The following is a 461373-nucleotide window of genomic DNA, read 5'->3' as shown; positions in this document are numbered from 1 at the left end:
GGGCTGGACCGACGAACGGCTCGCGCAGCTGACCACCTGGCTGGACGACTCCCCGGGGACGGGCGTCCTGATCGCCCCGAACTTCTCCATCGGCGCCGTCCTGACCATGAAGTTCGCGGAGCAGGCCGCCCGCTACTTCGAGTCCGTCGAGGTCGTCGAACTGCACCACCCCAACAAGGTCGACGCCCCCTCCGGCACTGCCACCCGCACCGCCCAGCTCATCGCCGCGGCCCGCGCCAAGGCGGGCAGCGCACCCCAGCCGGACGCCACCGCCACCGCCCTGGACGGCGCGCGCGGCGCGGACGTCAACGGCGTCCCGGTCCACGCGATCCGGCTCCGCGGCCTGCTGGCCCACCAGGAAGTGCTCCTCGGCGGCGAGGGCGAGACCCTCACCATCCGCCACGACTCCCTCCACCACAGCAGCTTCATGCCGGGCATCCTGCTCGGTGTCCGCCGCGTGGTGACCACTCCCGGCCTCACGTTCGGCCTGGAACACTTCCTCGACCTGAACTGACTGAGCCCCTCATGCGCGCAAAGATCACCTATATCGTCACGGCCGCCGTCCTGGTCTTCTACTTCGTCCTGGTCGGCAGCCGCGGCCTGATGCTCATCCGGCACGGCACGCTGGTCACGGTCACGTTCGGCGTCGCCGTGCTGATCCTCCCGGTGATCGGCGTCTGGTTCCTCTGGAAGAACACTCAGTTCGTCCGCCGCGCCAACGCCCTGGCAGCCGAGCTGGACGCGGAAGGTGGCCTGCCGGTCGACGACCTGGCCCGCACGCCGTCCGGCCGCATCGACCGGGACGCCGCCGACGCGGTCTTCACCCAGCGCCGCGAGGAGACGGAGGACGCCCCGGACGACTGGCGCACCTGGTTCAGGCTTGCGGTCGCCTACCAGGACGCGAGGGACACGCCGAGAGCCCGCAAGGCGATGCAGAGGGCGATCGCCCTGCACCGATCCAGTCCGGCGACCGCTTCGGCCCCGCCCGACGAGCCCGCACCCTCCGGCACGTCCGACGCCCCCGTCCCACCAAGCCCGTCCGCACCATCGAGCCCGTCCGGCGCTTGAGGACACCAACCAAGCCCTTCCGGCGCTTGAGGACATCTTTCCCCGCGTACGCAGATGAGCCCGGGACCCTACAAGGGGCCCCGGGCTCATCCACGTACAAGCGACGGCTCACACCTGGCGGTACTCGTCCGCCCAGGCCTCCACCGCATCCGTGGCCCGCTCGAACGCCTCCTCACGCCCGAGGAAGTCCGCGTTGTGGTCGGTGGTCAGCGGCGGCAGAGCATCACCGCTCTGCCGGACCACGACGAGCGCCTGGCCCTGGACCGTACGGGGCAGGCCCATCCACTTCACGGGCTGCTGGACCGTACGAACCGCGGACGTGCCGCTCCAGGCCACCGTGGTGGTCCGGAAGAACGCGACGCGCCGCACTCCGTGGCGGCTGACCCACGCGCCGACCCGCAGCAGTCGCAGGGCGGCGGCGATCAGCGCACCGGCCAGGGCCAGGCACAAGGTGGCGCCCGAAGGCGCTCCGGTCACACCGATGATCATGGCCGCGAGCAGAACGAACGAGGCCAGCAACAACAGGGTGGCCGCCGCCGCGACCCGCCACGGGCCGGGGCGGTAGGGCCGCCGCCAGCTGTCGTGGTCGTCGAACGGCAGCGCGACGTCCTCCGCGCTCGCGTCGAATGCGCGGTCGGCCGTCAGAAAGGGCAGGGGCACGACTCATCCTCACTCACAAGCACGCTCGATTGCTGTGCCCGGTGAGGCTACCGAGAGTGCCACCGGCTCGACCACCCCAGGGGGTCCGTACGAGTCAGCGGCCCTGAGACGCCTCGGACTGCTTGCCGTGCGCGGGGGACTGTTCGGAGTCGAGAGCGGGGAGCCCCAGCAGCAGCGAGCCCACGAGACCGGCGACGACGGTGAGTCCGACGAGGGACCGCCCCAGAAGTTCGGGAACGGTGGCGCGGGTCGAGGGAGGGGGAGTGACATTACTGCGGAATCGGTCGGACTCGGCGACGAACGAGAACGGGACGGCTTCACGCCGGCGGAACATGAGGAAACTCTCCTTGATCTCAGTGACGGGTGCTGCTAATGAGTCAGACGTACGAGAGACCGGATCGGTGCCCGAATCGCCGTACTTGTTGAGCGAACTCCCCGAACGGCTGCCCGGAGGTCGGCGCGTGCACGCGTGCCAGTGGCCCGTAAAGTGGTCGCCGCCAGAGCGACGCCATTGGAAGGACCCCTGTCGGTGACCGACACTCCCGAACCCGCAAAGCCCCACTTCCGCAGCGACGTCACCGTCGAGCTGGTGAAGAGCGACGCGCGCGACGCGGACGTGCTGTTCGCCGCCCGGGTCTCCACCGCCGGCGAGCAGTCGCTCGAAGAGGTCACCAAGGACCCCGAGCGCTCCAAGGGGCTCATCAACTACCTCATGCGGGACCGGCACGGCAGCCCATTCGAGCACAACTCGATGACGTTCTTCATCAGCGCCCCGATCTTCGTCTTCCGTGAGTTCATGCGGCACCGCGTCGGCTGGTCGTACAACGAGGAATCGGGCCGCTACAGGGAGCTGGACCCGGTCTTCTACGTCCCCGGAACCTCCCGCAAGCTCGTCCAGCAGGGCCGCCCCGGCAAGTACGAGTTCGTCGAGGGCAGCGAGGAGCAGTACGACCTGACGACCCGCGCCATGGAGGACTCCTACCGGGCCTCCTACGCGGCGTACCAGGAGATGCTGGCCGCGGGCGTGGCCCGCGAGGTCGCCCGCGCGGTCCTGCCGGTCGGCCTCTTCTCCACGATGTACGCCACCTGCAACGCGCGCTCCTTGATGCACTTCCTCGGCCTGCGCACCCAGCACGAGCTGGCGAAGGTTCCGTCCTTCCCGCAGCGCGAGATCGAGATGGTCGGCGAGCAGATGGAAGCCCACTGGGAGCAGCTCATGCCGCTCACTCATGCGGCCTTCAACAAAAATGGACGGGTAGCCCCATAGGCGGTGTCCGTATTGCGGCGTTTCGAGAAGTTCATCTAGGCTGAACAAACGGACCCGGCACTGCTTGAACCCCCGAGCAGGCAGTGCCGGGCTCCTCTTCCCCGTCCCCCCGAGGGGACCCCGCGCGCTGAGCAGCGAGTAGCGTGGTACCCATGGCTCCGATCTCCACTCCGCAGACCCCCTTCGGGCGGGTCCTCACCGCTATGGTCACGCCCCTCACGGCGGACGGCGCTCTCGACCTCGACGGCGCCCAGCGGCTCGCCGCCCACCTGGTGGACGCAGGCAATGACGGCCTGATCATCAACGGCACCACCGGTGAGTCCCCGACCACCAGTGACACGGAGAAGGACCAGCTCGTACGAGCGGTGCTCGAAGCGGTCGGCGACCGAGCGCATGTCATCGCCGGCATCGGCACCAACGACACCCGGCACAGCGTCGAGCTCGCCCGGACGGCCGAGCGCACCGGCGCCCACGGGCTGCTCGCCGTGACGCCGTACTACAACAAGCCGCCGCAGGAGGGCCTGCTCCGGCACTTCACGGCCATCGCCGACTCCACCGGCCTCCCCGTGATGCTGTACGACATCCCCGGCCGCAGCGGGGTGCCGATCGACACGGAGACCCTCGTCCGGCTGGCCGAGCACCCGCGGATCGTCGCGAACAAGGACGCCAAGGGCGACCTGGGCCGTGCCAGCTGGGCCATCGCCGAATCGGGACTCGCCTGGTACTCCGGCGACGACATGCTCAACCTGCCGCTCCTCTCGGTCGGCGCGGTCGGCTTCGTCTCCGTGGTCGGCCACATGGTCACCCCCGAGCTGCGGGCCCTGATCGACGCGTACGTGAGCGGCGACGTCCAGAAGGCCACCGAGATCCACCAGAAGCTGCTCCCGGTCTTCACCGGGATGTTCCGCACCCAGGGCGTCATCACCACGAAGGCCGCCCTGACCCTCCAGGGGCTCCCGGCCGGACCACTGCGCCTCCCGCTGGTGGAGCTCAGCGCCCAGGAGACGGCCCAGCTCAAGATCGATCTCGCCGCCGGCGGGGTACAGCTCTAAGCACCGACTTCTTTGAACACGGACTTCACAACTGAACACGCGAGGCGACTCGCATCGAGCACCACCCCAAGACAACAGCAAGTGCACGAATGACATGCGCGCCACGTGCCTCAGCGGTACGTGGCGTGCGTGGTAAGGAGAGTCTTTTGAGTCATCCGCATCCTGAACTCGGTACCCCGCCGAAGCTCCCGAAGGGCGCCCTGCGGGTCACCCCGCTCGGCGGCCTGGGCGAGATCGGCCGCAACATGACGGTCTTCGAGTACGGCGGCCGCCTGCTCATCGTCGACTGCGGCGTCCTCTTCCCCGAGGAGGAGCAGCCGGGCATCGACCTGATCCTTCCGGACTTCACCACGATCCGGGACCGCCTGGACGACATCGAGGGCATCGTCCTCACGCACGGCCACGAGGACCACATCGGTGGTGTCCCGTACCTGCTGCGCCTGAAGCCGGACATCCCCCTCATCGGCTCGAAGCTGACCCTCGCACTCATCGAGGCGAAGCTCCAGGAGCACCGGATCCGCCCGTACACCCTTGAGGTCACCGAGGGCCAGCGCGAGCGCATCGGCGTCTTCGACTGCGAGTTCATCGCGGTCAACCACTCCATCCCGGACGCTCTCGCCGTCGCCATCCGCACCCCCGCGGGCCTGGCCGTGGCCACCGGTGACTTCAAGATGGACCAGCTTCCGCTGGACGGCCGTCTCACCGACCTGCACGCGTTCGCGCGCCTCAGCGAGGAGGGCATCGACCTTCTCCTCTCCGACTCCACGAACGCCGAGGTTCCCGGCTTCGTGCCGCCGGAGCGGGACATCTCCAACGTCCTGCGCACGGTGTTCGCGAACGCCCAGAAGCGCATCATCGTGGCGAGCTTCGCCAGCCATGTGCACCGCATCCAGCAGATCCTGGACGCCGCACACGAATACGGTCGCAGGGTCGCCTTCGTCGGCCGCTCGATGGTCCGCAACATGGGCATCGCCCGCGACCTGGGCTACCTGAAGGTTCCCGCCGGGCTGGTCGTCGACGTCAAGACCCTCGACGACCTCCCGGACGACGAGGTCGTGCTCGTCTGCACGGGTTCGCAGGGCGAGCCGATGGCCGCTCTCTCCCGGATGGCCAACCGCGACCACCAGATCCGGATCGTCCCGGGCGACACGGTGATCCTCGCGTCGTCCCTGATCCCGGGCAACGAGAACGCGGTCTACCGCGTGATCAACGGCCTGACCCGCTGGGGCGCCAACGTCGTCCACAAGGGCAACGCCAAGGTCCACGTCTCGGGCCACGCCTCGGCCGGCGAGCTGCTGTACTTCTACAACATCTGCAAGCCGAAGAACCTGATGCCGGTCCACGGCGAATGGCGCCACCTGCGCGCCAACGCCGAACTGGGCGCCCTCACCGGCGTGCCGAAGGACCACATCGTCATCGCCGAGGACGGCGTGGTCGTCGACCTCATCGACGGCAAGGCGAAGATCGTCGGCAAGGTCCAGGCCGGCTACGTCTACGTCGACGGCCTCTCCGTCGGAGACGTCACCGAGACCTCCCTCAAGGACCGCCGCATCCTCGGCGACGAGGGCATCATCTCGGTGTTCATCGTGGTCGACAGCTCCTCCGGCAAGATCGTGGGCGGCCCCCACATCCAGGCCCGTGGTTCCGGCATCGACGACGGCGCCTTCGTGGCCGTCACGCCGAAGATCCAGGAAGCCCTGGACAAGTCGGCGCAGGACGGCGTGATGGAGCCCCACCAGCTCCAGCAGATGGTCCGCCGGGTCGTCGGCAAGTGGGTGTCCGACACCTACCGCCGGCGCCCGATGATCCTCCCGGTCGTCGTCGAGGTCTGACCCCTCACGACCGCCTGACCTGGAGCGGGGCCCTCGATTTGCATCGGGGAGCCCCGCTCCAGTACGTTTACGTCTCCGCCTGAACGGGAAGCACCGCGCGCACTCGTGCGCCTGGGGAACCCCGGATGGGGCGGGAATTCCGACTCAGAATCTCTGATAAAGTTGGTTCCGCCGAAAGGTAAGGCCACTCCGCAGGCCATCAGAAATCGAATTCGGACCGGAAACGGAACGAAAAAGAGTCTGGTAAAGTCGGACTCGCCGGAAAGGGAAAGCGCGAGAGCGAAGGACCTGGAAAGCGAGATGCGAGACCCGCTTCGACCGGGAATTCGGACACGAAAGAGTCTGATAGAGTCGGAAACGCAAGACAGCAAGACAAAGAAGTAAACGAAGGGAAGCGCCCGGAGGGCCCCGGTGAAACGGGACCGAAGGAAGCGTCCGTTCCTTGAGAACTCAACAGCGTGCCAAAAGTCAACGCCAGATATGTTGATACCCCGGCCTGCTTCGGCAGGTTGGTGGTTCCTTTGAAAGTCCTGTCGTTCCGCTCCTTGTGGGTGGCGGCAGGCAATTACACAGCGAGGACGCTGTGAACAACGGGTCTTATTCCGACCGGTTGTTCCGCTCTCGTGATGTGTGCACCCGATTACGGGTAAACATTCACGGAGAGTTTGATCCTGGCTCAGGACGAACGCTGGCGGCGTGCTTAACACATGCAAGTCGAACGATGAAGCCTTTCGGGGTGGATTAGTGGCGAACGGGTGAGTAACACGTGGGCAATCTGCCCTTCACTCTGGGACAAGCCCTGGAAACGGGGTCTAATACCGGATAACACTCTGTCCTGCATGGGACGGGGTTAAAAGCTCCGGCGGTGAAGGATGAGCCCGCGGCCTATCAGCTTGTTGGTGGGGTAATGGCCTACCAAGGCGACGACGGGTAGCCGGCCTGAGAGGGCGACCGGCCACACTGGGACTGAGACACGGCCCAGACTCCTACGGGAGGCAGCAGTGGGGAATATTGCACAATGGGCGAAAGCCTGATGCAGCGACGCCGCGTGAGGGATGACGGCCTTCGGGTTGTAAACCTCTTTCAGCAGGGAAGAAGCGAAAGTGACGGTACCTGCAGAAGAAGCGCCGGCTAACTACGTGCCAGCAGCCGCGGTAATACGTAGGGCGCAAGCGTTGTCCGGAATTATTGGGCGTAAAGAGCTCGTAGGCGGCTTGTCACGTCGGATGTGAAAGCCCGGGGCTTAACCCCGGGTCTGCATTCGATACGGGCTAGCTAGAGTGTGGTAGGGGAGATCGGAATTCCTGGTGTAGCGGTGAAATGCGCAGATATCAGGAGGAACACCGGTGGCGAAGGCGGATCTCTGGGCCATTACTGACGCTGAGGAGCGAAAGCGTGGGGAGCGAACAGGATTAGATACCCTGGTAGTCCACGCCGTAAACGTTGGGAACTAGGTGTTGGCGACATTCCACGTCGTCGGTGCCGCAGCTAACGCATTAAGTTCCCCGCCTGGGGAGTACGGCCGCAAGGCTAAAACTCAAAGGAATTGACGGGGGCCCGCACAAGCAGCGGAGCATGTGGCTTAATTCGACGCAACGCGAAGAACCTTACCAAGGCTTGACATATACCGGAAAGCATCAGAGATGGTGCCCCCCTTGTGGTCGGTATACAGGTGGTGCATGGCTGTCGTCAGCTCGTGTCGTGAGATGTTGGGTTAAGTCCCGCAACGAGCGCAACCCTTGTTCTGTGTTGCCAGCATGCCCTTCGGGGTGATGGGGACTCACAGGAGACTGCCGGGGTCAACTCGGAGGAAGGTGGGGACGACGTCAAGTCATCATGCCCCTTATGTCTTGGGCTGCACACGTGCTACAATGGCCGGTACAATGAGCTGCGATGCCGCGAGGCGGAGCGAATCTCAAAAAGCCGGTCTCAGTTCGGATTGGGGTCTGCAACTCGACCCCATGAAGTCGGAGTTGCTAGTAATCGCAGATCAGCATTGCTGCGGTGAATACGTTCCCGGGCCTTGTACACACCGCCCGTCACGTCACGAAAGTCGGTAACACCCGAAGCCGGTGGCCCAACCCCTTGTGGGAGGGAGCTGTCGAAGGTGGGACTGGCGATTGGGACGAAGTCGTAACAAGGTAGCCGTACCGGAAGGTGCGGCTGGATCACCTCCTTTCTAAGGAGCACTTCTTACCAGGCTTCGGTCTGGTCAGAGGCCAGTACACCGGCGAATGTTCGGTGCTGGTTGCTCATGGGTGGAACGTTGACTATTCGGCACGATGAGCACGGTTTCGTGAGTACTGCTTCGGCGTGGAAAACGGGAACGGGTTGATTGTGTCGGGCACGTTGTTGGGTATCTGAGGGTACGGGCTCGTTTGAGTCTGTCCTTCGGTTGCCGGCCCCAGTGAACTCGCCTGTATGGGTGGGGTGATGGGTGGCTGGTCGTTGTTTGAGAACTGCACAGTGGACGCGAGCATCTGTGGCCAAGTTTTTAAGGGCGCACGGTGGATGCCTTGGCACCAGGAACCGATGAAGGACGTGGGAGGCCACGATAGTCCCCGGGGAGCTGTCAACCAAGCTTTGATCCGGGGGTTTCCGAATGGGGAAACCCGGCAGTCGTCATGGGCTGTCACCCGCTGCTGAACACATAGGCAGTGTGGAGGGAACGAGGGGAAGTGAAACATCTCAGTACCCTCAGGAAGAGAAAACAACCGTGATTCCGGGAGTAGTGGCGAGCGAAACTGGATGAGGCCAAACCGTATGCGTGTGATACCCGGCAGGGGTTGCGCATGCGGGGTTGTGGGATCTCTTTTTCACGGTCTGCCGGCTGTGAGACGAGTCAGAAACCGTTGATGTAGGCGAAGGACATGCGAAAGGTCCGGCGTAGAGGGTAAGACCCCCGTAGCTGAAACATCAACGGCTCGTTTAAGAGACACCCAAGTAGCACGGGGCCCGAGAAATCCCGTGTGAATCTGGCGGGACCACCCGCTAAGCCTAAATATTCCCTGGTGACCGATAGCGGATAGTACCGTGAGGGAATGGTGAAAAGTACCGCGGGAGCGGAGTGAAATAGTACCTGAAACCGTGTGCCTACAAGCCGTGGGAGCGTCGCTGTATGTGCTTGCACATGCAGTCGTGACTGCGTGCCTTTTGAAGAATGAGCCTGCGAGTTAGCGGTGTGTAGCGAGGTTAACCCGTGTGGGGAAGCCGTAGCGAAAGCGAGTCCGAATAGGGCGATTGAGTTGCACGCTCTAGACCCGAAGCGGAGTGATCTAGCCATGGGCAGGTTGAAGCGGAGGTAAGACTTCGTGGAGGACCGAACCCACCAGGGTTGAAAACCTGGGGGATGACCTGTGGTTAGGGGTGAAAGGCCAATCAAACTCCGTGATAGCTGGTTCTCCCCGAAATGCATTTAGGTGCAGCGTCGTGTGTTTCTTGCCGGAGGTAGAGCACTGGATAGGCGATGGGCCCTACCGGGTTACTGACCTTAGCCAAACTCCGAATGCCGGTAAGTGAGAGCACGGCAGTGAGACTGTGGGGGATAAGCTCCATGGTCGAGAGGGAAACAGCCCAGAGCATCGACTAAGGCCCCTAAGCGTACGCTAAGTGGGAAAGGATGTGGAGTCGCAGAGACAACCAGGAGGTTGGCTTAGAAGCAGCCACCCTTGAAAGAGTGCGTAATAGCTCACTGGTCAAGTGATTCCGCGCCGACAATGTAGCGGGGCTCAAGCGTACCGCCGAAGTCGTGTCATTCATACACATAGGGCCAACGCCCGTATGGATGGGTAGGGGAGCGTCGTGTGCCGGGTGAAGCAGCCGCGGAAGCGAGTTGTGGACGGTTCACGAGTGAGAATGCAGGCATGAGTAGCGATACACACGTGAGAAACGTGTGCGCCGATTGACTAAGGGTTCCTGGGTCAAGCTGATCTGCCCAGGGTAAGTCGGGACCTAAGGCGAGGCCGACAGGCGTAGTCGATGGACAACCGGTTGATATTCCGGTACCCGCTTTGAAACGCCCAGTACTGAATCAGGCGATGCTAAGTCCGTGAAGCCGGCCCGATCTCTTCGGAGTTGAGGGTAGTGGTGGAGCCGATGAACCAGACTTGTAGTAGGTAAGCGATGGGGTGACGCAGGAAGGTAGTCCAGCCCGGGCGGTGGTTGTCCCGGGGTAAGGGTGTAGCCCGTGTGGTAGGTAAATCCGTCACACATCAAGGGTGAGACCTGATGCCGAGCCGATTGTGGTGAAGTGGATGATCCTATGCTGTCGAGAAAAGCCTCTAGCGAGTTTCATGGCGGCCCGTACCCTAAACCGACTCAGGTGGTCAGGTAGAGAATACCGAGGCGTTCGGGTGAACTATGGTTAAGGAACTCGGCAAAATGCCCCCGTAACTTCGGGAGAAGGGGGGCCATCACTGGTGATAGCACTTGCTGCTTGAGCTGGGGGTGGCCGCAGAGACCAGCGAGAAGCGACTGTTTACTAAAAACACAGGTCCGTGCGAAGCCGTAAGGCGATGTATACGGACTGACGCCTGCCCGGTGCTGGAACGTTAAGGGGACCGGTTAGCTGCCTTTCGGGGTGGCGAAGCTGAGAACTTAAGCGCCAGTAAACGGCGGTGGTAACTATAACCATCCTAAGGTAGCGAAATTCCTTGTCGGGTAAGTTCCGACCTGCACGAATGGCGTAACGACTTCTCGACTGTCTCAACCATAGGCCCGGTGAAATTGCACTACGAGTAAAGATGCTCGTTTCGCGCAGCAGGACGGAAAGACCCCGGGACCTTTACTATAGTTTGATATTGGTGTTCGGTTCGGCTTGTGTAGGATAGGTGGGAGACTTTGAAGCGGCCACGCCAGTGGTTGTGGAGTCGTCGTTGAAATACCACTCTGGTCGTGCTGGATGTCTAACCTGGGTCCGTGATCCGGATCAGGGACAGTGTCTGATGGGTAGTTTAACTGGGGCGGTTGCCTCCTAAAGAGTAACGGAGGCGCCCAAAGGTTCCCTCAGCCTGGTTGGCAATCAGGTGTTGAGTGTAAGTGCACAAGGGAGCTTGACTGTGAGACCGACGGGTCGAGCAGGGACGAAAGTCGGGACTAGTGATCCGGCAGTGGCTTGTGGAAGCGCTGTCGCTCAACGGATAAAAGGTACCCCGGGGATAACAGGCTGATCTTCCCCAAGAGTCCATATCGACGGGATGGTTTGGCACCTCGATGTCGGCTCGTCGCATCCTGGGGCTGGAGTCGGTCCCAAGGGTTGGGCTGTTCGCCCATTAAAGCGGTACGCGAGCTGGGTTTAGAACGTCGTGAGACAGTTCGGTCCCTATCCGCTGCGCGCGCAGGAATATTGAGAAGGGCTGTCCCTAGTACGAGAGGACCGGGACGGACGAACCTCTGGTGTGCCAGTTGTCCTGCCAAGGGCATGGCTGGTTGGCTACGTTCGGAAAGGATAACCGCTGAAAGCATCTAAGCGGGAAGCCTGCTTCGAGATGAGTATTCCCACCCTCTTGAAGGGTTAAGGCTCCCAGTAGACGACTGGGTTGATAGGCCAGATGTGGAAGCCCGGCAACGGGTGGAGCTGACTGGTACTAATAGGCCGAGGGCTTGTCCTCAGTTGCTCGCGTCCACTGTGTTAGTTCTGAAATAACGAACGGCCGTGTTTTCATCCGGTGTTGGTTAATTTCATAGTGTTTCGGTGGTCATTGCGTTAGGGAAACGCCCGGTTACATTCCGAACCCGGAAGCTAAGCCTTTCAGCGCCGATGGTACTGCAGGGGGGACCCTGTGGGAGAGTAGGACGCCGCCGAACAATTTTTCCGGGAAAGCCCCGCACCTTCTGGTGCGGGGCTTTTCTGCGTTCCAGGACCGACCAGCGACCCATGCACCGGCGCCATCCGCGCCGCCCGCGCCACCTGCGTGACCCGTGCGAACGAGAGGCGCCCGAGAACCGCGACTCCGGCCGGCCGGGATTGTGAGCATCCCCGGATCCCGTGTATGGTTTACCTCGTTGCCACAGCGCAACGAGGCCCCAATAGCTCAGTCGGTAGAGCGTCTCCATGGTAAGGAGAAGGTCTGCGGTTCGATTCCGCATTGGGGCTCAGAGAAAAGCGAAAGGCCCCCGCCACTGGCGGGGGCCTTTCGCGTTGAGGGGGTCAGACGCGAGGCGGTTCCGGGACGCGCATGGCCAGGATCGCCATGTCGTCGGAGGCCGGCTCCGCGGCGAAGCGTTCCACGGCCCGCAGAATGCGTGAGGCGACCGCTCCGGCCGTCAGGCCCGTACAGGTCGACAGGACGTCCGCGAGGCCGTCGTCGCCCAGCATGCGGCTTCCCTCACGGCGTTCGGTGACGCCGTCCGTGACGCACAGCAGGACGTCGCCCGGGTTGAGGACGACCTCCTGCTCGTACAGGTCGAGGTCCTCGATGACGCCGAGCAGGGGCTGCGGTTCCGCGGCGGACTCGACGGAGCCGTCCTGGCGCAGGCGCAGCGGCAGCGGGTGGCCGGCGCAGACGACCTTCAGGAGGGCGCTGCCGTCCTCCTGGGGCCACAACTCGCCGTACAGGAGGGTCAGAAAGCGGCTGCGGGCGCCCTCGTCGAGGATCGCGGCGTTGAGACGCTCCAGGACCGCCGGACCGCCGAAGCCCTCGCGCGCCAGCAGGCGCAGTGCGTGGCGGGCGAGGCCTGTGACGGCGGCGGCCTCGGGCCCCGTACCGCAGACGTCGCCGATGGCGAAGCCGTACGCCCCGTCGCTGATCGGGAAGACGTCGTAGAAGTCGCCGCCGACCTCGTTGCCCTCGCCCGCAGCGCGGTAGATGACCTCGATCTCGACGTTCGGCACGTCGGGGAGGCCCGGGGGTAGCAGGCTGCGCTGGAGGGACTGGCTGATCGCCATGCGCTCCGAGTACAGGCGGGCGTTGTCCAGGGCCAGGGCGGCCCTGCGGGAGAGGTCCTCGGCCAGTTCCAGGATCTCCTGGCGGAAGTGGTCGTCCGAGGGCTTCCCGAGCGTCAGCATGCCGATGACGCGGTTGCGGGCGACCAGGGGGAGGACCACCGTCTCGCCGCCGACGGCCTGGGCCGTGGCGAGGATGGTGCGGGTGGCCGTGCTCATGCTCAGCGGCGCGTCGTGCCGCAGGCTGCGGGTGGAGGTGCTCAGCGCGGCGCGGTGACCGGCCTCCGAGGGGGCGGCCCAGACGCGGGCGCCCGGGGTCGGTACCGGATCCGGCGGGGCGATCCTGGAGAGCAGGGCCTTGAGCCCGTCGATGAGGTCCTCGTCCTCGTGGAGCACGTAGGAGAGGTACGGCTCGGAGGACTGGTCCGCGATCGTGTAGACGGCACACCAGGTGGCCAGGGTCGGGACCGTCATCTGAGCCATGAGCGCCAGGGTCTGGTCCCGGTCGAGCGTGCCGGCCAGCAGGTCGGAGGCCTCGACGAGGAAGGACAGGGAGCCGCGGCGCAGCCGTTCCAGCTCGCCCAGCCGGGCGGACTCCACGGCCAGTGCGATGCGGTCCGCCGCGAACTGGAGGCGCAGGGCCTCCTCGTTGGTGTAGCGGCCCGCCGCTTCCGCCGCGACGCCGAGGGAGCCGGTGAGGCGGCCCTCGACCTTCAGCGGGACCGTGACGACCGAGCGCATCCCGGTGTCGGTGAGCAGGGGCACGGCGCCGGGGACGGCCGTGAGGTCCTCGTGGACGGCCGGCATCCGGGCGGAGCCGTAACGTCCCGTCCCGGCTTCCACGGGGACCCGGGCGAAGCGCTGACGGGCCGAGGGGAGGCCCGTCGTGGCGCGGACCTCCAGCTCCGTCTCGTCGTCCGTGGCGAGCAGGAGGAACGCCGCGTCGGCGTCGAGCATGTCGCGTGCCCGCTCGACCGTCCGCTGGAGGAGGCCGTCGAGGTCGTCGGGGGCCGGGGAGCCGATGAACACCTCGAACGGGTCCGCGGTGCGGTGGTCGGAGGAGGCGTCGGAGACCGGGGCGCGGACGGGGGACTGGAGCACGGCACGCTCGTCGTCGCGGACGAGGAGGCAGACCGTGGAGGGGTCGCCGTCGGTGTCGCGGACCCGCAGGTGCGAGGAGTAGACGGCGATGGTCCGGCCGTCGGCGCCGCGGATTCCGTAGCTGCCCTCCCAGCGGGAGAGCTGGAGGGCGTCGGCGATGCCGGTGTTGGTCCCGGGGGTGTGCGGCCAGGCGACGAAGTCGGTGAACTGCTTGCCGGTGACCTGTTCCGCGGTGTGCCCGAAGACGTACGCGGCGTCGTCGTTCCACGCGCTGATCGCGCCGACACTGTCGATCTGGACGACGGCGACCCGCACGCGCTGGTCGGTGACGGGGAGCAGCGAGGTGGGCAGGACCGGGCCGGCGGAGCGGATGCCCACGGGCCGGTCGGGCAGGTGCAGCTGGAACCAGACGTGCTTACGGGTGGGGGAGTACTCGACGCCCCAGCGGGAAGCCAGGGCGGCGCAGAGCAGGAGACCGCGGCCGTTCTCGCGGTCGGGGCTGACGAAGTCCAGGCCGCTGCTCTGGAGCGGGACTTCGCGTTCCGGATAGTGGTCGGCGACCTCGACGCGGACGCCGTCCGCGCTGCGCAGGCACAGCACGTCGGCCGCCGTCCCCGCGTGTACGACTGCGTTGGTCACGAGTTCACTGGTGAGGACGACGGCGTCGTCGACGACATCGTTGTAGCCCCACCCCTGGAGCGTGTCCCGGACGAAGGCGCGGGCGGTCGCGACAGAGCGCCCGACCGGTTCGAAGGTGGCGGCCGCGCGCGCGGTGATCACAGCACTCCCCATATGGTGTCTCGTCGCTTCCCCGAGTCCTGTGCCCGTTTATCGCCGCTTCGATTCGCTTGCCAGGCTAGACGTTCGTCAAGGGTGCCGGTTACACGAGGGCCGAGTTCGGGACAGGACGGTCTTGTGGTGGTGCACGGGCGCACAAGTCGCGGGCGCACAAGTATGGACCCCGGGTGCAAGGGATGGGGGGCAACCGGGACAGGTTGCCCGCCGACCGGTCCCGGCCTGGTACGTTGCAACGATTTGACGTCCGCCCGGCTGCCCGTTGACGGTGTGCTGTGGCGGTGAGCCAAAGTGGAACTGGGCAAGCTTCCTTATAGGCCCGAGTGAAACGGTCAACCCCTGCGGGAGGGACACGGTGGAGTCTGGCGTGGCGGCGCAGGGTTCGAAGGCGCGTACAAAAGGCGGACAGTCCGTGAAAAAACAGCGCAATGGCACCGTCGAGGTCGACGCGGCAGCTCTGAACAGACTGCTTGCGGGGCTCGTGGCGATGCGCGACGGCAACTTCCGCCGGCGGCTCACCGTCTCCGGCGACGGTGTGATGACGGAGATCTCCGCGGTCTTCAACGAGGTCGCCGACCGGAACCTTCATCTCACCGGTGAGCTGGCCCGCGTACGGCGCGTGGTCGGCCGGGAGGGGAAGCTCACGGAGCGGCTGGAGACGGGCGCCTGCGAGGGTTCCTGGGCCGCCGCGATCGACGCCTCCAACGAGCTCGTCGACGATCTCGCGCGACCGGTCTCCGAAGTGGGCCGGGTGCTGTCGGCGGTCGCCGACGGTGATCTGGAGCAGCGGATGGAGCTGCGGTCGCACACGACGGACGATACGGTCCGGCCGCTGCGCGGCGAGTTCCTGAAGGTCGCCCGTACGGTCAACAACCTGGTCGACCAGCTGTCGGTCTTCACCGAGCAGGTGACCCGGGTCGCCGTCGAGGTGGGCACCGAGGGCAAGCTCGGGGGCCAGGCGCAGGTGCGCGGGATGTCCGGGTCCTGGAAGGACCTCACGGACTCCGTGAACACCATGGCGTACCGGCTGACGGCCCAGGTGCGGGACATCGCGCTGGTGACGACGGCGGTCGCCAAGGGTGATCTGTCGCGGAAGGTCACCGTCCATGTGGCCGGTGAGATGCTCCAGCTGAAGAACACCGTCAACACGATGGTCGATCAGCTGTCCTCGTTCTCCTCCGAGGTGACACGCGTCGCCCGTGAGGTGGGTACGGAGGGCGAGCTGGGCGGTCAGGCGACCGTGCCGGGTGTGGCAGGCGTCTGGAAGGACCTCACCGACTCCGTCAACACGATGGCGGGCAACCTCACCTCCCAGGTGCGCGGGATCGCGGAGGTGACGACGGCGGTCGCCAGCGGTGACCTGACGCAGAAGGTCACGGTGAGCGCACGCGGCGAGGTCGCGCAGCTGGCCGAGACGATCAACCAGATGACCGAGACGCTGCGCACCTTCGCGGACGAAGTGACGCGGGTGGCGAGCGAGGTCGGTGGCGAGGGGCTGCTCGGCGGTCAGGCGCAGGTGCCGGGCGCGGCCGGGACCTGGAAGGACCTCACCGACTCGGTGAACACGGTCTTCCGGAACCTGACGACCCAGGTGCGCGACATCGCGCAGGTCACCACGGCGGTGGCCAGCGGCGACATGTCGCAGAAGGTCACGGTCGACGTGGCCGGGGAGATGCTGGAGCTGAAGAACACCGTCAACACGATGGTGGACCAGCTCCAGTCGTTCGGTTCCGAGGTGACCCGGGTGGCCCGGGAGGTCGGCGTCGAGGGGCGGCTCGGGGGCCAGGCCGAGGTGCCGGGGGCCGCGGGGACGTGGAAGGACCTCACCGACTCGGTGAACACCGCGTTCCGCAACCTGACCGGTCAGGTCCGGGACATCGCGCAGGTCACCACAGCGGTCGCGAACGGTGATCTGTCGCAGAAGGTCACCGTGGACGTGGCCGGGGAGATGCTGGAGCTGAAGAACACCGTCAACACGATGGTGGCGCAGCTGTCCAGCTTCGCCGACCAGGTGACGCGGATGGCCCGGGACGTGGGCACCGAGGGCCGCCTCGGCGGTCAGGCGCGCGTGGACGGTGTGTCGGGTACGTGGAAGGAACTCACGGACTCCGTCAACTTCATGGCCGGCAACCTCACCTCCCAGGTGAGGCAGATCGCGCAGGTGACGACGGCGGTGGCGCGGGGCGACCTGTCGCAGAAGATCGACGTGGACGCCCGGGGCGAGATCCTGGAGCTGAAGAACACCATCAACACGATGGTCGACCAGCTCTCCGCCTTCGCCGACCAGGTCACCAGGGTGGCCCGTGAGGTGGGTACGGACGGGCGTCTGGGCGGTCAGGCGCAGGTGCCCGGCGTGGCCGGAGTGTGGCGCGATCTCACCGATTCGGTGAACGGTATGGCCGGAAACCTCACCGCTCAGGTCCGTAACATCGCGCAGGTCGCCACGGCGGTGGCGCGCGGTGACCTGTCGCAGAAGATCGACGTGGACGCCCGGGGCGAGATCCTGGAGCTGAAGAACACCCTCAACACGATGGTGGACCAGCTGTCCAACTTCGCGGAGCAGGTGACGCGGGTCGCCCGTGAGGTGGGTACGGAAGGCATCCTCGGCGGTCAGGCCGAGGTGCAGGGCGTGTCCGGTACGTGGAAGGACCTCACCCAGTCCGTCAACGGCATGGCGAACAACCTGACCCTCCAGGTCCGCAACATCGCCGAGGTCACCACCGCGGTCGCCAAGGGCGATCTCTCCAAGAAGATCACCGTCGACGCCAAGGGCGAGATCCTCGAACTGGTCACGACCGTCAACACGATGGTCGACCAGCTGCTGAACTTCGCGGACGAGGTCACGCGCGTGGCCCGCGAGGTGGGTACCGAGGGCATCCTCGGCGGGCAGGCGCGGGTGCGCGGGGCGACCGGCATCTGGAAGGACCTCAGCGAGAACGTCAACCTGATGGCCAACAACCTGACCAGCCAGGTGCGCAACATCTCCAGGGTCTCCTCGGCTGTCGCCAACGGCGATCTGACGAAGAAGGTCACCGTGGAGGCGCGCGGCGAGGTCGCGGAGCTGGCCGACACCGTCAACACGATGGTGACGACGCTGTCCTCGTTCGCCGACGAGGTCACGCGCGTGGCCCGCGAGGTGGGTACGGAAGGTGAGCTGGGCGGTCAGGCGCGGGTGCCGGGAGTCGCCGGTACGTGGAAGGACCTCACCGAGTCCGTGAACTCGATGGCCTCCAATCTGACCGGCCAGGTGCGGCAGATCGCCACGGTCACCACCGCCATCGCCAAGGGCGACCTGACCAAGAAGATCGACATCGACGCGCGCGGTGAGATCCAAGAGCTGAAGAACACCATCAACACGATGGTCGACCAGCTGTCCTCGTTCGCGGAGCAGGTGACCCGGGTCGCCCGCGAGGTGGGCACCGAGGGGCAGCTGGGCGGTCAGGCACGGGTGCGGGACGTCGACGGCACCTGGCGCGACCTCACCGAGTCGGTGAACGAGATGGCCGGGAACCTGACCCGTCAGGTCCGCGCCATCGCGGCCGTCGCCACCGCGGTGACCCGCGGCGATCTGAACCTGAAGATCGACGTGGACGCGGCCGGCGAGATCCAGGTCCTCCAGGACAACATCAACACGATGATCGCGAATCTGCGCGACACCACCCTCGCCAACAAGGAACAGGACTGGCTGAAGGGCAACCTGGCGCGGATCTCCGGCCTGATGCAGGGCCGCCGCGATCTGGACGACGTGGCCTCGCTGATCATGAGCGAGCTGACACCGGTGGTCTCGGCGCAGCACGGCGCGTTCTTCCTGGCCATGACCGCGGGCGACTCGGACGAGGTGGGTCCGGACGATGGTGCGGCCAGCGCGTACGAGCTGCGGATGCGGGGGAGTTACGGCTACTCCGCGGGTTCGATGCCGACCTCCTTCCGGCCCGGGGAGACGCTCATCGGGACGGCGGCCGAGGAGAAGCGGACGATCCAGGTGGACAACGTGCCGCCGGGCTATCTGAAGATCTCCTCGGGACTGGGAGAGGCTCCTCCGGCGCATGTGATCGTGTTGCCGGTGCTCTTCGAGGGCAAGGTCCTCGGCGTGATCGAACTGGCCTCCTTCCAGCCGTTCACGCATATCCAGCGGGACTTCCTCAACCAGCTCGCCGAGATGATCGCGACGAGCGTCAACACGATCAGCGTCAACACCAAGACCGAGAAGCTCCTGGAGCAGTCGCAGGAGCTGACCGAGCAACTGCGGGACCGCTCGCAGGAGTTGGAGAACCGGCAGAAGGCCCTTCAGGCGTCCAACGCCGAACTGGAGGAGAAGGCCGAGCTGCTGGCCCAGCAGAACCGCGACATCGAGGTGAAGAACACCGAGATCGAGGAGGCGCGGCAGGTGCTGGAGGAGCGGGCCGAGCAGCTCGCGGTCTCGATGCGCTACAAGTCCGAGTTCCTGGCGAACATGTCGCACGAGCTGCGTACGCCGCTGAACTCGCTGCTGATCCTCGCCAAGCTGCTGGCGGACAACGCCGAGGGCAACCTCTCGCCGAAGCAGGTGGAGTTCGCCGAGACGATTCACGGGGCCGGTTCCGACCTGCTCCAGCTGATCAACGACATCCTCGACCTGTCGAAGGTCGAGGCGGGCAAGATGGACGTCAGCCCGACCAGGATCGCGCTGGTCCAGCTGGTCGACTACGTGGAGGCGACCTTCCGCCCGCTCACCGCGGAGAAGGGGCTCGACTTCTCCGTACGGGTGTCGCCGGAGCTTCCCGCGACGCTGCACACCGACGAGCAGCGCCTGCTGCAGGTGCTGCGCAACCTGCTCTCCAACGCGGTGAAGTTCACCGACGGCGGTGCGGTGGAGCTGGTGATCCGGCCGGCCGGCGCCGATGTGCCCAACGCGATCCGGGAGCACCTGCTGGAGGCCGGTTCGCTGCGGGACGCCGACGCCGATCTGATCGCCTTCTCGGTCACCGACACCGGCATCGGGATCGCGTCCAGCAAGATGCTGGTGATCTTCGAGGCGTTCAAGCAGGCGGACGGCACGACGAGCCGGAAGTACGGCGGCACCGGCCTCGGTCTCTCGATCAGCCGGGAGATCGCACGGCTGCTCGGCGGCGAGATCCACGCGGCGAGCGAGCCGGGACGCGGTTCCACCTTCACCCTGTACCTGCCGCTGCACCGGGCCGAACTGCCGCCCCAGGGCTACCCCGCGGTGGGTTCCGGTTCCGCCGAGGTGTTGGGCGGCGCGGGCGAGATGGGGCACGTCCAGGCCCCGCAGGGCCAGCCGGCTCCGTTCGGCGACCCGGCCAACTCCGCCGGGATGTTCCGGCGGCGGCGCAAGGCCCTGGGAGACGCGGCCGGCAGGCCCGCGCTGCCCACCGGCCGGACCACTCCCGAGAGCCCTCCGCAGCAGGAGGAGTGGGTGCAGACGCAGGGGAGCCACGGCGAGAGCCAGGCGCAGAGCCAGCCGGCGGCGGAGGGGGAGAGGGAGCCCCGGCGGACGTTCCGCTTCCGCGGTGAGAAGGTCCTCATCGTCGACGACGACATCCGCAACGTCTTCGCCCTCACCAGCGTGCTGGAGCAGCACGGACTGGCGGTGCTGTACGCGGAGAACGGCCGTGAGGGCATCGAAGTCCTGGAGCAGCACGACGATGTGACGGTCGTGCTGATGGACATCATGATGCCCGAGATGGACGGTTACGCGACGACGACCGCAATCCGTCGGATGCCGCAGTTCGCCGGGTTGCCGATCGTCGCGCTCACCGCGAAGGCCATGAAGGGCGACCGGGAGAAGGCCATCGATTGCGGGGCTTCCGACTATGTGACGAAGCCGGTCGATCCTGATCACTTGCTTGCGGTGATGGAGCAGTGGATGCACGGAGAGTGATGGGGATGGGAACAAATGAGCGTCAGTTGTTGACCGACTGTGCTCGAGCGGGTGTGAACCCGCCGTACTCGGGGAACCTTCTGTTCTCAAACCGCGTTTGCGGTATGTGCACAGTGACATCGCGGTGACAGGGTGTGGTGACGGGCGGGGTGCGGCTACCATGACCGGCACAAGGACGGACGGCGTAAGGGAGTCGTCCCCTGGGGCGGCACCCGGTGCATTTCCGGGGCGAGGAGGACGGGCCATGGTGCAGAAGGCCAAGATCCTCCTGGTCGATGACCGGCCGGAGAATCTGCTGGCGCTGGAGGCCATCCTCTCTGCGCTCGATCAGACACTGGTCCGGGCATCGTCAGGGGAGGAGGCGCTCAAAGCGCTGCTCACGGACGACTTCGCGGTCATTCTGCTGGACGTCCAGATGCCGGGCATGGACGGTTTCGAGACAGCCGCGCACATCAAGCGGCGGGAGCGGACCCGGGACATCCCGATCATCTTCCTCACCGCGATCAACCACGGCCCGCATCACACCTTCCGCGGCTACGCGGCCGGTGCGGTGGACTACATCTCGAAGCCGTTCGACCCATGGGTCCTGCGGGCCAAGGTCTCGGTCTTCGTCGAGCTGTACATGAAGAACTGCAAGCTCCGCGAACAGGCCGCACTGCTGCGGCTCCAGTTGGAGGGCGACGGCCACGCGGGCGGCGAGCGCGAGAGGGAGCCTGCCGGTCTGCTGGCCGAACTCTCCGCGCGGCTCGCGGCGGTCGAGGAGCAGGCCGAAGCGCTCTCCAAGCAGCTCGACGACGAATCCGCGGACGCCGCGGCGGTAGCCACCGCCGCCCACCTCGAACGCAAGCTGACCGGCCTGCGCCGCGCGCTCGACGCGCTGGAGCCGGGCACCGGCGGGGGTACGGGCGTCATGCCCGCACAGAGCTGACGATTTCCGGCCCCTCCGGCTCGGCGCGCGTCGGCCGCTGCCGTGAGGCGGCGTCAGTTCCCGGCCCTCCGAGGGCGACACGGTCGGGTGAACCAGTAGGCGAACGTATTCACGGGCGACGACAGCGGTAACCTCGGCACCATGGCCTCACGTACGTCCGGCAAGGGTTCCCAGGGCGCGGCGGGCACCGCGAAGCGCGTCGGCCGTACCTCGGGCCCGGCGAAGAAAGCCGCGCCCGCCAAGAAGACCGCGCCCAAGAAGTCGGCTGCTCCCGCGAAGAAGGCCCCCGCGAAGAAGGCGGTGGCCAGGAAGCCCGCGCCCAAACCCGCGCCGTCACCCACCGGAGGCGTCTACCGGCTGGTGCGGGCGGTCTGGCTCGGCGCGGCGCACGGCGTCGGCGCGCTGTTCCGGTCGATAGGGCGCGGAGCCAAGGGACTTGACCCCGCCCACCGCAAGGACGGGCTCGCCCTGCTGCTGCTCGGCCTGGCGCTGATCGTCGCCGCGGGCACCTGGTCCAACCTCCAGGGGCCGGTCGGCGACCTGGTCGAGATGCTGGTGACCGGGGCCTTCGGCCGGCTCGATCTGCTCGCGCCGATACTGCTGGGCGCGATGGCGGTGCGGCTGATCCTGTACCCGGAGCGGCCCGACGCCAACGGCCGTATCGTCATCGGACTCTCCGCCCTGGTCATCGGAGTCCTCGGTCAGGTCCATATCGCCTGCGGTTCGCCGGGCCGGGACGCGGGCACCGAGGCGATGCAGGACGCGGGCGGGCTGATCGGCTGGGCCACCTCCAAGCCGCTGATCTTCATGATGGGCGAGGTGCTCGCCGTACCGCTGCTGGTGCTGCTCACCGTGTTCGGCCTCCTCGTCGTCACCGCCACCCCGGTCAACGCCATCCCGCAGCGGCTGCGTCAGCTCGGTGTCCGCCTCGGCATCGTGGAACCGGCGCCCGAGGCCGGCGACGGGTACGAGGACGACGACGAGCGCTACGACGAACAGTGGCGCGAAGCGCTGCCCGAGCGGACCCGCCGACGCGGTGCGCGGCGCACCGACGCGGACCCCGTCCACGACCACGACGAGGCGGAGGCGGAAGCGCTCACCAAGCGCAGGAGGCCCCGCAGGCCCTCCGCGCAGCCCGCGATGAACCGGCCGCTGGACGCGGTTGACGTCGCCGCGGCCGCTGCCGCCGCGCTCGACGGGGCCGTACTCAACGGCATGCCGCCCTCGCCGGTCGTCGCCGACCTGACCCAGGGCGTCTCCGTGGACCGGGAGCGCACCGGGACGCCCGTCCCCGGGGCCCGGGAGGCCGAGCGGGACGGCGCGGGGAAGGCCGGGGCGCGGCGCAGGCAGGACCGGTCCGGTGACGCGGACGACGCGACCGGCGGTGACACCTCCGGCCGGTCCGGCGCCGTTCCCGACCTGACGAAACCCGCACCCGAGCGTTCCGAGGGCCTGCCCGCCCGCGCCGAGCAGCTCCAGCTGTCCGGCGACATCACGTACTCGCTGCCCTCGCTCGACCTGCTGGAGCGCGGCGGACCGGGCAAGACCCGCAGCGCCGCCAACGACGTCGTCGTCGCCTCGCTGACCACCGTCTTCACCGAGTTCAAGGTCGACGCCGCGGTCACCGGGTTCACCCGGGGCCCGACCGTCACCCGCTACGAGATCGAGCTCGGCCCCGCCGTGAAGGTCGAGAAGATCACGGCACTGGCCAAGAACATCGCGTACGCCGTGGCGAGCCCGGACGTGCGGATCATCTCGCCGATCCCCGGCAAGTCCGCCGTCGGCATCGAGATCCCCAACTCCGACCGCGAGATGGTCAACCTCGGCGACGTGCTGCGCCTGGCGGACGCGGCCGAGGACGACCACCCGATGCTCGTGGCGCTCGGCAAGAACGTCGAGGGCGGCTACGAGATGGCCAATCTCGCCAAGATGCCGCACGTCCTGGTCGCCGGCGCCACCGGCTCCGGCAAGTCCTCCTGCATCAACTGCCTGATCACCTCGGTCATGGTGCGGGCCACCCCGGACGACGTGCGGATGGTCCTCGTCGATCCCAAGCGCGTCGAGCTCACCGCGTACGAGGGCATCCCCCACCTCATCACCCCGATCATCACCAACCCCAAGAAGGCCGCCGAGGCGCTCCAGTGGGTCGTTCGGGAGATGGACCTGCGCTACGACGACCTCGCCAACTTCGGCTACCGGCACATCGACGACTTCAACCACGCGGTGCGCAACGGCAAGTGCAAGGCGCCCGAGGGCAGTGAGCGGGAGCTGTCCCCGTACCCGTACCTGCTGGTGATCGTCGACGAGCTGGCCGACCTGATGATGGTGGCCCCGCGCGACGTCGAGGACTCGATCGTCCGCATCACCCAGCTGGCCCGCGCGGCCGGCATCCACCTGGTGCTCGCCACCCAGCGGCCCTCGGTCGACGTGGTGACCGGTCTGATCAAGGCCAACGTGCCCTCCCGGCTCGCCTTCGCCACCTCCTCCCTCGCCGACAGCCGCGTCATCCTCGACCAGCCCGGCGCCGAGAAGCTCATCGGCAAGGGCGACGGGCTCTTCCTCCCGATGGGCGCCAACAAACCCACCCGCATGCAGGGAGCGTTCGTCACCGAGGACGAGGTCGCCGCCGTCGTCCAGCACTGCAAGGACCAGATGGCCCCGGTCTTCCGGGACGACGTCGTGGTGGGAACGAAACAGAAGAAGGAGATCGACGAGGACATCGGCGACGACCTGGACCTGCTCTGCCAGGCCGCCGAACTGGTCGTCTCCACCCAGTTCGGATCGACCTCGATGCTCCAGCGCAAGCTCCGGGTCGGATTCGCGAAGGCGGGCCGGCTGATGGACCTGATGGAGTCCCGCAACATCGTCGGACCCAGCGAGGGTTCCAAGGCGCGCGACGTCATGGTGAAGCCCGACGAACTCGACGGGGTGTTGGCCGTCATCCGCGGGGAATCCGCTCCGTAAAGGTTCTGTGGGCAACCGTTTCCTACGGTCGAACGTCCAGTTGGAGGGAGGGACGGAACCGTGCTCCTCCCCGCAGCTCGCTCCGTCTCCACCTCACCCGTACTCCCACCCCGTTCGGCCCACTACAGGTTGACCAGTCCTCGATCGGGGCTGTGCTCCGTCCCTGCTCCGCCCCCGGAGCCGGCGGCGGGGCCGTCCGGCGAACCCGATGGCGTACAAAGTCGTCCCTCCCGGTTGCCCCTCCCTTTCGTACCCCCCCTAGACTGAACATCCAGCAGGTGGCTCACGCTCGAAAGGCGCCCCCGTGTCCATCGGCAACTCCCCCGAAGACGACCGGCCTTCGATCGGTCGTGCCCTTCAGCAGGCTCGTATCGCCGCGGCTCTGACGGTCGAGGAAGTCAGCAGCTCCACCCGGGTGCGCATCCCCATCGTGCACGCGATCGAGCAGGACGACTTCTCACGCTGCGGCGGCGACGTCTACGCCCGCGGCCACATCCGCACGCTCGCCCGTGCCGTCGGCCTCGATCCGGAACCGCTGGTCGAGGAGTACGACGCCGATCACGGCGGCCGTCCCGCACCGACCCCCGCGGCTCCGCTGTTCGAAGCGGAACGCATCCGCTCCGAACCCCGGCGGCCCAACTGGACCGCGGCCATGGTCGCGGCCATCGTCGCCGTCATCGGGTTCGTCGGCTTCACGTTCTTCAGCGGCGAGGACGAACCCTCGAACACCGCGCAGATCGCGGAGGGCTCCAAGCCCGACAAGACCGCGGCCAAGCCCACCGCCACGAAGCCCTCCGACCCCAAGCCCGTGCCCTCCGAGAGCGCCATCGCCGCCGCCCCCCGGGACAAGGTGACGGTCAAGCTCAGCGCGGACCGGGGCAAGAGCTGGATCTCGGCCAAGGATCACAACGGACGGCAGCTCTTCGACGGGCTGCTGCTCCAGGGCGAGTCCAAGACCTTCCAGGACAAGGAGCGCATCGACCTCGTCCTCGGCGACGCCGGGGCGATCGAGCTCTTCGTCAACGGCAAGCAGGTCGAGGACCGCTTCGGCCCGGGCCAGGTCGAACGGCTTTCCTACACCAAGGGCGACCCCGAGGCCGGCTGATCCGCCGCCCTCCGCTTCCGCACACGTCCCGACGGGCGTCCGGCATCGCGCCGGGCGCCCGTCGGCGTTCCCCGGCCCGGGCCCTGTTACTCCCCGTAGCGGGAAGGGGTGCCGGTAGGGGCAGGCAACCCTGCACGGCAGGGGGGCCGCCGGGACAAAGTAGTCTTGAGTCCATGCCCGAACGCCGTACCGTCGCCCTTGTCACTCTTGGCTGCGCCCGTAACGAGGTGGACTCGGAGGAGCTTGCAGGCCGCTTGGCAGCGGACGGCTGGGACCTCGTCGAGGATGCCTCCGACGCGGATGTCGCAGTCGTCAACACCTGTGGGTTCGTCGAAGCCGCCAAGAAGGACTCCGTCGACGCCCTGCTCGAAGCCAACGATCTTAAGGATCAAGGCCGCACCCAGGCCGTCGTCGCCGTCGGCTGCATGGCCGAGCGCTACGGCAAGGACCTCGCCGAGGCCCTGCCGGAGGCGGACGGTGTCCTCGGATTCGACGACTACGCCGACATCTCCGACCGGCTCCAGACCATCCTCAACGGCGGCATCCACGCCTCGCACACCCCGCGCGACCGCCGCAAGCTCCTGCCGATCAGCCCCGCCGAGCGGCAGGACGCCGCCGTGGCGCTGCCCGGCCACGCCCAGGAGACGCCCGCCCCCGCGCCCGAGGACCTCCCCGAAGGAGTCGCACCGGTCTCCGGGCCGCGGGCGCCGTTGCGCCGCAGGCTCGGCACCAGCCCCGTAGCCTCGGTGAAGCTCGCCTCCGGCTGCGACCGCCGCTGCTCCTTCTGCGCCATCCCCTCCTTCCGCGGCTCGTTCATCTCGCGGCGTCCCTCGGACGTGCTCCAGGAAACCCGCTGGCTGGCCGAACAGGGCGTCAAGGAGGTCATGCTCGTCTCCGAGAACAACACCTCCTACGGCAAGGACCTCGGCGACATCCGCCTCCTGGAGACCCTGCTGCCCGAGCTGGCCGACGTGGACGGCATCGAGCGGATCCGGGTCAGCTATCTCCAGCCCGCCGAGATGCGCCCGGGCCTCATCGACGTCCTCACCTCGACGCCGAAGGTCGCCCCGTACTTCGACCTCTCCTTCCAGCACTCCGCCCCCGGCGTGCTGCGCGCGATGCGCCGCTTCGGCGACACCGACCGCTTCCTGGAGCTCCTGGACACCATCCGGAGCAAGGCCCCCCAGGCCGGCGCCCGCTCCAACTTCATCGTCGGTTTCCCCGGCGAGAGCGAGGCGGACCTCGCCGAGCTGGAACGCTTCCTCACCGGTGCCCGCCTCGACGCGATCGGCGTCTTCGGGTACTCGGACGAGGAGGGCACCGAGGCGGTCGGCTATGAGAACAAGCTCGACGCCGACACCATCGCGGAGCGCCTCGCCCACATCTCCCAGCTGGCCGAGGAGCTGACCTCGCAGCGGGCCGAGGAGCGCGTCGGCGAGACCCTCCAGGTGCTGGTGGAGTCCGTGGAGTCGGAGGAGGACGGCGAGGTCGCGATCGGGCGCGCGGCGCACCAGGCCCCCGAAACCGATGGCCACGTGGTCTTCACCACACGCGAGGGACTCGTGCCGGGCCGTATGGTCGAGGCAAAGGCAGTGGGCACCGAGGGCGTCGACCTGGTGGCGGAACACCATGAGCTTGCGGAGGTAGCCAGATGACCGGAGTCCCGGCATCCGCGACAGGCGGCACCGGCGCGAAGCCGGTCCGCGGCGGCAAGCTGGGCACTGCGGCCGTCAACCAGGCCAGCCTGTGGAACATCGCCAACATCCTGACCATGGTGCGGCTGCTGCTCGTGCCCGGGTTCGTCCTGCTGCTGTTCCACGACGGCGGATACGACCCGGTCTGGCGCGCCTTCGCCTGGGCGGCCTTCGCCGTCGCGATGATCACCGACCTGTTCGACGGTCATCTGGCGCGGGCGTACAACCTGGTCACGGACTTCGGGAAGATCGCCGACCCGATCGCCGACAAAGCGATCATGGGCGCGGCGCTGGTCTCGCTGTCCGTCCTGGGTGATCTGCCGTGGTGGATCACCGGGGTGATCCTCGCCCGTGAGCTGGGCATCACGCTGATGCGGTTCTGGGTCATCCGGCACGCGGTGATCCCGGCCAGCCGAGGCGGCAAGCTGAAGACGCTCGCGCAGGGGACGGCGGCCGGGATGTACGTCCTGGTGCTCACCGGGCCCCTGGCCACCTTGCGCTTCTGGGTGATGATGGTCGCCGTCGTGCTGACGGTCGTCACCGGACTCGATTACGCACGTCAGGCCGTTGTCCTGCGTCGCCAGGGCCTGGCCGCCGAGCGCGCCGCCGCGGTCGCGCGGGCCGCGGAGGCCCTTCAGGCCACCGTCGGCACCGCTGCCGACGCCGGCCCGGCCGCCGGGGCCGTGGCCGGCGCGAAGGACGTCCGCGGTACTGCCGAGGCGCGCGACGCCGCGGAGGCCGAGCGGTGACAGCCGCTGCCCGGGTGCTCCGGCTCCTCGGAGCGCGGGGCGAGACGCTCGCCGTCGCCGAATCGCTGACGGGCGGCCTGGTCGCCGCCGAGCTGACCTCCGTACCCGGCGCCTCCCGGTCCTTCCGCGGATCGGTGACGGCTTACGCCACCCCCCTGAAGCGGGACGTCCTGGGCGTCGACGGGGGTCTGCTGGCGGAACGCGGAGCCGTGGACCCCGCGGTCGCGCTGCAGATGGCGGCCGGTGTGCGCCGGGTCCTCGACGCGGACTGGGGCGTCTCCACCACGGGAGTCGCGGGACCGGAACCACAGGACGGGCAGCCGGTCGGCACGGTCTACGTCGCCGTGGCCGGACCCTCCGGCATCGAGAAAGTGAGGGCTCTGCGGTTGAATGGTGAGAGGGCGGATATCCGTAGTGAGAGTGTGCGGGGCGCCCTCGAACTGCTCGCAGGCGAACTCGGTGAGAATGCGCGGGCACAGGATACGGAACAGAACGGGGGGAATTGATGTTTGCAGCCCTGAGTGAACACGACATCGCTCCCCGCACAGCCGCAGCACAAGGCGGTACGGTAGGGCGTGAAGGATGCGGCTACGCGGTCCGAGGAGGGAGCCACCGATGATTCTGCTCCGTCGCCTACTGGGTGACGTGCTGCGTCGGCAGCGCCAGCGCCAAGGCCGTACTCTGCGCGAAGTCTCCTCGTCCGCCCGGGTCTCGCTCGGTTATCTCTCCGAGGTGGAGCGGGGGCAGAAGGAGGCGTCCTCCGAGCTGCTCTCCGCGATTTGCGACGCGCTTGACGTACGGATGTCCGAGCTCATGCGTGAAGTGAGCGACGAGCTCTCGCTCGCAGAGCTGGCCGAGTCGGCAGCTGCCAGTGATCCGGTCCCAGCACCGGTTCGTCCCATGCTCAACTCCGTCTCCGTCTCGTCGGTCGCAGGTGTGCCGTCGGGCCGGGTGACCATCAAGGCGCCCGCGGAAGCGGTGGACGTCGTCGCCGCCTGATCCACGCGGCACAGTTGCTCGACCGGAGTCCCGGTCGGCCCTTAACGGGGTCGGCCGGGACTTTCGCGTTCGACGTCCACCTGGCCGCCGGGCCCTGCGTGTGGTCTGTGAGTCGCGCGCCTCACAGGTGTGAGCCCTCGGCGGGTGGGCAGACGGAGGACAAGGCTCGCGTGACCGTTTTGCTTCATATGTGCCATCGTGGGTGATGCACCGAGACGGTCAGCGAAAGCGGCTGACGGATGGGAGTAGCGCACATGTCTGTGGTCAAGAGCACGTTGTCCGAGAGCGACCTCAAGGTCGTGGGAACGGCGCTGCAGGGCGCTCTGGTCGACCTCGTCGACCTCTCCCTGGTGGCCAAGCAGGTCCATTGGAACGTAGTCGGTCCACGCTTCCGCTCCGTGCACCTCCAGCTCGACGACGTCGTCGTCACGGCCCGGCAGCACTCCGACACTGTCGCCGAGCGCGCCTCGGCGGTCGGGGTCAACCCGGACGGGCGCTCCGGCACGGTGTCCAAGGAGACCGCCATCGCATCCGTGCCCGAGGGCTGGATCAAGGACGCCGATGCCGTGCGGATCCTGGTGGACGCGCTGGGCGTGGTCATCGGCCGGATGCGGGAGCGCATCGAGGCGACCGACGCACCGGATCCGATCACCCAGGACCTGCTGATCGGGCTGACGGCGGAGCTCGAGAAGCACGCCTGGATGTTCCAGGCGGAGAGCGCCTGAACCGGCGCCCGACCGACGACCGAGATACGTCCCGAGCAGAAGGAGCGACATCATGAGTGACGGAGCCATGGACAAGATGAAGGGCAAGGGCAAGGAGGCTGTCGGCAAGCTGACCGGCGACCGCCGCAAGGAGGCCGAGGGCAAGGCCGATCAGACCAAGGGCGGGGCCAAGGAGGCGGCGGACGGAATCGGCGACCGCGCCAAGGGCGTGAAGGACTCCCTCCGCCGGGACGACGACAAGTAGTCCTGACCCTTCGGAGCCACTGCCCGGACACTGCCCCCGGGTTCGAGTGCCCCCGCCGTTTCGGCGGGGGCACCCCTGCGTGGGTGACCCCTCGGCCGGGCGTTCTGGATGCACCACGGCCGCTGCCAGGGGAAACTGCCGGAAAGGACGTCGGCCGCGGGAGGCAGCGATGATACGGCGATGGGTGCCGGCGCTGGTTCTCGGCGGACTGTGGTGGTGGGCGGTACTCCGGCTGGTGCTGCGTCCGGAACAGGCGGGGCTGGTGGAGGGGGCAGTGGCGGCGGGGGGCTGGGGGCTGAGTCTGTTACCGGTCCATGTCGCGTCGGCCGGGGCGGTGAGCCCGTCGGGGCGGTCAGGGTGGTCGGGTCTGCTCCGGCCGTCGGGCTCGTTGGGTTCGTTGGCGCGGCGGTGGTCTACCAAGGCATGGCGACGCCGCCGTTCGGCCGGAGAATCTGACCGGTCATGAAGGCCGAGGCGTCCGAGGCCAGGTGCAGCACGGTATGGGCGACGTCCTCCGGTTCGCCGACCCGGCCCAGCGGGGAGATCCGGGCCATCGTCGCCTCCGCCCGCTGCTGACCCGAGGCATCGTGCCGGTCGGTCATGGGCGTACGGATCCAGCCGGGTGCCACGGCGTTCACCCGTATGGCGTGAGGCCCCAGCTCCGTGGCGAGCGTCTTGGTGAGCTGCACCACGGCGGCCTTCGCGACGCTGTAGCAGAGCAGGCCCGCGCTCGCGGAGTCCACCGCGCCGGACGCCATCGTGATCAGCGAGCCGGGGGCGGAGCGGGCCGTCATGGAGCGGGCCACCTCCTGGCAGGCGTACAGCACCCCTCGGAAATTGACGGCCAGCACGCGGTCCAGGTCCTCGTCCGCCGTCTCCAGCACGCTGCTGGTGTGCATGATCCCGGCCGAGGCGACCAGGACGTCGAGACGCCCGGCCGCGCCGACGGCCGCACGGACCTGGTCGCGGTCGGTGACGTCGAGAGGGTGGGTCCGGGCGCTGCCACCCGCTTCGGCGATCAGCTCGTACGTCCGGCGCAGCCCCGCCCCGTCACGGTCCGCACAGTGCACCGTCGCCCCGGCTTCCGCGAGCAGCAGGGCGCTCGCCCGCCCGATCCCGCTCGCCGCGCCGGTGATGAACGCGGCGCGGCCCGTGAGGTCGTACGCGGAGAGAAGCATGACGGGACCGTACGACCGCATCTGACGGATCGTCAACTACGGGGTCGGTCCTGATTGGCAACTGGGACACCAGTAGGTGGGGCGGTCGTCCTGGTCGGTGAGACGGATCGGAGTTCCGCAGCGCAGACAGGGGCGACGGGCCCGCCCGTAGACGTACAGCCGCTCCTGTACGCGGACGGGTGGCCGGGCGCGTGGGCGGGCGGGGGCCGGGGTCGGTGCGGTGGGCGGGGCGTTCGGTGGGGGTGCTGTGGTGGGCAGGCTCGGCGGGCCCGGTGGCGTGCGGAGTTCGGAGGTGATCGTCGTGGTGCGGGTGGGGCGCTCGCGGTTGGCGTGCAGCAGTCGCTCGGCGAGCGTGACGAGCCGGAGGAGCGCGCCGTCGGGGAGGGCGCCCACGGGGAGCCAAGGCGTGACGCGGGCCAGGAAGCACAGCTCGCACTTGTAGACGTTGCCGATGCCGGCCAGATTGCGCTGGTCCAGGAGTGCCTCGCCCAGGGGGCGCTCCGGCGCGGCGAGCAGCCGGTCCAGGGCCAGGCCGGGATCCCAGTCGGGGCCCAGCAGATCAGGGCCCAGATGGCCCACGGCCCGGTCCTCCTCGCTGGTGCGCAGCAGCTCCAGCACCGGTAGCCGGTAGCCGACCGCGGTGTGCTCCGCGTTGGCGAGGATCGCGCGGATCTGGTGCCCCGGGCCGCCGCGCCAGCGTTCGTCCGGGGCGTACACCCGCCAGGCGCCGTCCATCCGGAGGTGGCTGTGCAGGGTCAGGCCGCCCTCGACGCGGGTCAGCAGGTGCTTGCCGCGGGCGGTGACGTCCAGGACCGTCCGGCCGGAGAGGTCGGCGGTGGCGAAACGGGGGACGCGCAGGTCGGACCGGGTCAGCACCTGCCCGGCCAGCGCTTCGTGGAGCCGGGTGGCGGTCTGGAGGACGGTGTCTCCTTCGGGCATGCCTCCATGATGGGCCGCGCCCTGGCGTTCGTGCCATGGTCCGGCCCGCAGTCGGGTCGGGTGGCGTCCGGCCGGGGGTCGGTGGCGTCGGCCGACGGGGCAGGTGCCGTCCGCCGAGGTGGCCTCCGCCGAGGTGCTGTCCGTCGGGATGCCGGGCCCGGGATGATCGGGGGACGGCACCTCGGTCATCGGTGGCTCGGATCAGGCGCGCAGGCGCAGGCCTCTCGGAGTGGCGAGGAACCCTGCGGTCTCCAGCGTCCGGCCCAGCGGCGAGGTGAGGGAGGAGACGCCGTTCGTCCGCTCCACCGTCACCGTGCCCAGGGCGCCGGCGCGGGCCGAGGCGGCCAGGGCCTCGGCCGCCGCCCGCAGGGCCGGGGCCTCGGGGTCGGACGGCCAGGCCAGGAGGGTCTTCCCGCCCCGCTCCATGTAGAGCGTCAGCTCGCCGTCGACGAGGACGACCAGTGCACCCGCCTTGCGGCCCGGCTTGTGTCCGGCGCCGTCAGGGGACTCGGGCCACGGCAGGGCGGCGCCGTACGCGTTGGCCGGGTCGGCCGCGGCCAGCACCAGAGCCTGGGGTGCGGAGTCCGGATCGCGACGGTCGCGGGCCGTGGAGGCCGCACGCAGGCGGTCCACCGCGCCGTCCATCGCGAACTGGGCGGCCCCGAGCCCCTCGACCACATAGCCGCGCCGCGCCTGCCCGTTGTCCTCGAAGGCGGCCAGGATGCGGTACGTCGCGGAGAAGCCGCCCTCCACCCCTTCGGCCTGCACCGCGCCGCGGGTCACCACGCCGTGCCGGTCGAGGAGGGTACGGGCCAGGGCGTGGGCGCGGTGGGTCGGTTCCGGTTCGACCGGGGGCAGCAGGGACCAGCGGCCCGAGACGGTCGGCGGGCCGGTGCGCGACGCGGGACGGGCGGCGGCGGTGAGCGAGCCGTAACGCCCGCGCGGGACGCTGCGCCGGGAGCGGTGGGCGGTGGAGCCCGCCGTCCGCCCCGAGCCCAGGAGCGAGCGCAGCGGGGCCAGGGTGTCGTTGGTGAGCCGCCCGGACCAGGCCAGGTCCCACAGGGCGTCGGCCAGCTGCTGGTCCGTGCAGTCCGGGTGGGTCGTGGCCCGGACCTGGTCGGCGATCTGCCGGAAGAAGAGGCCGTAGCCGCCGGAGAGCGTGGTGAGCGCGGACTCGTGGAGCGCCGACAGCTCCAGTGGGTGCGGCGGAGGCAGGAGCAGGGGCGCACTGTCGGCGAGGTAGAGGGAGACCCAGCCGTCCTTGCCGGGCAGCGCGCCCGCACCGGCCCAGACGGCCTCGCCCGTGGTCGTCAGCTCGTCGAGCATCGCAGGGGAATAGCCCATGACCCGGCTCGGCAGGATCAGCTTCTCCAGCGCCGACGCGGGAACGGGCACGCCCTGAAGCTGCTCGACGGCGCGGGCCAGCCCGTCGATGCCCCGCAGACCGTTGGAGCCGAAATGCTGCCACTGGGGGAGGAAGGAGGCGAGGGCCGCGGGCGGCACCGGCTCCAGCTCCTGGCGGAGCGCCGCCAGCGAACGGCGGCGGAGCCTGCGCAGCACGGTGGCGTCGCACCATTCCTGGCCGATGCCCGCCGGATGGAACTCGCCCTGGACGGTCCTGCCGGAGGCAGACAGCCGTTGCAGCGCCCCGTCGGTTACGGCGGTGCCCAGCCCGAAGCGCTCGGCGGCCCTGGCGGCGGTGAACGGGCCGTGCGTCCGCGCGAAGCGGGCGAGGAGGTCGCCGAGCGGGTCCTTCACCGGCTCGGTGAACGCCTCGGGAACGCCGACCGGGAGCGCGGTGCCCAGGGCGTCGCGCAGCCGGCCGGCGTCCTCGATCGCCGCCCAGTGATCGGCCCCGGCGATCCGGACCTGGATCGCCCGGCGGGCCGACGCCAGCTCCGGTGCCCAGGACGGCTCGGCGCCCCGCTCGGCGAGCTCGGCGTCGGTGAGGGGGCCCAGGACCCGCAGGAGGTCGGCGACCCCCTCGACGTCCTTGATCCGCCGGTCCTCGGTGAGCCACTGCAGCTCCCGCTCCAGCTCGGTGAGGACCTCGGGGTCGAGCAGCTCGCGCAGCTCCGCCTGGCCCAGCAGTTCGGCGAGGAGATGGGAGTCCAGGGAGAGGGCGGCGGCGCGCCGTTCGGCGAGGGGCGAGTCGCCCTCGTACAGGAACTGCGCCACGTAACCGAAGAGGAGCGAGCGGGCGAACGGCGAGGGCTCCTGGGTGGTCACCTCGACCAGTCGGACCCGGCGTGCCTCCAGGTCGCCCATCAGTTCCGTGAGCCCGGGGACGTCGAACACGTCCTGGAGGCATTCGCGGACGGCCTCCAGAACGATCGGGAACGAGCCGAACTCGGAGGCGACCTGGAGCAGCTGGGAGGCCCGCTGGCGCTGCTGCCAGAGCGGGGTGCGCTTACCGGGGGATCGCCGCGGCAGCAGCAGGGCGCGCGCGGCGCACTCCCGGAACCGGGCGGCGAACAGGGCCGATCCGCCCACCTGGTCGGTGACGATCTGCTGGACCTCGCCCGGGTCGAAGACGACGTCGGCGGCCGCCACCGGGGGCTGGTCGCTGTCGTAGGCCACGGCTCCCGGCGCGGATCCGCCGTGCTCGCTGTCCGGGGGCCCCGGGGCGTCGAAATCGAGCAGGTCGAGGCCCATCATGTCCGCGTCGGGCAGCCGCAGCACGATCCCGTCGTCGGCGTGCATCACCTGGGCGTCCATCCCGTAGCGCTCACCGAGGCGGGCGGAGAGAGCGAGCGCCCAGGGGGCGTGCACCTGGGCGCCGAAGGGGGAGTGCACGACGACCCGCCAGTCGCCCAGCTCGTCCCGGAACCGCTCGACCAGGATCGTCCGGTCGTCCGGGACGTGGCCGCAGGCTCGGCGCTGCTCGTCCAGATAGGCCAGGATGTTGTCCGCCGCCCAGGCGTCGAGCCCGGCGGCCAGCAGACGCAGCCGGGCGTCCTCGTCGGAGAGCCCGCCGATCTCCCGGAGGAACGCCCCCAGGGCACGCCCGAGCTCCAGGGGGCGGCCCAGCTGGTCGCCCTTCCAGAACGGCAGCCGGCCCGGAACGCCCGGGGCGGGCGAGACGAGAACCCGGTCCCGGGTGATGTCCTCGATCCGCCAGGACGTGGTGCCCAGGGTGAAGACGTCGCCCACACGGGACTCGTAGACCATCTCCTCGTCCAGCTCGCCGACCCGGCCGCCGCCCTTCTTCGGGTCGGCCCCGGCGAGGAAGACGCCGAAGAGCCCTCGGTCGGGAATGGTGCCCCCCGAGGTGACGGCGAGCCTCTGCGCCCCGGGGCGGCCCGTGACCGTGCCCCCGACGCGGTCCCACACGACCCGGGGGCGCAGCTCCGCGAAGGCGTCGGAGGGATAGCGCCCGGCGAGCATGTCGAGCACGGCGGTGAACGCCGACTCGGGGAGCGAGGCGAACGGGGCCGCCCGGCGGACCAGGGCCAGCAGGTCGTCCGCCTGCCAGCTGTCCAGCGCCACCATGGCGACCAGCTGCTGGGCGAGGACGTCCAGCGGGTTGGACGGGATGCGCAGCGCCTCGATGGCCCCTACGCGCATCCGCTCGGTGACGACGGCGGCCTGCACCAGATCGCCGCGGTACTTCGGGAAGACCACCCCGGTGGAGACCGCTCCCACCTGGTGTCCGGCCCGGCCCACCCGCTGGAGGCCGGAGGCGACGGAGGGCGGGGACTCCACCTGGATCACCAGGTCGACCGCGCCCATGTCGATGCCCAGCTCCAGGCTGGAGGTGGCCACCACGGCGGGCAGCCGGCCCGCCTTGAGGTCCTCCTCGACCTGGGCCCGCTGCTCCTTGGAGACCGAGCCGTGGTGGGCGCGGGCCAGCAGGGCGGGAGCGCCCCTGCCCGTACCGGACTGGGCCATGATCTCGGCGGGGGCGTGCGCCTCCGGGAGGACGGGGGCCGGGTCGTCGGGGTCGAACGCGGTGCCGGTGGCCCGCTCGTACGCGATCTCGTTCAGTCGGTTGCACAGCCGCTCCGCCAGCCGCCGGGAGTTGGCGAAGACGATGGTGGAGCGGTGCGACTGCACGAGATCGGCGATGCGCTCCTCGACATGCGGCCAGATCGAGGGCTTGTCCGCCTGGCCGGAGTCACCGTCCGTGGCGGGGGAGCCGCCCAGCTCGCCCAGATTCTCGACCGGGACCACGACCGAGAGGTCGAATTCCTTGGTCGACCGGGGCTGGACGATCTCCACCTTGCGCTGCGGTGACAGGAAGCGGGCCACCTCGTCGACCGGCCGGACCGTCGCGGACAGGCCGATGCGTCGTGCAGGACGCGCCAGCAGCTCGTCGAGACGCTCCAGGGACAGGGCGAGATGGGCGCCGCGCTTCGTGCCGGCGACCGCGTGCACCTCGTCGAGGATCACCGTCTCGACGCCGGCCAGTGCGTCCCGGGCGGAGGACGTCAGCATCAGGAACAGCGACTCGGGCGTGGTGATCAGGATGTCCGGCGGCCTGGTCACCATGGAGCGCCGCTCGGCGGGCGGGGTGTCTCCGGACCGGATGCCGACCCGCACCTCCGGCTCCGGCAGGCCCAGGCGCACCGACTCCTGGCGGATGCCGGTCAGCGGCGAGCGGAGATTGCGCTCGACGTCGACCGCGAGGGCCTTGAGCGGGGACACGTACAGCACTCGGCAGCGCTTCTTCGCGTCGGCGGGCGGCGGCTCGGCCGCCAGCCGGTCCAGCGAGGCGAGGAACGCGGCCAGTGTCTTACCGGAACCGGTCGGTGCGACGACCAGGACATCGCTGCCCTCGCCGATGGCCCGCCAGGCGCCCTCCTGCGCAGCGGTGGGCGCGCTGAAAGCCCCGGCGAACCAACTGCGGGTCGCGGGCGAGAACGCGTCGAGCGCGGATCCGGTCATGCTCCCCATCGTGCACCCCGGCACTGACAACGGGCCGGTGACACCGCGCGCGGTGGCCCGCTCAGCCGGTGGCTTACGACCGGGAGCTGCGAGAATGGCGCCATGACGGGAGCGGACGGCACGGAGGAATGGGCACGGCACTGGCAGTACGCCGCGCTGCCCGACCTCGATCTGCTGCGCGCCCGGTACGTCCGGCACACCTTCCCCCGGCACAGCCATGAGGGCTATGTCTTCGGCGCCGTCACCGGCGGGGTGGAGGACGTGGGGCTGCCGGGCGGCACGGTCCACGCGGTCCCCGGAACCGTCGTCATGATCAACCCCGAGGTCCCGCACACCGCCCGCTCCGGGGCGCCGGAGGGATGGGCGTACGCCACGCTCTACCCGTCGGCCCGGGTCGTCAACGACATCGCGGCCGAGGTGACGTCCCTGCGCGGCACGGTCGGCTTCGCCGAGACCCGGGTGACCGACCCCCATGCCTCCCGCCTGATCACCGAGGTGCACCGGGCGGCGGAGGAGGGCAACGCGCTGGCGGCCGACAGCCTGCTGCGGGTCCTGGTCACGCGGCTCCTCAGCCGGCACGGCAGTCCGTTGCCCGGACTGGCCGCACACACCGGGGGTGCGCGGAACGCCGTACGTGCCCGCGCCGCGCTGGAGGAGCACATGGCCGCCCCGCCCACGCTGGAGACGCTCGCCGCCGAGCTGGGCACCGGCCCGTTCGCGCTGCTGAGAGCGTTCAAGAAGGAGTACGGGATGCCGCCCCACACGTGGCTCACCGACGCCCGGGTGCGCAGGGCCCGTCGCCTGCTCGACGCCGGTGTCGCTCCCGCCGAGGCCGCGACCGCCGTCGGCTTCACGGATCAGCCGCACCTCAACCGCCACTTCACCCGGATCGTGGGTGTGCCGCCCGGCGCCTACCAGCGCGAGCGCGGGGCGCTGCGGCCCGGCCGATGAGGGCGCAAGAACGTACCGGTGATGACGCAGACCACCTCAGCGCGTGTGCAGATGCAGAGTGCGACTGTGCGTGCGCAGAAGGTGTCGACCGGTGTGCAAGAACGTACAAGACCCGACCCTGGTGATCCCCGTAGCGTTCCGGGCGTGGCAGAACAGACAGCATTCCCAGGGAGCACCGGCGCGCCCGGTGCCGTATCGCCGGGTCCGCCCGGCCGGCCGGCCGAGGCCCTTCCGGACAAGCCGGACGCGGCCGTCGTCCGCGACGCGCTCGGTGTCGGCATCGCCGTCGGGCTCTCCGGCTTCGCCTTCGGCGTCACCTCCGCCGGCTCCGGCCTCAGCCTGCTCCAGACCTGCGTCCTGAGTCTTCTCGTCTTCACCGGCGCCTCGCAGTTCGCCCTGGTCGGCGCGCTGGCCGCGGGCGGCAATCCCTACACTGCGGCGGCCGGGGCCTTTTTCCTGGGCGTCCGGAACGCGTTCTACGGTCTGCGGCTCTCCCAACTGCTCGCGCTCCCCCGCGCGGTACGGCCCTTCGCCGCCCACTGGGTCATCGACGAGACGACCGCGGTCACCCTGCCCCAGCCCACCCGGCGGGCCGCGCGCATCGGCTTCACGGTCACCGGACTCACCCTGTACGTGCTGTGGAACCTCACCACCCTCGTGGGAGCCCTGGGCGCCGAGGCGCTGGGCGACACCGACGCGTGGGGCCTGGACGCGGCGAGTCCCGCGGTGTTCCTCGCGCTGCTCGCGCCGATGCTCAGAAGCACCATGGAACGCGTCACGGCGGGGCTGGCCGTCCTGCTGGCGCTGACGCTGCTGCCCGTTCTGCCGGCGGGCGTGCCCGTTCTGCTGTCGGCGCTCGCGGCACCCGTCGTCCTCTTCCTCATGGGACGGACGAAACGGGGACCGGACCCCGAGGGCCCCGAGGATCGCGCGGCGCCCCGGCAGAAGAAGACGGCACAGCGGGAGAAGGAGGAGCGGCACCCATGAACGTCTGGATCGCCATCGGACTGACCGTGGCGGGCTGCTACCTCGCCAAGCTCCTGGGCCTGCTGGTGCCCGCGGGCGTGCTGGAGCGACCGCTGGTCCAGCGGATGGCAGCCCTGCTGCCCGTGGCGTTGCTGGCGGCTCTCACCGCACAGCAGACCTTCGGCGACGGTCAGCAACTCGTCCTCGACGCCCGTGCCGCCGGTCTCGGGGCAGCGGCACTCGCGCTGGTCCTCCGCGCTCCCTTCCTGGTCGTCGTCGGTGCGGGAGTCCTGGTCACGGCCGGCGTCCGGGCACTGGCCTGAGCGAGCCGAATGCCCGAAAGCCGAACGCGGGGAGGGAGCCGCCCGCCACACCGGACACGCGGTCAGCCGAGCGGACGGCCGTACGAGCGGAGCGTGCCCAAGGCCCTGAGGGTCACCAGGGGGCGTCCTTCCAGTGCGGTTCCCGGTGCCCACTGACGCCAGGTCACCGGCCATCCGCCGTCGTCCTGCTGCTCGGCGGCCAGGTGGTCGAGCGAGCGCTCCAGCTCCTCGTCCGTGAACCAGCGGCGGGCCAGGGACCCGGGCGTACGGGCGTAGTCGTGCGGGAAGTGGTGCTCGCCCGGCGCGTAGCCCGTCGCCACCGGACACTCCGCCCGCCGGGAGGGATCGAGCACCGCGAGCCGTTGTTCGCGCACCAGGCGGCCGAGCCGGTCGGCCGCCACCTCGGCGCGTGCCCGGTCCGGGGCGCAGTCCAGAAAGGCGACCGCGGCCTCGATCTCGTAAGGATGGGACTGCTCCAGAGCCTCGACGGCACTCCAGCAGAAGTCTGTCGCCCGGAACAGCCAGGCGTGCCACACCTGATTGCCGTGGAGCAGCCCGACGACCGGGCCGGTCGCGAGCAGCTCCGCCGGAGGGTCGTCCACGATGGGGATGAACGGGGCCGCCGGATACCCGCGCTGGGTAGGAAGCAGGGCGGGAAGTGCGCCTTCTCTGGTTGACACATCGGTCAGAAAGCGACAGATCCGTTCCACGCGCTGTCCGGCGCAGCGATCGATCGAATCAAGAACGCTCAGCGCATGGGCGGTATGGAGCGGTTGGCTGACCGGACCCCGGAGATCGGGTTCCAGCGCGTGACCGTAGCCGCCGTCCTCGTTCTGATAGGCGGAGAGGGCCGATTCGACGGCGTCGGGATCGCCGTCCAGGAAGTCATGGGCGAACCTCCGCTGTTCGAGGACACGGGCCGTGAGCCAGATGAACTGCTCGGCTCGCGCGAGGGTGCTTGCTCCGGTTCCAGCCATGGACCGACCGTAGAGGGGAAAGGCGTCCGGCACATGCCCGGCGGACCGGCTGCACTCTCAGGAGCGGGATACTGGTGGCATGCGGTTGACGATTTTCTGGGAGCGGATGGCCGACCACTTCGGTGCGGCGTACGCGGACTTCTTCGCCCGTGACCACGTGATGGCCGAACTCGGCGGCCGCACGGTGCACCAGGCCCTGGACGCGGGCTGGGACGCCAAGGACGTCTGGCGCGGGGTCTGTACGGCCATGGACGTTCCGGCCGACAGGCGCTGAAGCCCGGGTGCGTTCCGGCGGGCGAGCGCTGAGCCTCCCGTTCCGGGCGGGGAAGGATCCGGGACGCAACCGGAACCGTCGGCTCGGGGCGGGGGACCGGCGGTCGGCGGCATAGGCCAGACTTGCCCCGTGTCATCGACAGACGAGACCGCCCCGGCCCAGCCGTCCGCATCCCCGCCCGCCCCGCCGGCCGCACCACCTGAGCCGCCCTCCGGCGCAGGAGGTGTCCGCATGCCCGGCTGGCTGCCGCGTGCGATGGTGCTGGCCCTGGCGCTCTACGCCTGCTTCCAGCTCGGCAGTTGGGCGTTCTACCAGCTCATCGGGTTGCTGACGAACGTGCTGATCGCGTTCTTCCTCGCGCTCGCCATCGAGCCCGCGGTCGGCCGGATGGCGGGTCGCGGCATGCGCCGCGGGCTGGCCACGTTCCTCGTCTTCCTCGCAGTGACGATCTTCGGCGTCGGATTCGTGGTGCTGTTGGGGTCGATGCTCGCGGGCCAGATCGTCGACATGGTCGACGAGTTCCCCAAGTACATCGACTCGGTGATCAACTGGGTCAACCAAACCTTCCGTACCGAACTCTCCCGGGTCGAGGTCCAGGACAGCCTGCTGCACTCCGACTGGCTGCAGAAGTACGTCCAGAACAGCGCCACCGGAGTGCTCGATGTCTCCACCACGGTCCTCGGCGGGCTGTTCCGGCTGTTGACGATCTTCCTGTTCTCCTTCTACTTCGCGGCCGACGGCCCCCGGCTCCGCCGCGCCCTGTGCTCCGTCCTGCCCCCGGCCCGGCAGACCGAGGTGCTGCGCGCCTGGGAGATCGCGGTCGACAAGACCGGCGGATACATCTACTCGCGCGGTCTGATGGCGTTGATCTCCGGCGTGGCGCACTACGTCCTGCTGGTGATCCTCGGGGTGCCCTACGCCCCGGCACTCGCCGTCTGGGTCGGACTCGTCTCGCAGTTCATCCCCACCATCGGCACGTATCTCGCAGGCGCCCTGCCCATGCTGATCGCCTTCACGATCGACCCCTGGTACGCGCTGTACGTGCTCGGGTTCGTCGTGATCTACCAGCAGTTCGAGAACTACGTGCTCCAGCCCAAGCTGACCGCGAAGACCGTCGACATCCACCCCGCGGTCGCCTTCGGATCGGTCATCGCCGGCACGGCCCTGCTCGGCGCGGTCGGAGCGCTGGTCGCCATTCCCGCCATCGCCACCCTCCAGGCGTTCCTCGGCGCCTATGTGAAGCGGTACGACGTCACCGACGACCCACGCGTGCACGGGGGCAGCAGCCGCGCGCCCGGGAGGCCGTTGCCGTCCCGGATACGCCGTCTGGTGTGGCCTCGGCGGTAGCAGCCGGTCGTGGGGGGCCGCCTCAGCGGTAGCCCGTCACATCGGCCGGCAGGCCGGGGTCCTGGACCTCGGTCGGATACCGCCAGGCGTCGGGCCGGCTCCCGTCCACATCGTGAAGCCGTACACCTGGGCGAGCTGTCCGCTGGAGAGCGACCTGCCGTTCCAGCGGGCCACCTCGGAGCCTGCCCGGCTGACTGGTTGCTGGCCTGGGTGTCGACGGCCAGCCGCAGAGTGTGCAGCCCGGTGTCGAGCGCCGACTTCCACACCGGCCTGTCCCACTCGACCTCGGCGCCCCAGATGTCGTTCACCGGGATGTGCAGGGCGCCCTGTTCGTTCGGGATCCGGGCCACCAGCGCCCCGACCTGGTCGGGAACCAGGTGATCGACCTGGACGGCGATGCCTCTACCGGCCCCGTGGGCGCCTCCGGCGGCGAGTGCCACGCGGACGGCCAGATCGGATCCGGGGGCCTGTCCTCCGGTGGGCGCTCCGGGCTCCACCATCGCTCCCATATCGATCGTAAATAGGGCGATACGCTCAGGTGTGCAGGTTCGGCTGCGTTCGGTCAAGGACTTCGGTCAAGGGCTTCGGTCAAGGGGCGACCGCAGGGCCGCGTGGTGCGCTTGACATGAAAATCGAACATCCATTCTGATGGAATTCCGGCCGGGTTTTCCCGGGCCCGGCCCGGAGTTGTCCACAGGCCGGGAGGACGTCGAGGCCCGTTGTCAGTGGCAGGGGTTAGCGTCTGAGACGTGAAGCGATCGACTCAAGCAAATCGGGTGGAACCCATGGCAGCAGGTAACGACCGCGAGAAGGCGCTGGACGCCGCACTCGCACAGATTGAACGGCAATTCGGCAAGGGGGCGGTGATGCGCCTGGGTGAGCGGCCGAACGAGCCCATCGAGGTCATCCCCACGGGATCGACCGCTCTCGACGTCGCTCTCGGTGTCGGCGGTCTGCCGCGTGGCCGTGTGGTGGAGGTGTACGGGCCGGAGTCCTCCGGCAAGACGACGCTGACGCTGCACGCGGTGGCGAACGCGCAGAAGCTCGGCGGCTCGGTGGCGTTCATCGACGCCGAGCACGCGCTGGACCCGGAGTACGCGAAGAAGCTCGGCGTCGACATCGACAACCTCATCCTGTCCCAGCCGGACAACGGTGAGCAGGCGCTGGAGATCGTCGACATGCTGGTGCGATCCGGCGCCCTGGACCTGATCGTCATCGACTCCGTGGCGGCCCTGGTGCCCCGTGCGGAGATCGAGGGCGAGATGGGCGACTCGCACGTGGGTCTCCAGGCGCGTCTGATGAGCCAGGCCCTCCGCAAGATCACCAGTGCGCTCAACCAGTCCAAGACCACCGCGATCTTCATCAACCAGCTCCGCGAGAAGATCGGCGTGATGTTCGGCTCCCCGGAGACCACCACCGGTGGCCGGGCGCTGAAGTTCTACGCCTCGGTGCGCCTGGACATCCGCCGGATCGAGACGCTCAAGGACGGCACCGACGCCGTCGGCAACCGCACCCGCGTCAAGGTCGTCAAGAACAAGGTCGCTCCGCCGTTCAAGCAGGCGGAGTTCGACATCCTCTACGGCCAGGGGATCAGCCGCGAGGGCGGTCTGATCGACATGGGCGTGGACCACGGCTTCGTCCGCAAGGCCGGCGCCTGGTACACGTACGAGGGCGATCAGCTCGGCCAGGGCAAGGAGAACGCCCGCAACTTCCTCAAGGACAACCCCGACCTCGCCAACGAGATCGAGAAGAAGATCCTGGAGAAGCTGGGTATCGGTGTCCGTCCGGACGCCGCTGCGGGCGAGCCTGCCGCGGACGCCCCTGCGGCAGCAGCCGCAGCGCCGGCGGCCGACGGGGCGGCGAAGCCGGCGACCACCGCGGCCGCCAAGGCCAAGCCGGCCAAGACCGCGGCGGCCAAGAGCTAGGCCGTGACACGTCGTACGGAGTGGCTGGGCGGCCCTGCCGAGCCCGGCGGCGACCCCGAATCCGACTACGGGCCCGCCGAGCCGGAGGCGGGCTCCGGGCCGCGGCCCGGGCGCCGCTCACGCGGGGGAGCGAGTGCCGGGAGCGGATTCGGCGAGGGGGCGGGTCGCCGTGCCCGCTCCGGCACCAGGAGCAGCGGCTCCCCTCCCTCGTCGAGGGCCGAGAAGGGGGAGCCGCGTGACCCGGTCGAGCAGGCGCGCAACATCTGCCTGCGGCTGCTCACCGGGACGCCGCGAACGCGCAAACAGCTCGCGGACGCCCTGCGCAAGCGGGAGATCCCGGATGAGGCGGCCGAGGAAGTGCTCGCCCGCTTCGAAGACGTCGGGCTGATCGACGATGCGGCGTTCGCCGGGGCATGGGTGGAGTCCCGGCACCACGGCCGGGGGCTCGCGCGCCGTGCCCTCGTCCGTGAGCTGCGGACGAAGGGCGTGGACTCCACCGTGATCGACGAGGCGGTCGGCCGGCTCGACCCGGATCAGGAGGAGGAGACGGCGCGGGAGCTCGTGGCCCGCAAACTCCGCTCCACGCGGGGTCTGGACCGGGACAAGCGGCTGCGTCGTCTGGCGGGGATGCTCGCACGCAAGGGATACGGGGAAGGCATGGCCCTGCGGGTGGTGCGCCAGGCGCTGGAGGAGGAGGGCGAGGACACGGAAGGCCTGGACGAGCCTTTCTGAATGCGGGGTCCGGAGACCTTTGTGGCCAGGGGGGGGCGGGGGCCTGCCAGGGGGTAGCGGCGGCCAAAACCCAACACGCTGCGGCCACCGGCCACCGGCCACCGGCCACCGGCCACCGGCCACCGGCCACCGGCCACCGGCCAGCTTGCAGCGGCCGGCTTGCAGCGGTCGGCGGACGCGTCCGACAGCCAGCGGTTACCTCCCGACGGCACGCGTCCGACGGTACGCGTTCCGACTGCCGTGACGTCGAGATCGGCCCTCCCCCCGGCATCGGCTTCCGACGGTCAGGGGCCCATGGTCACTGTCCCGCCAGGGACGCGCGGCGGATGGTGGCGTCGACGAGGGCCAGGGCGTCCGCCGCGGTGCGGCCGGGATGGCGGTTCCAGGGGCCGATCAGTCCGGGCCACCCCTGCGCGCGCAGCTCCGCGATCAGCCAGGCACCCGCCCGGTCCACGGTTTCGAGGGAGCCGTAGCCGAGGCGGTGCGCGGAGATGAGGGCCCCGCAGACGCAGCGTGCGCCGCGGGTGTTCCGCAGCCGGTACGGGGTGTTCTGCCAGCCCCACTCGGCCAGGATCTGCCGTGCGTAGCCGAGATGGGTCGACGGGCGGAGGTCGCTCTGCCCGACCCGCCGCCAGAGGTGGACGCGGTCGGGCAGCATCGCGCCCATCCTCCCGGGCAGCGGGCGCTCGTCCGGGGGCGCGGCGGGCAGTGCCCGCAGGGTGTCGTCGACCAGCCGGTCCACGGGTACGGACAGCAGGTTCCGCCAGTCGAAGGGCTCTGCGGGCCCGGGTTCCGCAGGTTTCGTGGGCTCCACGAGCCGTGCGGACGTCGCCTCCGCCGGAGTGAGCACGGGCTCCGAGGGTTCGGGAATCGTGCGCTCCCAGCCCGTGACGATCTGCTGCCACGCCTGAGTGTCGTGCAGCCGGGAAGCCTGGCCGTCGAGCTGGTCGGGGGTGAGGAGAGCGGTCGCCATGAATGCGTCATCTCCGTACATTTCGGTCCTCTGTGTGAGGCGAATGTCGGTCACGCACGGCGATTGCTCTAGTGGAACGTGGCGTTCGGGTGTGTGACGTCCGAACGGAGCTGATGCCTGATGCCTGATGCCTGTCACCTGATGCCTGACGCCCGGGTGCCTGACGCCCGGGTGCCTGACGCCCGGGTGCCAGGCACCCGGGCGTCAGCTCCCGGGTGTCAGGTGGAGGTGGCGGCGGAGATGACCGGAAGGCCCGCGCCGCGCCACGCCTGGAAGCCGCCGATCAGGTCGGTGGCCCGGTGCAGGCCCAGCTGCCGCAGCGAGGCGACCGCGAGGCTGGAGGCGTAGCCCTCGTTGCAGATGACGACGATCCGCAGGTCGTGGCCGACCGCTTCGGCGGCGCGGTGGCTGCCCCGGGGGTCGAGCCGCCACTCCAGTTCGTTGCGTTCGACGACCAGCGCGCCCGGGATCAGCCCGTCCCGGTCGCGGAGCGCCCCGTACCGGATGTCCACCAGGAGCGCCCCGGCCTCCGCCGCCGCGGCAGCCTCGGGCGGGCCGATCCGGTCGTAGCCGGCCCTGACCCGCTCCAGCAGTTCGTCGATGCCCATGGGCGTCGGGGCGTCCGGTACGGCCTCGCCCCGGTCCGTGTTCCGGTCCTCGCTCACTGCCACTCCTCCGGGCTCTCGGTCTGCTCCAGGCGGAGCACCGCGCCGGTGCGGCTGAACCGGCGGATCCGCGGCAGGGGCGGGTAGTAGGCGTGGACGGAGACCGCGTGGGCGACCTCGGACTCGTTGAGGACCTCATGGACGTGGTTCTGCCCGAAGGCCCTGCCCTGACCGGTCGCCAGGTTCCTCGCCCGGTCCACCCCGTCCGTCAGCTCCAGCGTCTTCCAGCCATCGGTGGGCAGCCGCACGGCCAGCGAGTGCTCCTTGAGGACGCCGGCCACGGTGGTGAACGCGCCGAACGAGTCGGCGTGATCGTGCCAGCCCGTGCCGGTGCCCGGCGGCCAGCCGATCAGCCACGCTTCGCTGCCTCCCGGTCCGTCGAGCCGGATCCAGGTGCGGCCCGCCGGATCGAGGGGCAACGAGGCGATGAGCGCCTCGTCCCGAGCGGCGCCGCGGACGAAGTCCATCAGCTCCGCGACCGTCGGTGCGGCGGCGGACGAGGTTGCGGAGCCGCCGGTCACGGGGGCGGAAGGGGAAGGAACAGCGGCTGCCGTGGGCACGGCGGAGCGAGGGGAAGACACGAGGACCGTCCTAGGAGTTCGCGCGGTTTTCCGGCCGTGCGGAAAACGGCACGCGCCGGCAGAGGGAGGCGAGTCAGCAGGACGGGCGACACACGCAGCCCGCGTAACGGACGAGGTCCATATGGACCCTCCGCCACAGGCGCACATCGGTGTCGGTCATGATCTGGAGTACACCACGCGCGCCCGTGACGGTCAATCGATCACGTGACGGACAATCGATCAGTGGAGACCGGCGGTCCCGTCGGCGTGGACCCGGGCCCGGGACCCCTGCGCGCGCCCCCCGTCCTGTCCGTCCCCGCCGTCGCCCGGTTCCACGGCCTCCCGCGCTTCGCGGGGAGCACCGCCCAGAGCGGCCCGTGCCGCGGTGAGCAGCTCCGCGGGCCGTACGCCGCCGAAGGCGGCCACCAGGTGCCCGTCCGGCCTCACCAGCAGGACCGTGTGGGCCGACGCCCCCGGATAGCTCTCGGTGACCAGTAGCTCCGTCGACCCGGGGAGTGCCGCCACGGCGTCCGTGAGGCGGGGCATGACGCCCGCGGTCTGCCAGTGCCGCCGGTCCCAGACTCCGGTCCCCGGCGCGACCAGGACCACCAGCGGATGGCCCCGCCCGAGCCGCTCCCGCAGACGCGCCGTCGTCCCGTCCGGGGCGGTCACCGTCACATCGGCGACCGGCGCACCGGGGGGCGTACCGACGACGGCGTGCGCCTCCGTGTGCGGTGGTGCAAGAGGGGAGTGCGAGTACGACGGGGGCGCACCCAGGGCTCCGCAGCCCAGATGGCCGTCGGAGAGCAGGGTGTCGTGACCACGTGCGGCACCCGGGACCAGGGTCCGCAGGCCGCCTCCGCCGCGCAGTATCGGCAGCGACTGGTCGGCGGCGCGCAGCCGTGCGGCCACCGCCGCCCGGCGCTCCGTCTGATAGCTGTCGAGGAGGTGCTCGGCCGGGCCGTGGTGCCAGGCGTGGGCCAGCTTCCAGGCCAGGTTCTCGGCGTCGCGGATCCCCTCGTCCAGTCCCTGCGTGCCCACGGCGCCCAGCAGGTGCGCCGCGTCCCCCGCCAGGAAGGCACGCTGCTTGCGCCAGCGCCGGGCGAGCCGGTGGTGGAGCGTGTGGACGCCGGTGTCCAGCAGCTCGTACGCCGGGGTCTCGCCGCACCAGCCGGCCAGGGTGTCCCGGATACGGGTGATCAGAGCTTCGGGAGTGACCAGTTCGCCACGCGGCGGCAGCAGCCAGTCCAGCCGCCATACGCCGTCCGGCAGCGGCCGGGCGGAGACCTCGGCGCCCCCGGTCCGCCAGGGGGGCTGCCGGTGCAGGACGGCCTGGTCGGGCCAGGGCAGCTCGGCCCGGAGCGCGGCGACGGCATGCCGCTCCACCGCCGTACGGCCGGGAAACCGGATGTCCAGCAGCTTGCGCACGGTCGACCTGGCGCCGTCGCAGCCGACCAGATAACTCCCGCGCCACCAGGTCGGGCCCGGCTCCCTCGTGTGCACCGTGATGCCGTCGGGGTCCTGCTCCAGTGTGTCGATCCGGCTCAGCGGCACCCGCCGGACCAGCGGTTCCTTGTCCGCCGCCGCACGCAGCGCGGCGCTCAGCGCATGTTGCGGAACATGGAGCGGCGCGGGAAGGAGCCCGGAGAGCGGGGCCTCGGCCTCGTCGCAGCCCCCGCTCAGCGGCACGTTGCGGACCAGCTGCTTCCGGCGCATCGAACGCCACCCGGACCAGCGCAGCCCGACCCGGTCCAGCTCCCGGCAGCCGAGGCGGCCCATCAGATCGGCGGTGTCGTCGCGCAGCACGACCGTGCGGGCGGGGCGGGGCTCCTCCGTGCCGGGGCCCTCGTCGAGAACGACCGAGGGGACGCCCTGGGCGGCGAGGGCCAGCGACAGCGTCAGCCCGACCGGCCCGGCGCCGACGACGATCACCGGGTCCACGGCTCGTACCCTCCGGCCCGTACGGTCATGCGGAACGTGGCATAGGAAGCCGGGTGCGTGATCACAGAACGTATGCAACCCACTGGTGGTGCTTGCGTCAAGTGACCGAGGCAGCGACGCGTGCGCCGCTGCCTCGAATGCTTCCGCTCGTCAGGGCCGGGAAGGGCCCGGGACGGTCAGTCCTTCGTCACACCGGTCGCACCGGCACCGTCGGCCGTCGGGCCTGCGCCCCCTGCGCCCCCCGCGTCCGGGCCGGGAACGGCCTCCATCGCCGGGATGCCGGCGGCCGGGGCGCCGGGCGCCACCTTGATGCCGGTCTTGGCGCGGCGGCCGCGCTTCTCGATCCACGTCGCCAGCGCCGAGAGCAGCAGGCACATCGCGATGTAGAGCGTGCCGATGACGACGATCGTCGAGACGTACGGGTACTGGCCGTTCACCTGCGTGTTGGAGGCGATCAGCCGCGCGGTCTGGAGCAGCTCCGGATACAGGATGATGAAGCCGAGCGAGGTGTCCTTGAGGGTCACCACGAGCTGACCGATGATCGTCGGCAGCATCGACCGGATGGCCTGCGGCATCAGGACGCTGACCATGACCTGCGTCTTGCTCATGCCGAGTGCGTACGCGGCCTCGCTCTGGCCCTTGGGCACCGAGTTGATGCCGGCCCGCAGCACCTCGGCCTGGACGCAGCCGTTGTAGACGGACAGACCCGCGGCCAGCGCCCACATCGAGTAGTCGGTGAGGAAGCCGACCCAGATGGCGTAGATGGTGATCAGCAGCGGGAGCGAGCGGAACAGCTCGATGAAGGTGGTCGCCGCCCAGCGGACCGGCTTGTGGTCGGAGAGCCGGCCCACCACCAGGACCACGCCGAGGACCAGTGAGCCGATCGCGGCGAGACCGAACGCCTTGAGGGTGGCGAGCAGGGCGTCGGCGATGTTCTGCCGGATGCCCGTGTAGTTGAAGATGTCCCACATCGCGGGGGCGAGGTGCCCCTTGTCGGCGAGCCGCACGATGCTGATCGCGATCAGGGCCGCGATGGCGAGGCTGCCGACGACCGCGTAGATCCGGTTGCGGACGACGGCCTTGGGACCCGGGGCGTCGTAGAGAACGCTGGCGCTCATCGGGCGACCTCCATGCGACGCTCCAGCAGCCGGAAGAGGCCGCTGATGGTAAACGTGACGATCAGGTAGCCGATGGCCACCCAGATGAAGACGGGGACGATGTCGTAGCCCCGGTCGCTCATCAGCTTCTGCCAGCCGAACAGCTCGGCGACGCTGAAGGCGCCGGCGATCGCGGAGTTCTTCGTCAGGGCGATGAAGATGCTGCTCAGCGGCGGGATCACGCTCCGTGTCGCCTGCGGGAGCACCACGATCTGCAGCGTCTGGGCGAACGTCATCCCGATGGAACGCGCGGCCTCGGCCTGTCCCAGCGGCACGGTGTTGATGCCGGAGCGGACCGCCTCGCACACGAACGAGGAGGTGTAGAAGCCGAGCGCCAGCGAGCCGAGCACGAACGGGCTCATCCCCGGGAAGAGGATCTCGGGCACGACGAAGAAGAAGATCAGGAAGAGCAGCGTCAGCGGGGTGTTGCGCATCAGCGTCACCCAGGCGGTGCCGAAGTACCGCAGCGGCGGCACCGGCGAGACCCGGAATCCGGCGATGAGCACACCGAGGACCAGGGCGATAACCGAGCTGACGGCGGTGATCGACACGGTTCCTATGAAGCCGTCGCGGAACTCTGGGAAATTGTCGAGCAGTACGTTCATGAGGTCTCCGCGTCGGCGGTCAGCGGCATCAGGGCAGGGGAAGGGGCGCCCCGTACGCCCGCGGTCCCCGGGAAAACCGGAACCGCGGTGGCGTACGGGACGCCTGGGTCACTCGCGGGGCGTCGTGACGGATGACGGGGTGCCGGCCTCTCGACGGCGGGCCGGAGCCCGCGGGACGAAGGCCGACGGCGTCAGTAGCGCTCGATGGCCGGCGGCTCGACGTAGTCCGCACCGGACAGACCCAGCGTGGCCTCGTAGATCTTCTTGTACGTGCCGTCCTTGACGCGCTCCTCCAGCGACTTGCTGATGGCCTCGCGGAGCACCTTGTCGTCCTTGTCCAGGCCGATGCCGTAAGGCTCGTCGGTGAACGGCTTGCCGACGACGTGGAGCTTGCCGGAGTTGGCGGCGGCGTAACCCTTGAGGATCGAGTCGTCCGTGGTGACGGCGTCGACCTGCTTGGTCAGCAGCTGCTGCACGCAGTCGGAGTACTTGGCCAGCTCGACGACGCTCGCGCCGTACTCCGGCTTCTTGATCTCCTGGAGCGGCGTGGAGCCGACGATCGAGCAGACCTTCTTGCCCTTCACCGCGTCCTTGCCGGTGATCGACTTGTCGTCCTTGCGCACCAGGAGGTCGGCGCCGGCCTTGTAGTACGGCCCGGCGAAGCCGACCTGCTTCTTGCGCTCGTCGTTGATCGTGTACGTGCCGACGTAGTAGTCGACCTGGCCCTTGGAGATGGCCGTCTCACGGACGCCGGAGTCGACGGTCTTCCACTCGATCTGCTTGTCGGAGAAGCCGAGGTCGGCCGCGACCATCTTGGCGATCTCGATGTCGAAGCCCGAGCGCTCCTTCGTCGACTGGTCCTCGAAGCCGAGGTACGGCTGGTCGGCCTTGGCGCCGATGATCAGCTTGCCGCGCTCCTTGGCCTTCTTGAAGACCGGGGAGTCCAGGGCGACGTCCTTGGCCGCGGTGTACGTGGGCAGTGCGGGGGCCTCGGAGGAACCGGGCTTCGTGCCGCCCGGCTTGTCACCGGCGGAGCCCTCCTTGCCGCCGCAGGCGGTCGCGGTCAGGGCGAGGACGGCGATGGCCGCGACGGCGGCGGACTGACGGAGCTTCATGTGAACAATCCTTAGGTCGTGGGTCGTTGTCGTCAGTGGTGAAGGATCTTCGACAGGAAGTCCTTGGCCCGGTCGCTGCGCGGGTTGCTGAAGAACTGGTCGGGGGTCGCCTCTTCGACGATCTTCCCGTCGGCCATGAACACGACGCGGTTGGCGGCGGAACGGGCGAAGCCCATCTCATGGGTGACGACGATCATCGTCATCCCGTCCCGGGCCAGCTGCTGCATGACCTCCAGGACCTCGTTGATCATCTCCGGGTCGAGCGCCGACGTGGGCTCGTCGAAGAGCATGACCTTCGGGTCCATCGCCAACGCCCGTGCGATCGCGACGCGTTGCTGCTGACCACCGGAGAGCTGTGCCGGGTACTTGTCGGCCTGTACGCCGACGCCCACCCGGTCGAGCAGGGTCCGGGCCTTCTCCTCCGCCGCCTTCTTGTCGGCCTTGCGGACCTTGACCTGGCCCAGCATGACGTTCTCCAGCACCGTCTTGTGTGCGAAGAGATTGAACGACTGGAAGACCATGCCCACGTCGGCACGCAGCCTGGCCAGCTCCTTGCCCTCCTGGGGCAGGGGCTTGCCGTCGATCGAGATCGCTCCCGAATCGACCGTCTCCAAGCGGTTGATCGTGCGGCACAGCGTGGACTTGCCGGACCCGGAAGGCCCGATGACGACCACGACCTCGCCACGGGCGATGGTCAGGTCGATGTCCTGGAGCACATGCAGCGCGCCGAAGTGCTTGTTGACGTTGCTCAGTACGACCAGGTCGTTCGCCGCGGGCGCGGCATCCTCGGCGTCCTTGGTCACTGAAACTCCGCTCATCGGCTTCTTGCTCCGTCCTCCTCGGTTGAACAAGGAGACTAATGACGCAGTGCTACCAACGTCATTACATCTGAGCGGAAATTGAGCATAACGATCCGGCGGCAACCGGACACTCCGTGTGAACAGGACGCCCCGGCCACCCCGGAGGCGTACCGGGTGCATAACGGAAACCCTGCTGTAACCGGCAGGCTCTTGACTGGTGTGCCGTTCATCGGCGTGGATGCCTGAACGAGGAAGACGTGAAACACCGCAGAACGGGAAGTCTCATCGGGGCTCTCGGGGGACCTCGCGGATGAAGCGCGGGTTAATGTCGGGCCCTACGCGGTGACGCCGTGCGACGGTGATGCCGGCGGAACGACGAAGCGAACGAGCCCCGGGAGCCGCACGGCCCCGGGGAAGCACGGAGACCCGAGGAGCCGTACGGCCCCGGGAAACACGGAGAGGAGGGCCATGAGACTGCTGCTCGTCGAGGACGACGACCATGTCGCGGCGGCCCTGTCCGCCGTGCTCGCCCGGCACGGATTCCAGGTCGTGCACGCCCGTAACGGCGAGGAGGCCCTGCGCGCCCTGCTGCCCGCCGAGAAGGAGCCCTTCGGGGTGATCCTCCTCGACCTCGGCCTGCCCGACCAGGACGGCTACGAGGTGTGCGGGAAGATCCGCAAACGCACCGCGACCCCCGTGATCATGGTCACCGCCCGTGCCGATGTGCGCTCACGCATCCACGGGCTCAACCTCGGCGCCGACGACTACGTCACCAAGCCGTACGACACGGGCGAGCTGCTCGCCCGTATCCACGCGGTCGCCCGGCGCACCACCAGCGGCGAGGACACCGCGCAGACCCCCGTCGCCGCCCTGCGCCTCGGTCCGGTCACCATCGAGCTGCCGACCCGCCGGGTCAGCGTCGGCGGCACGGAAGTCCAGCTCACGCGCAAGGAGTTCGACCTGCTGGCCCTTCTCGCCCAGCGCCCCGGCGTCGTCTTCCGCCGCGAGCAGATCATCAGCGAGGTCTGGCGCACCAGCTGGGAGGGGACCGGACGCACCCTGGAGGTCCACGTCGCCTCCCTGCGCTCCAAGCTGCGGCTGCCCGCCCTGATCGAGACCGTGCGGGGCGTCGGCTACCGGCTCGTCGCGCCGTCCGCGTAACCGGCGGGTACGTCTCCCGGTGCGCTCCCGCCTGCTCCCGCTGCTCATCGTCCTGATGGCCGCCGTCCTGCTCACCCTCGGCTTCCCGCTAGCGATCAGCGTGGCCGCCGCCGAGCAGCAGCGGCTGGTGATCGACCGGATCGACGACACCGCACGGTTCGCCGCCCTGGCGCAGTCCATCACCGACACCTCACCGGACAGCGAGGAGCGGCGCCGCACCCTCCAGACCGACCTGGAGCTCTACGCCTCCGTGTACGACATCCGCGCCGGCGTCTTCTTCCGGGACTACCGGGCCCTGGCCAAGGCCCCCGGCTACTGGACCCTGCCCGCCAAGGGGGAGGGGCGCACGGCCTTCAACGAGGCGCTGCTGGGCCGCCGCTCGCACGACCCCCCGCAGATCTGGCCCTGGCGCGACGGCCGCGTCGTCGTCGCCTCGCCCGTCGTGCGCGACGGCGATGTGGTCGCCGTGGTCGTCCTCGACTCGTCCACCGGCGAGATGCGGTCCCGGACCCTGCGGACCTGGCTGTTCATCGGCCTCGGCGAGGCGCTGGCGTTGCTGGTGGCGGTCGGCGCGGCGGTACGGCTCACCGGCTGGGTCCTGCTGCCCGTACGGACCCTGGACGCGGCCACCCACGACATCGCCGGCGGCCGTATGCGCTCCCGGGTCGCCGCCTCCGCCGGGCCGCCGGAGCTCAGACGCCTGGCTCGTTCCTTCAACGAGATGGCGGACAACGTCGAGGACGTGCTGGAGCAGCAGCGCGCCTTCGTCGCCGACGCGTCGCACCAACTGCGCAACCCGCTCGCCGCCCTGCTCCTGCGCATCGAGCTGCTCGCCCTGGAGCTGCCCGAGGACAGCGAGGAGATCGCAGCTGTGCGCACCGAGGGGAAGCGGCTGGCCCGGGTGCTCGACGACCTCCTGGACCTCGCGCTGGCCGAGCACGCCGAGGCGGACCTCCAGCTGATCGACATCGTCCCGCTCGCCGCCGAGCGGGTCGCCTCCTGGCGCCCGATGGCGGAGCGGGAGGGCGTGAACCTCGCCCTGGACGGGGCCCCGGCGGCCACCGCCTTCGCCGACCCCGTGGCGCTCTCCAGCGCCCTGGACGCGGTGGTCGACAACGCCCTGAAGTTCACCCCCGCCGGAGAGGACGTCACCGTCACCGTCGCCGCCGGAGCCCGCGCGGTGACCGTCGTGGTCGCGGACCGGGGCCCCGGCCTCACCGAAGCGGAGCTGGAGCGCGTCGGGGACCGCTTCTGGCGCAGCCCCCGCCACCAGAACATCAGCGGATCGGGCCTGGGGCTCTCCATCTCCCGGGTGCTGCTCGCGGCGGGCGGCGGCTCGATCGCGTACGAGCACCACGAACCGCACGGCCTGCGGGTGACCGTCTCGGTCCCCCGCGACCTGCCGGGGAGCTGAGGAGGAGCCGGGCGGGAGGCGCCGTGGGTCCTCCAGGAGCGACGGGGCCTCAGGAGCGACGGGGCCTCAGGAGCGACGGGGCCTCAGGAGCGACGGGGCTTCAGGAGCGACGGGGCTTCAGGAGCGACGGGGCTTCACGGCTTCACCGAGCGGTAGTAGGCCTTGGCCCCGTCGTGCACGTCCAGCGGATCCGTGTAGATCGCCGTCCGCAGATCCACCAACTGCGCCGCGTGGACCTCGCGGCCGATCCGGTCCCGGCTGTTGATCACCGCCCGGGTGAAGGCCTCGGTCATGGCCGCGTCCGTACGGTCGGTCGTGACGAGCAGATTGGCGACGGCGACCGTGGGCACCGCCTGACCCTGCTGGGCCTGCGGATACACGTCGGCGGGCATCATGGCGGACCGGTAGAAGCGGGTGGGGCCGGTCGCCGCCTGGAGCTTAGCGACCAGCTCGGCCTCCAGCGGCACCAGCCGGATGTCGAAGCGCCGCGACAGCTCCTGCACGGCCGCGGTCGGCAGCCCGCCCGACCAGAAGAACGCGTCGAGCCGGCCCTGGGTCAGCCGTACGGGCATGGTGTCGATGCCCACCGGCACCGGTGTGACGTCGGCGGCCGGATCGAGCCCCGCCGCCGCCAGCAGCCGGTCCGCGACCAGCCGCACCCCGGAACCCTCCTGGCCGACGCCCACCCGCTTGCCCCGCAGGTCGGCGACCGTCCGCACGTCGGAGTCGCGGGGCACGACCAGCTGGACGTAGTCGTCGTACAGCCGGACACAGCCGCGCAGTCGCTGGGCCCCCGGCCTGCCGTCGCGCAGATAGGTGGCCACCGCGTCGGCGGTGGCGATGGTGAAGTCCGCCTCGCCCGTCGCCACCCGGGCGAGGTTCTGCTGCGACCCCTCGCTGGTCCGCAGCCGGATGGACACCTCGGGCATGTCCTTGGCGAGCACGCCCTCCAGCCGTTCCCCGTACCGCTGGTAGACACCGCTGGGCACTCCGGTGGAGAAGGTGAGCGACCCGCTCGGCTCCCCCTCGTCCCCCCCGGGCTGCAACCACCACGCGAGCAGCCCGAGCACGACCGCGAGGACGGCGCCCGTCTGCAGGGTGCGCCGACGGCCGAATCGGGACAGAGCGTGGAACATGCGCGCGATCCTGCCAGCTCACCTGCCTCCCTGACCAGGCTTCTCCGTGAGGCCCGGCCCACAGCGGGCCGAGCCGGGCCGGGCGGCGGACGGGCGGGGCCCGGGGAAGGGAAGGGGACGGGAGGGGGCCGCCCGGCAACCGCCTACCCTTGTCCCATGAGCAGCGGCAACCGGAGCGAAGCAGTGGACGTCCAGAAGAGCTACGAGGTGCGCACCTACGGGTGCCAGATGAACGTCCACGACTCCGAACGGCTGTCGGGTCTCCTGGAGGGCGCCGGTTACGTCCGGGCCCCCGAAGGCTCCGACGGTGACGCCGACGTCGTCGTCTTCAACACCTGCGCGGTGCGGGAGAACGCCGACAACAAGCTGTACGGAAACCTCGGCCGCCTCGCGCCCATGAAGACCAAGCGCCCCGGGATGCAGATCGCCGTCGGCGGCTGTCTCGCGCAGAAGGACCGCGACACCATCGTCAAGCGGGCCCCCTGGGTCGACGTCGTCTTCGGCACCCACAACATCGGCAAGCTGCCGGTCCTCCTGGAGCGCGCCCGCATCCAGGAGGAGGCGCAGATCGAGATCGCCGAATCCCTGGAGGCCTTCCCCTCCACGCTCCCCACCCGCCGCGAGTCCGCCTACGCCGCGTGGGTCTCCATCTCGGTCGGCTGCAACAACACCTGCACCTTCTGCATCGTCCCGGCGCTGCGCGGCAAGGAGAAGGACCGCCGCACCGGCGACATCCTGGCCGAGATCGAGGCCCTGGTCGCCGAGGGCGTCTCCGAGATCACCCTGCTCGGCCAGAACGTGAACGCGTACGGCTCCGACATCGGCGACCGCGAGGCCTTCTCCAAGCTGCTGCGCGCCTGTGGTGCCATCGAGGGCCTGGAGCGCGTCCGCTTCACCTCGCCGCACCCCCGCGACTTCACCGACGACGTCATCGCCGCCATGGCCGAGACGCCCAACGTGATGCCGCAGCTGCACATGCCGATGCAGTCCGGATCGGACAGCATCCTGAAGGCGATGCGCCGCTCCTACCGCCAGGATCGCTTCCTGGGAATCATCGAGAAGGTGCGCGCCGCGATGCCGGACGCCGCCATCTCCACCGACATCATCGTGGGCTTCCCCGGCGAGACGGAGGAGGACTTCGAGCAGACGATGCACGCCGTCCGCGAGGCCCGTTTCGCCAACGCGTTCACCTTCCAGTACTCCAAGCGCCCCGGGACCCCCGCCGCCGACATGGACGGCCAGATCCCCAAGGAGGTCGTCCAGGAGCGGTACATGCGCCTGTCCGCCCTCCAGGAGCAGATCTCCTGGGACGAGAACAAGAAGCAGGTCGGCCGCACCCTGGACGTCATGGTCGCGGAGGGCGAGGGCCGCAAGGACGGCGCCACCCGGCGCCTCTCCGGCCGCGCCCCCGACAACCGGCTGGTCCACTTCACACCGCCCGAGAAGGCCGTGCGCCCCGGCGACGTCGTGACCGTCGAGATCACCTACGCCGCTCCGCACCACCTGCTCGCCGAGGGCACACCGCTCGCCGTACGGTCCACCCGCGCGGGCGACGCCTGGGAGAAGCGCACCACCGAGGCGGCCGCCAAGCCCGCCGGAGTGATGCTCGGCCTCCCCGGCATCGGCGCCCCGGACCCGCTCCCGGCCACCGCGGCCCCGGCCTGCGGCATCGGCTGACGGATCGGGGCCGCTCAGCGGTCCCGGCCGCCGGTCCCGGCCAGGACCGGCGGTAGCAGCAGCCGGCCGCAGGCTCGGAGGTAGTGGCAGCGGCTGTCGGCCCCTTCCCCCCGGACCCGTGGGCAGTAGCCGTCGACTCCGGCGCACAGATCCCGCGCGGCCGACCGGCCCCGGCCTCCGGCTTACGACAAGTACGCTGACCGGCATGCTTGTCGCCGCCGCCGTGTGCCCCTGTCCGCCGCTCCTGGTGCCCGAGGTCGCCGCCGGGGCCGCCCCCGAGCTCGAGGCCGCGCGTGACGCGTGCCTCGACGCCGTGGGTGTGCTCGCCGCCTCGCGCCCGGACCTGCTCGTCGTCGTGGGACCGGCTGACGACCGGTCCGCCGGGCCCCACCCGGCAGGCGCGCGCGGGTCCTTCCGGGGCATCGGCGTGAACCTCGACGTGACACTCGGTGACGCCCCGCCGGATGCCGCCGCCCCGGACCGGCCGCTGCCGGGGTCCCTCACCGTGGGCGCCTGGCTGCTGGGCCGGGCCCGATGGACGGGCGCTCCCGTCGACGGGTTCGCCGTGGCGGAGAGCGAGGCCGCCCCGGAGTGCGCGGCGGCCGGACACTCCCTCGCCCGGCGTGCCGAGCGGGTCGCGCTCCTCGTGATGGGCGACGGCAGCGCCTGCCGCACGCTCAAGGCCCCCGGCTACCTCGACGAGCGGGCAGCCGCCTTCGACGCCCGCGCCACCGAAGCGCTCGGCTCCGCGGACCTCGACGCCCTCGCCGCGCTCGACGCGACGCTCGCCCGTGAACTCAAGGCGGCCGGACGTGCCCCCTGGCAACTGCTCGGCGGCGCCGCGCGGGGCGCCGGGCTCGCCGGTCGACTGCTGTACGAGGACGCCCCGTACGGCGTGGGCTACACCGTCGCCGCCTGGTCCTGAACGGACCGGCGGCGGGTACGGAGCCCTCGGCCCCGTACCCGCCGCCGGTCCGCGGTCACCGTGTCAGGAAGCGGGCGGCGGCGGAGGAGGAGTGCTGCCGGGAGTACCGGGCGTACCCGGAGTTCCTGGGGTGCCAGGCGTACCGGGGGTGCCCCCGTCCTTGTTGCCCAGCTTGTCCACGGCCTCCTTGGCCTTGCGCGTCCCCGAATCGATCTTGTCGCTGTATTTGCCCTTGGTCTTCTGGTCGACCGTGCGCGCGGCCTTGTCGAGGCCCTGCTCGATCTTGCCCCCGTGCTGCTGCGCGAGGTCGCCGACCTTGTCCTTGGCCGGCCCCAGCTTGGCCTTCAGGTTGTCCAGGAACCCCATTGGGTCACCTTCCGTGCAGTGAGGACTCTCGAGAACTGTTCGCGGGAGCGTGCTCCCGCCCCCATTGTCCGTCACTTGTCCGTTCTTGCCGTTTTTACACGCCTCATTGCGCTTCCCCGGCGCTTCCTTGACGTCGCTCTGCGTGCACGGCCGCGCCCCTCCGGAGACCCGGTGTGGTCCGGAGGGCCCGGATATTTGGGAGACTGTCCGGGTGACCCCTCCCGCTTCCGCTCCCCGCGTCATCACCGTCGTAGGCCCCACCGCAGCCGGAAAGTCGGATCTGGGAGTCTTTCTCGCCCAGCGGCTCGGCGGCGAGGTGATCAACGCCGATTCCATGCAGCTCTACCGGGGCATGGACATCGGCACCGCGAAGCTGACGCTCCCCGAGCGCGACGGCGTGCCGCACCGACTGCTGGACATCTGGGACGTCACCGAGACCGCCAGCGTCGCCGAGTACCAGCGACTGGCCCGCCTGGAGATCGACCGGCTGCTCGCCGAGGGGCGCACGCCGATCCTCGTCGGCGGCTCCGGGCTGTACGTGAAGGGCGCCATCGACGCCCTGGAGTTCCCCGGTACGGACCCCGAGGTGCGCGCTCGCCTCGAAGCGGAGCTGACCGAGCGCGGCTCGGGCGTCCTCCACGAGCGCCTCGCCGCCGCCGACCCGGAGGCCGCCCGGTCCATCCTGGCGAGCAACGGCCGACGCATCGTCCGCGCCCTCGAAGTCATCGAGATCACCGGCAAGCCGTTCACCGCCAACCTCCCCGGCGAGGAGCCGGTCTACGACGCCGTGCAGATCGGCGTCGACGTGGACCGCCCCGAACTGGACGAGCGGATCGCCCTGCGTGTCGACCGGATGTGGGAGGCGGGGCTCGTGGACGAGGTGCGCGCCCTGGAGGCGTCCGGGCTGCGCGAGGGCCTCACGGCCTCGCGGGCCCTCGGCTACCAGCAGATCCTCGCGGTGCTCGCGGGGGAGTGCACCGAGGACGACGCGCGGGCCGAGACCGTACGCGCCACCAAGCGCTTCGCCCGCCGTCAGGACTCCTGGTTCCGCCGTGACGCGCGTGTCGTGTGGCTCGGAGGCGGACACCGTGACCGGGGGGAACTCCCGCACCGGGCGCTGACGTTGGTCGAACGAGCGGTCACGGCCTGATCGCTCGTCAGGAGAACGACCTGCAACAGAAACCTTCAGTGCTGCATCGACGCAGGGCAGAGAGAATTCTGGGTTGCGGGGCTTCATCAGAGCCTACGCGAGTCCCCCGAGACGGAGGGCGGTCTCGATCTCGCTGAGTTTCGCGGAGGACAGAACGCCCGCTCGCTCGATCAGGTCGTCCCAGGACACAGTGGTCACCCACGTGCAAGGGGTAAAGCCCGGACGTGGCAACGCGAACCGCAACACGCCTTCAAAGGGCAGTGCTTCCCCAGCGCCTACGGCCACTTCGACGCCCAGACCGGTGATGTCGACACCCGCCCGAGCGACGACCTGCATCACCCGGAACCCGGACGCGTCGTCTCCCGACAGCAGCACGACCGGCCGCCGCTCGTCGAACTCCACCCACCACACTTCGCCACGTTGCACATGTCCTCCGGACGCAGGAGCGGCGGGCGGGCGCTGCGCGCCCCCGACGCGCTGTGGAGACGGGTGCGGCCTCCCGTTGATCATCCATGTGTGGAGGCAAACGATCACGTTGTGGCCGCGGGTCACAGCGTAGACCCTGCTCGCCAGCGCGGTTCCTCGCGCCGAAGGGCGACCGCCGTCGGAGGGTTGCGCGGTCCACTCGATGCTGTTTCGCTCTGACCATGTCGAACAAAACCGCTGGTCCGTCCTCGTCGGTCAGCCGGGCGCCCTGCGCGCGGTCGAACACGGCGGGCCAGCCGCGGCAGTAGCTCCGTACCTCGGACTCCAGAGTCTCGAAGATGCTCATGAGCGCCCCTGCCACCTTTCGTCAACCACGGCAGGGCAACCGGTCAGAGAGCTGCCATGTCCAGCTGAGAGGCTGTGCTGCTGTGCGGACACGGTCAACGATCACCGCGCGCACCCCCACAGCGTGGCACTGCCTCGTCGATCGCGCCCGCCGTGCTACGTCAGTCGCGTGGTGTCGCCCTCCCGCAGAGAGCCCTCCTGTAGAGAAGGGGAGAACCCGGCGCCATGCGTCGTCATCTGCTGATGGGGTGGTGGCCGCGCCGGTTGCGGAGTGGCGGGAGGATGACCGGGGGTCTGTTTGGTTGATCATGACCGCATGACTGTGGGCATGACTGACCGCGCGGCGGGAGCGGAGCAGGCGATGGCCGGCATGGCCGAGGCAGGGGTGCGCGTTGTCGCGCTGAGCTGGGTCGACAACGCCGGCGTCAGCCGGATGAAGGCCGTGCCGCTGGGACGTCTGCCCCAGCTCGCGGACCATGGCGTGGGGATGTCCCCGGTGTTCGATACGTTCCTGGTGGACGATTCGGTGGCCCGTGCGGACGGCCACGGCGGACCGGTCGGCGACCTGCTGCTGCTTCCGGAGATGAACCGGCTCACCCCGTTGGCGGCACAGCCGGGCTGGGCCTGGGCGCCGGCGGACCGCTTCAGCCAGGACGGGGCACCGTACCCGGGGTGCCATCGGTCCTTCGTGAACCGCATGGTGCAGGGGGCGGCGGATCTGGGGCTGCGCTTGCTCATGGGGTTCGAGACGGAGTGGAGCGTCGGTCCGGGGCGTATCGGCGACGGTCCGGCCTACGGGCTGTCCCGGCTGGCGGATTCCGGTGCGTATCTCCTTGACGTTGTCGATGCGCTCACCGCGCAGGGTGTGGAGGTCCTCCAGGTTCACCCGGAGTACGAACCGGGGCAGTTCGAGGTGTCCACCGCCGCCGACGGTCCGCTGTGCGCCGCCGACACCGCCGTCCTGGTGCGGCACACGGTGCGCACCGTGTCCCACGCTCATGGGTTGCAGGCGTCTTTCGCCCCTCTGACGACAGCATCCGGCATCGGCAACGGCGGGCATCTGCACCTGAGCCTGTGGCGCGGCGAGGAGAACCTCCTGCATGGCGGCAGCGGGGCTCGTGGCATGACGGCGGAGGGTGAGGCGTTCCTCGCCGGCGTTCTGCGGTCCCTGCCCGCTCTGACGGCGATCGGCTGCCCCGCCCCGGCCAGTTACCTGCGGCTGGCACCGTCCGCCTGGGCCGGTGTCTACCGCTGTTGGGGCTGGGAGAACCGGGAGGCTGCGCTGCGGTTCGTCACCGGTCCGGCGGACCGGGCATCACGGTGCACGAACGCCGAACTCAAGTGCTTCGACCAGGCGGCCAACCCCTACCTTGTGGTGGGTTCGGTCATCGCGGCCGGTCTGGCGGGGTGCGAGGAGGCGTTGCGCCTGCCCGAGGAGTACGGCGATGACCCGGCGCACGCCGACACCGATGATCTCGAGCGGCTCGGTATCGAGCGGCTCCCGACCAGCCTGGATGAGGCAGTCGGTCACCTCAAGGGCTCGGCGGTGCTCCGTAAAGCGATGGGGGACCACCTTTTCGGCTCGGTACTCGCGGTACGCGGCGCGGAGGACAGCCTCTTCGCCGGCCGCACCCGGGCGGAGACCGTCGAAGCCACCCGCTGGCGCTACTGACCCCGACGTGTCGCAGTCGCACCGTCCGGTCCGGCCCCGAGGCGAATCAGTAGAACCAGCAATGCAGCGAGTCCAGGTCGCGTTGGTCCATGCCCGTGTTCCGGACGAACCCGATGACGACCTGGCTCCTTTGACCGCGGCTCTGGCGCGGGTCGGCATCGAAGCGGTGGCCTTGCCGTGGGACGAGCCCGTGGACTGGAGCCGGTTCGCCGCCGTCGTGCTCGAAGCCCCATGGGACTACCCCAAGCGCAGCGACGAGTTCCTCACCTGGGCTCGCCGGGCGGCCACGGAGTCGGTGCTGTTCAACCACTTCCCCATGGTCGAGTGGAACAGCGACAAGCGGTACCTGTCCGACCTCGCCGCCGACGGCGTGCCGGTCGTGCCCAGCACATGGACCAGCCCGGGCAAGGAGTGGGAGGCCCCCGCGGAAGGTGAGTACGTCGTCAAACCGTCCGTCTCGTGCTCCGCCAAGGACACCGCGCGCTACGGTCCCGGAACGGCGGAGCGGACTCGGGCACACCGCCATGCCGAGGAGCTGCTGGCGCGGGGCAGGACCGTACTGACCCAGCCCTACCAGCACGCCGTCGACGCACACGGAGAACTGTCGCTGATCTACCTGGACGGGGCCTACAGTCACGCCGTGCGGCGCAGTGCTCTGCTCAAGCCCGGCGCCGAGGCCCAGGGCGGGCTGTTCACCACCGCGACCGTGACTCCCCGCCCCGCGACCGGGCCGGAACTCGACTGCGGTGACGCCGTGGTCAAGGCCGTGGCCGCCCGCTTCGGCTGTCCGCTGTACGCACGGATCGACCTGGTACCCGGGCCACAGGGCGCCCCGCTGCTACTGGAATGCGAAGTCATCGAACCCTCGCTGTTCCTCACCCACAGTTCTACTGCCGCCGATGATCTGGCTGCCGCCCTGGTGCGGCGTCTGTCCGGGACACGTCTGCGGAGCACCGGGGGCGGCCAGGACACTTCCAGCACGTACAGCTGACACAACCCGGCTCCCGCACGCGGCGTCGCGGGTCCCGGGTGAGGTTCTTCTCCAGGGCGTAGCTGCCCATACCCCGCGCAAGCTTGTTCGACATGATCGAGAGGGTTCCTTCTTCAGACGGGCCGCGACCGCTCAATCCGGCGCTGACCTGGGGCTATTGTTGACCTCTTGCTGACTCGCTGATTAGCAGCAGGTGCCTGACCTGCATAAACCCCAAAGCCCGGCTATAACAGCCTGATCACGTGATGGCATCGGGAAGCCCCGCCCGTCAATTCGGCACCCGTGATCGTGCCATCATCGAGCATCGATCCACCAGTGGAGTCCGAGTTGGGAGGGCGCGTGGCGATGGAGGCCGGCCCTCGCGACACGGAGCAGCGCGGCACAGAGCATGACGTGCCGTCACCGCGGGACACCGCGGGACGGCTGAGTCCTGACGGGCCCGACGAACAGGACGTGACCCCCGAGGTCGAGGTCGAGCTGCGGCCCACCCGCAAGCTGCGGATCTGGCAGCTCGCCCCCATCGTCGTACTGGCCGCGGTCGGCTCGCTGATGTTCGCCTTTCCCCTCGCCTTCGAGTTCGGCGACGGTGGCGCCATCGTCGCCATGCTGGGTCTCCTGATCAGCTGCTGCGCGGCCGGCTGGGGCATGATGGCCGCCCGCCGCGTCGGGCACACCTGGCCGGGCCTGCCCTCCCGCGGCTCCGGCGCCCGTCCCGACTGGCGGGTGATCGCGCTGTACGTGGCGACCGGCGCCGCCCTGGTCGCCCTCGCCGTCTGGCGCGTGGACCGACTGCGCTGACCCGGGGGTGCACGCCCCGCGCCGGGACGGCGCGCGGTTGCACGAGGCCGGGCGGCGCCGGGGCCGGGGCCGGTCGCGGACCCGGCCACAGGGTCCGCTCGTGCGGGTTGTCGGCGCCGCCTCGTACAGTTGGCCTGTGAGCACCTCGCAGATCGCCTTCCTCAAGGGTCACGGCACCGAGAACGACTTCGTGATCGTCCCGGACCCGGACAACGCCCTCTCGCTGCCCGCCGCCGTCGTCGCCCGGCTCTGCGACCGCCGGGCCGGCATCGGCGGGGACGGCCTGCTGCACGTCGTGCGGTCGGCCGCACACCCCGAGGCGCACTCCATGGCGGACGCGGCCGAGTGGTTCATGGACTACCGCAACGCGGACGGCTCGATCGCCGAGATGTGCGGTAATGGCGTACGGGTCTTCGCCCACTACCTCCAGCGCGCCGGCCTCGTCGAGGAGGGCGACCTCACCGTCGCCACCCGGGGCGGCCCCAAGCGCGTGCACCTCGCGAAGAACGGCGACATCACGGTCTCCATGGGACGCGCCCTGCTGCCCGAGGAGAGCGTCACGGTCAGCGTCGGCGACCGCAGCTGGCCCGCCCGCAACGTCAACATGGGCAACCCGCACGCGGTCGCCTTCGTCGACGACCTCGATCACGCCGGCGACCTGTTCACCGCCCCGCCCGTCAGCCCCGGCGCCGTCTACCCCGACGGCGTCAACGTCGAGTTCGTCGTCGACCGGGGACCGGGCCACGTCGGCATGCGCGTCCACGAGCGCGGCTCCGGCGAGACCCGCTCCTGCGGCACCGGCGCCTGCGCGGTCGCCGTCGCCACCGCCCGCCGGGACGGCGCCGACCCCGCGACGACCGGCCTCCCCGCCACCTACCGGGTGGACCTCCCCGGCGGCACCCTCGCCATCACCGAGCACCCCGACGGCGCGATCGACATGACCGGGACCGCGGTGATCGTCGCCGAGGGCGTCATCGACCCGGCCTGGCTCGAAACCTCCTGAGGAATGGCTCACGCGAAACCATGACCGACCCGAGCTTCGCTCGAATGGGTGATCCGTTTCACGCTGGGCGAGAGCGGGTCTGCGCCACGTGGTGGGGTCGATAGCATCAAGCACCGGTCCCGAGGGGCATCCGCTCCTCGCCAGCGCCGGTCGACGTCGCCGGAGGTGCCCATGAGTGCAGAGGCCGCCGATCCGGGCGCTCCCCTACGCAGGCGGAGCCGCCCCCGGATCGATCTGCGCAGACTGGGCCGGGTGGCACTGCTTGGCCCGGTCTCCCGCGACCGGCTGCCCGACGCCATCGGACATGTCGCCGAGGCGCACCGCGCCCACCACCCCGACGCCGACCTGACCATCCTGCGCCGGGCCTACGTCCTCGCGGAATCCTCGCACCGCGGCCAGATGCGCAAGAGCGGCGAGCCGTACATCACGCATCCGCTGGCCGTCACCCTGATCCTCGCCGAGCTCGGCGCCGAGACCACCACCCTCACCGCCTCCCTGCTCCACGACACCGTCGAGGACACGGAAGTGACGCTCGACCAGGTACGCGAGCAGTTCGGCGACGAGGTCTGCTATCTCGTCGACGGCGTGACGAAGCTGGAGAAGGTCGACTACGGCGCCGCCGCCGAACCGGAGACCTTCCGCAAGATGCTCGTCGCCACCGGCAACGACGTCCGGGTCATGTCGATCAAGCTCGCGGACCGGCTGCACAACATGCGCACCCTCGGCGTGATGCGCCCCGAGAAACAGGCCAGGATCGCCAAGGTCACCCGGGACGTCCTCATCCCGCTCGCTGAACGGCTCGGCGTGCAGGCGCTCAAGACCGAGCTGGAGGACCTTGTCTTCGCGATCCTGCACCCCGAGGAGTACAAGCACACCCGCGCCCTGATCGCCGCCGCGGCCGGCCCGGACGCCCCCCTCGACACCATCGCCGACAACGTGCGGGGCACCCTGCGCGACGCGGGCATCAGCGCCGAAGTCCTCATCAGGCCACGCCACTTCGTCTCCGTGCACCGGGTCCGCAGGAAACGCGGCGAACTGCGCGGCACCGACTTCGGCCGACTGCTCGTCCTCGTCACCGAGGACGCCGACTGCTACGCCGTCCTCGGTGAACTGCACACCTGCTTCACCCCGGTGATCTCCGAGTTCAAGGACTTCATCGCCGCCCCCAAGTTCAACCTGTACCAGTCGCTGCACACCGCGGTCGTCGGCCCCGGAGGCGCCGTCGCCGAAGTCCTCATCCGCACGCACCGGATGCACAAGGTCGCCGAGGCGGGCGTCGTCGCACTGGGCAACCCGTACGCCCAGGACGCCGCCACCCCGCCGAGCGAGCCGTCCGACGAGCGCGCCGACCCGACCCGGCCCGGCTGGCTCTCCCGGCTGCTGGACTGGCAGGAGTCCGCCACCGACCCCGACACGTTCTGGACCACCCTGCGCGACGACCTCGCCCAGGACCGCGAGATCACCGTGTTCCGCACCGACGGAGGCACCCTCGGGCTGCCCGCCGGGGCCAGCTGCGTCGACGCCGCCTACGCGCAGTACGGCGACCGGGCGCACACCTCCATCGGGGCCCGGGTCAACGGCCGCCTCGCCACCCTGAGCACCGTCCTCAGCGACGGCGACACCGTGCAGCTGCTGCTCGCCCAGGACACCGCCTCCGGTCCCTCGCCCGACTGGCTCGACCACGCGCGCACCCCCACCGCCCGGATCGCGATCACCGGCTGGCTCACCGACCACCCCGAAGAGGCGAAGCCCACTCCCTCGACGATGACGTCCCTGTACGACGGCGGACCCGGCCCGGCCGAGCCCGCCTCCCCGGAGCGCGACGCCCAGGCCACCGCGCCGGCGCGCACCCGGTCCGGCCCCCGCGCCACCGGCGTCGTCGTCGACGGGCCGGACGCGCCGGTGCGCCTCGCCGGCTGCTGTACGCCGGTGCCCCCCGACGAGCTGACCGGCTTCGTCGTTCGCGGTGGCACCGTCACCGTGCACCGCCGCGAGTGCCCCGCCGTGGCCGCCATGCAGGAGATCGGCCGCGCCCCGGTCGGGGCACGCTGGGCCGACGCCGAGGGCCGGGAATCCGACGCGGGCTGCCGGGTCACGCTGGTCGCCGAGTCCTTCGGCCGCCCCCGGCTCCTCGCCGACCTCACCGAGGCCATCGCCACCGCCGAGGCGGCGATCGTCTCCGCCACCGTGGAACCGCCCAGCGAGCAGCGCGTCCGCCACACCTACACCCTCCAGCTCCCCGACGCGGCGGGCCTTCCCGCCCTGATGCGCGCCATGCGCGAGGTCGCCGGGGTCTATGACGTCAGCCGCGCCCAGCACCCGGCCCCCGCCGGCTGAGACGCCCGGACCCTCACCAGCGGCCCCGGCCGACCGAGCCGCCCCCACGGGAGCGGCGCGCACCGGAAGCGGCCCGGCCCGAAGCGGCGTGTACCGGCCGGCCGAACCGCTCCTCCCACACGTGGGCGTTCGCCCTCTGCACCACTCGCCGCGCCGCGATATGCAACCGCTTTTCCCACGCGTGGGCCGTTCTCGTTCGAGTGGTGCGGCGCGCGGCTCCCCGGCCGGGCGACGACGCGCTGATAGCCGTAGTCCATGCCGCTCCTCACTCGCAGCCTGCGCGCCGCCCTGCTGACGACCGCCTCGGCCACCCTCGTCGCCGCCACCCTGCCCGCCCCCGAACCCCTGGGGATCGGCGACCGGCTCTTCCCCGAGCTGGGCAACCCCGGATATGACGTCCTCGCGTACGACATCGCCTTCACGTACCACGGCCGCAACACCGAGCCCCTGGACGCGGTCACGAAGATCAGGGCCCGCACCACCGCCCCGCTGGACCGGATCAACCTCGACTTCGCCCGGGGCACCGTCCAGGGGGTCGAGGTCAACGGACTGGCGGCCGACTTCGGCAGCAAGCACGAGGACCTGGTCGTCCAGGCCCCCCGCCGCCTCCCCGCGGGCGTACCGCTGAGCATCACCGTCCGGCACACCAGCGACCCGAGCGGGTCCGGGGACGACGGCGGCTGGGTCCGCACCGCCGACGGTCTCGCCATGGCCAACCAGGCCGACGCCGCCCACCGCGTCTTCCCCGGCAACGACCACCCCTCCGACAAGGCGTACTTCACCTTCCGGATCACCGCCCCCGAGAAGCTGACGGCGGTCGCGGCCGGCCTGCCCGCGGGAAAGACCCGGCGCGGGGCCACGACCACCTGGACCTACCGCACCGAGCACCCCATGGCCACCGAGCTGGCCCAGGTCTCCATCGGCAGCTCCGCCGTGTTGCACCGCACCGGCCCGCACGGACTGCCGGTGCGCGACGTCGTCCCGGCCGCCGACCGGAAGAAGCTGGAGCCCTGGCTGAAGAAGACCCCGGCCCAGCTGGAGTGGATGGAGAAGCAGGTCGGCCGCTATCCCTTCGAGACGTACGGGGTGCTCGTCGCCGACAGCCCCATCGGCTTCGCCCTGGAGACCCAGACGCTGTCCCTGTTCGGGAAGTCCTTCTTCACCGAGCCCGGCTACCCGGAGTGGTACGTCGACTCGGTGATGATCCACGAGCTGGCCCACCAGTGGTTCGGCGACAGCGTCTCGCCCGCGAGCTGGTCCGACCTGTGGCTCAACGAAGGACACGCCAGCTGGTACGAGGCCCGGTACGCCGAGGAGAACGGCGGCGGGACCCTGGAGCGGCGGATGCGTGAGGCGTACAAGCTGTCCGACGGCTGGCGCGCGGACGGCGGCCCGCCGGCGCATCCGGACGGCCCGGCCCCGGGGCAGAAGCTCAGCCTGTTCCGGCCGGTCATGTACGACGGCAGCGCGCTGGTGCTCTACGCCCTGCGCCAGGAGATCGGCGAGGCCGCCTTCGACCGGCTGGAGCGCACCTGGGTCCGGGTGCACCGGGACTCCACGGCGACCACCGCGGACTTCACCCGGCTGGCGTCCGGCATCGCGGGACGGGACCTGTCCGCCTTCTTCGACGGCTGGCTGTACGGCGAGAAGACCCCGCCGATGCCCGGCCACCCCGACTGGAGCAGCGCGAAACCCGCGTGACGGGCCCGGTGGGGCCGTGCCACTATCGACGCGTCGGCGCGGCGGACCGCACCGGAGTTCCCGGCAGGGAATCATCCGGGAAGATCACACGTTGTGACTGACGTAAAGACTTCTATCGACGTAAGGATCCAATGACCTCCTCTTCTTCCCTTCCCCAGGACGCGCAGGACGCGCAGAGCGCCACGGAGAACACCACCGAGAGCCTCACCGAAAGCCTTCGGGCCGACGCCCTGATGGAAGAGGACGTCGCCTGGAGCCAGGAGATCGACGGAGCGCGGGACGGCGATCAGCTGGACCGCTCCGAGCGTGCCGCGCTGCGACGCGTGGCCGGTCTCTCCACGGAGCTCGAGGACGTCACCGAGGTCGAGTACCGCCAGCTGCGCCTGGAGCGCGTGGTGCTGGTCGGCGTCTGGACCTCGGGGACGGTGCGCGACGCGGAGATCTCCCTCGCGGAGCTCGCCGCACTCGCCGAGACGGCGGGCGCACAGGTGCTGGACGCGGTGTACCAGCGGCGCGACAAGCCGGACCCGGCCACCTACATCGGCTCGGGCAAGGCGCTGGAGCTCCGTGACATGGTGCTCGAATCCGGTGCCGACACCGTCGTCTGCGACGGTGAGCTGAGCCCCGGCCAGCTGATCCACCTGGAAGATGTCGTCAAGGTGAAGGTGGTCGACCGGACCGCCCTCATCCTCGACATCTTCGCCCAGCACGCCAAGTCCCGTGAGGGCAAGGCGCAGGTCTCGCTGGCCCAGATGCAGTACATGCTGCCGCGCCTGCGCGGCTGGGGTCAGTCGCTCTCCCGTCAGATGGGCGGCGGCGGTTCCAGCGGCGGTGGCGGCATGGCCACCCGTGGTCCCGGTGAGACCAAGATCGAGACGGACCGGCGACGGATCCGCGAGAAGATGGCGAAGATGCGCCGGGAGATCGCGGAGATGAAGACCGGCCGCGAGATCAAGCGGCAGGAGCGCAAGCGCCACAAGGTGCCCTCCGTCGCCATCGCCGGATACACCAACGCCGGCAAGTCCTCGCTGCTCAACCGCCTGACCGGGGCCGGTGTCCTGGTGGAGAACGCCCTGTTCGCCACCCTGGACCCGACCGTCCGCCGGGCCGAGACGCCGAGCGGCCGCATCTACACCCTGGCCGACACCGTCGGGTTCGTCCGGCATCTGCCGCACCACCTGGTCGAGGCGTTCCGCTCCACCATGGAGGAGGTCGGCGAGTCCGATCTCATCCTCCACGTGGTGGACGGCTCCCACCCGGTGCCGGAGGAGCAGCTCGCCGCGGTGCGCGAGGTGATCCGGGACGTCGGCGCGGTGGACGTACGCGAGATCGTCGTGATCAACAAGGCGGACGCGGCGGACCCCCTGGTCCTCCAGCGGCTGCTGCGCAACGAGAAGCACGCCATCACGGTCTCGGCTAGGACCGGCGCCGGAATCGACGAGCTGCTCGCGCTCATCGACGCCGAGCTGCCCCGTCCGTCCGTCGAGATCGAGGTGCTCGTGCCCTACATCCAGGGGGCTCTGGTCTCCCGGGTGCACGCCGAGGGCGAGGTGCTCTCCGAGGAGCACACCGCCGAGGGCACCCTGCTCAAGGCCCAGGTCCACGAGGAGCTGGCCGCGGAGCTCGGGACCTTCGTCCCCGCCGCGCACTGACGTATCCGGGACCGCGCGACAGCCGGAAGGCCCGGCCCCGACTCTCTCCGGAGAGTCGGGGCCGGGCCTTCGGCGTACCGTCGGCGGCCGGGGTTACCGGCCGGCGAACTTGTCGCTCATCATCGTGAAAGTGCGTCGGGCGTCGTCGTCGAGCCGGGGGCCGGCCCGGCCGGCCCGAAGTGACCGGGCCGATCGAGGTGTTGGACACCAGCGTCGACTTCCCGTCCGGTCCGGCGACGAACCAGCCGCCGCTGGAGGAACCGCCGGCCATCGTGCAGCCGATGCGATACATGGTCGGGGTCCCCGGGGCGATCGAGAGCCGGCCGGGCAGCCCAAGAGGCCCCCGTGCCGACGATCCGCTGGATCTTCGGAGCGTCGAAAAAGACCGGCAGCGCGTTGCCGACCGTCTCCTCCAGCGACTTCGTACCGTTCTCGGGCTTCACATGCAGGACCGCGTAGTCGGACCTGCGGCTGAACGCGGAGCGGTCGTGCATTCTGTCATGTACTTGTCATGCTTGATTCCGGGGCCCGTCGCGGATCGACCGCGACCCCTGGCCGGCTACTGCCGTACCGGGGGCCGCGGTCGATATGCGTGATCCCGTGATCCCGTGATCCCGTGATCCCGTGATCCCGTGATCCCGTGATTTCGTGCGGAGGGTGGGTCCGTCGCCGGAAGCCGGGACCTACTGGCCCGCGTACTTCTCGCTCACCGCGCGGTAGATGCCCTCGGCCTCCTTGCCGAGCCGGGGCCCGGCCAGCCAGCCCGCGGTGACCGGGCCGATCGAGGTGTTCGAGACCAGGGCGGGCTTGCCGTCCTGCCCGGCCGCGACCCAGCCGCCGCCGGAGGAACCGCCGGTCATCGTGCACCCGACGCGGTACATCGTGGGCTGGTCCTGGAAGACGGAGAGCCGACCCGGCTTGCCCTCGCACTGGAGCAGCTTCTGACCGTCGAACGGCGGCGCGGCCGGGTAACCCGTGGCCGTCATGGCGTCGATCTCCGGTACCGCGGGAGCGTCGAACTCCACCGGCAGCGCCGAACCGACCGTCTCCTCCAGCGACTTGCCGCCCGCGCCCTTCTCCGGCGTCACGTGCAGCACCGCGAAGTCGTACGGGGCGCCCTGGCCGCCGACGGCCGCGCCCTCGGCGATCCACTGCTCGGAGGTCTGGGCCCACTGGCCCCACCACACACCGTAGGGAGCGATCTTCTCCTTGGGCGCGGTCTCCAGCTCGGCCAGCGACAGGCCGTCGTTGTTGTACGCCGGGACGAAGGCGATGTTGCGGTACCAACCGCCCTTCTTGCCCGCGTGCACGCAGTGCCCGGCCGTCCACACCATGTTGGACTTGCCGGGGTTCGCCGGGTCCTTCACCACGGTCGCGGAACAGACCATCGACCCCTGCGGGCCGTCGAAGAGCAGCTTCCCGGACTCGGGAGCGTTGTCGTGGTACGGCGTCGCGACACCGGCGGCCTGGACCGGAGCCGGCGTCGGGTCCGTCACGCCGTCGTCGCCGGAGATGTCGTTGTCGACCGGGTTCTCCGGGGGCTTGTCGGCCCCCCGCATCCGGTCCGGGTCCCACAGGCCGTCGATGATCGGGTTGACGAAGTCCTTGGCCTCACGCAGCCACTTGTCCCTGTCCCAGTTCTTCCACTCCCCGTCCCGCCACTTGTCGGGGTCGATCCCGTGCTCCTTGAGACGGTTCTTGAGGTCGTCCGGGATGACGACCTTGCCGTCGGACGACTGGCCGGCCGAGGCGCTGGGCGTACCGCCCGCGTTGTCCTCCTCCGGACCGCACGCCGTGGCGGTGAGTGCCAGAACGGCGGCGACGGCGGTCGCGGCGAGCGCGGTGGAGGGCATGCGCCGTGCGCGCCTCCCGCGCCGTGCGGTATCGGTCGGGCGAATGGGTCGCATCTCGTGATCCCCCTGGGACTTCGTCACTCGGTACTCGTGCTGTTTCGCGGACACTCCGGGCGCCGGAACAGGTGCTCCGCGCCGCTGTGCGGCCCCCACTATGCCGGTGCCGATGGTGACGGTACGAGGCAGGTCCGCGGTTCCGTCGCCGCGAGGATGTTCCGATGTACCCGTGATCCATCGCGGACGGCGTCGTTGGTACGTACGGGGGACACCAGGACAGCGTTCACGCCCTCGGTGCGTCCACGCGAGAACGTACCGACGTGCAACGCAACTGTTACCGCAGGAGGATCAAGAGCCGTGTCCGTGACCGAACCCGCTCCGGTGGCGCCGCCCTCCGCACACGAGGGCATTCTCCGCCGCCAGACCCTGCGCGAATCGGCGGCCCGCACCTACGCGCGGTCGCTGCCGATCGTCCCGGTGCGCGCCCGCGGGCTCACCATCGAGGGCGCGGACGGACGCCGCTACCTCGACTGTCTCTCGGGCGCCGGCACGCTGGCCCTCGGGCACAACCACCCCGTCGTGCTCGAAGCCATCCGGAAGGTCATCGACTCCGGTGCGCCCCTGCACGTGCTCGACCTCGCCACCCCGGTCAAGGACGCCTTCACCACCGAGCTGTTCTCCACCCTGCCGCGCGAGTTGGCCGACAACGCCCGCATCCAGTTCTGCGGCCCGGCCGGCACGGACGCCGTCGAGGCCGCGTTCAAGCTGGTCCGCGCCGCGACCGGGCGCACCGGCCTGCTGGCCTTCACCGGCGCCTACCACGGCATGACCGCCGGGGCCCTGGCGGCCTCCGGGGGCGCCACCGACGTACGGGTGACCCGGCTGCCCTTCCCGCAGGACTACCGCTGTCCGTTCGGGACCGGCGGCGAACGCGGCGCCGCGCTCGCCGCCCGCTGGACCGAACACCTGCTGGACGACCGCAAGGGCGGGGTCCCGGCCCCCGCGGGAATGATCGTGGAGCCGGTCCAGGGCGAGGGCGGCGTCAATCCCGCCCCCGACTCCTGGCTGCGCCGCATGCGCGGGATCACCGAGGACCGCTCCATCCCCCTCATCGCCGACGAGGTGCAGACCGGGGTCGGCAGGACCGGTGCCTTCTGGGCCGTCGAACACAGCGGCGTCGTCCCCGACGTGATGGTCCTCTCCAAGGCGATCGGCGGCTCCCTGCCGCTGGCCGTGATCGTCTACCGCGCTGAACTGGATCTTTGGCAGCCGGGTGCCCACGCGGGTACGTTTCGTGGCAACCAGCTCGCCATGGCGGCGGGCGCGGCCACGCTCGCGTACGTCAGGGAGAACCAACTGGCGGACCGCGCTGCGGTCCTGGGGGCCCGAATGCTCGCCCGTCTGAGGGAGCTGCGGGCACATCACCCGGGAATCGGTGACGTACGGGGGCGTGGACTGATGATCGGCATGGAGCTGGTGGATCCCGAGCGCGCGCCCCTGCCCGCCGAGGCAGGCGACGACCACCCGGCCCCGCCGCCCGACCCGGCGCTCGCCCTCGCCGTCCAGCAGGAATGTCTGCGGCGCGGCCTCATCGTCGAACTGGGCGGCCGCCACGACGCCGTGGTCCGCCTCCTGCCGCCCCTCACCCTCACCGACGAGCAGGCGAGTGCCGTCGTCGACCGTCTCGCCGACGCGCTGGCAGCCGCGACACGCTCCCCGCACCGTCGGACCACCGCCGGGCCGACCACCTGAACCCGGAATCCCCACAAGGAAGAACGCCGTGAACCCCACCCCCGCGTCCGAGGCCGACGGCCAGGGCACCCCCCAGCACCGAGGGCAGGACGGACCGGCCGCCCCCGGCACGGTCGAGGCGACGACCGTGCCCCGCCAGAAATCCCCGCGCGATCCCGACCCCGCCGCGTACGCGCCCGGTCCGGACCTCCGCGTTCGGACAGGCCAGGGCCCGGGCCCCGACGCCCTCGACGACCCGGACCCGCTGCGGGCCGCCGACGCGGCGGGCACGGAGAGCCTCCTGCGGTGCTGGACCCGGGAGAGCGACCTGCCCCGCCCCGACGGCGACACCCTGCGCATCGCCTTCCCCGCCAGCGGCACCGCCCTGCTCGTCCCCGTCCCCTACTGGTCCGCCACCGGGGCCCACCGCTTCGGCGCACCCGTCCTGGAGAACGCCCCCGCCGGTGCCCCGCACGCCGACGCCGCCACCGTCGCCGTCCTCATCGGCCGTGAGGGCGGCGAGAGCGGCGCGGGCGATCTGGTCGCCCGGGTCGCCGACTCCGTACGCCACACCGCCGGCTTCATCGACCAGCGGCGGCGCGACCCGGCGGACCCCGCCGAGGCCGACCTCTTCCTCACCGCCGAACAGTCCCTGCTGCTCGGCCACCCCCTCCACCCCACGCCCAAGAGCCGCGAAGGCCTCTCCGAGTCGGAGTCCCGCCGCTATTCGCCCGAGCTCCACGGGTCCTTCCCGCTCCACTGGTTCGCCGTCGACCGGTCGCTGACCGCCACCGACTCCGCCTGGACCGAAGGCGGTCCGGCCACCGCCGACGAACTGCTCGCCCCGCACGCCCGAGGGCTGAGCCTGCCCCCCGGCACCGTCGCCGTACCCGTGCACCCCTGGCAGGCCGCCGATCTGCTCCACCGCCCCCAGGTCCGGGCCCTCGTCGACACCGGCCTGCTCCACGACCTCGGCCCCCACGGCGAGCACTGGCACCCCACCTCCTCCATCCGCACCGTGCACCGCCCCGGCGCACGGGTGATGCTCAAGCTCTCCCTCGGCGTACGCATCACCAACTCCCGCCGGGAGAACCTCCGCAAGGAGCTGCACCGGGGCGTCGAGGTCCACCGACTCCTGTCGACCGGACTCGCCGAGCGCTGGCAGCGGGAGCACCCCGGCTTCGACATCGTCCGGGACCCCGCCTGGCTCGCCGTCGACGACCCCGAGGGCGCACCCGTCATGGGGCTCGACGTCATGCTCCGCCACAACCCCTTCGGCCCGGGCGACGACGCCGCCTGCATCGCGGGACTGACCGCGCAGCGCCCCCGGCCCGGCCGGCCCGGCATGCGCTCCCGGCTCGCCGAGGTCGTCTCCGGCCTGGCCGCCCGCACCGGCCGCGGCGCCAACGCCGTCTCCACCGAATGGTTCCGCCGCTATCTGCACCACGTCGTGCGCCCCGTCCTCTGGCTCGACGCCCATGGTGGAGTCGCCCTCGAAGCCCACCAGCAGAACACCCTCGTCCTCCTCGACCCGGACGGCTGGCCCGTCGGCGGCCGCTACCGGGACAACCAGGGCTACTACTTCCGCGACTCCCGCCGCGACGAGCTGGAACAGCGGCTCCCCGGCATCGGCGCCGTCAGCGACACCTTCGTCTCCGACCCGGTCACCGACGAGCGGTTCGCCTACTACCTCGGCATCAACAACGTCCTCGGCCTGATCGGGGCGTTCGGCGCCCAGCGGCTGGCCGACGAGCAGGAACTCCTCACCGTCCTGCGCCGATTCCTCACCGATACCGCGGAACTGGGCTCACCCCTGCCCGCGTATCTCCTGGAGAACCGCCAACTGCGCTGCAAGGCCAACCTGCTGACCCGGCTCCACGGGCTCGACGAGCTGGTCGGACCGGTCGACACCCAGTCCGTGTACGTCACCATCGCCAACCCGCTGCACAGCTGAGCGCCAACCGCCCCGGGCGGGTTCCGGCCGCATCCGCTCCGGAGACGCCCACCGACCGCACCCGGTCCAGAGAGGAGAGCGCCACCGTGCCTCCCGCCGAACCCTCAGCGGAACCCGACGCCGTACCGGCCGACCACGACTCCGCCGAACGGTCCGGCACCGAACGGTCGGGCACCGAACGGTCGGGCACCGAACGGTCCGGCAGCCGCGCGGATGGCAGCCGCCTGGACGGCAGTGCCGGCGTCGAGGACACCCTCGACCTGGAGCTCACCGAGGAGCTCCTCGCCCTGATCGCCGAGGAGCGAAACGCCGGGGCGGCCCGGACCCGGGTCACCCACGAGCTGCTGGGCGACCCGGGGGCCTGGTCTCCCGCGACCACGGCGGCGGGAGAGTTCGCGCTCGTCCCCGTCCGGCCGGAGCGTGATCTCGCCGTCGTCAGCCGCTGGATGAACGATCCTGCCGTGGCGGCGTTCTGGGAGCTCTCCGGACCCGAGTCCGTCACCGCCGACCACCTCAGGCTCCAGCTGGAAGGGGACGGACGCAGCATCCCGTGCCTGGGCGTGCTCGACTCCACACCCATGAGCTACTGGGAGATCTACCGCGCCGACCTCGACCCCCTGGCCCGCCACTACCCCGCCCGCCCCCACGACACCGGCGTCCACCTCCTCATCGGGGGCGTGAACAACCGGGGGCGGGGCGTGGGCACCACCCTGCTCCGCGCCGTCGCCGACCTCGTCCTGGACAACCTTCCGCGGTGCGGACGGGTCGTCGCCGAGCCGGACCTGCGCAACACCCCCTCCGTATCCGCGTTCCTCAGCGCCGGTTTCCGCTTCTCCGCCGAAGTGGATCTCCCCGACAAACGCGCCGCGCTGATGATCCGCGACCGAACGTACCGAGCCCAGCTGTGACTTACTCGCCGCACTTTCCACACCGCTCGAACCTCATAGGTTCCATCCGGAGGAGTCCCCGTGCCGATATATCCCGCGAGCCGTGAATCAGCCGAGTCCCCGCAGCTGTTCAGCCCTCCGGAGCTGAACCGAGAGATCTGGGACCGTGCCGCCGCACGGCTCCTCGCCAAGATGCTCGGCGAGTTCGCCTACGAGAAGATCATCGAGCCCGTCCCGGCGCCCGGGACCGGCGGACACCACCGGCTGACCCTCGACGACGGGGGAGCGCTCGCCTTCACGGCCCGGCGCGGCGTCTACGGCAGCTGGCGCGTCGACCCTGCCTCGATCGAGGTCACGACGGGGCCGCCGGCCGCCCACGCCAACGGATCACCGGCCGCCGCGAGCGCCGAGGCGCAGCCCAACGGCTCGGCCGCCGACACCCGGCCGTTCCGCGACCCGCTGACGTTCCTCACCCGCGCCCGGGTCCTCCTCGGACTCGACGGCACGACGCTGGGCCACCTCATCCGCGAGCTGACCCTGACCCTGTCCGCAGACGCCCGGCTGGACCACACCGCGCTCACCGCGGACCGGCTCGCCGCCCTGGACTACGCGGAGCTGGAAGGCCATCAGACCGGTCACCCCTGGCTGGTGGCGAGCAAGGGACGGCTCGGCTTCTCCGCCGCCGACGCCGCCCGCTTCACCCCCGAGACCCGCAGCCCGCTCCGGCTGCCGTGGATCGCGGTCAGCACCCGCATCGCGCAGTACCGGGGCGTGGGCCGCGTCGGCACCCCCGAGCAGCTGTACGCCGGCGAGCTCGACCACGACGTCCGGGACGCCTTCGCCGACGTGCTGCGGGCCCGGGGGCACGACCCGCGGGACTACCTCTACCTCCCCGTACACCCCTGGCAGTGGGACGAGTGGATCGTGCCGCTCTTCGCCCCGGCCATCGCCGACGGCGACATCGTGGCCCTGCACACCGACGGGGACGCCCGCCTGCCGCAGCAGTCCATCCGCACGTTCGCGAACGTGGAACGGCCCGAGCGGCACACCGTGAAGCTCCCGCTCTCCATCCTCAACACCCTGGTCTGGCGCGGCCTGCCGACCGAGCGGACCCTCGCCGCCCCCGCGGTCACCGCCTGGGTCCAGGGGCTGTGCGAGGACGACCCGTTCCTGCGCGACACCTGCCGGGTCGTCCTCCTCGGCGAGGTCGCCTCCGTCGCCGTCGAGCACCCGCTGTACGACCACCTTCCCGAAGCGCCCTACCAGTACAAGGAGATCCTCGGCGCGATCTGGCGGGAGCCACTGCCGCCCCGCCTCGCCCCGGGCGAGAAGGCCCGCACGCTCGCCTCCCTCCTCCATACGGATCCGGCGGGCCGTGCGTTCACCGCGGAGCTGGTCGAGCGCTCCGGCGTCTCCCCGGAGGCCTGGCTGAAGCGGCTCTTCGCCGCGCTCCTGCCGCCCCTGCTGCACTTCCTCTACCGCTACGGCACCGTCTTCTCCCCGCACGGCGAGAACGCCATCGTCGTGTTCGACGAGAACGACGTGCCCGTACGGCTCGCCATCAAGGACTTCGTCGACGACGTCAACATCAGCGCCCACCCCCTGCCGGAGCACGCCACCATGCCCGACGAGGTGCGCGCGGTCCTCCTCACCGAGGAGCCGTCGTTCCTCACCCAGTTCATCCACTCCGGCCTCTTCGTGGGGGTCTTCCGCTATCTGTCCCCCCTGTGCGAGGAGCAGCTCGGCGTCTCCGAGGACGCTTTCTGGTCACTCGTCCGGGCGGAGATAGTCCGCCACCACGCCCGTTTCCCGGAGCTGAAGGAGCGGTTCGAGCTGTTCGACATGCTCACCCCCGAGATCGAGCGCCTCTGCCTGAACCGCAACCGCCTGCTCGTCGACGGCTACCGGGACCGCGCCAGCCGCCCGCACGCGGCGATCCACGGCACGGTCCCCAACCCGTTGCACCCCTCCGCCCGCGTCCGGGAGTGATCGCCGTTGTCAGTGGTGCGCCGTAGGGTGGTCGGGCTATGACGAAGCCATCCCTCCCCGAGCTCCTGCACGCCGCCGTCACCGCCGTCGGCGGTACGGAAAGGCCCGGCCAGGTCACCATGGCCGAAGCCGTCGCCGAGGCCGTCGACGACCAATCCCACCTGCTCGTCCAGGCCGGCACCGGTACGGGCAAGTCGCTCGGCTATCTGGTGCCGGCCCTGGCGCACGGGGAGCGGGTCGTCGTGGCCACGGCCACCCTCGCCCTCCAGCGGCAGCTGGTGGAGCGGGACCTGCCGCGTACGGTCGAGTCCCTGCACCCGCTGCTGCGCCGCCGCCCGCAGTTCGCCATGCTCAAGGGCCGGTCGAACTACCTCTGCCTGCACCGGCTCCACGAAGGGGTTCCGCAGGACGAGGAGGAGGGGCTGTTCGACCAGTTCGAGGCGGCGGCCCCGTCCAGCAAGCTCGGCCAGGACCTGCTGCGGCTGCGGGACTGGTCGGACGAGACGGAGACGGGCGACCGGGACGATCTGACCCCCGGCGTCTCGGACCGGGCCTGGGCGCAGATCTCGGTCTCCTCGCGCGAGTGCCTGGGCGCGACGAAGTGCGCGTACGGCGCGGAGTGCTTCGCGGAGGCGGCCCGCGAGCGCGCCAAGCTCGCGGACGTGGTCGTCACCAACCACGCGCTGCTCGCGATCGACGCCATCGAGGGCGCGCCGGTGCTGCCGTCGCACGAGGTGCTGATCGTCGACGAGGCCCATGAGCTGGTCTCCCGGGTCACCGGCGTCGCCACCGGCGAGCTCACCCCCGCCCAGGTCAACCGCGCGGTCCGGCGGGCCGCGAAGCTGGTCAACGAGAAGGCCGCCGACGCCCTCCAGACCGCCGCCGAGGGCTTCGAACGGGTCATGGAGCTGGCGCTCCCGGGGCGACTGGAGGAGGTGCCCGAGGACCTCGGGTACGCGCTGATGGCGCTGCGCGACGCGGCACGCACGGTGATCTCCGCCATCGGCGCCACCCGGGACAAGTCGGTCGAGGACGAGAACGCCGTCCGCAAGCAGGCCCTGGCCTCGGTCGAGTCGATCCACGCCGTCGCCGAGCGCATCACCCAGGGTTCCGAGTACGACGTCGTCTGGTACGAGCAGCACGACCGGTTCGGAGCCTCCGTCCGGGTCGCCCCGCTCTCCGTCTCCGGGCTGCTGCGCGAGAAGCTCTTCGCCGAGCGGTCCGTGGTGCTGACCTCGGCCACCCTCAAGCTCGGCGGAGATTTCAACGGGGTGGGCGCGTCCCTCGGGCTGGCCCCCGAGGGCACGGCGGGCGAGGACGTCCCTCAGTGGAAGGGGCTGGACGTCGGCTCCCCGTTCGACTATCCGAGGCAGGGCATCCTCTATGTCGCCCGGCATCTGAACACGCCGGGGCGGGAGGGGTCGCGTACGGACATGCTGGACGAGCTCGCCGAGCTGGTGGAGGCGGCCGGCGGCCGCACGCTGGGGCTGTTCTCCTCGATGCGGGGAGCCAAGGCGGCGGCCGAGGAGCTGCGGGGGCGGATGGACAGGCCGATTCTGCTCCAGGGCGAGGAGACGCTCGGCGAGCTGATCAAGAACTTCGCCGCCGACCCGGAGACCTGCCTCTTCGGCACCCTGTCGCTCTGGCAGGGCGTGGACGTCCCGGGAGCGAGCTGTCAGCTGGTGGTCATGGACCGGATTCCGTTCCCCCGGCCCGACGATCCGTTGATGAGCGCACGGCAGAAGGCGGTCGAGGAGGCGGGCGGCAACGGCTTCATGGCGGTCGCGGCGACGCACGCCGCGCTGCTGATGGCCCAGGGCGCGGGCCGGCTGGTCCGGGCCACGGGCGACAAGGGCGTCGTCGCCGTGCTGGACCCGAGGCTCGCGAACGCGCGGTACGGAAGCTATCTGCGCGCCTCGCTGCCGGACTTCTGGTACACCACCGACCGGAACCAGGCGCGCCGCTCACTGGCCGCCATCGACGCACAGGCCAAGGCGGACGGGGGCTGATCCGCCGAGGACCAGGGTCTTTCGATTGGACCAAATCGGACCCCGCGAGCCCGACCTGATCCAAACGAGAGGCCCTGGCCCGGCCGTCCGACTCCGGGCGGCCGGGCAAGGCAAAGCCCCGGGACCGACGTCATGATCGACGTCCTAGGCAAGGATCCCGGGGCGGGCAGCCGTGACCGACGCGTTCCTCAGACCCGGCGCAGCACCGCCACCACCTTGCCCAGGATGGTGGCCTCGTCGCCGGGGATCGGCTGGTACGCGGCGTTGTGAGGGAGCAGCCACACGTGACCGTCCTCCCGGCGGAAGCGCTTGACCGTCGCCTCGCCGTCGAGCATGGCGGCGACGATGTCCCCGTTCTCCGCGACGGGCTGGCGGCGGACGGTGACCCAGTCGCCGTCACAGATCGCGGCCTCGATCATCGAGTCGCCGACGACCTTCAGGACGAAGAGCTCACCGTCGCCGACGAGCTGGCGGGGGAGCGGGAAGACGTCCTCGACGGACTCCTCCGCGAGGATCGGTCCACCGGCGGCGATCCGGCCCACCAGCGGTACGTAGGACGCGGCGGGCTTGCCCGTCGTGTCGGTCGGCTGGGTGCTGGGCTGGTCCGATCCGCGCACCTCGTAGGCGCGGGGCCGGTGCGGGTCCCGGCGGAGGAAGCCCTTGCGCTCCAGCGCCATCAGCTGATGGGCGACGGAGGACGTGCTGGACAGGCCCACCGCCTGACCGATCTCCCGCATGGAGGGCGGGTACCCCCGCCGCTGCACGGAGTCGCGGATGACCTCGATGACCCGCCGTTGCCGGTCCGTGAGCCCCGAGCTGTCCGCCCGGATGCCGGGGGGCCTGCCGGGCATGGAACGTCCCGTGCGTGCGGGCTCGGGCCCGTCCGTGTTCGTGACTGTGTCATTCATGGCATGCACCGGCTCAAGTCGGCTCTGGGAGCGGTGGTCCCGGGCGGTGATGGTGGCACTGTCTGCGGTCGTGGTCACGTCGGCCCCTCTCGAATGTTCTCCCTAGCTGGACAACGGTAGTAGCTTTCGAAAGGTTGCGCCAAACACACGTTCGAGTGAAAAACGAATAAAGGGGTGCCGCACTGCTACCGACAGGTGTATGAGCAACAGGATAGAGGCGGCGCGAACGCTTCGCGGAGGCCCCTCCCGGTGCCGGACGCAGTCTTTCACCCGGGCCCGCGGGCCCGGGCCCCGGCGGCTCGGCGGCCCCGCGTTTCCCGTACCCTCTCCTCTGGCCCACGCTGCCCCCGGGCGGCCTCCCAGCGAGGTCCGGTGCGCGACACGCGATGGGCCCGAAAATGCGACTCAACCCTAGATCTAGTGGTTGGATTGCTCCAGTCGCCCAGAAGTAGTGGTCGCGGTTCAATCGCACCGTGGTCATCGCCTATGCTGGGGACTGCTTCGAAGGGCCCGGACAAGGCCCTGAAGAGGCTATTCAGTCGTGCGTGTGAGGGAGGGTTGGGAGCCATGCACTGCCCCTTCTGCAGGCACCCCGACAGCAGGGTCGTCGACAGTCGCACCACCGACGACGGGACGTCGATCCGTCGCCGCCGGCAGTGCCCCGACTGTTCCCGCCGTTTCACCACGGTGGAGACCTGCTCGCTGATGGTGGTCAAGCGCAGCGGCGTGACCGAGCCCTTCAGCCGCACCAAGGTCATCTCCGGCGTCCGCAAGGCATGCCAGGGGCGGCCCGTCACGGAGGACGCCCTCGCCAAGCTCGGCCAGCGGGTCGAGGAGGCGGTGCGCGCCACCGGCAGCGCCGAGCTGACCACCCACGACGTGGGGCTGGCCATCCTCGGCCCGCTGCAGGAACTCGACCTCGTCGCGTACCTGCGCTTCGCTTCCGTCTACCGGGCGTTCGACTCCCTGGAAGACTTCGAGGCCGCCATCGTGGAACTGCGTACGCAGCGGCCTTCAGCAGAGGACCGCGGGAGCGGAGAGACCCCTGAGGTCCCCGCGCCCGCCATTGCCGCCGACTGAGCGGTACCCGCCCGGGACGCCCGTGCCCGCAGAGGAAATGACTGCGGACCGGCGGCAGGGCGACATGAGATGTGCTTCCGGCTGCCGTGTGCGGCTTCCGGAGCATCGGACACACATTGTGCCTGGGAAGATCTGGGCACTTCAGGGCGTTTTCGCCCACATATGGGAGGCGGCATGACAGAGACGGCGAGCGGCCCGGCACGAGGTTCCCGTACCAAGGGCGCCAAGGCGAGCAAGGGTCTGCGTATCGAGCGCATCCACACCAACCCCGGCGTGCACCCGTACGACGAGGTGGCGTGGGAGCGCCGTGACGTCGTCATGACCAATTGGCGCGACGGCTCGATCAACTTCGAGCAGCGTGGCGTCGAGTTCCCCGACTTCTGGTCGGTGAACGCGGTCAACATCGTCACCAGCAAGTACTTCCGCGGAGCTGTCGGCACGCCGCAGCGCGAGACCGGTCTCAAGCAGCTGATCGACCGGATCGTGAAGACGTACCGGAAGGCCGGCGAGGACAACAGCTACTTCGCCTCTCCCGCGGACGCGGAGATCTTCGAGCACGAGCTGGCGTACGCCCTCCTGCACCAGGTCTTCAGCTTCAACTCCCCGGTCTGGTTCAACGTCGGCACGCCCCAGCCGCAACAGGTCTCCGCCTGCTTCATCCTGGCCGTCGACGACTCCATGGAGTCGATCCTCGACTGGTACAAGGAAGAGGGCATGATCTTCAAGGGCGGCTCCGGCGCCGGCCTGAACCTCTCCCGTATCCGCTCCTCCAAGGAGCTCCTCTCCTCCGGCGGCAACGCCTCCGGCCCGGTCTCGTTCATGCGCGGCGCCGACGCGTCCGCCGGAACGATCAAGTCGGGCGGCGCCACCCGCCGCGCGGCCAAGATGGTCATCCTCGACGTCGACCACCCCGACATCGAGGACTTCATCGAGACCAAGGTCAAGGAGGAGGAGAAGATCCGCGCGCTGCGCGACGCGGGCTTCGACATGGACCTGGGCGGCGACGACATCACGTCCGTCCAGTACCAGAACGCCAACAACTCGGTCCGGGTGAACGACGAGTTCATGAAGGCCGTCGAGGCGGGCGGCAAGTTCGGGCTGCGCGCCCGGATGACCGGCGACGTCATCGAAGAGGTCGAGGCCAAGTCCCTCTTCCGCAAGATGGCCGAGGCCGCCTGGGCGTGCGCCGACCCGGGCATCCAGTACGACGACACCATCAACGCCTGGCACACCTGCCCGGAGTCCGGCCGGATCAACGGCTCGAACCCGTGCAGCGAGTACATGCACCTGGACAACACCTCGTGCAACCTCGCCTCGCTGAACCTGATGAAGTTCCTCAAGGACGACGGCCTGGGTCACCAGTCCTTCGAGTCCGAGCGCTTCGCCAAGGTCGTCGAGCTGGTCATCACCGCGATGGACATCTCGATCTGCTTCGCGGACTTCCCCACGCAGAAGATCGGCGAGAACACCCGCGCCTACCGTCAGCTGGGCATCGGCTACGCCAACCTCGGCGCCCTGCTGATGGCGACCGGTCACGCGTACGACAGCGACGGCGGCCGCGCGCTGGCCGGCGCCATCACCTCGCTGATGACCGGCACCTCCTACCGCCGCTCCGCCGAACTGGCCGCGGTCGTCGGCCCGTACGACGGCTACGCCCGTAACGCCGAGCCGCACCAGCGCGTCATGAGGCAGCACTCCGACGCCAACGCCAAGGCCGTCCACGTCGACGACCTCGACTCGCCGGTCTGGGCCGCCGCGACGGAGGCCTGGCAGGACGTGATCCGGCTCGGAGAGAAGAACGGCTTCCGCAACGCGCAGGCCTCGGTCATCGCGCCCACCGGCACCATCGGTCTCGCGATGTCCTGCGACACCACCGGTCTGGAGCCCGACCTCGCCCTGGTCAAGTTCAAGAAGCTGGTCGGCGGCGGCTCGATGCAGATCGTCAACGGCACCGTGCCGCAGGCGCTGCGCCGCCTCGGCTACCAGCCCGAGCAGATCGAGGCGGTCGTCGCCCACATCGCCGACCACGGCAACGTGATCGACGCCCCCGGCCTGAAGACCGAGCACTACAGCGTCTTCGACTGCGCGATGGGCGAGCGCTCCATCTCCGCGATGGGCCACGTCCGGATGATGGCGGCCATCCAGCCGTGGATCTCCGGCGCGCTCTCCAAGACGGTGAACCTCCCCGAGACGGCCACCGTCGAGGACGTCGAGGAGGTCTACTTCGAGGCGTGGAAGCTGGGCGTCAAGGCGCTCGCGATCTACCGCGACAACTGCAAGGTCGGCCAGCCCCTCTCCGCCAAGACCAAGGACAAGGAGAAGGAAGAGGTCACCGCGAAGGCCGAGGAGACCATCCGCACGGCGGTCGAGAAGGTCGTCGAGTACCGCCCGGTCCGCAAGCGCCTCCCCAAGGGCCGTCCCGGCATCACCACCTCCTTCACGGTGGGCGGCGCCGAGGGCTACATGACCGCCAACTCCTACCCGGACGACGGTCTCGGCGAGGTCTTCCTGAAGATGTCCAAGCAGGGTTCGACCCTCGCGGGCATGATGGACGCCTTCTCCATCGCCGTCTCGGTCGGTCTGCAGTACGGCGTTCCGCTGGAGACGTACGTCTCGAAGTTCACCAACATGCGCTTCGAGCCGGCCGGTATGACGGACGACCCGGACGTGCGGATGGCGCAGTCGATCGTCGACTACATCTTCCGTCGCCTGGCGCTCGACTTCCTGCCCTTCGAGACCCGCTCGGCCCTCGGCATCCACTCCGCCGATGAACGCCAGCGCCACCTGGACACCGGCAGTTACGAGCCGTCGTTCGAGGCGGACGGGCTGGACGCGGACAGCCTGGCCCCGTCGGCCCCGGTCCGCGCCGAGCCTCTGAAGGTGGTGGCGGCTCCCGAGGAGTCCGCCGTGAAGCCCGCTCCGAAGACGGCGCACACCTCGGCCGAACTGGTCGAGATGCAGCTCGGCATCAGCGCGGACGCCCCGCTCTGCTTCTCCTGCGGTACGAAGATGCAGCGCGCCGGCTCCTGCTACATCTGCGAGGGCTGCGGCTCGACGAGCGGCTGCAGCTGACCGGACGCGGGACCGCGCCGACGCGCGGCTGACCCGCTGTTCACGAAGGGGACCGGCCATCGGCCGGTCCCCTTCGGCAGGTCCCCGGCCCTCTTCGGCGTGGTCCCGGCCCCTTTTCGACGGGTTACCGATGCCCGCGAAGCCGGGTTGGCCGGAACTGACCGACGTCACCCTTCGGCGGCCCGGCTTCCCATCACCGCGGCGAACGCGTCGGGGTCGCCGTCGAAGCCGCGTACGGCCGCCCGGAACCCCCAGAGCCCCGACCCGTCCCGGGTGAACTCCCCGATGACCGCCGCGGTCGCCCACGCCACGTCGGAGAAGTCGCCCTCGGTCAGGCTCGTGTAGCCTTCACGGATCTCCATCGCCGTGTTCCCTATGTCGCCGAAGGTCTTGTGACCGTCGCGCTGCTGGATGGCGACACCGACCACCACCCGTCCGTACGTGTCGGCCAGCCGGTTGAGCTCGATGGTCATGACCTCGTCGAAGCCGAAACCCTGGCCGGTCCGGCTGTCCCGGTTCAGCGTGATGGTGCCGTCCGGTGAGCGGCTGTCGAAGTGCACCAGATAGGCGGGGGCCCCGTACGGCTCACCGGCCGGGTAGGTCGCCGCGATGATGTCGAGGTCGTTGGCGGCAGCCCCATGCCGACTGGGGTCCCATTTGACCCGCACCTCGACCTTTTCGATGTCCTTGTTCGGAGTGCTCAAGGGACTTCCCTCCCGGCCGACGGCCCACGGACCGTTCTCATCTCCTGATACACGATTCACCCGATCATGTACGCAACCGGCCGCGGAACCAACTGCTCCGGCCACGGGCGGCGGAATCGGGCCACTGTCCGGCCCCGGCACGGGTGTTGCGGACTCCTCGGGCCCCGCGCCCCGGTGCGCGGGCGCAACGACCGGCCGGGGCACACTCCCGTACCGACCGTGACACGCGCCACGTTCCGCGCCGTACGATGGCGCGGTGCTGGTGAAGTGGATTCGCTGCTCCGTGGTGGACCGTCATGGTTTCGAGCGGGGGCAGCGGAAGTGGGCGGGGCTGCTCGGCGAGCCGGGGTTCCAAGGACAGAGCGGCGGGTGGAGCCGAACGCGCCCCGGCGTCGCTCACGTCTTCGCGTTCTGGGAGAACCGCGTCTTCTACGACTCCTTCATGGCCCGCGGGCACGACCGGCTGGCGGCCGGGCAGTCCGGCATGTTCCGCGACATGCAGGTCACGCTCTTCGAGCGCCGCTTCGACGTGAAGACGGGCTTCGAGCCCCACTTCGCGGAGGCGGACGTCGTCAGGGTCGCGCACAGCCGGGTGCACGAGGAGCGCGCCGAGCACTTCGTGCTGATGCAGCAGCAGGTGTGGAACCCCGCCATGGCCGGATCGCCCGGCATGCTGCGCGGCGTGTTCGGCGAGGCGCCCGGGAACGAGTTCCTGGCGCTGTCCCTGTGGAAGTCGAGCGCCGAGCGCGGCAAGTACCGCGCGGCGGGGGCCGAGCGGCTGGCGGCCCGCGCGGGGACCGAGACGGACGTGATCGCCCTGACGGGAGACGTCGTGGAGCTGGAACCCTCCTGGACGGTGTGATCCCGCTCCGACCCGGGCGGTGTGACCGCGTTCCGACCCGGGCGGTGTGATCCCGTTCCGACCCGGGCGGTGGGCCCCGCTCCGACCTGGACGCTGCGGTCCCGCTCCGAGCTCCGCGGGCCCCGAGCACTCGTGTCGGCCCGACCCGATCTATGGTCGGGACATGGCACGACCGCAGCGCATTGTCCTGGTCCGGCACGGCGAGTCCGAGGGCAACGCCGACGACACGGTGTACGAGCGGGAGCCCGACCACGCGCTCCGGCTCACCCCCACAGGTCTGCGGCAGGCCCGGGAGACCGGGGAGGGGCTGCGCGAGCTGTTCGGCGAGGAACGGGTGAGCGTCTACATCTCGCCGTACCGCCGCACCCACGAGACGTTCCGGGCCTTCGGTCTCGATCCGGAACGCGTCCGCGTCCGTGAGGAGCCCCGGCTGCGCGAGCAGGACTGGGGCAACTGGCAGGACCGGGACGACGTACGGCTGCAGAAGGCCTACCGGGACGCCTACGGGCACTTCTTCTACCGCTTCGCCCAGGGCGAGTCCGGCGCCGACGTCTACGACCGGGTCGGGGCGTTCCTGGAGAGCCTGCACCGGAGCTTCGAGCAGCCGGACCACCCGGAGAACGTCCTGCTGGTCACTCATGGTCTGACGATGCGGCTGTTCTGCATGCGCTGGTTCCACTGGTCGGTCGCGGAGTTCGAGTCGCTGTCCAACCCTGGCAACGGCGAGACCCGGACCCTGCTGCTGGGCGAGGGGGGCCGCTACACCCTCGACCGGCCCTTCCAGAGCTGGCGGACCCCTGAGCCGTACGGCCGCACCGGATAGAGTGGCAGGGCGATGACCGCTGATTCTGCTTCCGCGCGGCGCTTCGAACGCGCCCTGGCCAGCCTGCGTGGGCTGTCCGTGGGAGACGCCCTGGGCTCCCAGTTCTTCGTTCCGGCCAACTATCCCCTGCTGAAACAGCGGGCCCTGCCACCCGGGCCCTGGCAGTGGACCGACGACACCGAGATGGCCTGCTCGGTCCTGGCCGTGCTCACCGCGCACGGCCGCGTCGACCAGGACGCGCTCGCCCGCTCCTTCGCCGAGCACCACGACTTCGACCGGGGCTACGGTCCCGCCGTCAACCGGCTCCTCAGGCTCGTACGGGAGGGCGGCGACTGGCGGGAGCTGTCCTCGGCGCTGTTCCAGGGCCAGGGCTCCTGGGGCAACGGTTCGGCGATGCGCATCGCCCCGCTCGGCGCCTGGTACGCGGACGATCCGGAACAGGCCACGCACCAGGCGGAGATCTCCTCGTACACCACGCACCAGCACCGTGAGGCCGTCGTCGGCGCCATGGCCGTGGCCGCCGCCGCGTCGCTCGCCGCCGCCTCCGGCGGGCCGCCGAGCCCCGAGGACCTCCTCGACGGCGTCATCGCGCTCGTGCCCCGCAGCGCCGTCGGCGCGGGCCTGCGCCGGGCCCGCGACATGCTGGACTACCGGGACGCGGGGACGGTCGCCGCGGTCCTCGGCAACGGCCGCCGGACCAGCGCCCACGACACCGTGCCGTTCGCGCTCTGGTCGGCCGCCAGGAGCCTCGGGGAGTACGAGCAGGCGTTCTGGGTCACCGCCCAGGCAGGCGGTGACGTCGACACGACGTGCGCCATCGTCGGCGGTGTCGTCGCGTCGGCTGAGGCCGGAGCGCCGCCGGCCGACTGGCTGGCACAGACGGAGGAACCCCCGGCGTGGCTGACGCCGCTCCTGCGCTGACCGCCCCGCTACCGTCCCGTCTCTGCCCCGACCGACCCTGAACCGGTGCTGCTGCCCTCTGTCACGGTCCTGCCACAGGATCACTCTGCGTGTCTGCGAACGAGAGTTCGGGACTACTCTTTCGGCCACGCCGCCCCTCGTTGATCTTGAGGGCGTGCGCCGAATGAGACGCCGGGACAGGCGTACGGCCCAGGGCCGCGCGTGGACCCGGTGGGGGAGGGGTCCCATGTCCGATCAGCCGTCCGAGGCGCCCAGACCGCCCGAAGATCCGAAGGAAGCCGGCGCGCCCCGGCCCCCGGAACCGCCGACGGCGGCGTCCGAGGCCGTCGGCACACCAGCGCATCAACCGGATCCCACCGCGGCGCGGCCCGCCGGTGCGCCGGCCGCCGATACCGCGCGGCAGTCCGCGGTGTGGGATCCGGCCCCGTCGCAGGCCTCCGGCGACCCGCGCGCCCGGGCCCAGGCGACCGGGAAGGCCGGGCCGCCGGGCAACCCCTGGCAGTACGGCGCCGGGGTGCACTCCGCCGAGGACAACGATGTGACGGCCCGCATCCGGCCCCCCGCGCCGCCCCTGATCGGCCCCGCCGTGCTCGGCTCGGTCCTGGCCACCGCCCTCCTGAGCGCGCTCTTCCTGGGCGACGGACTAGGGGTGAACCTTCTGATCGTGGCCGTGCCCGCCACACTGGCCGCGTTCTTCGCCGCGCGGGCGGCAGGCCGTCGGCTACGGCCCTGGACCGCGACCTGGGCGGTGGGAGGACTCGCGCTGCTCGCGGTACCGGCCCTCCGGGACGCGGGCTGGCCCACCTTCCTCGCGGTGGTGTCCGCCTTCGCGCTGGGCTCGCTCGCGCTGCACGGCAGCCGCAGCTGGCTGGGGGTGCTGATCGGCTCGCTGGGGCTGTTCGACTCGGTCGTCCCCGGCATCATCTGGGGCGTGCGGGGGGTCCGCTCCCGGGCCGACGGTTCCCGGGCGCGCTGGGGCGCAGCCCTGCGCACCACGGTGGTGGCCCTCGTGCTGCTGGTGGTGTTCGGAACCCTCTTCGCCAGCGCGGACGCCGCGTTCGCCGAACTGCTGGGCAGTCTCATGCCCGACGCCTCGGTCGGCGAGGGACCGTGGCGGATCTTCCTCTTCGCCCTCGGGCTGGCCGGCGCGCTCGCCGCCGCGCACGCCGCGGCCGCCCCGGTGCGCTGGGACGGCATCACCGTACGGCCCGGCAAACCCCGGGGACGGGCCGAGTGGGCCCTTCCGCTGATCGTCCTCAACCTGCTCTTCGCCGCGTTCATCACCCTCCAGCTCGTCGTGCTCTTCGGCGGCTACGACAAGGTGCGGGACGTGACGGGGCTCAACCACGCCGAGTACGCCCGCCAGGGCTTCTGGCAGCTGTTGTGGGCCACGCTGCTCACCCTTCTCGTGATCGCCCTGGCCCTGCGCTGGGCACCGCGCGGCGGCACCGGGGACCGCACCCTGGTGCGGTCGGTCCTCGGCCCCCTCTGCGTGCTCACCCTCGTCGTGGTCGCCTCCGCGCTGCGGCGCATGGACCTGTACGTCGACGAGTACGGCCTGACCAGGCTCCGGATATCCGTGGCCGCGATGGAGCTCTGGCTCGGGGTGGTGCTGGTCCTCGTCCTGGCGGCAGGCGTCTTCGGGGCCCGGTTCCTGCCCCGGGCCATCGCGGTGAGCGCGGCGGCCGGCGTCCTGGCCTTCGGGCTGCTCTCACCGGACGGGTTGATCGCCGAGCAGAACGTCCAGCGCTTCGAGGACAGCCGGTTCGAGGACAGCCGGTCGACGGCCATCGACATCGACTACGTCAAGGACCTGTCCGCCGACGCCGTACCGGCGCTGGACCGACTGCCCGAACCGGAACGCTCCTGTGCGCTGCGGATCATCCAGAACGACGTCCTCGGCGCCGACACCCCCTGGTACGCGACCAGCTGGGGAGAGGCGCGGGCGAGGGAGATCTTGGAGAAGCGCCCGGTGAAGGGCGACACGCGTGACTGCTACGGCGCGGGCAGGGAAGGGACGCGGGACGGATACGAGCCGGACGGCGACGGCTACGACCCGTACTGAGCCGGCGGGCCCCCCGACTGAGCCGGCGGGCCCTTTGAACCCACGGGTTCAGGGGGCCCGCGCCCGCGGGGCAGGGGCCCGAGGGGTCCCGCCCCCGCCGTCGTCGGCTGATTCGCGGTTCGCACGGCGCCCCGGGGTGTTGCTGCCGTGGCTCTCGGCGTACGCTGGCTGGCGCCATGCCGTACGAACCACCCACGCACACCGTCGAGCGCTCACTTCGCGCTACCACCGGTGCCAGGACCGTCGCCGGTGTCGATGAGGTCGGACGCGGAGCGTGGGCCGGACCCGTCACCGTGTGTGCGGCGGTCACCGGTCTGCGCCGACCGCCCGAAGGCCTCACCGACTCCAAGCTGTTGACCCCCCGGCGGCGCGCCGAGCTCGCTCCCGTGCTGCGGAGCTGGGTCACCGCCTACGCGCTGGGCGACGCCTCGCCGCAGGAGATCGACGACCTCGGAATGACCGCCGCCCTCCGGCTCGCCGCCGTGCGCGCCCTGGAGGGACTGCCGGTGCGCCCCGACGCGGTGATACTCGACGGCAAGCACGACTATCTGGGCGTTCCCTGGAAGGTGCGCACCGTGATCAAGGGCGATCAGTCCTGTATCGCGGTCGCGGCCGCCTCGGTGATCGCCAAGGTGCACCGTGACCGGATGATGGCCGAGCTGGGCGCCGCGTCCGAGGACTGCGCCGACTTCGCCTTCGGTGCCAACGCGGGGTATCCCTCGCCCGTGCACCGGGCCGCGCTGGAGGAGCGGGGGCCCACGGCCCATCACCGCCTCTCCTGGGCGTATCTGGACGCGCTGCCCCGGTGGCAGCACCTGAAGAAGGTCCGTTTTTCCGCCGAGGCGGCCGCACTCGAAAGCGGGGGCCAGCTCGGCTTCGAATTCTGATCGCGCACACGCGCCCCTCTTACCGACGCCGACGACATCGGCGTCCGCCACAGACCACCTTCATGCCTCTGATCTCCGAGGAGCCTCAGATTCCCGAGAGCGCCCAGGGTCCCCGCGTCACTCCGGCCGCCGGCCGCACCGCGCCGACCCCCCGTCCCGTACCCGGTCCGCGTTCCGCGGCCACCCCGCGTCCCGGCCGTCCGGGTCCCGGCCCCGCGCGCCCCGCGCCCCCGGCGCAGCGCGCCCATCCCGCCCCCGCGGCACCCGCCGCTCCGACGCCGGCCCCCGCCCGCCCGGAGCCGGCGGAGAATCGTTCCGCGCCGCAGATCCAGCTGATCCCGGCTCCAGCGGCCGGAGCACTCGACGCGGCCGAGGAAGCAGTCGACCTGCTGCTGGAGTCCGGTCGCGCACCGGGCGACATCCTGGTGCTCACCACCGGCGAACAGCACCCGTGGGCCGCCCACGAGCTGTCCTTCGGCGAAGCCGCGTACTGGGCCCAGCACGACGCGGGCGACGACGTCTTCTTCGCCGACATCTCCGCGGCGGCCCGGGCCACATCCCGGCCCGTGGTCGTCGTCGCCGTCAACGACGACGCGGACCCGGCCGTGGCCCGTACCCTGCCCGCCGCACGTGACCGCGCCGCCACGCTGCTGATCGTCTGCGGGGACCCGCAGACGATCAACTCCGCACTCGGCGCCGGGGTCTGATCCCACTCCACCGGTGCTCCCGGCCGCCTCCAGGGGCGGGCGGGAGCACCGCCGCCGGTCGCCCAGCCCCTACGGGGCCGATCGGTGCCCGCCCGACGGGTGCGCCGCGCCCGCTCAGCGGGCCGCGGTGCGCCGCAGCGCCTCCGCCGCTCCGCCGCCCGACCGCGTCGGCGTGGTCCGGTCCTCGGCGACGGCGTCGGCCAGGAGCGCCGGCTCCGACAGCGAACTGGGCCGCCGTCCGCCCCTTCCCTCGCCGAGCACCTGCCAGCCCCCGCGGGTGAGCGTGATGTAGGCGCCGCAGCGGAGGCCGTGCAGGGTGCAGGCGTCCCGCAGGCCCCACATCCACGCACCGTCCTCCTCGGTCCAGCGTTCGTCGCCGTCACGACAGTACAGAAGCACGGCCGTACGGACCGGAGTGCGGCGTCGCAGATCGTGCGGGATGACGCGCCGCAACTGCGCCAGGAGGGCGTTGCGAAACTCCCAGCCGTCCGCGGCCACCGTCGCCCGGCGGCTGAACGAGGCGCTCGCCGTGAGCCGTTCCTCATGATCGAGGACCGCGACCACGGCGGTGGCCGGAGTCGGCCGGTGCCGGGAGTGCAGTCCGCTGACGACCTCCCGGGGGCTCCGGAGAAGGGGTATGCCCGCCGAGGCCCACTCCGCTGGTTCGAGCATCCGGGCAAGGCGGTTGTCGGAGTCTGCGGAGACCGAGGACGCCGCTGTCGAAGTGGCTGTGGACGGGGCGAATCCGAAGGTCACGGTCCTCCCTTCGCTACGCGCCCACGGTGCGGGCAGGGTCGAATGAGGGCGCGCCGCAGCACAGCCCTTCCGGGCCCGATGAGGAACTGTGCGGGGGCAGCTCCAATTCTCCCTGGCCCACCGGCAGGCGGCAACGAGCAATTGCTGTGGCTGACGGGAATCAGCCGGAATGACACTGATATCCCTGCCCATACCCGCCCGGGATGACTCCCTCCGTCACCCCTGAATCGCGAGGACCAGCAGAAACACCGCCGTCGCGGTGGGGGATTCGCTGATTGTCAGTCCCATCGGGTTGCATGGGGGCATGGACACCCTGGAGCTCCGCACCGAAGCCGACGCCATCCTCGCTGAGCTGGTCGGTGCGCCCGGAGGGTCGGCGCGGCTGCGGGAGGACCAGTGGCAGGCGGTGGCGGCCCTGGTGGAGGAGCGCCGTCGTGCGCTGGTGGTCCAGCGCACGGGGTGGGGGAAGTCCGCGGTGTATTTCGTGGCCACCGCACTGCTGCGGCGGCGCGGCGCCGGCCCGACGGTGATCATCTCGCCGCTGTTGGCGCTGATGCGCAACCAGGTCGAGGCGGCGGCGCGGGCAGGCATCCAGGCGCGCACCATCAACTCGGCCAACCCCGAGGAATGGGAAACGATCTACGGGGAGGTGGAGCGCGGCGAGACCGACGTGCTCCTGGTGAGCCCGGAGCGCCTCAATTCCGTGGACTTCCGTGATCAGGTGCTGCCGAAACTCGCTGCGACGACCGGCCTGCTGGTGGTCGACGAGGCGCACTGCATTTCCGACTGGGGGCATGACTTCCGGCCCGACTACCGTCGGCTGCGCACCATGCTCGCGGAGCTGCCGGCGGGAGTGCCGGTGCTCGCCACCACCGCCACGGCGAACGCGCGGGTGACCGCGGACGTGGCGGAGCAATTGGGCACCGGGGGCGGGGACGCGTTGGTGCTGCGGGGGCCGCTGGACCGCGAGAGCCTACGGCTGGGCGTGCTGGAGCTGCCGAACGCGGCGCACCGGCTCGCGTGGCTGGGGGAGCGGCTGGGGGATCTGCAGGGTTCGGGGATCATCTACACGCTGACGGTGGCGGCGGCGGAGGAGGTCGCCGCGTTCCTGCGGCAGCGCGGATATCCCGTGGCCTCGTACACGGGGAAGACGGAGAACGCCGACCGGCTGCAGGCGGAGGAGGACCTGCTGGCGAATCGGGTGAAGGCCCTGGTGGCGACCTCCGCGCTGGGGATGGGTTTCGACAAGCCGGACCTCGGCTTCGTGGTGCACCTGGGATCACCCTCGTCGCCGATCGCCTATTACCAGCAGGTGGGGCGTGCCGGGCGCGGCGTGGACCATGCCGATGTCCTGCTGCTCCCGGGCAAGGAGGACGAGGCGATCTGGGCGTATTTCGCTTCGGTGGGCTTCCCGCCCGAGGAGCAGGTGCGGCGCACCCTGGACGTGCTGGGGCAGGCGGGCCGACCGTTGTCGCTGCCGGCGCTGGAGCCGTTGGTGGATCTTCGGCGCTCGCGTCTGGAGACGATGCTGAAGGTCCTGGACGTGGATGGTGCGGTCAAGCGCGTGAAGGGCGGCTGGACCGCGACGGGACAGCCGTGGGCCTACGACGCGGAGCGGTACGCGTGGGTCGCGAAGCAGCGGGCGGCGGAGCAGCAGGCGATGCGGGACTACGTGGCGACCACGGGGTGCCGCATGGAGTTCCTGCAGCGGCAGCTCGACGACGAGAAGGCGGTGCCGTGCGGCCGCTGCGACAACTGCGCCGGCCCCTGGCTGGACCCGGCCGTCTCCTCCTCGGCCCTCTCGGCGGCTACGGGCGAGCTCGACCGGCCGGGCGTCGAGGTCGAGCCCCGCAAGATGTGGCCGACGGGCCTGGCCTCGGTCGGCATGGACCTGAAGGGCCGAATCCCCGCGGGGCAGCAGGCGATGACGGGACGTGCGCTGGGGAGGCTGTCCGACATCGGCTGGGGCAACCGCCTGCGCCCGCTCCTGTCGGCGCAGGCGGCGGACGGGCCGGTCCCTGACGACGTACTGAACGCCGTGGTGACGGTGCTGGCGGACTGGGCCCGCTCGCCGGGCGGCTGGGCCGGCGGAACTCCCGATGCGGTGGCGCGCCCCGTCGGGGTGGTCGTCGTGCCGTCGCGCACCCGCCCCCAACTGGTCACCTCCCTGGCCGAGGGCGTGGCCCGGGTCGGGAGGCTCCCGCTCCTGGGCAGCCTGGCCCTCACCCCGCAGGCCGACGAGCACGCCGCGCACCGCAGCAACTCCGCCCAGCGGCTCCGCGCCCTTGCCGACTCCTTCACGGTGCCCGACGAACTCGCCGCCGCGCTCGCCGAAGCCCATGGGCCGGTCCTGCTCGTCGACGACTCCACCGACACCGGCTGGACCCTCGCCGTGGGCGCGCGCCTGCTCCGGCAGGCCGGCGCCGATCAGGTGCTCCCGCTGGTCCTGGCCGTGGCGGGATAGGCCGAGCCCGGATCGCTGTACCCGCCTCCGTGTGTACTCGCTGAGCACAGGGGCCGTTCGGGGGCGTGTCGAGCAGTGCTGCAGCAGCGCGGCGAACTGAGGTAGGCCGAAATTGAGTTGACCCGGCCCGGGAGCGCTCACCTCCGGGGGTGAGCGGCCCGAACCGGACCCGGGCACAGCACGATAGTGCGCCCCGAACGGCAGGAGCGACCCCTGTGGATAACGTTATCCACAGGGGTCGCGGGGCGGGGCGGACTGAGAGACCGTCAAGGCATGAACAAGCACCATGAATTCACCGGTCCGGCCGCGGAGCAGCAGATCACCCTGCGCGGCCCCGCCGAGCTCGCCGACGCCCTCCCGTATCTGATGGGCTTCTATCCCAACGACAGCGTCGTGATGGTCGCCCTGCACGGCGGCCGGGGCCGGTTCGGCGGCCGGCTCCGCCTCGGAATTCCGCAGGCGCCCGGCGAATGGGGGCCGGTCGCCGACCAGTTGGCGGATTGCCTGGTATCGGGGAGTGAGCGCCGCGAGGGACGGCCCGACGCGATCGTGCTCTTCCTCTGCCAGGACTCTCCGGACGGGTCGGGCGGCAGGCTCACGATGGAGCGGCTCAGGCCTTTCGCGCAACGCCTGCGTACGGCGTGCGGAGCACTCGACGTTCCCGTGCTCGAAGCGCTCTGCATCTCCGACGGCCGCTACTGGTCCTACTGTTGCCCCGACCCCCGGTGCTGCCCCGACCAGGGAAATCCCCTGGCCATGCCCGGCACCACGGTGATGGCCGCGGCCGCCGCCTACGCGGGCGTCCATGTGCGGGGCACGCTGCGCGACATGGAGGCGCGGCTCCAGCCCTGGCGGACCCCGGCAGCCGTGACCGCGCAGGAGGAGGCCCTGGACAGGGCGGGGCCGGCGCTGATCCCGAGGCTTCTCGACGAGCGGGCCCGGGGAGAGGTCGCGGCGGAGACCCTCCGGCTGGCGCGCACCCTCATGGACCGCATCGAGGAGGCACAGCCCGCGCCGCCCGCGCTCTCGGACGCAGGGGACGACCAGTTGATCGGCTCCGACGAGGCCGCGGCCGTCATCCTCGGGCTCCAGGACCGGGAGACCCGGGACAAGGCCGCCGCCTGGATGGAGGGGGCGGAAGCGCAAGCGGCCCTGCGGCTCTGGCGGACGCTGGCACGGCGTTGCGTCGGACCGTACGCGGAGCACGCCGCCGCTCCGCTCACCCTGGCGGGCTGGGTCTCCTGGTCCACGGGCGACGAGCCGGGCGCACGGGTCGCCCTGACGCTGGCGCTGCGCGCCGATCCCGGCTACACGTTCGCCCAGCTGCTCCATCGGGCCTGCAACGAAGGGCTCGACCCGGAGGCCCTGCGCCGTTGCCTGCGCGAGGCCGCGGACGGGGCGAGCCCCGACGCCCGGGCCGTGGAGGCGGTGATGGACACCGCCGCCGACCGGGGCGCCACCTCGCTGCGCGTCCGCAAGGTCCGCCCGCTGCCCGACGGGGGCCGGCGGCGGGGGCGCGCTCACCGGCGCCCGAGCGCGGGGCGGGTGAGGCCGTCACCCGCTTCGGCCCGTCCCTGGGCCTCGGATGCCGGGCGGCGGTCGCGGGAGGCCCGGCGGTACGGGCGACGCGGCAGCAGGACGCGGAGGTGACCCGGGTGCGAGCCGAGGAGCCGCCGGGGCACGTCCGTCCCGGCCGTCTGCCCGGCCCGGCCCGCCGACCGTCCGGCCGTCTGTCTGTCCGGAATCGGGGCTACCGCCCGGCTGATCGCCACGCAGCCGAAATCGTGGCGCCCCGACTGATCACGAGCATGCCGAAGGGAGTGTTTATCGTCAGGCAGACGACTATGATCGCGGCATGCCGCCCTACGACCCGTCGACCTTCCCGCCCTTCGCTGTCACCGTCGACCTGGTCGTGCTCACGGTGCGCCGTCACGCGCTCTGCGCGCTGGTCGTCCGCCGCGGAGAGACCCCGTTCCAGGGCAGATGGGCGCTGCCCGGAGGCTTCGTCAGGATGGACGAGGACCTGGGGTCCGCGGCGGCGCGTGAACTCGTCGAGGAAACCGGCCTCTGCGCCCACGACCCGGCGAAGCCGGCCGCGGGCAACGGGGCACATCTGGAGCAGTTGGCGACGTACGGAGATCCGGCGCGCGACCCCCGGATGCGGGTGGTCAGCGTCGCCCACCTCGCCCTCGCGCCCGACCTGCCCGCACCCCGGGCGGGCGGCGATGCCAACAGCGCGCGCTGGGCGCCGGTCGAGGATCTGCTGCATCCCGGCGCCGGGCGGGAGGGCGAGCAGGCGGCGCCGCTGGCCTTCGACCATGCGCGGATCCTGGCCGACGGCGTGGAGCGCGCCCGCTCCAAGATCGAGTACTCCTCGCTGGCCACCGCGTTCTGCCCGCCGGAATTCACGGTCGGCGAGCTGCGCCGGGTGTACGAAGCGGTCTGGGGTGTGGTCCTCGACCCCCGCAACTTCCACCGCAAGGTCACCGGAACGCCCGGATTCCTGGTGCCTTCCGGCGGGACGACCACGCGTCAGGGAGGCCGGCCCGCGCAGTTGTTCCGGGCCGGCGCGGCCACGGTGCTCAATCCGCCGATGCTGCGACCCGAGGTCTGAGCCACCCGGCGTTCCGCTGCGATGGCCCCGCGGAACGCCTGTCGGCCCATCCCTGCACCAAAAGTCTGAAATGTCGCGTTATGTTGCTGCGGTACCCCTGCCGCCGAGCGGTCTCACCTTCCGCGAGAGACGCGAGAGAAGCGATGCTCCAGGCCATCGGACTCACCAGCACCCCACGTCGCGACGGTCCGCCCGCCGTGAACGATCTGACCTTCGAGGCTCCCCCCGGCCGTGTCACGGCCCTGCTGGGCGCCCCCCGCTCGGGCAGGACCACGGCCCTGCGGCTGATGCTCGAACTGGACGCGGGGCGAGGCGTCGCCTACTTCCGCGGGCGGCCGCTGCACCGCATCGCCCACCCGGCACGGGAGGTGGGCGTACTGCTCGGCGACGTACCGGGTCATCCCGCCCGGACCGCCCGAGGGCAGCTCCGTATGCTCTGCGCGGCCGCGGGCACCCCGGCGACCAGGGCCGACGAGGTCCTCGATGTCGTCGGCCTCGCCGGGCTCGGGGACCAGCGACTGGGCACGCTCTCGGTGGGGATGGACCGGCGGCTCGGGCTCGCCTCCGCGCTGCTCGGGGACCCCCACACCCTGATCCTGGACGAACCGGCGGAGGGGCTGTCCCCGCGGGAGAACAGTTGGCTGTACGGGCTGTTGCGTGCCCACGCGGACCAGGGCGGCACCGTCCTCTACACCACCGGGGACCCCAAGGAGGCGGCCCGCGCGGCCGACCGCGTCGTCACCATCGGCGGCGGGCGTCTCGTCGCCGACCAGGACGTCTCCGACTTCGCCCGCACCCGGCTCCGGGCCCGGGTCGCCGTCCGCACCCCGCACGCCGCCCGGCTGGCGGCCGTGGTCAGCCGGGAGGCCCGAGCCGCGCGGCGCTCCGTCGAGGTGGTCGAGGAAGCGAGCGGCCGGCTGACGGTGTACGGCAGCAGCTGCGCGGAGATCGGCGACACCGCGTATCGGCACGGCGTCCCCGTGCACCGGCTCGCCGACGAGATCGGCGACACCGGGCCGGCCGCCCCGGCGGGAGCCGGGAACGAGGAGCGGGGCGACTCCGTCGTCGCGCTGTCCGAGCTGCCGCCCCCGATCCGGGTGCGCCCCGCGCGCGGCCCCCTGCGCCCGCTCCGGTACGAGCTGCGGCGCTCCCTGGGTGTCCGGACAACGGCCATGATCATGGCGGCCGTTCTGGTGGTGTCGGCGGCGGTGTCCGTCCTGCTCGCCCGCACCGACGGCACCGCCCTGCCCCGTGTGCTCGCCGCGTGGCCCGCTCTGCTGCCGCTCCCACCCGCCGCGCTCGGCGCGGGCCTGCTCGGGGCGCTGTCCTTCGGGGACGAGTTCCGGTATCCGGCACTCGCCGCCGCGCGCGGCACCGTGCCCCGGCGGCTCGGTCTGCTGCTGGCGAAGCTCACCGTGACCGCGAGCTTCGCTCTGCTGCTCGCGGGCCTCGCCGTGGTGGGCGGAGCCCAGAGCCTCCGGCTCGTGTACGGGCCGGACTTGATCGAGATCCCCTCGAACGCCGTCGCGCTCGGTGCCGGTTGGGCCGGTCTGACGGTCGGCTGCGCCTGGGCGGGGCTGTTGGCCGCCGGTGTCTTCCGGGTGGCCGGAGCGGGGATCGCCGCGGTACTGGCCGTTCCGGTTCTCGTCGTTCCGCTGGTGCAGAAGCTCTTCGCGGCGCCGTCCGCGCGTTCGATCGCCGGGCTCCCGGGCCGACTGCGTGAACTGGCCGGGTGGCAGCTCCCGCTACAGGCGGACCACTGGGTCCTGGCCGTCGCGCGGGTGGTGGCGCAGCCCGTCGGCACCGCACTCGCCCTGTCGTTGTCAGTCCTGATCTGCGCGTATCTGTTCACCAGCCTCCGAGGAAGGGCGCGTTGGTGATCGCCGTCGCTCCGCATGGGGAACGGGAGCCCGCAACTCCCTGAGAAATAGCCGATTTGTAGGGATATGGCGTCAATTGCGGAGCGAGCGCCGATCACCCTTTCGTGTGCTTTTCACCAAAGACCTCAAGGGGTGGGCGAGCCGCGCCGACAAAGGATGCGTGAGTACCCTTGCGCACACCATGATGACCGCCGCCCGCACCGCCGATTCCGGCCTGGCCGGCTCGGGCGAACTCGACCGCTATCCCTATACGGAGGCGCCGGCCGGCGAGCGTGCCGCTTCCCGGGCCTGGGGCGGTTCCGATTCCGAGTTGGGGCGGGCGAGCCGACGCGGGTCTGCCAGCCGGGGGCGCGGTCTCCACGGCCAACTCGTCCAGCAGCTCGGCCAGATGATCGTCTCCGGTGACCTCGGCGCGGACCGCCCTCTCGTTCCCGAGGAGATCGGCCAGCGGTTCGAGGTGTCCCGCACCGTCGTACGCGAATCCCTGCGCGTCCTCGAAGCCAAGGGGCTGGTCAGCGCGCGCCCCAATGTGGGTACGAGGGTCCGCCCGGTCAGTGACTGGAACCTGCTGGATCCCGACATCATCGAATGGCGGGCCTTCGGTCCGCAGCGCGACGACCAGCGCCGTGAGCTGGCCGAGCTCCGTTGGACCATCGAACCGCTCGCGGCCCGTCTCGCGGCCGGGCACGGCCGGGACGACCTTCAGCAGCGGCTCGGCGACATGGTGGAGATCATGGGGCACGCGATGGGACAGGGGGACACGATCACCTTCTCCCGTGCCGACGCCGAGTTCCACGCCCTGCTCATCCAGGCGGCGGGCAATCGGATGCTCGAACACCTTTCCGGCATCGTCTCGGCCGCCCTTCATGTCTCCGGTGGCCCGGTCACGGGCTGTGACCGTCCGGGCGAGACCTCGCTCGCGCACCACGCGCGCATCGCCGACGCCCTCGCCGCCGGTGATTCCGGAGCAGCCGAGACGGCCATGCGCCAACTGCTCGTCGTCCACCCCGACGTCGAGCGTGTGGTTCCCGCGCCGCGCGAGCACTGACCGGGCGCGGCCGGGGTGCGTGGGCCCGGTGCCGCCGGACCGCACGGGTCCGGCGGCATAATTGTGGGGGTATGGCACCCTTGGCCCATTTCGTCGCGTATGGGGTGTGACTCGGGCCACGCGGATTGGCCGTAACACTCCTCGAAGCAGCGCGATGACTTAAGAGGTGAGCGTCGCGGAAGGAATACAGCAACCCTCGGGTGCGCTGTGCAGTTCCGAGGCCAAACCCGCGCCGTCGGCGACATCCCCAGTCGACGGTCGTCGGTTCCAGCCCTCTCCAGGGCAGGGCCGGAAGCCGTTTCCATCGTTCCGAGAGGTTGTTCGTGTCGGCCAGCACATCCCGTACGCTCCCGCCGGAGATCGCCGAGTCCGAGTCTGTGATGGCGCTCATCGAGCGGGGAAAGGCTGATGGGCAGATCGCCGGCGATGACGTGCGTCGGGCCTTCGAGGCTGACCAGATTCCGCCAACCCAGTGGAAGAACGTTCTGCGCAGCCTCAACCAGATCCTCGAGGAAGAGGGTGTGACGCTGATGGTCAGTGCCGCGGAGTCGCCGAAGCGCGCCCGCAAGAGCGTCGCAGCGAAGAGCCCGGTCAAGCGCACCGCCACCAAGACTGTCGCGGCCAAGACCACCGTGACCAGGACCGTCGCGGCCACCGCCGCCCCGGCGGTCGAGAGTGCGGACGCGGTGGCCGACGACGCCGTCGCGGCTGCTCCCGCCAAGAAGACGGCTGCCAAGAAGACAGCGGCCAAGAAGACCGCCGCGAAGAAGACGGCGGCCAAGAAGACAGCGGCGAAGAAGTCCGGCAAGCAGGACGACGAGATCCTCGACGGCGACGAGGCGGCCGAGGAAGTCAAGGCCGGCAAGGGCGAGGAAGAGGAGGGCGAGGGCGAGAACAAGGGCTTCGTCCTCTCCGACGACGACGAGGACGACGCACCTGCGCAGCAGGTCGCCGTCGCCGGCGCCACCGCCGACCCGGTCAAGGACTACCTGAAGCAGATCGGCAAGGTCCCCCTCCTCAACGCCGAGCAGGAGGTCGAGCTCGCCAAGCGCATCGAGGCCGGTCTCTTCGCCGAGGACAAGCTGGCGAACGCCGACAAGCTCGCGCCGAAGCTCAAGCGCGAGCTGGAGATCATCGCCGAGGACGGCCGGCGGGCCAAAAACCACCTGCTGGAGGCCAACCTCCGCCTGGTGGTCTCCCTGGCCAAGCGCTACACCGGTCGCGGCATGCTCTTCCTGGACCTGATCCAGGAGGGCAACCTCGGTCTGATCCGCGCGGTCGAGAAGTTCGACTACACCAAGGGCTACAAGTTCTCCACGTACGCCACCTGGTGGATCCGTCAGGCGATCACCCGCGCGATGGCCGACCAGGCCCGCACCATCCGTATCCCGGTGCACATGGTCGAGGTCATCAACAAGCTCGCGCGCGTGCAGCGCCAGATGCTCCAGGACCTGGGCCGCGAGCCCACCCCGGAGGAGCTGGCCAAGGAACTCGACATGACCCCCGAGAAGGTCATCGAGGTCCAGAAGTACGGTCGCGAGCCGATCTCGCTGCACACCCCGCTCGGTGAGGACGGCGACAGCGAGTTCGGTGACCTGATCGAGGACTCCGAGGCCGTCGTCCCGGCGGACGCGGTCAGCTTCACGCTCCTCCAGGAGCAGCTCCACTCCGTGCTCGACACGCTTTCCGAGCGTGAGGCCGGCGTGGTCTCGATGCGCTTCGGTCTCACCGACGGTCAGCCGAAGACGCTCGACGAGATCGGCAAGGTCTACGGCGTGACGCGTGAGCGCATCCGTCAGATCGAGTCGAAGACGATGTCGAAGCTCCGTCACCCGTCGCGCTCGCAGGTGCTGCGCGACTACCTCGACTAGATCGCGGAAGATTCACCGGCCGAGGGCCCGGACCCCCCCAGGGGATCCGGGCCCTCCGGCGTGTCCTCGCGTGCGGACGGTGACCGGCTGGATCACGCTGGGTGGACCGTTACCGCCTCAGCGTCAGGAGCCTCCATGCCCCGTTCCGTCGTCCGTGCCCTGACCGGGGTGCTCGCCCTGACCGCCGCCGCGACCGTGGTGCCCCTCGCCTCGCCCTCCGCTGCGGTCGCGGACAGCATCATCGTCGGCGGACAGCCCGCTCCGGTGGCGGACAGTCCCTGGGCGGTGGCGCTGTCGAGCCGGGACCGGTTCGGGGGCGCGCGCTCGGGACAGTTCTGCGGCGGCGTCGCCGTGGCGCCCACGAAGATCCTGACGGCGGCCCACTGTCTGAGTGACGAGGCGCTCGGTGGACCGGCGGAGCGGGTGAGGGATCTGCTGGTCATCGCCGGCCGGGAGCGGCTGAGTGACTCCGGCGGCCAGGAGATCCCGGTCCGGTCCATCTGGGTGAACCCGGCGTACGACCCCGCTTCCAACGCCGGCGACCTCGCGGTGCTGACCCTCTCCCGCGCGATGCCGAAGGGCGGCGTCATCCCGACGGCCAAGGGCGGGGACACCGCCTACCGGTCCGGTACCGCGGCGTCCGTCTACGGGTGGGGCGACACGACGGGGAGCGGCGCGTACGCCTCGGTGCTGCGCTCCGCGCGGGTCCAGGTGCTGCCGGACAGCGACTGCGCGCGGGCCTACCCGGGCGGCCAGGAAGGCACGTACACGGCCTCGGAGATGCTCTGTGCGGGCGATCCGGCGGGTGGCAGGGATGCGTGCCAGGGCGACAGCGGCGGGCCGCTGGTTGCCCGTGGGCGGCTCATCGGCCTGGTGTCCTGGGGCGGGGGCTGCGGGCGCGCGGGCAGCCCAGGGGTGTACACCCGGGTCTCCGCCGCACTGGAGTGGGCCGAGGGGCGCCTCTGACCCGCGGCAGAGTCGTGTGCGGGCGGTGATTCCCCGCACGGTGTCCGTGCGGGGTCCGTGCGAGGTCCTCGCCGACGAGAACGGGCGGCTCCCCCCGGTGGGGGAGCCGCCCGTCGGCCGGTCCTGGACCGGCCCCTGGCTCGTCGTGGATGCGAGGTATCAGTGTTGTTCCTCGTCGGCAGCAGCCGTCTGCACGGCGGTGAGCCGATCCGTCTCATCCTGTATTTCCGCGGCGATCTTCTTGAGTTCCGGCTCGAACTTGCGCCCGTGGTGGGCGCAGAAGAGCAGTTCACCGCCGCTGATCAGGACGACGCGCAGATATGCCTGGGCGCCGCAACGGTCACAGCGGTCTGCTGCGGTCAGCGGGCTCGCGGGGGTCAGAACAGTAGTCACGTCGCCTCTTCTCTAGCTCGACGAGCTGTCGTACCAGGGTCAACATCCAACCAGGCCGAAAACGTTCCCGCTCGTGGCTTTTCTTCGAAACTTCTTCTCGGTGTGGCTGTCTGTTGCCGGTTGGCGGCGAATGTGCCGTATGCGGAGCGCTACGGTTTCGCATTGCTTGTCTGGGGGTCGGTCCCACCGGCCGGCTTGCCGGTTTGTTCATGAGGACGTGCCCGGAGCCTAAATGGTTCATGCGCCGAAGGGAACGTGATGTGCACGTCACTCCAACGAATGATCGAACACCCATGCGAGCCCGGAAGAAGCTCGACTAGCATGAGGATTCCCCGAGGGTGGCGTTACAACCGCTCTACCAAGCCTCTGTAGGCTCTCAGCGGCAACCGAAGACCAGCCCTGTACCCACGGGGGCCCCAGATGAAATTCAGCGAGGAGCGAACCGCGTGACCGCCGAAACGTCCGTGCCGTCCACCGCGATGCTGACCGGAGCAGGCGGCGACCGGGACAGCTCCAACTACACCGCGCGGCACCTCCTCGTCCTCGAAGGGCTGGAGGCGGTCCGCAAGCGCCCCGGCATGTACATCGGGTCCACCGACAGCCGTGGCCTGATGCACTGCCTCTGGGAGATCATCGACAACTCCGTCGACGAAGCCCTCGGCGGCCACTGCGACCAGATCGAGGTCATCCTCCACGACGACGCCTCCGTCGAGGTCCGGGACAACGGCCGTGGCATCCCGGTCGACGTCGAGCCCAAGACGGGCCTCTCCGGCATCGAGGTCGTCATGACCAAGCTGCACGCCGGAGGAAAATTCGGCGGCGGCTCCTACGCCGCCTCGGGCGGCCTCCACGGCGTCGGTGCCTCCGTGGTCAACGCCCTCTCCGCCCGCCTGGACGTCGAGGTCGACCGCAACAGCGCGACCCACTCCATCAGCTTCCGGCGCGGTGTCCCCGGCATGTTCACCGAGCAGGGGCCGGAAAGCCCGTTCGACCCGGCCAACGGCCTGCGCAAGGGCAAGCGCGTCCCCAAGACCCGTACCGGTACCCGGGTGCGGTACTGGGCGGACCGCCAGATCTTCCTCAAGGACGCCAAGCTCAACCTGGAAACGCTCTACCAGCGCGCCCGCCAGACGGCCTTCCTCGTCCCCGGCCTGACGATCATCGTCCGCGACGAGCGGGGGCTGGAAGGCGAGGGAAAGACCGAGGAGACGTTCCGCTTCGACGGCGGCATCAGCGAGTTCTGCGAGTACCTGGCCCAGGACAAGGCCGTCTGCGACGTCCAGCGCCTCAGCGGCACCGGCACCTTCAAGGAGACCGTGCCCGTCCTCGACGACCGCGGCCACATGACCGCCACCGAGGTCACCCGCGAACTGGCCGTCGACATCGCCCTGCGCTGGGGCACCGGTTACGACACGACCCTGCGGTCGTTCGTGAACATCATCGCCACCCCCAAGGGCGGCACCCACGTCAGCGGGTTCGAGCGCTCCCTGACCAAGACCGTGAACGAGTCGCTGCGCTCCGCCAAGATGCTGCGGGTCGCCGAGGACGACGTCGTCAAGGACGACGCCCTCGAAGGGCTCACCGCCGTCGTCACCGTACGGCTCGCCGAGCCGCAGTTCGAGGGGCAGACCAAGGAGGTGCTCGGCACCTCCGCGGCCAACCGGATCGTGGCAGGCGTGGTCGCCAAGGAGCTCAAGGCCTTCCTGACCTCGACGAAGCGGGACGCCAAGGCCCAGGCCAGGGCGGTGCTGGAGAAGGCCGTCGCCGCCGCCCGCACCCGGATCGCCGCCCGGCAGCACAAGGACGCCCAGCGCCGCAAGACGGCCCTGGAGTCCTCCTCGCTGCCCGCCAAGCTCGCCGACTGCCGCAGCGACGACGTCGAGCGCAGCGAGCTGTTCATCGTCGAGGGGGACTCGGCGCTCGGCACCGCCAAGCTGGCCCGGAACAGTGAGTTCCAGGCGCTGCTGCCGATCCGCGGGAAGATCCTCAACGTACAGAAGTCGTCCGTCTCGGACATGCTGAAGAACGCCGAGTGCGGGGCGATCATCCAGGTCATAGGAGCCGGGTCCGGGCGGACCTTCGACATCGACGCCGCGCGTTACGGGAAGATCGTCCTGCTGGTGGACGCCGATGTCGACGGCGCCCACATCCGCTGCCTGCTGCTGACCCTCTTCCAGCGCTACATGCGCCCGATGGTCGAGGCGGGGCGGGTCTTCGCCGCGGTCCCGCCGCTGCACCGGATCGAGCTGGTCCAGCCCAAGAAGGGCCAGGACAAGTACGTCTACACCTACTCCGACAGCGAGCTGCGCCAGACCCTTCTGGAGTTCCAGCGCAAGAACGTCCGGATCAAGGAATCGATCCAGCGCTACAAGGGTCTGGGCGAGATGGACGCCGATCAGCTGGCGGAGACGACGATGGACCCGCGCCACCGCACGCTGCGGCGCATCAACATCGGCGACCTGGAATCCTCCGAGCAGGTCTTCGACCTGCTGATGGGCAACGAGGTCGCGCCCCGCAAGGAGTTCATCACCAGCTCCGCGGCCACTCTGGACCGCTCGCGCATCGACGCCTGACCTCCTGCCCCCTGGTGCCCTCGTCGGCCCCCGCTCCGGTACACCGCCGGAGCGGGGGCCGTGTACGTTTCGCGAGCCCCGGGCCCAGGAACCCGCGGTTCGCGCAGCCGTACAGGACTTCTGTCACCTGAAGGGGTGAAGCCGGGCGAATGGCGCGCCCGCGCTTCTCCCGACCCGCCCATGGTTGGCCATGCGGCCGAAAAGGTCCGTGGGTCAGGGGAGTTGTGCGGTGGAGAAGGCAGCAGGGCCGGAGGCCGCGGGCGTGCGGCTCGACGACCCGTGGAACGACGCACCGGTCTCTGACGGTGCGGCCGGGACGGGACGGCGGGCGTCGCGGACCTCCACGCGCCCGATGCGGCGGGGCCGGACCGTCAGCCCAGCCCAGCGCGGCCGACATCTATCTGGAGGTGCACCGCAGCGCGGCCTTCCGCGAGCGTCGCCGAACTCGTGCGCAACCGCAGCCGGTTCACCCTGGCCGACGTGGTCGCGGCGCGGATGGCGGAGCGCCCGGTGCGTACCGCCGTCGGCACCTCGTCCGTCACCGTCTCCGTGCTCTACCTGGTCGCCCAGATGGTCGGCGCGGGCAGCCTCGTGGCCCTGCTGCTCGGTGGACGAGCGACGCGGCCCGGTCCTGGACGGTGTGCAGGTCTCACCCGTCGTCTCGGGTAGCCCCACGTCCCTGTTCCCGGGCGTGGACTTCCAGCTCTTCCCCCTGGAGAACCCGGGCCTGGTCTCCATCCCGCTCGGCTTCCTGGCCGGCTGGATCGGTGCGGTCACCTCGCCCGAGCCGCCCGACGAGGCCAAGCACGCCGAGGCCGAGGTCAGGGCGCTGACGGGGGCCGGGGCGGCGTAGGGGGCCTGTTGCAGGGCGTGCGCGGGTGCCCCGGGCGGCTCAGCCGCCAGCCCAGGCGTACCGGTGCTCCGGGCGGCCCGTCTCCCCGTAGCGCAGCGTCAGCCGGACCTTGCCGGTGCGCTCCAGCAGCTTCAGATAGCGCTGGGCCGTCTGGCGGCTCATCCCCGCGCTGTCCGCGATCTCCTGGGCGGAGAGCGGGCCGTCGGCTCCGCGCAGGGCACCTCGGACGAGCTCGGCGGTGGTGGGGGAGTGGCCCTTGGGGAGGGCCGGCTCGTCCGCCGCCCACAGCGCGCCGAAAAGCCGGTCCACCTGCGCCTGCTCGGCCTCCCCGCCCCCGTCGAGCGCCCGCCGCAGCGCCGCGTAGGCCTCCAGTTTGGAGCGCAGGCCCGCGTAGGTGAACGGTTTCACCAGGTACTGGAGCGCGCCGTGCCGCATCGCGTCCTGCACGGTCGCGACGTCCCGGGCGGCCGTCACCATGATCACGTCGACCTGACGGCCCAGGCGGCGCAGTTCCCGTACGACGGCGAGGCCGTTGCGGTCCGGCAGATAGTGGTCCAGCAGGATCAGGTCCACCCGGACCTCCTCGACCGCCTCCAGCGCCGCGGCCGCCGAGTGGGCCTGCGCGACCACCCGGAAGCCGGGGACCTTGGCGACGTACGCCGCGTTGATCTGCGCCACCCGGACGTCGTCGTCCACGATCAGGACCTGGATCACGGCTGCTCTCCCGCGGTGGCCGGACACGTGGCGGACGGCGGACCGTCGGGGGAAGCGGCGGGTTCGGCAGGCGCCCCCGGCCCGGGCTCGGCCAGCGCCTCCGGCAGGACGACCGTGAACACCGCACCGCCTCCGTCCGCCCCGGACACCGTCACACTGCCTCCCTGACGCTCCGCGAGCCTCCGGACGAGGGCGAGCCCCAGCCCACGCTTGCCGTGTGCCGGGACCTCCTTGGTGGACCATCCCTCCGTGAAGATCGACGCGTGCTGCTCCGGGGGGACGCCGGGGCCGCTGTCGCGCACCTCCAGGATCACCGTACGTCCCTCCGTGCACAGCCCGACCTCGATCCGCGCCCCCTCCGATCCGGCCGCCGCGTCCGTGGCGTTGTCGACGAGGTTGCCCATGACGGTGACCAGGCCCCGGGGATCGACCACCCGGTCCGGCAGCAGGGTGCCGGGGGCCAGCCGCAGTGCCACGCCGCGCTCGGCGGCCACCGTCGCCTTGCCCACCAGGAGGGCGGCCAGCAGCGGGTCCTGGACCTTCTCGGTGACCTGCTCGGCCGTCGCCCGGTGTACGCCGACCACCTCCGTGACGAACTCCATCGCGTCCTCGTGCATCTCCAGCTCCAGCAGCCCGAGCAGGGTGTGCAGCCGGTTGGCGTGCTCGTGGTCCTGGGCGCGCAGGGCGTCGATCAGCCCCGTCGTGGAGTCGAGCTCGCGGCCCAGGTTCTCCAGCTCGGTCCGGTCGCGCAGGGTCACCACGGCCCCGCCGTCGTCCGTGGGCATCCGGTTGGCCAGCAGCACCCGGCTGCCCCGTACCGCCAGCAGGTCGTCGCCGACCACCCGTCCGGCCAGGACGTCCGCGGTCCTGCCGTCGCCCAGCACCTCCTCCAGCGTCCGGCCCGCCGCCTCAGGGCCCACGCCCAGCAGCCGTTGCGCCTCGTCGTTCAGCAGCCGGACGCGGCCGGCTCCGTCCAGGGCGACGACGCCTTCGCGGATGCCGTGCAGCATGGCCTCGCGCTCCGTCAACAGCGCGGAGATATCGGAAAACGCCAGGTCATGGGTCTGCCGTTGCAGCCGACGGGAGATCAGGTACGCGGCGAGCGCCCCGACGGCCAGGGCTCCGCCCGCGTACGCGAGCAGTCCCGGGATCGCCCCGAGGAGCCGGGCGCGGACGCTGTCGTAGGAGATGCCGACCGACACCGCGCCGATCACGTCGCCGGACGGGCCGAACAACGGCACCTTGCCCCGTGCCGAGCGGCCGAGGGTGCCGCTGTCGATCTCCATCACCTCGCGGCCGCGCAGCGCCTCGCCGGGGTCCGTGGAGACGATCGCGCCGATCCGGTGGGTGTCGGGGTGCGACCAGCGCACCCCGCGCTGGTTCATGACGACGACGTACTCCGCTCCGGTCGCCCGCCTGACCCGCTCGGCGGCCGACTGGACCGGACCCCGCTCCGACGGGTCCGTGCTGGTCAGGTCCTCCACGATCCCCGGCTGGGCGGCGGTGCTCTGGGCGATGGCGAGGGCGCGGCGCATCGCCTGGTCGTCCAGCTGGTCGCTGAGGGGGGCCAGGAACAGGCCGGTGACCAGGATGGTCACGCCGGTGATGATGGCCAGCTGCATCAGCAGGACCTGGGAGAAGACCCGCTGGGGCCAGCCGAACCGGCGCGGTCCTCTGCCGGGGGTCGGTGGGGCGTTCATCGTAGAGACGGTAAGGGCCGGGCGGCCGGGGCGGAAATCCGGCCGCGCTTCGGCCCGGCTGTCCGGGCCTCCGGCGTACGCGCCTCTTGCTTCGTGGCGCTGTCTCTGTGAGCGTTCCAGGAGCGTCTCCGAGGAGTTCGCCATCAACGCAATCTGCTTGCACTTCTTGCGCTAATCTTGCGCACATGACGCGACGACTTGCTCAGGTGGCCCAGAAAGTGGGAGTCAGCGAGGCGACGGTCAGCCGGGTGCTGAACGGCAAGCCGGGCGTTTCCGACGCCACCAGGCAGGCCGTCCTCTCCGCGCTGGACGTCCTCGGCTATGAGCGCCCGACCCAGCTGCGCGGCGAACGGGCCCGGCTGGTGGGGCTTGTCCTCCCCGAGCTGCAGAACCCGATCTTCCCGGCGTTCGCCGAAGTGGTCGGCGGCGCGCTCGCCCAGCAGGGGCTGACCCCGGTGCTCTGCACCCAGACCAAGGGCGGCGTCTCCGAGGCCGACTACGTCGAGCTGCTCCTCCAGCAGCAGGTCTCCGGCGTGGTCTTCGCGGGCGGCCTCTACCACCAGGCCGACGCCCCGCACGACCACTACAAGGTGCTCGCCGACCGCAAGATCCCCGTCGTGCTGATCAACGCGGCCATCGCCCACCTCGGCTTCCCGGGTGTCTCCTGCGACGACTCCGTCGCCGTCGAGCAGGCCTGGCGGCACCTCGTCTCGCTCGGCCACGAGCGCATCGGACTCGTTCTCGGCCCGTCCGACCACGTGCCATCGCAGCGCAAGCTCGCCGCCGCCCGAGTGCTCGCCGAGGAGGCGGGCACGACCGTGCCCGACGAGTGGGTGGCCCGCGCGATGTTCTCGCTGGAGGGCGGGCAGGCCGCCGCGATGCGGCTGCTGGACCGGGGCGTCACCGGCATCATCTGCGCGAGCGACCCGCTCGCGCTGGGCGCCGTACGCGCCGCCCGTCGTCGCGGGCTCTCGGTCCCCGCCGACGTGTCGGTCGTCGGCTACGACGACTCGGCCTTCATGAACTGCACCGAGCCGCCCCTGACCACCGTCCGCCAGCCCATCGAGGCCATGGGGCGCGCGGCTGTGGAGCTGCTCTCGGTACAGATCGGCGGGCGGACCGTCCCCTCGGACGAGCTGCTCTTCGAGCCGGAGCTGGTGGTGCGCGGCTCCACCGCGCAGCCGCCGCGCGAGAATTCCCTGTGATCCGTAGCTAATTTGCGCTGAGGGGCCCTAGAGGGCCGTCCGGAGTCCGGGCAGCGGCTGCGGCGGCCGGGGGCCCGTGTACTGCCCGCTGGGGCGGAGGCGGAGCGGGCGCTCCCCGTACTCCTCCAGCGCGTGGGCGATCCAGCCCGCGGTGCGGGACACGGCGAACACCGTCTCGCCCGCGTCCGCCGGCATCCCCCGGGAGACGGACAGGACGGCCAGGGCCAGGTCGATGTTGGCGTGCAGCGGAGCGTGCCGCGCCGTCGTGCCGACCACCTCGCGGGCCGCCGCCAGCGCCCCGGCGGCCTGCGGCACGTCCTCCAGCAGCGCGAACAGGGTCGTCGCCCGCGGGTCCTCGCCCCGGTAGAGCCGGTGGCCCAGCCCCGGCACCCGCCGCCCGGTCCGCAGGTGATCGGCGACCACGGGGACCGCGCTGCCCCGGTCCACCGCCTCCCGGAGCATCCGGTGCGCCAGCCCGCTCGCCGCGCCGTGCAGCGGCCCCTCCAGCACGCCGAGGCCCGCCGAGACCACGGCGTACGGGTGGGCCCGCGCGGAGGCGGCGACCCGGGAGGCCAGGGTGGAGGCGGCCAGATCATGGTCGATCAGGAGGGTCAGGGCCGCGTCCAGCACGGCGAGGGACGGGGCGTCGGCCGGCTCCGCGGTGAGCCGTGACCACAGCCCCCGCGCCAGGGAACCCCCTTCGTCCGCCGGGTCGCCGAGCGTCGGCAGGGCGCCCACCAGCGTCGGGATCAGACTCCGGGCGCTGCTGAGCACCGCCTCGGGCGACAGGTCGAACCGCAGCGGATCCGTGGCCGCCGCAGCGGTCACCGCCACCCGCAGCCGGTCCGTCGACCCGCTGTGCGCGGGCAGGGCGCCGACCGTCCGGCGAGCCGCCGCGAGGGTCCCGGCGGCCGCGGTGAACCGGACGCCCGGGCTCAGCTGACCCGTCCACAGCCACTCGGCGACCTCCTCGTAGCTGTAGTGCCCGGCCAGCTCCGTCACGTCGACCCCGCGGAAGAAGCAGCGGTCGTCCTCGATGAGCGTGATGCCGGTCCGGAAGGCCAGGTCGCCCCCGGCCGGCGAGGCGTCCCTGCGTCCCGAGCGCCGGGCCAGCGCCCGGACCTCGTCGGCGTCGAACGTGCTGCCCCGCCCCCCGGCGGCCCGCGCGCTGCTCAGCTGGCCTCGGCTGACGTACGCGTACACCGTCTCCGGCTTCACGCCCAGCAGTTCGGCGGCCTCCCGGGTGGTGAGCCGGGGCGGCCCCTGCTCGTCGGGCGCTGATTGATCCGTCATGCCGACCACCGTATCCATCCTGTATCCATCAAGGAGTCCAAGAGTTCCACCCTTTACATTGATTCAATCAACATTGACAGAATTCAAGTCAAGCATAGACAGTCGAATCAATGTTCCGTGTGTCGAAAAGAGGACAGTCATGACCACCACCCCTGCCGCCCCCCGCGGTCTCGCCGGCGTCGTCGTCACCGACACCGCCCTCGGCGACGTGCGCGGCCGCGAGGGCTTCTACCACTACCGCCAGTACTCGGCGATCGAGCTCGCGCGGACCCGTGGCTTCGAGGACGTCTGGTATCTGATGGTCCACGGCGAACTGCCGGACCGGGCCGCCGCCGCCGACTTCGCCGCCCGCACGGCCGCGCTGCGTACCCTGCCCGCAGAGGTGCGCGACGCGCTGCCCGCCATCGCCCGCGCCGGCGCCGTCTCCGGCCCCCTGGCCGGGCTGCGCACCGCGCTGTCCCTGCTCGGCGCCTCGGCCGGATTCCGCCCCGTGTACGACATCAGGACCGACCAGCGGCGCCAGGACGCTCTCGCCGCCTGCGCGGCCGTCCCCACGATCCTCACCGCCCTCCACCGCCTGGGCCAGGGGCTCCAGCCGGTCGAGCCCCGCGAGGACCTGCCGCACGCCGTGAACTACCTGTACATGCTGACCGGTTCGGAGCCGGAGCCCGAGCACGCCAGGGCCGTCGAGCAGTACCTCATCTCCACCGTCGACCACGGCTTCAACGCCTCCACCTTCACCGCCCGGGTCGTCGCCTCCACCGGAGCCGACCTGGCCGCCTGCCTGATCGCGGCGGTCGGCGCGCTCTCCGGCCCCCTGCACGGCGGAGCCCCCAGCCGGGCCCTGGACACCCTGGACGCGATCGGCACCCCGGACCGCATCGACGGCTGGATCCGCGAACAGGTGCTCTCGGGCCGCCGCATCATGGGCTTCGGCCACCCCGTCTACCGCACCGAGGACCCGCGCTCCCGGATGCTCAAGTCCCTGGCGCAGGGCTTCGGCGGACCGCTCGTCGACTTCGCCGTGGAGGTGGAACGCCAGGTCGAGGCCATCCTCGCCGAGCTCAAGCCGGGCCGGGAACTGCACACCAACGTGGAGTTCTACGCCGGGGTGGTCATGGAGCTGTGCGGGCTGCCGCGCGCGATGTTCACCCCCACCTTCTGCGCGGCACGGGTGATCGGCTGGAGCGCCAATATCCTGGAGCAGGCGGAGGACTCGAAGATCATCCGCCCGGCGGCCCGCTACGTCGGCGCACCCCCGCCGCAGCCGGTCCCGGCGCCCTGACGACGTTCCCAGGAAGGCCCCCGTTGACCCCGCCCCGCACTCCGCAGATCCCGGTCGTCGTTCTGGCGGGCTTCCTCGGCTCCGGCAAGACCACGCTCCTGAACCATCTCCTCCGCAACCGCGAGGGCACCAGGATCGGCGTGATCGTCAACGACTTCGGGGCCATCGAGATCGACGCCATGACCGTTTCGGGGCAGGTCGGCTCGACCGTCTCGCTGGGTAACGGCTGTCTGTGCTGCGCCGTCGACGCGAGTGAACTCGACACCTTCCTGGAGACGCTGACCCGGCCGTCCGCCCGACTGGACGTGATCGTCATCGAGGCGAGCGGTCTTGCCGAACCCCAGGAGCTCGTCCGTATGCTGCTGGCCAGCGACAACCCGCACATTCTGTACGGGGGCCTCGTCGAGGTCGTCGACGCGGCCGAGTTCGACAGCACCCGCCGGCGGCATCCGGAGCTCGACCGCCATCTCGCCGTCGCCGACCTCGTCGTCCTGAACAAGACCGACCGGGTGGGGGAGGCCGAGCGGAAGCGGCTGCGTGCGACGGTCGCGGAGCTGAGCGGTCCCGCCGCCGTGATCTCCGCCGTGCACGGCCGGATCGACCCCGAGCTCCTCTTCGACCCGGCCCTGCGACCGGACCACGAGGACACGGTCCGCCAGCTCACCTTCGAGGACCTGCTGCGGGAGGAAGCGCCCGACGGGCACGAGGGGCACGAGGGGCACGAGGAGCACCTCCACGCCGCGTACGAGAGCGTCGACTTCACCTCGGACATCCCCATGGACCCGCGTCGCTTCATGGAGTTCCTCGACTCCCGGCCCGACGGGCTCTACCGGATCAAGGGGTTCGCGGACTTCGGCGCGGGGGACCGGGACAACACGTACGCGCTGCACGCGGTGGGCCGCTTCCTGCGCTTCGTCCCCCGCGCGTGGGGGCGCGGCGAACAGCGGCTCACCCAGCTCGTCATGATCGGCGCGGGCATCGACGCCGAAGCGCTGCTGGCCGGACTCGCCGCCTGCCGCGCGGACGAGCCCGCCCTCGACGAGTCCGCCGACGCCGTCGAGCGCGGTATGTGGGGGGTGCTGCGGTACGTACAACAGGAAGCGGACCCCGTGGACGTACAGGAAGCGGCCCTGGAGGCGTAACACCCCCGGGCCGCTCCCCGCCGTACGGAAGGGGCGCCTACAGCGGCGGTCCCGCGATCACGTCCACCGTCTCCAGCAGCGGCGTGCCCGAGCCGTCCCGCCTCGGGTCCGGCTCCGGCAGCTTTGCCGGGGTGCCGTTCTTCTGCGCGGCCCGTGCCGGGACCGGGCCCGCCCACGCGAACACCAGAACGTCCTCGCCCTTCAGGAACCGCTGGCAGCGCACCCCGCCGGTGGCCCGGCCCTTGCGCGGATACTGGTCGAACGGGGTGAGCTTGGACGTCAGCACCGAGTCGTCCAGCGTGCCGTGCGAACCGGCCACCGTGAACACGATCGCCTCGGCCGCCGGGTCCACCGCCGTGAACGACAGCACCTCGGCCCCGGCCGCCAGCTTGACGCCCGCCATCCCTCCGGCGGCCCGCCCCTGCGGACGTACCGACGCCGCCGGGTACCGGAGCAACTGGGCGTCGGAGGTGATGAACACCAAGTCCTCCTCGCCCGTGCGCAGTTCGGTCGCACCCACGACGCGGTCACCGTCCTTGAGGGAGATGACCTCCAACTCGTCCTTGTTGGGCGGGTAGTCCGGCACGACGCGTTTCACCACGCCCTGAAGGGTGCCGATCGCGAGGCCCGGCGAGGACTCGTCCAGGGTGGTCAGGCAGACCAGCTCCTCGTCGGCCTCCAGACTGAGGAACTCGGAGATCTGCGCCCCGCCCGAGAGATTCGGCTCCGCGTGCGTGTCCGGCAACTGCGGCAGGTCGATCACCGAGAGCCGCAGCATCCGGCCCGTGGAGGTCACCGCCCCGACGTCGCCGCGCGCCGTAGCCGCCACCGCCGACACGATCACGTCGTGCTTGGTCCGCCGGGCGTCCTCGGAGATCTCGACCGGCTCCGCGTTCGCCGTGCGGGCCAGCAGGCCCGTCGAGGAGAGCAGCACCCGGCACGGGTCGTCCGCCACCTCCAGCGGCACGGACGCGATCTGCGCACCGGCCGACTCCAGCAGCACCGTGCGCCGGTCCGTGCCGAACTTCTTCGCCACGGCGGCCAGCTCCGAGGAGACCAGCTTGCGCAGCTCCGCATCCGACTCCAGGATCGCGGTCAGCGCGTCGATCTCGCCGGTGAGCCGGTCCCGCTCGCTCTCCAGCTCGATCCGGTCGAAACGGGTGAGCCGGCGCAGCGGGGTGTCCAGGATGTACTGCGTCTGGATCTCGCTCAGCGAGAAGTGCGCCATCAGACGCTCCTTCGCCTGCGCGGAGTTGTCGCTGTCCCGGATGATCCGGATGACCTCGTCGATGTCGAGCAGGGCGACGATCAGGCCCTCGACCAGGTGCAGCCGGTCGCGGCGCTTGGTGCGGCGGAACTCGCTGCGCCGGCGCACCACCTCGAAGCGGTGGTCCAGATAGACCTCCAGCAGCTCCTTGAGGCCCAGGGTGAGCGGCTGGCCGTCGACCAGCGCCACGTTGTTGATGCCGAAGGACTCCTCCATCGGCGTCAGCTTGTAGAGCTGCTCCAGCACCGCTTCCGGCACGAAGCCGTTCTTCACCTCGATGACCAGACGCAGTCCGTGCGCCCGGTCGGTGAGGTCCTTGACGTCGGCGATGCCCTGGAGCTTCTTCGCCGAGACCAGGTCCTTGATCTTGGCGATCACCTTCTCCGGGCCTACGGCGAAGGGCAGTTCGGTGACGACGAGGCCCTTGCGGCGGGCCGTCACGTTCTCCACGGCGACGGTGGCACGGATCTTGAACGTGCCGCGGCCCGCCGTGTACGCGTCCTTGATGCCGCCCAGCCCGACGATGCGGCCGCCGGTGGGCAGGTCGGGTCCCGGGACGAAGCGCATCAGCGTCTCGACGTCGGCGCCCGGGTGCTTGATCAGGTGCCGGGCGGCGGCGATGACCTCGCCCAGGTTGTGCGGAGGCATGTTGGTGGCCATGCCCACGGCGATCCCGGAGACCCCGTTGACCAGGAGGTTGGGGTAGGCGGCGGGGAGGACGACCGGCTCGCGCTCCTGGCCGTCGTAGTTCGACTGGAAATCGACGGTGTCCTCGTCGATCGCCTCGGTCATCAGCGAGGTGGCGTCGGCCATCCGGCACTCGGTGTACCGCATGGCGGCCGGCGGGTCGTCGTTGCCCAGGGAACCGAAGTTGCCGTGGCCGTCGACCAGGGGGAGGCGCATCGAGAACGGCTGCGCCATGCGCACCAGGGCGTCGTAGATCGAGGCGTCGCCGTGCGGGTGCAGCTTGCCCATCACCTCACCGACGACACGGGCGCACTTCACATAGCCGCGGTCGGGGCGCAGCCCCATCTCGTTCATCTGGGACACGATGCGGCGGTGCACCGGCTTCATGCCGTCGCGGGCGTCGGGCAGGGCCCTGGAGTAGATCACCGAGTACGCGTACTCGAGGAAGGAGCCCTGCATTTCGTCGACGACGTCGATGTCGAGGATCTTCTCCTCGAAGTCGTCCGGCGGCGGCGGGGTCTTCGTGCTACGGCGGGCCATCGCGGCTGCGACTCCTTCACAGATTCTGTTCGGACAACCTGAGCTTGTTCGGTACGACACGAGCTACTGACGCGGTCCATTGTGGACCGCCGGACTGACAACGCCGACCTCGACCCGTCCGAAGCGGGCCGAGGGGGCCCGCCCGGACAGCGTCCGCGACACCATCGACGGAAACATCCGCGGAACGGGAACTTCGCCAGGTGCCGGTGCGCTTGCTTAGAGTGGCAGGTCTGGCAGGAAGTCCAGTATCGCGATCGAAGGGACGTACATGCCCATGGGTCACACGGCCACCGCACAGGCCGGCTCCGGCGGCTTGACAGCGACCGAGCACCGCCTGGCCAACGGCCTGCGCGTGGTGCTCTCCGAGGACCATCTGACCCCGGTCGCCGCGGTCTGCCTCTGGTACGACGTCGGCTCGCGCCACGAGGTCAAGGGACGCACCGGTCTGGCTCACCTCTTCGAGCACCTGATGTTCCAGGGCTCGGGCCAGGTCAAGGGGAACGGTCACTTCGAGCTCGTCCAGGGGGCCGGCGGCTCGCTCAACGGGACGACCAGCTTCGAGCGGACCAACTACTTCGAGACCATGCCCACCCACCAGGTGGAGCTGGCGCTCTGGCTGGAAGCCGACCGGATGGGCTCCCTCCTCGCCGCGCTCGACGAGGAGTCCATGGAGAACCAGCGCGACGTCGTCAAGAACGAGCGCCGCCAGCGTTATGACAACGTGCCCTACGGCACCGCGTTCGAGAAGCTGACCGCCCTCTCGTATCCCGAGGGCCACCCGTACCACCACACGCCGATCGGCTCCATGGCCGACCTGGACGCGGCCACGCTGGAGGACGCCCGCGCGTTCTTCCGTACGTACTACGCGCCCAACAACGCGGTGATCTCGGTGGTCGGCGACATCGATCCCGAGCAGACCCTCGCCTGGATCGAGAAGTACTTCGGCTCCATCCCCTCCCACGACGGCAAGCAGCCGCCGCGCGACGGGACGCTGCCCGGGATCATCGGCGAGCAGCTGCGCGAAGTGGTCCACGAGGAGGTTCCGGCGCGCGCCCTGATGGCCGCCTACCGCCTCCCCCACGACGGCACCCGCGCCTGTGACGCCGCCGACCTGGCGCTCACCGTGCTGGGCGGCGGCGAGTCCTCCCGGCTGCACAACCGTCTGGTCCGGCGCGACCGTACGGCGGTGGCGGCCGGTTTCGGACTGCTGCGGCTCGCCGGAGCACCCTCGCTCGGCTGGCTGGACGTGAAGACGTCCGGCGGCGTCGAGGTGGAGACGATCGAGGCCGCCGTCGACGAGGAGCTGGCCCGGTTCGCCGCCGAGGGGCCCACCCCCGAGGAAATGGAGCGGGCCCAGGCGCAGTTGGAGCGCGAGTGGCTCGACCGGCTCGGCACGGTCGCCGGCCGCGCCGACGAACTGTGCCGCTACGCGGTCCTGTTCGGTGACCCGCAGCTCGCCCTGAGCGCCGTGGGCCGCGTCCTGGACGTCACCGCGGAGGAGGTGCGCGCGGCGGCCGAGGCGGCCCTGCGGCCCGACAACCGGGCGGTGCTGGTGTACGAGCCCGTCGAGCCGACCGACGAGGCCGACGGGTCCGACGAGGGCACGGCAGCCACCGAGGGCACCGACGCGCACGAGGGGGCGGACAAGTGAGCGACGCCGCCGTGACTGGAGTAGCCATGGAGTACCACCCGCAGCCCACGCCCGGCACGGCCCGCCCCTGGGCCTTCCCGGCGCCCGAGCGCGGCGCCCTGCCCAACGGGCTGACCGTGCTGCGCTGCCACCGCCCCGGCCAGCAGGTCGTCGCGGTGGAGATCTTCCTGGACGCGCCGCTGGAGGCCGAGCCCGAGGGCCTGGACGGCGTGGCCACGATCATGTCGCGGGCGCTCTCGGAGGGCACCGACAAGCACAGCGCCGAGGAGTTCGCCGCCGAGCTGGAGCGCTGCGGCGCCACGCTCGACGCGCACGCCGACCACCCCGGCGTCCGGGTCTCCCTGGAGGTCCCGGTCTCCCGGCTGGCCAAGGCCCTCGGCCTGGTCGCCGAGGCGCTGCGGGCCCCGGCCTTCGACGGGAGCGAGATCGAGCGCCTCGTCGGCAACCGCCTCGACGAGATCCCGCACGAGCATGCCAACCCCTCCCGGCGCGCCGCCAAGCAGCTCTCCAAGGAGCTGTTCCCGGCCACCGCCCGGATGTCCCGCCCGCGCCTGGGCACCGAGGAGACGGTCCGGCGGATCGACGAGGGGGCCGTGCGCGCCTTCTTCGACGCCCACGTCCGGCCGTCCACCGCGACGGCCGTGATCGTCGGCGACCTGACCGGTATCGACCTGGACGCGCTGCTGGCGGAGACCCTCGGAGACTGGTCGGGCAACGCCGGCCAGGCCCGCCCGGTGCCGCCCATCACCGCGAACGACACCGGCCGCGTCGTGATCGTGGACCGCCCCGGCGCGGTCCAGACCCAGCTGCTGATCGGCCGCATCGGCGCCGACCGGCACGAGCGCGTGTGGCCCGCCCAGGTGCTCGGTACGTACTGCCTGGGCGGCACCCTGACCTCCCGGCTGGACCGGGTGCTGCGCGAGGAGAAGGGCTACACCTACGGAGTGCGGGCCTTCGCCCAGGTGCTGCGCTCCAGCGGCCCCGACTCGGGCGGCGCGGCCATGCTCGCGATCAGCGGCTCGGTGGACACGGAGTCCACCGGGCCGGCGCTGGACGACCTCTGGAAGGTCCTGCGGACGCTGGCCGCCGAGGGGCTGACCGACGCCGAGCGCGAGACGGCCGTGCAGAACCTGGTGGGCGTCGCCCCGCTGAAGTTCGAGACCGCCGCCTCCGTCGCGAGCACGCTGGCCGACCAGGTCGAGCAGCACCTCCCCGACGACTACCAGGCCCACCTCTACGCCCGGCTCGCCGAGACGGGCACCGTGGAGGCGACCGCCGCCGTGGTCAGCGCCTTCCCGGTCGACCGGCTGGTCACGGTCCTCGTGGGGGACGCCGCCCGGATCGAGGAGCCCGTGAAGGCCCTCGGCATCGGAGAGGTGTCCGTCGTCACCGGCTGACGTACGGGTGGCACACCGTCGCCAACAGGACCCCGACGAACGCACGTTCGTCGGGGTCCTCACTTTCTGGCCGATTAATCCATTTCATCCCTTTTGGGGAAGAAGTTACCTGTCTGCCCTGTGGGATGTGCGACAAATCCCCTTGTCCGTTTGGTGATGGGAAGTCGCCCCGCCTAGCGTCGGCTCGGCTGTCCGCCACCCGTATGCCGCAGCCGCGGCGCCGGGCAGTCATCGCCGAGTCCCCGTCAGGCGCGAGCCTGGGGAGCCGGGGACCCACGCAGTCCCTGGGGTGAATCGGAGGCCCGTGCCGCGAACCCGGCGCGGGGATCCGTAGGAGACCTTCCTGCTCCGAACCCGTCAGCTAACCCGGTAGGCGAGAAGGAAGGAAAGGATCAGCCCCTCCATGGCGTTCACCCGTGCCACCGGGAAGCACCGTGCCCCGAGCCGCCTCACGCGCCGGAGCGCCCAGGCCGTCGGCATCGCGGCTCTGGCCACCACCGGAGTCCTCGGCTCGCTGGCCTCCCCGGCCCTCGCCGCGGACACCGAGGCCGCCCAGGTCGCCGACACCGGCCTCACCCAGGCCGTCGCCCTCGACGCCACTCTCGCCGAGCAGATAGACGCGCAGGCCCACGCCCAGAAGCAGCAGGCCGACGCCATCGCGAAGGCGAAGGCCAAGGCCGCCGCGGAGGCCCGCGAGAAGGCCGAAAGGGCCAAGGCGAAGGCGGAGGCCGAGCGCAAGGCCGAGGCCCGCGCCAAGGAGGTCCGCGAGGAGAAGGCCCGTGCCGCCCGCGCCGCCGAGCGCGCCCGCCTGAACGCCTTCCACCTCCCGGTCGCCGGCTCCCACGTCACCACCGGCTACAACGCCGGCGGTTCGCTCTGGTCCTCCGGCAGCCACTCCGGCGTGGACTTCCAGGCCGCCTCCGGCAGCTCCGTCGTCGCCGTCGGCGCCGGCACGGTCGTCGAGGCCGGCTGGGGCGGCGCGTACGGCAACAACATCGTGCTCCGGATGACGGACGGGACGTACACCCAGTACGGCCACCTCTCCTCGATCGGGGTCTCCGTCGGCCAGAGCGTCTCCTCCGGCCAGCAGATCGGCCTCTCCGGCTCCACCGGCAACTCGACCGGCCCGCACCTGCACTTCGAGGCCCGGACCAGCCCCGACTACGGCTCCGACATGGACCCCGTCGGCTACCTGCGCTCCCACGGACTGAACGTCTGACCCGCCCGCGCGACCCCGTCCGAAGGCCCCGGCACCCGCCGGGGCCTTCGGCGATTCCGGCCCGAAGATATCCATGGATTCCGGCCTGCCATCGGAAATTCCGATGGATTGCAATAGAGTCACGGAACAGACGTCGGGCGGCCGCGTTTCGCGGGGATCAAGGCGGAGGTTCGGACATGCGCATTCCCGCGCATTCGGTATGCACGGCAATCCGCGACGACATCGTCTCCGGTGTCCACGAGCGCGGCAGCCGCCTCACCGAGGAGCTGCTGGCCCGCCGCTACGGGGTCTCCCGCGTCCCGGTCCGCGAGGCCCTGCGGACTCTGGAGTCCGAGGGCTTCGTCGTCACCCGCAGACATGCGGGCGCCTGCGTCGCCGAGCCCACCGCGCAGGAGGCGGCCGATCTCCTGGAGGTGCGGATGCTTCTGGAGCCACTGGGCGCGGCCCGCGCCGCGCAGCGCCGCACGGAAGCCCACCTGAAAGTGCTCCGGGGCCTGGTCAGGCTGGGCCAGGAGCGGGCCCGCCGGGGCGAGGGCGAGGATCTGCGCTCGCTGGCCGGCTGGTTCCACGAGACCCTCGCCCAGGCCTCCGGCAGCCCCGGACTCATCGCCCTGCTCACCCAGCTCCGCCACAAGATCGCCTGGATGTACGCGGTCGAGCAGCCGGCCCGCCCGGTCGACTCCTGGGCCGAGCGCGGCGCGATACTGGACGCGGTGGCGCGCGGCGACGCGGAGCGGGCGAGGGCGCTGACCGCCCAGTACGCGGAGCGCGCCATCGGGGCCCACCGGCTGCGCCGCCCGCAGTCGCCGGGGCGGCGCACCGCGCCCGTTCCCCGCGTGAGCACTTCGCAACATGACGTCAACATCGCGGGCGTCCGCCATTAACAGAAGAGCCGTATACAGAGAGAAGTAATTGCGGGGCGTTGTTTGCGCTGCCCGAATTATTCCCGAATTGTCGATGCACGGCCCTTTCCCGAAAGTGAAAGAGCCGTGATCCCTCGAAGGGGTCACGGCTCTCGCACCTGTCGAATCCGGCCGGGCCGGGTCGCGTGGGTCAGACGGTCTCGGGAAGTTCTTCCAGGCCCTCGGCGACCAGCTTCGCGAGCCGGTCCAGAGCCGCCTCGGCGTCGTCCGCGTCGGACGCGAGCACGATCTCCTCGCCGCCCTGCGCGCCCAGACCGAGCACGGCGAGCATGGAGGCGGCGTTCACCGGGTTGCCGTCGGACTTGGCGATCGTCACGGGGACGCCGGAAGCCGTGGCGGCACGGACGAAGATGGAAGCGGGGCGGGCGTGCAGGCCCTCGGCCCAACCGACGTTTACGCGGCGCTCAGCCATGGTTCTGCCCTTCACATATCAACGGTTGTCTAGACCAGTCTCTCATGCAGTGCGTGGTGCTGTGCCCGGCCTCCTGTCCGGATCCTGTGCTCCGGCGGCCCCGGTCCGGCCCCCTCAGACTGCCCGGGCGCCGATCTCTCCGCGACCGGGGTCCCCGCCGTAGGCTTTGCCCATGGAGCCCACGCCGGAGCAGAGTCCGCATCACGCGTACCCCGACCACTGGGAAGCGGACGTGGTGCTCCGCGACGGGGGCACCGCGCGCATCAGACCGATCACCACGGACGACGCCGAGCGACTGGTCAGCTTCTACGAGCAGGTGTCCGACGAGTCGAAGTACTACCGGTTCTTCGCCCCGTATCCGCGCCTATCCGACCGGGACGTGCACCGCTTCACCCATCACGACTACGTCGACCGGGTGGGACTGGCCGTCACGATCGGCGGCGAGTTCATCGGAACGGTCCGCTACGACCGCATCAACGACCAGGGCCGCCCCGCCTCCGCCCCCGCCGACGAGGCCGAGGTCGCCTTCCTCGTCCAGGACGCCCACCAGGGCCGGGGCGTCGCCTCGGCGCTGCTCGAACACATCGCCGCCGTCGCCCGGGAGCGCTCCATCCGCCGCTTCGCCGCCGAGGTGCTCCCCGCCAACAACAAGATGATCAAGGTGTTCCGGGACGGCGGCTACACCCAGCGCCGCAGCTTCGAGGACGGCTCCGTCCACCTCACCCTCGACCTCGAGCCCACCGAGAAGTCCCTCGCCGTCCAGCGCGGCCGCGAGCAGCGCGCAGAGGCCCGCTCGGTGCAGCGTCTGCTCGCCCCCGGCTCCGTCGCGGTCATCGGCACCGGCCGCACCCCCGGCGGGGTGGGCCGCACCGTCCTGCGCAACCTCCTCGCCGCCGGCTACACCGGCCGTAGTTACGCGGTGAACCGCGCCTTCGACGAGGGCCTGACCACCCTCGACGACGTCCCCGCCCACCGCTCGCTCGGCGAGATCGACGAGCGGATCGACCTCGCGGTCATCGCCGTCCCCGCCCACCGGGTCCCCGAGGCCGTCGCCGACTGCGGGGAGCACGGAGTCCAGGGGCTGGTCGTCCTCTCCGCCGGATACGCCGAGCGGGGCGCCGAGGGCCGTGAACTCCAGCGCGAGCTGGTCCGCCAGGCCCGCTCGTACGGCATGCGGATCATCGGCCCGAACGCCTTCGGCATCATCAACACCGCCGAGTCCGTCCGGCTGAACGCCTCGCTCGCCCCCGAGTCGCCCGCCCGCGGCCGGATCGGCCTGTTCACCCAGTCCGGCGCGATCGGCATCGCCCTGCTCTCCGGCCTCCACCGGCGCGGCGCGGGCCTGTCCTCGTTCATCTCGGCGGGCAACCGGGCCGACGTCTCCGGCAACGACTTCCTCCAGTACTCCTTCGAGGACCCGGACACCGACGTCGCCCTGCTCTACCTCGAATCGCTCGGCAACCCCCGCAAGTTCACCCGCCTCGCCCGCCGCACCGCCGCCGTGAAGCCCGTCGTCGTGGTCAAGGGGGCCCGGCACAGCGGTTCCACCCCGCCCGGCCACGCCGTCCCGGTCAGCCGCATCCCCGACGCCACGGTCTCCGCGCTGATGCGCCAGGCCGGCGTCATCCGGGTCGACACGGTGACCGAGATGGTCGACGCCGGACTCCTGCTGGCGGGCCAGCCGCTCCCGGCCGGACCCCGGGTCGCCATCCTCGGCAACTCCGAGTCCCTCGGCCTGTTGACGTACGACGCCTGCCTGGCCGAGGGGCTGCGCCCACGCCCGCCGATCGACCTCACCACCGCCGCCTCCCCGCAGGATTTCCGGGACGCGCTGGCCGAGGCGCTGGCGGACGGGACCTGCGACGCCGTGATCGTCACCGCCATCCCGTGGGTGGGGGAGAACGGAGAGGCCGAGACCGGTGACGGACAGGTGCTGGCCACCGCCCTCCACAAGGCCGTGGCCGGAGGCGCGGCCAAGCCGGTGGCCGTCGTCCACGTCGAGATCGGCGGCCTCGCCGAGGCGCTGGCCGCCGCGTCGAGCACCGCCGCGCCAGGCCCCCGCACGGTGACGCCCGCCGCCGACCGGAGCCGGACGGCCACCTCCTCCTCGACCACCCCCGCCCCGAGCACGGGCCCGGGCGCGCCCGCCGCCCCGCAGGCAAGCCCCGCCCCGGCCACCCCCGGCCCCCCGGAAGCGAACCCCACCCCCGGCCCCCCGGACGGGAGCCCCGCCCCGGAGACCGCCACGGGCCACGGCCCCGGCCGCATCCCCGCCTACCCCGCCGCCGAACGCGCCGTGCGGGCCCTCGCCGAGGCCGTGAAGTACGCCCAGTGGCGGCGCCAGGCGGCCGTGCCCGGCAAGATCCCCGAGTTCCTCGACGACACCATCGACGAGCCCGGGGCCGCCGCCCTGATCGAGGCGCAGCTCGCCACCGCCCCCGACCCGCGCGGCCGCCCGCTCACCCACGACGAGGCCCGCGAACTGCTCGGCCGCTACGGCATCGCCGTCCGCCCCACCCTGCCCGCCCCGGACCCCGGGGCGGCAGTCGCCGCGGCGGCCCGGCTCGGCTACCCGGTCGCCCTCAAGACCACCGCGCCCCACCTGCGCCACCGCGCCGACCTCGGCGGGGTCCGCCTCGACGTCGCCGACGAGGAGGCGCTGCGCCGGGCGTACGGAGAGCTGAACGATCTCCTCGGCAAGCCCGCCGAACTGCTCCCCGTCGTCCAGGCGATGGCCCCGCGCGGCGTGGACACCGTCGTCCGCGCCTCCATCGACGCCGCCGCCGGGGCCGTCCTCTCCTTCGGCCTCGCGGGCGCGCCCTCCGAACTGCTCGGCGACACCGCGCACCGGCTGGTCCCCGCCACCGACCGCGACGCCGCCGAGCTGATCCGGTCCATCAGGGCGGCCCCGGTGCTGTTCGGCTGGCGGGGTTCGGCCCCGGTCGACACGGCCGCGCTCGAAGAGCTGCTGCTGCGGCTGTCCCGGCTGGTCGACGACCACCCCGAGGTGGTCTCCGTCGCCCTCGAACCGGTCGTCGTCGCACCGCACGGACTGACGGTGCTCGGCGCGAGCGTCCGGCTCGCCCCGCCGCCCGCCCGGAGCGACCTCGGCCCCCGCCGCCTTCCGAACTACTGAGACCCACCCCCGTCGCCGGTGGGACCGACCGCCGCCGGCCACCGGGGCGTCCCCGGCAGCCACCGGTCCGCCGTAAGATGGTGCTCATGGCGAAGACCGGTACGACGACCCAGGGGCTGCGCGCGGCGATCGAGCGCAGCGGCTACTACCCGGCCCTCGTGGCCGAGGCGGTGGAGGCCGCCGTCGGCGGGGAACCGGTCGCTTCGTACCTGGTGCACCAGGAGACCACGTTCGACTCCAACGAGGTGCGCCGCCATGCGACGGTCCTCGTCCTGACCGAGCACCGGTTCATCGTCAGCCACACCGACGAGCAGGCCGCGGACACCAGCTCCCCGACGCCGTACGCCACCACCTCCACCGAGTCGGTGAAGGTGGGGCGGATCTCCTCCGTCGTGGTCAGCCGCGTCGTGGCCAACCCGGAGAAGTACGTCCCGGGCACCTTGCCCCGCGAGGTCGTCCTCACCATCGGCTGGGGCGCGGTCTCCCGGATCGACCTGGAACCCGCCGCCTGCGGCGACGCCAACTGCGAGGCCGACCACGGCTACACCGGCAGCTCCACCGCCGACGACCTGAGCCTGCGGGTCAGCGAGGCCGGTGACGGCCCCGACGCCGTGCGCCAGACCCTCGCCTTCGCCCAGTCGCTCTCCGAGGCCACGGCCGCCACCGCGGCGACCGGCCGCTGATGGCCCAGCCCGCCTGGCAGGACCCCGTCCCGCTGCCCCTCGACACCGCGCCCGTGCCCGAGTACGGCAGCGGCTCGCTCGCCGACCTGCTGCCGACACTCGCCGCCGGACAGGAAGTGCCCGGCTTCACGGCCGCGATTCCCGAGCTGACCCCGGCCGACCGCAACTGCGTCTTCCTGATCGACGGCCTCGGCTGGGAGCAGATCAAGGCCCACCCGGACGAGGCCCCCTTCCTGCACTCCCTCCTCCCCACCTCGCGCGGAGGCACCGGCCGCCCCCTCACCGCGGGCTTCCCCTCCACCACCGCCACCTCGCTCGCCTCGGTCGGCACGGGGCTGCCGCCCGGCGAGCACGGCCTGCCCGGCTACACCGCGCGCAACCCGGAGACCGGCGAGCTGATGAACCAGCTCCGCTGGAAGCCGTGGACCGCGCCGAAGGTCTGGCAGCCCTACCCCACGGTCTTCCAGCTCGCCGACGCCGCGGGCGTGCACACCGCGCAGGTCTCCGCGCCGACGTTCGAGCAGACCCCCCTCACCAAGGTCGCGCTCAGCGGCGGCTCCTTCCTCGGCCGGCTCTCCGGCGAGGACCGGATGGACGTCGCCGCCCAGCGCCTGGCCGCCGGCGACCGCTCGCTCGTCTACACGTACTACAGCGAGGTCGACGGCAAGGGCCACCGCTTCGGCACCGACTCGGACGCCTGGCGCGGTCAGCTGATGTACGTCGACGGGCTCGCCCGACGCCTCGCCGAGCAGCTCCCGCCGCGCTCGGCGCTCTACATCACCGCCGACCACGGCATGATCGACATCCCGTTCGACGAGCAGTCCCGGATCGACTTCGACGAGGACTGGGAGCTGCGCGCCGGCGTCGCCCTCCTCGGCGGCGAGGGGCGCGCCCGCCACGTCTACGCGGTGCCGGGCGCCCAGGCCGACGTCCTGGCCGTCTGGCGCGAGGTGCTCGGCGAGCAGTTCTGGGTCGCGAGCCGGGACGAGGCCATCGCGGCCGGCTGGTTCGGGCCGACGGTCGACGAGCGGGTGTACGGCCGGATCGGTGACGTGGTCGCCGCCGCCCACGACGACGTGATCATCACGGCCTCCGTCAACGAGCCGCACGAGTCGGCGATGGCCGGCGTGCACGGCTCCCTGACCCCCGTGGAACAGCTCGTCCCCCTCCTCGAAGTACGCTCGTAACCCTTCCCGCCATGCCCACCCTCCTCCGAAAGGTGCTTGCCCCCTCATGCCCGAGCTGGTGTTCTTCTCCGGAACCATGGACTGCGGAAAGAGCACGCTGGCCCTGCAGATCGGTCACAACCGCTCCGCACGCGGGCTCCAGGGCGTGATCTTCACCCGGGACGACCGCGCGGGGGAGGGCAAGCTCTCCTCCCGGCTCGGCCTGGTGACGGACGCCGTCGAGGCCGAGGAGGGCATGGACCTGTACGCGCACATCGTCGGCCGGGTCAGCCGGGGCGGCCGGGTCGACTACGTGATCGTGGACGAGGCGCAGTTCCTCGCCCCGGAGCAGATCGACCAACTGGCCCGCGTCGTCGACGACCTGGGGCTCGACGTCTTCGCCTTCGGTATCACCACGGACTTCCGCACCAAGCTGTTCCCCGGCTCCCAGCGGCTGATCGAGCTGGCCGACCGGATAGAGGCCCTCCAGGTCGAGGCGCTCTGCTGGTGCGGCGCCCGCGCCACGCACAACGCCCGCACCGTGGACGGGGAGATGGTGGTCGAGGGCGCCCAGGTCGTCGTCGGCGACGTCAACCGGCAGGCGGGCGAGGTCGGTTACGAGGTGCTGTGCCGCCGTCACCACTCCCGCCGCACGACCGCGACCGCGGCCCGCGCGGGCAGCCTCTCCCCGGACGTCCTGCCGGTCGCCTCCGACGCCTGAGCGCCCGCTACCCCTGACCTTCCGCCGACCCGCCCCCGGCGGCGGACCGGATGACCGTGAACACGGCGCCCTCCGGGTCCGCGACCGTGGCCAGCCGGCCGCTCAACCCCTCGCGCGGCGGCTGCAGGACGCGCCCGCCCAGCTCCACCACCCGGGCCGCGGCCCGGTCGGTGTCGGCGACCTCGAAGTACGTCATCCAGTGCGGTCCCCGGTCGCGCGGCAGCGCGTGGCCGACCCCGTGCAGCGCCGCCACCGGAACGTCGTCCAGGTGCAGGGTCTGGTAGTCGAAGTCGGCCGAGACGACCGCTTCCGTCTCGTAGCCGAAGACCGTCTGGTAGAACTTCGCGACCGTCGAGGTCTCCCGGGTCACCAGCTCGTTCCAGACCGGGGTGCCGGGCACGCCGGCCGTCATGGTGCCGATGTGCTCCGAGCCCTGCCAGATGCCGAAGACCGCCCCGCTCGGGTCCGACGCGATGGCGAGCCGCCCCGCCTTGCCCGCGTCCAGCGGTCCGACCCCGACCGTCCCGCCGCAGGAGCGGACGGCCTCCGCGGTGGCGTCGGCGTCGTCCGTGGCGAGGTAGGTGGTCCAGGCGATCGGGAGGTGGCGGTCGGGCGGCAGCTGGCCGATGCCCGCGACCTCCTTCCCGTGGAGCAGCCCGCGGACGTAGGGACCCAGTTGTTCGGGTCCCGGCCGGAACTCCCAGTCGAACAGGGCCCCGTAGAACTCCTGGGTCGTGGTCAGGCCGTGCACGATCAGACTCACCCAGCAAGGTGTTCCGGGCGTGCGCCGGGCGTGGGCCTCGGTCATCGTCTTCTCTCCTCGGACCGTACGGTTGGCCGTGCGGGGGACGGGACGGGTATGCCGTCCCGGGTCGGGAAGCGGTCCGCGTGCCCCGTGCAGATGCTTGCACCCCCCGGCGCGGGAGACGCACCGGCCGCGCCGCGTCGTCCGGGTTCTCGACGAAGGACGGCCGGTTTCCCGCCGGCCGTCCCTTCCGATGCTGTTACGGGCGCCGGTGGTGCTGCGCGAGGATGGCACCCATGAAGCCCATCATTACCGCATCCGAATGCGCGAGCGAGTCGGCCGGGCCGCGACCGCCGGTGCTCCTGGACGTCCGCTGGCAGCTCGGCGGTCCGCACGGCCGTCCCGACTACGAGGCCGGTCACCTGCCCGGCGCGGTCTTCGTCGACCTCGATACGGAACTGGCGGCACCGGCGGGTGACGGCGGCCGCCACCCCCTCCCGGACCCGGAGGCCTTCGGGGCCGTGATGCGCCGGGCCGGAGTCGGCCAGGACACGCCGGTCGTGGTGTACGACGGTGGCCTGGGCTGGGCCGCGGCGCGAGCCTGGTGGCTGCTGCGCTGGACGGGGCACGAGGACGTACGGGTCCTGGACGGTGGCCTCGCCGCCTGGACGGGCGACCTCTCCACCGGAATCCCGCGCCCCGCCGCGGGCGATTTCCGGCCGAAGCCGGGGGCCCTGCCCACACTGGACGTGGAAAGTGCGGCGGCCTTCGCCCGCTCGGGTCTGCTGCTGGACGCGCGCGCGGCGGAGCGCTACCGGGGCGATGTGGAGCCGATCGACCGCGTCGGCGGCCACATTCCCGGGGCCGTCTCCGCGCCGACCACACAGAACGTCGACGAGGACGGGCGCTACCTGCCGGCCGAGCGGCTCGCCGCGCGGTTCGCCGGCCTGGGCGCGGAGGGAAGCCCCGAAGGCGTGGGCGTCTACTGCGGGTCCGGGGTCTCCGGCGCGCACGAGGTGCTGGCCCTGGAGATCGCGGGCTTCACCGGCGTCCTGTACCCCGGCTCCTGGTCCGAGTGGTCCTCGGACTCCTCCCGGCCGGTCGCCACGGGGCCCGAGCCCCAGTAGTCCCGCGGGCCCCGGCCGCGCGGTCGGCCGGGGCCGGGGAGACGGAAAGGGAGCGGGGTCCGTACGCGACCGCGTACGGACCCCGCTCCCACCGGTGGTCATGACCGGTCAGTCCTGCTTCTTGCGCCGGGTGCCGAAGACGATCTCGTCCCAGCTCGGCACCGCGGCCCGGCGGCCCGGCCGGACTCCGTCCGCCTCCGCCTGACGGTCGGTCGTCCCGGTCAGCCGGTCGCGGTGACCGGCCACCGCCCGGGGCATCAGCACATCCGCGTACGCGGACCCGGCGCCTGCCGAGGCGGCCGGCGGCTCGTCCGCCTCGGCCTCCTCCGCCGGTTCGAGCGCGGGCGGCTCGGGCTGGGTGGGCCGCTCGGGGACGACCATGTCGCCCCGGAAGCTCGGCACCGCTTCCAGCAGGCTGGTCAGCGAGTCGCGCTCACCGGCCGAGGCGGTGCTCACGTACTCCTCGGATTCGGCGGCGGCCGGGGCGGGCCGCTCGATCTGCCGGTCGAGGGCCCGGTCCAGCGGTCGGTCGCGGTCGATCTGCCGGTCCAGGCTCCGGTCCAGCGGCCGGTCGCGCGGCAGCCGGGCGATCCGGGGAACGAACGGGAAGCTGGGCTCGGGCGCGGCGACGTCGTCGGTCTCGCCGATCAGCGAGCGCGCCTCGTCGTCCACGGCCTGGACCAGCCGCCTGGGCGGGTCGTACGTCCAGCTCGCCGAGTGCGGCTCACCCGCGACCCGGTAGACGAGCAGGACCTCCCAGGTGCCGTCGTCGCGACGCCACGAGTCCCACTGGACGGTTTCCTTGTCGGCGCCGCGCAGGAGGAGGCGCTCCTGCACCGCCTCGCCGAGTTGAGGGCCGGCGTTCTCGCCGGGACGGCGCACAGGAGTCTTCCGGGCCCGTTCGGCCATGAAGGCGCGCTCCGCGAGCACGGGGCCCTCGAAGCGGCGTACCCGGTCGACGGGGATGCCCGCGAACTGGGCGACCTCCTCCGCGGAGGCGCCGGCCCGTATGCGGGCCTGGATGTCGCGGGGGCGGAGGTGGCTCTCCACCTCGATCTCGATCTGGCCGAGCCGGGCGCGGTCGTTGCGCACGGCGGCGCGCAGCCGCTCATCGATCGGAAGCGTGTACTCCGTGCTGTCCGCAGCCTTGAGCACCAGTCGTGTGCCGTCGTTGGAGACGGCCACGACACGCAGTTCGGGCATGGGAACCTCCCGGGTGGTGCCTGCCGACGTCACGTGCGTCGCTGCTTCCGCTAGTCGAGTGTGACCTGCCCGGATGCAGCCTGCCACAACCTTGCCAAGTTGCCCGGCGTGTCGGGCGCTCGTGCTGGTGCACCACCATGACACGGTTACCCATTGCGACCCAAAGCGACCGATTTGGCCGCTCTGTGCAGCAGGCATCCGTGTGATGCCTTCACGCCGCCGGTTCGAGTGGTGCCGTCGGACCCTCCGGTGGCTGCGGATTCCCACGTCGGAGTCCGCCCCAGGGCTCGTCACAGTACTCCATTCGAGCCATCGGGGTGGACCGGCGCGCCGCCGAACTTCTCGTGGGGCGCGGGAGTTGAGTTACCCAGTTCTCCGTGAAATGCCCCTGACGCGTGTTGTGCTTCACACAATCTCCGGAAACGGAACTATCCACTTCGCTCATTTGTCCCTTCCTGTTGCATGGTGGGAGAGATGTCAAGCAGGGGCTGGTAATGGTTCATACGCCGGAAAGTGACACAGAACGCAGGGAGAGGCGCATAGATCTGAGCCTCCCGCAGGTCGCCGGGAGTGCCGTGGCGGCCGTCGCGGCGGCGGTGCTGGCCTCGCAGTTGGGTGTGTACGGCACGATCGCGGGAGCGGGCGTGATGAGCGTCGTCGCCACCTGCGGCGGCTCGGTCTTCCAGCACTTCTTCCGCCGCACCGGCGAGCAGATCCGCGAGGTGACGGTCCAGGTGACCCACCCGGAGGGCCGCCAGGTGACGGTGCACACCAAGGAGACGACGCCCGCCGGGCACCGGGGCGCCGCCAGGCGGTCCGGGCCGGAGCCGCCCGAGGACGCCACCACGGTGCTGCCCACGGTCGACCCGGGCGCGGTCCCGGAGGTGATCCCGGACGCGGAGAGCACGCGGCCGCTGAAGCCCGTCGACACGGACCGGACCCAGTTGCTGGACCTCGGCGACGCGCGGACCCGGATGCTCCGGGTTCCGCCGGGCCAGGGTCAGGGCCAGGGTCCGAGCGCAGGAGCGGAGGCCGGGGCCGACCGTACGCGGCTGCTTCCGCGGGCCGGCGACGGTACGCAGATGGTTCCCCCGGCCGGAGCGCACCAGGTCGTCCCCGACGACGCGTTCGGCGAGGGCGTCACCCACGGGACCCGGCTGCGCGGCTGGAAGCGCCCCGCGCTCGCGGCCGCCGCGGTCTTCGCCGTCTCCATGGCCGGGATCACCGCGTTCGAGATGATCTCGGGCAACGACCTCAGCGGCGGCCAGGGCACCACCCTCAGCTCCGTCGTGCGCGGCGGCGGCGACGACCGGGACCCCGGACCCGCCGACCCCACGCCCTCCGGGGACACCGGCCGGGACGGGGAGGGGGACGAGCAGCGGCCGACCCCCGACGGTGGCACCGGCTCCGCCCCCGCCACGGACCCGGGCGACGGCACCAGTGAGAGCCCCGACCCCGGCACGGGCACGGGCGGCGAGGACCCGGGCACCGGGTCCACCCCCACGCCGACCCCCTCCGAGACCGGCGGCGGGACCGCGCCCGACCCGGCGCCGCCCACCCCGACGCCCTCCGGCGACATCGGAGGGGGCGCGCCCTCGACCGGCACGGGCGTCGCCCCGGGGCAGGGCGAGCAGGCCCCGCCCGGCGCCGACGCCGAGTGACCCACCGGCGTACCGCGCACAGCACAGCGGCCCCGGCCACCTCCGCAAGGGAGAGGGCCGGGGCCGACGGCGTACGGGAGGCCTCGGGAACTCAGTCGCCGAGCACGCGCCGCAGGTAGTCGTTGCCGAACAGCCGGTCCGGGTCCAGCCGGTCGCGCAGGGCGGTGAACTCGCCGAAGCGCGGGTAGACCCCCGCCAAGTAGGCCGCGTCGCGGGTGTGGATCTTGCCCCAGTGCGGCCGGCCGGCGTGCGCGGTCATGATCCGCTCGACCGCGGTGAAGTACGACCGGTGGGGCGTGCCCTTGTAGAGGTGCACCGCGATGTACGCGCTGTCCCGGCCCGATGCGGTCGACAGGGCCATGTCGTCGGCCGGAGCGGTGCGCACCTCGACCGGGAAGCTGATCTTCAGCGGTGACCGTTCGACCATGGCCTTCAGCTCCCGCAGCGCCGCCACCGCCCGTTCACGCGGAACGGCGTACTCCATCTCCACGAACCGCACGCGGCGCGGGCTGGTGAACACCTTGTACGGGATGTCGGTGTACGTCCGCGCCGACAGCGCCCGGCTGGAGAGCCTGGCTATCGGGGGGATCGTCGCCGGGACCGCGCGGCCGAGCGAACAGGCGACCTGGAAGACCCCGTTGGACAGCAGCTCGTCGTCGATCCAGCTCCTCACCCTCCCGGGCGGGGCGGCCGGTCCGGCGCTGCGGTTGTTGCGCTTGGTGGTGCAGTTCCCGGTGTGCGGGAACCAGTAGAACTCGAAGTGCTCGTTCTCTGCGACCAGGGCATCGAACTCCGCGGTGACCCTATCGAACGTCATCGGCTCCTCACGGGCCGTCAGCAGGAAGATCGGCTCCACGGCGAGGGTGACCGCGGTGATCACCCCGAGGGCGCCGAGCCCGATCCGGGCCGCCGCGAAGATCTCCGGGTTCTCCCGCTCCGAGCAGACCAGGACCGTGCCGTCGGCGGTGACCAGCTCCAGCGCGCGGATCTGCGCCGCTATCGACGCCGAGTCCCGGCCCGTGCCGTGCGTACCGGTGGAGGTCGCCCCGGCGATCGTCTGCTCCATGATGTCGCCCATGTTCGTGAGCGACAGGCCCTCGCGGGCGAGTGCGGTGTTGAGCCGCCTGAGCGGAGTGCCCGCCTCCGCCGTCACGGTCATCGTGGTGCGGTCGATGTCCCGGATCCCGGTCAGCAGGTCCGGGCGTATCAGCACCCCGTCCGTGGCGGCCGCCGCCGTGAAGGAGTGGCCCGCGCCGACCGGCTTCACCCGCAGGCCCTCGGCGCCCGCCCGGCGCAGCACGTCCGCGAGCTCGTCCACGGACGCGGGGGACTCGGTGCGGGCGGGCCGGGCGGTGACGGTGCCCGCCCAGTTACGCCACGCGCTCGTCGTCGTCCGTGCGTAGGTGTCGGTCATCTTCCCCGCGCCCTCCCGTCGCAGCCGGCCCGGCCAGCCGGCGATATCCCAGGACCGCCACCGCCGCCGCGAGCGCTCCCGCCACGACGGGCACCGCGTACCCCGCCTTCGCCCCGGCGGCGTCGACCACCCAGCCGGCGGCCGAGGAGCCGAGCGCCACTCCGACCGCGAGCCCGGTACTGGTCCAGGTCATGCCCTCGGTCAGCTTGGTGCGCGGTACGTGCGCTTCGACGAGGGCCATGGTGGTGACCATCGTCGGTGCGATGGCGAGGCCCGCGACAAAGAGCGCCACGGCCAGCAACGGAAGGTTCCCGGCCAGTAGGAGGGGGATCATACTCACGGCCATCGCGCAGACACCCACCAGCCATCTGGTCCCGGGGTTCCCCTTCACGTGCAGCAGTCCGAACACAGCCCCCGCGAGACACGAGCCGAGCGCGTAGACGGCCAGTACCAGCGAGGCCGCGGCCTTGTGGCCGCGCTCCTCGGCGAAGGCCACGGTCACCACGTCCACGCCCCCGAAGATCGCGCCCGTCGCCACGAAGGTGGCCACCAGGACCTGGAGTCCCCGCGAGCGCAGCGCCGAGCCCCCGGTCTGCTGTGACTTCGGGTGCGGCACCGGCTCGGTCGCCCGCTGCGCGGTCAGCCAGAAGACGCCGACCAGCAGGAAGGCGGCGGCGATCAGCGGCCCCGCCTCCGGGAACCAGGCGGTGGAGAGACCGATGGAGATGATCGGGCCGAAGATGAAGCACACCTCGTCGACAATCGACTCCCACGCGTACGCGGTGTGCAGATCCCGGCTGGAGCCCCGGTAGATCTCCGCCCAGCGGGAGCGGACCATCGACCCCACGCTCGGCACGCAGCCCGCGCCCACCGAGAAGACGAACAGCGTCCACTCCGGCGCCCCCTGCTGGGCGCAGATCAACAGGCCCGCCACCGCCGCCACCGCGACCAGCGTGACCGGGCGGAGCACCCGGCGCTGCCCGTAGCGGTCGACCAGCCGGGAGACCTGGGGGCCGCAGACCGCCGCCGACATCGCCAGGGTCGCGGAGAGCGCCCCGGCCAGCCCGTAGCCGCCGGTGAGCTGGGAGATCATCGTCACGACGCCGATGCCCATCATGGACAAGGGCATCCGGCCGAAGAAGCCTGCGGCGGAGAATTCCCTCGAACCGGGGGCGGAGAAGATGGCGCGGTAGGGGCTGGGCAAGGGGAACTCCGGTCGTGCCTGTCAGGCGTATAGCTGGCCGATACAGCTTACGGCCGGGCGGGACGTCCCGGACACCGGATTCCGGGCGGCGGCCCGGGGGAGCGGCGCACCTGCCCGGCCGCCGGGATACCCGGCCTTCCCGGTCTTTCCGGTCTTTCCGACGGGGTGTCGGATGTCGCTTGCCGCCCTGTCGGAGGCGAGTGGCAGGATCGATGCCATGTCCGATCTGCGCGATCCCGCTCCCTACGACGCCCTGCTGCTGCTCTCCTTCGGCGGCCCCGAGGGCCCGGACGACGTGGTCCCGTTCCTGGCGAACGTGACCCGCGGCCGCGGCATCCCCGAGGAACGCCTCAAGGAGGTCGGCCAGCACTACTTCCTGTTCGGGGGGGTCAGCCCGATCAACGCGCAGAACCGCGCCCTGCTCGACGCGCTGCGCGAGGACTTCGCCGAGCACGGCCTGGAGCTCCCGGTCTACTGGGGCAACCGCAACTGGGCCCCGTATCTGACCGACGTCCTGCGGGAGATGACCGCCGACGGGCACCGCCGGATCGCCGTCCTCGCCACCAGCGCCTACGCCTCCTACTCCGGCTGCCGCCAGTACCGCGAGAACCTCGCCGAGTCGCTGGCCGCCCTGGAGGCCGAGGGGCTGCCCGTGCCCCGGGTCGACAAGCTGCGGCACTACTTCAACCACCCCGGCTTCGTGACGCCCATGGCGGACGGCGTCCTCGCCTCGCTCGCCGACCTCCCCGAGGACGTCCGCGCGGGCGCGCACATCGCGTTCACCACCCACTCCATCCCGACCTCCGCCGCCGACGCCTCGGGCCCGGCCGAGGCGCACGGCGAGGGCGGCGCGTACGTCGCCGAGCACCTCGACGTGGCCCGGCTGATCATCGAGGCGGTGCGCGAGGAGACCGGGATCGCGTACCCGTGGCAGCTCGTCTACCAGTCCCGCAGCGGCGCCCCGCACATCCCGTGGCTGGAGCCCGACATCTGCGACCACCTGGAGAGCCTGGGCGCCGAGGGCGTCCCCGCGGTCGTGATGGCGCCCATCGGCTTCGTCTCCGACCACATGGAGGTCCTGTACGACCTCGACACCGAGGCCACCGCGAAGGCCGCCGAGATCGGCCTGCCGGTCCGCCGGTCCGCCACGGTGGGCGACGACCCGCGCTTCGCCGCCGCCGTACGGGACCTGGTCCTGGAGCGCGCAGCGACCGAGCGCGGCCGGGCGGTGGAGCGCTGCGCGCTGGGGTCCCTGGGGCCCTCCCACGACCTCTGCCCGGTCGGCTGCTGCCCCGCGAGGACCCCGAAACCCGCCGCCGCCGGGGCCGACAGCCCGTACGCGTAGCCCGTAGCACCGCCTGCCCCTACGCACCGAACCCTTGGGAGCGCCGTGACCGACCCCGCACTGTCCGAACTGCTCGACCTCGCCCTCGAGGCCGCCCGCCGCGCCGGAGCCCTGCTGCGCGACGGCCGCCCGGCCGACCTGGGGGTGGCCGCGACCAAGTCCAGCCCCATCGACGTGGTCACCGAGATGGACATCGCCGCCGAGAAGCTGATCACCGGTTACCTCTCCGACTTCCGCCCCGACGACGGCTTCCTCGGCGAGGAGGGGGCCAGCTCCCCGGGCAGCACCGGCATCCGCTGGGTCATCGACCCGCTCGACGGCACGGTGAACTACCTGTACGGCCTGCCCACCTGGGCGGTCTCCATCGCCGCCGAGCGCGACGGAGAGCGGGTCGTGGGCGTCGTCGAGGCCCCGATGCGCCGGGAGACCTACCGGGCGGTCCTCGGCGGCGGTGCGTTCGCGAACGGCGAGGCCCTGCGCTGCCGGCCCGCCCCGCCGCTGGACCAGGCGCTCGTCTCGACCGGTTTCAACTACGTCGGACACGTCCGCGCCCACCAGGCGGACATCGCCCGGCAGCTGATCCCCCGGCTCCGGGACATCCGGCGCAGCGGCTCGGCGGCCGTCGACCTCTGCGATGTGGCGGCGGGCCGGCTGGACGGCTACTACGAGCGCGGGCTGCACCCCTGGGACCTGGCGGCGGGCGACCTCATCGCCCGGGAGGCGGGGGCGCTGACCGGCGGTCGCCCTGGGCTGCCCGCCGACGGCGACCTGACGGTGGCCGCCACCCCGGGCGTCTTCGAGCCGCTGCAGGCCGCACTCGACGAGCTGGGCGCCTGGCACGACTGACGGGGTTCCGCCGGGGAAGGCCCTGACGAGGGGCGTGAGGCCGTCGCACACGCCAAGGGGCCCCGGACCACCATGACGGTGTCCGGGGCCCCGTGGCGTACGGCTCAGACGCTGGTGGCGCCGATCTCCACGCCGTGCTCGGCGGCGAGACGGCGCAGATCGTCCAGCTCGCCCTGCTCGACGTCCGCGAGGAAGTCGTCGCCGTCCTCGCGCGCCCGGGTGAGGACGGTCTCGGTCGTCTTGATGCGATGCAGCAGACCTGCGGTGAAAGCGTCCATGATGCGCCCCCTCATCGTGGGTCGGTGGCACGGGGGTGTGCCCGGGATCCCCCCGGCCCGAGGGGCCGGAGGAGCGGGTGATCGCGCCGCCGCTCCGGGGAAACGGAGCGAGCAGTGGCATGCCACGTGACAGGCGTGATCGCGGGTGTGAACCCCTCTTCCCCGCGCCATGGTTCGGAGAAACCTCAACTGGCCCGGAAATCCGCCCGTTTCCCGGCGGGCAGCCGCCGGGAGGGCTGGCCCACCGCCGCCTTACCGCCGGTTTATGCGTGTTGCGGGCAGGATGTAGGCGCACAGTCGGCCATTGCTGCCCGTGTCCGGGCGGGCCCCGCGTGGGCCGCCGGCTCTGTGAACCCATCGAAGGACCGAAGGAAGGACTGCGCCGTGCGCGTACTCGTCGTCGAGGACGAGCAGCTGCTCGCCGATGCGGTGGCCACCGGACTGCGCCGGGAGGCCATGGCCGTCGACGTCGTCTACGACGGTGCCGGGGCCCTGGAGCGCATCGGGGTCAACGACTACGACGTCGTCGTGCTGGACCGGGACCTCCCGGTCGTGCACGGGGACGACGTCTGCCGCAGGATCGTCGAGCTCGGCATGCCCACCCGGGTGCTCATGCTCACCGCGTCCGGCGACGTCAGCGACCGGGTCGAGGGCCTGGAGCTGGGCGCCGACGACTATCTGCCCAAGCCGTTCGCCTTCAGCGAGCTGACCGCCCGGGTGCGCGCGCTGGGCCGCCGTACGACGGTGGCGCTGCCGCCCGTCCTGGAGCGCGCCGGCATCAAGCTCGACCCGAACCGCCGCGAGGTCTTCCGTGACGAGGTGGAGATCCAGCTCGCCCCGAAGGAGTTCGCGGTGCTGGAGGTCCTCATGCGCAGCGAGGGCGCGGTCGTCTCGGCGGAACAGCTGCTGGAGAAGGCCTGGGACGAGAACACCGACCCCTTCACCAACGTGGTGCGGGTCACGGTCATGACGCTCCGCCGCAAGCTCGGCGAACCGCCCGTCATCGTCACCGTGCCGGGCTCCGGATACCGGATCTGAGGACCATGGCCCCCACCCCCGGGCTCCCCGCGGCGCCTCCGAAGCCCACCTGGGAGCCCAAGCAGCAGGAGCCCCCGTACCCCTGGCTGCGCCCGACCATCCGGATACGGCTCACGCTGCTGTACGGCGGGATGTTCCTGATCGCGGGCATCGTGCTGCTGTCGATCATCTACATGCTGGCCGCGCAGGCGCTGCACGTGGGCACGGATCTGCCGTTCAAGCTGCTGCCCGAAAGTAAGATCCAGCTCACCAACAACGCCTGCCCCGCCCTCACGCCGGGCCTCTCGGCGGACGAGGCGAACGCCGCGCTCAAGGCGTGCAACGAGTCCCAGCGCAAACACGCGCTGGACACCCTGCTCAACCGTTCGCTGCTCGCCCTGGTCGGCCTCAGCGTCATCGCCTTCGCCTTCGGCTACGCCATGGCCGGGCGCGTGCTGTCCCCGCTCGGCCGGATCACCCGGACCGCGCGCCGGGTGGCCGGGACCGACCTCACCCGTCGGATCGAGCTGGACGGTCCGGACGACGAGCTGAAGGAGCTGGCGGACACCTTCGACGACATGCTGGACCGGCTGGAGCGGGCCTTCACCGCGCAGCAGCGGTTCGTCGGCAACGCCTCGCACGAGCTGCGCACCCCGCTGGCGATCAACCGCACCCTGCTGGAGGTCCATCTCTCCGACCCCGAGGCTCCTCCGGAGCTCCAGCAGCTGGGCAAGACCCTCCTGGCCACCAACGAGCGCAGCGAGCAGCTGGTCGAGGGGCTGCTGCTGCTGGCCCGCAGCGACAACCAGATCATCGAGCGCAAGCCGGTCGACCTCGCGGAGGTCGCCGAGCGCGCCATCGACCAGGCCCGGTCGGAGGCGGTGACGAAGAAGGTCGTGATCCGCGGCGAGCGGGCCACGGCGGTCGTCCAGGGCAACGGCGTCCTGCTGGAGCGGATCGCGCTGAACCTCCTGCAGAACGCCGTGCGCTACAACGTGCCCGAGGACGGCTGGGTGGAGGTCACCACCGAAACCCGGGACGGGCAGGCCCTGCTCGTCGTCTCGAACACAGGACCGGTGGTCCCGGCCTACGAGATCGACAACCTCTTCGAGCCCTTCAGGCGGCTGCGTACGGAGCGCACGGGCAGCGACAAGGGGGTCGGACTCGGCCTGTCGATCGCCCGGTCCGTCGCGCGGGCCCACGGAGGCCGTATCATCGCGGAGCCCCGCGAGGGCGGTGGTCTCGTGATGCGCGTCACTCTGCCGGTCTGAGAGGCTGCACGATGGATGTGGCTCTGCACCGAATCCCCATGTTCGCTTTGGGCGGAATTTTCAGGACCCGTTCCCGGGCGGGTCGTGTGTGATCGATCACAGAGTCGATTTTCCGGTCATCTACTCTCCGTGATCGCGACTCCGTCGGAAAGCCGGTAATCGTCCGGGTTTTCGGGGATCGTTATCACGGGAAGTACACGGGGTGGCGCCCGTGAACCGCGCAGCCGGGACCGTGTACGGTCCCCATCGCCACCCAAGCCGAGCCTCGACGAGGCGCCCGGTTGGGTGTCGATTGAGTAACAGACCTTGATGTGAGGCAAAATCTCCGCCTCAGGTCGGGCACAAGTCCGGCCTCTCACGCGTTACGTGCGCTGAGACACCCGTAGACACCCAAGAGGGGGAGAGCGACATGGCAACGGATTACGACACCCCACGCAAGACCGACGACGACGTGGACCAGGACAGCCTCGAAGAGCTCAAGGCACGTCGGAGCGACAAGACGGCATCCGCCGTCGACGTCGACGAATTCGACGCGGCCGAGGGCCTCGAGCTGCCCGGCGCGGACCTCTCCAACGAAGAGCTGGCCGTCCGGGTGCTGCCCAAGCAGGCCGATGAGTTCACCTGCATGAGCTGCTTCCTGGTCCACCACCGCAGCCAGCTGGCCCGCGAGAAGAACGGTCAGCCCATCTGCCGCGACTGCGACTGAGGTCGGGTCGGCCGTGGCAGGCGAGACACCGTTCCGGAAGCGGCGCCCCTGGCGTCGGCACGGACCGGAGGCGAACCAGGACGGTACAGGCGGTACAGGCGGCACAGGCCCGGCAGAACGCGGTAGCGCGTCTGCCGAGCGGTCCGCCGCCCTGCCGGAGCACTCCGGCAGTTTCGACGACGAGCGAGGCCGTTCGGCCTCGCTCGAGGTGGCCGGGGCGGCAGCGTCGCCGGACCGGCCCGGAGAGCAGGGTCAGGCGGAGCCCACGACCGGGGGCCGCCTGCACGCGGTGAAACGGGGTGTGAGGAAGGGCCGGGACGGCGCGAAGGCACTGGCCGCACAGCTGGCCGACCGCATCATCGACACGGCCCCGCGCGTGCCGGTGCGCGACCTCGCGACCCTGCGGAAGCAGTTCCCCGGTCTGGGGCCCGAGGAGCTGGCCGACAAGCTGGTCACGGGAGCCTGCCGGGCCACCGCGACCGTCGGCGCCGGCATCGGGGCCGCCGCCATGATGCCCGTGCCGCCCGCCATGGTCGCCGAGCTGGCGGCGGAGGTGACCGGCGTCGCCGCGATCGAGATGAAGCTCGTCGCCGAGCTCCACGAGGTCTACGGCCGCCGACCCCCCGGCAATCTCGGCCAGCGCAGCACCGCGTACCTGACGTCGTGGACGGAGGAGCGCGGCATCGACGTCACCCGCCCCACCACGCTCAACGCCGCGCTAGGCGGTCAGATGAAGCGCGAGCTGCGCCAGCAGATCATGAAGCGTATGGCGCGCAACCTGCCCAACCTGATCCCGTTCATGATCGGCGCCGCCGTCGGCGCCACGATGAACCGCCGCGACACCCGCAAACTCGCCGACCGGGTCAGGAGCGACCTGCGCAAGGACCCGATCCCCTGGGACCGGCTGCCCGCGCTGCCTCCGCTGGAGCAGCCCCCGAACCCGGCCGAGCTGCCCAAGGAGATCGAGGGCCCCTGAGCCCCCGTCGGGACCCTCGCGGCACAGCCTCCGCGGCGCTCAGGCCCTCGGAACGGCGCTCAGACCGTCGGGACGGCGCTCAGCGCCGCCGCCAAGCCCTGCGGGTCCCGGGTCGAGAGGTAGACGTACGGAGTCGGGTCGTCCGGGTCCGTGACCTCCACCCGCACCGCCGTCTCCACATAGCCGCGCAGCAGCATGAACGCCCGGGCGTCGGCCTTGTGCGTGCGCCAGGCCCGCGCCTCATCGGCGTCCAGCACCTCGGGCTCGCCGAGCGCCGACAGCGGGATCCGGGCGTCGCCGGCGACGAGGGCCCCCGTCACCACCCGGATCCGGGCGGAGCCGTAGCCGCTCACCAGGAGCGCGGCGGCGACCGTGCCGCCGGCCAGACCGGCGAGCAGCGGCAGGGTGCCCAGCGGCAGAAGCATCAGAGCACAGGCGACACCGACCCCGAAGGCGATGAACCACCAGGAGCGGGGCGCGGTGAGACGTTCGTCGAAGGGCGGTGCGGAAGGCTGCATGGAACCAAGCTTGGCACGGCGCGACCGGCGGACTGCCGCGCGGGTAAGGTCTGCGCCTGTGAGTGGAACATCAGCAGCTCTGACACCCCCGGCAGACGCCGTCGCGCCCGTCCGGCACCCCGACGCGCCCGCCCCCGGCGAACTCCTCGGAGCGCACTACGAACACTGTTTCGGCTGCGGCGGGGGACAGCCGCACGGACTGCACCTGATGGCGCGGGCCGGTGAAGGCGCGAGCGTGACCGCCGAGTTCACCGTGCAGCCCGCCCACCAGGGCGCCCCCGGCCTCGCCCACGGCGGTGTGCTCGCCACGGCGCTGGACGAGACCCTCGGCTCGCTGAACTGGCTGCTGCGCACCGTCGCGGTGACCGGACGGCTGGAGACCGACTTCCTCCGCCCCGTCCCCGTGGACACCGTGCTGCACCTCGACGCCCGGATCACCGCCGTGCACGGCCGGAAGATCTACTCCACCGCCACCGGCCGGATCGGCGGCCCCGACGGGCCCGTCGCGGTCCGGGCCGACGCCCTCTTCATCGAGGTCAAGGTCGACCACTTCATCGACAACGGCAGGCCCGCCGAGATCCAGGCCGCCATGTCCGACCCCGACCAGGTCAGGCGCGCCCGCGCCTTCGAGGTGAACCCGTGACCCGCAACCCCGTCGACGTACTGATCCGCCTGCTCGACCCGGACGTGCCGATGCCGGCCTACGGACACCCGGGCGACGCCGGGGCCGACCTGGCGACCACCGAGGCCGCGGAACTCGCCCCCGGCGAGCGCGCGGTGCTCCCCACCGGGGTGTCGATCGCCCTGCCCGACGGGTACGCCGCCTTCGTTCACCCGCGCTCCGGCCTCGCGGCCCGCTGCGGAGTGGCCCTCGTGAATGCCCCAGGGACCGTGGATGCCGGGTACCGTGGGGAGATCAAGGTGATCGTGGTCAACCTCGATCCACGCGAGAGCGTGCGATTCGAACGGTTCGACCGGATTGCCCAATTGGTTGTCCAGCAGGTCGAGAAGGTGCGCTTCCACGAGGTGGCGGAACTTCCCGGCTCGGCGCGGGCCGAAGGGGGCTTCGGGTCCACCGGCGGCCACGCGTCGGTGGACGGCGCCGAGGGCGGGATCACCCACGGTGGGAACAGCTACGCTTCGGTCGTATCCGACCGGGAAGGACAGTGACGTGTTCGGACGTCGCAAGAAGAGTGGTTCCGCCGAGGACGCGGCGGACGAGGTGCGCGAGGCCGAGCAGGTCGCCGACGAGCCCGAGGGCAGTGACGGCGCCGCCAAGGGCGCCCGTCGGATGAACCTTCCGCCGGCCCCCAGGCCGGACGGACCCTGGGACAGCACCGAGGTCACCGAGCCCGGCGAGGGCCGGGTCGACCTGGGCGGCATTTTCGTCCCCGGGGTCGAGGGCATGGAGCTGCGCGTCGAGGTGGCCGGGGACGCGATCGTCGCCGCCACCGTGGTGCTGCGCGACAGCGCGGTCCAGCTGCAGGCCTTCGCCGCCCCCAAGAAAGAGGGCATCTGGGGCGAGGTCCGCGACGAGATCGCCTCGGGCATCACCCAGCAGGGCGGCATCATCGACGAGGTCGAGGGCCCGCTGGGCTGGGAGCTGCGCGCGCAGGTCCCCGTACAGCTTCCGGACGGCACGGGTGGTGTGCAGCTCGTGCGCTTCGTCGGCGTCGACGGGCCGCGCTGGTTCCTGCGCGGAGTGATCTCCGGCCAGGGCGCCGTCCAGCCGGAGGCCGCCGGGCTCCTGGAGACGATCTTCCGGGACACCGTGGTCGTCCGCGGCGACGGCCCGATGGCCCCCCGCGACCCGATCGTCCTCAAGCTCCCCAACGACGCCCAGATGGTGCCCGAGGGCGTGCAGCAGGATGAGCAGGAGGGCTCGAAGTTCTCCGGCGGCATGGGCCAGCTCCAGCGCGGACCCGAGATCACCGAGGTCCGCTAGCGGCACGCCGCGGCACCGGCGGCACTGAGCGGAACATGGCCGGTGGGCCGCACCCTTTCCCGGGTGCGGCCCACCGGCCATGTTCCCCGGGTGCGGCCCACCGGCCATTGCCCGGCCGTGCGCCGGACGCACATACTGGCGGGCGACGACGCAGACCACGTGAGCACGTGAGTACGGGGGAGCAGCATGACCGAGAGCACCAGCGGGCAGTCCGGCACGGCCCTGGCCGAGGACCCGGCCCGTACGGTCATGGTCACGGTCGAGGACCTGCACCGCTCGTACGGGAGCGGAGCGGCGGCCGTGCACGCCCTGCGCGGGGTCTCCTTCGAGATCCCCCGCGGCGAGCTGGTCGCGCTCAAGGGCCGCTCCGGCTCCGGCAAGACCACCCTGCTCAACCTGGTCGGCGGCCTGGACACCCCGGACGGCGGCCGGATCACCGTCGACGGCACCGAGCTGTCGGGGCTCGGCGAGAAGGGGCTCCTGGAGCTGCGCCGGGACCGGGTCGGCTTCATCTTCCAGTCCTTCGGCCTCATCCCGATCCTGACCGCCGCCGAGAACGTCGGCGTACCCCTGCGGCTGCGCAAGGCCGACCCGGCCGAGCGCGACGAGCGGGTCGCCCTGCTGCTCTCCCTCGTCGGCCTCGCCGACCACGCCGAGCAGCGTCCAGGCGAGCTCTCCGGCGGCCAGCAGCAGCGCGTCGCCATCGCCCGCGCCCTCGCCAACCGCCCCGCCCTCCTGATCGCCGACGAGCCCACCGGACAGCTCGACGCCGAGACCGGGCTAGCCGTGATGGAACTGCTCCGCGCGGTCGTACGCAGTGAGAACGTCACCGCACTCGTCGCCACCCACGATCCCCAGCTGCTCGGCCTCGCCGACCGGGTCCTGGAGCTGAGCGACGGCCACATCGTCGAACACGGCTGACGTTCCCCCAGCGCACCCGCCCCCGCCCCGACGCGCATCAGAGTTCCGTCAATACGCCCCCCACCTGCACTCCCGGGACCGAACCACGCCCCCCGGCGGAGTAGCGTCGAGGACGGCAGCCGCACCGGGCGCCACCGGCCCTCCCCACGACAGGGCCGGACGGAAGAAGACAATGGGGCCATGGGACGCGGCACACTCCGGATCTATCTCGGCGCGGCACCGGGCGTCGGCAAGACGTACGCGATGCTCTCCGAGGCGCATCGCAGGGTCGAGCGCGGGACCGACTGTGTGGTGGCGTTCGTGGAGCATCACGACCGGCCGCGGACCGAGGTCATGCTGCACGGGCTGGAGCTGCTGCCGCGCCAGGAGCTGGAGTACCGGGGCACCGTCTTCACCGAGATGAACGTGGACGCGGTCCTGGAGCGGGCCCCGGCGGTGGCGCTCGTGGACGAGCTGGCCCACACCAACGTCCCCGGCTCGCGCAACGCCAAGCGCTGGCAGGACGTCGAGGAGCTCCTTAAGGCCGGGATCGACGTCATATCCACGGTCAACATCCAGCACCTGGAGTCGCTGGGCGACGTCGTGGAGTCGATCACCGGGGTCCGGCAGCGGGAGACCGTCCCCGACGAGGTGGTGCGCCGGGCCGACCAGATCGAGCTGGTCGACATGTCGCCCCAGGCGCTGCGCCGCCGGATGGCGCACGGCAACATCTACCGGCCCGACAAGATGGACGCGGCCCTCTCGAACTACTTCCGCCCCGGCAACCTCACCGCCCTGCGCGAGCTGGCCCTGCTCTGGGTCGCCGACCGGGTCGACGAGTACCTCCAGCAGTACCGGGGCGAGCACAACATCCGCACCACCTGGCAGGCCCGCGAGCGCATCGTCGTCGGACTGACCGGCGGGCCCGAGGGCCGCACCCTCATCCGCCGCGCCTCCCGGATGGCGGCCAAGGGCTCCGGCAGCGAGATCCTCGCCGTCTACATCGCCCGTAGCGACGGCCTGACCTCCGCGTCCCCGAAGGAGCTGGCCGTCCAGCGCACCCTGGTCGAGGACCTCGGCGGCACCTTCCACCACGTCATCGGCGACGACATACCGGCCGCCCTGCTGGAGTTCGCCCGCGGCGTCAACTCCACCCAGATCGTGCTGGGCTCCAGCCGCCGCAAGACATGGCAGTACATCTACGGCCCCGGGGTCGGCGCGACCGTCGCCCGCGAGTCGGGACCCGACCTCGACGTCCACATCGTGACCCACGAGGAGGTCGCCAAGGGCCGCGGCCTGCCGATGGCCCGCGGCGCCCGGCTCGGCCGCGCCCGGATCATCTGGGGCTGGCTCGTCGGCGTCGTCGGCCCCGTCCTGCTCGCGGTGGTGCTGCGCTCCATGGAGGACGCCCCCGGCCTCGCCAACGACGTCCTGCTCTTCCTCTTCCTGACGGTGGCCGCCGCCCTGCTCGGCGGGCTGCGGCCCGCACTCGCCTCGGCGGCCGTCGGAAGCCTGCTGCTGAACTACTGGTTCACCCCGCCCACCCACACCCTGACCGTCCAGGACCCGGAGAACCTCGTCGCCATCGTGATCTTCTTCGCGGTGGCGGTGGCGGTCTCCTCCGTGGTCGACCTCGCGGCCCGGCGCACCCACCAGGCCGCCCGGCTGCGCGCCGAGTCGGAGATCCTCTCCTTCCTCGCGGGCAGCGTGCTGCGCGGCGAGACCGCTCTGGACGCCCTGCTGGAACGGGTCCGCGAGACCTTCGCCATGGAGTCCGTCGCCCTGCTGGAGCGCAGCAGCGACGTGGAGCCGTGGACCTGCGCCGGATCCGTCGGGCCGGCCCCGGTCACCCGCCCCGACGACGCCGATGTGGACATGCCGGTCGGCGACAACATGGCCCTCGCGCTGTCGGGCCGGGTACTGCCCGCCGAGGACCGCCGGGTGCTCGGCGCGTTCGCCGCCCAGGCCGCCGTCGTCCTGGACCGCCAGCGCCTGGTCGGCGAGGCCGAGCAGGCCCGCAGGCTCGCCGAGGGCAACCGGATCAGGACCGCCCTGCTCGCCGCCGTCAGCCACGACCTGCGCACCCCGCTGGCCTCCATCAAGGCCGCTGTCAGCTCGCTGCGCTCCGACGACGTGGCCTGGTCCGAGGCGGACGAGGCGGAACTCCTGGAAGGCATCGAGGACGGCGCCGACCGGCTGGACCATCTGGTCGGCAACCTGCTGGACATGTCCCGCCTCCAGACCGGCACCGTGACCCCGCTGATCCGCGAGATCGACCTCGACGAGGTGGTCCCCATGGCGCTCGGCGGCGTCCCGGAGGGCAGCGTCGACCTCGACATCCCCGAGACGCTGCCGATGGTCGCCGTCGACCCGGGGCTCCTGGAGCGGGTCGTCGCCAACATCGTGGAGAACGCCGTCAAGTACAACCCCGGCCAGGAGCCCGTCGCCGTGGCCGCCAGCGCCCTCGGCGGCCGGGTCGAGCTGCGGGTCGTGGACCGCGGCCGGGGCGTCCCCGACGAGGCCAAGGAACGGATCTTCGAGCCCTTCCAGCGGTACGGGGACGCCCCGCGCGGCGCCGGAGTGGGCCTCGGCCTCGCCGTCTCCCGCGGCTTCGCCGAGGCCATGGGCGGCACCCTCGACGCCGAGGACACCCCCGGCGGCGGGCTGACCATGGTCCTGACCCTCACCGCGGCGCCGGGCGGCGTCCGGACGGAGGCCGAGCTGCCGGCCCGGGCCACCTCATGACAGGTCCCCGAAGCCCGGGCCACCGCATGACTCGCTCTCGCGGCCCGGGACGCCCCGGGGCGTACGCCGCCCGTCCCCGGGCGCTTCCCGCCGCCTCCTCCTCCCCGTACAGCACAGCTCTCCCCTCCTCCCCGTGCAGCAGAAAGGCAGGTCCGCGATGACCAGGGTGCTTGTGGTCGACGACGAGCCGCAGATCGTCCGCGCCCTCGTGATCAACCTGAAGGCGCGCCAGTACGAGGTCGACGCCGCGCCCGACGGGGCGACCGCCCTCCAGCTCGCCGCCGCCCGCCACCCCGACGTCGTCCTCCTCGACCTCGGGCTGCCCGACATGGACGGGGTCGAGGTGATCAGGGGCCTGCGCGGCTGGACCCGGGTGCCCATCCTCGTACTCTCCGCGCGCCACACCTCCGACGAGAAGGTGGAGGCCCTGGACGCCGGTGCGGACGACTACGTCACCAAGCCGTTCGGCATGGACGAGCTGCTGGCCCGGCTGCGCGCCTCGGTACGCCGGGCGGAACCGGTCGGTCAGGAGGGCGGCGCCGAGGACATCGCGCTGGTCGAGACGGCGGGCTTCACCGTCGACCTGGCGGCGAAGAAGGTGCACCGGTCCGGGCGCGACGTACGCCTCACCCCCACCGAATGGCATCTGCTGGAGGTCCTCGTCCGCAACGGCGGCCGCCTGGTCAGCCAGAAGCAGCTCCTCCAGGAGGTCTGGGGCCCCTCCTACGGCACCGAGACCAACTATCTGCGGGTCTACATGGCCCAGCTGCGCCGCAAGCTGGAGGCGGACCCCTCGCACCCCCGGCACTTCGTCACCGAACCGGGCATGGGCTACCGCTTCGAGCGCGGCTGACGGGCGCCGGCTCACTCTTTCGAGTGGTCGCCCAGCGCCTCCGTGTACCGCTCGCAGGACCGGTACCCTTCGGGTATGAGTGCTGTTCCCCGATCCGAGAAAGCCGGGAAGGCCGGGAAGGCGGCGAGACCTTCCGGGCGCTTCCGCCGTATGCTCGACCGGCTCTCCAGCTCCCAGGAGGACCTGGAGTCCCAGGAGCTGCGGGAGGACGCGCAGGCCACCGGATGCACCCGGATCTCCGAGTGCTCCGATCGGCAGATCGTGAAGGTGGCTGGTACGTTGCGGACCGTCACCCTCCGTCCCCGGGCCGGAGTGCCCGCCCTGGAGGCGGAGCTCTTCGACGGCACCGAGCCGCTGGACGTGGTCTGGCTCGGCCGTCGTTCCATCGTCGGCATCGAGCCCGGCCGCAGGATCATCGCCTCGGGGCGGGTCGCCATGAGCCATGGCCGCCGGGTGCTGTTCAACCCCACATACGAACTCCGACCGCTCGGCAAGGAGTAGCCGGTGACGTCTCTCGACAAGCCGACGTCCGAAACGGACCAGCCCCACCGCACGGACCCGCAGCACGCCGGCGGGAGGCACGCCGCTCAGCAGGACGACGCGAAGGCCGTCACCGAGGCCGCCCTCTTCGAGGCCTTCGGCGGCGTGCGCGGCATGGTGGAGACAGTCCTCCCCGGGCTGCTTTTCGTCACGATCTTCACCATCAACAAGGACCTGAACGCCTCGGCCATCGCCGCCCTGGCGGTCTCCCTGGCCCTGGTCGCCGTCCGGCTGATCCGCCGGGACACCGTCAAGCACGCCTTCAGCGGCGTCTTCGGGGTGGCCTTCGGCGTCCTCTTCGCGAAAATGACGGGCGACGCCAAGGACTTCTACCTGCCGGGCATGCTCTACACCCTGGGCCTCGCGGTCGCCTACATCGGCACCGCGGTGGCCGGGGTGCCGTTGATCGGCCTGATCCTCGGCCCGGTCTTCAAGGAGAACCTCTCCTGGCGGACCCGTAACCCGGGCCGGAAGAAGGCGTACACCAAGGCCAGTTACGCCTGGGGCTTCATCCTGCTGGCCAAGTGCGCGATCCTCTTCCCGCTCTACTGGTGGGCCGACACCACCGAGTTCGGCTGGGTGCTCATCGCGCTGAAGATCCCGCCGTTCCTGCTCGCGGTCTATCTGACCTGGGTCTTCCTCGCGAAGGCGCCGGCGCCCATCGACGTCTTCGCCGAGATGGAGGCCGAGGAACAGGCCGAGAAGGAGCGCAAGGCGCGGGCCGCCGCACCGCTCCGCGACCCGGACGCCTGACCCGTATCCGTACACCTGGCATCCCAGAGGAAGGGGCCCGGAACCGCTCAGCGGTTCCGGGCCCCTTCCCCATCGCTCTGCCGGTCAGTCCTCCGAAGGATCGCGGCGGACCGACAACAGATCCTCCAGCTGCTCCTCGCGCGCCTGGGCGGCCACGAACAGCAGCTCGTCACCGGCCTCCAGGGACTCCTCGGGGCTCGGCGTCAGCACCCGCGTACCCCGGATGATCGTCACCAGCGAGGTGTCCTCGGGCCAGGCGACGTCCCCGACCCGGGTGCCGGCCAGCGCCGACTCCGGCGGCAGGGTCAGCTCCACCAGGTTGGCGTCGCCGTGGCTGAAGCGCAGCAGCCGGACCAGATCGCCGACGCTCACCGCCTCCTCGACCAGGGCCGACATCAGACGCGGCGTCGAGACCGCGACGTCCACGCCCCAGGACTCGTTGAACAGCCACTCGTTCTTCGGGTTGTTCACCCGGGCCACCACGCGCGGCACGCCGTACTCGGTCTTGGCGAGCAGCGAGACGACCAGATTGACCTTGTCGTCCCCGGTCGCGGCGATCACCACGTTGCACCGCTGCAGCGCCGCCTCGTCCAGCGACGTGATCTCACAGGCGTCCGCGAGCAGCCACTCGGCCATCGGGACCCGCTCCACCGAGATGGCGGTCGGCGCCTTGTCGATCAGCAGCACCTCGTGCCCGTTCTCCAGCAGCTCGGCGGCGATGGAACGGCCCACCGCGCCCGCCCCGGCAATCGACACACGCATCAGTGACCGTCCTCCTCGGGACCCTGGGCGAAGGCCTCTTCGACCTTGGCGATCTCGTCCGTGCGCATCATCACGTGGACCAGGTCGCCCTCCTGGAGGACGGTCTGCGAGCTCGGCAGTATGGCCTCGCCCAACCGGGTGAGGAAGGCGACGCGGACCCCCGTCTCCTCCTGGAGCGTGCTGATCTTGTGGCCGATCCAGGACGGCGTCGTGTGCACCTCGGCGAGCTGCACACCCCCGCTCGGATCGCGCCACAGGGGCTCGGCGCCCGAAGGCAGCAGCCGCCGCAGCATCTGGTCCGCCGTCCAGCGGACCGTCGCCACGGTGGGAATGCCGAGACGCTGGTAGACCTCGGCGCGGCGGGGGTCGTAGATCCGCGCCGCGACGTTCTCGATGGAGAACATCTCGCGGGCCACCCGGGCCGCGATGATGTTCGAGTTGTCGCCGCTGCTGACCGCGGCGAACGCGCCGGCGTCCTCGATCCCCGCCTCGCGGAGGGTGTCCTGGTCGAAGCCGACCCCGGTGACCCGGCGACCGCCGAATCCGGACCCGAGGCGACGGAACGCCGTGGGGTCCTGGTCGATCACCGCGACGGTGTGCCCCTGCTGTTCCAGGGTCTGTGCGAGAGCGGCTCCGACGCGCCCGCAGCCCATGATGACGATGTGCACTGTGCGCCTACCCCGCCGTCCTGGTCATCCGGCTGACCTGCGAAAACACGCTGCTCACACTTCTCTCTCAGCTTGCTGGGCAAACAACGGCGCCCGCACCCGCGGTGCGGCCCGGAGTCGAGCTTATGCGCCGGGGCAGTCAATCCCTCACCCGAGTGTCCGCATCCTCACGCACTCCGGCAAAGGGAGCGCAAAATAGGCCGAACGGGCGCAAGGATTGCGTTAAAGAATGACAGGGCGTTCTCCGCCGACCGCAGGAGATTGGGGAGCCACGTCGAAAGGGCGTGCGTTTTGGCCACGGGCTCCGCTTACGATCCTCAGCGTGTCCAAACTGACCGACCTGCCCAAACGGATCCTGATCGGCCGGGCGTTGCGCAGCGACAAGCTCGGGGAGACCCTCCTCCCCAAACGCATCGCGCTCCCCGTCTTCGCGTCCGACCCGTTGTCCTCGGTGGCGTACGCACCGGGAGAAGTCCTCCTCGTGCTGTCCATCGCGGGGGTGTCGGCGTACCACTTCAGCCCCTGGATCGCCGTCGCGGTCGTCGTCCTCATGTTCACGGTCGTCGCCTCCTACCGGCAGAACGTCCGCGCCTACCCGAGCGGCGGCGGCGACTACGAGGTCGCGACCACCAACCTCGGCCCCAAGTCCGGACTGACCGTCGCCAGCGCCCTGCTCGTCGACTACGTCCTCACCGTCGCCGTGTCGATCTCCTCCGGCGTCGAGAACCTCGGCTCCGCGATCCCGTTCGTCATCGAGCACAAGACGCTCTGCGCCATCGGCGCCATCGTCCTGCTCACCCTGATGAACCTGCGCGGCGTCAAGGAGTCCGGGAAGCTCTTCGCCATTCCCACCTACCTCTTCGTGGCCGGCGTCTTCCTCATGATCCTGTGGGGCGCGTTCCGGGGAGTGGTCCTCGGCGACACGATGCACGCCCCCACCGCCGATCTGGAGATCAAGCCCGAGCACGAGGGGCTGGCCGGCCTCGCGCTCGTCTTCCTCCTCCTGCGGGCCTTCTCCTCCGGCTGCGCCGCCCTCACCGGGGTCGAGGCCATCAGCAACGGCGTGCCCGCCTTCCGGAAGCCCAAGAGCAAGAACGCCGCGACCACGCTCGCCATGATGGGGCTGCTCGCCGTCACCATGTTCTGCGGCATCATCGGCCTGGCCCTGGCCACCGACGTCAAGATGGCCGAGAACCCGGCGGCCGACCTGATCCGCGACGGCGTCCCGGTCGGCGCGGACTTCACCCAGGACCCGGTCATCGCCCAGGTCGCCGAGGCGGTCTTCGGCCACGGCTCCCTCCTCTTCATGATCCTCGCGGCCGCCACCGCCCTGGTCCTCTTCCTCGCCGCCAACACCGCGTACAACGGCTTCCCGCTGCTCGGCTCGATCCTCGCCCAGGACCGCTACCTGCCGCGCCAACTGCACACCCGCGGCGACCGCCTCGCCTTCTCCAACGGCATCGTGCTGCTGGCCGGCGCGGCGATCCTGCTGGTCTGGGTCTACGGAGCCGACTCCACGAAGCTGATCCAGCTCTACATCGTCGGGGTGTTCGTCTCCTTCACCCTCAGCCAGACCGGCATGGTGCGGCACTGGAACCGCCTGCTGACCGACGAACGGGATCAGGCCAACCGCCGCCACATGATCCGCTCCCGCGCCATCAACGCCTTCGGCGCCTTCTTCTGCGGCGTGGTCCTGGTGATCGTCCTCGCCACCAAGTTCACCCACGGCGCCTGGGTGGCCCTGCTCGGCATGGTCATCTTCTACGGCACGATGACCGCGATCCGGAAGCACTACGACCGGGTCGCCGCCGAGATCGCCGCCGACGAGACGCCCGCGGACGAGAGCGTGCGCCCCTCCCGCGTCCACGCCATCGTCCTGGTGTCCAAGCTCCACCGCCCCACGCTGCGCGCTCTCGCCTACGCCAAACTGATCCGCGCCGACCGCCTGGAGGCGCTCTCCATCAGCGTCGACCCGGACGAGACGAAGGCGCTGCGCGAGGACTGGGAACGGCGCGCCATCAACGTCCCCCTCAAGATCCTCGACTCGCCCTACCGGGAGGTGACCCGCCCGGTCATCGAGTACGTGAAGGGCCTGCGCCGAGAGAGTCCACGCGACGTGGTCAGCGTCTACATCCCCGAGTACGTGGTCGGCCACTGGTACGAGCACCTGCTGCACAACCAGAGCGCCCTGCGCCTGAAGGGCCGACTGCTCTTCACCCCGGGCGTCATGGTCACCTCCGTCCCGTACCAGCTCCAGTCCTCCGAGGCGGCGAAGAAGCGGGCCCGCAAGCGCGCCGACTGGAGCGCCCCGGGCTCGGTCCGCCGGGGCCCGGTGGAGCGGAGGCACAAGGAGCCGAACCGCAAGAGGTGAGACCGCGAGGGGCGAGACCGGCCGGTGGCGTGCGGCTGTCACGCCCTCGTCCGGGGGGCGCGAGGCGGCGGGGCCGCGTGTGGTCAGCACCCTCACCGTGCCCGCGTAGACTGGTGGGCTGTCGTCCGGCCGCACGCCCGACCGTTTGCCCCCTTTCTCCCTGGAGCCTCCCCACATGCAGAACGAACCCACGTCGTCGCTGGTCGGGGAGGAGTACGAGGTCGAGGTCGGGCCCGTCGCACACGGCGGTCACTGCATCGCCCGCACCGCCGGGAACCAGGTGCTCTTCGTACGCCACACGCTCCCCGGCGAGAAGATCATCGCCAAGGTCACCGACGGCGACACGGACTCCCGCTTCCTGCGGGCCGACGCGGTACGGATCATCGAGCCGTCCAAGGACCGCGTCGAGGCACCCTGCCCGTACGCCGGCCCCGGCCTGTGCGGCGGCTGCGACTGGCAGCACGCCAAGCCGGGCGCGCAGCGCCGCCTCAAGGGCGAGGTCATCGCCGAGCAGCTCCTGCGGCTGGCGGGCCTGACCCCCGAGGAGGCCGGCTGGGACGGCACGGTCATGCCGGCCGAGGGCGACAAGCTCCCCGCGGGCGAGGTGCCGGCCTGGCGCACCCGTGTCCAGTACGCCGTCGACGCCGACGGCCGCGCGGGCCTGCGCAAGCACCGCTCGCACGACGTCCAGCCGATCGACCGCTGCCTGATCGCCGCGCCGGGCGTCTCGGAGCTCGGCGTCGAGAAGCGCGAATGGCCCCAGATCGCCGGGGTGGAGGCCATCACCGCCACCGGCTCCAACGACCGCCAGGTCATCCTCACCCCGAAGCCCGGCGGCAGGCTCCCCCTCGTCGAACTCGACAAGCCGGTCTCCGTGCTCCGCGTCGACGAGAACGACGGCGGCGTCCACCGCGTCCACGGCCGCGCCTTCGTCCGCGAGCGCGCCGACGACCGCACCTACCGCGTCGGCTCCGGCGGCTTCTGGCAGGTCCACCCGCAGGCGGCCAACACCCTGGTCCGCGCGGTCATGCAGGGCCTGCTGCCCCGCAAGAACGACACCGCCCTCGACCTCTACTGCGGCGTCGGCCTGTTCGCCGGCGCCATCGGCCAGCGCCTCGGCGAGAAGGGCGCGGTCCTCGGCATCGAGTCCGGCAAGCGCGCGGTCGAGGACGCCCGCCACAACCTGAAGGACCTGGACCGGGTCCGCATCGAACACGGCAAGGTCGACCAGGTCCTGCCCCGCACCGGCATCACGGAGTGCGACCTGATCGTCCTGGACCCGCCGCGCGCCGGCGCGGGCAAGCAGGTCGTCAAGCACCTGTCCGGGCTGGGCGCACGCAAGATCGCCTACGTGGCCTGCGACCCGGCGGCGCTGGCACGGGACCTGGCGTACTTCCGGGACGGGGAATACAAGGTGCGGACGCTGAGGGCGTTCGACCTGTTCCCGATGACGCACCATGTGGAGTGCGTGGCGATTCTGGAACCCATCGCAAAGGGTGCCTGACCTGCGAGTTTGAGTGGTGTGCGTTATGTGCGGTGTGGGCGTTAGGGCGATATCTTGACGCATGAGCGACGCACGGCTGGCGCACATTCTGATGGGGCGTCAGGAGGCTGATGCCTCTGATGGAACGCCAGGTTGGCCTTGAGCGAGAGGGCTCGACTCTTCGGAGTCGGGCCCTTGGTTTTTGCTGGGATCTTCGAGCTCACAGCCCACCTGCTGAGGGCTGGAGTCCAGGCGTCCATGGGATCGGCCGGGGACAGTTACGACAACGCCCTCGCGGAGAATCTGTGGATGCTGATCAAGACGGAGTGCATCCGCGGCCGGACCTTCGCCACCAGGGCCGAGGCCGACCTCGCACTCTTCGAGTACGTCGACGGCTTCTGTAACTCCCGGTGCACCCAGAAACGGCTTGGCTACCTCAGCCCGATCGAGTTCGAGGAGGGGCACTCCGCCGACCAGGCAACGGCCAAACGAACGAACCCGAGCCCCGTCACTCCCTCCTGACCACCTGAAGTCGGACGGGGGACGCCGACCGGCAGTCGTCGACATCTTTCCCGAGAAATCAAAGGGCAGCATTTCGAAGTTCGCGAATTGCTGGGTTATTCCCCATTTCCGGATAGCGATCGACAACCATTTGGGCGCCGGAACGAATGAAACGAGACGCCGCCCGAGCGTATTCTTCTACGCCGCAGGATGCGTTTACAGGCTCAGCCCAGGTGGGGGAAAAAACAAGGCGGTCACTCTTCAGGGAAATGTGAATCTCCGATGAATCCTCAGTAAAGCTTATCCCGCCCTTGCCTGTTTCGCGAAGTTCCTCGACCGAATATGCGAGACAAAACATGAAATCAATGAGAGGGAGGCGATTCTGCGTGATAATTTCCGTATCGTCGACCGTGAGCGTAACAGGATAGATGAAGTAGGTGTAGCGAAGGAGCAACGTGGAGAGTTCGGCCCAGTTAATTTCGCCCCGCAGCGCAGCGCTCTCAAGTTCGGGGGGTGTATCCCTGCCTAGTTCAGGGGTGAACTCGATGCTCAGCACGTAGTAACCTTGTTGTAAGGAGACGTTTGTCGAATGGAAGGGAGGTGCCGCCCGGAGGTGGGATCTCCTCCGGGCGGCACCCTATGGATCGACAGTACTGTACCGGATGCGCAGTAACGACGGCCCCGTCATTGGCGTCGAGTACTACCCTGATCGTCGTTGATATATGGCCACCCCTGTTCGGGGCGACCTTGCCTGTGGGATGCGACGGACCGAAATTGCGTTCGTATACAATTCCAGTGCGCCCCTGCGTATTGGCGGAGACGTTACCCTGCCCTACCGCTTCTTGGATTCTTTTCTTGAGGCGCTCGCCTCTGACGAATTTACCTTCGAGTACTCCCTTGCCGCTCGGGTCCTCAAGCCACTCTTTTCCGCCGGTTCGGTGGGCACTCTGCACGTGGCCCCAGCCGTCGCTACCGTCAGCGCGCGTCCATTTGAGGATCGGACGGTATGCCCTGGATCCAGTGATTGCACCCTTGACCGTGATGGCTCCCTTGGGCAAGCCTTTAATCTTGCCGAAGGGTGTGAAGGCTGCGAGTGCCCAAGCGGAATCTGCATTGACGCCGACGTCGTTCCAGTAGTTCTTGAGGTCGGCCACTCCGGAGATCTCAGCAAGGAACTCCATTGCGGCACGATCGCTCTGCTGCATTTGGTAAGCAGCCAGATAGCCTTCGGCGGGGTCCCCGAAGATGGTGCAGATCCGAGTGCCGAGAGGGTCGGGCGTACCCGGAAGCCTAGGGCTGCCTGGACTGATGGCGTCGGCGTAGGCGAGACACCGACGCACCGCTTTCCGGACCGTTCGACCCGGCCCGGCTGCTCGAGGGGGTCGCCGCCCTTCGCGCGGCCGACGCGCCGTCCTTCGACGCCCGGCCCTACACCATCGCCTTCCTGAGCCCTGCGGGGCAGCACGCCCCGGCCCTTCGCGCCAGCCTCGAAGGTGAACTGCCCGCCACCGCGGACCGTTGGCTGTGGCAGTTGGCGTCACGCTCCACTCCGGAGGACTTCCCCCTGCCGCCCGAGACCGCTGGTGAGCAGCTCAAGGGGACACCGTCAGGATCTCGGCGGACTGGAGCGCCTTGGTTCTGCGTCAGGGGACCGCTTTCCTCGGCCACCGGACAGACACGGGGGAGGGTGACTTCTTCACCTACGGTGCGCTGCACTCCCGTACCGTCTATCTCGACGCTCTGCTCCTAGGGGCTTTGCAACGCGATCACATCGACGAGCTCACCGACGAGCTCTCCGAGGTATTCGTCTCGCCCCGGCCGGCACGTCGCCTCTCGGCATAGGAGAGGAACATCGCGGCCTTCCGCAGCACCTACTGGGGGCAGCACCTCACTGCCCACGGCACGGCGAACGATCTGCTGCTCGCCTTCCAGAACCAGCACCGGCTGCCCGTGAGATGCAACGAGATCCTCGCCGAAGCAACCGACTACAGCAGGCTCGTGCAGACGCAGGAGAGCCAGCAGATCAGCGGAGCGCTGGGCGTCCTGACCATTCTCGGCCTGCCTCTCGGTACGGCGCTCGGCATCCTGCAGGTCCTCGATGACCATTCCGTGGCACACCGGTACATCGCGCTCGCCCTCTCGATCGCCGTCACAGCGGCAGTACTCACCACCCGGTACGGGTGTCTGGTCCTGTCGTCCCTACGTGGCGGGGAAGGCAAACCAAGGCCGTAAGGGATCCCGTTGCATACGGTCGCCGGGCCTTCCGTGCGGGAGAGAAGTCGACGTGCGGGCGGGGTCTCGGAGGCGGGGCCAGGGGCCGTGGATCATGGCTGGATCATGGACGCCAAGGTGGGGCGGCTGTCGTCAGAGCAGTGACCGTTCGGTCCGGATGATCTTGCAGTCGGAGGTGTAGCGGGTCCCCAGCGTGCGGTGAGCTGGGCGACGACGAGAACTACGTCGTCGCTCGGGCGGGTGGGCAGCAGGGCGTCGAGGATCGCCTCGCAGGTGTCCTCCACGGCCCGGCCGACGCAGGCCAGGACGGTACGGAGCTGGTCCGGGCCGGTGTCCAGGACGGTACGGAGCTGGTCCGGGCCGGTGTCGATGTCCCAGTGCCGGTCCTCGACGAGGCCGTCGGTGTAGAGGACCAGCTGGCTGCCCTCGGCCAGTTCCAGCTCGACCGTCTCGAAGGGCGTGCCGCCGAGGCCGGGCGGCGATCCCGAGGGCAGGTCGACGAAGTCCACGTCACCGTCGGGCCGACGATCGCGGGCATGGGGTGCCCGGCACGGGTGAGGGTGCAGTGCCGGGACGCCGGGTCGTAGACGGCGTACAGGCAGGTCGCCACCGATGATGCTGGAGAGTCCTGGTGGGTGTTTTCCACCGCCCAGCCCTCGCCCCGGTCGAGACGTGCGACCAGGTCGCCCGGGGGCAGGTCCAAGGAGCAGAAGTTGTCGACGGCAGTGCACAGCCGGCCCATGGTCGCGGCGGCGTGCAGACCGTGGCCGACGACGTCCCCGACGACCAGTGCGACGCGGGCGCCGGAGAGCGGGATCACGTCGAATCAGTCGCCGCCTACCCCCGCCTGCGCGGACAGGTAGCGGTACGCGACCTCGACCGCGCTCTGGTCGGCGCGGCCTCGGGGCAGCAGGCTGCGCTGCAGGGCGAGGGCGGTGTCGTGTTCGCGGGTGTAGCGGCGGGCGTTGTCGATGCAGATCGTCGCGCGGCCGACCAGTTCCTGAGCCAAGGACAGGCCGTCGTCGTCCTCGAACGGGGCGGGCTGCTCCGAGCGGTAGAAGCTGACGACCCCGAGGGTCACTTCGCGTGCTCGCAGGGGCACCGTGATCAGGGAGTGGACGCCCGCCACCAGGGCCCGTTCGAGCCGTGCGAGGTCCTGGGCGAGCCAGCCGCCTGCCTCGGCGAGGACGGGTTCGAGCACTGACCGCCCGGTCTCCTAGCTGCGCGCCTGGGGTGCGGAGGCGACCTACTGGACCGGGCCGCTGTACTTCGGGGTGGTCGATCGGCACCTTCAACGACAGTTCCACGTTGGCGTTCGGTACGCGTCCAGTGGCTTTGCCGGTCAGGTTGGCGGAGCTGACCAGACAGCGCATGTCCTTCTGCTCACTCTACGGTCATGCCGTGCGTATGAGTACGCGAGTGAAGTCCGGCTGTGACTCAACGGTTCGCGAGGACGAGGGGGCGGGTGGTGGCGGGCGTGTCTGTCTTGCATACGGTGCCGTCAGTGGGGTGGGTGCCACGGACGAGGGCGGCGTCGACTGCTCTATTGACACAAGAGTTGGTGCCGTAGGAGCCGTGTCCGACTCCTTCACGCGTGAGCAGAGCCGCAGAGTCCAGGGTTCGGGTCATGTTCTCGGCCCAGTGGTGGGGGGTGACGGGGTCCAGTCGGCCTGCGACCACCAGTGCCGGGGGCGTACCTGCGCCGGTGAGCGGCCTGGTGACACGGTCCTTGTCCGGCGCGGGCCACCGAGCGCAGTTCAGGGCGGAGTAGGCGGCCCGGGTCCCGATCCGCTTGGCTTCGGCAACGGCCTTGGTGGCGGCGGCCTTGTGCGCGGCGATGCCGGACGGGGTGTGCCAGTCGGCGCAGCGTACCGCGGTGTGGGCTTCGAACATCGCGGTAGGGACAGGGAAGGGGGATACCGTGACGCTGCTCCACAGGGTGTACAGGGGCGCGCCGTTGCCGTCTTGTGCGGCCAGCAGCGCCGAGGTCAGCAACGGCCAGGTGTTCTGGTCGCCGGCCAGAGCTCGGGTGGCCTCGAGGGCCATGGCGCCGTCGAGTTCACCGCCCGGGGTGGCGCCATTGGCGGCTGCGATCTTCAGCGGCTTCGCTTCCAGCGTGTCGATCAGCGCGTCGAACGCCGCCTGTGGGTCTCCCGCACCGAACGGGCACTCTGCGGTCCCTTCGGTGCGGCAGCTCTCGAACCAGGCGTTGAGCGTCCGTTCGCTTGCCACGGCGACGTCGTTGAGGAAGGTGAGGGAGTCGCCGAACCACAGGTTGGTGTCGACGGGCGCGTCGAGCACCATCTGGCGGACGCGGTGAGGGAACAGGGTGGCGTACATCGGGCCGACCACGGTGCCGTAGGACAAGCCGTAATAGGTGATTCTGTCCTCGCCGAGCGCGGAGCGAACCTGGTCGATGTCGCGGGCCACGTTGTCGGTGGACAGGCTGGCCAGGAACGCTTTGCTCTGGTGTCTGACGCAGCCGTCGGTGAACGCGGCGGCTTCGGCCAGCAGCCGCGGCAGGGGTTTGCCTCCAAGGATCTCGGGGTCGAAGGCGGTGCTTGAGGCGTCGGCTCGCTGCTTGTCGGTCAGGCAGCGAACGGCCCGCGATCCGCCGACGCCGCGCGGGTCCATTGCGATGATGTCGAACCTGGCGAGCACCGCGGGCGAGAAGGCGCCAGGAGTGCCAGCTGTTCTGGGCAGATTACGCAGTGTCTCGGTGGCGGGAACCCCGGGCCCGCCCGGGTTGAAGATCAGGCTGCCGATGCGGTGGTCGGGATCAGTGGCCCGGTGCCGCATGACCGCGAGCGGGATCCGCGCGCCATCGGGCTCGGTGTATTCCTGCGGCACCTTCACCGTGGCGCATTCAAGGTTCTTCCCGCACGAGCTCCAGGTGAGCGGGCCAGGGGACGGGACGGAGGTCGACGTGCCCGCTGCGGACGTGCTGCGCGGGCCCGAGGCACCTGACGAACACCCGGTCAGGGCCATGAGGGCTGCGGCGAACGCCGCCCCGTACCGGGCGGCGGGCCTTGGCTTCGACCGGATCATGATGAGCTTCCTTTCGCCGTGCTTGCGTCATTCCATGCGGCCGGGCCGGGCCGTGCCGGTCGCGCGAGAAGCCAGCCGAAAAGGGCTGACGTGGTTGTGCCTTCCTCACTGCGAGAGGTCAGTGACCCGCCGTGTCGAGGAGAGAGGAGTACCGCAGGCGGAGCGCGCGCTCCATGCTCGCCAGAACGGCCCCGCCCCCGAGTGCGAGGTTCAGCCAGATCGGCAGATGTATCGGCGATTCGAACGTTCCGACCCGCTGCGCGACGGGAGGAATCTGAGAGACGGGTTCAGCGAGCTGCAACAGGTTCAGGCCCACACCGATGACAAGCAGCAACACCGATCCGATGCCGATCGCCCTGCTCAGTCCCGGATGGCGGGTGCCGAAATGAGCCCGCCGTCCCTCCGCCGAGGCCGGGTCGGGCGTGAGCTGCTGCGGCTGTCCGCCCAAGGGGCGGTAGTGGCAGCGCCTGATGCCGTAGTTGCTCATCGCCACCTCGATGACGCCCCCGTCGACTGGGAAGGCCGCGGGCAATCTCGACTCGGCCACGTGCCTGCCGTCCAGGAACAGATGCGCCCGGATCCTGCTGTTGTCCAAGCGCGCCCAGTGCCGTACGTCGACGGCGTGCAGGTGGGCGTGGCCGTCGGCACCGGGAAGCCGTAGCCAGAACAGGGAGCGCAGGGGGAGCTGCCACCAGCGGAACCGCTGCAGTTCCCTGCCGTCTCCCGGCTTGAGGCGCTTGGACGCCGCCCACTGCTTCCAGGCCATGCTCCGTCCCTCCTTCGCGTATCAGCCGCACCATCGCTAGTACAGCGTGTTAGGGACACGCTAGCACGCTGTACTAGTACGGCGTGCCAGTACAGTAAGGAGAGCTGGGAGAAGCGAAGGAGAGCAGGCATGGAAACACGCGAGAAGATCCTCCAGGCCGCTGCGGAGATGATCGCCGAGGACATGACGGCGAAGCTGAGCGTGCGAGCGGTCGCCGCGCGTGCGGGAGTGAGCACCGGCTCGCTGAGGTTCCACTTCCCCACCCAGCGCGCCCTGCAGGACAGCTTGCTCGCGCGGATCTACGAGCACCTCCTGCCCGGCGACCCGATCCGGGACCGGACACTGCCGCCCCGCGACCGGCTGCTGAACTGCCTGCGGCAGGTTCTCGCACCGCTCGGCACCAACGAAGACGCGCGAACCGCGTGGGGCACGATGTATCGGGCCTTCATCGAACCCGAGTCGACCGAACCAGTACGCGCTGCATACCTCGGCCATGAACGGGAGGCGGAGCGCCGGGTCGAACACTGGCTGACCGTGCTCGCCGAGGAAGGCGCACTGCCTCCGGGAGACCACACCCGCGACGTCAGGTTCCTTCTCACCGTCCTCAACGGACTCTCGGTCCAACGTGCCCTGCCCGCAAGCGAATCCGTCCTCATCTCCGAGACCGAGACCCTCAACGCCGCCGTCGACCACGTCCTCTCCGCCGGCCCCGCACCATCCGCCGGACCGACTCGGCCGTGAACCGAACCAACCACCCCTCTGCGCCGGTTCCGCCTGGCGGGTAGGGGCGCGAGCAGAGCGTGGAGACTCCACTGCCGGCGTACTGGCCCGGTGGCTGCGGTTCGGACGACGCGTACCAGGTAGACGCGTACCAGGTACCCGAGGTAGTACGACGCCGGCCGGGGTGCTCCCTCAGCTCAACAGCTTGCTGCGGGACCACGCTCTCGCCTGCGCCGGCCTGCCGTTGCGTCATGGTTCTCCATAGGTCCACGGCGCGACCGCGCCGACCGCACCGGACGGTGAGGGAGACATCGATCGTGGCGTGGAGCACCCGGGAGATGGCGGAGCTGGCCGGCACCAGCCTCAGGGCCGTACGGCATTGCCACGACATCGGCCTGCTCGACGGGCCGGAGCGCTTCTCCAGCGGGTACGAGCAGTACGGCGTCAGCCATCCCGTCCGACTCCTCCGAATCAAGCGCCTCGCCGCTCTGGGCTTCTCCCTCTCCCGGATCGCGGACATGCGTGACGGCCCGGATGCCGACCCGGTCCCGCGTGATCTGCCGGCTCTCGACGAGGAGTCGGCCGCCGCCATCGAACGCCTGCGACACGCCCGCGCCGAGGTCGGCGCCCACATGCGCAGAACGGCCACGACCGATCTTCCCCTCCGCCTCGCCTCCGTGGACGGGACAGCAGAGCTCCCTGACCCCGACCGCTCTCTTGTCACCGTCCTCGGTACGGTCCTCGGCCCCAGTGGGATGGACGCCTACGCGGACTCGCTCCGTGAGAAGCCGCAGCCGGTGGCACGCGATCTCGACGAGCTTCCCGCCGATGCGGACGAGCCGGCGCGCCGGACTCTCGCTGAATGTCTCGTGCCTTACGTCCGAGGTCTCCGGGCCAAGCATCCCGGGCTGAGCGACCTCGCCTCGGACGCCCCGCGCGGCCGGCAGCACACCGCTCGCACCATCGGCAAAGCCATGACCGATCTCTACAATCCGCCCCAGTTCGACGTGATGCGGCGTCTGCACACACTTCTGTCCGCTACGGGCGACCCACGGTGACGGCCTCCGGGGAAGGTCAGTCCGCGCGGCAGAACGTGTCCTTCGTGGGCATCTCGCCCCCGACGAGGTAGCCCGTGGCGGTGTTCAGCGCGCAGGAGTTCTTGCCCAGGACGTACACGCCGTGCCCGCTGTCGTCGACAGTGACCAGCCGCGCCCGGTCGCCGAACTTCTCGCGCAGCAACTTCCCGCCCCGGTGCGGGGTCGACGCGTCCCATCGGTTCTGCAGGAGCAGCACGTTGCGCGGACCCTCGGCGTCGATCTTCACCGGCGGTTCGGCGGGGGTGTACGGCCAGAAGGCGCACGGTGTGATGTTGGCGGTGGCGGCGCCGAACAGCGGGTAGCGTTCGCGGTCCTCGGCGACGCCCTGCCGGTAGGTGTTGACGTCCTCGGGCCACTCGACGTCGTTGCAGGTGACGGAGAGGAACACCGTCAGGGCGTTGTCGTTCGGCGACAACGCCCCGTCCGCCGATCCCTTGGGGACGGCAGCCAGGCCGCGGGCCGCCGCCTCGTCACCTTCGAGCAGCGCCTGCCAGGTCTGCGCCAGCTTGGGGTACTGCGACTGCTTGAACAGGTGGCCGAACGTCAGGAGCCGGAAGAGGCTGCCGTCGATCCCCGCGACCGGAGCGTCGTCGAGTGTGCCGGCGATGGTGAGGTAGGACGCCCGTACCTGTTCGAGGGTGCGGCCCAGTCCGTAGCTGTCGTGCCGACGGGCGGCCCACTTCGCGAAGTCCGGCAGGGTCTGTTCCATGCCGAGCGCGTAGCGGCGCAGGCCGTCGCGGTCGAGGTGGGTGTCTCCGATGTTGCTGTCGAGCACGATCCGGTCGGCGCGCTCGGGGAACATCGACGCGTAGGCGGCGCCGAGTGCCGTGCCGTAGGAGTAGCCCAGGTAACTGGTCTTCTCCTCGTTGAGCGCGGCCCGGATCCGGTCCAGGTCGCGGGCGGTGTTCGCCGTGGTGAGGTGGCGCAGCATGCCGTCGTCGTTGTCCGCGCACTGCTCGGCCGCCTGCTCGGCGATTTCCGCCTGTGCGGTGACCGCGGCGTCGTCGACCGCGTAGGGCGGGATGTTGGAGTAGTAGGGGCTGTCCGTGGTGAAGCCGCAGCTGACCGGTGTGGAACGGCCGATGCCGCGGGTGTCCATGCCGATCAGGTCGTAGCGGTCGGTGACGCTGCTGGGCAGGCCCTGGGCCACCAGCAGCGCCGACAGCGCCAGCCCGGACCCTCCGGGGCCGCCCGGGTTGAGCATGAGGAGGCCGCGCCGCTTGTCCGGGTCGGCGGCGGCCAGCCGGGAGACGGTGAGGTCGATCTGCGTGCCCTGCGGGTCGGCGTAGTCCAGCGGGACGGGTACGGTGGCGCACCGCAGCTCGGTCGGAGCGGCTTCGGCCACGACGTCGTCGGGGCACTGGCCCCACTCCACCTGCGGCGTTCTGGGCTCATCGGCGGCGGCGGGCACCGCGGCCAGTGAGCCGCCCAGGCTGAGTACCACCAAGAGGGCCAGGCTCTGACCTGCACTGCCTTGTCGTTTCATGTCCAGTCTCCGCATACCGGTTCGTGGTCGTGGTCGCGACCATTCCACTCCGTGCCCTTGGGGCAGGGTCAACAAGGGCCGACGTGGAACCGGCCGGTGGTTGACCGTGCCCCGGGGGCACGGTCTTGAATGGGTGTCGGGGAGAATGCTGGAGGAGGGGCTTCTGGTGGCGTGGAGTACGCGTCAGCTGGCGGGACTCGCGGGCACGACGACCAAGACCGTGCGGCACTACCACGAGATCGGCTTGCTGGAAGAGCCGGAACGGGCGTCCAACGGCTACAAACGGTACGAGGTCAGCCATCTGGTCCGCCTGCTGCGCATCCGCAGACTGACCGACCTCGGCGTGGCCCTCGGGGACGTCCCCTCGATCGAGAGCGGCGACGAGGAGGCGCGGCAGATCCTCCGGGACCTGGACGCCGAACTCGCGGCGGACATCGAACGCCGGCAGCGGATGCGGCGGGAACTGGCGGCCGTCTTGGAGAACCGGGCCGCGCTCGACATGCCCCAGGACTTCCAGACGCTCGCCGACGACCTGCCCGAGACCCAGCGGTCCCTCCTCATGGCCTACTCCAGCATCCTCACACCCGTGGCGATGGCAGCCCTCCAAGAACAGCTCGCGGGACCTCGCGGGGATCTCGAAGCGGAATTCGCGGCACTCGACGAGGACGCCCCCGACGAAGTGCGGCAGCGGCTGGCGGAACGAATGGCGCCCGATGTCCGCCAACAGCACAGGGACCACCCCGGCCTGGCCGACCTGGGTTCGTCCTCGCACAGGGAGGCAGCGGTCGCCGAGTCGGTCGTCGTGCACGCGCTGGTCGAGTACTACAACCGCGCCCACCTCGACGTGCTGCGACGCGTCCACGCGATCCTCTTCGAGGACGACACCACGGAGAGCGAATGGAACGATTCCCGGGGTGAGCCGGTATACCAGCCTGTCGCTCATCCCGACCTGCCCGGATGAGCCAGGGATGCGGGGTCCTGCTGCCCTCGTCCCACTCGGTCGCGCCCGGACCGACGTCGCGATAGGGACGGTTGCCCATGATCCTGCGCGGACGGCCTCCTCGGCTGCGACGCGACCGGGTCGGCGACTCTCCCGGCATCTCCGGGCCGTCAACCGTGACGCTCGTTTGACGTTCCGGGGGCCAACGGGTGACACGGGGAGTCGGAGCCCCCCTTCTGACCTGCTCTTTCTTGTGGTGGGCGCAGGCTGACATCTTTCGGATGACGCGCCATGTGGAGTGCGTGGCGTTGAACCTGTCGCAAAGGCCGCCTGACCTGCAGGTTTGAGTGGTGTGCGTTATGTGCGCTGTGGGCGTTACGGCGATATATCGACGCATATTCGACGCGCGTTGGGCCCTTCCGACGCACGTTCTGCTGAGGTGTCAGATGCTCGTTTCTGCAGGTGACGGTGGGTCGAGTACGGCTTGAGGGGGCTCCTTTCTTTACCGCCTCTCGGTGAAGCCGTGCTCGATAGGGCCTGGTGTGAGGCTCAGTGCGCGTTTTCAGCGTGGCCACTGATCGGGTGACGCCCGTGAGGTCGAGGTGAGGCCGCGACGGACAAGGCCCCCGTGCCGTTGAGGGGGGTGCTCGAAGTCTCAACCCACCGGCAGAGAGGCCTGTTGGTTGCCCGTCCTGCCGCACTCGACCTTCCGCACGCACTGGTCGAGTGGGTCACCATGTGCTGAGGAAGCATCGCTCGGATTCCATTGCCGCAGGCATCGGAGCGAGAACCGCCCAGCGATGAAGCGGGAGTCGGCACCGAGGGACAGATCCACCTCGTGATGCCGGCGGAGTTCGGCGCCTGGCCGACCGTCCACAACCGTTTCCGGCAGTGGTGTGACGCCGGGGCCTTCGAGGCCCTGCTGGAGGGAATGAGCGCGGAGGCCGCGCAGCGGGTCCGCTCACACGTCCTTGCGCAGCTGGATGGTGACGTTCCGTCCGACGCCTGGGCGCAGTGGGCCCGCGTGGGGGAATCCGAGTGCGGAAGCCAGATCACGCCCGTGAAGATCGACCACGGACTCGGCCAGCAGGCAGAACGTCTCCATCGCCGCGTGGCCGCGCCGGATGCCGACCGCGCAGGTGGCTGCCGCGATCAGGAGCGCGGGCCACCACCACGCGGCGAGTGTCAGATAGAGCGTTGACCAGGCGACGAGCTGGGAGGCCGCGTCGTACGCCTGGCGCGCCGTGCGCAACTCTGCGTGGATGCCCTCGGAGGTCAGCAGCCACAGTCGGGGCCAGGCCGCACCCAGATCCAGGCCGTACGTGGTGAGGACCCTCCGGTCCGCCGCGCGGACGCGGTCACCCGCCCACGTGGGCCCCTCCGGTGGGACGAGACAGACGCGGTCGCGCTCCGCGATCAACCGTGCCGGTTCCTGGTCGCTCAACTCCGTCCGGCCGCTTTCCGGGATGTCGAGGAGCCGGGCGTGAGCACGCCAGCCCTCCCTGACCCGCTCGTCGGCGAGGGTCCACCGCGCTCTCCGGCGGCGGGTCAGTCGTGCACCGGGCCACCGAAGTACGCGTGGCCAGTCGCCGATCCACAGCCGGTCGACGCCTCCGCCCAGCGCCCGTACCAGCAGCCCCGTTGCCACGGCCAGCAGGACGATCCCGGCCGCGACCGCCAGCGCCGTGCCCAGCGACCGTTCGCCGGGGCGGGAGGCCAGGGTGTCGAGGCGGCGCACGACCGCCGGCAGGTCGTACCACCGCCGGTGACCAAGGACCGCCCCCGTTCCCACGGCCCCCAGGAAAAGCAGACTCGTCGGCACTAGATAGCTGAGCCAGCGGGTGGCCAGGCTCTTGCCCAGCTCCGACAGCAGGCCGTTCACGCGGGGGAGTCGAGTCGGCGCAGCCGCTGCGCGTGCAGCCGGCATTCACGGGGCACCTGCGGCGGGTCGTCGAGCAGGACGGCGCGCGAGCAGCGGCCGACCGGGCAGACCAGCACGGGCGGCGCGACCGGGTGTCCCCGGACGGCCGGCAGACCGCCGACGCCCGCGCCGCGGGTAATGCCGTTGAGTCCTGCGGCGACGCCGACACGCCGCAGCAGCCGGTGCAGGTCGCCCTGCGCGCCCGTGACGTCGCCGCCTTCGCGCAGTACGCCGAGGATGCGCTCGGCCTCCAGGCCCGCCGCCTCTCCCGCAGCGCCGGCGAGCGTCAGGATCTCCTCCATCTCGACGCAGATCCGGGCGAGCACGGCCCTGGAGGAGGTCGTGCCACCACCGTCCGATGCCGCTGTTGCTGCCACACGACCCCCTGTGCTTCCTCAGCGTCCCCTGCTTCAATGCTAGTTGGGTGAACGGGACGCTGTCCCGGCACTGAGGAGCGCGGGCGAACGGGGGCGCGGCCATGTTCGGAAAGCGCGGCGGAAAGCGCAGGCGGGCGAAGCAGCGCGAGGAGGAAGAGGCCCTGGCCGCCCTGATTGCGCTCTTCGGCATGGAGTCCGACGGCCGTCCTGTCCCTCCCCTGAACCTCGGCGGCCCGACGCCGTCGGCCGGTCCGTTCCGGACACCGGGATCCGGCTCCTCGGACGAGGCGATCGAGACGATCGGACGCGGCGAGCAACTGCACGAGATGTTCGACGTCACGCACGAGCAACGCCACCTCGACGAGGCGGTACGGCTCTTCACCCGCGTGCTGCGCACTGCCGAACCGGGGGAACTGCGCGCCGCCGCGCTGAACGGACTGGGCAAGTGCGGCTGGTCGCGCTACGAACGCTTCGGCCGGCGTGCGGACATCGACCAGGCCGTCGCCCACCTGCGCGACGCCGTCGCCGCCGCGCCCCCCTACCACCCCATGGTGCCCGCCTGCCGGGCCAACCTCACGGGGGCGCTGGTCACCCGCTGGTCGGCCGCCACCGGCCCCGCCGACCTGGACGAAGCCATCGAGGAGATCCGCGCGGCACTGAGGGACACCTCGCCCGGCGACCCGATCCGGGCGTCGCGGCTCAACACCCTGGCCGGCGCCCTGAAGTCGAAGGCCGAGGCATACCAGGACTCCTCGGCACTCGGCGAGGCCATCAGGACGCTGGAGGAGTCACTGAGTCTGGCCCGGGCGGGCGGCCGACGCAGCGACGTCACCATGGCCGCCTCCAACCTCGCGGAGGCGCTGCGCATGCACCATGCGTGGGCACGCGACAAAGACGCCCGGACACTGGCCCGCGCCGCCGACCTGGCCCGTGAGGCCCTGGCGGGGACGGCGCCGACACATCCCACCTGGGCGCGTTTCCAGTCCAACCTCAGCCTCGTTCTGCAAGATCTCTACCGTGCGTGTGGGGACCTCCGCGACCTCACTGCGGCCGTATCGGCGTCCCGTAGCGCGCTGGCCGCCACTCCCCGGAGTCACCCCAACCGTGTCGAACGGCTCGCGGCGCACGCCGCCGCCACCCGCGCCGAGTTCGAACACGCGGCGGGCCTGCGCCATCTGTCCGACCCCGACGCCCTGTTGATGCCGCTCCCGGAGTTCCTGAAAATCACCTTCTCGCGAGGGCTATCGAAGGAGAACCGGGACCGGCTGAAGGCTTCGGTCCGTGCGGCCGAGGAGGCGGCTGCCGCCACACCGCCCGGTCACGTGATGCACGGAATCATCCAGACCCATCTGACATCGGCCAGATTCGCCCAGGCGGGCCTGACCGGCACCAGCAGGAGCACCTCCCCGCGGCGGCTCGTGGACGACATCGACTCGTCCGCTCACGACACCACCCTGGCCGTCCGGCTACGTGTCCACGCGGCACGCATGCTCGCCGCCCTGTGGATGCTGGAGGCCATGTCGGACACGGGCGAACGGGCCGATCGGGCACGAAAGAAGGCACAGACGGCCTTCGATCTCGCCCTCGAACTGATGCCGCGCCTGAGCACGCAGTCCCTGCCGCGCGGCGACCGGGAGCGGCAACTGGGGCAGAGCGTCGGCCTCGCCCGTGATGCCGCCGCCTGCTCGCTCAGCCTGCTCCCGCCCGACCCGTACGCCGCGCTGCGCCAGCTGGAACAGGGCCGTGGCGTCATGTTGGGCCAGGCTCTCGACGCGCGTACCGATGTGACCGAGTTACGCGTCCGCCACCCCCGACTCGCCGAGCGGTACGAAGAGTTGTGCCGCGAGCTGGACCGCCCGGAGGTGGCCAGTTTCTCGCCGCCGCCACTCGCCGCCGACGTGTCGCACGGTGCCGTTCCCCTGGCGGGTGGGGAACGGCACGCGCTGGCCGCCCAGTGGGAGGACCTCATACGCACGGTGCGTGACACGCCCGGATTCTCCGGCTTCCTCCAGCCCCCCGACCCCGTCCGGCTGGCGGCCGAGGCGGGCGCGCACGGTGCCGTCGCCGTCATCAACGTCAGTGCCCTCGGATGCCACGCGTTACTGCTCCAGCACGGACACCTGCGGGCGCTGCCGCTGCCGCGCGTGCACTACGACGACCTGCTGCGGGAATCCGGTGCCTTCACGGAGAACCTGCGCAAGGCAACCGGCACCGGACTGCCCCTCACCGAACAGGCGGCGGCGCAGCAGGACATCGTCCGGACGCTCGCCTGGCTCTGGGAAGCCGTTGCCGAACCGGTGCTGGGCGCCCTCGGCTTCACCGGGGCCCCACCCGAGGGCCGGACACCACCCCGGATGTGGTGGGTCCCGACCGGGCCGCTCACCGTCCTGCCGCTGCACGCCGCCGGTCTGTCGGCGACACCGGGTGCGAACACGCTGGACCGGGTCGTGTCCTCGTACACCACCACAGTCCGCGAGCTGGTGCGCGCCCGCGCACGTCCCTCCTCGCCCACCCGCCGCACGCTCGCCGTCGCCTTGCGCCACACTCCCGGCGCCGCCGAGCTGGGCCGGGCCGAGAGCGAGACCCGCGCACTGGCGCAGCACCTGCCGGTGGAGCTGACACTGACCGGCCCTCGGGCGAACTACCGAAGCGTGCTCGACGCCCTGCCCCATCACACGTGGGCCCATATCGCCTGCCACGCGGTCAGCGCCGCAGACGCCGACTCCGGGGGCCACCTGCTGCTTCACGACCATGCCGAACGCCTGCTGACCACGGCGGACATTGCCCGGCTCCGGCTGGACCAGGCAGAGCTGGCCTACCTCTCCGCGTGCGACACGCTGCGTGGGCGCGACGCACTGGCCGACGAGGCGATGCACATCACCGGTGCCTTCCATACGGCGGGCTTCACCCAAGTGATCGGGACGCTCTGGCCCGTGGACGACGAGGAGGCCGCCGAGATCGCGAAGGACTTCTACGCGAACGTGACGACTGATCCGGACTTCTCCAGCGGGTCCGGCGCCTTGGGGGCCGCTCATGCCCTCCACGAGGCGGTCCGCGCCCGACGCGAACAGAACCCCGACACTCCGACGTTGTGGGGCGCGCACGTGCACTACGGGGCATGAAGAGCCTGTTTCGAAGTCCGAGTGAATATCCGCCCAGCCCAGGAGTCGAACGGAGACTGGCGGACCGCCGTACAGGCCGTGCACCGGCTGCGCGAGGTGTGGACTGAGACCGAGCTCCAGGATGTCCGGAGCACGCGGTCTGTACCGCCGACGACCCGACGGCCGCCGCTCACGCCCGGCCGGTCCGGGCCGGGCGAGTGCGCCCATCACCTGGGCGTCAGACGAGACGTGACTGCTGCCGCAGCGGGCTGCTTGCCCGGTGCAGGCTCCTGAGCGCTTGCCCGTAGGAGGCGATGAGCGAGGTCTGAAGGTAGGCCACGCCCAGCTCGTCGCAGTAACGGTGCACGAGTAGCTGTGCCTTGCGCAGATTCGGCGAGGGCATGCTCGGGAACAGGTGGTGCTCAATCTGGTAGTTCAGTCCGCCCAGCACCACGTCCGTGCACCAGTTTCCGCGCACGTTGCGGGAAGTGAGGACCTGCCGGCGCAGGAAGTCGGGCCGGTCACCGCCGGTGAGCGTCGGCATTCCCTTGTGATTCGGGGCGAAGATGGCTCCCAGGTAGACCCCGAAGAGGCACTGGTGCACGACGAGGAACACCACGGCCTTCCCCGGGGACAACACGAGGAACAGTGCGCCGAGATACAGGGCGAAGTGAGTGACGAGAAGAGTTCCCTCGATCCGGCGGTGCTTGAGGCTACGGTCCGCCAGCGCTCGCATGCCCGCGACGTGCAGGTTGAAGCCCTCCAGCGTCAGCAGGGGGAAGAACAGGTACGCCTGTATCCTGCCAAGCATTCGGGGCAGACCAGTGGCCTTGTGGGCCTGTGCCTGACTCCAGACAAGAATGTCGGGCGCCACGTCCGGGTCGAGCTCTTCGTGGTTGGGGTTCGCGTGGTGGCGGGAGTGCTTGTCCTGCCACCAGCCGTACCCCATGCCGATCCCCATATTGGCGGCGAGCCGCCCGATCAGCGCGCTCGAACGGCTACGCCGGAACACCTGACGATGACCGACGTCGTGCGCGACGAGCGCGACCTGCCCGAAGACCGCAGCGAGGAACACAGCGGTGAGCAGCGTCCACCAGCTGTCGCCGACCGTCACGAAGGCCAGCCAGCCGACCGCGTAGGCCGCGGTCACCAGCGCCATGCGCACGCCGTAGTAGAAGGGGCGCCGCCGCAGCAGCCCCGCGTCCTTGATCTGTTTGGAGAGACGCGAGAAGTCACTGCCCGCTCGTCGTTCCCGAGTCGGGGCAGTGTCGCTCGCGTGGTGTTTCGTGTCTGTGGTCATCGTCGGTCCTGTCGTCCGCGAACGGAGCAGGAACTGACGGGCGTCGAAGGAGGGTGAGTGGTCGGCATGATGCCTCGTTTTCCGGCGCCGGCCCGCGTGCGGATGACGTCACAACGGCACGTCGCACATGAAGTCGGGTCGGGGCGGTAGGGGGATTGAATCTGCGACGCCGCCGTGGCGAGGTGTCCAACAGATCGGTTCCACACTGTGCTGGCACAGCACTGGCATTCAGCGCGCGTCACAAAATCGGCGCGGACGCCCGTATCTCTCCCCAGGGCCAGGGAAGAGCAGCCATGCACCGGGGCGTCCTGACTTCAGGGTACACAAGGCGTTGTAGGGGCCGGATGTGGTCGGAATCAGGCCACGCTTCTGCCGCATGCTCGATCCGCGTGCACGCTGAGAGGCACCCCCCTGTGCGGGTCGCTCTGGAGCCACCGCCGTGGTGCGGATGACCCCCTGAGCCTGGGCCCACTTCACGGAGGAGGGGGGACCACACGCGAACGCTCCCGGCGGGCCGGTGATCCTGGTCGTGACCCCGGTTGCCAGGAGCCCAGTGCGCGTCGTGCGGCGCGAACTGGGCGTCGCCGGCTGCCCGGCCACGCCGGGGGCAGTGTCCGGTCGGACTACCCGGCGCCCGTCAACGACACCGTTCTTGTCGGCGAGCTCGCCGCCGTGCACCGCGAACTGTTCGGACTGCCCGGAGTGCTCGACTTCGACCGGCCTTGCTGGGCGGTGAGCGCGGCCCGAAGTCGTCCGCACCCGTACGTGCCGGATGCGGGGGCCTCGGGCGGAGGTGCCGAGCCGGTGTTGGAGAGGTTCCGCAGGTCGATGCACGCGGGTCGATGCACGCGGGTCGCCCGCGTTCGACGGCTGTCGAGCAGGTTATGCGCTGACGCTTGTTTGACGCTCCGGCACCCGGATGGCTGACAAGCCGGTCGCAAAGGGTGGCTGACCTGTGATTTTGTGCGTGGGCATGAGGGGCGATGGGGGCGCTACGGGCGATGTCCTGACGCTTGTTCTGAAGGGGTACCAGGCGAGTGTGGGCAGGTCAGGCGGCGCCAAGACCGCGAGCTGCGACGCGAAGCCGAGGGCAGGTGACGCTCAGGTGGAGTCGCAGGGCCAACGCGATCGACCATCGCGGTCGCGTCACCTTCCTGGCCCTTCCTCTGGAGAGTTCAAGTCACGCGCGATTCTGCGAGGGCCGTCACCTGCTTCGTCTGTGTCGCCGACGATGCTCGAAATGCTCTGGTGACCAACTTTCCGCTCCTGGCGACTGGAAGACCCGAAGCGACTCGCCTCTGAATCCGGTGAGCCGTTTCGGAACTGAGTTTAGTTCGCCACTTCGGCACTCAACTCGATTGCGGATGCCTCTGAAATGTCAAGCGCTTCAATAACGTGCCCCGCCGCCTCTGCGGAGAAGAGTGCGTTGGTCACGCTGAGGAGAAAGCCGGGCGTAGGTGGATGGTAAGCTTCTCGCTGCAGGGTGAACTTTTCTCCGCTGGGCAACGCAAAAGCGAAGCACAACCATTCAGCGAGTGAGTCCACTCCGATATCGGGCCGCCCCCAACGGCGATAGAGTGCCATGAGGTCAACCTGGACTAGCGCCAAGTATCGTATTTCCTTTGACGATATTTCTTGATCCGGAATTCGCTCAATGTTCGTAAAGTGTGGTTTCACCTGAAGATGCTGCCTTGCGCTCGTGATGATGATCGGGATGCCTGCCATATCCGTTCCATCGGATACGGAACTCTCCTACTCTTGTCCTGCCGGCTTTTTCTGTGCCGCCCTGTGCGCCTCGGTGAGGGCTCGTTGTCTGAGGTTGCAGCCGAACAACTGGACAGTGGCGGCGGCCAGGACGTCATCCCTGCCGATGGTCCGAGTGCCCCCTCTGCGGGCGGACGGGGTCCGGAGGGGATCCATGAGGAGCGGGGGCGGGGCGGATTCATCCGATTCCGCCAGGGTGACCGTACCGAAACGGTTGCCCGCGCCCTCGCGGACGATCGTGGCCGCGTCCCGGGCGAGGTCCGTCAGGAATGTGCTCGCTATGCCGTCCAGGTCGCGGACCATCGCGGGGGTGGCCGTCGCCACCTGGCTGCGTAGTATTTTCTTTACTCCGGCCTCGAATCTGTGGGCGCCGACCAGAGCACTCGGTCTGCGTGACCTGCTGCGCTTTCCAGCAGCCACCATGGCACCGTCAGCGTCGTACAGGACACCGGTCAGACCGTGAAACGTCGGGCTGTGGTCGTACCACTTGACTCCCACCTCAAGCTCGACGTTCCGGTCGATCGCCGAGAGAAGGTCCCGGGGGAGCAGTTTCTTCCGTGCCTCGTGCGCCGCCGCTCCCCTCGCGCCGTCGATGATCTCCGCCAGCACTGTTCGCGTCACCGATGCGGCGGCCCACGCTGCCTGCCTGGAGATGTGCATCGGGGTTACCGTCCTGAAGACCACTCTGACGAGAGAAGGCTTGAACGGCGTGACGTCCATGGCCGCGGCGGTTTCGGGCCCGCTGGGCTCACGGGATGCGTGCTGTGCGGTCATCGGAGGAAACGCTCCCTGTTACCGGAGTTACCGGAGCTTTCGGTGTTGTCAGTGTTGTCGGAGGGGCACGCTTCATCACCCGTGCTCTCTTCTCCCGTCCTCCGTCGACCGTCCGAAGAGGCCTTTCGCCGAGTTTGTCCGTGAAGCCGCTTGCGGTGATGGCCGTTGCATCGACCGCTGTGCCGGCTTGGCCCCAGGCCAGGCGGATTCCTTGAGCAGCACGGCGACAACGCCCGGAATTCGTGCTGCCGCGCGGTAGAGGGCCGCGGCTGCCTCCGGCGGTGCTACCGACTTCCGCAGCAGGTCGCCGATGATGACGAAACCTCCTGGTCCGGACCGGTGGTGGAGCCGGAACCTCGTCGGATCGCGCCATCGACCGCCCCTGCCTGGTCCTACGCCCGAGGCTCGATCAGGCCGTCGACCGTGACGCCCGCGCCCCGCCCGTCTCAGGCAGTGCTGCCCGTGCTGCCCGCGCCCCGATCGGCCCGGTATGCGCGGAGGAACGTCCGTACTCCCTCGACGACGAGAGGGCGTACGCGGGGGTCCTGTGCGGCGTTCGCGGAGCCGAGGCGGTCCAGTGCGACGCCGAAGGTCAGCGCGAGGAACTGGTCGGCCGCCAGCCGGGCGTCGGGGGCGTCGAGCAGCCCGGCCTCGGCGAAGGCCGCGAACCGCTCGGCGATCGCCTCGTCGGGAGTGTCCGCCATGGGGTTGTAGTCCTGCTGCGGCAGCTGGCCGGACTCCGTCCGGACCAGGCGTTGCAGTGTCGTGTACTCCGCCGAGCCGAGCATGTCGGTCGCGATGCGCAGCGCGAACGCGACCAGGCCGTCCTCCAGTTCGGCGGGCTCGGTCAGGTCCGCGAGGGTGTCGTCGAGGGTGCGCCGGACCGTGGTGACCAGCGACTGGCCGACCGAGTCGACGACCGCCCGCAGCAGGGTCCGCTTGTCGCCGAAGTAGTCGTAGACCGTCCGCTTGGACACCTCCGCCCGGGCGGCGACCGCGTCGACGCTGGAGCGGTCGAAGCCGTCGGCGAGGAACAGTTCCCTGGCCGCCGAGAGGATGGCGGCCCGTTTCTGCGAGGACCCCTCGCGCAGGGTCTTGGTGATCGGCATGGGCTCATCCTAACCGTTCTACACTGCACGGTGTAGTGTAGTTCTGGTCCGGTGAGTCCCGTGCGCGTCCCTCCGTGTGCGGTCGGCTCCGTCCCGCCGGGCCGTGACGGAAAGGACCTCCATGACCACGACTTCGGCTCCTCCGCTCCGTATCGGCAAGGCCGCCGTCCGCTCCCTCGGCATCCTGGCGCTGGCCACCGGCGCCCTGGAATCGGTGGTGACGCCGACGCTCCCGCTCCTGCGGCGTGAGCTGGACATGAGTCACGCCGAAGGGGCGCTGCTCAGCATCGTGCTCCTCGTCACCGGCGCGCTGATCACGCCGGTGGCCGGGAAGTTAGGCGACCGCTACGGCGGGAAACGGGTCCTCGTCCGGCTGATGGTGGTCGTCTGTGCCGGGGGTCTGGTGTCCGCCCTGGCGCCGAACCTGCCGGTGCTGCTGCTCGGCCAGATACTCCAGGGCGCGATGGTGGGCGCGCTGCCCCTGTCGTTCATCCTCGTGCGCGAACACCTCCCCGAGGGCGAGTCCAAGGTGGCCATCGGGGTGGTCAGCGGACTGTTCGTCGGGGGCACGATGGCGGGGACGCTGGCGGCCGGTCCCGTGGCCGAAGGGCTGTCCCGGCACTGGATGTTCGCGCTGCCCACGTTCGCGGTCATCGGGGCCACCGTGCTGGTGCACCGGCTGATGCCGCAGGATCCGCCGCGCCGGCCGGACGGCGCCGGGATCGACTGGCCCGGCCTGGTCCTCCTGAGCGGAACGCTCGTCACCCTCATGCTCGTTCTGGCGCTGGCGCCCGAGATCGTCGCGCGTCCCCTCGTGCTCGTCGCCCTCCTCGTGCTGCTGGCCGCCTTCGCGACCGGGTGGGTGGCCGTCGAACGGCGCGCGGCCTCGCCGATGGTCGATCTGCGCATGGTGGGGCGGCCCGAGGTGTGGAAAGCGTGCGTGCTGACGTTCATGATCTGCGTCGGTACGTCGGTGGCGGCCTATCTCGTCCCGGCGCTGTTCGCGGTACCCGCCGACGCGTACGGGTTCGGGGCGAGCGCGACGCAGATCGGCCTCTTCCTGCTGCCCGGGGCCGTGGCCGCGTCACTGGCCGGGCCGGCCGGCGGGTTCGGGGCGCGGCGCTTCGGTTCGCGTGCCGTGGTCACCGTAGGGGTTCTCGTCATGGCCGCCGGCCTGTTCGGCCTGGCGGCCGTCCACACCGAGGTCTGGCACCTCGTCGTCGGCAAGATGCTCATCGCGCTCGCCAACGGGCTCTGCGTCACGGCGATGGTGACCAGCACCGCCACCTCCGTCGACCGCGGTGACACCGGCATCGCCACCGGCCTGGTCCTGGTGACGCGCGTGATCGGCTTCGCCGTGGGGGTCCAGATCAGCGGCGCGATCCTCACTGCCAGGACCCCCGCCGGGTCGGACCTCCCGGCCGAATCGGCCTATGTCGTCGGCTTCGTCCTGGCCGGAGCCGTCACGGCGCTGTCCCTGCTCGTCGTCCGCACCCTGAGCAAAGGAGTCAAGAAATGACCCGCGTCGACATGTTGGTGAACGGTCCCGCCGCCGCCCGGGGCCGTACGGTCCTGATATCGGGGGCCGGCATCGCGGGGCCCGCCCTCGCGTACTGGCTGAACCGCTACGGATTCGCGGTCACGGTGGTCGAGAAGGCGGGCACGGTCCGCGACGGCGGCTATCCCATCGATGTGCGCGGCACCGCGCTCGACGTCGTCCGGCGGATGGGGATCCTGCCCCGGCTGCGGGACGCGCACATCGATCTGCGACGGCTGACCTTCCTCGACGAGGACGGCTCCCGGGTGGCCTCGGTCGACCCGCACGCCGTCACCGGCGGGGTCGCGGGAAGAGACCTGGAGGTGCGACGCGGGGCGCTGGCCGGGGCGCTCCACGAGGCCGTCCGCGACGACGTGGAGTTCCTGTTCGACGACTCCATCGACACTCTCGCCCAGCACCGCCACGGGGTCGACGTCACCTTCCGCGGGGGAGGCAGCCGTACGTTCGACCTGGTGGTGGCGGCGGACGGGCTGCACTCGCACACCCGCGCGCTCCTGTTCGGACCCGAGGAGCGGTTCCACCGCTATCTCGGTCACTGCTTCGCCGGGTTCACCCTGCGCAACACCTTCGGGCTCGTCCGCGAGACCGTGATGTGGAACGCCCCGGGGCGGGCCGCCGTGCTGTACGCCGTGGGCGACGACGGAGACGTGCACGGCTTCCTCACCTTCGCCCGCACCCAACCGCCGTTCGACGCGTTCCGTGACCCGGGGGCCCAACGGGACCTGGTAGCCGAGGTCTTCGACGGTGCGGGGTGGGAGGTCCCGGGCATGCTCGCCGCCCTGCGCGACGCGGACGACCTGTTCTTCGACGTGGTCAGCCAGATCCGCATGGACCGCTGGTCCAGCGGCAGGGTCGCGCTGGTGGGCGACGCCGCGTACGCGCCCTCCTTCCTCACCGGCCAGGGCTCCAGCCTCGCCCTGGTCGGCGCGTACATGCTCGCCGGATCGCTGGCGGCCGAACGGGATCACGCCGCGGGCTTCGCCGCCTACGAGCGCGACACCCGTGCGTTCGTGACCCTGAACCAGGATCAGGTCGGCAAGGGAGAGGCCGCCCTCTTCCCGGCCACCGCCCGGGGGCTGGAGCAGCGCAACACCATGCTGCGCTCTCTGGGCTCCATGCCGCCCCCGGTGGAGGGGCGGCCGGCCCACGAGGCCCTGGTGCTGCCGGAGTTCAGGCTCCCGGGGTGAGCGTCGCGCCGGTCTGCCGGGGGACCCGCAGGGGGTTGTCGTCGCGGAGTTCGGGGGGCAGGAGGGCGTCGGGGAAGGACTGGTAGCAGACCGGGCGCAGCCAGCGTTCGACGGCGAGGGTGCCGACGCTCGTGGTTCCGGGCGAGCTCGTCGCCGGCCACGGCCCCCCGTGCACCATCGCGTGGCAGACCTCGACGCCGGTGGGCCAGCCGCCCCACAGAACGCGGCCCGCCCGCTCCTCCAGCACAGGCAGCAGCCCGAGGGCCGTCGTCCGGTCGGCGTCCGTCGCGTGCAGGGTGGCCGTCAGCTGGCCCTCCAACTCCTCCAGCAGGTGCAGGAGTTCGTCCATGCCCGACCAGCGCACGACGAGCCCCGCCGCGCCGAAGACCTCGCCGGAGAGGTCCGTGTGCGCGGTGTACGTGGCCGTGTCGCACACCAGGACGACGGGGGCCGGCGCGTATGCACCGGCCCCCGCCGTGCCCCGTGCCACCTCCCGTACGCCCGGTACGTCCTCCCACCGCCGTACGCCCTCGGTGTACGCCCGGGCGATGTCCGGGGTGAGCATGACCTGCCCCTCCGCGGCCTTCACGGCCCGGGCGGCGGCGGAGAGGAAGGCGTCGCCCGCCGGTCCGGCAGGCAGCAGCAGGAGGCCGGGGTTGGTGCAGAACTGCCCCGCGCCGGCCGTCAGCGAGGCCACGTACGCGTCGGCCGCGGCTTCCGGCTCGGCGAGGGCTCCGTCGAGCATGATCACGGGATTGACCGCGGACATCTCGGCGTGGACCGGGATGGGCACCGGGCGCGAGCGGCCGGCGGCGAGCAGCGCCAGCCCGCCGGTCCGGGAGCCGGTGAACCCCACCGCGGTGATCCGCGGATCGCCGACCAGGGCGAGCCCGACGTCGTGACCCCGGCCCACCAGCAGGGAGAACACACCGGCCGGCATGCCGGTGCGCGCGGCGGCGGCCGTGACGGCTCGGGCCACCATCTCTCCGGTGCCCGGGTGCGCCGGGTGCCCCTTGACCACCACGGGGCAGCCTGCGGCCAGCGCGGACGCGGTGTCGCCGCCCGCGACCGAGAACGCCAGCGGGAAGTTGCTCGCACCGAACACGGCCACCGGGCCGAGAGGCACGCGCCGGAGCCGTACGTCCGTGCCCGAGGGGCCGGAGTCGATCCGGGCGCCGAGGGCGGCCCCGCTCCTGACGAGGTCGGCGAAGAGGCGCAACTGCCCGCAGGCGCGTCCCCGTTCACCGGTCAGCCGGGCCGGCGGGAGCCCGGTCTCCCGGGCGGCGAGTTCCAGCAGGGCGTCGCCCAGGGCCTCGATCTCCTCCGCGCAGGCGTCGAGGAAGGCCGCCCGCCGCTCGGGCGGCAGGGCGCGGAAGGCGCGGGCGTCCGCCGCGGCGAGCCGGGCCGCCTCGGCGACCTGCTCCGCCGAGGCGTCCCGGTGCGGGGGGCCGAACGGTTCGCCGGTCGCGGCGGCGACCGCGTGCCAGGCGTCGTTCCCGGTGCCGGGGACCGCGCGACCGGCCAGGAGCGAGTGCCCGGCCAGGAGTGGGTTCGCGGTCGCGAGTGGGCTCCCGGCCGGGAGTGGGTTCTCGGTCGAGGGTGCGTTCTCGGTCGGGAGTGCGTTCCTTGTCGGGGGTGAGTCGCCGGTCAGGGGGGCCGGGCCGGTCGGGGGAGTGGGGCCGTTGAGGGGGGCGGGCCTGTTCCGGGGCGGCTCCCCGGGCAGGGATGGGTTTCCGGTCGGGTTCACAGCGATGCGTCTCCCTGTGCGCGCCGGTGGGCGGCGCGCCGTCGTCGGGTGCCCGGGTGAAAGTCACCGGAGCGGTGGCGTTGTCCTCGGGTCGTCCGGATGTATAGCCTAAGCAATGGCATGTGACATTGCACTAAGGAGCGGCCATGAAAGTCGTCGTCGTCGGAGCGGGCATCGTGGGCGCCGCGTGCGCGTTCCACGCCGCCGCGGCGGGGCTCGACGTCACGGTCCTCGACCGTGGTCCCGTCGGAGCGGGCACGACCAGCCGGGGGGAGGGCAACATCCTCCTCTCCGACAAGGAGCCCGGCCCCGAACTGGAGCTGGCCCGGCTCAGCCGGGACCTCTGGGACGAGGCCGGTGAGGAACTCGGCCCGGAGACCGTCGAGTTCGAGGCCAAGGGCGGCCTCGTCGTCGCGAGCACACCCGAAGCCCTCACCGCCCTCCACGCGTTCGCCGCGCGCCAGGCGGCCGCGGGCGTCCGCACCGAAGCAGTCGAACGCGTCGGCGAACTCGAACCCCACAGCGCGCCCGGCCTCCCCGGCGGCGTCCACTACCCGCAGGACGCCCAGGTGCAGCCCGTTCTCGCGGCGGCCGCACTGCTGCGCGCCGCGGTCCGGCACGGGGCCCGGACACAGACCGGCGAGGCCGCGGCCGCGGTCACCGGGGCCGACGGCCGGATCACCGGAGTGCGCACCACCGACGGCAGGGTGCTCCCCGCCGACGCCGTGGTCAACGCCGCCGGCACCTGGGGCGGCGAGGTCGGCCGCCGCCTCGGCGCGCCCGTCGAGATCCTGCCCCGCCGGGGCTTCGTCCTCGTCACCGAGCCGCTGCCGCCGATGATCCGGCACAAGGTCTACTCCGCCGACTACGTGGCCAACGTCGCCTCCAGCGACGAGGGTCTGGAGACGTCGTGCGTCGTGGAGGGCACCCGCGCGGGCACGATCCTGATCGGCGCCAGCCGCGAACGCGTCGGCTTCGACACCTCGATGAACCCGGCCGTGGTGGCCACGCTCGCCGCCCAGGCATGCCGCCTCTTCCCGTTCCTGCGCGGCGTCCACCTGATCCGTGCCTACCGGGGCTTCAGGCCGTACTGCCCGGACCACCTGCCGGTCATCGGCCCCGACCCCCGTGTCCCCGGTGTCGTCCACGCGTGCGGCCACGAGGGCGCCGGCATCGGCCTCGCCCCCGGGACCGGCGCCCTGGTCACCGCCCAGCTCCTCGGCCGCCCGTGGCGGGGCGCCGATCCGGCCGCCCACACCGGCCTTCTGCCCGACCGATTCCTCAACCCCGGAGGTGTGCCCGAGTGACCGCAGTGAACGCGTTCACCGTGGACGGCGAGCCGTTGCCGTTCCTACCGGGACAGACCCTGGCCGCCGCGCTCGTCGCCTCGGGCCGGGTCGCCTGGCGGACCACCCGGGACGGCCGACGGCCCCGGGGCATCTTCTGCGGGATCGGCGTCTGTTACGACTGCCTGGTGACCGTCGATGGAACGGGCGGGCAGCGCGCTTGCCTGGTGCAGGCCCGCGCGGGCATGGCCGTCACGACCGGGGAGGCCGACGATGAGTGAGCCCCGTGACCTCGTGGTGGTGGGCGCGGGCCCGGCCGGCATGGCCGCCGCCGCCACCGCCCTGGACGGCGGGCTGCGGGTCGCTCTCGTCGACTCGGGCGCCGCCCCGGGCGGCCAGTTCTGGCGCCACCCCCCGCTCCTCGCGCGGGAAGCCGTTCCGACCGCCGATCTGCACCACGGGCTGAGCACCTACCGGGCGCTGTGCGCCACCCTCTCCGCCCACGAGCGCACCGGACGGCTCACGCTGCTGCTGAACCACCATGTGTGGACCACGGCCCGCGACGGGGACGGCTTCACCGTCCACGCCGTGGACCGCGGCCGGGCACCCGAAGAGCGGGCCGTCGTGCTGCGCGCGCCGGCGCTGCTGGTGGCGACGGGTGCGTACGACCGCCAACTCCCCTTCCCCGGCTGGGACCTGCCCGGAGTGCTCACCGCCGGCGGGCTCCAGTCACTGCTCAAGGGCGGGGGAGTCGTCGCCGGCCGCCGGGTGGTCCTCGGCGGCACGGGCCCCTTCCTGCTGCCGGTCGCCGCCGCCCTCGCCGCCCGCGGGGCGAAGGTCGTCGCCGTGTGCGAAGCGGCGGCGCCCTCGGCCTGGTTGCACCACCCCGCGGCCCTGCTGCGCAACCCCGCCAAGTGGGCCGAGGGCGCGCGGTACGCGGGCACCCTCGCCCGGCACCGCGTCCCGGTCCGCACCCGCACCGCGATCGTCGGCGCCGAAGGAGCAGGGGGGCGGGTCGCCGCCGTGCGCACCGCCGCTCTGGACGCCGACGGGCGCCCGCTCGCGGGCACGGAACGCCGGATCGAGGCCGACACCGTGGGCGTCGGCTGGGGCTTCGTCCCCCAGCTCGACCTGCTGCTCCCGCTCGGCTGCGACCTCGCCGACGCGGGCGACGGCACCATGGCCGCCGCCGTCGACGACGGACAGCGCACCACAGTGCCCGGGCTGTACACGGCGGGCGAGACCTGCGGCGTGGGCGGGGCCGCGCTCGCGGTGAGCGAGGGGCGCCTCGCCGCCGTCTCGGTGCTCACCGACCTCGCCGCCCCCGGCCGGCCCGGCACCCGCCGCCCGGCCGCGGAGCGCCGGGCGGTGGCCCGGCACCGCGCCTTCGCCCGGGCGATGGCACAGGCCCACCCCCTGCCCCCGGCCTGGCCCGCGTGGCTGACCGACGACACACCGGTCTGCCGGTGCGAAGAGGTCACCGCGGGGGCGGTCCGGTCCGCCCGCGCCGACGAGGCGGCAGCCGACCACCGGCAGGTCAAACAGCTGACCAGAGCCGGTATGGGCTGGTGCCAGGGCCGGATGTGCGGGCCGGCCGTCCACTGCCTCGTCTCCGCCCGCGATCAGCCGTACGCCCCCGCCGAGCGGCTGATCGCGACCCCCGTCACCCTCGGTGCGCTCGCCGATTCCGTCGAGCCCACTTCCGACCCCATCTGAGGAGTTCCCATGGATCTGGACCGCACCTCCGTTCCCACCCGCATGCCCTGGCACGGGGTCATCGTCGCGACGAGCCTCCCGTTCGGCCCGGACCTCGCCGTCGACCACGGCGCCTACGGGGACAACGTCGCCTGGCTCGCCGAACAAGGCCTGCACGGCGTCGCCCCGAACGGATCGCTGGGCGAATACCAGACCCTGACGTACGAGGAGCGCGACCGCGTCGTGGAGACCGCCGTCGCCAACGCCCCCGAGGGCTTCACCGTGATGCCGGGCGTCGGAGCGTACGGCGCGCTCGAGGCGAGGCGGCACGCGCGGTTCGCCCAGGACGCCGGCTGCCAGGCCGTCATGTGCCTGCCGCCCAACGCCTACCGGGCCGACGACCGGGCCGTCCTGGAACACTACGCGATGGTCGCCTCCGCCGGCCTCCCCGTCACCGCCTACAACAACCCCATCGACACCAAGGTCGACCTGCGCCCGGAGCTGCTGGCCAAGCTGCACGCCGAAGGGTTCATCGTGGGCGTGAAGGAGTTCTCCGGCGACGTCCGCCGGTGCTACGCCCTCAACGAACTCGCCCCCGGGCTCGATTTGATCGTCGGCACCGACGACACCCTCCTGGAAGTCGGCGTCGCCGGCGCCAAGGGCTGGGTCGCCGGCTACCCCCAGGTCTTCCCGCGCGCCTGCCTCGACCTCTACAACGCCTCGCTGGCCGGCGATCTCGACACCGCGCTCCCGCTCTACCGACAGCTCCACTCCGTACTGCGCTGGGACAGCAGGACCGAGTTCGTCCAGGCGATCAAGCTCGGCCAGGACATGATCGGCCGGACCGGCGGTGGCTGCCGTCCGCCCCGGCAGACCCTGGACCCGGAGACCGAGGCCGTCGTCCGCGCCGCCACCCAGGCCCTCATCGACGCGGGGGTGAACTGACGTGCGCTCCACGGTCTGTTACCACGCGGTCGACTCGCACACCGAGGGCATGCCGACCCGGGTCATCACCGGCGGGGTGGGGGTTTTGCCGGGCGCGACGATGGCCGAGCGACGGCAGCGGTTCCAGGCGGAGCGCGACGGACTGCGCACCCTGCTCATGTGCGAGCCGCGCGGGCACGGGGCCATGTCCGGAGCGATCCTCCAGCCCCCGACCCGGCCGGACGCCGACTTCGGCGTGCTGTTCATCGAGGTGTCCGGCTGCTTGCCCATGTGCGGCCACGGCACCATCGGCGTGGCGACGGTCCTCGTGGAGACCGGCATGGTCGAGGCGGTCGAACCGGAGACCCTCATCCGCCTCGACACCCCCGCGGGCCTCGTCACGGCACGGGTCGCCGTGCGCGACGGCCGCGCCGAGTCCGTCACCCTGGAGAACGTCGCCTCCTACAGCCACGCGCTGGACCAGGTCGTCGAGGTCGAGGGGTTCGGCCCGGTCCGCTACGACATGGCGTACGGCGGCAACTTCTACGCCATCGTGCGCACCGAGGACCTCGGCATCCCCTACGGCCGGGCGGAGAAGGGGCGGCTGCTGGAGGCGGGCCTGGCCGTCATGGGGGCGATCAACGAGCGGAACCCGGTGGTCCACCCGGAGAACCCCGCGATCGACGTCTGCCACCACGTCTATCTGGAGGCGCCCGGCTCGACCGCCGAGCACTCGCGGCACGCCATGGCCATCCACCCCGGCTGGTTCGACCGCTCGCCCTGCGGGACGGGAACCAGTGCCCGGATGGCCCAACTGCACGCGCGGGGACAGCTGGAGACCGGACAGGACTTCGTCAACGAGTCCTTCATCGGGTCCCGTTTCACGGGCCGGATCCTGGCGGAGACCACGGTCGGCGGCAGGCCCGCCGTACTGCCCTCCGTCACCGGCCGCGCCTGGATCACCGGGACCGCGCAGTACCTGCTCGACCCCACGGACCCCTACCCGACGGGATTCACCGTATGACCTCCGATCCGTACACCGTGCCGATCGGGACCGCGTACACCGGGACGGCAGCGACGGCTTACACCGTGCCGATCGGGACCGCGTGCACCGGGACGGCCGGGGCGGCGTACACCGTGCCGATCGACACGGTCGACTGGCACACCGGGGGCGAGCCGTTCCGGATCGTGCCCACAGCCCCGCCGGCCGTGACCGGGCACGGGCCCACCGTCGCCGAGCGCCGCACGGCCGCCATGGCCGACGCCGGGGTGCAGTGGACCCGGGCCCTGCTGTGCGGCGAACCGCGCGGCCACGCCGACATGTACGGGGCCTTCCTGGTGCCGCCCGACGACGCCGGGGCCCACCTCGGCGCCCTCTTCTGGCACAAGGACGGCTTCTCCACGGCCTGCGGGCACGGCACGATAGCCCTCGGTGCCTGGGCGGTCGCCACCGGCCTGGTCCCGGCGCCCGCCGACGGCACGACGGACGTCGTCATCGACGTCCCCTCCGGCCGTGTCACGGCGAGCGTGCGCACGGCCGGCGGCCGGGTCGCGGACGTGACGTTCGTCAACGTCCCCGGCCATGTCCACGCGCGCGGCGTCGAGGTGGCCACCTCGCAGGGCACCGTCACCGTCGACATCGCCTACGGCGGCGCCATGTACGCGGTGCTCCCGGCGTCCCGGCTCGGCCTGCGGGTCCGGCCGCGGGACGTCACCGCGCTCGTCGCGGCCGGCCGCGAGATCCGCGACGCGCTGAACGTCGCCCACGCCGCCGAACACCCCGAGGACGCCCGGCTGTCCGGCGTCTACGGGACGGTGTTCACCGAGGAGGCCGGCGGCCAGGTCGAACGGCCCGACGGCACCCGGCTGCTGCACCACCGCAACGTCACGGTGTTCGCGGACGGCCAGGTCGACCGCTCCCCGTGCGGCTCGGGCACCGCGGCCCGGGTGGCGCTCCTCGCCGACGCCGGGGAACTGCGCCTCGGCGACGAGCTGAGACACGAGTCGGTGGTGGGCTCCGTCTTCCGCGCCCGGATCGAACGGTCCACCACGGCCCACGGCCGCCCCGCGGTCGTCCCGGCCGTGACGGGCACCGCGTACGCCACCGGCACGAGCCGCTTCACGGTCGATCCCGACGACACCCTCGTACCCGGGTTCGTGCTGCGATGACGGTGAGGCTCGACGCCGCGGACGTGTCCGCGCTCGGTCCGGCCGGCGCCGTCGCCGCGATCCGGGAGGCGCTGGCCGGGGGGCTCGATCCGGACGGCGACGTGCCGCGGGCGGTCGTGCCGCTGGCCCACGGGCAGGGGCTGCTCATGCCCTCGGAGTCCGGCGGTTGGTTCGGCGTGAAGATCGCCACCGTCGCACCCGGCAACGCGGCGCGCGGGCTGCAGAGGATCAACGCCACGTATCTGCTGCACGACAGCGCGACCCTGACGCCGGTGGCCCTGCTGGACGGGGTGGCGCTGACGACCCTGCGCACCCCCGCCGTCTCGGTCGCGGCCGGTCTGGACCGGCTGCGCGGGCTCGCCGGCGGGGGCGGGGGGCTGCGCCTGGTGGTCTTCGGCGCGGGCCCTCAAGGGGAGGGGCACGTCTCCGCCGTACGGGCCCATGTTCCGGTGGCCGATGTCACGGTCGTCACCCGGAGCGGAGGGCCCGTGCCCGGCTGGGCGGACCGGCGCTTGGCGGCGGGCGGCGGCGGGGGAGCGGCGGCCGCGGTGCGGCGCGCGGACGTCGTCGTCACCGCTACCTCCGCGCGTGAACCGGTGGTCGACGGGCGTCTGGTGCGCGACGGCGCGGTGGTGCTGGCGGTCGGCTCGCACGAACCGGACGCGCGGGAGCTCGACAGCGTGCTGATGGGGCGTGCCACCGTCCTGGTGGAGAGCCGCGCGACCGCCCTCCGGGAGGCGGGCGACGTCGTCATGGCGATCCACGAGGGCGCGCTCGCCCCGGACGACCTCGTCACCCTGGCGGAGCTGAACGCCTCATGGGGGGACGTCCCGACCGACCGCCCGCTGGTCGTGAAGACGTGCGGGATGGCCTGGCAGGACCTGGTGGTCGCCGTCGCGGCCCACCGGCGGAAGGAGCGGAAGGAACGGAAGGAGCGGAAGGAGGCGACGCCGGGGGAGCGGAGCTGAGTGTCCGCCGACGCCGGCCCGGCTCCGTGCCCCTCGCGGGCCGTTACGTCACCACACGCCGCCTCGCGCGGGCCGCCGCACTACGCGCCGCCCCACGCCGACTTGGGCGTCACTACGCGCCGCCCCACGCCGACTCGGGCGTCGCCACACGCCGCCCCACGCCGACTTCGGCGTCACCACGCGCCGTCCCCGACCGCACTTCGCGCGTCAGCGTGCGCCGAGCTTGCGGGACGGGACGGCGCGTTCGGCTGCCAGCTTCCGGTCCGCCCACAGGGTCCGCACATGCGCGAGGTGGCGGCGCATGTGCTCCTCGGCCCCCTCCGCGTCCCCCGCGATCATGATGTCCAGGAGCGCGGTGTGCTCCCGCGCCGAGCCCACCAGCGACCCCTCCTGGGACAGGTCGGTGAGCCCGTAGAGCCGGGAACGCTTGCGCAGGTCGGCCACGGTCTCCACCAGGCGCGCGTTTCCGGCGAGGGCGAGCAGGTCGAGATGGAAACGGCGGTCCGACTCCAGGTAGGCGATCAGGTCGCCGCCCTGCGCGGCGGTCACGATCTCCTCGGCCACCGGACGCACCGCCTCCAACTGCTCGCGGGAGGCGGTGCGGGTCACGCGGCCGATGGTGGGGATCTCGATGAGGGCGCGGATCTCGGTGTACTCGTCCAGGTCGCGCTCGGAGAGTTCGGTGACGCGGAACCCCTTGTTGCGCACCGCCTCGACCAGGCCCTCGCGGGCCAGATCCAGCATGGCCTCGCGCACCGGCGTGGCGGAGACGCCGTACTCGGCGGCGAGCGTGGGCGCCGAGTAGATCACGCCCGGCTGGAGTTCCCCCGCGATCAGCGCGGCACGCAGAGCGTTGGCCACCTGGTCGCGCAGATGCTCCTGCACCGAGATGAGTTTGCGGGACTTCAGCTCACTCATGCGTTCCCCTTCAATGATGTGGCACCGCACTATACAATGTCACGTTGCGCGGTGCGTCATCGGTCCAAGGCCAGTGCTGTCCAGGCCGGCGCTGCCAGCTGTCCAGGAGGCGGGCCATCCGCTCCTCTACGCCGTCGACCGTACGGGGCAGCGCGCCGGAGAGCAGCTTCGCCCCGTCCGCGGTGATCACCAGGTCGTCCTCGATCCGCACGCCCATGCCGCGCAGCTCGGGCGGCAGCGTCTCGTCGTCCGGCTGGAGGTAGAGCCCCTCGGCGATGTTGCCCTCGCTCCGGGCGCGCAGCTGGAACACGCCCTCGATCCGCCGTTCGCCCCGGGGGTGGCGCAGGGTGAGTGTCCGTCAGCCCCTCGTGTCCCCGGCACTTTCGGGCCGCTGGGCGGTCCGCGTCGTGGACACGTTTCGGTAACGGGATGACGCACTCCTTGGCTGTGCAATTTCACATTACTATGTTACGGGTCACACCACACGGATGCGGACGCAGTCTCCGGCCCGCTCCGCCTCGCTTTCCGCAAGCAGTCGCCCTCCGGGCCGCTCGGCGGCCCGGATCACCGGGCCCCTCCGGGCCGCCCCTTTCCTGTCGGCCGGTTCCCGCGTTCCCGTCCTCCGGCCCGCTCCCGTTCCCGATCGTTCCCCGTCCCGGCCCGTTCCCGCTTCCGTCCTCCGGCCCGATCCGCTTCCGCCGCGACCCTTCCCCGTACGAGGAGTGCACCCATGTCCCGTCGCACCCGGATGCTGTCCGCATCCCTGAGCACCTCGCTCGCCCTGGCCCTGCTGGGCGCCTGCACCACCCAGGGAGGTGACGACCGCGACCCGGACAAGCGACAGCCCGGTGTGGCGACCGGCACCGTCATCGGCGGCACGCCGAAGCGGGGCGGCACCCTGACCGTGCTGTCCAACCAGGACTTCGCCCACCTGGACCCGGCCCGCAACTGGGTCATGCCGACGATGGACTTCGGCACCCGGCTGATCTACCGCACCCTGACCACCTTCCGCGCCGAACCCGGGAAGAAGGGCAGCGAGATCGTCCCCGACCTCGCGACCGACCTCGGCAGATCCTCCGACGGCGGCCGCACCTGGACCTTCACCCTCAAGCCCGGCCTCGTCTACGAGGACGGCACCCCGATCCGGGCCCGCGACATCAAGTACAACGTCGAGCGGTCCTTCGCCCCCGACCTCGCCGGCGGACCCGACTACGCCCAGCGCTATCTGGCCGGCGCCGAGGGGTACGCCGGCCCGCTGGACGGCAAGCACCTCGACTCGATCCGCACCCCCGACGACCGGACCATCGTCTTCTCGCTGCGCAGACCCGTCGCCGAGTTCTCCTACACGGTCACCCTGCCCACCTTCTCGCCCGTGCCCGAGTCCCGCGAGAAGGGCGTCCAGTACGACCTGCGGCCCTTCTCCTCCGGCCCGTACCGCATCGAGAGCTACGCACGCGGCAAGAAGCTGGTGCTGGTCCGCAACACCCACTGGGACGCGGCGACCGACCCGGTGCGCAAGGCCTACCCCGACCGCATCGTCGTGATCCAGGGGCTCAAGGGCGGTCAGATCGACGACCGGATCATCGAGAGCGCGGGCGCCGACGCCTCCGCGGTCGAGTGGTCCGACCTCCAGCCCTCCAGCGTCGCCAAGGTCCTGCCGAAGCCGGAGATCCGGCAGCGGCTCTCCGCCGAGCGCACCGGCTGCACGGACATGCTCGCGCTGAACACCTCCCGGGCGCCGTTCGACGACCCGAAGCTCCGCATCGCTATGCAGTACGCCGTCGACAAGGAGGCCCAGGTGACCGCCAACGGCGGCCCCGCCCTCAACGACGTCGCCACCGCCTATCTGCCGCCGTCCCTGACGGGCGGCCGTGCCGCCGCCCCGGTCCACGGCGGGCCCGCCACCGGTGACGTGAAGAAGGCCGAGAAGCTGCTCGCCGAGGCGGGCAAGGCCGACGGCTTCGACACGACGATCACCGTCTCCACCGGGGACAAGACCCGCGCCGAGGCGCTCCAGCAGAGCCTGGCCCGGGTCGGCATACGGCTGCGGATCGAGACCGTCGACCCCTCGGTCTACTACGACACCATCGGCGACACCGCCAACGCCCCCGACATGGCCATCAGCGGCTGGTGCCCGGACTACCCGTCCGCCGCCACCTTCCTGCCGTTCGTCTTCGACGGCCGCACCATCAAGCCCAAGGGGAATCAGGGCAACGTCTCCCAGTTCCGCGACAAGGCCGTCGAGCGCCGCATGGACGAGATCGCCGAGATGTCCGACGCGACCGCCGCCAACAAGGCCTGGACCGCGCTCGACCGGGAGATCCAGCGCACCTCCCCGGCCGTTCCCCTGCTCTGGGAGCGCAAGCCGCTGCTCGTCGGCGACAACATCGCCGGAGCCTTCGGCCACCCGTCCTGGACCGGGCAGTTCGACTTCGCCGTGATCGGTCTCAAGGACCCGTCCCGAAGCGAGGGCTGAGGGGACGAGGAAGCATTCCCATGAGCATCGTCACCGCCCCGGCCACCGGACCGGGCGACGCCCCGGCAGCCGGCGGACCCGGCTCACCCGCCCTTCCCGACGCCCTCTGGCGGACCACCTGGCGCCGCCTGTGGGGCGACCGGGGCAGCCGTACCGCCCTGATCGCCGCCGCCCTGCTGATCCTGGTCGCCCTCACCGCGCCCCTGCTCAGCCGCATGGGCGGCTGGTCGCCCACCGCCTTCGACGCCGATGCCATCGACCCCTACCTCGGCGGCCTGCCCCACGGCGCCCTCGGCGGCATCAGCGCCGAACACTGGCTCGGCGTCGAACCGGTCACCGGCCGCGACCTGTTCGCCCGCGTCGTCCACGGCGCGCAGGTGTCCCTGCTGATCGCCTTCGCCGCCACCGCGATCGTCGTCGTCACCGGCACCGCCGCGGGCATCGCCGCCGGGTACTTCGGCGGGCGCGTCGACACCGTACTGAGCCGGCTGATGGACCTCACCATGTCCTTCCCCTCGCTCATCTTCATGATCGCGATGATGTCGGTGGCCCAGGACGTCAACCGGGTCGTGCTGATGACCGTCGTCATCGGCGTCTTCGGCTGGCCCGGCATCGCCCGCGTGGTGCGCGCCGAGGCGCTCTCCCTGCGCCACCGCGAGTTCGTCGAGGCCGCCCGGGCCTGCGGCAGCGGGCCCTGGCGCATCCTCACCCGGCAGGTGCTGCCCAACATCTCCGGGCCCGTCATCGCGTACACCACGCTGCTGATCCCCGGAATGATCAGCACGGAGGCGGCGCTCAGCTTCCTCGGGGTGGGCGTGCGCCCGCCCACCCCCTCCTGGGGCCAGATGATCGCCGAGGCCGTCGCCTACTACGAGACGGACCCCATGTACTTCATCGTCCCCAGCGCCTTCCTCTTCGTCGCCGTCCTCGCCTTCACCGTCCTCGGCGACGCGCTGCGCGACATCCTCGACCCCCAGGGAGGACGCCCGTGATCGCCTACCTGGTCCGCAGGCTCCTCGGCGTGGCCGGCGTCCTGCTCGCCATCTGCGCCGTCACCTTCGTGATCTTCTACCTGCTGCCCGCCGACCCCGCATCGGCGGCCTGCGGCAAGACGTGCAGCCCCGAACGCCTCGCCGAGGTCCGCCACTTCATGGGCCTCGACCAGCCCGTCTGGAGACAGTTCGGCGACTACCTCGTCGGGATCTTCGCCGGCCGCGAGCTGGGCAGCGGCCCCCACGCGCTCCAGTGCGGCTTCCCCTGCCTCGGCTACTCCTACGAGAACGCCCTGCCGGTGTGGGACCTGCTGATGGACCGCCTGCCCGTCTCCGTCTCCCTGGCGTTCGGCGCCGCGGGCCTGTGGCTGGTGCTCGGGCTGAGCGCCGGGGTGACCGCCGCCCTGCGCAAGGGCGGGCTGCTCGACCGCACTCTGATGGTCGGCGCGGTGGCCACGGCCTCCCTGCCCGTCTACTTCACCGCGGTGATGCTCCTGTACGGCCTGGTCCGGCTGACCGGGCTGCTGCCCTACCCCGCCTACGTCCCGCTCACCGACGACCCCCTCGCCTGGGCGGTCAACCTCCTGCTGCCGTGGATCGCCCTGGCCCTGCTCTACGCCGCCATGTACGCCCGCCAGAGCCGCAGTTCGATGATCGAGACGATGGCGCAGCCGTACATCAGGACCGCCCGCGCCAAGGGCCTGCCCGCCCGGACCGTCGTGGTCAAACACGGGCTGCGCTCCGCGATGATGCCGGTCCTCACGCTCTTCGGCATGGACCTCGGCGCCCTGCTGGCCGGAGCGGTCATCACCGAGTCCATCTTCGGCATCCCCGGCGTCGGCAGGCTCTTCTACGACGCCCTGCAACGCTCCGACCAGCCCGTCGTGCTCGGCGTCACCCTGCTCGCCGCCTTCTTCATCGTGGCGGCCAACGTCGTCATCGACCTCCTGTACGCCGTCGTCGACCCGAGGGTGAGGAACTGACGTGCCGCCCACCACCGCACCGGACCACCCCCTGCTGCGCGTCCACGACCTGCGGGTCGCCTTCGACACCCCCGCCGGAACCGTCCAGGCCGTCGACGGGGTCTCCTTCACCGTGGAGGCCGGCCGCACCCTGGGGCTTGTCGGCGAATCCGGCTCCGGAAAGTCGGTCACCTCCCTCGCCGTGATGGGCCTGCATCGCCGGGCCCGCGTGAGCGGATCGGTCACCCTCGCCGGACAGGAACTCCTCGGCCTGACCGACCGCCGCTTCGGCCGGCTGCGCGGCCGCCGGATGGCCATGGTCTTCCAGGACCCGCTCTCCGCACTGCACCCCGCGTACACCGTCGGCGAGCAGATCGCGGAGGCCCACCGCCACCACTTCGGCAGCGGCCGGCGCGTCGCCCGCAGACGAGCCGTGGAGATGCTCGGCGAGGTCGGCATCCCCGAACCGGCCCGCCGGGCGGGGGAGTACGCGCACCAGTTCTCCGGCGGCATGCGCCAGCGCGCCATGATCGCCATGGCCCTCGCCTGCGAACCCGAACTCCTCGTCGCCGACGAACCGACCACCGCGCTCGACGTCACCGTCCAGGCGCAGATCCTCGAACTGATCGCCCGGCTCCAGCAGGAGCGCGGACTCGGCGTCCTGATGATCACCCACGACCTGGGCGTGGTGGCCCGCGTCGCCCACGAGGTGCTCGTCATGTACGGCGGGCGCGGCGCCGAACAGGCCCCGGTGGACGAGCTGTTCCACAGCCCCGCGCACCCCTACACCCGGGGCCTCCTGGACTCCCTGCCCCGATTGGACGACCCGGACGACGCACCGCTGCGCGCCATCCCCGGCTCCCCGCCGTCACCGGCCGAGCCGAGACCCGGCTGTCCCTTCGCACCGCGCTGCCCCCGGGCGGCCGCCGCCACCGCCCCGGAGCGGGCCCGCTGCGCCGGGGAGAGCCCCCGCCCCCGGGCCGTGCCCGGCGGCGGCCGGCTGGTCGCCTGCCACCTGCCCCTGCCGGCCGCCCCGACCGCTCCGCACCCCGGTCCGCCCGGCGGCGCCCCCGTACCGGCCGAGGAGGCCCGATGAAACCCACACTCTCCAAGTCCTCACCCCCGACGGGGAGTTCTACGGAAGGTGGCGCCGCGCCCCTGCTGTCCGTACGCGGTCTGGTGAAGACGTTCCCCGGCCGCCGCGTCCTGGGCCGCGCCGCCGCTCCGGTCCGCGCGGTGGACGGCGTCGATCTGGAGCTGGCCGAGGGGGAGACCCTCGGGCTGGTCGGAGAGTCCGGCTGCGGCAAGTCCACCACGGGCAGGATGCTGGTCCGGCTGCTGGAACCCACCGCGGGGACCGTCGAGTTCGAGGGCCGCGACATCACGCATCTTTCCCAGCGTGAGCTGCGGCCGGTCCGGCAGCACCTCCAGATCATCTTCCAGGACCCCCACGCCTCCCTGAACCCCCGGCAGACCGTCGCCCGGATCATCTCCGAACCCCTGCTCGTGCAGGGGGCCACGGTCGGGGCGGCCCGGGACCGGGCCGCCGAACTGCTCGACCTGGTGGGGCTGGGCTCCGAGCACCTGGACCGGCACCCGTACCAGTTCTCCGGCGGCCAGGCCCAGCGCATCGGCATCGCCCGCGCCCTGGCGACCGGCCCCCGCCTGATCGTCGCCGACGAGCCGGTCTCCGCGCTCGACGTGTCCGTACAGGCGCAGGTCGTCAATCTGATGGAGCGTCTGGGCGGGGAGCTGGGGCTGTCGTTCCTCTTCATCGCCCACGACCTGTCCGTCGTGAAGCGGGTGTGCGACCGGGTGGCGGTGATGTACCTGGGCCGCATCGTCGAGATCGGCGACAAGCGCGAGCTGTACGACAGGCCGGCGCACCCCTATACCCGGGCGCTGCTCTCGGCGGTCCCGCTGCCCGACCCGGCGGCGGAGCGCCGCCGGGAGCGGATCCTCCTGCTCGGCGACCCGCCGAGCCCGGCCTCGCCGCCCAGCGGCTGCGGCTTCCATCCGCGCTGCCCCAAGGCGCAGGCCGTGTGCCGTACGGAGCGGCCGCTGCTCCAGGTCGTGGGCTCCGGCGCGCGCACGGCGGCCTGCCACTTCCCCGAAACGGGCTGAGAGCCCCCCGGCGGCCCGTCACACGCCCGGCGGGCCGCGTCCGCCCGCCGGGCCACCCCTCCCGACCGGGCCGTCCCTCCCTGCCGGGCCGCGTTCACCGATAAGTCGTATCGAATTCGGCCACACGCCTTCCCAGTGATGTGTGACCTGTGCCATTGTACATGTCACAGGGCGTGGGCATGTCAACTCCGGACATCGACCCCCTTCCGTCCGGCCGACAGCACGGCACGACAACACCCCCTGACCCACGCCCTGTACATCCCATCGGTCACGCATGCGCGTGCCTCCGATCCCTCATGGGAGGAAAAATCGTGAGAACCACACTCGTCCGCCGAGGTGTGGGTGCCGTTCTGCCCCTGGCCCTGGCCGGGGCGATGAGCGTCGCGCTGCTCGCGCAGCCGGCCCAGGCGCAGCCGAACTCCCCTTCGGCCGCCACGGCATCGAACCCGTCCCAGTCGTCCCGCCCCGCCGGGTCGGCCGACCCCGCGCCGCAGGCGCAGCAGTCCCCCACCTCGGACACCGGCCACCAGGCCAAGGACCGGTTGAAGGCGTCCCAGCTCCCCCCGCTGAGCGCCGACAAGTCCCCCCTCAAGGAGGCCTACGGCGAGCACGACGCCCCGTCGAAGCAGAGCGCGGGCGAGAAGTCCTCCGCGAAGGCGGCCGCCGCGTGCGACCCGGCCGAATTCACCGGCCGCACCGGCGCCGAACTGGTCCGGCACATCAAGGCGTCCACCACGGACTGCGTGAACACCCTGTTCAGCCTGACCGGCAACAACGCCCAACTGGCTTTCCGCGAATCCCAGATGGCCTCGGTGGCCTACGCGCTGCGCGACAACGCGGCCTCCTACCCGGGTGACGGCAGTACCGGCACTCCGCAGCTCGTGCTGTACCTCCGCGCCGGGTACTACGTGCAGTGGTACAACCCGGACGTCGTCGGACCGTACGGCCCCACCCTCCAGACCGCCATCCGCTCGGGCCTCGACGGCTTCTTCGCCAGCCCCCGGTCGCGCGACGTCAACGACGCCAACGGCGAGACGCTCTCCGAGGCGGTCATCCTGATCGACAGCGCCGCGGAGAACGCCCGGTACATCTCCGTCGTCAAGCGGATGCTGGCCGACTACGACTCCACCTGGAACGCGTCCTCGCGGATGCTCGCCGCGGTCAACAACGTGTACACGGTGACCTTCCGGGGCCACCAGGTGCCCGCGTTCGTCAGCGCCGTCGAGTCGGACCCGAGCCTCATCGACTCGCTGCACCGCTTCGCCGCCGACCACCTCTCCCTGCTGGAGGGCGACCAGGCGTACCTGACCTCGAACGCCGGGCGGGAGCTGGGCCGCTTCCTCCAGCACACGAGCCTGCGGAGCAAGGTCCGCCCGCTGGCCACCGCCCTGCTCCGGGACACCTCCATCACCGGCCCCACCGCCCCGCTCTGGGTGGGCATAGCGGAGATGGCCGACTACTACGACAAGGCGAACTGCGCCACGTACGGCGTCTGCGACCTCCAGGAGCGCCTCAAGCGCGAGGTCCTGCCGGTCCGCCACACCTGTAGCCCCAGCATCCGCATCCTGGCCCAGCAGATGACGTCCGCCGAGCTGAGCGCCAGCTGCACCAGCCTCATCCAGCAGGACGCCTACTTCCACCGGATCGCCAAGGACAACGGCCCGGTCGCCGACGACAACAACACCGCCATCGAGGTGATCGCCTACGATTCCAGCGCCGACTACCAGACCTACGCCGGCGCGATGTACGGGATCGACACCAACAACGGCGGCATGTACCTGGAGGGCGACCCCTCCGTCGTGGGCAACCAGCCGCGCTTCATCGCCTACGAGGCCGAGTGGCTGCGACCGGACTTCCACATCTGGAACCTCAACCACGAGTACACCCACTACCTCGACGGCCGCTTCACGATGCACGGCGACTTCGCCGACAACATGACCACTCCCACCATCTGGTGGGTCGAGGGCTTCGCGGAGTACATCTCCTACCACTACCGCGAGGAGCCCTACACCGCGGCGATGACCGAGGCGGGCAAGGGCACCTACGCCCTCTCCACCCTGTTCAGCACCGACTACAGCCACGACACCAACCGGGTCTACCGCTGGGGCTACCTCGCCGTGCGGTACATGCTGGAGAAGCGCCCCGCCGACCTGGACAAGGTGCTCGCCCACTACCGCGCCGGCGAGTGGAGCGCGGCCCGCACCTACCTCACCAGCACCATCGGCACCCGCTATGACAGCGACTGGAAGACCTGGCTCGCGGCGTGCGCCGCAGGTGACTGCGGTGGCGGCGGCCAGCCGGGCAACCAGGCCCCCACCGCCGGGTTCACCGCGGCCGTCAAGGACCTGACCGTCACGCTCACCGACCGCTCCACCGACGCCGACGGCACCATCGCCTCCCGCGCCTGGGACTTCGGCGACGGCACCACCTCCACCCGGACCAACCCCGCCAAGACCTACAGCGCCGCGGGCAGCTACACCGTCCGGCTGACCGTGACCGACGACAAGGGCGCCACGGCCACCACCACCCGGACGGTCACCGTGACCGGCGGCTCCACCGTCGGCGAGTGCACCGCCTCCGACACCCGCGTGCTGGGCAAGAACTGCCGTCGCGGCAACCTCTCCGCCACCACCGGCAACTACGCCTACCACTACCTGAACATCCCGGCCGGCACCAGGACGCTGAAGATCACCGTCAGCGGCGACACCGGCAACGCCGACCTCTACTACAGCAACTTCGGCTGGGCCACCACCGGCGCGCACACCAACCGCGCCACCGGACCCGGCAACTCCCACACCCTGACGATCAGCAACCCGCCGTCCGGCACCAACTACATCAGCCTCCACGCGGCGGCCGCCTTCAGCGGCGCCACCCTCACCACCGAGTACTGACCAGCCGCTTCACCCCCTCCGGCCGGGGTCGGCGCCATCGGCGCCGGCCCCGGCTCGGCCGTGCCCCCACGACCCCGGGGGCACCGGCCCGGGCCCGACGGCGCCTACGCCGCGCGCGGCAACACCCGCGCCCATGCCGCCCGGCGCGTCCCCGCCGGGTACGGCAGCGCCCCGGCCAGCGCCTCGGCCCGGGCCAGCTCCCGCGCGCCCTCCGGTGCCCGGGCCAGCCGGGACAACGATGTCGCCACCGCGATACGGGCCTCCACCTCGGCCAGATGCTCCCCGGTGCGCTCCGCCCGTGCGACCTCGGCACGGGCGAGCCGCAACGCCGTGCCGGCCCGCCCCGACAGAAGCTCCGCCCAGGCCACCAGCACCGGCGCGTCGCCGGTGTGGCCGTCCAGGGCGCGCAGCGCGTCACCCGGACGGTGTGCGTACAGGGCCAGTTCGGCGCGGGCCGTGCGCACCTCGTGCTCCGCCTGCCGGTCCCCGAGTGAGGCGGCCACCCGTGCCGCGCGCTCCAGCAGACCGGTCGCCTCGGCGCTCTCGCCCCGATGCACCCGTACCCGCGCCAGCGTCGCGAGCGTGTACGGGAGACACCAGGCGTCGTACGCCTCCGCACCGGCCACGGCCTCTTCGGCGAGGGCCCTCGCCGGCCCGGGCTCTTCGAGCAGCAGCCACAGTTCGGCGAGGTTCGTCCGCTCGAACGCGGCGGCCGTCGGATCACCGGACCGCTCCGCCAGGCCGAGCGCTCGGGTCCCGATCCCGACGGCCTCGTGCAACCGGCCCGCCCGCCGCGCGTTCTCCCGCAGCGTCGACAGGACCGAGCCGAGCAGCGTCGGATCGCCGTACGCCTCGGCCGGCTCCAGCGCCAGGTCGCCCGCCTCGCGCGCCTGGGCGAACCGCCCCGCGAGCCCGAGGTTCGTGGCCCGCAGGGCGAAGGCGCGGGCCACCAGCCCCTGCCCCCGCGTCCCCGGCACGTCCCGCGCCGCCGACAGGGCGTGCCCGGCGGCCTCGGCCCCCGCCGGGTAGCGCCCCTGGACACAGCGGATGAGGGAGAGGGCGAGGAAGTGGCACGCGGCCGGTTCCGGCGCGGTGTCCGCGGTCACCGGGTGGTCCCGCAGCGTCCGGCGGCCGGAAGCGGGGGCGCTCGTCTTCACCAGCGTCTCGGCGAGCAGGGCTGCCGCGAGTACCGCGTCGTCATGGGCGCCGCGCCGCTCGAACTCGGCCAGCGCCAGCCGCACCGCGTCGGCCGCCTGCTCGAAGTGCCCCATGCGCCGCAGCACCTGGGCGTGCGCCAGCCGGGCGCGCGCCGCGTCCACGTCCAGCCGCGCCACCAGGTCGCGGTAGTAGCGGTCGGCGGTGTCGTTGGCGTACAGGGCGGCGGCCCGCTCGGCCGCCCTGCGCAGGTACTCGGCCGCACGCGGATCGTCGGCGCGCGCGAAGTGGGAGGCGAGGGCGTCGACGGCGTCGGGCCGCCGCCGCTGCACCGCCTGCGCGAACGCGGTGTGCAGCTGCCTGCGGCGGACCGCGGTCAGCTGCTCGTAGCAGGTCATCCGGACCAGCGGATGCCGGAACGCCGTCCCCGCCTCGGACCGCCCGGCCACGACGACCTGCCGTTCCTCGACGACCGACGCGGCGATGGCCCGCTCCAGGGCGGCGGCAGCGGCGGCGCCCGACAGCGGCGGGTACAGCCCGTGCTCGGCGACGTCGAGCAGTTCGGACAGGGCGGCGTCCCCGCCGGCCACCGACAGCGCCTCGACGATCCGGCGAGTGTCCGGGTCGAGCCGCACGAGCCGCTCGGCCACCAGCTCCCGCACCCCCTCGGGAGCGCGGACGGGGCCGGTGGTGCCGCCCTCGGCCAGGCCGCGGGCCAGCTCCAGGGCGAACAGCGGGTTTCCCAGGGAGAGTTCCCAGACCCGTCGGCCGTGCCCGGCGTCCGGGGCGTCCTGGGTGGCGTCGCGCACCACGGCCCGGCACGCGTCCTCGTCGAGCCGCCCCAGCACCTCCCGTACGGCCAGGTGCTGACGGAGGAGGGACGCCAGGACCGAGCGGCGCACATCGCCGTCGGGGAGCTCCTCCTCGCGGTACGTCACCAGAAAACGCAGCGCCGCCCCCTGGTCCCTGGCCCGCCGGGCGAGGTGGCCGAGCAGCTGGAACGAGCCGGCGTCCGCGGCGTGGAGATCGTCGAGGACCATCAGCACCGGGCACCGGGCGGCCAGATCGCCCAGGAGCGCCGTGCTCGCCCGGAACAGCCGGTCGCGCTCCTCCTCCGGGCTGCGCCGGCCGGCGACGCCCACCCGCCCGAGGGAGGGCAGGAACGAGGCCAGCTCCGGGTGTTCCGCGCCGACCCGGGCCCGTGCGCCGGCGTCGTGCTCGGCCAGCCACCCGTCGAGCGCCTCCGCGAACACCCCGTACGGCGTGTGCCCCTCCGCGTCCTGGCCGCCTCCCCACAGCACGGCCGTGCCGGCGGAGGTGGCTCGCCGCGCGGCCTCGCCCACCAGCCGGGTCTTGCCCACCCCGGCCTCCCCCGTGACCAGCGTGACCAGCGGGCCGTCCGTGGCGAGGAGCCGCGCGAGCGCGTCGTCGCGGCCCCGGAGCGGCAGCGCGCCCCGGGCCGCCCGCAGCGGCGCGGGCAGCGGGGGAGCGGGCAGCGGCGCCGGGGCGGCGGCCAGCGCCGCCCGGTGCAGCCGTTCGGTCTCCGGCCCGGGGCGTACGCCGAGCTCCGCGTCGAGTGCTTCGCGGCACAGGTGGTACTGGTGCACGGCCCGGCGGCGCAGCCCCTGCCGCAGCCAGGCGTCGATGAGGACGCGGTGGGCCAGCTCCTCGGCCGGGCTGACCGCGAGGATCCGTTCGGCGACGGCCGCCGCCTCGGCGGCGGCGCCCCGCTCCAGGTGGAGCTCGGCGAGCCGGAGCAGCAACTGTTCGCGCAGATGCGCGAGTTGTGCGCGCCGGCCGCCGGCCCAGGCCGCGAAGCGGTCCTCCGGCAGCACCTCGCCGTCCAGCAGGTCCAGCGCGCGGGACAGGTCGTCCCTGCGCCCGGAGGCGAGGGCGGCCCGGCCCGCCGCCTCGGCGTCGTCGGCGTCGATTTGTACGGTCGCCGGGGCGAGGAGGAGGAACGCCCCGTCGGAGACGAGGTAGGAGGATGCGGCGCGGGGCGCCAGCTCCGGTTCCAGGGCGTGGCGGGCGGCGTGCAGGGCGACGCGCAGACTGCCCGCGGCTGCCTGGGGGTCGGCGTCGGGCCAGCAGACGTCCATGGCCTGTTCGCGGTGGAGGCGGTGCCCGGGGACGACGGCGAGGAGCTTCACCAGGGCGCGGGCACCCGGCCTCGGCCAGCGCTCGGGGAGTGCGGGACCGCTGTCACGCGTGGCGCGGAAGCCACCGAGAAGACGCAGGCGGAGCAGTGGTGCGGCGGAGGCGTCGCCCGCCGGTGGTTGCCCGTTCTTCATGAAGGCGCACTGTAATCGAACGCGCCGCGGCCCCCCGGGGCGAGGCACCGGGGGGCCGTGGCAACGGGGTCGGGAAGGGATCAGGAGAGGGTGAACGTGGTCACTTGGTGGACGCCGTTGTCCTGGACCAGGTAACGGCCGCCGAGGTTCTCGGCGATCCGGTCCAGGCCGTAGTCGTCGCCGTTGAGGGAGAGCACCTCGTCGGTTCCGTCGCCGTCGAGGTCGGCGGCGAGGAAGTTGCGGCCGCCGGTGAGGGGGCCGCTGCTGCCGACGCCGTTGGCGTAGCCGCCGGAGTTGTCGAACACGGTGTTCCCGTCCCAGGCGTGGACGCCTCCCTCGACGCCGCCGATGAGGAGCTTGCGGCCGCCGGGGCCGGTCGCGAAGCGGCCGTTGTAGGACTGCGGGATGACGAACACCGTGGCGTCGTCCTCGCCCTCGCCGCTGAAGCGGCGGTAGGAGGAGGTGCCCGCCTGGTACAGGATTCCGGCGTCGGTGAAGAACTCGCCGTGCGTCCACAGTCCGCCGGCGGTCGTGGAGTGCACCAGCTCACCGGTGCGGCCGTCGCGGATCTCCAGGTAGTTGTGGGGGCTGACGGCGTCGGTGGAGCCGGCTCCGGCCTGCGCGACGATGCTCCACATGTAGACGACCGCGTGGCCGTCGGCGTACGGGATCTCCGGGGAAGCGAAGGTTCCGTTGCGGGTGAGGGCGGCGTGGATGACGCCGTCGCTCGACGCCGCCGGGGCCTTCGGTGCGAGGCTCCAGGCGGCCTTGCCCGTCCGGGCGTTCAGGGCGAGGGCGGTCGCCGCGGGGTCGGCCAGGTCGAGCGAGCCCGCCTTGGAGTACGAGGTGTGGACCCGGCCGTCGGCGATGGACGGGTCGGAGAACACGACGGGTCCCAGATCCTCGGGAGCCTTGTAGGACCACATCCGGCGGCCGTCGCCGCGGTAGGCGTCCAGCGTGTCCGTGGGTACGAGAATGTCCAGCTCGCCGTCGCCGTCGAGGTCGGCCAGCCGGGCCGAATGGACGAACCGGCCGCCGCCGTCGATGGTGGCGAGCGTCTTCCCGGTCCTGCCGTTCAGGACGACGACCGCCGAGTCGGCGGCGACGACGATCTCGGGCCTGCCGTCGCCGTCGACGTCACCGGTCTCGATGCCGTGCACCGCGCCGGGCACGGTGGCCCGCCACAGCTCCTTGGGCTTTCCGGTGGTGAGGGAGGGGCCGGAGTAGGCCCACACGCCGTTCGACGAACCGCCCATGACGACGTCGGACCGGCCGTCCCTGTTCAGGTCGGCGGCCTTCGCGTAGGAGAGGTCGCCCCGCAGCGGCGTCTGCTTCTCCTGCTTGCCGTTGCCCAGCCTGTACGTGCGGATGTTCTGGCTCTGGTCGACGATCCGCACGTGGGTGCCCCGGGCGTCGTCGAAGACGTCCTGGTACATCGGCGCTGCGGCGATGCCCTTCTCCTGCCAGGCGATCTCGCCCTTGCGGGAGAACACGGTCAGCGAGGCGAGGCGGCCACCGCTGACGTTCTGCGCCCCATGGGCGTGACGGTCGTCCTGACCCGTGGTGACGAGCTTGCCGCCCGCCATGTGCAGACGCCAGACGCTCGCTCCGTCGGAGGAGTTGCCGGGGTCGCGCTTGACCGTGTTCGACCAGAGCGCCTTGCCCGGGTCGTTGCCGTCGAGCACCCGGACGGTGGCCGCGTTGACGTACAGGTTGTTGTCCAGGGAGGACTCGGCCACCGCGTACTCGTCGCCCTCCTTGGCCGTCAGCTCGCCGACGGTCAGTGCGGTGGGCACCACGTTGATCCGGTTGTCCAGGGTCGTGCGCCGCCCGGTCCTCAGGTCATAGGCCGCGATCTCGTAGTGCACCCCGTCGGTGGCGTCGGACTGCTCGACGGCGACGATCCGCTTGCGGCCGGCGTCCACCCGCAACTGCCGGCTGTAGAGCATGCTGTCGGTCCCCCAGGCGACGGAGCCGTCCGCCGTGTGGAGGACGAGGGTGCGGCCCCGGCCGTCGGCGCCGCTGGTCCCGGCCAGGTCCCAGGAGACGGCGACCCTGCCCTTGCCGAGGCCCTGGAGGTCGCCCCAGTTGGCGTACGCGGTCGTCCCGGTGTCGTACGTCCAGGTCGCCGACGGCGTCAGCGCGCCGCCCGCGTACGAGAACCGGGTCCCGGTCAGCCTCGCGGTGTCGGCGGCCGGGGAGTTCATGTTCATGCGCGGCGCGTCGGCCACGAGCAGGGTGGAGTCGACGATCTTGACCATCGAGGCGTAGTCGTACAGCTTCGACCACAGGGTCCTGCCGGTGGCGCCGTCGAGCACCGTCACGAACGTACCGTTGGGCAGCTTCGAACCGGGCGAGGTGAACGGCCGGTAGGGCGTGATGCCGACACTCGCCGAGAAGGCCAGGTCCTCGACGCCGTCGCCGGTCAGGTCGCCGGTGGAGAAGCCCGAGTCGGAGGTGGGGGCGAAGGGCGAGACGGCGTTGTAGCCCATCAGGATGCGGGCCGGGTACGGCTCGGTCTGCCAGGGCCGCTGCGGTGTGACCTTCCAGTCCGCGTACAGGGACGTGTTGGTGCGCTCCCACACCGCGCTGCCGTCGGCGGCGTGGCGCTGCACGGTGCCGAGGCTGTGGACGGTGAGGTAGTCGCCCTTCCTGCCGACGGGCACGGTCGCGCCCATGCCGCGTACGCCTTCCAGCGTGGACGCGCCGGTGAAGGTGACGCGTGCGGGCGCGTCGGCGGCCGTGCCGCTGCGGGCTCCGGTGCCTCCGGCCGTGGGGCTGGCCACGCTGCCGGGCGTCGCGGGCGCGTCCTCGGCCTCGGGGCTGACTCGGGCCTTGTCGGCGTCGGCGTACGGGTCGAGCGTGGCGCGTGCGGCCAGGGTCTTCGCCTCGGCGCTGGTCAGCTTCATCGCCGAGCCGCTGTCGTCGGCGGCCATGGCGCCCGGGGCGGCGCCGACGCCCAGGCCGGCCGCGACCAGGGCGGCGGCGAGGCGGAGGCCCCGCCGGGAAGGGGTGGCTCTCATCGCTTGGCTCCCTGGGTGAAGCGGATGGCCGAACCGTCGGTGACGACCGGCTGGTCGAAGGAGTACGGGAGGGCGTCGGTGCCGGCCTGGTTCTGGATGCCGACGGTGGCGCCCGCGCCCCGGTCCGCGACCGACTTGTACTGGAGGGTCACGGCTCCGGTGGCCTCGTCGAAGACGACCTCGAAGGTGGCGCGGCCGGGGGTGCCGGTCGCGTAGGCGGCGTTGTTCCAGACGATGGCGAACAGGCGCGACCCCTCGGCGCCGGTGGTGGTGGTCTGCACCGACGACTTCTTGTCGAGCGTCAGGTCGTCCCAGAGCGGGGCGATGAACCCGTTGGGGTTGTTCACCGTGGGCAGCGCGGTGTTGGCGTAGTCGCCGACGCGCGGCGCCAGGAAGTTCACCATGCCGTTGGTGGTGACCGAAGCGGTGGAGTACGAGACCCCGTAGTGCTTCACGGCGAAGGGCAGCGAGATCGTCGTGGCGTCCTCGTCGCCGCTCAGGGCCACCTTCTTGGAGCCGGCGATCCAGGAGTACGTTCCCGGGGCGCAGCTGTTGCCGGAGGCGTCGGTGCGGGCCGGGACCTGGACGTTCTTGGTGAGGTCGGCGGCGGCGACGGTGGCGGAGCCGGTGTAGGCGCCGTTGCACAGCGTCGGCTCGGCGGGCTTCACCGTCAGGCCGTAGGTGCCTTCGGCGACCTTCGGCAGGGTGTACCTGCCCGTGGCGTTCGTGGTGACGGCGGGGACGGGAACGCCCGTCATGCCGACGGTCGCGCCGGCGAGGGGCTTGCCGGTGACGTCGAGGACGGTGCCCGTGACCTGGTGCGAGGCGACCGCGGCCAGCGGGATGTCACGGGTCAGGTCCTGGTTGCCGACCACCTCGACGGCGTTCGCCGAACCGGCCGCGTAGCCGTAGGCGGTGAAGGTGAAGTCGTAGGCGCCCGGGGTCAGCGACAGGCGGTACGTGCCGTCGGGGCCCGTGACGACGGTGCGGGTGCCGGTGGTGGCGCTGTCGGCGTGGACGGTGACGCCGGACAGTGCGGCGCCGGTGGCCCGGTCGGTGACCGTGCCGCTGACGGTGCCCGCGGTGTGCGGGGCCCTGTCGACCGAGGCGAGGATGTCGAGCCTGCCCTCGCCCCAGACGTTGTTCATGCCCGCGGTGCCACCGCAGTGCGTGTCGTCGACGTCGAGGGCGCCTTCGTCCAGGAGCGCCCGGGTCTCGTCGATCCTGCCGATCAGCGACGGAGCGGCCGACCACAGCAGGGCCACCGCACCGGCGACGTGCGGCGTCGCCATCGACGTACCGTTGGAGACCTTGTACGACGAACCCGGCCAGGTGGAACGGATGTCGACGCCCGGGGCCGAGATGTTCGGCTTGGTCGAGCCGTCGACCAGCGAGGGGCCGAAGCCGGAGAAGGACGCGATCGCGCCCGTGGAGTCGTAGGCGCCGACGCCGTAGGCGGGCGCCTGCGCGCCGGGGGCGTGCGCGGTGGAACAGGTGGTGCCGTCACCGTCGTTGCCGGCCGCGAAGGCCTCGAAGATGCCCGCGGACTTCCAGGCCACGACGATGTCCTGGTAGAACGTCGTGTCGCCGCCGCCCCAGGAGTTGTTGACGATGTTCGGGGCCAGGTCGGGGCGGGGGTTCTCGCCGTCGCGGTCGGTCGGGGCGAGGATCCACTGACCGGCCTTGAGCAGGAACTCGTCCGAGCACTGGTTGGACTCGCAGCCCTTGGCGGCGATCCAGCGGGCGTTCGGCGCGACGCCGACACCGTTCGCGCCGACCATGGTGCCCATGGTGTGGGTGCCGTGGCCGTTGTTGTCGCAGGGGACGCCGCTCGTGCCGCACCGGCCGCTCGGGTCGTACCAGTTGTAGTCGTGGGTGAAGGTGCCGTCGCCGTTGGCGCCGCGGTAGCCGCCGACGAGGTCCGGGTGGTCGTACTGGACGCCCGAGTCGATGTTGGCGATGACGACGCCTTCGCCGCGCTCGTCGTACTGCTTCCAGACCTGATCGGCCTTGATGTCGGCGACGCCCCACTCGGGTGCGCCGGTCCCGTCGGCGTCGCTGCCGTCCGCGTTGACGCCGTCCCTGTCGCCGCCGTCCGCGTTCGGCCGGGAGGGGGTGGCCTTTTCCCCGGCCGTCTCGACGTCGTCGAGCTTGTAGTGCCGCTCCTTGACGATCCGGGCGACGTCCGAGCGCTTCGCCAGCTCGCCGATGAGCTTCTGGTCACCGGTGACCCGGATGGTGTTCGCGATCCAGAAGCCCTGGTGGCCGGCCTTCTTCCGGTCGAGGAAGGCCTTGAGCGGGGCCCGGGCGTCCGCGGCCTTCGCCCGAAGCTCCTCGAACGCTGCGTTGGCCTTGGCCGCGTGCGTCTTCTGCTTCCGGGCGGCGGACAGGTCGGCCCGGTCCTTCAGGACGACGTAGAAGGACTCCTCGCCGCTCTCGGCCACGGCCGCGGTGAGCGCGGGTTCGACTTTCGCGGACGCCACCGGGGGGACGGTGTCCGTCGCGGCGGCGGCGGGTGGTGTCGCGGTCAGCAGGGCGGTGGCGGTGAAGGCGGTCGCCACCCAGCCGGCGCTTCTGCGCCAGGGCGGTCGGGACAGGTGCATCGGGGTGCTCCTCCAGGGACGGTACGGGGGAGTCCGGACGCTAGACAGGGGCCGTTACTCGGGCATTACAGCGCTCGGCCCGGGGGCTGTTCGCGGGGCCCCGGGGGGTCCCGCGGGACCTCGCGCGGCGGGCGGTCGTCGGCCCAACGGCGTTGTCAGTGCCTCCCCATAGAGTCGAAGCATCACTCGGGGGAGCACCGGGGAGCACCGGACGAAGGAGCAGAACCATGTCCGCCAACAGGATCCAGCACAAGGTGAATCACGTCGCTCTGGTCGTGGACGCCTCGGGTTCCATGTATCAGCACCAGAGTCAGCTCATCCGCGTCGTGGACGAGTTCGTGGCGGGGCTGAAGGCCGAGTCGGACAGCCTCGGCCATGAGACGCGGATCAGTCTCTACTCCTTCGACCACCGGGTGGAGAACCTGGTCTGGGACATGGACGTGAAGCATCTCCCGTCCATGCGGGGGCTGTACAAGGTCAACAACGGCGCCACCGCCCTCATCGAGGCCTCGCTGAAGTCCCTGGACGACCTGGGACACATCTGGGAGGAGTACGGCGAGCACAGCTTCCTGCAGATCGTGGTGACGGACGGCGAGGAGAACGCCTCCGGCGGCGACCGTCGGCACGACGGCGACATGACCATCCTCGGCCCCTGGCTCGACCGGATCACCGCGAAGATGAACGGGCTCCCGGGGCACTGGACCTCCGCGATCCTCGTTCCGAACTCCCTGGCGAAGCGCACCGCCCAGAACTACGGCTTCCCGGCCGGCAACATCGCCATCTGGGACGCGGACTCCCAGAAGGGCGTCGAGGACGCGATCGGCACCGTGCGCGCAGCCGCCACCAGCTTCCTGCGCGGTCGCGAGCAGGGCGTGCGCGGCACGAAGAACCTGTTCGCCGTCGGCCAGGACATATCGGTCGACGACGTGCGGGCCAACCTCGAACCGGTCGCGGCCGACAAGTACCGGCTGCTGAAGGTCGACAAGGAGATGGAGATCCGGGCCTTCGTCGACTCGCATCCGGGCGTCACCTACGAACGCGGCTCCTGCTACTACCAGTTGGGCACCCGGGTGCAGGTGCAGCCCGACAAGGAGGTCATCGTGGTCGAGAAGGACACCGACCGCGCCTACACGGGTGAGGCGGCGCGCAACCTCCTGTTCGGTGCCGGAGTCCGGGGGACCGTCTCGGTGAAGGCCGGCAACAACCCCAAGTTGGAGGTCTACGTGCAGAGCCGTTCGGTGAACAGGAAGCTCAAGGCCGACACGCGCCTGCTCATCATGCTCTGATCACGCTCTGGCCGGTGCCGAGGTGTCCGTCGCCACCGACACGGCGAGCAGGCCCAACGCCGTGCCCATCAGGTAGCGCTGGACGCGGAGCCAGGACGGGCGGCGGGCGAGGAAGACGGCGATGGCTCCGGCCGCCAGGACGATGCCCAGATTGACGGTGAGGGCCACCGCGATCTGGACGGAACCCAGCAGGAAGCCCTGGAGCAGGACGTTTCCCGCCTCCAGGCTGATGAACTGCGGGATGAGCGAGAGGTACATGATGGCGATCTTCGGGTTGAGCAGATTCGTCATCAGGCCCATGGTGAACAGCCTGCGCGGGGAGTCGTGCGGCAGCTCCTCGGGGGCGAAGACGGACACGCCCCCGGGCCTCAGGGCATTCCAGGCCAGATAGGCCAGGTAGGCGGCGCCGGCCAGCTTCACGGCCACGTACAGCTCGGGCACCGCGAGGAAGACCACCGACAGGCCGAGATTCGTGGCCAGAAGGTAGACCAGGAAGCCCACGGCCACACCGCCCAGGGAGACCACTCCCGCGCGTCGCCCCTGGGTGATGCTCCGGGAGACGAGATAGATCATGTTGGGGCCCGGGGTGAGCACCATGCCCAGGGCGACCATTGCGACCCCCAGCACCCCGCTCGGCTCAACCATGCTTGCCCGCCGCTCTGTTCATGGGGTGCCGGTCGGGCCCGGCACCCTGTGCACCGGCCCCCCGCGACCGGTGCAATCGGAGTCTAGGTTTGCCCTCCTTCTCGGTTCAATAGGCGGCATTGCACTCGGTGCAATGCCGTGCTTGGATGCCGCTCACCAGGGATTCGACGCTGCTCACCAGGGAGGTGGAGCCGATTACCAGGGAGACGAAGCCCGTGAAGGACTTCCGGTCCGTCGCCGACGCGGTGGCGAGGGAGATCGCGGCGGGGAGGCTGAAGAGTGGAGAACGACTGCCTCCGCAGAGGGAGTTCGCCCGGCGGAACGCCATCGCCGACTCCACCGCCGCCCGCGTCTACCAGGAGCTGGCTCGCCGGGGCCTCACCGTCGGCCAGGTCGGACGCGGGACGTTCGTCACGGAGGCGCCCGGCGCTCCCGCCCCCGCCCCGGCCCTCTCCGAGCCCGCCGACAGCCGGGTCGACCTGGAGCTCAACCACCCTGTCGTCCCCGAACAGGCCGGGCTGCTCGCCGCCGGCCTGGAGAAGCTCGTGCGCTCCGACCGGCTGGAGTCGGTGCTCCGCCCGGTCGGGCCCGCCGGTACCCCCGCCGCCCGCGAGGCGGCCGCCGATCTCCTCACGCGCGGGCGATGGCGGCCCGACCCGGCACGGATCCTGTTCGCCGGGAACGGCCGGCAGGCCATCTCCGCCGCCGTCGCCGCGCTGACCCGGCCGGGCGCCCGGCTGGGCGTCGAGGAGCTCACGTATCCGGTGCTGAAGGCCATCGCCGCCCGGCTCGGCGTCACCCTCGTTCCGCTGGCCATGGACGAGGACGGCCTGATACCGGAGGCGGTCCAGGAGGCGCACCGCGCGGATCCGCTGCACGCCGTCTACGTACAGCCGGTCCTCCACAACCCGCTCTCCCTCACCATGCCGGCGCGGCGGCTCGACCACCTGGCCGAGGTGCTGCTGACATCGGGGATCCACGCGATCGAGGACGCCGTCTGGTCCTTCCTCCGGGACGACGCGGCGCCCCTCGCCTCGCGGGCCCCCGAGCGGACCGTCCTCGTCGACAGCCTCTCCAAACGCCTTTCCCCGGGGCTGTCCCTCGGATTCGCCGTGGCCCCCGCCGCGACGGCGGGCCGGGTCGCGGGGGCCCTGCGCTCCGGCGGCTGGACACCCATGCGCTTCCCCCTGGAGGCGATGGCGCAGTGGCAGGCGGACGGCGCCGTCGACATCCTCGTACGGGCCAAGCGGCGCGAGGCGGGGGTCCGTCAGGAGATCGCCCGCCGGCACCTCGGCGACTTCCGGACCCGCAGCGCCCCCTCCTCGTACTACCGCTGGTGGGAGCTGCCCGCCCCCTGGCGCGCCGACACCTTCGTGGCCGCCGCCGCGCGGCACGGCATCGCGGTGACCCCGGCCGCGGCGTTCGCCGCGGGCCGCCCCCGGGGCCCGCAGGCGATCCGCCTCGGCCTGGCGTCACCCACCCGGGAAACCCTCGCCCGGTCCCTCGCGACCCTCGCCGACCTCGCCCGGTCCGCCCCGGAGGACTGCGCGGGGGAGTGAGGGCGTGCCCTTTCAGTCCGCTGACGTGGCGCCGGTGGCGGCTGCCGAGGTCAGAAGGGGTGCGGGTGCCGACTGCGGGCGTTGACCTCGGCGAGCTGCGCGCTCAGGAACTCGGCCCGGCTGAGCAGTCGTAGGTGGGCTGGATCGGCTTCCCACGCCCGGCCCCCGCCGAGCGGCCGGAGCAGCACGTACGGGTTGCTCCGGCCCGTCACCAGCCCGACCCGGCCGCTCCCGCTGTCGTGGACGGCCACCCCGATCCCGGGGACACCGTCCTCGGTCACCGGGCCAGCCCGTCGGTGATCGCCGTCGCGAGGGCGTGAGCCACGGGCGCGGAGCACACGCCGAGGTGGACGAGGGCGTAGCGGACCTCACCGGACCGCTCCGTTGCCGGCTGCGCGGGGTCGTCGGTGTTCTCGCCGCCGCCGCCGTACGGGGAGGGCGTGCCGTCCTCGCGGAGGGCGTCGGCCCACGGGGTACGGACGTCCATCGCGGGAAGCTGGATACCGGCCCGGGACAGGGCGGTGGCAAGGGCATCGCGTGCGTCCAGGGCTTCTTGGACCTTGGCCGCGCCAGGGAGTCCGCCGGGCGGAACCGGGACGTGGGCGGTGGTGGCGGCGGGGGTGACGGAGGTGTGCTGGGGCGTCCGGCGGGGGAGGGGCGGCTTGGAGGACATGTGGGGCCTCTTCTTTCGGCTGGTTGTCGCGCGGAACCTGCGCCCCGGCCGCAGGTCGTGAACTACCGTGCGTGAGGGACTCGTTACGAGAATGTCCTGGTCAGGGGCGGAGTCCTGCCGAAGCCGGGGGAGCTTCCCCGGCCGGATCCGCAAGTTCCACACGTTCCACGTTTCACGGAGGGCGCGATGCCGACGAGGCGAGCGGTCACGGGCCGCAGCAGGGAACCACGAGCACGGTTCGCGGAGGAGTTACGCCTCCTGCGCACGGCACGCGGCCACAGCCTGCGGCAACTGGGCGACCGGCTGGGTTGGGACTGGTCGCTGTTCGGCAAGATGGAGAAGGGCGAGACGGTCGGCGGCCCGGAGGTCGTCCAGGCGCTGGACACGCACTACGGGACGCCTGGGCTGTTGCTGGCGCTGTGGGAGTTGGCGGTCAGTGACAAGACCCAGTTCAAGGAGCGCTACCGGCGGTACATGGCGCTGGAGGCGGAGGCCGTGAGCATGTGGCACTTCGCGGTGAGCGTGCTGCCGGGGTTGTTGCAGACGCCGGGGTACGCGCGGGAGATCTTGGCGTCGGGCGGGCTCAGGGGCGAGGCGCTGGACCAGCAGGTCGAGGCTCGGATGGGTCGGCGGGAGCTGCTCGCTGGTGAGGACGTGCCGCAGTTCCGGACCATCCTGTCCGAGGCAGTGTTGCGGACCCCACTGCGCGACCGGAGGGAGTGGGAGGCGCAGCTGGAGTATCTGCTGGAGGTCGGAGAGCGGGAGGACGTGACACTGCAGGTGGCACCGTTCAGAGCGGGTCTGCATGGCCTCACTAACGCCGATGTCATGTTCCTCCGCCTGCCCGATGGGCGTACCGTGGCGTATGCCGAGAACGGGTACAGGGGCGAACTCATCGAGGAATCTGTACCGGTTGAGCGGCTGCAACGTGCGTACGATTCGGTGCGCGACCTGGCTCTTTCACCAGCCGAGTCGCGGAAGTTCATTCTGCGCATCCTGGAGGAAGCACGTGCGAGCCCGTGATCTGAACGCAGCCACTTGGCGGAAGAGCAGCTACAGCAACCAGGACGGCGGCCAATGCCTTGAGGTTGCAGACGGCTTCGCCCCGGTTGTTCCGGTTCGCGACAGCAAGAACCCGCACGGCCCGGTGCTCGCGTTCGCGGCCAGCGGCTGGTCGTCGTTCGTGTCTGCTGTCCGGAACGGCGAGCTGAGCGCCTGATCCCGATCTTGTACGAGATGGTTCTCGCTGACACGTTCAGCGAGGGCCATCGGGGTGCCGGTAACGAGCGGCGAACCAGGTGACAAGCGGCGATGCCGGGCGCGGCTCGCGGGGTGCGTTGACGGCCCGAGAGCCGCGCCCCGGGGGGCCGTTGCCGCGCTTCTCACGGTGCCCGGTCCCCCCGATCCGAGGTCTCCTCCAGAAGCTCGTCGAGGTCCTTCAGCCGGTCCAGGCCCCTGACCGCCCTCGCCATGCGGTGGTTGGCGCTCAGGGTGGTCCTGTGGCGGTGCAGGAAGGCCCAGTAGCCCGCCGTGTACGGGCAGGCGTGTTCGCCGGTCCGGTCGGTGGGGCGGTAGGCGCAGGGGGCGCACAGGTCGCTCATCCTGTTGATGTAGGCGCCGCCGGAGGTGTATGGCTTGGTCGTCATCCGGCCGCCGTCCGCGTACTGCGACATGCCGACCACGTTGGGGAGCATCACCCAGTCGTAGCCGTCCACGAAGCAGCGGTGGAACCAGTCGGTCACGGCAGCCGGGTCCCAGCCGTCCTGCAGAGCGCGGCTGCCCAGCACCATCAGGCGCGGGATGTGATGGGTCCAGCCGGTGTCCCGGACCTGGGCCAGCACGGTGGACAGACAGTTCGCGGTGACCGCCTCCGCGTCCAGGTCGAGGAACCAGTCGGGCAGCGGGGCGGTGTGGCGGAGTGCGTTGCGGCCCCGGTAGTCCTCGCCGAAGTGCCAGTAGAGCTGCCACACGTACTCCCGCCAGCCGGCGATCTGGCGCACGAAACCCTCGACGCTGTTGAGCGGGGCCTCGCCCGCGCGCCAGGCCTTCTCGGCACGCTCGACGCATTCGGCAGGGTCCAGAAGTCCCAGGTTGAGGGGGGCCGACAACAGACTGTGGCTCATCACGGGGTCGCCCGCGAGCATCGCGTCCTCGTAGCGTCCGAAGTCGCCGAGGCGGTGCGAGACGAAGCGCCGGAGCGCGGCCAGCGCCTCCCGCCGGGTGACGGGGAAGCGGCGGGGGCCGTCGCGGCCGACGAACGAGACCTCCCCGTCCCGTTCCCAGCGGTCGAGGTCGTGGCGTACCTCGTCGTCGATCTCGTCCTCGGCCGGGCTGTACGGAGCGGGCTCTTCCAGGGTCGGACGACCTCGGGGCGGCGGCTCGCGGTTGTCGTGGTCGAGGTTCCACGTTCCCCCGGCGGGCTCGTCGCCGTCCATGAGCAGCTCGTGGCGCCGGCGGACCCACCGGTAGAAGCCCTCCATCCGCAGGCGGTCGCCCGTGTGCTCGTTCGCCCACGCCCCGAACTCCGCATGCGGCAGCAGGAAGCCCCGGGCCGGGAGGACGTCGACCTCCTCCCGGGCGGTCACGAAGTCCAGCGCCGCGCGGGAGGTCGGGTGGCAGACCGTCAGGCGGTTTCCGCGCCCGCCGACCCCCGCCTCCGCCAGCCCGTCCGCGTAGGTCTCGGACTGTACGTAACGGACGCGGTCGCCCAGTTCGGCCGCCCGGTGCCGCATCGCGGAGAGGACGAGGTGGGCCTTGGCCCGGTGGAAGCGGCGTCGGCGCAGCACGGATCGGGCCTCGATCATCAGGACGGGGGCGTGTGCGTCCGGTCCGCCGCGGCGGGGGTCCAGGAAGTGGGGGCCGAGCTGGTCCCCGAAGAGCCAGTGGGTGCGTGGTGCCATGAGGTGCGCCTGTCCTGCCGTCGGGTACCGCTCCGGCCAGGCTAGGGACGGCAGGGAAGGCCCTCGTGACGCCACGCCGGGCCCTGGAGGGTGTCGTCGAGCTGCCGTCCGCCGGGCGGTGCATGGCACTACCGTGACAAGGACGCCGCCGTCATCCGCCGCAGCCCCGTGTACTGGAGCGCGGTGTAGACCGCCACGATCAGGGCGCCGATCAGCAGGAACACCACCCCGAACCCGTTGAGCGGCACGAAGTCGGCGAAAGCCGTCACCACGCACCCGACCGCGCACAGGGCGTTCACCGCGACGACGGTCCTGGCAAGGGCGGGCGGGATCACCGGATAGCCGGCGATCAGTGCGAGGGAGGCCGCCCCGCCGATCTGGAAGATCCCGAACGCCACGGCGAAGGCCACCGGCATTCCGGTCGCGGAGCCGAGCGGCACGGCCGCCGCGACCAGCACGACCCCCATCACGGCAGTGCTCACACTGTCGACGCGCAGCACCAGACGGAGGAACCGGGCGGCGTCCCGTGCGGGAGCCGCCGCCGTGGACGGGGTGAGGGCGTACGTCATCTCGGATCTCCTTCGGCCGGTGGGGTCGGTGACACCGTGCCACGCACAGGGGCCGGCACTCCATGACCTCCCAGGTCATGGACGCGTGGACGGCGGACCACGGATACGGTGAGGTCATGGAGACCGAAGAACCGCTCCGGGTGGGCCTGTTGCTCCGGGATTGGCGCCGCCGCCGCAAGCTCAGCCAGCTCGACCTGGCGCTGCTGGCGGACTCCTCGACCCGGCACCTCTCCTGCGTGGAGACCGGCCGTGCCCGGCCGAGCCGGGAGATGGTCCTCCGGCTCGCCGAGCACCTCGACGTCCCGCTGCGGGACCGCAACGGCCTGCTGCTGGCGGCCGGTTACGCCCCCGCGTACCGGGAGTCGCCGCTCGACAGCGAGCGGATGGCCATGGTCCGCTCCGCGGTCAGGGCGATGCTGGCCGGCCACGAGCCGTACCCGGCCGCGGCGATCGACCGGATCTGGAACATCGTCGACCGCAACGACGCGATGTCCCTCCTGCTCGGCACCGTGCCGCCGCACCTGACGGAGTCCGGCGGCAACGTGATGCGGCTGATCCTCCATCCGGAGGGCCTGGCCTCCCAGTGCCTGAACTTCGCCCAGGTCCGCGCCCATGCACTCGGCCGGCTGCGGCACCAGGCCGACGCCACCGGCCACCGCGATCTGCGGGAGCTGTACGAGGAGGTGTCCGCCTACCCGGCCCCGCCGGACCTCGACGCCTACCCCGGGCCGGTGGACCCGACGGGCATCGTCGTCCCGTTGCGCATCCGCACGCCGCTCGGCGACATGGCGTTCTTCAGCACCATCGCCACCTTCGGCGCCCCCGCGGACGTGACCCTCTCGGAACTCGCGGTGGAGTCGTTCTTCCCGATGGACGAGCAGACGGAGACCTTGCTGCGCGCCCTGGCGGCGATGGGCCCCGAGGGTCAGTGACGCCGCTGTCCTGAGCCGCGCTCCCCGTGGGGGTGGGCCCGGAAGGCGCGCCCGTCGGTCTTCATCTGCTGCGCCCGCAGCCGGGCCGCCTGCTCGATCAGCAATCCGTCCGCGTTCTCGGTGGGCCCGCGACGCCCGCGCCGGACCAGCACCACCGCGCACCACACGGCCGCCCCGCCCAGTCCCGCCATCAGTGCGACGAACGCCCCCATGGAATCCCCGTTCCCATCCGCTTCGGTCCAGCCGGTGAGCGGGATCCTTCCTGTCCTCGTGCCCTCGCCACAAGGTCACCCTCCAGTTGACTTCATACCCCTGGGGGGTATCTTGGGTGGTGAGTGGTCGCGTCCCGGCGACCTTGACGAAGGAGTGGGCCATGCATACCGGTCTCAAGATCACGGCCTTCGCCGCAGCGCTCGCGGCGACCTTCGGGTCGGCGTACGCGGTGGGCGGGGTCATGGATCCCGCCGTCGCCGAGCAGGGGCCGTCCCACCAGGACGGCCACGGCGCGAAGGAGGCGGCGGAGAAGGGTGCGGGGGAGAAGCGCGCGGGTGAGGCCCCGGAGCTTCCCGGCGGCCTGCAGATCTCCCAGGGGGGCTACGCGCTCGACCTCAGCACCCCGCGGGTCGAGGCGGGTGAGCCCGCCGAGCTGCGCTTCGCCGTCGTGGACGAGGACACCTCCCGCAAGGTGACGGCGTTCCGCCGCGAGCACGACAAGGAACTGCACCTGATCGTGGCGTCGAGCGACCTCACCACCTACCGGCACCTGCACCCCGAGCGGGCCGCCGACGGCACCTGGTCCACCCCCGTCGAGCTCCCCGAGGCCGGCGGCTACCGGGTCTTCGCCGACTTCACCCCGGACGTGAAGAACGCCGAGGGCATCACCCTGGGCGCCGACCTCGCCGTATCGGGCGACGCGCGCCCCGAGGCGCTGCCGAAGGCCGAACGGACGGCGACCGTCGACGGGTACGAGGTGACGCTCGACGGTGCGCTGCGCCCCGGTGCGGGCAGCGAGCTGAAGCTGGAGGTCGAGAAGGACGGCAAGCCGGTCACCGATCTCCAGCCCTACCTCGGTGCGTACGGCCACCTCGTCGCGCTGCGCGCCGGAGACCTGGCCTACCTCCACGTCCACCCGAACGGCGAACCGGGCGACGGGCGGACGAAGCCGGGACCGGAGGTCTCCTTCACCGCGACCGCCCCGAGCAAGGGCGCCTACCGCCTCTTCCTCGACTTCCGGCACGAGGGGAAGGTCCGTACGGCCGCCTTCACCGTGCACGCCGGGGGAGCGGCGGCCGGGGATCCCGTGCCGGAGAACGAGGAGTCCGCCGAGCACGGACACTGAGCGCGGCGCGTAGCCCCGGGCGGACCGCATAACGATCAGCACACGGGCGGAGCGCGTACGGGCGGAGAGGGTTCGCCGGTGGTCCCGGTGAGCAACAGCCTTGTCCCCGGGGCCAGTCCACGGATCCACTCCCCCTCGGGGCGACGCGCCGAGGAGGGGCGTGAGGCCCGGCGACCCCGCCGCGCGGCCCCGGTGTCCGGTGGTGCGTGAGGGGGGCTTGTTGAGGTGCCGACGCCTCTGGCTTAGGCTTACCTAACCTTACTTGCTCGGCCAACCTGAGGACCCTCCATGCTCGGCTTCACCCGCGTGCGCCGCCACACCCTCGCCGCGACGGCCACCACCGTCGCCCTCGCCGTCGCCCTGGTCGGCTGCTCCTCGGACGGCGACGGCGACAAGGACGGGGCGAAGGACTCGGCGAAGAGCGGGGGCGCCTTCCCCGTCTCGATCAAGAGCTCGCTCGGCACCGCGAAGATCGAGGAGAAGCCCGAGCGCATCGTCACCCTCGGCCAGGGCTCCGCCGAGACCGCGATAGCCCTCGGCCAGACCCCGGTCGGCATCGAGAGCTACCCCTGGGGCAGCGACAAGTCCGGCTACCTCCCGTGGATCAACGAGGCGGTCAAGAAGTCCGGCGACAAGCTGCCCAAGCAGTTCACGGGCGGTGAGGAGATCGACTTCGAGGCGATCACCGAGCTGGAGCCGGACGTCATCCTCGCCCCCTGGTCGGGCATCACGCAGAAGCAGTACGACGTTCTCAAGGACATCGCCCCCACGGTCGCCTACCCCGACCAGGCGTGGAGCACCGACTGGGACCAGCAGATCGACATCATCGGCAAGGCGCTCGGCCGGACCGAGGACACGAACGGTCTCAAGACGAAGATCGAGAAGCAGCTCGCCGACGCCGCGGCCACCCGGCCGAACTACAAGGACGTCACCTTCTCCTACATCTACAACTCCGGCCCCGGCACCCTCGGCGTCTTCAAGCCCGAGGAGCAGCGCGTCAAGATGGTCTCCTCGCTCGGCCTGAAGGTCGACCCGGTCGTCAACGGCTTCAAGGAGACCCCCGGCACCGACTCGGCCCTCATCGGCCTGGAGAACGCCGAGAAGCTCAAGGACAGCGACCTCGTCTTCACGTTCTACACGGACGAGAAGAACCGCAAGGAGATCGAGGGCCAGAAGCTGTACGGCGCGATCCCCGCGATCAAGAAGGGCGCCGTCGTCGCGAGCAACGACAACTCCTTCGTCACCGCCTCCTCGATCATCAACCCGCTGACCGTGCCCTGGACGATCGAGCGCTACCTGCCGATCATCGACAAGGCCGTCAAGACCGCCGGCAAGTAATTCCGGACCGGCATCCGGACCCACCGAGCGGACCGGCATCCGGACCGCCGGACCCACCAAGCGGACCGGTATCCGGACCGCCGGACCCACCAAGCGGACCGGTATCCGCGCCGTCGAGCCCACAAGGCACACTCCACTCCCATGGCAACCACCACGGTCGCACCGCCGAGCGGCGCCGGTACCCCCCGTACCGCCGCCGCTCGGCTGGCGTTCCTCCTGCTCCTCGGTCTGGCCGCGCTGGCCCTCGCGCTCTGCGCGAGCGTCATGTTCGGCAGTCGCAGCACCTCGCTCGGTGATGTCGTCGACGTCCTCGGAGGCACCGCCGACCCCAACATCACCGTCATCATCGAGAGCCGCTACCCGCGCACCGTCCTCGGCGTCCTCGCCGGACTCTGCCTCGCGGTCGCAGGCACCCTCATGCAGGGCGTCTCGCGCAACCCGCTGGCCGAACCGGGACTCCTGGGCATCAACGCCGGCGCCTCCGCGAGCATCGTCGCCGCGACCGCCTGGTTCGGCGCCTCCGGCGCCACCGCCACCATGTGGTGGGCGCTGCCCGGTGCGCTGGTCGCCGGTGTCCTCGTCCATGTCATCGGCTCCGCCGGTACGGGGACGAGCGTGGTGCGCCTGGTGCTCGCCGGAGCCGTGCTCACCGCCGTGCTGATGGCGTTCATCCAGGCGGTGACCCTCAGCAAACCGCAGGTCTTCGACAGCTACCGCTACTGGGTCGTGGGAGCGCTCGGCGGCCGGGACTTCGACGTCTTCTGGTCCGTACTGCCCTTCGCCGCCTTCGGTTTCCTGCTCGCCCTCGCCCTGGGCTCCGGCCTCAACGCCCTGGCCCTGGGCGACGCCACGGCTGTCGCGCTCGGCTCGCACCCCGGGCGGACCCGGGGCGGCGGACTGCTCGCCGCGACGCTGCTCAGCGCCGCCGCGACCGCCGCCGTCGGCCCGATCGCCTTCGTCGGCCTCGCCGTCCCGCATGTCGTACGGGCCCTGGTCGGCGTGGACTTCCGCGCCCAGATCCTCTTCTCCGCCCTGCTCGGCCCCACTCTCCTGCTCCTCGCGGATGTGGTGGGCCGGGTCGTGATGCGCCCCACCGAACTCATGGTCGGCGTCGTCACCGCCTTCATCGGCGCACCCGCGCTGCTCATCGCCGTACGCAGGATGCGGGGCACCTCATGACCGTCACCGAACAGACCGCCCCCGTACGGAAGGCTCCCCAGGCCCCCCGCGGCTATCTGGTCGTCGGCCGCACGGTGGCGATACCCATGCGCCGGGCCTCCGTCCTCGCGGGCGCCGGGCTCTTCGTCCTCCTCCTCGCGGCCGCCGTCACGACGCTGGCCTGGGGGCGCCTCGGCATCGACCTCGCCGACCTGCCCCCCGCGCTCGTCGGCGACGCCGAGGGCAAGGACCGGTTCGTCTTCAACCGGCTGCGCGGCCCCCGTCTCACCGTCGCCATCGGGGTCGGCGCGGCGCTCGGCCTCTCCGGCGCCCTGTTCCAGTCCGTCACCCGCAACCCGCTCGGCAGCCCGGACGTCATCGGGCTCTCCGCCGGGGCCGGCGCGGGCGCCGCGATCTGCGCCCTGATGTTCCCCGACACAATCCCGGTCGCCATCGGGGCGCTCATCGGCGCGGTCATCGCGATGGCCCTCGTGTACGTCTCCACCGGCACCGGCTTCCGTAACCCCGCCCGGCTCGTCATCGCCGGGATCGGCGTCGCCGCGATGGGCGCGGCCGTCACCCAGTACGTCGTCTACGCCCTGGAACGCGACAAGGCCTCCGTCCTCACCGCCTACGTCAACGGCAGCCTGACCGCTCGCTCCTGGACCGACGCCACCACCATCTGGCTGGTCCTGCTCGCCGCGGCCCCGCTGACCGCGCTGATCTCCCGGCGGCTCGACATCGGAGAGATGGGCGACGACATCGCCGAGGGGCTCGGCTCCGAGCCGAAGAAGGCCAAGACCCTCGCCGTGGTCCTGGCCATCGCCCTCTCGGCCGCCGCGGTCAGCGTCTCGGGTCCCATCGCCTTCATCGCCCTGACCGCGCCGCAGATCGCCAGACGCCTCCCCCGCGGCTCCGGCCCGCACCTGCTGCTCTCCGCCCTCACCGGCGGCCTGCTGCTGGTGCTCGCGGACCTCTGCTCCCAGCAGCTGGCACTCTTCGACGACCTGCCGGTCGGGATCTACACGATGGCGATCGGCGGCGCGTACCTCGGCTATCTGCTGGTACGGGAATGGCGCAAGGGCGTGCTCTGAGCGGCCCGGGACGGTGACGACTGGTCACGTACAGGTTCGTCGACCATACTGCCCGCCGTGGAGCAGAGCATAGATTCGAACAAGAAGCCCGAGTTCGCCGCAGGCACCGACCCGGCGTTCATCCCCCTGCCCGGACTGGCGGCACCCGTCGCGACCCGGAAGCCCGAACCGGAATCGGAGGACGCAGTTCCTGAGTCGGAGGACGCTGTTCCGGAGTCGGGGTCGGCTACAGAGACGGAAGGCGACGACAGGGCTTTGGCGGCCGTGGGGGAGACCGACGCCGACCGGGAACCGGAAGCGGAGGCGGGCGACGCCGCTGCGGAGGCAGCGAGCGGGGCCGAGGGCGATGCCGTCGAGGACGGCCCCGTCTTCGAGGTCAGCGACCGGCGCGGTTCGATCCGGGTGGCCCGGGAAGGCGTCCGCTTCACGCTGGACGACCAGGAGGCCGAGTTCCTCTGGGACGAGATCGGCGCGGTGGAGACCACCCCGGCGCGCTTCGGCCGCCGGTTCACGGTGACCGTCCATCTGTCGAGCCGCCGCTGGTTCAACGCCGAGGTCGAGGCGGCGAGCCGCGCCGAGCTCAAGGGCTGGCCGGCCGAGCTGGACACCGTCCTGGACGCCTACTTCGAGGAGTCCTGAGCCGTCTCCCGTGAGACACCCCGCCGGGGTGTCTCACGGGCCGGCGTGCCTTGCCGCGCCCGGTCGCCTCCTCAGGGCCGCTCGCGGTTGCGGCCCCGGACGCGCATCGCGACGTATCCGACCAGGGCCACCGCGGCCAGCGCCAGCACGATCTTGGTCACGACACCGACGTACGCCCCGACCACGTCCCACTGGTCGCCGAGCCAGTATCCGGCCATCACGAGCACGGTGTTCCACACCAGGCTGCCCGCCGTCGTCAGCCCGACGAACACCGGCAGCGGCATGCGCTCCACGCCCGCGGGCACCGAGATCAGACTCCTGAACACCGGCACCATGCGGCCCAGCAGCACCGCCTTGGTGCCGTGCCGGGCGAACCACTCCTCCGTCCGCACCAGGTCCGAGGCCTTGACCAGGGGAAGCTTCGCCCACCAGGCGTGCATCCGCTCCCGGCCGAACACCGCTCCGATCCCGTACAGGACCACCGCGCCGACGACCGAGCCGAGCGTCGTCCAGAACAGGGCCGAGGCGATGCTGAGCACCCCCTGCGAGGCGGCGAACCCGGTCAGGGGCAGAATCACCTCGCTGGGCAGCGGCGGGAACAGGTTCTCCAGCGCGATGGCCGCACCCGCGCCGGGACCGCCGAACGTCTCGACCAGCCCGGTGGCCCAGCCGACGACGCCCCCCTGCGGCTCCGGGGCGGCGAGCAGTTCCCGGACGGCTGACAGGGTCAGATGCATGTGTCCATGGTCCCTCAGGCCTCGTCGAGCACCACGGAACGGCTCAGGTGGCGCGGCAGGTCCGGGTCGAGCCCCCGCGCGGCCGCACGGGCGAGGGCGAGACGCTGTACGCGTACGAGATCGGCCAGCGGGTCGAGGGTGCTGTCCACCCACTGGGCGCCCGTCGCGCGCACCTGCTCGGACAAGCCCTCGGGCGCCTCGCCGAACATCCAGGTCGCGGTGGACGTGGTGGAGATGCTGATGGGGCCGTGGCGGTACTCCATCGCGGGATAGGACTCCGTCCAGGACAGCGAGGCCTCCTTCATCTTCAGCGCCGCCTCGTGGGCCAGCCCGACCGTCCACCCCCGGCCGAGGAAGGAGAACTGGGTGCTTTCCAGCAGCCCGTCGGGCAGCGGCTCGGCGAGCGCGGTCTCCGCGTCCGTGACCACGGCCTCGGAGTGCAGGCCGAGGTGGGCCCGCAGCAGGGTGAGGGCGGTCGTGGCGAAGCGCGTCTGGACGACGGACCGTTCGTCGGCGAAGTCCAGGACGACGAGATCGTCGGCCGCCGCCCTGACCGGGGTCTTGGGATCCGCCGTGACGGCCACCGTGCGGGTGGTCCCGCGCAACCGGTTCAGCAGTTCCAGCACCTCGGTCGTGGTCCCCGAGCGGGTCAGCGCGACGACACGGTCGTAGCCGCGCCCGAAGGGGAACTCGGAGGCGGCGAAGGCATCCGACTCGCCCTGGCCGGAGCCCTCGCGGAGCCCGGCGTAGGCCTGCGCCATGTAGAAGGAGGTACCGCAGCCGACGACCGCGATCCGCTCGCCCGCGACGGGCAGGGCGGCGGTCTCGGGGCCGCCCGCCAAGGCGGCGGCGCGCCGCCAGCAGGCGGGCTGACTGGCTGTCTCGGTCTCGGCATACGACACGACTGCACTCCACGGGAACGGGGTGGACCACGGGAACGGGGCTGAGCGGGGCCGACCAGCCCGGATGTAGAATTCTGCACGTTACATGCAGTTATCGAGCAAAAACAAGCAACCAGCAGGTGGGTGAAGGGCTCCCGGGAGGCCCTGTGCGACGCTTGCGACGGTCCGGCCCCCGGCGACCGCGTTCCCGCGAAACGCGGTGCCCGCGCCGGACGGTGAGGAGACGCTCTTGTCCAGGGACGCCCGGTGGGACGCGCTGCTGGAGTTGGTCGGCAAGCACGGCAGGGTGGACGTCGAGGAGGCGGCGACGGCGCTCGACGTCTCGGCCGCCACCATCCGCCGTGACCTGGACCAGCTGGCCGAACAGCACCTGCTCACCCGCACCAGGGGCGGCGCGGTCGCGCACGGGGTCTCCTACGAACTGGCGCTCCGCTACAAGACGGGCCGCCACGCGCCGGAGAAGCAGGCCATCGGCCGCGCCGTGTCCGGCCTGGTCGCCGTCGGCGAGGTCGTCGGCCTGACCGGGGGAACGACCGTGACCGAAGTGGCCAGGGCGCTGGCGGTGCGTCCGGACATCGTGGGCGAGACGGCGGCGGCGGGCGGGCAGCCGACGCTGACCGTGGTGACCAACGCCCTCAACATCGCCAGCGAGCTGGCGATCCGGCCGCAGATCAAGATGGTCGTGACGGGCGGGGTCGCGAGGCCCCAGTCGTACGAGCTGACGGGCCCGCTCGCCGTCGGCGTGATGAACGAGATCACCCTGGACGTCGCCGTTCTCGGGGTCAACGCCATCGACATCGAACGCGGTGCGTACGTCCACCACGAGGGCGAGGCCAGCGTCAACCGGCTGCTCGCGGAGCGGGCCCAGCGGGTGGTGGTGGCGGCGGACTCGTCGAAGATCGGCAAGCGGGCGTTCGCCCGGGTCTGCGACCTCGGACTGGTCGACGTCCTGGTCACCGACTCCCGTATCGGTGCGGAGGCGAAGGACCGGTTCGGCGAGGCGGGGGTCCAGGTCGTCACGGTCTGATCGGCGCGGTCCGGCTGGATCTGTATACGGTGCGGCTCGCCGCGCCCGAGGGCGCGGGGCGTGATGAACCAGTGCCCGTAATGAACCAGTGCCCGTCGGGTACCGGAAGCGACACGGACGGCGCCTTCGCCGTGTCGCTGGTACGCCGAACGGGTGAGGGGCGAGAGGATTGCCCGATGAACAGTGAGTGCAGCCGGCGGGAACCCGACCGGCTCGACGACGGGGTGGCCCTGTGAGCAGGTACGACAGGTATGACAGATATGACGCCACCGACGAGCAGTGGGAAGGGCTCGCGCAGGTCGTACCGCTGCGCGGCCGCGACGAGTGGCCGTCCCGGATCGACCACCGCACCGTCCCGGACGAGCGGGCGGCCGAACAGCGGCGCCTCGTGGTGCTGCGGGTGCAGGTCTTCGCGGACGCTCGCGAGGTCGCCGAGTACCTGGTCGCCCAGGTTCCGGTGCTGCTCGATCTGACGGCGGCGGAAACGGACGTGGCGAAGCGGATCCTCGACTTCAGCAGCGGTGTGGTCTTCGGCCTCGGCAGCGGCATGCACCGCGTCGACCGCAATGTCTTCCTGCTCGCGCCGGTCGGCATGGAGGTCGAGGGGGTCACGCCCGCGGGTCTCGCCCAGTCCTAGGAAGCGGCAGTCGGGGCGGCAGCCGGACCGGACCGCCGCCCCCGGCCGCGCCGTCCCCTTTCTCCGGGCCGCCCGGCCCCTCGTGCAGGGTGGCGCGCGGGGAGGCACTGTCGGTGGCCGGTGATAGACCTGAGGCCGTGACAGACATCGATGTGGCAGAACTCCAGCGACGGCTGGTCGCGTTCGCTGCGGCGCGCGACTGGGAGCAGTACCACACCCCGAAGAACCTGGCGGCCGCGCTCAGCGTCGAGGCCTCCGAACTGCTGGAGATCTTCCAGTGGCTGACGCCCGAACAGTCGGCGGGGATCATGGAGAACCCCGAATCGGCGCACCGGGTCGCCGACGAGGTGGCGGACGTGCTCGCCTATCTCCTGCAGTTCTGCACGGTGTTGGGCGTCGATCCGACGGCCGCGCTGGTCGCCAAGTTGGAGCGGAACGAGAAGCGCTTCCCCCTGCCGAGCGCTCCGGAACCCCTCGATCGTCACTCTTCGGAGTGAGTGAGATATCCACAGTCGACTTCCTGTCCACAGATTTCCGATTTCCTCTGGCCTTACGGTGCTGTCTACCTCACTGTGGGTAATGAATGAGGTGAGCGGGTTTTCGTACGGACGGGGGAGAGTCATGGAAGCGGAGCGAGTCATCGAGGCGGGGCGGCGGGCTCTGGCGGGCAGCCGGGGTGCGCTGGATGTCATGGCGGAGGCCTGGCAGGCTCAGGCGCTCGCCCGGGCGGTCGGCAGTCGGCTGGCGCTGTACGGCCCGGTGGAGTTACGGAGCGAGGCGCGGGCGCTGGGGGAGATCGGCGCCGGATGTTCGGCGCTGGATCACCCGACGGTCCTCTCCGGCGGTGCCAGGGCGGCCCAGTTGTCCGAAATCGCCGATGTGCGGCGGTCCCTGGCCGGGCTCGCGCTGTTGCTCAGTGAGGCCGGGATCGCCCTGGTCGGGGTGGCCTGCGACACGGGGGAGGATGGTCTGTACTGGCAGTGCATCGAGGCCATGGACGCCGCCGACGAATCACTGGAGCGCGTGCACGGGATGCTGAGGCGGCTTGCGGAGCGGGAGAGGGAGCGCGACGGCCCCTATGGCGGTATACGCGGCCCTGCGGCATCGGCGGCAGGTCCCTGAGGGGAGGCGGCGGAGCGGCGGGAGGAGACGCCGATGCCGATGTCTGAGGGGAGACGACGGCCCGAGGGGAGGCGCGGGGCAGGAAAGGCGGGGGCAGGGGGCTGCGGGCAGGGGGAGATGCCGGGGAGGTCCGGCCTGGCTGGTGGGCGGGACCGGGTGCCGGAGAGGCAGGATGGAGGGCATGGATCTTCGCATCTTCACCGAGCCCCAGCAAGGGGCCGACTACGACACCTTGCTCACCGTCGCCAAGGCCGCCGAGGACCTGGGCTTCGACGCCTTCTACCGCTCCGACCACTATCTCCGCATGGGCTCCGGCGACGGTCTGCCCGGACCGACGGACGCCTGGATCACCCTGGCCGGGCTGGCGCGCGAGACCCGGCGGATCCGGCTCGGCACGCTGATGACCGCTGGCACGTTCCGGCTGCCGGGAGTGCTGGCCATCCAGGTGGCCCAGGTCGACCAGATGTCCGGCGGCCGGGTCGAACTGGGCCTGGGCGCAGGCTGGTTCGAGGAGGAGCACAAGGCCTACGGCATTCCGTTCCCGAAGGAGAAGTTCGGCCGCCTGGAGGAGCAGCTCGCGATCATCACGGGTCTGTGGGCGACGGAGGTCGGCGAGACCTTCAGCTACGACGGCACCTACTACCAACTCACTGATTCGCCCGCGCTGCCCAAGCCGGCCCAGACCAAGGTGCCCGTCCTGATCGGCGGCCACGGTGCGACGCGCACCCCGCGCCTCGCCGCGCAGTACGCGGACGAGTTCAACATCCCGTTCGCCTCGCTGGAGGACAGCGAAAAGCAGTTCGGCCGGGTCCGGGCCGCCGCGCAGGCGCACGGGCGCTCTCCGGACGACCTCGTGTACTCCAACGCGCTGATCGTCTGCACGGGCAAGGACGACGCCGAGGTCGCCCGGCGCGCGGCGGCCATCGGCCGGGACGTGGAGGAGCTCAAGGCGAACGGGCTGGCGGGATCGCCCGCCGAGGTGGTCGACAAGATCGGCAGCTTCGAGGCGATCGGCTCGTCGAGGATCTACCTCCAGGTCCTCGATCTGGAGGACCTGGACCATCTGGAACTGATCTCCTCGCAGATCCAGTCCCAGCTGACCTGACCTGACCTGACCTGACCTGACGAGGAGGAGGAGGGTGGCTGTGCGTACCGTGCGCACGCTCGCCGACGCGCTGGACGCCGGACCTGTCCTGCTGGACGGCGGGCTCTCCAGCCAATTGGAGGCGCAGGGCTGCGATCTGTCCGACGCGCTGTGGTCGGCCCGGTTGCTGGCCGACGCGCCGGAACAGATCGAGGCCGCTCACCTCGCCTATCTCCGGGCGGGCGCGCGCGTGCTCATCACGGCCAGCTATCAGGCCACCTTCGAAGGGTTCGGGCGGTACGGGATCGACCGGGCCGGGACCGGGGCCCTGCTCGCCCGCAGCGTGGAGCTGGCCCGGCGCGCCGCCGACACGGCGCGCCGGGCCGACCCCGGGCGGGAGACCTGGGTCGCCGCGTCGGTCGGACCGTACGGGGCGATGCTCGCGGACGGCAGCGAGTACCGGGGCCGCTACGGGCTGAGCGTCCGGGAGCTGGAGCGCTTCCACCGCCCCCGGGTGGCGGCGCTGGCCGCTGCCGGGCCCGACGCGCTGGCGCTGGAGACGGTGCCCGACCTGGACGAGGCCGAGGCCCTGGTCCGGGTGGCCGAGGAGACCGGACTGCCGTACTGGCTCTCGTACAGCGTCGCGGGCGGCCGGACCAGGGCCGGTCAGCCGCTGGAGGAGGCGTTCGCGGTGGCGGCGGGGCGGGACTCCGTCCTCGCGGTCGGGGTCAACTGCTGCGATCCCCAGGAGGCACAGGGGGCGGTGGAGCAGGCGGTGGCGGTCACGGGCAGGCCCGCCGTGGTCTACCCGAACAGCGGGGAGGGATGGGACGCCGGAGCGCGGGGGTGGACCGGGCGCGGCACGTTCGACCCGGGGCGGGTGCGGGCGTGGACGCGGGCCGGGGCCAGGCTCGTCGGAGGCTGCTGCCGGGTGGGGCCGGAGCTCATCACGGAGCTGGACGGACGGCTGGAGCGTCAGGGGCCGCCGTAGCGGGCGCCCCCGGGACCGTCCCGGAGATCGCTGTGTTCCGGGAGGGGCGAAAATGCCTGGTAGGGGCAGGGGGCGACGACCATACTCGGACAGGTGTTCCTGACAATCGGTACGACCGGCACCCAAGAGCGTCCCGCCACGGACCTGGGCTTTCTGCTGCACAAGCATCCCGACAAGGCGCAGGCGTTCTCCACCTCGCACGGCTCCGCGCACGTCTTCTACCCCGAGGCGTCCGCCGAGCGCTGCACGGCCGCGCTCCTGCTGGAGGTGGATCCGGTGGCGCTGGTGCGGCGCGGCAAGGGCAAGGGCCGGGGCGGCGCGCCCGACGCGGCGCTCGCGCAGTACGTCAACGACCGCCCCTACGCGGCGTCCTCGCTGCTGTCGGTCGCTCTCGCCGCCGTGTTCAAGTCCGCGCTCGGCGGTGTCTGCCGGGCCATGCCCGAGCGGGCCGGGAGCCCGTTGCCGCTGCGGATCGAGGTGCCCGCCCTGCCCGCCAGGGGCGGTGCCGAGCTGGTGCACAGGCTGTTCGCGCCGCTCGGCTGGTCGCGGGTCGACGTCACGGCCGTACCGCTGGACGAGGAGTTCCCCGCGTGGGGCGACTCCCGCTACGTACGCCTGGTGCTGGAGGGCGAGTTGCGGCTCGCGGACGCGCTGCGCCAGCTCTATGTCCTGCTCCCGGTGCTCGACGACGCCAAGCACTACTGGGTCGCGCCCGACGAGGTGGACAAGCTGCTGCGCGCGGGAGAGGGCTGGCTGGCCGACCACCCCGAGCGGCCGCTGATCACCCGGCGCTACCTCTCCCACCGCTGGGGGCTGACGCGCCAGGCCGACCAGGCCCTGGAGCTGGTCCGGCTCGCCGAGTCGGACGACCTCGACGTCGACAGCGTGGACAACGCGGTGGACGAGAGCACCGACACCGAGGAGAAGCCGGTCCCGCTCGCCGAGCAGCGGCGCACCGCGATCCTCGACGCGCTGCGTGCCGCCGGGGCGAGCCGGGTGCTCGACCTCGGCTGCGGCCAGGGCCAGTTGGTGCAGGCCCTTCTCAAGGACGTGCGCTTCACCGAGATCGTGGGCGTCGATGTCTCGATGCGCGCCCTCACCATCGCCTCGCGGCGGCTGAAGCTGGACCGGATGGGAGAGCGCCGGGCGGACCGGGTCACCCTCCGGCAGGGGTCGCTCACCTACACCGACAAGCGGCTCGCGGGATACGACGCCGCGGTGCTCAGTGAGGTGATCGAGCACCTGGACCTGGACCGCCTGCCCGCCCTGGAGTACGCGGTGTTCGGCGCGGCGCGACCGGGGACGGTGCTCGTGACCACGCCGAACGTCGAGTACAACGTCCGCTGGGAGACCCTCCCGGCCGGGCACGTCCGGCACGGGGACCACCGTTTCGAGTGGACCCGGGCCGAATTCCGGGAGTGGGCGGGGCAGGTCGCCGAACGGCACGGATACACCGTGCGGTACGCGCCGGTCGGGCCGGACGACCCCGAGGTGGGGCCGCCGACCCAGCTGGCCGTGTTCACCCGGGCCGACGCCACCACCACCGGGACGACCGAGAAGAAGACGAAGGGGGCGAAAGCCGCATGAACAACGAGCACAGCGACGCCGGTACAGAATCGGCCACCGCCACCGCCACCGCCACCGCCACCGCCACCGCCACGGGCGGGCGCAAGCTGCCGGTGACCGACCTCTCCCTCGTCGTCCTCATCGGCGCCAGCGGATCGGGCAAGTCCACCTTCGCCCACCAGCACTTCAAGCCGACCGAGATCATCTCCTCGGACTTCTGCCGGGGGCTGGTCGCCGACGACGAGAACGACCAGAGCGCCAGCCGCGACGCCTTCGACGTGCTGCACTACATCGCCGGCAAGCGCCTGGAGGCCGGGCGGCTCACCGTGATCGACGCCACCAGCGTCCAGTCCGAGAGCCGCAAGCAGCTGGTCCAGCTGGCCCGGAAGTACGACGTCCTGCCCATCGCCATCGTCCTCGACCTCCCCGAAGAGGTCTGCGCCGCCCGCAACGCGGCCCGCCCGGACCGCGCCTCCATGCCGCGCCACGTCATCCAGCGGCACCGCCGCGAGCTGCGGCGTTCCCTGCGCGGCCTGGAGCGCGAGGGCTTCCGCAAGGTGCACGTCCTGCGCACCGAGGAGGAGGCCGAGAGCGCCGAGGTGGTCCTGGAGCGCCGCTACAACGACCTGCGCCACCTCACCGGCCCGTTCGACATCATCGGGGACATCCACGGCTGCCGCTCCGAGCTGGACACCCTGCTCGGCAAGCTCGGTTACGTGGACGGCGCCCACCCCGAAGGGCGTACGGCCGTGTTCGTCGGGGACCTCGTCGACCGGGGCCCCGACAGCCCCGGCGTGCTGCGCCGCGTCATGTCCATGGTGTCGGCGGGCACCGCCCTGTGCGTCCCCGGCAACCACGAGAACAAGCTCGGCCGCTACCTCGCGGGCCGCAAGGTCCAGCTCACCCATGGGCTCGCCGAGACCGTCGAGCAGCTGGAGCGCGAGGACGTCGAACACCCCGAGTTCCGGGGGCAGGTGCGGAAGTTCGTCGACGGGCTGGTCAGCCACTACGTCCTGGACGACGGCAAGCTGGTGGTCGCTCACGCCGGGCTGCCCGAGAAGTACCACGGCCGCACCTCCGGCCGGGTCCGCTCGCACGCGCTGTACGGGGACACGACGGGGGAGACCGACGAGTTCGGTTTGCCCGTGCGCTACCCGTGGGCCGAGGAGTACCGGGGCCGCGCCACCGTGGTCTACGGCCACACCCCGGTGCCCACCACCTCCTGGATCAACAACACCATCTGCCTGGACACGGGGGCCGTCTTCGGCGGGAAGATGACCGCTCTGCGCTGGCCCGAGCGCGAACTGGTCGACGTACCCGCCGAGAAGGTCTGGTACGAGCCCGTCAAACCGCTGACCACCGAGGCGCCCGGGGGCCGGGAGGGCCGCCCGCTGGACATCGCCGACGTCCAGGGCCGCAGGGTCGTGGAGACCCGGCACCTGGGCCGCGTCGCCGTGCGCGAGGAGAACGCCGCCGCCGCGCTCGAGGTCATGAGCCGGTTCGCCGTCGACCCGCAGCTCCTCGCCTACCTCCCGCCCACCATGGCGCCCACCGCCACCTCCCGCGAGGACGGCTTCCTGGAGCACCCGGCCGAGGCCTTCGCGCAGTACGCCGGCGACGGCGTCGAGCGGGTCGTGTGCGAGGAGAAGCACATGGGCTCCCGGGCCGTCGCCCTGGTCTGCAAGGACGCCGGGGCCGCCACCGCGCGCTTCGGCACGGCGGGCCCCACCGGCGCGCTGTACACCCGTACCGGGCGCCCGTTCCTGGACGACAGGGCGATGACCGAGGCGGTCCTGGGCCGGCTCCGCGCCGCCGTCGCCGCCGCCGGGCTCTGGGAGGAGTGGGACACCGACTGGGTGCTCCTGGACGCCGAGCTGATGCCGTGGTCGCTCAAGGCCGGCGGGCTGCTGCGCTCGCAGTACGCCGCCGTCGGCGCCGCGTCCGGCGCGGTCTTCCCGCCGGCCGTCGCCGCTCTGGAGCAGGCGGTCGCCCGGGGTGTCGAGGTGGCGGGCCTCGCCGGGTACCAGCGAGCCCGCGCCAGGGACGCGGCCGCGTTCACCCAGGCGTACCGGCGCTACTGCTGGCCCACGGAGGGGCTGGACGGGGTGCGGCTCGCACCGTTCCAGATCCTCGCCGTCCAGGGCCGCTCGCTGGCCTCCGTGCCGCACGACGAGCAGCTCGCCTGGCTGGACCGGCTCGTGGAGCACGACCCGACCGGGCTGCTCCAGGTCACCCGCCGGCTCCTCGTCGACACCGGGGACGAGGCCTCCGTGCGCGCGGGCGTGGACTGGTGGCTGGAGATGACCGGGCGGGGCGGCGAGGGCATGGTCGTCAAGCCGCTCGGCGCCCTCGTCCGGGACGCCAAGGGCCGGCTCGTCCAGCCCGGCATCAAGGTGCGCGGCCGGGAGTATCTCCGCATCATCTACGGCCCCGAGTACACCCGCCCGGAGAATCTGGAGCGCCTGCGCTCCCGGTTCCTCGGCCACAAGCGCTCGTTGGCGCTGCGGGAGTACGCGCTCGGTCTGGAGGCCCTGGACCGGCTGGCGGAGGGGGAGCCGCTGTGGCGGGTCCACGAGGCGGTGTTCGCCGTCCTGGCCCTGGAGTCGGAGCCGGTGGACCCCCGCCTCTGAGAGCCGCCCAACCCGTGGGCGATTCGCGGGGTGAACGGCGCTCCGCGCGGTGAGGATGAAGGCATGGGATTCCACGTCGACTCCGAAGCCGGGCGGCTGCGCCGCGTCATACTGCACCGCCCCGATCTGGAGCTGAAGCGGCTCACCCCCAGGAACAAGGACGCGCTCCTGTTCGACGACGTCCTGTGGGTGCGCCGCGCCCGGGAGGAGCACGACGGCTTCGCCGACGTGCTGCGCGACCGGGGGGTCGCCGTGCATCTCTTCGGCGATCTCCTGCGGGAGTCCCTCGACATCCCGGTCGCCCGGCGGCTCGTGCTCGACCGGGTCTTCGACGAGAAGGAGTACGGTCCGCTCGCCACCGAGCATCTGCGGGCCGCCTTCGAGGAACTGTCCTCGGACGAGCTGGCGGATGCGCTGGTCGGTGGCATGACCAAGCGGGAGTTCCTGGAGCGGCACAGCGAGCCGACCTCCGTCCGCTTCCACGTGATGGACCTGGACGACTTCCTGCTCGGCCCGCTGCCGAACCACCTCTTCACCCGGGACACCTCGGCATGGATCTACGACGGGGTCTCCATCAACGCGATGCGCTGGCCCGCCAGGCAGCGCGAGACCGTCCACTTCGAGGCGATCTACCGGCACCATCCCCTGTTCACCGGCGCGGAGGCGGGGGTCTTCCACCACTGGTCGGAGGGTCAGGACGACTATCCCTCCACCATCGAGGGCGGTGACGTCCTGGTCATCGGAGAGGGCGCCGTCCTCATCGGGATGAGCGAGCGCACCACGCCGCAGGCCGTGGAGATGCTGGCCCGGGGCCTCTTCGACGCGGGCTCGGCGCACACGATCGTGGCGCTCGACATGCCCAAGGCCCGGGCGTTCATGCACCTGGACACGGTGATGACGATGATCGACGGCGACACGTTCACCCAGTACGCCGGTCTCGGCATGCTGCGCTCTTACACCATCGAGCCCGGCAGCGGCCCCCGCGAGCTGAAGGTCACCGACCATCCGCCCGAGCACATGCACCGCGCCATCGCCGCCGCCCTCGGCCTCGACTCCATCCGGGTGCTCACCGCCACCCAGGACGTGCACGCGGCCGAGCGCGAGCAGTGGGACGACGGCTGCAACGTGCTCGCGGTCGAGCCCGGGGTCGTCGTCGCGTACGAGCGCAACGCCACGACCAACACCCACCTGCGCAAGCAGGGCATCGAGGTGATCGAGATCCGGGGCAGCGAGCTGGGCCGGGGACGTGGCGGGCCGCGCTGTATGAGCTGCCCGGTGGAGCGGGACCCCGTGGCCTGAGAGGGGTGCGGACCACGAACCCAGGCCTGTATAGAGATGCGGGTAATCGTATAGACTTCCAGTTCTGCCCGCGCGCAGTGCGCCGATCCCCGTCCGACCCAGGAGCAGTCATCATGGCCATAGACCTCACCGGCCGCCACTTCCTCAAGGAGCTGGACTTCACCTCCGAGGAGTTTCTCGGCCTGGTCTCCCTGGCCGCCGAGCTCAAGGCGGCCAAGAAGGCCGGGGCAGAGGTCCAGCGGCTGCGCGGGAAGAACATCGCGCTGATCTTCGAGAAGACCTCGACCCGTACGCGCTGCGCCTTCGAGGTCGCCGCAGCCGACCAGGGCGCCTCCACCACCTACCTCGACCCGTCGGGCTCCCAGATGGGCCACAAGGAGTCCGTCAGGGACACCGCCCGGGTGCTCGGCCGGATGTTCGACGGGATCGAGTACCGGGGCGACAGCCAGCAGGCCGTCGAGGAGCTGGCCGCGTACGGCGGGGTGCCGGTCTTCAACGGGCTCACGGACGACTGGCACCCCACCCAGATGCTCGCCGACGTGCTCACCATGACCGAGTTCCGCGAGGGGCCCGTCGCGGGGACGGCCTTCGCCTACCTCGGCGACGCCCGCTTCAACATGGGCAACTCCTACCTGATCACCGGAGCGCTGCTCGGCCTGGACGTCAGGATCGTCGCCCCCGAGGCCTACTGGCCGGCCGAGGCCGTCGTGGCGCGGGCCCGGAAGCTCGCCGAGGTCAGCGGCGCGACGATCACCCTCACCGGCGATGTCGCCGAGGGTGTCCGGGGCGCCGACTTCGTCGCCACCGACGTCTGGGTCTCCATGGGGGAGCCCAAGGAGGTGTGGGCCGAGCGCATCGCCGCCCTCGGCCCCTACGCCGTGACGATGGACGTCCTGCGGGCCACCGGGAACCCGGACGTGAAATTCCTGCACTGCCTGCCCGCCTTCCACGACCTCGGCACCCAGGTCGGCCGGGACATCCACGCCCGGTACGGGCTGACCGAGCTGGAAGTCAGCGACGAGGTCTTCGAGTCCGCGCACTCGGTCGTCTTCGACCAGGCGGAGAACCGGATGCACACGATCAAGGCCGTGCTGGTGGCGACGCTCGCGGGGAAGTAGCCCCGCCGGTACGGGTTCGAGCACGGGTACGGGTACCCGGTACGGGTACGAGGCGCCGGTACGAGCACGCAGCAGGGTTCGTATGCTCATGCACCCGATTGGGTGAACATGCGTAGGGGTGGCTACGATGTCGCCTCTTGGTGGGGTCCGGGCTCGCGATGCCCGGACCCCCTTCCCATGTGCCGCCCGCGGTCCCCACGGCCGCCGTGCGCACCGGGAGACGTCCCCCCACTGCACCACCAGAGATGAGAACGTCCCGCATGAGCACCGGTCTGCCGCATTCCGGCACCCCGCAGCGCCCCGGCCCCTCGAAGCCGGGGCTGCGCCGCAAGAGCCCCGATCAGCTCATCGCCGAGTCCGGCGGCGACCTGGAGGGCCACGGCCTCAAGCGCACGATGGGCCTCTTCCAGCTCGTCTGCTTCGGGGTCGGCGCGATCGTCGGCACCGGCATCTTCGTCGGCCTGTCCGACAGCGTCGCCGAGGCCGGCCCCGCCGTCGTGATCTCGTATCTCCTCGCGGCGATCACCTGCATCTTCACCGCCCTCTCCTTCGCGGAGCTGGGCAGCGCCATCCCGGTCTCCGGAAGCTCGTACTCCTTCGCCTACGCGGCGCTCGGCGAGCGCACCGCCTTCCTCGTCGGCTGGTGCCTGCTGCTGGAGTACGGCGTGTCGGTCTCCGCCGTCGCGGTGGGCTGGAGCCAGTACGTCAACGAGCTGCTGAACAGCGTGATCGGCCTGCGACTCCCCGAGGCCCTGTCCGCCGGTCCCGCCGAAGGCGGTGTGGTCAATCTGCCCGCGATCGTCGTGATCGCCCTGGCCGCCGCGCTGCTGGTGCGCGGTGTCCGGGAGAGTGCCACCGCGACCGCCGCCATGGCGATCCTCAAGATCGGCATCCTGATCGCGTTCTGCGCCGTGGCGTTCAGCGCGTTCGAGGACGACAACCTCATGCCGTTCGCGACCCACGGGCTCGGCGGCATCACAGCGGGCGCCTCACTCGCGTTCTTCTCCTACATCGGCTTCGACGCCATCACCACCGCCGGCGAAGAGGTCAAGAACCCCCGGCGGAACATCCCCGTCGCCATCCTGATCTGCATCGGCGTCGTCACCCTGCTCTACTGCGCGGTGGCGCTCTCGGCCATCGGCGCGATCGGCTCGGACGCCGTCGCCGACAAGAGCGCGGCCCTCTCGATCGCCGTCAACCAGGTCACCGACTCCACGGTCGGCGGCGGCATCATCGCCTTCGGCGCGGTCGTCGCCATCGCCTCGGTGGTGCTCGCCGTGATGTACGGGCAGACCCGCATCCTCATGTCGATGTCCCGCGACGGGCTTATCCCGCGCGTCTTCGAGCGGATCTCGCCCAGGACCCACACCCCGGTCGCCAACACCTGGATCGTGGCCTGCGTCTTCGCGGTCCCCGCCGCGTTCGTCCCGCTCGACGTCGTCGTGAACCTGACGACCATCGGCACGCTCGCCACGATGGTCGCCGTCAATGTCGCGGTGGTGGTGCTCCGGCGGAGCGCCCCCGGGCTGAAGCGGACCTTCCGGGTGCCGCTCTACCCGGTGAGCCCGCTGCTGGGCGTCTTGTGCTGTCTGTATCTGATGTACGGGACCGGCTGGACGACCTGGGTCCAGTTCGCCGTCTTCCTCGCCGTGGGCTCGCTGCTGTACGCCGGTTACGGGCGCAAGCGCTCCCGGCTGGTCAGCTCCCCGGGGACGGACCCGGCTGCGCCGGTATCGCCGGAAGCGTGAACCAGACGGCCTTGCCGTGCTCCGTGGTGCGGTGACCGCACGCGGAGCTGAGGGTCCGGATCAGCAGCAGGCCGCGGCCGTGCTCCTGCCAGGGATCGACCTCGCAGCCCGGTTGCGGCCGGGACAGGTCGCCCGGCGGGGCGGGGTCGCGGTCGTGCACCTCGACCTGGCAGCCGGTGGGCAGCAGCTCCACGACCAGCTCGATGGGCTCACCGCCCAGCGTGTGCTCGACGGCGTTGGCCACCAGCTCGGCCGTCAGCAGCTCGGCGGTGTCGCTGTCGGCCGGGGCGTCGATGTCCGACAGGGCCGTGCGGATGAGAGCGCGGGCGATCGGCACGGCCGCGGTGGAGTGCGGCAGGGCGATGCGCCAGGAGGCGGGGACGGGGACGTCGGGCGGCACGGCAGGGTTTCCGTTCGGGAGCGGGTCTTCCTCGAAGCGGGAGGTCTCGACTTCTGGGGTTCACGCGGTACTCGTGTCGAGACTTCCTGGTTTCAACCATACGAACCGCTCCGGTCCGGCCATAGAGGCGGTCGGCCGGAGCAAAGGGGACTTTCGCCACAACGGTCTCATGGATGCCGTATCGCGACCTCGTGACGGCAGTCACGTAAGGGTGATAACTTCGGATGCGGAACGCGACCCGCGCATGGCCGGCAGCCAGCCCGATCGCTGAAGGGGACCCCTCCATGAGCCCGTTTCCCAGCTCGGCCCCGAGCACCGAGGAATGGCGTCATCTGCGGCTGACCCGGGACGACGGTGTGGCCACCGTCACATTGGCCCGCCCCGAGAAGCTCAACGCGCTCACCTTCGGCGCCTACGCGGATCTGCGCGACCTCCTCGCCGAGCTGTCCCGGGAACGTTCCGTCCGCGCCCTCGTTCTCGCCGGTGAGGGGCGCGGGTTCTGCTCCGGCGGCGACGTCGACGAGATCATCGGCGCCACGCTCGCCATGGACACCGCGCAGCTCCTCGACTTCAACCGCATGACCGGCCAGGTCGTCCGGGCTCTGCGGGAGTGCCCCTTCCCCGTCATCGCCGCCATCCACGGCGTCGCCGCCGGAGCAGGAGCCGTGCTGGCCCTGGCGGCGGACTTCCGGATCGCCGACCCGTCGGCCCGCTTCTCCTTCCTCTTCACCCGCGTCGGCCTCTCCGGCGGGGACATGGGCGCGGCCTATCTGCTGCCCCGGGTCGTCGGCCTCGGCCACGCCACCCGGCTCCTGATGCTCGGGGACGCCGTCCGCGCCCCCGAGGCGGAGCGCATCGGGCTGATCAGCGAGCTGGCCGAAGAGGGCAGGGCCGCCGAGCGCGCCGCCGAGCTGGCCCGCCGCCTCGCCGACGGCCCCGCCCTCGCGCTCGCCCAGACCAAGGCCCTGCTCACCGCCGAGCTGGACATGCCGCTCGCCGCCTCCGTCGAGCTGGACGCCAACACCCAGGCCCTTCTGATGCACGGCGAGGACTACGCCGAGTTCCACGCCGCCTTCACCGAGAAACGGCCGCCGAAATGGCAGGGGAGGTAACCGTGCCCGCCCCCGAGGCAGCCCGGCCCCCTGACGCCGGGGCCGGGCCCCGCCGGGGCTCCTCGTCGGTGCACCGGATCGCGGTCGTCGGCGGCGGCCCCGGCGGGCTCTACGCCGCGGCCCTCCTCAAACGGCTCGACCCGGACCGCGCCGTCACCGTCTTCGAGCGCAACGCCCCCGACGACACCTTCGGCTTCGGCGTCGTCCTCTCCGACGAGACCCTGGGTGGCATCGAACACGCCGACCCCGAGGTGTACCGGGCGCTGAGAGCCGAGTTCGTCCGCTGGGACACCATCGACATCGTCCACCGGGGCCGGACCCACACCTCCGGCGGCCACGGCTTCGCCGCCCTCGGCCGCCGCCGGCTCCTGGAGATCCTCCACGAGCGCTGCGCCGGCCTCGGCGTCGACCTCCGCTTCCGCGTCCCGGCCCCGCCCACCGCCGAGCTCGCCGCCCACCACGACCTGGTCATCGCCGCCGACGGGGTGCACAGCGCCACCCGCACGGCCCACGCCACATCCTTCGGCCCGACCATCACCGAGCACCGCAACCGCTACATCTGGCTCGCCGCCGACTTCGCGCTCGACGCCTTCCGCTTCGAGATCGCCGAAACCCCGTACGGCGTCATGCAGTTGCACGGCTACCCGTACGCGGCAGACGCCTCCACCGTCATCGTCGAGATGCGCGAGGAGGTCTGGCGTGCCGCCGGGCTCGACACCTGCGACGCGGCCGAATCCACCGCCCGCTGCGCCAAGTTCTTCACCGAAGCGCTGGACGGCCGCCCGCTGCGCGGCAACAGATCCTCCTGGCTCGCCTTCCGCACGGTCACCAACTCCCGCTGGTCCCACGGCAGCACGGTGCTCATCGGCGACGCGGCCCACACCGCCCATTTCTCCATCGGCTCCGGCACCAAGCTCGCCGTCGAGGACGCCCTCGCGCTGGCCGCCTGCGTCGAGGAACAGCCGGACCTGCCGACGGCCCTCGTCGCGTACGAGGCCGAGCGCCGCCCGGTCGTCGCCTCCACCCAGCGCGCCGCCGCCGCCAGCCTGCGCTGGTTCGAGGAGCTGGCCACCTACGTGGACCAGCCGCCCCGCCGCTTCGCGTTCAACCTGCTCACCCGCAGCCGCCGGGTCACGCACGACAACCTCCGGCTGCGCGACGCCTCGTTCACCGCCGCCGTCGAGGAGGAGTTCGGCTGCCCGCCGGACACCCCGCCGATGTTCACCCCGCTGCGCCTGCGCGGCCTCGAACTGCGCAACCGCGTCGTCGTCTCGCCCATGGACATGTACGCGGCCACCGACGGGCTGCCCGCCGACTTCCACCTCGTCCACCTCGGGGCCCGGGCGCTCGGCGGCGCGGGACTCACCATGACCGAGATGGTCTGCGTCAGCCCCGAGGGCCGTATCACCCCCGGCTGCACGGGTCTGTGGAACGACGAACAGGCCGCCGCCTGGCGGCGGATCACCGACTTCGTCCACACCTCCGCACCCGGCGCCGCCATCGGCGTGCAGCTCGGCCACTCCGGCCGCAAGGGCTCCACGAAGCTGATGTGGGAGGGCATCGACCAGCCCCTGGAGGGCGGCAACTGGTCGCTGACGGCCGCCTCCCCGCTGCCGTACGAGCCGGGCGTCAGTCAGGTCCCCGCGGAGCTGGACCGGGCCGGACTGGACGCCGTGCGCAGGCAGTTCGTGGCGGCCGCCCGGCGCGCCGCCGACTCCGGCTTCGACCTCCTCGAGCTCCACTGCGCCCACGGCTACTTGCTCTCCGGCTTCCTGTCCCCGCTCACCAACCGCCGCACCGACGCCCACGGCGGGGCGCTGGCCGGGCGGCTCCGCTTCCCCCTGGAGGTCTTCGACGCCGTCCGTGAAGTCTGGCCGGGGGAGCGGCCGATGACCGTGCGGATCTCGGCCACCGACTGGGCCGAGGGCGGCACCGACGCCGAGGACGCCGTCACGATCGCCCGCGCCTTCGCCGACCACGGGGCCGACGCCATCGACGTCTCCACCGGCCAGGTCGTGGCCGATGAGCGCCCCGAGTACGGCCGCTCCTACCAGACCCCGTACGCCGACCGGATCCGCAACACCGTCGGCGTCCCCGTCATCGCGGTCGGCGCGATCTCCTCCTGGGACGACGTCAACTCCCTGCTCCTGGCAGGCCGCGCCGACCTCTGCGCCCTGGCCCGCCCCCATCTGTACGACCCGCACTGGACCCTGCACGCGGCGGCCGAACAGGGCTACAGCGGCCCCGGCGTTCCCTGGCCCCTTCCGTACGGTGCGGGCAGCCGTCCCCCGCCCACCGGCCGCACCGACGGACCGAAGCCCCGGCTCACGCTGGGCTGAGGCAGCCGTGGCACCGGCAGGGGACCGGGTGCGGCACACCGCCCCAGTGTTCCTCGCGGTAGGCCGGGGCCAGGCGCCCGAGCAGGGCGGCCAGCTCCTCCGCATGCTCCCGCGTGGCCCATGATCCGTCGACGCCCACCGCCGCCACGCGGCGCAGTACCGCCGGGCTGTACACCGCGACGGGCCGGAAGGTGTGGAGGTTGCGGGTCGCCATGTCGATGGTGATGTACGCCCCGGTGTGCCGGCCGCGCCCGACGGTGGTCAGCTGCTCGTGCCCCATGCCCCCGTAGGCGCCGACGACGTGCACCTTCGACCCGCCCCGGTACGACTTGGTCCCGGGCCTCAGTTCCTGCCCGCCGTCGCCGTACCGCCGCCACCGCACCACGTTCGCGGCGACGAGCCACAGCGGCTCCGCCGACGCGGGCTCCTCAGCCACGGGGACGGTCACGGGCTCCTCGGCCACCGGCTCCGCCGACACGGGCTCCGCGCTCACGAGGTCCTCGTCAACAGCAGCCGGTCCGCCACCGCTTCGTAGCCGATGCGCAGATACACGCCGTTGCTCGTCGGATTGGCGAGGTCGGCGAAGAGCACGACCTCCGTCGCCCCCGCCTCCCGGGCCGCCCGCCCGGCCTCATCCGTCACGGCGGCCGCGTACCCCCGGCCGCGCAACCCCGGCGGGGTGTACACCAAGGTCACCCGCACCGTGCCCGCCAGCATCCGGGAGCGGCCGGCGAGAGCCACCGGAGCCCCGCCGTTCTCCCAGAGAGTGAGCGCCCCGCGTTCCGTGCCCTCGTCCACCAGCCACTCGGCCGAGGACTTCGACTGCCCGGTCTCCTCGGCGAACCCGCGCACCCACTCCACCAGCAGCGCCCGGTCCGCCGGCGTCGCCGCCCTGGCCCGGCCCCCCGGCGCGGGGGAGGGCGGTCGCGCCGGGCCCAGCCGGTACAGCCGCTGCTCCTGCTCGGTCCGGTAGCCGGGGAGCCGGGCGGCCAGCAGCGCCGCGGTGTCCCGGTCCGCGTTGACGGCGTCCAGATCCTGGCCCGAACCCAGGGCGTCGGCCAGCGGACCCACCGCCTTGGCCGGCACGGCGTTCAGCAGCGCGGGATGCGGCGGCGTGCGCAGCACGGTCCCCGCCACCGCCCCGTCCGCCCCGCGCCACCAGCCGAGCACCGGATCGCCCCCGCCGTAGTGGTGCGGGCCCGCACATCTCAGCCGCTCGGTGACGGTCAGCGCCACCGTGTGCTCGACGGGCCGCGCGGCGAGCGACGCGCCGGCCGCGGCGAGGAACGTGGCGACGTCGTTCGTGAGGGTCCAGGTCATGCCTCATCCTGCCCGTGGGCCGGGGCCCGGGGCACCTGGATTTCACCCCGGCGGGGTCACGGCCGCACGTACCGCTCCCCGGCGTCCCGCAGCCGCTCGTGCAGCCGGCCGAACACCTCCGCCGACCGCCCGCCCGGCCAGTCCCCGGGCAGCAGCTGCGACGGCAGACCCGGGTCCGCATAGGGGAGTTGCCGCCATGAGTCCAGGGCCAGCAGATAGTCCCGGTAGGCGGTCTGCGGGCGGGGCGCGTCCTCGGTGTCCCCGGACGCCTCCCAGTCCCGCAGCACCGGCTCGTGCAGCTCCAGGAACTCGCGGTGCAGCCGCGCCACCGCCGGCAGGTCCCACCAGCGGGCCACCGCCTCGCGGGTGGCGGCGAAGCCGAGGTGCTCGCCGCGGAACAGGTCCACGTACGGGGCGAGTCCGAGCCGCTCCAGGGTGTGCCGGGTCTCCTCGTACAGCCCGGCCGGCGCGATCCACACCCCGGGCGCGGCCGTACCGAAGCCGAGCCGGGCCAGCCGGGAGCGCAGCAGATGGCGCTTGTTGCGCTCCGCCTCGGGCACGGAGAACACCGCGAGCACCCAGCCTTCGGAGAGCCGCGGCCCGGGCCGCCCGTAGATCCTCCGGTCCCCGTCGTCCAGCAGTTGCCGGGCGTCCGGCGACAGCGCGTACCCCGCCGAACCGTCCGCCGCACGGGCGGCCACCAGCAGCCCGCGCCGCTTCAGCCGCGAGACGCACGAGCGTACGGAAGGGGCGTCGACACCGACGGCGTGCAGCAGACGGATCAGCTCCGACACGGCGAACGGTGCGCCGTCCGGCGGGCGGCCGTAGGCGCCGTAGAGCGTGACGATCAGGGAACGGGGGGTGCGCAACTCGGCCACGTGATCACTCTAGAGGCCGGGCCGGGGGAGAGTCGGGCCGGTCCCGCAGCAGGAACCGCTGGAGTTTTCCGGTGGCCGTACGGGGCAGCGACTCCTGGAAGACGAAGACGCGCGGGCACTTGTGCGGGGCCAGGTTGGCCTTCATGTGGGCGCGCAGCGAGTCCGCGGTCTGCTCCGAGCCTTGCCGCAGCACCACGTGCGCCACCACGATCTCGCCGCGCAGTGCGTCCGCCCGGCCCACCACGGCGGCCTCCGCGACCTCCGGATGGCGCAGCAGGGCGTCCTCCACCTCGGGGCCCGCGATGTTGTAGCCGGAGGAGATGATCATGTCGTCGGCGCGGGCCACGTAGCGGAAGTAGCCGTCCGGTTCGCGGACGAAGGTGTCGCCGGTCATGTTCCAGCCGTGCCGGACGTACTCCGTCTGCCGGGGGTCGGAGAGGTAGCGGCAGCCGACCGGACCGCGTACGGCCAGCAGTCCCGCCTCGCCGTCGGGCAGTTCGTCCCCGCGCTCGTCCACCACCCGGGCCTGCCACCCCGGCACGGGCACCCCCGTCGTGCCCGGCCGGATCGCGTCGTCGGCGGCGGAGATGAAGATGTGGAGCAGTTCGGTGGCCCCGATGCCGTTGATGATGCGCAGCCCCGTCGCCTCGTACCAGGCCTGCCAGGTCGCCTCGGGGAGGTTCTCCCCGGCCGACACGCAGCGCCGCAGCGCCGAGAGGTCGTGGCCGTCCAGCTGCCCGAGCATGGTGCGGTAGGCCGTGGGCGCGGTGAACAGCACCGAGACCCGGTGCCGGACCAGGGCGGGCAGCAGCTGCCGCGGGCCCGCCTGCTCCAGCAGCAGCGTCGAGGCCCCGGCCCGCAGCGGGAAGACCAGCAGCCCGCCCAGGCCGAACGTGAAGCCCAGCGGCGGACTGCCCGCGAACACGTCGTCCGCACAGGGGCGCAGCACGTGCTCGGAGAAGGTGTCGGCGATGGCCAGGAGGTCCCGGTGCAGGTGCATGCAGCCCTTGGGGCGTCCGGTGGTCCCCGAGGTGAACGCGATGAGCGCGACCTCGTCGGCGGCGGTGTCGACCGCCCGGTACGGCCCGGTCCTGGCCTCGGCCAGCCGGGTCAGGTCCCCGGGCGCTCCCCCGCCGAACAGGGTGACCCGCAGGCCCTCCACATCCGCCTCCGCCAGGTCCCGCGCCGACCGGGCGTCGCACAGGGCGTGGCCGATCCGCGCCAGCGAACAGATGGTGGCCAGCTCCGCCGCGCGCGCCTGCGCCAGTACGGTGACGGCGACCGCGCCCGCCTTCATGACGGCGAGCCAGCAGGCGGCCAGCCAGGGCGTCGTCGGCCCGCGCAGCAGCACCCGGTTGCCCGGCACGACGCCCAGGTCGTCCGTCAGCACATGGGCGATGCGGTCCACCGTCTCCCGCAGCTCTCCGTAGCTCCAGACGCTCCCGTCGCCGGAGAGCAGCGCGGGGCGGTCCGCGCCCCGGTCCTCCACGGTCCGGTCCAGGAGTTCGTGCCCGCAGTTCAGCCGGTCGGGGTAGCGCGGCGCGGGATCGTCCAGGAGGAGCACGGGCCACTGCTCCGGCGGCGGGAGATGGTCGCGCGTGAACGTGTCGGCGTGGGCGCCCGCGGCGTTCCCGGACGGCTCGGGATACGCGCCGGGGACGCGTACGGACGCGTCGGCGGCGGCTGTGGGCGTGTTCGGCGAGGAATTCGGCTCCATGAAGGATCGCCCCCTTGTCGCCTCTGGAGCGTATCGTTTGGGTGACGGTAGTCAACGGTCCGCGATAAGACATGACGTGCGATGCGATGCGATGCGACGTGATGCCATGCGACGCGACAGGGCACGCGACACGACGGGACACGACGCGACAAGAGAGGCGCCGCCATGACGGCATTCTCCCTCGAACCAGAACACATCGCCTGGTGCGAGGAGCTCCGCACCCTTGCCGCACAGGAGCTGCGCCCGCTGGCGGAGAAGGGGGAGCCCGGGCGCGTCAACCGCCCACTGCTGGCCGCTCTCGGCGAGCTGGGCCTCCTCGGCCGGATGCTGGGCTCCGGGGCGCTGGACCTGTGCCTGCTGCGCGAGTCCCTGGCCCGGGGCTGCACCGAGGCCGAGACCGCCCTCGCCCTCCAGGGCCTCGGCACCACCCCGATCGTCCAGGCCGGCACCGCCGCCCACCGCGAGCGCTGGCTCCCCGAGGTGCGGGCCGGGCGGGCCGTCGCCGCCTTCGCGCTGAGCGAGCCGGGTGCGGGTTCCGACGCGGCGGCCCTGAGCCTGGCCGCCGAACACACCCCGGCGGGATGGGCGCTCACCGGCGAGAAGTGCTGGATCTCCAACGCCCCCGAGGCCGACTTCGCGGTGGTCTTCGCCCGGACGACGCCCGGGGCGGGGTCTCGCGGCATCACCGCGTTCCTGGTCCCGTCCGACCGCCCCGGACTCACCGGCGCCGCCCTCGACATGCTCTCCCCGCACCCCATCGGGACCCTGGAGTTCAACGGCGTACCGGTCACCGCGGACGACGTGCTCGGCGAGCCCGACCGGGGCTTCCGCGTCGCGATGAACACCCTCAACCTCTTCCGGCCCAGCGTCGGGGCGTTCGCCGTGGGGATGGCCCGCGCCGCCCTGGACGCGACCCTGGACCACACCGCCCACCGCACCGCGTTCGGCGGCCCGCTGAGCGACCTCCAGGCCGTCTCGCACCAGGTCGCGGAGATGGCCACCCGCACCGAGGCCGCCCGCCTCCTGGTGTACGCGGCGGCCGCCGCGTACGACGCGGGGGAGAGCGGCGTGCCGCGCCGGGCGGCGATGGCCAAGCTGTACGCCACCGAGACCGCGCAGTACGTCGTCGACGCCGCCGTCCAGCTGCACGGCGCCCGCGCCCTGCGCCGGGGCCATCTGCTCGAACACCTCTACCGCGAGGTCCGCGCGCCGCGGATCTACGAGGGCGCGAGCGAGGTGCAGCGCACCATCATCGCCAAGGAGCTGTACGCGAACGGCGCCGAGCGGTCCGAGTCCCCCGCCCAGCAGCCCCGTGCCGAGTGGTCCCTCGACCAGCCCCTCGCCCAGCAACCCCTCGCCCAGCAGCCTCTCTCCCGGCAGCCCGCCGCCCAGGAGTGCGTGGAGCCCGCGGGCCGCACTCAGGAGCCCGTGGAGCCCGCGGGCCTCACCCAGGAGCCGCCCGCATGAGTCCGTCCCACCGGATCAACCCGGCCGAACTCTCCCCGCCCACCGGCTTCAGCCACGCGGTCGTCGCCACCGGCGGGCACCTGGTCTTCCTCGCCGGGCAGACCGCACTCGACCCGGACGGAAAGGTCGTCGGGGCCACCCTGCCCGACCAGTTCACCGTCGCCCTGGGCAATCTGCTCACCGCTCTCCACGCCGCCGGCGGCGCCCCCGCCGACCTCGCCCGGGTCACCGTCTACGCCACGGACATCGCCGACTACCGCTCCCACGCCCCCGAACTGGGCCGGATCTGGCGCAGGCTCGCGGGACGCGACTACCCGGCGATGGCCGTCATCGGGGTGGCCCGGCTCTGGGACGAGCAGGCGATGATCGAGATCGACGGGGTCGCGGTCCTGCCGTGAGGCCGGCGCCCGAGCAGCGGCTCGGCACCGCGCCACGAGACCCGGGTGACGCTCTGCGGCTGCGGCGCCACCGGCAACACGCCGTACTGCGATCACGGCGGACCCTGCGCCGGACACGGCTGAGGCGCCCCTCCCGGAGACAGCGGCCGGGAGGCGCGCGGCGCGCCGGTCGGGTGAATCGGCCTGAGGGATATATCTGTATTTAGTGCCCTTTATTCAGGATGCTCCGCCGCCCGAACCGGACACCCCTCGGTGATCGCGCTCATCGTCGCCCACTTCGCGCTCGCGGCCTGCGCGGGCCCGCTGGTGCACCGGCTCGGCCGACGGGCCTTCGTCGTGCTGGCCCTGCCCCCGGCGGCGGCCACCGTCTGGGCCCTCACCCGCTGGAGCACCGTAGCGTCCTCGGGCGCGGACACCTGGTCCTGGCAGTGGATCCCGGACTACGGCGTCGCCCTCGACCTGCGCCTGGACGCGCTGGCCGAACTGATGGTGCTGCTCGCCGCCGGGGTCGGCGCGCTCGTTCTGCTCTACTGCGCCTCCTACTTCACGGACGACACCCCGCAGCTGGGCCGCTTCGCGGGGAATCTCCTCGCCTTCGCGGGCGCGATGCTCGCCCTCGTCCTCGCCGACGACCTGATCACGCTCTATGTGTTCTGGGAACTGACCACGGTCTTCTCCTACCTGCTGATCGGCCACGGCAGCGAACACCGGCACAGCCGCCGCTCCGCCCTCCAGGCCCTCGTCGTCACCACGTTCGGCGGCCTCGCCATGCTCGTCGGCTTCCTGATCCTCGGTCAGGCCGCCGGTACGTACCGGATCTCCGCGATCGTCGCCGACCCGCCCGAGACGACCCTCGCCGTGTCCGTCGCCGTCGTCCTCGTGCTGTGCGGGGCCCTGTCGAAGTCCGCGATCTGGCCGTTCTCCATGTGGCTGCCGAACGCCATGGCCGCTCCGACCCCCGTCAGCGCCTATCTGCACGCCGCCGCGATGGTCAAGGCCGGCGTCTACCTGGTCGCCCGGCTCGCCCCCGCCTTCGCCGACGTCCCCGTCTGGAAACCCGTCGTGCTCGTCCTCGGCGGCGCGACCATGCTGCTCGGCGGCTGGCGCGCGCTGCGCCTGAACGACCTCAAGCTCGTCCTCGCCTACGGGACCGTCAGCCAACTCGGGTTCCTCATCCTGCTCGCCGGGACCGGCAATCGCGACGCCGCGCTGGCCGCCGCGGCGCTGATCCTCGGGCACGCCCTCTTCAAGGCCCCGCTGTTCCTCGTCACCGGCATCGTCGACCATGCCGCCGGCACCCGTGACCTGCGCGAACTGTCCGGCGTCGGCCGCTCCCTGCCGTACGTCGCCGGCGTCGGCGCCCTCGCCGCCGCCTCCATGGCCGCCCTCCCGCCGCTGCTCGGCTTCGCCGCGAAGGAGGCCGCGTTCGAGGCGCTGCTGCACGGCTCCGCCGCCGACCGGTGGGCGCTGGCCGTCGTCGTCGCCGGGTCCGCGCTGACCACCGCCTACAGCCTGCGGTTCGTCTGGGGCGCGTTCGCCCGCAAGCCCGGGGTCCCCGACACCCCCGTCCACCGCGTCGGGTGGGCCTTCCTCGCCCCGCCCGCCCTGCTCGCGGCCCTCGGCCTGGTCCTCGGCCCCGGCGTCGGCTGGACCGACCGGCTGCTGGGCGCGTACGCCGACACGTTCCCGGCCGAGGGGAAGCCGTACCACCTCGCCCTCTGGCACGGGTTCGGTACCGCGCTGCTCCTGTCGGCCCTCGCCTGGGCCGCCGGCGCCGTGCTCTTCCTCGGCCGCGCCCACGTCACCCGGCTCTCCCGCCGGATCGCCTGGCCCACCGCCGACAGCGTCTTCGGCCATCTGCTGCTCGGGCAGGAACGTCTCGCCCTCCAGGTCACCGGCTTCATCCAGCGCGGCTCCCTCTCCGTGTACCTCGCCACCACCCTCCTCGTCATGCTCGCCGGACAGCTCACCGTCCTCGTGGTCGACACCCCCTGGGTCGGGGCGGTGCGCCCCCGGCTCTGGGACAACCCGCTCCAGGGCGCGGTCGCCACCCTGACCTGCGCCGCCGCCCTGCTCTGCCTGACGGTGCGCCGGCGCATGAAGGCCGTCGTCCTGGCCGGCCTCACCGGTTACGGCGCAGCCCTGCTCTTCGTCGTCCAGGGAGCGCCCGACCTGGCGCTCACCCAGTTCTGCGTCGAGACCGTCTCGATGATCGTCTTCGTGCTGGTCCTGCGCCGGATGCCCGTCCACTTCCACGAGACCGTCAGCACCTGGCGGCGGGCCGCCCGCATCCCGATGGCCCTCGCGGCGGCCGCCACCGTCGGCGTCGGCATGTGGGTCGCCGCCGCCGCGCGCACCGCCGAACCGGCCGGCGCCGCCATGGTCCAGGAGGTCGCCGACCACGGGCTCAAGGACGTCGTGGCCACCATCCTCGTCGACCTGCGCGCCTGGGACACGATGGGGGAGTCCGCCGTGCTCGCCGCCGCCGCGATCGGCGTCACCAGCCTCATCTACCTGCACCGCCGCAGCGAAGGCACCATGGTCCAGGAGGAGTTGCGGGGCCGCACCGCCTGGTCGCTGTCGGCGCACCACGCCTCCAGACTGCCGCAGGGCGACGACGCGGCCCCCGAACGCGGCTGGCTGGCCGCCGGAGCCACCCTCGCCCCCGAGCACCGCTCGATCGTCTTCGAAGTGGTGGCCCGGCTGCTGTTCCACCCGATCCTCGTGCTCTCGGTCTATCTGCTGTTCTGCGCCGAGTCCCTGCCCGGCGGCGGGTTCGTCGCCGGACTCGTGGCCGGACTCGCCCTGATCACCCGCTACCTGGCGGGCGGCCGCTTCGAACTGGCCCAGGCGGCCCCCCTGCAACCAGGGCTCTTCACCGGGCTCGGCCTCTTCATCTCCACCGGCGTGGGCCTCCTCGGACTCGCCGACGGCACCGTCCTGCACGCCTTCACGTACTACGGCCACCTGCCGGTCTTCGGCGCATACCACCTGAGCACCTCGGTCCTCTTCGACTTCGGCGTCTACCTGCTGGTCCTCGGCGTCGTCCTGGACATCGTGCGGGCCCTCGGCGCCAAGGTCGACCGGCAGATCGAACGGGCGGCGGGCGTCCTCGCCCCCGAAGGCGGCCCCGAGGCGGGAGGCTCCCCCCGATGATCGTCAGCGCCTCGCTCCTCACCACCGCCGTCGTGCTCTGCGCCGTCGGCGGCATCCTCATGCTCACCCGTCCGCTGACCCGCATCCTGCTCGGCGCCGTCATCCTCGGCAACGGCATCAACCTGCTGGTCCTCTCCTCCACCGGCCGGGCCGGCGCCGCACCCCTGCTCTACGGGGTGTCCCTGAGCCGGGTCACCGACCCGCTGCCCCAGGCCATCGCGCTGACCGCCATCGTCATCACCCTGGCCACCACCGCCTTCCTGCTGGCCATGGCCTACCGCAGCCACCAGATCACCGGCACCGACGAGGTCCACGACGACCTGGAGGACCGCCGCGTCGTGCTGCGCGCCGAAGTCCTCGGCGAACGCGCCCAGTTGCGCGAACAGTTCCGGTCGGGGGCCGAGCCCACCGCCAAGGAGCGCGAACGTTACCGGGAGGAGCGCCGCCGGCTCCGCGACCGGCTCCGCGCCGACCGCGCCCGCCAGGCCCGGGGCCGCGACGCCTCGGGGAACCTGTGGAACGACGTGCTGGGCGCGGACCCGGAGGACTACGCACGCGACGGCGACGCCAAGGCCGACGACCGCTACCCCCGCGACCGAGGAGCCGACGGATGAACGCGCTCGTCCCGCTGCCCGTGCTGCTGCCCCTGTGCGCCACCGGTCTCAGCCTCGCCTTCGGCACCCGCCTGGGGCGCTTCCAGCGCTTCATCAGCGTCGCCGTGCTGACCGCCGTGCTCGCACTCTCGGTGATCCTCATGATCGCCGCCGACCGGCAGGGCCCGCTCTCCGTCCACCTCGGCGACTTCGCCCCGCCGCTCGGGATCACCCTGGTCGCCGACCGGCTGTCCGGGCTGATGCTCACGGTCTCCTCGGCCATCACGCTCTGCGTGCTCGTCTACTCCCTCGGCCAGGGCATGACCGACCGGGACAAGGAGACCCCGCTCGCCGTCTTCCACCCCGCCTATCTGATCCTCGTCGCCGGGGTCTCCTGCACCTTCCTCGCCGGCGACCTCGTCAACCTCTACGTCGGCTTCGAGATCATGCTGGTCGCCAGCTTCGTCCTGCTCACCCTCGGCGGCACCGGACCCCGGATGCGGGCGGGCTCCACCTACGTGATCATCTCGCTGTTCTCCTCGATGCTCTTCCTCACCGCCATCGCCATGACGTACGCGGCCACCGGCACCGCCAACTTCGGCCAGCTCGCGGGACGGCTGGCCGACCTCCCCATCGGCGTACAGACGCTGATCCAGGCGCTGCTGCTGACCGTCTTCGCGATCAAGGCAGCCGTCTTCCCGCTCGCCGCCTGGCTCCCCGACTCCTACCCCACGGCCCCGGCCCCCGTGACCGCCGTCTTCGCCGGACTGCTCACCAAGGTCGGCGTCTACTGCATGCTCCGCACCGAGACCCTGCTCTTCCCCGGCAACCGTCTCGGCGACCTCCTGATGGCCATCGCGCTGGCCTCGATGGTCATCGGCATCCTCGGCGCGGTCGCCCAGACCGACCTGAAGCGGCTGCTCTCCTTCACCCTGATCAGCCACATCGGCTACATGGTCTTCGGGATCGGCCTCGCCACCCGCGAGGCGTACGGCGGGGCCATCGTGTACGTCGCCCACCACATCACCGTCCAGACGACCCTCTTCCTCGTCGCCGGGCTCATCGAACGCCGGGGCGGCACCACGGAGCTGACCCGGCTCGGCGGTCTGGCCAGGGCCGCGCCGATGCTCGCCGTGCTGTTCTTCGTCCCCGCGATGAACCTCGCCGGAATCCCCCCGCTGTCCGGCTTCATCGGCAAGCTCGGGCTGATGCGCGCCGGCGTCGCCGACGGCGGCGGCTGGGCCTGGCTGCTGGTCGCGGGCTCGGCGGCCACCAGCCTGCTGACGCTGTACGTGGTCGCCAAGGTCTGGAACCTGGCCTTCTGGCGCTCCGCTCCGCCCGGCCAGGCCGCCGCGGGCACGGTCCTGGAGTCCGGCGACGACAGCGACGACGACCCGGACCCGGGCCCCGACCGGATCCACGGCACCGGTGACGAGGGCATCGCCCCGGCCCACCGGCCGGCGGGGCAGGCCGTCGCCGCGACCCTGCACGGACGGGCCGTCATCACCACCAGCCGGCTGCCCCGCCCGATGGTCGCGGCCACCGCGGCGACCGTCGCGATCGGCCTCGCCTTCACGGTGTTCGCCGATCCGCTGACCGCCTTCACCGACCGCACGGCCGCCGAGATCCTCCAGCGGACCCCTTACGTCCAGGAGGTGCTGGGCCGGTGAAACGCATCCTGCGCCTCTCGTTCCGCAACGCCGATCTGCCGCCGCTGAGCTGCGAACTCGGCTCCCGCCGCCGTGTGCTGGACCTGCCGCTGATCGCCTGGCTCACCCTCATCTGGGTCCTGCTCTGGTCCACCCTCGCCTGGGCCAACGTCCTCACCGGCCTGGTCGTCTCGGTCGCCGTCTGCCTCGCCTTCCCGCTGCCCCGGGTCGACCTCGGACTGCGGCTCCACCTCTGGGGCATCCTGCGCCTGGTCGGCTACCTCCTCTACGACATGTACACCTCCGGGGTGAAGGTCACCCGGCAGACCTTCCTGGGCCTTCCGCACCGGGCCGCCGTGATCGGGGTGCCCCTGCGCTGCCGCAGCGATCTGATGCTCGCGGCCACCGCCGTCGCCGTCTCCAACGTCCCCGGCGGATCCATCATCGAGGTGCGCCGGGCCACCGCCACCGTCTTCCTGCACGTCCTGGACGCCGACCGCCCCGAGGAGCTGGAAGCCGCCCGGCGCCAGGTGTGGCGGATCGAGGAACTGACCGTACGGGCCTTCGGCACCCCCGACGAGATCGCCCGGGTCGCCGAACCCCCGCCACCGCCCCAGCTCGCCGCCGGGAGGCCCGCACCATGACCGTGCCCGAACAGGTCGACCACGCCCTGCTGACCACCGCCGTCGTCCTGATCCTGCTCGCCGGGGCCCTGCTGCTGGCCCGGATCTGGCGGGGCCCCTCCATGCTGGACCGGGCCATCTCACTGGACGTGTGCGCCGCCCTGATCATCGCCGGCCTCGCCGCCAAATCGGCCTTCCTCCGCGACCAGTTCTACTTCCCGATCATGCTGGTGCTGGCCTTCCTCGGGTTCACCGGCTCGGTGGGCATCGCCCGCTTCATCGCCGTACGCGACCGGCCCCGCCCCCCACGCCCCGACGACACCGAGGAGGGCCCGCGATGAGCGTCTGGCACCAGATCGCCGACACGGCCGGCGCCGCCCTGCTCCTCGTCGGCGCCGCGATCTGTCTGCTCGGGGTGATCGGCATGATCCGGCTCCCGGACGTCCTCTCCCGCAGCCACGCGGCGACCAAGCCGCAGACCCTCGGCATGATCCTGGTCCTGGCCGGGGTCGCGCTACGGCTGCGCGGCGGCATGGAACTCGCCACGCTCGGCCTCATCGCCTTCTTCCAGATGCTGACCGGCCCGGTGGCCTCGCACCTGGTGGCCCGTTCCGCGTACCGCACCGGCCAGGTCGAACACGGTGAGCTGCTCTTCGACGAACTCGACGAGCAGCTCACCGACGGCAAGTGAGCGCGTGTCGGGCTTCACGCCCCCGGTACCCTGTCCAGGAATCCGCTCACCGAACCGATCCGGCCGTCCTCGGCGAGACGGACCACATCGAACCCGGCCACCGGCGCGGAGCCGTCCGCGGGGGAGACCAGCTCCCAGGAGAACCGGACCAGGTCGTGGTGCCCGTCGGCCGTTCCGGCGGGGCGGAACCGGAAGCCGGGGAACTGCTCGTGCACTCCGCCGATCACGGCCGCCAGCCCCTCGTGCCCCTGCACGTCGGCCAGCGGGTCGGTGTAGCGGGCGTCGGCGGTGAACGCGGCGGCCACGGCCCTCACCCGCTCCTCGGCCCCGGTGGTGTTCCAGGCGGCGAAGTAGCGCTGGACGGCCTCGTCGTACGCGGTCATGGTGTGCCCTCTCCTCGGGTCGCCCCGGCGGTCCGGGGCGGTGACCCCACCTTGGTCCCGGGGGCCGGGCACGGTCGATTACCCCGGAGGTAAGGGGGCTTCGTGTGCCGCTCCGCCGCCGGGCGTAGGGTCGAAGGAGATCGCGCATCGCGTAGGACGAGCGGGGGCAGGGAACCATGGCGTACGGAACGGTCACGACGGTCAGCACCAGTGGCGGGCACACGTTCAGCAAGGAGAGCCGGGACAGCGTGACGCTGCTCGCCGGACTCGGCGTCGAGGGCGACGCCCACGCGGGCGAGACGGTCAAGCACCGGTCCCGCGTCGCGCAGGACCCCACCCAGCCCAATCTGCGACAGGTCCACCTGATCCACGAGGAACTGTTCACGGAGCTGGCCGACGCCGGATTCACCGTGGCCCCCGGAGAGCTGGGCGAGAACATCACCACCCGGGGCATCGATCTGCTCGCCCTCCCCACCGGCACCCGCTTGAGGATCGGCGACGACGCGGTCGTCGAGGTCACCGGCCTGCGTAACCCCTGCCTCCAGATCGAGGCGTTCCAGGAAGGGCTGCTGAAGCAGGTCGTCGGCCGGGACGCGACGGGCGCGGTCGTGCGCAAGGCGGGTGTCATGAGCGTGGTCCGCCGGGGCGGTGTGGTCCGTCCCGGAGACACGGTCGCCGCCGAACTCCCCGCCGGGCCGCACCGCCCGCTGGAACGCGTCTGATCCCCGCACCGGTCCCGTCCCCGCCAAAGCGCCCACGGGCCGGTGTGCGCATGCCATGATGCGGGCAATGCCGGACGCTGGGGGGCGTATGGGAAACACGGGCACAGTGCTGCGCGAACTGCGCGGCGCACAGAAGAGCGCCAAGGGCGTCTCGCTCTATTCGCGGTACGTGAACCGGCCCGCCGGGCGGGTGCTCGCGGCCGGGGCGTATCGCATGGGGATGACGCCCAATCAGGTCACGCTGACGAGCGCGCTGTTCACGTACGGAGCGGTGGCTTCGGTCGCGCTCGTCGAACCGTCCTGGGCGCTCGGCGTCCTGGTCTGGGCGGCCCTCGCGGTCGGCTTCGCCTTCGACTCCGCCGACGGGCAGCTCGCCCGGCTCACCGGAAGGGGCGGGCCCGACGGGGAGTGGCTGGACCATGTCGTGGACTGCGGGAAGCTGCTGCTCGTCCACGCCGCCGTCCTGATCTCCTTCTACCGCTTCGGCGAACTGCACTCCGAGGCCTGGCTGTTGCTTCCGCTGGGCTTCCAGCTGGCGGCGGTGGTGACCTTCTGCGCGGGGCTGCTGCGCGAACAGCTCGGCAAGGCGGCGGCGAGCGCCCGGGGTCCGTCCTGGGCGGCGCCGGACGCGACGGCGCCCGTCTCCCGGGTGCGGGCCGTGGCGCTGCTGCCCGCCGACTACGGGGTGTTCTGCCTGGTGTTCCTGCTGCTCGGCGCACCCGGGGCCTTCCGCGCCGGGTACGCCGTGCTCGCGGTGGTGCAAGCGGTGTTCCTGGCGGCCTTCCTCGCCAAGTGGTTCAGGGAGCTGAAAGCGCTCCGGGCCGGTTGACGAGCACGTCCAGCGCCCGGCGCAGCTGGGTGCTGGACGTGTGCACGGTGTACGGGAAGTAGACGACCTCCACGCCCACTTCGGCGAAGTCGCGCTCCAGCTTCTCCCCCTTGTCCGTGCCCCGCCAGTCGTCTCCCTTGAAGATCACGTCGAACCGGACCTGCTGCCAGGTCTCGACCTTGTCCGGCACGGTCTCCACGAACGCGGCGTCCACGAAGCGCACGCTGCGGACGATCTCCAGTCGTTCGCGGAGCGGGATCACCGGCGTGTGGCCCTTGGCGAGGGCGGCCATCTCGTCCGACACGACCCCCGCGACCAGGTAGTCGCACTGACTGCGGGCGTGCCGAAGGATGTTGAGGTGCCCGACGTGGAACAGGTCGTACACCCCGGGTGCGTAACCCACCCTGTGCTGCACCATCCGTATCTCTCCCCCCACGGTGAACATGATCCGGTGATGTTCCAACGACCTTACTGTGAAGAACACTTGTGCAAGCCGTGAACGGATAAGCTCGGCAGGGGCTGTTCCCCGGTGGGGACAGCGGCTGTCGTGGGGGGAAGGCGATCGTCCGATGTCCGAAGCGTCAAGGCCCAGTCCGATCCGAGGCCGCCGACTTCTGGTGGTTTCGACCAACTACGCACCGGAGCTCACGGGCATAGGCCCGTACGCCACCCAACTGGCCGAGCACTGGGCCGCGTCCGGAGCCCGGGTCCGGGCACTCACCGGTATGCCGCACTACCCCTCCTGGCGGCTGGAGGAGGCGTACCGGGGCGTCTGGAGGACGGTGGAGATACGCGGCGGCGTCGGCGTACACCGGCGCCGGCACTATGTGCCGTCCCGTCAGACCGCTCTGCGGCGTGCCGCGTTCGAGGCGAGCGTCCTCGCGACCGGACTGTTCGCCCCGCCGCCCGGACGCCCCGACGCCGTGATCTCGCAGATGCCCAGCCTCGCGGGTGGCGTCGTCGGAGCCCGCCTCGCCCGTCGCCACCGCGTCCCCCATCTGCCCGTCGTCCAGGACCTGATGGGCGCCGCCGCCGCACAGAGCGGCATCCGGGGCGGAGGCAGGGCCGCCGCCGTCGCCGCGGCCGCCGAGCGGTACGCACTGCGCGGGGCCGCCCTCGTCGGCGTCATCCATGAGAGCTTCGTCCCCGGCGTCACCGCTCTCGGCGTCGACCCCGGCCGTATCCGCCTCGTCCCCAACTGGACCCATGTGCAGGGCCCCACCGCCGACCGGGCCGCGACCCGCGCCCGGCTCGGCTGGCCCGAGAACACCCCGGTCGTCCTGCACTCCGGCAACATGGGGCTCAAGCAGGGTCTGGACGTCCTGGTGGACACCGCCCGCCTCGCCCCCGACGTCCGCGTCGTCCTGATGGGCGACGGCAACCAGCGCGACGCCCTGCGTGCCCGCGCCGAGGGACTGGCCAACGTGGACTTCCTGGAGCCCGCGGCGGCCGAGGAGTTCACCGACGTCCTGGCCGCCGCCGACGTCCTCGCGGTCACCCAGCGCGCCTCGGTCCTCGACATGAGCGTCCCCTCCAAGCTCACCTCCTACTTCACCTCCGGACGCCCCGTGATCGCCTCCGTCGCCGACGAGGGCGGCACCGCCGACGAGGTCCGCCGCTCGGGCGCCGGGGTCCTCGTGGCCCCGGAGGACCCGGCCGCCCTGCTCGAAGCGGTCCGGAAGCTGGCCGCCGACCCGGCCGCCGCCGACGCTCTCGGGGCCGGGGGCCCGCACTACGTCGCCCGCCACCTGAGCCGGGAAGCGGGCCTCGCACGCTTCGACGACCTGCTCGCCGAGGCCCTGCCGGCCGCACAGAGGAGCCCCCGCCGATGACGTCGCACCACCGCGCCCCGGACGACCAGGACGAGCCGGCGCTCCTGCGCGACCAGTTCCGCCAACTCCTGCGCTACCGCTCCCTGCTGGCCTGCGGAGTCGTCGTCGGCCTGCTCGGCGGCGGCTATCTCGCTCTCGGCGGCGAGGACACCTACACCGCCACCGGCGAGGTGCTCGTCCGCTCCGCGATCTCCGACCCCTTCGCCGCCGGATCCACCGCGGACAAGGGCATCAACATCGGCTCCGAGCGCCAGACCGCCGTCAGCGACACGGTGGGCACCCTCGCCGCCGGGAACCTGCTCAAGGCGGGCGACGACGTCACCGCCCGCAAGCTGCTCACCGGGCTCCAGGTCACCAACCCGCCCAACACCCTCACCCTCCGCTTCTCCTACACGGCCGCCACCCCCGAGCAGGCCCGCGCCCGCGCCGAAGCCCTCGCCGGGGCCTACCTGGCCCACCGCAAGGCGCGCACCCTGGAGAGCATCCAGAACATGTCCGACGGCTACCGGGCCCAGCTCCGCCCGCTGGAGGAGAAGCGCGACCTGCTGGAGGACCAGACAGGAACGGGCGCCGAGGACGACGTCAGCAGCGCCCGCGCCAACATCATCGTCTCCATCTCCGAGCTGAGCCGGAAGATCTCCGAACTGAAGGCCCTGGACACCACCCCCGGCTACCTCAACAAGAAGCCCGTCGCCCCCACGTCGCCCACCGGCCCGGGACTGCCCCTGCTCCTCGGGCTCGGCGGCGTCGTCGGCCTCGCCCTGGGACTGCTGCTCTCCTGGGTGCGCCTCGTCTTCGACCCCGCCGTACGCTCCCCCCGCGAACTGGTCCGCTCGCTCGGCGCGCCCCTGCTCGGCACCCTGCCCCGGGAACGCGCCGCCGCCGGCAGCATGCTCGCCATCGGGCGCGGCACCTCCCGGCTGGCCGAGGAGTACCGCGCCGTCGCCTTCCGGCTCGCCTACGACCCGTCGTTCGCCGAGAGCCGCCGTCTGCTGGTCACCGCCCCCCGCGGCGACAACACGGCGGCCGCCGCCGCGGCCGCCAACCTGGCCGCCGCCTTCGCCGAGATGGGCCGCGACGTCCTGCTCGTCGAGGCCGACCTGCGCACCCCCTCGCTCGCCCGCGACCTCGGCTCCGGCTCCCACGAGGTGCGCCCGCCGCGCTGGGCCGCCGCGGAGGGCGGCGGCTGGCCCGCCGGCGGCCGCACCAACGTGGACGTGCCCGGCTCCGGCGCCTTCGCCCTGATCCCCGGGACCACCGTCGACAACGTCCCGCGCGCCCTGACCTCCCCGCCCGTCGGCCGCATCGTCGCCGAGGCGGACCGGACCGGCAACGTCGTCATCGTCCTCGCCCCGCCCGTCCTGTCCTACGCGGACGCGGTCGCCCTGGTCGACCGGGTGGAGGGCGTCATGGTCGTCTGCGACCCGCGCGAGGTGCACCGCAGCGACCTCGAACGCATCCGCGAGATCATCGGCGCCTCCGGCGGCGCCGTCCTCGGCGCGCTGCTCCACCCCGGCCGCAGGCGGCTGCGGCGCGCGGAGCGACGGGCGAAGCCGACCCGACGCCGGGGCGGTGGCGGCGGCCCCGCCCCCACCGCCGGGCCGGACGCTCCCGAGACCACCGGCGATCCCACCGAGACCCTCGGCCTGCGCGCCTTCACCCAGCCGGCCGCGCGCAGGTGAGAGCCCGCACCGCCGTCCTCTGCTCGGTCGCGGACCAGGGTGTGGCGGCGCTCACCAACATCCTGGTGCTCCTCGCCGCCGCCCGGCTCTCCACCGTCTCCGACTTCGCCCGCTTCTCCGCGGTCTACCTGGTCTTCACCGTGCTCCTCGGCGTCGCGGGCGCGTACACCGGGCAGCCGCTGGTCCTCAAGCGCGGCGCGGGGGAGGAGACCCGGAGCGCCTGCCGGTCCGCGCTCGCCTTCACCCTGCTCGCCTCGACCGCCCTCGGCGCCCTGCTGGCGGCCGTCTGCCTCCTCGTCCCCGGCGACACCGCCCGCGCGCTGATGACGCTCGGCCTCGTGCTCCCCGTGGTGCTGGGGCAGGACGCGGGACGGTACGCCTTCGCCACCCTCCAGCGCCCCCATCTCGCCCTGACCGCCGACCTGTTGCGGCTCGCCTGCGTGCTGGGGGCCCTCGCCGTGCAGGACCACGGGGCAACCCCCGCCCGGCTGATCGCACTCTGGGGCCTCTCCGCGCTGCCCGCGCTGCTCCTGTCCGCCGCCCTCCTCCACCGGGCCACCGCGGGGGCCCGGACCCGACTGCGCCCGATGCTGCGGCGGGGCCATCTCGGGCAGCGCTTCACCGTCGAGTTCGGCGTGGGCAACGCGACCGGCCAGCTGTCCGTGCTCGGCCTCGGAGCGGTCGGCAACCCGCTCCTGGTCGGCGCGCTGCGCGGGGCGACCACCCTCTTCGGACCGCTCAACGTGCTCTACACCTCGGCCACCTCCTTCGGCCCCCCGCTGCTCGGCCGCATCGGCGACGAGCGCCGCCGGGTCCGGGCCACCGCCGCCCTCGCCGCCGTCCTCGCGGGGACCGCCGCGCTCTGGGCCACCGTGCTCGCCCTGCTGCCCGAGAGCGCCGGACGCGAACTGCTCGGCGACACCTGGCCCACGGCCGCCGCCCTGCTCCCCGCGACCGGCAGCCAGTACGCGGCGATGGCGGTCGGCACCTGCGGGCTGCTCGCCCTGCGCATGCTCGACCCGCGCACCACGCTCTCCATCCAGGTCGTCTTCTCGCTCACCGCCGTGGCGCTCCTCGCGGGCGGTTACGTCATCGGGGGCGTCCCGGGCGCCGCCTGGGGGCTCGCCCTGGGCTCGCTCTGCAAGGCCGTCGCGACCTGGACCAGGGTGGCCCGGCTCCGCCGCCGGGGGCCCGCGCCCCGGGAGCCCGTCAGCGCCGACGCGCTGCCCGCTGCTCCCTGAACGTGGTGATCAGCATCAGGCACAGCGCCGCGATGGCCAGCTTCCCCACCGCCTGCAACAGCGGCCCGCGCAACAGGATGAAGGTGTATCCGGCGATCAGCGGGGCCGCGATCGCCAGCACACTGCCGGCCCCCGGCCCCGCCCGGGTCACCGCGAGGGCGTACCTGCGGTCGGTGCGGGCCGACGCGTAGCCGATCAGCGCCAGCCCGCCGACCATCCCGGCCGGGCCGAGATCGACCCAGAACTCGGTCCACAGCGGGGCCGAGAGGTTGGTCATCCGCAGCCCCATCCACTGCCCGACCCGGACCCCGGTGTCCTCCGGCTTCCCGCTCCACACCGCGCGCGGCACGAAGAACAGCGCGGAGCCCGTCAGCTGGCGGCCGTAGGTGTGCCCCCGGGTATCGACCCACGAGATGGTGTTGGCGAACATCACCATCTGGTCGTAGTCCTTGGTCACCAGCGGATCGAAGACCGAGGCCGACTGCACGGGCCGCTCGCCCCCCTCCTCGTACCGGAACTTGTCCGCGTACGGGAACACCACCAGCGCCCCCACCACCCCCGTCGTCAGCACCGTGCGGTAGAACGCCGCACTGCTCGGGAACGCGGTGAACACGAACGCCATCAGCACCGTCAGGAACCAGTAACGGGCGTTGGAGACCGGGTTGTTCACTACGAGGTTCAACGCCGCCAGCGCCACCCACACCAGCACCGTCGACGGGGTGCGCCGGGCACGCCGGGAGGTCGCCAGCCGGCGGGTGTAGAACAGCAGCGCCAGCAGCGCCGGGACCTGGCCGAAGCCCTTGATGAACGCCGAGCCCACATTCGACCCCTCCGTCACCACCCCGCTCGCCGCGACGGTCTCGTTGATCTCCTGCCGGCTGGAGAAGAAGACCGCGGGCCCGCCCAGCTTCAGCACGTAGAACGCGCTCGCCGCGAAGGCCAGCAGCACGAGGAGCCGCAGCCGCACCGGATGTGCCCGGGCGGGCCCTCCGCCCGAGCCCCGCACGGAGGGGGAACGGCGGCGCAGCGGACGCCGCGAGGCCAGCAGCGCCCCCAGGTCGTAGGCCGCACACCCCACCAGGATCATCGCGATCGCGGTCACCAGGTCCTGACGCGGCCCCACCATCGGCGTCGGCGTCTGCCCGATCACCACCTGGGCGAACGGCGCCACGCCCATCGCGATGTACACGAACATCCAGAAGACGCCCTGGAGCAGCCGCCGCCGGGTCGAGAGGATCATCGTCGCCAGCCGGGCCCCCGCATAGCAGGTCAGCACCAGCTGGAGCCAGTAGGCCGTGTCCCGGACCCCGCTGCCGGGCTGGGCGGCGATCACCGCGGGCAGGAAGCAGACCAGCCCCAGGATGAGCGGCACGGACAGCGCCCGCGACAGCATCGACCAGGCGATCGGCCGCTCGGGCGGCTCCGGAGGGCCGCCCGGAGCTCCCGGCCCCGCCGGACGAGCGGCCACGCGGTCGGCCTCCCCCCGCGCCGACGTGTGCACCGACGTCATGCGCCCCCCAGGGATCAGTGAACCGCTGAACACTCTAACGAATCCGCCCACGTGAGGAAGAGCGATGGCTACTCTGTGAACAAGTGGCCGTGATCGAGGGGAACTCCGGTGAAAATCCTGCACGTTGTCACGCTCCACACTCCGGACCACGCCTTCGGCGGTCCGACCCGGGTGGCGTTCAACCTGTCCAGGGTCCAGCGGGCGGCCGGGGACGACGCCCGCGTCATGGCCCTCGGCGATGGCTTCCCCGACGGTGACTTGCCCCGCCAGGTGGAGGGAGTTCCGGTCCACCTCTTCCAGGCGCGGCACGTGCTCCCGATGTTCGAGGTCAGCGGCATCACCTCCGCGGCGCTGCTGAACACCGCGCGCCGCATGATGCGCGGCGCCGACCTCGTGCACGTCCATCTGATGCGGGACCTGGTGACCCTGCCCGCGGCGCTCCTCGCGCTCGCGACCCGGACGCCCCTGGTCGTCCAGACCCACGGCATGATCGACCCCACCGAGAAGAAGGCCGCCCAGCTCACCGACCTGCTCGGCGTCCGCAAGGTGCTGCGCGACGCCGACGCCGTCCTGCACCTCACCGAGATGGAGCGGGTCGACGTGAACGCCGTCGCCGCCCCCGTCCCGCTCACCCGTACCGTCCGGCTGGTCAACGGAGTGCGCCCGCAGGAGCGCAAGCCCGCCCGCGCCCCCGGCCGCCCGCCCACCGTGCTCTTCCTCGCCCGGATCCAGGAGCGCAAGCGGCCCGAGGACTTCGTCGCCGCGATGCCGCACGTCCTCGCCCGCCACCCGGACGCCCGGTTCGTGCTGGCCGGGCCGGACACCGGCGCGCTGGCCGGCACCCTCGCCCTCGCCCGGAAGCTGGGTGTGGCCGACTCCCTCGACCACGTAGGCCCGTTGGAGCACGATCAGGTCCTGGCCGCCGACCGCGAGGCCGATGTGTATGTGCTGCCGGCGATCGAGGAGCCGTTCCCGGTCTCGGTGCTGGAGGCGATGTCGGTCGGCACCCCGGTCGTCATCACCCGCACCTGCGGGCAGGCTCCCGATGTGGCCGGGGCGGGGTCGGGCCGGGTCATCGACAGCCGGGTCGGCGAGGACGCGGCCAACGCCCGCAAGGTCGCCGACGCGATCCTGGAGCTGCTGGAGCCGGAGGCCGCCGAGCAGGCGGGCAAGGCAGCCTGGGAGATGGTGAACGAGCGGTTCACCATTGAGGCCGTCACCGCCACCCTCCGGCGGACCTACGAGGACGTGGTCCGCCGGAGGCGGGGACGGTGACCGGGCCGCTCGTCAACGCAACGGCTTCTCCCTCGACTTGAGGGCGATCTGCCAGCGGTAGAAGCTCATCGCCAGCGCGAAGTCGAAACCCGCCCGGCCGTCCAGGAAACCCCGCTTGTAGAGATACATGTAGGCGAAGGAGACCACCGGCTTGAACGGCGCCTTGTGGAACAACTGCCCCTGACGCGACTTCACCTGGCGCACCTGCTCCTTCACCCCGGGATGCTGCTCCAGCCACGCCTCCCAGTCCGAGTAGCGGTTGTGCCGCTCGAACCAGGCGGTCACCGGGTCGAGGTCCTGGTGCTCGATCGGATGGGTGAGCGTCCCCACCGTCGCCGCGACCGGCTGGTAGTGGCCCTCCACCTCACCGATGCCCGGGGCGTCGAGGTCCCCGACCTCCGGGTAGTGGGAGCGGGTCCGATCGGTCAACGACCGCTTGCGAATGGTGTATCCGTGCCGCAGCCGCTTCCCCGAGAACCAGTAGCCGAGCGGTATGTCGTACGCGGCCGGCTTCGGGGCCGACGGGTCCCGGAAGGTTTCCCGCAACTCGGCCAGCAGCCCTGGGCTGAGCCGCTCGTCGCCGTCCAGGAGCAGGATCCAGTCCAGGTCGGGGCGGACGTGTCCCAGGCACCACTGCTTCTTCCGCGGGTGGCCCCCGTCCCAGGTGTAGGTGATCACCTCGGCCCCGCACTCCTCGGCGATCTTGACGGTGTCGTCGGTGCTGTGGGAGTCCACCACCACGACCGCCTCGAAGTGGCCGAGCACCGATCTCACCGCCTCCGCGATGTTCAGCCCCTCGTTCTTCGTGGGGATCGCCACGACTATCGGCAGCTTCGGCTTTCCTGCGGTCATCCCTCGGCTCCTTCGGGCAGCCAGGCGTAGCAGCCTGTGGAGGTGAACGTGTGGGCGGGCTTCGGGATCGTGATCGTGCGGGAGGTGCCGGTGTCGGACGTGCCCGAGGACAGCTCCTTGCCGCCGGCCCCGGTGATCTGCCAGGAGCAGCCCGTGGTGGGGGAGGCGGACCGGTAGGCGCCCGCCCGGAGCTTCTTCCCGGTGTGCGTGCCGTCCGGGTAGGCGTACGCGGCCTCGTCCACCAGGTCCTGGTGCTGGGGGCAGAGTCCGGCGACCGCGTCCGCCGCGTCCGGGATCTCGTCCGTCGCGATGGCGCCGACGGCGGTGTCCCGGTCGGCCTTGACCAGGTAGCGGAGCTTGTCGCAGGTCTCCTGGCCGGTCTGGAGCACGGCGGCCGGGTCCATGCCCTTGGGCACCCGGTCCTCCAGATACTCCTGCTGCTTCTTCGTGAACGTCCCGGTGGCCGGGGTGATCTCGTCGGCCGGTGTCTTCGGGCCCGTGGCGGGAGCGGACGGGCCGACGGCCTCCGGGGCCTCGGGCTCCCCGGAGGAGGGCGTGGCGGGTGGGGTGGGCGTGCCGGCGGACGGGCCGGGGACGGCGGGCCCGGAGGCCGCGGGGCGCTGGGCGCCCGCGGCCTCCGGACCGTTCCCGCCGGCGGACGAACCGCAGGCGGCCAGCGCCGCCGTCGTCATGACGACGACGGCGCCGGCCAGGAACGGGTTCCTCATCGGATCAGCCATTCCTCAGGGCGTAGTGCGCGCTGACCTGCGAAGCGGTCAGCGCGGTCGGATAGACGGCGGTCTCGTCGATCTGCCCGGCGAAGAAGTTGCTCGTCGGACGGTTCGGCCAGCCGGCAAGGTTGTCCCCGCCGACCCGCCAGTAGCCGGGGTAGCCGTCGTTGCCGGAGATCAGGAAGTTCGAGGCGCGCAGCTGCCCGTCGACGTACAGCGACATGCCCTGCCCGAGGGGGCCCTGGGTGGCGACGACGTGGTGCCACTGGCCGTCGTTGTAGGCGTCCCGGGTGGTGACGGTCCGCGCCCCATTGCTCTGCACGCCGAACACGAGCCGCCCGTCGTTGCGCATGTAGACGTGCTTGTCGTGACGGGTGCTGTTCTGCTGCGTCCTGTTCCCGAAGCCGATGATCTTCCCGCCCCGCGTGGTGGTGGTCCTGATCCAGGTCTCCACCGAGAACCGGGCCGGCGCGGCGTGCAGCCGGTTGCTGTACGCGTATTCGTCGGTGCCGCCGAAGCCGATCGCCGTCGAGGGCCCGGCGACCGCCGCCGGGGTCTGCCGGTGGGCGGGGCCGTTGCGCAGGAAGCCGTTGTCCAGGTTCCCGCTGCTGTCGTGGGCGAACGTGGACGTGCCCTCGTCGTAGCGCCAGAAGAGGCTCGCCCCGTCGGACCTGACCCGGGCCGGGTACGCCTCCGTCGCGCCGGCCACGGTGGCCGACTGGGCCGGGGACTTCGCGCTGGTGTTGGTGCCGTCGCTCGCGGTGATCCGGTACGCGTGCTCCTCGCCGGGCGCGACGTCGGTGTCCGTCCAGGTCAGCTGGGGCCTGTCCCAGAAGACCGAGTAGCCGGTCGTCGTGTGGATCGGGGTGTTCGAGCCGTCCTTGTAGATCCGGTAGGTCAGCTCCCCGTCGTCGGTGTCGAAACTGGTCTGCCAGTTCACGTCGATCTGCCCGGGAGTCAGCGTGGACAGGCTGACGTTGGGCACCCAGGGCGCGCCCGTGTCGGGGCCGTCCGCGAACCGGGTCAGCCCTTGCTGCCGGTCGCCGTTGACCGTGGTGAACTCGCCGCCCACCCACAGGTAGTGGCGGCCGCTGCTGCTCGTCTGGCTCATCACCCGTGGTCCGACGGGCTCGCCGATCCCGTCGTTGGTGTCCGGGAACCACGGGAGCAGCTTCGGGTCGTCGACCGACTGGGCCAGCAGATGCTTGCGCGGCTGGTCGGGGAAGGCCCCCATGCTGGAGCAGTCGTGGGCGTGGCTGCCGCTGTACAGCACGCCCGAGTGCACCAGCACCGCCTGGGTCGCGCCGAGGCAGGTGTCCCGCCAGCGCTGGTCGAAGTCGTCGAGGTTCAGTGCGATGCGCCCGTCGAACACCCCGCCGCCGGTGCCCTCGTTGGCGGTGTAGAAGCCGGTGGCGTCGGTGGTGATGTCCTGGACGGTGGAGTTGTCGTGGATGAACCCCGGGTAGGACTTGGTGAGCTGTCCGGTGGTGGCGTCGACCACGGCCAGGGCGTGGGTGTTCGTTCCGTTGATCCGGAGGAAGTCCCCGCCGAGCAGCACGTTCCGCCCGTCGGGGGTCACCTCGACGGCCCGGGCCACCTCGTCGGCGTCGGCCCTGAAGGGCAGCAGTGAGGCTCCGGTCGTGACGGCGGCGAAGTGGTTCCTGGTCTGCCCGCCGACCGTGGTGAAGTCGCCCGCCAGGTAGACCGTGTCGTCGGTGACGGCGAGCCCCCGTACGGTCGCCGAGACCCCGATCTTGAAGGTGTTGCGGACGGTGCAGCTCTCGGTGTCGATCGCCGCGATGTTGCTCACCCCGACGCCGTTCACCGCCCCGAACTGGCCGCCCGCGTACAGGGTGCCGCCGTCCGGGGACAGCGCCAGGGCCCGGACGGTCGCGGTTCCCGAGGAGATGGTGAAGGACAGCGAGCAGTCGGTGGGCGCCCCGGTCGCCGCGTCGAACGCGGCGAAGTTCACCGCGGGCTGTTCGCCCGTTCCGGGGGCGGCGGTGGGGGGCCGCAGGGTCGAGAAGGTGCCGCCCGCGTAGACGACGCCGTCGCCGGCGGCCATCGACCAGACGATGCCGTTGGTCTGCCAGGTGGTGAGGTCGTCCGCGGTGATGGCGACCGGTGGTGTCAGCGCCGCCGCCGGAGAGGACCCGGCCGCGGTCGCGGTCAGGGCTCCGGCCAGCAGGCCGAGAGCGGCGGAAGCGGCCCGTACTCGGCCGCGTCCTCCGGTTCTCCGCCCCGTACTTCCGTTCATCATTCAGCTCCGAAGGTGAGATTCGAGCTGCGGCCTGGAGGCCGCGGATTTTGCCTCGCCCGACCGGACGCGCGGACTGTCGCTCCCGCCGCCGGTCGGGTGAGTGAGTAGGCGGAGCCGAGGGCTCCGCCCGGTGCCGGCGCGGTGAGCCTCCACCGAGGGGTCGGTGGAGACGGCGGTCGCGCCGGTGATCGTCCCGAGCACGGGCGCGGCTGGCGCCGGCCGGGAGTTGGGGGTGACCGACGATGCGGTCCGGGCACCGGTGAGCGGCACCGCGCGGCCGCTGTCGGTGGAGGCGGTCATCGGGCCGGACGGGTCCGCCGGGCGGACCCGCGGGAGCGTGCCGTCCGGCCCGTTCACCTGTCCACCCGGACGGCGGCGCCGCTCAGCTGGTCGTCCAGTCGGCGGATGTCGGCGTCGACCATGATGCGGGCCAGCTCGCGCGACCTCACCTCGGGCTTCCAGCCCAGCAGCTCCCCGGCCTTGGACGCGTCACCGATCAACGCGTCGACCTCGCTGGGGCGTTCGTACTTCGGGTCGTACCGCACGTGCTCGCGCCAGTCCAGCCCCGCGTGTTCGAAGGCGAACTCCACGAACTGCCGGACGCTGACGCCCTCACCGGTGGCGACCACATAGTCGTCGGGGGTGTCGCACTGGAGCATCCGCCACATGGCGTCCACGTACTCCGGCGCGTACCCCCAGTCCCGGACCGCGTCCAGATTGCCCAGGTGCAGACGGTCCTGGAGCCCGGCCTTGATCCGGGCGACGCCCCGGGTGATCTTCCGGGTCACGAAGGTCTCGCCCCGGCGCGGCGACTCATGGTTGAAGAGGATCCCGTTCACCGCGAACATGCCGTACGCCTCGCGGTAGTTGACCGTGGCCCAGTAGGCGTAGACCTTCGCCACGCTGTACGGGCTCCGCGGGTGGAACGAGGTGTTCTCGTTCTGCGGGGGCGGGCTGGCGCCGAACATCTCGGAGGACGAGGCCTGGTAGATCCGGGTCTCGATGCCGCTGGCCCGGACCGCCTCCAGGAGCCGGATGGTGCCGAGGCCCGTGACGTCACCGGTGTACAGCGGGGCGTCGAAGGACACCCGCACATGCGACTGCGCGCCCAGGTTGTAGACCTCGTCGGGCTGGATGTCGCGCAGCAGGTTCACCAGGGCCACACCGTCGGACAGGTCCGCGTGGTGCAGGACGAAGGAGCGCTCCGGCTCCTCGGGCCCCTGGTAGATGTGATCGATCCGCTCGGTGTTGAAGCTGGAGGAGCGGCGTATGAGGCCGTGCACCGTGTACCCCTTGTCGAGCAACAACTCGGCCAGATACGAACCGTCCTGGCCGGTCACTCCGGTGATGAGCGCGGTCTTCGCCACGATTCCCCCTTCTCTGCTGATCGCCTCGCCGGCGGCGTTCACCGACATATCTGAATTGGGGCGTTCTGCGGCGAAGTGTCACCGCAGTCCCTTTCTGCTGGCACAATCCGAGCCATGACGACCGAACTTCCCGTCCCTTCCCAGGAATCCGACCGCTCCCTACTGCGGCCCGGCTCCCGCATATTCGTCGCGGGCCACCGCGGCCTGGTCGGCTCGGCGGTGGCCCGCCGCCTCGCCGACGACGGCCACGAGGTGCTCACCCGCGGCCGCGACCTCCTCGACCTGCGTGACGCCGCGCGGACCGGGGCGTATCTGAAGGACGTGCGCCCGGACGCCGTGGTGCTGGCCGCCGCCAAGGTCGGCGGGATCATGGCCAACAGCACATATCCCGTGCAGTTCCTGGAGGACAACCTGCGCATCCAGCTCAGCGTGATCGCCGGTGCGCACGCGGCCGGGGTCCAGCGGCTGCTCTTCCTCGGCTCGTCGTGCATCTACCCCCGGCTCGCCCCCCAGCCGATCCGTGAGGACGCGCTGCTCACCGGCGAGCTGGAGCCCACCAACGAGGCCTACGCCCTCGCCAAGATCGCCGGAATCGTCCAGATCCAGTCGTACCGGCGGCAGTACGGCGCTTCCTACGTCAGCGCCATGCCGACCAATCTCTACGGGCCCGGCGACAACTTCGACCTGGAGACCTCGCACGTGCTGCCCGCGCTGATCCGCCGCTTCCACGAGGCGCGGCGGGACGGGGCCCCCGAGGTGACCCTGTGGGGGTCCGGCTCCCCGCGTCGTGAATTCCTCCATGTCGACGACCTCGCCGCCGCCTGCGTCACCCTGCTGGAGGCCTACGACGGCGACGAACCCGTCAACATCGGCTGCGGCGACGACCTCACCATCCGCGAACTCGCCGAGACCGTACGGGAGGTGACCGGATACCGGGGAAGCATCGGCTGGGACACGTCGAAGCCCGACGGGACCCCCCGCAAGCTGCTCGACGTCACCCGCCTCTCCTCCCTCGGCTTCACCCCGCGGATCCCGCTGCGCGACGGCATCGCCCGCACGTACGCCTGGTGGCTCGGCCAACTCCAGTCCGGACAGTGACCGTTCGCCGCCGCCGAGAGGTGTCTCGCGGCGGCGAACCGGCTGTGTTCCTCGCATCCGCACGCCCGCCGCCCTCAGTACGCCCCGCGACCGTGGGCGACGGCGCGCACGGTGCGGGCGAGAAGTCCCATGTCGGCGGCGACCGACCAGTTGTCGACGTACCAGAGATCGAGCGAGACGGTCTCCTGCCAGGTCAGATCGGAGCGGCCGCTCACCTGCCACAGCCCCGTGAGGCCCGGTTTCACGGCGAGCCGGCGGTGCTCCCGCTCGTCGTACCGCGAGGCCTCCTCCGGCAGCGGCGGCCTCGGGCCCACCAGCGACATCTGGCCCAGCAACACGTTGACCAATTGCGGGAGTTCATCGATCGACGTCCGCCGCAGCAGCCGCCCGACCGGCGTCACCCGCGGATCGCCGCGCATCTTGAACAGCGGTCCGTCCGCCTCGTTGCTCGGGGCCAGCCGCGCCTTGAGACTCTCCGCGTCGGCCACCATCGTGCGGAACTTCCACATGGTGAACGGCCTGTTGTGCTGCCCCTGCCGGACCTGCCGGTGGAAGACGGGCCCCCGCGAGGACAGCCGGACGCTGAGCGCCACCGCCAGGAGCAGGGGCGTCAGGGCCAGCAGCCCGAACAGGGCCCCCGTACGGTCCAGCACGTTCTTCAGCACCGTCTGCGGCCCCCCGCGCAGCGGCGGCGCGATGTGCAGCAGGGTGAGCCCGGCCGCGGTGGCGGGACGCACCCGCTCGGCCGCCACCCCGGACAGCTCCGAGACCACGGACAGGGCGACGCCCCCGTCGTGCAGCCCCCAGCCGAGCCGGCGCAGCCGGTCCCCGGTCAGCTGGGGCCCGGGAGCCACCAGCACCAGGTCCGCCGCGTGGGCGTAGACCCCGCCGAGCACCGTCGTCACGTCGTCGTCGGCCGGGCAGGCCGCGAGGCGCCCGGGCATCTGCACACCGTCCAGCTCCAACCGGTCGGTGCCCACCGGTATGGCGGCGACCAGACAATAGTCATGGGCCGTACCGGAGTTGAGCAGCTCGGCCGCCCGGCCCACGCCCGAGGCCTCGCCGACCAGCAGCACCCTGCGGGCCCGGCGGCCCCGCCGCCCGGAGCGCTGCCACCGGCGCAGCCCCGCCACCGCCGTGGCGATGAGCAGCCCCGGTGTCACGGACACCACGGCCGTCGCCGGGTCCACCGGGCTGCCCGCCGCCGTGTGCAGGACGGCCAGCAGACCGATCAGCACGAGCCAGTCCCCGACCGGGCCGAGCACGCCGGCGGGCCCGGCCCCCGGCCGGTCCGTGTACCGCCCCCGGCCGCCGCGCAGCCCGGCCCAGAGGAGCCCCGCCACGGCGGCGGCCGCCACCGGGCGCGGCTGGTCGCCGACGCGCAGCAGGAGCCAGGCCGGACCGGCCAGGCCCAGCAGGTCGGTCAGCGCGGCGAGGGCCGGGCCGGGGGCCGGCTTCCGCCGGGCCGGCGTCCGGCCGGCCGGGTCGCGCTGTGCTGTCGGGGCCCTCCACAGTTGTTCCAGGGCCGCCGTGCGGTTCCGGGACGCGGCGGTGCGGGGGCGCGGCGCGCCCCGGAGCCCCACCGGTCCGGTTAGGTCGGTATCAGGTATTTCGACATGCCCCATGAACCCCCCAGTCACAGTCGCACCCCCACAAACGGGACGCATCCGCCGATCCCATGGACTGACGGATGCGCCCTCGCTCGGTGCACGATATCCACACACGTGCCATTTCGCTGGAGTTCTCGTGAAGTTCAGACGGCCCGTTCCAGACGCCTCCGATCGGCCGGAACCATCCGATGTCGCCTTGTGCGTACGGATGTTGAGGGAGGGGCGGACCGGTAAGCGCTTGTGGCGGGCGGCGCGGGAGGGCGGCCGACGGGGCCCCGGCTCCGGTGCGCTCCGGCGGGAACGCGCGAACCCCCTGGCCGGCGGCGTGCCCGGCCAGGGGGTTCGCGGATGCGCCCGCCCATCCCGAGGGGGGTGGGCGGGCGCTTCGGGGTCAGGACACGCCGTCCGTGCGCCTCCTGGTGCGCCGGTGGACCAGCAGCCCGGCGCCAACGAGTCCCGCTGCCACGAGAGTTGCCGACATCACCGAGACCCCGGTGGCGGCCAGGCCGCCACCGGACGTGGCGGCGGCCCCGGTGCCGCCGCCGGCGCCACCGGCGACCGTGGAACCGGCGCCACCGGACGCGCCGGAGCCGTCGGCCGTACCGGTGGCGCCGTCGGCCGTACCGCTGGAGCCGGAGCCCCCGGTGGTGGAGCCGCCGCCCGACCGCGTACCGACCGCACCACCTGCCGTCCCGTCACCTTCCGTGCTGCCGCCGCCGGTCGAGGCGCCACCGCCGCTGTCGCCGCCTGTCTCCCCGCCTCCGGTGGGCGGCGCCGTGACGGTGAGCGTCGCGGCCGAGGTGCGGGTGGTGCCGACGTCGTTGCGGAACTCGGCGCGGTAGCGGTAGCCGTCCTGCGCGGTCCTCGCGGTGAACCTGAGGGCCGGCCCGGTCGCGCCCTCGACGTCCTGCCAGGTCACCGAGTCATCGGTGCTGACCTGCCAGCGGAGCGTGGGCTCCGGGGAACCCTGCGCCGCCGCGGTGAGGGTGACTTCCTCGCCGTCCTCGGCCGCCAGGTCGGCGGGCGCGCGGGTCACCAGCGGCGACACCTGCCGGACCAGCTTGGTGATCTTGCCCTCGGCGGGGTTCGTCACGAAGACGGTGGCCCCGCCCGGCTCGACGGCGAGCGAGGCCGCGCCGGACTGGGAGTGGTTGCCGGGCAGCGACACGTCCTTCGCGGCCACGGCGAAGTCCTCGGTGTCGTACACGGTCAGCGTGCCGTTGTTGTCGTTGGCCGGATCGGAGAGGTCCCCGCCGTCCTGCCAGGCCACGTAGGCCCGGCCCGTCGCCTCGTCGAAGGCGGCGTCGCGGGCCAGGTCCGCCCCGACGAGCGTCTTGAGCGGCTTGCCGGCGGCGTCGAGGACCAGTACGGACCGGTTGACGCCGACCCACACCGCGCCGGTGGCCGGGTCCGTCTCGGTGAATCCGGCCATGCCCTCGGCGCCGGGCAGTGCAAAGGAGGCGGTGACCGTGAACGACGCGAGGTCCACCCGGTGCAGCTGCCCGGCCGCGAAGTCGCTGAACCAGAGCGCGCCCCGGGCGGGGTCGGCGGCGAACTGCGTGCCGCCGGGGAGGGTGAGGCTCCGGGTCGCCGTTCCGGTGCCCCGGTCGATCTCGGAGAGCTTCGCGCCCTGGGCGACCAGCACCGTGCGCGGGGTCGTACCAGGGGCGATGTCGGTGATGGTGGACCCGGTGAGCCAGACGCCCGAGGCCTTCTCGTCGCCGGCCTTGGCGCTCCCGACGCCTCGCAGCGGGTAGTTGTAGACGACACCGTCGCCCGGCAGCGGTCCCGCGATGCGGGCGGCCGCCGAGGCGCGCACCTCCCCGGTGGGCCCGGGGGCCTGGCTGATCCAGCTCTCGGCCTTGCCGTCCTCGGGGTTCAGCATATGCAGCCCGCGCTCGTCGACGTCCGCGGTGTCGGGGAGGTTGTCCGCGCCGACGTACAGCTTCTTCGAGTCGGGGTGCAGCAGCAGGTCCAGCGGCTTGCCGGCCGCGGTGAAGTCGGCGGCGGCCTGGTAGGAGACGGTCCCCGCGGGCACGTCGACGCCCTCGCCGCCCGGTTCGCCCGGCTCCTGGCCCGCGAAGGCGACGGGTATGCGGACGTCCTGCGACCGGTCGCCACTGGAGCGGTGGTCGGCCCGGGTGACGAGGGAGCAGGCCACCGTGGCGCAGTCGAGGCCGTCGCCCTTCGCCGGGATCTCGATCTCCACGTCGAAGGTTCCGCCGGGCCCGAAGGCGCGGGCGAGTTCGCCCTCGTACGGGTCGCCCGGCGGCACGATCCACTGCGAGGTCTTCGAGCCGCCGCTCATGTCCGCGCCGCCGAGGCAGGGGGAGGGCACCCGGTTGTCACCGTTGTCCTTGCACAGGGCGACGTAGATGCCGGATGTGAGGCCGTACCCCTCGCCGGTGACGCGGACCTTCTCACCGGCCGGGTCGAGTCCGGTGGTGGCCGAGACGGTCAGCTTCTGTCCCCGGGGGCCGGTGCCGGTCTTCGGGGTGCCGGCGTCGGCGCTGACCGCCGCGCCCGTGGGGATCGCCGCGAGCAGCAGGGCGGCGACGGCGGCCGTGCCCGCCCGGGGTCCGAGTCTGCGGCGGCCGCTCGGCGGGGTGCCGGGAGCGGTGCCCGGAGTGGATGTCATGTCATTCCTCGTCACGACGCGGGGGAGCCCGGCCCCGGCACGAGCGGCCGGGACCGGGCGAATGGCTGGGATGCTCAAGGGAGTTGAGCAGTGCTGGACGGAGTGATGCGGTGCTGCTCGCAGTCGGTCCCCGTTACACGAAGTTGATCGGCGCGTGGACGTCGTACTTGCGGTCGTTGGTGTCGGTGTGGTCGGCGCGGGTCACGATGGCGCACTCGACGGTGTCACCGCAGACGTTGCCGCCGCCGAGGTCGGCCTTGACGTGTATCCGGACGCTGAAGGTGCCGCCCGCTCCGAACGGCGAGGTGTTGGGGAGGCCGCCGCCCAGACCGGACACCCAGTGCGAGGCGCCGGTGGTGCCGGACTGGTCCTGGCCGCCGAGGCAGGGCGAGGGCTTGTTGGCGCCCTGGGCCCCGTTCACCACGCACAGGCTCACGTAGACGCCCTGGCCGGTGTTGTAACCGCTACCGGTGACGGTGATGTTGGCGCCCGCGGCGGCTGCGGTGTCGGGCCCGGAGAGCGACAGGTTGTAGGTGGCGCCCCCGTCGGTGACCGTACGGGTGCCGGTCGCGGCGGCGGCGGGGGAGGCGAAGGTCAGGGCCAGCGCGGCGGCGGCGAACGCGGCGAGGCCCGCGCGGGCGACGGTGCGGGTGGAGGGAACAGCACTCATGAGATGAGCACCTTTCTCGGCATCGGTAACCAGGACCACGGACACCCAGTCGACTTAGGTAAGGCATACCTAAGTCGATGTCTGTTGGGTTGTCAACAACGCTGCTGGCCACGGGTGCTGTTCACGGGCAGCGCCCAATGGCGGGTCCATGGCGGTGCGGGCGTCAGCCGGTTCAGGCCGACGGCAGGGCCTGCTCGGTCCGGATGGTCCGGAGCCCGCGCCCGCCGGGCTCAGCGCACCCCGTCGGGCCGGAACTGCACACTGATGCGCGGTCCGACGGCCCGCGCGGTCTTCGGGATCGCGTGCTCCCAGGTGCGCTGGCAACTGCCGCCCATGACGATCAGGTCACCGTGCCCGAGCGGCCTGCGGACGGGGGTGGGACCCGGGCGGCGTGGTCGGAGCGCGAGGTGCCGGGGGGCGCCCAGCGAGAGGATCGCGACCATCGTGTCCTCGGTGCCGCCGCGGCCGATGGTGTCGCCGTGCCAGGCCACCCCGTCCTGTCCGTCCCGGTAGAAGCACAGCCCCGCCGTGGTGAACGGTTCGCCCAGCTCGGCCGCGTAGTGCCTGCCCAGCGCGGTGCGGGCGGCTTCCAGGGCCGGATGCGGAAGGGGGTCGCGGCGGCCGAAGAAGGCCAGCAGCCGGGGGACCGCCACCACGCGCTCGTACATGACGCGCTGCTCGGCCCGCCAATCGACCTCGCGGACCAACGTCTGGAACAGGGTGTCCGCGCCCCGGAGCCACTGCGGCAGTACGTCGATCCAGGCCCCGTGGCCCAGATCGGTACGCCGAAGTCCGCTCAGGGGGCCGGTTCCGACCTCGGCCTCCTGGTCGAAAAGCGAGCTTTGCAGGTGTACGGCCATGGGGAGAGCCTAACGCTATTCGAGCAGGTGTGCGAATAGCGTGGGCGAACAGCGTTCGGCGGCGGAACTCCGGCTCACCCTTCCTTGATCAGATCGACGACCGGGTCTCCGGGTGACGAGGTCAGCACGGACGGTAGGACCGTGCGCCCGGGTGCGCAGTGCGGGCGGGGCCGACCGGAGCAGGCGCCGGCCGGGGCGGCTGCCGAGTGCTCCGCACGGACGACAGGCGAGCTCCGACCCGCGCCCGTGTTCGGCTACCGTTCCCTCCGTACGAGCGGAAGTCCCATCCCACCTTGTTCTCCGTGGAGTTGCCCCCATGCCGCAGATCACCGTCGACTACTCCGGCACGCTCGCCGCGACCTTCGACCGCCAGGCCTTTGCGTTCGCCCTGCACCCGCTCATAGCCGCCACCGTCGACACCCGCCCGGAGGCCTGCAAGACCCGCTTCCGCCGCGTCGACGACTTCGTCATCGGCGACCGGGTCGAAGGTCACGCCGTCCTGCACATCGAGATACGCCTGCTCCACGGCCGCACCGACGCGACCAAGATCCGCCTCGCGGACGCCGTACTCGATCTGATCGCCGCCCGGGTCGAGCCGGGCGACGGCGTGACCCTGCACGCCTCCGTCGAGGTCCCCGACCTGGACGCGGCCTTCCGGAAGCGCTGAACGGGTACCGCGTCGGGTAGGTCGGGTGGGCAGGACAGGAAGGCCGGAACGTCGAGTGAGTGGAGTGCCAGACATGCGTGGAGGCAGCGTCGCCGTGGTCGGCGGCAGCATAGCGGGGTGTGCCGCGGCCCTGGCCGCCTCGCGCGGGGGAGCCGAGCGGATCACCGTCCTGGAACGCGCGGACGCCCGGCTCCGTGACAGAGGGGTGGGAATCGCCCTCCACAGCGACCGCTACGACGAGTTGAGGGAGGCCGGGTACGTCGCCCCGGAGATGCCCTGGGCGCCGCTGACCCGGCGGGTGTGGAGCGTGCGGGACGGCGAGGCCGAGCACGGCCGGGTCGTCGGCGAGCAGCCGTTCCCCTTCCGCGCCTACAGCTGGGGCTCCCTGTGGAGCGAACTGCGCCACCGGGTGCCCGAGAAGGTCTCCTACCGGTCCGGCGCGGTGGTCACCGGGGTGGAGCCGGACGCCGACGGGGTGACGCTGCGCCTGGCGGACGGGCACCGGGAGCACTTCGACGCCGTGATCGGGGCGGACGGATACCGCTCCGTCGTCCGCGAGGCCATGTTCCCCGGCGCGGACGCCACGTACGCCGGATACATCGGATGGCGCGGCACGTCGCCGGAGGTCGCCGGCCTCCCGTCGGACGGCCACGACGCCCACAACATCGTCTTCCCCGGCGGTCACTGCATGATCTACCGCATCCCGGACGGCGTCGGCGGACACCGGCTCAACTGGGTCCTCTACACCGCGCCCCCCGAGGCGGACGGCCTCCACCCCGACCTGCGGACCCCCACCTCCCTCCCGCCGGGGCGGCTCAACTCCGAGCTGACCGCGCACCTGAGGGCCCTGGTCGCGGACAACTTCCCGCCGTACTGGGCGGCCAGGGTGCTCCGCACCCCCGCCGAGACCACCTTCATCCAGCCCATCTACGACCTGGAGGCGCCGCACTACACCTCGGGGCGGATGGTGCTCGTCGGTGATGCCGCCAGTGTCGCCCGGCCGCACATCGGCGGCGGCAGCGTGAAGGCGCTCCAGGACGCCACCGCCCTGGAGGCCGCCTGGACGGCCGGGGGCAGCTGGAAGGGGGTGCTGGAGAGCTACGACGCCGGGCGCGGGCCCGTCGGGTCGGCCATGGTCGCGCTCGCCCGCCGGATGGGCGCCGCGCAGGTCGAGCGGACACCCGACTGGTCCGCCATGGACCGGACGGCGTTCGACACGTGGTGGCAGGACCAGAACCAGGGCTCCGACCGGCGCAGCGGCTTCGGCGGCCACCGCCTGAAGGCCGGGTAGGCCTCCCGAGGGCGGGAAGAGGGCGGGAAGAGGGCGGGAAGTCGGCGGGAAAAGGGGGCGGCCCTGGACCGCGCCGCGCCCCTTCCCGCTCGCGTGTCAGACCGCCGTCGGCGCCAGCTCCAGCGCCGCGTGCAACGCGGTGCCGTCGGCGCGGGCGTCCGCACCGTCCATGCGCAGCGTCGTCCGCCCCGAGGTGAGGACCGTGAGCGCCCCGGCGGACTCGACGGCCTGGGCGGGGCTGGGGGAGACCAGCAGCACGGCGATGCCCTCGGCCGCCAGCGTGGCCACCAGCTCGTGGACCTGCCGGACGAGCACCGGGGCGAGGCCCTCGGTCGGCTCGTCGAGGAGCAGCAGCCGCGGCGAACCGAGCAGGGCACGGGCCAGCGCCAGCATCTGCTGCTCGCCGCCGGACAGCTCCGCACCCCGGTTGCCCCGGCGTTCGCCCAGCCGGGGCAGCAGCTCCGCAACGCGCGCGGGGGTCCACACGCTGGGGCGCTCCGGGTCGCCCCGGCGCGGCGGCCGGTACGACAGCCGCAGGTGCTCGTCGACGGTGAGCCCGGCGAACACCCGGCGGCCCTGCGGTACGAGCCCGATCCCGGCACGGGCGATCCGGTGAGCGGGCTGCCCCGTCACCTCGCGGCCGTCGAGGCGTACGGTTCCCGCGCTCGGGCGCATCAGTCCGGCGACGGTGTGGACGAGGGTGGTCTTGCCGGCGCCGTTGTGGCCGACGACGGCGTGGACCGTGCCGGCGGGGACCGACAGGTCGAGCCCGTGCAGGACGGTGCCGCCGTGGTAGCCCGCGGTCAGGCCGGTGAGTTCGAGCATCGGGCGTCGGTCATCCTCTCGCTGGTGCGGCGGCCGGGCCCGCCGTCGAGCCGGTGCCGTGGTACGCGTCGCGCACCTCGGGATGCGCCAGAACCTCCTGGGTCGGGCCGGTGACGAGCAGCTTCCCGGCGGCCAGCACCGTGACGGTGGACGCGACCTGGGCGACCACCTCGACGTGGTGCTCGACCAGGATGACCGCGACGTTCGGAGGCAGACCGCCGAGGATGGCGAGCAGCCGGCCGATGTCGTCGTCGGTCAGTCCGGCCGCCGGCTCGTCCAGGAGCAGCAGCCGGGGGTCACCGGCCAGCGCGGCGGCGAGGTCGAGCATGCGGCGCTGCCCGTGCGAGAGCGTGGACGCCGGCCGGTGGGCCAGCTCCGCGAGACCGACGGTCTCCAGACGGCGGGCCGCGGACTCGGTGTGCAGCCGGTAGCGGGACGGGCTGCGCCAGGCCCCGCGGCGCTTCGGGTGGTGCGGCCAGCCGGCCAGGACGATGTTGTCCAGCACCGACAACTCCCCGATCACCGAGGGCTGTTGGAAGCTGCGGGCGACGCCGAGACGGCTGCGCCTGGCGGTCGGCATCCGGGTGATGTCGGTGCCGTCCAGGGCGATCGTGCCGTGGTCGGGCCGGTCCGTGCCCGCGATGAGGTCGAGCAGGGTGGTCTTGCCGGCGCCGTTGGGACCGATGACGGCGTGCCGGGCGCCCGCGGGGAGCCGCAGGCTGACGTCGTCGACGGCGGTGAGGGTGCCGTACCGGCGGGTGAGCCGGGTGAGGTCCAGTACGGGGGGCTCCGGCGTCGCGGCGGTCGGTGCTGGTGTCATGGGGAGACCTTCCCGGCGGGGTCGGGGGCGGGCGCCAGGTGGGGGGCGGGTGCCGACGGGGGCTCGTCCCCGGCCACGGGAGCCTCGGACGGCGGCCCGCTCCCGCCGCCGGACCCACCGCGCAGCCCCGCGAGGCCGCGCGGCAGCAGGTACACGGTGGCGACGAAGAGCACGCCGAGCAGCAGCGGCCCGTGCCCGGGCCAGGAACCGGCGACCCAGTCCCGGGTGGCGACGATGAGCCCGGCGCCCAGCAGGGCGCCGATCACCGACGTCGTACCGCCGATGACCACCGCCAGCAGGGCGAACGCGGCGATCTCGAACCCGACGTCGGCGGGGGCGAGATACTGCTGGACGGTCACCATCAGTGAACCGCCCACCCCGGCCAGCGCGCCCGCGCAGATGTGGGCCACCAGCAGATAGCGCCCCACCGGGTGCCCGGAGGCGCGCATCCGCGCCTCGGCGCCCCGGGTGCCGGTCAGCAGCTTCCCCGCCGGCGAGCGCAGGACGAGCAGGGTGACGGAGACGGCGACGACGGCGACGACGAGCGCGTAGGTGTACAGCTCGCTCTCCTCCAGCATCTCCTCACCGCCCCACAGCGCCCGGGTGGCCGGGAAACCGACGAGGCCGTCGGCGCCGCCGGTGACGGACTTGAGCTGGTTGACGACCGCACCGGTCAGCTCGCCGATGGCGAGTGTGATCATCAGGACGGTGGTGCCGCGGGCCCGGATCACCGCCGGCCCCACCACCGCGGCGAAGACGGCGGCGGCGAGCGCCGAGAGGACGAGCTGCACGGGTCCCACCGTCCACCCCGCGTCCGCGAGGTTCGCGGTGGCGTACGCGCCCACGGCGAACGGTGCGGTCTGCCCGAGGGTGGGCAGCCCCGCGTAGCCGGTGAGGATGGTGACACTGACCGCGAGCAGCCCCAGGGCCAGGGCGGAACCGGCCAGCGAGATGCTGTACGCGTCGAGCACGGCCGGCAGGGAGATCAGCACGAAGAGCAGGACGAGCAGCGGAGCCGCCTGCCGCCACGCGGCCCCGCCCGGCAGCCGGCCGGCCCAGGCCGGCAGGCGCCTCCCGCGCTCGCGGGGCGCCGCGCCGGCCCGGTCCGCCCCGGCCACCTCCTCGGGCCGCCCTGCCCCCGCCTCCCCTGCTGTCCGCCCTGCCCCCGCCTCCCCTGCTGTCCGTGCCGCCCCGGCCGTCTCCGGCGTCCCGCGCGGCCGTCGTCGCAGACGGCCGGCGAGGTGGTTGCGGAGCCGGGCGACCGGGTCCGGCCCGGGGTCCTCGGAGCCGTGCCCCGCGGTCGGTTCCGCGAAACGGGAGCGCAGCACCAGCACCGCCGCCATCGCGGCGAAGAGCAGATACGGCGCCAGATCGGGTGCCAGCGAGACGCCCAGGGCCTGCACCTCGCCCACCGCGATCGCCGCGAGGAAGGTCGCCCACAGCGAGCGCAGCCCGCCGAGCACCACCACCACGAGGGAGAGCATCAGCACGTTCTCGGACGTACCGGGGCCGGGGCCGATGATCGGCGCCCCGAGCACGCCCGCCGCCCCGGCCAGCGCGCCGGCCGCCGCGAGGACGCCGGTGTGCACCGCCCGGGGGTTGCGGCCGGTGGCCGCGAGCATCTGCGGATCGTCGGCGGCCGCCCGTACCGCGGCGCCCATCCGGGTCCGGGTCAGCACCCAGGTCCCGAACGCCGCGAGCAGCACGGCCATCACGATGAAGCAGAGCCGGTAGGCGGGGTAGCGGTGCCCCAGCAGCATCACCGAGGAGTCGAGTGCCTCGGGAACGCGCACGGGGAGTTCGTCCGCCCCGAAGAGCTGGATGAGCAGATCACCGCCGATCAGGGCGAGCCCGAACGTCAGCAGTGCCTGCGCCAGATGCCCACGCCGGGCGAGCGGAGCCGTCGCGGCGGACAGCCCCGCCCCGGCGACGCACGCGGCGGCGGTTCCGGCGGCCAGGCCGATGGCGAGGCCGCCCCAGGTCCCGTCGCTCAGCTCGGCCCCCGTGTAGGCGCCGATCGCGTACAGCGTGCCGTGCGACAGATTGAGCACACCCGCCGTGCCGAAGGCGAGACTCAGGCCGGCGGCGACCACGAACAGCAGCAGACCAAACGCCACCCCGTCCACCGCCGGTATGAGGTGGGCGTCGAGGAGATCCATGTCAGCTGCCGAGCGTCGCCAGGTCCTGGACCATGACGTTGGCCAACCGGGATCCGTCCGGCCGCACCTGGCGCAGGTACCAGGTCTGCACCGGGGAGTGGGCCTTGTCGCCGAACTCCCAGGCGCCGCGCGGGCTGTCGATCTGGCCCAGCCCCGCGATGGCCTTGTTGATGGTCTGCGACGTGACGTCGCCGTCCTTCGCCGCGTCGGCGATCGCCTTGTCCAGTACGGCGGCCGCGTCGTACGACGCCATCGCGTAGGTGGTGGGCTGCGTGTCGTGCTCCGCGGTCCAGTCGGCGGCGAACGTGCGGTTGGCCTCGTTGTCGAGGTCGGCCGCGTAGTTCAGGACCGAGTAGATGTCCTTCGCCGCCGCGCCCTGTGCCTGGAGCACGCTGCCCTCGGTCACGAAGGCCGTGTACAGCGGCAGATCGGCGATGTCCGATTGGGCGTACTGCTTGGCGAAGTCGATCGCGGCCTTGCCGGCGTAGAAGCAGTACACCGCCTTGGCGTCGGTCTTGGCGATCTCCGCGAAGTACGGCATGAAGTTGGTCGTCTTCGGGAACGGCGTCCAGGTGGTCTTGCCGTCCGGGTTGGCGAGCTTCCCCTTGATCCGCTTGAACTCATCGGTGAATCCGCGCAGTTCGTCGTGGCCGCCCTGGTAGTCGGGGCCGATCGCGTAGACCGGTCCGTCGACGTTGTCCTTGATGTACGGGGCGATGGCCCGGCCCGGCTCGTCGGACAGGAAGCTGGTCGTCCAGACGTACTCGATGTCCTTGACCGGAGGCCGGGCGTTCGATCCCAGGAAGGGGATTTTGGCCTGCTGGATCAGTGGCAGGACCGCGTTGACCGAACCGCCGCCGACGAGGCCCGTCAACACGTCGACCTTGTCCTTCTTGACGAGCTTGGTGGCCGCCGGCACGGCGGTCGGCGGGCCGTCGCCCTCGTCCGCCACGATCAGCTCGACCTTTCGGCCGCCCAGCTTGTTGCCATGGGTCTCCAGGTACAGCTTGAAGCCGTCCCGCAGCTCCGTGCCGACCGGCTCGTAGGTGCCCGACAGGGAGGCCACCAGGCCGATCTTCACGGTGTCGTCGGCGGCGCCGCTGTCGCTGCTGCATCCGGTGACGGCCGCCAGGCCGAGGGCGAGGGCGGCAGCGCCGGCCGGCCGGAATCTGCGGCGGTGGGGGCGGGAAAGGGCGAAGGGGAACATGGGGCTCACATCACAGTCTCGGGGGGCAGGAGTGTCGTGCGTGCCGGTCTGGACGCGTGCGGCGGGTGGCCGCCACCGGTGGGAGTCCGGACCGGTGAGCAGTACGGGGGTGGGAGACGCCCGTACCGGCGGTCAGCGGAGGGGCGGGAGGCTCGGATCGCGGAGCTGGGGAGAGAGCGAGTCGCCGACCTGGTTGATCAGTTCGGACATCATGTAGCTGACCTCGCCGATGTCCGCGTCCCTGGTCGTGGTGACGAGGAGCGAGGCACCGCTGGAGACGGCCATCGAGAACAGGTAGCCGCCCTCCATCGCGGTCAGGCTGTGCTCCACGGGATCGGTGTTGGTCAACTGGGCCGCCGCGGAGAGCAGGTTGACGACGCCGGACGCGATGGCGGCCAGCCGCTCGGCGTCGTCGCGTTCCACACCGGTGTACGCCAGCGCGAGCCCGTCCACGGACACGGCTATCGCCTGGGTGACTTCCGGGAGGCGCCCGGCGAAATCGCTCAGGATCCAGCTCAGGTCGGAGGAGGTGGTCATTTCTCGGTCCGTTCGGTGTTGTCGTCCGGGGCGGAACGCCCCCGGTGGTTCGTGCTCCGGTTGATGCCCTGGGCGTACGCCGCCAGCACGTCGGAGACCTGTCGGGAGTCCCGGCGGCGGGGCGACGGCCGCGGCGCGCCGGCCCCGGGGCGCTGCTCGGCGCCCTCCCGCTTCCCCGCGGCGGGCCACTGCTGAGGCGCCCTGCGCTGCCGCAGCGGCAGCCCCGAGGAGCTGACGCCGGCGACGCGCGACACCGGCTCGTCGTGCACGGGGTGCGGCGCGGGCGTGGTGCCGTGATCCCGCTCACGGGTGGAGCCGCGGGGCCCGTCGTGGCCGGGCGGCGCCTCCCGCTCGCCGCCTGCCGGGGCGCCGGCCCCGGCGGCGCCGACGCCCGCCCCGACCGGGGTGCTGTCGTGGCCGGGTCGCGCTGTCGCGGCGGCGCCCTGCCGGCGGCCCCCCGGCCCCGGCGGTGTGATCGGCCGGGGCGCCTCGTAGCCGGCGGCGTTGGCGAGCGTGCCCGGCGTCGGGGCCCGGTCTTCCTCCAGGTCCAGTGCCAGCACCTTCGCGGGCAGCGTGACCTCGGCGATGGTGCCGGGGCCCGAGGAGTCGCGCAGTTCCACGACGATGCCGTGGCGCGCGGCGAGCCGTGCCACCACGTGCAGCCCCATGGACCGTACGTCGCCGATGCCGGCCTGCGGTTCGAGCAGCGCGGCGTTGTGGACCGCGCGGCGTTCCGCCGTGATGCCCACGCCCTCGTCGACGATCTGCACGACGGCCCGGTCCCACAGCCGCCAGACGGCGACCCCGACCTGCTTGTCCGGGGGCGAGTAGCGGGTCGCGTTGTCGAGCAGCTCCGCCAGGATGTGCGCCACGTCGTGCACGGCGCGGGCGGTGACCCCGATCCCCGACTCGATCACGCCGAGGGAGACGCGGTCGAACCGCTCGATCTGCTGGGCGGCGGCCACGATGACGGTGGAGCAGCCCACATCGGCCGAGCGCACCCGGGCGTTCCCGTAACCGCCCAGCACCAGGAGGTTGTTGGTGTTGCGCTCCATGCGGACGGCGAGGTGGTCGAGAGCGAAGAGGGTCTTCATCCGCACGGGGTCGGCCTCGTCGCGCTGCACCGTGTCCAGCTCGGACACCATGACAGCCGTCAACCGTGCTCCCCGGCGTGCGACACCGACCAGCGTCTCCGCCAACTGCTCGTGCACATAAGCCTGTTGGGCAGCGAGGCGGACGGCCTCGTGATGGACGGCGTTGAACGCCTCACCGACCTCGCCGATCTCGTCCTCGCCCGTGGTCCCGACCGGGTCACCGGTCCGCCGGGCCACCTCCTCGGGCGTCGCGCCGCGCAGCGCGCCGGGCTGGGAGAGCTCGCTCATCACGGCGGGCAGCCCCACGTGGGCGACCTCGTGCGCGGCGTTGCGCAGATCGCGCAGTCGCCGGACCATGACGCGGCCCAGCCGGATCGCGACGACGACGACACCGACCAGGGTCAGCACCACCAACGCGACCTCCGCGCCGGCCGTCCAGATGAGGGTGGTGCGTACGTCCAGGACCTGGGCGAGGACGGCCGCGTCGACCCGCTTCTCCACCGAACGGAGCAGTTCCTGGCGGTCGTTGGCCGCCTTCTGCCATTCCTCCGGGGTGACCGTGATGTCCTTGCCGGCCCCCGTCCGCCCGATCTCGTCCTCAAGGCGGCGGGCCTCCAGCGCCTTCGTCCCGGACAGCGTGCGCTCCAGCCAGGTCCGCCATTCGCCCGGCCCGAGGTCGAACATGGCGCCGGTCGACTCGGTGTAGCCCATCCGGCCGGCGTCGAAGGTCCGCTGCGAGGCGATGGTGAAGCCGCCCGCGGCCTGCGCCCTCGCGACGGTGACCTGCTGCTGCGCCGTATGCTCCGCGGCCTCGGACAGAGCGGCGGCGGCGCGGATCCGGTCCGCGATGTCGGCGTCCACGCCGTCCGCCTGCGCGATGCCGTCGCGGTAGCTGTTGAGGTCGGCGATCACGATCCGATAGCCGAAGGCGAGGGCGGAGACGGTGCTGCTTCCCGAGCGCACCTGTGCGCGGAGCCCAGGCATCTCCTCGACGAAGCGCTCGATACGGTCCAGGGCGCGCCGCGCGCTGCCGGGTACCGCGGAGAGTCCCTTGGTCCGGCTGCGGAATCCGGCGATGCTCTCGTCGGTCGCGTTCGCACGTAACCGGAAGGCCTCCGCGTCTCCCTGTTCGGAGATCAGAGCGGTGGCGGCCGCCCGCTCACGCTGTAATCGGTTGGTCAACTCAGCCGCCCCGTCGGCGACTTCGACCATCGAGGCGAGCCGATCGGCCTGGAGTGCCTGGCTGGTCGCGGGTGCGAGTGCCAGGACCGAGAAGGCGACGGCCACGGTGAGCGGTGCGGTGACGAGGAGTACGAGGCGACGATTGATTTTCACTGCGCGGCTCCGTCGCCGGAACCGGGCTCGACTATCGGTGACACGCGGATACCTGTACCTGTTTACGGAGGGTGGGGGTGTCGGTGAGGGCGTGCTGGTGGGGGGAACGATGACGGTGGGGGGAGCGGTGCCGGTGGGACGGTAGGGACCCTGCGGCGCGCGGCATGATCCTATGCCGTAGTACGCGCCTCCGGATGGGTGAATCAGCGAAAAATCTGCTCACCGGACGCACAGGGGTGTTCGGCTTTCGCTTACAAGTGAGCACAAAACAAAGGTTTTTGACTTTCCCACGGCACCGAGGACGCGGACGCCCGGCAGGCCGGCAGGAAGGGACTCCTGTCGACATCGTCAACGCGCTCCGGGGGTGGGGAGTGTCCCTCATCCGAGAGTGATGCGCCGGAACCTCCTGAGCGCCAGCAGCATGAACGCGCCCGTGATCAGGCAGGCGCAGGCGACGGCGTAGGGGAGCGCGTGCACGACCGGCCAGGTGTCGCTCGTCGGCAGGCCGGCCGGCGGCGGGTTGCCGAAGAGCCGGCGGACGGCGGTGGCCGTTGCGGAGACCGGGTTCCACTCCGCGATCGTCCGCAGCGGACCGGGCATGGTGTGCGTGGAGACGAAGGCCGAGGAGACGAACGTGACCGGGAAGAGCCAGATCAGCCCCGCGCTCTGCGCGACCTCGACACTGCGGGCCATCAGCCCGATCGCCGCTCCCACCCAGGACATCGCGAAGGCGAAGAGAAGGATCAGCAGGTAGGCCAGGAGCGCGTCGGCCGGCGACGCGGTGATCCGCCAGCCCACCAGCAGCCCGCACAGCGAGGTGACGACCAGGGTCACCGTGCTCATCGTCAGGTCCGACAGGGTCCGGCCCAGGAGCACCGCCATGGCGGGCATCGGCAGGGAGCGGAAGCGGTCGACGATGCCCTTGTCCATGTCGTTGGCCAGGCCCAGGGCGGTGAACGCCGCGTTGAACGTGACGGCTTGCGCGAAGATGCCGCCCATCAGGAACGTACGGTAGTCGGCCCCGCCGAGGCTTCCGCCGAAGACGTAGGCGAGCAGCAGGACGAACATGACCGGCTGCACCAGGGCCGCGATGACCGATCCAGGTGTCCGGCGCAGGTTCAGCAGATTGCGCCAGGCCACGATGGAGGAGTCCCGGCTCAGTCGTTGGACCGCGGTCACCGGCCATCGCCCCCGGTCGCCGTGGCGCCTGTCGAGGCCGTCGGAGAGACCGGAGGTCTGCCCGGCTCGAGCGGGCGGCCGGTGAGGGAGAGGAACACATCGTCCAGGGTCGGCGGTGCCAGCTCCACGTCCCGGACGGCGATGCCGGCCAGCCGCAGGCAGCCCAGGGCGTACTCCAGGCTCTGCGCGCCGTGATCGGTGGCGACGGTCAGTCGGCCGGTGCGCGGATCGAGGTCGGGGAGGTGCTCTCCGAGCGCGGCCAGGATCTCTGCCGCGGTGACCCGGTGCCGCGGGTCGGACACGGTCAGCGAGAGCCGCTCGCCGCCGACCCGCGCCTTGAGTTCGGCGGCCGAGCCGCGGGCGACCACGTGTCCGCCCTCGATGACGACGATGGCGTCGGCCAACTGGTCCGCCTCCTCCAGATACTGGGTGGTGAGCAGCACCGTCGTTCCCTCGGCGACCAGGTCCCTGACGGCCTGCCAGGTGTCGGCCCGGCCCCGGGGGTCGAGGCCGGTCGTGGGCTCGTCCAGGACCACCACGGCCGGCCGCGCGACCAGCGCGCCGGCCAGGTCGAGCCGTCTGCGCATCCCTCCCGAGTACGTTCCGCTCGGCAGGTCCGCGGCGTCCTCCAGGTCGAAGCCGCTCAGCAGTTGCCCGGCCCTGCGGCGGGCGGCATGACGGCCGAACCCGTAGAGCCGGGCCACGAGGTACAGGTTCTCCCGGCCGGTCAGCTTCTCGTCGACCGCGGCGTACTGGCCGGAGAGCCCGAGGTCACGGCGTACGGCCTCCGGGTCGGCGAGGACGTCGTGGCCGGCCATCCAGGCCCGGCCGCTGTCCGGTCGCAGCAGCGTCGACAGCACCCGCACCGTGGTGGTCTTCCCCGCACCGTTCGGGCCGAGCACCCCCAGCACGGTGCCGGGGGCCGCTTCGAGGTCCACACCGGCCAGGGCCTGCTTCTTCCCGAATCGTTTGGTGAGTCCTTCGGCGCGTATCGCCGGAGAGTTCGGCGGGGCGGTCATGGGTGCCTCTCGTGGTGCGTGGGGTGGGGCGGGCGCGAGGGCCCGGCGGGACCGGGGAGAGGGGGCAGGAGAGGCGGGGTCATGCCACCCTTGCGCGGGCGCTCCTGGGGGTGATGTCGGTCCAGTTGACCTCCACGTACTCCAGGCAGGCCGCGTGCTCCGCCGGGCCGAACACCTCGTCCCAGCCGGCGGGCACCGCCGCGAACGACGGCCACAGGGCGTGCTGTCCCTCGTCGTTGACCAGGACGCGGTGGCGGGTCTGCGGGTCGTCGAAGGGATTCGTCATGACGGGTCTCCTTGTTCGGTGCGGTGGCCGGCGTCGAGCACGGCCGAGACGGTGGTGCCGATCTGTTCCCGCGCGGCGGGCTGCATCATCTGGGCGTGCGCGCACGCCACGTCGTGGTTCTCGATGGGCCCGTCGACGTACGGGCCCCAGAGGGACAGGTCGAAGGTGTCCCGGGGGCGGCCCTCGGTGGCGGTGAAGAACAGCACAGGTCCGTGGAAGACACGGGGGGTGTACTTCCGCATCAGGCGTGCCTGACCGGCGAAGTTGTCCACCATCGCGTCGATCGTGGCCGGTTCCAGCGATCCGAGCGGACTGCCGCCGGCGAGGAACTGGTCCCGTACGGCCGCGGCTTCCACCGGACCGCCCCCGTCCAGGGCCTCCTGGCCGACCCCCATGTTGGAGAGCAGGGCGCGGAAGACGGTGTCCCGGCTCGCGCTGTCCAGGTCGTCCAGCGGGGCGAGCGGGAAGGCGTCCAGGATCGTCAGCAGGGCCACCTCCTCGCCCGCCTCCTGGAGTTGGACGGCGACCTCCTGGACGACGTTGCCGCCGAAGGACCAGCCGAACAGGTGGTACGGGCCGTGCGGCTGGACGGCCCGCAGCTCCGCCACGTACACGGCGGCCATCGCCTCGATGCTGTCGGGGAAGGGCTCGGTGCCGTCCAGGTTCGGGGTCTGGAGCCCGTAGACCGGCCGGTCGTTGCCGAGGTGGGGGAGCAGCCCCGCGTACGCCCAGGCCAGACCGCCGGCCGGGTGGACGCAGAACAGCGGCGGCAGCCCGCCCCTGGTCCGCAGGGGCAGCAGCGTCGCCAGCGGGTTGTCCTGGACGCCGGCGCCGATCCGTTCCGCGAGTGCGGCGACCGTGGGCGCCTCGAACAGGCTGCGGATGCTGACATCCACCCCCAGGGCGTCACGGATGCGGCGGATCAGGCCCGCCGCCAGCAGGGAGTGGCCGCCCAGGGCGAAGAAGTCGTCGTCGATGAGGACCTGCTCGCGCTCCAGTACCTCCGCGAACAGCGTGCACAGCACGTCCTCCCGAGGGTTGCGGGGGCTGCGCCCCGTGCCTGCGCCCGCCGCCTGCGGGGCGAGGTCGGGCAGGGCCTTCCGGTCCAGCTTTCCGTTCGGCGTCAGAGGGATGGCGTCCACGGCGACCCAGCCGGAGGGGACCATGTACCCGGGCAACCGGGCCGCCGCGTGCTCCCGCACCCCGTCGAGCCGTTCGGAGCCGGACCGCGCGGGGCCGGTGGGTGCGGCGCTGTCCACGGCGCCGTTCCCGGCCGGGGCGACGGGTCGGGCGTCGGCGAGCACCACGTACGCGGCCAGGCGGGAGCCTCCGGGACCCTCACCGTGTGCCACCACCGCCGCCTGGGCGACGTCGGTGTGTTCCGCCAGCACGGCGGCGATCCCCTCCGGCTCCACCCGGAACCCGCGCACCTTGACCTGCCCGTCGGAGCGCCCGGCGAACTCCAGAGCGTCGTCGGGCGTCCGTACGGCCCGGTCTCCGGTGCGGTACATCCGCGTTCCCGCGGGGCCGTAGGGGTCGGGCACGAAACGGTCCGCGGTCCCCCCGGGCTGTCCGTGGTAGCCGAGGGCCAGACTGTCCCCGGCCAGGTAGAGGTCGCCGGTCACCCCGACCGGGACCGGTCGCAGCCGGCCGTCCAGGAGCCGTACGGCCGTCCCCTCGACCGGCGCGCCGAGCACCGGCCGGTCGGTCGTCCGGAGCTCGGCGGTGAGGGTGTCCACCGTCGCCTCGGTGGGTCCGTAGAAGTTCCAGGACGTGAGGCCCGGTCGGGCCCGCAGATCGTCCCAGAGGCCGGCCGGGACGGCTTCACCGCCCAGGACGATCACGGACGGGGCCCGGCCGGCCCCGGCGAACAGTCCGGCGCTCACCAACTGCCGGACATGCGTGGGCGTGGATTCCAGCACGTCGAGGCCCAGGACGCGTACCGCCTCGACCAGGGCCTCCGGGTCCCGCCGGGTCAGGTCGTCCAGGACGTGGAGCCGGTGCCCGTCGAGCATCCAGAGCACCGGGTCCCACGCGGCGTCGAAGGACAGGGCGGCCGTCAGCGCGACATCGAGCCGGGGTTTTCCGGTCGCCCGTACCGCCGGCCCGAAAACATGCCGCCGGTGGTGTTCCAGCAGCCGGGCGAGGGAGCCGTGGCCGACCAGGACTCCCTTGGGGCGGCCGGTCGAGCCCGAGGTGTGCAGGAGGTAGGCGGGCTCGGCGGGACCCGGCCGGGCCCGCTCGGGCAGGGGAGCGGGAGCGGTGGCGGAGTCCGGGGAGTCCAGGTTCAGACGGTGCCAGCGGTCCGTTGCCCGGGTGTGGGTGGCGTCCGCCGTGAGCACGGTGTGCGGTCGGGCGTCGGCCAGCACCGCGTCGATCCGGCCCGGGGGGAGGGAGTCGTCCACCGGGACGTAAACCGCCCCGGCCTTGAGCACGGCGAGGAGGGCGGCGACCGAGTCGGTGCTGCGCGGCAGCAGCACGGCCACCCGGTCCCCGGCGCCCGCGCCGGCCCGGGCGACCAGCGCGGCGATCCGGTCGGAACGGGCGTCCAGCTCCGTGAAGGAGAGGCTGCCGTCCGGGGCGGTCACCGCGATGTCACCGCTGCGCGCCGCGGCCACCGTTGCCGAGAAGCGGTCCAGCACCGTCGTGGGAGGCGCGGCGTCGTGGCGGCGCGCACCGGCGCCACCGCCCAGGTCCAGCAGCCGCCGCTGTTCTTCGGTGCTGGTCAGCGGCAGGTCGTCCACGATCGTGGCGGGGGCGTCCACCGCGTGCGCGAGAAGGAGGCCGAACCGGTCGGCGATCCGTACGGCAGTCTCGGCGTCGAACAGGTCCAGGCTGAACTCCAGCGTTCCGTCGAGGTGGGCCCCACCGCTCCCGGCCGATGTCCGCTCGGTGAAGGAGAAGGAGAGATCGAACTTCGCGCTTCCGGTGTCGACCCCCTCCAGCCGGGCCTCCAGACCGGGCAGGTCCAGCCGGGGCGGCCGGTGGTTGTTGAGGGTCAGCATGACCTGGAAGAGCGGGTGGCGGGAGAGCGAGCGCGTCGGCCGTACGGCCTCCACCAGCCGTTCGAAGGGCAGCTCCTGGTGGGCGTAGGCGGCCAGGTCCGTCTCCCGTACCCGGGCGAGCAGCTCGGTGAAGTCCGGGTCGCCGCCGAGGTCCGTCCGCAGGGCCAGGGTGTTGACGAAGAAGCCGACCAGAGGGTCGAGTGCCTCGTCGGTCCGCCCTGCCACCGGGGTGCCGATGGTGACATCGCCGCCGGCCCCCATCCGGTGCAGCAGCGCGGCCAGGGCGGCGTGCAGAACCATGAAGGTGCTGCTGGCCGTCGACCTGGCCAGCCGTGCCACCTTCGCCATGGTCTCCTCCGGTACGCGTACCGGGACCGTGCCCCCGCGACCGCCCGGCGCGGTGGGCCGGGGGCGGTCGGTGGGCAGGGCGGTCTCCTCCGGGGCACCGGCCAGAGCGTCCTTCCAGAAGGCGAGTTGGGCCGATGCCGCGGAGACGGGATCATCGAAACTGCCCAGCAGGTCGCGCTGCCAGAGGGTGTAGTCCGCGTACTGGACCGGCAGGGGCGCCCAGCTCGGCGCTCGCCCGGCGGACCGCGCCGCGTAGGCGCCGGCCAGGTCCTGGGCCAGAGGGCCCATGGACCATCCGTCCGCCGCGATGTGATGGACGGTGACCAGCAGGGTGTGCCGGTCCTCACCGGTCCGGAACAGCACCGGTCGCAGGGGGACGTCGTGGGTGAGGTCGAAGGGCTCGGCCGCCGACTCGCGCAGTGCCTCGCCCAGGTGTGCCTCGCCGACCGCCACGACGGGAAGTTCCGGCAGTACGTCACCGGGCGCGAGCACACGCTGACGGGGGCTGCCATCGCCGGGCTCGACCACCGTGCGCAGGATCTCGTGCCGGGTCAGCACATCACCCAGCGCACGCCGCAGGGCGTGCCGGTCCAGGCTGCCGTCCAGCCGGACCGCGAACGCCATGTGGTACGCCGCCGCTTCGGGGTCCAGTTGGTGCAGGAACCACAGGCGCTCCTGAGCCGTGGACAGCGGTGGCCGTTCGGTGTGGTGCGCCCGCCGCAGTGCGGGCCGCGCCGCGCCCGCTCCCTCCAGCCGCTCGGCGAGCGAGGCGGGGGTCGTGGACTCGAACAGGGCCCGTACCGGGAGTTCGACGCCGAACGCGGAGCGGATCCGGCCGATCAGCCGGGTCGCCAGGAGCGAGTGTCCTCCCAGCTCGAAGAAGTCGTCGTCGGGGGCGACCTGTTCGTGCTCCAGGCTCTCCGCGAACAGGGCGCAGAGGATCTCCTCCGGGGCGGACCGCGGGGCCCGCTTCTCCCTCTCCGCATCCGTACGCTCCGCGACGGTGGCCGACGGAAGCGCCGCGAAGTCCACCTTCCCGTGCGGGGTCAGCGGGAGGGCGGCGACCGGCACGATCAGCGAAGGCACCATGTGGGCCGGCAGCCGCTGCGCGACGAAGGCCCGCAACTCCCGGGAGGACAGGTCCCGATGACCGGAGGGCACGACCCAGGCGACCAACTGCGCTTCCCCCGAGCCGGAACCCGAGCCGGAGCCGGAACCCGAGCCGGAGCCCGAACCCGAACCCGAACCCGAGCCGGAGCCCGAGTCGGAGTCGGAGCGCACCGCGACCGCCGACTGCGCGATGTCGCTGTGGGCGTTCAGGGCCGTCGCGACCTCGCCGGTCTCGACCCGGAAGCCGCGGATCTTGATCTGGCCGTCGGCGCGGCTCAGGTACTCCAGGCGTCCTTCGACCCGGCGTACCAGGTCGCCGGTGCGGTACATCCGGGAGCCCGGCGCTCCGTACGGATCGGGCACGAAGCGCTCCGCCGTCGCGGCGGAGCGGTTGTCGTAGCCACGGGCGACGCCCGGGCCCGACAGATACAGCTCTCCCGTCACCCCGGGGGCGACCGGCTCCAGCCGCCGGTCCAGGACCCGGGCCCGGGCGCCGGTCACCGGATGCCCGAGGTGGGGCCGCACGCCGGGCAGGACACGGCCCATCACGCTGTCCACGGTGGTCTCCGTGGGCCCGTACAGGTTCCACACCGCCACGTCGGGCAGGGCGGCCAGTTCCCGCCACAGCGGCGCGGGTACGGCCTCCCCGCCCAGTGCCAGTACCCGGGGTCGAGGCCGGCCGGGTGCGAACAGACCGCAGGAGCGCAGCTGTTCGACGAGCGAGGGGGTGGTTTCCACGACATCGATCGCCCGGTCGTGGAGCAGGGCGGTGAGGGCTTCCGGGTCCCGGCGCGTCAGGTCGTCCACAAGGTGCAGTTCGTGGCCCGCGATCATCCACAGCAGGGGGTCGAGGGAGGCGTCGAACGTCATCGCGGCCGTGTGCGCCACGCGCAGCGGGAGCCCGTTGTTCTCCGCCTCGGCGGGGTCCATCAGGCGGTCGCGGTGGTGAGCGAGCAGCCTGGCCAGGGACCGGTGCTCGACCACGACGCCCTTGGGCAGCCCGGTGGATCCCGAGGTGTACAGCACGTACGCGGCGTCATGACCGCGGGGCGGCACCGGCATGGTCACCGCGACGGGGCCCTCCTGCTCGGCGGCCTCGTCGAGAAGGAGGACGTCGGTGGTGTCCGGGAGAGCCGACCGGGTGGCGGAGGTGGCCAGTACCAGGCGCGGGGCTGCGGTGTCGAGGATCAGCGAGGTCCGGGCCGCGGGCTGCGCCGGGTCGAGCGGGACGTACACCGCCCCGGCTCGCAGGATGCCCACCACCGCCACGACGGCGAGGGCGGTGCGGGGCAGTGCCACCGCCACCCGGTCACCGGCCTCGATCCCCCGGTCCCCGAGCGAGCAGGCCAGGCGGTCCGAGAGCAGGAGCAGTTCACCGAAGGTGAGGCGCTCGTCGCCGGCCACGACCGCGGTGCGGTCCGGCTGGACGGCCGCGCGGGTCGCCAGGACGTCCAGCACCGTCCCGTCGCCGTCGCCGTCGGCCGCCCCCGGCGTCGCGCCGAGCGGCTCCCGCGCGGTGCGCGGCAGCTCGTCCAGTGCCGCCGCGCGCTGCGACGGGGTCAGGAATCCGACGTCCGTCATCGGACGGTCCGGCTCGGAGAGCAGGGCGCTCAGGAGGCGGGTGAAGTGCTCGGCGAACCGATCCGCCGTCGTACGGTCGAAGAGGTCCTCGTCGTACTCCAGCTCACCGGTGATCCCATCCGGGCGGCCTTGGCCGTCGTGGTGCTCGGACAGGTCCCAGCTGAGATCGAACTTGGAGCCCGACCGCCCCACGGACCTCTCGTGGCCGACCGTGAGACCGTCGAGATGCGGGCGGGGGGCAGGGGTGTTGTTGAGGCTCAGCATCACCTGGAACAGCGGATGGCGCGCGAGCGACCGCGGCGGCGCCAGCTCCTCGACCACCCGCTCGAAGGGGACGTCCTGGTGCGCGTAGGCGGCCAGGTCGGCACGGGCCACCCGGTCCACGAGCGTACGGAACGCCGGGGAGCCGGAGGTGTCGGCCCGCAGGACCAGGGTGTTGACGAAGAAGCCGACCAGCTCGGTGAGCGCGTCGTCGGTACGGCCCGCCACCGGGGTGCCGACGGCGATGTCCTCGCCCGTGCCCAGGCGCGACATCAGGGCGGCCAGCGCCGCGTGCAGCACCATGAAGGAGCTCGCGCCGTGGTCCCTGGCCAGTCTCGCCAGCCTCCGGTGGTCCTCCGTCCCGATCCGCACGGGGACGCTCCCGCCCCGTCCGGAGGTGCGGGCCGGGCGCGGCCGGTCCATCGGGAACGACGACTCCTCCGGCAGCCCGGCCAGGGAGTCCGCCCAGGAGGAGAGCTGGCGGCGCGCGAGACTGTCCGGCGCGTCGGGATCCCCGAGCAGGTCACGCTGCCACAGTGCGAAATCGGCGTACTGCACCGGAAGTTCGTCCCACCCGGGTGCCCGCCCCGAGCGGCGCGCGCCGTAGGCGGTGGACAGATCCCGTACGAGCGGCCCCATCGACCATCCGTCGGCGGCGATGTGGTGCAACGTCACGACCAGGACGTTCTCCTCGGCGCCCACGGGGAACAACCGGGCGCGCAGAGGGATCTCGTGCTCCAGGTCGAAGCGTGTGCCGTCCGGCTCCAGCGGGTCGCCGGCTGCCATGACCCGCAGAAGCGGATGCGGGAGCCGCGCGGGCGGCAGAATCTTCTGGCAGGGGCCCTGCGGGGTCTGCGCCACGATCGTGCGCAGTGCCTCGTGCCGCTCCACGACGTCGTGGAGGGCCAGCTCCAGAGCGTCGCGGTCCAGCGCTCCGCGCAGGCGCAGCGCCACCGGCAGATGGTAGGAGGCACCCGCGTCGCCCAGCGTCTCCAGAAGCCACAGCCGCTGCTGCCCGAACGAGAGGGGAAGCCGTTGCGGGCGAGGGGCGAGGGCCGTCACCGAACGCCGGGCCGGGACGATGTCGCCCAGCGTCGCGACCAAGCCGGCCGGCGTGGGTGCGGAGAACAGGGTGCTGATCGGCACCTCCGCGTCGAACGCGCCGCGGATCCGGCCGATCAGCCGCATCGCCAGCAACGAGTGGCCGCCCAGCGCGAAGAAGTCGTCGTCCCGGCCGACCCGCTCCACCCCCAGGCACGATGCGAAGACCGCACACATCCGGGCCTCCAGGGCGGTGCGCGGGGCACCGCCGTCGGACGCGACCGGCAGAGCCGGCGGCAGCGCCGCCACATCGAGCTTTCCGTTGGGGGTGAGCGGCAGACGCTCCACGGTCGCCCAGGCCGTCGGCACCAACGGGCCGGGCAGCAGGGCCGCGACCGCGTCGCGCGTCTCCGCGTGAGCGGGCGCGTCCGCTCCGGCCACCAGGAACGCGGCCAGCCGCTCGGGACCGTCCTGCGCGGTGGTCAGGGCGACAGCGGCGTCCTCGACACCGGGGAGAGAGCGCAGCGCGGCCTCGATCTCCCCGGTCTCGACCCGCACACCGCGCACCTTGATCTGCCGGTCGCTGCGTCCGACGAACTCCAGCGAACCGTCCTCGCCCCACCGGGCGAGGTCACCGGTGCGGTACATCCGGGCACCCGGAAGGCCGAAGGGGTCCGGCATGAAGCGTTCCGCCGTGAGCCCCGGACGGCCCGCGTATCCGCGCGCCACGCCCTCGCCCGACAGATACAGCTCGCCCACCGATCCTCTGGGCAGCGGGTGCAGGGACGGGTCGAGCACATAGGCCCCGGCCCCGGTGACAGGTCGCCCGATCACGGGGGACGCACCGGTGATCCGGGCGGTCACGGCGTTGACGGTGGTCTCGGTGGGCCCGTAGAAGTTGAACACCAGCAGGTCGGGATCGGCGGCCAGCTCCTCCCAGAGCCCGTCGTCGACGGCTTCCCCGCCCAGGGCGATGACACGCGGCCGGTGGCTCTCGGAGGTGAGCAGCCCCGTCGCCAGCATCTGCCGCAGATAGGTGGGGGTCGTCTCGATCGCGTCGATGCGATGGTCGACGAGGTACCGCACCAGCGCCTGGGGGTCGCGGCGGACGTCGTCCGCGATGATGTGCAACTCGTGTCCGGCGACCATCCAGAGCACCGGGTCCCAGGCCGCGTCGAAGGAGGTCGCGGCGGACAGCGCCACCCGCAGCCGTCGCCCCAGAGCTTCCTCGGCCAGGGTGTGGGCCTCCCGGCGGTGGTGCTCCAGGAGGTTGCTCAGAGAACGGTGCTCGACGACCACGCCCTTGGGGCGGCCGGTGGACCCCGAGGTGTAGATGACGTACGCGGCATCCTGGGGTCCGGGTCCGGGCAGCTCCCCGACGCCACCGGCCGGGAAGCCGTCCGGTGCGGTCGAGGGGTCGATGCGCGGGACCGTACCCCGAGGGTCGATCGTGCCCGCCGATGACGCGGTCGCCACCAGGGCGACGGGCCGGGAGTCGTCGATCATGAAGGCGAGCCGGTCCGCCGGGTAGGACGGGTCGAGCGGCAGATACGCGGCCCCCGTCCGCATCACGGCGAGCATCGCCACCACCAGGTCCGTGGAGCGTGGCAGTCCCACCGCGACGCGGGTGCCGGGCCGGGCGCCCCGCGAGGCGAGCAGGGTCGTCAGGCGGTTCACCCGGCGGCCGAGTTCTTCGAAGGTGAGGGTCGTGCCGTCGCAGACAACGGCAGTGTGGTGAGGGGTGGTTCGCGCCTGCCGGGCGAACTGCTCGGTCAGGGGGGACGGTTCCGGGGCGTCACTTCCCGATGGCTGAGCGGCGCCGAGGCCGAGCACTCGCCGCTGTTCGTCCTCGGCGACGGGGCTCACCGCTCCGACGGTCCGCTCCGGGTCCGCCACGAACGCGTCGAGAACCCGGCACAGACGTTCATGCGGCCCCACGAGGTCCTGCTGACCGTAGCGCGCGGCGTTGCCCAGCAGATCGACGTGCATACCGCCGTCGCCGAAGGAGGCGTGCACGGCCACAGCCAGGTCCTCCACCGGGCCGATCGACAGGTTGTGCAGGGTCGCCGGGTGAGGGCCGAATCGCAGGGCGTCGTCGAAGGCGAGAATGTTGACGGAGGGCCCGGTCAGCGCCGTCGTCGTCCCGGTCAACCCCAGCTGGTGGCGGAGTGCTTCGGCCGGCCGGCGCTGGTGACGCAGTACGGCACGGGCTTCGGCGGAGGCCCGGCGCGCCAGATCGGCCACCCGGTCGGCGGGGGAGACGGCGAGTCGCATCGGCAGGATCGAGCTGAGCATGGCGGGCGTCGAACGGGCCGCGGGAGTGCGCCGACCGGTGACCGGCAGGCCGAGCACGACCTCGCCGAGCCCCTTCTCCCGGTGCAGGCACAGCGCCAGCGCCGCCATGACGAACGTCGGCCAGCCGGTTCCGGCCTGCTTGGCGGCGGCCTTCAGCCGTGCCGTCTCCGCCCGGCTGTACACCCGTCGCACCGACGCCGTCCCGTACTTCCTCCTCGTACCCGACGGTGGGGGGGTCTCGGGAGGGAGGGCGCCGACGAGGTGCCCTGCCCAGAACCTCTTGTCCTGGGCGCCCCGCTCGGACGCGAGGTAGGCGTCCTCCTCCTCGACGAGCGCGGCGAGAGTACCGGTGGGACGCAGCTCGGGAAGGACATCCGGGGCGAGCACGAGAGCGGTGTAGACCTCGGCGATACGGGAGAGAGCCAGGGCCGCCGCGTAGCCGTCGACCGCGAGGTGGTGCACCTGCTGGTGGAAGAGGTGGCGCGAGGGAGAGAGCCGGTAGAGGGTGACGCGGACCAGCGGCCCCGCCGATACGTCGGCGGGCTCGGCCAGACACAGCCGCATCCGCCGCAGAGCCTCCGCGTGCGGGTCCACCTCGTCGGAGAGGTCCACGCAGGGCATGGATATGGACTCGCTCTCCCGCACGCGCTGGAAGGGAACCCCGTCCCGCTCACCGAAGGTGGTGCGCAGAGCCTCCATCTCGGACGCGGTGTGGCCGACCGCGCGGCGCAGCAGGTCCGGTTCCACGGGGCCCTGGATATCGGCGTACTCCGCGATGTTGTACGCCGGATCCGCCGGGTCGAGCCGCTGGGCGAACCAGACGCCCTGCTGAGCGGCGGTCAGGCGCAGGGTGCCCGTCGGGGTTCCGGTGCGGGGTAGGTCGGTCACGCGCATTCACCTCGGTGGGGGAGACCTGCGACGGCATGGGCCGGGGCGCGCATGTGCGGCAGGGCGGAACGGGACGGGCCGGGGCAGGTCGCGAGGGCTGCCGGCTCAGGTCGAGCGCGTACGCATCGCGATCGCGAAGCATCCGCTTTCGTGGACCGGTGCACGTTGACAGCCTCCGTTGCGCTGACGTCGCCCCAACGGGGCCTTCACACCAGTCGTTCGGAGTCACATCGGTCCCGGATTGCTCATGTGGCGCAGGACACGTCGGCGGGCAGATCTTTCGCAGTTCGCTGGCGCGTATCAGCCAATCGTCAGCCGGCTTTGCGCCAGACACCCATCCGTGGAGGCCCCCGCACCGAAGAGGTGATGTCCGGACGTTCGTTCGGACACTGCGTTCCCGCGACTTGGAACTCGAAATGGAGAGCATGATGAAGATCCCCGTTCCCGCTCTGCGGTGGCAGCTCGTCGGAGCCCTCGTCGGTACCGTGCTGCTGGCGTCCGCTCCCGCCGCCTCGGCCGCCGCCTCTTCCTCCTCCGAGGTGGCACCCCGCCAGGCGCATAGCGCGCGCGAAGGCGGAACCTCTTCCGGCCCGCTCGCCTTCTACCGGGGCATACAGGGCGGGAACCTCTGCCTGCTGGCCCGGTGCACCGTCGGCGCATCCGGACCCGGCGGCCACACGGGGCCCAGCAACACCCAGGGATTCAACCTCTGCCTCCTCGCCCTGTGCACCGTGCGGCCCTGAACGCAGCCGGGCCTGGAACCACGACGCTCCCCCGCGCATCGGCGCGGGGGAGCGTCGTGGTTCCAGGCCCAGCAGTACCGTCCGCTTGCTGTCAGCCCTGTCAGCCCTGTTCAGCCCTGGTCGGTGTGGGAGGAGCCCCGAGTCGGAGGGGGCGACTCGGGGCTCGGCGCAGGGCGCGGGAGTGGTCAGGCCTTGGGCGTCAGAACGGTGTCGACGATGTAGACGGTGGCGTTGGCGGTGGGGACGTTGCCGCAGACGACCTTGGACGTGTCGTTGACGGTGTAGTCCTCGCCGGAGCCCTTGGTGGCGAGGGTGGACTTCTGGAGAGTGTCGTAGGTTCCGCTCTCCAGCTGCCCGGGGGAGAGCTTCTCGCCGACGACGTGGTAGGTGAGGATGCTGGTGAGCATTTCCTTGTCGGCCAGGATCTTGTCGAGGTCGGCCTTCGGGATCTTGGCGAAGGCGTCGTTGGTCGGCGCGAACACGGTGATGTTCTGCGCGTTGTTGAGGGTGTCGACGAGGCCGGCCTTCTTGACCGCGGTGACCAGGGTGGACAGGGCCGGGTTGTTGGAGGCGGCGGTGGCGACCGGGTCCTGGGCCATGCCGTCGAAGGAGCCCGCGCCGTCCTGGGGGACGGACGCGCAGGCCGGACCGAACGGGCCGTCCGCGGGGGCGGCGCCGTCAGCCGCCGGGCTCGACTTCTCGTCGGCGGGGGCGGAGCTGCTCGCCTTGTCGGCGGCCGTGTCGGAGGAGCTGTCGTCCCCACCGCAGGCGGTGAGCGCGAGGGGCAGGACGGCGGCGGCGGTGACGGCGATGGCGGCGCGGCGGAAACGGAAGGCGTTCACGGACATTCTCCTGTGTGCTCGGTCGGGTGCGCGCTGGGTGTCAGTCAGGGGTGTGGGTAAAAAAATCGCGCGGGCGTGGCGAGCGCTGACGTCAGGTCAGGCGCCGGGACACGGACACGATGGTCAACGCGGTCGACCGTGCGGTGCGCCGAGAGTGATGCTCGCCGCGTGCCGGTGCCGCCTTGATCGTCATGTCTGCTATTCGAGGCTGCCGCGACATCGGATTGGTCCGAGGACGAGAAAGTTCGTGCGGGGCTCGTCGCGTTGGTGTGGGGAGAGGCCGCCTCCTCGGTATGTGGCCTCTCCCCGCCGAGGAGGGGGCGGCGGGAGCTAGCCGTTCCCGGTTGCCGCCCGCAGTGTCAGGCCGAGGCCGACGGCGACGACGAGGAGTGAGGTGATGACGGGTCCGGTCCGTGCCAGCTTCCGGAGCAGGGGGTTGTGGCGGAGGGTCCGGGTCCGGTCATGGCTCTCGATGCGTTCGCGCAGGCGTACGAGGAGGAGCCCGGCGAGGGTGAGGGTGGCGGCCATGCCGAGTCCGTAGCCGATGACGAGGAGGACGCCGAAGGCGGTGCGTCCCAGGGCGACGGCTCCGAGGAGCACGACGAGGGCGGAGGGGCTGGGGACCAGGCCGCCGGCGATGCCCATGCCGACGAGGCCGGAGTGGCTCGTGCGCCGGGCGTTCCGGGACGCCGTTGACGTGGCGGCCGGCGGGTGCTCGTGGTCCGGCGGGGCGAGTGTCGCCACCGCGAGGGTCGCCTGGAGTACCCCGCCCGACGCGCCGTCGGGTGCGGAGGCCGGGGTGACGGGCGCGTGGTGGTGGAGGCTGCCGGCCCCGTGGTCGTGATCATGATGATGGCCGTGGCCGTGCCCGTGCCCGTGAGGGTGGTCGGCGTGATGGTGACTGTGGCCCGGGCCGTGATGGTGGTGGCTGTGTTGCGGCCTGCCCCGGACGACTCCCGTGAGGAGCCAGACGCCGATGCCGGTGACGAGCAGTCCGCTGGCGGCTCCGAGCCACGTCAGGACGGTCTCGCCGGCCAGGTGGGTGGAGACGGGCAGGGCGAGCCCGAGGACGAGGACGCCGGCGGTGTGCGTCAGGGTGACGGTGGCCCCGACGGTGAGAGCGTCCCGTCTGGTGCCCCGCCGGCCCGCGAGGTAGGCGGCCATGATCGTCTTGCCGTGGCCGGGCATCGCCGCGTGGGACGCCCCGAGGACCAGCGCCAGGAGCAGGGCCAGAAGTCCCACGGGCAGGGTGATCTCGCGGGCGCCGACGAGCGAGTCGAAGGCCCCCGTGACCCTGGCGAGTACCCCGCTGATCACGCCCGCGCCGGGGAGGTCCGCCACCACGGCGGGGACGGCGACCGCGCCCTGCCCGGGTTCGCTGCGCAGCGATGCCGTGCGCTGGTCGAGCGGGGAGGCGAGGGGGTCCTGCGGGTACTGGCGCAGTTCGCGGGTGGCGGAGGCCGCCGGTACGTCGGTGCGGGTGATCCTGATGCCCTGGCCGGTGGCGGTCATCTCGTGCCAGCCGATGCGGGTGGTGTCGTAGTCCGTCCGGGCTCGGATGCCGGTGGGCTCGCCGAGAGCGGCCTGGGTGGTCAGCTCGCAAGTGAGGCGGCTGGTCTTCAGCCCCGCTTCCCCGTTCTCGTACACCAGGGTGGCCGAGGACTGCTTCCAGTTCGCCCGCTTGCCGCCCACGCTCAGATGGAGCTGACCCCTCAGGTCGGAACAGGCTTTCCCTGCGTAGGCGCGCGCCTCACTGTCGCTGACCGTGTCGTCGTGGTCGGAGTCGACGACGGGACGTTCCTGCAGCGCAGCGATCTCCGCGCGGTCGACGACGACCCGGGCGTCGATCCGGTCGGGCCGAAGGACGAGCCCCGTGTGGCGGTTGACGCTGAAGTTGCCCAAGGGGTGGGCAGCGGCTGCCGGGGCTGCCGTCACGCTCGCGACGGCAGCGAGTGCGGTGGCGGCCAGTGTCGTGATGGCTCGGCGCAGGATGTGGTTCATGGCGTGGTGTCGATTCGTCGGAGCAGGTCACGGGCGGCGTCGGCGTGCAGGGGGTGGAAGGCGGGCTCACGCAGTGCTTCGGTCAGGTCGTGGCGGGCCGCGTCGGGATCGCCCAGTGCGTGATGGACGACGGCCCGGTGGTAGCGGAACAGTGCGCTGCGAGTCCCCGTAGCCAGGGCCTTGTCGGCCTGGACGAGGGCTTCGGCGTCCCGGCCCGCCCGGTGCAGGGCCCAGGCGTACGCGTCGTGGACGGCGACGAAAGGGCGGTTACGCAGGGTCTGTTCGGCCATGGTCACGGCGTTTCGCGCGCTACCGTGATCGGCTTCGAAGAGGATCGCGTCGGTGTCCGCCGGGCCCCCGGCGGCCTGCCGGATCCGGTCCTGGGCGCGCAGGAGTGCGTACTGCTCCTCGGCCTGTCCGCGGTGGCCCAGCGACTGTTCGAGTTCGCCGAGCCCCAGGAGGTAGTGCGGCAGAGGGGCGATGGCGATGGCCGCCCGGTAGTCGGCGAGGGCTCTGCCGGTGTCGCCCAGGGCCAGGTGAGCGCGGGCCCGGGTCTCCAGAAGCGCCGCATCGTTCGGGGCGGCCCTGAGCCCCGTCCGCGTCCGCGCCAGGGCTGCACGGGTGTCGGCGTCCTGGAGGTCCAGGGTAGCCAGGACGTTGTGGGCGAACGCGGTGTCGGCCCGGGTCGACGCTGCCGCCAGGGACCGACGCATGAGGGCGCGGGCCCGGTCGGTGTCCCCCTTCAGCTCGGAGGCGTAGGAGGCGCGGGCGAGGGATGCGGCGTCCGGGCGCAGGTCCGTCATCTTCTGGACGGCCTCGTCGGCTTCGTCGTAGCGGCCCAACTGGGTGTACGCGTCGGCCAGGACCCCGTGGGCGGAGGAGCTGTACGGGCCACTGGCGGTGGCCTTGCGCGCCCAGCCCAACGCGGCGGGGAAGTCGTGGCGCGCCGCGGCCAGGGCGCCCATGCCGATCTCGGCCTCCGTGTTGCCCTCGGCCTGCACCGTGAACGAGGTACGCAGCGCCTTCTCGGCCAGGTCGTACGTGGCCGGGTCGGCGGTGGAACGGGCCTGCTGGACGTAAGCCATGCCCAGGGCGGCCCAGCCCCCCGGATCCTTCGGCAGGCGGGTCACCCGGGCCTGGAGCGCCTCGATCGACCCACGGGGTGGAGAAGCCCCCGGCCGGCCTTGGCCCGACGGAGGGGAAACAGTGGTCTGATCGGGCGCCAGCATGACCGCGCCGGCGGCGAACATCGCCGCGCCCAGGGCCAGGGTGACCACGGTGTCCCGCAGCCGTCTGCCGCCGCGTGAGCGAGGTGGCGGCTGGTGCGGGGGTCCGGTGTGGTCCGGGTGCACGGAATTCCCTCCCGAATGTTCGAAGCTGCTGGAGCCCCGGTGCCCGGGCCGGGGCGGCGTTCTCCGGCCCGGCCCGGGCACCGCGTCAGATGTCCGTCGCCTGCCGGTTCAGCTGTCCTTGCCGCGACGGCGGAGGCGGAAGCCGCCGACGCCGAGAAGGAGCGCGCCGACTCCGGCGAGCGCCGCGGCCTGGGTGGTCTTCGTGACGGGGGTCGCCGCGGTGTTCTCCATCGAGGACTGCTCGGCGGTGCGGCCTGCCGCACCGGGGCCGCGGTTGACGTTCTTGGTGTGCGGCAGCGCGACGTAGGGGAACGAGACGCCGAACGGGACCTCGTTGGCGTTCACCTTGTCGCCCTCCGCGAGCGCGGGGACGAGAACGCCGGTCTGGGCGGCGCCCTCGACGGCCTGGAGCGAGATGTCGATGACGTCGTCGGCGAGACGCCGCCCGTTCGGGAAGCCGGCCAGGTCACCCGCCAGGACACCGAGGCGCTGAGGCTTGGCGGTGGGCGGCACCGCCATGTTCAGGCGCAGCTCCTCCGCCGGGACGATCTTCCTGAGCGGCGCGTCCTTGTTGAGGCGGTGAGCGTTGAGGTCGGCCTTGATCGGACCGCACACCTTGCAGATGCCCGTCAGGTAGATCTCGGCGAGGTCGTTGCGGGGCGTCGCGGGGGCGGGGATGCCGTAGACCTGCTGGATGAGCTTGGGCAGGATCGGGTCGTACACCTTGTCGACGACGGGCTGGACGGTGCGGTCCTGGCTCGGGTTGAGGGTGTTGAAGGCGTCCTTGAACCTGATCGGGACGACGACCTCGTTGACCAGCGGGTTCCCGAGGCGGGAGACCTGCTTCCACTGCTTCGCGCCGCTCTTGCCCTTCTTGTCACGGGAGTCGGCGACGGTGACGCCCGCGCGATCGGTGGTCGACCACACGCCGATCACCGGGTTGCGGGAGGAGTTGCCCCGGAGGGCGAGCTGCTTCTTGGGGACCTGGATGGCGATGGTGTTGACGTTGTAGCCGGCCAGGGTGTCCTGCCCCCGCTCGCTCAGGTCGCCGCCGTAGAGGAGGTCGAAGACGCGCAGATCGGCGAAGAACGGGTCCTCGGCCTGCCCCGTGTACGTCTTGCCGCCGCCCGGCAGACCGAAGGTCGCCTGCTTGCGCAGGGCCGCGTAGTCGGGCATCGACGCCTTGCCCGTGCGGGACGGGGCTGCGGGCACGCCCGACAGGAGCGTTCGGCTCTTCCCTCCGGTCGTGACGACCAGGTCGTAGACCTGGCGGAAGTTGAGGTCCGGGTCGTTCAACGAGGTGACCCGGCCGGTGTTGTAGAGGAACTGGTTGGCGTCGTCGCGGTAGCTGCTGCGGAAGCGCCAGCTGTAGGTGACGTCGGCTACACCGTCCCCGGTGTTGTCGATCTTGATGTTGTAGCGCAGGTCGTCGCCGAACGCGTAGAAGTTCGGGCCGCCGTTGGGCTCCTCCATCGGGATCCAGTTCGCCACCATGGTGACGGTGTCGGCCTTGTCGGGGCTGGTGAACGCGTACACGTCGGTGTTGTCCGCACGCGGGTCACCGGCGATCAAGGGCGCCTCGCGGTGGCTGGAGGCGGCGCTGGGGCTCGGGGCGAGGGTCATCGCTCCCAGTCCTGCGGTCAGAGTGGTGGCACCGAGGACGAGCAGGGACTGGTCCAGGACCCTTCGCGAACGGGCCCTGCACGGGGAAACCTTCACGGCGTTCCTTCTGTCTGCTGACCCCTGCCAGGCATGCGTCGGGGCATGCGAAAGGGAGGGGCGGGCTGATGGGGGATGGCGTTCGGTGCCGCGGCAGGAGATTGCGAACCGAGCGGTCGGGCAGGCAAGGGTCGATCGACGGGGCGGCTCGATACGCGGGCCCGTCAGCACCCAAAGACTGCGCAGCCGTAGACAAGCACGCCGAAACCGGCTCCCGTGCACACCCAGACCGCATTCCCGGGTCGAGCACGTGGTCCACGAAGGGTGAACAGGCCGGTCGGAGCGGCAATGCAGCCAAGCGAGCACGCCAGAAAATCCGCGACGACACAGTCGCCGACCACTGGGCCGAAAGGGGTACGCACGCCCTATTGCAAGCCTCTCGCAATAAGAGCGGCGGGGGAATTCACTCTTTCGGTGCACCGAGCGCAGCGGGAATGCGGGAGCGTCGCGCTCGGGACTCAGGCGCGGAGCTGTACGTCGACAACGGCGATGTCCACACCAGTGCGGGTAGCGCGGCTGACAACGACCTGCGCCTTTACCTGGTCCGGGCCGATCACGGTGCGGCCGCCGCCAACGAGGTGGCGTGCCGCTTTGTCGTTCCACCGCACCGTGCGTGGGATCGGATCCGTGCCGGGCAGCCTGTGAGCGGCCGCGTAGTACTGTCCTGCCTGGTCAGCGGCGCGCGGCCACGTGCCCGATGCTGCTCGTGACGCGCTGTGTAAGACCGTCCGCTCACGCACCGCGCACGCAGGAGAGGAGTGGGGGCTCGGGGCCTCGCCACGGCCGAGGGGGTTTCCTGGCCTTTGCCGAGGCCCCGCGGGATGACGCCGCACGCGATCCCCGGGGAGTAGGCCGGCAGATGCGCAGTCGCTGGTGCCTCAATAAGCCGCGGGCCAAGGCGGCGCAGCCGTGATCGAGCGCCGGGCGCTCCGTCCGGCCACGTGTCCGCCGATCCCCAAACCGGTCCCGACCAGGGCCAGCAGGATCCCGAGGACTCCGAGCGTCCCCGAAGCCGCCGGCACGGCGAAACTCCTACTCACGCGCCCGAGCACCCCGGAGTCCGCGACACTGCCCGACTGCTCGTCGAGGAAGAACCGCGAGTCGTTGGAGTTCCACCGGTGATCGCCCAGCAGGAACAGCCGCCCGTCCGGCACCCGCACGTCGTACGGCCCGGTCGCCGGGTTCACTTCGCCGCGCATCAGATACGGCTCGTCGACCGGCTTGCCGTTCACCGTGATCCGATGTCCGTCGGACACCACGTGATCGCCGGTCATCCCGATGACTCGCTGCAGGACCGGACCGCCCTTGTAGCGATCGGGCACATCGACGAGCACGACATCACCCCTGCGTACCTCGTCCGCGTCGATGCGCTCGATGACCAGCCGGTCGCCCTGGTGGTACGTGGGCTCCATCGCCTCGCTCATGACGGTGGCCCCCTGGTAGTGCGTGAAGAAGTACCCGATGCCTCCTACCGCCAGGAACAGTCCGAGTGGCACCAGTACCCAGGCCGCGACTTTCAGGCCGCTGCCCGCTCCTTGCTCTTGCATGAACACCTTTCCTTGAAATGCCCGGGCCGGGTGGACCAGTGGAGGGCAGGCGGTTCCGGGACGGAAACGCAGGTCGGCAAGTTCACTGGCGGCACACCCGTCACATGGGCGGCCTGAAAAGTACAGCGCGTACCTGCTGCGAAACGTCACAGGGCCTACGATCCGGAGCCGGCCTGACCGCCCTCCGGGTCCTGGGGGAACTTCACCCGGTCCCGCCCACGAGCCGCACGACGTGCAGCCGCTCACCCTGCTCCGGCACGGCACCGGAGTGCCCCGTCATCGGCTGGGCCGACGATGTGTCAGTGGTACCTCCTAGCTTGGTGGTTGCGACGGGTGGTCGGGGAGACCCGACCGCTCCGTCCGTCACGCCCTGTGCGGAAACGGTCCGCGTAGGGCGAAGAGGAGGGGACCATACAGATGAAGACTCGACGACGCGTGGGCGGGGCTGCGCTCACCGCGGCCCTTGGGCTGTCGCTCCTGGGTGTCGGAGCACCCGCCGCGAGCGCGGACGCCAACAGCGGCGCACTGCCGATCAGCTCGTACAAGGACATCGTGGTCGACGGCGTCCATCAGCACGTCTTCCTCAGCGACCCGGTCGGCGGCAGCGTCCTGGTGACCGATTACCAGGGCCAGGTCGTCCAGCGTATCGACGGTGCGGCCGGCGCCTGGGGGCTCGCCCTCTCCGCGGACTCCGGGACGCTCTACGTGGCGTTGCGGGATGCCGGGGCGATCGCTGCCGTGGACACCGCCACCCTGCGGGAGACCGCGCGGTTCGACACCGGCACCGGTGCGGGCGCGTACGCCGGCCCCACCACGCTGGCGACGGCCGGCGGCCAGCTCTGGTTCGGCTATGCCAAGGACACCTGGACGGGCGCGCTCGGCTCCGTGGACCTCTCGGACACCGAGCCGACGGTCACCCTGGACCACGTCATGGACGACTTCGGCGGCTTCCCGCACCTGGTCGCCTCCCCGGCGGACCCGGACCTCCTGGTAGCCGCCGAGGCCGACGGCAACTCGGTCGCCGTCGCGCTGTACGACGTGGGTTCCGGGCAGGCCGAGCGGCGTGAGCAGAAGGTCGGTCCCGGCCCCCAGGGATGTTCCAGCCTGCAGGACCTCTCACTGACGCCGGACGCGCGGCAGGTGGTCATCTCCTGCGCCGAGCCCGACGTGCACCAGGTGTTCAGCACCACGGACCTGACCCACCAGGGCCAGTACGCGGTCGACGGCAACCCCGTCGCTGTGGCCATCGCCCCGGACGGCACCATAGCCGCCGGTACCCACGCCGGCGGCGGACAGCCGGACATCTCGCTCTTCACGCCGGGTGAGGAGGCGGCGTTCGAGAACTGGGACCTCCCGGCGACCTCGGACGAGTTGTACGCGCCCGAGGACAGGCTCCGCTCGGCGGGCCTGGCCTGGGCACCCGACGGCGGGCGTCTCTTCGCGGTCACCGAGATCGGCGCGGGCCACCTCACGTCCGTGGGGCTGCGGGTCCTGGACATGCCGCAGGTCGCCACCAGCCTCACTCTCACGGCACCCGCCACCTCACCGCGCAACCACGACCTGACGCTGACGGGCCGTGTGGTCTCGCCGGTCCCTCTCGCGGCGAACAGCACCGTCGACGTCATACGGCTCGACGACCCCTCCCTCGGCGAGGGCACCCACATCGGCACAGCCTCAGTGGCCGCCGACGGCACCTTCAGCTTCGTCGACCTGCCGCGCGCCAAGGGCTCCGTGCAGTACACCGCGCACTATTACGGCGACGCGCGGCACGCCTACTCATACGGATCGGTCACGGTGGACATCGTTTCGGACTGACCGCTGACCGCTGACCGCTGACTGCTGACTGCTGACTGCTGACCGCTGACTGCTGACCGCTGACTGCTGACCGCGGCCCTCCCGCCCGCATGCCGCGAGAGGGCCGCGGTGCCGGGCAGCGGACGCGTCTCCTCCGAGAGAGCAGGTCGGCCCGGCGCTGGGTGGATCTCGTAAGCGGCCCGGCCTGACTCGTGAGGAGCGATGACTCGTGAGGAGCGATGCGCTCAGGCTGACATGGCGGGGACAGCGGCGAGGAACGCGCGGACGTGGCGGAGCCAGGTCGCTCGGTCTGCCGGGTTCAGGATGTGGGCGGCGCCGGGCAGTTCGATCAGCTGGGCGCCCGGGATGCCGACCGCCAGGCGGTACGAGCAGGCGGGCAACACCAGCCGGTCGCCGGTGGGCGCTACCACCAGGGTGGGCGCGGCCACCTTCGCCAGGTCGGCCCTGACGTCCACGCGGGATATCAGGTCGAAGTGGTCCAACATGCCCGGCGGCATCGCGGTCAGGGTCTGAGCGGCTGGGGCGTCGAGGTCGGCCGGTTCGAGCTCCGCCAGCTCCGCCGGGGACATGCAGGACAGGAGGGCGAGCCGTGCCACGTCGCCCCACTGGCCGGCGGAAGCCAAGGATCTGATCAGCTGCGCGGCGAGCGCCAGTACGGGATCGGCTACAGAGAAACCTACTGTGAGGACGAGGGCCCGGACACGGTCGGGGTGCCGTGTGGCGATCCGGACGGCCACGGCGCTGCCGAGAGATTCTCCGAGGACGGCGAACGAGTCCTGACCGGCTGCGACAGCGGCTGCGACCAGGCGATCGGCGAGGTCGTCCAGGTCCAGTGGTTCGACGGCTGCGGGAGAGCCACCCGCTCCGGGGTAGTGCGGGCCGACGAGAGTGTGGTCCTGGGCGAGATCGTCGAGGACGAGGCCGAAGTTTCCCTCGATGCTGCCTCCGGCGCCGTGGGCGAGCAGAAGCGCGGGGCCCCGTCCCTGTACGAGGGCATCCTAGGCGTGACGATGACCGAATCAGATGGGGCGGAAATGGAAGCCGCTAGGAGAGGGAAGCGGGGCTAGAGCATGCTGTTTGATGTCGACCACGGCGCACTGGCGGCTGCCGTCGGCCAGGGCAACGTTCATCGTCTGTCAGCCGGTACCGCAGAGCGCTACGGATTCACCGCGGAGACGTTCGATTTTCTCACTGAGGTTGGAATTCTGTCTGCCGAGGATTACGAAATCTCCTTCGGTCTCCCTGCGGAATTCGACGATGGTTATATCTGGCGCCGCGCCATGCAGGAATCGCAGGGCTAGAAGTTCTCCGAGGGGGTTGAGGTGCTGATCAAGATCGGGAATCCGAACCAGGACAGCGTGGCGCAGTGCATGCAACTGGCGCTCGACGGAGAAGCGCTCGTTCGCGTCGGGTTGGAGCACCGTACCGACGCGATGCCATCGACCCTCTCGGGGGGTGAGCGCCAGCGGGTAGCCATCGCGAGGGCGCTGGTCGGTCGCCCCTCCCTCCTTCTGTGCGATGAGCCGACGGGCAACCTCGATACCGCCACCGCCGGTTCCATTCTGGCGTTGTTCCACGAACTACATGGAGCCGGCATGACCATCGTTGTCATAACCCATGATCCGGCGGTGGCAGAGCAAGGCGAGCGGACTGTCACTATCCGCGACGGCCAATTGCTGGAAGGGATAGGGATATGAGGTACCGCCTCATCCCGTTGCCTCGAATGCGTCGAGGTCCCCATCGCGTGCGGTCCGTGCCGACCTCGCGCTTCTCAGCGCGGGACGTGCTCGCCGAATCGAACGCGGGGATATTGCAGCGTCCCACACGCTCCGTGCTCACGTCAGTGGGAACGGTTCTGGGAGTGGGGACTTTCGTGGCCGTCCTGGGGTTGACAGCTACGGCATCCTCTCAGATCGACGATCGTTTCAACGCCCTGAGCGCGACCGAAGTAACCATTGAAGACGTCGCGAAGGAGCAGGACGAATTCGTAAATATGGCGTTCCCGGACGACGGCGAGCGGCGGGTGGAGGGCCTCAACGGTGTGGAACATGCCGGCGTTTATTGGCCTGTTCAGTTGAAGAACGGCACTTCGGTAACGTCTGCGCCTGTGGGTGGTTCGCCCGATGGAAAGGACATCGAGGTCACCGCGGCCTCTTCAGGGGTGCTGGACGCCGCTGGTCCGTACATTACCCAGGGCAGGACGTTTGATGCCTGGCACGACGCAACCCGGCAACGCGTAGCCGTTGTCGGGTCCGGGGTCGCCAGCGAACTCGGCATCTCTACGGTAGAGACTCAGCCGGCGGTCTTCATCGGAAATGAGGCGTTCACCGTCATCGGCGTGATCGGGGACGTGGAGCGCAAAACCGATCTCCTCCTGTCCATCATTGTCCCCCGCTCCACAGCACAGCACATCTGGGGTACTCCCAAGGACGGCGCCAAGATGCTGGTGTCCACGCGGCTGGGAGCCGCGAATCAGGTTGCGCGGGAATCCCCGACGGCACTGGATCCCGCTCACCCGCAGTACTTCAAGGCCGTACCCCCGCCGGACCCGAAGACCTTGCGGGGCAAGGTCACGGGCGACCTCGACCAGCTCTTCCTTCTCCTGGCGGCCCTCTGCCTCTTCATCGGGGCCGTCGGCATAGCCAACACCACACTCGTGGCGGTGCTGGAGCGCACGGGTGAGATCGGACTGCGGCGGGCGTTGGGAGCACGCGGTCGGCACATAACCACTCAGTTCCTCACGGAATCCGCGACGTTGGGCGCGCTGGGGGGCCTCGTCGGCACGTCCCTCGGAACGCTGACGGTTGTCGGGGTCGCTATCGCTCGCGACTGGACGCCCGTCATCCACTCCATGACGGTGACCACCGCCCCCGCCATCGGCCTGGCAACAGGTCTGCTGGCCGGCTTGTACCCGGCTTGGAGGGCCTCTCGCATTGCGCCTGTGGAGGCGCTACGCCGCTGACCTGCTGGAGAAGTCCGCGCGGCTCGAGGACACCGAACAAAGCGGCACATTCGAGAATTGATCGACGCTCGACTGTGAGCAATTAAATGGCAATTTCCGCCGAACGCGCAGAAGTGACGGAGAGTGAGCTTCGCCAGGGAGCCGCGGTAGTCGGGGAGCCGGAAGGAGCTCCCATCGTGAACCCGACAGGCCGCGTGCGAACACGTTCGAGCCCCTGTCTCAAGGCCTCTGCGCGCGCAGAGCATACAAGGCACACCGCGATCGGTCGGTCAATCATTTTTCGATACCCATGGGGCAAGCCAGAAAAGCGACAGAAAGGATAATTTGCGCGCGCCGCAAGGCATTCCGCTTCGAGGAGCAACTCTTGGCGTCCACCCCCGTCCCGCCGCTGCTCCGTGAGCTCATCAAGAGGCCTTTTGATTACCGCTCGGATGCCTTATGTTACTTGTTGATCGCCAAGCGCCTCCCGTGGATCCTGGGAGCGAGAATTGAGCCCCCGAGACTTAGGGAAGCGCAGGCGATCGGCAGTGATCCGCACGCTCGCATGAAAACCGGGCGTCTTCGTCTCGCCATGGGCCAGGCGTGTCGCCCCGCTTGAATCGACCTGCATTCCGCTTACGAGTAAGGAAATAAATGGCCGACGAAATGGTAATTCGCGCCCAGAGATTCATCAATGTCACCTACGGGAACGGGGCCACCCTCGGCATACCCAAGCTTGAGGAGAACGGGCGTACTGGCTGGGTCGTCATGTACGCCCTCACTCGTGCCCTGCAGTACGAGATGGGCATCAGCGTCCTATCGAACAACTTCGGGCCCGGTACCCTTTCGGCACTTCAGGAGAAATACGGTAAGCTCGACGAGACCACAATCCCGTCGGCTAACTTCTGCCGGATCATCCAGTCCGCCCTTTATTGCAAAGGCTACGACGGCGGCGACATCGACGGAAAATACAACTCCCGGGTCAAGGCCGCGGTTGCTAAGCTGAACGACAATATGGGCGTCGGCGTCACGTACCCCGGAAGTGTCCTGTGGCCGAAGGTGGTCAAGGGCCTGTTCAATATGGATGCCTATGTTACCGTCAACAACGGATCGAACACTGTTCGTTCCATCCAGCAGTGGCTGAACGGCCGCTACATCCTGCGCAAGGATTTCTACGTCATTCCCTGTGACGGCCACCACTCCCGCGACGTCGCCAAGTCGATGCTTTTCGCGGTCCAATACGAGCTGGGCATGGCCGACGGTGTCGCGAACGGGGCGTTCGGCCCCGGAACCAGGGCCGGCTTGAAGAACCACACCCTGTCGACCGGATCCTCCGGCGTGTGGGTGCAGCTGTTCACAGCGGCCATGGTGCTCAACAAGCGCCCGGTGTCCTTCTCGAGCTCGTTCACTTCCTCGCTGGCCAGCAACGTCAGCACCTTTCAGGCGTTCATGAAGCTGGCCGCCAATGGGCAGGCCGACTTCCCGACTTGGGCCTCCCTACTGGTCTCCTACGGGGACCAGACCCGTCAGGGCGAGTCGTGCGACGGCATCACGAAGATCACACCGGCCCGCGCGCAGACGTTGAAGGCAGCCGGTTACAAATACGTCGGCCGCTACCTGTACAACCCCTCGACGACCTCCCTCCCCGAGAAGGAAATCCAGCCGGGGGAGCTCGCGACCATCAAGGAGTACGGTCTCCGCTGCTTCCCGATCTACCAGACGTGGGCACGCTCGGTCGACTACTACAGCGTCGCGCAGGGGGTCACGGACTGTCTGACCGCCGCCTTCAAGGCGGAGGAGCACGGGTTCAAACACGGCGCGCGCATCTACTTCGCCGTCGACTACGACGCGGTGGACGAGGATGTGACAACGTACATTCTCCCGTACTTCAGGAGCATCACGGAGCAGATGGGCAAGCTGGGCAGCCCGTACAAGATCGGGGTCTACGGTCCGCGCAACGCGTGCTCCCGCATCTCCGCAGAGGGCCACGCGGACGCCAGTTTCGTATCGAACATGTCCTCCGGATTCTCCGGCAACCTCGGCTACGCCATGCCCGAGAACTGGGCCTTCGATCAGATCGTCACCAAGACGATCGGCTCGGGCGACGGCCAGATCGAGATCGACAACAACATCGCCTCCGGTCGCGACACCGGGCAGGGGGATTTCCACCCGTCTCCCGCACAGAAGCTGGACACCGGATTCCACCTGAGTCTCTGGTCGGCTCTGCTGAAAGAAGTCGACGACTACATGGAGTCGATCGGTAAGCCGGGCGGCACAGCACGCATCTACACCCGCCAGGAGTGCCTCGAAGGAATCATGATGCACGACGCCACGATCACGTCGGCGTCTCGCGGCTATCGCATGCGAAAGGCCCTCATCCAGACGTCGGCCTTCTGGGAGTACTGCCACTACAGCACTTTGGACGTGGTGCAGGACGCGGGCGTCGCGCTCTACCACTCCGGCGTCATACCGGATTGGGGACAGGGCCTGCCCGGCGTCGTCAGGTTGGTCGACAGCAGCACGGGAATCGCCAAGATCTCGGGCCGCACGTGCATCCTGGCGCGCAACAACTCGATCCGTGCGGGGCTCCTGGACGGAGAGACCCTTAACTCCGCTGCAGACAACGATCGTTGGGCCATGTGGCAGAAGCTCAATCAGGACAACGTGTTCAACCTGAGTACCGTGCCGCACCTGCACATATGGGGAGCTGACGGCAAGCAGGGCGACGCCAGGGAGGAGACCCCGATCCGGCGCCCGGCCCTCGACTACACCGACACGGAGACCTACGAGGTCCTCCGCCGGTACCAGGGGTGGGGCACGGAAGCGGAGGCACACGCGCTGGAGCGGATGCCGCTCTACGCCATCTTCGAAAAGTACAACCGCATCGTCCGTGAGGCCTGAGAGGTCGTGGTCATCGCTTCCGCCCCCTGGCGAGGGCACGACCCCGCAACGCTGATCATCGTCCTCTTCACAGGGGCCGCAGCGCTCGCGAGCCTCACGATCTACCTGTGCTCACGGCTCGCACGACGGGCCCGTCAGAGCTACACGCCCGTCCGTGCCGGGCGGGACGTGGCACTGGCCGCGGTCGCTGCGGGAATCGCCCTCTATCTGTGGGGACTTCTCCACATCCTCTTCGTGGAAGGCCAGGAGCAGGCCGAGGAGTGCGAGCGGCAGCGGCCCGAAGGCGTACCGGCCCTGGTCGGCCGCAGGGGGGACTTCCTCCCCCTGCGGCTGGTCTGCGAGGCGTCGAACAGTCGCGACTACTCCGTCCTCATCCCCGAATACATCAACCCGATCGTCGCCGTCCTGATGCTGCTGGCGCTCCTCAGCGCCGTCGCCTCCGGCGTCCTCCACCACAGGCGGCGCACGACACCGCGGAAGAAAGGCTGACTGTTGAGCCCCACCGAGATGACCCGCAGAAGCACTCTCACCATCGCGGCCGGCGTCGTCGCCGTCGGCATCACCTCCTCCAGCCTCCTCGCAACCCCCGCCGCGGCCGCTCCCCAGCCGCTCAGGAACGACAAGCTGAAAGCAGCTCTGCGAAGAGCTGAAGCCCGCCGCCGCCGCATCCTGACCGGCCGGGCGTCCGCCAACGGGTGGGAGATGCAGAAGGCCGCCGATGACGAGGGCGACATCGCGACGCGACACGTGGAGGGAACACCTCTGAGGGTTCCGGTTCGTACGGGTGACGTCGAACAGGTCCTGGCCCATGTCATCCGCCGATTCCACTACGAGGTCGATGCTCTGGGCCTGCACGGCGAACCGAACCCGCTCGCGGGGTGGGTCGCCCCGTCGTCGATACGCGACAGTCGGCTCCCGGAGTCGAACCAGGCCTCGGGGACCGCCATCGTCGTGCGCCCGGCCTTCTATCCGCCCGGAGCGCAGGGCGGCTTCACCTCCGTGCAGGAGCTGACGATCCGCGACATCGTCGCCGACGCCGAGGGCGTCGTCCGCTGGGGCGGTGACGATCGCCGCCGGTACGAGGGGCTGTTCTATCTGGACGTGCCTCCGGGGAACGCACATCTGGGGCGGGTCGCCGCCAAGGTCCGCGCCTGGAGCGAGAAACCCGGCGCCGGCGCCGGGTTCGTGCCGGACGTGACGGCGGCCACTCGACGCCGTAGGGCCGCCCAGTTCCGCTGACCGGCCCTCCGCCGCCTTCCGCGCCGGCCGCCTTGGGCCCCCGCGCCCAGGGCGGCCGGCGCGGAAGGCCACCTGCGGGGCCGGACCTCCCAGGGGTTGATGACCGGAATCGGGGGAGAATCCCCACGGAACCCGGGGGCTGAAGGACGTCTCACGTGGTGAGTTTTGCCAGCTTCTTGTAGCAGTTGAGAGCGGCTGCGAGGCCGAGGCAGGCGAGGGAGTGTCAGCTCTTCCGCTCGTATCGGACGGTGAAGCGGCGGTAGCCGAACAGCCAGGCGATCGACCTTTCGATCTTCCAGCGGTGCCGGCCGAGCCGTTCGCTCGACTCGATGGCTGGGTGAAGGTTCGCCATGACGAAGCCCGTCCTGCCGATTTCCGTGCCGCTATCGGGTCCTCGTCTCATCCTGACCAGCTTGTTGGTGGGGTTCGACGACGGCAACACACATCTCACTGCTCACCTCGACGCGCTACTGAGCAGAGCTGCCGCGGATGCTCTCGGCGAGAGCCTCGGTCGGCAAACCTCTGCCCCGGACGTGGGAGCAGTCGGATGACCGAAGGGGCGCCGGTACGTGTGGAGGTCCGGGCCGGAACTGGCCGTAGCGGTGCGGTGTGCTTGATGCGTGTGCGTGGCGAGGACTGGGCTCCGAATGTGACGAATGCCGGTCGCAGCGTCGGTGCGGGCATTGCGCAGTCCCTCTGGTCAGCACACTCCGTACAGGCTGACGGGCTATCAGGTATTACTGATAAACCGTTACCCATGCAAGATCATCTTGCGTACGCGTTGTACAAGGTGATGAAAAACAGCGGTGAATCATGGAAGGTCGAGAAAGGGTGTAACCGCAGGTCGTCAGGCGTTTAGGGGTGTCGTTCCCCTCGCCCCCAAGGGGAACGACACCCCGCCGGTCAGATATCCCGGAAGATCTCGATCTGCGCGCCCACCGAGTTGAGCCGCTCGGCCAGCTCCTCGTAACCGCGGTTGATGACATAGACGTTGCGGAGTACGGAGGTGCCTTCCGCCGCCATCATCGCCAGCAGCACCACCACGGCGGGCCGCAGGGCGGGCGGGCACATCATCTCGGCGGCGCGCCAGCGGGTCGGGCCCTCGACCAGGACCCGGTGGGGGTCGAGGAGTTGCAGGCGGCCGCCGAGGCGGTTGAGGTCGGTGAGGTAGATCGCGCGGTTGTCGTAGACCCAGTCGTGGATCAGGGTCTGGCCGTGGGCGGCGGCGGCGATCGCCGCGAAGAACGGGACGTTGTCGATGTTGAGGCCGGGGAACGGCATCGGGTGGATCTTGTCGATCGGCGCCTCCAGTTTGGAGGGCCGCACCGTCAGGTCCACCAGGCGGGTGCGCGCGTTGTCGGCGGCGTACTCCGGGGTGCGGTCGCAGTCGACGCCCATCTCCTCCAGGACCGCGAGCTCGATCTCCAGGAACTCGATCGGCACCCGGCGAATGGTGAGTTCGGACTCGGTCACCACCGCGGCGGCCAGCAGGCTCATCGCCTCGACCGGGTCCTCGGAGGGGGAGTAGTCCACGTCCACGTCGATCTGCGGGACCCCGTGCACGGTGAGCGTCGTCGTGCCGACGCCGTCGACCCGTACGCCCAGCGCCTCCAGGAAGAAGCACAGGTCCTGGACCATGTAGTTGGAGGAGGCGTTGCGGATGACGGTGGCGCCGTCGTGGCGGGCGGCCGCCAGCAGGGCGTTCTCGGTCACGGTGTCGCCGCGCTCGGTCAGCACGATGGGCCGGTCCGGGGAGACGGACCGGTCGACCTGCGCGTGGTACAGGCCCTCCGTGGCGGCGATCTCCAGGCCGAACCGGCGCAGCGCGATCATGTGCGGCTCGATCGTGCGGGTGCCGAGGTCGCAGCCGCCCGCGTACGGCAGGGTGAACTGCTCCGTCCGGTGCAGCAGCGGACCCAGGAACATGATGATCGAGCGGGTGCGGCGCGCGGCGTCGGCGTCGATCGCCTCCAGGTCCAGCTGCGCGGGCGGCACGATCTCCAGGTCCACGCCGTCGTTGACCCAGCGGGTGCGCACCCCGATGGAGTTCAGCACCTCCAGGAGCCGGAACACCTCCTCGATCCGGGCCACCCGGCGCAGGACCGTCCGCCCCTTGTTGAGCAGCGAGGCGCACAGCAGCCCGACGCAGGCGTTCTTGCTGGTCTTGACGTCGATGGCCCCGGAGAGCCGACGGCCGCCGACGACCCGCAGATGCATGGGGCCGGCGTAACCGAGCGACACGATCTCGCTGTCGAGGGCTTCACCGATGCGGGCGATCATCTCAAGGCTGATGTTCTGGTTGCCGCGCTCGATGCGGTTGACGGCGCTCTGGCTGGTGGCGAGCGCCTCGGCCAGCTGCGTCTGTGTCCAGCCCCGGTGCTGACGGGCGTCACGGATGAGCTTGCCGATGCGTACGAGGTAGTCGTCTGACATGACGGCAGGTTATCTCAGATATGAGATGAGGCTGCTGTGGGGGTGTGCCGTTCGAGTGACGGGTGTGTACCGGCTCCGCGTAGGCGGCCTCCTCCCATGGTGGCCCGCGCCGGAGCGAAGGGCGCGGCCGGCGCGTCCGTACGAGCTGCGTGGCCACGCCCGTCGCAGCGCCTCCGCCCGCCCCCGCCTCGGCGTGCGGGGGCGCGGCGGTTCGCCCCGCCATTACGCCGACGGGGGGCCGGCCGGGTCGTCGGGCGTCGGGGCGTCGAGGACGGCGGCCACGGCTTCGATCTCGACGAGCTGGTCCGCGTAGCCCAGCACGGTGACGCCCATCAATGTGCTGGGCACGTCGTGGTCGCCGAAGGAGTCCCGGACCACCTCCCAGGCGGCCACGAGGTCCTCCTGCCGGGCTGACGCCACGAGGACCCGCGTGCTGATGACGTCCTCGATCGAAGCGCCCGCGTCGGCGAGCGCCGTCCGCAGGTTCTCCACGGACTTCGCCGCCTGGCCCGCGTAGTCCCCGACGGCCACGGTCTCGCCGTGCTCGTCAAGCGGACATGAACCGGCGAGGAAGATCAGCCGGGCCTCGGCGGGCGCGGTGGCCGCATAGGCGTACTCGGCCACGTCGGAGAGGGAGCGGGAACGGATCAGTGAAACGGCGCTGGTGCGGGTCACGATGGGTGCGTCTCCTGGTGCTGGGGTCGGCCCTGGAGTGCGCCATCCTTTCAGCGTGCTCCGCGTCCCGCTTCCTCATTATTCTTCCGTTCCGAACGCGGGCCCCGCGCCGTCCACTTGGGCGGAACACGTCGGGAAGGGCGTCAGTGGCTCGGCGATCCGCCGGCGGTGCTTCGTACCGTGCATTCCGCGGCGGCGAAATTCGGAGGCTCGGCGAAAGACGCGCCGCTAGGGTGGCCCGATGGCTCCGATCAGGCAGGTACAGATCACCTTCGACTGCGCGTCGCCCTCGCGCGTCGCGTATTTCTGGTGCGAGGTGCTGGGGTACGTCGTTCCGCCGCCGCCGGAGGGGTTCGCCACGTGGGGCGATTACGACCTCTCGCTGCCGCCCGAGAAGCGGGACGCGGGATTCGTCTGCCAGGACCCCACGGGTGTGGGCCCTCGGATGTACTTCCAGCGCGTTCCCGAAGGCAAGGTCGTCAAGAACCGGGTGCATCTGTGCGTGCGGGTCGGCACCGGGCTCGTGGGGGAGGAGCGCCTCGCCGCGCTGGAGGCCGAATGCGCGCGGCTGGTCCCGCTCGGTGCGGTGCGCCAGCGCCTGCTCCTCGCCGACGAGGAGAACGAGTCCTGCCTCGTCATGCAGGACATCGAGGGCAACGAGTTCTGTCTCGACTGACACCCCCGGGGCCTGTCCCCGGGCCCTGTCCCCGGGCCCTGTCCCCGGGCCCTGTCCCCGAGTCCTGTCCCCGAGCCCTGCCCCCGGGGCCTGTCCCCGAGCCCTGCCCCCGGGGCCGGACCCCGAGCCCTGTCCCTGGGCCCTGGCCCCGGGGCCTGTCCTCGGGCCCTGCCCCGGGGCCGGACCCCGGGCCCGTCCGGCGGGTCCGCCGCACTACCGTGGCTCCGCATGACCGACTCCGAGATCGAGATCACGGCGGACCTGGTCCGCGGCCTGCTCCAGGAGCAGCATCCGGACCTCGCGCGGCTGGCCGTCCGCGAGGTCGAGGGCGGATGGGACAACCAGCAGTGGCGCCTCGGGGACGAGTTGGCCGTCCGTATGCCGCGTACGGAACGCGCCCCGGAGCTCCAGCTCAAGGAGCGCCGGTGGCTGCCGGTCCTGGCTCCTCGCCTGCCCCTCCCCGTCCCGAACCCCGTGCGGGCCGGCGAACCGTCCGTACGCTTCCCGAAGCCCTGGACGATCATGACGTGGGTCCCCGGTGAGCCCCTGGACCGCACCTCGATCAGCCGCGGCGACCATGCGGCCGGCGCTCTGGCGGACTTCCTCCGGGCGCTCCACGTGGAGGCGCCCGCCGACGCGCCGGCCGGTTCGGACCGCGGCGGTCCTCCCCGTGCGCACACGGAGGGGTTCGACCACTTCTTCCACGCCGTCGTCCCCGACGGCATCGCCGACGAGGTCCGGGCCGTCTGGGACGATGCCGTCGCGGCCCCGGAGTGGGAGGGGCCGCCGGTATGGGTGCACGGCGACCTCCACCCCGCGAACGTCGTCGTGTCGGACGGGACGCTCTCGGGCGTGATCGACTTCGGTGACCTGTTCGCCGGTGACCCGGCGTGGGACCTCGCGGCCGCATGGGTCGTCCTCCCCGCGGGCGCCGCCCCACGGTTCTTCGACGCGTACGGGCGTGCGGACGAGGCGATGATCCGGCGCGCCCGCGGGTTGGCCGCCATCAAGAGCCTGGTCCTCATGTTCATGGGCCGGAACGGGGACCGGGGGCTTCCCGGCGGCAAGCCGACCTGGGGGCCCGCGGGCCGGACGGCACTCGACCGCGTTCTGCGTACGGGCGTGGTCTGAGCACCCCGTTCTGCGTACGGGCGTGGTCTGAGCACCCCGTTCTGCGTACGGGCGTGGTCTGGGCACCCCGTTCCGCGTACGGCCCCCGTCCTGCCGTACCGGCGTGGTGGGGGCGAGGCGCTCAGCCGGTCGCGGTGAGCTGCCGCGCGAAGCGGCGTACGGCATCGGTGAAGGCGTCCGGCGCGTCGAAGTTCGCGAGGTGTCCTGCCCGCGGGATCAGTTCGACACGGGCGTGCCGGTGCGCGCGGGCGAAGTCCGCCTCGCCGGACCGGAAGACGCTGTCCTTCTCGCCGTTGAGGATCAGCGCCGGTGCCGCCACGTGCCGCATCGCGCCCGCGTCGAAGCGGCCCAGTACCTCGCCCCAGGCGGCGGGCATGGTGTGGAAGGCGTAGCCGGAGCGGATGGTCGCCTCCACCACCTCCGGCGGATAGTGCCGCAGCAGCAACCAGTCGTTCCACCGGGTCAGGCGGTCCGCCGGTATACGCGGCACCAGTCCGGCGACCCACCGGTACGGCGTGGCCCACGGGCCGCGGGTGGAGGCGCTGGCGCCGGTGAGGACCAGTCCGCACAGCCGTTCCGGGTGGCTTCGCGCGAACTCCAGCGCTGCGTATCCGCCGAGTGAATGCCCCACGACCAGGGCCGGGCCGCGGCCGAGCGAGTCCACCGCGGAGGCGATGATCCCGGTCGCGGCGCTCAGGCTCCAGGGCTCGTCCGAGCGCGCCCCGTGGCCCGGCAGGTCGACGGCGGCCACCGGAAATTCCTCCCGGAGCGCGGCGAGCTGGCTACTCCACTGGCCCGCGCTGAAACGTGTCCCGTGCACGAAGACCATGGGCAGCGCATCCGCGGCCATGGGTGACGCGTCCGCTGTCGTCATCAGCCCCCCAGGTGATGTCGTCCTCACCCGGACTCTACCGGCGGGGCCCCGCTCGCGACTGGCTTGATGGGCAAGGGATCACGTGATGGCGCTCTTGTCCGTCGACACCGGGGCACCGGGACGTCGGGACCGTCGGGACAGCCCTTAGCAGGCGCTGCCGGCTGTCGACGGCATCAGCGGCCCGGCCGTCGCCGACCTGCGACGGCGCCAGTACGCGTACGTCAGGATGCCGACCATGGGGCCCCACAGGACCAGAGGGGCGTAGGAGGCATAGAAGTAGACGGTCTCCCAGCCGCCGGCCCTGCTCGGGAAGTTGGCCGGCAGCGGATCGCCGTTGGTCTTGGACTGGGTGACCGTGGTGATGATCGCGATGACGGTGAAGACCAGGGTCAGGATCGTCGCCCCGATCGTGGCCGGGACGACCGCGGCGGCCGTCGGTACCCGCCGCCCGCCCCATCCCGGTATCCAGCGCGGGAACACCTCGCCCCACCGGGCGACCAGCCCGACGGCCGTGAAGGCGAGGACCTCGGAGACGAGGGTGAGGAGGACGACGTAGCCGTTCATCGCCCAGTCCGCGATCGACCCGCCACGCTTGTCCGCGGTGAACAGCACGCCCAGGCGCCAGATCCCGGACGGGAGCACCACCAGCGGCACCGCGTAGGCGACCCGGCGGGCCCAGCGCGGCACCCCTGCGACGGGCTCGTGCGCCGCACGCCACGTCCGGGGCAGGCGGCCCTCGCGGCGCGGCGTGTCTGCTGCTTCGTCGGTGGTCGTGGTCGTGGTCGTGATCGTGGTCGGCCTGGCCTGGGACATCTGCGCTCCTCACGTCCACGGGCCGGATCGGCCCGTGCGCTTCGAGACTCGCAGCAGGCGAGGCCGGTAAGGATCGCTCCGCAGACCGAACCACCTCCGCCGGGCGGGCGAGCACGAATCCGGACGCTCCGCCCCGGGGATGACGGGTTACCGCGGGACGACCCGTCCGTGCGGCCAGGTTTCCAGGTTCACCGGCAGGAAAGCCGAAACGACTGGGTCGGCTGTCAGACGTCTGTACTCGATGACAGCGGACAGGGGCACCTGGGCATGACCGAGCGGCGGCTATGTACTAGAGTTATCTCGACATCGAGATATCTGCCGAGGAGCACCGCAGCCGCCGCCGGTAAGGGTTACCTAACTAATCCTTACCTTAGCGGATGGTCGGGGCAGTAGACGGCAAACGCGGCGCCGACTGCCAATGAGGCGCGGCGCGGAGATACGCGCACATTGAAGAAGGAGACTGTCGTGTCGGCGAACAGCTTCGACGCCCGCAGCACGCTGCGCGTGGGCGACGAGTCGTACGAGATCTTCAAGCTGGACAAGGTAGAGGGCTCCGCGCGCCTCCCGTACAGCCTGAAGGTCCTGCTGGAGAACCTGCTCCGTACCGAGGACGGCGCGAACATCACCGCCGATCACATCCGGGCCATCGGCGGCTGGGACTCCCAGGCGCAGCCCAGCCAGGAGATCCAGTTCACGCCGGCCCGCGTGATCATGCAGGACTTCACCGGCGTGCCGTGCGTCGTGGACCTCGCCACCATGCGTGAGGCCGTCAAGGAGCTCGGCGGGGACCCGGCGAAGATCAACCCGCTGGCCCCGGCCGAGCTGGTCATCGACCACTCCGTCATCGCCGACAAGTTCGGCACCAAGGAAGCCTTCGGCCAGAACGTCGAGCTGGAGTACGGCCGCAACAAGGAGCGCTACCAGTTCCTGCGCTGGGGCCAGACCGCCTTCGACGAGTTCAAGGTCGTCCCCCCGGGCACCGGCATCGTCCACCAGGTGAACATCGAGCACCTGGCCCGCACCGTCATGGTCCGGAACGGCCAGGCGTACCCCGACACGCTCGTGGGCACCGACTCGCACACCACCATGGTCAACGGCCTCGGCGTGCTGGGCTGGGGCGTCGGCGGCATCGAGGCCGAGGCCGCGATGCTCGGCCAGCCGGTCTCCATGCTCATCCCGCGCGTCGTCGGCTTCAAGCTGACCGGCGAGCTGCCGGCCGGCACCACCGCCACCGACCTCGTGCTGACCATCACCGAGATGCTCCGCAAGCACGGCGTCGTCGGCAAGTTCGTCGAGTTCTACGGTGAGGGCGTCGCCGCCACCTCGCTCGCCAACCGCGCCACCATCGGCAACATGTCGCCGGAGTTCGGCTCCACCGCCGCGATCTTCCCGATCGACGACGAGACGCTGAAGTACCTGCGCCTGACCGGCCGCGACGAGCAGCAGGTCGCCCTCGTCGAGGCGTACGCCAAGGAGCAGGGCCTCTGGCTGGACCCGGCCGCCGAGCCGGACTTCTCCGAGAAGCTGGAGCTCGACCTCTCCACGGTCGTCCCCTCCATCGCCGGCCCGAAGCGCCCGCAGGACCGCATCGTCCTGGCCAACGCCGCGCAGCAGTTCACCCAGGACGTGCGCAACTACGTCGCGGACGAGATGGAGGCGAGCAAGGAGTCCTTCCCGGCCTCCGACGCCCCGTCCACCACCCCGAACGGCGTTCCGTCGAAGCCGGTCACCGTCACGGCCCCCGACGGCTCGACGTACGAGATCGACCACGGCGCCGTCACCGTCGCCGCGATCACCTCCTGCACCAACACCTCGAACCCCTACGTCATGGTCGCCGCCGCGCTCGTGGCGAAGAAGGCGGTCGAGAAGGGCCTGACCCGCAAGCCGTGGGTCAAGACCACCCTCGCCCCGGGCTCGAAGGTCGTCACCGACTACTTCGACAGGGCGGGTCTGACCCCGTACCTCGACAAGGTCGGCTTCAACCTCGTCGGCTACGGCTGCACCACCTGCATCGGCAACTCCGGCCCGCTGCCGGACGAGGTCTCCAAGGCGGTCAACGAGAACGACCTCGCGGTCACCTCGGTGCTCTCCGGCAACCGTAACTTCGAGGGCCGGATCAACCCCGACGTCAAGATGAACTACCTGGCGTCCCCGCCGCTGGTCGTCGCGTACGCCATCGCCGGTTCGATGAAGGTCGACATCACCAAGGACGCCCTCGGCGTCGACCAGGACGGCAAGCCGGTCTACCTGACCGACATCTGGCCCACCGAGGCCGAGGTCAACGACGTCGTGGCGAACTCCATCGGCGAGGACATGTTCAACAAGTCCTACGCCGACGTCTTCGCGGGCGACGCCCAGTGGCAGGCGCTGGAGATCCCGACCGGCGACACCTTCGAGTGGGACTCCGAGTCCACCTACGTGCGCAAGCCCCCGTACTTCGAGGGCATGACGATGGAGACGTCCCCGGTCGAGGACATCACCGGCGCCCGGGTGCTCGCCAAGCTCGGCGACTCGGTCACCACGGACCACATCTCCCCGGCCGGCGCCATCAAGGGCGACACCCCGGCCGGCAAGTACCTCACCGAGCACGGCATCGAGCGCCGTGACTTCAACTCCTACGGCTCGCGCCGTGGCAACCACGAGGTCATGATCCGCGGCACGTTCGCCAACATCCGCCTGCGCAACCAGATCGCGCCGGGCACCGAGGGCGGCTACACCCGCGACTTCACCAAGGAAGACGGTCCGGTGTCGTTCATCTACGACGCCTCGCAGAACTACCAGGCCGCCGGCACCCCCCTCGCGATCCTCGCGGGCAAGGAGTACGGCTCCGGTTCGTCCCGCGACTGGGCCGCCAAGGGCACCGCGCTCCTCGGCGTCAAGGCCGTCATCGCCGAGTCCTACGAGCGCATCCACCGCTCGAACCTCATTGGCATGGGCGTCCTCCCGCTCCAGTTCCCCGAGGGCCAGACCGCCGAGACCCTCGGCCTCACCGGCGAGGAGACCTTCTCCTTCACCGGCGTCACCGAGCTGAACAACGGCACCACCCCGCGCACGGTCAAGGTCACCACCGACACCGGTGTGGAGTTCGACGGCGTCGTGCGCATCGACACCCCCGGCGAGGCGGACTACTACCGCAACGGCGGCATCCTGCAGTACGTGCTCCGCAGCCTGATCCGCAAGTAGGCGGGCCGGACAGAGCGGTAAGGGCCGCATCCCGGGTTGCCCCCGGGATGCGGCCCTTCCGCGTACCGTCGGGCTAACGGGCCGTCACAGCGCATGCCGATCCACTTCGGCGATCCGGCACTTGGTGCTCGCGGCCACCTCGCCGGACCCCTGGGCCCTGACCTTGACCGACGCGCCGGGGGCGACCTCCTCGGTGGTCGCGATGCCGTCGGACACCACAGCGCCGTCCGCGTTCACGAACGTGATGGACACGACGTACGCCGCCGGGCTTCCGGACCTGTTCACGATCTTCAGCTCCGCGTGCGGCCAGCCGATCAGGGAGTCGCGCGTGCACTTCGCGATCGTGACGTCCCCCTCGGCGGCCGGCCCGGGCGCGACGGGTTCCAGTGGCTCCTCGTCGTACGGTTCCTCCTCGTACGGCTCCTCGTCGTACGGTGCGGAGTAGGGCGCTTCCGACCGCTCGGGCGGCAGCGCGATGGAGTCCGAGACCGAGTCCATCAACGCGTAGACGAGCGCCACCATCACCCCCGCCACGACCAGCCCGCCGCCCACGGCGAGCGTAACGATCAGCCCCGTACGCCGCTTGCCCGGCGGCTCCGCGGGGGCCGCCCACGGCGAGGGCGGCGACGCGCCGACCGGAGCCCGGTGCTCCGGTTGCGGCTGTTCGGGCGGCGGAGGCGGGAAGTAGTCGGACATGCGGTCCCCCCACGGGAAATGGATCAGGTGAGGGACTTACGGTACGGGGCCCCACCCGCGCCATCGGCACCACCTGTACAGAAAGCGAACGGACCCCATGGGCGAGCTGATCCTCATCCGGCACGGCGAGACCGAGTGGTCCCGATCCGGACAGCACACGAGCTTCACCGACCTCCCGCTCACCGACGTCGGGGAGCGCCAGGCCCGCGCGCTCGTCCCGCTGCTGGCCGACCGGAACATCGGGCTCACCCTCGTCAGCCCGATGATCCGGGCCCGCCGCACCGCCGAACTGGCCGGACTCCCCGATCCCCGGATCACCCCCGAGCTGCGGGAGTGGGACTACGGCGGCTACGAGGGCATCACCACCCCGGCGATTCGTCGCACCCGGCCCTTCTGGAACCTGTGGACCGACGGCGTCGACCCCGGCTCCGAGGAGCACCCCGGCGAGAGCCCCGCCCAGATCGGGCAGCGGGCCGACCAGGTTCTCGCGGGCGTCCGGTCCGCCGCCGACGGAATCGGGAGCGCGGACATCGCGCTCGTCGCGCACTCGCACTTCCTGCGCGTCCTCACCGCCCGCTACCTCGGCCTGACCCCGGCCGAGGGGCGGCTCTTCCAGCTCGCCACCGGAGCCGTCTCCCGGCTCGGCACCGAACACGGCCGGCCGGTCGTCGTCGCGCTCAACGTGGCCCTGCCGGAAAGCCTCCAGCCGCGGTGAACCCCGCGCTGCCCCGGGAGCCTCCAGCCGCGGTGAACCCCGCGCTGCCCCGGGAGCCTCCAGCCGCGGTGAACCCCGCGCTGCCCGGGAGCCTCCCGCCGCGCTGAACCCGGCGTTGCCGGAAAGCCTCCCGCCGCACTGAACCCCGCCCGCCCGAGAGACTCCGACAGCCATGAACGCCGACGGCCGGCACCCCGCCCTCTGGATGCCGGCCGCCCGCACTCATCGCGTACGGGTCAGGAGAGCAGCTCCACCTCCGCGAGCGTCGCCGAACCCGTCAGCACCAGCCGGTACGCGGTGTACGAGCCCGGCTTGTCCACCGAGAACACCCGGGTCTGCTTGTCCCAGGCGAACGACTGGCCGGAGCGGCGGTCGATGTCCGTCCACTTCTCGCCGTCCGCCGACCCCTGGAGCGTCCAGCCCGTCGGGGCCTTGTCGGCCGCCGCCGAGGTCAGCGTGTACTGGACGCCCTTCGTCGCCGAGGACACCGGCAGCTCCACCTGCTCCACCGTCGCCGAGGTGGCGGAGGTGTCGTCGAAGAGCGCGCCGTCGCCCTTCAGCGCGTCGCCCTTGGGCGTCGGGACCTTGTCGTCCTTCTGGACGGAGACCGGGGCCGCGTCCTCGCCCGTGCCCCACGCCGAGGGCTTCGGGCCCATGTCGAACTCCAGCGTGCCGCCCTTGGCCAGGACGTCGTGCGGGAGCGCCGTGGAGGTCCACTTCTTGCCGTTGACCTTCACGCCCTGCACGTAGATGTTCTTGTCGCTGTTCTTCGGGGCCTTCACGGTCAGCTTGCGGCCGTTGTCCATGCGGACGGTGACCTTCTTGAAGAGCGGCGAGCCGATCGCGTACTCCCCACTGCCCATCACCAGCGGGTAGAAGCCGAGCGAGGAGAAGAGGAACCAGGCCGACTGCTCGCCGTTGTCCTCGTCGCCGTGGATGCCCTGCCCGATCTCGCTGCCGACGTACAGCCGGCCCAGCACCTCGCGGACCTTCTCCTGCGTCTTGTACGGCTGCGAGGCCGCGTTGTACATGTACGTGGCGTGGTGGGCGACCTGGTTGCTGTGCCCGTACTGGCCCATCCGCACGTCACGCGCCTCGGTCATCTCGTGGATGACGCCGCCGTAGCTGCCGACGAACTCCGGACCCGCCGTCTCCGGGGTGGAGAAGTACGTGTCCAGCTTCTTGCCGAGACCGTCGCGGCCGCCGTACAGGTTGGCCAGGCCCCGGCTGTCCTGCGGGGCGGTGAAGGCGTAGCCCCAGCCATTCGTCTCGGTGTAGTCGTAGCCCCAGACGCGGGGGTCGTAACTGCCCGAGGGCAGACGCCAGTCGCCGTTCGGCTTCTTGCCCTGGAAGAACCCGGCCTTGTCGTCGAAGAGCTTGACGTACTTCTGGGCCCGGTTCATAAAGTACTCGGACTCTTCCTTGTACCGCGCCTTCTTCGTCTTCTTGTACAGCTCCTGGCCCATGCGGGCGATGCCGAAGTCGTTGACGTAGCCCTCCAGCGACCAGGACAGGCCCTCGTGGGTGGCGGTGTCCGCGTAGCCGGTGAAGACCGAGGTCTCGAGGCCCTTGCGGCCGACGCCCGAGGACGGCGGGGCCACGGTGGCGTTCTTGAGCGCCGCGTCGTACGCCGCCTCGGCGTCGAACTTCACGCCCTTGACGTACGCGTCGGCGAACGCCACGTCCGAGCTGGTGCCGGTCATCAGGTCCGCGTAACCGGGGGAGGACCAGCGCGAGGTCCAGCCGCCGTCCTTGTAGTGCTGGACGAAGCCGTCCACCAGCTCGCCGGCCTTCTTCGGGGAAAAGAAGGAGTAGGCGGGCCACGTCGTGCGGTAGGTGTCCCAGAAGCCGTTGTTGACGTACACCTCGCCGTCGACGATCTTCGCGCCGGTCCGCGTCGGGGTGTTCTCACCGACCGCCTTGGAGAAGGGGCTGGCGTACTTGGTCTTCCCCTTCACCTTCTCGTGGCCGGAGTTCGGGTACAGGTAGAGCCGGTAGAGGCTGGAGTAGAGGGTCGTGAGCTGGTCGGCGTTGGCGCCCTCGACCTCTACCGTCCGCAGGATGTCGTCCCAGGCGCCCCGCGCCTTGCGCTGCACCCGGTCGAAGGAGGTGGACTCCGGGATCTCCATGGCCAGGTTCTGCTTCGCCTGGTCGACGCCGATCAGCGAGGTGGCCAGCCGCAGGTTGACCGTGCGGTCCTTGCCCGCGTCGAAGCGGAAGAACCCGGTGACGTCGTCGCCCCCGCCGCCCTTCAGCTTGCCGCTGTCGGTGACCGGCGCGTCGAAGACGCCGTACACGAACATCCGGGTCGCCCCGGTGGACAGGCCGCTCTTGACGTCCGAGTAGCCGGAGAAGGAGCCGGTCTTCGCATCGAGGGTGATGCCGCCGTCGTTCGTGACGTTGTCGAAGACCAGGCTCGCGTCCTTGCCCGGATAGGTGAACCGCATCCGGGCCGCGTGGTCGGTCGGCGTCATCTCGGCCTTGAGGCCGTTCTCGAACGTGACGCCGTAGTAGTGCGGCTTCGCCGTCTCGTTCTCGTGCCGGAACGGCAGCGCGCGGGCCGTCCGGGACGCGTCCGGGGTGCCGCTCGCGGCCGACGGCATCAGCTGGAAGGTCTGCCGGTCGCCCATCCAGGGGCTCGGCTCATGGCTGGCGGCGAAGGCCTGGAGCGTCGGGAGGTTGTCCGCGTTGTTGCCCCGGTGGTAGTCGTACAGCCAGCTGGTGGTGCCCGCGTTGGTGACCGGCGTCCAGAAGTTGAAGCCGTGCGGGACGGCCGTGGCCGGAATGTTGTTGCCGCGAGAGAAGCCCCCGCTGGAGTTGGTGCCGCGGGTCGTCAGCGCGTAGTCCGCCAGGTGCGCCTTGCGCTTCTCGGGCTTCTTCGGGGCGATCGTGATGTCGTCGATCCAGCCCTGGAACTTCGCCTTCCCCTTGGGGGAGTCGTACGCCACCAGGATCCGGTCGACCGTCTTGCCCGCGGCGACCGTGCCGAGACGGGCGGCGACCTTGTTCCACTGGTTGACGTAGAGGCGCTTGGCGTCCGCCTGGCCCTGCGGGGTGAGCAGCCCGCCGTGGCTGTCGGTGGCCTTCAGCTCGCTCAGGTACGTGCCGTCGGTGAAGGCCAGGTCCACCGCGACGTGGGTGGCGGGATAGTTCAGGTCCGTCTCGCCCATCTGCGGGTAGACCAGGTAGGACAGCTCGGTGTCCTTGGTGACGGCCGTGTTCACGTCGAAGATCTTGTTGTACGAGTAGGCGCGTCCCTCGGGCGTGTGGGTGCCCGCGTAACGCAGCGCCTTCTTTCCGGTGAATCCCGCGCCGGACTTCGCGGTGGGAGATCCGGAGGGGCCGCGGTCGACCTGGCTGCGCATCTCTTCGGGCACCGGCGCGGAGGTGTCACCGTTCGAGAACTGAACGTCGGCGAGCTGGAGGGCGTCCGAAGCGCCGTTGTTCGCGGTGATCTCCAGGCGGAAGTGCCGGTAGGCGGTGTCACCCGCGAAGTCGTACGTCTTCGTCTCGTGCCGCTTGGCGAATTTCTCGCCGGTGCGGGTGTCGAGGTCGGTCCACTCCTTGCCGTCCGCCGAGCCCTTGAGCGTCCAGTCCTTCGGGTCGCGCTCGGCGTGGTCGTTGGCCGAGGTGAGGGCGTACGTCACGACCTCGACGGGTGCGTCCAGATCGAACTCGACCCAGCCGGTGGGCTTGAACGTCAGCCACTTGGAGCCCGGCTCGACGTCGACGAGGTTCTCCTTGACCTCCCCGCCGGCGGTGTTCTCGGCGCTCGCGCGAAGCTCCGTCACCCGGTCGGTGACATTGCCCGGTATGCCGGACGAGAAGCCCCCGTCGACGCCCGAGGAGCGCTTCTCGCCGTCGGGGCCCTCCTCGACGGTGCTGCGCCAGTCCGGCTGCTTCTCGTCCGCCTCGAAGGAGGTGCTGAAGGTGCGGTCGCCGGACGGCTTCCGGTCCGGCGAGGAGGGCTGGGCGGTGGCGACCGCGGGGGCGATCACCACCAGGGCGAGGGAGGCCGCCAGGGCGGCTGCTGTGGGGGTCCGTCTCCGGCGGTGAGCCGGGCGGGGGACCGCGTGAGGGGCCTTGTCTGATCCGTGATCGATGCCGCGTGGTGGCTGCATGCCGAGCCGTTCCTCCCCGGGAAAATGCATGGACAACGTTGTCATAGCGGGATGCAAGGTCCAGTAGGGATCCAAGTGGCGGGACGTGTCAAGGGTGTTGCCGCGGGGGCCGTCGGCGAATCGGCCGGAATGGGGAAATAGCCGCCGCGGGAGGAGGGCGCGGGGTGCCGAGGTGTCCGTGAGGTCTCAACTCGGGAAAGACTGCCGCCCAAACCTGCGTTCGATCTTGCTCAGTTGGCGACAAGTGGACTATACCTGTCGGCACCTGCACGGCCGCTTTCACGCGGACGTGCGCGCGGGGGAAACAGGGACGGTTGCGAGGACGCCAGAGGTGTCCTCGCTGTACGGTCTTCCGGCATCCCCACTGCACCGGCCTGTCCGGTACATCTGCATATCCGCATGACCCAAGCGCAACTGACCGCGGTGGCGGGGCCCTTCGCCTGAGGCGAATTTCGACGGGTGACCGGTACACCGCCTGAGTCCTGGAGAAGGCGAGGACTTGAGCATGGGATCCACCTCCGCCCACAACAATGAGGGCCTTGGCCGTCGCGATCTGATCAAGCGTTCTGCCGCACTCGGCCTGATCGCTGTTCCGACGATGAGCTTCCTGTCCGCCTGCGCGAGCGGCGACAGCAGCAGCGACGACAAGGTCGAAAAGGGCGAAAAGACCGAGAAGAACCCGCTGGCCGTCAACGGCAGCGCACCGCTGGAGATCGTCATCTTCGACGGTGGCTTCGGCACCAAGTACGCCGAGGACGCCAAGGCCGTCTACGAGAAGACCTATCCCGAAGCGAAGGTCAAGTTCTCCGCGACGCAGAAGATCCAGTCGGTTCTTCAGCCGCGGTTCAACGGTGGTACCCCGCCGGACCTGATCGACAACTCCGGTGCCCAGCAGATGGACATGGGCGTGCTGGTCGGCAAGAAGCAGCTCACCGACCTGACCCCGCTGCTCGACGCCCCCTCCATCGACGACCCCGCCAAGAAGGTCCGCGACACCCTGCGGCCGGGCATCGTCGAGATGGGCCAGTTCGACGGCGACCCGGTCTGGATCATGTACTACGCGTACACGGTCTACGGCGTCTGGTACTCGCAGACCGCGCTGGAGAAGCTCGACGCCACGTACCCGGAGACCTGGGACGAGATGCTCGCGCTCTGCAAGAAGGCGAAGAAGCAGGGCATCGCCGGCTGGACCTACCCCGGCAAGCACCCCTACTACATCCCCTTCTCGCTGTACCCCTTCATCGGCAAGATCGGCGGCGTCGAGGTCCTCGACGCGATCGACAACCTGGAGCCGAAGGCCTGGGAGCACCCCGCGGTCAAGGCGGCCTTCGAGGCGTACTACGAGCTCGTCGCCAACGACTACATCCTCGATGGCACCCCGGGCCTGGACCACCGCGGTTCCCAGGGCGCGTGGGCCCGCGGCAAGGCGCTGTTCATCCCGAACGGCTCCTGGGTCGAGAACGAGGAAGCGGCCATCATCCCCAAGGACTTCAAACTGTCCGTGGGCGCTCCCTCCAGCCTCGACTCCTCGGACAAGCTGCCCTTCGGCACCCTCTGGGCGTCCGGCGGCGAGCCGTTCATCGTCCCCAGCAAGGCGAAGAACCCCGAGGGCGGCATGGAGCAGCTGCGCATCATGCTCAGCGAGGCCTCCTCCAAGTCCTTCACCACCAGCACCAAGTCGCTCTCCGCCTTCAACGGCGGCACGGACGGCATCGAGCTGTCCGACGGCCTGAAGTCCGGTGTCGCCGCACTGGAGAAGGCCGGCACCAACGTGGTCAACCCGCGCCTGCAGGACTGGTACGTGAAGCTCCAGAAGGAGCAGATCGGCGTCGCCGCGATCGGCGAGATGATGGCCGGCCGCGCCAAGCCGGCCGAGACCATCAAGAAGATCCAGGCCTTCGCCGACGCGACCGCCAAGGACCAGTCCATCAAGCACTTCAAGCACCAGTGACCACGCGTCACCAGCGGCGGGCAGCACGGGAAGGTCGGAGTCGGTAACGATGCAACACGGTAAATACCGGTTCATAGTCGGGTTCTTGGTGGTCCCGATGGCGTTGTACGTCATCTTCGTCATCTGGCCCTTCATCCAGTCCATCTACTACTCGTTCACGGACTGGACGGGGCTGAGCCCCGACTTCAAGATGGTCGGGTTCGACAACTACACCAAGATGCTCGACGACGACATCTTCTGGAAATCGCTGCAGCACAGCGTGCTGCTGGCCATTCTGCTTCCGCTGGTGACGCTGGGGCTCGCACTCTTCTTCGCCTTCATGCTCAACGTGGGCGGGCGGCGCCGCAAGGGCGCCGCCATCACCGGCGTGCGGGGCTCCGGCTTCTACAAGATCGCGTACTTCTTCCCGCAGGTGCTCTCGATCGCGATCGTGGCCATCCTGTTCCAGTTCGCCTTCGACCCGGCCCAGGGCATGATCAACGGCACGCTCAAGGCCGTGGGGTTCGACGACGTGCCGAACTGGCTGGGCGATCCGCAACTGGCGCTGTGGGTCATCATGGCGGTCCTCGTCTGGTGCACGACCGGCTTCTTCGTGGTGCTGTTCTCCGCGGGCATGGCCTCCATCCCCAAGGACTTCTACGAAGCCGCCCTGCTCGACGGGGCGAGCCGCTTCACGACCTTCTTCCGGATCACGCTGCCCCTGCTGTGGGACACGGTCCAGTCCGGCTGGGTCTACATGGGCATCCTGGCGCTCGGAGCCGAGGGCTTCGCGATCGTCCACATCATGAGCGTCGGTCCCGGCGGGCCCGACTACTCGACCACCGTCCTGCCGCTGTACGTGTACCAGTCGGCGTTCCGTGACGGACAGGCGGGCTACGCGACCACGATCGGTGTCGCCCTGCTCCTCGTGACGCTGGCGTTCGCCACCATCGTCATGCGGGTGGGCCGGCGCGAGCGGCTGGAGTTCTGATGAAGACCACTGACACCCCTCCCCCCGGGCCCTCCGGGTCCCCCTCCGACGCCGAAGTGGCGAAGGTTCCGGCCCAGCGCACCGGGCCGGTGGGCAAGGGCCCGTCGGCCCCCGCGAAGAAGAGCGAGGGCCAGGTCCTCAACGTCTTCTCGCACGGGATGCTGATCCTGTGGGCGATCATGGTCGTCCTGCCGCTGTTCTGGGCGGTGATGTCCTCGTTCAAGAGTGACTCGGACATCTTCAACACCCCGTGGTCGCTGCCCAGTTCGCTGAACTTCGACAGCTGGGGCCGGGCCTGGAGCCAGGCCCACATGAGCGAGTACTTCCTGAACACCATCCTGGTGGTGGGCGGGTCGCTCACGGGCACCCTGGTCCTCGGGTCCATGGCCGCCTATGTGCTCGCCCGCTTCGAGTTCCCGGGCAACCGGTTCATTTACTTCTTGTTCGTCGGCGGCATGAGCTTCCCGATCATGCTGGCGCTGGTCCCGTTGTTCTACGTCATGGACAACATGGGGCTGCTGAACACGATCCACGGCCTGATCCTCGTGTACATCGCGTACTCGCTGCCGTTCACCGTGTTCTTCCTGACCTCGTTCTTCCGTACGCTGCCGACCTCGGTGGCGGAGGCGTCGATCATCGACGGGGCCTCGCACACCCGCACGTTCTTCCAGGTCATGCTGCCGATGGCCAAGCCCGGCCTGATCAGCGTCGGCATCTTCAACTTCCTGGGGCAGTGGAACCAGTACATGCTGCCCACGGTGCTGAACACCGACCCGGACAAGCGGGTGCTGGCCCAGGGCCTGGTGGAGCTGGCCTCCAGCCAGGGCTACAAGGGCGACTACTCCGGCCTCTTCGCCGGTCTGGTGATCGCGATGCTGCCCGTGCTGGCGGCGTACATCATCTTCCAGCGGCAGGTCGTCTCCGGTCTGACGGCGGGCGCCCTGAAGTAGCCCGCGACGCGCGTTAGGCCCGGTGCCCCGGCGGTATACCTCCGCCGGGGCACCGGGCCGTTGTGGGTGTGCGCGTGCTCAGGTCTTGACGGGAGGCACCCCCGAACGGTCAGCTTAGAGTTCACATGTTGGAGGAAGCCGGGGTCTCATCGCTGCGGCCCCGGCCGGGGCGGTCCCAGGACCGCCCGCCAAGGGCAGGAGTGGATGAGTCGATGGAGACTCCCGGGTCGCAGACATCGCTGCACAGGGCCAATCTGGAGCGGGTCGTACGCGCCGTACGGATGGCGGGATCGCTCACCCAGGCGGAGATCGCCCGGAGCACCGGGCTCTCCGCGGCCACCGTCTCCAATATCGTCCGGGAGCTGAAGGACGGCGGAACGGTCGAGGTCACTCCCACCTCGGCGGGCGGCCGGCGGGCCCGCAGCGTCTCGCTCAGCGGCGACGCGGGCATCGTCATCGGCGTCGACTTCGGCCATACGCACCTGCGCGTCGCCGTCGGCAACCTCGCCCACCAGGTGCTCGCCGAGGAGTCCGAGCCGCTGGACGTCGACGCCTCGTCCGCCGAGGGCTTCGACCGGGCGGAAGTGCTGGTCAAGCGGCTGATCGAGGCCACGGGGATCGGCCCGGACAAGGTGATCGGCATCGGTCTCGGCGTGCCGGGCCCCATCGACGTCGAGTCCGGCACCCTGGGCTCCACCTCGATCCTGCCGGGCTGGACGGGCATCAACCCCAGCGAGGAGCTCTCCGGCCGCCTCGGCGTGCCCGTGTACGTCGACAACGACGCCAATCTCGGGGCGCTGGGCGAGCTGGTCTGGGGGAGCGGGCGGGGCGTCAAGGACCTCGCGTACATCAAGGTGGCCAGCGGCGTCGGCGCCGGTCTGGTGATCGACGGGACCATCTACCGGGGCCCCGGCGGCACGGCCGGCGAGATCGGGCACATCACGCTCGACGAGTCGGGCCCGGTGTGCCGCTGCGGCAACCGCGGCTGCCTGGAGACCTTCACGGCCGCCCGCTACGTCCTGCCGCTGCTCCAGCCCAGCCACGGCCCCGGGCTCACCATGGAACGGGTGGTCCAGCTGGCCCGGGAGGGCGATCCGGGGTGCCGCCGGGTGATCGGCGACGTGGGCCGCCACATAGGCAGCGGCGTGGCCAACCTGTGCAATCTGCTCAACCCCAGCCGTGTCGTGCTCGGCGGCTCGCTGGCGGAGGCCGGGGAGCTGGTCCTCGGACCCATACGGGACTCCGTGTCGCGTTACGCGATCCCCAGCGCAGCCCGGCAGCTCTCGGTGCTGCCCGGCGCGCTCGGCGGACGCGCCGAGGTCCTGGGCGCACTCGCCCTGGTCCTCAGCGAGATGGGGGATTCAACCCTTTTGGAGAGCAACCTCCCCGCGGCGACTCCTGCCTTCACTTAGATAACGAATGGCACCGTTGTCATCTCGTTAAGGATTTACTCCTTGACGCTGGCGCTGGGGCCGAGTTGACTTCCAGCCACCTCGGCCGCAACGTCGCGGCCTCGTCAGGGAGGTTCGAGAATGAACACGCGTATGCGTCGTGCCGCCGTTGCCGTTGCCGCCACCACGATGGCGGTCTCGCTGGCCGCTTGCGGGAGCGCCAAGGAGTCCGGTGACAAGGCCGAACAGGGCTCGGAGAAGAAGGGCGACGACCTGAAGATAGGTCTGCTCCTCCCCGAGAACCAGACGGCCCGTTACGAGAAGTTCGACCGGCCGATCATCGAGAAGAAGATCAGCGAGTTGACCGACGGCAAGGCCGAGGTCACCTACAACAACGCCAAGCAGGACGCGACCACCCAGTCGCAGCAGATCGACACGATGATCACCAACAAGGTCGACGCGCTCATCATCGGCGCGGTGGACGCCAAGGCGATCGAGAACAGCGTCAAGAAGGCCAAGGACGCGGGCATCCCGGTCGTCGCCTTCGACCGCCTCGCCGAGGGTCCCATCGACGCCTACACCTCCTTCGACAACGAAGAGGTCGGCCGCGTGCAGGGCACCGCCCTGCTGGAGGCCCTGGGCGACAAGGCCGACGGCGGCACGATCGTGATGATGAACGGCTCGATCACCGACCCCAACGCCGCCCTCTTCAAGTCGGGCGCCAAGTCGGTCCTCGACGGCAAGGTGAAGTACGGCAAGGAGTACGACACCAAGGAGTGGAAGCCGGAGAACGCCAACGCCAACATGGAAGCGGCGATCACCGCGCTCGGCAAGGACAAGATCGACGGCGTCTACTCCGCCAACGACGGCATGGCGGGCGGCATCATCACCGCCCTCAAGGGCGCCGGCCTCTCGCCGCTCCCGCCGGTCACCGGCCAGGACGCCGAGCTGGCGGGCGTGCAGCGCATCGTCACCGGTGAGCAGTTCATGAGCGTCTACAAGTCCTACCCCGCCGAGGGCATCGTCGCCGCGGAGATGGCCGTCGCCCTCGCCAAGGGCGAGAAGCTCGACTCCATCGCCACCTCCAAGGTCGACAACGCCAGCCAGAAGGGCATCCCGACGGTCCTCGTCCCGGTCGTCTCGCTGACCAAGGACAACATCAAGGACACCGTCATCAAGGACGGCATCTGGACGCTGGACGAGATCTGCTCGGCCAAGTACAAGGCAGCCTGCGACAAGATCGGTCTCAAGTAGCCTCCCGGGACCCGGGCCTCCCCCGAGCCCACGGGTCCCGCCCGCCGCGACGCCCGCCGCGATTCCCGCGCGGGCGCCGGCGGCCCCACCGCCCGCGCACGTGCCCGCCGCACCCCGGCCCGCACGCGCGCCAGGAAGCCTGTCCGGCGCCCCGCACACCAACCGTCCCGCTACCGGGCGGGGCGTCGGACGGAACGCTTCACCCTGTTTTCTCTCTCTGTGCTCGACACCGCCGCGCCTTCCCCCGGGCGCGGCATCCCCGCCGGTCAGGCGGCGAAGGAGATGGTTCATGTGTCCGCTACGCCCGTGTTGGCGTTGCGAGGGGTCTCCAAGCGCTTCGGTGCCGTACAGGTACTCACCGATGTAGAGCTTGAGGTCCACGCCGGTGAGGTGGTCGCCCTGGTGGGCGACAACGGCGCCGGTAAATCAACGCTGGTCAAGACGATCGCCGGAGTGCACCCCATCGATGACGGCGTCATCGAGTGGGAGGGCAGGGCCGTGCGGATCGACAAGCCGCACGACGCCCAGAACCTCGGCGTCGCGACCGTCTACCAAGACCTCGCGCTGTGCGACAACATCGATGTCGTCGGCAACCTCTACCTCGGCCGGGAGCTGCGCAGGTTCGGCATCCTGGACGAGGTCGAGATGGAGCGCCGCTCCCGAGAGCTGCTGTCCAGGCTCTCCATCCGCATCCCGAGCGTCCGCATCCCGATCGCCTCGCTCTCCGGCGGCCAGCGCCAGACCGTGGCCATCGCCCGGTCGATGCTCGGTGAGCCCCGGCTCGTCATCCTCGACGAGCCGACCGCCGCCCTCGGCGTCGAGCAGACCGCCCAGGTCCTCGACCTCGTCGAGCGGCTGCGCGAGCGCGGCCACGCGGTCATCCTCATCAGCCACAACATGGCCGATGTGAAGGCCGTCGCCGACAAGGTCGCCGTGCTCCGGCTGGGCCGGAACAACGGTGTCTTCGATGTGAAGACCACCTCCCAGGAAGAGATCATCTCCGCCATCACCGGCGCCACGGAAAACGCCGTGACCCGACGTGCGGCGCGCAACGCGGAGGTTTCCAAGTGACCACCGACAAGTCCGCCACCTCGCTGGACAAGGCCGGCACCCCGGCCGACGCGCCGCCGGTCGGCAATCCGGACGCGGCCGAGGGCGCCGCCACGGTGATCGACCCCCGCCTGCTCGTCCGCGAGCAGGGCCTCGGCGGCTACGTCACCGAGTTCAAGCGCAAGATCAGCGGTGGCGACCTGGGCTCGATCCCGGTGATCGTCGGCCTCGCGATCATCGCCATCGTCTTCCAGAGCATGAACTCCGAGTTCCTCTCCGCGAAGAACATCAGCGACATCGCCACCACGATGGTCGCCACCGGCATGATGGCCGTGGGCATCATCTTCGTCCTGCTGCTCGGCGAGATCGACCTCTCGGTCGGCTCCGTCTCCGGTGTCTCCGGCGCCCTCGTCGCGGTGCTCAGCGTCAGCCAGGGCATGAACGAATGGCTGGCGATCCTCGTCGCCATCGTCAGCGGCGCGGTGATGGGCGCGATCCACGGCTTCTTCTTCGCCCGGGTCGGGGCGCCCGCCTTCGCCGTCACCCTGGCCGGCCTGCTGTTCTGGCTCGGCTTCATGCTCCAGCTGCTCGGCGACTCCGGCACGATCAACCTGGACGGCGACGGGGTGGTCGGCAAGCTGACCACGTACTACTTCACCGATGTCGCCGCCGCCTACGGGCTGGCCGCCATCGCGGTCATCGGCTACTTCGCCGCGGCCTTCCTGGACACCCGCCGCCGCGAGGCGGCCGGCATCCCGGCCCGCCCGCTCGCCGACATCGTCGTGCGCACCGCGGTCATCGGCGTGTTCGGCTTCGCCGCCGCGTACATGTTCAACCAGTACCGCGGCCTGCCGCTCGCGCTGGTCCTCTTCCTGATCGTTCTGGTCGGCACCGACTTCGTGCTGCGCCGCACGGCCTACGGGCGGAAGATCTTCGCGCTCGGCGGCAGCGTCGAGGCCTCCCGGCGCGCCGGCATCAACGTCACCGCGATCCGCGTCTCCGTCTTCTCCATCGCGGGGACCTTCGCGGCGATCGGCGGCCTGTTCTGGGCCTCCAAGATCGCGGCGGCCAACCAGGGCTCCGGCACCGGCGACCTCCTGATGAACGTCATCGCGGCCGCCGTCATCGGCGGCACCAGCCTCTTCGGCGGCCGGGGACGCACCTGGAACGCGCTGCTCGGCGTCATGGTGATCGTCTCCATCCAGTACGGCCTGTCGCTGGAGGGCATCGCCACCCCGATCCAGTACATGGTCACGGGGGCCGTGCTTCTCGCCACGGTCGTCATCGACTCCGTCACCCGGAGGACCCAGAAGACCGCGGGCCGCGCCTGACCGCACAACCGCGCAGGTGCCCGGTGCCCCCAAGGGCTCCGGGCACCTGCGCGTTTCCGGCATTCCGGACGCGAAGAGGGCCGCCCGATGCCCGCCGCCGCGAGCGGAACATTAGACTCATCGGATCGGCACGCTCGATCAGCTCAAACGCAAGGAGGCACGGGTGGATCTGCTGACCCGCATCAAGGGACCGCGCGACCTGGACCGGCTCAGCCTCGGTGAGCTGGACCAGCTCGCGGAGGAGATCCGTACCTTCCTCGTGGACGCGGTGTCCAAGACCGGCGGACACCTCGGCCCCAACCTGGGCGTCGTCGAGCTCACCATCGCCCTGCACCGGGTCTTCGAGTCGCCCCGGGACAGGGTGCTCTGGGACACCGGCCACCAGAGCTACGTGCACAAGCTGCTCACCGGCCGCCAGGACTTCTCCCGGCTCAAGAGCAAGGGCGGCCTCTCCGGCTACCCCTCCCGCGCCGAGTCCGACCACGACGTCATCGAGAACAGCCACGCCTCCGGGGTCCTCGGCTGGGCCGACGGCCTCGCCAAGGCCAACGAGGTCCTGAAGAAGGACGACCACGTCGTCGCGGTCATCGGTGACGGCGCCCTCACCGGCGGTATGGCCTGGGAGGCGCTGAACAACATCGCCGCCGCCAAGGACCGCCCCCTCGTCATCGTCGTCAACGACAACGAGCGCTCCTACGCCCCGACCATCGGCGGCCTGGCCAACCACCTCGCCACCCTCCGTACGACCGACGGCTACGAACGGTTCCTGGCCCGCGGCAAGGACATCCTGGAGCGCACGCCCGTCGTCGGCCGCCCGCTGTACGAGACCCTGCACGGCGCCAAGAAGGGCCTCAAGGACTTCATCGCCCCGCAGGGCATGTTCGAGGACCTCGGCCTGAAGTACGTCGGCCCGATCGACGGCCACGACATCGAGGCCCTGGAATCCGCGCTCCAGCGCGCCAAGCGCTTCCGCGGCCCGGTCATCGTGCACTGCCTCACCGAGAAGGGCCGCGGCTACACCCCCGCCCTCCAGGACGAGGCCGACCGCTTCCACGCGGTGGGCAAGATCCACCCGGACACCGGCCTGCCGATCGCCACCTCCGGCCTCGACTGGACCTCGGTCTTCGGCGAGGAGATGGTCAAGCTCGGCGAGGAGCGCGAGGACATCGTCGCCATCACCGCGGCCATGCTCCAGCCGGTCGGCCTCGGCAAGTTCGAGGCAGCCTTCCCGGACCGGATCTACGACGTCGGCATCGCCGAGCAGCATGGCGCGGCCTCCGCGGCCGGCCTCGCCACCGGCGGACTCCACCCGGTCTTCGCGGTCTACGCCACCTTCCTCAACCGCGCCTTCGACCAGGTCCTGATGGACGTCGCCCTGCACAAGTGCGGCGTGACCTTCGTCCTGGACCGGGCCGGCATCACCGGCACGGACGGCGCCTCGCACAACGGCATGTGGGACATGTCGATCCTCCAGTGCGTGCCCACCCTCCGGATCGCCGCCCCGCGCGACGCCGACCAGGTCCGCGCCCAGCTGCGCGAGGCCGTCGCCGTCGACGACGCGCCCACCGTGGTCCGCTTCTCCAAGGGCGCGGTCGGCCCCGCCGTCAAGGCGGTCGGCAGGGTCGGCGGCATGGACGTCCTGCGCGAGCCGAAGGCCGCACGCCCGGACGTCCTGATCGTCTCCGTCGGCGCGCTCGCCCCGATGTGCCTGGAGATCGCCGACCTGCTGGACGCCCAGGGCATCTCCAGCACCGTCGTCGACCCCCGCTGGGTCAAGCCGGTCGACGAGGCGCTGGCCCCGCTCGCCGAGCGCCACCGCGTCGTCGTCACGGTCGAGGACAACAGCCGTGCCGGAGGCGTCGGCTCCGCCGTGGCCCAGGCCCTGCGCGACGCCGGCGTCGACGTACCGCTGCGCGACTTCGGCATCCCGCCGGTCTTCCTCGACCACGCCTCGCGCGGCGAGGTCATGGCCGAGATCGGCCTGACCGCGCCGGACATCGCCCGGCAGGTCACCGGTCTGGTCGCCAAGCTCGACGGCCGCTTCGAGAGCCGCGCGGTGGAGCCCGCCCGCGACTGACGCAGCCACCTCCGCACGGCCGACGGGCCGGGAGAACCACCCCTGTACGGGTGGTTCTCCCGGCCCATTCGCATGAAACGGGCCAGATGGCGCGTTCGCGTCCGGCAGGGTCCCCATCATGGCGTTCACAACGAATGCGTGGAGGTATCGCAGGTGAGCGCGCAGGTCACACCACCCCGCGGAAACGGCATGTTCCGCACCAAGTCCGTCGAACAGTCGATCCTGGACACCGAGGAGCCGGAACACGCGCTCAAGAAGTCCCTCTCCGCCCTGGACCTCACGGTCTTCGGCGTCGGCGTCATCATCGGCACCGGCATCTTCGTCCTCACCGGACAGGTCGCCAAGGAGACGGCGGGCCCCGCCACCGCCATCGCGTTCGCCGCGGCGGGCGTGGTGTGCGCGCTGGCCGCGCTCTGCTACGCCGAGTTCGCCTCCACCGTCCCGGTGGCCGGCTCCGCCTACACCTTCGCCTACGCCGCGCTGGGCGAACTGGTGGCCTGGATCATCGGCTGGGACCTGGTGCTGGAGTTCGCGCTGGGCACCGCGGTGGTCGCCGTCGGCTGGTCGGGCTACGTCCGCTCACTGATGGACAACGTCGACTGGACGATGCCCGAAGTCCTTTCGGGGACGGACGTGGCGGAAGGATTCGGCTTCGACATTCTGGCCTTCGCCCTGGTGCTGGTCCTGACCGCCATCCTGGTCGTCGGCATGAAGCTGTCCGCCCGGGTCACCTCGGTCGTGGTGGCGATCAAGGTCGCGGTGGTCCTCATGGTGATCATCGCGGGAGCTTTCTTCATCAAGGCCGAGAACTACAAGCCCTTCATCCCGCCGGCCGAGAAACAGCCCGCCGGCTCGGGCTGGGACGCCCCGCTCGTGCAGCTGCTGTTCGGCTACGAACCCACGAACTTCGGCATCATGGGCATCTTCACCGCCGCCTCCATCGTCTTCTTCGCCTTCATCGGCTTCGACGTGGTGGCCACCGCCGCCGAGGAGACCAAGCTGCCCCAGCGCGACATGCCGCGCGGCATCATCGGCTCGCTCATCATCTGCACGGTGCTCTACGTGGCGGTGTCGATCGTGGTCACCGGTATGCAGAACTACCGCGAACTCTCCGTCAGCGCCCCGCTCGCCGACGCCTTCAAGGCCACCGGGCACCCCTTCTACGCCGGACTGATCAGCTTCGGCGCGGCGGTCGGGCTCACCACGGTCTGCATGATCCTGCTGCTCGGCCAGACCCGGGTCTTCTTCGCGATGAGCCGCGACGGCCTGCTCCCGCGCTTCTTCTCCAAGACGCACCCGCGCTTCCGCACGCCCTACCGCCCGACGATCCTGCTCGGCGTGCTGATCGCGATCATCGCCGGGTTCACGAGCATCGAGGAGCTGGCCACCCTGGTGAACATCGGCACGCTCTTCGCGTTCGTCATCGTCGCCCTCGGCGTCCTGGTCCTGCGCCGCACCCAGCCGAACCTGCCCCGCGCGTTCCGTACCCCGTGGGTGCCGGTGCTCCCGATCGCCTCGGTGGCCGCGTCGGTCTGGCTGATGCTCAACCTGCCGGTGGAGACCTGGGTCCGCTTCGGCGCCTGGATGGTCCTCGGGGTGATCATCTACTTCGTGTACGGGCGCTCCCACAGCCGCATGGGCGCGTCCCGTACGTGAGGTGGGGAGGGCGCACGACCGCTGCGTCCACGATGGTCGAACGGGGATTCTATGATGGGTAGGTCAGACCTTTCCCTTCCGGCGACGCAGCGACCGCGGAATCGGGGTCGGGTCGGGAATCACGGGAAGGACGACCTCACACCATGCCGGTCAGATCGGGACGCTCGGCCCGGGGGACAGCCCCCGCACCGTCCGCCAGCGGAAGCCTCAGCAGCAGGACCGGGGCGGTGGCCCCGGTCGCCGGACGGTGGATCACCCTGGGCAAGGACGGTCGGCTGACCGCCTACGCCCGCCACCAGGACGGTCTGCTGCGGTGGACTCAGAGCCGCCCCGGGGGCGCCGCGTGGACCGGGCCCGAACTCATCCAGATCCCCGGGCAGACGCACTTGGCGGTGGCGCAGGGTCAGGACGGCTTCGTCCACGTCATGGCCCGCCGGTCCGTGACGAGGGGGGACGGGCCGACGCGAGTCGACTTCGCCCATGCGATTCAGTATCAGACGGGCCGCCCGCTGGGATCCTGGAGCTCACTGGGCAACCCGCACAAGGAGCGCGACCTCGCGGTGGAGGTGGGGTCCCCCGTCGTCGCGGTCAGCCCGTCCGGCGCCGTGTACGTTTTCGCGCGGAGCGTCACCGGCAGCGTGATGCTGCGGCGCGAGGGCAAGGGCGGTGTCTGGGAGGGCTGGAAGGACCTGAAGGGCGGTCAGTCCCAGGACGCCCCGGCCGTGTCGGTTCCGGCCTCCGGCGGCATGGAATTGTTCGCTCCGGGCGACGGCCAGGCCCTGCGGTGGGTCCAGGCCGCTGAGGACGGAGCATTTGGGCCGGTGACGCGTATCCCGGTACAGATCGCGCCCGGCGGCGTCGCTGCTCTGGAGACGGCGCCGGGCCGCCACACCTACTACTGGACCGATCCGGCGGGCAACGGCATCGTGGCGCATCGCCCCGGCACCTGGGTGATCCCGTTGGGCGGCGCTCCGGCGGAGGGCCCGGCCACTGTCCTGCGCGCCGTTCTGGACGGTTACGACTGCACGGTGATCGCTCACCGGGAGCTGGACGGCCAGGTCATGCTGGCGGCGTGCGGCACGGAGAACGAGGGCGCCGGCGTGTGGTGGTCGCCCACCGGTGAACGGACCCCGGCGGCCCCGGCCCTCGCGCTCGACGCGCACGGCCGGATAGTGCTGGGCATGATCGGCTCGGACGGGGCCCTGTACATCGCTCAGCAGAACAACGAGCCGGGCCTAGCGATGGCCCCGGCGGTACGGGTCGGCTGAAGCACTTCCGCTGGAACGGCACGGAGGAGCCGTCGACCAGGTGCTCCGTGCAACGACGTGAGACGGCGCTCCACGCGAAACGCCCGGCCGGGAAACTCCGGCCGGGCGTTTCGCGTTGGCTGCTCGACGGCCGATCAGCACGACCTTGCGCTGCGGCGGCCCTGCTTGCCGGGGTCCGCTCAGGAACCGCCACCGGTAGCGGGGGACTTCTTCGCGGACTCGGGAATCTCCTGGTCGGCGCGGAGGGCCTTCCACAATTGGGTGACCTGAGGCTCGGCGGCGACCACGCGGTTGGGGTCCTTGGTGTCATAGCGCACCGGCAGCATGATGGTCTCCATCGACGCCGGGTCGATGCCGTTCATGGAGCGGGCGAACTCGGCGAGCTTGGTGAGCGAGGCGAGCTCCGAGTCGGTGGTCAGCGAGCCGGTCGCGGAATTCGCGATCTTGTATGTCTTGGTGGGGCTGCTGAGCAGGTCCTGCTTCTTGATCTCACTGAGCAGCGCGAGCATGAACTGCTGCTGCAGCCCGATGCGCCCCAGGTCGCTGCCGTCACCGATGCCGTGCCGCGTCCGTACGAAGGCGAGCGACTGGGTACCGGTCAGACGGTGGGTGCCCGCTTCGAGTTCGAGCCCGCTGGCCTTGTCGCGGATCGGCTCGTCGATGGTCACGGTGACCCCGCCGATCGCGTCCACCAGGTCCTTGAAGCCCGCGAAGTTGATCTCCATGTAGTGGTCGATGCGAATCCCGGACATCTTCTCGACCGTCTTGACCACACAGGTCGGGCCGGCCTGCGAGTAGACCGAGTTGAACATGACGCGGTCGGCGGCGGAGACGGACGAACCGTCGGCCTTGGTGCACTCGGGCCGGCTCACCAGCGTGTCGCGGGGGATGGAGACCGCGGTCGCCTTGGCGCGGCCCTCGGGTATGTGGACGACCATCGCGGTGTCGGAGCGGGCGCCTCCGACGTTGCCGCCGCCGCCCAGGTCCTTGTTCTCCGCACCGGCGCGCGAGTCGGAGCCGAGGACGAGAAGGTTCTGACCGCTGGTGGGGAGCTTCTCCGGGCGGTCCTCGCCGAGCGCCTTGTTCAGGTCGACTCCGGTGATGTTGGAGTCCAGGCGGTGGTAGAGCCACCACGCTGTGCCGCCCGCGACCAGGAGGAGAGCGACCAGACTCCATCCGACCCACCGGCGTACGCGCTGTCCGCGCGTTCGTTCCCTGCCGCGTCTGCGGCCTCCGCCTTCACGGGTGGCGCGTCGGCCGTGCGTTGCCGTGGCTTCGCTCATACTGTTCGATTCCTCTGGCCCGGACGAAGGACACACCGGTCTGGTGTGCCACCTGGGGGGTGAATAGCCTCTTCCGCCTGCGCGTTGACGCGAGCTGGGGAAGTCCGTCCGTACGTCGAGAGATCGAACCGGGCCGTGGGGTGCGGCGGTCCGAGCTGCGCACGGTCACACGGCATGGGGTGTCGCGATCGCCTGAATCGGACAGCCGTCCGAGAACTATAGACAGACTTCGCACCTACGGTCGGGTGCGGAGAAACCTCTATCGTGTGTCGATCATCACGTGATCATAAGTTGTCACACTCATACTGCCGCATAAAGACTCCGTGAGGAGCGGGTGGGCGGGGTTGGTGAGCCGTTGGACGCTGATTAACCGACCGTTCATCTTTCGTCGCGCTCCGTGGTCAACGGTAATCTGATTGTGTGATTCTTTAAGATTCATTTAAGCTGCGCAGCGCTAGATGTGCGCAGTTGGTAAACAAACTGTGGGCATCCCGCCCCCAGTGGCCGCGAGAGCGGCGCGTCGGGGCTGTGCTGGACGTCCACGGCTGAGGGGTTATGGGGAAGAGGAAGCTGTCTCTGCGGGCTGTGCAGAAGCTCACCTGCAAGAAGCGTGACGCCTGGTGGACCGTGCTCCTGGTCGATCCGGTCGCTACCAGGGTGCTCATCCGCATCGCGCGCTTCGGGTTCATCACCCCTAACGGCGTCACCTGGGCAGCCCTGTTCGTCGGCCTCGGCTCCGCGGGCTTCTTCCTTCGCGGTGACACCCAGTCGCTCATCATCGGAGCCGCGCTCTACCACGTCAGCTTCATCCTGGACTGCATCGACGGAAAGCTGGCCCGCCTCAAGGGGAACGGCACGGTCTTCGGCGGCTGGCTGGACTACGTCTTCGACCGCATCCGCGTCCTCTTCTGCGCGCTCGCCCTGATGGGCGGTCAGTACCTCCGCAGCGAGAGCGCCTGGTACCTGATCGCTGCCCTGGTCGTCGTCTTCCTCGACATGCTCCGGTACGTCGACGCCCTCCAGATCTACAAGATGCGCATGTCGATGCGTACGAAGATCGAGAAGCTCAAGGAGGCCAGGCGCGAGGCCGAGGCCCCCGAGGGGCCGGGAGTCGTCTTCATGGAGGACCTTCTCCGGGAAAATCCCGGTGTCGAGGCCGACCTCCTCAAGCAGCAGGCCGAGAACGTCGTGGACCTGCACGCCCAGTTCCGCGACCGCTTCCCCTGGTACACACGGCTGCGCCAAGCGCTGCTGCGCACCAGGATGCGGCCGCACCTCATCAGCGGCATCGAATTCCAGATGTTCATCTTCATCATCGGTCCACTGATCGGCCAGATCCTGTGGACCACCGCCGTCTCCGCGGTGCTGCTCGGCCTCTTCGAGCTGGTCATCATGTACAAGTTCTGGCTCTCCACCCGCGACTTCACCCGGGTGGTCGAGGAACTGGCCCCCGAGCCCCTCGTCGCCGTGGGCAGTGTCGCCAGCCATCTCCACGCCGGCCGTCACCGCAGGGGCGGCGACGAGCCCGTATACGACCCAGTGACCGTCGCGGGCGTACCGGTGGAGCAGCGCTTCCCCGCCCCGGAGCCGTACGAGGACCCAGGCTTCCAGCCGTACCCCGAACCCCGTCACGACGTGGGCTTTCGCTACGACGAGCAGGACGGACACGCCGCGCCGGGGGTCGGCTATGCCGCGGACCCCGTCTTCCACCCTCCCGGTCCACACGCTGATGTGCGCTGGGTGGAGGCCGAGGGGCGGCGGCGATGAGTACTCCCGCACCGGCCGACCACTACCGCGTCTCCATCGTCATCGGCGCGTTCAACGCGAGCGCCACGCTCGGGCGCGCCCTGGACTCGGCACTGCGTCAGACCCACTCGCAGGTCGAGGTGATCGTCGTCGACGACGCCTCCACCGACGGCACGCTCGCTGTCGCCCGGCAATACGCCGCCCGCGACGGGCGAGTACGCGTCATCGGGCGCGAGAGCAACAGTGGCGGGGTCGGCGCACCCCGCAACAACGGCATCGCCGTGGCCACCGGTCAGTACCTGATGTTCCTCGACGCGGACGACGAACTGCCGCACAAGGCCTGCGAGTCGCTCCTCCAATCGGCGCTCGCCACCGGCGCCGAGATCACGGCGGGCCGCGCTTTGCGGGTCAACCTCGCCAAGGACGAGGTGACGGTCTGGCAGCCGCAGCTGTACGGCACCGCCCGGACCGTGGAGGGCGGCCTGCGTGCCATGCCCGAACTGTTCGACGACCCGATCGCCGCGGCCAAGCTCTACCGGCTGGACTTCCTGCTCGACCAGGGCATCCGCTTCCCGGAAGAGCTCTACTTCGAGGACACCTACTTCTCGACCGTCGCCTGGTACTGCGCACGGACGATCACCCTGCTCCCCGTCCCCGTCTACCGGTGGATCTGGGAGCGCGAGAGCGACGCCCCGTCCATCACCAACCGACGGGGCGAACTGCGCAGCATCCGCGACCGCGTTCTGGTGCACCAGTACGCCGACGCCTTTCTGCTGCGCAACGGCGCGCGGGACTTGCTGGCCCACAAGGCGGCGAAGTTCCTCTCGCACGACCTGCGGCTGTACACCCCTGAACTCCGGTCGGGTGACGCCGAGTTCCGCAAGGGATTCGCCAACCTCGTCGCACCGTACCTGCAGTCCATGCCGCTCGATGTCTACGATCTCTGCGGGCCGCTGGAGCGCGTCCGCGCGTTCACCATGATGCACGGCCGGGTCGATCTCGCCCTGACCGTCTCCGACTACACCCAGAGCCGCAGCGTGCTCAGCTCGGACCTGGTGGAGCGCGACGGCAGGGTCTACTGGTCGGCGGCATTGCTGGGCCGGCCGGACGCCGAACGGTTCCTGGACGTCACGGACCTCGACCTCAGCGGCAACAGCCTCTCCGACGCCCGGCTGTTCAATCAGGCCACCCTGGTCGACATCCAGGACGGCACCCTCCATGTGACCGGATGGATCCGCAACCAGTTCGGACGGGTGGGGCCGAAGGACAAGCTGGAGCTCACCGCCGTGTTGCGCCGCCGCAGCACCAAGGCGGACCACGTCTTCGACGTCAAGGGCATCGACGTCGACGAGGAGTTCATCCGCTACCACACCACTGTGGACCTCGACGCGACGCTCGGCGCAACGGGTCCGCCCGGCAACTGGAACCTCTTCGTGCAGATCAGGCACGGCGGGGAACGCGCCACCACCACCGTCGCTGTCACGGGCGTCGACATCGAGCAGCAGCGCTATCGTGGGCGCGACGGATCCTACGAGATCTACCGGACGATCAGCGGCAACCTCGCCCTGCGCCCGGAGACCAGGGAGACGCTGACCACCGACCGCCCCCGCGGTACTCCGTGGCTGTGGTGGGAGGGCAAGCCCGCCCAGAGCCCTCCCGAACGGTCGACGGAGTACGCCGCGTCGCTCGTGGTGCACTGCCGCAACGACGAGTATCACCTCTACGAATTTCTCAGCTCGCTGCTGGCGCAGCGCGAGTTCGCCGCCACCCAGGTCATCCTGGTGGACGACGGCTCCACGGACGCCACGGCCGCACAGTTGGCCGAGTTCTCCTCGTTCCACGCCAACGTCGAGGTGGTCAGCCAGATCGCCCTGGGGCAGCGCTCCAGCTACGACAACGGGCTGAGCCATGTCCGGGCGCCCTACGTGACGTTCGCCCGAGCCCAGGACGTCCTGGGCGAGAACTGCTTGGGCCGGCTGGTCGCCGCCGCCCGCCGGGTCAAGGCCGACGTGGTGGTCGGGGACCTGGACAGTTTTCCCGGGCCGCGCCGGTTCGGCGACGAGCCTTGGCAGCGCTACTTCGAGCGGGACGCCCCCCGGGCGGAGGGGCTCGACGACGCCCCGTACTTGATCTTCTCCACCGAGCTCGGCGGAAAACTGTTCAGGACTTCGCTGCTGCGCAAGCACGGTCTGCGCACCGGCCACGGGCCGGGTTTCGAGGGCGCCTGGCTCACCGTGCCCGCGGCATTGCTGGCTCGCACGGTGACCACCGCGCCGACCGCTGTCTTCTTCGAACGGGACCCCGAGCGCCGGGATTCGCTCTTCGACCTGACGTGGAACGATCCCGTCAAGACCCAGGAGCTGATCCGGCTCTGCCGACACGTCGTCCAGATGTCGCAACGGCTGAGTCCCCGGAGCGCCCGGCTCGCACTGCGCTTCGTGGTGCGCTCGATGCAGCCGCATCTGCGCAACATCCACCGGATCATGAGCCGCATGGAGATCGCCGGCATCTTCCCGGTGCTCTGCGACCTCTACGAGCGGATACCCGATGAGCTGATCCTCACGTACGCGGCGGTCCCGATGGCCCGGCTCCAGCACCACGCCGTCCGCACCGGCGACTACGAGCTGTTCTGCGATCCGTACAGCAAGCCCGAGTATCGGCCGGACCTGCTGATCGACGACGCCGGCATGCACCGCCGCCTCGTCCAGGACCGCGTCGAGACCACCCTGCTGCGGGTGGAACGGCAGAAGGCGGTCCTGGAGACCCTCGTCGCCGACGGGGAGCACATCCGGTTCGAGGGCCTCCTGGTGCTCGGTGGCGTCGACATCGGTGAGCTCTTCAGCAACCGCCTGGAACTCGTGCTGAGCGACGGAGCCGATGAGGTGCCCCTCACCGTCGAGCAGGTCTACCGGCGCGACCGCTGGCGGGCCCGTAAGGAACAGGACTGGTACGCGGGCTGGCGTGCGGTGGCCCGACCCGGTGACCTGAGCCGCCTCTCCAACCGTGACCTCACGCTGCGGCTGCGGGTCCACGAGGGGGAGCGGCAGCAGGACATGCCGGTGGAAGCCCGGCAGATGCTGCACCGGTTCAAGGGCGTGCACCGCCTCGGGCGTGCGCGGATGCGCCTGACCATCGCCGACGACGAGACCGTTACCCTCCGCCGGGTCAGCGGTGCTCTGCACAAGTCGCGGTTCGCCCTCGGCCGGCTGCGGGAGGAGTTGCGCAACTCTCTTCCAGGCAGGGCTGGTTGGCGCACCCGGCTGCTGTACTGGCTGATGTACCCGAAACTGCACGGCAAGGACATCTGGATCATCGGTGAGCGCGAGGACACCGCGCAGGACAACTCGTACCACCTGTTCAAGTGGATCAGGGAGAACGAGCCCAGGCGCAAGGTGTACTACGCCATCAACGGAGACGCGCCGGACCGTCAGAAGATCGACCACCTGGGCCGGGTCATCGACCGGCTCTCGTGGAGGTACCGCGCCTACCTCCTGCACGCCACCCGGCTCATCAACGCCTATGACCTGGAGGCCTACCTCGGCTTCCCCGGTCTGTCCAAGCGAGCGTTCCTGCGCGGATACGGAGATCTGCTGCGCTACAAGCGGGTCTTCCTCCAGCACGGCGTCGTCTACAACGACGTCGTCCAGTCCATCCACGCCCAGGTGACCAACGTCGACATGGTGCTCACCACCGGGCGCAGCGAGCGTGCCTACTACGCGGAGCACTGCGGCTACGGATATGACCGGGTGGCGGCCACCGGGCTGCCCCGGTACGACGCGCTGACCCCGGCCCCCGGACCTCGCAAGATCCTCGTCATGCCCACGTGGCGGCGGGACATCGTGGCGCCCTCGTACAACAAGGCGGCCAAGCCCGAGATCCCGTTCGCCGCGTCCGAGTACTACCGGTTCTTCTCCGCCCTGCTACGGGACGAGAGGCTGCTGGAGGCGCTCCAGTACTATGCGGTCGAGCTGGAGTTCATGCCGCACTACGAGATCCGGCCCTACCTGAAGCACTTCCGGATCGACCACCCGTCGATCACGGTCTCCTCGACCGGCCGCGACGTACAGCTGGCGATGCGGGAGTGTTCGATGCTCGTCACCGACTACTCATCGGTGTTCTTCGACGTCGCGTACATGGGCAAGCCGATCGTCTACACGAACTTCGACGACGATGCGTTCTACAGCAAGCACTACAAGCGGGGCTACTTCGACCTCGCGCGGGACGGCTTCGGACCGGCGTGCGGCCGGGTCGACCAAGCGGTGGACGAGATCATCGCGTCGATCGCCCGCGACTTCCAGGTGGAGCCGGAGTACCGCCGCCGGGCCGAGGAGTTCTTCGTCCTGCGGGACACCAACAACTGTCGACGGGCCTTCGACGTGATCGACTCCATGGACGCCGCCGCAGGCGGCGACCCGGGGCGCATGTCGGCCCCGCTCATCATGGGACGGCCCACGGATCACCAGAAGGAACGGGTTTAGGGATGCGGCATGTGAGGGTCTTTCTGGCGGGTGACTCCAGCGTGACGAGCCGCCCGCGCAGCATGGCGCCGATGACCGGCTGGGGCCAGGTGCTCCAGATCTTCATCCAGAACGCCGAAGTAGTGAACGCCGCACGTGCCGGAGCCAGTTCACGCAGCTTCGTCGAGCGCGGCAGGCTCGACTGGATCCTGGAGAACATCGAGCCCGGCGATCTCTTGGTGGTCTCCTTCGGGCTGATCGACATGAAGCCGGGTGACGGCCGGTTCACCGAACCGTTCGGCGACTACCAGTGGTATCTGCGCAAGTACGTGCTCGGGGCGCGGGCGCGGGGAGCGCATCCGGTGCTGGTGACCAGCCATGAACGGCGCGTCTTCGACGACCACGGAAACATGCGCCGCCCACTGGGTCTCTATCCGACGGCCATGCGCGAAGTCGCGGCGGGCCTGTCCGTTCCGCTCATCGACCTCAACGCGTGGAGCGTCAACTGGTGGCGCCAGGCCGGTGCGGAGGGGACCAAGCAGCTCTTTCTCTACACGGAGCCCGGGGAGTACGCCAACTTCCCCGACGGGATCGCCGACAACACCCACCTTCGCGGTCACGGCGCGGTGGAGTGCGCGCGGTTCGTGGCGGACGAGATGTGCGCCCAGGGTTTGCTCACCCCGGCCCACTTCAGGAACCTGGAGGCCAAGATCCCGGAGACCGCGGTGGAGTTCCTCGACGACGACGACTTCGAACGACTGACCAAGTCCAGGGTCGGCTCCGGCGCCGCATCCCAGGAGAGGAGAGAGGTGCTGCTGTGAACGACTGGTATCCGCTCGTACGAGCCTGGGTCACCCACCCCCAGATGCCCCATATCGGCGGCACATTGGATCTGTTCTCCGATGTGGACCCGGCACTGCCCCTGGTGCCAGGACAGGAGTTCGGCCTCGCACTGTCGGTGACGCCGGTCGGCGGTGCCTACCGTACCTATGGGTACCTGCTCGACGACCTGCTCGGCGATCACGCCACGATGGTGCGTCACCAGGGCATGAGCCACCTGAACAACGGGCGGTACGCCACGTACGCCGGCGGCACCGAACCGCGCACGGTCAACTGCGTCGTGCGGATCGCCGACGACGCCGCCGAGGGCAGTGTGCTGTTGCCCCGGGTGATCATCGGCCTGATGACGGTCCAGGGCGACAAACTGATCCCCTCCACGGCGGTCTCGGATGCGGGGTTCCGGGTGCGGCGGCATGTGCTGGCCGGACAGAGCATGAGGCTGCGGCAGGGCGGGCGCGCGCTGCTCCCGGCCGGTCACAGTCCCGCGGAAGGGCTGCGGTTCGTCGGAGTGGGGATCGCCCGGCATGGGCTGCTGACCTGTACCGCCGATGGCGGCGTCACGTACGAGGCCGATCCGGAACACCTGGGATACGACCGCTTCGAACTCTGTTATGAGGATGCGCGCGGTCATCGGGTGTGGTCGGAAGTCACCGTGCATATCGGCGACTTCGGAGCGTCTCCTGGTGCCGTCGCGGACCATTCCTGACTTCGGTCAGTTCAGTGTGACCGTGCCGGCCTGGGCGGAGAAGAGAGAGCCGCCCGTGCTCATGGAAACGTGCACTTCGTAGTTTCCCGGACGTGCGTTCGCGAGGTTGATTCCCTTGTAGCCCGAGGTGGCGAAGTAGGCGAAGTCATAATTGCTGAAGTCGCCACGTCGGATATGCCCGCGGATGGCGGCCGGCTTACGTGACATGCCGAGCCGGAACGAGTAGATGGACTGCTCTCCGCGCAGCACTAGGTAATAATTCGCGTGCCCGTGCTCGGCTGCCTCTATTCCGTGGACGAAGAACGTTCCTTCGACGTGGAACGTTCGCTCCTTGAGCCAGGTGTTCTCGACGGAGAAAGCTGTCTCCTGGGAGTAATGGCCGATAATGGGCCTTCGGAGGAGTCGAACCTTGCGCTTGTCCCCGATCAGCGATATCTCCGTGCCTCCGAAAGGGCGTCGGATATCGAAGGGGCGGCGTGCCGAGAGGGGCGCGCGTCGGTCTATGCCTTCAGCAGGGCTCTGAATGCGAACCGAGAGGTCGTACGCGCCGGCCGGGATCTCGTTCACCAGGATTCCCTTGGGGCTCTCCGGTTCGAAGCCGCCGTCAGGGTAGTCGCAAGCGAATCGGTCGAAATAGAGACTGTAGAGATGCTTGGCCTCGGTCGTGGCGAGCGGGAACTCCCAATGGCGATTGCCCGGACCTTCGGCTATCAGGCTCTTGACCGGCCGCCCGACAGCATGGGACGGTTCGCCCGGAAGGAAGGCATGGCCGGTGAGGAGCAGCCCGGCACCGCGGATGTCCTGCTTGTTGAGCACGGCGACCACCTGGTCCGACTGGCGCAACTTGGCGAGATACATGCCTCGTTCCACCTCGTCGACCTGCGCATTGCCGTTCTCGACGAAGCCCAGGCGGGGCTCCGCACCCTCAGTCAGCGAGGCCAGCACACCGGTGACGAGCGGCAGGTTGTACCCGGACACCTCACCGTGCTGACGCACCATGGCCGAGCGCGTACGGATGAAGTTGAAATTGGCGCACCCCCAGAAAAGCTCCAGGTGCGGATGGATCTCCTTCGTGTACTGCTCATCGGCCTCGGAGGTGAAGAGGTAGATGTTGTGGCCTTGCCCGCCATAGGCGTTGACCAGGCTGGGGAGTGCTCCGTTCAGTGCGTCCACGTGCTGCTGCGGCATTGCCTCGCCGAGCATGTACCGGCCCGTCTCTGCCCGATCGCGAACGTAGTCCCCGATCAGGAACTGGGGCACGACGGAGACGATGTTCCGGTAACCGTATTTCAATCCGAAATATAGTGCCGCGCTGCCGCCCTTGGAGACGCCCAGGAGGCTGACCCGGTCGGGGGTGAGCCCGAGGCCGGTCATGGTCCGCTCGATCAGACCCGCCACCGCCGTCTCGATACCGAAATTCATGTCCCGGCACAGGTAGTAGCTGTAATGGTCGTCGAAGTCGTCGCGAATCCAGAGAATATTGGCGCGCAGATCGTTCAGCGATTTACCCGCGAAATGATATCCGGCCGGTGCTGCGAAACCTGAGAAGATGACGATCAGATGCTGAGTATCGCCCTCGGCGGGGCGGAATTTATACTCGACCGGAATCGGGCCGGAGTCGTCTGTGGCGGTCAGCACGCTCCGGCTGTCCGTAGCGGCTGGATTCGACACGAGAGGAGGGATCGGAGATGTCATGGAGATACCCTTGCCTGCTCTCGCGTGATGTCGGACACGGTGTTCCGTCGGGCTTTGGAGTCTATCCGGCCCAGGGGACGCCAGTCGAGTCGCCATATGCATCCCAGGTCGTTCTGCGGGCATCGGGCGCTGATAGTGTCCACGCGTTCGAGGGCGTTTGCGATGGGTGATTCCTCCACACCGGTGCGCCCTTTCCCCGGGCGGGTCGGACGGGGTGGCCGAGAAGGGGAGACAGAGAAACATGAGGGTACGACGGCCGGTCCGCGCGGCGGCGCTGGCCTTCGCGCCACTGCTGTTGGCGGCCTGCAGCGGCGGGGCGTCACCCGAGCGCCCCCGGGACTCCGGGCCGCCGGCTCCTGCGCCCGCCCCGACCGCCCAACGCCTGCCGGACGGGGTGACGTTCACGCACACGACCCGCACGCTCGACGACGGCGCCCCGCTGCGTCTCAGCGTCCTGACGGTGGACCGCGACGCGCCCGTGCGTATGCGTGCCGAGCACGGCGACGGCCTCGCGCAGGTCGACACCGTGGGTGCGCTGGCCCGCGGGGCGGGCGCCGTCGCAGCGGTCAACGGCACCTTCTTCGACGCCGAGGCCCCGCGCGACACCGGCGATCCGCTGGGCCTGTACGTCGCCGGGGGCACTCTGTTGAGCGAGGCGTCCAACGGCCGCACCGCTCTGGTCCTCCCGGCCCGCGACAAGCCCGCCCGCATCACCGAACTGAGCTCCGTGAGCCGGGTCACCACGGACCACGGGGTGAGCCGACCGGTGGACGGAACGAACCGGACGCCCGGCCGGATCCTCGGCTGCGGAGGTACCGGCGGCGACCGCCTCGACGGCATCGGACCGCCGGTCACGGCTCCACGCCCCGGGCGGGTGTGTACGGACCAGGATGAACTAGTCGAATTCACCACCGAATGGGGGGCATCCACGGCCGTCGGCGTCCCGGGCAGCGTCGAGGCCCTGCTCGACGCCCGATCCACCGTGATCGGTCTGCGCAGCCCTGCGGGCGGCCCCCTGCCGCAGGACGGCCGGAGCCTCATCGGCACCGGCTCCGCGGCGCACTGGCTCCGGGAGAACGCCCGGACCGGACATGGCCTCACGGTGTCCGCCACCGTGGCGGACCGGGAGGGGCGGGAGGTACCCATCGAGGGCGCCTCCGTGCTCGGCGCGGGCCCGGCCCTCGTCCGCTCCGGCCGCATCATGATCAACGCCGCCGCCAACGGTGTCTCTGCCGGGGCGTCCGGCACCCGTGCCCCGCGCACCGTCGCCGGCATCCGTGCCGACGGTGCCCTGCTCCTGGTCGTCCTCGACGGGCGCAGGCCGGGCGTCAGCGAGGGGGCGACGTTGACCGAGGCGGCGAGGGAGGTTCTCGCGCTGGGCGCGGTCGAGGCCATGAACCTGGACGGCGGCGGCTCCAGCACGATGGTGGTGCGGGACCGGGTTCGAAACAGCCCGTCGGACCCGGGCCGCACGGACGAGGACCGGCAGCGCGAGGTCTCGAACGCGATCGTCGTCGTGCCTGAACCGCTTCGCTGAGCGGTCTGTCCCGCCCGCGACGAGAGCTCCGCGCGGAATCGTTCACGCCGGACGGGCCGTACGGGATGATCTCCCGTACGGCCCGTCCGCAGTGCAATCGAGCGTTACGCCGGCACGCTCGCCACGCCCCGCGCCAGGAACGGCTTGCCGTTCACCCGCTGGGAGACGCCCTCACGGTCCAGGTACGGCGTGATGCCGCCCAGGTGGAAGGGCCAGCCCGCGCCGGTGATCAGACACAGGTCGATGTCCTGGGCCTCGGCGACGACGCCCTCGTCCAGCATCAGGCCGATCTCCTGCGCCACCGCGTCGAGCACGCGGTCGCGGGTCTGCTCCTCGGTGAGGACGGTGTCGCCCTGCTCGAGGAGGGCCGCGACCTCGGGGTCGAGGACCGGAGCGCCGGAGTCGTAGACGTAGAAGCCGCGCTTGCCGGCCTTCACGACCGCCGCGAGGTTCTGCGAGACCGTGAAACGCTCCGGGAAGGCGCGGTTCAGGGTCTCGGAGACGTGCAGGCCGATGGCCGGGCCGACCAGCTCCAGGAGCACCAGCGGGGACATCGGCAGGCCGAGTGGCTCGACGGCCTTCTCCGCGACCTCGACCGGGGTGCCCTCGTCGATGACGTTCTGGATCTCGCCCATGAAGCGGGTGAGGATGCGGTTGACGACGAACGCCGGGGCGTCCTTCACCAGGACCGCCGTCTTCTTCAGCTTGCGGGCCACACCGAACGCCGTCGCCAGCGAGGCGTCGTCCGTCTGCTCGCCGCGCACGATCTCCAGCAGCGGGAGGATCGCGACCGGGTTGAAGAAGTGGAAGCCGACGACCCGCTCGGGGTTCTTCAGCTTCGACGCCATCTCGGTCACCGAGAGCGAGGAGGTGTTGGTGGCGAGGATCGCGTGCGCCGGGGCGACCGCCTCGACCTCCGCGAACACCTGCTGCTTGACGCCGATCTCCTCGAAGACGGCTTCGATGATGAAGTCCGCGTCCGCGAAGCCCTCGGCCTTGTCGAGGACACCCGAGACCAGGCCCTTGAGGCGGTTGGCCTTGTCCTGGTTGATGCGGCCCTTGCCGAGCAGCTTCTCGATCTCGGCGTGGACATAGCCCACACCCTTGTCGACGCGCTCCTGGTCGATGTCCGTGAGGACGACCGGGACCTCCAGGCGGCGCAGGAACAGCAGCGCCAGCTGCGAGGCCATCAGGCCCGCGCCGACGACGCCGACCTTGGTGACCGGGCGGGCCAGGCTCTTGTCCGGGGCGCCGGCCGGGCGCTTGGCGCGCTTCTGGACCAGGTTGAAGGCGTAGATGCCGCTGCGCAGCTCGCCGCCCATGATCAGGTCCGCCAGCGCCTGGTCCTCGGCGTCGAAGCCGGCGGACAGGTCGCCGTCCTTCGCCGCCGCGATGATGTCCAGCGCGCGGTACGCGGCCGGGGCCGCGCCGTGCACCTTGGAGTCGGCGATGGCCCGGCCGCGGGCGACGGCCGCGTCCCAGGCCTCGCCGCGGTCGATCGCGGGCCGCTCGACGGCGAGCTCGCCCTTCAGCACGGCCGCGGTCCAGATCAGCGACTGCTCCAGGAAGTCCGCGCCCTCGAAGATCGCGTCGGCGATCCCGAGCTCGTAGACCTGCTTGCCCTTGAGCTGACGGTTCTGGTTCAGCGAGTTCTCGATGATCACCGAGACCGCGCGGTCCGCGCCGATCAGGTTCGGCAGGAGCGCGCAGCCGCCCCAGCCGGGGACCAGGCCGAGGAAGACCTCGGGCAGCGAGAACGCCGGGAGCGCCTGGGAGACGGTGCGGTAGGTGCAGTGCAGACCGACCTCGACACCGCCCCCCATGGCCGCGCCGTTGTAGTACGCGAAGGCCGGGACCGCGAGGCCGGCCAGGCGGCGGAAGACGTCGTGGCCGCCCTTGCCGATGGCCAGCGCGTCCTCGTGGCGGCCGAGCAGCTCCACGCCCTTGAGGTCGGCGCCGACGGCGAAGATGAACGGCTTGCCGGTGATGCCGACGCCCGTGATGGTGCCCTCGGACGCCTCCTTCTCGACCTGGTCGATCGCGGCGTTCAGGTTCGCCAGCGACTGCGGTCCGAAGGTGGTCGGCTTGGTGTGGTCAAGGCCGTTGTCCAGCGTGATGAGGGCGAAGTTGCCCGCGCCGGACGGAAGGTCCAGGTGGCGTACGTGCGCCTGGGTGACGACCTCGCCGGGGAACAGCTCGGCCGCACCCTTCAGAAGCTCAGTGGTGGAACTCACTTGTTGCCTCCGTCAGCGTTGAAGTGCGGGTTCTCCCAGACGACCGTGGCGCCCATGCCGAAGCCGACGCACATGGTCGTCAGGCCGTAGCGGACCTCGGGCTGCTCCTCGAACTGCCGGGCCAGCTGCGTCATGAGCCGGACACCGGAGGAGGCCAGCGGGTGGCCGTAGGCGATCGCGCCGCCGTACTGGTTGACGCGGGCGTCGTCGTCGGCGATGCCGTAGTGCTCCAGGAAGGCGAGCACCTGCACGGCGAACGCCTCGTTGATCTCGAAGAGACCGATGTCCTCGATGGAGAGACCGGCCTGGGCCAGCGCCTTCTCGGTCGCCGGGATCGGGCCGTAGCCCATGACCTCCGGCTCGACGCCCGCGAAGGCGTAGGAGACGAGGCGCATCCTGACCGGGAGGCCCATCTCGCGCGCGACATCCTCGGCGGCGAGCAGGGAGGCGGTGGCGCCGTCGTTGAGTCCCGCGGCGTTACCGGCCGTCACGCGGCCGTGGGCGCGGAACGGGGTCTTCAGACCGGCCAGGGACTCCATGGTGGTGCCCGGGCGCATCGGCTCGTCGGCGGTGACCAGGCCCCAGCCCGTCTCCCCGACATCGGCGTTCGTGCGGCGCACCGAGACCGGCACCAGGTCCTGCTGGATCTTGCCGTTGGCGTACGCCTTGGCGGCCTTCTCCTGCGAACGCACCGCGTACGCGTCGGCACGGTCCTTGGTGATCGTCGGGTAGCGGTCGTGCAGGTTCTCCGCCGTCATGCCCATGAACAGGGCGGACTCGTCGACCAGCTTCTCGGAGACGAAGCGCGGGTTCGGGTCGACGCCCTCGCCCATCGGGTGGCGGCCCATGTGCTCGACGCCACCGGCCACGACGACGTCGTACGCGCCGAAGGCGATGGAACCGGCCGTCGAGGTGACGGCGGTCAGCGCGCCCGCGCACATGCGGTCGATCGAGTAGCCGGGGACGGACTGCGGCAGACCGGCCAGGATTCCGGCGGTACGGCCCAGCGTCAGGCCCTGGTCCCCGATCTGCGTGGTCGCGGCGATGGCGACCTCGTCGATCTTCTTGGGGTCCAGGTCCGGGTTGCGGCGCAGCAGCTCCCGGATGGCCTTCACGACGAGGTCGTCGGCGCGGGTCTCGTGGTAGATGCCCTTGGGGCCCGCTTTGCCGAACGGGGTGCGGACGCCGTCGACGAAGACGACGTCCCGGATGGTACGAGGCACGGTGGCTCTCCTCCAGGGTGCGGGATGGCACTGCTGCGGGGCACGCCACGGGGGCGCGCCGCCTGCCCTCATGCTACTTGCGGGTAACCAGACTGCCCACCCCTCGCGGCCGGAGCGTCGAAGGTCACACCGTCCCGGTGCCCGGTACGGGCCGTCCCGGCGGCCGCGCGGCGAAAGAAAGAGCTCTGAACCTGGCGCGATTTCGACCATCGGTTCGGCCCGTGGGCGGGTCCGGGGAAGCGGAACACCCCCGGTCGGTGACCAGGGGTGTTCGCTGCGTCACGGGAACGGGTGTGTCAGGAGGCGTCCAGCGCCCGCACCAGGAGCGGGGCGACCTGCTGGATCTGCCAGTTCCGCGCCCCGTACCCGGCGAGGGTGTCCTCGACGGCGCCCGGCGTCGGGTTCTTCGGCGGCTCCCAGCACACTCGGCGCACGGTGTCCGGGGTGATCAGGTTCTCCTGGGGCATGTGGAGGCGTTCGGCCAGTTCGGAGACGGCGGTGCGGGCGGCCGAGAGCCGGGCGGCGGCGGCCGGGTCCTTGTCGGCCCAGGAGCGCGGGGGAGGCGGTCCGGCCGGCTGCTGGCCGGGCTGCGGCAGCGCCGTCTCGGGCAGCGCCTTGGCTCGGTCCACGGCGGCCTGCCACTGCTCCAGCTGACGGCGTCCCATGCGGTGGCCGAATCCCGGCAGCGCGGACAGGGCCTGTACGTCGACCGGCAGCGCGAGCGCGGCCTCGATGATCGCGGCGTCGCCGAGCACCTTGCCCGGGGAGACGTCGCGGCGCTGGGCGACCTGGTCACGGGCGGTCCACAGCTCCCGGACGACGGCCATCTGACGGCGGCGGCGCACCTTGTGCATGCCCGACGTGCGGCGCCAGGGGTCCTTGCGGGGCGGCGCGGGCGGGGCGGAGGCGATGGCGTCGAACTCCTCCCGGGCCCACTCCAGCTTGCCCTGCCGCTCCAGCTCGTCCTCCAGCTCGTCGCGCAGGTCGATCAGGAGCTCCACGTCGAGCGCGGCGTAGCGCAGCCAGGGCTCGGGCAGCGGGCGGGTGGACCAGTCGACCGCGGAGTGGCCCTTCTCCAGGGCGTATCCGAGGACGTTCTCCACCATCGCGCCGAGGCCGACGCGCGGGAAGCCCGCGAGCCGTCCGGCCAGCTCGGTGTCGAACAGCGAAGTGGGGGTCATGCCTATGTCCCGCAGGCACGGCAGGTCCTGGGTCGCCGCGTGCAGGATCCACTCCGTGCCGGACAGCGCGGAGCCGAGGCCGGCGAGGTCGGGGCAGCCGACCGGGTCGATCAGGGCGCTGCCCGCGCCCTCGCGGCGCAGCTGTACGAGGTAGGCGCGCTGGCCGTAGCGGTATCCCGAGGCGCGCTCGGCGTCGACGGCCACCGGGCCGGTGCCCGCGGCGAAGGCCGCGATCACCCCGGCGAGGGCGTCGTCGGACGTCACTACCGGGGGAACGCCCTCGCGCGGTTCGAGCAAGGGGATCGGCGCCGGGGCGACGTCGTCCGGGGGAGCGCCCCCGGTGGTTCGCAGTGAACTGTCTGCTGCGGTCTCTTGGGCGTCGGTCACGTGTCAAGGGTATCTGTGTATGCGCGGAGCCCGTCGACGGAACGTTCCGTCGACGGGCGGCCATGCGCGTATTCCAGCCGGAACCGCATCGGTGCACGTCCCGGCGGGGTGCGGTCAGTGGATGATGCCCGTCCGCAGGGCGACCGCGACCATTCCGGCACGGTCTCCGGTGCCGAGCTTGCGGGCGATGCGGGCGAGGTGGGACTTGACGGTCAGGGCGGAGAGGCCCATCGAGACGCCGATGGCCTTGTTGGACTGGCCTTCGGCGACCAGGCGGAGCACCTCCACCTCACGTCCGGACAGTTCGCGGTAGCCGCCCGGGTGGCTCGGGGAACCGGGAGGCCTGCGGTGCATACGGGCCGCGTTGGCGCCGATGGGGGCGACGCCGGGGCGGGTGGGGTGGCCGATGTTGGTTCGGGTGCCGGTGACGACGTAGCCCTTCACGCCGCCCGCGAGGGCGTTGCGAACGGCGCCGATGTCGTCGGCGGCGGAGAGGGCGAGACCGTTGGGCCAGCCTGCGGCGCGGGTCTCGGACAGCAGGGTCAGCCCGGAACCGTCGGGCAGGTGGACGTCGGCAATGCAGATGTCGCGCGGATTGCCGACGCGGGGGCGTGCCTCCGCGATGGACGACGCTTCGATGACGTCACGTACTCCGAGGGCCCACAGATGGCGGGTGACGGTGGAACGGACGCGCGGGTCGGCCACGACGACCATGGCCGTCGGCTTGTTCGGGCGGTAGGCGACCAGGCTTGCGGGCTGCTCAAGGAGAACGGACACCAGGCCTCCTGGGGGAGTGGCGGGACGGGCCGGCTCGGGGGGTGAAGCCGGGGCGAACCGTGCTTGAAGGGTCATTGACCTCTTCGGCAGCGGACCCGTCCTCCTTTAGGGGAAGATCGCTATTTGATGCGTAACAATTCGGGCAAATAGGACGCGCGATCGATTGTACGAAAAGAGCGTCGGCGCTTGTGCGAAACGGGTGACGGAGTGTTACGAAACCTGCGGCCCGCGCCGTTGCGGCAACGTCACCACCGCCGCGTCAGCCGGATCCGACGGCGGCAGTCCCGCGATCTGGCACAGCAGATCACCCCAGGCCATCAGGTGCGACGCCGTGTCCGGCACACCGCCGCGTGACTCCCTCGGCGTCCACGAGGCCCTGATCTCGATCTGCGTCGCCGGGCGGCGCGTGGACAGCGCACCGAAGTAGTGCGATCCGGCGCGCGTCACCGTCCCGCCGGCCTCTCCGTACGACAGGCCCCGCGCGTCCAGCGCACCCGTCAGCCAGGACCAGCACACCTCCGGGAGCAGCGGGTCCGCCGCCATCTCCGGCTCCAGCTCCGCCCGGACCAGCGTCACCAGCCGGAACGCGCCCTGCCAGGCGTCGTGCCCCGCCGGATCGTGCAGCAGGACCAGCCTGCCGTCCGCGAGATCGTCCTCGCCGTCCACCACTGCCGCCTCCATGGCGTACGCGTGCGGGGCGAGCCGCTGGGGCGGCCTGGTCACCTCCACCTCCAGCTCCGGGCGGAGCCGCGCGGAGCGCAGCGCGTCGACCGCCGCCAGGAACGCGGGCGGCACGGAAGGTTCCTCCGCGCGGTCCTTGCTTTCAACGCCGTCGGAATGATCGGAAAATTGTCCCTGAGCCGGAGCCATGCGGGGAAGAGTAGGCGGAAGCCGGGCCGCGTGCGGGGAGAGACACCCGTGCGGGGCCGGGCTCCTTCGGCGCGCGTGCGAAGATTCTGTGCGTGAGTGCCAACGACAGCCCTTCGGGCCAGCAGACGACGACCTCCGCCAGCCTCGACGCGGTCCGCCACGCCACCCACGACTCGGCGTTCCTGCGGGCCTGCCGCCGCGAGCCCGTCTCCCACACGCCGGTCTGGTTCATGCGCCAGGCGGGGCGCTCGCTGCCCGAGTACCTGAAGGTCCGCGAGGGCATCGCGATGCTCGACTCCTGCATGATGCCGGAGCTGGTCGCCGAGATCACCCTCCAGCCCGTACGCCGCCACAAGGTCGACGCCGCGATCTACTTCAGCGACATCGTCGTGCCCCTGAAGGCCATCGGCATCGACCTCGACATCAAGCCCGGCGTCGGCCCCGTCATCGCCGAGCCGATCCGCACCCGCGCCGACCTGGCCCGGCTGCGCGACCTCACCCCCGAGGACGTCCCGTACGTCACCGAGGCCATCGGGATGCTCACCGCCGAGCTGGGCGCCACCCCGCTCATCGGCTTCGCCGGGGCCCCCTTCACGCTGGCCAGCTACCTCGTCGAGGGCGGCCCCTCACGCAACCACGAGCGCACCAAGGCCATGATGTACGGCGACCCGCGGCTCTGGGCCGACCTCGTCGACCGGCTCGCCGAGATCACCGGCGCCTTCCTCAAGGTGCAGATCGAGGCCGGCGCCTCCGCCGTCCAGCTCTTCGACTCCTGGGTCGGCGCGCTGGCCCCCGCCGACTACCGCCGCGCGGTGCTGCCCGCCTCCGCGAAGGTCTTCGACGCCGTCGCCCCCTACGGCGTCCCCCGCATCCACTTCGGCGTCGGCACCGGCGAGCTGCTCGGCCTGATGGGCGAGGCCGGCGCGGACGTCGTCGGCGTCGACTGGCGGGTCCCGCTGAACGAGGCCGCCCGCCGCGTCGGCCCCGGCAAGGCGCTCCAGGGCAACCTCGACCCGGCGGTGCTGTTCGCGCCGACCCCGGCCGTCGAGGAGAAGACCCGCGAGGTGCTGGACGCCGCCGCCGGTCTGGAGGGCCACATCTTCAACCTGGGCCACGGCGTCATGCCGAACATGGACCCGGACGCGCTCACCCGCCTCGTGGGTTACGTCCACGAGCAGACCGCGCGCTGAGCCAACGGTCCCGGGGCCCACGCCCCGGGACCGGCCGTCAGCTCCCCGCGCCCCGCACCGCCGTCACCGTCTTGCGGGCGGCCACCAGCACCGGGTCCCAGACCGGCGAGAACGGCGGCGCGTAACCGAGGTCGAGCGCCGTCATCTGCTCCACTGTCATTCCGGCCGTCAACGCCACCGCCGCCACGTCGACCCGCTTCGCCGACCCCTCACGGCCGACGATCTGCACCCCGAGCAGCCGGCCCGTACGGCGCTCCGCGATCATCTTCACCGTCATCGGCTTCGCCCCCGGGTAGTAGCCCGCCCGCTGGGTCGACTCGATGGTCGCCGTGACGTAAGCCAGCCCGACCGCGCGGGCGTCCTTCTCCCGCAGCCCGGTCCGGGCGATCTCCAGGTCGCAGACCTTGCTCACCGCCGTACCGACCACGCCCGGGAACGTGCCGTAGCCGCCCCCGACGTTGGAACCGATCACCTGGCCGTGCTTGTTGGCGTGCGTGCCCAGCGCGATGTGCCGGGTCCGGCCCGCCACCAGGTCCAGGACCTCCACGCAGTCGCCGCCCGCCCAGATGTTCTCGTGGCCCACCACCCGCATCGACAGATCCGTCAGCAGCCCGCCCTGCGGCCCCACCGGCAGCCCCGCCCCGCGCGCCAGAGCCGTCTCCGGCTCCACGCCGATGCCGAGGACCACCACGTCCGCCGGATAGCTCCCCGCGTCCGTCGCCACCTCGCGCACCCGCCCGTCCGGACCGGTGAGGATCCCGGTCACGGCGGCCCCGTTGACCGTGGTGATGCCCAGCCCGTCCATCGCGTCGTGGACGAGCCGCCCCATGTCCGGGTCGAGCGTCGCCATCGGCTGCTCGCCCCGGTTGAGGACGGTCACCTCGAAGCCCCGCTTGAGCATCGCCTCGGCCATCTCGACGCCGATGTACCCCGCGCCCACCACGACCGCCCGGCGGCTCTCCCGCGCACCCAGGGCGTCCAGCGAGTCCAGGAGCGCCTGCCCGTCGTCCAGGGTCTGCACCCCGTGCACCCCGGGCGCGTCCATACCGGGCAGCGCCGGGCGCACCGGACGGGCCCCGGTGGCGATCACCAGCTTGTCGTAGCCGGTCCAGTACGTCTTCCCGCTCTCCCGGTCCAGCGCCTTCACCCGCCGCCCGGGCACGTCGAGTTCCGTCACCTCGGTCCGCATCCGCAGATCGATGTCCCGCTCCCGGTGCTCCTCGGGGGTGCGGGCGATCAGGTCGTCGCGCGCCGCGACGTCACCGCTCACCCAGTACGGGATGCCGCACGCGGAGTACGACGTGAAGTGGCCGCGCTCGAAGGCGACGATCTCCAGCGCGTCCGCCGCCTTCAGCCTGCGGGCCTGTGACGCGGCGGACATGCCCGCCGCGTCACCGCCGATGACCACCAGTCGCTCCGCTGCCATGCCGGGTCCCCTTTCGCCGATGCGCCCTCTCGGCGCATCACCACGTCGGAGCCCCACGCTACGGCGGTCAGGGAGCCGGAGCGCCCTCCGCCTCCGGCCGGGGCGCCGCCGGGGCCCTGCGGGCCGCCCGCCGGGCCCGCAGCACCCGCCACACGAGCAGCGCCAGGGCCCCGGTGACCAGGAACGGGAACGCGGCCCCGAACGCCACCGCGATCCACCGCAGCACCGTCACGAACGCGTCCCAGCCGCCGCCCAACGCGTCCAGGAACCCGGTGTCCTCCTCCCGCCCGTCGTCGCCCGGGGCGTCCGGCGGCGTCAGGTCCAGGGTGATCGTCGCCAGCGAGGTGCGGTCCTTCAGGCCCGACTGCTGGGCCAGCAGCGACTCCAGGTCGGACTGACGGCTGCTCAGCTCACCCTCCAGGGCGACCACATCGCTGATCCTCTCCGCCCGGTCCATCAGCTCCCGCACCCGCGCCACACTCGCGCGCTGGGTGGCGATCCGGCTGTCCACGTCGACCACCTGGTCGGTGACGTCCTTCGCGTCCGAGGTGCGCGACAGCAGCTTCCCGGAACCGGACAGCTCCCGCAGCACCTCCTGGTACCGGTCCTGCGGCACCCGCAGCACCAGGTGCGAGGTCTCGCGGGCGTCGTCGAGCCGCTCGGTCTCCTCCGTCGCGACGAGGCCCCCCGCGCCCTCGGCCGCGCCGCGCGCGGCGGCGACCGCCCTCGCCACGTTCTTCACCTCGACGGAGAGCGTGGCCGTACGGATGACGTGGGTGGCCGCCGCCCCCGGCTTCGGCGCCGCCTTCGACCCGGCCGGTTTCCCGTCCGCCCGCTCCTCGGCCGCAGACGCGGCCCCGTCGGCGTCCGCCCCGGCCCCCGCCCGCTCCCCGGACGGCGCGTACGTGCTGTCCGCCGCCTTCTCGCCGCTGCCCGACGCGTCGCCCGACGCCCCGCAGCCGCCGACGGCGAGCAGGAGGCCGAGCACCCCGGCCACGAGAGCGGCTCGCCCACGGGCCGGGGATCGATCGGCTCTGCTGTTCCATTCCATAACGGGTCCCCCCAGGACGGTGGTTGATGGTGCCGGTTCGACGCGCCCGCCCCGGGACCGGTTGCCGGCGGGCGGTTTCGAAGTGGTCACGGTCAGGACGCGGTACGGGTTTGAGAGAGTGGACCCATGCAGCGTTCTCAACAGCGTGCGGAAACGCCCCCGGGCCACGTCGTCGTCATCGGCGGCGGCATCGCCGGCCTGGCGGCCGCCCACCACCTGGTCTCCACCGGACTGCGGGTCACCCTCCTGGAGGCGACGGACCGGCTCGGCGGGAAGCTCATGACCGGCGAGGTCGCGGGCGTCCAGGTCGACCTGGGGGCCGAGTCGATGCTCGCCCGGCGCCCCGAGGCGGTCGCCCTGGCCCGCGAGGTGGGCCTCGCCGACCGCCTCCAGCCGCCCGCCACCGCCACCGCCTCGCTGTGGACGCGCGACGCGCTGCGCCCCATGCCCAAGGGGCACGTCATGGGCGTCCCCGGCGACCCGGCGGTGCTCGGCGAGGTGCTGTCCCCCGAGGGCCTGGCCCGGATCGCCGAGGAGCGCGACCTGACCCCGACCCCCGTCGGCGACGACGTCGCGGTCGGCGCGTACGTCGCCGACCGGCTCGGCCGCGAGGTCGTGGACCGGCTGGTGGAGCCCCTCCTCGGCGGGGTCTACGCCGGTGACGCCTACCGGATCTCGATGCGCGCCGCCGTCCCCCAGCTCTTCGAGGCGGTGAAGGAGGGCGGGCCGCTGCTGGAGGGCGTACGCCGTATCCAGGAGCGGGCCGCCGCCCGGCAGCAGACCGGACCCGTCTTCCAGGGCGTCGAGGGCGGCATCGGCACCCTCCCCGCGGCCGTCGCCGACGCCGTACGGGCCGGTGGCGGCGAGATCCTCGACCGGACCCCCGTCCTGGGCCTGACCCGTACGGAAACGGGGTGGGCCGTCCGCACCGACACCCGGACGCTCGCCGCCGACGGCATCGTCCTGGCCTCCCCCGCCTGGTCCGCCGGCACGCTGCTGGCCGCCGAGTCCCCGGCCGCGTCCGCCGAGCTGTCCGGAGTCGAGTACGCCTCGATGGCCCTGGTGACCCTGGCCTTCCGGCGGGCCGACATCGAGCGGTACGAGGCCCTGCGCGGCCGTTCCGGATTCCTCGTACCGCCGGTCGACGGCCACACGATCAAGGCGTCCACGTTCTCCAGCAACAAGTGGCAGTGGGTCGCGGACAGCGCCCCCGACCTGTTCGTGCTCCGTACCTCCGTCGGCCGGTACGGCGAGGAGGACCATCTGCACCGCGAGGACGAGGAGCTCGTCGCCGTCTCCCTGCGCGACCTCGCCGCGGCCACGGGACTGACCGCCCGCCCCGTGGACACCGAGGTCACCCGCTGGATCGGCGGCCTGCCGCAGTATCCGGTGGGCCACCTCGCCCGGGTCGCCCGGATCCGCGACGAGGTCGCCAAGCTGCCCGCGCTGCGGGTCTGCGGCGCGGTCTACGACGGGGTCGGCATCCCCGCCTGCATCGCGAGCGCGCGCCGGGCGGCCGACGAGATCGCGGGGGAGATCACGGGGAAGATCCCGGCAGGGACGACGGCGGGGACGACGGGAGAGATCATCGCCACGTCGACCCTGGTTCGGGGCACGGGGAGCGAGGCGGGACAATAGCCGTATGAGTGCCCCTGAGACTGTGACATCAAGCAAGAGTCCGAACGCCGGCAAGAAGGCCAAGGACCTCAACGAGGTCATCCGCTACACCCTGTGGTCGGTCTTCAAACTGCGCGACGTGCTCCCGCTGGACCGCGCGGGATACGCCGACGAGGTCCAGGAGCTGTTCGACCAGCTCGCGGCCAAGGACATCACCGTCCGCGGCACCTACGACGTGTCCGGGCTGCGGGCCGACGCCGACCTCATGATCTGGTGGCACGCCGAGACCTCGGACGAGCTCCAGGAGGCGTACAACCTCTTCAGGCGCACCAAGCTCGGCCGCGCCCTCGACCCGGTCTGGTCGAACATGGCGCTGCACCGGCCGGCCGAGTTCAACAAGTCGCACGTCCCGGCGTTCCTCGCCGACGAGACGCCGCGCGACTACATCAGCGTCTACCCCTTCGTCCGGTCCTACGACTGGTACCTGCTGCCCGACGAGGACCGCCGCCGCATGCTCGCGGACCACGGCAAGATGGCCCGGGGCTACCCGGACGTCCGCGCCAACACGGTCGCCTCGTTCTCGCTGGGCGACTACGAGTGGGTCCTCGCCTTCGAGGCGGACGAGCTGTACCGCATCGTCGACCTGATGCGTCACCTGCGCGCCTCCGAGGCACGTCTCCACGTGCGCGAGGAGGTCCCGTTCTACACGGGCCGCAGGAAGAGCGTCGCAGACCTGGTGGCCGGGCTCGCATAACCAGCGAGTCCCGCACCACCCCAACCCGGAAGATCAGAAGGGCGGGCACCGGGCACCGATCGTGCCGTCCGCTCCTCCAGCGACACCGGGTTCGGCTTCGGGGGCCGTCGCACCGTCATGGTGCGGCGGCCCCCGCTCCGTGCCGCCCCGCCGACAGCCGGGCTCAGTCCAGCGACACCGGGTTCGGCTCCGGGTGCGCCGCGCAGTCCGCGCCCCGCCCCGGCACCTCACCGGTCAGCAGGTACCGGCGCAGATGGTCGTCGACGCAGGTGTTCCCGGCCCCGCCGATGCCGTGCGTCCCGGCGTCCCGCTCGGTCACCAGCGACGACCCGGGCAGCCGCTTCCGCAGCTCCAGCGCCCCCTTGTACGGGGTCGCCGCGTCCCGCTCCGCCGCCAGGATCAGCACCGGCGGCAGCTCGCCCCACCGCGTCCCGACCTCCAGCGGCCGCTGCCGGGGCGCGGGCCAGAAGGCGCACGGCAGGTTGGCGAAGGCGTTGTCCCAGGTCTCGAACGGCGCGACGCGCGCCAGCTCCGTGTGGTCGCGGTCCCACACCTCGAACTCCTCGGGCCACGGCGCGTCGTTGCACTCGACGGCCGTGTACACCGCCTTGGCGTTCTCGTTGTCCGCGGCCGCCACCGCACGCGGGGAGGCCTGCGCGACCAGCGGCTCCGGGTTGCCCCGGACGTACTCGGAGAGCGCCGTCGCCCGCATCGCCCAGTAGTCGTCGTAGTAACCGGCCCCCAGGAACGCCGAGTGCAGCTGCCCCGGCCCGACCTTCCCGCCCGCGGGCTTCTCCGCCAGCTCGGCGCGCACCTCGTCGTAGTGCCGCTGCACCGACTCGGGCGTGTCCCCCAGGTGGTAGACGTCGTCGTGCTTGGCCACCCAGCGGCGGAAGTCCTCCCAGCGCGCCTCGAAAGCCAGCGACTGACCCATGTTGGAGCGGTACCAGATCTGCTCCGGGTCCGGGTCGACCACCGAGTCGAAGACCATGCGCCGCACGTGGGAGGGGAACAGCGTCGCGTACAGCGCGCCGAAGTACGTCCCGTAGGACGCCCCCATGAACGTCAGCCGCTCCTCGCCGAGCGCGGCCCGCAGGACGTCCAGGTCACGGGCGTTGTTGAGCGACGTGTAGTGCCGCAGCGTCTCGCCCGCGTGGCTCGCGCAGCCCTGTGCGTACGCCTTCGCCCGGGCGACGCGCCGCTCCTTGTACTCCCGCGTCGGGTGCGTCGGCGCGTCGGTCGGGCCCTTCGTGTACGCCGCCGGGTCCTGGCAGGTCAGCGGGGCGGAGGAGCCGTTCACCCCGCGCGGGGCGTAGCCGACCAGGTCGTACGCCTCGGCGATCTCCTTCCACTCCGGCAGCTCCCCGGCCATCGGGAAGGTGATGCTGGAGGCGCCGGGGCCGCCCGGGTTGTAGACGAACGCGCCCTGCCGGGCGTCGGCCGGGCCGGTGGCACCGGTGCGGCTGACGGTCAGTTCGAGCTGCTTCCCGTCCGGTTCGGCGTAGTCGAGGGGAACCTTCACCGTGCCGCACTTCAGGGAGTCCGGGAGCATCTCCTTCTCCGGGCAGGAGACGAAATCGATCCCGGCGGCCGTGGCACGGGCGGCGGCGATCGCGGTGCCCCGGCCCTCGGCGGAGCCCCGGCTCTCCCAGGCCCCGGCGGGAGCGACGGCCAGGGCGGACAGGACCAGGGAGCCGATCGATGTGTACAGCGCAGCAGTTCTCACGCGCGGTGCCTCTCTGCGGATGCGGAGAGGGATGGTCGGGCGGGCGGGACGGTGAAGTCCAGCACCGCCCGAGCATGTCCGGAACCATGACTCCGATGGGCGGTCAGCTTCCGCGTCACGCAGCGCGGTTCAGGAACCGCCGCCCCCGCCGCAGCCCGACCCGCCCGAGCCGCCGCCGCAACTCGAACCTCCCGAGCTGGAGCCGCCGCCGCAGCTCGATCCGCCGCTGCCCCCGCACCCGGATCCCGAGGAACATCCGGAGCCACCCCCGCCGCAGCTCGATCCGGAGCCACCCCCGCTGGAACCTCCGCAGCTGGAGCCGCCGGGACTGGAGGCGGCGCACCAGACCGTCGCCACCGCGAAGGCCGACGCCCCCGCCGTGCTCCCCGCGTACCCGGGCCGCCCGCTCCCCGCGAGGCCGGAACGCGACCGCCTCGCCGACGCGGTCAGGCGGCTCGCCGCGACCAGTTGCTCCCAGAGCGCCCGGTCCGGGAGCGCGCGCAGCCCCCGTGTGGCGACCAGGTGGGCCGGGGTCTCCGGGTGGACCCGGGCCGCCCGGCATGCCTGGGCGGCCCGGCGGCCCGCTCGGGTGATCCGCTTGGCCGCGGCCGAGGCGATGACGAGCCCGCTGATCCCGCCGAGCAGGATCGCGGGCAGCACCTTTAGGACGAACGGGACCGGCATGCTCAGGCTCACGTCCGTCGTCACGTACTGGAGGACGGTGAGGACGATCGACAGCGGGAGCGCGACGAAGCAGCTCACTCCCTGGACCAGTCCCCAACGTCGTACGGGGCGGCCCTCGCCGGGCGGAACCAGCAGGCCCCGCTGCGCCAGCCCGTCGCCGATCTCCTGCACGGCCGGGTGGCGCATCACCGCGTCCCGCACCAGGTGCAGGGCGCCGCTCGGAGCGGTGGACAGCTCCTGGAACACCGCGCGTTCCACCGGGTCGTTCGCCTGCGCATAACGTACGGAGATGATGCCGGGACCGCCGATGAGCACCCGGCCGTCCGTGTGCAGGGCGGTGAGCGCGGTGTCCGCGACCCCGGCCGGACCGCCGGTCAGGAAGGCCGCCTCGTAGACGTCGTGGACGGCGGGGAAACGGCCGGCCGACGGGATGCGGGACCGGGAGACGGCCGATTTCGTGATGAGGAGCACGGTGGAGACGACGACCGCGAAGGTCACCAGCAGCGCGAGCACGTTCACGGCGTCCCCTTCCTCACGAGGGCGGCACGGGCCGCCCGGACCAGACGGGTGGTACGGCGCGGCGGCCGGGCGCCCGACCGGTCCTGCCACCAGTACGTGAGCCGGCGCCGCGCCACCGGATCGGCGGGACCGCCCGCGATGAGCACGTGCTCCGCGAAGTCCAGGGCGTCGCGCCGGTACCCGCCGGACATCGGGCGGCCCCCGGCGTACGCGAGGAAAGCGGCGCGGTAGCCGTCGCCGAGGATCTCCGGCAGCTCCGGTGCGACCTTGGCGACGACGTCCGCGCGCTTGGCGGCCAGCGCCCGGCTCTGCACCCGCAGCCGCCGGTGGTCGAAGCCCTCGGGGGCCGGGGTGCCCGCCACCAGCGAGGAGAGCAGCGCGGTCTGCGCGACGGCGGTACGGTCGCGGGTCCCGGCGGGCACGGGGGCGGCGGGCGCACGGCCCCGGTCACCGCCCCCGTCACGTGCCGCGTGCCGGGTCGCGGGACGCTGCTCCGCCGGGGGTGCGGCGTCCCGCAGCGTCGCCCGGATCGCGTCCAGCTCGCCCGCCAGCTCCGCGGCCGGCGGGAAGGCGTCGTCGCGCTCCAGCAGCACGCCCGGCGGGTCGACCCGGGAGCGCAGCTCGGCCAGCACCTGAAGGACCGGAGCGGTCACCGGGTGGGCATGCGTGTCGTGCCAGACGCCGTTCCTCTCGACCCCGCCCGCCACATGGACGTACGCGATGGCCTCCACCGGAAGCTCGTCCAGCGCCTTCGCCGGATCCTGGCCGAGGTTGACGTGATTGGTGTGCAGGTTGGCCACGTCGATCAGCAGCCGTACCCCGGTCCGCTCGACCAGCTCCGCCAGGAACTGCCCCTCGGTCAGCTCCTCGCCCGGCCAGGTGATCAGCGCCGCGATGTTCTCCAGAGCCAGCGGCACCGGCAGCGAGTCCTGCGCGATCCGCACGTTCTCGCACAGCACGTCCAGCGCTTCCCAGGTGCGCGGCACCGGCAGCAGATGCCCCGCCTCCAGCCTCGGCGACGCGGTCAGCGGCCCCCCGGCCCGTACGAACGCGATGTGCTCGGTCACCAGCGGCGTCCCCAGCAGCTCGGCGCGCGCCGCGAGGGAGGCGAGGCGCGCGGGGTCCGGGCGGTCGGCGCCGCCGAGCCCGAGCGCCACCCCGTGCGGTACGACCCGCACGCCCCGTTCCCGGAGCCGTAGGAGGGAGTCCGGGAGATGGCCGTCGCAGAGGTTCTCCGCGACGGCCTCGACCCAGTCGATCCCCGCCAGCGCCTCCACCTCGTCCGCGATCTCCGGCCGCCAGCCGATGCCGATGCCCAGTTCCATGGCGTTTCCCCCGTCCCCCTGCCGCACACCTCGTACTGTTCAGGGGTCATGGCCCCGTCAGGCGGCGATGAACCCGACCAAGGGGACGTTCAGAGCTGGATTTGAGGTTCCCGGACCGCCGTTCCTCGTCAGGGCGTCGGACTCATCGCGGGCGGCACCGGGAGATACGGAGAAGGAACGAGGAATGTTCAGCGGCGCAGCGCCGGGTGGTCGGCGACCACCGTGCAGGACCCCGGGGCGATCTCGGTGAACCCCGCGTCCCGCACCACCGGCAGCCCGCTCACCGTCAGCTCCCGCCAGCGCTCCGCACCGGCAGTGGCGACGCAGAGCGGGAAGCCGGCCTCGCGCCACGCCTTGCGCTCGGTGTCGGACAGCTCCCACCAGGCGAGCTGGGCCGCATGCCCCGCCTGCGCCATCGTCTTGCCCGCCGACATGTCCAGCTCCGGGTTGAGCCACAGCACCGGGCCGGAGAGATCGGGCGCTGCGGGCGGCTCGGGATCCTCCAGATCGGTGCCCGACACCTGGAGCTTGGCCAGCTCCTTGGGCCAGCCGTCCAGCGGGATCGGCGGGAACACCCGTACCTCCGCGCCGTCCTCACCCGTCACCGTGATGCCGTCCAGCGCCGCGGCCTTGCGCCACTCCGCACCACGCGCCCGCCGTACGACCTTGCGGATCCGGGCGTCCTGCCAGTCCCGCATCGCCCCGGACCACTCGCCGTCGTCCAGCGACCGCTCGTCGGAGAGGATCGTCAGCACCGCACGGGCGGCGCTCCGCAGCGCGTCGGTGCGGGCGGGCGGATCCGTCTTCTCCAGGTGGAGCACCAGCGGCAGCACGAACTGCCGCGGCTGGTCGCGGTCGGTCGGACCATCGTGGAACGGACTCTCGGAGGCGGGGGCAGGGATGTCATCGCTGGTCACCGTCCCAGTCTGCCAGGCCGGACCCGTCACCTGCTTGGCGGAACGACCGGGTCCGGGTGAGGATGCTCCGTATGAAGAGCGATCTCTTTTCCAGCGACCACATGGCCCAGCCGGCCACCGCCCCCGGTATGACCCTGCAGAACACCAAGTCGATCAAGTACGCCGTCAATGGGGAGATGCACGCCCGGCAGGGCTCGATGATCGCCTTCCGCGGCAACCTCCAGTTCGAGCGCAAGGGCCAGGGCATCGGCGGCATGCTCAAGCGCGCGGTGACGGGCGAGGGCCTGGCGCTCATGGCCGTCCGGGGTCAGGGCGAGGCGTGGTTCGCGCACGAGGCGGCGAACTGCTTCATCGTCGAGCTGGACCAGGGCGACTCCATCACCATCAACGGCCGCAACGTCCTCTGTTTCGACCCCACGCTCTCCTACGAGATCAGCACCGTGAAGGGCGCCGGAATGGTCGGCGGCGGCCTCTTCAACAGCGTGTTCACGGGCTACGGCAAGCTCGGCCTGATGTGTGAGGGCACCCCGATCGTGATTCCCGTGACCGGCGCCCAGCCGGTGTACGTGGACACGGACGCGGTCGTCGGCTGGAGCCAGCAGCTCACGACCAGCCTCAACCGCTCGCAGAGCGTCGGTTCGATGGTGCGCGGCGGATCCGGCGAGGCTGTCCAGCTGATGCTCCAGGGCGAGGGCTTCGTCATCGTGCGGCCGAGCGAGGCCAGGCCGGAGAAGACCTCCAACTGACGGTGGAGCTGAAGGGCGTGGGCCACCGGTACGGCCTCCGCGGCGCCTGGGTGCTGCGCGGGGTCGAGCTCACGCTGCACCGACGACGGGGCACGCGCCGTATCCCGGCCGGCCGCCGCGCTCGCCGGACTGCTCGCCGTCCTGTGCTGCGTGCTGCTGGGCGTGGCCGTGGGGGGCGCTGAGCACCCGTCCGGTGCCGCTTGGCCGGGGCTGGTCCGTCGCGGCGGCCGTGCTCGGGTCGGTCCTCGCGCTCGTGACCGCCGGGTCCCCGGCGCGCCTGGCCGTCACCGCCCTGGTCACGGGGTCGCGGACCGGGACGGTCCAGCCGCCCGTCCTGCCCCTGCTCGGGGCGGCGGTCCTCGTCTGCCGGACCGCCGCCCGGCGCGGGTGAGTACGCTCGTGGGTGTGGACACCGACGACACGTACTGCGCGACCCCGGGGCCGATCGCACCGGCCCCGCCGGCCGGGGCGGCCGAAGGCCCTCCCTACGCCGAGTGTGTGCTGTGCCGCGAGCCGACCGAACACCCGGGGTCGACGAAGGGCGCCACGCTGTGCCCGGTCTGCGCCTGGCAGGAGGCGGGCCGGACGGCCTGCTCGGGCTGATCCCCGGCGAACCCGTGCGAGGCCCTGCCGCTCAGCGCACCCGGAAGACCGGTCCGCGCGGGGCGAACGGCAGCCCCGCGCCCTCCGGGATCAGGTAGGCGTGCTCGCGGCGGACCCGCAGCACGTCGCACCAGCCGTCGGTGATCACCAGGACCGGGGCCGTCGGCGGGAAGTCGTCGGCCCGTTGCAGCAGGTCGATGCCGGGTTGCAGGACCGTGCCGCCGCGCCCCCGCACCCGTACCCGTCCGGCGATCTCCGTCGGCGCCAGGTACCCGGCGTCGTAGGCGGCGGCGTCGCAGAACACCACACGGGCGGCCGGCACGTCGCGGGCCTCGGCGTACGAGGCGATCGCGCCCAGTGCCTTGGCCAGCAGCGGGCCGGACATCGAGCCCGAGGTGTCCAGGACGACGCCGAAGGTGCAGCGGGCGACCTCCTCGGGCGGGAAGTAGCGGCCCGCGCGCGGGATGTCGGGGGTCGAGGCCTGGCGCCGGGCGGGCCGGGAGTAGCTGCGCACCGGCTCGGGGCGGGGCACGAACTCGTCGAACCAGCGGGCCAGTCGGGCGTCCCACGGGACGGGCGGGTGGGCGAGCGCGCGGATCTCCTGGACCAGCCCGGCCGGCAGCAGGCCGCGCTGTCGGTCGGTGTGCAGCTGGTGGCCCTGGACGAGGGCGCGCCGGTAGAAGGCGTCGAGGTCGACGGGGTCGGCGGGCCGGCCCGACAGGGGCTCGCCCAGGATGTCACCGACGCCCTTGCCCCGCAGGGTCGCGAGGCGTCGGCCGCGCCGCAGCCCGGTGGCGATCCGGTCGTACACCTCCTCGGTCGACAGCCCCTTCAACTCGGGGTCGTACAGCAGCCCTTCGGGCATCGCGCCGACGTCCATCTCGACCAGCCAGCCGTTGACGACGTAGTCGGCGGCGACGTTGAAGAGATAGTGGTCGCGGGCGCCGCGGCGCCCGCCGTGACGCAGGGCGGCGTGCAGCATCTCGTGGGCGAGGATGAAGCGCCACTCCTCGTCCGTGAACCGCTTGAGCGGATTGACGTAGATCTCGCCGGCGGCGGCGTCCACGGCGGCCACGGAGATGTCGTGCGTGCGGGCGAGTTCGGCGTCGGCGACGACGGTCAGTCCGGCCGCGAGGCCGCCGAGCAGCGGGTAGGACGAGACGAACCAGTTGAGGGCCCGGTCCCAGGGACGCTGGGCGACGCGCTCACCGGTGAGCCGGTCCCGGCGGCCCCCCGCGACGTCCATCGCGGCGGAGACCGTACGGGTCAGGGCGTAGGCGAAGGCGAGTTGCCGGTCGGGCAGGGTGGTGTCCAGGCGCGGCCACTGGACCAGCAGCTGGTCGGGTTCGCCGTCCGCGGTGCCGCACCGCTCGTAGGCGGCCGGGACGCCGGTCTTGCGCCAGCGGGCGGCGAGCTGGTCCTCGTCGCCGTCGGGGTAGCTCTCGGGGAGGTGGTCGGGGGCGGTCCCGATGGGGAAGGTGGCGAGGAAGCGGTTGACGACGGTGCAGCGGGCGGCGAGGGCGAAGCGGTCGGGCTGCTCGCGGAGCTCCTTGGCGGCGGGGAGGTGGCCGAAGCCGAGGTGGAGGAGGGCGTGGGCGAGCGCCCAGGCCCACTCGCCCGGTTCGGCCCGGCGGGTGGGGTGGACGTGCACCCGCCCGTTGGAGTCCGCCCGGACGAGGCCCTGCCCGGGGGCGTCGGCATTGCCCTTGGCGCGGACGAAGTCGGCGTCGACGGCGGCGAGGGCGGGGTTGCGGCGCACCAGTTCGGCGCCGGCGGCGAAGGCCTCGGCGGCCGGGTCGGGGCGGTCCGCGCCCTGCTTGCGGGAGCGGCTCAACGCCGGGCCTCGACCAGCCGGGGCATGTCACGGGCGGCCTCCACCAGGAACCAGGCGGGCAGCACCGGGTTGCCGTCGGCGTCCTCGGCGATGACGGTCTGGGCGACCTCGACGGATATCTCGGCGAGCTGCACGAGCAGCGACTTGGCGCGGTAGGAGGTCTCGCGCACGGCGGCCGAGGCGTGCTCGCGCTGGGCCGGGAGCTCCTTGACGAGCCGTCCCCGGAACGCTTCGGCGAGGTAGTAGAGCAGGTCGCGGTCCTCGGTGCGGCGGGGCCAGGAGGCGTCTCCCTTGATGATCGCCTCGATGCCGTAGGTGTGCCGCACGATCTTGGCGTACCCGCAGAAGGAGACGGCGTGGGCGGGGGTCAGCGTCCCGTGGGCCACGATCCTCAGCGTCTCCTCGTCCAGCGCCGGCCCGAAGGAGTGCAGCGCGTCGGAGAGCATGTGCCAGGAGCGGGGCGTGGAGAACGGCTCCTCGGTCTTGGGCGGCTGCGACCAGAGGTGGTCGGGCCGGTCGGCGAGGTAGTCCACCACCCAGGGATGAATGCCGTTCTCGCCCGCCCACACCAGCCAGTCGGTGGCGGAGGCACGCAGGTGGACATGGGTGAGGCGGTTGACGAGCGCGGAGGCGATGGGACGTGCGAGGGCGTTGTCGGTGGCGCGGTTGCCGGCGCCGATCACGATCGAGCCTTCCGGAAGCTCGTAGCTGCCGATCCGGCGGTCGAGGATGAGTGAGTAGAACGCCTTCTGCACGTCCGGGGTCGCGGCGTTCAGCTCGTCCAGGAAGAGGCAGTAGGGCTCGTCGCGGGCGATGGCCTCCGGCGGGCAGAACACGGAGCGGCCGTCACGGATCTGCGGCACGCCGATCAGGTCCTCGGGGGCGAGCTGCGTGCCCAGCAGGCTGACGCACTCCAGGCCCAGGGATTCGGCGAACTTCCTCACCAGGGAGGACTTCCCGATGCCGGGGGCGCCCCAGAGGAACACCGGGCGGACGGTGGCGAGTCCCAGAAGGAGGTCCGGGATCTGGGTGGGGGTGACGGTTACTGCGGCCTGCAAGCGGTCGGCTCCTTGGAGGGGGAATGTCCTGTTCGCCCAACGTAGGGGGCTGACAAGGGCAGGCGCACCTGGATTTCCCCTGCCTGTGCCGCTGTGCCGCCGTGCCGCGGGTTGGCTTGCGGGACGGCGGTGGGGAACTCCGCCTCGACGAGCGTGAGCGTACGGCGGCCGGGCGCTTCGGCGTGGCGCCCGGCCGCCGTCACCGGCCCGATCTCGCGGCCGGTTTCGCCGGCACCGCCCTCAAAGCGGTGCCGACGAAGTCCAGAGGGTCGCTCAGCCGGGGAGCGCCCACTTCTGGTTGGCGCCCGTGTGGCAGCTCCACAGGTGGAGCTTGGTGCCGTCGGCAGAGGAGACACCGGACGCGTCCAGGCACTTGCCCGACTGCGGGTTCCTCAGCGTGCCGTCGGCCTGTGGCACCCATTTCTGGGCACCGGTGCCGTTGCAGCCGTAGAGCTGCACCTTGGTGCCGTCTGCCGTGCCGCTGCCGCTGATGTCCATGCACTTGCCCAGGGCGCGCAGTGTGTCGTCCGAGGCGACCGTCCACTTCTGGGCGGCGCTCTGGTTGCACGTCCACAACTGGATCTGCGTGCCGTCGGCGCTCGACCCGTTGGCGACGTCGACGCACTTGCCGCCGATGCCGGTGATGGCGCCCTCCCGGGGTCCGGTCGCGCCGCCCAGCTCCTTGATCCGGATGTTGCGGAAGGACACGTCGTCGCCGTCGCCGTGGTTCTGCAGGCCGATGTGGCCCTGCTGGAGGCTGCGGGCGGGGTCGGTGTTGGTGAAGTCGTTGATCTTGCGGCCGTTGAGGAAGAGCTGGAGGCGCTCGCCCTCGACCCGGATCTCGTACGTGTTCCACTCTCCCGGCGGGTTCAGCGCCGCGTCGCGGGCGGCGAGGTCGGCGGACTTGTAGCCGTAGACGGCGCCGGTGGTGCGGTCCGGAGCGTCCGTGGCGTCGATCTGGATCTCGTACCCGTTGTTGACGGCCGACCACGGGTCGTCGGAGGCGGGGAAGCCCACGAAGACGCCGGAGTTGTCGTCACCGGCCTGGCGCCAGTCGAGCTTCAGCGAGTAGGACTCGTACTCCTTGGCCTGGTACCAGAACAGGCCGAGGCCGCCCTGGGAGGTCAGGGTGTTGTCGGCGTTGGAGAAGGAGCCCGGACCGGCCTGCTTCCAGCCAGTCGTTCCGGAGGTGCCGAACAGGGCGGTGTAGCCGGTCTCCGGGCGGCAGTCGGCCTCCGTCATCTCGGCCGCCCAGCGGATGCCGCCGAGCAGATGGCGGCGGAAGGCGGGGTCGGCGTAGGAGTCCTCGGTGTGGCCGCCGCCGGTGTAGAAGGCGCGCCCTCCTTCGTAGTCCTTGCACCAGGCGATGGGGTGGTCGCCGCCCATGGTGCCGCCGCTGTAGGTGGACTCGTCGAGCGAGGCCAGGACGTGGGCCGAAGTGCGGGGGTTGGTGCGGTAGTCGTACCACTCGTCGGTCCGCTGCCAGGTCGGGCCGAGGTGCGCGGTGGCGTCGTGGGCGCGGTCCTCCACCTTGACGGTGGCCGGCTGGATGTGCGGGTGGGACTTGAACAGGGCGCCCGCCAGGCCGTTGTACCAGGTCCAGTCGTACTCGGTGTCGGCCGCCGCGTGGATGCCGACGTAGCCGCCGCCCGCCCCGATGTATCCCTCGAAGGCGGTCTGCTGGGCGGTGTTGAGGACGTCGCCGGTGGTGGACAGGAAGACGACGGCCTCGTAACCGCTGAGGTTGCCGGGGGTGAAGGCGGTGGCGTCCTCGGTCGCGGTGACGGTGAAGTTGTTGGCGGTGCCCAGCTGGCGCAGGGCGGTGATGCCTTCGTCGATGGAGGAGTGGCGGAATCCGGCGGTCTTGGAGAAGACCAGTACGTCGTACGCCGGGTCGGCGGCGGCGGCCGCGCGGGCAGGGGCGGCCGCTGAGGCGCGGTCGGGGGCGGTCGGGCCCGGTTCGGAGGCCGTGGAGACGGCCGCGGGCAGGGCTGCGGCGCCGAGCAGGCCGCAGGCGGCCCAGCAGGCGAGACGGGTGAGTCGTCGGCTCATGACAGGGTCCACTTCTGGTTGGCGCCGGTGTGGCAGGTCCACAGGTGCAGCTTGGTACCGTCCGCCGAGGAGGCTCCGGAGGCGTCCAGGCACTTGCCGGACATCGGGTTCTTCAACGTTCCGTCGGCCTGAGCCACCCACTTCTGGGCGCCCGTACCGTTGCACCCGTACAGCTGGATCCTGGTGCCGTCGGCCGTGCCCGCGCCGCTGATGTCCAGGCACTTGCCGAGTGCCCGCAGTGTGTCGTCCGTGCCGGGCGTCCATTTCTGGGCGGCTGTCCGGTTGCACGTCCACAACTGGATCTGCGTCCCGTCGGCGCTCGCTCCGCCGGCGGCCTCCGCGCACTTGCCGCCGATCCCCTTGAGCTCACCACCGGGCGCGGTGGCCCCGCTGGTGGTGAAGGTGAAGTCGTCGAGGTCGAAGAGGGAGCCGCTGCCGCCCTTGAAGACGAGGTACAGGGTGGTGGTGGCGGCCGGGCGGTCGGTCAGGTCCGCGCTCACGTCCCGGAAGGTGTCCCAGCCTCCTGTGGCGGGGACCGCGGCCGAGCCGAGCAGCGTGCCGGTGGGTGAGCCGGCCCGTACCTCCAGGGTGCCTCCCGCACCGCCGGAGGAGACCCGGGCGGTCACTTTGGTGGCGTTGCCGAGGATGTACGGGGTGAAGGAGATCCAGTCGTTGTTGTCGATGTAGCCGACGGTCTTGCCGCCGTTGGCCGTGGCCTTGTCGACGATCTGGACGCCGGCGGAGCCGCTGAAGTGCTCGGCCTGCCGCTTGCTGCCCTGGGTGATGTTCTGGTCGTGCGTGGTCAGGGCGGGCTGGCCCCCTGCCCCCTTGTCGGTGTACTCGGCGTCCCAGACGCCGAAGATGTTGGCGTTCGGGTCGTGCTCGCCGTCGGCGATGGTCTGTACGGTGCCGGAGCAGCCGGTGGCGGAGGTCTGCGGGTGACCGTGACTGTCGTGGCCGATGATGAAGGTGACCTTCACCTTGGAGCAGTCGATCGTGCCGTCCTCGGGGTCGGTGACGGTGACCGTGAAGGGGACGGCGGCGCCCGGGTCGATGATGGAGCCGTCGGCGGGCAGGTTGAGGGTGACGGTGGGCGCGGTGTTGCCGACGGTGATGATGACGGAGGCGGTGGCGGTGGAGCCGGTGCCGTCGGAGACGGTCAGTTCGGCGGTGTAGCGGCCGTTGGCGGTGTAGGTGTGTGAGGGGTTCGCGGCCGTGGACGTGCCCCCGTCACCGAACTTCCAGGCGTAGGTGAGGGGGTCGCCGTCGGGGTCGGAGGTCCCGGCCGAGGAGAACGCCACCGTGAGCGGGGCCTGGCCGGAGGTGCGGTTCGCGGTGGCCTTGGCGAGCGGGGCGCGTCCGTCGGTGACGTACTCGATACGGTAGACCGCGCTGTTGGCGTCTCCGTTGAAGTAGCCGGTGCCGTAGTCGAGGACGTACAGCGCGCCGTCCGGGCCGAAGGCCATGTCCATGACCTGGGTGCCCTGCCAGGGGAAGGCGTTGATCGACTGTACGGTGCCGTCGCCGGACTGCTCGATCCGTTTGATCCACTTGCGGCCGAACTCGCCGGCGAAGTAGTCGCCGTCGAAGCTCTGCGGGAACTTGACGGTGGAGGTCGAGGCCGCGTCGTAGCGGTAGACGGGCCCGCCCATCGGTGACTCCGAGCCGCCGCCGAACTCGGGGACGGAACCCCCGTCGTACGGTATCCAGGCGGGCTGGGCCGGGGGGAGGTCGGTCAGGCCGGTGTTGTTCGGCGACGTGTTCTTGGGGGCGGCGCAGGAGAAGGCGGCGCCCGACGTCGAGGTGGCGAAGTTGTAGTCCACGTAGGGGCTGTTGTCGCCGGTGCAGTAGGGCCAGCCGTAGTTGCCGGCCTTGGTGATCCGGTTGAACTCCACCTGCCCGGCGGGTCCGCGTCCCGCGTTCGCCGTGCCCGCGTCGGGGCCGTAGTCGCCGAGGTAGACGGTGCCGGTGGGCTTGTCGACGCTCATCCGGAAGGGGTTGCGGAACCCCATGGCGTAGATCTCCGGTCTGGTCTTCGCGGTTCCGGGCGCGAAGAGGTTGCCGGACGGGATGGTGTAGCTCCCGTCGGCGCCCACCTTGATCCGCAGCACCTTGCCGCGCAGGTCGTTGGTGTTGCCGGAGGAGCGCTGGGCGTCGTACGCGGGGTTGCGGCCGGCGCGCTCGTCGATGGGGGTGTAGCCATCGGAGGCGAAGGGGTTGCTGTCGTCACCGGTGGAGAGGTACAGGTTGCCCTGGGCATCGAAATCGATGTCGCCACCGACGTGGCAGCACAGTCCGCGGCTCGCGGGAACGTCGAGGACCTTCTTCTCGCTGGCGATGTCGAGTGAGCCGTCGGCTCCGAGGACGAAACGCGACAGCCGGTTGACGCCGTCGAAGGGGGCGAAGTCCGCCGCGGACCCGTTCGCGGGCGCGTCGCCGGAGGGGGTCGTCAGCTTCGGTGCGTAGTAGAGGTAGACGAAGCGGTTCGTGGCGAAGCCGGGGTCCACGCCGATGCCTTGCAGGCCCTCTTCGTCGTGCGAGTAGACGTCCAGTTTCCCGGCGACCTTGGTGGCGCCTGCTGCGTCGGTGAGGCGGAGGGTGCCGTCCCGTGACGTGTGCAGCACGGACCTGTCGGGCAGGACGGCGAGCGTCATGGGCTCACCGGTCTCCGCCACCCCCTTGGCGAGGGTGACTTGTTGGAACTCGTCGGCCGCGGCGGCCACCGCGAGTGCGGGTGTCGCGTCGGCGGGTCTCTGCTGGGCGGTGAGAGCGCCCGCGGCGGCGAGCAAGGTGCAGGCCAGTGCCGCGAGAGGTCGAATGAGTCTCCTGTGCACGCGCATCCTCCGTGTGCTGACGGGGTGGGGTCTGGAGCACAGGCGCACGCCATCGCGCCGAGGGGCTTGGGGGACCCCGGAGGGAGGGCGTTCCGCCCTTGTCGTTCGGTACAGGGCAGGAAGCTATTCGCTTTTTCACGCACCAGAAACCCCTTTGACACAGATGGCCGTAACTTTTTCCAGCAGAGGGACAAAGCGGCTCTTGATCCCAAGTCAGCTCGATGGAGGCAGAGTTGACGGACGTTCATGGAATCTTCCGAGAGGTTTGTACGCGCTCATGACAAAGTATGGACGTGCCCGGCGGAAGTCCCTACTGTGTGCGACGCGGCGGTGGGGCGGCGGTACGCGCCTCAAGCGTCACCGTCCGCATCTCGCGTCTCCGCATCTCCGAGTCTCCACATCTCCGCATCTCTCCGTATCTCTCCGTATCCGGAACGACGGCGCGCTCCGGCGGCGGTGGATTCTGCACTTTGCCCCATTTGTGCCCCCGGTCTCGGGGTCTACAGGAGGTCACGTGTATCCACGGCTGTTCTCCCACCGGCTCGGCAGACGTCTGGCCGTAACGCTCACCGTCCCGTTACTGGCCCTCGGCCTCTCGCTCCCCGCAGACGCGGCCGCCCCGGAGGCCGCACCTCTTCCCCCGCAGGAGCCCGGTGTCACGCTCCGCGTCTTCGACGTGCAGACTTCGCTGAAGGAGATCTGCACCCTCAAGCCCGGACAGACCCCGAACATCGACAAGAAGATGTCGGTGATCGACTGGACCTCCGACGCGGACTTCGGGCTCGCGTCCAACTTCGTCACGCAGGTCACCGGGAACCTCGACGTCGCCGCGGCCGGCAGCCACACCTTCCGGCTGACCAGCGATGACGGCTCCCGCCTCTACATCGATGACCAGCTGGTCATCGACCACGACGGACTGCACGGCTCCGAGCTGCCCAAGGACGGCACGGTCTCGCTGACGGCCGGCGTTCACTCCCTGCGCATCGAGCACTTCGAGGCCGGTGGCGGCCAGCAGATCACGCTCGCCTGGAAGCCTCCGGGCGCCACCGGCTTCAGCCTCGTACCGAACTCGGTGCTGAGCACCGACGCCGGCGTCGTACGCGTCACGTCGCCGGGCCGCAAGGAGTGCGAAGGTGTCCTCGACACGCCCGGTGACGGACTGCCCCTGACCGAGGTCCACCCGAACTACACCCTGACGAACCTGAGGCCGGCCGGCTTCGAACCGCAGGTCTCCGCCATGGACTGGCTGCCCGACGGCCGCCTCGCGGTGACCACCTGGGGCGGCACGGACAACAGCACGGGCGAGGTCTACCTGCTGAGCAACGTCACCGGGGCCACCGGGCCCGACAAGGTGACGTACAAGAAGATCGCGAGCGGCCTGAAGGAGCCGATGGGCGTCAAGTACGTGGACGGCAAGCTCTATGTCTCCCAGAAACACGAACTGACCGAACTGAACGACACCAACGGCGACGACGTCACCGACCAGTACAAACGGATCGCCACCTGGCCGTTCGGCAACAACTTCCACGAGTTCGCCTTCGGCCTGCTGTACAAGGACGGGTTCTTCTATCTGAACCTCTCGGTGTCGATCAACTACGGCGGGGCCACCACGGACCCGCAACCGGCACCGAACCGCGGCACGACGATCAAGGTGAACAAGGCGAGCGGGGAGGTGAGTTACGTTGCCGGTGGACTGCGTACCCCCAACGGCATCGGGTGGGGTCCGGACGGCGACATGTTCGTCACCGACAACCAGGGCGGCTGGCTGCCCTCGTCGAAGTTGGTGCACATCAAGCAGGACCGCTTCTTCAACCACTACACCAACCCGGACGGGCCCTTCGACTCCCGGCCGGTGACCAGACCGGTGCTGTGGCTCCCGCAGAACGAGATAGCCAACTCGCCCAGCACCCCCCTCCAGTTGAAGGACGGTCCCTTCGCCGGCCAGATGCTGTTCGGCGACGTGACGTACGGCGGCATCCAGCGTGGGTTCCTGGAGAAGGTCGGCGGGGAGTACCAGGGGGCGGTCTTCCGCCTCACGCAAGGACTCGAAGCCGGTGTCACCCGGATCAGCGTCGGCCCGGACGGAGCCCTCTACGCGGGCGGGCTGGGTGCGGGCGGCAACTGGGGCCAGGAGGGCAAGCTCAGCCACGGTCTGCAGAAGCTGACGCCGAACGGCACCGACGCCTTCGACATCCGCGCCATGCGCGCCGTCCCGGGCGGTTTCGCGCTGGAGTACACCCAGCCGGTGTCGACGGAGACCGCGGCCAACCTGGCCGGCCGCTACAAGATCAAGCAGTGGCGCTACGTGCCGACCGCGGCGTACGGCGGTCCCAAGGTCGACGAGGAGAGCCTCACCGCCCAGTCGGCCACCCTCTCCGCCGACCGCAAGACGGTCACGCTGACGGTCCCCGGGCTCAAGGCCGACCGAGTCGTCCATGTGCGCTCGGCCCGTCCCTTCAGCGCGACGGACGGCGAACAGCTCTGGAGCACCGAAGCCTGGTACACGATGAACCAGCTGCCCGGAGCGACTTCCCGGACCGGCGAGGTGAAGGGGGTCAACGGCAAGTGCCTGGACGTGGACAACAGCGGCACCGCCGACGGCACGAAGATCCAGCTGTGGACCTGCAACAACACCGCGGCCCAGAAGTGGACGGTCTCCGGTGACGGAACCGTGCGCGCCCTGGACAAGTGCCTGGACATCGACAACGCCGGCACCGCCGACGGCACGAAGGTGCAGCTCTACGGCTGCAACGGCAGCGCGGCCCAGACCTGGCAGCCCCAGGCCGACGGCACGCTACGCAACCCGCGGTCCGGCAAGTGCCTCGACGCGTCCGGAGGCGCCTGGAACGACGGCACACCGGTCCATCTGTGGGCCTGCCACACCGGTCCCAACCAGAAGTGGGCCCTGCCGTAGCACAGCGGGCCGACGCGTCACCGGTGAGACGTGACCCCATGGGGCGAGGGCCGGAGTGCACATCCCCGGCCCTCGCTCCGCACAACGAGCTCAGGGCCTCTCCTCCATCAACTCGGACACCTTCACGAAGCGGTAGCCGAGCTCGCGCAGTTCCGGCACGATCCGGCGTACGGCCGCCTCGGTGGCCGGGGCCGCGCTGCGGGTGCAGTGCATCACCACGAGGGAGCCCGGCCGCACCCCGTCCAGCACCTGCTCGGCCACCGCGTCCGCGTCCGTGGCGAAGGCGTCGCCGCTGACCACGTCCCACTGCACCGCCGTCACGTTCGCCGGGGCCAGCGCGCGCAGCGCCGTGTCGTCGTAACAGCCGCCGGGGAAACGGAAGTACGGCACCACGTTCCGCGCCCCCGCCTCCCGGAACGCCGTGAAGGCACGTTCCACCTCGCGGGCCATCGTGGCCTTCCCGATCACCGGCAGGCCGTAGCAAGGGGAGCTGAAGGCGTGGTGGCTGTAGGAGTGGTTGGCGATCTCGAACAGGGGGTCCGTGCCGATGGCCTTCGCCTGCGCCGGGTACTCCTCGGCCCAGCGCCCGGTCATGAAGACGGTGGAGGGCACCTTCAGCCCGCGCAGCAGCGCGATCAGTTCCGGGTTGTCGAAGCGTTCGCCGGAGGCGGCCCGGGGGCCCTGGTCGGCCGTCATGTCGGCGTCGAACGTCAGCGCCACGACCTTCTCCGCCGTGCGCCCGGCCGCACCCCCGCCCGTCGGCCTCCGCTCGAAGACCGGGGTGCGGCCCGCCGGGCCGGGGGCCATCGTGGGCGGCTTCTCCGGTGCGGCCGAAGCCGGGGCGGAGGCCGTGGGGGTGGGTGGGGGAGCGGGTGCGGGAGCGGCCCCGCACCCGGTCAGGACGGCGCAGGTCAGTACCCCCGCGACCGCCCGAGCCGTCGTCATCCGCATAGCCCGCATCGTCCGTGCAGTAGTGATCACTCACGGAAAATATCTGACAATACGATCATATCGTTTGACGGCGCTCCGATGTCCGGAGGCGTGGGGAGCTACCGGCGCCGCCTCAGCACCACGGCCCCGTCACCGCGAACGTCGTCCCCGGCGTGTAGCAGTTCACGTACATCGTCGAGCCGTCCGGGGAGAAGACGACCCCCGCGAACTCCCCCCACTCCGGCTCCTCGGGCGTCCCGATGTTCTGCCGTCCGCGCGCCATGGTGTAGACCTCGCCGCGCCGGGTCACCCCGAGCACGTGCTGCGCGCCGCCGCCGTCCTCGCAGACCATCAGCCCGCCGTCGGCCGCCAGGCAGATGTTGTCGGGGGACTCGCCGGGCAGCTGGATGTCGGTGTCCGGGCCGAAGATCACAACCAGGGTGAGCCGCCGCTTCCTCGGCTCGTACCGCCAGACCTGGCCGTAGTGGTCGGCCGCCGAACCCTCGTCGCTGCGGGCGAAGCTGGAGACGAAGTAGACGGACGAGCCGCCCCAGTAGCAGCCCTCCAGCTTCTGGGCGTGCGTGACGCCCTTCGGGCCGAAGTCCTGGAAACGGATCGCGGTCTCCGCCGCCGGCGGATCCGGTACGGGGACCCACTCGATCCGGTCGAAGCTCGTACCGGTCTCCTGGACGGAGGAAAGGTCGGGCACGCCCGGCACCCGCATCGCCTCCAGCGCCCCGCCCGCCCGGAGCGATCCGGTGCCGCCGAGCGGCTTCTCGGGAAGGAAGCGGTAGAAGAGCCCGAACGGCTTGTCGAACGCGTCCTCCGTCTCGTACACGATCCCGGATCTCGGGTCGACGGCGATCGCCTCGTGCTGGAAGCGGCCCATCGCGGTCAGCGGGACGGCCCCGGTGCGGCGCGGATCGGCGCCGTCCACCTCGAAGATGAAGCCGTGGTCCTTGGTGTACCCGTTGGTCCCGGCCTTGTCCTCGTTCTCCTCGCAGGTCAGCCAGGTGCGCCAGGGGGTGGGCCCGCCCGCGCAGTTGACCGCCGTACCGGCGATGGCGACGCGTTCGCCGAGCACCTTGTTGCGGCCGTCCAGCTCCAGGGAGGTGCAGCCGCCCTTGGCCGCCGGGTCGTAGGTCAGCCCCTCGACGGGCGGTACGCCGAGCTTGGCGGTGTGCCGGTTCTCGTGGTTGCGGACGAGGTGGACCCGGCCGTTGCGGCCGGGCAGCGCGGCCATCCCGTCGTGGTTGCCCGGCACCGGCCCCTCGCCGGAGCGCAGCGGTTCGCCCTCCCGGGACAGCACCCGGTAACGGAATCCCTTCGGCAGGTCGAGCAGGCCGTCGGGGTCGGGGACGAGCGGGCCGTAGCCGTCGTGGCCGCGTGCGGCGGCCGTGCCCGCGAAGAGTTCGGAGAAGGCCCCGGTGAAGGCGATCGCGGCGGCTGCGCCGCTGCCTGCCAGGACCTGGCGTCGTGTCGCGGTGGAGCGGGGTGCGGTTGACATGAGGTGACTCCCTGTTGGCGGACAGGTGAAGTGACCCGCACGTGTGTAGCACGCACAAAGGCGCGGGGGAACCATGCGTACCCCCGCGCCCCGTGTTTCCGCTGTGGTTGCCCCGCCGGGGCAGCCGTACGCGGAAGGTCAGGCGAGCGAAGCCGTCAGGGTGATCGTGGTGCCGGTGAGCGCCTGGCTGACCGGGCAGTTCGCCTTGGCGTCCTCGGCGGCCTTCAGGAAGGCGTCCTCGTCGAGACCGGGCACCTCGCCCACGACGGTGAGGTGGATGCCGGTGATGCCGGTACCGGGCTGGAAGGTCACCTCGGCCTTGGTCTCCAGCCGGGTCGACGGGGTGCCGGCCCCGGCGAGGCCGTGGGAGAGCGCCATCGAGAAGCAGCTGGAGTGGGCGGCGGCGATGAGCTCCTCGGGGCTCGTCTTCCCGTTCGCCTGCTCCGAGCGGGCGGGCCAGGAGACGGGGTAGTCGCCGATGCCGGAGGAGTCGAAGGTGACGACCCCCTTGCCCTCGATCAGGTTGCCTTCCCAGTTCGTGTGCGCCTGACGCGTGGTAGCCATGCTGGACCCCTTCGAAAAGTGTGCGCGGTTGTACGGGGATAGGACGGGACACCCCACAGCGTGCGGTGTCCCGTCGCGTTACGCCCCCGAACCTACTGCGCCACCAGCCCCTTCGCGTCACGCGCCAGTGCCGTCAGCCGGGAGATCGCCCGGAAGTACTTCTTCCGGTACCCGCCGTTCAGCATCTCGTCGCTGAACAGCCGGTCGAACGGCAGCCCCGAGGCGAGCACCGGGACCTCCCGGTCGTACAGCCGGTCGGCCAGCACCACCAGGCGCAGCGCGGTCGACTGGTCGGGCACCGCGCTCACCCCGGTCAGACAGACCGCGCGGAGGTCGTCGGTCAGCGCGCCGTACCGGCTCGGGTGGACCCGGGCCAGGTGGTCAAGGAGACCGGGGAAGTCGTCGAGGGACGCGCCCTGCGTGGCGTACGCGGCCCGGGTGACCTGCTCGTCGTCGTACGGCGGCGGGGCCTCGGGCAGTCCGCGGTGCCGGTAGTCCTCGCCGTCGATGCGCAGCGGGCGGAAGTGCGCGGACAGGCCCTGGATCTCGCGCAGGAAGTCGGCGGCGGCGAACCGGCCCTCGCCGAGCTTGCCCGGCAGCGTGTTCGAGGTCGCGGCGAGCGCCACCCCCGCCTCCACGAGTCGGCTGAGCAGCGAGGAGACCAGCACGGTGTCGCCCGGGTCGTCGAGCTCGAACTCGTCGATGCACAGCAGCCGGTGCCCGCTGAGGGTCCGCACGGTCTGCTGGAAGCCCAGCGCGCCCACGAGGTTGGTCAGCTCCACGAACGTGCCGAACGCCTTCAGCGACGGCTCGGCGGGCGTGGCGTGCCAGAGGGAGGCCAGCAGGTGGGTCTTGCCGACGCCGTAGCCGCCGTCGAGATACACGCCGCGCGGCCCGGTCGGCGCGGCCGGCTTCCTGCTGAACCACTTGCGCCGCCCGGCGCCCGTCGCGTGCGCCCCGCCGAGCCCGGCGGCGAAGTCCGCCAGGACCGTGACCGCCTCGCTCTGGCTGGGCTGGTTCGGGTCGGGGACGTACGTGTCGAAGCGCACCGAGTCGAAGCGCGGCGGAGGCACCATCTCGGCGACCAGACGGTCTGCGGGTACGTGCGGCTCACGGGCGCACAGGGACAGCGGGGCCGTTTCGGCAAGGGGGCTCTGCCCCGGAAAAGCGGTGGATGACGACACAACTGTCCACCCTAAGGCTCATGCCAGACTGCAACCCATGCGAAGCCTGTTCCCTGTGACGGACCTGACAGAAAGCGGATCGGGAGCGGAGGACCCGGCCGGGCCGCTCATCGACCGCGAGTGGAGCCTCGACGAGCTGGCCGACGCCTACGCCTACCCCACCGGCCTTCCGGCCCAGGGGCCCGCGGCTCCCTGGCTCCGCGCCAACATGGTCTCCACCCTCGACGGGGCCGCCCAGCACGACGGCCGCTCGCAGCCCATCTCCTGCGCGGCGGACATGCGGATCTTCGGCACCCTGCGGGGCCTGGCCGACGTGGTGATCGCCGGGGCCGAGACCGTACGCCTGGAGGGGTACCGGCCGGCCCGCGCCCGGGAGGCGTTCGCCGCGCGGCGGGCGGCCGCCGGACAGGGCCCCGCTCCCGCCGTCGCGGTGGTGACCGGCTCGATGGAGCTGGACTTCTCGCTGCCGCTGTTCACCGAGCCGCTCGTCCCGACCCTTGTGGTGACCGGGGCCGGGGCCCCCTCCGACCGGATCGCGGCGGCCCGGAAGGCGGGCGCCGAGGTGGTGATCGCGGGCGAGGGCGCCCGGGTGGACCCGGCCCGTGTCGTGCGCGAGCTGGCCGACCGGGGGCTGGCCCGGCAGCTCACCGAGGGCGGGCCCCGGATGCTCGGCCAGTTCGTGGCGGCCGGCGTGCTGGACGAGCTGTGCCTGACGGTGTCCCCGATGCTGACCGCCGGGGACGCCCAGCGGATCGCGGGGGGCCCCGGAGTCACCGTGCCGGAACGTTTTTCCCTGGCATCGCTGCTGGAAGAGGCCGGGTTCCTCTTCACTCGGTACCGTCGGACCGACAGATAGCGGAATTTGCCGTTCCGCTTAGCTCCGGCTGGGCACACTTACCCCTGCGGTCCCCGTGGAAGCACGGGGAAGGATGGTTTCAGCAAACGACCGTCGACGGTCGAGCCGGCAGTCGACGAGAAGAAGAAGCGGAAGGGCGCCTGTCGTGTTCACAAGCGTTTTGATGATCGAGAAGCCGCTCACTCCCGAGGACGTGGAATTCGTCACCACCCTCCACGGCGAGGAGCGGATCTCGTTCGTCGTTCTGTTGCAGCCGCGCGGCGACCAGGCCGATGTCCTGCTGCGCGCGATCGACGACGTGGCGATGGGGGAGCTGAAGGAAGCGGTCCGCGAGGGCGAGGAGCCGGAGGGCGACGAGGCCCGCGAGACCGCACAGATCGGCCTGGAGTACTCCCTCCGGGCCCTGCGCGCCGCGGGCTCCGCGGCGGTCGGACAGGTGATCGAGAATCACCCCCTGGACAGACTGACGACCGTCGTCGAGGAGGCGGGCGCCGACGAGGTCATCGTCCTGACCGCCCCGCACTACGTGGAGGAGTTCTTCCACCGCGACTGGGCCTCCCGCGCCCGGCACAAGGTCGGCGTCCCGGTGCTCAAGCTCTTCGCGCACAGCGAATAGGCTGAGGCCGCGCGGTCCGGGTCGGCCCCCGGCCGCCGTCCGAACCGCAGCGACCACGCAGGAGCACAGATGGCACCCGGCATTCCCGCCGCCATGGAACGACCCCACTTCATCGGCATCGGCGGCGCCGGAATGTCGGGCATCGCGAAGATCCTCGCCCAGCGCGGGGCGAAGGTGGCTGGCAGCGACGCGAAGGAGTCCGCCACCGCCGAGTCCCTGCGGGCGCTGGGGGCGACCGTGCACATCGGACACGCGGCGGGCCACCTGGCCGACGACGCGTCCTGCGTGGTCGTCTCCAGCGCCATCCGCGCCGACAACCCGGAGCTGCTCCGCGCGAACGAGCTGGCGATCCCCGTGGTGCACCGCTCCGACGCGCTGGCCTCCCTGATGAACGGCCTGCGCTCCATCGCGGTCGCCGGCACCCACGGCAAGACGACCACGACGTCGATGCTGGCCGTCGCCCTCTCCTCGCTGAGCATGGCCCCCTCGTACGCCATCGGCGGCGACCTGGAGGGCCCCGGCACCAACGCCACGCACGGCGAAGGGGCCATTTTCGTGGCGGAGGCGGACGAGAGCGACCGCAGCTTCCAGAAGTACGACCCCGAGGTCGCGATCGTCCTCAACGTCGAGCTGGACCACCACGCGAACTACGCCTCGATGGACGAGATCTACGACTCCTTCGAGACGTTCGTCGGCAAGGTCGTCCCCGGCGGCACCCTCGTCATCTCCGCCGACCAGCCCGGCGCGATCGAGCTGACCCGCCGGGTCCGCGACCTCTCCGAGCTCAAGGTCGTCACCTACGGCTCCGCCGAGAACGCCGACGTACGCGTCCACAAGGTCACCCCGCGCGGCCTGACCAGCGAGGTCACGGTCCTGCTCAACGGCAAGTTCCTGACCTTCACCGTCTCGGTCCCGGGCAGCCACTACGCCCACAACGCGGTCGCCGCCCTCGCCGCCGGGGTCGCCCTCGGCATCCCCGCGCACAACCTGGCCTCGGCCCTCGGTTCGTACACCGGGGTCAAGCGCCGCCTCCAGCTCAAGGGCGAGGCGGCGGGCGTGCAGGTCATCGACTCGTACGCACACCACCCCACCGAGATGACCGCCGACCTGGAGGCCATGCGCGGCGCGGCCGCCGACGCCCGCATCCTGGTCGTCTTCCAGCCGCACCTGTTCTCCCGTACGCAGGAGCTGGGCACCGAGATGGGCCAGGCCCTCGCCCTGGCCGACGCCTCCGTGGTCCTGGACATCTACCCGGCCCGCGAGGACCCGATCCCCGGCATCACCAGCGCCCTGATCATCGACGCGGCGAAGGAGGCCGGAGCCCAGGTCACCGCCGTCCACGACCAGGCCGACGTCCCCGCCGCCGTCGCGGGAATGGCGAAGCCCGGCGATCTCGTTCTCACCATGGGAGCGGGCGATGTCACCGACCTCGGCCCGCGCATCCTGGACCACCTGTCGAGCGGCCGGTAGCCGAGTGGCGACCGGATCGAGCGACCACCTGTCGAGCTGAGGAGCGAGCCGTGCCGTACGACGTCGAGAAGCCGGACGAGCAGTGGCGGGAAGAGCTGACCCCCGCCGAGTACGCGGTGCTGCGCCAGGCCGGCACCGAACCCGCCTTCGTGGGTGAGTACACCGACACCAAGACGGCGGGCGTCTACTCCTGCCGGGCCTGCGGGGCGGAGCTGTTCCGCTCCGACACCAAGTTCGCGTCGCACTGCGGCTGGCCGTCCTTCTACGACCCGAAGGACACCGACGCGGTCGAGCTGGTCGAGGACCGCGCCCACGGGATGGTCCGCACCGAGGTGCGCTGCTCCCGCTGCGGCTCGCACCTGGGCCACGTCTTCGAGGGCGAGGGTTACCCGACCCCCACGGACCAGCGCTACTGCATCAACTCGATCTCGCTGACCCTGGCGCCGGACGAGAGCTGAGCCGGGACGGCCGACCGGAGCCGGAGCCCCGCTGTGTGGGGGCAAGGGCTCCGGCGGTGCCGTCCGGACCGGGTCGTCTCAGCTCTCGATGATCGAGAAGCCGAGGACCACCCCCGCGGTCACCGTGACCCTGCCGGGCGTGAGATCTCCCTCGCCGTCGCCCTCAGTGCTCCTGCCGTGCGAGCGGTAGCTGTTCTGGAGCTGCTCGGAGTCCACGTCCTTGATGTGGATGACCGCACCGAGCCGGACCCCGGCGGCTTCCGCGTAGAGCGCCGCCTTTTCACGAGCGGCGGCCACGGCGGCCCTGCGTGCCTCGGCACGGAGCTCCTTCTTCGTCCGCACGTCGAACTCGACGCCGCCGACTTCGTTCGCCCCGGCCTCCACGACGTCGACCAGGACGGCTTCCAGTGTGTCCAGAGCACGCAGCTCGATCACGAAGGACGCCGTGCACTCGTAGCCGACGAACTTGCGCTCGCCGCCGTAGACGTAGGAGGACTCCAGGTTCAGCCGGGACGTGGACACGTGCCGGTCCGGCACGCCGTGGCCACGTACGACCTCCCGGACCTGGTTGACGCCGCGCCGGGTGACCTCGAACGCCTCGCCGGCCTGCTGCCGGGTCTCTTTGATCGCTACCCGGAGTCGCGCCACATCAGGGGCGGCGTTGATGCTCGCCGCGCCGAAGACGGATATGCCCCAGGGTGTCTCTACGGACTGGTCGATTCTCATACGGCTCATCCAAGCAGCAGGGGGACCGTACGCACGTGCCCTTTACGGACAGTGGATCACTGCTCGTCGTCCCCGCTGTCGGACGCTTCCGACCGCAGCAGCGGGTGGATCACGCCGGGGAAGACCCGGGCCCGCACGACCTCCTCGGCCGACCCGCCCTGGACGACGGTCTCGGCGACACCCCAGGGCCGTCCGGCCAGGTGGATGGTGAGGGTGTACGAGGAGGAGCAGCCGGTGCACTCGTAGCGGTCGGCCCAGGTCTCGACCTCGGTGGTGGAGCCCGGATAGCGCTTCACGTGACGGTGGCGGGCGTGGCAGTGATCACAGGTCTCGCCCGGCTCACAGGTCCCGCCGCACGGACACGGCACGTCGAGGGAGTCGGCGGGCGTCCAGCGCTGCACGAGGACGGCCTCGCGGGTCGCGCCCATGTCCTTCATGGCCTTGAGGTTGCGGGCGGCGACGTTGTACGACTCGCCGGTGGCGGCCATCCGGTCACGGATGACGTCCTTGCGTCCACGGTTGGTCGTCATGTTGCTCCTCCTGGGTTCACGCAGCCCGCCAGGAGGCCCATGAGTCAATCAGTCAGTACCTCCTTACGTTACCCGCCCGGCACCGGCGCACGGACCGGGCGGGCTTCAGGCGGGCCCTGGGCGAACCCGGAAACCCGCGGGCCCTTCGGCCGGGGGACCGGCAGGATGCCTCTGTGAACCATGTTCTGCGCGGTCTCGCCGCCAACCCGTCCCTGCCGTCCGCAGCGGTCGACCGGCTGATCGCGGTCGCGGACGCCGACCTCGCCGAAACCCTCGCCCGCCGCGCGGATCTCGGCCGGGACCAAGCGGTCGCCCTGGTCTCCCGCGTGGGAGACAGCGCGGTCGGCCTCGCGTACGGGGGCCGCCTGACCGCCGCCGACATCGATCCCGCGGTGCACCCGATGGCCGCCCTCGCCCTGCTCGACGAACGGGCCGGCCGGCCGGAGTGGGCGCGCCTCTTCGCAGCGGATCCGGACGGCGGGCGAAGGGAGAAGCTGGCCGGCTGCCCCGGCCTCCCGCCCGATGTCGTGGAGCGGCTCGCCGCGGACCCGGACGTCCGCGTGGTCGCGGAACTGGCCGAGTGGGCCGATCCGGAAGTGGCCGCCGGGCTCGCCGGACACCCCCAGGCCGAGGTCCGACGTGCGGTGGCGGCCAACGAGGCGACGCCTGCGGAGACACTCGCGGCGCTGATCACCGGCGAAGGACTGCCCCCCGTGCTCCGCTGCCTGGTCTGCGACCGTGAGGAGATTCCGTTCACGCACGGCCGGCAGTGCCCGAGGCCCGACTGCGATCTGCTCCCGGACGCCGCGTGCGACGGCTCCCACGAGTCCGTCACCCACCAGCTGTGGCAGGCGGCCGTGCGGAACCCGGCCACGCCGACCGAGGCCGCAGTCGTCTTCGCCGAACACTCCTCCACTCAGCTGCGCCGGTCCCTCGCGGCCCGCCCGGACCTGCCGCCGACGGTGTGCCGACGGCTCGCCGCGGACCCGGTACCCGGTGTACGGGCGGACCTCGCCGCGAACCCCGCGCTCGACGACGACCTGATCCGCGTACTGGCCCATGACCGCTCATCCGACGTGCGCCGCAGTCTCGCGCACCACCCCCGCGTCCCCCTGGACGTGCTCACCCATCTGGCCGGCACGACGAAGATCGGTGAAACCCTGCTGCCCCGGATCGCCACCGCCTCCGCCACCGAGACCGCGGAACTGGCGCGGTCGCCCGACCCGGTCGTACGGATGCTCGTGGCCCGGCGGCGCGACCTTCCGGCCGGGATACGCGACGCGTTGGCGGCCGACCCCGACGCGAAGGTGCTCAAGTCCATCGCCCCGCACCCGGGCCTCTCCGCGGCGCGGTTGCGCTCCATGGCCGACCGGCACGGCATCCGGGTCCTCGCCAAGGTCGCCGCCAACCCGGACGCGCCCCCGGAGCTGCTGGACGCGCTGGCCCGGCACGAACCGCCGGTGCACAAGGCGCTCCGGGAGATCGCCCGGCACCGCAGAGCGACGGCTCCCGCGTTGCTCGCCTGCCTGGAGAATGAAAGGGCGAGGCCCGTCGCGGCCGGGCACCCCGCTCTCCCGCCACCGGTCATCGTGGGCCTGCTCACCGACTCCGACCCGGAGGTGGCGGAAGCGGCAGCCGCCAATCCGTCGTTGCCGCCGCAGGCGATGCTGGAGCTGGTGTCCCGGAGGCATGGGCCGGCGCATCGGTGGAACGGGCCTGCCGCCTGAGCCGTGTTCGACCGTGGGCCCGCCGGAATGCGGGCCGGGTGGCTCAGACGCCCGGCATTCGCCGGATCAGGAGAAAGGTGCGGGGCCGATGTTCACTCACCTGGGCCGTGACTACATGATCACCGAGGTGTATTCCGTACCCGACGAAGCCTGGTACCTGGAACTGGACCTCGTCCGGGATCACCGGACCCTCGTGATGGCGATCGTCCCCGACGAGGACCCGGCGCGCGAGCCGACGTTCAGTTTCGATGCCCGGGCCGGGGATCTGGACATCCCGTACGAGGTCATGCGCTGGTTCATGGACCGGGTGGACGCCGAGGTCAGGACCTCCCGCGCGTGGATGCGGCTGAGGCCCGAACTGGTCGCGGTCATCCATGGTCTGCGCCAGGAACACCTTGGTTCCATTGACGACGCCGACTTTCCGGATGTCCTTGCCACGGTCCGCGCCGTCGTCCCCGCCGCCGACCTGGCCGCCGTCATCGAGGCCGCCTTCGGGCGGCGTCCCGACGACCGCTGACCACAGGCTGTCGGCTCAGCCCTGGGCGGCGTACGCGAGGAAATGCGTCCAGGCGGTCGGGGCGAGGGCGAGCTGGGGGCTCTCGTCCAGCTTGGAGTCGCGGACGTGGACGGTGGAGGGGCAGGCGGCGACCTCGACGCAGGAGTCTCCGGAGCCGCCGCTGTAGCTCGACTTGTGCCACTCCAGGGCGACCTCCACGCAGGAGTCTCCGGAGCCGCTGCTGTAGCTGCTCTTGAACCAGGCCAGGGGTGTGGTGCTCATCTCGCTCCTCGCATCCGCCGCATCAGGCTCTTGGAGTCGTCCAACGAGAGAGCCTGTGAACGCATACTGGCACACCGCATCTGGAGCGCGCTGAGCACTTTGAGGTCGGAGACGAACTGTCCGTGCTCCTGCCCTTCCAGATAGCCGAACCACTGGTGATCCTGCGTCTCCAGCAACTGCATCGGCCCGTCCAGCCCCGCATGGTGATGCCGTACGAGCGGCATGATCTGGATGTCCACATTGCGCAGCTTGGACAGGTCGAGGACGTGGTCGATCAGCTCACTGGTGACCTCCGCGCCACCCAAGTCCCGCAGGAACAGATGCTCTTCGAGGATGAAGGTGAACGCGGTGTTGGGCCGGCTCCGCAGGAGTTGCTGGCGCTCCAGCCGAGCCGCGAGCTGGGCCTCGATCTGCTCGTCACCGAGCGGCGGCAACTGGTCGGTGAACAGCGTCCGCGCGTACGCCGGCGTCTGCAACAGCCCCGGAATCAACCGGCACTCGTACGTGTACAGGCTCAGCGCCCCCACCTCCAGCTGCGCCCACTGCCGGAACCAGCTCGCCAGCCCCTTCCGCCGCGTCAGGTGCTTTGCCGCCGCCAAAATCACGCCGAACGCGTCGAGCAGGCTGTCCGCGCGCTCCGCGAAGTCCGGAGGCGGGAGCCGACGGCCCTGCTCGATGGAGGCGACGGTCTCCAGTGAGTACCCGACGAGCGGGGCGAACTGCTCCTGCGTCAGCCGCGCCCGCTTGCGGAAGGTCTTGACCACCTCTCCGAACATCTTGAGGATGTACTGCGGTTCGGGTTCGCCCCCGACGCCGCCGCGTCCGCCGCCGTTGCCGAAAGTCCCGTACGTGGTGATGCTGTCGATGCCGTCCGTGCCGTGCGTCATGTACGGCTACCTCCCCGTGCGCCTGTCCTGGTCCGCGACCCGTCCATGCTCACGGAACGTGACGCGTACCGTCTACCCTTCGCACCCGTACGCTGACTCAGCGTACGAGTTCCTGACCTGGCGGAGAGGGGCCGGGGCCCGGAATCTGGGGGCATGGAAGCACTCACGAAGACCCAACCCGACGTAACCGTACGTGTGTTCAAGCGTCAATTCGACGCCGATCCACGCGGTGCCCGGCTCGCCCGCCGCGTCGGGCTGCACAAGCTGCACACCTGGGGCATCCCGTACCTCAGTGACGCCTCGGAGTCGGCGGCCCTGATCATCGGCGAGCTGACGGCCAACGCCGCGACCCACGGCCGCGTCCCCGACCGCGACTTCGAACTACGCCTGTCGCACCTGCCCGGCGACCCGGAGACGCCCGGCCTCCTACGCATCGAGGTGTCCGACACGCGGGGCGAGTGCCGGCCGCCGGGGCCCGGCGAGATCACCGCGCCGGAGGACAGCTCCGACAGCGGGCGCGGGCTGCTGATCGTGGACGCCCTGGCCGACCGCTGGGTGGTTCTCGACCGCGACCCGGGCAAGACGGTCCGGGCGGAGCTGGACCTGCTCTACTGACGTTGAGGCCAGTGGTCGGAGTGGCTTCGGAATGACTGAAATCGCCCATCGCATGCGAGCCAGGTTCCGAAACACCGTCAACTACGCTGTCACGAAAGGCGTAACCCGTGTCCGGGAAGCCCGTGTCCAGGATTCGGGGTCAACAGGTCCGCTGTCCAGACTTGCCCGAAAGGCTTTCGTGTGATACCCAGCCGCCCTCGGAACGACTCGGCGCAGAAGGCCGACGAACAGGTCCGGCAGCCCTCGCCCCGCCAAACCGCCGCGCCGGGGCGGGCCGGAACGCCGTTGGAGGGGTTGATGGCGCAGCAGGCCCGCGCGGGCAATGCGGCGGTCGTGCAGATGCTGCGGCGGGGCGGCGGCGGCCCTCCCCGGGCCCTGCCGGAGCGGCACCAGCACGGAGAGGGCTGCGGCCACCCGCAGGCCGAGCAGCCCGCGGTGCAACGCTCCACCGTCCATGACGTCCTGCGCGGACCGGGGAAGCCACTCGACGGGGCCACGCGCTCCGATATGGAAGCACGTCTGGGCGCGGACTTCTCCGATGTCCGCATCCACGACGACCGCGCCGCCCAAGCCTCCGCCGCCGAGGTCGGAGCCCGTGCCTACACATCCGGCAGCCATGTCGTCATCGGTGACGGTGGCGCCGACAAGCACACCCTCGCCCACGAACTCACCCACGTCATCCAGCAACGCCAAGGCTCCGTGGCGGGAACCGACAACGGGTCCGGGCTGAAGGTCTCCGACCCCTCGGACCGGTATGAGCGCGAAGCGGAGGCCAACGCCACGCGGGTGATGCGCGCGCCCGCCCGCGCGGGTTCGACAGCGCCCGTGCCGGCGCCGGAAGACGGCCCGCGACCCGCCGCGGGGAACGAGACCGTGCAGCGCGTCCTGGACTACAACGCCGTGCCGAACGGGTATCGGTTCTGGGCGACCCCGGACTCTTCCAACAGAGCTGTCACCGCGCAAATGATCAATGACGGGTCTACCACGGGCAGTATTCCCTTCGCAGATCCGCCGGGCTACGACTACATCCGTGCCCTGGCGCAGACCAGTTCCTGGATCCGGTTCCATCTGGTCAACAACGTGGCGGGCGGGCCCGGCTCCGCCGACAACCTGGTGCCCGCCCACGGGTCGGACAATCAGACGTACGAGAGAACTTTCGAAGCAGCTCTCAAACGCGACGTCGCCGCAGCTGCCCTGAATCCACAGGATCACGTGTATTTCGGCGTCGAAGTGGAGTACGCCAACAATCCCCAGCCGAATACAACGGCTCTTCAGCAGGCGGCCGCACCCAACTTTCCCAGCAAGCTTACGGTGTATCACAAGACCTACAGTGCCGCCCAGGGCAGTTGGCAGTGGAAGCACCGGGGATCGACGTTCTCGTTCAAGCACCCGCAGCCGACCGACACCAGGCAGCGCCTGCCCCTGAGCCAGTTGGACCTGCCCACTCTGCGGCAGTACACCGGCTGCACCACCAAACAAACAGCATCGGTCTGGAACACGGACGACGTCGACTTCCTCCACTCCATCGCGGGCCCCTCGCGGCGAGCTGAATTCCTTCAGCTGCTGAACGGTGGAAGCAGTCCCGCAGACATCGCCGAGGCCTTCAGGCGGATCCCTTTCGCTCCTCCCCGGGCCAGCGCTCGCGCAGCGGCGGCGCAAAGGAATGTGACCACGTTCGACATGCGTATCACCAACCACGGATATGGAGCAGAGGGGCTGGATACCCTCGTCCACGCCATGGCCGCTGGTCTGCTGTACCTGTGATCTCCCTCCGGGAGGCGCATGTGTGCAGCGGAAACGGAAGGATTACCTGTGTCGAGCCTGTGGAAAGCGCGAGTCGAAAAGGTCGACGGGCATGAGCTGACGCTCCGTCTCACCTCGGCGCACCCGGACAGCGGTGCTCCCTCGGACCGTGCGATCTTCGCCCTGCGGTTGCTGGTCGACGGTCGGGAACGCGCGGCCGGTGATGCGAGCGTACGCGGGCGGGACGATGTCCCCGGCGCGGCCGAGGAGATCATCGAGAGCGTCACGGTGGGTGATCTGCACAACTCTCCGTTCGCCGAGCATGCCGAGAAGCAGCGCATCGAGGACGGGCTGCGCGCCCGCGGTCTGGATTCCCGGGACGCGGCTGCCTGGCAGGCGGCCTTCGAAGACGCCTGGCGTGAACTGTGGAGCGATGACTCCCGCCTGCCCAACGCCCGGCTGACGATCCGTGTGCACGACCCTTCCTGGACGGGGGGACTGAAGGCAGGAGACGTCTGGGAATCCGCCGCCTACGGCTGAGACGCCTTGCGGGCAGGCATCCCAGGACGTCGGGCGTCAAGCGGGCCGGGAGTCACCCCCGCCGCACCCGCCCCGCGATCCGGCGGCCCAGCCGCCCCAGGGCGCTGACCCGGTTCCAGTCGCGGAAGGCGTCGGCCCGGCCGCTGCTGCCCGTGCGGCCCACCGTCTCCTCGACCTCCGCCACGGCTTCGGCCGACAGGGCGCGTACGGCGGGGCGCAGGACGTCGTCGAGGAGGGCTGCGGCCACCGGCGGCCAGGCGCGGCCCGCGTGCGGGTGGGCCGTCCAGACGGTGAAGCAGTCCGCCGCGTAGGCGGGCTGGGTGCGCAGCCGCGCCCGTACGGTCTCCGTCCGGGCGGCCCGGTCGTACGCGGCGATCAGCTCGGCGTCGTCGCCGTGGACGAAGTCGTACAGCTCCGCCCCCGGGCGGTCCGGGGCCAGCAGCCGTTCGACCAGGGCCGCGTGCGCCCGCTCCCGGAGCGCCGGTTCGACCGGCTCCGCCTGCGCGCACAGCGTGCGGACCCGCTCCGCCCAGCCGGGTTCCGGGGCGCCCGTGCGCAGTTCGCGGACGAGGACCAGCAGGTGGAGTCCTGCCCGCTCCCGGCCGCCGATCTCCTCGGGGAAGCCGCGCAGCAGGTCGTGGGCGAGCCCGGCCGCCTCGTCCGTGCCGGCGGCGGACGTGCCGGCAGCGGACGTGCCACCGGTGGACGTGCCGGCGGTGGGGGCGCCGGCGGCGGACGTGCCACCGGTGGACGCCCCGAGCGCCGCGTCCACCAGGCGCGCCCAGGTACCGGCCGCGCGGTGCGCGTCCGAGGTGGCCGCGTCCAGCAGCAGCCGGGCCTCCCCGACCGTCGGGGCCCGGTCCTCCCACACCAGGCCGGCCGCCGTGCGCAGGACCAGGGGCTCGGCGAAGGGGGAGAGGCCGGCCGCCCGCAGCACCCGGTGCCACACCGCCGCCCGGTCACCGCCCAGGGTCGCCATCGCCTCCGGCACCTCGGCGCACATCCGCAGATGCGGCAACGCCTGCGTACCCGTGAACGGCAGCGTGACCCGCTCCAGGAACCGGGCCACCGCCCCGGGGTCCTCGGGCGCGATCCGGTCCAGCGCGCCGAGCAGCGCCGTCCGCACCTCGAACTGCTCGTCCAGCAGCTCCAGCAGGGCCGGTGCGAAGCCCGGGGGGCCTTCGTGCGCCGCCGCCTCCGCCAGCAGAGCGGGCGCCAGCCGGTCAATGGCCCCTGGCAGCGACTCCCTGCCGTCCACGTCCAACAGCCGCGCCACCCGCAAGAGTTGTATGGTGCGCCCCACCGAGCGTGAGCCGACCGTGTCGGCCAGCTCGGTCAGGATCTCCGGACCCAGCCGCTCAGCGACCTCCGCCCCCTCCGGACCGGCGAACGCCTCCCGGTGCGGCAGCTCCAGCGAGCCGTTGCCGCCCCGTACCGCTTCCGTGACCAGCATCGCCGCGAGCGGGGCGGTCACCGCGGCCGGGCAACGGCCCTCCAGTGCGCCGAACAGCCGCCCGGCCGCGTCGAATTCGGGGCCCGTACGGTCGTCGACGGCGGGCGAGGTGAGGGCTTCCACCAACTGGCCCGTGCGCTTGGCGTCCAGCGCGTACGGGCGATCGGCGGCCCAGCCGGCCGCCGCCGCACGCCCGTCCGGCCCGAGCTCGACCCCCGCACACAGCGCGGTCACGGCCAACGGGCCCGCCGCGAACGGCTCCCCGGGCAGCTCCCGCGCCTCACCGAACAGCTCCGGCGACCGGCTCCGCCAGACCCGTGCCGCCGTCGCCGCCCACGCGTCGGCCGGGCCGACGTCGGCCGGAGGCGGCCCCGCGCACTCGTGCACCCGCAGCCCCGCGGCCCGTGCCTCCGCCGCGTCCTCGGGCCCCACCCCCACCACCCGCGACGGCGAACTCTCCGGCCGCCGGGTGTACGTGGTGAACGTCAGCCGCTCCGCGCTCTCCCTCGGCAGGGTGACCGACGCGAGCCCCAGCCACCGGGCCACGTCCGCGCACTGCCGCTCCACCAGCACCACCGGCCTGCCGCCGCTCGTCTCCGCGTCGCTCGCCCGGCGCAGATCCGCCAGCACGGCCGCGAGCCAGGGGCCGCGCGAGACGGCGAAGTCGTCGAGGCCCTCGGAGACCGCCGCCGGACCCGGCGGCAGCGTCAACGGGTCCGGTATCGCCCCGTCCGGCGTCACCGCCACCCAGTGCGGCGACCGCCACGCCTCGACCGGCAGCCGGTCGCCCGGCAGCGGAACCCCCGGCGGCAGGTGTACCGCGTGCGCGTGGAACCGTACGCCCGGCCCCGCGTGGCCGCCCGTGTCCCGTACCGGGGCCGAACGTGCCACCAGCCGACTGCCGTCGGACAGCACGAAGTATCCGAACGCCTGCGGCAGCGAGCGCAGTTCGTCGCCGGACGGCCGGTCCGGGACGCCCCCGGGAAACTCGTAGCGCACCAAGGGCTCGATCTCCGCCAGCAGCGCACCCGACACTCCTGGGCCGACCGCCGTGAACCGGCCCGCCGTTCCCTCGTCCCCCGGCGCGGCCGAGGTGTAGTGCACCTGTGCAAGGCTCATCTGTCGGCCCTCTTCGTCCTGCCGCGCCCGATCCCCGTGCCCTCCCCGTACGGCTGGGGTCGGGGGAAGAAGTCCGCAGCCGCGGGGGCGACGTTATCAAGGACGGGGACAGAATCCCTACGCTGCGTCAGGCGCTGCCCCGAGGGCCGTCGCGGGACGTGCGCCCGGCCGTGGTGTAGAAGACTGTGCGGGGGTGCGCCGGCCCGGGCGCACCGGAAGGGGGATGCGATGCGGCATGTGCCCGCTCTGCCGACGTACGACAAGGACGCGACCACCAGACTGCTGTGCTCGTCGGTGCACCTGGACGACGGGTTCGCCCGGTACGCGCACCAGGAGCTCTCGGGGGACCGCCTCACCGCCACCGGACTGCCGCTGGGCGTGAACCTGCTCGCGCTGGCGCGCCACGCGGCCCGCGCGACCCGGCGGACGGACCTCCGCGACCGCAGGCTGGCCTGGCTCTGCGCGGGTTGGTGGCTCGCCGTGCTGAGCGCGGTCGGCGGCCTGGTCGCAGGCTCGTCCGGCGTGGCGGCAGGGGCCGCCGCGCTTCTGCCGCTCGTGCTCGGCTGCTCCTGGTGGCTGGTGCGCCGGACCGAGGCCCAGGGGCGTGCCGCGGCCCTCGAAGCCCGCTTCTCCGCCACCCGCCCCCAGGACCTCGTACCCGAGGTGGCCGACGAGGTCGAGCAGCGGCTGCGCGCGCTGCGGCGGCCGAACATGATGCCGTACACCCGGAGCGCGGAGCGGGAGAACCCCTTCGTCGGCAGCGGGAGCAAGATCAAGGAGACGGTCTGGCAGCCGATCGACATCAGCCGCCCCGCGGACGCCCCCGGCGGCGGCAAGAAGACCCTGATCCCCTTCGACGCCGTCGACCTCCACACCTACCTGGCCCGGGAGCTGGGAAAACTCGCCGGCCTCGAAGGGCTGCGGGCGCAGAACCGGCTCTACGTGCTCGGACCCCAGGTCTACTACCTCGGCGACGAGGTGCTGCCGGACCGGCTGCGTCCGCCCAACAGCGAGATCCCGCCCCTTCTGGTCAAGGCGGGGCTCCTCAAACCCGGTGCGGGGACGCGTACCTACCTCAGCCTGGAACGGGTCGGCGAGGGCGGCCGGGTCATCGTCTCGATGCACCTGCGGGCCCGGCTCCAGCACCCCAGCCTCTCCTGGGAGGTCGCCGCCTACTGCATCCCCCCGGTGCACGCCCGCTACTACGGATCGGACTACCTCCCGCGCGACGGGTTCGAACGCGTCTGGAGCCTGATCCGGTTCGCCACCTCGCACACCTGGTCCGCGCTGACCGGAGCCCCCGGGCGGATCGCACGCCGCAACTCCGCGAACAGGCTGCGCGCCCGCGCACTGGAGAAGTGGCGCAAGGAGATCACCAAGAAGCGCGCGCTGTACGACTACGGCGCCACGGACAGCCTGCGCGAACGGGTCGCCTCATGGGACCAGCTCGGTCACTCGGAGCGCACGGACTCGCAGGACTTTCTCCACCGGCTCCAACAGGGGGTGCTCATCGCGACCGAGCGGTTCTTGACCGACCACAACGTGGACACCAGCTCCTTCGACCGGGCCCAGCAGGTCATCAACACCCAGACGTACAACATCTCCGGCGACATCACCGGCCCGTCGAACATCGGCAACAACGGACAGATCTCCGCCGCTTACGGCCAGGGACCCCAGGCGCCGGCGGCCGCCGGGGGCGGCTCTCCCTGAGCCCCGGCACCACCCGACCGACCACCAGCCCTGGCACCACGCGACCGACCACCAGGAGAGACATGAGCACCTACAACTTCCACGGCGACATCTCCGGCCCGAGCAACTTCGGTGACAACGGAAAGATCCAGGTCACCTACGGCACACCCCCGGCCGAAGCGCTGAAGCTCGCCGCCGACCTCGTACAGCTCGTGCGCCGGGATACGGCACGGCCGGAGCTCGCCGCGCAGGCGGAGATCGTGCGCGGAGAGCTGGTCCGGGCGGGGGAGGAGGGGCGCCCCGCCGACCAAGGGCGGATTCGGCAGGCGTTGGAGACCCTGACGGTGGGGCTCGCGGCGGGCAGCGGCGGGATCGCCCTGGCGCAGGAGATCGGGCAGCTGCTCGGGCTCTGACCCAGCTCTTCGGGCCGTACGGCGTGGCCTCCGGGGAAGCGTCCCGGCGGCCACGCCTACTCGGCTCACTTCGCGTGGACCGCTGCCTGGGCCCCGCCGAGATCGAGTCGCAGGCCCGCCCGGAGCGGAACGGTCTGGCCCGGGGCGATCTCCTGCGAGGTGCCGTCGGAACGCGTGCCGGTCCAGCTCGTCGACGAACGGTTCGCCAGCCCGAACTTGCCCGGCCTGCTGGGGTGTTCGGTCAGCTCGGCCACCAGGGTGGCGTCGCTGTAGTCGTGGCGTGACGGCTCCGGCGCCAGGTGATGCTCATGGACGCGGGCTGCCCGTCGCAGCCGGACATGGCGCTCGGACCGGGGCAGGCGGGTGATGATGCTCAGCCGGGGCGGCAGGACCAGGGCACTGCGGCAGGACCAGCAGGACCCGGCGGTGGTCGCCCCGGGCTGCGTCATGTTCTGGCGGCCGCAGTCGGCGCAGTCCACGACCGCGTCCAGGACGGACCGCAGCGCGTCCCGCCACTGCGATTCGCGCACCCGGGCGGTCGGCTCGTGCAGCCCCACGGTGAAGTTGTGCGTGAAGAGGTCCTGGAGAGCCGGAGGAGCCGCCGCCCAGGTGTCCAGGACCGTGGACTGTTCGACGGGGTCGGGGCTGTTCGCCGTGTCGTCGGGGTCGAAGACGAACAGGGGCCGCTTCCCGTACAGCCGCTTCTCCGCCGCCTCGTCGAGACAGTGGATCTCCAACTCCTGCCTGCCCTTCAACGGGTGATGGTTCATCAGAAGCATGAAGAGGAGCACGGACAGCGAGTGCAGATCCGACTGGGTGCCGGGTCTGGCCCCCGGCTCGGCGCGCACCAGCTCCGGCGCCATGAACTCCATCGTCCCCGAGATCCCGCTGCTGTCCCCTTCGACCACGGCGTTGTCGTTGTCGCAGACCAGGACGTCGCCCGTGGCCGGGTCGAAGAAGATGTTGCCCCAGGAGATGTCCCGGTAGGCGATTCCCCGGGAGTGCAGGGCCTGGTAGGCCTCCACCGTGTAGAGGGCGGCGGTCAGCAGGGTGCGCGTCGTGGTCCGCAGCCTGCGGCGGAAGAGGTCCGGCAGCCCCTTGAACCGGTCCGGGCGCAGATCCATCAGATAGCCGAACGCCCCCGTGCCGGAGGGCACGTACGCCGTGGGCCAGAGGAATCGGTCGTCGTCGAAGTCCCGGGTCACCAGCTCCCGTACGATCGCGTCCTGCTCGGGCGTCGCGCAGGACGGGTAGTACCACTTGAGGGCGCGTTCGCCGGAGGGGGTCTCCACCCGGTACACCTCCCCCTGGCCGCCGGCTCCGAGCATGTCGATGACGCGGACGGACTCCCCGTCATCGGCGGTGAGGTGCGTTCCTCCGTCGAGCATGCCGCTCATGCGTCACTCCGTCGTTCGTCCGCCGCGGCGCTGTCGTCCGCCGCGATGAGGTCGGGCCGCCGGGCAGCGACCAGGGTCGTGTCGTCACCGGAGTAGCGGGCCGCTTCGGCCAGCCATCCGGGCAGGGCGTCGCGTACGCCGTCGGTGCGGCCGTCCTTCGAGAGCCGCTGGTCCAGGCCGGTCATGAACTGGGTGAAGCCCTCGTCGGACGCGAAGCTCTTGGACAGGCCGTCGGTCGACAGGGCGATCATCCGCGGGGTGCGGTCCGGTGCGACGACCGGGGCCCAGTGCACCCGGATCATCTTCCATGCCTGGCGGCTGCAGAGGGATTCGGTCTCGTCGCCGAGATCCGCCTCCACCGGTGCCAGCGGCAGCGCGATCGCTCCGTCGGCGTCGGTCACCGTCAGCTCGCCGTCGCCGAGCTGCCAGGCCGCGAACATCCGCGGGGTGAGCACCGCACCGACCAGCGTGGCCCCGTACAGCAGCAGCTTCTGGTCCTTGCGGGGCGGCTCGGCCGCCGGGTCCACCGTCCCCCGGTTGTGGTCCCAGTGGGCGAGCACCCTCTCCTGCCAGGCGGCCACCAGCTGCCGGGGCAGCTCGTTGCGCGCGTAGTTCATGAGCCAGCTCAGGCTGGGTGCTCCGTCCGGCCCCTCGGCGCGGGCCAGTTGGGCGAACGTACGGGCCTGGTGGCCGAACAGGTCGACAGCACAGCGCGCCCCGATCTCGCTGCGGGCGTGCACCGCCGAGCCATGGCCGTCCGCCACCGAGAGGATCAACGGATCACCTTCCGTCCCGGATCCCTCGGCGGCGTACCAGTCCTGGTTGATCTGTTTGTTCACTCCCCGCACGCTGTGCTCGAGCGTCTCCCACAGCGGCTGCTCAGGAGCGCTCACCAGACGTCGTCATCGTCGTCGTCCAACTGCGGTGGCGCGTACTGCGGCTGCTTGACCGTGATGTCGGACGGGCCGGCCACCGGCTGCGACGCGGCCTTGACCGCGGCGGTCGACGCCCAGCGGATCGCCGCCGCCAACTGCTTGGGACTGTTGGCGTCCAACGGCTGGAGCTCGGGGTTGCCCAGGAACTCCTGGAGGACACTGCGATCGGCGTCCGCCCCGATCGCGATGGCCACCCGCACGGCCTTCCTGCCCCACGGGGTGGCGTCCAGCGCGCGCAGACCCGCCTTCCAGTCGTCCGTCGGCACCCCGTCGGAGACCAGGGCCAGCACGGGTTTCAGGGCCCGCTGCGGCATCGGCGGCGTCTGGAGCTCCCGGGAGACCACCTCGAGCGCCTCGCCCAGGTTGGTCGTGCCGTCGACCTGGACGTCCTGCCAGGTGAAGTCGTCGACCGGCACCGGGTCCTTGTGGTGCCACCGCGTCTCCGTGGAGAACGTCAGCGTACGCAGCAGGAGCTGGGCCGCCGGGTTGTCATGGGCGACCGACCGCATCTCGGGAACCGCCTCCCGGATCGCGTAGTTGAGCTGTCCGATCTTCTCGCCCTGCATGGAGTAGGAGCAGTCCAGCAGCCAGATGAAGTGGACCGGCCGGTTCGCCATGGGACCGCCGGGAATGTCACTCACTCGAAGCCCTCCTTGTCATGGTGTGCACGTCCTCGTTCCGTGGTGCGTACGTGGTGTCGTCACTCGCCGAGCGCCTCGGTCACCTGGTCGTCGAGGAGAACCCAACCCCAGGCCAGCAGCCCGACGAGGACCGCCAGGCAGGCGAGGACGAACAGGGTGAGGAGCAGCCGACGCCCCCGCGCGATGTTCGGCGTAACGACCGGCATAGCCGTGAACCGTCTCTCTCTTCTCGGACCTGACCGACCTTAACGACCGCGTCCGGCTCCGTCAGCGGGTTGAACGATCTTGTGCGGGGGCATCGCGCGGGTGCGGCACGGACCCGGTCGGCAGCTCCTCGCGACCCCCCTCGGGCAGCAGCTTGCCGACGCGCAGTCCGGTGCGGGCGAGGATCCACAGCACCGCCTCCGCGGCCCGCTGCTGCTCGCTGACCAGCGGACCCGTCCCGGTGGCTGCGTAGGCGCTGAGCGCCCAGAACCGCCGGGTCCGGAACCGGTGCCCGATGTCCCGGACCAAGGGGTCCAGGCCGACCGTGGCCAGCCAGGGGCCGACCCCCGTCGGGGGGACCCGCAGACGCTCGATCCGGTCCAGGACGTCCCGCTTCGTGACCACCACCGCCAACGGCAGCCGGCCACGCCGCCGTCGTCCGGCCAGCGCCGAGAGCTCACCGGTGAAGGTCTGGTACGTCTGCCACGGACCCGGATCCGACGGATGGGCCGCGCGTGCCAGCTCCTCCTCCTCCGCCGAGAGGGAACGGCGCACCTGGGGGTCGGCCAGGACGTCGACGGCCAGGATCACGCCGTCGGCGTGGGCCAGATACTCCTGGCGGCGCGTGGAGTCCACGTCGTACAGCGACTCACCCATCGGGTCGTAGAGGTACAGCAGCCGGCGTCTGCGGCGGTGGGTGACCCGCAGCATCAGGGCGCGAGGCTGGCCGCCCTGAGTCTTGCGCACCCAACCGGCGTTCTTGAGCTGGCTGTTCAGATCGACCACGTCACGCCGGTCGTCGGCCGTCGCGAACGACACCTTCGGCGCGCCCCGCCCGCCCCCCGCGTGCAGCCCGGCGACCGCGGCCGCCATCAGCATCGTCTTGCCCGACGAGGTCCCACCGATGACCGGTACGTGCACGATGCGCTCCCGGCCGATCCCGGCCGGCAGCGGCCGGTCGCAGTGCGGGCACTCGACGGCGAGCCGGTCGCGCCCGGCCGACGAGACGGCGACGATCCGGCGCCCGCAGGCGCAGACGTGCCACAGCGCACCGAACCTGCCCGGGCGCAGCTCCCGGTGGGCCGATCCGCAGCCGGGACAGCGGTGCACGGCGAGCGGGAAGGGCCGGTAGCACCCGGGGTACGGGCACTTCATCCGGATCCGCCGCACCAGGGCGCCGGCCCGGTCCGCACCGCGCAGCACGGCGACCCCGGCGACCGCGGCCAGCCCCACCAGCCCGACCAGCAGCCACATCACCAGGTGGATCAGCACCATGACGGCCGAGACCAGGAGCGCCCCGGCGATCGCGCCCAGCGCGGTGCCCGGGGCCACGAGGACGAACCCGAGGCGGGCGAGCCAGTGGCCGCCGTAACCGGTGGAGGGCTGCCGTCCCGTGAACATGCGCCGGGCCGTGACGGCCATCCAGCGGCCCAGCAACCGGCGCCGGATGACCGAGGCGGCGGCCCGGGTGGAGGTGGACGCGTCCACCCACATGAGCCGGGACCAGTACGCGCGCTGCGCGGGCTCGGATCCGACGGGCGGGACCCGGGGATCGGGAGTGCCCGGGGTCCGGGGGCCGAGGACCTTCACGGAGGCGCCGAGCGCCAGGGCGAGGAACTCCCAGAACGCGCGGAACAGGCACACACCCGCCCCGACGGCCACCGTCAGCCAGACCGCCGCCCCGGCCGGCCCGCCCATCAGACGCCACCGTCCCGGTCGCGGTCCCCGAAGCCCCGACGGCGGGACGACGCCTTGCCCGGACGGCCGTCCCGCCCGCCGAACCGCAGCCCGAGCCGGCCCAGAGCACCGGGCCGGTTCCAGGCGCGGAAGTCCTCCGCGTGCCGTGCGCCCCTCGTGGAGAGCGCCGTCTCGACGGCCGCCAGATCCTCCGCGCTCAGCGCCCGCGCCGCCGGACGCAGCACCCCGTCCAGCAGGGCGCCGCGGACCCGGCCCCAGCCGCCGCCCGCCTGGGGGTGGGCGTTCCAGCCGACGAAGAGGTCCGCGAAGTAGTCCGGGTCGCGCAGCAGCCTGCTCCCCACCTCCTCGGCCCGGGCCGCCCGTTCGTAGGCCGCGCAGAGGTCGGCGTCGCCGCTGCGGATCAGGGCGTCCAGCTCGTGGCCCACGCCGTGGTCGGTCAGCAGACGGTGCGCGAGAACGCCGAAGACGCGCTCCAGCACCGGCGGGTTCACCGGTTCCGCACTCCTCCGCAGGCCGAGAACCCGGTCGACCCAGCCGGGCGGAGCGGCGCCCGCCCGCAGGTCGCGCGAGAAGTCCAGCAGCAGGAGCGCCGCCCGGTCGCGGTCCTGGAGTTGCTCGGGGAAGGCCTTGAGGAGGTCGTGCGCGAGCTCGTCCGCCTGCGGGTCCCCAGGCCGGCCGTGGAGGGCGGCCGTCACGAGGAACGGCCAGGTCCCCGCCGCGTGGTGGAGCCCCGCGCCCCTCTCCAGCAGGTCGTACCTGGCCTCCTCCGGCGTCGGCGCGGTGGAGCCCCACACCAGGCGGTAGGCGATGCGGAGAAGCGGCGGACGCGCGAGGACGGAGACGCCCGCCGCCTCCAGCACGGCCCGCAGCTCACGGGTCCGGTCCCCGTCCGTGCCCCCGGCCGGGCGACGGGCCGCCCAGCCGCACATGCGCAGATACGGCAGGGCCTCGCCGCTCTCCAGCGGTACAGGAGCGCGCTCCAGGAGCACGGTGACGGTGGCCGGACCGGCCTGGGCCGCCGCTTCGAGCTCCCGCAGCAGGGCGCTGTGGAGGCCGGGCAGCTCCGGGAGGGCCTCGTGGAGCCCACCCCCGTACACGGACGGATCGGCCAGCAGCGCCGACGCCAGCCGGTGGGCGAGCAGCGGTACCAGGTCGGAGCAGTCCACATCGAGGAGACCGGCCACCCGCAGCAGCCGCAGCGGGCGCGCGAAGCCGCTCTCCGCGTCCTCGATCCCGGCCCGCAGCTCCGGACCCAGCTCGGCGGCGAGCTGCCGGGCCACCTGGTCGGTCAGCGTCTCGCGGCGCGGCGGGCGTACCGGATCGGCGGAGCGGACGGCGGCGACCAGCAGCCGGGCGGCGAGCGGGGCGGCGGCCTCCGCCCGCAGGTTGCCTCCCACCCGTGCGAACAGCTCGGCCAGCGCGGTGATCTCGGCCGCCGGCGCCGCCTCCTGCCGGGGTGTCGCCAGGGTGTGGACGAGCCGGTCCAGATCCTCGCCGTCCAGCTCGGCGGGGTGCTCGCACACCCACTGCGCCGCCGCCGTGCGATGCGGCGCCGGCAGCTCGATACCGGCGCACAGCGCGAGCGCCGCCACGGGGCCGGCGGTGAACGGGTCTCCCGGGAGCTGATGGGCGTGATGGAGGAGCCCGAAGGCGCCGGCCGACCACATCCGGGCGGCGGCCACGGCCCAGAGGCTCGGCTCCGGCCCGTCCGGGACGGGCGGGACGGCACAGTCGTGGACCCGGTAGCGGCGCCCCGAACCGGCGAGCCCGTGGGCGTCGTCCGGCAGGACACCGATGATGCGCTGCCCGGCGAGGTGCGGGCGCCGGGAGTAGGTGGTGAACGTCAGCCGGTGGGCGTCGTCCCGGGGGAGCACCGCGCTTGCCAGGGCCACCCAGCGCGCGACATCGGCGCTGTCCCGCTCCACGAGGACGACCTGTGGGGCTGCTTCGTCCTCGGCCTGGCGCTGGAGGTCGGTGAAGACGGCGGCGAGCCAGGGCTCCCTGGAGACGGCGAAGGCGACCAGCCCGGCCGGGTCCAGCAGCGCGGAGGGCGGCAGGGCGGCCAGGGCCGGCGGTGCGCCTGACTCGGGAGTGGCGGTGGCCCAGCCGGGGGACTCCCAGGCGCTGACGGGCAGGGCCCGGTCCGGCAGATACCGGCCCGGGGCCAGGTGCACCGCGTGGGCGTGGAAGTTGCCCCAGCGCCCGCTGTAATCGGCGCCCGTGTAGACCGTGCGGGCCAGCAGTCTGCTTCCGTCCGACAGCTCGCTGTAACTGAACGCCGTGGGAAAGGCGCCGAGTTCGGCCGGGGACGGGCGGGACGGGGCGTTCCGGGGTGGCTCGTACCCGATGATCTGCTCCGCCTCCCGGAGCACCGCCTGCGGCAGCCCCGGGGTGAGCGCGGTGAAGCGGAAGCCCGAGCCGTCCGGGCCGGGCGGCGCCGAGGTGTAGTGCAGCTGTCCCAGGCTCATGAGCCGGCCTTCCCCGTGCGGTCCCGGCTCTCCGGCCGGCTCCTGCGCACCTGGATCAGGCCGCGCCGCCCCAGCAGCCAGAGCAGCGGGTCCTCCACCCGCAGGGGCTGTGGTCCCGACTTCGGTGCGTCGGCCGGTGCGCCGGCGGGCGGCGGAGCGCCCAGCGCGGAGAGGCCGAAGTACGACAGTTCGGCGAAGTCGTTCTCCAGTTGGCGGCAGAGCACCCCGGAGTCCCAGTCGCTCAGCAGGGACCGCAGCTCCTCGTGTACGGCGAGCCGGTCGTCGTCGTCCTGTTCGCCGCCGGTGTGATCGGCGTTGCGCAGCAGCGGCGAATGCGACCCGAGCAGCGGCCTCAGCGCGTCCGTCTTCGTCACGGCGACGGCCATCGGTGTGGTGACCCGGCCCCGCGACACACTCCGTCCGTGGGAGCGCAGTTGGGCGGCGAGGCCGGCGGCGATCTGCTGCGGGGACGTCTCGACGGCGGGCAGCGGCGGGCCGTCGGCGGTCGCGCTGCGGTCGCGCACCGAACCCATCTGGAGCGGGTCGACGAGCAGGATGATGCCGTCGGCGGCCGCCAGGTACTGGGTGTATCTGGCCATCGCCTCCTCGCTCTTGAGGTCCTCGCCCGCCGCGTCGAAGAACACCAGGGTGGTGTGTCTGCTGCCCTTGGCGTACCGGCCCCGGCGCGGCACGCTCAGCCGGTAGAGCAGCGGGTCGTTGAAGCCCATCGCCGCCGGGCGCGTCGTGTCGGGGAGCCGCAGCCGTTCGTAGAGGTCCTCCTCCATCTCCCGGTCGCGGCGCTGGGTCTCGGCACCCATCGCCGGCAGGGAGATGTCGTACTCCCGGCCCACCCGGCCCCGGAGTTCGTTGACGAGCACCGACACATAGGTGCTCTTGCCGGAGGCCTTGGCGCCCACCAGGGCGATGATGCGGCTGTCCTGGTCGCAGTACTCGCTGGGGAAGTCGTTGTGACAGCCGCGGCAGACCCGCACCGAGGTGGCCACCCCGCAACGGGGGCACGGCTGCCGGGTCGAGGAGCCCCGAAGGGCCGCGAGCGTGCGGGGCGCGGGGAAGACCGGTCCGCGCAGCCGCCGCGACGGCGGCATGCCCGGCCCCATGAAGCCGGCCCATACGTCGTCGGGTTCGGCGTCGCACGGGTCGCCGCCGCGTACCCCGGTGGCCATCATCAGGCAGCGGTACGGCAGGCGCGCGGCCGGTGCGCGGTCGAAGCAGTAGGGACAGATGACGCTCGTCATGTCAGCGCACCACCAGGGTCGGGGGAGAGGGCTCGTCGAGTCGTACGTCGGCGGCTCCGTCGCCGAGGAGGAAACCGCGCAGGACGTAGGGCGGCCGGAGGTCCGCCGGCACCGGCAGCTCGACGGGACTGCCGGCGGACAACGCGCCACCGTCGAGCCGGAGCAGGGTCCTCCCGTCGGTGTGGTCGAGCGGCCGGATCGGGGCGCGCCCGCCGCCCGCCCTCGCCACCAGGACGAACTCCGGCAGCCGGTCAGGTGCTTCACCCGCACAGGACAGGGCGACCCGTAGCAGCGCGGGCCCGCGACGCAGCCCTCGGCGGGGGCCGGGAACGATGCGGTAGCTGACGGAGATGTCCGCGGGGACGGCGGTCGCGCTGCCGGGCGGAGGGACCACCACCGCGTCCGCCGTGCGAGGGGCGGCGGAGAGTGCGACGGTGAAGGCGGAGGGCGGCACGTCCATGTACAGCCCCTCCCGGACGTAAGTGCTGCGGGTCACGCGGTGCGAGGAGCTCACGCCGTCCTGTTCCACGGTGGCCGCCACCTGGCCCGTCTCCGCCGGCCAGTCGAAGGTGACGCGGGCCCGGCCCCCGCCGACCCGCTCCACGCGCACCCCGGCCACGGCGGGCGGGCACTCGACGAGCAGGCCGGGACCCGCCACGGCGTGCGGTCCGAGAACGGCCAGGGCGGACACCCGGGTGACGGAGCCCGGGGGAGGCGCCAGGCCGTCCGCCACCGCCTCCCAGGACAGCGGAGCGGGCCAGGGTGCCGCCGGGTCGTGGGTCAGCTCGGTCCCCGGTTCCGGCGGATCGGCCGGCCAGCAGACGAGGCGCACGTCCGCGTCCTGTCCGCCGCTCCAGGTGAACCGGACGGACCCCCGGCCCGCCGTGGCATCGAGCCGGTGCACGGGAGCGGGCCAGGGGCGGACGGTGATGTGACGGTCCGTGCCCGCCGACTCGACCACGCTGGCGTCCGGCGACCGGTAGCGGCAGTGGACGCGGAGCACGTACGTACCGACGTCCAGGCCGGTCGCGGTCAGCGCGCCCGGACGTACCCCGACGCCGTCCACCCGCCCGTCGGGGCCGTCGAGCACGACCCGTACGTCCAGCGCCCCCGACGGCTCGGTCCACGCGGCGTCGATACGGCCCGGCCCCGTGCTGGACCGCAACGCGGACACCTCCGGGGCGACGAGCAGGACGTCGGAGACCACGGGAGGGCCGTCGACCAGGCCGTCCCGCAGCGGGAACACGGCGTAGCGGACCTCCTGGCCGAACGGCGGGTCCCGGTCCACCCAGCCGACCGCCGAGGAGGCGCCGGCGATCTCGGCGATTACGGCCGGCCCGCCCGGGACCCGGGTCAGCCGGACGACCTGCCGCTCGGGCGTCGCGTCGGCGGGCGATGGCGATGGCGATGGCGATGGCGAAGGCGAAGGCGATGGCGAAGGCGAAGGCGATGGCGATGGCGAAGGACGGAGCGACAACGCCACGGCATCCGACACGTGACGGGCGGTCAGTACAGCGCCGGGCCCCGCGCTCCCCTCGACCGCCGGTCGGTACAGCCGTACGAGGGCGAGCCGGGCGCGGGGGCAGTCGGAGGCCAGCCGGGCGGCCTTGAGGAAGCCGTCCTCGGCCGCACGGGCATCGCCCGACCGCTCGGCCTCCTGCGCGGCTTCGAGGGCGACGTCGGCTTCCCTCGCGCGTGCGGCGATGTCCGCGAACCGCCGCCGCAGCAGCGCGTCGCCCCCGCCCCCCGCCGGGAGCAGGGACGCCAGCCCGGCGGCACGCCGCACCCTCCCGATGTCCCAGGAGTCCTCCAACTCCTCCGCCGCACGCCGTTGTTCGCCAGTGAGGCGGTGGCAGGCGGCCGCCGCACGGACGAGGGCGGCCGCCTCCGTCGGGCAGACCCCCAGGGAGACGGCGGTTCCGGGCTCGGAGTGCCGCGGGTGGGCCTGGAGCAGTTCGACGAGCTGGTACAGGAGGATACGGCGCAGGGCAGCGGGGTCCTGGAGCTGCACCGTCTCCAGCCGGGCGAGGAGCGGACGGTACGCCTCACCGCGCAAGGCGCCGATCCGACGGAGCCGATCGGGGCCGATGTGCTGCCAGCGGCGCCCGGCGCCCTCCTCGAAGAGCCCGTCGAGCACCCGCAGCCCCCGCCCGCGCTCCACCAACGCGTCGCCGATGTGCCTTAGACCCAGGGCCTGTTGCTGGGCCTGGACGTGCTGGTACCCCGTGACGAGCGGGGAGAGCGGCAGCCCCCGCAGGGCACGAAGCGGCCCGAGATCGTGCCCGAACTCCAACCCCACCCTGCGCCCCCGTGCTCACTACGCGTGTTCTCCCCGCCCATCCCAGCAGATCCGGGGCGCTCGCGGCGGCGTTTCCCCATCATGTGGCCCGAGCGGCACGGATCGTCCGCCCGGTGCTCCGGAGACCGCCCGAGGGGGGCCCGGCGCCCCAGGGGGTGCCACGCATGTCCCGACGAGGTAACAGTCCCTCATCGGCACCCGCCTGCCACGCCGGACGATCCTATGATCGACGCGGCGTCGAGGAGGAACGGGGAAACGTTGTGACCTGTCACGTGCCGTTAGGAAGGGGCCGGTACGCCCTGCCCCTGGCCCTGGTGACCGCGCTGCTCGCCGGCTGCTCCGGCGCGGCGGACGACCCGGGGGAAGCGGAGAAGCGCGACGCCTCGATGAGCGCGGGCGCGAGCCCGGACCCCGCCGGCGGCACCGGTGCCGGGCCGTCGCCCGACGCCTCGCCCGTACCCGACCCCGCCCGGCTCCCGAAGACCCGGGCCCAGGCGCGCGACCTCATCGGCCGCGTCATCGCCGGCCCCGACAGCTTCGGCCCCGGAGTGGTGAAGCGGAGCCCGTACGAGAGCGACCCCGCGACCTGGCCCGTGCTCGGCGAGGACTGTGTCTGGCAGCAGCAGAAGCCCGCGTACAGCGTCCTGGCCACCCTCACCCGGTCGTTCGAGCTGCCCGCCGAGGCGGGAAAGGGGCCGGTGCGCCTCGGCGCCGTCGTCACCGTGCACCGTACCCGCGAGGACGCCGCCTGGGAGATGGCGGAGTCGATCGAGGAGAGCATGCGCTGCCCCACCCAGGAACTGCGCGAGGGCGAGACGATCGGATCCATGGTCGCCGCGGGCCTCCTCGGCGGCGAGAGCACCCAGAACAGCTCCGAGGACTTCCTCAACGAGATGGGGGAGTACCGGAGCTCCGAACTGGGCGGGCCGCACCACTACTCCTGGCAGCAGGCGCAGAGCCTCCAGTTCACCGTCGCCGTGACCGGCAAGGGGGCGAAGGGGCGCACCGAGGACGAGATCGACACCCTGGTCGACGAGGCGCAGGGCACCATGCTGTCCCGGCTCGAAGACGCCGTCGAGAAGCAGAGCTGAGGCCCGGCGATGGACGATCTGCGACCTACTGATCCCGCCCGCATCGGCGGCCACCGGCTCCTGGGCCGCCTCGGAGCGGGCGGCATGGGCGTCGTCTACCTCGGGCGCACCGACGCCGGCGCGCTCGCCGCGATCAAGGTGATCCTCCCCGAACTCGCGGGGGACGAGGACTTCCGGACCCGCTTCCGCCGCGAGACCGAGGCGGCCCGCCGGGTCGACAGTCCCTGGGCCGTGTCCGTCACCGGCGCCGACACCGAGAGCGAACGCCCGTGGCTCGCAACGGAGTTCGTTCCCGGGCCCACGCTTTCCGACGTCGTCGCCCGGCGCGGGCCGCTGCCCGTGCGCAGCGTCATGGTCCTCGGCCGGCTGCTCGCCCGCGCCCTGACCGCCGTGCACGGAGCCGGGCTCGTCCACCGCGACGTCAAACCCGGCAACGTCCTGCTGACGGCCGCCGGCCCCCGGCTGATCGACTTCGGGATCGCCCGCGCCGCCGACGCCACCGCGCTGACCGCCACCGGACTCGTCGTCGGCACCCCCGGATTCCTCCCGCCCGAGCAGGTGTCCGGGAACACCGCGGGACCGGCCGGGGACCTCTTCTCGCTCGGCTGCCTGCTGGCGTACGCGGCCACCGGCCGGCCGCCGTTCGGCAGCGGAGCGGTCGACGCTCTGCTCTACCGGACCGTCCACGACGCGCCCGACCTCGACGGGATCGACGACGCCCACCTGCGCGCGGTCCTGGACCGGTGCCTCGCCAAGGACCCCGGTGCGCGTCCGGCCGCCGCCGACCTCGACACCCTGATAGCCGAGGACGTACCGGCCGACCCCACCGCCGACTGGCTGCCCGAGGACGTCGTCCGGATCATCGCGGAACGGTCCGCCGCCGTGCTGGCCCTGCCCGGCATCGACCCCACCGTCGCCGAGGAGCCCGGCCCGCCGGAACCCGCCCCCGGCCGGCGGCGGTTCCTGCTCCTCGCGGCGGGCGGGGCGGTGGCCCTCGGCGCGGGCGCCTTCGCCGCCGTACGCCTCACCGGCGACGAGCCCGACGGCGGCGGGGACGGAGCTCCCGGCGCACGCCGCTGGATCATCGGCGTGCACGCCGACCTCACCGGCCCCCTGAGCGCCGCCGGACGTGCCCAGGAACGCGGCGCCCGGCTCGCCGTCGACCGCTTCAACTCCCTCGACGACCAGCCGTTCCGGCTCGCCGTGAAAGTCCTCGACGACCAGGGGGACCCGGCCCGGTCCGCCCGCGTCGCCGAGGAGTTCGCCCGCGACCCGGAGATCGTCGCCGTCATCGGCCCGACGGGCGACGCGGCGGCCGGGGCGGCCCTGGCCGCGTACGACGAGGCGGTGCTGCCGGTCCTGACGGTGTCGGCCCTCCAGATCTCCTTCCCCGCCCGGGCCAACGGCTCCTTCTTCCAGGCCGCCCCCTCCTACGCCTCGCTCTGCGTCCCCATCGTCCACCGCCTCCTGCTCCGCCCCGATGTCGAGCGGCTGGGCATCCTGATCGACCGGTCCGGCGGTCAGACGGCCTACCAGGCGGGCTATACGACGAACCTGATGACGCCCAGCCTCACCACCGGCACCACGCACCCCCGGGTGGTGCCCGCCGGGACGACCGTCTTCGACCCGGTCGTCACCGACCTCCTCTCCCACCGGAGCGACGCCCTCTTCTACGCCGGTGACGCGGCCGGCGCCTCCCGGGTCGCCCGCATCCTGGCCGACCTCTCCTTCCCCGGACCGCGCATGGCCCAGCACACCGTCATGGGGCCGGAGTTCCTGGAACAGGCGGGCGCGGCGGCCGACGGCTGGGAGTTCGTCGCACCGTTCACCGACGCGAGCGCCCCGGCCGCCGCGACGTTCGCCGCCGCCCACCGCAAGCGCTTCGGCGCGGCCCCCGCCGCCTGGTCGGCCGAGGCGTACGACGTGACGGGGCTCGTCGCCCGCGAACTGGCCGCCCTGGCCGACCGGGCGGGGCAGAGAGCGAAGCCGGGCGCCGGGCCGCCCAAGAGCGGCCGCCCCACCCGCTCCCAGCTCACCGCCGCGATCGCCGCCGCCCGGTACGAGGGGATCTCCCGCCCGTACGCGTTCGACGAGAAGCGTCAGCGACTCGTCGGCCAGGAAGCCCATTTGTACCGGGTGGAGAAGGGCCGCCACCGCTATCTCGGCCCGGCCCCGAAGCCGAAGAGCTGACGTGCGGCCCCTCACCACCGAAGACCCCCGCACCGTCGGCCCGTACCGCACGCTCGTCCGGCTCGGCGCCGGCGGCATGGGGGTGGTCTACCTGGCGCGAACGGCGGGCGGGGCGCTCGCCGCCGTCAAGGTGATCCGGGCCGAGCACGCCGCCGATCCCGGCTTCCGCGCCCGCTTCCGGCGCGAGGCCGAGGCCGCCGCCCGGATCAGCGGACCGTGGGTGGTCCCGGTGCTCGGCGCGGATACCGAGGCCCGCGAGCCGTGGCTGGCGACCGCGTTCGTCCCCGGACCCTCGCTGGCCGAGGTGGTGGGCGCCGGCGGCGCGCTGCCCACGTCCACCGTCCGGGCGCTCGGAAGCCGGCTCGCCGCGGCGCTCGTCGCAGTCCACGAGGCCGGGCTGATCCACCGCGACGTCAAACCCGGCAACGTGCTCCTCGCCCTCGACGGCCCCCGCCTCATCGACTTCGGGATCGCCCGCCACGAGGGCGCCACCGCACTCACCGCCACCGACGCGGTGATCGGCACGCCCGGCTACCTCGCCCCCGAACAGGCGTCGGCCGGGCCGGTGGGACCGGCGTGCGACGTGTTCTCCCTCGGCTGCGTCCTGGTGTACGCGGCGACGGGCCGGCGGCCGTTCGGTGAGGGCGGCGCGGCCGGCGCGGCCGGCGTGCTGTTCCGTACGGTCCACGAGGAGCCGGACCTGGCGGGTGTACCGCCCGAGTTGCTGCCCCTGATCGCCGCCTGCCTGAGCAAGGACCCGGCCGCCCGGCCGTCGGCGAGCCGGATCGGCGACGACCTGGAGGCGGCCGGGGGAGGGAACCGCGGCCGGTCGGGGAAGAGCCCGGGGCCGGTCCCGCTCCGGCCGCCGGACCCCCGTGCGGCCTGGGCTCCCCGAGCGGCCCCGGGTGGGACTCCGGGAGTGGCCCGGGACGGGGCTTCCGGGGGCGGTGCGCGCGACGGAGCCTCCGGGGCGGCTCCGGACGGGGCTGCTGGGGTCGTGCCGGGCGGGGCTCCGGGGGTGGCTGCTGGGGTCGTGCCGGGCGGGGCTTCGGGGGTGGCTGCCGAGGCCGTACTGGACGGGGCTCCGGACGCGGGTGCCGAGGCCGTACCGGGCGGGGCTCCGGCCGTGGAGCCGGACACCGCCTCGCCCCCGGGGTCCTGGTTCGTGTCGCCCGGGCTCTCCGCGCTGATCGCCGCACGTTCCGCGGCCGCCCTCGCGCTGCCGGACCCCGAGCCGCTGCCCGCCACCCTGGCCCCGGACGAGGACGGAGCAGCACCGTCGGCGGCGGCCCTCACGCGGCGGCGGCTCCTGATCGCCGGTGCGGCCGGGGCCGTCGTGGTCACCGGCGGCTCCACCGCGGCGTGGCTCGCCGGGCGGCGGTCCGCCGGGGCCGCGTCGGGCTCCGGCACACCGCCCACGTACACGATCGGGCTCCATGCCGACCTCAGCGGGCCCGGCCGCGCCGCCGGGCTGGCGCACCAGCGCGGCGTACGGCTCGCGGTCGCCGATCACAACGCTCGTACCGATACGGCATTCCGCCTCGCGCTGCGGACCGAGGACGATGCCGGGGACCCGCGCCGGGCGCTGCGGGCGGCCGACCGGCTGGGCGCCGACCCCGACGTCATCGCCGCGGTCGGGCCCACCGGCACCGTGCTGGCCGGGGACGTCGTCCAGCGGTACGGGGAGGCGCGGCTCGCCCTGGTCGTCGTCGCGGCGGGCTCCACCACGGCGTCCGGGACGGCCGCCCACCTCTGCGTGACCCGCCCGTACGACCGCATGCTCGCCCCGGGCCTCACCGGCTACGTCGTCCAGACCCGCCCCGCCGAGCGCGTCCTCCTCGTCCAGGACAGCGGCGGCGCCGGCCTCGGCGGACAACTGGGCAGCGCGTTCCGCGACATCCCGCCGGCCGACGCCACTCTCATCGAACACGCGCTCCCACAGGGCGACGCCGGCTTCGGCGCGGCCGCACGCAAGGCCATGACCAGCGGGGCGAACGCCGTGGTGCTCGCGAGCGCCGACGCGACCCGGGCCGCCCGCCTGGCCACCGCGCTGGCGGGCGAGGGTTTCACCGGCAGCAGGGTCGCCGCCGGACCCGCCCTCGGGCCCGCCTTCCTCGACGGGGCGGGCGAGGCCGCCGAGGGCTGGGTCTTCGCCGAGGCGTACGCCGACCCCATGGCCCTCCCCTCGGCCGGGAAGTTCACCGCAGCCCACCGCGAACGCTTCGGCGCACCCCCGGGCACCTGGGCCGCCGAGGCGTACGATGCGGTCGGCCTGATCGCCCGCGCCGCCGGGACCACCAGCGCCTCGGGGGAGGTGCGCAGCGGCATCGCCGGGCGGCTCGTCCGTACCGAGCACCGGGGGATCGTGCGCCCGCTCGCTTTCCACCCGTCGACCCGCCAGGTGCTGCGGTACGAGAACGGGATCTTCCTCTACCGGATCGAGAAGGGCCGCCCTCGCTTCCTGGGCCCGTTCGGCGACGTGTAGCCGCCGCGGCGGAGGCCGGTGACCGCCGCCACGGCGGAGCCCCGGCGACGGCAGCGGTCGGTGAAGCCACGGCCAGGCGTGAAGATCTCCTGCGGCCGTGCTTAAGAAATCCTCGATGGACCCGGGCCCCGTCGTACGGCAGATTTCTCCGTGACGGCCGAGGATGGCGCATGGAGCCGTACGACGTGCAGCGATATGTCGTGCAGCCGTACGTCGTGGAGCCGTGCGACGTGCAGCCGTAGTACGTCGTGGAGCCGCGCGACGAGCTCCGTCCCGTCCCGCCGCGCCCCGCCATGGGGGCGACCACCCGAAAACCACCCCGGGCCGCAGGGTTCTTCCGACTTGCCCCGAGGCCCGGGGTATCCACTCGCGTACCGACGTCAGGGAGCCGCAGCCGTGAAGGCACTCGTCAAGCAGAAGGCCGAACCCGGACTGTGGCTGATGGATGTGCCGGAGCCGGAGTACGGCCCCACCGACGTCCTGATCAAGGTCCTGCGCACCGGTATCTGCGGTACCGACCTGCACATCCGCGCCTATGACGGCTGGGCCCAGCAGGCGGTCACCACCCCGCTGATCCTCGGCCACGAGTTCGCCGGCGAGGTCGCCGCGACCGGCTCCGACGTCGCGGACATCGCCGTCGGCGACCTGGTCAGCGGCGAGGGCCACCTCGTCTGCGGCAAGTGCCGCAACTGTCTCGCCGGCCGCCGCCACCTCTGCCGCTCCACCGTCGGCCTCGGCGTCGGCCGGGACGGGGCGTTCGCCGAGTACGTGGTCCTGCCCGCCTCCAACGTGTGGGTGCACCGGACCCCCGTCGACCTCGACATCGCGGCGATCTTCGACCCGTTCGGCAACGCCGTGCACACCGCGCTGTCCTTCCCGCTCGTCGGCGAGGACGTCCTGATCACCGGCGCCGGACCGATCGGCATCATGGCCGCCGCCGTCGCCAGGCACGCCGGGGCCCGCAACGTCGTCATCACCGACGTCAGCGAGGCCCGCCTCGCGCTGGCCCGCAAGGTCGGCGTCAGCCTCGCCCTCAACGTCGCGGACCGGACCATCGCCGACGGGCAGCGGGAGCTGGGACTGCGCGAGGGCTTCGATATCGGTCTGGAGATGTCCGGCCGCCCCGAGGCGATGCGCGACATGGTCGCGAACATGACGCACGGCGGCCGCATCGCGATGCTCGGCCTGCCCGCCGAGGAGTTCCCCGTCGACTGGTCCCGCATCGTCACCTCGATGATCACCATCAAGGGGATCTACGGCCGCGAGATGTACGAGACCTGGTACGCCATGTCCGTCCTGCTGGAGGGCGGCCTCGACCTCGCCCCCGTGATCACCGGCCGGTACGGCTTCCGCGACTTCGAAGCGGCCTTCGACGACGCCGCGAGCGGCCTCGGCGGCAAGGTCATCCTCGACTGGACCGTCTGACCGCCGGACGCGTCTGACCGCCGGACGCGTCTGACCGCCCGACGCGCCTGACCGCCGGACGCGCCTGATCTCCCGACCGCCCTCCGCCCTTGATCCCTTAAGGAATCCGCATGTTCGACTCCGTACGCGACGACCTGCGCACCACCCTCGACGAGATCCGCGCCGCCGGGCTGCACAAGCCCGAGCGCGTGATCGGCACCCCGCAGTCCGCGACCGTGGCCGTCACCTCCGGCGGGCGCGCGGGCGAGGTCCTCAACTTCTGCGCCAACAACTACCTGGGCCTCGCCGACCACCCCGAGGTCATCGCCGCCGCGCACGAGGCGCTGGACCGCTGGGGCTACGGGATGGCCTCGGTCCGCTTCATCTGCGGTACCCAGGAGGTCCACAAGGAGCTGGAGCAGCGGCTCTCGGCCTTCCTCGGCCAGGAGGACACGATCCTCTACTCCTCCTGCTTCGACGCCAACGGCGGCGTCTTCGAGACGCTGCTGGGCCCCGAGGACGCCGTCATCTCCGACGCCCTCAACCACGCCTCCATCATCGACGGCATCCGGCTCTCCAAGGCCGAGCGCCACCGCTACGCCAACCGCGACATGGGCGAGCTGGAGACGCGGCTCAAGGAGGCGTCCGGGGCCCGCCGCCGCCTCATCGTCACCGACGGCGTCTTTTCCATGGACGGCTACGTCGCCCCTCTTCAGGAGATCTGCGACCTGGCCGACCGCTACGACGCCATGGTCATGGTCGACGACTCGCACGCCGTTGGCTTCGTCGGCCCCGGTGGACGCGGCACGCCCGAACTGCACGGCGTCATGGACCGGGTCGACATCATCACCGGCACCCTCGGCAAGGCGCTCGGTGGAGCCTCCGGCGGTTACGTCGCGGCCCGCGCGGAGATCGTCGCCCTGCTGCGCCAGCGCTCGCGCCCCTACCTCTTCTCCAACTCCCTCGCCCCGGTCATCGCCGCCGCCTCCCTCAAGGTCATCGACCTGCTGGAGTCCGCCGGCGACCTGCGCGAGCAGCTCAACGCCAACACCGACCTCTTCCGCACCCGGATGACCGAGGAGGGCTTCGACGTCCTGCCGGGCGACCATGCCATCGCCCCCGTCATGATCGGGGACGCGGGCAAGGCCGGCCGGATGGCGGAACTGCTCCTGGAGCGCGGGGTGTACGTGATCGGCTTCTCCTACCCCGTCGTCCCGCAGGACGCGGCCCGGATCCGCGTCCAGCTCTCCGCCGCCCACTCCACGGCCGACGTCAACCGCGCGGTGGACGCGTTCGTCGACGCGCGGGCCGCCCTGGACGCGGAGGCGTAACCGCTCACCGGGTCGGGCACTTGCCGCGACCTGGGACAATGGGCACATGATCGATGCGCGGCGGCTGCGAATCCTCCGTGCGGTGGCCGACCACCGCACGGTGACCGCGGCCGCCGCCGCGTTGTACCTGACGCCCTCCGCCGTCTCCCAGCAGCTCGCCGCCCTGGAGCAGGAGACCGGCCACCGCCTCGTCGAACGCGGTGCGCGCGGCACCCGGCTCACGGCCGCCGGGGAGATCCTGCTGAGCCACACCAACGTGGTCCTGGCCCAGCTGGAGCGAGCGGAGGCGGAGCTGGCCGACTACAGCGCGGGCGTCGCCGGTACGGTCACGGTCGCCGCGTTCGCCACCGGCATCGGCCTCGTCCTCGCCCCCGCCCTCACCGAGCTGGCCCGCACCGCGCCCGGCATCCGGGTCAGGGTCCAGGACGCGGAGGGCGACGCGAGCGTGCCGATGGTGCTGGACCGGCAGGTCGATGTGGCGGTGGCCGTCGAATACCGGGGCGCCCCCGCCGAGGACGACCGCCGCCTGACCCGCGTCCCCCTGTACTCGGAGCCGTTCGACGCGGTGCTCCCGGTGGGCCACCGCCTCGCGGACCAGGACCAGGTGGCGGTCGCCGACCTCGCGAAGGACCCGTGGATCGGGCCCTACCCGGGCAACCCCTGCCATGACGTGGTGGTCCTGGCCTGCGAGTTCGCCGGGTTCGCCCCCCGCCTCGAGCACTCCTCGGACGACTTCCGCGCCGTGGTCGCCCTGGCCGGGGCCGACGCCGGGGTGGCCCTGGTGCCCCGGTCCGCGCTGCGCGGGATGGAGCTGACCGGGGTGGTCGTCCGCCCCGTGGAGGGCAGCGCCCCGACCCGCCGCGTCTTCGCGGCCGTACGACAGGGGGCCGAGGGCCATCCGCTGATCCGGCCGGTGCTGGACGCGATGGAGGCGGTGGCCGTACGGGAAGCGGGCCTGGCGCGGGTCTGAATCCGGACCCGCCCAGCCCCGCCCGACGCTCGGCTCGCCTCTCGGCCCGCCTCGACCGTCGCCCAGCCCGTCTCCCGGCCCGCCCCGCCGGACGCTCGGCTTGCCTCTTGGCCCGCCCCGCCCCGCCGCCTCTCGCCCCGCCGCCCCTCACCCCTCACCCCTCACCCCGCCCGGCGTCCCAGGACGAAGCGTCCTCCGGCCGAGGCGCCCGGGACCAGCGTCCCCGCCGCCGCGGCGAGCGCCACCGCCCCCGCGATCACCGCGTAGTGCACCGGCGGGAGATAGGGTGCCGTGCCCGCCACCGAGACGGCGAACGCGGTCAGCGGGATCGCGGCCACCGCCGTGCCGATCACCAGCCCGGCGAACGTGACCAGACCGGTCTCCAGCACCAGCATCCGCCGCAGCTGCCGACGCCCCGTGCCGACCATCCGCAGCAGCCGGAACTCACCCCGGCGGCCGACCGTGATCAGCGCCAGCGTGCTCACCACCGCCAGCAGCGCGAAGCCGCCGATCACCCCGACGCCGATGACGATCACGGCGTTGTCCCCGTCCGACACCGGTGGAGCGATCGCCACGTCGTCGCCGGTGGCGGCCCGTACCGCGACCCCGCCGCCGTACGGAGCCAGCGCCCGACGCACCGCGGCCGCCGGGTCCGCACCGGACGCACCCCCGGTCCGGATCAGCACGGCCTGGTCCCGCGCGGCCGAGACATGGCCCGCCAACGCCTCGCGCGGGAAGAGGAACTCGCCCAGGCCCAGCTCGTGTTCGTACACCGCGACGACCCGGGGTTCCACCCGCGTACCGTCGCCGAGCCGCAGCGCGACCCGGTCCCCGGGGCCGACGTCCAGGCTCTTCGCCCGGTCCGCCCCGACCGCGACGGCGTCCCGCCCCGTAAGCCGGTCCAGGTCGCCCGCCGTGACGCCGGGATCGAGCGTGCCGGACAGGCCGCGCGCCTCCACGCCCAGCACGGGCAGCCGGGTCAGCACCGGCTCGCCGGCCTGCCGGTCGGCCAGGACGACCGCCGAACGCAGCACCCCGGTCGCCGCCGTGACCCCCGGAGCCTCCCGCACCGCCCGGGCCGCCCCGGCGGGCAGCCCCGCCCCGCCGCCCGTCGCCACCAGGTCCGCCCGCAGCGCGGCGGACGCCTGGTGGCCGGAGGCACGCTCCATCGTCGGCCCCGAGGCGAGCTGCACGCAGACGAACGCGACCACCAGCACGATCGGGGTGAACGCGGTGGCGAGCCGCCGGGTGTGCGCCGAGGCGGCCCGCTCGGCCAGGAACCCCGAGACCCCGCCCACCCGGCGCAGCGGGCGACCCAGCACGCCCAGGACGATCCGGGAGATCCGGGGCCCCAACAGGGCGACCGCGATCACCAGGGACAACGCCGCGCCCGAGGCGGCGGCGCCCGCCGCCTGGCCGCTCTGCGTCGTCGCGACCCCCGCCGAGCTGATCCCGGCGAAGGCCAGCACGGCCCCCGCCACCGTACGGAACCGTCCCGGCTCGCTCGGCTCGTCCGCCGTCACCGCACCCAGCGCGGCGGCCGGCCGCAGCCGGGTGATGGACCGGGCGGCGAGCATCGCGACCGGCCGCGCGAGCAGCGCGACCAGCAGCCCGCCGGTCAGCGCCGCGGCGGGCGGCAGCCACCACGGCACCGGCAGCGGCAGCGCATCGGTCGTCAGCAGCGAACGCATCGCGAGACCCAGTGGCACGGCACCGATGCCGCCCAGCAGTGCCGCCGCCGCGGATACCCGGCCCGCCTCCCGGCCGATCGCGGACCGCAGCTGACGGGGCGAGGCCCCCACCGCCCGCAGCAGCGCCAGCTCCCCGGACCGCTGATGGATCGCCTGGGACAGCGTCGAGGCGATCACGAGGAGCGCCACCATCAGCACGGTGCCGCCGATCGAACCGAGCAGGGCCAGCTGGTCACCGCGTCCGCCGAGCGCGTCCACGTGCTCGGCCTCCCCTCGCTCCGCACCCGTCAGCACCCGCACCCCCCGGTCGGACCCGGGGACGCCCGAACGCTCCGGCAGGACCGCGCCGATCGCGTCCCGCAGCGCGTCCCGCGAGACGCCCGGCTCCGCGACCACGCCGATCGCGTCGATCCGGCCCGGGTGCCCGGCCAGGGCGGTCAGCCGGGGCTCGGTGAAGAACACGGCCGGCGGAGCGTCGCCCCCGGCCCCGGAGCGGGCGATCCCGCTGACGGTGTACGTCCGGGCGGCTCCGCCGGCCCGCAGCACGACCCGCTCGCCCGGGGCCTGACCGCCCGCCGCGAGCGCGCCGTCCAGGACGACCTCCGTCGCGTCCCTTGGGGCCCGGCCCTCGGCCAGCTCGTACGGGGTGAGCACGGCGGACGGCCAGGAGCGGCCCACCGCGGGATGCCCGTTGCCCGTGGACACCGGCACGGAATCGTCCGCGACGGCCTTAGCCACCCCGTCGGCCCCCGCCACCGCGGCCAGCACCGACCGGTCCAGGCGGGCCCGCTCCGGCAGATACGCCGTCGCGGTCCTCGGTTCACTGCCCCAGGGCTTCGCGGTGTACGACACCTTCTGGTCCGCCGCCACCACCGCGTCCGCGCCGGCGTACCGCTGCACCGGCGGCGCGGCCACCAGCAGCGAGCCGACGACGAACGCGAACGCGCCGACCAGCGCGGCGGCGGCGCCCGTCGCCACGATCACCGCCGCCCAGGCCCGCCGGTGCGTGGCCAGCGACCGCCGGGCCAGGAACGCCGACGCCCGCCGCGACCCCTGCCGCACCCCCAGCGGCTCCCGCGCCGCCGTGCTCACCCGTCCGGTCCGGGCTCCCGACGGCTTCCTGGCCGCCGCGCCCGTGCGTCCGGTCGGTACTTCCGACGGCTCCTGGGCCGCCGCGCCCGTACGCCCGTCCGGTACTTCCGACGGCTCCTGGGCCGCCGCGCCCGTACGCCTTCTCATCGCAGCCGACCGCCGTCCATCGTCAGCACGGTGTCCGCCCAGCTCGCCGCCACGGGGTCATGGGTGACCATCACGACCGTGCGGCCCTCGATCCGTACGGCGTCCCGCAGCAGCGCCAGCACCAGCGCCGCGGACTCCGGGTCGAGGGAGGCGGTCGGCTCGTCCGCGAAGATCACCTCCGGCTCCGTCACCAGCGCCCGCGCCACCGCGACCCGCTGCTGCTGGCCGCCCGACAGCGTCGACGGCCCGTCGCCGCCGCGCCCCGCGAGACCCACCCGGGCCAGCAACTCCCGTCCCCGCGCCAGCACATCTGGGCCGCCCGGGTCCGCGCCGCCCAGCACCAGCGGCAGCACCACGTTCTCCTCGATGGACAGCGACGGCACCAGGTTGAGCGCGTGCGACTGGAAGACGAACCCGATCCGGTCCCGGCGCAGCCGGGTCAGCGCGGCCTCCGAGAGCGACCCGAGATCCGTGCCGGCGATCCTGACCGTGCCCGAGGTCGGCCGGTCCAGGCCCGCCGCGACCTGGAGGAAGGTGCTCTTGCCCGAACCCGAGGGGCCGACCACCGCGGTGAAACTGCCGGCCGGAACAGCGCAGCTGACCCCGTCGAGCGCCGTCGTCCTCCGACTGCTCCCGCGTCGCCCGTAGCTCCGGCTCACCCCCTCCAGACCGAGCGCGGCCGCCTGCTCCACCATCGTCGTACCCACTGTTCGCCTCCACCGTCCCCGTACCGTTTGACCTGCTAGAACGCTATGAGTCGGGACGCGTCCGGGCGAGGGTGCGCACTACCGGACCCGGGGTACAGCCAGCTCCACCCCCGGCCGGGGGACCGCCCCCCTCCGGCGGCGGGCCCGCCCCCGTACCGTGGGCTGCCATGAGCAGCTCACCACCTGGTCCCCTCACGGTCGCCGTCCGGCGTTCCTGGGACGCCTCGCGCTACCTCCTCATCGGCATCGGGGTCGCGATGCTGACCTACGTCGGCGCGTTCCTGGTGGTGGCCGCCCTCCTCTTCGCCGTCGCGATCATCGGGCTGCCCGCGCTGCCGGAGGCCGCCACGCTGCTGCGCCGTGCCGCCTCGGCGGAGAGCCGCAGGGCGGCGGCCCGGCTCGGGCCGGGACACCGCCCCGCGTCGTATCCGCCGCTGGGCGGCGGCGAGTTGCCCGAGCGGGTCCGCCGGACGCTCACCGACCGGACCACCTGGCGGCTCGCGCTCTGGCTGCCCGTCCAGACGCTCTTCGGCATGGGGCTCGGCTACCTCACGATGATCCTCTGGCCCGTCGCCCTGCTGGTGGACGGCATCGCGCTGTCCGTCGTGGGACTGGTGGACCGGCGGCGGGCCGACGAGTACGGCATCGAGCCGCCCGACCGGCCCGGCTGGGCCCTGCGCTGGCACCCGGTGCTGGCCGACCTCTCGGCGGGCTGGACCATGGCCCTGCTCGCCCCGCCGCCCGCCGCCGAACTCACCGAGCGGATCGCCCACCTCACCGAGAGCCGGGCCGGCGCGGTCGCCGCGCACGGGGCCGAACTGCGGCGTATCGAGCGGGACCTGCACGACGGCGCCCAGGCCAGGATCGTCGCCCTGTCGATGCGGATCGGGCTCGCCAAACAGCTGCTCGACCGCGATCCGGCCGCCGCGCGGGCCCGCCTGGACGAGGCGCAGGACGGGGCCGAAGCCGCGCTCGCCGAGCTGCGGCACGTGGTGCGCGGCATCCACCCGCCGGTCCTCACCGACCGTGGACTGGCCGGTGCGGTACGGGCGTTGGCCGCCGATGTCGCCGTACCCGTCACGGCGGAGCTGGACGCGGTGGAGGACGGGCGGCGGCTGCCCGCCGCGATCGAGGCCGCCGCCTACTTCGTGGTCGCCGAGGCGCTCACCAACATCAGCAAGCACAGCGGCGCCACCGCCGCCCGGGTCCGCGTCGACCGGCCCCCCGGCCTCCTGCGGGTGACCATCGGCGACGATGGTCGCGGCGGCGCGGACGAACGCGCCGGCAGCGGGCTGGTGGGCATCCGGCGGCGGGTCGCCGCGCTGGACGGCGCCACCCGCGTCAGCAGCCCCACCGGGGGGCCGACGGACATCGAAGTGGAGCTGCCGTGCGGATCGTGATCGCCGAGGACAACGCCCTCCTGCGCGAGGGCCTCGTCCTCCTGCTCACCAGCTCCGGACACGAGGTGGTGGCCGACGCGGCGGCCGGCCCGGAGATCCTGCCCGCCCTGCTCGAACACCGCCCGGACGTCGCCGTGCTGGACGTACGGCTGCCGCCCACCTTCCGCGACGAGGGGCTGCGGGCCGCGATCGCCGCCCGCGCCGAACTGCCCGGCCTGCCGATCCTGGTCCTGTCGCAGTACGTCGAGGAGACGTACGCCGCCGAGCTGCTCGCCCAAGGCGCCCGGGGCATCGGCTACCTGCTCAAGGACCGGGTGGGCCGGGTCGAGCAGTTCCTGGAGGCCCTGGACCGGGTGGCGGCGGGCGGCACCGCGCTCGACCCGGAGGTGGTCACGCAGCTCCTCACCCGCAAGTCCTCGGCGGGCCCGCTCCAGAGCCTCACCGCCCGCGAGCGCGAGGTCCTGGAGCACATGGCGCAGGGCAAGGCGAACGCCACCATCGCCGCCGAACTCACCGTCTCCGAACGGGCGGTGAGCAAGCACATCGGCTCGATCTTCGCCAAGCTCGGCCTGGAGCCGGACGACGGCGCCGTCCACCGCCGCGTCCTCGCGGTGCTGGCCTACCTGGAGGGCCGGGACGGCTCCACCTCGTAAGGGGGCCGGTGGCGGGGTCGCACCGGGGGCGTGCGGGTCAGGCGGCGGGCTGGAGCAGGTCCCAGCGGTTGCCGTAGAGGTCCTCGAAGACCGCGACGGAGCCGTACGGCTCGTGCCGGGGCTCCTCCAGGAACCGCACCCCGGCCGCCGCCATCCGGGCGTGGTCGGCCGCGAAGTCCTCGGTGTGCAGGAAGAAGCCGACCCGGCCGCCCGTCTGCGCCCCCACGGCCCCGCTCTGGACCTCGTCCTTCGCGCGGGCCAGCAGCAGCCCCGTGCCGGGCGCGGCTCCGCGCGGGCGCACCACCACCCAGCGGGTGCCGTCGCCCCGGTCGGTGTCCTCCACCAGCTCGAAGCCGAGCGCGTCGCGGTAGAACGCGAGCGCCTCGTCGTAGTCGCGGACGACCAGGGTGACCAGGGCGATACGGGACATGGCGGGGGAGCCTTCCATCGATGAGGTTATACGTAACACTAACGCCGTCACACTAACGCCTGGGCTCCCCGTCGTCGCACAATGCCCCGCATGGACATCGTGGACGGCACGAGCGCCGGCGGCCTCGCCGCCCTGACGGACCGGGCCCGCGCCCTCGCCGCGACCGGAGGACGACGGGTCCTGGGGATCGCGGGCCCGCCCGGGGCCGGCAAGTCCACCCTGGCGGAACGGCTCGTCGCGGCCCTGGACGGAGGCGCCGCCCTCGTCCCGATGGACGGCTTCCACCTCGCCGCCGCCGAGCTGGACCGCCTCGGCCGCGCCGACCGCAAGGGCGCCCCCGACACCTTCGACGCGGCCGGGTACGCGGCCCTGCTGCGGCGGCTGCGCGCACCGGACCCGCTGCACGCGGTCTACGCCCCGGCCTTCGACCGGTCCCTGGAGGAGCCGGTCGCGGGTTCGCTGCCCGTGGAGCCGGACGTCCCGCTCGTCGTCACCGAGGGGAACTACCTGCTGCTCGACGCCGGCCCCTGGGCCCCGGTGCGCGGGCTGCTGGACGAGGTGTGGTTCCTGGAACTCGACCCGGAGGCCCGGGTGCGCCGGCTCGTCGACCGCCATGTCCGCCACGGCAGGCCCCGGCGGCGCGCGGAGGAGTGGGTGGCCCGGTCCGACGAGGCGAACGCCCGGCTGGTGGAGCGGGGCCGGGACCGGGCGGACCTGATCGTGCGCCTCTGACCGACCGGTCGTTGCCGACGGCACCTGCTGGTCGTTGCCGATGGCGGCGGCTGGTCGTTGCCGACGGCGCCTGCTGGTCGTTCCCGATGGCGCCCGCCGGCGTCGCCGACGTCCGACGCACTCCGGCAAGCCGGTCGCGCACGCCCCGCCGGGCGGGCAGGATGCTGTGTGCCGTGTCGCACCGCCAGGAGGCCCTGATGTCCAGCCCGAGCCCGTCCGCCCAGCAGTCCGCCCCGCCGCCCTTCACCGCCGCCGACTACCGGGCCCGGATGGCGCGCGCCGCCGAGTCCGCCGCCGAGGCCGGGCTCGCCGGGGTGATCGTCGCGCCGGGTCCCGACCTCGTCCACCTCACCGGCTACCGCCCCGTGAGCACCGAACGCCTCACCCTCCTCGTGCTGCGGGCCGGCCAGGACCCGGTCCTGGTGGTCCCGACCCTGGAGGCCCCCGACGCGGCCGCCGCCACCGGGGCGCCCGCCCTCACCCTGCGGGACTGGACCGACGGCAAGGACCCGTACGCGGTGACCGCCCCGCTGCTGGACGCCGAGGGCCGCTTCGGCGTCAGCGACAACGCCTGGGCGATGCATCTGCTCGGCCTCCAGCGGGAGCTGCCCGGCACCTCCTACACCGCGCTCACCGAGGCGCTCCCGATGCTCCGCGCGGTGAAGGACGCCGCCGAGCTGGAACGGCTCACCGCCGCCGGAGCCGCCGCGGACGCCACGTACGAGGAGATCCTCAAGGTGCGCTTCTCCGGCCGCCGCGAGGTCGACGTGGCCACCGATCTGGCCGCCCTCCTCCGCGAGTTCGGACACTCCCAGGTCGACTTCACCGTCGTCGGCTCCGGCCCCAACGGGGCCAACCCGCACCACGAGGCCGGGGCACGCACCATCGAGCGCGGCGACATGGTCGTCCTCGACTTCGGCGGCCTCAAGCACGGCTACGGCTCCGACACCTCCCGTACGGTTCACGTCGGCGAGCCCACCGCCGAGGAGCAGCGGGTCCACGACATCGTCCGCGAGGCCCAGCAGGCGGGCTGTGCCGCCGTCCGGCCCGGCGTCGCCTGCCAGGAGATCGACCGGGCCGCCCGCGCGGTGATCACCGGATTCGGCTACGGCGAACGGTTCATCCACCGCACCGGCCACGGCATCGGCGTCACCACCCACGAGCCGCCCTACATGATCGAGGGCGAGGAGCAGCCGCTGGTGCCGGGCATGTGCTTCTCCGTGGAGCCGGGCATCTACCTCCCGGGCCGCTTCGGCGTCCGGATCGAGGACATCGTGGCGGTCACCGAGGACGGCGGGCGGCGGCTCAACACCACCGCCCGCGAACTGGCCGTCGTGGAGTAGACGGCCCCGGGCCTCCCCGGCTCAGTCGTCGCGCGGCTCCCGGTCCCGGAAGCGGTGCAGGACGTCGTACGGGTAGGGCAGCGGCCGGGCGCTCGCCGCGTCCAGCCGCTCGGCCTGCTCCGCCGTCAGCTCCCAGCCCGCCGCGCCGAGACTGTCGGCCAGCTGTTCCGGCGTCCGGGCCCCGACGATCGGCGCGGTGACGCCGGGACGGCCGAGCAGCCAGCGCAGCGCGGTCTGCGCCGGAGTGCGGCCCGCCTCCTCGGCCACCGCGACGACCGCCTCCACGACCCTCCAGGTCTCCTCGTTGTCCCGCTCCCGCCAGGCCTCCCGGCCCAGCTCCTCCTGGTAGCGGGCCTCCCGGGTCCCCGGCGCGGCGGCGGTCATCCCGCGCCGGTACTTGCCGGTCAGCCAGCCGCCCTGGAGCGGGCTCCACGGGATGATGCCGACGCCCTCCGCCGCGCTGACGGGGACCAGTTCCCACTCGATCTCGCGCGCCAGCAGGTTGTACAGCGGCTGGAGGGCTACGTACCGCTCCCAGCCGTTCCGGTCCGCGAGGTCCTGGGAGCGCTGGAGCTGGGAGGCGGAGACGTTGCTCGCGCCGAGGTAGCGGACCTTGCCCGCCTTCACCAGCGTGTCCAGGGTGGAGAGGGTCTCCTCGACCGGCGTCGTCGCGTCCCACACATGCGTCTGGTAGAGGTCGATGTGGTCCGTGCCGAGGCGGCGCAGGCTCGCCTCCACCGCCGACACGATGTGCTTGCGGCTCAGCCCGCCCGCGTTCGGGGACTCGCCCATCGTCCCGAACACCTTGGTGGCGATGACGAGATCGTCGCGCCTGCGGCCCTTCAGCCACCGGCCGACGATCTCCTCGGAGACGCCGTGGTTGTACACGTCGGCGGTGTCGACGAACGTGCCGCCCGCCTCCGTGAACGTGTCGAGGATCCGATGGGCGGCCGCCTCGTCGGTGTCCTGGCCGAACGTCATCGTCCCCAGGCACAGTTCGCTGACGCGCAGCCCCGAACGGCCCAGGAATCGCTGCTTCATGGTGTTCCTCTCGTGGTTTCGTGCACTGCGCCGAACGCTACGAGTTGAAGTGCACGCGAAGGCAAGAAAGCTGACGGTCCGTTGTCTCCGCTCAGTCGTCGGCCAGGACCACGCACGACTCCGGCGGCAGATGCAGGACCCCGTCCGCCCCCGGGGCCTCCACGGTCTCCCAGGCCGCCAACACCCGCCCACCGAGCCGTCGGTGACGTCCGGAGCCCAGCGTAATCGCGGCCGGCTTGTCCGCGAGGTTCACCGCGATCCGCAGGTCGCCCCTGCGGTACGCCAGCCAGCGCGCGTCCTCGTCGTAAGCGGTCTTCACCGAGGCCAGGTCGGGATCGTGCAGATCAGGCAACGAGCGCCGCAGCGCGATCAGTTCGCGGTACCAGGCGAGCAGTCGAGCGTGCGGTTCGCGCTCCGGCTCGGTCCAGTCGAGACAGGAGCGGTCCCGGGTCGCCGGGTCCTGGGGGTCGGGGATCTCCTCCTGAGCCCAGCCGTGCGCGCCGAACTCCCGCCGCCTGCCGTTGCGTACGGCCTCGGCCAGCTCCGGGTCCGTGTGGTCGGTGAAGAACTGCCAGGGGGTCCGCGCCCCCCACTCCTCGCCCATGAAGAGCATCGGCGTGAACGGGCCCGTCAGCACCAGGGCCGCCGCGCAGGCCTGGAGCCCGGGGGGCAGGGAGGCGGCCGACCGGTCGCCGAGCGCCCGGTTGCCGATCTGATCGTGCGTCTGCGCGTAGCCCACGAAGCGGTGGGCCGGGGTGCGCGTCACGTCGACCGGGCGGCCGTGGGTGCGGCCCCGGAAGCTGGAGAAGGTCCCGTTGTGGAAGAAGCCCGACGTCACCGTCTTGGCGAGGGCAGCGAGCGGAGCACGGGCGAAGTCGGCGTAGTAGCCCTGGGACTCGCCGGTGAGCGCGGTGTGCAGGGCGTGGTGGAAGTCGTCGTTCCACTGGGCGTGCAGCCCGAGGCCGCCCGCCGGACGCGGGGTCGTGGTGCGCGGGTCGCAGAGGTCGGACTCGGCGATCAGCCCGAGCGGCCTGCCCACCTCGACCGCCAGCGCGTCGACCGCCGCCGACAGCTCCTCCAGGAAGGTGAGCGCCCGGGTGTCGGCCAGCGCGTGCACCGCGTCGAGCCGCAGCCCGTCGAGCCGGTAGTCGCGCAACCAGGCCAGGGCGCTGCCCAGCAGGAACGCCCGCACCTCGTCGGAGCCCGGAGCGTCCAGATTGACCGCCGCGCCCCACGGGGTGTGGTGGGTGTCGGTGAAGTACGGGCCGAAGGCGGGCAGGTGGTTCCCGGACGGGCCCAGGTGGTTGTGGACGACGTCCAGGACCACCCCGAGCCCCAGCCCGTGCGCCGTGTCGACAAAGCGCTTCAGTCCCTCGGGTCCGCCGTACGGCTCGTGCACCGCCCACAGCGAGACGCCCTCGTACCCCCAGCCGTTGACGCCCGGGAACGGGCAGACGGGCATCAGCGACACATGGGTGACGCCCAGCTCCGCCAGATGGCCCAGCCGCGCCGCCGCAGCGTCGAAGGTGCCCTCGGGGGTGTACGTCCCCACGTGCAGCTCGTACAGCACCGCACGGTTCAGCCGCCGCCCCGCCCACGCCCCGCGCCAGGCGTACGCCTCCTGGTCGACGACCGCGCTCGGCCCGTCGGGCCCGTCCGGCTGGCGCCGCGAACGGGGGTCCGGCAGCAGGGGGCCCTCGTCCAGCCGGAACCCGTACCGGAGCCCGTCCGAGGCCTCCGTCTCGGCCGTCCACCACCCCTCGCGCCCCGCGTCACGCTCCATCGGGCACCGGACGTCCGCCGCCTCCAGCACGACCGAGTCCGCCTCGGGGGCCCACACCTCGAACTGCATCCACCACTCCTCGTCCCTGGGCGGGGCGCGCGGCCGCCCGGGGACGGGCTCCACGATCCTCGCGACAGGCTCTGTTGCCGCCCGCCACCGGCGATTAAGGTCTGGTCCTGATCATTGCCCGGCGAGGCGCCCGCTCATACGGATTCCGCTCACACGTACTGGTTCTGCCGGCACGTAGGGGTTTCGCTCATACGTACGGCTGCTGGAGGCCGCGATGACCCTGCCGATGTTCCCTCCCGGCTTCCTCTGGGGAGCCTCCGCCTCCGCCTTCCAGACCGAGGGGGCGGTGGACGCGGACGGCAAGGGCCCCTCCGGCTGGGACGCCTTCGCCGCGCTGCCCGGCCGGATCAAGGACGGCACCGACACCACCCGGGGCACCGGATTCCACGCCCGCTACCGCGAGGACGTCGCCCTGCTGGCCGGCCTCGGCGCCGACGCCTTCCGGTTCTCCGTCAGCTGGCCGCGCGTGGTGCCCGGCGGCAGCGGAGCCGTCAACGCCGACGGGCTCGACTTCTACGACCGGCTCGTCGACGAGCTCTGCGCCCACGGCATCACCCCCGCACCCACCCTCTACCACTGGGACACCCCGCTCCCGCTGGAGGAGGCGGGCGGCTGGCTCGACCGCGACACCGCCTACCGCTTCGCCGAGTACGCGGGCATCGTCGCCGAACGCCTCGCCGACCGCGTCCCCATGTGGATCACGGTCAACGAGCCCGCCGAGGTCACCCTGCTCGGCTACGCGCTGGGCGAGCACGCCCCCGGCCGCACCCTCCTCTTCGACGCCCTGCCCGCCGCCCACCACCAGCTCCTCGCCCACGGCCTCGCCGTCCGCGCCCTGCGCGCGGGGGGCGCGGACAACATCGGCGCCGCCCTCTCGCACGCCCCGGTCTGGACGGCGGGCGACACCGACGAGGACCGCCTCGGAGCGGAGCTGTACGACACGCTCACCAACTGGCTCTTCGCCGACCCGGTCCTCACCGGCCGCTACCCGGACGAGAACCTCGCCGCGCTGATGCCGGGCCCGGTCGCCGACGACCTCAAGGTCATCTCCACCCCGCTCGACTGGTACGGCGTGAACTACTACAACCCCACCCTCGTCGGAGCACCCGGGCCGGAGGCGCCGGCGACCTTCTCCGGCTTCAAGATGCCCGGTGAACTGCCCTTCGGCATACGGGAGATCGAAGGGTACGAGAAGACCGGCTTCGGCTGGCCCGTGGTCCCCGAGGGGCTGACCGAGATCGTCACCGCGCTCCACACCCGCTACGGCGACCGCCTCCCGCCGCTGTACATCACCGAGAACGGCTGCGCCCTGGAGGAGCCCCACGCGGACGACCGCCGCATCGCCTATCTGGAGAGCCACCTGCGAGCCCTGCGCGCGGCGATGGACGCCGGGGTGGACGTGCGCGGCTACTTCACCTGGTCGCTCACCGACAACGTCGAGTGGACGGAGGGCGCCTCGCAGCGGTTCGGCCTGGTCCACATCGACTACGAGACCCTGACCCGTACGCCCAAGCGGTCCTACGCCTGGTACCGCGACCTGATCCGCGCACAGAAAGCACAGAAGGCACAGAAAGCACAGAAGGCACAGAGGGCACAGAAAACACAGAAGTGGAATCCGGCGGTCGAGGGGGCTTACGCAGCTCCCCCCGAATGATCAATACTCCCGCCATGGTCGCTTCATGGTGGTCCCGGGCCCAACTGGGGATCTTCGTCCACTGGACACCCGCATCCGTTCCCGGCTGGGCCCCGCCCTACGTCCCCGCCGCCGAACTCCCGGCGGCGGGCTGGCGTGCGCCGCTGGGCTGGACCTCGTACGCGGAGTGGTACGAGAACGCGCTCCGCTTCCCCGGCTCCCCGGTCGCCGCCCACCACCGCGCCACCTACGGGAAGCGCCCCTACACGGAGTTCGGCCGCGACTTCGAGGACGGGCTCGCCGGCTGGGACCCGGCCGCCTGGGCCCGCGCCTTCCGCGAGGCGGGCGCCGGCTACGCGGTCCTGGTCACCAAGCACCACGACGGGTTCTGCCTGTGGCCCTCGGAGACGGAGAACCCGCACCGCTCCGGCTGGCACACCACCCGGGACGTGGTGGGCGAGTTCGCCGAAGCCGTACGGGCCGAGGGCCTGCGCTTCGGCGTCTACTACTCCGGGGGGCTCGACTGGACCTTCGACGACCGGCCCATCGGCACCGCCGCCGACATGTTCTCCGCCGTCCCGCGCGGCAGCTACCCGGCCTACGCCGACGCGCAACTGCGGGAGCTGATCCGCCGCTACCGGCCCGACATCCTCTGGAACGACATCGCCTGGCCCGCCTCCGCCGGCGAGATCCGCTCCCTGGTCGACTTCTACCGCTTCACCGTCCCGCACGGCGTCGTCAACGACCGTCTCCTGCCCTACGCCCCGCACTGGCGGGGCCTGAACCTGCCGGGAGCGAAGGCGCTGTACAACTGGTGGGACCGCCGGACGGTGGCGCAGGGCGAGGGCTTCGTCCCACGCACACCGCCCGTCTTCGACTTCCGCACCCCGGAGTACGCCCGCTACGAGGGCAGCGACCCGTACGAGATCACCCGGGGCGTCGACCACAGCTTCGGCTACAACCGGGCCTCGGGGGCCGACGCCTTCATCGGCCGCGAAGCCCTCACCTCACTGGTCCGCGACACGGCGGCCGACGGCGGAAACGTCCTGCTCAACGTGGGGCCGCGCGGCGAGGACGCGACGATCCCCGCCGAGCAGCGGCTCCGCCTGGAGTGGCTGGCCGAGGAGGCCGGGGCCCTCACGCCAGATGGACCCATTCCTGGGTGACCGGGTACCCGGCGCGGGCGAACGCGGCGGCCATCGGCACGTTCCCCTGGTCCGTCGCGCCCGCGACGAACTCGGCGCCCTGCTCGACCAGGAAGCGGGTGCACTCCACCAGCAGGTCGTAGCCGTAGCCGTGCCCGCGCGCCTCGGGGACGACCCCGATGAAACCGACGCAGGGCCCCGACGGGTTGTGCGCGGGCACCTGGATGCCCGCCACCTCGCCGTCCGGCGTGTACGCCAGCCGCAGCCACTCCCGCGGCGAGGGGCACCAGTGGAAGAAGTCCAACTCCTCCTGGGCTGCCGCCTCCAGCCCACCGGGGCCCTCGATGGCCTTGCGGGCGTGGGCGTCCAGCGTGGCCGAGTGGACCCGGCGCAGGACGTCGAGGACGACGGCGTCGTCCGGCTCCGGACGGAAGGTGAGCCGGCCTGTCCGCTCCGGCAGGGGGCAGTCGGGGGTCCACCGGTAGCGGTAGCGCTCGACCAGCGGCTTCATGCCGGCCGCCGTCGCGGCGGCGACCCGCGCCTCGACGGCGGCCCGCACCGCCGGGTCGTCCCGCCACCCGGCGGGTGCGATCAGCTCGTACTCCTTGTCGAACGGGGCGCGGCGCAGGAGTTCGGCGCCCGCATCCGCCTCCCCGTCCGCGAAGTCGAACCAGTTGAGCACGACGGGCTCGGTGTCGTCGGGCCCGCCCCACCAGGCGGCCCTGGCGATCACGGTGTCGTCGCGCAGGGCGACCCAGGACCAGTCGGGGCGGTACTCGCCGCCGTCGGCCGTCGAGGTGTAGGCGTGGCCGAAGGCGGCCCGGCCGACGAGGGGGCTGCCCTGGAACGTGGTGAAGAGTGCGGCGTCGCTCGGCGTGAGCGCGCGGATGACCGGATCGGTCATGGAAATGTCCTCCGGGACGGAATGCCGCGCTCCCGGTCAGACGAGGAGGTCCGACACCGCCCGGCGGGCGGGACGGGAGCGCGAGAGTGACGTACTGCGGATGGTGGTGCCGTTGTTCCTGCGCACGTTTCCCGCCTCCTTCCGCGACCGGTGCCGATGTCGGTGCCGACCGTAGCCGCCCCCCGCGCCCGCCGTCCACCGGATTAACGGGCCGGGTCAACGGGCCGGGTCAACGGGTCGGGTCAACGGGTCGGGTCAACGGGTCGGGTCAACGGGTCGGATCAACGGGGCTGTCCCAGACCATGTTGAACGCCCGCTCGAAGTTGACGTACCCGAGACGCTCGAAGGACTTCGCCATCGGTACGTTGCCGAGGTCGGTCGCCGCCCGGATCCGGTCCACGCCCTCGGCCGCCAGTACGCGGGTGCCCTCGGCGAGGAGGTCGTCGATGTACCCGTGTCCGCGCCGGGCGGGCAGCACCCCGATGTACGCGATGATCGGGTTGTAGCTGTTGCGGGCCGGGATGACGAAGCCGACCGGCTCACCGGTGGGCAGTTCGGCGATCCGCCACCAGTCCATCGGGGTGGAGTACCCCGCCAGCTCCTCGTCGTAGTGCTTCTCGGCCGCCTTGCGCACATCGAGCCCGGACGCCAAGTTCTCCTGCCCGTGGGCGTCGAGGGTGCCCTCCATCACCGGTGCCATCAGCGCGACCAGGTCCTCCCGGCCGGCGACCGGACGGAACACCAGCCGGCCGGAGTCCTCGGGCACCGGCGTACCGGCCCGCCACTCCAGCCGCAGCCGCTCCACCAGCATCCTGGCCCCGGTCTCCTCCATCACCCGGATCCGCGCCCCCACGAGGTCCCGGGCGACCGGGTCCTCGTGCCAGTCCGGCGGTACGAACCGCCCGTACTCGGGCCGCTCCGCACCGGCGGGCAGCACGGCAGCCGTCGCCGTCTCCAGCAGCCGGACGCCGATCGCGACGCGCTCCGGGACCGGAAGCGTGTCGTCCAGGTCGAAGAAGTCCAGCGCCAGCGGACCGTTCCCCGCGGCGTCGGTCCACCAGGCGGCCCTGGCAACGACCCGCTCCCCGTCCAGGGCGACCCACATCCACCCCGGGACGCGGCGCCCGGTGGCGAGGTCGTCGGCCAGCTCGTGGTCGAGAACGTAGGAAAGGCCGCAGAACAGGTCGAGCTCAGCGGGCCCGGACAGCGGACGGACCGTCAACCGCGATGGAACAGGGGGCACGGAGTCTCCTCGTGATGGATGAGCGGCAGACCCTAGCAAGGGGCTCCGCAGGCCAGCGGCGCAGGTCAGCGCGGGAGGAACACGGCCTCATCTGGACACCCCGGGCCCCTCGGCCCGACAATCGTCGACGTGACGTCCTCCTTCGAGTTCCCCACGGGTCCCGCGCGGCTCTCGGACGCCCAGCGCGACCGTGTCCTCGGCGTGCTCAGAGACGGCGCGGCACAGGGCAAGCTGTCGCACGACACCTTCATGCGGCGCATGGAGCTCGCCCTCGTCGCCCGGCGCCCGGAGGAGCTGGTGGCCCTCACCTCCGACCTGGAAGCCGGCAGCGGCTGGTCCCAGGGACTCGTCCGCGCGGTGGGCGGGATATCCGCCTTCCCCGGGCGGCTGCGCCGCGCCTGGCAGACCGAGCGGCTCCCCAAGCTGCTGCTCCCTGCCCCCGGCCCGTACCCGCTGCTCATCGGCCGCGACCCGGCCAACGGGCTGCGCCTCAACCATGAGACGGTCTCCCGGCTGCACGCCGAACTCTCCGCGCGGAACGGCCGTTGGGTGCTGCGCGACCTCGGCTCCACCAACGGCACCTGTGTCAACGGCCAGCGGCTCGTCGGCTCGATCCCGGTGCGGGACGGCGACCAGGTGAGCTTCGGCCGGATGAGCTTCCGCCTCACCGCGCCGACCCCCCGCCCGCCCGAGCTTCCGCCGCCCGCGCCCCGGGCGGCGGCCGACCTTCGGCCCGAACGCCCGTCCCACCCGCCCGAGCTTCCGCCGCACACCCCCGGCCTTCCGCCTGCCTGACCCCCCTCCGGTCAGTGCTGCTGGTGCAGCCCGCGCCCGGCCAGCGTCAGGAACGCCTCGCCGACCGCCTCCGAGAGCGTCGGATGCGGATGGATGTGGTGGGCGACATCGGCGGGCTCCGCGTCCCAGCCGACCACGAGCTGACTCTCCGCGATCAGCTCCGAGACGTGCGGGCCGACCAGATGCACGCCCAGCACCCGGCCCGCCCGCTCCGCCACCACCTTCACCATCCCGCCCCTGCCGTGCACCATGCCCTTGGCGACGGCGGTCAGCGGCAGGGTGTTCACCACCACGTCGTGCCCCGCGTCCCGGGCCTGCGCCTCGGTCAGCCCCACCGCGGCCGTCTGCGGCGAGGAGTACGTGACCCGGGGAACGGTGGCGTAGTCGACCGGGGAGGCACGCACCCCGGCCAGCGTCTCCGCGACCAACAGCGCCTCGGCGAACGAGGCGTGGGCCAGCCCCAGGGACGGCGGCGGCAGCAGGTCGCCCACCACGTGGATGCCCGGCACCGCCGTCTCCAGCCTCGACCAGTCGGCCGGCACGACATGGCCCCGCCCGTCCGTGGCCAGCCCCGCCGCCGCGAGCCCCAGCCCCTCCGTCACCGGCTCCCGGCCGACCGCGACCAGCAGCCGCTCGGCCGCCACTGTGACGCGCTCGCCCCGGGAGGTCCGCACGACGGCCCGCACCCCCGCCTCCAGCACCTCCCACTCCACCAACCGCGCCCCCGTCTCCACCCGGATGCCCCGCTTCCGCAACCCCCGTTGCAGATGCCGCGACACCTCCGCGTCCTCCAGCGGAACCAGCCGGTCCGCGGCCTCCACCAGGGTGACCTCGGCCCCCATCGACCGGTGGAACGAGGCGTACTCCACGCCGATCGCCCCGCCGCCGACCACCAGCACGGAGCCGGGCAACCCCGGCGCGAACAGCGCGTCGTCGCTCGTCACCACCCGCCGCCCGTCCGCCGCCGGACCCGGCAGCATCCGGGGCCGTGAACCGGTCGCCAGCACCACGCCCCGCCGCGCCACGACCTCCCCGTACCCGTCGATCCGGGCCGAGCGCGGGCCCGTCAGCTCGGCGCTGCCACGCACCACCTCGACCCCGGCCCGCGCGAGTTGCGCCTCGACCCCGCGGTGGTTGCGGGCCACGATGTCGTCCCGGGTCGCCACCAGGGCGGGCCAGTCCACCGCGTCGAGCGTCGCCTTCACCCCCCACCGCTCCCGGGCCTCGGCGATGCCGTCGACGAGCTCGGCGGCGTGCAGCATCGCCTTGCTCGGGATGCAGCCGCGGTGCAGACAGGTGCCGCCGACCGCGTCCCGCTCGGCGAGCACGACGCGCAGCCCCAGGGCCGCCGCGCGCAACGCCGTCGCATAACCGCCGGTCCCGCCGCCGATGACCAGTACGTCCGTGGTGCTCCCGCTCGTGTGGATCTTCTCCGCGTTCGTCAGCGTCATGGGTCCCACCCTCGCCCCGGCCCCCGCCATGCGTCCAAGGCAGAATGCGTGTGGAGTCGATGCACAACGTTCATGGGACGCGGTGCGTGAAGTCCTGCGGAAGGTGCGGTGGATGAGCCTGCGTCAGATGGAGTACTTCGTCGCGGTGGTCGAGGAGTCCTCCTTCACCCGTGCCGCCGAACGGCTCCACGTCACCCAGCCCGCCCTCTCCCACCAGATCAAGGCGCTGGAGAGAGCCGTCGGGGGCGAGCTGCTGGAACGGCTGCCGCGCGGCGTCCTGCTCACCCCGATGGGCCGGGCCTTCCTGCCGCACGCCGAACGCTCCGTCCGCAGCGCCGCCCAGGCCCGCCGCGCGGCCCGCGCCGCCGCCGGGGCGGAGGGCGGCGAACTGCACATCGCCACCGTGCACTCGGTGGCCGTCGGCATCCTCCCCGACGTCTTCGCCCACTGGCGGCGCGCCCATCCGGGCGTGCGCCTCGTCCTCCACGAGTACGCGAGCACCGACGCCCTGGAGGACGAGGTGGAGCGCGGCATCGCCGACCTGGCCGTCGGACCGCTGCCGGCGCGCTGGACCGGCCCCGTCGTCCCGGTGGGGGAGGAGGAGATCGTCCTCGTCGTCCCGTTCGACGACCCGTTGGCCGGGCGTTCCCCGGTCGCCCTCCACGAGCTGGCCGACCGGTTCTGGGTGCGGTGCGCCATGGAGCCGCTCATCGACGGCCGCCCCTTCCTGGAAGGGGTCTGCGAGGCGGCGGGCTTCGCGCCCCGTACGGCGGTGTGGACCGAGCACACCTCCACAGCCGTCCGGATGGCGGCGGCAGGCGTCGGCGTGTCCACGGCCGCCGCCCACCTCGTCCGGAGCGCGATCGGTGAGGACTGCGCGGTGCTCGGCGTCGACCCGCCCTGGCTGCGACCCATGGGCGTCTTCTCCCGGGTGGCGCTGACCGGGGCGGCGGCGGCCTTCACGGAACTGCTCGGCTCTCTGCCCACCGCCGGGATCCGTCCCCTTCGCCCCGCCACCCTCTCACCCGAACGGCCGTACGCCGACTGCGGTGCGCCCCCGGCGGTGGTCCGCTGAGAGGGCGCGCGCCGACAGCCGGCGCACCGACTCCAGGGGGCGCGGGATGCCGGCCGACCGCCCCGACGCCCTGCCCGCCGCCCGCCGCCCGCACCGGATCGCGGGCGGACAGCCGGGCCTGCTGGCGCCCGGGGCCACCATGGACCCGTACCGGCTGCGCCTCTACCGCCTGCTGCGCACCGACTACCCCCTCGGCTACGACCCGGGCCTCGGCACCTGGCTGCTGAGCCGGTACGCGGATGTGGCCCTGGCCCTCACCGACCCCCGGTTCACCGGCTACCCGCACGACGGGGCCCCGCGCGGCCGGGCCCCCGTCCCGCTCGGCCTCTGCCGGGGCACCCTGGTCTGCGTCCCGTCGGCCGTGCCCTACCGCACCGCCGAACCCGTCGTCGAGCGGACCGCGTACGTCCTGGCCCGCCGGATCGCCGGGCGCGACCGGGCGGACCTGGTCGCCGACTTCTGCCGCTGGCTGCCCGCCGGCGCCGCCGCCGCGGCGGCCGGGCTCTCCTACCCGGACCTGAGCACCCTGCCCCGGGGCGCCCTCCACCGGCGGGCGGGCGGCGGAGCCGGTGACTGCGCCGGACCCACCGCGCTCCGCGAGCACGCCCTCGCCTCGTTCCTCGCCAACATGCTCGACGACCCCGACCTGTCGGCCGCCGCGACGGCCGGCGAAGGGGCCGCCACGCTGCTCGCGCGCGCCTGGGCGGAGACGCTGCGCCGCGACCCGCCGGTCCAGATCGTGCTGCGCCGCACCCGTACCGAGGTGGCCGTCAGCGGCGGCACGCTCCCCGCCGACGCGCCCGTCGCCTGCCTCATCGGCGCGGCGGGCCGCGACCCGGCCCGGTTCGGCGCGCCCGACCGCTTCGACCCGCTGCGCGCCGACGCCGACCCGCTCCTCATCGGCCCGGCCGGCTGCCCCGCGGCGCTCCTCGGCGGCCTGGAGGCCGAACACGGTCTGCGCGCCCTGCTGACGGCGATGCCCGGCATCCGCTGGGCCGACGGCTTCCGCCCGGCGGCGGGCGGCCTGCTCACCCGCGGCCCGCGCACCCTCCTCGTACGCCCGTCCTGACGGTCACGGCCCCGGCTTTTCAGCCCCGCACCCGCCGCAGCAGCGCCACCGGCCGCTCGGCGAACAGCTCGGCCGCCGCCACCGCGCCGCCCGCGAACTCCCGCCCGGGCGAGGCCGACAGCAGGTCCCGCCAGGGCCCCCCGCCCGGCAGTTCCAGCACCGTGTCCCGCCAGCCCCCGTCCTCCGCCAGCCGCAGGGACAGCCGGGTCACCGCCGTGACCACCTCGCCGGACCGGCAGAAGGACACCAGGTGCGGGGCGGCCGGGCCCCGGGCCGTCAGCGGCGCGTACGTCCCCGGCTCCCCGAACACCTCCGGCAGCTCCCGCCGCAGCCCCAGCGCGGCCGCCGTCAGCGCCTGCTTCTCGCCCCCGGCCTCCGGCCGCCGGAACGGCCGCCGGTTGTCCGGGTCGACCAGGGCCAGGTACTCGCTCTCCGTGCCCTGGTAGAGATCCGGCACCCCCGGCATCGTCAGCTGCACCAGCGCCGCCCCCAGCACCTGGGCCCGCACATGCGGGGCGAGCGCGTCGGCGAACTCCGCGACCCGGGCCCGGGCCGCGCCCGCCCCGCTGCCCGGACCGGCGGCGACGAAGTCCGTCACCGCCCGCTCGTACACCGGATCCGGCTCCGTCCAACTGGTGAACAGGCCCGCCTCCCGCACCGCCTTCAGCAGCGCCGGCTCCAGCCGCTCGGTCAGCTCCTCGGCCGGCAGCTCCGCACATCCGTACGCCGACTGCCAGGCAGCCCACGCCAGTTGTGGATCCGGGGCCGCCACGGTGGCCGCCGCCGACAGCTCCGCCACCAGCGCCGCCCACCGCTCCGGGCACTGGGACAGCACCGCGATCCGGGCCCGTACGTCCGCGCTGCGCTTGGTGTCGTGCGTGGTCAGGACCGTGCCGGTGGCGGGCCAGTCGCGCGCGATCCGCGTGGCGAAGGCGTGGAACTCCTCCGGCGACACCGCGGGCCGCCCCGGGTCCCCGCCCACCTCGGTGGCCGAGACCAGCGGGACGTACCGGTAGAACGCCGTGTCCTCCACCGACTTGGCGTGCAGCGCGGACGCGGTCTGCGCGAACCGGGCACAGAACGCCGCCTGCTCCTCCCCGTCGCCGAGCCTCCCGAGCGCCAGATCCCGCACGACGTCGACGGCCGTCGCCTCCTCCGGCACGGAGAACACCGCCTTCGCGTCCCGTACCGCCTCGTCGGTCAGCGTCTCCTCGGCGATCCGTGACGGCGGTTCGCCCGCCGTGACGTACGGGCGGTAGACCGGGATCCGCACCAGCAGCTCCCGGACCGCCGTCTCCAGCGCCCAGGGCGCGTGGTCGCGCAGCGCGGGGTCCCGTCCGCAGACCCCGGCCGCGAGCCGGGTCAGCCACGCGGTCTCGGCGGCCAGCTCGTGCGTCGCCACCCGGTGCGCGGCCCGGCGCACCGTCGCCGCCCAGTCGCCGCCCCGGTCACCGGGCGGGCCCGCGAACCCCCGGTAGCGGCCGAGCAGCTCCGCCGCGCCGGACGGGTCGGTGAACAGCCCGTCGATTCGGTGCAGCGCGTCGTACCCGGTGGTGCCCGCGACCGCCCAGTCCGCCGGGAGCCGCTCGTCGCCGGTGAGGATCTTCTCCACCACCGTCCAGCGGCCGCCGGTGGCCTCGTTCAGCCGCTCCAGATAGGCGGCGGGCGCGGCGAGGCCGTCGGGATGGTCGACGCGCAGTCCGTCCAGCACCCCGTCGCGGAGCAGTTCGAGGACCTTGGCGTGGGTGGCGTCGAAGACCTCCGGGTGTTCGACGCGGACCGCGATCAGCTCCGATACGGTGAAGAACCGCCGGTAGTTCAGCTCGGTACGGGCCAGGCGCCACCAGCCGAGCCGGTAGTGCTGGGCGTCCAGCAGCTCCGGCAGGGGAAGGCCCGCCGTCCCCGCGCGCAACGGGAACTCCAGCTCGCCGTAGCGCAGCACCTCCCCGTCCACCGAGAGGCGCTCCAGCTCTCCGCCGAGCGGCCCGGCGAGCACCGGCAGCAGCACCCGGTCCCCGCCGGCCGCCCAGTCGATGTCGAACCAGCGGGCGGACGGGGAGGACGGGCCCTCGCGCAGCACGTCCCACAGCCGCCGGTTGTGCCGGGGCGAGGCCGCCATGTGGTTGGGCACGATGTCCAGGACCAGGCCGAGCCCGTGCTCCCGGGCGGCCGAGGCGAGCGAGCGCAGCCCCTCCTCGCCGCCCAGCTCCGCCCGGACCCGGCTGTGGTCGACCACGTCGTAGCCGTGCGGGGAGCCGGGGACCGCCTCCAGGACGGGCGACAGGTGGAGGTGCGAGACACCGAGCGCGGCGAGGTACGGCACGGCCTTCTCGGCGGCGGCGAACGGGAAGTCGGGCTGGAGCTGAAGCCGGTACGTGGCGGTGGGCGTCATGGACTCCTACGTACCCCGCCCGGGGCGATCCGTGTCACCCCGGGCGGAACACTCACTCCCGCTCCCGGCCCGTCCGGCCTCAGGCGCACCGCTTCAGCACCCTCAGGCTGCGCCCGATCAGCGTGACCCGTTCGTCCTCGGCGACCTTCGGTCCCGCCCCCGGCTCCACCCCCTCCGGCCGCGCGGTGTCGACGACGACCTGCCACTGCTCCCCGTGGCCGACCGGGACGGCGAACTCCAGCGTCTCGGCGCTCGCGTTGAACATCAGCAGGAACGAGTCGTCACGGATCCGTTCGCCGCGCGGCCCCGGCTCCGAGATCGCGTGCCCGTTCAGGAACACGGTCATCGCCTTGGCATGGGCCGCCTGCCAGTCCCGCTGTGTCATCTCCTCGCCCTCGGGGGTGAACCAGGCGATGTCGGAGAGCTCGTCGTGGGTGCCCTCCACCGGCCGTCCGTGGAAGAAGCGGCGCCGCCGGAAGACGGGGTGGTCGCGGCGGAGCCACACCATGGCCCGGGTGAACTCCAGCAGCGTCGAGGCGGGGGCGTCGGCCTTCTCGTCCGGATCGGGCCAGTGCACCCAGGCCAGCTCGTTGTCCTGGCAGTAGGCGTTGTTGTTGCCGTTCTGCGTACGGGCGAACTCGTCGCCGTGGCTCAGCATCGGCACACCCTGCGAGAGCATCAGTGTGGCGATGAAGTTCCGCATCTGGCGGGCCCGCAGCTCCAGGACCTCCGGATCGTCGCTCTCGCCCTCCGCGCCGCAGTTCCAGGACCGGTTGTGGCTCTCGCCGTCCCGGTTGTCCTCCCCGTTGGCCTCGTTGCGCTTGTCGTTGTACGAGACGAGGTCGTGCAGGGTGAAGCCGTCGTGGCAGGTGGTGAAGTTGATCGAGGCGAGCGGGCGGCGGCCGTCGTCCTGGTAGAGGTCGGAGGAGCCGGTGAGCCGCCCGGCGAACTCCGCCAGGGTGCGCGGCTCGCCCCGCCACAGATCGCGGACCGTGTCGCGGTACTTGCCGTTCCACTCGGTCCACAACGGCGGGAAGTTGCCCACCTGGTAGCCGCCCTCGCCGACGTCCCACGGCTCGGCGATCAGCTTCACCTGGCTGACCACGGGGTCCTGCTGCACCAGGTCGAAGAACGAGGAGAGCCGGTCCACCTCGTGGAACTGCCGGGCGAGTGTCGCCGCGAGGTCGAAGCGGAACCCGTCCACGTGCATCTCGGTCACCCAGTACCGCAGCGAGTCCATGATCATCTGGAGGACGTGCGGGGACCGCATGAGCAGCGAGTTCCCGGTGCCCGTGGTGTCCATGTAGTACCGCTGGTCGTCGGTGAGCCGGTAGTAGGAGGCGTTGTCGAGGCCGCGGAAGGAGAGCGTCGGGCCGAGGTGGTTGCCCTCGGCGGTGTGGTTGTAGACGACATCGAGGATGACCTCGATCCCCGCCTGGTGGAGCGCCTTCACCGCCTGCTTGAACTCCAACACCTGTTCGCCGCGGTCGCCCCAGGAGGCGTACGTGTTGTGCGGGGCGAAGAAGCCGATGGTGTTGTAACCCCAGTAGTTGGCCAGCCCCATGTCCGACAGCCGGTGGTCCTGTACGAACTGGTGAACGGGCATCAGCTCGATGGCGGTGACGCCCAGTTCGGTCAGATGGGCGATCACCTCCGGGTGCGCGAGCCCCGCGTACGTGCCGCGCAGCTCGGGCGGGAGCCCCGGGTGCAGCATCGTCAGGCCCTTCACATGGGCCTCGTAGATCACCGTCCGGTGGTAGTCCGTCCGGGGGCGGCGGTCGTCGCCCCAGTCGAAGTACGGGTTGACCACCACCGAGCTCATGGTGTGCGGGGCCGAGTCGAGGTCGTTGCGGGCGTCCGGCCTGCCGAACGGGTAGCCGTACACCTCCTCGCCCCACTGGATCTTCCCGGCCACCGCACGGGCGTACGGGTCCAGCAGCAGCTTCGCGGAGTTGCACCGCTGCCCGTGCTGGGGCTCGTAGGGGCCGTGCACCCGGAAGCCGTACCGCTGACCCGGCATCACCCCGGGCAGATAGGCGTGGCGCACGAAGGCGTCGGTCTCGCGGAGCTCCACCGCCGTCTCCGAACCGTCGTCGTGCAACAGGCACAGTTCGATCCGGTGGGCGGCCTCGGAGAAGACCGCGAAGTTGGTGCCGGCGCCGTCGTACGTGGCGCCGAGGGGGTAAGCGTGTCCCGGCCAGACCTGCATGATGAAGACTCTTCCCCTTCTGATCCGGGTGCGGTGGCTTCCTCGGCCCGATGCTTCCCGAATACTCCCCGAAAACACGGTGCTCACCTAGGACGTCGCCCGGTGCGGCCGGGTCCCGTCGCCGGACCCCGGCCGCACCGGTCAACTTCGGACACTCCCGTGCCGCCCCGGACGCGCTTCCGGACCCCCTCACCCGGTGGGCGTCCGGTTCCCGCCCCGGGGCAGGGGCCCGAATCACTATGAATCCGCTCACTCCCCCCGATCTCACCGCAAGGAACAAGCCTTGCGGGTAGGGGAGTTGAGAAAGTCGCCTGCGCATCGGGCTGCGTCGGATCGTGGTCCCGGAGTACCCTTCCTTGATCGTTGGGTGGGGGAGTGGAAGGCGGTACGCGGGTGAGCTCGGGAGGGTTCGAGCTGCCCCCAGGTGACGCAGGTCACGAGGGGGAATCGACCGATGCCCCGCCCGGGGCGGTGTCCCTCGCGCAGCCCATGGAGATCGGCGCCGAGCTGGACTGGGGCTCGGAGGCATGGAACGAGGTACGCACCCGGGCCCAGCGGGCCGGACGCGCCTATATCTGGCTGAATCTGGTCGAACAACGTCTGCGGGCCGTCGTCGCCGCGGTGCTCCGGCCGATCTACGAGCCGGTGCACGGCGAGGAGTGGGTCGTGGCCGCGGCCGGACCGGCCGGGCAGGAGTGGGTGCAGCGCGCCGTCGCCGTACGCGAGGTCTCGCGCCGCAAGGGCTATCTGCTGGACCCGGCCGACGACAACGTCCTCAGCTTCCTGACGCTGCCGCAGCTGCGTGAGCTGATGGTCCAGCACTGGCCCTGCTTCGAGCCGTACTTCGACGACCGGCGCGACGTCGAGCTGGCCCTGGACGAGCTGGAGGTCGCGCGCAACGTCGTCTCCCGCAACCGCGCGCTGAACGAGGCGGTCCTCGCCCAGGCGGAGCGCGCCTCCGCCCGGCTCCTGGACATCCTCGGCAGCGGGGCGGGGGTGCCCTCCGCGGACCGGTTGCCGGTCGACGCGGTGGAGGAGCTGGTCGGCGACCGGTACGCGGACGTGGTCTCCGTCCACCCCGACCGGGTCCGGCTCCAGCGCCAGCTGCCCGCCGAGGACCTCTTCGGCGGGGCACGGCGGCTCGACGCCATCGGCATAGGGCTCAACCTGCTCGTGCAGAACTTCTCCGGCCGCCGGCTCGTCCGGCTCGCCGAGTCGGGCTGCCGGGTCCGACTGCTGTTCATCAACCCGGCCAGCAGCGCGGTGCGCCGCCGGGAGCGGGAACTCGGCCTCAAGAAGGGCGAGCTGAGCCGTTCGGTGGAGATGAACATCCTCCACATGCGCCGGGTGCGCTCCAAGCTCCGCGACCCGGGCGCGTTCGAGATCCAGGTCTTCGACGAGACCCCGCGCTTCACCGCCTACCTGGTGGACGGCGACGGCCCGGACGCCGTGGGCGTCGTCCAGCCCTATCTGCGGCGGGCCCGGGGCATGGAGGCGCCCGTCCTGGTGCTGCGCGGCGGGGGCAGGCGCACGGTGGTGCGGGCGGGGCAGGACAGCGAGCACGGCCTGTTCGAGACCTACCGCGAGGAGTTCGAATCGGTCTGGACGGACTCCAGGCCCGTCTCCTGAGCCGGCGGGCCGCCCGCGTTCCCGCTCGGTCTCCCGACGGCCCGCCCGGCTCTCCCGACGGCCTGCCCGGTTCTTCTCACCGGCCCGCCCGGTCTTCTGACGGGCCGTGCGCCGCGGACCTCCCCGGGGCGCTGTCAGTGGCCCGTGCGAAGGTGGTCAGCACATGGGGGAGCGCACCACGAAGGAGGTATCGGGATGAGCTGGCACCGGGGAACACTGGTCGGCTTCGACCTGGAGACGACGGGGACCGACGTCGAGAACGACCGCATCGTCACCGCCGCACTGGTCCGGCTGGACGCGGACGGGACGGTCGCCGAGCAGCGGACCTGGCTGCTCGACCCGGGGGTGGCGATACCCGAACAGGCCTCCGCGATCCACGGCATCGGCACCGACCACGCCCGCAAGCACGGGTCGCGGGCCGCCCCGGCGGTCGAGGAGATCGCCCACGCGGTCGCCGAGGTGCTGCGCTCGGGCGTCCCGCTGGTGGTGATGAACGCCCGCTACGACCTCTCGCTGCTGGACCGCGAGTGCCGCAGGCACGGGCTGCCGTCGGTCGACGAGCGGGTCGGCGGCGCGCCCTCGCCCGTCATCGACCCGCTGGTGATCGACAAGCACGTCGACAAGTACCGCAAGGGCAAGCGGGCCCTCCAAGCGCTCTGCGACCACTACGGGGTCACGCTCGACGGAGCCCACGAGGCGAGCGCCGACGCGGTGGCCGCCGTACGCGTGGTGCGCCGGATGGGAGAGCGGCACCGCCCCGTCGGCACCCTGCCGCCCGCCGAACTGCACGCCCTTCAGATCCGGGCGGCCGCCGAGCAGTCGGCCTCGCTCCAGGCCTACCTCCGCCGCTCGGACCCGGCGGCCGTGGTCGAGGCGTCCTGGCCGGTGATCCCGCGCAGCCGCTGAGCCGGGGCGGGCGGGACGGAAGCCCCCCGCGTCAGTTCGCGGCGGGGGAGGCCTTGTCGTCCGCCTCGATGTCGAAGTTGATCTGATCGCCGTCGACCGAGGTGACGGTGGCCGTCACCCCCAGGGTGCTGCCGTCGCCCGCCGTGAGGGTGCAGCGGGTCTCGGTGCCGACCTTCCCGGCGAGGTCCTCGGGGCATGTGACGTCCGGTTCCGGCTGGCCCGTCGTCTCGGCGAGCTTCTTCGCGACCGTGGCGGACAGCTTGTCCTTGGACAGCTTCGACTCGGAACCCCCCACACTCGCCGAGGCCGAGCAGCCGACGAGCAGCGCTCCGGCGGCCAGGGCCGAGAGGCTCCACGTCACTGCGGTCGAGCGGGCTATGGGCATGGGAAGGCTCCGTTTCGCATGGTGCGGGACAGTCGGCGGAAGCATACGCGGCACCGTGCCGCCGGCAGGCCGCCGGAGGGCGCCGATCAGAGCTTGCCGAAGATTACTCCGCGCCAGGTCCAGCCCGACTTGAGGGCGGTGTCCCGCAGGGGATCCGTCAGCTGCGCGCTGTCGAAGCTGAACGATTCGGTCGCCTCCAGACGGCCGCTCTCCCCCCGCTGCAAGGTGTAGCGGCGCGAGACAGTCCTGCCCCCGCCGCGCCCGTACTCCGCCGAGGTCTGAAGCCGCGGAGGATTGCCGACGCGGGTGACTTCCCAACTCTCCTCGACGGCACGCACCTCGGGGACGTCCTCGGCCAGCCGCATCCGGATCCGGATGGCGTGCGTCAGCTGGGACCCGATGAAGAAGGTCTGCCAGGCGGGCTCGTCGATCCGCCACTCCGCCACGAGATCGGCGCCGTGCGCCGCGCCGTCGCCGATGACGTAGGGGACGTTCGGCCGGTTGAGACCGAGCAGAGCCGCCCGCAACTCCTCGGCCGGACAGGGCGCCAGCCCGACCTCGGGGTGCTTGGTTCCGGTCAGCTTGTCGAAGAATCCCATGAGGTCAATCTATGAGTGGTCGGAACAGCGGTGCAAGAAAGGGCCGGTCGCCCCGGTCGGCACTCCCTAGGACGTCGCACCGGTGTCCGGGCGGACCGTGCGCACGAAGTCCCGGAAGTCCTCGACGACGTCGCCGTGCTGGGCCGCGGTCACCGTCAGGATCAGCCGGATCACCGCCCGCTTGCTCGGATCGTCGACGTCCAGCATGGACAGATAGACCTGCGACTGGATGAGGTCGCGGAGCGCGCCCCCGGCGACCGCCGAGATCGCCAGGGTCTGGGTGAGGCCGGGAGCGTCCTCGGAACCGACCTCCCGGCGTTCGGCGACGTCGACCGAGGCGGCGGACCCACGCAGGTTGGCCACCGATTCGTCGGCGATCTCGGGGAGCGTCGCCGGGTCCGGGCGGAACGTGCCGTCGACCGTGATGTTCGCGGTGAACCCCGCATCCGGGTGCGGGTGCAGGGCGACGAACGCCGCGCCCGGCGCGCCCACCCCGTCCGGCGGCGTGGCGCGCCAGCCGTCCGGCAGTTCGAACGCGATCGGTACGGGCAGGGTGGTGGTCATCCCGGTCTCTCCTTACGGTAACGGTGTGCTCACGGCAGCGGGTCCGCGTCGATGTACGTCAGAGCAGACTGCCGATCCCGTCTCCTACCCAGTTCGCCGCATCGCCCACGGCCCCGGCCGCATCGCCCACCGTATCGACGACCTTCCCAGGGTCGACGGTGAACTCGAAGCCCACGGCGCCGCCGAGACCGGGGGAAAGGCCCACCTTCGGGCCGAAGTGCCATACGCCGTTGGCGTCCTTGCTGGCGTTCAGACTCGCCTCGGCGCCAGGACCGGCCCAGCCCTCGACCGTGACACCCGCGCCGAGTCCACCGATGTCCGCGCCCGCGCCCGCGCTGGCCTTGGCCCCGGCGAAGGCCTCGGCGCTCAGGTTCACGCCGTCCAGACCCACTTGCGCGTTGACCCCGGCCTCCGCGCCCGCCATTGCCTCAGTCCTGGCATACACGCCGACGGGGCCGGCGTCGGCGGTGCCACTGGCCGAAGCCTCGCCGCCCGCGAAGCCCTTGGCCTCGCCCTGGGCGCCCTCCTGGGTGACGCCTGCGGCCGCCGAGGCCTTGGCGCCCGCATAGGCTTCGGCTTCTCCGGCCAGCTTCATCGGCCCATTGGTGAGCGTGCCCTCCGCCTTGGCGCGGCCGAGGTCGGCGTGCGCCTCGGCCTCGGCCAGCTTGCCCTTCCCGATGTTCGGACCGCTGGCGTCCGTCCCGACACCTGGCCCAGAGGCCTCGGACTCGCCCTCGGCGACCCACCCGTCCTTCTCGCCCGGCTTGGGGCCCGGCTTGCCGGCCTTCGCCAGATCGCCCTCGGCCCGTGTGTTGAACCCGCCGATGCCGATGCCGTCCATCGAGACGTCGTTCGTTGCACGGGACAGCGCCCGCTTGACGCTCTGGTCGGCGTCGTCGACTGCCTTGACCGCTTTGGCTATCTGGTCGGTCCAGCCCTGCGCCTTCTCCCGGGCGTCGGCCAGCAGGCGGGTGTGGTCGGGGTCGTGCTGGAAGGCGTACTTCTCCTGCGCGGAGAGGTTGTCGTACCCGACGTAGGTCGCCTTGCCGGTGCCGTCGACCTCGTAGTCCTTCTTCTCGGCGTCCGCGACCAGCTCCTTGACCGCCTTCTGCAGGCGGGTCAGCTCGGTCTGCGCGTCCGTGAGAAGACTGGAGATGGCCAGCGCCTCGGCCTTCGCCGCACCGAACTCGAAGGCGGTGGCCGCGGCGCTGTTCTGCTGGGCGCCGAAGGCCTCGCCCTGCCAGTTCCCGTTGGTCAGCACGGCCTGCACGTTCTGCGCGTAGTCGGTTTTCAGCTCACCGAAGCGCTCGCCCATCTTCTTCCACGCCCCGGCCACGTCCGCGAAGGAGGAAAGATCGGCCGTCACGACGTCTTCATAGCTCAGCGTCATGGTGGCGCCCGTCACATTCCGTCGAAGCTGCTGGGCGGCCGTATGGAGTTCATCTGGGCGCCGGTGGCGAGGTCCTGGTTGTGGAAGATGGTCTTCGCGCCTTCCAGCCCGTTCAGCTCCTGCTGCAACCGCCCCATCAGCCGGTTGACCTGTGCCTGCCAGTTGCCGAGTGCATCGGAGACGCCCTGGTCCGAGGCCCAGGCGGAGAGCCCTTTCAGCCCGGTGTCCTGCTTGATCAGGGGGCTGGGAGGAGCCGCCGACGGGGCGAGGAAGGGAATCCGCACCGACCCGCCGCCGGCCGCCATGCCGCCGGCCGACCGGGCGCCCGGCATCAGGTTCTCTCTCATGTACTTCGCCGCGCGATTCTTGTCGCTCGCCGAGCTTGCGAGGTTCTGCTCGCTGCCTTCTCCGGTGCCCATGGGCAACCCCCGTTGCAATCGCACCTGTTCGGCCTGACGGCCACGACGCATAGTACGGAAGGATCACTGGGCGCCGGACCGTGCCTCCCGGGCCGCTCAGAAGGGGCGCCAGCGCACCTCGGGATCCCCCTCGCGCAGCGATGCCACCCGGCGGCGGAATTCGGTGAGCGCCTTCGGGTTGGCCGGGGCGTGCTGGGAGACCCACGCACAGCTGGCCGTCTCCCGGGCGCCGCGCAGCACCGCGCACCCCTCCCACTCCCGGACGTCCCAGCCGTACGCGGAGGTGAAGGCGTCGTACGCCGCCGGGTCGAGGCCGTAGCGGTCGCGGGAGAGGGCGAGGACGACCAGGTCGTGTTCGCGCAGATCGGCCGAGAACGTCTCCAGGTCGACCAGGACCGGGCCGTCGGGCCCGACGTGGACGTTGCGCGGGAGCGCGTCGCCGTGGATCGGCCCCGGCGGCAGATGCGGGACGAGCGCGGCGGCCGCGGCCGCGAAGCCGTCGCGGCGCTCGCGGAGGTAGTCCGCGTCCGCCGGGTCGATCGCGTCTCCCGCCAGGCTCAGCCAGCGCTCCACGCCGCCCAGCAGCTCGCGGCGCGGCAGGGTGAAGTCGGCCGGGGCGGGCAGCGCGTGCACCAGGGAGAGCAGCGGGGCGAGGTCACGCGGCTCGGCGGGGCGCACGGGGTCGGGAAGCCGGTGCCACAGCGTCACGGGGTGGCCCTCGACCAGGCGGGGCCCGCGCTCGGCCGCGCGGACGGCCGGGACGCCGGACGCGGCGAGCCAGTCGGCGATGGCCACCTCCCGCTCCGCCCGCTCGCGCAGCTCGGGGTGGCCGGTGGCGTCCCGGCCGACCTTGATCACCAGGTCGCCGGCGGCGAAGACCGCGTTCTCGCCCAGCGCGAGCAGCTCCGCCGCGCCGGGGAAGCCGGCTGCCGTCAGCACCTCGCGCGCTCGCATCTCGTCCATGGGTGCGATTTTGCATCCCCGCAGGCCACCTTGACGAACCGATGACCCGTCAGCACGATGACGGAGGTCTCCCGGGCAGTGGGAACGGGATGAAGTCCGTCGCAGGTGCATCAGGGAGATACGGGGCAAAGGGGTCTACTTCGTGACATCGGTGACCGCGACGAAGCGGCCCGGACCGGACGACCCGCACAGCGGGCGCAACGGACCGGACGGGCAGGGCGGGCGGGGCGGACGTGCGGGGGGCTCCGGCCGTCCGGGGCGGTCGGGCCGTCCGGAACGCAAGGCGTTCGGGGACCGGGCCGCCTGGTTCCTGGTGCTGCCCGCGCTCATCCCGATCCTGATTCTCAGCGTCGGGCCGCTCCTCTACGGCATCGCTCTCGCCTTCACCGACGCCCAGTCCGGCCGCACCCGCTCCACCCAGTGGATCGGCACCCTGAACTTCCAGGACCTGCTGCACGACACCCTGTTCTGGGACTCCTTCCGGATCGGCCTGCTCTGGGCCGTCGGCGTCACCGTCCCGCAGTTCCTCCTGGCGCTCGGCCTCGCCCTGCTGCTCAACCAGAACCTGCGGATGCGCTGGCTGGCCCGGGCGCTGGCGATCATCCCCTGGGCGATGCCCGAGGTCGTCGTCGGCATCATGTGGCGGCTCGTCTACAACCCGGACGCCGGCATCCTCAACGAGACCATCCGCGACCTCGGACTGGGTGACGGCCGGGACTGGCTCACCGGCCTCGCCACCGCGCTGCCCGCCGTGATCCTCGTCGGCATCTGGGCGGGCATGCCCCAGACCACCGTGGCCCTGCTCGCCGGCCTCCAGAACACCCCGCGCGAACTCCACGAGGCGGCCGCCCTGGACGGAGCGGGCGCGTGGCGCCGTTTCCGTACCGTCACCTGGCCCGCACTGAAACCGATCGCGCTCGCGATCTCTGCGCTCAACCTGATCTGGAACTTCAACTCCTTCGCCCTGGTCTACGTCCTGACCAGCGGCGGACCCGGCGGCCGGACCCGGCTGCCGATGCTCTTCGCCTACGAGGAGGCCTTCCGGTACGGGCAGTTCGGGTACGCCGCGGCGATGGGCTTCGTGATGGTCGCGGTGATCTCCGTGCTCCTCGCCCTCTACCTCGTAGGCCGGCTCAGGGGAGGCGAGGACCGATGAGGCGACGACCGGCGGGGCCGGCACCGGCAGGGCGGGAGTCGACCGGGCTGCGCACCGGCAGGCCCGCGCGGGCCGCTCAGTACCTGGCGCTCCTGGCGTACCTGGTCTTCCTCGCGTTCCCGTTCGTGTGGCTGGTCTCGACCGCCTTCAAGCCCGCCCGCGAACTGGGCTCGCTGCACCCCACCTGGATTCCCGAGCAGCCCACCCTGGACAACTTCCGGCAGGCCTTCGACGAGCAGCCGCTGCTCCAGGCCGCGGCCAACTCCCTGATCGTCGCCCTCGGCGCGGCCGTGATCGCCGTCGTGATCGCCACCCCGATGGCCTATGTGATGGCCCGCCACCGGGGCCGGCTCGCCACCGCCGCCACCGGCTGGGTGGT

359 protein-coding genes, 1 tRNA gene, 3 rRNA genes, 8 pseudogenes and 1 riboswitch (2 of these 372 cut by a window edge) are annotated in these 461373 nt (G+C 71.5%); of the genes and pseudogenes, 216 read left to right on the top strand and 155 right to left on the bottom strand.

All coding sequences use genetic code 11. From position 1 onward, the window contains the following. Both dapB and N7925_RS07870 read left to right on the top strand, forming a co-directional pair. Positions 1-514, top strand: partial view of a 4-hydroxy-tetrahydrodipicolinate reductase gene (gene dapB, locus N7925_RS07875; protein WP_265598984.1) — the 3' portion only. Its footprint begins 239 nt before the window's first position; 514 of the gene's 753 nt are visible here — the last part of the coding sequence; the start codon falls outside the window, past its left edge; its stop codon occupies positions 512-514. Between the two features lie 11 nt (positions 515-525). Further along, complete coding sequence (locus N7925_RS07870; RefSeq protein ID WP_274343458.1) at positions 526-1068, top strand: tetratricopeptide repeat protein; 543 nt, start codon at positions 526-528, stop codon at positions 1066-1068. A gap of 108 nt (positions 1069-1176) precedes the next feature. On the opposite strand, the gene N7925_RS07865 is transcribed toward N7925_RS07870, so the two are convergent. Together N7925_RS07865 and N7925_RS07860 are read right to left on the bottom strand one after the other, a co-directional pair. Continuing rightward, positions 1177-1728, bottom strand: a complete 552-nt coding sequence (locus N7925_RS07865) for a hypothetical protein (protein WP_265598982.1) — start codon at positions 1726-1728, stop codon at positions 1177-1179. A gap of 94 nt (positions 1729-1822) precedes the next feature. Further along, a complete protein-coding gene (locus tag N7925_RS07860) occupies positions 1823-2062 on the bottom strand; it encodes a hypothetical protein (RefSeq protein WP_069756827.1) in 240 nt (79 codons plus the stop codon). A gap of 195 nt (positions 2063-2257) precedes the next feature. Here N7925_RS07860 and thyX point away from each other — a divergent pair, with 195 nt between their 5' ends. The 7 genes from thyX (at position 2258) to N7925_RS07825 (ending at position 11973) form a co-directional block, all read left to right on the top strand. Continuing rightward, positions 2258-2995 (top strand): FAD-dependent thymidylate synthase, encoded by a 738-nt coding sequence (gene thyX / locus N7925_RS07855; protein ID WP_274343457.1) that lies wholly within the window; start codon positions 2258-2260, stop codon positions 2993-2995. Positions 2996-3147: 152 nt separating this feature from the next. Then, positions 3148-4047 carry a 4-hydroxy-tetrahydrodipicolinate synthase gene (gene dapA / locus N7925_RS07850; RefSeq protein ID WP_265598980.1) on the top strand — a complete coding sequence of 300 codons (900 nt, stop codon included), beginning with the start codon at positions 3148-3150 and terminating at the stop codon, positions 4045-4047. A 146-nt stretch (positions 4048-4193) separates the two neighbouring features. After that, positions 4194-5879 carry a ribonuclease J gene (locus tag N7925_RS07845; protein WP_265598979.1) on the top strand — a complete coding sequence of 562 codons (1686 nt, stop codon included), beginning with the start codon at positions 4194-4196 and terminating at the stop codon, positions 5877-5879. Positions 5880-6532: 653 nt separating this feature from the next. Then, positions 6533-8058: ribosomal RNA gene (locus tag N7925_RS07840) — 16S ribosomal RNA — on the top strand. A 305-nt stretch (positions 8059-8363) separates the two neighbouring features. Beyond that, a 23S ribosomal RNA gene (locus N7925_RS07835) occupies positions 8364-11488 on the top strand. A 79-nt stretch (positions 11489-11567) separates the two neighbouring features. Then, a 5S ribosomal RNA gene (gene rrf, locus N7925_RS07830) occupies positions 11568-11684 on the top strand. The 16S, 23S and 5S rRNA genes sit together here with 1 tRNA gene alongside, the layout of an rRNA operon. Positions 11685-11900: 216 nt before the next feature. Continuing rightward, positions 11901-11973: transfer RNA gene (locus tag N7925_RS07825), tRNA-Thr, on the top strand. A 54-nt stretch (positions 11974-12027) separates the two neighbouring features. On the opposite strand, the gene N7925_RS07820 is transcribed toward N7925_RS07825, so the two are convergent. Next, positions 12028-14655, bottom strand: coding sequence for a SpoIIE family protein phosphatase (locus N7925_RS07820; RefSeq protein ID WP_274343456.1), 2628 nt, complete (start codon positions 14653-14655; stop codon positions 12028-12030). Between the two features lie 415 nt (positions 14656-15070). On the opposite strand from N7925_RS07820, the gene N7925_RS07815 reads away from it, so the two are divergent. The 11 genes from N7925_RS07815 (at position 15071) to N7925_RS07765 (ending at position 30413) form a co-directional block, all read left to right on the top strand. Further along, entirely contained in the window at positions 15071-20539 is a 5469-nt protein-coding gene (locus tag N7925_RS07815) for a HAMP domain-containing protein (protein WP_274343455.1), read from the top strand. Positions 20540-20783: 244 nt separating this feature from the next. Next, complete coding sequence (locus N7925_RS07810) at positions 20784-21467, top strand: response regulator (protein ID WP_265598976.1); 684 nt, start codon at positions 20784-20786, stop codon at positions 21465-21467. Between the two features lie 141 nt (positions 21468-21608). Further along, on the top strand, positions 21609-24431 hold the full coding sequence (locus tag N7925_RS07805) for a DNA translocase FtsK (RefSeq protein ID WP_265598975.1): 2823 nt from the start codon (positions 21609-21611) through the stop codon (positions 24429-24431). A 304-nt stretch (positions 24432-24735) separates the two neighbouring features. Further along, entirely contained in the window at positions 24736-25536 is an 801-nt protein-coding gene (locus N7925_RS07800; protein WP_265598974.1) for a helix-turn-helix domain-containing protein, read from the top strand. Positions 25537-25709: 173 nt separating this feature from the next. Continuing rightward, a complete protein-coding gene (gene rimO / locus N7925_RS07795) occupies positions 25710-27191 on the top strand; it encodes a 30S ribosomal protein S12 methylthiotransferase RimO (RefSeq protein WP_265598973.1) in 1482 nt (493 codons plus the stop codon). Next, positions 27188-27979: a CDP-diacylglycerol--glycerol-3-phosphate 3-phosphatidyltransferase gene (gene pgsA / locus N7925_RS07790; RefSeq protein ID WP_265598972.1), complete on the top strand. Its 792-nt coding sequence runs from the start codon at positions 27188-27190 to the stop codon at positions 27977-27979. The genes rimO and pgsA overlap by 4 nt, the downstream gene beginning before the upstream one ends. Then, positions 27976-28485 carry a CinA family protein gene (locus tag N7925_RS07785; RefSeq protein WP_265598971.1) on the top strand — a complete coding sequence of 170 codons (510 nt, stop codon included), beginning with the start codon at positions 27976-27978 and terminating at the stop codon, positions 28483-28485. The genes pgsA and N7925_RS07785 overlap by 4 nt, the downstream gene beginning before the upstream one ends. 109 nt (positions 28486-28594) lie before the next feature. Then, positions 28595-28978, top strand: coding sequence for a helix-turn-helix domain-containing protein (locus tag N7925_RS07780; protein ID WP_265598970.1), 384 nt, complete (start codon positions 28595-28597; stop codon positions 28976-28978). A gap of 254 nt (positions 28979-29232) precedes the next feature. Further along, positions 29233-29703 carry a Dps family protein gene (locus N7925_RS07775; RefSeq protein WP_274343454.1) on the top strand — a complete coding sequence of 157 codons (471 nt, stop codon included), beginning with the start codon at positions 29233-29235 and terminating at the stop codon, positions 29701-29703. A gap of 52 nt (positions 29704-29755) precedes the next feature. Further along, positions 29756-29947: a CsbD family protein gene (locus N7925_RS07770; RefSeq protein WP_274343453.1), complete on the top strand. Its 192-nt coding sequence runs from the start codon at positions 29756-29758 to the stop codon at positions 29945-29947. A gap of 169 nt (positions 29948-30116) precedes the next feature. After that, positions 30117-30413 carry a hypothetical protein gene (locus N7925_RS07765; protein ID WP_265598967.1) on the top strand — a complete coding sequence of 99 codons (297 nt, stop codon included), beginning with the start codon at positions 30117-30119 and terminating at the stop codon, positions 30411-30413. On the opposite strand, the gene N7925_RS07760 is transcribed toward N7925_RS07765, so the two are convergent. The 3 genes from N7925_RS07760 to N7925_RS07750 all read right to left on the bottom strand — a co-directional run bounded on the left by N7925_RS07760 (position 30361) and on the right by N7925_RS07750 (position 36951). Further along, the gene (locus N7925_RS07760; RefSeq protein WP_265598966.1) at positions 30361-31125 is read right to left on the bottom strand and encodes an SDR family NAD(P)-dependent oxidoreductase; all 765 of its coding nucleotides are present in this window, start codon (positions 31123-31125) and stop codon (positions 30361-30363) included. The genes N7925_RS07765 and N7925_RS07760 overlap by 53 nt on opposite strands. Before the next feature lie 36 nt (positions 31126-31161). After that, positions 31162-32064, bottom strand: a complete 903-nt coding sequence (locus N7925_RS07755) for an Fpg/Nei family DNA glycosylase (RefSeq protein ID WP_274343452.1) — start codon at positions 32062-32064, stop codon at positions 31162-31164. Between the two features lie 201 nt (positions 32065-32265). Then, a complete protein-coding gene (locus tag N7925_RS07750; RefSeq protein WP_274343451.1) occupies positions 32266-36951 on the bottom strand; it encodes an Lhr family ATP-dependent helicase in 4686 nt (1561 codons plus the stop codon). Positions 36952-37053: 102 nt separating this feature from the next. On the opposite strand from N7925_RS07750, the gene N7925_RS07745 reads away from it, so the two are divergent. From N7925_RS07745 to N7925_RS07735, 3 genes are all read left to right on the top strand, one after another. After that, the gene (locus N7925_RS07745; RefSeq protein WP_274343450.1) at positions 37054-37902 is read left to right on the top strand and encodes an AraC family transcriptional regulator; all 849 of its coding nucleotides are present in this window, start codon (positions 37054-37056) and stop codon (positions 37900-37902) included. Positions 37903-38046: 144 nt separating this feature from the next. Continuing rightward, a complete protein-coding gene (locus N7925_RS07740) occupies positions 38047-38889 on the top strand; it encodes an AzlC family ABC transporter permease (protein ID WP_274343449.1) in 843 nt (280 codons plus the stop codon). Continuing rightward, complete coding sequence (locus N7925_RS07735) at positions 38886-39191, top strand: AzlD domain-containing protein (RefSeq protein ID WP_003965829.1); 306 nt, start codon at positions 38886-38888, stop codon at positions 39189-39191. Before N7925_RS07740 ends, N7925_RS07735 begins: the two co-directional genes overlap by 4 nt. A gap of 62 nt (positions 39192-39253) precedes the next feature. Here the strand turns inward: N7925_RS07735 and N7925_RS07730 are convergent, their stop codons facing one another. Continuing rightward, positions 39254-40168 (bottom strand): hypothetical protein, encoded by a 915-nt coding sequence (locus tag N7925_RS07730; RefSeq protein WP_265598961.1) that lies wholly within the window; start codon positions 40166-40168, stop codon positions 39254-39256. A gap of 79 nt (positions 40169-40247) precedes the next feature. On the opposite strand from N7925_RS07730, the gene N7925_RS07725 reads away from it, so the two are divergent. Beyond that, entirely contained in the window at positions 40248-40442 is a 195-nt protein-coding gene (locus tag N7925_RS07725; RefSeq protein ID WP_274343448.1) for a DUF3046 domain-containing protein, read from the top strand. A gap of 231 nt (positions 40443-40673) precedes the next feature. Further along, positions 40674-41789, top strand: a complete 1116-nt coding sequence (locus N7925_RS07720; protein WP_265598960.1) for an AI-2E family transporter — start codon at positions 40674-40676, stop codon at positions 41787-41789. 22 nt (positions 41790-41811) lie between these two features. On the opposite strand, the pseudogene N7925_RS07715 reads toward N7925_RS07720, so the two are convergent. Next, positions 41812-42298, bottom strand: a pseudogene (locus N7925_RS07715) (hypothetical protein). A gap of 276 nt (positions 42299-42574) precedes the next feature. Between N7925_RS07715 and recA the strand changes: the two are divergent. Further along, positions 42575-43714 carry a recombinase RecA gene (recA, locus tag N7925_RS07710; RefSeq protein ID WP_274343447.1) on the top strand — a complete coding sequence of 380 codons (1140 nt, stop codon included), beginning with the start codon at positions 42575-42577 and terminating at the stop codon, positions 43712-43714. 3 nt (positions 43715-43717) lie between these two features. Then, positions 43718-44446, top strand: coding sequence for a recombination regulator RecX (recX, locus tag N7925_RS07705; protein ID WP_274343446.1), 729 nt, complete (start codon positions 43718-43720; stop codon positions 44444-44446). A gap of 298 nt (positions 44447-44744) precedes the next feature. Here the strand turns inward: recX and N7925_RS07700 are convergent, their stop codons facing one another. The 9 genes from N7925_RS07700 to N7925_RS07665 all read right to left on the bottom strand — a co-directional run bounded on the left by N7925_RS07700 (position 44745) and on the right by N7925_RS07665 (position 52280). Further along, on the bottom strand, positions 44745-45419 hold the full coding sequence (locus N7925_RS07700; RefSeq protein ID WP_274343445.1) for a DUF6197 family protein: 675 nt from the start codon (positions 45417-45419) through the stop codon (positions 44745-44747). 218 nt (positions 45420-45637) lie between these two features. Next, positions 45638-46084 carry a rhodanese-like domain-containing protein gene (locus N7925_RS07695; protein WP_443032126.1) on the bottom strand — a complete coding sequence of 149 codons (447 nt, stop codon included), beginning with the start codon at positions 46082-46084 and terminating at the stop codon, positions 45638-45640. Then, entirely contained in the window at positions 46081-46665 is a 585-nt protein-coding gene (locus N7925_RS07690; RefSeq protein ID WP_274343444.1) for a cysteine dioxygenase, read from the bottom strand. Before N7925_RS07690 ends, N7925_RS07695 begins: the two co-directional genes overlap by 4 nt. A gap of 73 nt (positions 46666-46738) precedes the next feature. After that, entirely contained in the window at positions 46739-46825 is an 87-nt protein-coding gene (locus N7925_RS36065; protein WP_311605579.1) for a putative leader peptide, read from the bottom strand. Between the two features lie 59 nt (positions 46826-46884). Continuing rightward, a complete protein-coding gene (locus tag N7925_RS07685; protein ID WP_274343443.1) occupies positions 46885-48585 on the bottom strand; it encodes an FAD-dependent monooxygenase in 1701 nt (566 codons plus the stop codon). Between the two features lie 176 nt (positions 48586-48761). Beyond that, a complete protein-coding gene (locus N7925_RS07680; protein ID WP_265598953.1) occupies positions 48762-49703 on the bottom strand; it encodes an amino acid ABC transporter permease in 942 nt (313 codons plus the stop codon). Next, positions 49700-50347, bottom strand: a complete 648-nt coding sequence (locus N7925_RS07675; RefSeq protein ID WP_265598952.1) for an amino acid ABC transporter permease — start codon at positions 50345-50347, stop codon at positions 49700-49702. Before N7925_RS07675 ends, N7925_RS07680 begins: the two co-directional genes overlap by 4 nt. A gap of 191 nt (positions 50348-50538) precedes the next feature. After that, positions 50539-51462, bottom strand: coding sequence for a glutamate ABC transporter substrate-binding protein (locus N7925_RS07670; protein ID WP_265598951.1), 924 nt, complete (start codon positions 51460-51462; stop codon positions 50539-50541). A 32-nt stretch (positions 51463-51494) separates the two neighbouring features. Further along, positions 51495-52280 (bottom strand): amino acid ABC transporter ATP-binding protein, encoded by a 786-nt coding sequence (locus tag N7925_RS07665; RefSeq protein ID WP_026291196.1) that lies wholly within the window; start codon positions 52278-52280, stop codon positions 51495-51497. Between the two features lie 450 nt (positions 52281-52730). Here N7925_RS07665 and N7925_RS07660 point away from each other — a divergent pair, with 450 nt between their 5' ends. Both N7925_RS07660 and N7925_RS07655 read left to right on the top strand, forming a co-directional pair. After that, positions 52731-53423 carry a response regulator transcription factor gene (locus tag N7925_RS07660; RefSeq protein WP_274343442.1) on the top strand — a complete coding sequence of 231 codons (693 nt, stop codon included), beginning with the start codon at positions 52731-52733 and terminating at the stop codon, positions 53421-53423. 19 nt (positions 53424-53442) lie between these two features. Continuing rightward, entirely contained in the window at positions 53443-54837 is a 1395-nt protein-coding gene (locus N7925_RS07655) for a sensor histidine kinase (protein WP_265598949.1), read from the top strand. 134 nt (positions 54838-54971) lie between these two features. Here the strand turns inward: N7925_RS07655 and N7925_RS07650 are convergent, their stop codons facing one another. Further along, complete coding sequence (locus N7925_RS07650; protein WP_265598948.1) at positions 54972-55973, bottom strand: TAXI family TRAP transporter solute-binding subunit; 1002 nt, start codon at positions 55971-55973, stop codon at positions 54972-54974. Between the two features lie 156 nt (positions 55974-56129). Here N7925_RS07650 and miaB point away from each other — a divergent pair, with 156 nt between their 5' ends. Together miaB and N7925_RS07640 are read left to right on the top strand one after the other, a co-directional pair. After that, positions 56130-57650 carry a tRNA (N6-isopentenyl adenosine(37)-C2)-methylthiotransferase MiaB gene (gene miaB / locus N7925_RS07645; protein ID WP_274343441.1) on the top strand — a complete coding sequence of 507 codons (1521 nt, stop codon included), beginning with the start codon at positions 56130-56132 and terminating at the stop codon, positions 57648-57650. 205 nt (positions 57651-57855) lie between these two features. Continuing rightward, positions 57856-58575 (top strand): class III extradiol dioxygenase subunit B-like domain-containing protein, encoded by a 720-nt coding sequence (locus N7925_RS07640; RefSeq protein WP_274343440.1) that lies wholly within the window; start codon positions 57856-57858, stop codon positions 58573-58575. A gap of 63 nt (positions 58576-58638) precedes the next feature. Here N7925_RS07640 and N7925_RS07635 read toward each other — a convergent pair whose 3' ends face one another. Further along, a complete protein-coding gene (locus tag N7925_RS07635) occupies positions 58639-58941 on the bottom strand; it encodes an antitoxin (RefSeq protein WP_274343439.1) in 303 nt (100 codons plus the stop codon). A gap of 211 nt (positions 58942-59152) precedes the next feature. Between N7925_RS07635 and miaA the strand changes: the two genes are divergently transcribed. Then, positions 59153-60091 carry a tRNA (adenosine(37)-N6)-dimethylallyltransferase MiaA gene (gene miaA / locus N7925_RS07630; RefSeq protein WP_274343438.1) on the top strand — a complete coding sequence of 313 codons (939 nt, stop codon included), beginning with the start codon at positions 59153-59155 and terminating at the stop codon, positions 60089-60091. 93 nt (positions 60092-60184) lie between these two features. Here miaA and N7925_RS07625 read toward each other — a convergent pair whose 3' ends face one another. Further along, positions 60185-60493, bottom strand: coding sequence for a type II toxin-antitoxin system PemK/MazF family toxin (locus N7925_RS07625; protein WP_274343437.1), 309 nt, complete (start codon positions 60491-60493; stop codon positions 60185-60187). Positions 60494-61190: 697 nt separating this feature from the next. Here N7925_RS07625 and N7925_RS07620 point away from each other — a divergent pair. The 7 genes from N7925_RS07620 (at position 61191) to hflX (ending at position 71016) form a co-directional block, all read left to right on the top strand. Further along, complete coding sequence (locus N7925_RS07620) at positions 61191-62534, top strand: glutamine synthetase family protein (RefSeq protein ID WP_274343436.1); 1344 nt, start codon at positions 61191-61193, stop codon at positions 62532-62534. Between the two features lie 130 nt (positions 62535-62664). Beyond that, positions 62665-63525: an ATP-grasp domain-containing protein gene (locus tag N7925_RS07615; protein ID WP_274343435.1), complete on the top strand. Its 861-nt coding sequence runs from the start codon at positions 62665-62667 to the stop codon at positions 63523-63525. A gap of 345 nt (positions 63526-63870) precedes the next feature. After that, complete coding sequence (locus N7925_RS07610) at positions 63871-64323, top strand: hypothetical protein (RefSeq protein WP_265603796.1); 453 nt, start codon at positions 63871-63873, stop codon at positions 64321-64323. Between the two features lie 136 nt (positions 64324-64459). Further along, complete coding sequence (gene dapF / locus N7925_RS07605) at positions 64460-65326, top strand: diaminopimelate epimerase (RefSeq protein ID WP_274343434.1); 867 nt, start codon at positions 64460-64462, stop codon at positions 65324-65326. A 171-nt stretch (positions 65327-65497) separates the two neighbouring features. Further along, positions 65498-67663, top strand: a complete 2166-nt coding sequence (locus tag N7925_RS07600; protein WP_265598939.1) for a RelA/SpoT family protein — start codon at positions 65498-65500, stop codon at positions 67661-67663. Between the two features lie 255 nt (positions 67664-67918). Continuing rightward, positions 67919-69364 (top strand): M1 family metallopeptidase, encoded by a 1446-nt coding sequence (locus tag N7925_RS07595; RefSeq protein WP_274343433.1) that lies wholly within the window; start codon positions 67919-67921, stop codon positions 69362-69364. A 131-nt stretch (positions 69365-69495) separates the two neighbouring features. Next, a complete protein-coding gene (gene hflX / locus N7925_RS07590) occupies positions 69496-71016 on the top strand; it encodes a GTPase HflX (protein WP_274343432.1) in 1521 nt (506 codons plus the stop codon). Between the two features lie 93 nt (positions 71017-71109). On the opposite strand, the pseudogene N7925_RS07585 reads toward hflX, so the two are convergent. Further along, positions 71110-71477 (bottom strand): annotated as a pseudogene (locus N7925_RS07585) (hypothetical protein); the annotation flags it as partial. A 222-nt stretch (positions 71478-71699) separates the two neighbouring features. Further along, positions 71700-72869: a trypsin-like serine peptidase gene (locus N7925_RS07580; RefSeq protein ID WP_265598937.1), complete on the bottom strand. Its 1170-nt coding sequence runs from the start codon at positions 72867-72869 to the stop codon at positions 71700-71702. Positions 72870-73223: 354 nt separating this feature from the next. Between N7925_RS07580 and N7925_RS07575 the strand changes: the two genes are divergently transcribed. The 5 genes from N7925_RS07575 (at position 73224) to N7925_RS07555 (ending at position 81436) form a co-directional block, all read left to right on the top strand. Continuing rightward, a complete protein-coding gene (locus N7925_RS07575; protein WP_274343431.1) occupies positions 73224-74618 on the top strand; it encodes a diaminobutyrate--2-oxoglutarate transaminase family protein in 1395 nt (464 codons plus the stop codon). A 28-nt stretch (positions 74619-74646) separates the two neighbouring features. Next, the gene (locus tag N7925_RS07570) at positions 74647-76551 is read left to right on the top strand and encodes an IucA/IucC family protein (protein WP_274343430.1); all 1905 of its coding nucleotides are present in this window, start codon (positions 74647-74649) and stop codon (positions 76549-76551) included. 86 nt (positions 76552-76637) lie between these two features. Further along, positions 76638-77459 (top strand): GNAT family N-acetyltransferase, encoded by an 822-nt coding sequence (locus N7925_RS07565; RefSeq protein WP_265598934.1) that lies wholly within the window; start codon positions 76638-76640, stop codon positions 77457-77459. A gap of 60 nt (positions 77460-77519) precedes the next feature. Next, on the top strand, positions 77520-79427 hold the full coding sequence (locus tag N7925_RS07560) for an IucA/IucC family protein (RefSeq protein ID WP_274343429.1): 1908 nt from the start codon (positions 77520-77522) through the stop codon (positions 79425-79427). 38 nt (positions 79428-79465) lie between these two features. Next, on the top strand, positions 79466-81436 hold the full coding sequence (locus tag N7925_RS07555; protein WP_274343428.1) for an ATP-dependent DNA helicase: 1971 nt from the start codon (positions 79466-79468) through the stop codon (positions 81434-81436). A 188-nt stretch (positions 81437-81624) separates the two neighbouring features. Here N7925_RS07555 and lexA read toward each other — a convergent pair whose 3' ends face one another. Beyond that, a complete protein-coding gene (gene lexA, locus N7925_RS07550) occupies positions 81625-82422 on the bottom strand; it encodes a transcriptional repressor LexA (RefSeq protein WP_265598931.1) in 798 nt (265 codons plus the stop codon). A gap of 489 nt (positions 82423-82911) precedes the next feature. Here lexA and nrdR point away from each other — a divergent pair, with 489 nt between their 5' ends. Together nrdR and N7925_RS07540 are read left to right on the top strand one after the other, a co-directional pair. Further along, positions 82912-83424: a transcriptional regulator NrdR gene (gene nrdR, locus N7925_RS07545; protein WP_265598930.1), complete on the top strand. Its 513-nt coding sequence runs from the start codon at positions 82912-82914 to the stop codon at positions 83422-83424. A gap of 174 nt (positions 83425-83598) precedes the next feature. Further along, positions 83599-86496, top strand: a complete 2898-nt coding sequence (locus tag N7925_RS07540) for a vitamin B12-dependent ribonucleotide reductase (RefSeq protein ID WP_265598929.1) — start codon at positions 83599-83601, stop codon at positions 86494-86496. A gap of 167 nt (positions 86497-86663) precedes the next feature. Here the strand turns inward: N7925_RS07540 and N7925_RS07535 are convergent, their stop codons facing one another. Further along, positions 86664-87200 (bottom strand): TerD family protein, encoded by a 537-nt coding sequence (locus tag N7925_RS07535; protein ID WP_274343427.1) that lies wholly within the window; start codon positions 87198-87200, stop codon positions 86664-86666. A 256-nt stretch (positions 87201-87456) separates the two neighbouring features. Here N7925_RS07535 and N7925_RS07530 point away from each other — a divergent pair, with 256 nt between their 5' ends. The 6 genes from N7925_RS07530 to N7925_RS07505 all read left to right on the top strand — a co-directional run bounded on the left by N7925_RS07530 (position 87457) and on the right by N7925_RS07505 (position 93465). Continuing rightward, positions 87457-88062 (top strand): YdbC family protein, encoded by a 606-nt coding sequence (locus N7925_RS07530; RefSeq protein ID WP_265598927.1) that lies wholly within the window; start codon positions 87457-87459, stop codon positions 88060-88062. A 163-nt stretch (positions 88063-88225) separates the two neighbouring features. Continuing rightward, on the top strand, positions 88226-88885 hold the full coding sequence (locus N7925_RS07525) for a histidine phosphatase family protein (RefSeq protein ID WP_265598926.1): 660 nt from the start codon (positions 88226-88228) through the stop codon (positions 88883-88885). 12 nt (positions 88886-88897) lie between these two features. Continuing rightward, positions 88898-89806, top strand: coding sequence for an ADP-ribosylglycohydrolase family protein (locus N7925_RS07520; protein WP_274343426.1), 909 nt, complete (start codon positions 88898-88900; stop codon positions 89804-89806). 226 nt (positions 89807-90032) lie between these two features. After that, positions 90033-91871 (top strand): DUF4153 domain-containing protein, encoded by a 1839-nt coding sequence (locus N7925_RS07515; protein ID WP_274343425.1) that lies wholly within the window; start codon positions 90033-90035, stop codon positions 91869-91871. Positions 91872-92047: 176 nt separating this feature from the next. Continuing rightward, a complete protein-coding gene (locus tag N7925_RS07510; protein WP_274343424.1) occupies positions 92048-92758 on the top strand; it encodes a ribonuclease HII in 711 nt (236 codons plus the stop codon). Between the two features lie 62 nt (positions 92759-92820). Beyond that, positions 92821-93465: a hypothetical protein gene (locus N7925_RS07505; RefSeq protein ID WP_274343423.1), complete on the top strand. Its 645-nt coding sequence runs from the start codon at positions 92821-92823 to the stop codon at positions 93463-93465. Positions 93466-93579: 114 nt separating this feature from the next. Here N7925_RS07505 and N7925_RS07500 read toward each other — a convergent pair whose 3' ends face one another. Beyond that, a complete protein-coding gene (locus N7925_RS07500) occupies positions 93580-94221 on the bottom strand; it encodes a hypothetical protein (protein WP_274343422.1) in 642 nt (213 codons plus the stop codon). A gap of 304 nt (positions 94222-94525) precedes the next feature. On the opposite strand from N7925_RS07500, the gene N7925_RS07495 reads away from it, so the two are divergent. The 7 genes from N7925_RS07495 to N7925_RS07465 all read left to right on the top strand — a co-directional run bounded on the left by N7925_RS07495 (position 94526) and on the right by N7925_RS07465 (position 105064). Next, positions 94526-96685 (top strand): RecQ family ATP-dependent DNA helicase, encoded by a 2160-nt coding sequence (locus N7925_RS07495; RefSeq protein ID WP_265598920.1) that lies wholly within the window; start codon positions 94526-94528, stop codon positions 96683-96685. A gap of 273 nt (positions 96686-96958) precedes the next feature. Next, a complete protein-coding gene (locus N7925_RS07490; RefSeq protein WP_274343421.1) occupies positions 96959-98335 on the top strand; it encodes a DUF4192 domain-containing protein in 1377 nt (458 codons plus the stop codon). Between the two features lie 205 nt (positions 98336-98540). Next, entirely contained in the window at positions 98541-99299 is a 759-nt protein-coding gene (locus tag N7925_RS07485; RefSeq protein WP_274343420.1) for an NUDIX hydrolase, read from the top strand. A 143-nt stretch (positions 99300-99442) separates the two neighbouring features. Beyond that, a complete protein-coding gene (locus N7925_RS07480; protein WP_274343419.1) occupies positions 99443-101179 on the top strand; it encodes an ATP-binding cassette domain-containing protein in 1737 nt (578 codons plus the stop codon). Between the two features lie 181 nt (positions 101180-101360). After that, positions 101361-102227, top strand: a complete 867-nt coding sequence (locus N7925_RS07475) for a FadR/GntR family transcriptional regulator (protein ID WP_274346418.1) — start codon at positions 101361-101363, stop codon at positions 102225-102227. Between the two features lie 323 nt (positions 102228-102550). After that, a complete protein-coding gene (locus tag N7925_RS07470) occupies positions 102551-104098 on the top strand; it encodes an RNA polymerase sigma factor (RefSeq protein ID WP_265598915.1) in 1548 nt (515 codons plus the stop codon). 135 nt (positions 104099-104233) lie between these two features. Then, on the top strand, positions 104234-105064 hold the full coding sequence (locus tag N7925_RS07465; RefSeq protein ID WP_274343418.1) for a S1 family peptidase: 831 nt from the start codon (positions 104234-104236) through the stop codon (positions 105062-105064). A 159-nt stretch (positions 105065-105223) separates the two neighbouring features. Here the strand turns inward: N7925_RS07465 and N7925_RS07460 are convergent, their stop codons facing one another. Beyond that, complete coding sequence (locus N7925_RS07460; RefSeq protein WP_018957087.1) at positions 105224-105457, bottom strand: DUF7455 domain-containing protein; 234 nt, start codon at positions 105455-105457, stop codon at positions 105224-105226. Positions 105458-105903: 446 nt separating this feature from the next. On the opposite strand from N7925_RS07460, the gene N7925_RS07455 reads away from it, so the two are divergent. The 3 genes and pseudogenes from N7925_RS07455 to N7925_RS07445 all read left to right on the top strand — a co-directional run bounded on the left by N7925_RS07455 (position 105904) and on the right by N7925_RS07445 (position 108883). Then, positions 105904-108030 carry a DNA gyrase/topoisomerase IV subunit B gene (locus tag N7925_RS07455; RefSeq protein WP_274343417.1) on the top strand — a complete coding sequence of 709 codons (2127 nt, stop codon included), beginning with the start codon at positions 105904-105906 and terminating at the stop codon, positions 108028-108030. Positions 108031-108465: 435 nt separating this feature from the next. Then, positions 108466-108671: pseudogene (locus N7925_RS07450) on the top strand (sodium:solute symporter family transporter); the annotation flags it as partial. After that, complete coding sequence (locus N7925_RS07445) at positions 108671-108883, top strand: hypothetical protein (RefSeq protein WP_416223029.1); 213 nt, start codon at positions 108671-108673, stop codon at positions 108881-108883. The pseudogene N7925_RS07450 and the gene N7925_RS07445, both read left to right, overlap by 1 nt. Positions 108884-108922: 39 nt before the next feature. On the opposite strand, the gene N7925_RS07440 is transcribed toward N7925_RS07445, so the two are convergent. Further along, positions 108923-109597 (bottom strand): response regulator, encoded by a 675-nt coding sequence (locus tag N7925_RS07440; protein WP_265598912.1) that lies wholly within the window; start codon positions 109595-109597, stop codon positions 108923-108925. Then, positions 109594-111297, bottom strand: a complete 1704-nt coding sequence (locus N7925_RS07435) for an ATP-binding protein (RefSeq protein ID WP_274343416.1) — start codon at positions 111295-111297, stop codon at positions 109594-109596. Before N7925_RS07435 ends, N7925_RS07440 begins: the two co-directional genes overlap by 4 nt. Before the next feature lie 185 nt (positions 111298-111482). Between N7925_RS07435 and N7925_RS07430 the strand changes: the two genes are divergently transcribed. After that, positions 111483-112502 carry a LacI family DNA-binding transcriptional regulator gene (locus tag N7925_RS07430; protein WP_228921355.1) on the top strand — a complete coding sequence of 340 codons (1020 nt, stop codon included), beginning with the start codon at positions 111483-111485 and terminating at the stop codon, positions 112500-112502. Between the two features lie 27 nt (positions 112503-112529). Here the strand turns inward: N7925_RS07430 and N7925_RS07425 are convergent, their stop codons facing one another. Next, positions 112530-113795, bottom strand: coding sequence for a citrate synthase (locus N7925_RS07425; protein WP_274343415.1), 1266 nt, complete (start codon positions 113793-113795; stop codon positions 112530-112532). A 139-nt stretch (positions 113796-113934) separates the two neighbouring features. Here N7925_RS07425 and N7925_RS07420 point away from each other — a divergent pair, with 139 nt between their 5' ends. Further along, positions 113935-115080 carry a citrate synthase/methylcitrate synthase gene (locus N7925_RS07420; RefSeq protein WP_274343414.1) on the top strand — a complete coding sequence of 382 codons (1146 nt, stop codon included), beginning with the start codon at positions 113935-113937 and terminating at the stop codon, positions 115078-115080. Positions 115081-115103: 23 nt separating this feature from the next. Then, positions 115104-116222 carry a CobW family GTP-binding protein gene (locus N7925_RS07415; RefSeq protein ID WP_274343413.1) on the top strand — a complete coding sequence of 373 codons (1119 nt, stop codon included), beginning with the start codon at positions 115104-115106 and terminating at the stop codon, positions 116220-116222. A 37-nt stretch (positions 116223-116259) separates the two neighbouring features. Here N7925_RS07415 and N7925_RS07410 read toward each other — a convergent pair whose 3' ends face one another. Then, positions 116260-118716, bottom strand: a complete 2457-nt coding sequence (locus N7925_RS07410; protein ID WP_265598907.1) for a DNA gyrase/topoisomerase IV subunit A — start codon at positions 118714-118716, stop codon at positions 116260-116262. 268 nt (positions 118717-118984) lie between these two features. On the opposite strand from N7925_RS07410, the gene N7925_RS07405 reads away from it, so the two are divergent. The 4 genes from N7925_RS07405 to N7925_RS07390 all read left to right on the top strand — a co-directional run bounded on the left by N7925_RS07405 (position 118985) and on the right by N7925_RS07390 (position 123867). Then, positions 118985-120367: a M16 family metallopeptidase gene (locus N7925_RS07405; RefSeq protein ID WP_274343412.1), complete on the top strand. Its 1383-nt coding sequence runs from the start codon at positions 118985-118987 to the stop codon at positions 120365-120367. A 26-nt stretch (positions 120368-120393) separates the two neighbouring features. Then, positions 120394-121764 carry a M16 family metallopeptidase gene (locus N7925_RS07400; protein WP_265598906.1) on the top strand — a complete coding sequence of 457 codons (1371 nt, stop codon included), beginning with the start codon at positions 120394-120396 and terminating at the stop codon, positions 121762-121764. A gap of 222 nt (positions 121765-121986) precedes the next feature. Continuing rightward, positions 121987-122154, top strand: a riboswitch (cyclic di-AMP (ydaO/yuaA leader). Between the two features lie 13 nt (positions 122155-122167). Then, positions 122168-122983, top strand: a complete 816-nt coding sequence (locus tag N7925_RS07395; RefSeq protein WP_274343411.1) for a M23 family metallopeptidase — start codon at positions 122168-122170, stop codon at positions 122981-122983. A gap of 176 nt (positions 122984-123159) precedes the next feature. After that, a complete protein-coding gene (locus N7925_RS07390) occupies positions 123160-123867 on the top strand; it encodes a GntR family transcriptional regulator (protein ID WP_274343410.1) in 708 nt (235 codons plus the stop codon). Positions 123868-124036: 169 nt separating this feature from the next. On the opposite strand, the gene N7925_RS07385 is transcribed toward N7925_RS07390, so the two are convergent. Then, entirely contained in the window at positions 124037-124318 is a 282-nt protein-coding gene (locus N7925_RS07385; protein WP_018957072.1) for an HPr family phosphocarrier protein, read from the bottom strand. 172 nt (positions 124319-124490) lie between these two features. On the opposite strand from N7925_RS07385, the gene N7925_RS07380 reads away from it, so the two are divergent. The 4 genes from N7925_RS07380 to N7925_RS07365 all read left to right on the top strand — a co-directional run bounded on the left by N7925_RS07380 (position 124491) and on the right by N7925_RS07365 (position 130024). Next, complete coding sequence (locus N7925_RS07380) at positions 124491-127454, top strand: bifunctional acetate--CoA ligase family protein/GNAT family N-acetyltransferase (RefSeq protein WP_274343409.1); 2964 nt, start codon at positions 124491-124493, stop codon at positions 127452-127454. 86 nt (positions 127455-127540) lie between these two features. Continuing rightward, positions 127541-128137 (top strand): DUF5998 family protein, encoded by a 597-nt coding sequence (locus tag N7925_RS07375; protein ID WP_265598903.1) that lies wholly within the window; start codon positions 127541-127543, stop codon positions 128135-128137. Then, entirely contained in the window at positions 128137-129324 is a 1188-nt protein-coding gene (locus N7925_RS07370) for an alkaline phosphatase family protein (RefSeq protein ID WP_018957069.1), read from the top strand. The genes N7925_RS07375 and N7925_RS07370 overlap by 1 nt, the downstream gene beginning before the upstream one ends. A gap of 46 nt (positions 129325-129370) precedes the next feature. After that, positions 129371-130024, top strand: coding sequence for a thymidine kinase (locus N7925_RS07365; protein ID WP_265598902.1), 654 nt, complete (start codon positions 129371-129373; stop codon positions 130022-130024). A 7-nt stretch (positions 130025-130031) separates the two neighbouring features. Here the strand turns inward: N7925_RS07365 and N7925_RS07360 are convergent, their stop codons facing one another. Beyond that, the gene (locus tag N7925_RS07360) at positions 130032-130832 is read right to left on the bottom strand and encodes a VOC family protein (protein WP_265598901.1); all 801 of its coding nucleotides are present in this window, start codon (positions 130830-130832) and stop codon (positions 130032-130034) included. A 233-nt stretch (positions 130833-131065) separates the two neighbouring features. Between N7925_RS07360 and N7925_RS07355 the strand changes: the two genes are divergently transcribed. Next, positions 131066-131896 carry a sulfurtransferase gene (locus tag N7925_RS07355; protein WP_274343408.1) on the top strand — a complete coding sequence of 277 codons (831 nt, stop codon included), beginning with the start codon at positions 131066-131068 and terminating at the stop codon, positions 131894-131896. 108 nt (positions 131897-132004) lie between these two features. Here the strand turns inward: N7925_RS07355 and sepH are convergent, their stop codons facing one another. Then, positions 132005-133099: a septation protein SepH gene (sepH, locus tag N7925_RS07350; protein ID WP_265598899.1), complete on the bottom strand. Its 1095-nt coding sequence runs from the start codon at positions 133097-133099 to the stop codon at positions 132005-132007. A gap of 575 nt (positions 133100-133674) precedes the next feature. Between sepH and N7925_RS07345 the strand changes: the two genes are divergently transcribed. Next, entirely contained in the window at positions 133675-134760 is a 1086-nt protein-coding gene (locus N7925_RS07345; protein WP_265598898.1) for a hypothetical protein, read from the top strand. 91 nt (positions 134761-134851) lie between these two features. Here the strand turns inward: N7925_RS07345 and N7925_RS07340 are convergent, their stop codons facing one another. Both N7925_RS07340 and N7925_RS07335 read right to left on the bottom strand, forming a co-directional pair. Continuing rightward, positions 134852-136174, bottom strand: a complete 1323-nt coding sequence (locus N7925_RS07340; protein ID WP_274343407.1) for a D-arabinono-1,4-lactone oxidase — start codon at positions 136172-136174, stop codon at positions 134852-134854. Further along, positions 136131-137378: an MFS transporter gene (locus tag N7925_RS07335; protein WP_274343406.1), complete on the bottom strand. Its 1248-nt coding sequence runs from the start codon at positions 137376-137378 to the stop codon at positions 136131-136133. Before N7925_RS07335 ends, N7925_RS07340 begins: the two co-directional genes overlap by 44 nt. 217 nt (positions 137379-137595) lie before the next feature. On the opposite strand from N7925_RS07335, the gene N7925_RS07330 reads away from it, so the two are divergent. Next, positions 137596-138723 (top strand): ferrochelatase, encoded by a 1128-nt coding sequence (locus tag N7925_RS07330; protein WP_265598895.1) that lies wholly within the window; start codon positions 137596-137598, stop codon positions 138721-138723. A gap of 45 nt (positions 138724-138768) precedes the next feature. After that, positions 138769-139569 carry an inositol monophosphatase family protein gene (locus N7925_RS07325; protein WP_265598894.1) on the top strand — a complete coding sequence of 267 codons (801 nt, stop codon included), beginning with the start codon at positions 138769-138771 and terminating at the stop codon, positions 139567-139569. A gap of 104 nt (positions 139570-139673) precedes the next feature. Here N7925_RS07325 and N7925_RS07320 read toward each other — a convergent pair whose 3' ends face one another. Beyond that, positions 139674-139847 (bottom strand): hypothetical protein, encoded by a 174-nt coding sequence (locus N7925_RS07320; RefSeq protein WP_265598893.1) that lies wholly within the window; start codon positions 139845-139847, stop codon positions 139674-139676. Between the two features lie 384 nt (positions 139848-140231). Between N7925_RS07320 and N7925_RS07315 the strand changes: the two genes are divergently transcribed. From N7925_RS07315 to N7925_RS07300, 4 genes are all read left to right on the top strand, one after another. Further along, positions 140232-140885, top strand: coding sequence for a response regulator transcription factor (locus tag N7925_RS07315; protein WP_265598892.1), 654 nt, complete (start codon positions 140232-140234; stop codon positions 140883-140885). A 5-nt stretch (positions 140886-140890) separates the two neighbouring features. After that, entirely contained in the window at positions 140891-142135 is a 1245-nt protein-coding gene (locus N7925_RS07310) for a sensor histidine kinase (RefSeq protein ID WP_265598891.1), read from the top strand. Positions 142136-142544: 409 nt separating this feature from the next. Next, a complete protein-coding gene (locus tag N7925_RS07305) occupies positions 142545-142841 on the top strand; it encodes a DUF4193 domain-containing protein (RefSeq protein ID WP_003965732.1) in 297 nt (98 codons plus the stop codon). A 13-nt stretch (positions 142842-142854) separates the two neighbouring features. Next, positions 142855-143817, top strand: coding sequence for a hypothetical protein (locus N7925_RS07300; protein WP_274343405.1), 963 nt, complete (start codon positions 142855-142857; stop codon positions 143815-143817). 59 nt (positions 143818-143876) lie between these two features. Here N7925_RS07300 and N7925_RS07295 read toward each other — a convergent pair whose 3' ends face one another. After that, positions 143877-144335 carry a DUF3093 domain-containing protein gene (locus N7925_RS07295; RefSeq protein ID WP_274343404.1) on the bottom strand — a complete coding sequence of 153 codons (459 nt, stop codon included), beginning with the start codon at positions 144333-144335 and terminating at the stop codon, positions 143877-143879. 58 nt (positions 144336-144393) lie between these two features. On the opposite strand from N7925_RS07295, the gene N7925_RS07290 reads away from it, so the two are divergent. From N7925_RS07290 to N7925_RS07255, 8 genes are all read left to right on the top strand, one after another. Then, a complete protein-coding gene (locus tag N7925_RS07290; RefSeq protein WP_265598888.1) occupies positions 144394-144978 on the top strand; it encodes a PaaI family thioesterase in 585 nt (194 codons plus the stop codon). Continuing rightward, positions 144975-145505: a dUTP diphosphatase gene (gene dut, locus N7925_RS07285; protein ID WP_274343403.1), complete on the top strand. Its 531-nt coding sequence runs from the start codon at positions 144975-144977 to the stop codon at positions 145503-145505. The genes N7925_RS07290 and dut overlap by 4 nt, the downstream gene beginning before the upstream one ends. 1 nt (position 145506) lies before the next feature. Beyond that, a complete protein-coding gene (locus N7925_RS07280) occupies positions 145507-146280 on the top strand; it encodes a DUF3710 domain-containing protein (protein ID WP_265598886.1) in 774 nt (257 codons plus the stop codon). A 186-nt stretch (positions 146281-146466) separates the two neighbouring features. Beyond that, positions 146467-147201 (top strand): ABC transporter ATP-binding protein, encoded by a 735-nt coding sequence (locus tag N7925_RS07275; protein ID WP_003965725.1) that lies wholly within the window; start codon positions 146467-146469, stop codon positions 147199-147201. 180 nt (positions 147202-147381) lie between these two features. Next, on the top strand, positions 147382-149925 hold the full coding sequence (locus N7925_RS07270; protein WP_265598885.1) for a sensor histidine kinase: 2544 nt from the start codon (positions 147382-147384) through the stop codon (positions 149923-149925). 157 nt (positions 149926-150082) lie between these two features. Next, a complete protein-coding gene (locus tag N7925_RS07265; RefSeq protein WP_265598884.1) occupies positions 150083-150778 on the top strand; it encodes a response regulator in 696 nt (231 codons plus the stop codon). 75 nt (positions 150779-150853) lie between these two features. Continuing rightward, positions 150854-151279: an OB-fold nucleic acid binding domain-containing protein gene (locus N7925_RS07260; protein WP_170994444.1), complete on the top strand. Its 426-nt coding sequence runs from the start codon at positions 150854-150856 to the stop codon at positions 151277-151279. A 3-nt stretch (positions 151280-151282) separates the two neighbouring features. Continuing rightward, a complete protein-coding gene (locus N7925_RS07255; protein WP_274343402.1) occupies positions 151283-152071 on the top strand; it encodes a DUF3159 domain-containing protein in 789 nt (262 codons plus the stop codon). Positions 152072-152155: 84 nt separating this feature from the next. Here N7925_RS07255 and N7925_RS07250 read toward each other — a convergent pair whose 3' ends face one another. Beyond that, positions 152156-152833, bottom strand: coding sequence for a potassium channel family protein (locus N7925_RS07250; protein ID WP_032793112.1), 678 nt, complete (start codon positions 152831-152833; stop codon positions 152156-152158). Then, a complete protein-coding gene (locus tag N7925_RS07245; protein WP_007454533.1) occupies positions 152833-153501 on the bottom strand; it encodes a potassium channel family protein in 669 nt (222 codons plus the stop codon). Before N7925_RS07245 ends, N7925_RS07250 begins: the two co-directional genes overlap by 1 nt. Before the next feature lie 322 nt (positions 153502-153823). Here N7925_RS07245 and N7925_RS07240 point away from each other — a divergent pair, with 322 nt between their 5' ends. From N7925_RS07240 to N7925_RS07230, 3 genes are all read left to right on the top strand, one after another. Then, complete coding sequence (locus N7925_RS07240; protein ID WP_274343401.1) at positions 153824-155872, top strand: APC family permease; 2049 nt, start codon at positions 153824-153826, stop codon at positions 155870-155872. Between the two features lie 175 nt (positions 155873-156047). After that, positions 156048-157376: a class I SAM-dependent RNA methyltransferase gene (locus N7925_RS07235; protein WP_274343400.1), complete on the top strand. Its 1329-nt coding sequence runs from the start codon at positions 156048-156050 to the stop codon at positions 157374-157376. A gap of 237 nt (positions 157377-157613) precedes the next feature. After that, positions 157614-157877: an IS3 family transposase gene (locus tag N7925_RS07230; RefSeq protein WP_443032124.1), complete on the top strand. Its 264-nt coding sequence runs from the start codon at positions 157614-157616 to the stop codon at positions 157875-157877. Positions 157878-157935: 58 nt separating this feature from the next. On the opposite strand, the gene N7925_RS07225 is transcribed toward N7925_RS07230, so the two are convergent. The 6 genes and pseudogenes from N7925_RS07225 to N7925_RS07200 form a co-directional block, all read right to left on the bottom strand. Next, positions 157936-158412, bottom strand: a complete 477-nt coding sequence (locus N7925_RS07225; RefSeq protein ID WP_274343399.1) for a hypothetical protein — start codon at positions 158410-158412, stop codon at positions 157936-157938. Beyond that, complete coding sequence (locus N7925_RS07220; RefSeq protein WP_274343398.1) at positions 158387-159037, bottom strand: hypothetical protein; 651 nt, start codon at positions 159035-159037, stop codon at positions 158387-158389. The genes N7925_RS07225 and N7925_RS07220 overlap by 26 nt, the downstream gene beginning before the upstream one ends. A 565-nt stretch (positions 159038-159602) precedes the next feature. Then, a complete protein-coding gene (locus tag N7925_RS07215; RefSeq protein WP_274343397.1) occupies positions 159603-159962 on the bottom strand; it encodes a hypothetical protein in 360 nt (119 codons plus the stop codon). 320 nt (positions 159963-160282) lie between these two features. Further along, positions 160283-161334: pseudogene (locus tag N7925_RS07210) on the bottom strand (PP2C family protein-serine/threonine phosphatase); the annotation flags it as partial. A 191-nt stretch (positions 161335-161525) separates the two neighbouring features. Further along, positions 161526-162944, bottom strand: coding sequence for an alpha/beta hydrolase (locus N7925_RS07205; protein WP_274343396.1), 1419 nt, complete (start codon positions 162942-162944; stop codon positions 161526-161528). Between the two features lie 310 nt (positions 162945-163254). Then, positions 163255-163902: a hypothetical protein gene (locus N7925_RS07200; protein WP_274343395.1), complete on the bottom strand. Its 648-nt coding sequence runs from the start codon at positions 163900-163902 to the stop codon at positions 163255-163257. Positions 163903-164031: 129 nt separating this feature from the next. On the opposite strand from N7925_RS07200, the gene N7925_RS07195 reads away from it, so the two are divergent. Together N7925_RS07195 and N7925_RS07190 are read left to right on the top strand one after the other, a co-directional pair. Continuing rightward, positions 164032-164643: a TetR/AcrR family transcriptional regulator gene (locus N7925_RS07195; RefSeq protein WP_265598662.1), complete on the top strand. Its 612-nt coding sequence runs from the start codon at positions 164032-164034 to the stop codon at positions 164641-164643. A gap of 296 nt (positions 164644-164939) precedes the next feature. After that, a complete protein-coding gene (locus N7925_RS07190) occupies positions 164940-165680 on the top strand; it encodes a MerR family transcriptional regulator (RefSeq protein ID WP_274343394.1) in 741 nt (246 codons plus the stop codon). A 16-nt stretch (positions 165681-165696) separates the two neighbouring features. Here the strand turns inward: N7925_RS07190 and N7925_RS07185 are convergent, their stop codons facing one another. Beyond that, positions 165697-167205, bottom strand: a complete 1509-nt coding sequence (locus N7925_RS07185; RefSeq protein WP_274343393.1) for an alpha/beta hydrolase — start codon at positions 167203-167205, stop codon at positions 165697-165699. A gap of 166 nt (positions 167206-167371) precedes the next feature. On the opposite strand from N7925_RS07185, the gene N7925_RS07180 reads away from it, so the two are divergent. Further along, positions 167372-168166, top strand: coding sequence for a helix-turn-helix domain-containing protein (locus tag N7925_RS07180; RefSeq protein ID WP_274343392.1), 795 nt, complete (start codon positions 167372-167374; stop codon positions 168164-168166). Between the two features lie 940 nt (positions 168167-169106). Here N7925_RS07180 and N7925_RS07170 read toward each other — a convergent pair. Continuing rightward, positions 169107-170027, bottom strand: a complete 921-nt coding sequence (locus N7925_RS07170; RefSeq protein ID WP_274346607.1) for a hypothetical protein — start codon at positions 170025-170027, stop codon at positions 169107-169109. Beyond that, complete coding sequence (locus N7925_RS07165) at positions 170024-170443, bottom strand: hypothetical protein (protein ID WP_274343391.1); 420 nt, start codon at positions 170441-170443, stop codon at positions 170024-170026. Before N7925_RS07165 ends, N7925_RS07170 begins: the two co-directional genes overlap by 4 nt. Before the next feature lie 101 nt (positions 170444-170544). On the opposite strand from N7925_RS07165, the gene N7925_RS07160 reads away from it, so the two are divergent. Beyond that, complete coding sequence (locus N7925_RS07160; protein ID WP_274343390.1) at positions 170545-173565, top strand: CHAT domain-containing protein; 3021 nt, start codon at positions 170545-170547, stop codon at positions 173563-173565. A gap of 217 nt (positions 173566-173782) precedes the next feature. Here N7925_RS07160 and N7925_RS07155 read toward each other — a convergent pair whose 3' ends face one another. From N7925_RS07155 to N7925_RS07140, 4 genes are all read right to left on the bottom strand, one after another. Next, positions 173783-174844: a fatty acid desaturase family protein gene (locus tag N7925_RS07155; protein WP_274343389.1), complete on the bottom strand. Its 1062-nt coding sequence runs from the start codon at positions 174842-174844 to the stop codon at positions 173783-173785. Positions 174845-176173: 1329 nt separating this feature from the next. Next, complete coding sequence (locus tag N7925_RS07150; protein WP_274343388.1) at positions 176174-176569, bottom strand: hypothetical protein; 396 nt, start codon at positions 176567-176569, stop codon at positions 176174-176176. A gap of 27 nt (positions 176570-176596) precedes the next feature. After that, positions 176597-177382: a hypothetical protein gene (locus N7925_RS07145; protein ID WP_274343387.1), complete on the bottom strand. Its 786-nt coding sequence runs from the start codon at positions 177380-177382 to the stop codon at positions 176597-176599. A gap of 446 nt (positions 177383-177828) precedes the next feature. Continuing rightward, positions 177829-178491, bottom strand: coding sequence for a TetR/AcrR family transcriptional regulator (locus N7925_RS07140; RefSeq protein WP_265598653.1), 663 nt, complete (start codon positions 178489-178491; stop codon positions 177829-177831). 121 nt (positions 178492-178612) lie between these two features. Here N7925_RS07140 and N7925_RS07135 point away from each other — a divergent pair, with 121 nt between their 5' ends. After that, on the top strand, positions 178613-180010 hold the full coding sequence (locus N7925_RS07135) for an MFS transporter (protein WP_274343386.1): 1398 nt from the start codon (positions 178613-178615) through the stop codon (positions 180008-180010). Further along, on the top strand, positions 180007-181236 hold the full coding sequence (locus N7925_RS07130; RefSeq protein WP_274343385.1) for an FAD-dependent monooxygenase: 1230 nt from the start codon (positions 180007-180009) through the stop codon (positions 181234-181236). The genes N7925_RS07135 and N7925_RS07130 overlap by 4 nt, the downstream gene beginning before the upstream one ends. On the opposite strand, the gene N7925_RS07125 is transcribed toward N7925_RS07130, so the two are convergent. After that, on the bottom strand, positions 181220-182983 hold the full coding sequence (locus N7925_RS07125) for an aldehyde dehydrogenase (NADP(+)) (protein ID WP_274343384.1): 1764 nt from the start codon (positions 182981-182983) through the stop codon (positions 181220-181222). The two genes, N7925_RS07130 and N7925_RS07125, sit on opposite strands and share 17 nt — an antisense overlap. A 146-nt stretch (positions 182984-183129) precedes the next feature. Here N7925_RS07125 and N7925_RS07120 point away from each other — a divergent pair, with 146 nt between their 5' ends. The 7 genes from N7925_RS07120 to N7925_RS07090 are packed head-to-tail and all read left to right on the top strand — an operon-like array spanning position 183130 to position 190025. Next, complete coding sequence (locus N7925_RS07120; RefSeq protein WP_274343383.1) at positions 183130-184290, top strand: NAD(P)/FAD-dependent oxidoreductase; 1161 nt, start codon at positions 183130-183132, stop codon at positions 184288-184290. A gap of 5 nt (positions 184291-184295) precedes the next feature. After that, positions 184296-184550 carry a (2Fe-2S)-binding protein gene (locus N7925_RS07115; protein ID WP_274346416.1) on the top strand — a complete coding sequence of 85 codons (255 nt, stop codon included), beginning with the start codon at positions 184296-184298 and terminating at the stop codon, positions 184548-184550. Next, a complete protein-coding gene (locus tag N7925_RS07110) occupies positions 184543-185985 on the top strand; it encodes an FAD-dependent oxidoreductase (protein ID WP_274343382.1) in 1443 nt (480 codons plus the stop codon). The genes N7925_RS07115 and N7925_RS07110 overlap by 8 nt, the downstream gene beginning before the upstream one ends. A 9-nt stretch (positions 185986-185994) precedes the next feature. Then, positions 185995-186909, top strand: coding sequence for a dihydrodipicolinate synthase family protein (locus tag N7925_RS07105; protein ID WP_265598647.1), 915 nt, complete (start codon positions 185995-185997; stop codon positions 186907-186909). 1 nt (position 186910) lies between these two features. After that, positions 186911-187912, top strand: coding sequence for a proline racemase family protein (locus N7925_RS07100; RefSeq protein WP_265598646.1), 1002 nt, complete (start codon positions 186911-186913; stop codon positions 187910-187912). Then, positions 187909-189057, top strand: coding sequence for a proline racemase family protein (locus N7925_RS07095; RefSeq protein WP_274343381.1), 1149 nt, complete (start codon positions 187909-187911; stop codon positions 189055-189057). Before N7925_RS07100 ends, N7925_RS07095 begins: the two co-directional genes overlap by 4 nt. Beyond that, positions 189054-190025 carry an ornithine cyclodeaminase family protein gene (locus tag N7925_RS07090; protein ID WP_265598644.1) on the top strand — a complete coding sequence of 324 codons (972 nt, stop codon included), beginning with the start codon at positions 189054-189056 and terminating at the stop codon, positions 190023-190025. Before N7925_RS07095 ends, N7925_RS07090 begins: the two co-directional genes overlap by 4 nt. Before the next feature lie 207 nt (positions 190026-190232). Here N7925_RS07090 and N7925_RS07085 read toward each other — a convergent pair whose 3' ends face one another. Then, a complete protein-coding gene (locus N7925_RS07085; RefSeq protein ID WP_265598643.1) occupies positions 190233-190943 on the bottom strand; it encodes a GntR family transcriptional regulator in 711 nt (236 codons plus the stop codon). A 97-nt stretch (positions 190944-191040) separates the two neighbouring features. Further along, positions 191041-191277: pseudogene (locus tag N7925_RS07080) on the bottom strand (aminopeptidase P family protein); the annotation flags it as partial. A 396-nt stretch (positions 191278-191673) separates the two neighbouring features. On the opposite strand from N7925_RS07080, the gene N7925_RS07075 reads away from it, so the two are divergent. The 6 genes from N7925_RS07075 to N7925_RS07050 all read left to right on the top strand — a co-directional run bounded on the left by N7925_RS07075 (position 191674) and on the right by N7925_RS07050 (position 200388). Then, positions 191674-193419 carry an ABC transporter substrate-binding protein gene (locus tag N7925_RS07075; RefSeq protein WP_265598642.1) on the top strand — a complete coding sequence of 582 codons (1746 nt, stop codon included), beginning with the start codon at positions 191674-191676 and terminating at the stop codon, positions 193417-193419. A gap of 20 nt (positions 193420-193439) precedes the next feature. Beyond that, on the top strand, positions 193440-194411 hold the full coding sequence (locus tag N7925_RS07070) for an ABC transporter permease (protein ID WP_274343380.1): 972 nt from the start codon (positions 193440-193442) through the stop codon (positions 194409-194411). After that, complete coding sequence (locus tag N7925_RS07065; RefSeq protein ID WP_265598640.1) at positions 194408-195394, top strand: ABC transporter permease; 987 nt, start codon at positions 194408-194410, stop codon at positions 195392-195394. The genes N7925_RS07070 and N7925_RS07065 overlap by 4 nt, the downstream gene beginning before the upstream one ends. A 1-nt stretch (position 195395) precedes the next feature. After that, entirely contained in the window at positions 195396-196469 is a 1074-nt protein-coding gene (locus tag N7925_RS07060) for an ABC transporter ATP-binding protein (protein ID WP_274343379.1), read from the top strand. Beyond that, on the top strand, positions 196466-197497 hold the full coding sequence (locus N7925_RS07055; protein WP_274343378.1) for an ABC transporter ATP-binding protein: 1032 nt from the start codon (positions 196466-196468) through the stop codon (positions 197495-197497). Before N7925_RS07060 ends, N7925_RS07055 begins: the two co-directional genes overlap by 4 nt. Before the next feature lie 338 nt (positions 197498-197835). Next, the gene (locus N7925_RS07050) at positions 197836-200388 is read left to right on the top strand and encodes a collagenase (protein WP_443032339.1); all 2553 of its coding nucleotides are present in this window, start codon (positions 197836-197838) and stop codon (positions 200386-200388) included. Between the two features lie 104 nt (positions 200389-200492). Here N7925_RS07050 and N7925_RS07045 read toward each other — a convergent pair whose 3' ends face one another. The 3 genes from N7925_RS07045 to N7925_RS07035 all read right to left on the bottom strand — a co-directional run bounded on the left by N7925_RS07045 (position 200493) and on the right by N7925_RS07035 (position 209460). Further along, positions 200493-203834, bottom strand: a complete 3342-nt coding sequence (locus N7925_RS07045) for an ATP-binding protein (RefSeq protein ID WP_274343377.1) — start codon at positions 203832-203834, stop codon at positions 200493-200495. A gap of 80 nt (positions 203835-203914) precedes the next feature. Further along, entirely contained in the window at positions 203915-206857 is a 2943-nt protein-coding gene (locus N7925_RS07040) for an FG-GAP repeat domain-containing protein (RefSeq protein ID WP_274343376.1), read from the bottom strand. Continuing rightward, positions 206854-209460: a S8 family serine peptidase gene (locus N7925_RS07035; RefSeq protein ID WP_274343375.1), complete on the bottom strand. Its 2607-nt coding sequence runs from the start codon at positions 209458-209460 to the stop codon at positions 206854-206856. The genes N7925_RS07040 and N7925_RS07035 overlap by 4 nt, the downstream gene beginning before the upstream one ends. 227 nt (positions 209461-209687) lie before the next feature. Between N7925_RS07035 and N7925_RS07030 the strand changes: the two genes are divergently transcribed. Beyond that, a complete protein-coding gene (locus tag N7925_RS07030) occupies positions 209688-210746 on the top strand; it encodes a vWA domain-containing protein (protein ID WP_097869783.1) in 1059 nt (352 codons plus the stop codon). Here the strand turns inward: N7925_RS07030 and N7925_RS07025 are convergent, their stop codons facing one another. Beyond that, the gene (locus N7925_RS07025; protein WP_265598634.1) at positions 210747-211391 is read right to left on the bottom strand and encodes a LysE family translocator; all 645 of its coding nucleotides are present in this window, start codon (positions 211389-211391) and stop codon (positions 210747-210749) included. It abuts the gene before it with no gap. Between the two features lie 215 nt (positions 211392-211606). Between N7925_RS07025 and N7925_RS07020 the strand changes: the two genes are divergently transcribed. After that, positions 211607-212950, top strand: a complete 1344-nt coding sequence (locus tag N7925_RS07020) for an aminotransferase-like domain-containing protein (protein WP_274346414.1) — start codon at positions 211607-211609, stop codon at positions 212948-212950. A gap of 50 nt (positions 212951-213000) precedes the next feature. Here N7925_RS07020 and N7925_RS07015 read toward each other — a convergent pair whose 3' ends face one another. Together N7925_RS07015 and N7925_RS07010 are read right to left on the bottom strand one after the other, a co-directional pair. After that, positions 213001-213231 (bottom strand): hypothetical protein, encoded by a 231-nt coding sequence (locus N7925_RS07015; protein WP_018957022.1) that lies wholly within the window; start codon positions 213229-213231, stop codon positions 213001-213003. Continuing rightward, positions 213228-213623, bottom strand: coding sequence for a hypothetical protein (locus N7925_RS07010; RefSeq protein ID WP_274343374.1), 396 nt, complete (start codon positions 213621-213623; stop codon positions 213228-213230). The genes N7925_RS07015 and N7925_RS07010 overlap by 4 nt, the downstream gene beginning before the upstream one ends. A gap of 186 nt (positions 213624-213809) precedes the next feature. Here N7925_RS07010 and N7925_RS07005 point away from each other — a divergent pair, with 186 nt between their 5' ends. Both N7925_RS07005 and N7925_RS07000 read left to right on the top strand, forming a co-directional pair. Beyond that, complete coding sequence (locus tag N7925_RS07005) at positions 213810-214646, top strand: helix-turn-helix domain-containing protein (RefSeq protein ID WP_018957020.1); 837 nt, start codon at positions 213810-213812, stop codon at positions 214644-214646. Continuing rightward, positions 214633-214842 carry a DUF397 domain-containing protein gene (locus tag N7925_RS07000; RefSeq protein WP_274343373.1) on the top strand — a complete coding sequence of 70 codons (210 nt, stop codon included), beginning with the start codon at positions 214633-214635 and terminating at the stop codon, positions 214840-214842. Before N7925_RS07005 ends, N7925_RS07000 begins: the two co-directional genes overlap by 14 nt. A gap of 163 nt (positions 214843-215005) precedes the next feature. Here N7925_RS07000 and N7925_RS06995 read toward each other — a convergent pair whose 3' ends face one another. Next, entirely contained in the window at positions 215006-216523 is a 1518-nt protein-coding gene (locus tag N7925_RS06995; RefSeq protein WP_274343372.1) for a cryptochrome/photolyase family protein, read from the bottom strand. 128 nt (positions 216524-216651) lie between these two features. Next, entirely contained in the window at positions 216652-217092 is a 441-nt protein-coding gene (locus N7925_RS06990) for a hypothetical protein (protein WP_274343371.1), read from the bottom strand. 116 nt (positions 217093-217208) lie between these two features. Between N7925_RS06990 and N7925_RS06985 the strand changes: the two genes are divergently transcribed. Beyond that, the gene (locus N7925_RS06985) at positions 217209-218024 is read left to right on the top strand and encodes a helix-turn-helix transcriptional regulator (RefSeq protein ID WP_274346413.1); all 816 of its coding nucleotides are present in this window, start codon (positions 217209-217211) and stop codon (positions 218022-218024) included. Here the strand turns inward: N7925_RS06985 and N7925_RS06980 are convergent. Further along, complete coding sequence (locus N7925_RS06980; protein WP_274343370.1) at positions 218018-218236, bottom strand: hypothetical protein; 219 nt, start codon at positions 218234-218236, stop codon at positions 218018-218020. The genes N7925_RS06985 and N7925_RS06980 overlap by 7 nt on opposite strands. Before the next feature lie 161 nt (positions 218237-218397). Here N7925_RS06980 and N7925_RS06975 point away from each other — a divergent pair, with 161 nt between their 5' ends. The 5 genes from N7925_RS06975 to N7925_RS06955 all read left to right on the top strand — a co-directional run bounded on the left by N7925_RS06975 (position 218398) and on the right by N7925_RS06955 (position 223592). Continuing rightward, on the top strand, positions 218398-219363 hold the full coding sequence (locus tag N7925_RS06975; protein ID WP_274343369.1) for a hypothetical protein: 966 nt from the start codon (positions 218398-218400) through the stop codon (positions 219361-219363). 288 nt (positions 219364-219651) lie between these two features. Beyond that, the gene (locus N7925_RS06970) at positions 219652-220701 is read left to right on the top strand and encodes an iron-siderophore ABC transporter substrate-binding protein (protein ID WP_050357027.1); all 1050 of its coding nucleotides are present in this window, start codon (positions 219652-219654) and stop codon (positions 220699-220701) included. Positions 220702-220842: 141 nt separating this feature from the next. After that, entirely contained in the window at positions 220843-221880 is a 1038-nt protein-coding gene (locus N7925_RS06965) for a FecCD family ABC transporter permease (RefSeq protein WP_274343368.1), read from the top strand. Next, on the top strand, positions 221877-222953 hold the full coding sequence (locus N7925_RS06960) for a FecCD family ABC transporter permease (protein ID WP_274343367.1): 1077 nt from the start codon (positions 221877-221879) through the stop codon (positions 222951-222953). Before N7925_RS06965 ends, N7925_RS06960 begins: the two co-directional genes overlap by 4 nt. Before the next feature lie 57 nt (positions 222954-223010). After that, on the top strand, positions 223011-223592 hold the full coding sequence (locus N7925_RS06955) for a hypothetical protein (protein ID WP_274343366.1): 582 nt from the start codon (positions 223011-223013) through the stop codon (positions 223590-223592). A 71-nt stretch (positions 223593-223663) separates the two neighbouring features. Here N7925_RS06955 and N7925_RS06950 read toward each other — a convergent pair whose 3' ends face one another. Both N7925_RS06950 and N7925_RS06945 read right to left on the bottom strand, forming a co-directional pair. Beyond that, the gene (locus N7925_RS06950; protein WP_265598623.1) at positions 223664-224329 is read right to left on the bottom strand and encodes a DedA family protein; all 666 of its coding nucleotides are present in this window, start codon (positions 224327-224329) and stop codon (positions 223664-223666) included. 14 nt (positions 224330-224343) lie between these two features. Continuing rightward, positions 224344-225231 (bottom strand): SIS domain-containing protein, encoded by an 888-nt coding sequence (locus tag N7925_RS06945; RefSeq protein ID WP_265598622.1) that lies wholly within the window; start codon positions 225229-225231, stop codon positions 224344-224346. A 229-nt stretch (positions 225232-225460) separates the two neighbouring features. Between N7925_RS06945 and N7925_RS06940 the strand changes: the two genes are divergently transcribed. From N7925_RS06940 to N7925_RS06890, 11 genes are all read left to right on the top strand, one after another. Further along, the gene (locus N7925_RS06940; protein ID WP_265598621.1) at positions 225461-226258 is read left to right on the top strand and encodes a DeoR/GlpR family DNA-binding transcription regulator; all 798 of its coding nucleotides are present in this window, start codon (positions 225461-225463) and stop codon (positions 226256-226258) included. 232 nt (positions 226259-226490) lie between these two features. Beyond that, the gene (locus tag N7925_RS06935; protein ID WP_006128240.1) at positions 226491-226895 is read left to right on the top strand and encodes a cell division protein SepF; all 405 of its coding nucleotides are present in this window, start codon (positions 226491-226493) and stop codon (positions 226893-226895) included. 137 nt (positions 226896-227032) lie between these two features. Then, the gene (locus N7925_RS06930) at positions 227033-227392 is read left to right on the top strand and encodes a nucleotide pyrophosphohydrolase (RefSeq protein WP_265598620.1); all 360 of its coding nucleotides are present in this window, start codon (positions 227033-227035) and stop codon (positions 227390-227392) included. Between the two features lie 124 nt (positions 227393-227516). After that, positions 227517-228017: a DUF6099 family protein gene (locus N7925_RS06925; protein ID WP_018957008.1), complete on the top strand. Its 501-nt coding sequence runs from the start codon at positions 227517-227519 to the stop codon at positions 228015-228017. A gap of 181 nt (positions 228018-228198) precedes the next feature. Next, entirely contained in the window at positions 228199-229122 is a 924-nt protein-coding gene (locus N7925_RS06920; protein ID WP_274343365.1) for an LLM class F420-dependent oxidoreductase, read from the top strand. Between the two features lie 40 nt (positions 229123-229162). Then, entirely contained in the window at positions 229163-230092 is a 930-nt protein-coding gene (gene mmuM / locus N7925_RS06915) for a homocysteine S-methyltransferase (protein ID WP_274346412.1), read from the top strand. A gap of 93 nt (positions 230093-230185) precedes the next feature. Beyond that, the gene (locus N7925_RS06910; RefSeq protein ID WP_274343364.1) at positions 230186-231679 is read left to right on the top strand and encodes a 3' terminal RNA ribose 2'-O-methyltransferase Hen1; all 1494 of its coding nucleotides are present in this window, start codon (positions 230186-230188) and stop codon (positions 231677-231679) included. After that, positions 231676-234288: a polynucleotide kinase-phosphatase gene (locus N7925_RS06905; protein WP_274343363.1), complete on the top strand. Its 2613-nt coding sequence runs from the start codon at positions 231676-231678 to the stop codon at positions 234286-234288. Before N7925_RS06910 ends, N7925_RS06905 begins: the two co-directional genes overlap by 4 nt. 63 nt (positions 234289-234351) lie before the next feature. Then, positions 234352-235587, top strand: a complete 1236-nt coding sequence (locus N7925_RS06900) for an arginine deiminase (protein ID WP_265598616.1) — start codon at positions 234352-234354, stop codon at positions 235585-235587. 113 nt (positions 235588-235700) lie between these two features. After that, positions 235701-236705 carry an ornithine carbamoyltransferase gene (argF, locus tag N7925_RS06895; protein WP_274343362.1) on the top strand — a complete coding sequence of 335 codons (1005 nt, stop codon included), beginning with the start codon at positions 235701-235703 and terminating at the stop codon, positions 236703-236705. A gap of 260 nt (positions 236706-236965) precedes the next feature. Further along, entirely contained in the window at positions 236966-238453 is a 1488-nt protein-coding gene (locus tag N7925_RS06890) for an amino acid permease (RefSeq protein ID WP_265598614.1), read from the top strand. On the opposite strand, the gene N7925_RS06885 is transcribed toward N7925_RS06890, so the two are convergent. Further along, the gene (locus N7925_RS06885) at positions 238404-238853 is read right to left on the bottom strand and encodes an ATP-binding protein (protein ID WP_097867015.1); all 450 of its coding nucleotides are present in this window, start codon (positions 238851-238853) and stop codon (positions 238404-238406) included. The genes N7925_RS06890 and N7925_RS06885 overlap by 50 nt on opposite strands. A gap of 284 nt (positions 238854-239137) precedes the next feature. On the opposite strand from N7925_RS06885, the gene N7925_RS06880 reads away from it, so the two are divergent. Together N7925_RS06880 and N7925_RS06875 are read left to right on the top strand one after the other, a co-directional pair. Next, positions 239138-239965 (top strand): enoyl-CoA hydratase family protein, encoded by an 828-nt coding sequence (locus N7925_RS06880; protein ID WP_265598613.1) that lies wholly within the window; start codon positions 239138-239140, stop codon positions 239963-239965. Then, entirely contained in the window at positions 239950-242304 is a 2355-nt protein-coding gene (locus N7925_RS06875) for a bifunctional salicylyl-CoA 5-hydroxylase/oxidoreductase (RefSeq protein ID WP_274343361.1), read from the top strand. Before N7925_RS06880 ends, N7925_RS06875 begins: the two co-directional genes overlap by 16 nt. Here N7925_RS06875 and N7925_RS06870 read toward each other — a convergent pair. The 4 genes from N7925_RS06870 to N7925_RS06855 are packed head-to-tail and all read right to left on the bottom strand — an operon-like array spanning position 242291 to position 246219. Then, positions 242291-242797 (bottom strand): hypothetical protein, encoded by a 507-nt coding sequence (locus N7925_RS06870; RefSeq protein ID WP_331615975.1) that lies wholly within the window; start codon positions 242795-242797, stop codon positions 242291-242293. The genes N7925_RS06875 and N7925_RS06870 overlap by 14 nt on opposite strands. Continuing rightward, positions 242794-243624 carry a GNAT family N-acetyltransferase gene (locus tag N7925_RS06865; RefSeq protein ID WP_274343360.1) on the bottom strand — a complete coding sequence of 277 codons (831 nt, stop codon included), beginning with the start codon at positions 243622-243624 and terminating at the stop codon, positions 242794-242796. Before N7925_RS06865 ends, N7925_RS06870 begins: the two co-directional genes overlap by 4 nt. 56 nt (positions 243625-243680) lie before the next feature. After that, the gene (locus N7925_RS06860) at positions 243681-244502 is read right to left on the bottom strand and encodes a PaaX family transcriptional regulator (protein ID WP_274343359.1); all 822 of its coding nucleotides are present in this window, start codon (positions 244500-244502) and stop codon (positions 243681-243683) included. A gap of 4 nt (positions 244503-244506) precedes the next feature. Then, positions 244507-246219, bottom strand: a complete 1713-nt coding sequence (locus N7925_RS06855) for an AMP-binding protein (RefSeq protein WP_274343358.1) — start codon at positions 246217-246219, stop codon at positions 244507-244509. A 165-nt stretch (positions 246220-246384) separates the two neighbouring features. On the opposite strand from N7925_RS06855, the gene N7925_RS06850 reads away from it, so the two are divergent. The 8 genes from N7925_RS06850 (at position 246385) to mnhG (ending at position 254796) form a co-directional block, all read left to right on the top strand. Further along, entirely contained in the window at positions 246385-247686 is a 1302-nt protein-coding gene (locus tag N7925_RS06850; RefSeq protein ID WP_274343357.1) for an acyl-CoA dehydrogenase family protein, read from the top strand. Then, positions 247683-248084, top strand: coding sequence for a RidA family protein (locus tag N7925_RS06845; protein WP_265598607.1), 402 nt, complete (start codon positions 247683-247685; stop codon positions 248082-248084). The genes N7925_RS06850 and N7925_RS06845 overlap by 4 nt, the downstream gene beginning before the upstream one ends. A 252-nt stretch (positions 248085-248336) precedes the next feature. After that, entirely contained in the window at positions 248337-251240 is a 2904-nt protein-coding gene (locus N7925_RS06840) for a Na+/H+ antiporter subunit A (protein WP_274343356.1), read from the top strand. Next, positions 251237-251854, top strand: coding sequence for a Na(+)/H(+) antiporter subunit C (locus tag N7925_RS06835; RefSeq protein WP_274343355.1), 618 nt, complete (start codon positions 251237-251239; stop codon positions 251852-251854). Before N7925_RS06840 ends, N7925_RS06835 begins: the two co-directional genes overlap by 4 nt. Beyond that, positions 251851-253503 (top strand): Na+/H+ antiporter subunit D, encoded by a 1653-nt coding sequence (locus N7925_RS06830; RefSeq protein WP_265598605.1) that lies wholly within the window; start codon positions 251851-251853, stop codon positions 253501-253503. The genes N7925_RS06835 and N7925_RS06830 overlap by 4 nt, the downstream gene beginning before the upstream one ends. Further along, positions 253500-254126: a Na+/H+ antiporter subunit E gene (locus tag N7925_RS06825; RefSeq protein WP_274343354.1), complete on the top strand. Its 627-nt coding sequence runs from the start codon at positions 253500-253502 to the stop codon at positions 254124-254126. Before N7925_RS06830 ends, N7925_RS06825 begins: the two co-directional genes overlap by 4 nt. Continuing rightward, complete coding sequence (locus N7925_RS06820) at positions 254123-254446, top strand: monovalent cation/H+ antiporter complex subunit F (protein WP_265598603.1); 324 nt, start codon at positions 254123-254125, stop codon at positions 254444-254446. The genes N7925_RS06825 and N7925_RS06820 overlap by 4 nt, the downstream gene beginning before the upstream one ends. Then, on the top strand, positions 254443-254796 hold the full coding sequence (gene mnhG / locus N7925_RS06815; RefSeq protein WP_274343353.1) for a monovalent cation/H(+) antiporter subunit G: 354 nt from the start codon (positions 254443-254445) through the stop codon (positions 254794-254796). The genes N7925_RS06820 and mnhG overlap by 4 nt, the downstream gene beginning before the upstream one ends. Positions 254797-254810: 14 nt before the next feature. Here mnhG and N7925_RS06810 read toward each other — a convergent pair whose 3' ends face one another. Continuing rightward, positions 254811-255179, bottom strand: a complete 369-nt coding sequence (locus N7925_RS06810; RefSeq protein WP_265598601.1) for a nuclear transport factor 2 family protein — start codon at positions 255177-255179, stop codon at positions 254811-254813. 176 nt (positions 255180-255355) lie between these two features. On the opposite strand from N7925_RS06810, the gene N7925_RS06805 reads away from it, so the two are divergent. After that, positions 255356-255901: an MOSC domain-containing protein gene (locus N7925_RS06805; protein WP_265598600.1), complete on the top strand. Its 546-nt coding sequence runs from the start codon at positions 255356-255358 to the stop codon at positions 255899-255901. A gap of 88 nt (positions 255902-255989) precedes the next feature. Next, positions 255990-256730: a CDP-alcohol phosphatidyltransferase family protein gene (locus tag N7925_RS06800; RefSeq protein ID WP_274343352.1), complete on the top strand. Its 741-nt coding sequence runs from the start codon at positions 255990-255992 to the stop codon at positions 256728-256730. Here the strand turns inward: N7925_RS06800 and N7925_RS06795 are convergent. Next, entirely contained in the window at positions 256699-257148 is a 450-nt protein-coding gene (locus N7925_RS06795) for an adenylyltransferase/cytidyltransferase family protein (protein ID WP_265598598.1), read from the bottom strand. The two genes, N7925_RS06800 and N7925_RS06795, sit on opposite strands and share 32 nt — an antisense overlap. Before the next feature lie 151 nt (positions 257149-257299). Here N7925_RS06795 and N7925_RS06790 point away from each other — a divergent pair, with 151 nt between their 5' ends. The 3 genes from N7925_RS06790 to N7925_RS06780 are packed head-to-tail and all read left to right on the top strand — an operon-like array spanning position 257300 to position 261485. Next, positions 257300-258562, top strand: coding sequence for a glycosyltransferase (locus N7925_RS06790; protein ID WP_274343351.1), 1263 nt, complete (start codon positions 257300-257302; stop codon positions 258560-258562). After that, complete coding sequence (locus N7925_RS06785) at positions 258559-260244, top strand: lipopolysaccharide biosynthesis protein (RefSeq protein WP_274343350.1); 1686 nt, start codon at positions 258559-258561, stop codon at positions 260242-260244. Before N7925_RS06790 ends, N7925_RS06785 begins: the two co-directional genes overlap by 4 nt. Continuing rightward, positions 260241-261485: a hypothetical protein gene (locus N7925_RS06780; protein WP_265598595.1), complete on the top strand. Its 1245-nt coding sequence runs from the start codon at positions 260241-260243 to the stop codon at positions 261483-261485. Before N7925_RS06785 ends, N7925_RS06780 begins: the two co-directional genes overlap by 4 nt. On the opposite strand, the gene N7925_RS06775 is transcribed toward N7925_RS06780, so the two are convergent. Further along, positions 261454-262995, bottom strand: coding sequence for a hypothetical protein (locus tag N7925_RS06775; RefSeq protein ID WP_274343349.1), 1542 nt, complete (start codon positions 262993-262995; stop codon positions 261454-261456). The genes N7925_RS06780 and N7925_RS06775 overlap by 32 nt on opposite strands. Before the next feature lie 108 nt (positions 262996-263103). Between N7925_RS06775 and N7925_RS06770 the strand changes: the two genes are divergently transcribed. Continuing rightward, the gene (locus tag N7925_RS06770) at positions 263104-264270 is read left to right on the top strand and encodes a glycosyltransferase (RefSeq protein WP_274343348.1); all 1167 of its coding nucleotides are present in this window, start codon (positions 263104-263106) and stop codon (positions 264268-264270) included. A 12-nt stretch (positions 264271-264282) separates the two neighbouring features. Here the strand turns inward: N7925_RS06770 and N7925_RS06765 are convergent, their stop codons facing one another. The 4 genes from N7925_RS06765 to gmd form a co-directional block, all read right to left on the bottom strand. Further along, positions 264283-265122, bottom strand: a complete 840-nt coding sequence (locus N7925_RS06765) for a glycosyltransferase family 2 protein (protein ID WP_416222877.1) — start codon at positions 265120-265122, stop codon at positions 264283-264285. Then, entirely contained in the window at positions 265119-265850 is a 732-nt protein-coding gene (locus N7925_RS06760) for a hypothetical protein (RefSeq protein WP_274343347.1), read from the bottom strand. Before N7925_RS06760 ends, N7925_RS06765 begins: the two co-directional genes overlap by 4 nt. A 4-nt stretch (positions 265851-265854) precedes the next feature. Continuing rightward, positions 265855-268113 (bottom strand): LamG domain-containing protein, encoded by a 2259-nt coding sequence (locus tag N7925_RS06755; protein WP_274343346.1) that lies wholly within the window; start codon positions 268111-268113, stop codon positions 265855-265857. Positions 268114-268466: 353 nt separating this feature from the next. After that, positions 268467-269480 carry a GDP-mannose 4,6-dehydratase gene (gmd, locus tag N7925_RS06750; protein ID WP_265603773.1) on the bottom strand — a complete coding sequence of 338 codons (1014 nt, stop codon included), beginning with the start codon at positions 269478-269480 and terminating at the stop codon, positions 268467-268469. A gap of 114 nt (positions 269481-269594) precedes the next feature. On the opposite strand from gmd, the gene N7925_RS06745 reads away from it, so the two are divergent. Then, a complete protein-coding gene (locus N7925_RS06745; protein WP_265598590.1) occupies positions 269595-270578 on the top strand; it encodes a GDP-L-fucose synthase family protein in 984 nt (327 codons plus the stop codon). A gap of 74 nt (positions 270579-270652) precedes the next feature. Here N7925_RS06745 and N7925_RS06740 read toward each other — a convergent pair whose 3' ends face one another. The 4 genes from N7925_RS06740 to N7925_RS06725 form a co-directional block, all read right to left on the bottom strand. Continuing rightward, positions 270653-272203, bottom strand: a complete 1551-nt coding sequence (locus N7925_RS06740) for an exopolysaccharide biosynthesis polyprenyl glycosylphosphotransferase (protein WP_265598589.1) — start codon at positions 272201-272203, stop codon at positions 270653-270655. A gap of 376 nt (positions 272204-272579) precedes the next feature. Then, positions 272580-274826: a hypothetical protein gene (locus N7925_RS06735; RefSeq protein WP_274343345.1), complete on the bottom strand. Its 2247-nt coding sequence runs from the start codon at positions 274824-274826 to the stop codon at positions 272580-272582. A gap of 133 nt (positions 274827-274959) precedes the next feature. Further along, positions 274960-275496, bottom strand: coding sequence for a hypothetical protein (locus N7925_RS06730; protein WP_265598587.1), 537 nt, complete (start codon positions 275494-275496; stop codon positions 274960-274962). Positions 275497-275726: 230 nt separating this feature from the next. Next, positions 275727-276356, bottom strand: coding sequence for an alpha-ketoglutarate-dependent dioxygenase AlkB (locus tag N7925_RS06725; RefSeq protein ID WP_274343344.1), 630 nt, complete (start codon positions 276354-276356; stop codon positions 275727-275729). A 316-nt stretch (positions 276357-276672) separates the two neighbouring features. Between N7925_RS06725 and N7925_RS06720 the strand changes: the two genes are divergently transcribed. After that, positions 276673-277023 (top strand): 5-carboxymethyl-2-hydroxymuconate Delta-isomerase, encoded by a 351-nt coding sequence (locus tag N7925_RS06720; protein ID WP_274343343.1) that lies wholly within the window; start codon positions 276673-276675, stop codon positions 277021-277023. Between the two features lie 73 nt (positions 277024-277096). Beyond that, complete coding sequence (locus N7925_RS06715) at positions 277097-278314, top strand: FAD-dependent monooxygenase (RefSeq protein ID WP_274343342.1); 1218 nt, start codon at positions 277097-277099, stop codon at positions 278312-278314. Between the two features lie 96 nt (positions 278315-278410). On the opposite strand, the gene N7925_RS06710 is transcribed toward N7925_RS06715, so the two are convergent. The 10 genes from N7925_RS06710 to N7925_RS06665 form a co-directional block, all read right to left on the bottom strand. Then, positions 278411-279139 carry an ABC transporter ATP-binding protein gene (locus N7925_RS06710; RefSeq protein WP_274343341.1) on the bottom strand — a complete coding sequence of 243 codons (729 nt, stop codon included), beginning with the start codon at positions 279137-279139 and terminating at the stop codon, positions 278411-278413. Positions 279140-279149: 10 nt separating this feature from the next. After that, positions 279150-279959: an ABC transporter ATP-binding protein gene (locus N7925_RS06705; protein WP_265598582.1), complete on the bottom strand. Its 810-nt coding sequence runs from the start codon at positions 279957-279959 to the stop codon at positions 279150-279152. Next, on the bottom strand, positions 279956-282118 hold the full coding sequence (locus N7925_RS06700) for a branched-chain amino acid ABC transporter permease (protein WP_274343340.1): 2163 nt from the start codon (positions 282116-282118) through the stop codon (positions 279956-279958). Before N7925_RS06700 ends, N7925_RS06705 begins: the two co-directional genes overlap by 4 nt. 1 nt (position 282119) lies before the next feature. Then, positions 282120-283325 carry an ABC transporter substrate-binding protein gene (locus N7925_RS06695; protein ID WP_265598580.1) on the bottom strand — a complete coding sequence of 402 codons (1206 nt, stop codon included), beginning with the start codon at positions 283323-283325 and terminating at the stop codon, positions 282120-282122. A gap of 132 nt (positions 283326-283457) precedes the next feature. Beyond that, a complete protein-coding gene (locus tag N7925_RS06690; protein WP_265598579.1) occupies positions 283458-283862 on the bottom strand; it encodes a roadblock/LC7 domain-containing protein in 405 nt (134 codons plus the stop codon). Further along, on the bottom strand, positions 283859-286291 hold the full coding sequence (locus N7925_RS06685; protein ID WP_265598578.1) for a sensor histidine kinase: 2433 nt from the start codon (positions 286289-286291) through the stop codon (positions 283859-283861). Before N7925_RS06685 ends, N7925_RS06690 begins: the two co-directional genes overlap by 4 nt. Positions 286292-286669: 378 nt before the next feature. Further along, complete coding sequence (locus tag N7925_RS06680; protein ID WP_265598577.1) at positions 286670-287470, bottom strand: ABC transporter permease; 801 nt, start codon at positions 287468-287470, stop codon at positions 286670-286672. Continuing rightward, complete coding sequence (locus tag N7925_RS06675) at positions 287467-288489, bottom strand: ATP-binding cassette domain-containing protein (protein ID WP_265598576.1); 1023 nt, start codon at positions 288487-288489, stop codon at positions 287467-287469. Before N7925_RS06675 ends, N7925_RS06680 begins: the two co-directional genes overlap by 4 nt. A 79-nt stretch (positions 288490-288568) precedes the next feature. Further along, positions 288569-288775 (bottom strand): MbtH family protein, encoded by a 207-nt coding sequence (locus N7925_RS06670; RefSeq protein WP_265598575.1) that lies wholly within the window; start codon positions 288773-288775, stop codon positions 288569-288571. After that, complete coding sequence (locus tag N7925_RS06665) at positions 288772-299310, bottom strand: amino acid adenylation domain-containing protein (RefSeq protein WP_443032122.1); 10539 nt, start codon at positions 299308-299310, stop codon at positions 288772-288774. Before N7925_RS06665 ends, N7925_RS06670 begins: the two co-directional genes overlap by 4 nt. Positions 299311-299732: 422 nt before the next feature. Here N7925_RS06665 and N7925_RS06660 point away from each other — a divergent pair, with 422 nt between their 5' ends. Further along, positions 299733-300047, top strand: a complete 315-nt coding sequence (locus N7925_RS06660) for a hypothetical protein (protein ID WP_265603772.1) — start codon at positions 299733-299735, stop codon at positions 300045-300047. 185 nt (positions 300048-300232) lie between these two features. Here the strand turns inward: N7925_RS06660 and N7925_RS06655 are convergent, their stop codons facing one another. The 4 genes from N7925_RS06655 to N7925_RS06640 form a co-directional block, all read right to left on the bottom strand. Then, positions 300233-300889, bottom strand: coding sequence for a fasciclin domain-containing protein (locus N7925_RS06655; protein ID WP_265598573.1), 657 nt, complete (start codon positions 300887-300889; stop codon positions 300233-300235). Between the two features lie 330 nt (positions 300890-301219). Further along, positions 301220-302890, bottom strand: coding sequence for a nickel/cobalt transporter (locus N7925_RS06650; RefSeq protein WP_265598572.1), 1671 nt, complete (start codon positions 302888-302890; stop codon positions 301220-301222). Beyond that, positions 302887-304242, bottom strand: coding sequence for a tetratricopeptide repeat protein (locus tag N7925_RS06645; RefSeq protein ID WP_274343338.1), 1356 nt, complete (start codon positions 304240-304242; stop codon positions 302887-302889). Before N7925_RS06645 ends, N7925_RS06650 begins: the two co-directional genes overlap by 4 nt. 108 nt (positions 304243-304350) lie before the next feature. Beyond that, positions 304351-305961 carry a DUF4331 domain-containing protein gene (locus N7925_RS06640; RefSeq protein ID WP_274343337.1) on the bottom strand — a complete coding sequence of 537 codons (1611 nt, stop codon included), beginning with the start codon at positions 305959-305961 and terminating at the stop codon, positions 304351-304353. Positions 305962-306431: 470 nt separating this feature from the next. On the opposite strand from N7925_RS06640, the pseudogene N7925_RS06635 reads away from it, so the two are divergent. Beyond that, positions 306432-306572: pseudogene (locus tag N7925_RS06635) on the top strand (AraC family transcriptional regulator); the annotation flags it as partial. 267 nt (positions 306573-306839) lie between these two features. Here N7925_RS06635 and lepB read toward each other — a convergent pair. Beyond that, on the bottom strand, positions 306840-307508 hold the full coding sequence (gene lepB / locus N7925_RS06630) for a signal peptidase I (RefSeq protein ID WP_274343336.1): 669 nt from the start codon (positions 307506-307508) through the stop codon (positions 306840-306842). Between the two features lie 417 nt (positions 307509-307925). Between lepB and N7925_RS06625 the strand changes: the two genes are divergently transcribed. Continuing rightward, positions 307926-309323, top strand: a complete 1398-nt coding sequence (locus tag N7925_RS06625) for a YncE family protein (protein ID WP_274343335.1) — start codon at positions 307926-307928, stop codon at positions 309321-309323. Positions 309324-309547: 224 nt separating this feature from the next. Here the strand turns inward: N7925_RS06625 and N7925_RS06620 are convergent, their stop codons facing one another. Beyond that, entirely contained in the window at positions 309548-310261 is a 714-nt protein-coding gene (locus tag N7925_RS06620; protein ID WP_274346410.1) for an alpha/beta fold hydrolase, read from the bottom strand. Positions 310262-310393: 132 nt separating this feature from the next. Between N7925_RS06620 and N7925_RS06615 the strand changes: the two genes are divergently transcribed. The 6 genes and pseudogenes from N7925_RS06615 (at position 310394) to N7925_RS06590 (ending at position 316404) form a co-directional block, all read left to right on the top strand. Beyond that, positions 310394-310624 carry a hypothetical protein gene (locus tag N7925_RS06615; protein WP_265598567.1) on the top strand — a complete coding sequence of 77 codons (231 nt, stop codon included), beginning with the start codon at positions 310394-310396 and terminating at the stop codon, positions 310622-310624. Between the two features lie 90 nt (positions 310625-310714). After that, positions 310715-311020: pseudogene (locus N7925_RS06610) on the top strand (ATP-binding cassette domain-containing protein); the annotation flags it as partial. Positions 311021-311046: 26 nt separating this feature from the next. Then, entirely contained in the window at positions 311047-312285 is a 1239-nt protein-coding gene (locus tag N7925_RS06605) for an ABC transporter permease (protein ID WP_274346409.1), read from the top strand. A gap of 633 nt (positions 312286-312918) precedes the next feature. Next, positions 312919-315165, top strand: a complete 2247-nt coding sequence (locus N7925_RS06600) for a glycoside hydrolase domain-containing protein (RefSeq protein WP_274343334.1) — start codon at positions 312919-312921, stop codon at positions 315163-315165. Between the two features lie 6 nt (positions 315166-315171). Then, positions 315172-315654, top strand: coding sequence for a hypothetical protein (locus N7925_RS06595; RefSeq protein WP_265598565.1), 483 nt, complete (start codon positions 315172-315174; stop codon positions 315652-315654). Between the two features lie 3 nt (positions 315655-315657). Next, positions 315658-316404, top strand: a complete 747-nt coding sequence (locus tag N7925_RS06590; RefSeq protein ID WP_265598564.1) for a hypothetical protein — start codon at positions 315658-315660, stop codon at positions 316402-316404. 151 nt (positions 316405-316555) lie between these two features. Here the strand turns inward: N7925_RS06590 and N7925_RS06585 are convergent. The 3 genes and pseudogenes from N7925_RS06585 to N7925_RS06575 all read right to left on the bottom strand — a co-directional run. Next, positions 316556-316735, bottom strand: a pseudogene (locus tag N7925_RS06585) (transposase); the annotation flags it as partial. 572 nt (positions 316736-317307) lie between these two features. After that, complete coding sequence (locus tag N7925_RS06580) at positions 317308-318837, bottom strand: helix-turn-helix domain-containing protein (RefSeq protein WP_265598563.1); 1530 nt, start codon at positions 318835-318837, stop codon at positions 317308-317310. 222 nt (positions 318838-319059) lie between these two features. Continuing rightward, complete coding sequence (locus tag N7925_RS06575) at positions 319060-319512, bottom strand: RidA family protein (RefSeq protein WP_265598562.1); 453 nt, start codon at positions 319510-319512, stop codon at positions 319060-319062. A 241-nt stretch (positions 319513-319753) separates the two neighbouring features. On the opposite strand from N7925_RS06575, the gene N7925_RS06570 reads away from it, so the two are divergent. Beyond that, entirely contained in the window at positions 319754-320188 is a 435-nt protein-coding gene (locus N7925_RS06570) for a VOC family protein (RefSeq protein WP_274343333.1), read from the top strand. Between the two features lie 228 nt (positions 320189-320416). Then, the gene (locus N7925_RS06565) at positions 320417-321319 is read left to right on the top strand and encodes an aminoglycoside phosphotransferase family protein (RefSeq protein ID WP_274343332.1); all 903 of its coding nucleotides are present in this window, start codon (positions 320417-320419) and stop codon (positions 321317-321319) included. A gap of 121 nt (positions 321320-321440) precedes the next feature. Here N7925_RS06565 and N7925_RS06560 read toward each other — a convergent pair whose 3' ends face one another. Then, the gene (locus N7925_RS06560; protein ID WP_274343331.1) at positions 321441-322193 is read right to left on the bottom strand and encodes an alpha/beta fold hydrolase; all 753 of its coding nucleotides are present in this window, start codon (positions 322191-322193) and stop codon (positions 321441-321443) included. Positions 322194-322337: 144 nt separating this feature from the next. Then, complete coding sequence (locus tag N7925_RS06555) at positions 322338-322880, bottom strand: hypothetical protein (protein ID WP_265603769.1); 543 nt, start codon at positions 322878-322880, stop codon at positions 322338-322340. Between the two features lie 591 nt (positions 322881-323471). Between N7925_RS06555 and acnA the strand changes: the two genes are divergently transcribed. After that, positions 323472-326189 carry an aconitate hydratase AcnA gene (gene acnA / locus N7925_RS06550; protein ID WP_274343330.1) on the top strand — a complete coding sequence of 906 codons (2718 nt, stop codon included), beginning with the start codon at positions 323472-323474 and terminating at the stop codon, positions 326187-326189. Between the two features lie 84 nt (positions 326190-326273). Here the strand turns inward: acnA and N7925_RS06545 are convergent, their stop codons facing one another. After that, positions 326274-326885, bottom strand: a complete 612-nt coding sequence (locus N7925_RS06545; protein ID WP_274343329.1) for an FxLYD domain-containing protein — start codon at positions 326883-326885, stop codon at positions 326274-326276. Between the two features lie 97 nt (positions 326886-326982). On the opposite strand from N7925_RS06545, the gene N7925_RS06540 reads away from it, so the two are divergent. Next, positions 326983-327600, top strand: coding sequence for a histidine phosphatase family protein (locus tag N7925_RS06540; protein ID WP_265598556.1), 618 nt, complete (start codon positions 326983-326985; stop codon positions 327598-327600). Between the two features lie 236 nt (positions 327601-327836). Here the strand turns inward: N7925_RS06540 and N7925_RS06535 are convergent, their stop codons facing one another. Beyond that, positions 327837-331721, bottom strand: coding sequence for a GH92 family glycosyl hydrolase (locus N7925_RS06535; RefSeq protein ID WP_274343328.1), 3885 nt, complete (start codon positions 331719-331721; stop codon positions 327837-327839). Between the two features lie 505 nt (positions 331722-332226). Between N7925_RS06535 and ngcE the strand changes: the two genes are divergently transcribed. The 10 genes from ngcE (at position 332227) to N7925_RS06485 (ending at position 345619) form a co-directional block, all read left to right on the top strand. Further along, the gene (gene ngcE, locus N7925_RS06530) at positions 332227-333672 is read left to right on the top strand and encodes an N-acetylglucosamine/diacetylchitobiose ABC transporter substrate-binding protein (RefSeq protein WP_274343327.1); all 1446 of its coding nucleotides are present in this window, start codon (positions 332227-332229) and stop codon (positions 333670-333672) included. Positions 333673-333721: 49 nt separating this feature from the next. Then, the gene (locus N7925_RS06525; protein WP_265598553.1) at positions 333722-334642 is read left to right on the top strand and encodes a carbohydrate ABC transporter permease; all 921 of its coding nucleotides are present in this window, start codon (positions 333722-333724) and stop codon (positions 334640-334642) included. Further along, positions 334642-335592, top strand: a complete 951-nt coding sequence (locus tag N7925_RS06520) for a carbohydrate ABC transporter permease (protein WP_265598552.1) — start codon at positions 334642-334644, stop codon at positions 335590-335592. The genes N7925_RS06525 and N7925_RS06520 overlap by 1 nt, the downstream gene beginning before the upstream one ends. Before the next feature lie 212 nt (positions 335593-335804). Beyond that, a complete protein-coding gene (locus N7925_RS06515; RefSeq protein ID WP_265598551.1) occupies positions 335805-337004 on the top strand; it encodes an ROK family transcriptional regulator in 1200 nt (399 codons plus the stop codon). A gap of 120 nt (positions 337005-337124) precedes the next feature. Further along, on the top strand, positions 337125-338237 hold the full coding sequence (locus N7925_RS06510) for a sugar ABC transporter substrate-binding protein (RefSeq protein ID WP_265598550.1): 1113 nt from the start codon (positions 337125-337127) through the stop codon (positions 338235-338237). A 282-nt stretch (positions 338238-338519) separates the two neighbouring features. Continuing rightward, positions 338520-339308: an ATP-binding cassette domain-containing protein gene (locus N7925_RS06505; RefSeq protein WP_265603768.1), complete on the top strand. Its 789-nt coding sequence runs from the start codon at positions 338520-338522 to the stop codon at positions 339306-339308. After that, positions 339305-340618, top strand: coding sequence for a sugar ABC transporter permease (locus tag N7925_RS06500; RefSeq protein WP_274343326.1), 1314 nt, complete (start codon positions 339305-339307; stop codon positions 340616-340618). Before N7925_RS06505 ends, N7925_RS06500 begins: the two co-directional genes overlap by 4 nt. Positions 340619-340781: 163 nt before the next feature. After that, on the top strand, positions 340782-342695 hold the full coding sequence (gene dxs / locus N7925_RS06495; protein ID WP_265598548.1) for a 1-deoxy-D-xylulose-5-phosphate synthase: 1914 nt from the start codon (positions 340782-340784) through the stop codon (positions 342693-342695). A gap of 189 nt (positions 342696-342884) precedes the next feature. Next, entirely contained in the window at positions 342885-344351 is a 1467-nt protein-coding gene (locus N7925_RS06490; protein WP_265603767.1) for an amino acid permease, read from the top strand. Between the two features lie 143 nt (positions 344352-344494). Further along, positions 344495-345619 carry a hypothetical protein gene (locus tag N7925_RS06485; protein ID WP_274343325.1) on the top strand — a complete coding sequence of 375 codons (1125 nt, stop codon included), beginning with the start codon at positions 344495-344497 and terminating at the stop codon, positions 345617-345619. Positions 345620-345798: 179 nt separating this feature from the next. Here N7925_RS06485 and N7925_RS06480 read toward each other — a convergent pair whose 3' ends face one another. Continuing rightward, on the bottom strand, positions 345799-346902 hold the full coding sequence (locus tag N7925_RS06480; RefSeq protein ID WP_265598546.1) for an LCP family protein: 1104 nt from the start codon (positions 346900-346902) through the stop codon (positions 345799-345801). A gap of 585 nt (positions 346903-347487) precedes the next feature. Between N7925_RS06480 and N7925_RS06475 the strand changes: the two genes are divergently transcribed. From N7925_RS06475 to N7925_RS06460, 4 genes are read left to right on the top strand one after another with little or no spacing between them, the layout of a single operon-like run. Then, a complete protein-coding gene (locus tag N7925_RS06475; protein WP_265598545.1) occupies positions 347488-348669 on the top strand; it encodes a CDP-alcohol phosphatidyltransferase family protein in 1182 nt (393 codons plus the stop codon). After that, positions 348666-353126 (top strand): bifunctional glycosyltransferase/CDP-glycerol:glycerophosphate glycerophosphotransferase, encoded by a 4461-nt coding sequence (locus N7925_RS06470; RefSeq protein ID WP_274343324.1) that lies wholly within the window; start codon positions 348666-348668, stop codon positions 353124-353126. Before N7925_RS06475 ends, N7925_RS06470 begins: the two co-directional genes overlap by 4 nt. A gap of 2 nt (positions 353127-353128) precedes the next feature. Then, complete coding sequence (locus tag N7925_RS06465) at positions 353129-353926, top strand: rhamnogalacturonan acetylesterase (protein WP_274343323.1); 798 nt, start codon at positions 353129-353131, stop codon at positions 353924-353926. After that, entirely contained in the window at positions 353923-354651 is a 729-nt protein-coding gene (locus N7925_RS06460; RefSeq protein WP_265598542.1) for a hypothetical protein, read from the top strand. Before N7925_RS06465 ends, N7925_RS06460 begins: the two co-directional genes overlap by 4 nt. A 6-nt stretch (positions 354652-354657) precedes the next feature. Here the strand turns inward: N7925_RS06460 and N7925_RS06455 are convergent, their stop codons facing one another. After that, positions 354658-356289, bottom strand: a complete 1632-nt coding sequence (locus N7925_RS06455) for a hypothetical protein (RefSeq protein WP_274343322.1) — start codon at positions 356287-356289, stop codon at positions 354658-354660. Positions 356290-356587: 298 nt separating this feature from the next. Here N7925_RS06455 and N7925_RS06450 point away from each other — a divergent pair, with 298 nt between their 5' ends. Then, positions 356588-357883 carry a phosphodiester glycosidase family protein gene (locus tag N7925_RS06450; RefSeq protein ID WP_274343321.1) on the top strand — a complete coding sequence of 432 codons (1296 nt, stop codon included), beginning with the start codon at positions 356588-356590 and terminating at the stop codon, positions 357881-357883. Positions 357884-357987: 104 nt separating this feature from the next. Here the strand turns inward: N7925_RS06450 and N7925_RS06445 are convergent, their stop codons facing one another. The 5 genes from N7925_RS06445 to N7925_RS06425 all read right to left on the bottom strand — a co-directional run bounded on the left by N7925_RS06445 (position 357988) and on the right by N7925_RS06425 (position 364555). Then, complete coding sequence (locus N7925_RS06445) at positions 357988-360117, bottom strand: 3-hydroxyacyl-CoA dehydrogenase NAD-binding domain-containing protein (RefSeq protein ID WP_274343320.1); 2130 nt, start codon at positions 360115-360117, stop codon at positions 357988-357990. Then, positions 360114-361340 (bottom strand): thiolase family protein, encoded by a 1227-nt coding sequence (locus tag N7925_RS06440; RefSeq protein WP_265598537.1) that lies wholly within the window; start codon positions 361338-361340, stop codon positions 360114-360116. The genes N7925_RS06445 and N7925_RS06440 overlap by 4 nt, the downstream gene beginning before the upstream one ends. A gap of 296 nt (positions 361341-361636) precedes the next feature. Continuing rightward, positions 361637-362908: an HRDC domain-containing protein gene (locus tag N7925_RS06435; RefSeq protein ID WP_265598536.1), complete on the bottom strand. Its 1272-nt coding sequence runs from the start codon at positions 362906-362908 to the stop codon at positions 361637-361639. 114 nt (positions 362909-363022) lie between these two features. Then, a complete protein-coding gene (locus tag N7925_RS06430) occupies positions 363023-363685 on the bottom strand; it encodes a response regulator transcription factor (protein ID WP_003965521.1) in 663 nt (220 codons plus the stop codon). 210 nt (positions 363686-363895) lie between these two features. Next, complete coding sequence (locus N7925_RS06425) at positions 363896-364555, bottom strand: DUF3000 domain-containing protein (RefSeq protein ID WP_265598535.1); 660 nt, start codon at positions 364553-364555, stop codon at positions 363896-363898. Positions 364556-364647: 92 nt separating this feature from the next. On the opposite strand from N7925_RS06425, the gene hemE reads away from it, so the two are divergent. Then, positions 364648-365745 (top strand): uroporphyrinogen decarboxylase, encoded by a 1098-nt coding sequence (hemE, locus tag N7925_RS06420; protein WP_265598534.1) that lies wholly within the window; start codon positions 364648-364650, stop codon positions 365743-365745. A 37-nt stretch (positions 365746-365782) separates the two neighbouring features. On the opposite strand, the gene N7925_RS06415 is transcribed toward hemE, so the two are convergent. Continuing rightward, positions 365783-367171 (bottom strand): FAD-dependent oxidoreductase, encoded by a 1389-nt coding sequence (locus tag N7925_RS06415; RefSeq protein WP_265598533.1) that lies wholly within the window; start codon positions 367169-367171, stop codon positions 365783-365785. 67 nt (positions 367172-367238) lie between these two features. Further along, complete coding sequence (locus N7925_RS06410; protein ID WP_274343319.1) at positions 367239-368222, bottom strand: DUF4349 domain-containing protein; 984 nt, start codon at positions 368220-368222, stop codon at positions 367239-367241. A gap of 126 nt (positions 368223-368348) precedes the next feature. Between N7925_RS06410 and hemG the strand changes: the two genes are divergently transcribed. Next, complete coding sequence (hemG, locus tag N7925_RS06405) at positions 368349-369860, top strand: protoporphyrinogen oxidase (protein ID WP_274343318.1); 1512 nt, start codon at positions 368349-368351, stop codon at positions 369858-369860. Between the two features lie 4 nt (positions 369861-369864). Next, positions 369865-370593, top strand: coding sequence for a hydrogen peroxide-dependent heme synthase (gene hemQ, locus N7925_RS06400; protein WP_026290345.1), 729 nt, complete (start codon positions 369865-369867; stop codon positions 370591-370593). A gap of 163 nt (positions 370594-370756) precedes the next feature. Here the strand turns inward: hemQ and N7925_RS06395 are convergent, their stop codons facing one another. From N7925_RS06395 to N7925_RS06380, 4 genes are all read right to left on the bottom strand, one after another. Then, positions 370757-372319, bottom strand: coding sequence for an alpha/beta hydrolase (locus tag N7925_RS06395; protein WP_274343317.1), 1563 nt, complete (start codon positions 372317-372319; stop codon positions 370757-370759). A 129-nt stretch (positions 372320-372448) separates the two neighbouring features. Beyond that, positions 372449-373522, bottom strand: a complete 1074-nt coding sequence (locus N7925_RS06390; RefSeq protein ID WP_274343316.1) for a TIGR04222 domain-containing membrane protein — start codon at positions 373520-373522, stop codon at positions 372449-372451. Beyond that, positions 373519-374847 carry a DUF692 domain-containing protein gene (locus tag N7925_RS06385; protein ID WP_274343315.1) on the bottom strand — a complete coding sequence of 443 codons (1329 nt, stop codon included), beginning with the start codon at positions 374845-374847 and terminating at the stop codon, positions 373519-373521. The genes N7925_RS06390 and N7925_RS06385 overlap by 4 nt, the downstream gene beginning before the upstream one ends. A gap of 188 nt (positions 374848-375035) precedes the next feature. Then, positions 375036-375764, bottom strand: coding sequence for a peptidyl-tRNA hydrolase (locus N7925_RS06380; RefSeq protein WP_274343314.1), 729 nt, complete (start codon positions 375762-375764; stop codon positions 375036-375038). A 71-nt stretch (positions 375765-375835) separates the two neighbouring features. Between N7925_RS06380 and N7925_RS06375 the strand changes: the two genes are divergently transcribed. The 3 genes from N7925_RS06375 to N7925_RS06365 all read left to right on the top strand — a co-directional run bounded on the left by N7925_RS06375 (position 375836) and on the right by N7925_RS06365 (position 377113). Beyond that, complete coding sequence (locus tag N7925_RS06375) at positions 375836-376510, top strand: AIM24 family protein (RefSeq protein WP_265598526.1); 675 nt, start codon at positions 375836-375838, stop codon at positions 376508-376510. Between the two features lie 193 nt (positions 376511-376703). Next, positions 376704-376901, top strand: coding sequence for a hypothetical protein (locus N7925_RS06370; protein WP_265598525.1), 198 nt, complete (start codon positions 376704-376706; stop codon positions 376899-376901). Between the two features lie 14 nt (positions 376902-376915). Then, on the top strand, positions 376916-377113 hold the full coding sequence (locus N7925_RS06365) for a hypothetical protein (RefSeq protein WP_274343313.1): 198 nt from the start codon (positions 376916-376918) through the stop codon (positions 377111-377113). Between the two features lie 31 nt (positions 377114-377144). Here the strand turns inward: N7925_RS06365 and N7925_RS06360 are convergent, their stop codons facing one another. The 4 genes from N7925_RS06360 to N7925_RS06345 all read right to left on the bottom strand — a co-directional run bounded on the left by N7925_RS06360 (position 377145) and on the right by N7925_RS06345 (position 384891). After that, positions 377145-378947, bottom strand: a complete 1803-nt coding sequence (locus N7925_RS06360; RefSeq protein ID WP_265598523.1) for a vWA domain-containing protein — start codon at positions 378945-378947, stop codon at positions 377145-377147. Then, on the bottom strand, positions 378944-380005 hold the full coding sequence (locus N7925_RS06355; protein WP_274343312.1) for an ATP-binding protein: 1062 nt from the start codon (positions 380003-380005) through the stop codon (positions 378944-378946). Before N7925_RS06355 ends, N7925_RS06360 begins: the two co-directional genes overlap by 4 nt. Positions 380006-380278: 273 nt before the next feature. Further along, positions 380279-382057, bottom strand: a complete 1779-nt coding sequence (locus tag N7925_RS06350) for a ThuA domain-containing protein (RefSeq protein WP_274343311.1) — start codon at positions 382055-382057, stop codon at positions 380279-380281. Further along, a complete protein-coding gene (locus N7925_RS06345) occupies positions 382054-384891 on the bottom strand; it encodes a PQQ-dependent sugar dehydrogenase (RefSeq protein WP_274343310.1) in 2838 nt (945 codons plus the stop codon). The genes N7925_RS06350 and N7925_RS06345 overlap by 4 nt, the downstream gene beginning before the upstream one ends. Positions 384892-385405: 514 nt before the next feature. Here N7925_RS06345 and N7925_RS06340 point away from each other — a divergent pair. Beyond that, the gene (locus N7925_RS06340) at positions 385406-387805 is read left to right on the top strand and encodes a ricin-type beta-trefoil lectin domain protein (protein ID WP_443032121.1); all 2400 of its coding nucleotides are present in this window, start codon (positions 385406-385408) and stop codon (positions 387803-387805) included. A 90-nt stretch (positions 387806-387895) separates the two neighbouring features. On the opposite strand, the gene N7925_RS06335 is transcribed toward N7925_RS06340, so the two are convergent. The 4 genes from N7925_RS06335 to zapE form a co-directional block, all read right to left on the bottom strand. Further along, positions 387896-388756: a polysaccharide deacetylase family protein gene (locus N7925_RS06335; RefSeq protein WP_443032120.1), complete on the bottom strand. Its 861-nt coding sequence runs from the start codon at positions 388754-388756 to the stop codon at positions 387896-387898. 112 nt (positions 388757-388868) lie between these two features. Further along, a complete protein-coding gene (locus N7925_RS06330; protein WP_274343309.1) occupies positions 388869-390242 on the bottom strand; it encodes an alkaline phosphatase PhoX in 1374 nt (457 codons plus the stop codon). A 138-nt stretch (positions 390243-390380) separates the two neighbouring features. Further along, complete coding sequence (locus N7925_RS06325) at positions 390381-390806, bottom strand: OsmC family protein (RefSeq protein ID WP_018956892.1); 426 nt, start codon at positions 390804-390806, stop codon at positions 390381-390383. Between the two features lie 92 nt (positions 390807-390898). Next, positions 390899-391990 carry a cell division protein ZapE gene (gene zapE, locus N7925_RS06320; protein WP_265598518.1) on the bottom strand — a complete coding sequence of 364 codons (1092 nt, stop codon included), beginning with the start codon at positions 391988-391990 and terminating at the stop codon, positions 390899-390901. A gap of 37 nt (positions 391991-392027) precedes the next feature. Here zapE and N7925_RS06315 point away from each other — a divergent pair, with 37 nt between their 5' ends. The 4 genes from N7925_RS06315 (at position 392028) to msrB (ending at position 395390) form a co-directional block, all read left to right on the top strand. Next, positions 392028-392846, top strand: coding sequence for a pyrimidine reductase family protein (locus tag N7925_RS06315; RefSeq protein ID WP_274343308.1), 819 nt, complete (start codon positions 392028-392030; stop codon positions 392844-392846). 163 nt (positions 392847-393009) lie between these two features. Then, entirely contained in the window at positions 393010-393462 is a 453-nt protein-coding gene (locus tag N7925_RS06310; protein WP_274343307.1) for an indole-3-glycerol phosphate synthase, read from the top strand. A gap of 69 nt (positions 393463-393531) precedes the next feature. Continuing rightward, complete coding sequence (gene murC / locus N7925_RS06305; RefSeq protein WP_274343306.1) at positions 393532-394932, top strand: UDP-N-acetylmuramate--L-alanine ligase; 1401 nt, start codon at positions 393532-393534, stop codon at positions 394930-394932. A gap of 50 nt (positions 394933-394982) precedes the next feature. Next, complete coding sequence (gene msrB, locus N7925_RS06300; protein ID WP_274343305.1) at positions 394983-395390, top strand: peptide-methionine (R)-S-oxide reductase MsrB; 408 nt, start codon at positions 394983-394985, stop codon at positions 395388-395390. Between the two features lie 78 nt (positions 395391-395468). On the opposite strand, the gene N7925_RS06295 is transcribed toward msrB, so the two are convergent. Together N7925_RS06295 and N7925_RS06290 are read right to left on the bottom strand one after the other, a co-directional pair. After that, complete coding sequence (locus N7925_RS06295; RefSeq protein WP_274343304.1) at positions 395469-396116, bottom strand: SIMPL domain-containing protein; 648 nt, start codon at positions 396114-396116, stop codon at positions 395469-395471. A gap of 56 nt (positions 396117-396172) precedes the next feature. After that, complete coding sequence (locus tag N7925_RS06290) at positions 396173-396646, bottom strand: hypothetical protein (RefSeq protein WP_274343303.1); 474 nt, start codon at positions 396644-396646, stop codon at positions 396173-396175. 173 nt (positions 396647-396819) lie between these two features. Here N7925_RS06290 and N7925_RS06285 point away from each other — a divergent pair, with 173 nt between their 5' ends. Together N7925_RS06285 and N7925_RS06280 are read left to right on the top strand one after the other, a co-directional pair. After that, positions 396820-398373 carry a hypothetical protein gene (locus tag N7925_RS06285; protein ID WP_274343302.1) on the top strand — a complete coding sequence of 518 codons (1554 nt, stop codon included), beginning with the start codon at positions 396820-396822 and terminating at the stop codon, positions 398371-398373. Between the two features lie 88 nt (positions 398374-398461). After that, positions 398462-398890: a hypothetical protein gene (locus tag N7925_RS06280; RefSeq protein WP_274343301.1), complete on the top strand. Its 429-nt coding sequence runs from the start codon at positions 398462-398464 to the stop codon at positions 398888-398890. 15 nt (positions 398891-398905) lie between these two features. Here N7925_RS06280 and N7925_RS06275 read toward each other — a convergent pair whose 3' ends face one another. Continuing rightward, positions 398906-399151, bottom strand: a complete 246-nt coding sequence (locus N7925_RS06275; RefSeq protein ID WP_265598509.1) for a DUF397 domain-containing protein — start codon at positions 399149-399151, stop codon at positions 398906-398908. Then, positions 399148-400038, bottom strand: a complete 891-nt coding sequence (locus N7925_RS06270) for a helix-turn-helix domain-containing protein (protein WP_265598508.1) — start codon at positions 400036-400038, stop codon at positions 399148-399150. Before N7925_RS06270 ends, N7925_RS06275 begins: the two co-directional genes overlap by 4 nt. A 153-nt stretch (positions 400039-400191) precedes the next feature. Between N7925_RS06270 and N7925_RS06265 the strand changes: the two genes are divergently transcribed. The 3 genes from N7925_RS06265 (at position 400192) to N7925_RS06255 (ending at position 402936) form a co-directional block, all read left to right on the top strand. Beyond that, positions 400192-400653 (top strand): ATP-binding protein, encoded by a 462-nt coding sequence (locus tag N7925_RS06265; protein WP_274343300.1) that lies wholly within the window; start codon positions 400192-400194, stop codon positions 400651-400653. Between the two features lie 297 nt (positions 400654-400950). After that, complete coding sequence (locus tag N7925_RS06260; protein WP_274343299.1) at positions 400951-402417, top strand: eCIS core domain-containing protein; 1467 nt, start codon at positions 400951-400953, stop codon at positions 402415-402417. A 48-nt stretch (positions 402418-402465) separates the two neighbouring features. Next, on the top strand, positions 402466-402936 hold the full coding sequence (locus N7925_RS06255; protein ID WP_274343298.1) for a hypothetical protein: 471 nt from the start codon (positions 402466-402468) through the stop codon (positions 402934-402936). A gap of 52 nt (positions 402937-402988) precedes the next feature. On the opposite strand, the gene N7925_RS06250 is transcribed toward N7925_RS06255, so the two are convergent. After that, positions 402989-405508, bottom strand: a complete 2520-nt coding sequence (locus tag N7925_RS06250; protein ID WP_274343297.1) for a GTPase-associated protein 1-related protein — start codon at positions 405506-405508, stop codon at positions 402989-402991. 228 nt (positions 405509-405736) lie between these two features. Between N7925_RS06250 and N7925_RS06245 the strand changes: the two genes are divergently transcribed. Continuing rightward, positions 405737-407218 carry a hypothetical protein gene (locus N7925_RS06245; protein ID WP_274343296.1) on the top strand — a complete coding sequence of 494 codons (1482 nt, stop codon included), beginning with the start codon at positions 405737-405739 and terminating at the stop codon, positions 407216-407218. A gap of 62 nt (positions 407219-407280) precedes the next feature. Continuing rightward, positions 407281-407610 carry a hypothetical protein gene (locus tag N7925_RS06240; protein WP_265598502.1) on the top strand — a complete coding sequence of 110 codons (330 nt, stop codon included), beginning with the start codon at positions 407281-407283 and terminating at the stop codon, positions 407608-407610. A gap of 65 nt (positions 407611-407675) precedes the next feature. Here the strand turns inward: N7925_RS06240 and N7925_RS06235 are convergent, their stop codons facing one another. The 8 genes from N7925_RS06235 to N7925_RS06200 form a co-directional block, all read right to left on the bottom strand. Then, the gene (locus N7925_RS06235) at positions 407676-409007 is read right to left on the bottom strand and encodes a protein kinase domain-containing protein (protein WP_265598501.1); all 1332 of its coding nucleotides are present in this window, start codon (positions 409005-409007) and stop codon (positions 407676-407678) included. Next, positions 409004-409900, bottom strand: a complete 897-nt coding sequence (locus N7925_RS06230; RefSeq protein WP_274343295.1) for a protein phosphatase 2C domain-containing protein — start codon at positions 409898-409900, stop codon at positions 409004-409006. The genes N7925_RS06235 and N7925_RS06230 overlap by 4 nt, the downstream gene beginning before the upstream one ends. Further along, positions 409897-410559: a vWA domain-containing protein gene (locus N7925_RS06225; RefSeq protein WP_274346406.1), complete on the bottom strand. Its 663-nt coding sequence runs from the start codon at positions 410557-410559 to the stop codon at positions 409897-409899. Before N7925_RS06225 ends, N7925_RS06230 begins: the two co-directional genes overlap by 4 nt. An 83-nt stretch (positions 410560-410642) precedes the next feature. Then, on the bottom strand, positions 410643-410789 hold the full coding sequence (locus N7925_RS06220) for a hypothetical protein (protein ID WP_274343294.1): 147 nt from the start codon (positions 410787-410789) through the stop codon (positions 410643-410645). A 61-nt stretch (positions 410790-410850) separates the two neighbouring features. After that, a complete protein-coding gene (locus N7925_RS06215; protein WP_274343293.1) occupies positions 410851-412485 on the bottom strand; it encodes a TRAFAC clade GTPase domain-containing protein in 1635 nt (544 codons plus the stop codon). Further along, complete coding sequence (locus N7925_RS06210; protein WP_274343292.1) at positions 412485-414953, bottom strand: GTPase-associated protein 1-related protein; 2469 nt, start codon at positions 414951-414953, stop codon at positions 412485-412487. The genes N7925_RS06215 and N7925_RS06210 overlap by 1 nt, the downstream gene beginning before the upstream one ends. Then, positions 414950-416209 carry a TRAFAC clade GTPase domain-containing protein gene (locus N7925_RS06205; RefSeq protein ID WP_265598496.1) on the bottom strand — a complete coding sequence of 420 codons (1260 nt, stop codon included), beginning with the start codon at positions 416207-416209 and terminating at the stop codon, positions 414950-414952. The genes N7925_RS06210 and N7925_RS06205 overlap by 4 nt, the downstream gene beginning before the upstream one ends. Before the next feature lies 1 nt (position 416210). Then, on the bottom strand, positions 416211-418508 hold the full coding sequence (locus N7925_RS06200) for a tetratricopeptide repeat protein (RefSeq protein WP_274343291.1): 2298 nt from the start codon (positions 418506-418508) through the stop codon (positions 416211-416213). A gap of 314 nt (positions 418509-418822) precedes the next feature. On the opposite strand from N7925_RS06200, the gene N7925_RS06195 reads away from it, so the two are divergent. The 6 genes from N7925_RS06195 (at position 418823) to N7925_RS06170 (ending at position 427979) form a co-directional block, all read left to right on the top strand. Further along, positions 418823-419599: a hypothetical protein gene (locus N7925_RS06195; protein WP_274346405.1), complete on the top strand. Its 777-nt coding sequence runs from the start codon at positions 418823-418825 to the stop codon at positions 419597-419599. Positions 419600-419608: 9 nt separating this feature from the next. After that, the gene (locus tag N7925_RS06190) at positions 419609-421789 is read left to right on the top strand and encodes a bifunctional serine/threonine-protein kinase/ABC transporter substrate-binding protein (RefSeq protein ID WP_274343290.1); all 2181 of its coding nucleotides are present in this window, start codon (positions 419609-419611) and stop codon (positions 421787-421789) included. Between the two features lies 1 nt (position 421790). Beyond that, positions 421791-424274, top strand: a complete 2484-nt coding sequence (locus N7925_RS06185) for a protein kinase domain-containing protein (RefSeq protein ID WP_274343289.1) — start codon at positions 421791-421793, stop codon at positions 424272-424274. A 396-nt stretch (positions 424275-424670) separates the two neighbouring features. Beyond that, the gene (gene tdh / locus N7925_RS06180) at positions 424671-425699 is read left to right on the top strand and encodes an L-threonine 3-dehydrogenase (RefSeq protein ID WP_265598492.1); all 1029 of its coding nucleotides are present in this window, start codon (positions 424671-424673) and stop codon (positions 425697-425699) included. A 110-nt stretch (positions 425700-425809) separates the two neighbouring features. Beyond that, positions 425810-427009: a glycine C-acetyltransferase gene (locus N7925_RS06175; protein WP_274343288.1), complete on the top strand. Its 1200-nt coding sequence runs from the start codon at positions 425810-425812 to the stop codon at positions 427007-427009. Between the two features lie 46 nt (positions 427010-427055). Then, positions 427056-427979, top strand: a complete 924-nt coding sequence (locus N7925_RS06170) for a LysR family transcriptional regulator (protein ID WP_274343287.1) — start codon at positions 427056-427058, stop codon at positions 427977-427979. A gap of 161 nt (positions 427980-428140) precedes the next feature. Here the strand turns inward: N7925_RS06170 and N7925_RS06165 are convergent, their stop codons facing one another. Both N7925_RS06165 and N7925_RS06160 read right to left on the bottom strand, forming a co-directional pair. After that, the gene (locus tag N7925_RS06165) at positions 428141-430909 is read right to left on the bottom strand and encodes an ABC transporter permease (RefSeq protein WP_274343286.1); all 2769 of its coding nucleotides are present in this window, start codon (positions 430907-430909) and stop codon (positions 428141-428143) included. Continuing rightward, on the bottom strand, positions 430906-431604 hold the full coding sequence (locus N7925_RS06160; protein WP_274346404.1) for an ABC transporter ATP-binding protein: 699 nt from the start codon (positions 431602-431604) through the stop codon (positions 430906-430908). The genes N7925_RS06165 and N7925_RS06160 overlap by 4 nt, the downstream gene beginning before the upstream one ends. Before the next feature lie 179 nt (positions 431605-431783). On the opposite strand from N7925_RS06160, the gene N7925_RS06155 reads away from it, so the two are divergent. Both N7925_RS06155 and N7925_RS06150 read left to right on the top strand, forming a co-directional pair. Continuing rightward, positions 431784-433016 (top strand): sensor histidine kinase, encoded by a 1233-nt coding sequence (locus N7925_RS06155; protein WP_274343285.1) that lies wholly within the window; start codon positions 431784-431786, stop codon positions 433014-433016. Continuing rightward, a complete protein-coding gene (locus N7925_RS06150) occupies positions 433004-433669 on the top strand; it encodes a LuxR C-terminal-related transcriptional regulator (protein ID WP_274343284.1) in 666 nt (221 codons plus the stop codon). Before N7925_RS06155 ends, N7925_RS06150 begins: the two co-directional genes overlap by 13 nt. 37 nt (positions 433670-433706) lie before the next feature. Here the strand turns inward: N7925_RS06150 and N7925_RS06145 are convergent, their stop codons facing one another. Then, a complete protein-coding gene (locus tag N7925_RS06145; RefSeq protein WP_265603761.1) occupies positions 433707-434099 on the bottom strand; it encodes a VOC family protein in 393 nt (130 codons plus the stop codon). 90 nt (positions 434100-434189) lie between these two features. On the opposite strand from N7925_RS06145, the gene N7925_RS06140 reads away from it, so the two are divergent. Together N7925_RS06140 and N7925_RS06135 are read left to right on the top strand one after the other, a co-directional pair. Further along, positions 434190-434831: a nucleoside/nucleotide kinase family protein gene (locus tag N7925_RS06140; RefSeq protein ID WP_274343283.1), complete on the top strand. Its 642-nt coding sequence runs from the start codon at positions 434190-434192 to the stop codon at positions 434829-434831. Between the two features lie 197 nt (positions 434832-435028). Continuing rightward, the gene (locus N7925_RS06135; RefSeq protein ID WP_274343282.1) at positions 435029-436174 is read left to right on the top strand and encodes an aminopeptidase P family protein; all 1146 of its coding nucleotides are present in this window, start codon (positions 435029-435031) and stop codon (positions 436172-436174) included. Between the two features lie 21 nt (positions 436175-436195). Here the strand turns inward: N7925_RS06135 and N7925_RS06130 are convergent, their stop codons facing one another. Further along, positions 436196-437215, bottom strand: a complete 1020-nt coding sequence (locus N7925_RS06130) for an aldo/keto reductase (RefSeq protein ID WP_274343281.1) — start codon at positions 437213-437215, stop codon at positions 436196-436198. A 91-nt stretch (positions 437216-437306) separates the two neighbouring features. Next, positions 437307-439067: a malto-oligosyltrehalose trehalohydrolase gene (gene treZ / locus N7925_RS06125; protein ID WP_274343280.1), complete on the bottom strand. Its 1761-nt coding sequence runs from the start codon at positions 439065-439067 to the stop codon at positions 437307-437309. 214 nt (positions 439068-439281) lie between these two features. Between treZ and N7925_RS06120 the strand changes: the two genes are divergently transcribed. After that, complete coding sequence (locus N7925_RS06120; RefSeq protein ID WP_274343279.1) at positions 439282-440721, top strand: GH1 family beta-glucosidase; 1440 nt, start codon at positions 439282-439284, stop codon at positions 440719-440721. A gap of 14 nt (positions 440722-440735) precedes the next feature. Beyond that, positions 440736-441866: an alpha-L-fucosidase gene (locus N7925_RS06115; protein WP_274343278.1), complete on the top strand. Its 1131-nt coding sequence runs from the start codon at positions 440736-440738 to the stop codon at positions 441864-441866. Here N7925_RS06115 and N7925_RS06110 read toward each other — a convergent pair. Both N7925_RS06110 and N7925_RS06105 read right to left on the bottom strand, forming a co-directional pair. Next, a complete protein-coding gene (locus N7925_RS06110) occupies positions 441838-442749 on the bottom strand; it encodes a GNAT family N-acetyltransferase (protein ID WP_274343277.1) in 912 nt (303 codons plus the stop codon). The genes N7925_RS06115 and N7925_RS06110 overlap by 29 nt on opposite strands. 268 nt (positions 442750-443017) lie before the next feature. Beyond that, entirely contained in the window at positions 443018-443992 is a 975-nt protein-coding gene (locus N7925_RS06105; RefSeq protein WP_274343276.1) for a GNAT family N-acetyltransferase, read from the bottom strand. Between the two features lie 129 nt (positions 443993-444121). Here N7925_RS06105 and N7925_RS06100 point away from each other — a divergent pair, with 129 nt between their 5' ends. Beyond that, complete coding sequence (locus N7925_RS06100; protein ID WP_274343275.1) at positions 444122-444787, top strand: DUF1707 and FHA domain-containing protein; 666 nt, start codon at positions 444122-444124, stop codon at positions 444785-444787. A gap of 11 nt (positions 444788-444798) precedes the next feature. On the opposite strand, the gene lpdA is transcribed toward N7925_RS06100, so the two are convergent. Beyond that, positions 444799-446238, bottom strand: a complete 1440-nt coding sequence (gene lpdA, locus N7925_RS06095) for a dihydrolipoyl dehydrogenase (RefSeq protein ID WP_274343274.1) — start codon at positions 446236-446238, stop codon at positions 444799-444801. 112 nt (positions 446239-446350) lie between these two features. Between lpdA and N7925_RS06090 the strand changes: the two genes are divergently transcribed. Both N7925_RS06090 and N7925_RS06085 read left to right on the top strand, forming a co-directional pair. Next, on the top strand, positions 446351-447313 hold the full coding sequence (locus N7925_RS06090; protein ID WP_274343273.1) for a LysR family transcriptional regulator: 963 nt from the start codon (positions 446351-446353) through the stop codon (positions 447311-447313). A gap of 46 nt (positions 447314-447359) precedes the next feature. Further along, on the top strand, positions 447360-448382 hold the full coding sequence (locus N7925_RS06085) for a cytochrome P450 (protein ID WP_274343272.1): 1023 nt from the start codon (positions 447360-447362) through the stop codon (positions 448380-448382). A 19-nt stretch (positions 448383-448401) separates the two neighbouring features. Here the strand turns inward: N7925_RS06085 and treY are convergent, their stop codons facing one another. Both treY and glgX read right to left on the bottom strand, forming a co-directional pair. Continuing rightward, complete coding sequence (treY, locus tag N7925_RS06080; protein WP_274343271.1) at positions 448402-450774, bottom strand: malto-oligosyltrehalose synthase; 2373 nt, start codon at positions 450772-450774, stop codon at positions 448402-448404. Between the two features lie 79 nt (positions 450775-450853). Then, a complete protein-coding gene (gene glgX, locus N7925_RS06075) occupies positions 450854-452983 on the bottom strand; it encodes a glycogen debranching protein GlgX (RefSeq protein ID WP_265598473.1) in 2130 nt (709 codons plus the stop codon). Between the two features lie 393 nt (positions 452984-453376). Between glgX and N7925_RS06070 the strand changes: the two genes are divergently transcribed. Together N7925_RS06070 and N7925_RS06065 are read left to right on the top strand one after the other, a co-directional pair. Beyond that, positions 453377-454612, top strand: coding sequence for an SAV2148 family HEPN domain-containing protein (locus N7925_RS06070; RefSeq protein WP_032790987.1), 1236 nt, complete (start codon positions 453377-453379; stop codon positions 454610-454612). 195 nt (positions 454613-454807) lie between these two features. Next, a complete protein-coding gene (locus N7925_RS06065; protein ID WP_265598472.1) occupies positions 454808-455518 on the top strand; it encodes a 3'-5' exonuclease in 711 nt (236 codons plus the stop codon). Positions 455519-455549: 31 nt separating this feature from the next. Here N7925_RS06065 and N7925_RS06060 read toward each other — a convergent pair whose 3' ends face one another. The 6 genes from N7925_RS06060 to N7925_RS06035 all read right to left on the bottom strand — a co-directional run bounded on the left by N7925_RS06060 (position 455550) and on the right by N7925_RS06035 (position 459838). Continuing rightward, positions 455550-455903 (bottom strand): DUF4333 domain-containing protein, encoded by a 354-nt coding sequence (locus N7925_RS06060; RefSeq protein WP_265598471.1) that lies wholly within the window; start codon positions 455901-455903, stop codon positions 455550-455552. Between the two features lie 86 nt (positions 455904-455989). Further along, on the bottom strand, positions 455990-456502 hold the full coding sequence (locus N7925_RS06055) for a hypothetical protein (protein ID WP_265598470.1): 513 nt from the start codon (positions 456500-456502) through the stop codon (positions 455990-455992). 66 nt (positions 456503-456568) lie between these two features. Continuing rightward, the gene (locus N7925_RS06050; RefSeq protein WP_265598469.1) at positions 456569-457066 is read right to left on the bottom strand and encodes a hypothetical protein; all 498 of its coding nucleotides are present in this window, start codon (positions 457064-457066) and stop codon (positions 456569-456571) included. A 58-nt stretch (positions 457067-457124) separates the two neighbouring features. Then, on the bottom strand, positions 457125-458456 hold the full coding sequence (locus tag N7925_RS06045; RefSeq protein WP_274343270.1) for a hypothetical protein: 1332 nt from the start codon (positions 458454-458456) through the stop codon (positions 457125-457127). A gap of 11 nt (positions 458457-458467) precedes the next feature. Next, on the bottom strand, positions 458468-458875 hold the full coding sequence (locus N7925_RS06040; protein WP_265598467.1) for a hypothetical protein: 408 nt from the start codon (positions 458873-458875) through the stop codon (positions 458468-458470). Positions 458876-458971: 96 nt separating this feature from the next. Then, entirely contained in the window at positions 458972-459838 is an 867-nt protein-coding gene (locus N7925_RS06035) for a phosphotransferase enzyme family protein (protein WP_265598466.1), read from the bottom strand. Between the two features lie 142 nt (positions 459839-459980). Here N7925_RS06035 and N7925_RS06030 point away from each other — a divergent pair, with 142 nt between their 5' ends. Both N7925_RS06030 and N7925_RS06025 read left to right on the top strand, forming a co-directional pair. Further along, complete coding sequence (locus tag N7925_RS06030; protein WP_274343269.1) at positions 459981-460994, top strand: carbohydrate ABC transporter permease; 1014 nt, start codon at positions 459981-459983, stop codon at positions 460992-460994. After that, positions 460991-461373 carry the beginning of a carbohydrate ABC transporter permease gene (locus N7925_RS06025; RefSeq protein WP_274343268.1) on the top strand. It continues 502 nt past the right edge of the window, so 383 of the gene's 885 nt are visible here — the first part of the coding sequence; the start codon lies at positions 460991-460993; its stop codon lies beyond the right edge, outside the window. Before N7925_RS06030 ends, N7925_RS06025 begins: the two co-directional genes overlap by 4 nt.

Origin of the sequence: Streptomyces sp. CA-278952 (assembly GCF_028747205.1) — a bacterium.
Taxonomy (GTDB): Bacteria; Actinomycetota; Actinomycetes; order Streptomycetales; family Streptomycetaceae; genus Streptomyces.
This window is presented reverse-complemented; position numbering and strand designations above follow the sequence as displayed.

Bases quoted from the DNA above. Each gene is read 5' to 3' on its own strand.
- N7925_RS07870 (WP_274343458.1), top strand. From the start codon at position 526: ATGCGCGCAAAGATCACCTATATCGTCACGGCCGCCGTCCTGGTCTTC.
- N7925_RS07860 (WP_069756827.1), bottom strand. From the start codon at position 2,062: ATGTTCCGCCGGCGTGAAGCCGTCCCGTTCTCGTTCGTCGCCGAGTCC.
- dapA (WP_265598980.1), top strand. From the start codon at position 3,148: ATGGCTCCGATCTCCACTCCGCAGACCCCCTTCGGGCGGGTCCTCACC.
- N7925_RS07820 (WP_274343456.1), bottom strand. From the start codon at position 14,655: ATGGGGAGTGCTGTGATCACCGCGCGCGCGGCCGCCACCTTCGAACCG.
- N7925_RS07810 (WP_265598976.1), top strand. From the start codon at position 20,784: ATGGTGCAGAAGGCCAAGATCCTCCTGGTCGATGACCGGCCGGAGAAT.
- N7925_RS07805 (WP_265598975.1), top strand. From the start codon at position 21,609: ATGGCCTCACGTACGTCCGGCAAGGGTTCCCAGGGCGCGGCGGGCACC.
- rimO (WP_265598973.1), top strand. From the start codon at position 25,710: ATGCCCGAACGCCGTACCGTCGCCCTTGTCACTCTTGGCTGCGCCCGT.
- pgsA (WP_265598972.1), top strand. From the start codon at position 27,188: ATGACCGGAGTCCCGGCATCCGCGACAGGCGGCACCGGCGCGAAGCCG.
- N7925_RS07780 (WP_265598970.1), top strand. From the start codon at position 28,595: ATGATTCTGCTCCGTCGCCTACTGGGTGACGTGCTGCGTCGGCAGCGC.
- N7925_RS07775 (WP_274343454.1), top strand. From the start codon at position 29,233: ATGTCTGTGGTCAAGAGCACGTTGTCCGAGAGCGACCTCAAGGTCGTG.
- N7925_RS07770 (WP_274343453.1), top strand. From the start codon at position 29,756: ATGAGTGACGGAGCCATGGACAAGATGAAGGGCAAGGGCAAGGAGGCT.
- N7925_RS07765 (WP_265598967.1), top strand. From the start codon at position 30,117: ATGATACGGCGATGGGTGCCGGCGCTGGTTCTCGGCGGACTGTGGTGG.
- N7925_RS07760 (WP_265598966.1), bottom strand. From the start codon at position 31,125: ATGCTTCTCTCCGCGTACGACCTCACGGGCCGCGCCGCGTTCATCACC.
- N7925_RS07755 (WP_274343452.1), bottom strand. From the start codon at position 32,064: ATGCCCGAAGGAGACACCGTCCTCCAGACCGCCACCCGGCTCCACGAA.
- N7925_RS07750 (WP_274343451.1), bottom strand. From the start codon at position 36,951: ATGACCGGATCCGCGCTCGACGCGTTCTCGCCCGCGACCCGCAGTTGG.
- N7925_RS07745 (WP_274343450.1), top strand. From the start codon at position 37,054: ATGACGGGAGCGGACGGCACGGAGGAATGGGCACGGCACTGGCAGTAC.
- N7925_RS07735 (WP_003965829.1), top strand. From the start codon at position 38,886: ATGAACGTCTGGATCGCCATCGGACTGACCGTGGCGGGCTGCTACCTC.
- N7925_RS07730 (WP_265598961.1), bottom strand. From the start codon at position 40,168: ATGGCTGGAACCGGAGCAAGCACCCTCGCGCGAGCCGAGCAGTTCATC.
- N7925_RS07725 (WP_274343448.1), top strand. From the start codon at position 40,248: ATGCGGTTGACGATTTTCTGGGAGCGGATGGCCGACCACTTCGGTGCG.
- N7925_RS07720 (WP_265598960.1), top strand. From the start codon at position 40,674: ATGCCCGGCTGGCTGCCGCGTGCGATGGTGCTGGCCCTGGCGCTCTAC.
- recA (WP_274343447.1), top strand. From the start codon at position 42,575: ATGGCAGCAGGTAACGACCGCGAGAAGGCGCTGGACGCCGCACTCGCA.
- N7925_RS07700 (WP_274343445.1), bottom strand. From the start codon at position 45,419: ATGGCGACCGCTCTCCTCACCCCCGACCAGCTCGACGGCCAGGCTTCC.
- N7925_RS36065 (WP_311605579.1), bottom strand. From the start codon at position 46,825: ATGACCGACACCGATGTGCGCCTGTGGCGGAGGGTCCATATGGACCTC.
- N7925_RS07680 (WP_265598953.1), bottom strand. From the start codon at position 49,703: ATGAGCGCCAGCGTTCTCTACGACGCCCCGGGTCCCAAGGCCGTCGTC.
- N7925_RS07675 (WP_265598952.1), bottom strand. From the start codon at position 50,347: ATGAACGTACTGCTCGACAATTTCCCAGAGTTCCGCGACGGCTTCATA.
- N7925_RS07670 (WP_265598951.1), bottom strand. From the start codon at position 51,462: ATGAAGCTCCGTCAGTCCGCCGCCGTCGCGGCCATCGCCGTCCTCGCC.
- N7925_RS07665 (WP_026291196.1), bottom strand. From the start codon at position 52,280: ATGAGCGGAGTTTCAGTGACCAAGGACGCCGAGGATGCCGCGCCCGCG.
- N7925_RS07660 (WP_274343442.1), top strand. From the start codon at position 52,731: ATGAGACTGCTGCTCGTCGAGGACGACGACCATGTCGCGGCGGCCCTG.
- N7925_RS07650 (WP_265598948.1), bottom strand. From the start codon at position 55,973: ATGTTCCACGCTCTGTCCCGATTCGGCCGTCGGCGCACCCTGCAGACG.
- miaB (WP_274343441.1), top strand. From the start codon at position 56,130: ATGAGCAGCGGCAACCGGAGCGAAGCAGTGGACGTCCAGAAGAGCTAC.
- N7925_RS07640 (WP_274343440.1), top strand. From the start codon at position 57,856: ATGCTTGTCGCCGCCGCCGTGTGCCCCTGTCCGCCGCTCCTGGTGCCC.
- N7925_RS07635 (WP_274343439.1), bottom strand. From the start codon at position 58,941: ATGGGGTTCCTGGACAACCTGAAGGCCAAGCTGGGGCCGGCCAAGGAC.
- N7925_RS07620 (WP_274343436.1), top strand. From the start codon at position 61,191: ATGACTGACCGCGCGGCGGGAGCGGAGCAGGCGATGGCCGGCATGGCC.
- N7925_RS07610 (WP_265603796.1), top strand. From the start codon at position 63,871: ATGGAGGCCGGCCCTCGCGACACGGAGCAGCGCGGCACAGAGCATGAC.
- N7925_RS07600 (WP_265598939.1), top strand. From the start codon at position 65,498: ATGAGTGCAGAGGCCGCCGATCCGGGCGCTCCCCTACGCAGGCGGAGC.
- N7925_RS07595 (WP_274343433.1), top strand. From the start codon at position 67,919: ATGCCGCTCCTCACTCGCAGCCTGCGCGCCGCCCTGCTGACGACCGCC.
- hflX (WP_274343432.1), top strand. From the start codon at position 69,496: ATGACCTCCTCTTCTTCCCTTCCCCAGGACGCGCAGGACGCGCAGAGC.
- N7925_RS07580 (WP_265598937.1), bottom strand. From the start codon at position 72,869: ATGCCCTCCACCGCGCTCGCCGCGACCGCCGTCGCCGCCGTTCTGGCA.
- N7925_RS07555 (WP_274343428.1), top strand. From the start codon at position 79,466: ATGACGAAGCCATCCCTCCCCGAGCTCCTGCACGCCGCCGTCACCGCC.
- nrdR (WP_265598930.1), top strand. From the start codon at position 82,912: ATGCACTGCCCCTTCTGCAGGCACCCCGACAGCAGGGTCGTCGACAGT.
- N7925_RS07540 (WP_265598929.1), top strand. From the start codon at position 83,599: ATGACAGAGACGGCGAGCGGCCCGGCACGAGGTTCCCGTACCAAGGGC.
- N7925_RS07525 (WP_265598926.1), top strand. From the start codon at position 88,226: ATGGCACGACCGCAGCGCATTGTCCTGGTCCGGCACGGCGAGTCCGAG.
- N7925_RS07520 (WP_274343426.1), top strand. From the start codon at position 88,898: ATGACCGCTGATTCTGCTTCCGCGCGGCGCTTCGAACGCGCCCTGGCC.
- N7925_RS07515 (WP_274343425.1), top strand. From the start codon at position 90,033: ATGTCCGATCAGCCGTCCGAGGCGCCCAGACCGCCCGAAGATCCGAAG.
- N7925_RS07510 (WP_274343424.1), top strand. From the start codon at position 92,048: ATGCCGTACGAACCACCCACGCACACCGTCGAGCGCTCACTTCGCGCT.
- N7925_RS07505 (WP_274343423.1), top strand. From the start codon at position 92,821: ATGCCTCTGATCTCCGAGGAGCCTCAGATTCCCGAGAGCGCCCAGGGT.
- N7925_RS07495 (WP_265598920.1), top strand. From the start codon at position 94,526: ATGGACACCCTGGAGCTCCGCACCGAAGCCGACGCCATCCTCGCTGAG.
- N7925_RS07490 (WP_274343421.1), top strand. From the start codon at position 96,959: ATGAACAAGCACCATGAATTCACCGGTCCGGCCGCGGAGCAGCAGATC.
- N7925_RS07485 (WP_274343420.1), top strand. From the start codon at position 98,541: ATGCCGCCCTACGACCCGTCGACCTTCCCGCCCTTCGCTGTCACCGTC.
- N7925_RS07480 (WP_274343419.1), top strand. From the start codon at position 99,443: ATGCTCCAGGCCATCGGACTCACCAGCACCCCACGTCGCGACGGTCCG.
- N7925_RS07475 (WP_274346418.1), top strand. From the start codon at position 101,361: ATGATGACCGCCGCCCGCACCGCCGATTCCGGCCTGGCCGGCTCGGGC.
- N7925_RS07465 (WP_274343418.1), top strand. From the start codon at position 104,234: ATGCCCCGTTCCGTCGTCCGTGCCCTGACCGGGGTGCTCGCCCTGACC.
- N7925_RS07435 (WP_274343416.1), bottom strand. From the start codon at position 111,297: ATGAACGCCCCACCGACCCCCGGCAGAGGACCGCGCCGGTTCGGCTGG.
- N7925_RS07430 (WP_228921355.1), top strand. From the start codon at position 111,483: ATGACGCGACGACTTGCTCAGGTGGCCCAGAAAGTGGGAGTCAGCGAG.
- N7925_RS07425 (WP_274343415.1), bottom strand. From the start codon at position 113,795: ATGACGGATCAATCAGCGCCCGACGAGCAGGGGCCGCCCCGGCTCACC.
- N7925_RS07420 (WP_274343414.1), top strand. From the start codon at position 113,935: ATGACCACCACCCCTGCCGCCCCCCGCGGTCTCGCCGGCGTCGTCGTC.
- N7925_RS07410 (WP_265598907.1), bottom strand. From the start codon at position 118,716: ATGGCCCGCCGTAGCACGAAGACCCCGCCGCCGCCGGACGACTTCGAG.
- N7925_RS07405 (WP_274343412.1), top strand. From the start codon at position 118,985: ATGCCCATGGGTCACACGGCCACCGCACAGGCCGGCTCCGGCGGCTTG.
- N7925_RS07400 (WP_265598906.1), top strand. From the start codon at position 120,394: ATGGAGTACCACCCGCAGCCCACGCCCGGCACGGCCCGCCCCTGGGCC.
- N7925_RS07395 (WP_274343411.1), top strand. From the start codon at position 122,168: ATGGCGTTCACCCGTGCCACCGGGAAGCACCGTGCCCCGAGCCGCCTC.
- N7925_RS07390 (WP_274343410.1), top strand. From the start codon at position 123,160: ATGCGCATTCCCGCGCATTCGGTATGCACGGCAATCCGCGACGACATC.
- N7925_RS07385 (WP_018957072.1), bottom strand. From the start codon at position 124,318: ATGGCTGAGCGCCGCGTAAACGTCGGTTGGGCCGAGGGCCTGCACGCC.
- N7925_RS07380 (WP_274343409.1), top strand. From the start codon at position 124,491: ATGGAGCCCACGCCGGAGCAGAGTCCGCATCACGCGTACCCCGACCAC.
- N7925_RS07375 (WP_265598903.1), top strand. From the start codon at position 127,541: ATGGCGAAGACCGGTACGACGACCCAGGGGCTGCGCGCGGCGATCGAG.
- N7925_RS07370 (WP_018957069.1), top strand. From the start codon at position 128,137: ATGGCCCAGCCCGCCTGGCAGGACCCCGTCCCGCTGCCCCTCGACACC.
- N7925_RS07365 (WP_265598902.1), top strand. From the start codon at position 129,371: ATGCCCGAGCTGGTGTTCTTCTCCGGAACCATGGACTGCGGAAAGAGC.
- N7925_RS07360 (WP_265598901.1), bottom strand. From the start codon at position 130,832: ATGACCGAGGCCCACGCCCGGCGCACGCCCGGAACACCTTGCTGGGTG.
- N7925_RS07355 (WP_274343408.1), top strand. From the start codon at position 131,066: ATGAAGCCCATCATTACCGCATCCGAATGCGCGAGCGAGTCGGCCGGG.
- sepH (WP_265598899.1), bottom strand. From the start codon at position 133,099: ATGCCCGAACTGCGTGTCGTGGCCGTCTCCAACGACGGCACACGACTG.
- N7925_RS07340 (WP_274343407.1), bottom strand. From the start codon at position 136,174: ATGACCGACACCTACGCACGGACGACGACGAGCGCGTGGCGTAACTGG.
- N7925_RS07330 (WP_265598895.1), top strand. From the start codon at position 137,596: ATGTCCGATCTGCGCGATCCCGCTCCCTACGACGCCCTGCTGCTGCTC.
- N7925_RS07320 (WP_265598893.1), bottom strand. From the start codon at position 139,847: ATGGACGCTTTCACCGCAGGTCTGCTGCATCGCATCAAGACGACCGAG.
- N7925_RS07310 (WP_265598891.1), top strand. From the start codon at position 140,891: ATGGCCCCCACCCCCGGGCTCCCCGCGGCGCCTCCGAAGCCCACCTGG.
- N7925_RS07305 (WP_003965732.1), top strand. From the start codon at position 142,545: ATGGCAACGGATTACGACACCCCACGCAAGACCGACGACGACGTGGAC.
- N7925_RS07295 (WP_274343404.1), bottom strand. From the start codon at position 144,335: ATGCAGCCTTCCGCACCGCCCTTCGACGAACGTCTCACCGCGCCCCGC.
- N7925_RS07275 (WP_003965725.1), top strand. From the start codon at position 146,467: ATGACCGAGAGCACCAGCGGGCAGTCCGGCACGGCCCTGGCCGAGGAC.
- N7925_RS07270 (WP_265598885.1), top strand. From the start codon at position 147,382: ATGGGACGCGGCACACTCCGGATCTATCTCGGCGCGGCACCGGGCGTC.
- N7925_RS07265 (WP_265598884.1), top strand. From the start codon at position 150,083: ATGACCAGGGTGCTTGTGGTCGACGACGAGCCGCAGATCGTCCGCGCC.
- N7925_RS07260 (WP_170994444.1), top strand. From the start codon at position 150,854: ATGAGTGCTGTTCCCCGATCCGAGAAAGCCGGGAAGGCCGGGAAGGCG.
- N7925_RS07250 (WP_032793112.1), bottom strand. From the start codon at position 152,833: ATGCGTGTGTCGATTGCCGGGGCGGGCGCGGTGGGCCGTTCCATCGCC.
- N7925_RS07235 (WP_274343400.1), top strand. From the start codon at position 156,048: ATGCAGAACGAACCCACGTCGTCGCTGGTCGGGGAGGAGTACGAGGTC.
- N7925_RS07230 (WP_443032124.1), top strand. From the start codon at position 157,614: ATGGGATCGGCCGGGGACAGTTACGACAACGCCCTCGCGGAGAATCTG.
- N7925_RS07220 (WP_274343398.1), bottom strand. From the start codon at position 159,037: ATGGAGTTCCTTGCTGAGATCTCCGGAGTGGCCGACCTCAAGAACTAC.
- N7925_RS07215 (WP_274343397.1), bottom strand. From the start codon at position 159,962: ATGGTCATCGAGGACCTGCAGGATGCCGAGCGCCGTACCGAGAGGCAG.
- N7925_RS07200 (WP_274343395.1), bottom strand. From the start codon at position 163,902: ATGGCCTGGAAGCAGTGGGCGGCGTCCAAGCGCCTCAAGCCGGGAGAC.
- N7925_RS07195 (WP_265598662.1), top strand. From the start codon at position 164,032: ATGGAAACACGCGAGAAGATCCTCCAGGCCGCTGCGGAGATGATCGCC.
- N7925_RS07185 (WP_274343393.1), bottom strand. From the start codon at position 167,205: ATGAAACGACAAGGCAGTGCAGGTCAGAGCCTGGCCCTCTTGGTGGTA.
- N7925_RS07160 (WP_274343390.1), top strand. From the start codon at position 170,545: ATGTTCGGAAAGCGCGGCGGAAAGCGCAGGCGGGCGAAGCAGCGCGAG.
- N7925_RS07155 (WP_274343389.1), bottom strand. From the start codon at position 174,844: ATGACCACAGACACGAAACACCACGCGAGCGACACTGCCCCGACTCGG.
- N7925_RS07150 (WP_274343388.1), bottom strand. From the start codon at position 176,569: ATGGCAGGCATCCCGATCATCATCACGAGCGCAAGGCAGCATCTTCAG.
- N7925_RS07145 (WP_274343387.1), bottom strand. From the start codon at position 177,382: ATGACCGCACAGCACGCATCCCGTGAGCCCAGCGGGCCCGAAACCGCC.
- N7925_RS07140 (WP_265598653.1), bottom strand. From the start codon at position 178,491: ATGCCGATCACCAAGACCCTGCGCGAGGGGTCCTCGCAGAAACGGGCC.
- N7925_RS07135 (WP_274343386.1), top strand. From the start codon at position 178,613: ATGACCACGACTTCGGCTCCTCCGCTCCGTATCGGCAAGGCCGCCGTC.
- N7925_RS07130 (WP_274343385.1), top strand. From the start codon at position 180,007: ATGACCCGCGTCGACATGTTGGTGAACGGTCCCGCCGCCGCCCGGGGC.
- N7925_RS07120 (WP_274343383.1), top strand. From the start codon at position 183,130: ATGAAAGTCGTCGTCGTCGGAGCGGGCATCGTGGGCGCCGCGTGCGCG.
- N7925_RS07110 (WP_274343382.1), top strand. From the start codon at position 184,543: ATGAGTGAGCCCCGTGACCTCGTGGTGGTGGGCGCGGGCCCGGCCGGC.
- N7925_RS07105 (WP_265598647.1), top strand. From the start codon at position 185,995: ATGGATCTGGACCGCACCTCCGTTCCCACCCGCATGCCCTGGCACGGG.
- N7925_RS07095 (WP_274343381.1), top strand. From the start codon at position 187,909: ATGACCTCCGATCCGTACACCGTGCCGATCGGGACCGCGTACACCGGG.
- N7925_RS07090 (WP_265598644.1), top strand. From the start codon at position 189,054: ATGACGGTGAGGCTCGACGCCGCGGACGTGTCCGCGCTCGGTCCGGCC.
- N7925_RS07085 (WP_265598643.1), bottom strand. From the start codon at position 190,943: ATGAGTGAGCTGAAGTCCCGCAAACTCATCTCGGTGCAGGAGCATCTG.
- N7925_RS07075 (WP_265598642.1), top strand. From the start codon at position 191,674: ATGTCCCGTCGCACCCGGATGCTGTCCGCATCCCTGAGCACCTCGCTC.
- N7925_RS07070 (WP_274343380.1), top strand. From the start codon at position 193,440: ATGAGCATCGTCACCGCCCCGGCCACCGGACCGGGCGACGCCCCGGCA.
- N7925_RS07055 (WP_274343378.1), top strand. From the start codon at position 196,466: ATGAAACCCACACTCTCCAAGTCCTCACCCCCGACGGGGAGTTCTACG.
- N7925_RS07045 (WP_274343377.1), bottom strand. From the start codon at position 203,834: ATGAAGAACGGGCAACCACCGGCGGGCGACGCCTCCGCCGCACCACTG.
- N7925_RS07040 (WP_274343376.1), bottom strand. From the start codon at position 206,857: ATGAGAGCCACCCCTTCCCGGCGGGGCCTCCGCCTCGCCGCCGCCCTG.
- N7925_RS07035 (WP_274343375.1), bottom strand. From the start codon at position 209,460: ATGCACCTGTCCCGACCGCCCTGGCGCAGAAGCGCCGGCTGGGTGGCG.
- N7925_RS07030 (WP_097869783.1), top strand. From the start codon at position 209,688: ATGTCCGCCAACAGGATCCAGCACAAGGTGAATCACGTCGCTCTGGTC.
- N7925_RS07025 (WP_265598634.1), bottom strand. From the start codon at position 211,391: ATGGTTGAGCCGAGCGGGGTGCTGGGGGTCGCAATGGTCGCCCTGGGC.
- N7925_RS07010 (WP_274343374.1), bottom strand. From the start codon at position 213,623: ATGTCCTCCAAGCCGCCCCTCCCCCGCCGGACGCCCCAGCACACCTCC.
- N7925_RS07005 (WP_018957020.1), top strand. From the start codon at position 213,810: ATGCCGACGAGGCGAGCGGTCACGGGCCGCAGCAGGGAACCACGAGCA.
- N7925_RS06995 (WP_274343372.1), bottom strand. From the start codon at position 216,523: ATGGCACCACGCACCCACTGGCTCTTCGGGGACCAGCTCGGCCCCCAC.
- N7925_RS06990 (WP_274343371.1), bottom strand. From the start codon at position 217,092: ATGACGTACGCCCTCACCCCGTCCACGGCGGCGGCTCCCGCACGGGAC.
- N7925_RS06985 (WP_274346413.1), top strand. From the start codon at position 217,209: ATGGAGACCGAAGAACCGCTCCGGGTGGGCCTGTTGCTCCGGGATTGG.
- N7925_RS06980 (WP_274343370.1), bottom strand. From the start codon at position 218,236: ATGGGGGCGTTCGTCGCACTGATGGCGGGACTGGGCGGGGCGGCCGTG.
- N7925_RS06975 (WP_274343369.1), top strand. From the start codon at position 218,398: ATGCATACCGGTCTCAAGATCACGGCCTTCGCCGCAGCGCTCGCGGCG.
- N7925_RS06970 (WP_050357027.1), top strand. From the start codon at position 219,652: ATGCTCGGCTTCACCCGCGTGCGCCGCCACACCCTCGCCGCGACGGCC.
- N7925_RS06965 (WP_274343368.1), top strand. From the start codon at position 220,843: ATGGCAACCACCACGGTCGCACCGCCGAGCGGCGCCGGTACCCCCCGT.
- N7925_RS06960 (WP_274343367.1), top strand. From the start codon at position 221,877: ATGACCGTCACCGAACAGACCGCCCCCGTACGGAAGGCTCCCCAGGCC.
- N7925_RS06950 (WP_265598623.1), bottom strand. From the start codon at position 224,329: ATGCATCTGACCCTGTCAGCCGTCCGGGAACTGCTCGCCGCCCCGGAG.
- N7925_RS06925 (WP_018957008.1), top strand. From the start codon at position 227,517: ATGGAAGCGGAGCGAGTCATCGAGGCGGGGCGGCGGGCTCTGGCGGGC.
- N7925_RS06920 (WP_274343365.1), top strand. From the start codon at position 228,199: ATGGATCTTCGCATCTTCACCGAGCCCCAGCAAGGGGCCGACTACGAC.
- N7925_RS06905 (WP_274343363.1), top strand. From the start codon at position 231,676: ATGAACAACGAGCACAGCGACGCCGGTACAGAATCGGCCACCGCCACC.
- N7925_RS06900 (WP_265598616.1), top strand. From the start codon at position 234,352: ATGGGATTCCACGTCGACTCCGAAGCCGGGCGGCTGCGCCGCGTCATA.
- argF (WP_274343362.1), top strand. From the start codon at position 235,701: ATGGCCATAGACCTCACCGGCCGCCACTTCCTCAAGGAGCTGGACTTC.
- N7925_RS06890 (WP_265598614.1), top strand. From the start codon at position 236,966: ATGAGCACCGGTCTGCCGCATTCCGGCACCCCGCAGCGCCCCGGCCCC.
- N7925_RS06880 (WP_265598613.1), top strand. From the start codon at position 239,138: ATGAGCCCGTTTCCCAGCTCGGCCCCGAGCACCGAGGAATGGCGTCAT.
- N7925_RS06875 (WP_274343361.1), top strand. From the start codon at position 239,950: ATGGCAGGGGAGGTAACCGTGCCCGCCCCCGAGGCAGCCCGGCCCCCT.
- N7925_RS06865 (WP_274343360.1), bottom strand. From the start codon at position 243,624: ATGACCTGGACCCTCACGAACGACGTCGCCACGTTCCTCGCCGCGGCC.
- N7925_RS06855 (WP_274343358.1), bottom strand. From the start codon at position 246,219: ATGGAGCCGAATTCCTCGCCGAACACGCCCACAGCCGCCGCCGACGCG.
- N7925_RS06850 (WP_274343357.1), top strand. From the start codon at position 246,385: ATGACGGCATTCTCCCTCGAACCAGAACACATCGCCTGGTGCGAGGAG.
- N7925_RS06845 (WP_265598607.1), top strand. From the start codon at position 247,683: ATGAGTCCGTCCCACCGGATCAACCCGGCCGAACTCTCCCCGCCCACC.
- N7925_RS06835 (WP_274343355.1), top strand. From the start codon at position 251,237: ATGATCGTCAGCGCCTCGCTCCTCACCACCGCCGTCGTGCTCTGCGCC.
- N7925_RS06830 (WP_265598605.1), top strand. From the start codon at position 251,851: ATGAACGCGCTCGTCCCGCTGCCCGTGCTGCTGCCCCTGTGCGCCACC.
- N7925_RS06820 (WP_265598603.1), top strand. From the start codon at position 254,123: ATGACCGTGCCCGAACAGGTCGACCACGCCCTGCTGACCACCGCCGTC.
- mnhG (WP_274343353.1), top strand. From the start codon at position 254,443: ATGAGCGTCTGGCACCAGATCGCCGACACGGCCGGCGCCGCCCTGCTC.
- N7925_RS06810 (WP_265598601.1), bottom strand. From the start codon at position 255,179: ATGACCGCGTACGACGAGGCCGTCCAGCGCTACTTCGCCGCCTGGAAC.
- N7925_RS06805 (WP_265598600.1), top strand. From the start codon at position 255,356: ATGGCGTACGGAACGGTCACGACGGTCAGCACCAGTGGCGGGCACACG.
- N7925_RS06800 (WP_274343352.1), top strand. From the start codon at position 255,990: ATGGGAAACACGGGCACAGTGCTGCGCGAACTGCGCGGCGCACAGAAG.
- N7925_RS06795 (WP_265598598.1), bottom strand. From the start codon at position 257,148: ATGGTGCAGCACAGGGTGGGTTACGCACCCGGGGTGTACGACCTGTTC.
- N7925_RS06790 (WP_274343351.1), top strand. From the start codon at position 257,300: ATGTCCGAAGCGTCAAGGCCCAGTCCGATCCGAGGCCGCCGACTTCTG.
- N7925_RS06785 (WP_274343350.1), top strand. From the start codon at position 258,559: ATGACGTCGCACCACCGCGCCCCGGACGACCAGGACGAGCCGGCGCTC.
- N7925_RS06775 (WP_274343349.1), bottom strand. From the start codon at position 262,995: ATGACGTCGGTGCACACGTCGGCGCGGGGGGAGGCCGACCGCGTGGCC.
- N7925_RS06765 (WP_416222877.1), bottom strand. From the start codon at position 265,122: ATGACCGCAGGAAAGCCGAAGCTGCCGATAGTCGTGGCGATCCCCACG.
- N7925_RS06760 (WP_274343347.1), bottom strand. From the start codon at position 265,850: ATGAGGAACCCGTTCCTGGCCGGCGCCGTCGTCGTCATGACGACGGCG.
- N7925_RS06755 (WP_274343346.1), bottom strand. From the start codon at position 268,113: ATGATGAACGGAAGTACGGGGCGGAGAACCGGAGGACGCGGCCGAGTA.
- N7925_RS06745 (WP_265598590.1), top strand. From the start codon at position 269,595: ATGACGACCGAACTTCCCGTCCCTTCCCAGGAATCCGACCGCTCCCTA.
- N7925_RS06740 (WP_265598589.1), bottom strand. From the start codon at position 272,203: ATGGGGCATGTCGAAATACCTGATACCGACCTAACCGGACCGGTGGGG.
- N7925_RS06735 (WP_274343345.1), bottom strand. From the start codon at position 274,826: ATGACATCCACTCCGGGCACCGCTCCCGGCACCCCGCCGAGCGGCCGC.
- N7925_RS06730 (WP_265598587.1), bottom strand. From the start codon at position 275,496: ATGAGTGCTGTTCCCTCCACCCGCACCGTCGCCCGCGCGGGCCTCGCC.
- N7925_RS06725 (WP_274343344.1), bottom strand. From the start codon at position 276,356: ATGGCCGTACACCTGCAAAGCTCGCTTTTCGACCAGGAGGCCGAGGTC.
- N7925_RS06720 (WP_274343343.1), top strand. From the start codon at position 276,673: ATGCCGCAGATCACCGTCGACTACTCCGGCACGCTCGCCGCGACCTTC.
- N7925_RS06715 (WP_274343342.1), top strand. From the start codon at position 277,097: ATGCGTGGAGGCAGCGTCGCCGTGGTCGGCGGCAGCATAGCGGGGTGT.
- N7925_RS06710 (WP_274343341.1), bottom strand. From the start codon at position 279,139: ATGCTCGAACTCACCGGCCTGACCGCGGGCTACCACGGCGGCACCGTC.
- N7925_RS06705 (WP_265598582.1), bottom strand. From the start codon at position 279,959: ATGACACCAGCACCGACCGCCGCGACGCCGGAGCCCCCCGTACTGGAC.
- N7925_RS06700 (WP_274343340.1), bottom strand. From the start codon at position 282,118: ATGGATCTCCTCGACGCCCACCTCATACCGGCGGTGGACGGGGTGGCG.
- N7925_RS06695 (WP_265598580.1), bottom strand. From the start codon at position 283,325: ATGTTCCCCTTCGCCCTTTCCCGCCCCCACCGCCGCAGATTCCGGCCG.
- N7925_RS06690 (WP_265598579.1), bottom strand. From the start codon at position 283,862: ATGACCACCTCCTCCGACCTGAGCTGGATCCTGAGCGATTTCGCCGGG.
- N7925_RS06675 (WP_265598576.1), bottom strand. From the start codon at position 288,489: ATGACCGCCCCGCCGAACTCTCCGGCGATACGCGCCGAAGGACTCACC.
- N7925_RS06670 (WP_265598575.1), bottom strand. From the start codon at position 288,775: ATGACGAATCCCTTCGACGACCCGCAGACCCGCCACCGCGTCCTGGTC.
- N7925_RS06665 (WP_443032122.1), bottom strand. From the start codon at position 299,310: ATGCGCGTGACCGACCTACCCCGCACCGGAACCCCGACGGGCACCCTG.
- N7925_RS06660 (WP_265603772.1), top strand. From the start codon at position 299,733: ATGAAGATCCCCGTTCCCGCTCTGCGGTGGCAGCTCGTCGGAGCCCTC.
- N7925_RS06650 (WP_265598572.1), bottom strand. From the start codon at position 302,890: ATGAACCACATCCTGCGCCGAGCCATCACGACACTGGCCGCCACCGCA.
- lepB (WP_274343336.1), bottom strand. From the start codon at position 307,508: ATGCAAGAGCAAGGAGCGGGCAGCGGCCTGAAAGTCGCGGCCTGGGTA.
- N7925_RS06625 (WP_274343335.1), top strand. From the start codon at position 307,926: ATGAAGACTCGACGACGCGTGGGCGGGGCTGCGCTCACCGCGGCCCTT.
- N7925_RS06615 (WP_265598567.1), top strand. From the start codon at position 310,394: ATGCTGTTTGATGTCGACCACGGCGCACTGGCGGCTGCCGTCGGCCAG.
- N7925_RS06605 (WP_274346409.1), top strand. From the start codon at position 311,047: ATGCGTCGAGGTCCCCATCGCGTGCGGTCCGTGCCGACCTCGCGCTTC.
- N7925_RS06600 (WP_274343334.1), top strand. From the start codon at position 312,919: ATGGCCGACGAAATGGTAATTCGCGCCCAGAGATTCATCAATGTCACC.
- N7925_RS06580 (WP_265598563.1), bottom strand. From the start codon at position 318,837: ATGTCAGACGACTACCTCGTACGCATCGGCAAGCTCATCCGTGACGCC.
- N7925_RS06570 (WP_274343333.1), top strand. From the start codon at position 319,754: ATGGCTCCGATCAGGCAGGTACAGATCACCTTCGACTGCGCGTCGCCC.
- N7925_RS06565 (WP_274343332.1), top strand. From the start codon at position 320,417: ATGACCGACTCCGAGATCGAGATCACGGCGGACCTGGTCCGCGGCCTG.
- N7925_RS06560 (WP_274343331.1), bottom strand. From the start codon at position 322,193: ATGACGACAGCGGACGCGTCACCCATGGCCGCGGATGCGCTGCCCATG.
- N7925_RS06545 (WP_274343329.1), bottom strand. From the start codon at position 326,885: ATGTCCGACTACTTCCCGCCTCCGCCGCCCGAACAGCCGCAACCGGAG.
- N7925_RS06540 (WP_265598556.1), top strand. From the start codon at position 326,983: ATGGGCGAGCTGATCCTCATCCGGCACGGCGAGACCGAGTGGTCCCGA.
- N7925_RS06535 (WP_274343328.1), bottom strand. From the start codon at position 331,721: ATGCAGCCACCACGCGGCATCGATCACGGATCAGACAAGGCCCCTCAC.
- ngcE (WP_274343327.1), top strand. From the start codon at position 332,227: ATGGGATCCACCTCCGCCCACAACAATGAGGGCCTTGGCCGTCGCGAT.
- N7925_RS06525 (WP_265598553.1), top strand. From the start codon at position 333,722: ATGCAACACGGTAAATACCGGTTCATAGTCGGGTTCTTGGTGGTCCCG.
- N7925_RS06520 (WP_265598552.1), top strand. From the start codon at position 334,642: ATGAAGACCACTGACACCCCTCCCCCCGGGCCCTCCGGGTCCCCCTCC.
- N7925_RS06515 (WP_265598551.1), top strand. From the start codon at position 335,805: ATGGAGACTCCCGGGTCGCAGACATCGCTGCACAGGGCCAATCTGGAG.
- N7925_RS06510 (WP_265598550.1), top strand. From the start codon at position 337,125: ATGAACACGCGTATGCGTCGTGCCGCCGTTGCCGTTGCCGCCACCACG.
- N7925_RS06505 (WP_265603768.1), top strand. From the start codon at position 338,520: ATGGTTCATGTGTCCGCTACGCCCGTGTTGGCGTTGCGAGGGGTCTCC.
- N7925_RS06490 (WP_265603767.1), top strand. From the start codon at position 342,885: ATGTTCCGCACCAAGTCCGTCGAACAGTCGATCCTGGACACCGAGGAG.
- N7925_RS06485 (WP_274343325.1), top strand. From the start codon at position 344,495: ATGCCGGTCAGATCGGGACGCTCGGCCCGGGGGACAGCCCCCGCACCG.
- N7925_RS06480 (WP_265598546.1), bottom strand. From the start codon at position 346,902: ATGAGCGAAGCCACGGCAACGCACGGCCGACGCGCCACCCGTGAAGGC.
- N7925_RS06470 (WP_274343324.1), top strand. From the start codon at position 348,666: ATGAGTACTCCCGCACCGGCCGACCACTACCGCGTCTCCATCGTCATC.
- N7925_RS06465 (WP_274343323.1), top strand. From the start codon at position 353,129: ATGCGGCATGTGAGGGTCTTTCTGGCGGGTGACTCCAGCGTGACGAGC.
- N7925_RS06450 (WP_274343321.1), top strand. From the start codon at position 356,588: ATGAGGGTACGACGGCCGGTCCGCGCGGCGGCGCTGGCCTTCGCGCCA.
- N7925_RS06425 (WP_265598535.1), bottom strand. From the start codon at position 364,555: ATGGCTCCGGCTCAGGGACAATTTTCCGATCATTCCGACGGCGTTGAA.
- N7925_RS06415 (WP_265598533.1), bottom strand. From the start codon at position 367,171: ATGGCAGCGGAGCGACTGGTGGTCATCGGCGGTGACGCGGCGGGCATG.
- N7925_RS06410 (WP_274343319.1), bottom strand. From the start codon at position 368,222: ATGGAATGGAACAGCAGAGCCGATCGATCCCCGGCCCGTGGGCGAGCC.
- hemG (WP_274343318.1), top strand. From the start codon at position 368,349: ATGCAGCGTTCTCAACAGCGTGCGGAAACGCCCCCGGGCCACGTCGTC.
- hemQ (WP_026290345.1), top strand. From the start codon at position 369,865: ATGAGTGCCCCTGAGACTGTGACATCAAGCAAGAGTCCGAACGCCGGC.
- N7925_RS06385 (WP_274343315.1), bottom strand. From the start codon at position 374,847: ATGGAACTGGGCATCGGCATCGGCTGGCGGCCGGAGATCGCGGACGAG.
- N7925_RS06375 (WP_265598526.1), top strand. From the start codon at position 375,836: ATGAAGAGCGATCTCTTTTCCAGCGACCACATGGCCCAGCCGGCCACC.
- N7925_RS06350 (WP_274343311.1), bottom strand. From the start codon at position 382,057: ATGAGCCGACGACTCACCCGTCTCGCCTGCTGGGCCGCCTGCGGCCTG.
- N7925_RS06335 (WP_443032120.1), bottom strand. From the start codon at position 388,756: ATGCGGATGACGACGGCTCGGGCGGTCGCGGGGGTACTGACCTGCGCC.
- N7925_RS06330 (WP_274343309.1), bottom strand. From the start codon at position 390,242: ATGTCAACCGCACCCCGCTCCACCGCGACACGACGCCAGGTCCTGGCA.
- N7925_RS06325 (WP_018956892.1), bottom strand. From the start codon at position 390,806: ATGGCTACCACGCGTCAGGCGCACACGAACTGGGAAGGCAACCTGATC.
- N7925_RS06315 (WP_274343308.1), top strand. From the start codon at position 392,028: ATGCGAAGCCTGTTCCCTGTGACGGACCTGACAGAAAGCGGATCGGGA.
- N7925_RS06310 (WP_274343307.1), top strand. From the start codon at position 393,010: ATGATCGAGAAGCCGCTCACTCCCGAGGACGTGGAATTCGTCACCACC.
- murC (WP_274343306.1), top strand. From the start codon at position 393,532: ATGGCACCCGGCATTCCCGCCGCCATGGAACGACCCCACTTCATCGGC.
- N7925_RS06295 (WP_274343304.1), bottom strand. From the start codon at position 396,116: ATGAGAATCGACCAGTCCGTAGAGACACCCTGGGGCATATCCGTCTTC.
- N7925_RS06290 (WP_274343303.1), bottom strand. From the start codon at position 396,646: ATGACGACCAACCGTGGACGCAAGGACGTCATCCGTGACCGGATGGCC.
- N7925_RS06280 (WP_274343301.1), top strand. From the start codon at position 398,462: ATGTTCACTCACCTGGGCCGTGACTACATGATCACCGAGGTGTATTCC.
- N7925_RS06275 (WP_265598509.1), bottom strand. From the start codon at position 399,151: ATGAGCACCACACCCCTGGCCTGGTTCAAGAGCAGCTACAGCAGCGGC.
- N7925_RS06270 (WP_265598508.1), bottom strand. From the start codon at position 400,038: ATGACGCACGGCACGGACGGCATCGACAGCATCACCACGTACGGGACT.
- N7925_RS06265 (WP_274343300.1), top strand. From the start codon at position 400,192: ATGGAAGCACTCACGAAGACCCAACCCGACGTAACCGTACGTGTGTTC.
- N7925_RS06260 (WP_274343299.1), top strand. From the start codon at position 400,951: ATGGCGCAGCAGGCCCGCGCGGGCAATGCGGCGGTCGTGCAGATGCTG.
- N7925_RS06250 (WP_274343297.1), bottom strand. From the start codon at position 405,508: ATGAGCCTTGCACAGGTGCACTACACCTCGGCCGCGCCGGGGGACGAG.
- N7925_RS06245 (WP_274343296.1), top strand. From the start codon at position 405,737: ATGCGGCATGTGCCCGCTCTGCCGACGTACGACAAGGACGCGACCACC.
- N7925_RS06240 (WP_265598502.1), top strand. From the start codon at position 407,281: ATGAGCACCTACAACTTCCACGGCGACATCTCCGGCCCGAGCAACTTC.
- N7925_RS06235 (WP_265598501.1), bottom strand. From the start codon at position 409,007: ATGAGCGGCATGCTCGACGGAGGAACGCACCTCACCGCCGATGACGGG.
- N7925_RS06225 (WP_274346406.1), bottom strand. From the start codon at position 410,559: ATGGCGAACCGGCCGGTCCACTTCATCTGGCTGCTGGACTGCTCCTAC.
- N7925_RS06220 (WP_274343294.1), bottom strand. From the start codon at position 410,789: ATGCCGGTCGTTACGCCGAACATCGCGCGGGGGCGTCGGCTGCTCCTC.
- N7925_RS06215 (WP_274343293.1), bottom strand. From the start codon at position 412,485: ATGGGCGGGCCGGCCGGGGCGGCGGTCTGGCTGACGGTGGCCGTCGGG.
- N7925_RS06210 (WP_274343292.1), bottom strand. From the start codon at position 414,953: ATGAGCCTGGGACAGCTGCACTACACCTCGGCGCCGCCCGGCCCGGAC.
- N7925_RS06205 (WP_265598496.1), bottom strand. From the start codon at position 416,209: ATGACGAGCGTCATCTGTCCCTACTGCTTCGACCGCGCACCGGCCGCG.
- N7925_RS06190 (WP_274343290.1), top strand. From the start codon at position 419,609: ATGGACGATCTGCGACCTACTGATCCCGCCCGCATCGGCGGCCACCGG.
- N7925_RS06175 (WP_274343288.1), top strand. From the start codon at position 425,810: ATGTTCGACTCCGTACGCGACGACCTGCGCACCACCCTCGACGAGATC.
- N7925_RS06170 (WP_274343287.1), top strand. From the start codon at position 427,056: ATGATCGATGCGCGGCGGCTGCGAATCCTCCGTGCGGTGGCCGACCAC.
- N7925_RS06165 (WP_274343286.1), bottom strand. From the start codon at position 430,909: ATGAGAAGGCGTACGGGCGCGGCGGCCCAGGAGCCGTCGGAAGTACCG.
- N7925_RS06160 (WP_274346404.1), bottom strand. From the start codon at position 431,604: ATGGTGGAGCAGGCGGCCGCGCTCGGTCTGGAGGGGGTGAGCCGGAGC.
- N7925_RS06155 (WP_274343285.1), top strand. From the start codon at position 431,784: ATGAGCAGCTCACCACCTGGTCCCCTCACGGTCGCCGTCCGGCGTTCC.
- N7925_RS06145 (WP_265603761.1), bottom strand. From the start codon at position 434,099: ATGTCCCGTATCGCCCTGGTCACCCTGGTCGTCCGCGACTACGACGAG.
- N7925_RS06140 (WP_274343283.1), top strand. From the start codon at position 434,190: ATGGACATCGTGGACGGCACGAGCGCCGGCGGCCTCGCCGCCCTGACG.
- N7925_RS06135 (WP_274343282.1), top strand. From the start codon at position 435,029: ATGTCCAGCCCGAGCCCGTCCGCCCAGCAGTCCGCCCCGCCGCCCTTC.
- N7925_RS06130 (WP_274343281.1), bottom strand. From the start codon at position 437,215: ATGAAGCAGCGATTCCTGGGCCGTTCGGGGCTGCGCGTCAGCGAACTG.
- treZ (WP_274343280.1), bottom strand. From the start codon at position 439,067: ATGCAGTTCGAGGTGTGGGCCCCCGAGGCGGACTCGGTCGTGCTGGAG.
- N7925_RS06120 (WP_274343279.1), top strand. From the start codon at position 439,282: ATGACCCTGCCGATGTTCCCTCCCGGCTTCCTCTGGGGAGCCTCCGCC.
- N7925_RS06115 (WP_274343278.1), top strand. From the start codon at position 440,736: ATGGTCGCTTCATGGTGGTCCCGGGCCCAACTGGGGATCTTCGTCCAC.
- N7925_RS06110 (WP_274343277.1), bottom strand. From the start codon at position 442,749: ATGACCGATCCGGTCATCCGCGCGCTCACGCCGAGCGACGCCGCACTC.
- lpdA (WP_274343274.1), bottom strand. From the start codon at position 446,238: ATGACGCTGACGAACGCGGAGAAGATCCACACGAGCGGGAGCACCACG.
- N7925_RS06090 (WP_274343273.1), top strand. From the start codon at position 446,351: ATGAGCCTGCGTCAGATGGAGTACTTCGTCGCGGTGGTCGAGGAGTCC.
- N7925_RS06085 (WP_274343272.1), top strand. From the start codon at position 447,360: ATGCCGGCCGACCGCCCCGACGCCCTGCCCGCCGCCCGCCGCCCGCAC.
- treY (WP_274343271.1), bottom strand. From the start codon at position 450,774: ATGACGCCCACCGCCACGTACCGGCTTCAGCTCCAGCCCGACTTCCCG.
- glgX (WP_265598473.1), bottom strand. From the start codon at position 452,983: ATGCAGGTCTGGCCGGGACACGCTTACCCCCTCGGCGCCACGTACGAC.
- N7925_RS06065 (WP_265598472.1), top strand. From the start codon at position 454,808: ATGAGCTGGCACCGGGGAACACTGGTCGGCTTCGACCTGGAGACGACG.
- N7925_RS06060 (WP_265598471.1), bottom strand. From the start codon at position 455,903: ATGCCCATAGCCCGCTCGACCGCAGTGACGTGGAGCCTCTCGGCCCTG.
- N7925_RS06055 (WP_265598470.1), bottom strand. From the start codon at position 456,502: ATGGGATTCTTCGACAAGCTGACCGGAACCAAGCACCCCGAGGTCGGG.
- N7925_RS06050 (WP_265598469.1), bottom strand. From the start codon at position 457,066: ATGACCACCACCCTGCCCGTACCGATCGCGTTCGAACTGCCGGACGGC.
- N7925_RS06045 (WP_274343270.1), bottom strand. From the start codon at position 458,456: ATGACGCTGAGCTATGAAGACGTCGTGACGGCCGATCTTTCCTCCTTC.
- N7925_RS06040 (WP_265598467.1), bottom strand. From the start codon at position 458,875: ATGGGCACCGGAGAAGGCAGCGAGCAGAACCTCGCAAGCTCGGCGAGC.
- N7925_RS06035 (WP_265598466.1), bottom strand. From the start codon at position 459,838: ATGGACGAGATGCGAGCGCGCGAGGTGCTGACGGCAGCCGGCTTCCCC.